421 protein-coding genes, 5 tRNA genes and 2 pseudogenes (1 of these 428 running past the window's edge) are annotated in these 441,078 nt (G+C 70.8%); 202 read left to right on the top strand and 226 right to left on the bottom strand.

The genetic code is table 11. From position 1 onward, the window contains the following. The 4 genes from AB0J55_RS08845 to AB0J55_RS08830 form a co-directional block, all read right to left on the bottom strand. Positions 1-716, bottom strand: a 716-nt coding sequence (locus AB0J55_RS08845; protein WP_364244837.1) for a histidine kinase, incomplete at its 3' end; no start/stop codon positions are given. Between the two features lie 101 nt (positions 717-817). Beyond that, positions 818-1,678 carry a DNA-formamidopyrimidine glycosylase family protein gene (locus tag AB0J55_RS08840; RefSeq protein ID WP_364244834.1) on the bottom strand — a complete coding sequence of 287 codons (861 nt, stop codon included), beginning with the start codon at positions 1,676-1,678 and terminating at the stop codon, positions 818-820. Between the two features lie 12 nt (positions 1,679-1,690). After that, on the bottom strand, positions 1,691-2,131 hold the full coding sequence (locus AB0J55_RS08835; protein ID WP_003076880.1) for a hypothetical protein: 441 nt from the start codon (positions 2,129-2,131) through the stop codon (positions 1,691-1,693). Between the two features lie 103 nt (positions 2,132-2,234). Further along, positions 2,235-3,851, bottom strand: coding sequence for a sigma-70 family RNA polymerase sigma factor (locus AB0J55_RS08830; protein WP_364244832.1), 1,617 nt, complete (start codon positions 3,849-3,851; stop codon positions 2,235-2,237). A gap of 187 nt (positions 3,852-4,038) precedes the next feature. Between AB0J55_RS08830 and AB0J55_RS08825 the strand changes: the two genes are divergently transcribed. Beyond that, positions 4,039-4,111 (top strand) — tRNA-Gly (locus AB0J55_RS08825). 87 nt (positions 4,112-4,198) lie between these two features. On the opposite strand, the gene AB0J55_RS08820 is transcribed toward AB0J55_RS08825, so the two are convergent. Together AB0J55_RS08820 and AB0J55_RS08815 are read right to left on the bottom strand one after the other, a co-directional pair. Next, entirely contained in the window at positions 4,199-4,600 is a 402-nt protein-coding gene (locus AB0J55_RS08820; RefSeq protein ID WP_364244830.1) for an immunity 7 family protein, read from the bottom strand. Positions 4,601-4,657: 57 nt separating this feature from the next. Continuing rightward, a complete protein-coding gene (locus tag AB0J55_RS08815; protein ID WP_364244828.1) occupies positions 4,658-5,236 on the bottom strand; it encodes a DUF2716 domain-containing protein in 579 nt (192 codons plus the stop codon). Between the two features lie 133 nt (positions 5,237-5,369). On the opposite strand from AB0J55_RS08815, the gene AB0J55_RS08810 reads away from it, so the two are divergent. Then, complete coding sequence (locus tag AB0J55_RS08810) at positions 5,370-6,053, top strand: alpha/beta hydrolase (protein ID WP_364244825.1); 684 nt, start codon at positions 5,370-5,372, stop codon at positions 6,051-6,053. Here the strand turns inward: AB0J55_RS08810 and AB0J55_RS08805 are convergent. Then, positions 6,031-6,636 (bottom strand): hypothetical protein, encoded by a 606-nt coding sequence (locus AB0J55_RS08805; protein ID WP_364245973.1) that lies wholly within the window; start codon positions 6,634-6,636, stop codon positions 6,031-6,033. The genes AB0J55_RS08810 and AB0J55_RS08805 overlap by 23 nt on opposite strands. Before the next feature lie 243 nt (positions 6,637-6,879). Here AB0J55_RS08805 and AB0J55_RS08800 point away from each other — a divergent pair, with 243 nt between their 5' ends. Then, positions 6,880-8,031, top strand: coding sequence for a hypothetical protein (locus AB0J55_RS08800; RefSeq protein ID WP_364244822.1), 1,152 nt, complete (start codon positions 6,880-6,882; stop codon positions 8,029-8,031). Here the strand turns inward: AB0J55_RS08800 and AB0J55_RS08795 are convergent, their stop codons facing one another. Together AB0J55_RS08795 and AB0J55_RS08790 are read right to left on the bottom strand one after the other, a co-directional pair. After that, positions 8,032-11,211 (bottom strand): glycosyltransferase, encoded by a 3,180-nt coding sequence (locus AB0J55_RS08795; RefSeq protein ID WP_364244819.1) that lies wholly within the window; start codon positions 11,209-11,211, stop codon positions 8,032-8,034. Between the two features lie 10 nt (positions 11,212-11,221). Continuing rightward, positions 11,222-12,619: a class I SAM-dependent methyltransferase gene (locus AB0J55_RS08790; protein WP_364244816.1), complete on the bottom strand. Its 1,398-nt coding sequence runs from the start codon at positions 12,617-12,619 to the stop codon at positions 11,222-11,224. Positions 12,620-12,684: 65 nt separating this feature from the next. Between AB0J55_RS08790 and AB0J55_RS08785 the strand changes: the two genes are divergently transcribed. Both AB0J55_RS08785 and AB0J55_RS08780 read left to right on the top strand, forming a co-directional pair. Further along, positions 12,685-14,001, top strand: a complete 1,317-nt coding sequence (locus AB0J55_RS08785) for a hypothetical protein (RefSeq protein WP_364244814.1) — start codon at positions 12,685-12,687, stop codon at positions 13,999-14,001. 143 nt (positions 14,002-14,144) lie between these two features. Beyond that, entirely contained in the window at positions 14,145-15,380 is a 1,236-nt protein-coding gene (locus tag AB0J55_RS08780; RefSeq protein WP_364244811.1) for a DUF1707 domain-containing protein, read from the top strand. 163 nt (positions 15,381-15,543) lie between these two features. On the opposite strand, the gene AB0J55_RS08775 is transcribed toward AB0J55_RS08780, so the two are convergent. The 3 genes from AB0J55_RS08775 to AB0J55_RS08765 form a co-directional block, all read right to left on the bottom strand. Then, complete coding sequence (locus tag AB0J55_RS08775) at positions 15,544-16,212, bottom strand: response regulator transcription factor (protein ID WP_364244808.1); 669 nt, start codon at positions 16,210-16,212, stop codon at positions 15,544-15,546. Beyond that, a complete protein-coding gene (locus AB0J55_RS08770) occupies positions 16,209-17,315 on the bottom strand; it encodes a sensor histidine kinase (protein WP_364244805.1) in 1,107 nt (368 codons plus the stop codon). Before AB0J55_RS08770 ends, AB0J55_RS08775 begins: the two co-directional genes overlap by 4 nt. A gap of 67 nt (positions 17,316-17,382) precedes the next feature. Then, entirely contained in the window at positions 17,383-18,216 is an 834-nt protein-coding gene (locus tag AB0J55_RS08765; RefSeq protein WP_364244802.1) for a helix-turn-helix transcriptional regulator, read from the bottom strand. A 102-nt stretch (positions 18,217-18,318) separates the two neighbouring features. Between AB0J55_RS08765 and AB0J55_RS08760 the strand changes: the two genes are divergently transcribed. From AB0J55_RS08760 to AB0J55_RS08745, 4 genes are read left to right on the top strand one after another with little or no spacing between them, the layout of a single operon-like run. Continuing rightward, positions 18,319-19,743, top strand: a complete 1,425-nt coding sequence (locus tag AB0J55_RS08760; protein ID WP_364244799.1) for an MFS transporter — start codon at positions 18,319-18,321, stop codon at positions 19,741-19,743. Positions 19,744-19,795: 52 nt separating this feature from the next. Then, a complete protein-coding gene (locus AB0J55_RS08755) occupies positions 19,796-20,320 on the top strand; it encodes a sigma-70 family RNA polymerase sigma factor (protein ID WP_072475243.1) in 525 nt (174 codons plus the stop codon). Further along, entirely contained in the window at positions 20,313-21,197 is an 885-nt protein-coding gene (locus tag AB0J55_RS08750; protein ID WP_364244796.1) for a VOC family protein, read from the top strand. Before AB0J55_RS08755 ends, AB0J55_RS08750 begins: the two co-directional genes overlap by 8 nt. Positions 21,198-21,242: 45 nt before the next feature. Then, on the top strand, positions 21,243-21,620 hold the full coding sequence (locus AB0J55_RS08745) for a hypothetical protein (RefSeq protein WP_364244793.1): 378 nt from the start codon (positions 21,243-21,245) through the stop codon (positions 21,618-21,620). Between the two features lie 59 nt (positions 21,621-21,679). On the opposite strand, the gene AB0J55_RS08740 is transcribed toward AB0J55_RS08745, so the two are convergent. Genes AB0J55_RS08740 through AB0J55_RS08730 form a run of 3 tightly spaced genes read right to left on the bottom strand, consistent with a single transcriptional unit; the run spans position 21,680 to position 25,224 of the window. After that, positions 21,680-23,446, bottom strand: a complete 1,767-nt coding sequence (locus AB0J55_RS08740) for a gamma-glutamyltransferase (RefSeq protein ID WP_364244790.1) — start codon at positions 23,444-23,446, stop codon at positions 21,680-21,682. Between the two features lie 27 nt (positions 23,447-23,473). Further along, a complete protein-coding gene (locus AB0J55_RS08735; RefSeq protein WP_364244788.1) occupies positions 23,474-23,890 on the bottom strand; it encodes a VOC family protein in 417 nt (138 codons plus the stop codon). Between the two features lie 29 nt (positions 23,891-23,919). Continuing rightward, entirely contained in the window at positions 23,920-25,224 is a 1,305-nt protein-coding gene (locus AB0J55_RS08730; RefSeq protein WP_364244786.1) for a UDP-glucose/GDP-mannose dehydrogenase family protein, read from the bottom strand. A 144-nt stretch (positions 25,225-25,368) separates the two neighbouring features. Here AB0J55_RS08730 and AB0J55_RS08725 point away from each other — a divergent pair, with 144 nt between their 5' ends. Next, complete coding sequence (locus AB0J55_RS08725) at positions 25,369-26,127, top strand: SDR family NAD(P)-dependent oxidoreductase (protein ID WP_364244783.1); 759 nt, start codon at positions 25,369-25,371, stop codon at positions 26,125-26,127. Positions 26,128-26,171: 44 nt separating this feature from the next. Here AB0J55_RS08725 and AB0J55_RS08720 read toward each other — a convergent pair whose 3' ends face one another. The 3 genes from AB0J55_RS08720 to AB0J55_RS08710 form a co-directional block, all read right to left on the bottom strand. Then, positions 26,172-26,819, bottom strand: coding sequence for a class I SAM-dependent methyltransferase (locus AB0J55_RS08720; RefSeq protein WP_364244780.1), 648 nt, complete (start codon positions 26,817-26,819; stop codon positions 26,172-26,174). 132 nt (positions 26,820-26,951) lie between these two features. Further along, a complete protein-coding gene (locus AB0J55_RS08715; protein ID WP_364244777.1) occupies positions 26,952-27,581 on the bottom strand; it encodes a PadR family transcriptional regulator in 630 nt (209 codons plus the stop codon). A gap of 83 nt (positions 27,582-27,664) precedes the next feature. Further along, entirely contained in the window at positions 27,665-29,305 is a 1,641-nt protein-coding gene (locus AB0J55_RS08710; protein ID WP_364244774.1) for a TM0106 family RecB-like putative nuclease, read from the bottom strand. 90 nt (positions 29,306-29,395) lie between these two features. Here AB0J55_RS08710 and AB0J55_RS08705 point away from each other — a divergent pair, with 90 nt between their 5' ends. Beyond that, positions 29,396-29,857, top strand: coding sequence for a DUF6474 family protein (locus tag AB0J55_RS08705; RefSeq protein ID WP_364244771.1), 462 nt, complete (start codon positions 29,396-29,398; stop codon positions 29,855-29,857). 408 nt (positions 29,858-30,265) lie between these two features. On the opposite strand, the gene AB0J55_RS08700 is transcribed toward AB0J55_RS08705, so the two are convergent. Genes AB0J55_RS08700 through AB0J55_RS08685 form a run of 4 tightly spaced genes read right to left on the bottom strand, consistent with a single transcriptional unit; the run spans position 30,266 to position 33,807 of the window. Beyond that, entirely contained in the window at positions 30,266-31,225 is a 960-nt protein-coding gene (locus AB0J55_RS08700; protein ID WP_364244768.1) for a glycine betaine ABC transporter substrate-binding protein, read from the bottom strand. Next, positions 31,222-32,004, bottom strand: coding sequence for an ABC transporter permease (locus AB0J55_RS08695; protein WP_364244765.1), 783 nt, complete (start codon positions 32,002-32,004; stop codon positions 31,222-31,224). Before AB0J55_RS08695 ends, AB0J55_RS08700 begins: the two co-directional genes overlap by 4 nt. Continuing rightward, complete coding sequence (locus AB0J55_RS08690; protein ID WP_364244762.1) at positions 32,001-33,167, bottom strand: ABC transporter ATP-binding protein; 1,167 nt, start codon at positions 33,165-33,167, stop codon at positions 32,001-32,003. Before AB0J55_RS08690 ends, AB0J55_RS08695 begins: the two co-directional genes overlap by 4 nt. Next, the gene (locus tag AB0J55_RS08685; RefSeq protein ID WP_364244760.1) at positions 33,160-33,807 is read right to left on the bottom strand and encodes an ABC transporter permease; all 648 of its coding nucleotides are present in this window, start codon (positions 33,805-33,807) and stop codon (positions 33,160-33,162) included. Before AB0J55_RS08685 ends, AB0J55_RS08690 begins: the two co-directional genes overlap by 8 nt. A gap of 293 nt (positions 33,808-34,100) precedes the next feature. Here AB0J55_RS08685 and AB0J55_RS08680 point away from each other — a divergent pair, with 293 nt between their 5' ends. The 4 genes from AB0J55_RS08680 to AB0J55_RS08665 all read left to right on the top strand — a co-directional run bounded on the left by AB0J55_RS08680 (position 34,101) and on the right by AB0J55_RS08665 (position 37,062). Then, complete coding sequence (locus AB0J55_RS08680; RefSeq protein WP_364245971.1) at positions 34,101-34,595, top strand: hypothetical protein; 495 nt, start codon at positions 34,101-34,103, stop codon at positions 34,593-34,595. A 131-nt stretch (positions 34,596-34,726) separates the two neighbouring features. After that, positions 34,727-35,485 (top strand): YcnI family protein, encoded by a 759-nt coding sequence (locus AB0J55_RS08675; protein ID WP_364244757.1) that lies wholly within the window; start codon positions 34,727-34,729, stop codon positions 35,483-35,485. Further along, entirely contained in the window at positions 35,486-36,034 is a 549-nt protein-coding gene (locus AB0J55_RS08670; protein WP_364244754.1) for a copper resistance CopC family protein, read from the top strand. Further along, positions 36,034-37,062, top strand: coding sequence for a CopD family protein (locus AB0J55_RS08665; protein WP_364244751.1), 1,029 nt, complete (start codon positions 36,034-36,036; stop codon positions 37,060-37,062). Before AB0J55_RS08670 ends, AB0J55_RS08665 begins: the two co-directional genes overlap by 1 nt. Positions 37,063-37,269: 207 nt before the next feature. Here the strand turns inward: AB0J55_RS08665 and AB0J55_RS08660 are convergent, their stop codons facing one another. After that, positions 37,270-38,157, bottom strand: a complete 888-nt coding sequence (locus AB0J55_RS08660) for an aminoglycoside phosphotransferase family protein (protein ID WP_364245968.1) — start codon at positions 38,155-38,157, stop codon at positions 37,270-37,272. A gap of 22 nt (positions 38,158-38,179) precedes the next feature. After that, the gene (locus tag AB0J55_RS08655) at positions 38,180-39,565 is read right to left on the bottom strand and encodes a helix-turn-helix transcriptional regulator (RefSeq protein WP_364244749.1); all 1,386 of its coding nucleotides are present in this window, start codon (positions 39,563-39,565) and stop codon (positions 38,180-38,182) included. A gap of 318 nt (positions 39,566-39,883) precedes the next feature. Here AB0J55_RS08655 and AB0J55_RS08650 point away from each other — a divergent pair, with 318 nt between their 5' ends. Further along, positions 39,884-40,228: a hypothetical protein gene (locus AB0J55_RS08650; RefSeq protein WP_003069007.1), complete on the top strand. Its 345-nt coding sequence runs from the start codon at positions 39,884-39,886 to the stop codon at positions 40,226-40,228. A gap of 12 nt (positions 40,229-40,240) precedes the next feature. Further along, entirely contained in the window at positions 40,241-40,657 is a 417-nt protein-coding gene (locus AB0J55_RS08645; protein WP_364244746.1) for a hypothetical protein, read from the top strand. Positions 40,658-40,979: 322 nt separating this feature from the next. On the opposite strand, the gene AB0J55_RS08640 is transcribed toward AB0J55_RS08645, so the two are convergent. After that, positions 40,980-42,239 (bottom strand): MFS transporter, encoded by a 1,260-nt coding sequence (locus tag AB0J55_RS08640; protein WP_364244743.1) that lies wholly within the window; start codon positions 42,237-42,239, stop codon positions 40,980-40,982. A 25-nt stretch (positions 42,240-42,264) separates the two neighbouring features. Further along, on the bottom strand, positions 42,265-43,581 hold the full coding sequence (locus AB0J55_RS08635) for a GH1 family beta-glucosidase (protein WP_364244740.1): 1,317 nt from the start codon (positions 43,579-43,581) through the stop codon (positions 42,265-42,267). Positions 43,582-43,711: 130 nt separating this feature from the next. Here AB0J55_RS08635 and AB0J55_RS08630 point away from each other — a divergent pair, with 130 nt between their 5' ends. Beyond that, positions 43,712-44,359, top strand: a complete 648-nt coding sequence (locus tag AB0J55_RS08630) for a TetR family transcriptional regulator (protein WP_364244737.1) — start codon at positions 43,712-43,714, stop codon at positions 44,357-44,359. Positions 44,360-44,408: 49 nt separating this feature from the next. Here AB0J55_RS08630 and AB0J55_RS08625 read toward each other — a convergent pair whose 3' ends face one another. After that, positions 44,409-45,593, bottom strand: coding sequence for an amino acid deaminase/aldolase (locus AB0J55_RS08625; protein WP_364244734.1), 1,185 nt, complete (start codon positions 45,591-45,593; stop codon positions 44,409-44,411). An 84-nt stretch (positions 45,594-45,677) separates the two neighbouring features. Between AB0J55_RS08625 and AB0J55_RS08620 the strand changes: the two genes are divergently transcribed. After that, complete coding sequence (locus AB0J55_RS08620; protein ID WP_364244731.1) at positions 45,678-46,973, top strand: D-arabinono-1,4-lactone oxidase; 1,296 nt, start codon at positions 45,678-45,680, stop codon at positions 46,971-46,973. Here the strand turns inward: AB0J55_RS08620 and AB0J55_RS08615 are convergent. The 3 genes from AB0J55_RS08615 to AB0J55_RS08605 are packed head-to-tail and all read right to left on the bottom strand — an operon-like array spanning position 46,970 to position 49,228. Beyond that, on the bottom strand, positions 46,970-47,920 hold the full coding sequence (locus AB0J55_RS08615) for a ribose-phosphate pyrophosphokinase (protein WP_364244728.1): 951 nt from the start codon (positions 47,918-47,920) through the stop codon (positions 46,970-46,972). The two genes, AB0J55_RS08620 and AB0J55_RS08615, sit on opposite strands and share 4 nt — an antisense overlap. Continuing rightward, on the bottom strand, positions 47,917-48,567 hold the full coding sequence (locus AB0J55_RS08610; protein ID WP_364244725.1) for an SDR family oxidoreductase: 651 nt from the start codon (positions 48,565-48,567) through the stop codon (positions 47,917-47,919). Before AB0J55_RS08610 ends, AB0J55_RS08615 begins: the two co-directional genes overlap by 4 nt. A 10-nt stretch (positions 48,568-48,577) precedes the next feature. After that, entirely contained in the window at positions 48,578-49,228 is a 651-nt protein-coding gene (locus AB0J55_RS08605) for a hypothetical protein (protein WP_364244722.1), read from the bottom strand. Between the two features lie 434 nt (positions 49,229-49,662). Here AB0J55_RS08605 and AB0J55_RS08600 point away from each other — a divergent pair, with 434 nt between their 5' ends. Together AB0J55_RS08600 and AB0J55_RS08595 are read left to right on the top strand one after the other, a co-directional pair. Beyond that, positions 49,663-50,733 (top strand): CoA ester lyase, encoded by a 1,071-nt coding sequence (locus tag AB0J55_RS08600; protein WP_364244720.1) that lies wholly within the window; start codon positions 49,663-49,665, stop codon positions 50,731-50,733. After that, positions 50,730-51,587: a CoA ester lyase gene (locus AB0J55_RS08595; RefSeq protein WP_364244717.1), complete on the top strand. Its 858-nt coding sequence runs from the start codon at positions 50,730-50,732 to the stop codon at positions 51,585-51,587. Before AB0J55_RS08600 ends, AB0J55_RS08595 begins: the two co-directional genes overlap by 4 nt. A gap of 15 nt (positions 51,588-51,602) precedes the next feature. Here the strand turns inward: AB0J55_RS08595 and AB0J55_RS08590 are convergent, their stop codons facing one another. The 10 genes from AB0J55_RS08590 to AB0J55_RS08545 form a co-directional block, all read right to left on the bottom strand. Next, positions 51,603-52,442 (bottom strand): CU044_5270 family protein, encoded by an 840-nt coding sequence (locus AB0J55_RS08590; protein WP_364244714.1) that lies wholly within the window; start codon positions 52,440-52,442, stop codon positions 51,603-51,605. Then, complete coding sequence (locus AB0J55_RS08585; protein WP_364244711.1) at positions 52,435-52,959, bottom strand: sigma-70 family RNA polymerase sigma factor; 525 nt, start codon at positions 52,957-52,959, stop codon at positions 52,435-52,437. Before AB0J55_RS08585 ends, AB0J55_RS08590 begins: the two co-directional genes overlap by 8 nt. Before the next feature lie 62 nt (positions 52,960-53,021). Then, the gene (locus tag AB0J55_RS08580) at positions 53,022-54,407 is read right to left on the bottom strand and encodes an amidase (RefSeq protein WP_364244708.1); all 1,386 of its coding nucleotides are present in this window, start codon (positions 54,405-54,407) and stop codon (positions 53,022-53,024) included. A 10-nt stretch (positions 54,408-54,417) separates the two neighbouring features. Next, positions 54,418-55,173, bottom strand: a complete 756-nt coding sequence (locus tag AB0J55_RS08575; protein WP_364244705.1) for an SDR family NAD(P)-dependent oxidoreductase — start codon at positions 55,171-55,173, stop codon at positions 54,418-54,420. Continuing rightward, positions 55,170-56,582 (bottom strand): aldehyde dehydrogenase family protein, encoded by a 1,413-nt coding sequence (locus tag AB0J55_RS08570; protein ID WP_364244702.1) that lies wholly within the window; start codon positions 56,580-56,582, stop codon positions 55,170-55,172. The genes AB0J55_RS08575 and AB0J55_RS08570 overlap by 4 nt, the downstream gene beginning before the upstream one ends. Continuing rightward, positions 56,575-57,345, bottom strand: coding sequence for an ATP-binding cassette domain-containing protein (locus AB0J55_RS08565; RefSeq protein ID WP_364244699.1), 771 nt, complete (start codon positions 57,343-57,345; stop codon positions 56,575-56,577). The genes AB0J55_RS08570 and AB0J55_RS08565 overlap by 8 nt, the downstream gene beginning before the upstream one ends. Continuing rightward, positions 57,342-58,073: an ABC transporter ATP-binding protein gene (locus AB0J55_RS08560; RefSeq protein ID WP_364244696.1), complete on the bottom strand. Its 732-nt coding sequence runs from the start codon at positions 58,071-58,073 to the stop codon at positions 57,342-57,344. The genes AB0J55_RS08565 and AB0J55_RS08560 overlap by 4 nt, the downstream gene beginning before the upstream one ends. Then, complete coding sequence (locus AB0J55_RS08555) at positions 58,070-58,876, bottom strand: ABC transporter permease (protein WP_364244694.1); 807 nt, start codon at positions 58,874-58,876, stop codon at positions 58,070-58,072. The genes AB0J55_RS08560 and AB0J55_RS08555 overlap by 4 nt, the downstream gene beginning before the upstream one ends. Beyond that, positions 58,876-59,820 (bottom strand): ABC transporter permease, encoded by a 945-nt coding sequence (locus tag AB0J55_RS08550; protein WP_364244691.1) that lies wholly within the window; start codon positions 59,818-59,820, stop codon positions 58,876-58,878. Before AB0J55_RS08550 ends, AB0J55_RS08555 begins: the two co-directional genes overlap by 1 nt. Further along, complete coding sequence (locus tag AB0J55_RS08545; RefSeq protein ID WP_364244689.1) at positions 59,817-61,307, bottom strand: ABC transporter substrate-binding protein; 1,491 nt, start codon at positions 61,305-61,307, stop codon at positions 59,817-59,819. The genes AB0J55_RS08550 and AB0J55_RS08545 overlap by 4 nt, the downstream gene beginning before the upstream one ends. A gap of 66 nt (positions 61,308-61,373) precedes the next feature. Here AB0J55_RS08545 and AB0J55_RS08540 point away from each other — a divergent pair, with 66 nt between their 5' ends. Together AB0J55_RS08540 and AB0J55_RS08535 are read left to right on the top strand one after the other, a co-directional pair. Then, positions 61,374-62,120, top strand: a complete 747-nt coding sequence (locus AB0J55_RS08540; protein WP_364244686.1) for a FadR/GntR family transcriptional regulator — start codon at positions 61,374-61,376, stop codon at positions 62,118-62,120. Between the two features lie 10 nt (positions 62,121-62,130). After that, positions 62,131-63,171 (top strand): patatin-like phospholipase family protein, encoded by a 1,041-nt coding sequence (locus AB0J55_RS08535; protein WP_364244683.1) that lies wholly within the window; start codon positions 62,131-62,133, stop codon positions 63,169-63,171. Here the strand turns inward: AB0J55_RS08535 and AB0J55_RS08530 are convergent. The 4 genes from AB0J55_RS08530 to AB0J55_RS08515 form a co-directional block, all read right to left on the bottom strand. Continuing rightward, a complete protein-coding gene (locus AB0J55_RS08530; protein ID WP_364244680.1) occupies positions 63,157-63,729 on the bottom strand; it encodes a class F sortase in 573 nt (190 codons plus the stop codon). The two genes, AB0J55_RS08535 and AB0J55_RS08530, sit on opposite strands and share 15 nt — an antisense overlap. Continuing rightward, positions 63,726-64,451, bottom strand: coding sequence for a hypothetical protein (locus tag AB0J55_RS08525; RefSeq protein WP_364244677.1), 726 nt, complete (start codon positions 64,449-64,451; stop codon positions 63,726-63,728). Before AB0J55_RS08525 ends, AB0J55_RS08530 begins: the two co-directional genes overlap by 4 nt. A 60-nt stretch (positions 64,452-64,511) precedes the next feature. After that, a complete protein-coding gene (locus tag AB0J55_RS08520) occupies positions 64,512-65,552 on the bottom strand; it encodes a PLP-dependent transferase (RefSeq protein ID WP_364244674.1) in 1,041 nt (346 codons plus the stop codon). Between the two features lie 75 nt (positions 65,553-65,627). Then, the gene (locus AB0J55_RS08515) at positions 65,628-68,846 is read right to left on the bottom strand and encodes a penicillin acylase family protein (RefSeq protein WP_364244671.1); all 3,219 of its coding nucleotides are present in this window, start codon (positions 68,844-68,846) and stop codon (positions 65,628-65,630) included. A 141-nt stretch (positions 68,847-68,987) separates the two neighbouring features. Here AB0J55_RS08515 and AB0J55_RS08510 point away from each other — a divergent pair, with 141 nt between their 5' ends. Together AB0J55_RS08510 and AB0J55_RS08505 are read left to right on the top strand one after the other, a co-directional pair. Beyond that, the gene (locus AB0J55_RS08510) at positions 68,988-69,362 is read left to right on the top strand and encodes an FKBP-type peptidyl-prolyl cis-trans isomerase (protein ID WP_364244669.1); all 375 of its coding nucleotides are present in this window, start codon (positions 68,988-68,990) and stop codon (positions 69,360-69,362) included. A gap of 117 nt (positions 69,363-69,479) precedes the next feature. Continuing rightward, positions 69,480-70,211 carry a trypsin-like serine protease gene (locus AB0J55_RS08505; RefSeq protein ID WP_364244666.1) on the top strand — a complete coding sequence of 244 codons (732 nt, stop codon included), beginning with the start codon at positions 69,480-69,482 and terminating at the stop codon, positions 70,209-70,211. 94 nt (positions 70,212-70,305) lie between these two features. Here the strand turns inward: AB0J55_RS08505 and AB0J55_RS08500 are convergent. Then, positions 70,306-70,388 (bottom strand) — tRNA-Leu (locus AB0J55_RS08500). Positions 70,389-70,518: 130 nt separating this feature from the next. Between AB0J55_RS08500 and AB0J55_RS08495 the strand changes: the two genes are divergently transcribed. From AB0J55_RS08495 to pknB, 7 genes are all read left to right on the top strand, one after another. Then, on the top strand, positions 70,519-71,769 hold the full coding sequence (locus AB0J55_RS08495; RefSeq protein ID WP_364244664.1) for a DUF3662 and FHA domain-containing protein: 1,251 nt from the start codon (positions 70,519-70,521) through the stop codon (positions 71,767-71,769). Between the two features lie 100 nt (positions 71,770-71,869). Then, entirely contained in the window at positions 71,870-72,331 is a 462-nt protein-coding gene (locus tag AB0J55_RS08490; RefSeq protein ID WP_003079002.1) for an FHA domain-containing protein, read from the top strand. Next, complete coding sequence (locus AB0J55_RS08485; protein WP_364244661.1) at positions 72,328-73,725, top strand: PP2C family serine/threonine-protein phosphatase; 1,398 nt, start codon at positions 72,328-72,330, stop codon at positions 73,723-73,725. The genes AB0J55_RS08490 and AB0J55_RS08485 overlap by 4 nt, the downstream gene beginning before the upstream one ends. Further along, complete coding sequence (locus AB0J55_RS08480; protein ID WP_364244658.1) at positions 73,725-75,212, top strand: FtsW/RodA/SpoVE family cell cycle protein; 1,488 nt, start codon at positions 73,725-73,727, stop codon at positions 75,210-75,212. Before AB0J55_RS08485 ends, AB0J55_RS08480 begins: the two co-directional genes overlap by 1 nt. Next, positions 75,209-76,678: a penicillin-binding transpeptidase domain-containing protein gene (locus AB0J55_RS08475; protein WP_364244657.1), complete on the top strand. Its 1,470-nt coding sequence runs from the start codon at positions 75,209-75,211 to the stop codon at positions 76,676-76,678. The genes AB0J55_RS08480 and AB0J55_RS08475 overlap by 4 nt, the downstream gene beginning before the upstream one ends. 3 nt (positions 76,679-76,681) lie before the next feature. Continuing rightward, positions 76,682-78,025: a serine/threonine-protein kinase gene (locus AB0J55_RS08470; RefSeq protein WP_364244654.1), complete on the top strand. Its 1,344-nt coding sequence runs from the start codon at positions 76,682-76,684 to the stop codon at positions 78,023-78,025. Next, positions 78,022-79,989: a Stk1 family PASTA domain-containing Ser/Thr kinase gene (gene pknB / locus AB0J55_RS08465; RefSeq protein ID WP_364244651.1), complete on the top strand. Its 1,968-nt coding sequence runs from the start codon at positions 78,022-78,024 to the stop codon at positions 79,987-79,989. The genes AB0J55_RS08470 and pknB overlap by 4 nt, the downstream gene beginning before the upstream one ends. Before the next feature lie 47 nt (positions 79,990-80,036). Here the strand turns inward: pknB and AB0J55_RS08460 are convergent, their stop codons facing one another. Then, complete coding sequence (locus AB0J55_RS08460) at positions 80,037-80,300, bottom strand: hypothetical protein (protein WP_364244649.1); 264 nt, start codon at positions 80,298-80,300, stop codon at positions 80,037-80,039. A 52-nt stretch (positions 80,301-80,352) separates the two neighbouring features. Here AB0J55_RS08460 and AB0J55_RS08455 point away from each other — a divergent pair, with 52 nt between their 5' ends. Together AB0J55_RS08455 and AB0J55_RS08450 are read left to right on the top strand one after the other, a co-directional pair. After that, complete coding sequence (locus AB0J55_RS08455) at positions 80,353-81,219, top strand: helix-turn-helix transcriptional regulator (protein WP_364244646.1); 867 nt, start codon at positions 80,353-80,355, stop codon at positions 81,217-81,219. Between the two features lie 23 nt (positions 81,220-81,242). Beyond that, entirely contained in the window at positions 81,243-81,455 is a 213-nt protein-coding gene (locus tag AB0J55_RS08450) for a DUF397 domain-containing protein (protein WP_364244644.1), read from the top strand. Here the strand turns inward: AB0J55_RS08450 and AB0J55_RS08445 are convergent. The 4 genes from AB0J55_RS08445 to AB0J55_RS08430 form a co-directional block, all read right to left on the bottom strand. Then, on the bottom strand, positions 81,413-81,727 hold the full coding sequence (locus tag AB0J55_RS08445) for a hypothetical protein (protein ID WP_364244641.1): 315 nt from the start codon (positions 81,725-81,727) through the stop codon (positions 81,413-81,415). The genes AB0J55_RS08450 and AB0J55_RS08445 overlap by 43 nt on opposite strands. A 100-nt stretch (positions 81,728-81,827) precedes the next feature. Continuing rightward, a complete protein-coding gene (locus tag AB0J55_RS08440; protein WP_364244639.1) occupies positions 81,828-82,469 on the bottom strand; it encodes a hypothetical protein in 642 nt (213 codons plus the stop codon). Continuing rightward, the gene (locus tag AB0J55_RS08435) at positions 82,457-83,248 is read right to left on the bottom strand and encodes an ABC transporter ATP-binding protein (RefSeq protein WP_364244636.1); all 792 of its coding nucleotides are present in this window, start codon (positions 83,246-83,248) and stop codon (positions 82,457-82,459) included. Before AB0J55_RS08435 ends, AB0J55_RS08440 begins: the two co-directional genes overlap by 13 nt. After that, positions 83,245-83,889, bottom strand: a complete 645-nt coding sequence (locus AB0J55_RS08430) for an aminodeoxychorismate/anthranilate synthase component II (protein WP_364244633.1) — start codon at positions 83,887-83,889, stop codon at positions 83,245-83,247. Before AB0J55_RS08430 ends, AB0J55_RS08435 begins: the two co-directional genes overlap by 4 nt. A gap of 112 nt (positions 83,890-84,001) precedes the next feature. On the opposite strand from AB0J55_RS08430, the gene AB0J55_RS08425 reads away from it, so the two are divergent. Then, positions 84,002-85,321, top strand: coding sequence for an FAD-dependent oxidoreductase (locus tag AB0J55_RS08425; RefSeq protein WP_364245966.1), 1,320 nt, complete (start codon positions 84,002-84,004; stop codon positions 85,319-85,321). A 60-nt stretch (positions 85,322-85,381) separates the two neighbouring features. On the opposite strand, the gene AB0J55_RS08420 is transcribed toward AB0J55_RS08425, so the two are convergent. Next, entirely contained in the window at positions 85,382-85,786 is a 405-nt protein-coding gene (locus AB0J55_RS08420) for a helix-turn-helix domain-containing protein (RefSeq protein ID WP_364244631.1), read from the bottom strand. Positions 85,787-85,898: 112 nt separating this feature from the next. Here AB0J55_RS08420 and AB0J55_RS08415 point away from each other — a divergent pair, with 112 nt between their 5' ends. Beyond that, positions 85,899-86,762, top strand: a complete 864-nt coding sequence (locus AB0J55_RS08415) for an SDR family oxidoreductase (protein ID WP_364244628.1) — start codon at positions 85,899-85,901, stop codon at positions 86,760-86,762. Between the two features lie 74 nt (positions 86,763-86,836). On the opposite strand, the gene AB0J55_RS08410 is transcribed toward AB0J55_RS08415, so the two are convergent. Continuing rightward, positions 86,837-87,493 (bottom strand): response regulator transcription factor, encoded by a 657-nt coding sequence (locus AB0J55_RS08410; protein ID WP_364244626.1) that lies wholly within the window; start codon positions 87,491-87,493, stop codon positions 86,837-86,839. Further along, positions 87,433-89,256 carry a histidine kinase gene (locus tag AB0J55_RS08405; RefSeq protein WP_364244623.1) on the bottom strand — a complete coding sequence of 608 codons (1,824 nt, stop codon included), beginning with the start codon at positions 89,254-89,256 and terminating at the stop codon, positions 87,433-87,435. Before AB0J55_RS08405 ends, AB0J55_RS08410 begins: the two co-directional genes overlap by 61 nt. 169 nt (positions 89,257-89,425) lie before the next feature. On the opposite strand from AB0J55_RS08405, the gene AB0J55_RS08400 reads away from it, so the two are divergent. The 3 genes from AB0J55_RS08400 (at position 89,426) to AB0J55_RS08390 (ending at position 91,354) form a co-directional block, all read left to right on the top strand. Beyond that, entirely contained in the window at positions 89,426-90,139 is a 714-nt protein-coding gene (locus AB0J55_RS08400) for an ABC transporter ATP-binding protein (protein ID WP_364244620.1), read from the top strand. After that, the gene (locus AB0J55_RS08395; RefSeq protein ID WP_364244617.1) at positions 90,136-90,870 is read left to right on the top strand and encodes an ABC transporter permease; all 735 of its coding nucleotides are present in this window, start codon (positions 90,136-90,138) and stop codon (positions 90,868-90,870) included. The genes AB0J55_RS08400 and AB0J55_RS08395 overlap by 4 nt, the downstream gene beginning before the upstream one ends. A gap of 97 nt (positions 90,871-90,967) precedes the next feature. After that, entirely contained in the window at positions 90,968-91,354 is a 387-nt protein-coding gene (locus tag AB0J55_RS08390) for an SCO5389 family protein (protein ID WP_364244614.1), read from the top strand. On the opposite strand, the gene AB0J55_RS08385 is transcribed toward AB0J55_RS08390, so the two are convergent. Genes AB0J55_RS08385 through AB0J55_RS08370 form a run of 4 tightly spaced genes read right to left on the bottom strand, consistent with a single transcriptional unit; the run spans position 91,323 to position 94,007 of the window. Next, positions 91,323-92,312: an LLM class flavin-dependent oxidoreductase gene (locus AB0J55_RS08385; RefSeq protein ID WP_364244612.1), complete on the bottom strand. Its 990-nt coding sequence runs from the start codon at positions 92,310-92,312 to the stop codon at positions 91,323-91,325. The genes AB0J55_RS08390 and AB0J55_RS08385 overlap by 32 nt on opposite strands. After that, entirely contained in the window at positions 92,309-92,812 is a 504-nt protein-coding gene (locus AB0J55_RS08380) for a protein phosphatase (RefSeq protein ID WP_364244609.1), read from the bottom strand. Before AB0J55_RS08380 ends, AB0J55_RS08385 begins: the two co-directional genes overlap by 4 nt. Before the next feature lie 56 nt (positions 92,813-92,868). Continuing rightward, positions 92,869-93,024 carry a hypothetical protein gene (locus AB0J55_RS08375; RefSeq protein WP_003079060.1) on the bottom strand — a complete coding sequence of 52 codons (156 nt, stop codon included), beginning with the start codon at positions 93,022-93,024 and terminating at the stop codon, positions 92,869-92,871. Further along, positions 93,024-94,007: a class E sortase gene (locus AB0J55_RS08370; protein ID WP_364245964.1), complete on the bottom strand. Its 984-nt coding sequence runs from the start codon at positions 94,005-94,007 to the stop codon at positions 93,024-93,026. Before AB0J55_RS08370 ends, AB0J55_RS08375 begins: the two co-directional genes overlap by 1 nt. A gap of 273 nt (positions 94,008-94,280) precedes the next feature. Between AB0J55_RS08370 and crgA the strand changes: the two genes are divergently transcribed. Beyond that, positions 94,281-94,547 carry a cell division protein CrgA gene (gene crgA / locus AB0J55_RS08365; protein WP_013221990.1) on the top strand — a complete coding sequence of 89 codons (267 nt, stop codon included), beginning with the start codon at positions 94,281-94,283 and terminating at the stop codon, positions 94,545-94,547. A 112-nt stretch (positions 94,548-94,659) separates the two neighbouring features. Then, a complete protein-coding gene (locus AB0J55_RS08360) occupies positions 94,660-95,037 on the top strand; it encodes a PH domain-containing protein (RefSeq protein WP_364244606.1) in 378 nt (125 codons plus the stop codon). Here AB0J55_RS08360 and AB0J55_RS08355 read toward each other — a convergent pair. Then, positions 95,034-95,987: a rhomboid family intramembrane serine protease gene (locus tag AB0J55_RS08355; RefSeq protein ID WP_364244603.1), complete on the bottom strand. Its 954-nt coding sequence runs from the start codon at positions 95,985-95,987 to the stop codon at positions 95,034-95,036. The genes AB0J55_RS08360 and AB0J55_RS08355 overlap by 4 nt on opposite strands. A gap of 130 nt (positions 95,988-96,117) precedes the next feature. Then, positions 96,118-96,636 carry a peptidylprolyl isomerase gene (locus AB0J55_RS08350; protein WP_364244600.1) on the bottom strand — a complete coding sequence of 173 codons (519 nt, stop codon included), beginning with the start codon at positions 96,634-96,636 and terminating at the stop codon, positions 96,118-96,120. Between the two features lie 90 nt (positions 96,637-96,726). On the opposite strand from AB0J55_RS08350, the gene AB0J55_RS08345 reads away from it, so the two are divergent. Then, on the top strand, positions 96,727-97,266 hold the full coding sequence (locus AB0J55_RS08345) for a hypothetical protein (RefSeq protein WP_364244597.1): 540 nt from the start codon (positions 96,727-96,729) through the stop codon (positions 97,264-97,266). A 154-nt stretch (positions 97,267-97,420) separates the two neighbouring features. Here AB0J55_RS08345 and AB0J55_RS08340 read toward each other — a convergent pair whose 3' ends face one another. Beyond that, the gene (locus AB0J55_RS08340; protein WP_176173818.1) at positions 97,421-97,873 is read right to left on the bottom strand and encodes a hypothetical protein; all 453 of its coding nucleotides are present in this window, start codon (positions 97,871-97,873) and stop codon (positions 97,421-97,423) included. A 146-nt stretch (positions 97,874-98,019) separates the two neighbouring features. After that, complete coding sequence (locus AB0J55_RS08335; RefSeq protein WP_364244594.1) at positions 98,020-98,550, bottom strand: DUF2020 domain-containing protein; 531 nt, start codon at positions 98,548-98,550, stop codon at positions 98,020-98,022. A gap of 69 nt (positions 98,551-98,619) precedes the next feature. Here AB0J55_RS08335 and AB0J55_RS08330 point away from each other — a divergent pair, with 69 nt between their 5' ends. Genes AB0J55_RS08330 through AB0J55_RS08320 form a run of 3 tightly spaced genes read left to right on the top strand, consistent with a single transcriptional unit; the run spans position 98,620 to position 101,324 of the window. After that, on the top strand, positions 98,620-99,246 hold the full coding sequence (locus tag AB0J55_RS08330; RefSeq protein WP_364244592.1) for a hypothetical protein: 627 nt from the start codon (positions 98,620-98,622) through the stop codon (positions 99,244-99,246). A gap of 1 nt (position 99,247) precedes the next feature. Beyond that, the gene (locus AB0J55_RS08325) at positions 99,248-99,886 is read left to right on the top strand and encodes a pyridoxal 5'-phosphate synthase (protein WP_364244589.1); all 639 of its coding nucleotides are present in this window, start codon (positions 99,248-99,250) and stop codon (positions 99,884-99,886) included. A gap of 52 nt (positions 99,887-99,938) precedes the next feature. After that, the gene (locus AB0J55_RS08320) at positions 99,939-101,324 is read left to right on the top strand and encodes an alpha/beta fold hydrolase (RefSeq protein ID WP_364244586.1); all 1,386 of its coding nucleotides are present in this window, start codon (positions 99,939-99,941) and stop codon (positions 101,322-101,324) included. Here the strand turns inward: AB0J55_RS08320 and lipB are convergent. Next, positions 101,308-101,943: a lipoyl(octanoyl) transferase LipB gene (gene lipB / locus AB0J55_RS08315; RefSeq protein WP_364244583.1), complete on the bottom strand. Its 636-nt coding sequence runs from the start codon at positions 101,941-101,943 to the stop codon at positions 101,308-101,310. The genes AB0J55_RS08320 and lipB overlap by 17 nt on opposite strands. A 4-nt stretch (positions 101,944-101,947) precedes the next feature. Then, a complete protein-coding gene (locus AB0J55_RS08310) occupies positions 101,948-103,171 on the bottom strand; it encodes a cytochrome P450 (protein WP_364244581.1) in 1,224 nt (407 codons plus the stop codon). Positions 103,172-103,272: 101 nt separating this feature from the next. Between AB0J55_RS08310 and AB0J55_RS08305 the strand changes: the two genes are divergently transcribed. Beyond that, entirely contained in the window at positions 103,273-106,359 is a 3,087-nt protein-coding gene (locus tag AB0J55_RS08305; RefSeq protein WP_364244579.1) for a BTAD domain-containing putative transcriptional regulator, read from the top strand. Here the strand turns inward: AB0J55_RS08305 and AB0J55_RS08300 are convergent. From AB0J55_RS08300 to AB0J55_RS08280, 5 genes are all read right to left on the bottom strand, one after another. Next, complete coding sequence (locus tag AB0J55_RS08300; protein WP_364244576.1) at positions 106,343-107,080, bottom strand: ABC transporter permease; 738 nt, start codon at positions 107,078-107,080, stop codon at positions 106,343-106,345. The two genes, AB0J55_RS08305 and AB0J55_RS08300, sit on opposite strands and share 17 nt — an antisense overlap. Then, the gene (locus AB0J55_RS08295) at positions 107,077-108,003 is read right to left on the bottom strand and encodes an ATP-binding cassette domain-containing protein (RefSeq protein WP_364244573.1); all 927 of its coding nucleotides are present in this window, start codon (positions 108,001-108,003) and stop codon (positions 107,077-107,079) included. The genes AB0J55_RS08300 and AB0J55_RS08295 overlap by 4 nt, the downstream gene beginning before the upstream one ends. Before the next feature lie 57 nt (positions 108,004-108,060). Beyond that, a tRNA-Ala gene (locus AB0J55_RS08290) sits at positions 108,061-108,133 on the bottom strand. 32 nt (positions 108,134-108,165) lie between these two features. After that, positions 108,166-108,333 carry a DLW-39 family protein gene (locus AB0J55_RS08285; protein WP_003100602.1) on the bottom strand — a complete coding sequence of 56 codons (168 nt, stop codon included), beginning with the start codon at positions 108,331-108,333 and terminating at the stop codon, positions 108,166-108,168. Between the two features lie 277 nt (positions 108,334-108,610). Next, complete coding sequence (locus tag AB0J55_RS08280; protein WP_364244571.1) at positions 108,611-109,465, bottom strand: hypothetical protein; 855 nt, start codon at positions 109,463-109,465, stop codon at positions 108,611-108,613. A gap of 250 nt (positions 109,466-109,715) precedes the next feature. Between AB0J55_RS08280 and AB0J55_RS08275 the strand changes: the two genes are divergently transcribed. Beyond that, complete coding sequence (locus AB0J55_RS08275) at positions 109,716-110,519, top strand: SDR family oxidoreductase (protein ID WP_364244569.1); 804 nt, start codon at positions 109,716-109,718, stop codon at positions 110,517-110,519. A gap of 19 nt (positions 110,520-110,538) precedes the next feature. After that, positions 110,539-111,411, top strand: a complete 873-nt coding sequence (locus AB0J55_RS08270) for a helix-turn-helix domain-containing protein (RefSeq protein ID WP_364244566.1) — start codon at positions 110,539-110,541, stop codon at positions 111,409-111,411. A 58-nt stretch (positions 111,412-111,469) separates the two neighbouring features. Here the strand turns inward: AB0J55_RS08270 and AB0J55_RS08265 are convergent. From AB0J55_RS08265 to dnaA, 9 genes are all read right to left on the bottom strand, one after another. Then, positions 111,470-111,543, bottom strand: a tRNA-Ile gene (locus AB0J55_RS08265). A gap of 49 nt (positions 111,544-111,592) precedes the next feature. Next, on the bottom strand, positions 111,593-112,222 hold the full coding sequence (locus tag AB0J55_RS08260) for a DUF3566 domain-containing protein (RefSeq protein ID WP_364244563.1): 630 nt from the start codon (positions 112,220-112,222) through the stop codon (positions 111,593-111,595). A 49-nt stretch (positions 112,223-112,271) separates the two neighbouring features. Continuing rightward, the gene (gyrA, locus tag AB0J55_RS08255) at positions 112,272-114,818 is read right to left on the bottom strand and encodes a DNA gyrase subunit A (protein ID WP_364244560.1); all 2,547 of its coding nucleotides are present in this window, start codon (positions 114,816-114,818) and stop codon (positions 112,272-112,274) included. A 50-nt stretch (positions 114,819-114,868) separates the two neighbouring features. Continuing rightward, positions 114,869-116,836, bottom strand: coding sequence for a DNA topoisomerase (ATP-hydrolyzing) subunit B (gene gyrB, locus AB0J55_RS08250; protein WP_364244557.1), 1,968 nt, complete (start codon positions 116,834-116,836; stop codon positions 114,869-114,871). A gap of 197 nt (positions 116,837-117,033) precedes the next feature. Next, complete coding sequence (locus tag AB0J55_RS08245) at positions 117,034-117,537, bottom strand: DciA family protein (protein WP_364245962.1); 504 nt, start codon at positions 117,535-117,537, stop codon at positions 117,034-117,036. A gap of 208 nt (positions 117,538-117,745) precedes the next feature. Beyond that, positions 117,746-118,900, bottom strand: coding sequence for a DNA replication/repair protein RecF (gene recF / locus AB0J55_RS08240; RefSeq protein WP_364244554.1), 1,155 nt, complete (start codon positions 118,898-118,900; stop codon positions 117,746-117,748). Between the two features lie 10 nt (positions 118,901-118,910). Continuing rightward, complete coding sequence (gnd, locus tag AB0J55_RS08235) at positions 118,911-119,801, bottom strand: phosphogluconate dehydrogenase (NAD(+)-dependent, decarboxylating) (protein ID WP_364244551.1); 891 nt, start codon at positions 119,799-119,801, stop codon at positions 118,911-118,913. A 31-nt stretch (positions 119,802-119,832) separates the two neighbouring features. Next, positions 119,833-120,966, bottom strand: coding sequence for a DNA polymerase III subunit beta (gene dnaN, locus AB0J55_RS08230; protein ID WP_364244548.1), 1,134 nt, complete (start codon positions 120,964-120,966; stop codon positions 119,833-119,835). A gap of 846 nt (positions 120,967-121,812) precedes the next feature. Further along, positions 121,813-123,432 carry a chromosomal replication initiator protein DnaA gene (gene dnaA, locus AB0J55_RS08225; RefSeq protein ID WP_364244545.1) on the bottom strand — a complete coding sequence of 540 codons (1,620 nt, stop codon included), beginning with the start codon at positions 123,430-123,432 and terminating at the stop codon, positions 121,813-121,815. Positions 123,433-124,002: 570 nt separating this feature from the next. On the opposite strand from dnaA, the gene rpmH reads away from it, so the two are divergent. The 9 genes from rpmH to AB0J55_RS08180 all read left to right on the top strand — a co-directional run bounded on the left by rpmH (position 124,003) and on the right by AB0J55_RS08180 (position 130,081). Continuing rightward, positions 124,003-124,146 carry a 50S ribosomal protein L34 gene (gene rpmH / locus AB0J55_RS08220; RefSeq protein WP_003082934.1) on the top strand — a complete coding sequence of 48 codons (144 nt, stop codon included), beginning with the start codon at positions 124,003-124,005 and terminating at the stop codon, positions 124,144-124,146. A 21-nt stretch (positions 124,147-124,167) separates the two neighbouring features. Then, positions 124,168-124,620, top strand: a complete 453-nt coding sequence (gene rnpA, locus AB0J55_RS08215; RefSeq protein WP_364244543.1) for a ribonuclease P protein component — start codon at positions 124,168-124,170, stop codon at positions 124,618-124,620. A gap of 5 nt (positions 124,621-124,625) precedes the next feature. Then, positions 124,626-124,949: a membrane protein insertion efficiency factor YidD gene (yidD, locus tag AB0J55_RS08210; RefSeq protein ID WP_364245960.1), complete on the top strand. Its 324-nt coding sequence runs from the start codon at positions 124,626-124,628 to the stop codon at positions 124,947-124,949. 5 nt (positions 124,950-124,954) lie between these two features. After that, the gene (yidC, locus tag AB0J55_RS08205) at positions 124,955-126,079 is read left to right on the top strand and encodes a membrane protein insertase YidC (RefSeq protein ID WP_364244541.1); all 1,125 of its coding nucleotides are present in this window, start codon (positions 124,955-124,957) and stop codon (positions 126,077-126,079) included. Between the two features lie 30 nt (positions 126,080-126,109). Continuing rightward, positions 126,110-126,673 carry a R3H domain-containing nucleic acid-binding protein gene (locus AB0J55_RS08200; protein ID WP_364244538.1) on the top strand — a complete coding sequence of 188 codons (564 nt, stop codon included), beginning with the start codon at positions 126,110-126,112 and terminating at the stop codon, positions 126,671-126,673. 64 nt (positions 126,674-126,737) lie between these two features. After that, the gene (locus AB0J55_RS08195; protein ID WP_364244536.1) at positions 126,738-127,274 is read left to right on the top strand and encodes a DUF6886 family protein; all 537 of its coding nucleotides are present in this window, start codon (positions 126,738-126,740) and stop codon (positions 127,272-127,274) included. Positions 127,275-127,419: 145 nt separating this feature from the next. Beyond that, positions 127,420-128,082 (top strand): 16S rRNA (guanine(527)-N(7))-methyltransferase RsmG, encoded by a 663-nt coding sequence (gene rsmG / locus AB0J55_RS08190; protein ID WP_364244533.1) that lies wholly within the window; start codon positions 127,420-127,422, stop codon positions 128,080-128,082. Positions 128,083-128,138: 56 nt separating this feature from the next. Next, positions 128,139-129,086: a ParA family protein gene (locus tag AB0J55_RS08185; RefSeq protein WP_364244530.1), complete on the top strand. Its 948-nt coding sequence runs from the start codon at positions 128,139-128,141 to the stop codon at positions 129,084-129,086. Next, positions 129,083-130,081 (top strand): ParB/RepB/Spo0J family partition protein, encoded by a 999-nt coding sequence (locus tag AB0J55_RS08180; protein ID WP_364244527.1) that lies wholly within the window; start codon positions 129,083-129,085, stop codon positions 130,079-130,081. Before AB0J55_RS08185 ends, AB0J55_RS08180 begins: the two co-directional genes overlap by 4 nt. Before the next feature lie 124 nt (positions 130,082-130,205). Here AB0J55_RS08180 and AB0J55_RS08175 read toward each other — a convergent pair whose 3' ends face one another. After that, the gene (locus AB0J55_RS08175; RefSeq protein ID WP_364244525.1) at positions 130,206-131,150 is read right to left on the bottom strand and encodes a D-alanine--D-alanine ligase; all 945 of its coding nucleotides are present in this window, start codon (positions 131,148-131,150) and stop codon (positions 130,206-130,208) included. A gap of 24 nt (positions 131,151-131,174) precedes the next feature. Then, entirely contained in the window at positions 131,175-132,494 is a 1,320-nt protein-coding gene (locus AB0J55_RS08170; RefSeq protein WP_364244522.1) for a PLP-dependent aminotransferase family protein, read from the bottom strand. Positions 132,495-132,706: 212 nt separating this feature from the next. On the opposite strand from AB0J55_RS08170, the gene AB0J55_RS08165 reads away from it, so the two are divergent. After that, positions 132,707-133,351, top strand: coding sequence for a GNAT family N-acetyltransferase (locus AB0J55_RS08165; protein ID WP_081655853.1), 645 nt, complete (start codon positions 132,707-132,709; stop codon positions 133,349-133,351). Positions 133,352-133,561: 210 nt separating this feature from the next. On the opposite strand, the gene AB0J55_RS08160 is transcribed toward AB0J55_RS08165, so the two are convergent. The 7 genes from AB0J55_RS08160 to murJ form a co-directional block, all read right to left on the bottom strand. Next, a complete protein-coding gene (locus AB0J55_RS08160; protein WP_364244518.1) occupies positions 133,562-134,713 on the bottom strand; it encodes an N-acetylmuramoyl-L-alanine amidase in 1,152 nt (383 codons plus the stop codon). A 281-nt stretch (positions 134,714-134,994) separates the two neighbouring features. Beyond that, the gene (trxA, locus tag AB0J55_RS08155) at positions 134,995-135,318 is read right to left on the bottom strand and encodes a thioredoxin (RefSeq protein WP_072475336.1); all 324 of its coding nucleotides are present in this window, start codon (positions 135,316-135,318) and stop codon (positions 134,995-134,997) included. A gap of 35 nt (positions 135,319-135,353) precedes the next feature. Continuing rightward, entirely contained in the window at positions 135,354-136,346 is a 993-nt protein-coding gene (gene trxB / locus AB0J55_RS08150) for a thioredoxin-disulfide reductase (protein ID WP_364244515.1), read from the bottom strand. A 79-nt stretch (positions 136,347-136,425) separates the two neighbouring features. Further along, entirely contained in the window at positions 136,426-137,226 is an 801-nt protein-coding gene (locus tag AB0J55_RS08145) for a hypothetical protein (protein ID WP_364244512.1), read from the bottom strand. Continuing rightward, the gene (gene sigM, locus AB0J55_RS08140) at positions 137,223-137,846 is read right to left on the bottom strand and encodes an RNA polymerase sigma factor SigM (protein ID WP_364244509.1); all 624 of its coding nucleotides are present in this window, start codon (positions 137,844-137,846) and stop codon (positions 137,223-137,225) included. Before sigM ends, AB0J55_RS08145 begins: the two co-directional genes overlap by 4 nt. Positions 137,847-137,877: 31 nt before the next feature. Next, positions 137,878-139,428 (bottom strand): protein kinase family protein, encoded by a 1,551-nt coding sequence (locus AB0J55_RS08135; RefSeq protein ID WP_364244506.1) that lies wholly within the window; start codon positions 139,426-139,428, stop codon positions 137,878-137,880. 124 nt (positions 139,429-139,552) lie between these two features. Then, complete coding sequence (gene murJ / locus AB0J55_RS08130; RefSeq protein WP_364245957.1) at positions 139,553-141,277, bottom strand: murein biosynthesis integral membrane protein MurJ; 1,725 nt, start codon at positions 141,275-141,277, stop codon at positions 139,553-139,555. Positions 141,278-141,808: 531 nt separating this feature from the next. Between murJ and AB0J55_RS08125 the strand changes: the two genes are divergently transcribed. Then, positions 141,809-142,651 carry a hypothetical protein gene (locus AB0J55_RS08125; RefSeq protein ID WP_364244503.1) on the top strand — a complete coding sequence of 281 codons (843 nt, stop codon included), beginning with the start codon at positions 141,809-141,811 and terminating at the stop codon, positions 142,649-142,651. 124 nt (positions 142,652-142,775) lie between these two features. Here AB0J55_RS08125 and AB0J55_RS08120 read toward each other — a convergent pair whose 3' ends face one another. Both AB0J55_RS08120 and AB0J55_RS08115 read right to left on the bottom strand, forming a co-directional pair. Beyond that, the gene (locus tag AB0J55_RS08120) at positions 142,776-144,926 is read right to left on the bottom strand and encodes a DUF6049 family protein (protein WP_364244500.1); all 2,151 of its coding nucleotides are present in this window, start codon (positions 144,924-144,926) and stop codon (positions 142,776-142,778) included. Continuing rightward, the gene (locus tag AB0J55_RS08115) at positions 144,923-145,477 is read right to left on the bottom strand and encodes an NUDIX hydrolase (RefSeq protein ID WP_364244497.1); all 555 of its coding nucleotides are present in this window, start codon (positions 145,475-145,477) and stop codon (positions 144,923-144,925) included. The genes AB0J55_RS08120 and AB0J55_RS08115 overlap by 4 nt, the downstream gene beginning before the upstream one ends. Before the next feature lie 101 nt (positions 145,478-145,578). Here AB0J55_RS08115 and AB0J55_RS08110 point away from each other — a divergent pair, with 101 nt between their 5' ends. Genes AB0J55_RS08110 through AB0J55_RS08100 form a run of 3 tightly spaced genes read left to right on the top strand, consistent with a single transcriptional unit; the run spans position 145,579 to position 149,190 of the window. Next, a complete protein-coding gene (locus AB0J55_RS08110) occupies positions 145,579-147,015 on the top strand; it encodes a CCA tRNA nucleotidyltransferase (RefSeq protein WP_364244495.1) in 1,437 nt (478 codons plus the stop codon). A 3-nt stretch (positions 147,016-147,018) separates the two neighbouring features. After that, positions 147,019-148,326, top strand: a complete 1,308-nt coding sequence (locus AB0J55_RS08105; protein ID WP_364244493.1) for an ATP-binding protein — start codon at positions 147,019-147,021, stop codon at positions 148,324-148,326. Between the two features lie 12 nt (positions 148,327-148,338). Continuing rightward, positions 148,339-149,190 (top strand): class I SAM-dependent methyltransferase, encoded by an 852-nt coding sequence (locus tag AB0J55_RS08100; protein WP_364244490.1) that lies wholly within the window; start codon positions 148,339-148,341, stop codon positions 149,188-149,190. On the opposite strand, the gene AB0J55_RS08095 is transcribed toward AB0J55_RS08100, so the two are convergent. From AB0J55_RS08095 to AB0J55_RS08070, 6 genes are read right to left on the bottom strand one after another with little or no spacing between them, the layout of a single operon-like run. After that, complete coding sequence (locus AB0J55_RS08095; protein ID WP_364244487.1) at positions 149,177-151,084, bottom strand: TNT domain-containing protein; 1,908 nt, start codon at positions 151,082-151,084, stop codon at positions 149,177-149,179. The genes AB0J55_RS08100 and AB0J55_RS08095 overlap by 14 nt on opposite strands. Before the next feature lie 33 nt (positions 151,085-151,117). Beyond that, on the bottom strand, positions 151,118-153,955 hold the full coding sequence (locus AB0J55_RS08090; protein ID WP_364244484.1) for an ADP-ribosylglycohydrolase family protein: 2,838 nt from the start codon (positions 153,953-153,955) through the stop codon (positions 151,118-151,120). Positions 153,956-153,971: 16 nt separating this feature from the next. Continuing rightward, positions 153,972-156,215 (bottom strand): ADP-ribosylglycohydrolase family protein, encoded by a 2,244-nt coding sequence (locus tag AB0J55_RS08085; protein WP_364244481.1) that lies wholly within the window; start codon positions 156,213-156,215, stop codon positions 153,972-153,974. Beyond that, positions 156,216-157,631 (bottom strand): TNT domain-containing protein, encoded by a 1,416-nt coding sequence (locus AB0J55_RS08080; RefSeq protein WP_364244478.1) that lies wholly within the window; start codon positions 157,629-157,631, stop codon positions 156,216-156,218. After that, a complete protein-coding gene (locus tag AB0J55_RS08075; protein WP_364244475.1) occupies positions 157,628-158,062 on the bottom strand; it encodes a hypothetical protein in 435 nt (144 codons plus the stop codon). The genes AB0J55_RS08080 and AB0J55_RS08075 overlap by 4 nt, the downstream gene beginning before the upstream one ends. Then, on the bottom strand, positions 158,063-162,061 hold the full coding sequence (locus AB0J55_RS08070; RefSeq protein ID WP_364244472.1) for a toxin glutamine deamidase domain-containing protein: 3,999 nt from the start codon (positions 162,059-162,061) through the stop codon (positions 158,063-158,065). Between AB0J55_RS08070 and AB0J55_RS08065 the strand changes: the two genes are divergently transcribed. Continuing rightward, positions 161,981-163,585, top strand: coding sequence for a hypothetical protein (locus AB0J55_RS08065; RefSeq protein ID WP_364244470.1), 1,605 nt, complete (start codon positions 161,981-161,983; stop codon positions 163,583-163,585). The two genes, AB0J55_RS08070 and AB0J55_RS08065, sit on opposite strands and share 81 nt — an antisense overlap. Positions 163,586-165,311: 1,726 nt before the next feature. Then, a complete protein-coding gene (locus tag AB0J55_RS08060; RefSeq protein ID WP_364244467.1) occupies positions 165,312-165,488 on the top strand; it encodes a hypothetical protein in 177 nt (58 codons plus the stop codon). A gap of 275 nt (positions 165,489-165,763) precedes the next feature. Here the strand turns inward: AB0J55_RS08060 and AB0J55_RS08055 are convergent, their stop codons facing one another. The 3 genes from AB0J55_RS08055 to AB0J55_RS08045 all read right to left on the bottom strand — a co-directional run bounded on the left by AB0J55_RS08055 (position 165,764) and on the right by AB0J55_RS08045 (position 168,058). Then, a complete protein-coding gene (locus AB0J55_RS08055; RefSeq protein WP_364244464.1) occupies positions 165,764-166,087 on the bottom strand; it encodes a WXG100 family type VII secretion target in 324 nt (107 codons plus the stop codon). Continuing rightward, positions 166,087-166,629, bottom strand: coding sequence for a YbaB/EbfC family nucleoid-associated protein (locus tag AB0J55_RS08050; RefSeq protein WP_364244461.1), 543 nt, complete (start codon positions 166,627-166,629; stop codon positions 166,087-166,089). Before AB0J55_RS08050 ends, AB0J55_RS08055 begins: the two co-directional genes overlap by 1 nt. A gap of 142 nt (positions 166,630-166,771) precedes the next feature. Then, positions 166,772-168,058 (bottom strand): MFS transporter, encoded by a 1,287-nt coding sequence (locus AB0J55_RS08045; protein ID WP_364245954.1) that lies wholly within the window; start codon positions 168,056-168,058, stop codon positions 166,772-166,774. Between the two features lie 309 nt (positions 168,059-168,367). Here AB0J55_RS08045 and AB0J55_RS08040 point away from each other — a divergent pair, with 309 nt between their 5' ends. Beyond that, positions 168,368-168,940 (top strand): YqgE/AlgH family protein, encoded by a 573-nt coding sequence (locus tag AB0J55_RS08040; RefSeq protein ID WP_364244458.1) that lies wholly within the window; start codon positions 168,368-168,370, stop codon positions 168,938-168,940. On the opposite strand, the gene AB0J55_RS08035 is transcribed toward AB0J55_RS08040, so the two are convergent. Next, positions 168,937-169,356 (bottom strand): SdpI family protein, encoded by a 420-nt coding sequence (locus tag AB0J55_RS08035; RefSeq protein WP_364244455.1) that lies wholly within the window; start codon positions 169,354-169,356, stop codon positions 168,937-168,939. The two genes, AB0J55_RS08040 and AB0J55_RS08035, sit on opposite strands and share 4 nt — an antisense overlap. A gap of 65 nt (positions 169,357-169,421) precedes the next feature. Here AB0J55_RS08035 and AB0J55_RS08030 point away from each other — a divergent pair, with 65 nt between their 5' ends. The 3 genes from AB0J55_RS08030 to AB0J55_RS08020 all read left to right on the top strand — a co-directional run bounded on the left by AB0J55_RS08030 (position 169,422) and on the right by AB0J55_RS08020 (position 174,408). Further along, complete coding sequence (locus AB0J55_RS08030; protein ID WP_364244452.1) at positions 169,422-170,582, top strand: esterase-like activity of phytase family protein; 1,161 nt, start codon at positions 169,422-169,424, stop codon at positions 170,580-170,582. A 157-nt stretch (positions 170,583-170,739) separates the two neighbouring features. Further along, positions 170,740-173,580 (top strand): leucine--tRNA ligase, encoded by a 2,841-nt coding sequence (gene leuS / locus AB0J55_RS08025; protein WP_364244450.1) that lies wholly within the window; start codon positions 170,740-170,742, stop codon positions 173,578-173,580. Positions 173,581-173,670: 90 nt separating this feature from the next. Further along, on the top strand, positions 173,671-174,408 hold the full coding sequence (locus tag AB0J55_RS08020) for an SDR family oxidoreductase (protein WP_364244448.1): 738 nt from the start codon (positions 173,671-173,673) through the stop codon (positions 174,406-174,408). Here the strand turns inward: AB0J55_RS08020 and AB0J55_RS08015 are convergent. From AB0J55_RS08015 to AB0J55_RS07995, 5 genes are all read right to left on the bottom strand, one after another. Next, complete coding sequence (locus AB0J55_RS08015) at positions 174,405-175,142, bottom strand: TetR/AcrR family transcriptional regulator (protein ID WP_003087390.1); 738 nt, start codon at positions 175,140-175,142, stop codon at positions 174,405-174,407. The genes AB0J55_RS08020 and AB0J55_RS08015 overlap by 4 nt on opposite strands. Before the next feature lie 72 nt (positions 175,143-175,214). Continuing rightward, on the bottom strand, positions 175,215-175,835 hold the full coding sequence (locus AB0J55_RS08010; protein ID WP_364244445.1) for a DUF3558 domain-containing protein: 621 nt from the start codon (positions 175,833-175,835) through the stop codon (positions 175,215-175,217). After that, positions 175,832-176,224, bottom strand: coding sequence for a hypothetical protein (locus AB0J55_RS08005; RefSeq protein WP_364244442.1), 393 nt, complete (start codon positions 176,222-176,224; stop codon positions 175,832-175,834). Before AB0J55_RS08005 ends, AB0J55_RS08010 begins: the two co-directional genes overlap by 4 nt. After that, positions 176,221-176,964 (bottom strand): ESX secretion-associated protein EspG, encoded by a 744-nt coding sequence (locus AB0J55_RS08000; RefSeq protein WP_364244439.1) that lies wholly within the window; start codon positions 176,962-176,964, stop codon positions 176,221-176,223. The genes AB0J55_RS08005 and AB0J55_RS08000 overlap by 4 nt, the downstream gene beginning before the upstream one ends. After that, on the bottom strand, positions 176,961-178,334 hold the full coding sequence (locus AB0J55_RS07995) for a hypothetical protein (RefSeq protein ID WP_364244436.1): 1,374 nt from the start codon (positions 178,332-178,334) through the stop codon (positions 176,961-176,963). Before AB0J55_RS07995 ends, AB0J55_RS08000 begins: the two co-directional genes overlap by 4 nt. A gap of 167 nt (positions 178,335-178,501) precedes the next feature. Here AB0J55_RS07995 and AB0J55_RS07990 point away from each other — a divergent pair, with 167 nt between their 5' ends. The 8 genes from AB0J55_RS07990 (at position 178,502) to AB0J55_RS07955 (ending at position 187,303) form a co-directional block, all read left to right on the top strand. Beyond that, complete coding sequence (locus AB0J55_RS07990; RefSeq protein ID WP_364244434.1) at positions 178,502-179,011, top strand: YbaB/EbfC family nucleoid-associated protein; 510 nt, start codon at positions 178,502-178,504, stop codon at positions 179,009-179,011. Positions 179,012-179,028: 17 nt separating this feature from the next. Beyond that, positions 179,029-179,352 carry a hypothetical protein gene (locus AB0J55_RS07985; protein WP_354811200.1) on the top strand — a complete coding sequence of 108 codons (324 nt, stop codon included), beginning with the start codon at positions 179,029-179,031 and terminating at the stop codon, positions 179,350-179,352. Further along, complete coding sequence (locus AB0J55_RS07980) at positions 179,345-180,319, top strand: hypothetical protein (RefSeq protein ID WP_364244431.1); 975 nt, start codon at positions 179,345-179,347, stop codon at positions 180,317-180,319. The genes AB0J55_RS07985 and AB0J55_RS07980 overlap by 8 nt, the downstream gene beginning before the upstream one ends. 2 nt (positions 180,320-180,321) lie before the next feature. Then, positions 180,322-181,419 carry a hypothetical protein gene (locus AB0J55_RS07975; protein WP_364244428.1) on the top strand — a complete coding sequence of 366 codons (1,098 nt, stop codon included), beginning with the start codon at positions 180,322-180,324 and terminating at the stop codon, positions 181,417-181,419. 260 nt (positions 181,420-181,679) lie between these two features. Continuing rightward, positions 181,680-182,549 carry a ribokinase gene (locus AB0J55_RS07970; RefSeq protein ID WP_364244425.1) on the top strand — a complete coding sequence of 290 codons (870 nt, stop codon included), beginning with the start codon at positions 181,680-181,682 and terminating at the stop codon, positions 182,547-182,549. Positions 182,550-182,577: 28 nt separating this feature from the next. Beyond that, positions 182,578-183,318 carry a hypothetical protein gene (locus AB0J55_RS07965; protein WP_364244423.1) on the top strand — a complete coding sequence of 247 codons (741 nt, stop codon included), beginning with the start codon at positions 182,578-182,580 and terminating at the stop codon, positions 183,316-183,318. After that, positions 183,308-184,939, top strand: a complete 1,632-nt coding sequence (ptsP, locus tag AB0J55_RS07960; protein WP_364244420.1) for a phosphoenolpyruvate--protein phosphotransferase — start codon at positions 183,308-183,310, stop codon at positions 184,937-184,939. Before AB0J55_RS07965 ends, ptsP begins: the two co-directional genes overlap by 11 nt. Positions 184,940-185,896: 957 nt before the next feature. Beyond that, positions 185,897-187,303 (top strand): MFS transporter, encoded by a 1,407-nt coding sequence (locus tag AB0J55_RS07955; RefSeq protein ID WP_364244418.1) that lies wholly within the window; start codon positions 185,897-185,899, stop codon positions 187,301-187,303. 72 nt (positions 187,304-187,375) lie between these two features. Here the strand turns inward: AB0J55_RS07955 and AB0J55_RS07950 are convergent, their stop codons facing one another. Beyond that, positions 187,376-188,038, bottom strand: a complete 663-nt coding sequence (locus tag AB0J55_RS07950; RefSeq protein WP_364244415.1) for a DUF1707 domain-containing protein — start codon at positions 188,036-188,038, stop codon at positions 187,376-187,378. A 21-nt stretch (positions 188,039-188,059) separates the two neighbouring features. Here AB0J55_RS07950 and AB0J55_RS07945 point away from each other — a divergent pair, with 21 nt between their 5' ends. Continuing rightward, positions 188,060-189,136 (top strand): hypothetical protein, encoded by a 1,077-nt coding sequence (locus tag AB0J55_RS07945; RefSeq protein ID WP_364244412.1) that lies wholly within the window; start codon positions 188,060-188,062, stop codon positions 189,134-189,136. Here the strand turns inward: AB0J55_RS07945 and AB0J55_RS07940 are convergent, their stop codons facing one another. From AB0J55_RS07940 to AB0J55_RS07930, 3 genes are read right to left on the bottom strand one after another with little or no spacing between them, the layout of a single operon-like run. Beyond that, entirely contained in the window at positions 189,137-189,796 is a 660-nt protein-coding gene (locus tag AB0J55_RS07940) for a response regulator transcription factor (protein ID WP_364244410.1), read from the bottom strand. It lies immediately after the preceding gene. After that, the gene (locus AB0J55_RS07935; protein ID WP_364244407.1) at positions 189,793-190,893 is read right to left on the bottom strand and encodes a DUF5931 domain-containing protein; all 1,101 of its coding nucleotides are present in this window, start codon (positions 190,891-190,893) and stop codon (positions 189,793-189,795) included. The genes AB0J55_RS07940 and AB0J55_RS07935 overlap by 4 nt, the downstream gene beginning before the upstream one ends. A 32-nt stretch (positions 190,894-190,925) precedes the next feature. Then, on the bottom strand, positions 190,926-192,167 hold the full coding sequence (locus tag AB0J55_RS07930) for an AI-2E family transporter (protein ID WP_364244404.1): 1,242 nt from the start codon (positions 192,165-192,167) through the stop codon (positions 190,926-190,928). Between the two features lie 231 nt (positions 192,168-192,398). Here AB0J55_RS07930 and AB0J55_RS07925 point away from each other — a divergent pair, with 231 nt between their 5' ends. Together AB0J55_RS07925 and AB0J55_RS07920 are read left to right on the top strand one after the other, a co-directional pair. Next, positions 192,399-193,367, top strand: coding sequence for a hypothetical protein (locus AB0J55_RS07925; RefSeq protein WP_364244402.1), 969 nt, complete (start codon positions 192,399-192,401; stop codon positions 193,365-193,367). A gap of 206 nt (positions 193,368-193,573) precedes the next feature. After that, positions 193,574-197,065 (top strand): PE-PGRS family protein, encoded by a 3,492-nt coding sequence (locus tag AB0J55_RS07920; protein ID WP_364244399.1) that lies wholly within the window; start codon positions 193,574-193,576, stop codon positions 197,063-197,065. A 225-nt stretch (positions 197,066-197,290) separates the two neighbouring features. On the opposite strand, the gene AB0J55_RS07915 is transcribed toward AB0J55_RS07920, so the two are convergent. Together AB0J55_RS07915 and AB0J55_RS07910 are read right to left on the bottom strand one after the other, a co-directional pair. Continuing rightward, positions 197,291-198,061, bottom strand: a complete 771-nt coding sequence (locus tag AB0J55_RS07915; RefSeq protein ID WP_364244396.1) for a class III extradiol ring-cleavage dioxygenase — start codon at positions 198,059-198,061, stop codon at positions 197,291-197,293. Between the two features lie 67 nt (positions 198,062-198,128). Further along, a complete protein-coding gene (locus AB0J55_RS07910) occupies positions 198,129-198,521 on the bottom strand; it encodes a MarR family transcriptional regulator (protein WP_364244393.1) in 393 nt (130 codons plus the stop codon). A gap of 66 nt (positions 198,522-198,587) precedes the next feature. On the opposite strand from AB0J55_RS07910, the gene AB0J55_RS07905 reads away from it, so the two are divergent. Next, positions 198,588-199,040, top strand: coding sequence for a MarR family winged helix-turn-helix transcriptional regulator (locus AB0J55_RS07905; protein ID WP_364244390.1), 453 nt, complete (start codon positions 198,588-198,590; stop codon positions 199,038-199,040). Here the strand turns inward: AB0J55_RS07905 and dnaB are convergent. From dnaB to AB0J55_RS07845, 12 genes are all read right to left on the bottom strand, one after another. Further along, positions 199,037-200,449, bottom strand: coding sequence for a replicative DNA helicase (gene dnaB / locus AB0J55_RS07900; RefSeq protein WP_364245951.1), 1,413 nt, complete (start codon positions 200,447-200,449; stop codon positions 199,037-199,039). The genes AB0J55_RS07905 and dnaB overlap by 4 nt on opposite strands. A gap of 502 nt (positions 200,450-200,951) precedes the next feature. Beyond that, positions 200,952-201,740, bottom strand: coding sequence for an ESX secretion-associated protein EspG (locus tag AB0J55_RS07895; RefSeq protein WP_364244387.1), 789 nt, complete (start codon positions 201,738-201,740; stop codon positions 200,952-200,954). An 85-nt stretch (positions 201,741-201,825) separates the two neighbouring features. After that, the gene (locus AB0J55_RS07890; protein WP_364244384.1) at positions 201,826-203,187 is read right to left on the bottom strand and encodes a hypothetical protein; all 1,362 of its coding nucleotides are present in this window, start codon (positions 203,185-203,187) and stop codon (positions 201,826-201,828) included. Position 203,188: 1 nt separating this feature from the next. Further along, on the bottom strand, positions 203,189-203,791 hold the full coding sequence (locus AB0J55_RS07885; protein ID WP_364244382.1) for a DUF3558 domain-containing protein: 603 nt from the start codon (positions 203,789-203,791) through the stop codon (positions 203,189-203,191). Further along, on the bottom strand, positions 203,788-204,141 hold the full coding sequence (locus AB0J55_RS07880) for a hypothetical protein (RefSeq protein WP_364244380.1): 354 nt from the start codon (positions 204,139-204,141) through the stop codon (positions 203,788-203,790). Before AB0J55_RS07880 ends, AB0J55_RS07885 begins: the two co-directional genes overlap by 4 nt. Positions 204,142-204,270: 129 nt before the next feature. Further along, positions 204,271-204,732: a 50S ribosomal protein L9 gene (rplI, locus tag AB0J55_RS07875; RefSeq protein ID WP_086838958.1), complete on the bottom strand. Its 462-nt coding sequence runs from the start codon at positions 204,730-204,732 to the stop codon at positions 204,271-204,273. Positions 204,733-204,747: 15 nt separating this feature from the next. After that, a complete protein-coding gene (rpsR, locus tag AB0J55_RS07870) occupies positions 204,748-204,996 on the bottom strand; it encodes a 30S ribosomal protein S18 (protein ID WP_003098744.1) in 249 nt (82 codons plus the stop codon). Positions 204,997-205,039: 43 nt separating this feature from the next. Then, positions 205,040-205,549: a single-stranded DNA-binding protein gene (locus AB0J55_RS07865; RefSeq protein WP_176173897.1), complete on the bottom strand. Its 510-nt coding sequence runs from the start codon at positions 205,547-205,549 to the stop codon at positions 205,040-205,042. Between the two features lie 17 nt (positions 205,550-205,566). After that, on the bottom strand, positions 205,567-205,893 hold the full coding sequence (rpsF, locus tag AB0J55_RS07860) for a 30S ribosomal protein S6 (protein WP_200876551.1): 327 nt from the start codon (positions 205,891-205,893) through the stop codon (positions 205,567-205,569). A gap of 105 nt (positions 205,894-205,998) precedes the next feature. Continuing rightward, positions 205,999-206,871 (bottom strand): hypothetical protein, encoded by an 873-nt coding sequence (locus AB0J55_RS07855; protein ID WP_364244376.1) that lies wholly within the window; start codon positions 206,869-206,871, stop codon positions 205,999-206,001. 80 nt (positions 206,872-206,951) lie between these two features. Then, positions 206,952-207,857, bottom strand: coding sequence for a hypothetical protein (locus AB0J55_RS07850; RefSeq protein ID WP_364244373.1), 906 nt, complete (start codon positions 207,855-207,857; stop codon positions 206,952-206,954). A 117-nt stretch (positions 207,858-207,974) separates the two neighbouring features. Next, positions 207,975-208,802: a hypothetical protein gene (locus AB0J55_RS07845; RefSeq protein WP_364244370.1), complete on the bottom strand. Its 828-nt coding sequence runs from the start codon at positions 208,800-208,802 to the stop codon at positions 207,975-207,977. Positions 208,803-208,917: 115 nt separating this feature from the next. On the opposite strand from AB0J55_RS07845, the gene AB0J55_RS07840 reads away from it, so the two are divergent. Beyond that, positions 208,918-209,691, top strand: coding sequence for a deoxyribonuclease IV (locus AB0J55_RS07840; RefSeq protein ID WP_364244368.1), 774 nt, complete (start codon positions 208,918-208,920; stop codon positions 209,689-209,691). A 10-nt stretch (positions 209,692-209,701) separates the two neighbouring features. Here AB0J55_RS07840 and AB0J55_RS07835 read toward each other — a convergent pair whose 3' ends face one another. Continuing rightward, on the bottom strand, positions 209,702-211,252 hold the full coding sequence (locus AB0J55_RS07835; RefSeq protein ID WP_364244365.1) for a glycosyltransferase 87 family protein: 1,551 nt from the start codon (positions 211,250-211,252) through the stop codon (positions 209,702-209,704). Between the two features lie 48 nt (positions 211,253-211,300). Then, the gene (locus tag AB0J55_RS07830; protein ID WP_364245949.1) at positions 211,301-212,359 is read right to left on the bottom strand and encodes an ROK family transcriptional regulator; all 1,059 of its coding nucleotides are present in this window, start codon (positions 212,357-212,359) and stop codon (positions 211,301-211,303) included. 56 nt (positions 212,360-212,415) lie between these two features. On the opposite strand from AB0J55_RS07830, the gene AB0J55_RS07825 reads away from it, so the two are divergent. Continuing rightward, the gene (locus tag AB0J55_RS07825; protein WP_364244362.1) at positions 212,416-213,462 is read left to right on the top strand and encodes a Gfo/Idh/MocA family oxidoreductase; all 1,047 of its coding nucleotides are present in this window, start codon (positions 212,416-212,418) and stop codon (positions 213,460-213,462) included. Positions 213,463-213,504: 42 nt separating this feature from the next. Here AB0J55_RS07825 and AB0J55_RS07820 read toward each other — a convergent pair whose 3' ends face one another. From AB0J55_RS07820 to AB0J55_RS07805, 4 genes are all read right to left on the bottom strand, one after another. Beyond that, complete coding sequence (locus tag AB0J55_RS07820) at positions 213,505-214,476, bottom strand: S8 family serine peptidase (protein WP_364244359.1); 972 nt, start codon at positions 214,474-214,476, stop codon at positions 213,505-213,507. A gap of 54 nt (positions 214,477-214,530) precedes the next feature. After that, complete coding sequence (locus AB0J55_RS07815; RefSeq protein ID WP_364244356.1) at positions 214,531-216,858, bottom strand: transglycosylase domain-containing protein; 2,328 nt, start codon at positions 216,856-216,858, stop codon at positions 214,531-214,533. Positions 216,859-216,991: 133 nt separating this feature from the next. Beyond that, complete coding sequence (locus AB0J55_RS07810; protein ID WP_364244353.1) at positions 216,992-220,357, bottom strand: RICIN domain-containing protein; 3,366 nt, start codon at positions 220,355-220,357, stop codon at positions 216,992-216,994. A 261-nt stretch (positions 220,358-220,618) separates the two neighbouring features. Next, entirely contained in the window at positions 220,619-220,780 is a 162-nt protein-coding gene (locus AB0J55_RS07805; protein ID WP_364244351.1) for a hypothetical protein, read from the bottom strand. A 71-nt stretch (positions 220,781-220,851) separates the two neighbouring features. Between AB0J55_RS07805 and AB0J55_RS07800 the strand changes: the two genes are divergently transcribed. Beyond that, positions 220,852-221,430 (top strand): hypothetical protein, encoded by a 579-nt coding sequence (locus AB0J55_RS07800; protein WP_364244349.1) that lies wholly within the window; start codon positions 220,852-220,854, stop codon positions 221,428-221,430. Between the two features lie 60 nt (positions 221,431-221,490). On the opposite strand, the gene AB0J55_RS07795 is transcribed toward AB0J55_RS07800, so the two are convergent. Further along, positions 221,491-224,826: an RICIN domain-containing protein gene (locus tag AB0J55_RS07795; RefSeq protein WP_364244346.1), complete on the bottom strand. Its 3,336-nt coding sequence runs from the start codon at positions 224,824-224,826 to the stop codon at positions 221,491-221,493. 542 nt (positions 224,827-225,368) lie between these two features. Here AB0J55_RS07795 and AB0J55_RS07790 point away from each other — a divergent pair. Continuing rightward, positions 225,369-225,821 (top strand): hypothetical protein, encoded by a 453-nt coding sequence (locus AB0J55_RS07790; RefSeq protein WP_364244343.1) that lies wholly within the window; start codon positions 225,369-225,371, stop codon positions 225,819-225,821. Positions 225,822-225,874: 53 nt separating this feature from the next. Here AB0J55_RS07790 and AB0J55_RS07785 read toward each other — a convergent pair whose 3' ends face one another. Next, on the bottom strand, positions 225,875-228,550 hold the full coding sequence (locus tag AB0J55_RS07785; RefSeq protein WP_364244340.1) for a transglycosylase domain-containing protein: 2,676 nt from the start codon (positions 228,548-228,550) through the stop codon (positions 225,875-225,877). A 67-nt stretch (positions 228,551-228,617) separates the two neighbouring features. After that, on the bottom strand, positions 228,618-229,013 hold the full coding sequence (locus AB0J55_RS07780) for a DUF5318 domain-containing protein (RefSeq protein ID WP_354811274.1): 396 nt from the start codon (positions 229,011-229,013) through the stop codon (positions 228,618-228,620). Between the two features lie 245 nt (positions 229,014-229,258). Here AB0J55_RS07780 and AB0J55_RS07775 point away from each other — a divergent pair, with 245 nt between their 5' ends. Further along, positions 229,259-229,861, top strand: coding sequence for a PadR family transcriptional regulator (locus AB0J55_RS07775; protein ID WP_364244338.1), 603 nt, complete (start codon positions 229,259-229,261; stop codon positions 229,859-229,861). Between the two features lie 13 nt (positions 229,862-229,874). Then, on the top strand, positions 229,875-230,963 hold the full coding sequence (locus AB0J55_RS07770) for an inositol-3-phosphate synthase (RefSeq protein WP_364244335.1): 1,089 nt from the start codon (positions 229,875-229,877) through the stop codon (positions 230,961-230,963). A 54-nt stretch (positions 230,964-231,017) separates the two neighbouring features. Here AB0J55_RS07770 and AB0J55_RS07765 read toward each other — a convergent pair whose 3' ends face one another. Next, entirely contained in the window at positions 231,018-231,656 is a 639-nt protein-coding gene (locus tag AB0J55_RS07765; RefSeq protein WP_364244332.1) for an HAD family phosphatase, read from the bottom strand. Positions 231,657-231,722: 66 nt separating this feature from the next. Here AB0J55_RS07765 and AB0J55_RS07760 point away from each other — a divergent pair, with 66 nt between their 5' ends. The 5 genes from AB0J55_RS07760 (at position 231,723) to AB0J55_RS07740 (ending at position 238,033) form a co-directional block, all read left to right on the top strand. Continuing rightward, positions 231,723-232,181, top strand: coding sequence for a MarR family transcriptional regulator (locus tag AB0J55_RS07760; protein WP_364244329.1), 459 nt, complete (start codon positions 231,723-231,725; stop codon positions 232,179-232,181). Beyond that, a complete protein-coding gene (locus tag AB0J55_RS07755) occupies positions 232,171-233,388 on the top strand; it encodes an MFS transporter (protein WP_364244326.1) in 1,218 nt (405 codons plus the stop codon). Before AB0J55_RS07760 ends, AB0J55_RS07755 begins: the two co-directional genes overlap by 11 nt. Before the next feature lie 100 nt (positions 233,389-233,488). Further along, on the top strand, positions 233,489-235,555 hold the full coding sequence (locus AB0J55_RS07750) for a PhoX family phosphatase (protein WP_364244323.1): 2,067 nt from the start codon (positions 233,489-233,491) through the stop codon (positions 235,553-235,555). Positions 235,556-235,733: 178 nt separating this feature from the next. After that, a complete protein-coding gene (locus AB0J55_RS07745) occupies positions 235,734-237,359 on the top strand; it encodes an SdrD B-like domain-containing protein (protein WP_364244320.1) in 1,626 nt (541 codons plus the stop codon). After that, a complete protein-coding gene (locus AB0J55_RS07740) occupies positions 237,356-238,033 on the top strand; it encodes an SDR family oxidoreductase (RefSeq protein ID WP_364244317.1) in 678 nt (225 codons plus the stop codon). Before AB0J55_RS07745 ends, AB0J55_RS07740 begins: the two co-directional genes overlap by 4 nt. On the opposite strand, the gene AB0J55_RS07735 is transcribed toward AB0J55_RS07740, so the two are convergent. The 3 genes from AB0J55_RS07735 to AB0J55_RS07725 are packed head-to-tail and all read right to left on the bottom strand — an operon-like array spanning position 238,030 to position 241,810. After that, positions 238,030-239,337 (bottom strand): amidohydrolase, encoded by a 1,308-nt coding sequence (locus tag AB0J55_RS07735; protein ID WP_364244314.1) that lies wholly within the window; start codon positions 239,335-239,337, stop codon positions 238,030-238,032. The two genes, AB0J55_RS07740 and AB0J55_RS07735, sit on opposite strands and share 4 nt — an antisense overlap. Before the next feature lie 23 nt (positions 239,338-239,360). Beyond that, positions 239,361-240,014 carry a response regulator transcription factor gene (locus AB0J55_RS07730; RefSeq protein ID WP_364244311.1) on the bottom strand — a complete coding sequence of 218 codons (654 nt, stop codon included), beginning with the start codon at positions 240,012-240,014 and terminating at the stop codon, positions 239,361-239,363. After that, the gene (locus tag AB0J55_RS07725; protein WP_364244308.1) at positions 240,011-241,810 is read right to left on the bottom strand and encodes a histidine kinase; all 1,800 of its coding nucleotides are present in this window, start codon (positions 241,808-241,810) and stop codon (positions 240,011-240,013) included. Before AB0J55_RS07725 ends, AB0J55_RS07730 begins: the two co-directional genes overlap by 4 nt. Before the next feature lie 173 nt (positions 241,811-241,983). Here AB0J55_RS07725 and AB0J55_RS07720 point away from each other — a divergent pair, with 173 nt between their 5' ends. Together AB0J55_RS07720 and AB0J55_RS07715 are read left to right on the top strand one after the other, a co-directional pair. Next, entirely contained in the window at positions 241,984-242,685 is a 702-nt protein-coding gene (locus AB0J55_RS07720) for an ABC transporter ATP-binding protein (protein ID WP_364244305.1), read from the top strand. Next, positions 242,682-244,931: an ABC transporter permease gene (locus tag AB0J55_RS07715; RefSeq protein ID WP_364244302.1), complete on the top strand. Its 2,250-nt coding sequence runs from the start codon at positions 242,682-242,684 to the stop codon at positions 244,929-244,931. Before AB0J55_RS07720 ends, AB0J55_RS07715 begins: the two co-directional genes overlap by 4 nt. Before the next feature lie 91 nt (positions 244,932-245,022). On the opposite strand, the gene trmB is transcribed toward AB0J55_RS07715, so the two are convergent. The 6 genes from trmB to AB0J55_RS07685 all read right to left on the bottom strand — a co-directional run bounded on the left by trmB (position 245,023) and on the right by AB0J55_RS07685 (position 249,976). Continuing rightward, the gene (gene trmB, locus AB0J55_RS07710; protein ID WP_325154924.1) at positions 245,023-245,655 is read right to left on the bottom strand and encodes a tRNA (guanosine(46)-N7)-methyltransferase TrmB; all 633 of its coding nucleotides are present in this window, start codon (positions 245,653-245,655) and stop codon (positions 245,023-245,025) included. Between the two features lie 125 nt (positions 245,656-245,780). Beyond that, positions 245,781-246,332: a hypothetical protein gene (locus AB0J55_RS07705; protein ID WP_364245946.1), complete on the bottom strand. Its 552-nt coding sequence runs from the start codon at positions 246,330-246,332 to the stop codon at positions 245,781-245,783. A gap of 166 nt (positions 246,333-246,498) precedes the next feature. Beyond that, positions 246,499-247,260 (bottom strand): hypothetical protein, encoded by a 762-nt coding sequence (locus AB0J55_RS07700; RefSeq protein ID WP_364244299.1) that lies wholly within the window; start codon positions 247,258-247,260, stop codon positions 246,499-246,501. After that, on the bottom strand, positions 247,257-248,165 hold the full coding sequence (locus AB0J55_RS07695) for an ATP-binding cassette domain-containing protein (protein WP_364244296.1): 909 nt from the start codon (positions 248,163-248,165) through the stop codon (positions 247,257-247,259). The genes AB0J55_RS07700 and AB0J55_RS07695 overlap by 4 nt, the downstream gene beginning before the upstream one ends. 105 nt (positions 248,166-248,270) lie before the next feature. Next, entirely contained in the window at positions 248,271-249,020 is a 750-nt protein-coding gene (locus tag AB0J55_RS07690) for an ABC transporter permease (RefSeq protein ID WP_364244294.1), read from the bottom strand. A gap of 17 nt (positions 249,021-249,037) precedes the next feature. Beyond that, positions 249,038-249,976 carry an ABC transporter ATP-binding protein gene (locus tag AB0J55_RS07685; RefSeq protein WP_364244291.1) on the bottom strand — a complete coding sequence of 313 codons (939 nt, stop codon included), beginning with the start codon at positions 249,974-249,976 and terminating at the stop codon, positions 249,038-249,040. Between the two features lie 197 nt (positions 249,977-250,173). Between AB0J55_RS07685 and AB0J55_RS07680 the strand changes: the two genes are divergently transcribed. Both AB0J55_RS07680 and AB0J55_RS07675 read left to right on the top strand, forming a co-directional pair. After that, a complete protein-coding gene (locus AB0J55_RS07680) occupies positions 250,174-250,761 on the top strand; it encodes a TetR/AcrR family transcriptional regulator (protein WP_364244288.1) in 588 nt (195 codons plus the stop codon). Then, positions 250,758-251,702: an SDR family NAD(P)-dependent oxidoreductase gene (locus AB0J55_RS07675; RefSeq protein WP_364244285.1), complete on the top strand. Its 945-nt coding sequence runs from the start codon at positions 250,758-250,760 to the stop codon at positions 251,700-251,702. The genes AB0J55_RS07680 and AB0J55_RS07675 overlap by 4 nt, the downstream gene beginning before the upstream one ends. Positions 251,703-251,705: 3 nt before the next feature. On the opposite strand, the gene AB0J55_RS07670 is transcribed toward AB0J55_RS07675, so the two are convergent. Further along, positions 251,706-252,431 (bottom strand): SDR family oxidoreductase, encoded by a 726-nt coding sequence (locus tag AB0J55_RS07670; RefSeq protein ID WP_364244283.1) that lies wholly within the window; start codon positions 252,429-252,431, stop codon positions 251,706-251,708. A 95-nt stretch (positions 252,432-252,526) separates the two neighbouring features. On the opposite strand from AB0J55_RS07670, the gene AB0J55_RS07665 reads away from it, so the two are divergent. Continuing rightward, complete coding sequence (locus AB0J55_RS07665) at positions 252,527-253,363, top strand: LysR family transcriptional regulator (protein ID WP_364244281.1); 837 nt, start codon at positions 252,527-252,529, stop codon at positions 253,361-253,363. A 4-nt stretch (positions 253,364-253,367) separates the two neighbouring features. Here AB0J55_RS07665 and AB0J55_RS07660 read toward each other — a convergent pair whose 3' ends face one another. Beyond that, a complete protein-coding gene (locus tag AB0J55_RS07660; RefSeq protein WP_364244279.1) occupies positions 253,368-254,024 on the bottom strand; it encodes a response regulator transcription factor in 657 nt (218 codons plus the stop codon). After that, complete coding sequence (locus AB0J55_RS07655) at positions 254,021-255,175, bottom strand: sensor histidine kinase (protein ID WP_364245944.1); 1,155 nt, start codon at positions 255,173-255,175, stop codon at positions 254,021-254,023. Before AB0J55_RS07655 ends, AB0J55_RS07660 begins: the two co-directional genes overlap by 4 nt. A gap of 115 nt (positions 255,176-255,290) precedes the next feature. Here AB0J55_RS07655 and AB0J55_RS07650 point away from each other — a divergent pair, with 115 nt between their 5' ends. The 11 genes from AB0J55_RS07650 to AB0J55_RS07600 all read left to right on the top strand — a co-directional run bounded on the left by AB0J55_RS07650 (position 255,291) and on the right by AB0J55_RS07600 (position 266,409). Further along, on the top strand, positions 255,291-256,904 hold the full coding sequence (locus AB0J55_RS07650; RefSeq protein ID WP_364244276.1) for a dynamin family protein: 1,614 nt from the start codon (positions 255,291-255,293) through the stop codon (positions 256,902-256,904). Between the two features lie 59 nt (positions 256,905-256,963). Then, positions 256,964-257,611, top strand: coding sequence for a hypothetical protein (locus AB0J55_RS07645; protein ID WP_364244273.1), 648 nt, complete (start codon positions 256,964-256,966; stop codon positions 257,609-257,611). A gap of 41 nt (positions 257,612-257,652) precedes the next feature. After that, the gene (locus AB0J55_RS07640) at positions 257,653-258,129 is read left to right on the top strand and encodes a hypothetical protein (protein WP_364244270.1); all 477 of its coding nucleotides are present in this window, start codon (positions 257,653-257,655) and stop codon (positions 258,127-258,129) included. Next, positions 258,126-258,740, top strand: coding sequence for a TetR/AcrR family transcriptional regulator (locus AB0J55_RS07635; protein ID WP_364244268.1), 615 nt, complete (start codon positions 258,126-258,128; stop codon positions 258,738-258,740). Before AB0J55_RS07640 ends, AB0J55_RS07635 begins: the two co-directional genes overlap by 4 nt. Positions 258,741-258,758: 18 nt before the next feature. Then, positions 258,759-259,145: a nucleotide exchange factor GrpE gene (gene grpE / locus AB0J55_RS07630; RefSeq protein WP_364244265.1), complete on the top strand. Its 387-nt coding sequence runs from the start codon at positions 258,759-258,761 to the stop codon at positions 259,143-259,145. Further along, positions 259,142-260,980 carry a dynamin family protein gene (locus AB0J55_RS07625; RefSeq protein WP_364244262.1) on the top strand — a complete coding sequence of 613 codons (1,839 nt, stop codon included), beginning with the start codon at positions 259,142-259,144 and terminating at the stop codon, positions 260,978-260,980. Before grpE (AB0J55_RS07630) ends, AB0J55_RS07625 begins: the two co-directional genes overlap by 4 nt. Positions 260,981-261,080: 100 nt before the next feature. Further along, complete coding sequence (locus AB0J55_RS07620) at positions 261,081-261,782, top strand: hypothetical protein (protein ID WP_364244259.1); 702 nt, start codon at positions 261,081-261,083, stop codon at positions 261,780-261,782. Positions 261,783-262,131: 349 nt separating this feature from the next. Then, positions 262,132-263,955, top strand: a complete 1,824-nt coding sequence (locus AB0J55_RS07615; protein WP_364244257.1) for a phosphoenolpyruvate carboxykinase (GTP) — start codon at positions 262,132-262,134, stop codon at positions 263,953-263,955. A gap of 79 nt (positions 263,956-264,034) precedes the next feature. Then, complete coding sequence (locus AB0J55_RS07610; RefSeq protein WP_364244254.1) at positions 264,035-264,877, top strand: TIGR03621 family F420-dependent LLM class oxidoreductase; 843 nt, start codon at positions 264,035-264,037, stop codon at positions 264,875-264,877. A gap of 14 nt (positions 264,878-264,891) precedes the next feature. Beyond that, positions 264,892-265,734, top strand: a complete 843-nt coding sequence (locus AB0J55_RS07605) for an LLM class F420-dependent oxidoreductase (RefSeq protein ID WP_364244251.1) — start codon at positions 264,892-264,894, stop codon at positions 265,732-265,734. Positions 265,735-265,830: 96 nt separating this feature from the next. After that, positions 265,831-266,409: an EndoU domain-containing protein gene (locus AB0J55_RS07600; RefSeq protein ID WP_364244248.1), complete on the top strand. Its 579-nt coding sequence runs from the start codon at positions 265,831-265,833 to the stop codon at positions 266,407-266,409. On the opposite strand, the gene AB0J55_RS07595 is transcribed toward AB0J55_RS07600, so the two are convergent. The 3 genes from AB0J55_RS07595 to AB0J55_RS07585 all read right to left on the bottom strand — a co-directional run bounded on the left by AB0J55_RS07595 (position 266,406) and on the right by AB0J55_RS07585 (position 269,237). Continuing rightward, entirely contained in the window at positions 266,406-267,221 is an 816-nt protein-coding gene (locus tag AB0J55_RS07595) for a GNAT family N-acetyltransferase (protein ID WP_364244246.1), read from the bottom strand. The two genes, AB0J55_RS07600 and AB0J55_RS07595, sit on opposite strands and share 4 nt — an antisense overlap. A 9-nt stretch (positions 267,222-267,230) precedes the next feature. Then, positions 267,231-267,503: a helix-turn-helix transcriptional regulator gene (locus AB0J55_RS07590; RefSeq protein WP_033261071.1), complete on the bottom strand. Its 273-nt coding sequence runs from the start codon at positions 267,501-267,503 to the stop codon at positions 267,231-267,233. Positions 267,504-267,617: 114 nt separating this feature from the next. Beyond that, positions 267,618-269,237, bottom strand: a complete 1,620-nt coding sequence (locus tag AB0J55_RS07585; RefSeq protein WP_364244244.1) for an alpha/beta hydrolase — start codon at positions 269,235-269,237, stop codon at positions 267,618-267,620. 187 nt (positions 269,238-269,424) lie between these two features. Here AB0J55_RS07585 and AB0J55_RS07580 point away from each other — a divergent pair, with 187 nt between their 5' ends. Continuing rightward, positions 269,425-269,703 (top strand): DUF3311 domain-containing protein, encoded by a 279-nt coding sequence (locus AB0J55_RS07580; protein ID WP_364244241.1) that lies wholly within the window; start codon positions 269,425-269,427, stop codon positions 269,701-269,703. Beyond that, the gene (gene mctP, locus AB0J55_RS07575; protein WP_364244239.1) at positions 269,700-271,355 is read left to right on the top strand and encodes a monocarboxylate uptake permease MctP; all 1,656 of its coding nucleotides are present in this window, start codon (positions 269,700-269,702) and stop codon (positions 271,353-271,355) included. Before AB0J55_RS07580 ends, mctP begins: the two co-directional genes overlap by 4 nt. On the opposite strand, the gene AB0J55_RS07570 is transcribed toward mctP, so the two are convergent. Continuing rightward, positions 271,352-271,945 carry a hypothetical protein gene (locus AB0J55_RS07570; protein ID WP_364244236.1) on the bottom strand — a complete coding sequence of 198 codons (594 nt, stop codon included), beginning with the start codon at positions 271,943-271,945 and terminating at the stop codon, positions 271,352-271,354. The two genes, mctP and AB0J55_RS07570, sit on opposite strands and share 4 nt — an antisense overlap. Before the next feature lie 32 nt (positions 271,946-271,977). On the opposite strand from AB0J55_RS07570, the gene AB0J55_RS07565 reads away from it, so the two are divergent. Then, positions 271,978-272,553: a peroxidase-related enzyme gene (locus tag AB0J55_RS07565; RefSeq protein ID WP_364244234.1), complete on the top strand. Its 576-nt coding sequence runs from the start codon at positions 271,978-271,980 to the stop codon at positions 272,551-272,553. Here AB0J55_RS07565 and AB0J55_RS07560 read toward each other — a convergent pair. The 4 genes from AB0J55_RS07560 to AB0J55_RS07545 form a co-directional block, all read right to left on the bottom strand. After that, on the bottom strand, positions 272,550-273,479 hold the full coding sequence (locus AB0J55_RS07560; RefSeq protein WP_364244232.1) for a helix-turn-helix domain-containing GNAT family N-acetyltransferase: 930 nt from the start codon (positions 273,477-273,479) through the stop codon (positions 272,550-272,552). The genes AB0J55_RS07565 and AB0J55_RS07560 overlap by 4 nt on opposite strands. A gap of 216 nt (positions 273,480-273,695) precedes the next feature. After that, a complete protein-coding gene (locus tag AB0J55_RS07555) occupies positions 273,696-273,857 on the bottom strand; it encodes a hypothetical protein (protein WP_364246035.1) in 162 nt (53 codons plus the stop codon). Between the two features lie 248 nt (positions 273,858-274,105). Beyond that, positions 274,106-275,296: an ATP-binding protein gene (locus AB0J55_RS07550; RefSeq protein WP_003058004.1), complete on the bottom strand. Its 1,191-nt coding sequence runs from the start codon at positions 275,294-275,296 to the stop codon at positions 274,106-274,108. A 152-nt stretch (positions 275,297-275,448) separates the two neighbouring features. Next, positions 275,449-276,186 (bottom strand): MerR family transcriptional regulator, encoded by a 738-nt coding sequence (locus tag AB0J55_RS07545; RefSeq protein WP_364244230.1) that lies wholly within the window; start codon positions 276,184-276,186, stop codon positions 275,449-275,451. A 178-nt stretch (positions 276,187-276,364) separates the two neighbouring features. On the opposite strand from AB0J55_RS07545, the gene AB0J55_RS07540 reads away from it, so the two are divergent. Beyond that, entirely contained in the window at positions 276,365-276,904 is a 540-nt protein-coding gene (locus AB0J55_RS07540; RefSeq protein WP_364244227.1) for a DoxX family membrane protein, read from the top strand. A 54-nt stretch (positions 276,905-276,958) separates the two neighbouring features. Here AB0J55_RS07540 and AB0J55_RS07535 read toward each other — a convergent pair whose 3' ends face one another. After that, complete coding sequence (locus AB0J55_RS07535) at positions 276,959-278,248, bottom strand: acetyl-CoA C-acetyltransferase (RefSeq protein ID WP_364244224.1); 1,290 nt, start codon at positions 278,246-278,248, stop codon at positions 276,959-276,961. A gap of 93 nt (positions 278,249-278,341) precedes the next feature. Here AB0J55_RS07535 and AB0J55_RS07530 point away from each other — a divergent pair, with 93 nt between their 5' ends. Together AB0J55_RS07530 and AB0J55_RS07525 are read left to right on the top strand one after the other, a co-directional pair. Then, positions 278,342-279,676, top strand: coding sequence for a 3-oxoacyl-ACP reductase (locus AB0J55_RS07530; protein ID WP_364244222.1), 1,335 nt, complete (start codon positions 278,342-278,344; stop codon positions 279,674-279,676). Position 279,677: 1 nt separating this feature from the next. After that, the gene (locus AB0J55_RS07525) at positions 279,678-280,517 is read left to right on the top strand and encodes a MaoC/PaaZ C-terminal domain-containing protein (protein ID WP_364244219.1); all 840 of its coding nucleotides are present in this window, start codon (positions 279,678-279,680) and stop codon (positions 280,515-280,517) included. On the opposite strand, the gene AB0J55_RS07520 is transcribed toward AB0J55_RS07525, so the two are convergent. Then, positions 280,509-281,165 carry a TetR/AcrR family transcriptional regulator gene (locus tag AB0J55_RS07520; RefSeq protein WP_086843734.1) on the bottom strand — a complete coding sequence of 219 codons (657 nt, stop codon included), beginning with the start codon at positions 281,163-281,165 and terminating at the stop codon, positions 280,509-280,511. The two genes, AB0J55_RS07525 and AB0J55_RS07520, sit on opposite strands and share 9 nt — an antisense overlap. A gap of 127 nt (positions 281,166-281,292) precedes the next feature. Here AB0J55_RS07520 and AB0J55_RS07515 point away from each other — a divergent pair, with 127 nt between their 5' ends. Genes AB0J55_RS07515 through AB0J55_RS07505 form a run of 3 tightly spaced genes read left to right on the top strand, consistent with a single transcriptional unit; the run spans position 281,293 to position 283,811 of the window. Continuing rightward, the gene (locus AB0J55_RS07515; RefSeq protein ID WP_364244216.1) at positions 281,293-281,949 is read left to right on the top strand and encodes an SCP2 sterol-binding domain-containing protein; all 657 of its coding nucleotides are present in this window, start codon (positions 281,293-281,295) and stop codon (positions 281,947-281,949) included. 57 nt (positions 281,950-282,006) lie between these two features. After that, entirely contained in the window at positions 282,007-282,558 is a 552-nt protein-coding gene (locus AB0J55_RS07510; RefSeq protein WP_364245941.1) for an SCP2 sterol-binding domain-containing protein, read from the top strand. Positions 282,559-282,611: 53 nt separating this feature from the next. Further along, complete coding sequence (locus AB0J55_RS07505; protein WP_364244214.1) at positions 282,612-283,811, top strand: YDG/SRA domain-containing protein; 1,200 nt, start codon at positions 282,612-282,614, stop codon at positions 283,809-283,811. Here the strand turns inward: AB0J55_RS07505 and AB0J55_RS07500 are convergent. Next, on the bottom strand, positions 283,798-284,262 hold the full coding sequence (locus tag AB0J55_RS07500) for an FxsA family protein (RefSeq protein ID WP_364244211.1): 465 nt from the start codon (positions 284,260-284,262) through the stop codon (positions 283,798-283,800). The two genes, AB0J55_RS07505 and AB0J55_RS07500, sit on opposite strands and share 14 nt — an antisense overlap. Positions 284,263-284,299: 37 nt before the next feature. Next, positions 284,300-284,851: a helix-turn-helix domain-containing protein gene (locus tag AB0J55_RS07495; RefSeq protein WP_364244208.1), complete on the bottom strand. Its 552-nt coding sequence runs from the start codon at positions 284,849-284,851 to the stop codon at positions 284,300-284,302. A gap of 80 nt (positions 284,852-284,931) precedes the next feature. On the opposite strand from AB0J55_RS07495, the gene AB0J55_RS07490 reads away from it, so the two are divergent. Next, positions 284,932-285,828 carry a zinc-binding dehydrogenase gene (locus tag AB0J55_RS07490; protein WP_364244205.1) on the top strand — a complete coding sequence of 299 codons (897 nt, stop codon included), beginning with the start codon at positions 284,932-284,934 and terminating at the stop codon, positions 285,826-285,828. Here the strand turns inward: AB0J55_RS07490 and AB0J55_RS07485 are convergent. Next, positions 285,825-287,771: an ABC transporter ATP-binding protein gene (locus tag AB0J55_RS07485; protein ID WP_364244203.1), complete on the bottom strand. Its 1,947-nt coding sequence runs from the start codon at positions 287,769-287,771 to the stop codon at positions 285,825-285,827. The two genes, AB0J55_RS07490 and AB0J55_RS07485, sit on opposite strands and share 4 nt — an antisense overlap. Before the next feature lie 20 nt (positions 287,772-287,791). After that, positions 287,792-288,376: a helix-turn-helix domain-containing protein gene (locus AB0J55_RS07480; protein ID WP_364245938.1), complete on the bottom strand. Its 585-nt coding sequence runs from the start codon at positions 288,374-288,376 to the stop codon at positions 287,792-287,794. Positions 288,377-288,471: 95 nt separating this feature from the next. On the opposite strand from AB0J55_RS07480, the gene AB0J55_RS07475 reads away from it, so the two are divergent. After that, positions 288,472-288,762: a DUF6191 domain-containing protein gene (locus tag AB0J55_RS07475; protein WP_364244200.1), complete on the top strand. Its 291-nt coding sequence runs from the start codon at positions 288,472-288,474 to the stop codon at positions 288,760-288,762. A 34-nt stretch (positions 288,763-288,796) separates the two neighbouring features. On the opposite strand, the gene AB0J55_RS07470 is transcribed toward AB0J55_RS07475, so the two are convergent. The 3 genes from AB0J55_RS07470 to pdhA are packed head-to-tail and all read right to left on the bottom strand — an operon-like array spanning position 288,797 to position 292,369. After that, entirely contained in the window at positions 288,797-290,155 is a 1,359-nt protein-coding gene (locus tag AB0J55_RS07470; RefSeq protein WP_364244197.1) for a dihydrolipoamide acetyltransferase family protein, read from the bottom strand. A gap of 16 nt (positions 290,156-290,171) precedes the next feature. Continuing rightward, positions 290,172-291,164, bottom strand: coding sequence for an alpha-ketoacid dehydrogenase subunit beta (locus AB0J55_RS07465; protein ID WP_364244194.1), 993 nt, complete (start codon positions 291,162-291,164; stop codon positions 290,172-290,174). Then, entirely contained in the window at positions 291,164-292,369 is a 1,206-nt protein-coding gene (gene pdhA, locus AB0J55_RS07460) for a pyruvate dehydrogenase (acetyl-transferring) E1 component subunit alpha (protein WP_364244191.1), read from the bottom strand. The genes AB0J55_RS07465 and pdhA overlap by 1 nt, the downstream gene beginning before the upstream one ends. Positions 292,370-292,739: 370 nt before the next feature. Between pdhA and AB0J55_RS07455 the strand changes: the two genes are divergently transcribed. Continuing rightward, entirely contained in the window at positions 292,740-294,158 is a 1,419-nt protein-coding gene (locus AB0J55_RS07455; RefSeq protein ID WP_364244189.1) for a M20/M25/M40 family metallo-hydrolase, read from the top strand. On the opposite strand, the gene AB0J55_RS07450 is transcribed toward AB0J55_RS07455, so the two are convergent. Next, positions 294,155-294,715, bottom strand: a complete 561-nt coding sequence (locus tag AB0J55_RS07450; protein WP_364244187.1) for a TetR family transcriptional regulator — start codon at positions 294,713-294,715, stop codon at positions 294,155-294,157. The two genes, AB0J55_RS07455 and AB0J55_RS07450, sit on opposite strands and share 4 nt — an antisense overlap. Positions 294,716-294,799: 84 nt before the next feature. On the opposite strand from AB0J55_RS07450, the gene AB0J55_RS07445 reads away from it, so the two are divergent. Continuing rightward, on the top strand, positions 294,800-295,804 hold the full coding sequence (locus AB0J55_RS07445) for a hypothetical protein (RefSeq protein WP_364244185.1): 1,005 nt from the start codon (positions 294,800-294,802) through the stop codon (positions 295,802-295,804). Here the strand turns inward: AB0J55_RS07445 and AB0J55_RS07440 are convergent. From AB0J55_RS07440 to AB0J55_RS07430, 3 genes are read right to left on the bottom strand one after another with little or no spacing between them, the layout of a single operon-like run. Continuing rightward, positions 295,801-296,643: a transglutaminase family protein gene (locus tag AB0J55_RS07440; protein ID WP_364244183.1), complete on the bottom strand. Its 843-nt coding sequence runs from the start codon at positions 296,641-296,643 to the stop codon at positions 295,801-295,803. The two genes, AB0J55_RS07445 and AB0J55_RS07440, sit on opposite strands and share 4 nt — an antisense overlap. Then, positions 296,640-297,587: an alpha-E domain-containing protein gene (locus AB0J55_RS07435; protein ID WP_364244180.1), complete on the bottom strand. Its 948-nt coding sequence runs from the start codon at positions 297,585-297,587 to the stop codon at positions 296,640-296,642. The genes AB0J55_RS07440 and AB0J55_RS07435 overlap by 4 nt, the downstream gene beginning before the upstream one ends. Positions 297,588-297,597: 10 nt before the next feature. Next, the gene (locus AB0J55_RS07430) at positions 297,598-299,253 is read right to left on the bottom strand and encodes a circularly permuted type 2 ATP-grasp protein (protein ID WP_364244177.1); all 1,656 of its coding nucleotides are present in this window, start codon (positions 299,251-299,253) and stop codon (positions 297,598-297,600) included. Between the two features lie 138 nt (positions 299,254-299,391). On the opposite strand from AB0J55_RS07430, the gene AB0J55_RS07425 reads away from it, so the two are divergent. Genes AB0J55_RS07425 through AB0J55_RS07410 form a run of 4 tightly spaced genes read left to right on the top strand, consistent with a single transcriptional unit; the run spans position 299,392 to position 304,417 of the window. Further along, positions 299,392-300,330 (top strand): ABC transporter substrate-binding protein, encoded by a 939-nt coding sequence (locus AB0J55_RS07425; RefSeq protein WP_364244174.1) that lies wholly within the window; start codon positions 299,392-299,394, stop codon positions 300,328-300,330. 25 nt (positions 300,331-300,355) lie between these two features. Next, the gene (locus tag AB0J55_RS07420; protein WP_364244172.1) at positions 300,356-301,288 is read left to right on the top strand and encodes an amino acid ABC transporter permease; all 933 of its coding nucleotides are present in this window, start codon (positions 300,356-300,358) and stop codon (positions 301,286-301,288) included. Beyond that, the gene (locus tag AB0J55_RS07415) at positions 301,285-302,058 is read left to right on the top strand and encodes an amino acid ABC transporter ATP-binding protein (RefSeq protein ID WP_364244169.1); all 774 of its coding nucleotides are present in this window, start codon (positions 301,285-301,287) and stop codon (positions 302,056-302,058) included. The genes AB0J55_RS07420 and AB0J55_RS07415 overlap by 4 nt, the downstream gene beginning before the upstream one ends. 55 nt (positions 302,059-302,113) lie before the next feature. Beyond that, positions 302,114-304,417: an oxidoreductase gene (locus tag AB0J55_RS07410; protein ID WP_364244166.1), complete on the top strand. Its 2,304-nt coding sequence runs from the start codon at positions 302,114-302,116 to the stop codon at positions 304,415-304,417. 589 nt (positions 304,418-305,006) lie between these two features. Here the strand turns inward: AB0J55_RS07410 and AB0J55_RS07405 are convergent. Continuing rightward, positions 305,007-305,582 (bottom strand): hypothetical protein, encoded by a 576-nt coding sequence (locus AB0J55_RS07405; protein ID WP_364244163.1) that lies wholly within the window; start codon positions 305,580-305,582, stop codon positions 305,007-305,009. A gap of 153 nt (positions 305,583-305,735) precedes the next feature. Here AB0J55_RS07405 and AB0J55_RS07400 point away from each other — a divergent pair, with 153 nt between their 5' ends. The 3 genes from AB0J55_RS07400 to AB0J55_RS07390 are packed head-to-tail and all read left to right on the top strand — an operon-like array spanning position 305,736 to position 310,098. Beyond that, the gene (locus AB0J55_RS07400) at positions 305,736-307,541 is read left to right on the top strand and encodes an NHL domain-containing thioredoxin family protein (RefSeq protein WP_364245936.1); all 1,806 of its coding nucleotides are present in this window, start codon (positions 305,736-305,738) and stop codon (positions 307,539-307,541) included. A gap of 1 nt (position 307,542) precedes the next feature. Then, positions 307,543-307,875 carry a co-chaperone GroES gene (locus AB0J55_RS07395; protein WP_013230909.1) on the top strand — a complete coding sequence of 111 codons (333 nt, stop codon included), beginning with the start codon at positions 307,543-307,545 and terminating at the stop codon, positions 307,873-307,875. 24 nt (positions 307,876-307,899) lie between these two features. Next, complete coding sequence (locus AB0J55_RS07390) at positions 307,900-310,098, top strand: VanW family protein (protein ID WP_364244160.1); 2,199 nt, start codon at positions 307,900-307,902, stop codon at positions 310,096-310,098. A 4-nt stretch (positions 310,099-310,102) separates the two neighbouring features. On the opposite strand, the gene AB0J55_RS07385 is transcribed toward AB0J55_RS07390, so the two are convergent. Both AB0J55_RS07385 and AB0J55_RS07380 read right to left on the bottom strand, forming a co-directional pair. Then, entirely contained in the window at positions 310,103-310,810 is a 708-nt protein-coding gene (locus AB0J55_RS07385) for a leucine-rich repeat domain-containing protein (RefSeq protein ID WP_364244158.1), read from the bottom strand. Then, positions 310,807-311,646, bottom strand: a complete 840-nt coding sequence (locus AB0J55_RS07380) for a helix-turn-helix transcriptional regulator (protein ID WP_364244155.1) — start codon at positions 311,644-311,646, stop codon at positions 310,807-310,809. Before AB0J55_RS07380 ends, AB0J55_RS07385 begins: the two co-directional genes overlap by 4 nt. A 110-nt stretch (positions 311,647-311,756) precedes the next feature. On the opposite strand from AB0J55_RS07380, the gene AB0J55_RS07375 reads away from it, so the two are divergent. Then, a complete protein-coding gene (locus AB0J55_RS07375) occupies positions 311,757-313,169 on the top strand; it encodes an MFS transporter (RefSeq protein WP_364244152.1) in 1,413 nt (470 codons plus the stop codon). 61 nt (positions 313,170-313,230) lie between these two features. On the opposite strand, the gene AB0J55_RS07370 is transcribed toward AB0J55_RS07375, so the two are convergent. The 4 genes from AB0J55_RS07370 to mug all read right to left on the bottom strand — a co-directional run bounded on the left by AB0J55_RS07370 (position 313,231) and on the right by mug (position 317,209). Next, positions 313,231-313,506 carry a GlsB/YeaQ/YmgE family stress response membrane protein gene (locus AB0J55_RS07370; RefSeq protein ID WP_364244149.1) on the bottom strand — a complete coding sequence of 92 codons (276 nt, stop codon included), beginning with the start codon at positions 313,504-313,506 and terminating at the stop codon, positions 313,231-313,233. A 139-nt stretch (positions 313,507-313,645) separates the two neighbouring features. Beyond that, positions 313,646-315,481, bottom strand: a complete 1,836-nt coding sequence (locus AB0J55_RS07365; RefSeq protein ID WP_364244146.1) for an acyl-CoA dehydrogenase — start codon at positions 315,479-315,481, stop codon at positions 313,646-313,648. A 128-nt stretch (positions 315,482-315,609) separates the two neighbouring features. Then, entirely contained in the window at positions 315,610-316,386 is a 777-nt protein-coding gene (locus AB0J55_RS07360) for a response regulator transcription factor (RefSeq protein WP_364244144.1), read from the bottom strand. Between the two features lie 259 nt (positions 316,387-316,645). Further along, the gene (gene mug, locus AB0J55_RS07355) at positions 316,646-317,209 is read right to left on the bottom strand and encodes a G/U mismatch-specific DNA glycosylase (protein ID WP_364244142.1); all 564 of its coding nucleotides are present in this window, start codon (positions 317,207-317,209) and stop codon (positions 316,646-316,648) included. A gap of 27 nt (positions 317,210-317,236) precedes the next feature. On the opposite strand from mug, the gene AB0J55_RS07350 reads away from it, so the two are divergent. Both AB0J55_RS07350 and AB0J55_RS07345 read left to right on the top strand, forming a co-directional pair. Continuing rightward, entirely contained in the window at positions 317,237-317,881 is a 645-nt protein-coding gene (locus tag AB0J55_RS07350) for a class I SAM-dependent methyltransferase (protein ID WP_364244140.1), read from the top strand. Positions 317,882-317,947: 66 nt separating this feature from the next. Beyond that, positions 317,948-318,124, top strand: coding sequence for a hypothetical protein (locus tag AB0J55_RS07345; protein WP_003058066.1), 177 nt, complete (start codon positions 317,948-317,950; stop codon positions 318,122-318,124). On the opposite strand, the gene AB0J55_RS07340 is transcribed toward AB0J55_RS07345, so the two are convergent. Then, a complete protein-coding gene (locus tag AB0J55_RS07340) occupies positions 318,065-318,694 on the bottom strand; it encodes a VanZ family protein (protein WP_364244138.1) in 630 nt (209 codons plus the stop codon). The two genes, AB0J55_RS07345 and AB0J55_RS07340, sit on opposite strands and share 60 nt — an antisense overlap. 371 nt (positions 318,695-319,065) lie before the next feature. On the opposite strand from AB0J55_RS07340, the gene AB0J55_RS07335 reads away from it, so the two are divergent. The 4 genes from AB0J55_RS07335 (at position 319,066) to AB0J55_RS07320 (ending at position 323,137) form a co-directional block, all read left to right on the top strand. Then, entirely contained in the window at positions 319,066-320,145 is a 1,080-nt protein-coding gene (locus AB0J55_RS07335) for a Gfo/Idh/MocA family oxidoreductase (protein ID WP_364244136.1), read from the top strand. A gap of 39 nt (positions 320,146-320,184) precedes the next feature. Beyond that, positions 320,185-320,964 carry an alpha/beta fold hydrolase gene (locus AB0J55_RS07330; protein ID WP_364244134.1) on the top strand — a complete coding sequence of 260 codons (780 nt, stop codon included), beginning with the start codon at positions 320,185-320,187 and terminating at the stop codon, positions 320,962-320,964. 116 nt (positions 320,965-321,080) lie between these two features. Continuing rightward, positions 321,081-322,772, top strand: a complete 1,692-nt coding sequence (locus AB0J55_RS07325) for a bifunctional metallophosphatase/5'-nucleotidase (RefSeq protein ID WP_364244132.1) — start codon at positions 321,081-321,083, stop codon at positions 322,770-322,772. A gap of 38 nt (positions 322,773-322,810) precedes the next feature. Then, entirely contained in the window at positions 322,811-323,137 is a 327-nt protein-coding gene (locus tag AB0J55_RS07320; protein ID WP_364244129.1) for an MmcQ/YjbR family DNA-binding protein, read from the top strand. Here AB0J55_RS07320 and AB0J55_RS07315 read toward each other — a convergent pair. Together AB0J55_RS07315 and AB0J55_RS07310 are read right to left on the bottom strand one after the other, a co-directional pair. Continuing rightward, the gene (locus tag AB0J55_RS07315; protein ID WP_364244126.1) at positions 323,127-323,663 is read right to left on the bottom strand and encodes a GNAT family protein; all 537 of its coding nucleotides are present in this window, start codon (positions 323,661-323,663) and stop codon (positions 323,127-323,129) included. The genes AB0J55_RS07320 and AB0J55_RS07315 overlap by 11 nt on opposite strands. Positions 323,664-323,671: 8 nt before the next feature. After that, positions 323,672-324,049: a nitroreductase family deazaflavin-dependent oxidoreductase gene (locus AB0J55_RS07310; protein WP_364244124.1), complete on the bottom strand. Its 378-nt coding sequence runs from the start codon at positions 324,047-324,049 to the stop codon at positions 323,672-323,674. Between the two features lie 106 nt (positions 324,050-324,155). Here AB0J55_RS07310 and AB0J55_RS07305 point away from each other — a divergent pair, with 106 nt between their 5' ends. The 3 genes from AB0J55_RS07305 (at position 324,156) to AB0J55_RS07295 (ending at position 326,441) form a co-directional block, all read left to right on the top strand. Continuing rightward, positions 324,156-324,806, top strand: coding sequence for a hypothetical protein (locus tag AB0J55_RS07305; RefSeq protein ID WP_364244122.1), 651 nt, complete (start codon positions 324,156-324,158; stop codon positions 324,804-324,806). Positions 324,807-324,903: 97 nt separating this feature from the next. Beyond that, positions 324,904-325,254, top strand: a complete 351-nt coding sequence (locus tag AB0J55_RS07300) for a YciI family protein (RefSeq protein WP_364244120.1) — start codon at positions 324,904-324,906, stop codon at positions 325,252-325,254. Continuing rightward, positions 325,251-326,441: a DUF6596 domain-containing protein gene (locus tag AB0J55_RS07295; protein ID WP_364244117.1), complete on the top strand. Its 1,191-nt coding sequence runs from the start codon at positions 325,251-325,253 to the stop codon at positions 326,439-326,441. The genes AB0J55_RS07300 and AB0J55_RS07295 overlap by 4 nt, the downstream gene beginning before the upstream one ends. Positions 326,442-326,526: 85 nt before the next feature. Here AB0J55_RS07295 and AB0J55_RS07290 read toward each other — a convergent pair. Then, positions 326,527-326,597: transfer RNA gene (locus AB0J55_RS07290), tRNA-Gly, on the bottom strand. Positions 326,598-326,707: 110 nt separating this feature from the next. Between AB0J55_RS07290 and AB0J55_RS07285 the strand changes: the two genes are divergently transcribed. Continuing rightward, positions 326,708-327,901: an oxygenase MpaB family protein gene (locus AB0J55_RS07285; protein ID WP_364244114.1), complete on the top strand. Its 1,194-nt coding sequence runs from the start codon at positions 326,708-326,710 to the stop codon at positions 327,899-327,901. 23 nt (positions 327,902-327,924) lie between these two features. Continuing rightward, positions 327,925-328,506, top strand: a complete 582-nt coding sequence (gene dcd, locus AB0J55_RS07280) for a dCTP deaminase (protein WP_003058109.1) — start codon at positions 327,925-327,927, stop codon at positions 328,504-328,506. Here dcd and AB0J55_RS07275 read toward each other — a convergent pair. After that, positions 328,503-329,693: an FAD-dependent monooxygenase gene (locus AB0J55_RS07275; RefSeq protein ID WP_364244111.1), complete on the bottom strand. Its 1,191-nt coding sequence runs from the start codon at positions 329,691-329,693 to the stop codon at positions 328,503-328,505. The two genes, dcd and AB0J55_RS07275, sit on opposite strands and share 4 nt — an antisense overlap. A gap of 73 nt (positions 329,694-329,766) precedes the next feature. Between AB0J55_RS07275 and AB0J55_RS07270 the strand changes: the two genes are divergently transcribed. Beyond that, entirely contained in the window at positions 329,767-330,237 is a 471-nt protein-coding gene (locus tag AB0J55_RS07270) for a MarR family transcriptional regulator (RefSeq protein WP_364244108.1), read from the top strand. A 425-nt stretch (positions 330,238-330,662) separates the two neighbouring features. Then, positions 330,663-331,364: a CAP domain-containing protein gene (locus AB0J55_RS07265; RefSeq protein ID WP_364244105.1), complete on the top strand. Its 702-nt coding sequence runs from the start codon at positions 330,663-330,665 to the stop codon at positions 331,362-331,364. Here the strand turns inward: AB0J55_RS07265 and AB0J55_RS07260 are convergent. The 3 genes from AB0J55_RS07260 to AB0J55_RS07250 all read right to left on the bottom strand — a co-directional run bounded on the left by AB0J55_RS07260 (position 331,358) and on the right by AB0J55_RS07250 (position 335,382). Beyond that, a complete protein-coding gene (locus tag AB0J55_RS07260; RefSeq protein ID WP_364244103.1) occupies positions 331,358-332,389 on the bottom strand; it encodes a cation diffusion facilitator family transporter in 1,032 nt (343 codons plus the stop codon). The two genes, AB0J55_RS07265 and AB0J55_RS07260, sit on opposite strands and share 7 nt — an antisense overlap. Before the next feature lie 17 nt (positions 332,390-332,406). After that, positions 332,407-332,850 (bottom strand): DUF742 domain-containing protein, encoded by a 444-nt coding sequence (locus tag AB0J55_RS07255; protein ID WP_364244101.1) that lies wholly within the window; start codon positions 332,848-332,850, stop codon positions 332,407-332,409. A gap of 318 nt (positions 332,851-333,168) precedes the next feature. Beyond that, positions 333,169-335,382: a (Fe-S)-binding protein gene (locus AB0J55_RS07250; RefSeq protein ID WP_364244098.1), complete on the bottom strand. Its 2,214-nt coding sequence runs from the start codon at positions 335,380-335,382 to the stop codon at positions 333,169-333,171. Positions 335,383-335,538: 156 nt separating this feature from the next. On the opposite strand from AB0J55_RS07250, the gene AB0J55_RS07245 reads away from it, so the two are divergent. Next, entirely contained in the window at positions 335,539-336,099 is a 561-nt protein-coding gene (locus tag AB0J55_RS07245) for a TetR family transcriptional regulator (RefSeq protein WP_364245934.1), read from the top strand. 21 nt (positions 336,100-336,120) lie between these two features. Beyond that, positions 336,121-336,558, top strand: a complete 438-nt coding sequence (locus AB0J55_RS07240; protein ID WP_364244096.1) for a GNAT family N-acetyltransferase — start codon at positions 336,121-336,123, stop codon at positions 336,556-336,558. Here AB0J55_RS07240 and AB0J55_RS07235 read toward each other — a convergent pair. From AB0J55_RS07235 to AB0J55_RS07225, 3 genes are all read right to left on the bottom strand, one after another. Beyond that, positions 336,555-336,716, bottom strand: a complete 162-nt coding sequence (locus AB0J55_RS07235; protein WP_364244094.1) for a DUF397 domain-containing protein — start codon at positions 336,714-336,716, stop codon at positions 336,555-336,557. The genes AB0J55_RS07240 and AB0J55_RS07235 overlap by 4 nt on opposite strands. A gap of 1 nt (position 336,717) precedes the next feature. Next, positions 336,718-337,557, bottom strand: coding sequence for a helix-turn-helix transcriptional regulator (locus AB0J55_RS07230; protein ID WP_364244091.1), 840 nt, complete (start codon positions 337,555-337,557; stop codon positions 336,718-336,720). 80 nt (positions 337,558-337,637) lie between these two features. Continuing rightward, positions 337,638-338,171, bottom strand: coding sequence for a YbhB/YbcL family Raf kinase inhibitor-like protein (locus tag AB0J55_RS07225; RefSeq protein WP_364244089.1), 534 nt, complete (start codon positions 338,169-338,171; stop codon positions 337,638-337,640). Positions 338,172-338,359: 188 nt separating this feature from the next. Between AB0J55_RS07225 and AB0J55_RS07220 the strand changes: the two genes are divergently transcribed. The 7 genes from AB0J55_RS07220 (at position 338,360) to AB0J55_RS07190 (ending at position 345,318) form a co-directional block, all read left to right on the top strand. Further along, positions 338,360-339,130, top strand: a complete 771-nt coding sequence (locus AB0J55_RS07220) for a DUF4097 family beta strand repeat-containing protein (RefSeq protein WP_364244086.1) — start codon at positions 338,360-338,362, stop codon at positions 339,128-339,130. Between the two features lie 28 nt (positions 339,131-339,158). Continuing rightward, a complete protein-coding gene (locus tag AB0J55_RS07215) occupies positions 339,159-339,392 on the top strand; it encodes a hypothetical protein (RefSeq protein WP_364244084.1) in 234 nt (77 codons plus the stop codon). A 67-nt stretch (positions 339,393-339,459) separates the two neighbouring features. Further along, positions 339,460-340,902 carry an alpha/beta hydrolase gene (locus AB0J55_RS07210; RefSeq protein WP_364244081.1) on the top strand — a complete coding sequence of 481 codons (1,443 nt, stop codon included), beginning with the start codon at positions 339,460-339,462 and terminating at the stop codon, positions 340,900-340,902. Between the two features lie 206 nt (positions 340,903-341,108). Next, on the top strand, positions 341,109-342,983 hold the full coding sequence (dnaK, locus tag AB0J55_RS07205) for a molecular chaperone DnaK (protein WP_364244078.1): 1,875 nt from the start codon (positions 341,109-341,111) through the stop codon (positions 342,981-342,983). Next, a complete protein-coding gene (grpE, locus tag AB0J55_RS07200; RefSeq protein ID WP_364244075.1) occupies positions 342,980-343,687 on the top strand; it encodes a nucleotide exchange factor GrpE in 708 nt (235 codons plus the stop codon). Before dnaK ends, grpE (AB0J55_RS07200) begins: the two co-directional genes overlap by 4 nt. 30 nt (positions 343,688-343,717) lie before the next feature. Then, positions 343,718-344,887 (top strand): molecular chaperone DnaJ, encoded by a 1,170-nt coding sequence (gene dnaJ, locus AB0J55_RS07195; protein WP_364244072.1) that lies wholly within the window; start codon positions 343,718-343,720, stop codon positions 344,885-344,887. A 5-nt stretch (positions 344,888-344,892) separates the two neighbouring features. After that, positions 344,893-345,318 carry a helix-turn-helix transcriptional regulator gene (locus AB0J55_RS07190; protein WP_364245931.1) on the top strand — a complete coding sequence of 142 codons (426 nt, stop codon included), beginning with the start codon at positions 344,893-344,895 and terminating at the stop codon, positions 345,316-345,318. Between the two features lie 179 nt (positions 345,319-345,497). On the opposite strand, the gene AB0J55_RS07185 is transcribed toward AB0J55_RS07190, so the two are convergent. The 5 genes from AB0J55_RS07185 to AB0J55_RS07165 form a co-directional block, all read right to left on the bottom strand. Next, positions 345,498-346,022 carry a DUF305 domain-containing protein gene (locus AB0J55_RS07185; protein WP_364244070.1) on the bottom strand — a complete coding sequence of 175 codons (525 nt, stop codon included), beginning with the start codon at positions 346,020-346,022 and terminating at the stop codon, positions 345,498-345,500. Further along, positions 346,019-346,774 carry a lytic polysaccharide monooxygenase gene (locus AB0J55_RS07180; RefSeq protein WP_364244068.1) on the bottom strand — a complete coding sequence of 252 codons (756 nt, stop codon included), beginning with the start codon at positions 346,772-346,774 and terminating at the stop codon, positions 346,019-346,021. The genes AB0J55_RS07185 and AB0J55_RS07180 overlap by 4 nt, the downstream gene beginning before the upstream one ends. Positions 346,775-346,921: 147 nt before the next feature. Further along, positions 346,922-347,638, bottom strand: coding sequence for a dienelactone hydrolase family protein (locus AB0J55_RS07175; protein ID WP_364244065.1), 717 nt, complete (start codon positions 347,636-347,638; stop codon positions 346,922-346,924). 74 nt (positions 347,639-347,712) lie between these two features. Further along, the gene (locus tag AB0J55_RS07170; protein WP_364244062.1) at positions 347,713-348,858 is read right to left on the bottom strand and encodes a globin domain-containing protein; all 1,146 of its coding nucleotides are present in this window, start codon (positions 348,856-348,858) and stop codon (positions 347,713-347,715) included. A gap of 309 nt (positions 348,859-349,167) precedes the next feature. Next, entirely contained in the window at positions 349,168-350,343 is a 1,176-nt protein-coding gene (locus AB0J55_RS07165; RefSeq protein ID WP_364244059.1) for a globin domain-containing protein, read from the bottom strand. Between the two features lie 254 nt (positions 350,344-350,597). Here AB0J55_RS07165 and AB0J55_RS07160 point away from each other — a divergent pair, with 254 nt between their 5' ends. From AB0J55_RS07160 to AB0J55_RS07145, 4 genes are all read left to right on the top strand, one after another. Beyond that, positions 350,598-351,083 (top strand): MarR family winged helix-turn-helix transcriptional regulator, encoded by a 486-nt coding sequence (locus AB0J55_RS07160; RefSeq protein WP_364244056.1) that lies wholly within the window; start codon positions 350,598-350,600, stop codon positions 351,081-351,083. A 99-nt stretch (positions 351,084-351,182) separates the two neighbouring features. Continuing rightward, complete coding sequence (locus tag AB0J55_RS07155; RefSeq protein ID WP_364244053.1) at positions 351,183-352,370, top strand: MFS transporter; 1,188 nt, start codon at positions 351,183-351,185, stop codon at positions 352,368-352,370. 96 nt (positions 352,371-352,466) lie between these two features. Next, positions 352,467-355,064: an ATP-dependent chaperone ClpB gene (gene clpB, locus AB0J55_RS07150; RefSeq protein ID WP_364244050.1), complete on the top strand. Its 2,598-nt coding sequence runs from the start codon at positions 352,467-352,469 to the stop codon at positions 355,062-355,064. Between the two features lie 165 nt (positions 355,065-355,229). Then, positions 355,230-356,000 carry a hypothetical protein gene (locus AB0J55_RS07145; protein ID WP_364244047.1) on the top strand — a complete coding sequence of 257 codons (771 nt, stop codon included), beginning with the start codon at positions 355,230-355,232 and terminating at the stop codon, positions 355,998-356,000. Here the strand turns inward: AB0J55_RS07145 and AB0J55_RS07140 are convergent. After that, on the bottom strand, positions 355,997-356,938 hold the full coding sequence (locus AB0J55_RS07140; RefSeq protein WP_364244044.1) for a hypothetical protein: 942 nt from the start codon (positions 356,936-356,938) through the stop codon (positions 355,997-355,999). The two genes, AB0J55_RS07145 and AB0J55_RS07140, sit on opposite strands and share 4 nt — an antisense overlap. A gap of 69 nt (positions 356,939-357,007) precedes the next feature. Here AB0J55_RS07140 and AB0J55_RS07135 point away from each other — a divergent pair, with 69 nt between their 5' ends. The 11 genes from AB0J55_RS07135 to AB0J55_RS07085 all read left to right on the top strand — a co-directional run bounded on the left by AB0J55_RS07135 (position 357,008) and on the right by AB0J55_RS07085 (position 365,307). Next, on the top strand, positions 357,008-357,775 hold the full coding sequence (locus tag AB0J55_RS07135) for an SDR family oxidoreductase (RefSeq protein WP_364244041.1): 768 nt from the start codon (positions 357,008-357,010) through the stop codon (positions 357,773-357,775). A 75-nt stretch (positions 357,776-357,850) separates the two neighbouring features. Next, entirely contained in the window at positions 357,851-358,603 is a 753-nt protein-coding gene (locus tag AB0J55_RS07130) for an ABC transporter ATP-binding protein (RefSeq protein ID WP_364244039.1), read from the top strand. Further along, positions 358,603-361,050 (top strand): ABC transporter permease, encoded by a 2,448-nt coding sequence (locus AB0J55_RS07125; RefSeq protein WP_364244036.1) that lies wholly within the window; start codon positions 358,603-358,605, stop codon positions 361,048-361,050. Before AB0J55_RS07130 ends, AB0J55_RS07125 begins: the two co-directional genes overlap by 1 nt. 27 nt (positions 361,051-361,077) lie before the next feature. Continuing rightward, positions 361,078-361,641 (top strand): orotate phosphoribosyltransferase, encoded by a 564-nt coding sequence (pyrE, locus tag AB0J55_RS07120; protein WP_206784423.1) that lies wholly within the window; start codon positions 361,078-361,080, stop codon positions 361,639-361,641. Between the two features lie 104 nt (positions 361,642-361,745). After that, positions 361,746-362,297 carry a sigma-70 family RNA polymerase sigma factor gene (locus tag AB0J55_RS07115; protein WP_364244033.1) on the top strand — a complete coding sequence of 184 codons (552 nt, stop codon included), beginning with the start codon at positions 361,746-361,748 and terminating at the stop codon, positions 362,295-362,297. After that, positions 362,294-362,830 carry an Asp23/Gls24 family envelope stress response protein gene (locus AB0J55_RS07110; RefSeq protein WP_364244030.1) on the top strand — a complete coding sequence of 179 codons (537 nt, stop codon included), beginning with the start codon at positions 362,294-362,296 and terminating at the stop codon, positions 362,828-362,830. The genes AB0J55_RS07115 and AB0J55_RS07110 overlap by 4 nt, the downstream gene beginning before the upstream one ends. Next, the gene (locus AB0J55_RS07105; RefSeq protein WP_364244027.1) at positions 362,827-363,189 is read left to right on the top strand and encodes an Asp23/Gls24 family envelope stress response protein; all 363 of its coding nucleotides are present in this window, start codon (positions 362,827-362,829) and stop codon (positions 363,187-363,189) included. The genes AB0J55_RS07110 and AB0J55_RS07105 overlap by 4 nt, the downstream gene beginning before the upstream one ends. Continuing rightward, complete coding sequence (locus AB0J55_RS07100; RefSeq protein WP_364244025.1) at positions 363,186-363,470, top strand: hypothetical protein; 285 nt, start codon at positions 363,186-363,188, stop codon at positions 363,468-363,470. The genes AB0J55_RS07105 and AB0J55_RS07100 overlap by 4 nt, the downstream gene beginning before the upstream one ends. A gap of 66 nt (positions 363,471-363,536) precedes the next feature. Then, positions 363,537-363,941, top strand: coding sequence for an Asp23/Gls24 family envelope stress response protein (locus tag AB0J55_RS07095; RefSeq protein ID WP_364244022.1), 405 nt, complete (start codon positions 363,537-363,539; stop codon positions 363,939-363,941). A 311-nt stretch (positions 363,942-364,252) separates the two neighbouring features. Continuing rightward, a complete protein-coding gene (locus AB0J55_RS07090) occupies positions 364,253-364,642 on the top strand; it encodes a DUF2784 domain-containing protein (protein ID WP_364244019.1) in 390 nt (129 codons plus the stop codon). A 14-nt stretch (positions 364,643-364,656) separates the two neighbouring features. Beyond that, positions 364,657-365,307, top strand: a complete 651-nt coding sequence (locus AB0J55_RS07085) for an RNA methyltransferase (protein ID WP_364244017.1) — start codon at positions 364,657-364,659, stop codon at positions 365,305-365,307. 3 nt (positions 365,308-365,310) lie between these two features. Here the strand turns inward: AB0J55_RS07085 and AB0J55_RS07080 are convergent, their stop codons facing one another. Beyond that, on the bottom strand, positions 365,311-366,279 hold the full coding sequence (locus AB0J55_RS07080; protein WP_364244014.1) for a cellulase family glycosylhydrolase: 969 nt from the start codon (positions 366,277-366,279) through the stop codon (positions 365,311-365,313). Positions 366,280-366,409: 130 nt separating this feature from the next. Then, positions 366,410-368,545, bottom strand: a complete 2,136-nt coding sequence (locus tag AB0J55_RS07075) for a molybdopterin-dependent oxidoreductase (RefSeq protein WP_364244011.1) — start codon at positions 368,543-368,545, stop codon at positions 366,410-366,412. A 51-nt stretch (positions 368,546-368,596) separates the two neighbouring features. On the opposite strand from AB0J55_RS07075, the gene AB0J55_RS07070 reads away from it, so the two are divergent. Continuing rightward, entirely contained in the window at positions 368,597-369,586 is a 990-nt protein-coding gene (locus AB0J55_RS07070; protein ID WP_364244008.1) for a glycoside hydrolase family 76 protein, read from the top strand. Between the two features lie 53 nt (positions 369,587-369,639). Here the strand turns inward: AB0J55_RS07070 and AB0J55_RS07065 are convergent, their stop codons facing one another. After that, on the bottom strand, positions 369,640-370,506 hold the full coding sequence (locus AB0J55_RS07065; RefSeq protein ID WP_364244006.1) for a substrate-binding domain-containing protein: 867 nt from the start codon (positions 370,504-370,506) through the stop codon (positions 369,640-369,642). Between the two features lie 69 nt (positions 370,507-370,575). Continuing rightward, on the bottom strand, positions 370,576-371,613 hold the full coding sequence (locus tag AB0J55_RS07060; protein WP_364244003.1) for a LacI family DNA-binding transcriptional regulator: 1,038 nt from the start codon (positions 371,611-371,613) through the stop codon (positions 370,576-370,578). Between the two features lie 106 nt (positions 371,614-371,719). Here AB0J55_RS07060 and AB0J55_RS07055 point away from each other — a divergent pair, with 106 nt between their 5' ends. The 8 genes from AB0J55_RS07055 to AB0J55_RS07020 all read left to right on the top strand — a co-directional run bounded on the left by AB0J55_RS07055 (position 371,720) and on the right by AB0J55_RS07020 (position 378,388). Further along, positions 371,720-372,736 carry a substrate-binding domain-containing protein gene (locus AB0J55_RS07055; RefSeq protein ID WP_364244001.1) on the top strand — a complete coding sequence of 339 codons (1,017 nt, stop codon included), beginning with the start codon at positions 371,720-371,722 and terminating at the stop codon, positions 372,734-372,736. Beyond that, a complete protein-coding gene (locus AB0J55_RS07050) occupies positions 372,733-373,725 on the top strand; it encodes an ABC transporter permease (RefSeq protein WP_364243998.1) in 993 nt (330 codons plus the stop codon). Before AB0J55_RS07055 ends, AB0J55_RS07050 begins: the two co-directional genes overlap by 4 nt. After that, complete coding sequence (locus tag AB0J55_RS07045) at positions 373,722-374,531, top strand: ATP-binding cassette domain-containing protein (RefSeq protein WP_364243995.1); 810 nt, start codon at positions 373,722-373,724, stop codon at positions 374,529-374,531. The genes AB0J55_RS07050 and AB0J55_RS07045 overlap by 4 nt, the downstream gene beginning before the upstream one ends. Then, on the top strand, positions 374,528-375,361 hold the full coding sequence (locus AB0J55_RS07040; RefSeq protein ID WP_364243992.1) for a PfkB family carbohydrate kinase: 834 nt from the start codon (positions 374,528-374,530) through the stop codon (positions 375,359-375,361). The genes AB0J55_RS07045 and AB0J55_RS07040 overlap by 4 nt, the downstream gene beginning before the upstream one ends. Beyond that, positions 375,358-375,993 carry a nucleoside/nucleotide kinase family protein gene (locus tag AB0J55_RS07035; protein ID WP_043787338.1) on the top strand — a complete coding sequence of 212 codons (636 nt, stop codon included), beginning with the start codon at positions 375,358-375,360 and terminating at the stop codon, positions 375,991-375,993. The genes AB0J55_RS07040 and AB0J55_RS07035 overlap by 4 nt, the downstream gene beginning before the upstream one ends. After that, entirely contained in the window at positions 375,990-376,730 is a 741-nt protein-coding gene (locus AB0J55_RS07030; protein ID WP_364243989.1) for an SDR family oxidoreductase, read from the top strand. The genes AB0J55_RS07035 and AB0J55_RS07030 overlap by 4 nt, the downstream gene beginning before the upstream one ends. A 72-nt stretch (positions 376,731-376,802) precedes the next feature. Then, on the top strand, positions 376,803-377,819 hold the full coding sequence (locus AB0J55_RS07025) for a 2-oxoglutarate and iron-dependent oxygenase domain-containing protein (protein WP_364243987.1): 1,017 nt from the start codon (positions 376,803-376,805) through the stop codon (positions 377,817-377,819). 155 nt (positions 377,820-377,974) lie between these two features. After that, the gene (locus AB0J55_RS07020; protein WP_364243984.1) at positions 377,975-378,388 is read left to right on the top strand and encodes a VOC family protein; all 414 of its coding nucleotides are present in this window, start codon (positions 377,975-377,977) and stop codon (positions 378,386-378,388) included. Between the two features lie 4 nt (positions 378,389-378,392). Here AB0J55_RS07020 and AB0J55_RS07015 read toward each other — a convergent pair whose 3' ends face one another. The 4 genes from AB0J55_RS07015 to AB0J55_RS07000 form a co-directional block, all read right to left on the bottom strand. Next, positions 378,393-379,067 (bottom strand): DedA family protein, encoded by a 675-nt coding sequence (locus AB0J55_RS07015; RefSeq protein WP_364243981.1) that lies wholly within the window; start codon positions 379,065-379,067, stop codon positions 378,393-378,395. 131 nt (positions 379,068-379,198) lie between these two features. Next, on the bottom strand, positions 379,199-380,020 hold the full coding sequence (locus AB0J55_RS07010) for a YceI family protein (protein WP_364243978.1): 822 nt from the start codon (positions 380,018-380,020) through the stop codon (positions 379,199-379,201). Beyond that, entirely contained in the window at positions 380,017-382,593 is a 2,577-nt protein-coding gene (locus AB0J55_RS07005; protein WP_364243976.1) for an MFS transporter, read from the bottom strand. The genes AB0J55_RS07010 and AB0J55_RS07005 overlap by 4 nt, the downstream gene beginning before the upstream one ends. After that, positions 382,590-383,120, bottom strand: a complete 531-nt coding sequence (locus AB0J55_RS07000) for a MarR family transcriptional regulator (protein WP_364243973.1) — start codon at positions 383,118-383,120, stop codon at positions 382,590-382,592. The genes AB0J55_RS07005 and AB0J55_RS07000 overlap by 4 nt, the downstream gene beginning before the upstream one ends. A gap of 186 nt (positions 383,121-383,306) precedes the next feature. Here AB0J55_RS07000 and AB0J55_RS06995 point away from each other — a divergent pair, with 186 nt between their 5' ends. The 4 genes from AB0J55_RS06995 (at position 383,307) to AB0J55_RS06980 (ending at position 385,906) form a co-directional block, all read left to right on the top strand. After that, positions 383,307-383,732, top strand: a complete 426-nt coding sequence (locus tag AB0J55_RS06995; RefSeq protein ID WP_364243971.1) for a PPOX class F420-dependent oxidoreductase — start codon at positions 383,307-383,309, stop codon at positions 383,730-383,732. Between the two features lie 73 nt (positions 383,733-383,805). Further along, a complete protein-coding gene (locus AB0J55_RS06990) occupies positions 383,806-385,197 on the top strand; it encodes an FAD-linked oxidase C-terminal domain-containing protein (RefSeq protein ID WP_364243969.1) in 1,392 nt (463 codons plus the stop codon). Between the two features lie 32 nt (positions 385,198-385,229). After that, complete coding sequence (locus tag AB0J55_RS06985) at positions 385,230-385,502, top strand: type II toxin-antitoxin system prevent-host-death family antitoxin (protein ID WP_364243967.1); 273 nt, start codon at positions 385,230-385,232, stop codon at positions 385,500-385,502. Then, a complete protein-coding gene (locus AB0J55_RS06980) occupies positions 385,502-385,906 on the top strand; it encodes a type II toxin-antitoxin system VapC family toxin (protein ID WP_364243964.1) in 405 nt (134 codons plus the stop codon). Before AB0J55_RS06985 ends, AB0J55_RS06980 begins: the two co-directional genes overlap by 1 nt. Here the strand turns inward: AB0J55_RS06980 and AB0J55_RS06975 are convergent. The 4 genes from AB0J55_RS06975 to AB0J55_RS06960 all read right to left on the bottom strand — a co-directional run bounded on the left by AB0J55_RS06975 (position 385,903) and on the right by AB0J55_RS06960 (position 388,839). Then, positions 385,903-386,604: a VTT domain-containing protein gene (locus AB0J55_RS06975; protein WP_364243962.1), complete on the bottom strand. Its 702-nt coding sequence runs from the start codon at positions 386,602-386,604 to the stop codon at positions 385,903-385,905. The two genes, AB0J55_RS06980 and AB0J55_RS06975, sit on opposite strands and share 4 nt — an antisense overlap. A 46-nt stretch (positions 386,605-386,650) precedes the next feature. Continuing rightward, positions 386,651-386,998, bottom strand: coding sequence for a hypothetical protein (locus AB0J55_RS06970; protein ID WP_364243960.1), 348 nt, complete (start codon positions 386,996-386,998; stop codon positions 386,651-386,653). 25 nt (positions 386,999-387,023) lie between these two features. After that, positions 387,024-388,175 carry an N-acetylglucosamine-6-phosphate deacetylase gene (gene nagA / locus AB0J55_RS06965; RefSeq protein WP_364245928.1) on the bottom strand — a complete coding sequence of 384 codons (1,152 nt, stop codon included), beginning with the start codon at positions 388,173-388,175 and terminating at the stop codon, positions 387,024-387,026. A 91-nt stretch (positions 388,176-388,266) separates the two neighbouring features. Further along, on the bottom strand, positions 388,267-388,839 hold the full coding sequence (locus tag AB0J55_RS06960) for a SigE family RNA polymerase sigma factor (protein ID WP_033262965.1): 573 nt from the start codon (positions 388,837-388,839) through the stop codon (positions 388,267-388,269). A gap of 200 nt (positions 388,840-389,039) precedes the next feature. Between AB0J55_RS06960 and AB0J55_RS06955 the strand changes: the two genes are divergently transcribed. Continuing rightward, positions 389,040-389,318, top strand: coding sequence for a YciI family protein (locus AB0J55_RS06955; RefSeq protein WP_364243957.1), 279 nt, complete (start codon positions 389,040-389,042; stop codon positions 389,316-389,318). 49 nt (positions 389,319-389,367) lie between these two features. On the opposite strand, the gene AB0J55_RS06950 is transcribed toward AB0J55_RS06955, so the two are convergent. The 4 genes from AB0J55_RS06950 to AB0J55_RS06935 all read right to left on the bottom strand — a co-directional run bounded on the left by AB0J55_RS06950 (position 389,368) and on the right by AB0J55_RS06935 (position 393,292). Beyond that, positions 389,368-390,837, bottom strand: coding sequence for an NAD(P)/FAD-dependent oxidoreductase (locus tag AB0J55_RS06950; RefSeq protein ID WP_364243954.1), 1,470 nt, complete (start codon positions 390,835-390,837; stop codon positions 389,368-389,370). 81 nt (positions 390,838-390,918) lie between these two features. Next, complete coding sequence (locus AB0J55_RS06945) at positions 390,919-391,392, bottom strand: pyridoxamine 5'-phosphate oxidase family protein (RefSeq protein WP_364243951.1); 474 nt, start codon at positions 391,390-391,392, stop codon at positions 390,919-390,921. A gap of 2 nt (positions 391,393-391,394) precedes the next feature. Beyond that, a complete protein-coding gene (locus AB0J55_RS06940; RefSeq protein WP_364243948.1) occupies positions 391,395-392,306 on the bottom strand; it encodes an SDR family oxidoreductase in 912 nt (303 codons plus the stop codon). A 71-nt stretch (positions 392,307-392,377) separates the two neighbouring features. Further along, positions 392,378-393,292 carry an aldo/keto reductase gene (locus AB0J55_RS06935; protein ID WP_364243945.1) on the bottom strand — a complete coding sequence of 305 codons (915 nt, stop codon included), beginning with the start codon at positions 393,290-393,292 and terminating at the stop codon, positions 392,378-392,380. A gap of 72 nt (positions 393,293-393,364) precedes the next feature. On the opposite strand from AB0J55_RS06935, the gene AB0J55_RS06930 reads away from it, so the two are divergent. Continuing rightward, positions 393,365-394,189 carry an LLM class F420-dependent oxidoreductase gene (locus AB0J55_RS06930; protein WP_364243942.1) on the top strand — a complete coding sequence of 275 codons (825 nt, stop codon included), beginning with the start codon at positions 393,365-393,367 and terminating at the stop codon, positions 394,187-394,189. A 153-nt stretch (positions 394,190-394,342) separates the two neighbouring features. Beyond that, the gene (gene fbaA / locus AB0J55_RS06925; protein ID WP_364243939.1) at positions 394,343-395,374 is read left to right on the top strand and encodes a class II fructose-bisphosphate aldolase; all 1,032 of its coding nucleotides are present in this window, start codon (positions 394,343-394,345) and stop codon (positions 395,372-395,374) included. Positions 395,375-395,428: 54 nt separating this feature from the next. Here the strand turns inward: fbaA and AB0J55_RS06920 are convergent, their stop codons facing one another. Further along, positions 395,429-396,610, bottom strand: a complete 1,182-nt coding sequence (locus AB0J55_RS06920; RefSeq protein ID WP_364243937.1) for a hypothetical protein — start codon at positions 396,608-396,610, stop codon at positions 395,429-395,431. Between the two features lie 231 nt (positions 396,611-396,841). Between AB0J55_RS06920 and AB0J55_RS06915 the strand changes: the two genes are divergently transcribed. Beyond that, entirely contained in the window at positions 396,842-397,252 is a 411-nt protein-coding gene (locus AB0J55_RS06915) for a DUF3151 domain-containing protein (protein WP_364243934.1), read from the top strand. A 68-nt stretch (positions 397,253-397,320) separates the two neighbouring features. Here the strand turns inward: AB0J55_RS06915 and AB0J55_RS06910 are convergent, their stop codons facing one another. Continuing rightward, on the bottom strand, positions 397,321-398,544 hold the full coding sequence (locus AB0J55_RS06910) for a lipase family protein (protein WP_364243931.1): 1,224 nt from the start codon (positions 398,542-398,544) through the stop codon (positions 397,321-397,323). A gap of 89 nt (positions 398,545-398,633) precedes the next feature. Here AB0J55_RS06910 and AB0J55_RS06905 point away from each other — a divergent pair, with 89 nt between their 5' ends. Further along, complete coding sequence (locus AB0J55_RS06905; protein ID WP_364243928.1) at positions 398,634-399,278, top strand: TetR/AcrR family transcriptional regulator; 645 nt, start codon at positions 398,634-398,636, stop codon at positions 399,276-399,278. Between the two features lie 4 nt (positions 399,279-399,282). Here AB0J55_RS06905 and AB0J55_RS06900 read toward each other — a convergent pair whose 3' ends face one another. From AB0J55_RS06900 to AB0J55_RS06890, 3 genes are all read right to left on the bottom strand, one after another. Beyond that, complete coding sequence (locus AB0J55_RS06900) at positions 399,283-400,446, bottom strand: GGDEF domain-containing protein (protein ID WP_364245925.1); 1,164 nt, start codon at positions 400,444-400,446, stop codon at positions 399,283-399,285. A gap of 322 nt (positions 400,447-400,768) precedes the next feature. Continuing rightward, complete coding sequence (locus AB0J55_RS06895; protein WP_364243925.1) at positions 400,769-402,031, bottom strand: MFS transporter; 1,263 nt, start codon at positions 402,029-402,031, stop codon at positions 400,769-400,771. A gap of 315 nt (positions 402,032-402,346) precedes the next feature. Further along, positions 402,347-402,658 (bottom strand): hypothetical protein, encoded by a 312-nt coding sequence (locus AB0J55_RS06890; RefSeq protein WP_364243922.1) that lies wholly within the window; start codon positions 402,656-402,658, stop codon positions 402,347-402,349. 156 nt (positions 402,659-402,814) lie between these two features. Here AB0J55_RS06890 and AB0J55_RS06885 point away from each other — a divergent pair, with 156 nt between their 5' ends. Continuing rightward, positions 402,815-404,695, top strand: coding sequence for an FAD/NAD(P)-binding protein (locus tag AB0J55_RS06885; protein WP_364243920.1), 1,881 nt, complete (start codon positions 402,815-402,817; stop codon positions 404,693-404,695). Here AB0J55_RS06885 and AB0J55_RS06880 read toward each other — a convergent pair. Beyond that, the gene (locus AB0J55_RS06880; protein ID WP_364243918.1) at positions 404,679-405,779 is read right to left on the bottom strand and encodes a glycosyltransferase; all 1,101 of its coding nucleotides are present in this window, start codon (positions 405,777-405,779) and stop codon (positions 404,679-404,681) included. The genes AB0J55_RS06885 and AB0J55_RS06880 overlap by 17 nt on opposite strands. Before the next feature lie 221 nt (positions 405,780-406,000). Here AB0J55_RS06880 and AB0J55_RS06875 point away from each other — a divergent pair, with 221 nt between their 5' ends. Continuing rightward, positions 406,001-406,651: a hypothetical protein gene (locus AB0J55_RS06875; RefSeq protein WP_364243916.1), complete on the top strand. Its 651-nt coding sequence runs from the start codon at positions 406,001-406,003 to the stop codon at positions 406,649-406,651. Between the two features lie 4 nt (positions 406,652-406,655). Here the strand turns inward: AB0J55_RS06875 and AB0J55_RS06870 are convergent, their stop codons facing one another. The 6 genes from AB0J55_RS06870 to AB0J55_RS06845 form a co-directional block, all read right to left on the bottom strand. Further along, positions 406,656-408,203: an ABC transporter ATP-binding protein gene (locus AB0J55_RS06870; protein WP_364243913.1), complete on the bottom strand. Its 1,548-nt coding sequence runs from the start codon at positions 408,201-408,203 to the stop codon at positions 406,656-406,658. Continuing rightward, a complete protein-coding gene (locus AB0J55_RS06865) occupies positions 408,200-409,024 on the bottom strand; it encodes an ABC transporter permease (RefSeq protein ID WP_364243911.1) in 825 nt (274 codons plus the stop codon). Before AB0J55_RS06865 ends, AB0J55_RS06870 begins: the two co-directional genes overlap by 4 nt. After that, a complete protein-coding gene (locus AB0J55_RS06860) occupies positions 409,017-409,970 on the bottom strand; it encodes an ABC transporter permease (protein ID WP_364245922.1) in 954 nt (317 codons plus the stop codon). Before AB0J55_RS06860 ends, AB0J55_RS06865 begins: the two co-directional genes overlap by 8 nt. After that, complete coding sequence (locus AB0J55_RS06855; protein ID WP_364243909.1) at positions 409,967-411,574, bottom strand: ABC transporter substrate-binding protein; 1,608 nt, start codon at positions 411,572-411,574, stop codon at positions 409,967-409,969. The genes AB0J55_RS06860 and AB0J55_RS06855 overlap by 4 nt, the downstream gene beginning before the upstream one ends. A gap of 126 nt (positions 411,575-411,700) precedes the next feature. Further along, on the bottom strand, positions 411,701-412,339 hold the full coding sequence (locus tag AB0J55_RS06850; protein WP_364243907.1) for an HNH endonuclease family protein: 639 nt from the start codon (positions 412,337-412,339) through the stop codon (positions 411,701-411,703). 90 nt (positions 412,340-412,429) lie between these two features. Further along, a complete protein-coding gene (locus AB0J55_RS06845; protein ID WP_364245919.1) occupies positions 412,430-413,074 on the bottom strand; it encodes a hypothetical protein in 645 nt (214 codons plus the stop codon). A 111-nt stretch (positions 413,075-413,185) separates the two neighbouring features. On the opposite strand from AB0J55_RS06845, the gene AB0J55_RS06840 reads away from it, so the two are divergent. Next, a complete protein-coding gene (locus AB0J55_RS06840; protein WP_364243904.1) occupies positions 413,186-414,472 on the top strand; it encodes an adenylosuccinate synthase in 1,287 nt (428 codons plus the stop codon). Here AB0J55_RS06840 and AB0J55_RS06835 read toward each other — a convergent pair. Both AB0J55_RS06835 and AB0J55_RS06830 read right to left on the bottom strand, forming a co-directional pair. Beyond that, positions 414,469-414,966, bottom strand: a complete 498-nt coding sequence (locus tag AB0J55_RS06835; RefSeq protein ID WP_364243901.1) for an OsmC family protein — start codon at positions 414,964-414,966, stop codon at positions 414,469-414,471. The genes AB0J55_RS06840 and AB0J55_RS06835 overlap by 4 nt on opposite strands. A gap of 888 nt (positions 414,967-415,854) precedes the next feature. Continuing rightward, positions 415,855-417,489, bottom strand: coding sequence for a Na+/H+ antiporter (locus tag AB0J55_RS06830; RefSeq protein ID WP_364243898.1), 1,635 nt, complete (start codon positions 417,487-417,489; stop codon positions 415,855-415,857). A gap of 149 nt (positions 417,490-417,638) precedes the next feature. Between AB0J55_RS06830 and AB0J55_RS06825 the strand changes: the two genes are divergently transcribed. Then, positions 417,639-418,877, top strand: a complete 1,239-nt coding sequence (locus tag AB0J55_RS06825; RefSeq protein WP_364243896.1) for an aromatic acid/H+ symport family MFS transporter — start codon at positions 417,639-417,641, stop codon at positions 418,875-418,877. A 48-nt stretch (positions 418,878-418,925) separates the two neighbouring features. Here AB0J55_RS06825 and ribA read toward each other — a convergent pair whose 3' ends face one another. After that, complete coding sequence (gene ribA / locus AB0J55_RS06820) at positions 418,926-419,666, bottom strand: GTP cyclohydrolase II RibA (RefSeq protein ID WP_364243894.1); 741 nt, start codon at positions 419,664-419,666, stop codon at positions 418,926-418,928. Beyond that, on the bottom strand, positions 419,636-421,108 hold the full coding sequence (locus AB0J55_RS06815) for a PfkB family carbohydrate kinase (protein ID WP_364243892.1): 1,473 nt from the start codon (positions 421,106-421,108) through the stop codon (positions 419,636-419,638). Before AB0J55_RS06815 ends, ribA begins: the two co-directional genes overlap by 31 nt. 472 nt (positions 421,109-421,580) lie before the next feature. Here AB0J55_RS06815 and AB0J55_RS06810 point away from each other — a divergent pair, with 472 nt between their 5' ends. Beyond that, complete coding sequence (locus AB0J55_RS06810; protein WP_364243889.1) at positions 421,581-422,684, top strand: hypothetical protein; 1,104 nt, start codon at positions 421,581-421,583, stop codon at positions 422,682-422,684. A gap of 19 nt (positions 422,685-422,703) precedes the next feature. Further along, positions 422,704-423,576 (top strand): hypothetical protein, encoded by an 873-nt coding sequence (locus tag AB0J55_RS06805; RefSeq protein WP_364243887.1) that lies wholly within the window; start codon positions 422,704-422,706, stop codon positions 423,574-423,576. Positions 423,577-423,629: 53 nt separating this feature from the next. On the opposite strand, the gene AB0J55_RS06800 is transcribed toward AB0J55_RS06805, so the two are convergent. The 3 genes from AB0J55_RS06800 to AB0J55_RS06790 all read right to left on the bottom strand — a co-directional run bounded on the left by AB0J55_RS06800 (position 423,630) and on the right by AB0J55_RS06790 (position 427,333). Further along, positions 423,630-425,171 (bottom strand): amino acid permease, encoded by a 1,542-nt coding sequence (locus AB0J55_RS06800; RefSeq protein WP_364243884.1) that lies wholly within the window; start codon positions 425,169-425,171, stop codon positions 423,630-423,632. A gap of 70 nt (positions 425,172-425,241) precedes the next feature. Next, a complete protein-coding gene (locus AB0J55_RS06795) occupies positions 425,242-426,156 on the bottom strand; it encodes a serine hydrolase domain-containing protein (RefSeq protein WP_364243882.1) in 915 nt (304 codons plus the stop codon). Positions 426,157-426,196: 40 nt separating this feature from the next. After that, positions 426,197-427,333, bottom strand: a complete 1,137-nt coding sequence (locus AB0J55_RS06790; protein ID WP_364243879.1) for a glycerophosphodiester phosphodiesterase — start codon at positions 427,331-427,333, stop codon at positions 426,197-426,199. Between the two features lie 435 nt (positions 427,334-427,768). Between AB0J55_RS06790 and purD the strand changes: the two genes are divergently transcribed. The 10 genes and pseudogenes from purD (at position 427,769) to AB0J55_RS06740 (ending at position 436,679) form a co-directional block, all read left to right on the top strand. Beyond that, on the top strand, positions 427,769-429,043 hold the full coding sequence (gene purD, locus AB0J55_RS06785; protein WP_364243877.1) for a phosphoribosylamine--glycine ligase: 1,275 nt from the start codon (positions 427,769-427,771) through the stop codon (positions 429,041-429,043). Positions 429,044-429,167: 124 nt separating this feature from the next. After that, positions 429,168-429,548, top strand: coding sequence for a hypothetical protein (locus AB0J55_RS06780; RefSeq protein ID WP_364243875.1), 381 nt, complete (start codon positions 429,168-429,170; stop codon positions 429,546-429,548). Next, positions 429,538-430,140 (top strand): DUF3558 domain-containing protein, encoded by a 603-nt coding sequence (locus AB0J55_RS06775; RefSeq protein WP_364243872.1) that lies wholly within the window; start codon positions 429,538-429,540, stop codon positions 430,138-430,140. Before AB0J55_RS06780 ends, AB0J55_RS06775 begins: the two co-directional genes overlap by 11 nt. Positions 430,141-430,149: 9 nt before the next feature. Beyond that, on the top strand, positions 430,150-431,739 hold the full coding sequence (locus AB0J55_RS06770) for a hypothetical protein (RefSeq protein ID WP_364243870.1): 1,590 nt from the start codon (positions 430,150-430,152) through the stop codon (positions 431,737-431,739). Between the two features lie 2 nt (positions 431,740-431,741). Further along, a complete protein-coding gene (locus AB0J55_RS06765) occupies positions 431,742-432,500 on the top strand; it encodes an ESX secretion-associated protein EspG (RefSeq protein ID WP_364243867.1) in 759 nt (252 codons plus the stop codon). Between the two features lie 133 nt (positions 432,501-432,633). Next, complete coding sequence (locus AB0J55_RS06760; protein WP_364243864.1) at positions 432,634-432,945, top strand: hypothetical protein; 312 nt, start codon at positions 432,634-432,636, stop codon at positions 432,943-432,945. 66 nt (positions 432,946-433,011) lie between these two features. Continuing rightward, positions 433,012-433,269: pseudogene (locus AB0J55_RS06755) on the top strand (WXG100 family type VII secretion target); the annotation flags it as partial. A gap of 1,713 nt (positions 433,270-434,982) precedes the next feature. Then, a pseudogene (locus tag AB0J55_RS06750) lies at positions 434,983-435,198 on the top strand (transglycosylase SLT domain-containing protein); the annotation flags it as partial. Positions 435,199-435,207: 9 nt separating this feature from the next. Then, a complete protein-coding gene (locus AB0J55_RS06745) occupies positions 435,208-436,386 on the top strand; it encodes a pyridoxal phosphate-dependent aminotransferase (RefSeq protein ID WP_364243862.1) in 1,179 nt (392 codons plus the stop codon). Between the two features lie 101 nt (positions 436,387-436,487). Beyond that, positions 436,488-436,679 (top strand): hypothetical protein, encoded by a 192-nt coding sequence (locus AB0J55_RS06740; protein WP_003096028.1) that lies wholly within the window; start codon positions 436,488-436,490, stop codon positions 436,677-436,679. A 7-nt stretch (positions 436,680-436,686) separates the two neighbouring features. Here AB0J55_RS06740 and AB0J55_RS06735 read toward each other — a convergent pair whose 3' ends face one another. The 3 genes from AB0J55_RS06735 to AB0J55_RS06725 form a co-directional block, all read right to left on the bottom strand. Next, positions 436,687-437,502: an SAM-dependent methyltransferase gene (locus AB0J55_RS06735; protein ID WP_364243860.1), complete on the bottom strand. Its 816-nt coding sequence runs from the start codon at positions 437,500-437,502 to the stop codon at positions 436,687-436,689. 87 nt (positions 437,503-437,589) lie between these two features. Further along, positions 437,590-438,168: an HAD family phosphatase gene (locus tag AB0J55_RS06730; protein WP_364243858.1), complete on the bottom strand. Its 579-nt coding sequence runs from the start codon at positions 438,166-438,168 to the stop codon at positions 437,590-437,592. 17 nt (positions 438,169-438,185) lie between these two features. Then, positions 438,186-439,208: a GntG family PLP-dependent aldolase gene (locus AB0J55_RS06725; protein WP_364243856.1), complete on the bottom strand. Its 1,023-nt coding sequence runs from the start codon at positions 439,206-439,208 to the stop codon at positions 438,186-438,188. Positions 439,209-439,344: 136 nt separating this feature from the next. On the opposite strand from AB0J55_RS06725, the gene AB0J55_RS06720 reads away from it, so the two are divergent. The 3 genes in view from AB0J55_RS06720 to AB0J55_RS06710 are tightly spaced (at most 34 nt apart) and all read left to right on the top strand, a layout consistent with a single transcriptional unit that may run on beyond the window. Next, positions 439,345-439,854, top strand: coding sequence for a SigE family RNA polymerase sigma factor (locus tag AB0J55_RS06720; protein ID WP_364243853.1), 510 nt, complete (start codon positions 439,345-439,347; stop codon positions 439,852-439,854). Next, a complete protein-coding gene (locus tag AB0J55_RS06715) occupies positions 439,847-440,557 on the top strand; it encodes a hypothetical protein (RefSeq protein ID WP_364243850.1) in 711 nt (236 codons plus the stop codon). Before AB0J55_RS06720 ends, AB0J55_RS06715 begins: the two co-directional genes overlap by 8 nt. A 34-nt stretch (positions 440,558-440,591) precedes the next feature. Further along, on the top strand, positions 440,592-441,078 hold the 5' portion of the coding sequence (locus AB0J55_RS06710) for a TetR family transcriptional regulator (protein ID WP_364243848.1). It continues 128 nt past the right edge of the window; only the first 487 of its 615 coding nucleotides appear in the window; it begins with the start codon at positions 440,592-440,594; the stop codon falls past the right edge of the window.

Below are 441,078 nucleotides of genomic sequence, written 5' to 3'. Positions count from 1 at the left end.
CAGCGCGTGAAGTCGGCGAAGTCCTGAAGCAGCTCTCGCGCCTCTTCGGGATCCGTGCGGATCAGCGCGGAGATCGTGTTGAGCGCGTTGTAGACGAAGTGCGGCGAGATCTGCGCGCGCAGCGCCTTGATCTCGGCCTGCTGGAGCTGGTGCTTCGACTCGTCGAGCCGGGCCAGCTCGAACTGGGTGCAGACGAACTGGGCGACGGCGTCGGCCATCTGCACCAGCCGGCCGCGGGTCCGGCCGACGACGATCAGCGCCGCCTCCGTCTCGCCCTCCACCAGCAGCGGCACGATGACCGCGGTCTTCATCCGGCAGGTGCCGCGGTGGTTGCACGGCATCCGGTCGTGCGCCACGACCTCACGGCGGTGCTTGCGGATGGCCGCCCCGATCGCCTCGACGAGGTCGACGTAGTGCTCGTTCGCCTCGCCGTCCCACGACAGCAGTGTGCCCTCGCTGTCGGTGATGCCGACGGCGACGCAGTCCAGCATCTGCAGCAGCTGCGTGGTGATCTTGTCGGCGGCGTCCTCGTCCAGGCCGGACCGCAGGTTCGGCGCCGCCTTCGACATCCGGTGGACCGCCTGCAGCATCGCGTCCTCGACCACGCTGGCCGGCCGGCGCTGTTTCACGAGCAGCACGACCACCACGACGGCGAGCAGCACCGCGACAGCCCACGGGACGATCTGCGCAAGCGGGAACCCGGACACGGCGTCCATGCTCTGCGCTCGACCAACCGGGTGCAAGGCCTGAATCCCACTTTCTGTCCAACTGTGACGACTGAGGGTGGGCACGACCCTACCCAGCGTCTGTCCGGCGCCTATTTCAGCAGGCGCGACATCCGCCGGTCGGCGAGCGGCTTGCCGCCGGTTTGGCAGGTCGGGCAGTACTGGAACGATTTGTCGGCGAAGGAAATTTCGCGGATCGTGTCGCCGCAGACCGGGCACGGCAGCCCGGTCCGCGCGTGGACCCGCAGGCCCGACCGCTTCTCCCCCTTCAGCCGGGCCGCCTTCTGCCCCACCGAGCGCTCGACGGCGTCGGTTTCGACCTCCTGGATCGCCTCGGCGAGGGTCTCCAAGGCGCCTTCGTCGAGCTTGCCGACGGTGGCGTACGGCGAGAGCTTCGCGCGGTGCATGATCTCGTCGGAGTAGCCGTTGCCGATCCCGGCGATCAGCGACTGGTCGGTGAGCGCCCACTTCAGCCGGGTGGTCTTCCCGGCGAACAGCTCGCGCAGCCGGGCGGCGTCGAGCGACAGCGCGTCCGGCCCCAGCCGGGCCACGCTCGCGATCTCCTGCGGGTCCCGGACGATCCACACCGCCAGGCCCTTCTTCGTGCCCGCCTCGGTGAGGTCGAACCCGGGCCCGGTGGCCGACTCGAGGTGCACGCGCAGCGAGATCGGGCCCTTCCCCGGCTTCAGCGGCGCCGCGGCCAGGCCGTCGGACCAGCGCAGCCAGCCCGCGCGGGCGAGGTGGATGACCAGGTGCAGGTCACCGGCCACGACGTCGAGGTGCTTGCCGTGCCGGGTCGCGCCGGTGATCTCACGCCCGTGCAGCTCGGTCCACGGCGGGGTCGCCGTCTTGAGCACGCTCAGCGATGCGACATCGATGCGGAAGATCGTCTGCCCCACGGCGTTTTCGCGCAGGTAGTGGGCCAGTGCTTCGATCTCGGGTAGCTCGGGCATGGCATCGGTGTCCTACTCGACCGGGTGAAGCGGCCCGTCGAAGTCCGGCAGCGAGTGCCGCTGGATGGTCTTCGAGATCTTCTTGACCTCGCCCTGCACGGTGAACATGCCGCGGATGGTGCCGACCCAGCGCTCGGACGGCCGGTCGCCGGTCACGTCACCCTCGGTCTCGGCGACCACCGTCCACGGACGGCGCAGGATCCACCGCAGCGGGAAGAACAGCACCACGAGCAGCAGCGCGAGCAGCACCCACGCCGGGACGTTCACCTGGTCGGGGGTCCACACGACGAGGATCACGGCCAGCAGCGCGGTCACCACGATCATCGCGATGCCGGGGCCGTAACTGCCCGCGACGTCGTGCTCGAAGTCGTCGGCCGTCGCCGGTGCGCGCCATTCCATCTGGGCACGGACCACCCAGTCGCGGCCGTCTTCGCCGCGTACCAGCCGGTTCATTCAGTTGCCTCCCGGGGCGCCCGCAGGGTGAGCGACACAACGGTACCGCGCCCGGCCGCACCCGCGCGAGGGCGGAACCGGACATCCCGCCCGGTGGAAGGGGTCACCGGCGATCGGACTCCGGCGAAGCCGGCGGCGCCGGATCCGTCGGTGCCGACGCAGCCGGCGGCACGGAATCCGTCGGTGCCGACGCAGCCGGCGGCGCCGGATCCGTCGGCTCGCCCGACCCGGTGGCGTCGGCGGCCGCACTGCCCGGGCACGGCTTCCCCGAGGTCGGCGTCACCGTCGACGTCGGGTCCGCGACCGGCGTCTCGTCGTCCTTCGGCGCCGGCTTCTCGGCGAGCGTCGGCTCGCCGGGACGGCTGGTCGGCGACAGCTCCGGCACCTCGGCGTCCTTCGGCGACGTCGCGTCGGTGGACTCGGTCGTCATCGTCAGGTCGGGTTTCGACGTGTCCAGCCGCGGCGACGTCGCCGGGTGGTCGGACGCGCTGAACGTCGACGACGTCAGGTCTTCACGCGGGATCGGCTGCCCGGCGGGCCCGGCCACGTCCCCGACCGGGACGTCCCCGGCGACCGCCAGGTCCGGCACCTCGTCCGCGGCCACGTGCCGCTCACCACCGCGCGCGCGGGCCGGCACGGCGACCCCGGTGCCGCGGCCGTTGAGCACGCCGATCCCGATCCGCTGCTCCGGCTGCCCCTGCGGCGGCGGCTCCTGGTGCGTCTCCGACGGCGGCACCACGACGAGTTCGGGCGCGCCGCCGGTCAGCCCGACGTCCTGCACCGGCCCCGACCCGAACAGCACGGGCCCGGCCGCGACGCCGACGGCACCCACAGCGGCGGTCGACGCCAGCGCGAGCCCGATCTTTACCTTGGAGCCGACCAGCACGCCCTTGATCGTCGCGCCGAGGCCGGCCAGCACCCCGCTGCCGCCCGCCGACGCGGCGGCCGGCACCAGCAGCACCAGCACCCCGGCGTGAGCCCGCAGCGACGAGCAGACGTCACGCAGCTCGTCCTGGGTGGCGCGGCACGACGGGCAGCCGTGCAGGTGCGCCTTGATCCGCTCGGCTTCGGCGCCGGTGACGCTGCCCGCGGTGAACCCGCCGAGCTTTTCCACGACCGCGCGGCACGAATCCGGGCCGCGGTTCACCGAAAGGTGTGCCTGCAGGTACGCCGCCCGCAGACCCTGCCGCGCCCGGCGGGCCAGCGCGGCCGTCGCGTTCGCGCTCAGCCCGAAGTGCGGCGCGACCATCGCCGGCTGCTCGCCCTCGACCTCGGTCTGCCACAACACCGTCCGCCACCGCTCCGGCAGGCTGGTGAACGCGGTCGTGATCAGCGTGTGCTCGGCCGTCCGGGCGTGCGTGTCGGCACCCGCCCCGGCGCGGAAAGTCAGTTCGTCGTCCGAAACCGGGACGTCCCGGCGCGCGCCGTGCCACTCCCACGACACCCGGCGGGCCACGGTCAGCAGGTAGGCGCGGACGTAGTCACGGGGACCGGCACCCCGCCGGAGCGCCTGCAACACGCGGAAGAACGTCTCCGCGGTGATGTCCTCGGCCTCCGACCGGTCGGCGGCCAGGCTCTGCGCCAGCCGGCGGACCGCGGCGGCGTGCAGCTCGAACAGCTCCCCGAACGCGGCGTCCTCACCGTCGCGAAGCCGTTGCAGCAGTGCCTGTTCGTCGGATTCCGAGGCCGCTGGTGGCGGCACCGTGCCCAGCTCGGTCATCCGGCCCGGCACCTCCTCCCCGAAGGTCTCCCCATTCGGTCGAATGGAGACACCATACGGAGGGAAACAGCCGTCGTCACCCCTTGTACGCCAGCTGTGACACCGAAGCACCGGTCAGAGGACAGGGGACCCCGGTGACGGAGGCCGGACGCGGAGGGTATAGAGTTCCTCCCATCAGCAAGACAACGCGGATGTAGCGCAGCTGGTAGCGCATCACCTTGCCAAGGTGAGGGTCGCGGGTTCGAATCCCGTCATCCGCTCGCGTGCAAAGGGCTGTATCGGCGGGAAACGTCGATACAGCCCTTTTTCTGTTTCACCCGGGAGGCTGAGCCCCGGACCCTGCGGCGTCAGAGCTCGTAGGTGTCCAGGACCGTCGGGGCCACCGGGGTCAGGTGGGGGTCTTCGCGTTCGGTCACCTGGCCTCGGGCCATCCGGTGGACGCGGAAGTTGTTGTCGTTCTCCGTGTCCTGGTCGTCCCACGTGTACAAGAGGCCGTAGGAGCCGGGGGCCAATTCACCTACGCGGGTGAAGAGGTTGAGGATTTCGGTGGTCAGGTGGCCGCCGTGCTTGTCGAAGCCGCCGAAGTGGAGCATGGGCATGCCCGCGCTCCAGCGGAGGTCGACCAGGTCGAAGTCGCCCGCGTCGCGGATCGCGCGGTGGACGCGGTCGACCAGGCGCTCCAGGAGCGCCGCGTCGTCGTCGCCGCTCGCGGTCGCCTGGATGGTCACCCAGCCGTGATATTCGAACACCCGCAGAACGGTAGCAAGAGATCAACGGGCCGCTTAGCGGGCTAGCTCTGATGGCTTTCAGGGGGTCCGGGTGGCGAAGCCCCCGGCCCGGGGCGAAGCCCCGGATGTCTCCGATGGCTTCCCGTCGCGGCGCAGCACGTTCGACAGCACCCCTTCGCCCAGGCGCTCGAACGCCGGCACCAGCTTCTCGCCGAACACGCACAGCGTCCGCTCCCACGGGTGCCCGAGCGTGCCGAAGGAGAAGTCCGCCGCCAGGAACAGGTGGTAGTCCGCGCGCGGGAACACCGGCACCGGCCAGCGGGCGCTCCCCGACATCAGGTGCGGGCGGACGCGGTAGGACTGGTGCTGCCAGTGCAGCGCCCACATCCAGTCGTCCGGGCCGCACACCTCGCGGAACGCGGCCAGCGCGATCGTCGCGACCTGGTGCTCCTCGACCGCGTACGGGCCGAGCCGGAACTCGGCGGAGGACCGGTCCAGGTTCCCGGGCGACAGGTCCCACGTCCGCGACGGCACCGGCTCCCGGAAACCCGGCCAGGCGTGGGCGTAGGTGCTCGGCCAGAACGCCAGCTTGTCGTACACCCAGTACCAGGCGGGCTCGTCGACGACGCGGGAGACGGCTTCCCAGGCAGCGTTCACGGTTACGCCCTCAACTTGGCCAGGCACGAAAGAACACGCGAAAGCTTCGTGTTCGCCCTCCGGTTTGTCCAGTCCCCGTCCGCCCGCCGCGAACTGTGTCACTCGTCCGAGTGGGTTCTGCCAAGTTGTCACCATGCGGGTTCTCTTCGTCCACGGCGCCTTCGTCCGCGACGGCGCCTGGTGGTGGCAGCCGACCGCCGATGTACTGGGGACGCACGGTTTGCGCAGCTCAGCAGCAGTGTTGCCGAGCTGCGAGAGCGAGCCGCGCGGTGATCTGCACGCCGACGCCGAGGCCGTCCGCGCGCTGCTCGACGCTTCCGACGAACCCGCCCTGCTCGTCGGTCACTCGTACGGCGGCATGGTGATCACCACACTCGGTGAACACCCGGCAGTACACCGATTGGTCTACGTGACGTCGTTCCTGCCGGACGTCGGCGAGGCGCTCGCGGACTTCGGCATCGGCGAGCCGCCGCCGTGGCACCTCAGCCACGGCGACGGCACCGCCGGTGTCCGCGAGGAGTTCGTGCGTCCCCTCTTCGCCCAGGACTTCGACGACCACACCTACGCCGGGGCCGCCGCCCGGCTCACCGCCCAGAACGAGGCGGTGTTCGGCCAGCCGGCAACCCGGGCGGCCTGGCGAACCGTCCCGTCGACCTACGTCGTCTGCGGCGAAGACCGCGCCACACTGCCCGGGACCCAGCGGGCCCAGGCGGCGCGCGCCACCGACGTCGTCGAACTGCCGGTGGCCCACCACCCCTTCGTCACCCAGCCGGACCTGATGGCCGGCGTGCTGCTCAGGCTGCGTCCCACAGGGTGAGGAACGCCGACGCCTCGCTGCGGGCCCAGGGCCGCAGCCGTTCGCGGTCGCGGGCGGACAGCTGGTACTCCTTGGCGCGGCGGACGTCGATCACCAGCGCCTCGCCGCCGGGCAGGATGTCGGGCATCGCCTGCTCCAGCACCCACAGCGCGAGCTGCGCCGAATCCCTCGCCAGCGGCTCCTCCTTGAAGTAGAGCCAGGTCGCGTACCGGCGGCCGTCGCTCTTGCGCAGCCCCATCTGCGGGCTGACGCCGATCTCGAGCTCGCCGATCCGGCACCGGCCGCGGCCGACGTCGACCAGCTTCGGCGACTTCCGGCCGAGGTACCGCAGCCAGCCCTCGGCGATCGCCGCGTAGTGCGGTTTCGTCCGTTCGTCGGCGGCGTTGACGAGCGCGCGCAGCGCCACCTCGTCCTGGTTCGCCGCCCGCCCGGACCGCACCGCGTTGGCCGCCCGCCGGTAGTAGTTGAACGCCGCCCGCGCCGGATCTTCGTACTGACGGCGCTGCCGCCGGACGAACGACGACCGCGACGGCCCGGAACTCGCGCTGTAGCCCACGAACGTGGACAGGGTGATGTAGGCCATGGCCCTGCCTTCCTCCATCACGCCACCCGCGCTCGCGGGCGGCATCTCCCCTGGACAACGCCAATTTTAGAACATATGTACGACAGTTTCCGGAGCCTGACGGGTGACCCTGGCGGGTGAGCGTCCGGGTCTCCCGCAAACGCCGGACTTGCGCTACGTTGCCGATCAACCTCAAACCGCAACCTTGCAGGTCGGGCTTGCGTGCCAGACTGATGCCCCGAACGGTGGATGGGGGTCCAGAGGATGAGCTGGCAGGAAGAGCTTCGCCGTCTCGACGCGGAGCTTGCCGAAGGTCGTATCGCGCCGGCTGACCACCGCAAACAGCGGGACGAGCTGCTCGCGCAGGCCTCCGGTTCGACGGTGCCGTCACCGGTGCCTTCGCCGTTGCGCCGTCCGGGTGAGAACTGGCGGAGCGCGAACCCGGCGAACCACCCGGCACCCGCCCAGCCCGTCCACCCCGTGCTGCCGCCGCAGCGCATCGAATCCCCGAGGCCGCCGGTCCCCCCGCCGCCGTGGCAGCGGACCGGGCTGCCGAAGACGCTCTCGACCAGCCAGGTGCCGGCCATCCCCGACCACATGACGACCGCGCCGAGCCCGGCCGACATCACGCCGACCCGCTACCTGCGCGTCGACGGCCCGGCGGAGCACGGTCCGGGCAGCCGGTTCCCGCCGATCACGCCGCCGGGCGGGGAATCGCGCCCGGCGCAGCCGCTCCCCGAGCCCGACGAGCCGTCCGGCAAGCACCGGTGGGCCACCGACGGCGAGTCGTCCGGACGCTCGCGGCGGCCCTGGCCGTTCATCGCGCTCGGCGTGCTGGTGGTGCTGGGCATGATCATCGGCGCGACGGTCTGGCTCGGCGGCGGCGACGAAAAGCCCAACGCGCTCTCCACGTTCACCCCCGTCGTGACGCAGCCCCCGGCGGCCGCGGCCCAGCCGCAGCTGGAGGACCAGGTGCCGCCGCTGCCCGGGGTCTCGCACCCCGAGAGCGCCGCGATGTCGCTGGCCCGCGGGCTGGACCTGGGGCTGTACCCCAAGGAGGCCGCGCAGGTCTTCTCGCAGCACGGCGTCACGCAGTTCGTGTACCGGGCCTCCTCGGCCGGGGACACCGGGTTCCTCGGCTACGCGATCCCCGCCGAGAACGAGGAAGGCGCGAAGGCGATCGTCGACTACCTGCGCGAGGCGGCCGCCGCCGGCGGGTTCGTCCCGATCCCGGCCGACCAGTCCACGGTCACCGGCCGCAACGGCGACCAGCGGATGGACGGCACCTGGTACACCTCGGGCAAGGTCGCCATCGTGCTGTGGGCGTCCCAGCCCTTCGCCAAGGACAAGAACGAGCTGAAGACCAGCCTCGACAACGCCGTCGCGGTGTTCAAGAAAGCGCTGCCGCCGAGCTGATCACCCGCGCCGGTCGAGCACCCCGGCCAGCGTGGTCCGGGCGACGTCGGCGCCGAAGAGGCGGTCCACCACGGTCTTGCCCTCTTCGGACAGCCGCTGCCACAGCTTGTCGTCCTCGAGCACGGTGACGATCTCGTCGGCGAGCTCCTGCGCCGAGCCGCCGACGAGCACGTCCCGCCCGTGGGTCAGGTGCATGCCTTCGGCGGCCAGCGGCGTGGCCACGACCGGGACGCCGTAGCCGAGGCTCTCGCCGAGCTTTCCCTTCACCCCGGCCCCGAAGCGCAGCGGCGCGACGACGACCCGGGCTTCGCGGTAAGCGCTGTCGAGGTTCGGCACCCAGCCGCGGACGACGACGCCGTCGCGTTCGAGGTCGAACATCTCCTGCGGCGGGTTGCTGCCGACGATCTGCGCGACCGCGTCCGGGCGGCGGCGGCGCACCAGCGGCATGATCTCCTCCGCCAGCCAGCGGGCCGCGTCCCGGTTGGGCAGGTGGTCGAAGCTGCCGACGAACAGCACCCCGGACCGTCCTTCCGGGACCGCCACCGAGCCGTCGGCGTAGTGCACATTGGACAGCACCTCGACCCGCGCCGACGGCACGAGCTCCGACAGCAGCGCACGCTCCACATCGGACACGACGAAGGTGACGTCGGTGGCTCGGGTCAGGCCCAGTTCGGACTCCCGCAGCACCTCGGCGCGGCGTCGCAGGGTCAGTTCCTCGCGCGTGTTGCCGAGCTGCGCGGCCAGGTCGGCCTGGCGGTTGAGCCGGACGAAATGCAGGTCGACCGTGTCGTAGGCGATGACGCAGTCGGGCGCGTGCTCGCGGACCTGCTCCAGCAGCTGCCAGGCGACGTGCGGCCGCGACAGCACGGCCAGGCTCAGGTCGGCGCCGGCGTCGCGCAGGAACTCCAGCTGTTCGCCGAGCCCGGTCACCACCGTGACGCCCGCCCGGTACAGCGCGTCCGCGTACGGCTCCGGCAGCGCGTTGTTGAGCGGCATGAACACGACCCGCCGGCCGAGGCCGACGAGCAGTTCGAGGATGCGGAACATCCGCACCGAGCCGGAGTCCTTGTCCGGCATCGGCACCTGGTGGTCGGCGACGAGCACGGTCCCCCCGCGGTGACCGTCCTTCGTGCGCTGCCGTCCGGCCCACACCGCGCGCGGGCTCGCCTCGGGGAAGTGGTCGCGCAGCTGGACGCTCCACTTGTCGACGAAGACACTCCGGTTGAGTTCCTGGTGGCGCTTCACACCGGAGGAGACGTCCGTGCCGTTGGTGATGCCTTCGTGGTGCACGACGACCGACGCGGGCTGCACCATCGTCCGGTACCCGGCCGCCCGCACGGCGAACGCCAGGTCGGTGTCTTCGTAGTACGCGGGCGCGAAGCGCTTGTCGAAGCCGCCGATGCGCTCGAACAGCTCGCGCCGGACGAGCAGGGCCGCGCCCGAGCAGTAGTCGACGTCCCGCAGGGCCTGGTACCAGGGGGCGTCCGGGTTCTGCAGCCTGCCGTAGTTCCAGCCGGTGCCGTCGGCCCAGATGATGCCGCCGCACTCCTGCAGGCGGCCGTCCGGGTAGACCAGCTTCGAGCCGACGAGCCCGACGTCGGGCCGCGTCTCGACGACCGCGACGAGCTCGTCCAGCCAGCCGGGCCGGACTTCGGTGTCGTTGTTGAGGAAGAAGATGAAGTCGCCACGCGCGTGCTCGGCACCGAGGTTGCAGGCGCCGACGAACCCGAGGTTCTGCGGCGCGCGGACCAGCCGGACCCCGGCGCAGCCGGCGACGCGGTCGGCGGAGTCGTCCGGCGACTTGTCGTCGACGACGATCACCTCGAACGGCGTCGAAGGCAGGTGCCGCTGGATCGAGTCGAGGCAGCCGCGGGTGAACCGCCAGTTGCCGTAGACCGGGATGACGACGCTGACGATCGGCTGGTCGCTGGTGGTCACCGCGACCGGGCCGGGCACCGCGACCGGCGCGCCGGGCAGCACACCCGCGGGCCGGCCGAGCGCCGTCTCGTAGAAGTCGCGGCGGCGGGTGCCGCGCGGGGCGTACCGCTCGATCGCGCCGCGGTACTTCCCGATCGCCCGCTGGACGAGCGCGGACGTCTCGGCCCGCAGCTTCTCGTTCTCGGCGGCGAGCCGCCCGATGGTCTCGCTGAGGCTGGTGTTGTTGCCGGCCAGCCAGTCCAGCCGTTCGCGGTCGTAGCCCGCCTTGCGCTGCAGCCGGCTCAGCTCGTCGGCCGCGCGCTGCCGGTCTTCGCGGGCACGCTCGGCCTGCCGCAGTGCCTCGTCGCGCTCGGTCGCGGCGCGCTGCTCGGCCGCGGTGACCTGGGCGAGTTCGGCGGTGAGCCGGGTGACGGACGCCGTCGCCCGGTCGCGCTCGGCTTCCGCGCGGCCCAGCCCGTCGCGCAGGCGGCCCGCCTCGGCGGCGGCGCGGGCGACCAGCGTCAGCTTGGGGTCGATCATGGCCGACGTCGAGGGCACGTCGACCGGCTCGGCCGAGGCGACCGAGACGAAGTACGTGTGCGGCGCCCCGGCTTCGACGACCCAGCCGTCGGCGTCGTCGGCCTGCACGGTGAGGACCTCGGCGCCGGTGCCGGCGCCGTTGTCGTGGATCAGCGAGCCGACGGCGACGTTCTGCCGCAGCACCACGACGTGCGGGAAGCTCGCGGACAGCAGCGACCGGAACGCGGACTCGGTCAGCTCGTGCACGTGGTACGGGTTCTCGTTGCCGTGGTCGTGCGTGTAGACCTCGATGTCCGGGGTGCTGCAGAGGAAGACCCCGCCCGGCGCGAGCCGGTTGCGGACCAGCTCCATCAGCCGGTCCTGCTCGTCGACGTGCTCGATGGCTTCGAAGCAGGTGATGACGTCGAAGACCTCGCCGTCGAGGGCCTGCGGGTCGGTGATCGAGCCGACCTCGAACCGGACGCCCGGGTAGCGGTTGCGGGCGTGCTCGACGGTCGTCGGGTCGATCTCGAGCCCGACGACGGTGGCAGCCGACCGCGCGAGCAGGGAAGATCCGTAGCCCTCACCCGCGGCCAGGTCGAGAACGCGCTTGCCGTCGGCGAAGCGGGCCGCGAACGCGTAGCGGTGGTAGTGCTCGTAGATCACCTGGAGGTCGTCGGTCCACGGCACGCACCGCTCGCCGGTCCACTCGATCAGGCGCTCACCGCTCGTCCCCTTGCCCATGGCGGGCAGATTAGCGGAGGCCCAGTCCGACCAGGACGTACGCCAGTGTCCGGCGGTCGCCGCCCAGCCCGGCGGTGACCGACCAGTCCGCGTCGAACGAAAGCCGGACCTGCCGGTGCGCGTCGAGCCGGACCGGCAGCACCAGTTCGGTGAGGCCGGGCCCGACGTCGGCCTTCGCGACCGGGACGCCGTCGACCGACACCGTGACGCTGCCGTACTCGGTGGCGTCGTCCGGCAGGTAGGTCTTCAGTTCGAACACCTCGACCGGCGCGGTGGTCAGCACGGGGAACTCGACCGAAGGGGCCGCCCAGTCGTCGTGGGCGATGCCGTTCATCCGGCCGGTCACGATCCCCGCGCCGCCCACCAGCCGTTCGCCGCTGGTCCCGCCGGGCCGGAACGAGACGCGGCCCGCCGGGTCGACGACCCGGGTGTCCCGCACCGACCGCTCCGGCGTCCGGTTGCCGTACACGCGCAACGGCTGCGGCGTGGGGTGGAAGAGCGCGGTCAGGTGCGTGCCGGTGACGAGCCCGAGGTCGAGCAGGCTGTCGTCGAGCACGCCGATTTCGTCGATCAGGGCGACGTGCGCGGGGTCGGCCATGTCGAAGTTGTGGCCGTAGATGCGGTCGACGAACGGGTCGATCACGTTGCCGTAGGGCAGGAACAGGCTCGGGTGGAGGAAATCCAGGAGCACCGGCAGGACGTCCTGCGCGCGGATGCCCTCGAAGCCGTCCGCGGCGCAGTCGACGTCCACGAACTGCTCGTCGATCTCCCCGGTCAAAGCGTTGCGGCGCAGCTCGGGCGGCAGCGTCGCCCAGATCCGGTCGACGACCTCGTGCGCCTCGGGCCACCGGCGGTGGCCGTTGCGGCCGATCATGTCGTGCACCACCAGGACGCCGTCCGCGTTGAGACTGTCCTTGATCTGGCCGTAAAGGTGTTCCAGGTCGAGGACGTGGTGCAGCGCCTGGAACCCGACGACGACATCGTGCCCCGCGTCGGCGCGCCAGGTGTTGAAGTCGGCGGTGATCAGCTCGACGCGGTCGGCCACACCCTGCTCGCGCGCCGACGCCTCGGCACGCGCCTGCATCTCGGGGTTCAGCTCCAGCAGCCGCAGCCGGACGTTGTCCAGTCCTTCGGCGGCCAAGCCGCGCAGCCAGCCCAGCTCCTGATCGCCGTTGCCGCTGCCCAGCGACAGCACGACGGCGTCTCGCGAGAGGTTCCGCGCGCGTTCGGCGATCTGGCCGACGATCAGCTCGTCGAAGCCCGGGACGCCGAGCCCTTCGAGCTTCGGGAGCACGTGCCGGTTCGACCACCGGTGCGCCGACGGCGGCAGGTTGCCGTGGATCTCCTCCTGGCCGGCGAAGGTCTCGCGTTCCCTGGCCAGCCGCTGGTCGTAACCCGGCCCTCGCATCGCCCGTCCCCTCGCGTTCACCCGTTCGAGGCCGCTCGGCACCGGCCCGGCGCTAGGATACGGCTGTGTCGTTCCGTCCTCCGCCGCAGTTGCCTGCCGATGCGGGTCTGCCGAGGACGCCGGAGTCGTTCCTCCCCAAGGAGCACAACCTCTACCGGCCGCGGCACAGCAAGCGCCAGCGCACGGCCCTGGCCTGCGCCGCCTTCTTCTTCGTGACGCCGCTGTTCCTGTCGGCGGTCGGCGTGCACCCCGCCGCCTTCGAAAACCGGCCGCTGCGCGAGTTCCCGAGCCTGTCCGACGGCTGGGGTTTCTTCACCGGCCTGTCCGGCTGGGCCACCGACCACCTGCCGCTGCGGCAGGCCGGGGTCCAGGCCGCCGACGCCGTCAGCACCGGCGTGTTCGGCGACCCGCCCGGCTCCGGGCAGGGCACGAACCACAACGGCGGCACGGTCGGCGTCGACCAGGGGAAGCCGGACAACGGCGACGTCCCGGGATACGTCTACCCCACCGTGCTGCCGGGCAAGGACAACTGGCTGTACCTCGGCGAGGACGTCAACGCCCGCTGCCGCCCGGTGATGGACACCGACCACGTCGTCGGCGCGCTGCGGAAGCTGCGGGCCGCCGTCGAGAAGTCGGGGCGCAAGTTCGAGCTGGTCATCGCGCCGGACAAGTACAGCGAAGAGCCGGCGCACCTGCCCGACACCTACGTCGGCAAGCCGTGCGCGCAGGCGCGGACCGCCGAGTTCTGGAACCGCGTGCCGCGCGAGACCGGCGCGATCGACCTGCGGCCGGCGCTCGCCGACGCCGAAAAGCGCGTCGGGCACCCGCTGTACGACCGCAACGACACGCACTGGTCGTTCGACGGTGGCCTGGTCATGACGTACGCGCTGGGTGCGGCGATCGCGCCCGGCAGCACCGCCGGCTGGCAGGCCGCGCCGAACGGCGTCCGGCCGTGGCCGGCGGACCTGGCCCGGGTGCTGGGCCGCAACGAGCAGCGGCAGCTGACGACGTACAGCCTCTCCACCGACGGCGGCGCCGACCGCACGCGGTACATCGCCAGCGACTTCAAGAGCCCGCTGCGGCTGACCCAGCCGGACGGCGCCACACCCACCGGTTCGATCGCCCGGAACATGGCGGTCGTGGCCGACTCGTTCACCCAGTTCGCCAGCCCGTTCCTGGCCGCGACCTGCCAGGACGTCACGATCGTGCACGCCGAGACGGTGGCGCAGAGCACCGCGCAGGAGCTGACCAGCCTGTTCGCTGACCGCGACATCGTCACCTTCGAGCTGGTGGAACGCAGCGTGATCGGCGGATCGTCGGCGCTGCTGCGCGACCAGACCATCGACCTGCTCGGCCAGGTGCTGGCCGCGCACCCCCGCTGACCCGCGGCGAGTGTCTGCCACGCCGAGGTAACGACGGGGTGGTGGGCGACGAACAGGTGAGCGCACCCGTGCACAATGACTCCGTGCGGCCACGCTCCGCGTGAGCAGCACCCACAAAGCGACATACCCAAGGGGGTACCGGGGTGACCTGGCAGGAAGAGCTGCGCAGGCTTGACGAGGAGCTCGCGGCGGGAAACCTGACGGCCGACGAGTACCGGGCGCGTCGTGATCGGGTGCTGTCCATGGCCGTCTCGACCGGCGACCCGAACCAGGCCCAGGCCGCGCAGCCGCAGGTGCCGAGCACCGCCGCCGACACGCAGATCATCGCCCCGGTGTCCCCGCCGGGGCAGCCGGCCCAGCAGGAGAACGCGGCCGAGGCGACGCAGGTCGTGTCCGCGGCCGACGCCGGCGGCGGCGAGCGAACCCAGGTCGTCCCGCAGTGGCAGCAACAGCAGCACCCGAACTCGCCGTCGGGCGGGTTCCCGCAGCCGATGATGCAGCAGCCGCCGCCCCCGTACGCCCAGCACTCCCCCGCCGGCGGGTTCGCCCAGCCGATGCCGCAGCAGAACCCGTGGGGTGCGCCGCAGCAGGACGCCAGCCCGCCGTGGGGTGGCTCGGAGTTCCCGCCGCTGGCGCCGCCGTCGAACAACGCGGACTGGATCAGCCAGGGCCCGGAGAGCTTCCAGACGCAGCCGTCGTCGGGCAAGGGCAAGAAGATCGCCTTCGCCATCGTCGCGGTGCTCGTCGTGGCCGGCCTCGGCTTCGGCGTCTGGGCGCTGTTCATCAAGGACGGCGGCAGCCCGACCCCGCCGGTGGCGCAGCAGAGCTCCGGCCCGCAGCCGCCGCCCCCGCCGACCGTCAAGCCGCTCCCGGAGCCGCCCGCGGCGAAGCCGGAGCCGGGCGACAACTCGTCGGCGCTGGTCACCCCGGCCGGCACCACCCGCGCCGGCGGCGGCGAGTTCGACATGGACAAGCTGCAGTCGGCCAAGTACCTGCCGACCACGGTCATCGAGAAGCTCAAGCAGAGCGGCATGACCGAGGGCCTGCTCAAGACGACCAAGGACGGCGACGTCACGCTGGGCCTGTTCGCGCTGGAGCTGCCGAACGCGCAGGCCGCCGCCGCGGTGGCCGCCGAGTACGGCAACGCCGAGCAGGAGGGCGGCCTGACCGTCAACCGCAACCTGTCCCTCCACGGAGTGCAGGTGTTCTCGGCAGCGGACAGCAGCCAGCAGGTGTACCGCGCGGTTTACGTGCTGTACAGCCGGGTCATCATCATCGACTCGTTCGGCCCGTCGAAGGACGCGACGCTCAGTTCGTTCAAGACGCTGCTGACCGCCCAGGTGCAGAAGGCTCCGCCGACGGAACGCACGAACAACTGACCCTTATGGGTGACGTTTGCGCGTGTCACTGAACGTCGTCCCTCTCCCGGACGCCCTATGAGCAGAGCATCGGCCGGGAGAGGAGTCGCCGTGATCTGGATCGGCCTGGTCGGTGTCCTCGCCGTGGTGTTCCTGGTGCGCGCGGTCCGCGTGGTGCGCCGGGTCAGGCGGGGCGACGCGGTGTGACGAGCCCGGACTCGTAGGCCAGCACCACCAGCTGGGCGCGGTCGCGGGCGCCGATCTTCGTCATGATGCGGCTGACGTGCGTGCGGGCCGTCGCCGTGGAAATCACCAGGTGGGCGGCGATTTCGTCGTTGGAAAGCCCACCCGCCACCAGGCCCAGCACCTCGCGCTCGCGGTCGGTGATCTCGCGGATGGCGCTCGTGTCGATGCGCCGGTGCTCCGGGCGCCCGACGAACTCCTGGATCAGCCGGCGGGTGACCGTCGGCGCGAGCAGCGCTTCCCCGCTCGCGACGACCCGCAGCGCCCGCAGCAGCTCGACCGGCTCGGTGTCCTTCAGCAGGAACCCGCTGGCACCTGCGCGCAGGGCTTCGTAGACGTACTCGTCGACGTCGAACGTGGTCAGGACCAGCACCTTCGTCCCGGCGAGGTCCGGGTGGGCGGTGATCCGGCGGGTCGCTTCGAGGCCGTCGACCCCGGGCATCCGGACGTCCATCACGACGATGTCGGGTTTGTGCGCGACCGCGCCGGCCACCGCCTGCTCGCCGTCGCCGGCTTCGCCGACGACCTCGAAGCCGTCCTCGGTCTCCAGCAGCACGCGGAACCCGGCGCGGACCAGGACCTGGTCGTCGGCCAGCAGGACGCGGATCATGCTTCCCCCTCGATCGGTAGCTCGACGCGGACTTCGAAGCCGCCGTCGACCGGCCCGGCGGTGCACCGGCCGCCCAGCGCCGCGGCGCGTTCGCCCATGCCGCGCAGGCCGTGTCCCGGTGTCGGCTGCGCGGTGCCGCGGCCGTCGTCGCGGACCATCATCGTGAGACCCCCGGTCCGCCGTTCGAACCGGACGTCGACCGTCTTGGCCTGGTCGGCGTGCCGGACGACGTTGGTCAGCGACTCCTGCAGGATCCGGTAGGCGGCGGCGTCGACCGGGGCCGGGAGGTCGCCGGGGTCGCCGTGGACGTCGACCGCGAGCCCGGCGTCGCGGGCGTGGTCCAGCAGCTCGCCGGCCTGGGCGAGGCTCGGCGCCGGCGCCTTGTCCTGCCCGGAACGCAGGACGGCCAGGGTCGCACGCAGGTCGTTGAGCGCGGACGCGCTGGCCGCCTTGATGTTGAGCAGCGCTTCCTTCGCCTGTTCGGGCCGCCGGTCGGCGACGTGCGCGGCCACCCCGGCCTGGACGTTGATCATCGCGAGGCTGTGCGCGACGACGTCGTGGACCTCGCGGGCGATGCGGAGGCGTTCCTGCTCGGCGAGCCGGTGCCGGTGCTCGTCGGCTTGGGCACGGCGGGCCGCGAGCGCGTCCAGCTGGTACCGGACGGCGGTGCCGACGCCGATCACCGCGACCAGCCAGACGAGCAGGACCCCGGCGCCGAACGGCAGCCCGAACGTCCCCGACGTCACGACGTGGGCCAGGTAGAGGACGGCGAGCGCGGCGGTCCCGGTGATCCCGGCGGTGCGCGGCCCGCGCTGCCGGGTGAGCAGGAACAGCGCGATCGTCGGGACGAGGATGATCGGGCCGCCGGGCAGTCCGGAGGCGTAGTAGCCGAACGCGGACGCCGTCGTGAGCAGGAAGATCGTGAGCGGGAAGCGGTGGACGGCCAGCAGCGTCAGCCCGGTGGCGACCAGCCACGCGGCACCGAGCGGCGTCATCGGGGCGGCCCCGGGCTGCCAGCGCGACGCACCACTGGTCGCCCCGAGCACGAACCCGGTGACGACGACGGTGCGCACCACGCGCCCCACCCACGGCGGCCATCCCATGCCGCGAAAACTACCGGTCGCCCGGCCGCGGCGCGTCCGTCTCCAAGCGGCCTGCCGGCGTACGTCGTCAGTCGAACATGAGCGGCAGCTTGGCCGCGGTTTCCTCGTCGGCCGGGGTGTAGGTCGACATGGTGATCTCGGACCGGCGGCCGTAGTAGAGGTAGGTGAAGTTGAACTGCAGCAGCCCGACGTCCGGGTGCAGGTACCGCTTGGTGCGGATCGGCTCCGAGTTGACGTCGTGGTGCGGCCACAGCTCGGCGAACAGCGGCGACTCCGCCTTGAGGCGCTTGACCAGCTGCTTCCACGCCGGCTCGGCGACGTGATCGGCCATCGCCGCGCGGAAGGACGCGATGACCCGCGGGATGTTCGTCTCCCAGTCGAGCATCCGCTTGCGCCACTCGGGGTTGAGCAGGCACTGGACCAGGGTGTTCCGGTCCTCGAACGGGATCGCGCCGACGTCGCCCATCAGCCAGGTGTAGCCGCGGTTGTAGCCGAGCAGGTCGCAGCGGGCGTTGCGGATGGCGACCGGGTACGGCTCCAGCTTCTTCAGCATGAGCTCCATCGCCGGCGTGATGACCTGGCAGTCCTTCTCGCGTTCCGGCTCGGGCGCGCCGGCCAGGCGGAAGAGGTGGACGTGCTCGTGCGGGTCGAGCCGCAGGGTGCGGGCGATGGCCTGCAGCACCTGCTCGGACGCGTTGATGTCGCGGCCCTGCTCGAGCCAGGTGTACCAGGTGACCCCGACCCCGGCGAGCTGCGCGACCTCTTCGCGGCGCAGCCCCGGCGTCCGGCGGCGGCCGGCGATCGGCAGGCCGACCTGCTCGGGCGTGATCCGCTCGCGACGGCTGCGCAGGAACCTGGCCAGCTCCTGGCGGCGCAGGTCGGATTCGACAGCGGTGGTCATGGTGCCAGGATGGCACGCTTCGGAAACTGGTACCAGGTAGTGATCGGTACCCGGATAAACAACAACTGGTACCAGGTTCGAAGCGGGTCGATCGTAGTACTCATGACCACGACCTCTCTTGCGCCGAGCACCACCGGCGCCCAAGTCCGGCCGGGACTGACCCCCGCCGGCCTGGTCACGGTGCTGCTGGGGGCGGCACTGCCGATCATCGACTTCTTCATCGTCAACGTCGCACTCCCGACGATCGACGCCGATCTCCACGCGTCGACCGCCACCCTGGAACTGGTGGTGGCGGCGTACGGCATCGCGTACGCGGTCCTGCTGGTGGTCGGCGGCCGCCTCGGCGACTCGTTCGGCAGGCGGCGGCTGTTCTTCGCGGGCCTCTGGCTGTTCACGCTGACGTCCCTGGCCTGCGGAATCGCCCCGACGGCCGGCACGCTGGTGGTGGCCCGCGCCGCGCAGGGGGCGGCGTCGGCCCTGCTGCTGCCGCAGGTGCTGTCGATCATCCAGGCGACGACGTCGGGCGAAAAGCGGTCCCGCGCGCTGGGCCTGTTCGGCGCGACGGGCGGCATTTCGACGGTGGTCGGCCAGCTGCTCGGCGGCGGCCTGGTGGCGGCGGACCTGTGGGGCACGAGCTGGCGGCCGATCTTCCTGGTGAACGTCCCGATCGGCCTGGTGGTGCTGGTCATGGCCCGCCGCCTGCCGGAGAGCCGCGCGCACAACCCCCTGGGCGTCGACCGCCTGGGTACTGCTCTGCTGGCGGTGACGCTGCTGTCGTTGCTGGTCCCGCTGATGGAGGGCCGGGCGCTGGGCTGGCCGCTGTGGACGATTGCCTTGCTGATCGTGTCCCCGTTTGCCGCGGCCGCCTTCGTGCACGTCGAACGCCGGTTGGAGCGGCAGGGCGGAACGCCGTTGCTGCCGCCGTCGGTGATGCGGCTGCCGAGCGTGCGGCGCGGGCTGCTGGTGGGCGTCCCGTTCTTCGCGGCGTTCGGGTCGTTCATGTTCGTGTTCGCGATGACGCTGCAGGAGGGGCTGCACTTCGGCCCGCTGGGCGCGGGCGGCGCGCTGACGCCGCTGGCGGTCGCGTACTTCACGGTGTCGATGCTGAGCAGCCGGCTGGTGGCGCGCTACGGCCAGAAGGTCGTCCCGGTGGGTGGCGCGATCACGGCGGTCGGGATGGTGGCACTGCTGTGCACGACGCTGTCGACGTGGCCGCACGTGACGATCCTCGACCTGGCGCCGTCGATGGTGGCGATCGGCGTGGGGAACGCGCTGGCGATGACGACGTTGTTCCGGATCGTGCTGTCCCACGTGCCGACGGACCTGGCCGGGGTCGGGTCGGGGGTGATGACGACGAACCAGCAGACGTCGCTGGCGCTGGGCGTGGCGACTCTGGGGAGTTTGTACGCGGCGTTGTCGGGTTCGGTGGGGAGCCGGGAGGCGTTCGCGCTGGTGATCGGCGCGGTGGCGGTGCTGGCGGCGATCGTCGCGATCACCGGACGGCGGTTGCCGGACCCGCGAGTGTAGAAATCCCGGATTCACCCGTCGGAAAAGCCGGGCTCCGGACGACTATGAGGGTGTGACGGAACCTCGGGTACGACCGGACCCGGCCTTCGCGCTGCTCGGGCTGTACGAGACGGCCCTGCCGGAGGTCTACGGGTACCTGCTGTCCCGGTGCGGTGACCGCACGCTCGCCGAGGAGCTGACGTCCGAGACGTTCCTCGGGGCGGTTGCCGCCTGTCGCAAGGAGTACGCACCTCCAGTGAGCACCGGGTGGCTGATCGGCGTCGCCCGGCACAAGCTCGCCGACCACTGGCGGCGCAAAGAGCGTGAGGAACGCGGCCTGCGGCTCGTGCACGACAGCGAGCCGGACGTCGAGGACCCGTGGGACGAGCAGCTCGACGCCCTGCGGGCGAGACAGGTGCTCGAATCGCTCGGGCCGCACCACCGGGCGGCGCTGACCCTGCGGTACGTCGACGGTCTCGGCGTTCCCGAGGTCGCCGGCCACCTGGGGCGCAGCGTGCACGCCACGGAGGCGTTGCTCGTCCGGGCCCGCGCCGCGTTCCGGCGCGCTTACGAGGAGAAGGAGGGTCGCGATGCCTGAGCCTTTCGACGCGCTTCGCCGTCCCTCCGAGCGGGTCGCCCCCGACCCGGACTTCGCCGCCGAACTGCGCGACGACCTGCGTCGCCTGATCTTGAACGGAGCCGATATGACGACCACCTCCGAGGCGCCGGTCGCCGCCTCATTGCGTTCGCTGACGCCCTACCTCGCGGTTTCCGACGCCCGCGCGGCCCTCGACTTCTACGTCGAGGTGTTCGGCGCGGTCCGCCGCGGCGACCCGATCCTGATGGACGACGGCCGCGTCGGCCACGCCGAGCTGGCCATCGGCGACGCGGTGCTGATGCTCGCGGAGGAGTACCCCGAGATCGGGCACGTGGCCCCGCGCGAAGGCGGCGCGTCGGTGCGGGTGGAGGTCCCGGACGTGGACGTGTCGGTGGCCCGCGCGCTGGAGCTGGGGGCGACGCTGATCCGCGCAGTGAGCGACTCGCCGTACGGCCGCGGGGGCTCGTTCCGCGACCCGTTCGGCCAGCGCTGGCTGGTCTCGCAGGCAGCTTCCCCGGCGGCGGGCCCCCGCCCGGCCCGCCACGGCGAGGCGATGTACTTCACGTTCCAGGTCCCGGAAGCTTCGCCGGCAAAGGCTTTCTACGGCGCGGTCCTGGGCTGGCAGTTCACGCCGGGCTCGACGGCGGACTCGTGGGGGTTCTCGGGACCGGGACTCGAAGGCGGGCTGTGGGCCGGGGACCGGCAGGTGGGCTGGAAGCTGATGTACGCGGTCGACGATCTGGAGTCGGCGTTGGGGCGCGTGCGGGAACAGGGCGGTCAGGCGGGGGAAGTCGAGAACCACCCGTACGGGAACACCGCCGACTGCACCGACAACCAGGGCATCGAGTTCTGGCTGTGGGAGAAGCCCGCGAAGTGAGGAATCCCATCCGCCGGGCCGTGCGTTCGGGCGCACACTCGAAGCATGGCCGGGCAATGGGTGCCGCGTGACCAGGACGAGCTGACCGCCGGGTGGCGGTTGTGGCTGGAGCTCGGGTCTTCCGTGTGGCCCCGGCCGGACTGGGACGGCACGCCGGACGAAGCCGTGCGCGGGCTCCGCGACCTGGTGCTGGCGTGCGATGAAATCGCTTCCGCGGCCCCGGCCACCGAAGTGGCCGCGCTCGTGCGGTCGATGCACCTCGCCGCGAGCTGGGTCTGCGAACTGTGGTCCGGCGACACCACACCGCTCGACGACGAGCGGATGGCGTTGCTGCACGGCGATCTCGCCGGCTTCGCCGACCACGCCACCGGGGTGCGAACGCTCCTCGCCGAGGGCGGCGGCTGGGCTTCGCTGCCGCTCTGACGCCGCAAGGGTCGTGAGTGAGAAACCGGGTTAGAACACTGTTTCTCACTCACGACCGCCTACCTGCCCGCCGCGTAGCCCTGCATGCCTCGGGCGTTGGCTGCCGCTCGGAGCAGGCCGTTCGAGCGGGAAACCGCCGAGAGGCGGCCGAGGGCCCATTCGCCGGCGTCGATCACCGCGTGGCCGCGGTTGCGGAGGGCGTCCAAAGTGGACGCTCCCAGCCGCGACTCCACCACCAGCTCGCGCGGGTTCCACGAACGCGGATAGAACGAGCTCGGGAACGCCGTCGTGTGCCAGGCCGGGCTGTCGATCGACTCCTGGAGGTTCAGGCCGCCGTACACGTGGGCCAGCCAGAAGCACAGCTGCCACTGGTCCTGCTGGTCGCCGCCCGGGGTGCCGAACGCCAGCGTCGGGACGCCGTCGCGCAGGGCCAGCGAGGGGGACAGGGTGATCCGCGGGCGTTTGCGCGGGGCCAGGGAATTCGGCAGGCCCTGCTCGAGCCAGAACATCTGGCCGCGGGAATCCAGGCAGAAGCCCAGCGACGGGATCGTGGGGCTCGACTGCAGCCAGCCACCCGACGGCGTCAGGGACACCAGGTTGCCCGCCGCGTCGACGACGTCCAGGTGCACCGTGTCGCCGCGGGTCTGGCCCTGCGGGCCGACCGTCGGCTCGCCTGTCGCGCCGCCTTGGACTTCCATCCCCTGCAGGGAGTCCAGAATCGCCGGGAGCCGGGCCGGGCCGCGGGCGTCGCCCGGGCGGAGCTCGGCCGAAGCTGACTCACCGATCAGCGCGCGGCGGGCGTCGGTGTACGACGGCGAAAGCAGCACGTCCAGGGGTACGTCGGTGTCGCCGTACCAGGCCTCGCGGTCCGCGAACGCGAGCTTCGCCGCTTCGGTCGCCAAGTGCACCGTGCGCTCCGACGGGACGCCGTCCACATAGGACAGCTCGTCGCGGAAGCCGTGCAGCAGGAGCGCTTGCTGCAGCAGCGCCGGTCCCTGGGTCCAGCCGCCCATCTTCACCAGGCGCCAGTCGCCGACGTCCACGAACGCCGGGTCCTCGTACGTCGCCGACCACGACGCCAGGTCTTCGCCGGTCAGCAGGCCCGCGTGGTCGCGGCCGGAGTCGTCACGGAACGCAGTACGGCTGAACGACTCGATCTCTTCCGCGACGAAACCCTGTGACCAGGCACGACGTCCCGCGTCGAGCTGCGCCTCCCGGCCCGGGACGGACTCCGCCTCCCGCAGCAGACGCTCCCACGTGTCGGCCAGCGCCGGGTTCCGGTGCAGGCCGGACGCGGGCTTGCCGTCCGGCATCCAGAGCGCCGCCGAGGTCGGCCAGTGCTCGGTGAACAAGCGGGACACCGCGCTGATCGTGTCGCCGACCCGCGACACCAGCGGGACGCCGTTGCGCGCGTAGCCGATCGCGTACGACAGCACCTCGCGAAGGGACTTCGTGCCGTAGTCGCGGAGCAGCAGGAGCCAGGCGTCCCAGGCGCCCGGGACGGTCGCCGGGAGCAGGCCGCTGCCGGGGATCAGGTCCAGGCCCAGTGAGGCGAAATGGGCGGCGGTGGCCCCCGCGGGCGACGGGCCTTGGCCGGCCAGCGCCCGCGGGGTCGGGTCGTCCGCCGTCACGAAGAGGCCGGGTACCTGGCCGGCCGGGCCGCACAGGTGCGGCTCGGCGACCTGCAGGACGAAGCCGGCCGCGACCGCCGCGTCGAACGCGTTGCCGCCGTCTTCCAGCACCGCCATGCCGGTGGCCGAAGCCAGCCAGTGCGTGGATGCCACCATCCCGAAGGTGCCGGTCAGCTCCGGCCTCGTCGTGAACATACCCCGATAGTACGCAACGCTAACGAATTACCAAGCCGCCGGACGACGCCGATCCGGCTCGTACGGCTGCGTGATGATTTCCATCCCGTTGCCGCCGGGATCGAGGAAATAGACGCCACGGCCGCCGTGGTTGTGGTTGATTTCGCCGACCTGCTTCATCTGCGGATCGGCGAAAAAGGTCACGCCCGATTCGACCAGCCGCGCGAAGACGGCGTCGAAGTCGTCTTCCGGGACCAGGAAGCAGTAGTGCTGCAGGCGGAGGTCCGCTTCGGGGACGCTCGCGAAGTCCAGCCGGACGCCGTTGCGCGTCTCGACCGGGATGAACGGACCCCACTCTTCACCGACCTCGAGGCCGAGCAGGGTCGCCAGGAATTCGGCGGATTCCCGGTTGTTCCGGGACGGAATGATCAGATGGTTGAGTTCGACGGATGCGGATACTGGCACGATTCCGCATCGTAGCCAGCGCTACCCGGTCAGGACACCTTGATTTTCGCCGCCGCCCGCGGCCGTCCGACGCCCTGCCAGGACAGCCCGGCGTCCACGATCACCCGCGGGTCGAGCAGGTTGCGCGTGTCGACGACGTCGATGCCGTCCATCAGCTCGGCCATCGCGGACCAGTCGAGGTGCTTGAACTCGGCCCACTCGGTCAGCACGACGACGACGTCCGCGTCCTTGGCGACCTGGTAGGCGTCGTCGACGACGGTCATCCCGGCGATCTCGCCGTCGACGGCCGGGTCGTAGGCGGTCAGCTCCGCACCCAGGGCACCCAGCACCGAGGACACGGCGAGCGCGGGCGAGTCGCGCAGGTCGTTCGTGCCGGCCTTGAACGCCAGGCCGAGCACGCCGATCCGGGCGCCGGCCAGGGTTCCGCCGACCGCGCCGGCGATCTTCGCGACGATCCGGTCGCGCTGGGCGATGTTCTCGTCGATGGCCGCGGTCAGCATGGTGAAGTCGTAGTTCACCGACTCGGCCACCTTGACCAGCGCGCTGGTGTCCTTCGGCAGGCAGGAGCCGCCCCAGCCGGGGCCGGGCTTGAGGAACGTCCGCCCGATGCGCCGGTCGTAGCCCATGCCCTCGGTGACGAGGTCGATGTCCGCACCGAGCCGTTCGCACAGCTCGGCGATCGAGTTGACGTAGGACAGCTTCAGCGCGAGGTAACAGTTCGCGGCGTACTTGACCAGTTCGGCGCTGGCGGCGTCGGCGACGACGACCGGCGCGTCGAGCTCGGCGTACAGCTCGCCGACCCAGCGCGCGGCGGCGAGGTCGTCCGAGCCGACGACGATCCGGTCCGGGCCCAGGAAGTCCGCGACCGCGGTGCCTTCGCGGAGGAACTCGGGGTTCGACACCACCGGCACGTCGGTCCGGCCGACCATCTCCCGGATCCGCTTCGACGTGCCGACCGGCACGGTCGACTTGGTGACCAGCGCGCAGCCGGCGGGCAGGACGTCGCCGATCTCGGCCGTCACCGCCTCGACCGCCCGCAGGTCCGCGGAGCCGCCGGCCCCCATCGGCGTCGGCACGCAGAGGAACACCGCCTGCGCGTCGCGGACCGCGTCCCGCGCGCCGACGACGAACCGGAGGCGGCCGGCCGCGAGCCCGCGGTTGACCAGGTCGCCGAGCCCGGGTTCGAGGATGTCGACGCGGCCCGCGGCCAGCCGCGAGACCTTCGCGCGGTCGACGTCCACGCAGGTGACGAAATGCCCGAGACCGGCCAGGCAGGCCCCCGTGGTCAAGCCGACGTATCCGGTTCCTACCACCACGATGCGAGCTGGCGTCATGGTGCTGAAGGTGACAGCCGGACGTGACCACCGCGCTAACGGAAACAGTCGGGCCCGAAAGCGGTGAGCGAAGACACGAACCGCGCCGATGCGAACGAGCGTTAACCTGTCTCCGCGAACGTGAAGACGAAGGGAACCGCAACGATGCAGATCACCGACACCGCGGCGCTCGTCACCGGGGGCGCGTCCGGCCTCGGCGGCGCGACGGCGAAGGCCCTCGCGGCCAAGGGCGCGCGCGTGTTCGCGCTGGACCTGGCCTCGTCCATCGAGAAGGCCGAGCAGGTCGACGGGATCACCTACGTCGAGGCCGACGTCACCGACGTCGAGCAGGTCGAGGCGGCCGTCGCGACCGCGGCCGGCTCCGGCGTGCCGCTGCGGACCGTGGTGAACTGCGCCGGCATCGGGCCGTCCGCGCGGATCCTGTCCAAGAAGGGCCGCCACGACCTCGCGCTGTACGCGAAGGTCATCCAGATCAACCTCGTCGGCACGTTCAACGTGCTGACCATCGCCGCCGAGGCGATCGCGAAGACCGAGCCCCTCGAAGACGACGCTCGCGGCGTCATCATCAACACCGCCTCGATCGCCGCGTTCGACGGCCAGATCGGGCAGGTCGCCTACTCGTCGTCCAAGGGCGGCGTCGTCGGCATGACGCTGCCCGCGGCCCGCGACCTGGCCTCGCACGGCATCCGCGTGCTGACCATCGCGCCGGGCATCGTCGACACGCCGATGCTCGCCACGGTCAGCGACGAGTTCCGCGCGTCGCTCGCGGCCGGCGTCCCGTTCCCGAAGCGGCTCGCGCGGCCGGACGAGTACGCGCAGCTCGCGCTGTCGCTCATCGACCACGACTACCTGAACGGCGAGGTCGTCCGGATGGACGGCTCGCTCCGGATGGCCCCGCGCTGACCCCGGAGGGCGGCACTTTCCCGGGAAAGTGCCGCCCTCGCCGCTCAGCGGGTGAGGCGGACTTCCAGGCCGACGCCGTCGGTGGTGACCGAGCAGCCGCCGAACGCGCTCTCCGCGGCCAGCGTCTCGAACTGCTCACGTGTGAACGCGCGGCGCCTCAGCCAGCCCAGCGTCTGCCGGACGGTGAACCCGGCGACCACGCCGACGTGCATGCCGGCCACCTCGCGGTCGATGTCCGCGCCGGTGGCCTCGTGGTTCAGGTCGTGGATCACCGCGTACCCGCCCGGGCGCAGCACGCGGTGCATCTCGTTCAGCGCCGTCACCGGCTGCCGGAAGTTCTTGAACGCGGCCTGGCAGACCAGGAAGTCGAACGACTCGTCCGCGAACGGCGCGTGCGTGATGTCGCCCTGGCGGAAGTCGATGTCCGGGCCGTTTTCCCGGGCGATCTCGACCATGGTGTGGCTGATGTCGAGCCCGGTGACGCGGAAGCCGCGCTTCGCCAGCTCGACGGCGAAGAAGCCGGGCCCGGGCGCCACCTCCAGGACTTCGGCGCCTTCGGGCCAGCCCGCCGTGACTTCGGCCGCCTGCCGCCGGTACTGCGCGAGCTGGGCCTCGGTGCCGCGGTTCTTGGCGTACCAGCGGGCCTGGAAACCTTCCATTTCGGGCACTTTGTGCTTGCGGGTCGTCTCCATGGATCTCTCCTCTTCGGGTGAACCGAACCGGAGAGCCACCCGGTTATCCTTGCGGTGCCACCTCGTGGCCGGGCGTGCTCGGTTCGGGGTCGAGGACCCCGGGCGGTGTGCCAGCACCTCCCGGGGTCCGTGCTATTTCTCCACGAACTCCCCGAAGTCGTCGGGGAGCTCGCCGGTCTCGTACCAGCGCCGCCAGGCCGTCATGCCCGGCATGGCACCGCTGGTCAGTTCGTCGAGGAAGCCACGCACCCAGCGCGCCTCCGCCTCCGTCATCGCGATGTCGTACTCGACCTCGATCAGGAACATCCGCGGCATCAGCGGCCGCAGCTGGTCCAGGGCGGCCCGCTGCTTCCCGGCCCGCTCGTCGAGCTGCTCCAGCCGCTCCCGCAGCCGGCTGATCGCCTGGTCCGGCCCCAGGACGCCGATCATCGACAGCCCGGACCGGAACCGCGGCGGCTCCGGGTCGACCGTGCCGACGAGCTCGCGGACCCAGTCCTCGAACTCCACGCGGCCGGCCGGGGTGATCCGGTAGACGGTCCGCTCGGGCCGCCCGCCGTCCTTGACGCTCTCGACGGCCTCGACGAAGCCGTGTTTCTCCAGGTTGGCGACGACGGTGTAGAGCGAACCCCACTTGATCGGCAGGTCCGCGTCCTTGCCGCGTTCCTTGAGCACGGCCGCCATTTCGTACGGGTGCATGGGGCGTTCCACCACGACGGACAGCACGGCCAGGCCGAGCAGGTTGCCGACCTTCCGCCGCTTCATCTCGACTCCTCGTCTACGAGTACTCGCAGACGAGTATTACGCAGAACGCATCGCTGGGCAAGTGTCTTAGTCGACAAAGCAACTCAGAGATCGAACATGTACGGCACTTCGGCCTGCGCCCGGGCGTCGATCCACTCGCGCAGCGCCCGCGTCGCGAGGACGTCGTCCTCGTTGTAGCGCAGGAGCCGCTCGCGCTGGTCGTCGTCCGGCTTCTCGCCGTCCATGCCCACGGCGTCGCGGTACCAGCGCATCGACGCCTCGCCACCGGCCTCCGGGTCGCGCCAGGAGAACCCCGCCACCGGCGCGATCACCTTCAGGCCCTTGCCGTGGGAGCACAGGAACTGGTCGGTGACGCTGCGGAAGAGGTCCACCCACTGCTCGGAGTCCACAAAGGACTGGATGTCCCGCTTGGCGGGCACGCCGGGGTGGTCGCCGAAGCGCTCGACCGAGCCGAAGAGCCAGCGGTTCTCGGCGAGCGCGTTGTAGCAGTAGGCGCGGAAGGTGAGACCGGCCGCTTCGGTGCGGTCGCGGACGTCGGTGAGCCAGGCCCAGAACTCGGCAAAGGAGCGGGCCTCGTCATCGGTGGGCAGCGGGTCCCACGTCGCGAAGGCGCGGTAGCCCTGCGGGACGCCGATGTCAGCGCCGCTGAGCAGGCAGCCCCAGAGGTACGCGCCGGCGTCGCCGAAGCTCTCCATGTCGACGTCGACCTCGACGTCGGCGCGCGGCACCTCGACCCGGTCGACGCGGCGCACCAGCGTCAGGTCGGCCAGCCAGGCGCGGGCGAGCACGACGGCGTCCGGGAAGGTGACGCCGGTCCAGTTCACCGCCGGCGGTTCGCCCGCCGGGTCGAGCGCGGCCAGCTTGTCCACAGTGGACACACCGGCGCGGCGCAGCTCGACGGCGTCCTCGCCGCGGACGACGAGGCTGACGTCCCGGGTTTCGGTGAGCACGACCTCGCACGTCGGCCACCACGGGCAGCGGCGGCACTCCAGCACGCGCGACGGCTCGGCGAGGGGCTCCTCGCCGTTGGCGGCCGCGGTGGCGATGGCCAGCCGGTCGGCGAAGCGGGCCTGGTACTCGGTGAGCGCGTTGCGGCCGCCGGGCCAGGTGGCGGCGGTGAGGTCGTGCCAGACGACGACGTCCGCGTCGAGGCCGATCACACCGCCGAGGGCGTGGCTTTCGTCGGCCTGCCCGAGCGTCTGCAGCATGCGGCGGATGTGCACGAGCCGGAGCTGGTCCCGCGGCTGCGACCGGACCTTGCGGCCCTCGTCGGCTTTCCGGTGTCCCGGATCGAGGTCGGTCATTTCGGTGACGATGGCGCCGGCACCGCGGTCGGTGATGCGGTGCCGCACGACGAGCACCGGAACGTACCCGCGGCCGCTGCGGACGAGCAGATCGATCCCGCCCCGCCGGTGCCCGGCCGCGTCGACCGGCAGCAGCGCACCCCAGATGTAGCGGGCTCCGGCGGCGAAGGCCTCCAGCGTCTGTTCGACGCGCTCGGCGGCCGGCAGGTCGCGGCCGATCTTCACCCAGTGGTCGTCGTTGGCGGCCATCAGCCGGGCCACGATGTCCTCGCGGTGGGCGGTGGCGTCGGCGATCCGCTGCTGCGCGGTCGGGTCGGGCGGGGAAAGCGGTACCTCGCGCATGGCGGGGTCGTGTTCGAGGTGCACGCGACGACGGCAGCGGCTGACCGCGCCCGCGTCGAGTACCACCTCGGTGTTCATGGAGATCACTCTAGATTCCCACCGCCGAGCCGACATGCCCGCCACCCAGGCGACCAGTAAGTTCGACCTCGACACGTCGCAGGAGGTGCCATGGCGCGCAAGGCCAAGGTCGAGGGTGAAGCCAGGTTCACCCCTAAGAGGGCGAAGAACGCGGTCGCGGTGGCGAAGGTGCTCGGCCCGGCGGTGATCCCGGTGGTGGCGCCACTGGCGGTACGCGCGGCGGGCGCAGCGCGCGAGGCGTACGACCGCTACCAGGCCCGCAAGCTGGGGGTCTCGGTCGACAAGCTGGGCTTGTACACCGGCCGGGGCGCGGCGCTGCACGCCCGGATCGCGGGGGTGGCCGAAGGCTGCCAGGACCTGCAGAAGTCGGAGAAGGCTTCGGACGCGGACCGGGAGTTCGCGAAGGGCGCGCTGGGGACGCTGGAGCAGCTGTCGGCTTCGGTGCGCGCGGCGGAGCGGATGCCGGCGGCGCGGCGGAAGTCGGTGCACCGGGCGGTGGCCGGGGAGCTGGAACGGCTGGAGGGCCAGCTGCTGCACCGGCTGGGGATCTGACGCCCCCGGCCCCGTGCTTTTGCGGCGGGGCCGCTCCGGTAGACGAGGCAAAACTGTCGGTGCCAGCCGGTAGAGTCGAGAACGGGGGGGCGCCCCGGCGGGCTACTGCATCGCCGCGCATGCCGATCAGGGTGACCGGCACCTCAAAGCACGGCCTCGCCACGCGTGCCTGACCAGCGCGACCGGTACCCCGAAGCACGACATCGCCCGCGCGTGCCTGGCCAGAACGACCGCCGCGACCGGCGGCCTGAAGCGCAACCGGCACCCCACCCAGACCTCCCCGCCCACCCCGATACGAAGCCGAAAACGCGGACGGTGGTGTCGTGTCAAGGCACGCTTTCCCGCCTTGACACGACACCACCGTCCGTCGTCACAATCGGGCTTCGGGGTGGGAGGGTGCCGCCCGCCCTACTGGATGAAGCCCTTCTTGACCATCCAGTCGTGGGCCACCTTGCCCGCGTCCTGGCCGTCGACGTCGACCTGCTTGCACAGCTCGACCATCTGCTCGTTGTCGATCGCCGCGCTCACCTTCTCCAACGGTCCGCGGACCTCCGGGTGCTGGTTGAGCCACTCCGTGCGCAACGTCGCCACCGCGTTGTACTGGGGAAACGCCTTCTTGTCGTCCTCCAGCACCCGCAGGTTCAACCCCGAGATCCGGCCGTCGGTGGTGAACACCTCGCCCACCGGGCAGGTTCCGCTCGCCACCGCCGAATAGATCGTCCCGATGCCGAAGTTCTTCACCGTCGGGTTCTGGAAGCCGTACGCCTTCACGGCCGCCGGGAAGCCGTCCTGGCGGCTGGTGAACTCCGTCTCCAGGCAGAACACCGCCTGGTCCGGCTTCTGCTTGATGAACGCCGCCAAGTCCGACGTCGTCTTCAGGTTGTTCTGCGCGCCGTACGCCTCAGTCACCGCGAACGCGTACTGGTCGTTCAACGGCGAATAGTTCAGCCAGGTGACGCCGAACTTCTCCTCGTCCGCCTTGGCCGTCGCCTCGTACTGGGCCTTCTCGCCGCCCGGGACCGGGAGCTCGTTGCCCTGGTAGTTGATCCAGCCCGTGCCCGTGTACTCCCACGTCACGTCCGTCTGCCCCGACAGCAGCGCCTGCCGCGACGAGTTCGACCCCTTGATGTCCGAGAGGTCCACGACGTCCGCGCCCGCCGCGGTCAGGGCCATTTCGGCCATGTACGCCAGGATGATGTTCTCGGTGAAGTCCTTCGACCCCACCGTCACCTTCACCCCCTGCAGCGCCGGGATCGGCTGGATCGAGCCGGGTTTGATGTCGTACGGCACCGCCTGGTTGACCGTCAGCCCGCAGGACGACAGCGTCACCCCCAGCAGCGCCACGACGGCCAGTCGCCGGAGTTTCATCGCAGCCCCTTCGGTCCGAAGTACTGTTCGGCGACCGCGCCCAGCCAGTCCACCAGCAGCGCCAGCGCGACCGCCAGCACCGAGCCGGTCACCAGCACCGGCGTCAGGTTCAGCTTGTAGCCGGTGTCGATGAGCAGCCCGAAGCCGCCCGCGTTGACGAACATGCCGAACGTCGCCGTGCCGACCGCCAGCACCAGGGACGTGCGCAGGCCGGCCAGGATCAGCGGGACGGCCAGCGGGAGCTCGACGCGCCAGAGCACCGCGCCCGCCGACATCCCGATGCCGCGGCCCGCGTCGATCAGGGCCGGGTCGACCTGCTGGATGCCGACCATCGTGTTCCGCAGCACCGGCAGCAGCGAGTAGAACGCCAGCGGCAGCGCCGCCACCCAGATCCCGCCGGTCGCTCCGGTGATGATGAACCACAGCACCAGCACGCCCAGCGCGGGCGCGGCCTGGCCGATGTTCGCGATGGCCAGGAAGACCGGCGCCAGGAAGCGCGCCCACGGCCGGGTCACCAGGATCCCCAGCGGCACCGCCACCAGCACGACGATCGCGGTCACCACGAGTGTCATCAGCACGTGGTCCCCCAACGCCGTGAGCAGCGAAGACGCGTTGAGCGTCTCCTTCTCCGTCGCGTTCAGCCCGCTGGAAAACACCGACACCAGCGTCACCGCGACGATCACCAGCACCGCGACCGGCTGGGCGAACAGCCGGACGCGTTCCGCGCGTTTCGAGCCGGACTCGGTGCTGAAGCCGGTGTCGACGGCGGCCGTCGTCATGCGGACACCTCTTCACCGTTGGTGTGCTCGTCGCGCAGCTGCTGGATGGTCGCGATCACGGTGTCCAGCTGGATGGTGCCCGCGTACTCGCCGCGCGCGCCGGTGACGGGCACCGACCCGCCCTCGGCGAGCATCGCCTCGAGCGCGTCCTGCAGCGTCGACTGCAGGCTGACGACGTCCCGAAGCGGCTTGCCCAGGTTGGCCAGCGAAGACGCCGACGTGAGCTCCCGGGCGTGCACCCACCGCGTCGGACGGCGGCGCGCGTCCAGCACGAGCGCGAAATGCCGATGCGACTTGTCGAGCTTCTCGCGCACCGAAGCGGGCGACTCTTCGACGGTCACGGTCAGCGCGTCCTGCTGGAGTTCGACGTCCCGGACGCGCAGCAGCGTCAGCTGCTTCAGCGACGCGCCCGCGCCCACGAAGCCCGCGACCGTGTCGTCCGCCGGGTTCGCCAGGATCGCCTCCGGCGTGTCGTACTGCAGGATCGTCGACTGGTTGCCGAGCACCGCGATCTTGTCGCCCAGCTTCACGGCCTCGTCGAAGTCGTGCGTGACGAACACGATCGTCTTCTTCAGCTCGCCCTGCAGGCGCAGCAGCTCGTCCTGGAGGTTGCCGCGGGTGATCGGGTCGACCGCGCCGAACGGCTCGTCCATCAGCAGCACCGGCGGGTCGGCGGCGAGCGCCCGGGCCACGCCGACGCGCTGCTGCTGCCCGCCCGAGAGCTGGCGGGGGAAGCGGTCGCGGAAGTCGGCCGGGTCGAGCCCGACCAGGTCCATCATCTCCTCGACCCGGTCGTTGACCTTCTTCTTGTCCCAGCCGAGCAGGCCCGGCACCACCGCGATGTTCTGCGCGACGGTGAAGTGCGGGAACAGCCCGGCCTGCTGGATCGCGTAGCCGATCCGGCGGCGCAGGGTGTCGACCTCGAGCTTGAGCGCGTCCTCGCCGCCGATGGTGATCTTGCCGGACGTCGGCTGGACCAGGCGGTTGATCATCCGCATGGTCGTGGTCTTGCCGCAGCCGGACGGGCCGACGAAGACCACGATCTTGCCCGCGGGCACGACCATCGAGAAGTCGTTCACGGCGGCTTCGCGGGTGCCGGGGTACCGCTTGGTCACGTGCTCCAGCTCGATTTCGACGCCGGAGACTTCCTCGTTCTCAGCCACGGACACCCCTCGAGACGGTGAAGCGCTTGATCAGGACGTAGACGCCGTCGAGGAGCAGGGCGAGGATGACCACCCCGACCGTGCCGGTGACGGCTTGGTTCAGGGAGTTCGTGCTCCCCGCGTTCGTGAGCCCGGAGAAGACCTCGGCGCCGAAGCCGGGCCCCTTCGCGTAGGCGGCGATCACCGCGATGCCCATCAGCATCTGGGTCGCGACCCGCATGCCGGTGAGGATCGCCGGCCAGGCCAGCCGCAGCTCGACCCGGGTGAGCACGCCGAAGCGGCTCATCCCGATGCCGCGGGCGGCGTCGACGACGGCCGGGTCGACGCCGTCGAGCCCGACGATGGTGTTCCGGACGATCGGCAGCAGGCCGTAGAGCACCAGCGCGATCACGGCGGTCGTCGGACCGAGCCCCGAGAGGGGGATCAGCAGGCCCAGGAGGGCGAACGACGGGACCGTCAGGATCGTGCTCGCCAGCGCCGTGGCCACCGCCGAACCGATCGGGCTGCGGTACACCGCGACCCCGATCAGCACGCCGAGGACCGCGGCGAGGATGGTGCACTGCACGACCATGCTGGTGTGCAGGTAGGCCTCCAGCCACAGCTTGCTCGCCCGGTCGGAGATGTAGTCGAAGAGGTTCATCCGTGTCGCTCTCCCGCCCTTCGCGCCGGCCCTTCACCCGAATGGGCTAGTTCCTGGCCGACGGCTCAGTACCCACGGTCCAGCCGGCCCAAACCCCGGCCTTTCGGCCCACCGTGGCCCAGCTCGCCGGGTTCGGCAACAAATCACCTGAACCACGCCGTGCCGGGGAACGTGAACTCCTTGTGTGCTCACTTCACGGGATCACACGCTCACGCCGGAACCGGTCCCTTAGGCTGCTCGGCATGAGCGTTCCGGCACGGCGACCCGCCGTGCTGGGTGTTACCCGCGGAGTGTTGCTCGCCGTGAGCGCCGCCGCGCTGTCCGTGACCGCACACCGGCTGGCCGACGGCGGCCTGCCGGACCCGGCGATGACCCTGCTGCTCACCGGCCTCTTCGGCTGGACGGCGGCCGCGCTCGCCCGCAAGGCCCGCGGCCCGGTCGCCACGATCACCCTGCTGGGCATCGCCCAGCTGGTGATGCACCTGCTGCTGACCACGCTCGCCGGCCACCACGACATGTACGCGATGCCCGGCCGCACCGGGCTCGGCATGATCGGCGCGCACGCCGTCGCCACGCTGGTGACCGCGCTCCTGCTCGCCCGCGCGGACACGATGCTGCTCACCGTGCTGGCCGTGCTGCGCGCGTTCCTGCCGCGGTTGCTGACTCCGCTGCCGGTGCCGTCGGCGCCGCCCCCTCTCGTCCCGGCCCGGCCGGCCGGTCCGGACCACCTCGTCGGCGTCGACCTGCGCCGGATCCGCGGGCGGCGCGGCCCACCCGTCCACTCCTGAACCCCAGCTCACCCCCGAAACAGCGGAACTGCAATCTCCGGGGCCGAACCCCGGACCCCGCCAGGGGCAGGCCCCCTGGACCCCCAAAAGCAGTCGAGCTGCCCTTTCTTGAGTTCATCAGGAGTGAACCCATGTCCCAGCACGTCTTCAAGCGCGCCGGTTTCCTGGCCGCCACCGTCGGTGTCGCCGGCCTCATCGGCGCGGGCATCGCGTCCGCGCACGTCACCGCGAACGTCTACGGCTCGCAGCCGACGAAGGGCGGCTACGCGGCGATCGTGTTCCGCGTGCCGAGCGAGGAGAAGGACCCGATCACCACCACGAAGGTCGCCGTCGACTTCAAGGCGGACTACGGCATCGGCTCGGTGCGGACCAAGCCGGTGCCCGGCTGGACCGCCCAGGTGACGAAGTCCAAGCTGCCCGCCCCGATCACCAAGGACAACGGCACGCAGATCACCGAAGCCGTCACGTCGGTGACCTGGACCGCCCAGCCCGGCAGCGAGCTCAAGGCCACCGACTACCAGGAGTTCTCGGTCAGCTTCGGCCCCCTGCCGACCAACGTGGACCAGGTCGAATTCCCGGCCCACCAGACCTACAGTGACGGCAAGGTCGTCGACTGGAACCAGCCGACGCCGGCGAACGGCGAGGAGCCGGAGCACCCGACCCCGGCCGTGAAGCTGGCCGCGAAGTCCGAGGGCGACGAGCACGGGATGGCGGCGAACACCGCGTCAACCACCGGTGAGCACACCGAGGCCGCCGCGTCGGCGTCGGACAACACGGCCCGCTGGCTCGGCGGGGCCGGCCTGCTCGTCGGCGCCATCGGCCTCGGCGTCGGGGCCGGTGCCACCATCCGGGCCCGCAAGGCCACGGCGAAGCCGGGAGGCAACAGCTAAATGCGGAAGGCGCTCGTCGCGCTGGCGTTGACCGCGGTGGCCGTGCTCGGCACGGCCACCCCGGCGCTGGCCCACAACGTGCTGATCTCTTCGGACCCGGCGAACGGCTCGTCCGTCGCGGCCGGCCCGGCCAAGATCAGCCTGACGTTCGACCAGTACGTGCAGGGGGCGGACGTCAACCAGATCGCGGTGACCGGGCCCGGCGGCGGCCAGTGGGCCGAGGGCCCGATCAGCGTGGTGAACAACGTCATCAGCGCGCCGCTGCGGCCGCTCGGGCCGGCCGGGAAGTACACCGTCGGCTTCCGGGTGCTGTCCGCGGACGGCCACCCGGTGACCGGTGAGCTCACCTTCACCCTGACGACCGCCGGCACCGGCACGCCGGCGACCGTCGACGCGGCGCGGTCGCCGGGCGGCTCCGCCCAGGCGTCGACCACGTCGTCGTCGGGTGGTGTCCCGATCTGGGTCTGGATCGCCGGTGCCGTCGTGCTGCTCGCGATCGGCCTGACCGTGGCCCTGCGGTCGGGCGGCAAAGTCGAAGAGAAGAACTGATGACCCAGGCCGAGACCACCGCGAAACCCCGCTATTCGACGCTGCTCTGCGTCGTGACGGCGGGCCTGCTCGGCGCCCTCATCGGCGTCGCGCTCATGTCCACCGCCCCGGTACCCGGCGTGGTGGAGCCCAGCGCGGTGGTCTCGGCCGGCATCCCGGTCGTGCGGGTCCTGCTCGACCTCGCCGCGGTCACGACCATCGGGCTGGCCCTGCTGTCCGTGCTCGTCGGCTACGACCGGCCGAAGCTCACCGAGCCGGTCATGCGGCTGGCCCGCCCGGCCGGCGTCGCCGCCGCGCTCGTCTGGGCCACGGCCGCCGTCGTCGCGCTGGTCCTGCAGACCGCGGAGTACAAGCCGGGCTCGGCGAACCTCTCGCCGTCGGACATCGGCCAGTACATCGCCGCCGTCGGCGCCGGGAAGGCGCTCGTCATCGTCGCCGCGCTCGCGCTCGTCCACGCCGGGCTCGGCGCGCTGGCGCTGCGCTTCGGCGAGAAGGTGCCCGCCGAGGTCCGGGTCGGGCTCGGCCTGTTCGCGCTGCTGCCGCTGCCGGTCACCGGCCACGCGTCGAACTGGAACTACCACGACTACACGATGATCTCGATGGAGCTGCACGTCATGAGCGCCGTCGCCTGGACCGGCGGCCTCGGCGCGATGACGGTGCTGCTGGTGGCGAACCGGACGCTGCTGGCGCACGCGCTGCCCCGGTTCTCGAAGCTGGCGACGCTCTGCCTGGTCCTCTCGGTGGCGACCGGGCTGTTCAACGGCCTGGCCGAGATCTCGCTCAACCCGACCATCGGCTTCTGGACGGCGATCTTCACGACGCCGTACGGGCAGCTGCTCATCCTGAAGACCGTGTGCACCGGCGTCATCGCGCTGCTCGGCGCGCACGTCCGCTGGCGGCTGATGCCGCGGATCATCCGGCACGACCGCACGGCGCTCGCCGCCTGGGCGACGCTGGAGCTGACCGTGATGGGGCTGGCGTTCGGGTTCGCCGTCGTGCTGACGCGGGCGCCGGTCGTCGCATCCTGATCGTCGCCGCAGGTAGGACCGGTATTAGGTCACCGCGAGTAGCTGCAAGTTGCGCATTGGACTGACCGGTAATCCATTGGGGGTGACCGGTCCGGCTGAACTTTCTACCCAGAGCGGACTGCGTTTCTGATGCGACGAACGGTCATTTGCAGTCGGCGAATGCACGTGCAGCTTGTGGTGTCGATCACACCAAGTGACAGATGACGGTCAGCGGTAACGCGTCCACCGCGTGTCGGTCCGCGCGTTGCGGAAGTCGTCCAGCCGCCGGTACAGCTCCGGTCGCACCTGCGGCCGGCTGCGCAGGATCGGCAGCACGCTCGTCGTGAGCTTCAGCTCGCGGATCCCGCGGAGCACGGCGAACCCGGGCCACGACGTCACGTCGAAGCCGTACGCCGCGGCGAACGTCCGGTAGCGCACCGGCGGGTCACCGAACCGCTCGCGGCCGACCGCGAGCGGCGTCAGGTCCCACTCCGGCGGGCCGACGCACGACGAATCGAAGTCGCAGAGCACCGGCCCCGCCGGGCCCGGGATGACGTTGCCGGGGTACGCGTCGCCGTGGACCAGGCCCCTGGGCAGCGGGAACTCCAGCTCGGCCAGCTCCGCTTCGAGCTCGGCGCAGCGGTCGAGCAGGAACTCCCGGTCGGCGTCGCTGATCTCCTCGGCGTCGGACACCCGGGCCCGCACCGCGGCGAACGGCGCCCACTCGGCGAGCCCCTCCGGCGGCGGCAGCGCGTGCACCTGGCGCAGCAGCCGGGCCAGGTCGGTGGACGTCGCCGGGCGGCCGATGCTCGGCACCCGGTGCCACACGGTCACCAGGTGCCCGCCGACCGACAAGGGCTGCTCGACGTCGCCCAGCAGCCGGATCGCGGGGACGCCGTGGCGTTCGAAGTGCCGGGCCACGCGCACGACCGTGCCGACGCGGTGCCGCAGCTGCGTCGAGCCGACGATCCGGATCACGAACGGGGCCGTGACCAGCGCGTACACCGCGTTGTTGGTGAACCGCAGCAACCGCGCGCCCGCCGGGTCGAAACCCAGCAGCGCGCAGGTCTCGGCCAGCACGCCACGCAGCTTCCCCGAGGTGAACCGGCCGTCCAAAACCGCGCCGGTGCCTTCGGGGTCAGGCGGCGTAGAAAGCGTGGAGGCGGTCGGCGAGGTCACGGGCGTCGGCGTTGTTGCGGCGGCGCTCGGCCTCTTCCTGCAGAGGCCGCATCCGGTCCTTGACCCGCTCGGACTTGATGCCCTCGGCGCAGTCGATGGCCTTGCCGCCGACCTTGGCGCCGTGGTCGAGGTCGCCGTCCAGCAGGTGGTTGGTGGCCAGTGCGCTCAGCATGAACGTCTTGGAACGGGCCATTTCGTCGTCGTAGGACTCGACGGCCCTGGTCAGCGCGGGGATCGCGTACTTCGTGTGCTCGGCGTTCTTCTGCGCGAGGACGGTGTGGACGGTGCCGACCATGGCGTAGACGTCGGTCTCGGTGAAGAACTTCACCCACGACTCGGCCTCGGCCAGGTTGGCGCGCTCGAACTCGTCCTTGCTCCGGCCGAGCAGCTTCACCGCCTGCTCTTCGTTGCCCATCATCGCGTACGCCCACGCTTCGTTCGCGCAGAGCACGGACACGGCCAGCTCGGAACCGCTTTCCTGGGCGGCGATCTGGCCCAGCTGGAACAGCTTCAGCGCGTCGTTCGGGGCGTCCTGGTGCAGGTAGACGCGGCCCATGCGGTAGAGGACGTTGGCCACCAAGGGGTGGTTCTCGCCCTGCTTGGCCAGGTCCAGCGCGTTCGCGAAGTGGCCGCGGGCGGAGTCCATCAGGCCGGTGTCGAAGGACGTCCAGCCGGCTAGCGAGTGGAGGTCGGCGAGCGCCACGTACAGGCGGTTCTTGACGATCTCGGTGCCGTGCGCCTCGAGCATCTGCTGCCCCCAGGACAGCTGCGCCACCACGGCGTCGCGGCAGAACCCGCCGCCGTACTGGTAGTCCAGCGCCCGGAGCGCCCGCGTCGCGGCTTCCACCTGGCGCACGTCGGTCATGCCGATGCGCCCGGGCGCCGGCGTCCTGGCCGGTCCGGCCGACCAGGTGCCCGACTCGGGGCCGAACACCGCGGCACCCATCGTGACCTGGGCAGCGTGCGCGAGGAACCTCCGTCGCTTCACGGACTCGTCCTCCTCAGCCTGCTGGCCGTCGGCGGAGCCGACGACCCGGATCGCCGTGGCCTCGTCGTAGGCGAGGCCCATGTACCCACGGGGGACGCCCAGGCCGTCGGCGATCCTCGTGAGCACGTCGTAGGCCATGACCTGGCGACCCTTGAGGATCTCCGACACCTCGGACTGGGACTGGCCGGTCATCGCGGCGATCTGGCGCTGCGAGACACCGTGCTTGCGCAGGAGCCGGTACACGGCGCTGATCTCGCGCGACGCGAGAGCCGTTCTCATCTCCGGCTGCTCCCACGCGTCAGCGGGAACTGCGTGGCTCTGCCGGGCTTCGGCACTGCCACCGTTACTGGCGTCCATCGCGCCCCCTCCACTGTCCGGTCGGGCGTCTGTGAAACAGCGTAGGCAAACCTGCGGAACCGTGTGAACAGCCGAACTGGTGCCCTGATCGGTCGGGGCGAAGTCCGTTGACCGCTTACCGTGGAACCGAGCCCAGTCACCGCTATGACGCCGATTCCACCTTCTATCGCACCCGGTTTCACCTCACTGTAGTTGTCAGATCTCCGTCACCGCCCGGACACCGGCAGCGATCACGGAGAGCTACGAAAACCGCAGCGTTGTGACAAAGCGATGTTGCAGAAGGCATCTTCGAAGACTGACGACAGAGCGGAGAAGGGCGTGGAGTTCGTGGACTCGTTCGCAGGGGGACATGCCGGCACGGCCACCCGCGCCGTGCGGCCGGCGGTCGCGACGGTCTCTCCCGTCTCCGCCGTCCGCCCCGTCACCCCCGCCGCCGCGGTGGACCCCCGCACCGCGAGCGTCCGCCACTACGAAGGCGGGCAGCTCGTCTGGCGCGTGCAGTGCGGCGACCTGATCAGCCGGGAACGGGCGGTCACGGTGTTCGTCGAAGACAACCAGGTGGTACTGGTCTCGCCTCCCGGTGAGACCGCGCGGCTGACGTCCGGCCAGCTCGGACAGCTGCGCGCCGCGCTCAACGAAGCCGCCAAGATGGCGGAAAGGTAACGGTGAGCTGACATGGATCAGGTACTCGGGCAGGTCCTCCGCAACGCGGTCTGGGAGCGCCTCGACATGCTGACCGACCTGGCGAACCGCGCCGACGCCCAGTCGCTCGTCTCGGTCGCGCGCTCCGAACTGCCCCGCCTGACGGAGGCGTGGCGCGCGATGCTGAAGATGCACGAGCCCGACGAGCGCGGCGACTGCCCGACCTGCTCGACCCGGTGGCACCGCTGCAAGGCGCCGTGCTCGGTCTGGCAGGTCGCGCACGAACACCTCGTGGCCGGCGGGCTGGCCCCGCAGCAGCAGGCCCCGGCGGACCGCAGGCTGCAGGGCCGCCGCAAGAGCCCGGTTCCGGTGCACCCGGCGCCTCCCACCGCGGCGGAGACCACCGGTCGCCACGCGTTGGTGAACCCGCGCCGAGCGGTCACGGCCTGACCCAGACCGGCGAGCGCGGGGAGACCGATCGCCCCATCGGACCCGCACCTGCACTCGCCCCGGCCGAGGACTGTTTCGCCCGCACCCCCGAGCAGCGCGAACCAGTCCTCGGCCATCATCCCGGTCCCCACCGCGATTAATCGAAAAAATTCCACGTTAGCCCTAGCCCAGGCAGTAATCGCAGGCTAGATTGATCATCGAAGACGGCGTTGGATCACTGTCTGGTCCCGCTGTCACCCCGCCCCAGAGCGGCCCTCGAATTCCGCGGGCCGGTGCCGTTGCACTCCCCTCCCCCGACCGGCACCGGCCCGCGGTTCCACATCTAGCGGACCGCCTTCACGCGCAGCACGAGCACCGCGGCCAGGAGCGTCGCGATCGCCGAAGCCGCGAACAGCCCGGGATAGCCGCCAACGTGGGCCAGCAGCAGCGGCGTCAGCAGCGGAGCCACCACCTGCGGCAGCGAGTTCGCGATGTTGATGATCCCGAAGTCCTTGGCGCGGTTCTGCGCCGCGGGCAGCACCTGCGTCAGCATCGCCAGCGCGACCGCCATGTACGCGCCGAAACCGACCCCGAGCAGCGGGGAGGCGGCGAGTGCGACCGGCCAGCTCTGCCACAGGACCAGCAGCAAAGCGGCAAGGGCCATCACCCCGGACGCCGCCAGGACGTACGGCTTGCGCCGTCCGGACCGGTCGGAGAAGTGCCCCGCGAGCGCGGCGCCGGCGACGAGCGCGACGCCGTACAGGCCCATCATGACCAGCAGGCCGTTTTCCGGGTCCGGGTAGTGGACCGCGTCCTGGAGGAAGAACAGCAGGTAGAGCGTCCCGAACGCGTTGCCGAGGTTGATCATGAAGTGGCAGCTCCACGCCCACGCGAAGTCGGGGTGCTTGCGGGGCGAAACCCAGAAGTCGCGGACGACCTGGCGCGCTGCCCACGGCGGGCGGAACTCCAGCGGCAGCCGCGCGTCCGGCGTCCAGAGGACGAAGAACACAGCCCCGATCACCACGATCCCGGCGCAGACCGAGTAGGCCAGCGGCAGCCCCGCGATACCGAGCACGAGGACGACCACGACCGCGCCCAGGACCGTGCCGAGCATCTGCGCGATGCCGACGAGCCCGCCGACCACGGCCAGCTGCTTGACCGGCACCCGGTCGGGCAGGGCGGCCATGAGTGCGGCGAGCATGCCGTTGAGTCCGCCCTGCACCAGGCACCAGCCGGCGATCATCACGGCGACCGTCGGCGCGAACGCCAGCACCACCAGGCCGACGGCGGCGACGAGCGCGCCGCCGACGGTCCACGGGTGCCGACGGCCGAACCGGGAGCAGGTCCGGTCCGACAGCAGCCCGATCGCGGGGTTGGCGACGAGCGCGACCGCGGCGCCGAAGCCCATCACCAGCCCGAGGACGGTTTCCTTGTTCAGCTGGTCCAGCAGCTCGGCCTGCTTCGGCAGCAGCACCTGGATCGGCGCGTAGACCCCCAGCCAGAGCGCGATGTTCGCGAAGAACAGCAGGCTCATCCAGCCGGGCCGCACCCGCGCGGTGGGCTCGGCGAGGGCCTCCGGCAGGGTCTGGGTCGTTTCACTCATGCGCCGACCTGATTCGTTCGCAAGCTCACTCATGCCGCACCAGCTTCCGGTACCAGTGGAACGAGTCCTTCGGCGTCCGCCGCAGGCTCTCGTAGTCGACGTGCACCAGGCCGAAGCGCGGCGCGTAGCCCTTGGACCATTCGAAATTGTCCATCAGGGACCAGCAGAAGTAGCCACGGACGTCGACCCCGGCGTCCATCGCCTCCCGCAGGGCGACCAGGTGGCTGTGCAGGAAGTCGATGCGCTCGGGATCGTGCACCCCGCCGTCCTCGGCGACTTCGTCGGCGAAGCTGCAGCCGTTCTCGGTGATCTGGATCGGCGGCAGTTTGTCCTGGTAGCGGTGGTGGAAGTCCAGCAGCAGCTCGCGCAGGGCGTGCGGGACGATCGGCGAGGCGTTGGTCGTCATCGGGTAGCCCTCGATGTCGCGCAGCTCGAAGGGCAGCGGGTTGCCCGGGCCGGGCTTCGCCACTCCTTGCGGCTCGTAGTAGTTGACGCCGTAGAAGTCGAGCGGCTGCGCGATGGTGGGCAGGTCGTCGGCGAACCCGGCGGGGAGGTGTTCGTGGAGCTGTTCGGGGTAGCTGCCGAGCAGCATGGGGTCGGCGTAGAGCCGGTTGAGCAGGGCGTCGAGGTAGTCCGCCGCGTCGTGGGCGTCGTCGTCCGCGGGCCAGATGGGCGAGTGGTTGTTGGCGGTGCCGATGTTCGTCGCGCCGGCCGCGCGGAGGGCCTGGACGGCGAGGCCGTGCGCGAGGTTCTGGTGGTGCGCGGTGGGGATGGCGTCGAGCAGCAGGACCTTGCCGGGCGCGTACTCGCCGATGCCGTAGCCGAAGATGGACATGACCATGGGCTCGTTGAGCGGAATCCACAGTTTCACCCGATCGGCGAAGCGCTCTCCGATGATCCGGGCGTACTCCGCGAAGCGCTCAGCGGTCGCCCTGGAGAGCCAGCCGCCCTCGTCTTCGACGGTTTGCGGGGTGTCCCAGTGGTAGAGCGTGACGGCGGGAGCGATGCCGGCTTCGCAAACGGCGTCGATGAGCTTGTCGTAGAAGCCGAGCCCTTCGGGGTTGGGCGCGCCCTTGCCGTCGGGCTGGATGCGGGGCCAGGCGATGGACATCCGGTAGGCGCCGACGCCGAGTTCGGCCATCAGCGCGATGTCTTCGGGGTAGCGGTGGTAGTGGTCGGCGGCTACGTTGGCTTGTTCACCGCGGGCGATCTTGCCCTCGGTCGCGGTGAACGTGTCCCAGATGGACGGTCCGCGCCCACCTTCGCTGGTGGCGCCTTCGATCTGGAACGCAGATGTCGAGACACCCCAGAGGAAGTCGGGCGGGAAGATCGGGTTCTGCACCGGCTGCTGACCCCTTCGTCAGGCCACCCGTACGGGTGAACATGAAAAGTTCTCATATACTAGGTCTTCACTCGTCCGTGGGGAAGCCCGTCGGCACGATAAAGTCGCAGATCAGACGAGGAGGAGCGCCGTGTCCGACATCCAGGCCGCGAAGGTGCCGGCAGAAGCCACCCCCTTACGCCGTCAGCCGGTTCAGCAGCGAAGCGCGAAGAGGGTCGAGCAGATGCTCGACGCGAGCGCGGCGTTGATCGACGAGCTCGGCTACGACGCGCTGACGACGACGTTGATCGCCAAGCGGGCCGGGGTCGCCGTGGGTTCGCTGTACCAGTTCTTCCCGGACAAGCGAGCGGTGGTGCAAGCGCTTACGGCCCGCAATCTGGAGCGCTTCGTGGGCGCGGTGAACGAGCGCCTGAAGCAGCTGGGGCCGGAGCACTGGTGGGACGTCGTGGACTCGATCCTCGACATCTACCTGGAGATGCACCGGACGGTGCCCGGCTTTTCGAAGGTCCACTTCGGCGACATCATCGACCGGCAGCTGCTCGACGAGACCCGCGACAACAACGCGGTGATCGTGGATTCGCTGACGGATCTGGTGTCGACGCAGGTGGATCGGCCGGTGGAGGACCTGCGGTTCGCGATCGGGATCGCGAACGAGGTGGCGGACGCGTTGCTGAAGCTGGCTTTCCGGAAGGAGCCGAGCGGGGACGAGAAGATCGTCGCCGAGGCGAAGTATGTGGTGAAGGGGTATTTGGCGGCTCGGTTCGGGGAACAGTCCTAGCTGTCCACAGGAGTTGTCCACAGGTATGCAAAGCTGTGGACAACTGGGATCAGCCGAAGTTCTGCTGCTCGCCCCGGTAGGTCGGAACCGTGCGCTCGACCTGGTCGCCGTTGATCAGGTGGTAGTGCGTGAACCGCTCCGCCAGCTCGCCCGCCTTGGCGTGCCGCAGCCACACCCGGTCGCCCAGGTTCAAGTTCCGAGCCGCGCGGCCCGTCACCGGGGTCTGGACCTCGCCCGCTCCCTCGAAACCCAGGAACTTCAAGCCCGCCGGCAGGTACGGCTGTGGCTGACGCGATGGCCCCGTCGGGCCCGAGGCGATGTAGCCGCCCGAGAAGAGGGTGGCGATTTTGCGGGTAGGGCGGCGGACCACCGGGAGCGCGAACAACGCCGCCGGGCGGGGCTTGAAGCGCGTGTAGCCGTCGAAGAGCGTGGGGCCGATCAGCCCCGAGCCCGCCGCTATCTCGGTCACCACTTCGTCCGCGCCCGTCGACTCCAGGCTGCCCGTTCCGCCTCCGTTGACGAACTCCAGGTCCGTCACCGCGCGGACCGCGCGGACCACTTCGCCGCGGCGGCGGGCCAGCTCGGCCGCCGACCTGCGTTGCATCCAGCCGACCACCGCCCGGTTCAGGCGGCGGCCCGCCGCGTCGCCGAGGCCCGCAATCTGGCCTTCGTACGCCATCACGCCCACCAGGCGGAAGCCCGGGCGGGCCACGATCTGGCGGGCGAACGCCGACGCCTGGCTCGGGGTGAACACCGGTGACCGCCGCGTGCCGACGTGCACCCCCGGCAGCGGGCGCCAGGACGCGTCCAGCTCCAGGCACACCCGGATCTCCGGGTGGCCGTGGCCGAGGGCCGCGTCGACCAGATCCAGGTGCGCGACCGAGTCCACCATGATCGCGATCGACGCGCGGGCGCGCTCGGAAGCAGCCAGGCGGCGGAGGGCTTCGTGGTCGGCCGTCGGGTAGGCGACGACGATGTCATCGGTCGTGCCCTGCTCCACGTGCCAGACCGCTTCCGCCAGCGAGTAGCACATCAGGCCCTCGAAGCCCGGCATCGCCAGCGCTCGCTCCAGCAGCGCGCGGCAGCGCACCGACTTGCTCACGACGCGGATCGGCTTGCCCGCCGCGCGGCGGCGGAGGTCGTCGGCGTTCGCGTCGAAGGCAGCCAGATCGACCACCGCCAAGGGCGGGTCGAGGTCCTTGGTCGCCAAGTCGTACACCGTCGCACTGGTCACGAGGTCTAAAGTACGACACGAAGGCTTGAAACGCGAATACTATTCACTTACTGTTTCGGGCACTCGACGATGAAGGGTGCGCGCATGACCCGGTGGACCAACTGGGCGGGCACGGCGTCCGCCTCGCCGCAACACGTTCACCAGCCGCGCAACGCGGCTGAGATCGCGGCGGCCGTCGAGGGCGTCGCCAAGGCCGGCCGGACCGTACGCCCCTGGGGCAGCGGGCACTCCTTCACCGCGATCGCCGTCGCCGACTCCGATGCTCTCGACCTGCGGAACTGGACCGGCGTCGAGCGGGTGGACCTCGGAACCCGGCACGTCACCGTCCGCTCCGGCACGACGATCAGGCAGCTCAACGCCGAACTCGACGCGCTCGGGCTGGCCATGGCGAACCTCGGTGACATCGACGCGCAGACCATCGCCGGTGCGATTTCCACCGGGACCCACGGCACCGGCGCGAAGCTCGGCGGCCTCGCCACGCAGATCGCCGCGCTCGAGCTCGTGCTCGCCGACGGCTCGGTCGTCACCTGCTCGGCCGACGAGAAACCCGACCTCTTCGCCGCTGCCCGCGTCGGCCTTGGCGCGCTCGGGGTGATCACCACGGTGACGCTCAAGTGCGAGCCGTCGTTCTTCCTCCGCGCGCAGGAACGGCCCGAGCCGCTGGAGCAGGTCCTCGAGGGCTTCCACGACTTCGCCGACGAAAACGACCACTTCGAGTTCTACTGGTTCCCCTACGGCAAGAACGCCCTGGTCAAGCGGAACAACCGATGCGAGACCGCGCAGCCGCTGAGCAAGGTCCGGGAGTTCGTCGACTACCGGATCATGGAAAACGTCGCTTTCGGCGGCCTCTGCCGGACCGGGCGGCTGATGCCGAAGCTGGTGCCGTCGCTCGGCAGCTTCGCCTCGAACGTCCTCTCCGCCCGCGAGTACAGCGACGTCTCCCACCGCGTCTTCGTCACCGCGCGGAACGTCCGGTTCACCGAAACGGAATACGCTGTTCCACGTGAATCAGTGCTCGACGTGCTCGCCGAACTACGGGCCGTGGTGCCGACGCTGAAGGACCCGGTGATGTTCCCGGTCGAGGTGCGGGTCGCCGCGGCCGACGACATCTGGCTGTCGACCGCGCAGGGCCGCGACTCCGCCTACATCGCCATCCACCAGTTCGTCGGCATGCCGTACCGCGAGTACTTCAGCGCGTTCGAGAAGATCGCCGGCGCGGTCGGCGGCCGCCCGCACTGGGGCAAGATGCACGACCTCGACGCCGGCGTCCTCCGCTCGCGCTATCCGCACTTCGACGACTTCCTGCGCGTGCGCAAGGAAACCGACCCGAACGGCGTGTTCACGAACACCTATCTGGACCGCGTGCTCGGCCCGGCTTAGAACAACGCCGACACCGATTCGCCATTGTGGATCCGGCGGATCGCCTCGGCCATCGCCGGTGCGATCGACAGGATCTTCAGCTTCTCGGTGCGCTCCTCCTCGGGCACCGGGACCGTGTTGGTGCAGACGATCTCCAGTACCTCCGGCCGGCTGCCGATGCGTTCGATGGCCTTCGCCGCGAACAGCCCGTGCGTGCAGGCGACCCGGATCGACCGCGGCTCCAGCTCGGCCAGCTTGTCGAGCAGCTCCAGCACCGTGCTGCCCTTGGCGATCTCGTCGTCGAGCACGATCACGTCCCGGCCGGTGATCTCGCCGATCACCGACGTGATCTGGACGCGGTCGTCCGGGAAGCGTTCCTTCGCGCCGGCCGCGACCTGGACGCCGAGGAGCCGCGCGAAGTGCGACGCCTCCTTCGCGTTGCCCAGGTCGGGTGAAACGACGGTCGCGCGCGAGAGGTCGTACTGGCGGAAGTGCTTGGCCAGCTCCTGCAGTGCGTGCAGGTGGTCGACCGGGACGCTGAAGAAGCCGTGGACCTGCGGCGAGTGCAGGGTCATCGCCAGCACGCGGCTCGCGCCGGCCGTCACCAGCAGGTCGGCGACCAGCCGGCCGCCGATCGAGATGCGCGGTGCGTCCTTCTTGTCCGAGCGCGCGTACGAGTAGTGCGGGATCACGGCGGTGATGCGGGACGCCGACGCGCCGCGCGCCGCGTCGAGCATCAGCAGCAGCTCGACGAGGTGCTCCTGCACCGGCTTCACCAGCGGCTGGATGATGAACACGTCCCGCTCGCGGCAGTTGGACTGGAGCTGCACCTCGAGGCAGTCGTTGGCGAACCGCTGGATCTCGACCGGCCGCAGCGGCACGCCGAGGTGCTGGCAGATCTCTTCGGCCAGCTCGGGGTGGGCGCTGCCGCTGAAAACGGCGATTTCTCTCGATGCCTGGGTGATCACAGTGCTGCGATCGCCTCGCCGATGGCGTCCTCACCCGAGATCAGGGTGAGGGTGCGGCGCGCCGAAGCGGGCGTGTCGAGCAGGCCGACGAGCACCGCGGCGACGTCGTCGCGCGGGATCGGGCCGCGGCCGGTCGTCTCGGCCAGGAGGACCAGGCCGGTGCCGGGGTCGTCGGTCAGCTGTCCGGGCCGGAGGATCGTCCAGTCGAGGTCGCGCGCCTTGAGGTCGTCCTCCGCCGCGCGCTTGGCGCGCAGGTAGTGCCGGAATTCCTCGGTGACGTCGGGGTTCTCCGGGTTGTCGGCGCCGATCGAGCCGACCTGGACGTGCCGCCGGACGCCGGCGCGCTCGGCCGCTTCGGCGAACAGCGCCGCGGCGCCGCGGTCCACAGTGTCCTTGCGGGCGGTGCCGCTGCCCGGCCCGGCGCCCGCGGAGAACACCGCGGCGTCGGCGCCCTTCAGCACCTCGGCGACGGCGTCCACATCGGAGTTCTCGAGGTCGAGCACGACGGCCTGGGCGCCGACGGCTTCGAGGTCCGCCACGTGGGCGGGGTTCCGGATGATGCCGACCGCTTCGTCACCGCGCGCGGCGAGCAGCCGCTCGAGCCGCAACGCGATCTGACCGTGTCCACCAGCAATGACGACTCGCATGGAGCCGACCTTAGTGCGAAGCGGGCGCCTCTGCGGTGCGGAGCAGGTGGTCGTAGACCAGCTCGTTGACCAGGCGGGAGACCGGGTCCTCGGCCAGCACGACGCGCTCGGTGCGGCCCTCGAGGTCGAGGTCGACGACCGCGTTCGGGTCGGCGGTCACGACGGCGAGGCCGTACGCGCGGGCGCGCGGCAGGCAGTTGCCGACGTAGTCCTCGGTGAGCACCGCCGGGGAGGGGAGGACCATCGCGGCCTCGCCGTAGCGGGCGAACGGAACCGCGGAGGCCATCGCGGTGCGCCAGTGGCGCGCGACGGCCAGGACGCCGACGATCTCGGCGGCCGGGGCGGGGGCGGTTCCGGCCAGCTCCGGCCAGGTCCAGGTGTCGACGGTGGCGCGGTCGGCCACCGGGCCGGCACCCATCGCGATGCGTTCGGCGTGCACGTCGGTGCGAAGCTTGGCGACCACGCAGACCTTGCGGCCCAGGATGGTGATCTCGGGGAGGACGACGCCGTTCCAGCCCAGCTGGGCGGCCGCGGTGCGGGCGAGCTCGTCGACGCTCGCGGGGAGCTCGATCGGCGGCACCACGCGGCTCGGCATCGACCGGCTGCGCTGCGCGCCACCGGCGACCGTCGAGCGCTCGGTGTTCTGAGGTGTAGCCGCCACGAGTCCGCCTCCTTCTAACCTGCACCGCTTCGTGACCGGGGGAAACCGGCACCTCACTTGTCTAACAGCGCGGCGGCACGGCGTCGCCGGGTAGCGCGAGTGGCTGCGATCGGCGGCGCCCAGCGGTCGATGACCGGTCGGTAGGCGGTCATCGGACTTCGGTCGAACGGTGCGGCCAACCGAGTGAGAGCGAGGTGAGTGGCATTACCGTCCGACGGCAATCGACTACCCCGAGCAGAAGGCGCCAAACGAGGATCACCCGGCCGGGGACTAGCCCGTTCGGCGCAAACCGCGGGTCATCCACTGTGGACGCAGGCCGCTGAGCTGCGGATGTCCGCCGTCACCCGGCCGGCGGTGAGCTACGCCGCAGCGGTCACGCGCGCTCGGGGACTAAAGTTACCCACCAGTTACTTAGCCGCCGCCTTGGAGGACCGATGCGCTCCCCGAAGGACTTCTTCGCCCCGCTCGCCCTGGGCGCGCCCGCCCCCGTGCGGGAAATCCCGGTGACGCCGTCCCGGATGATCCACTTCTTCGACCCGGGCAACGAGAAGATGGCGGCCAAGGTGCCGGACATCGCGAAGAAGGTCGACGTCCTGCTCGGCAACCTCGAGGACGCCGTCCGCGCCGACCGCAAGGAGGCCGCGCGCGCCGGGCTGGTCGCGATCGCCAAGGCGAACGACTTCGGGAAGACGCAGCTGTGGACGCGCGTCAACAGCCTGGATTCGCCGTGGGTGCTGGACGACCTGGTCACGCTGGTCACCGAGATCGGCGACAAGCTCGACGTGATCATGGTGCCGAAGGTCGAGGGCGCGCAGGACATCCACTACGTCGACCGGCTGCTGGCCCAGCTCGAAGCGCGCGCCGGCCTGACGAAGCCGTTGCTGGTGCACGCGATCCTCGAGACGGCGAGCGGCGTGGCCAATGTGGAGGAGATCGCCGGCGCCAGCCCCCGCATGCAGGGCATCTCGCTCGGCCCGGCCGACCTGGCCGCGAGCCGCCGGATGAAGACGACCCGCGTCGGCGGCGGGCACCCGGGCTACCTGGTGCGCACCGACCCGACGGGGGACGACCTGAACGCGGGCCGGACCACCTACCAGCAGGACCTCTGGCACTACACGGTCGCGCGGATGGTCGACGCGTGCGCGATGCACGGGATCCTGCCGTACTACGGGCCGTTCGGGGACATCCGCGACGTCGTGGCCTGTGAGGACCAGTTCCGCAACGCGTTCCTGCTCGGCTGCGTCGGCGCGTGGAGCCTGCACCCGGTGCAGATCGACATCGCGAAGAAGGTGTTCTCGCCGTCGCCGTCCGATGTGGCCTGGGCGCGCCGGGTGATCGCCGAGATGGGTGACGGCACGGGCGCGGTGATGATCGACGGGAAGATGCAGGACGACGCGTCGGTGAAGCAGTGCCGCGTGGTCGCCGAACTGGCCGACGCCCTCGCGGCGGACGACCCCGAACTCGCCGCGGCCTACGACGCGGCCACCAAGGAGGCCCTCGGATGACCGAGCTGAAGCCGAGGCGGTCCGTCCTCTACATGCCCGGTGCGAACGAGCGCGCGCTGGAGAAGGCCAAGACGATCCCGGCGGACGCGCTGATCCTCGACCTCGAGGACGCCGTCGCGCCGGACGCGAAGGAAGCGGCGCGGGAACGCGTGTGCGCGGCCGTCGGGAACTACGGCGAGCGCGAGGTGACGATCCGGGTGAACGGCCTGGACACCGAGTGGCACGACGCCGACCTGCGCGCGGCCGCGTCGGCGGGCCCGGCCGCGGTGGTCGTGCCGAAGGTGAACTCGGCGTCCGAAGTGCACAACATCGAGCGCGCGCTGGAGCTCGGCGGCGCACCGGACCACACGAAGATCTGGGCGATGGTCGAGACGCCGGTCGCGATGCTGCACGCGGAGGAGATCGCGGCGGCGTCGGAGCGGCTGACCGTGCTGGTGATGGGCACGAACGACCTGGCCAAGGAGCTGCACGCGGAGTTCGTCCCGGGCCGCGGGCCGTTGCTGGGCGGGCTGTCGCTGTGCCTGCTGGCCGCGCGCGCGACCGGCAAGGTGATCCTCGACGGCGTCTACAACGACGTGAAGGACCTCGAAGGCTTCGAGGCCGAGTGCGAGCAGGGGCGGCAGTACGGCTTCGACGGCAAGACGCTGATCCACCCGGCGCAGGTGGAGCCGTGCAACCGGATCTTCGCGCCGTCCGAAGAGGAGATCGAGCGGTCGCGGCGGATCATCGACGCCTTCGAGGAGGCCAAGGCGTCCGGCAGGGGCGTGGTCACTGTGGACGGCCGGATGATCGAGAACCTGCACGTCGACAACGCGCGGCGGGTGCTGGCGCTGGCCGAGGCCGTCAAGGGCTGACGGCCTCGGCGACGCTCACTTCGGCAGGTCGTCCGTCCACTCGGCACTGACCGCGTACGGGTGGCCCTTCGTGTCCGTGGCCGGTTTGCCGTCCGGGCCCAGGAACACCGAGGAGCCGTCGACCTGGCCGGTCGCCGGGTCGACGACGAGGCGGCCGCCGCCCGGGAGCTGGACGCCCTTGCCGTCGGGGGTGGCGTGCACGGCCGGGTCGGCGGCGATCGCGCGGAACGCCGCCGCGCGGACCGCCGGGGGTGACGGCACCACGGAGACCAGGTCGATCAGCGACTGGAGCACGAACGTGTCCCGCTGGTTCGCGGGCACCCCGTGCCGCTTCAGCCCTTCGTTGAGCCAGTTCCGCAGGGCCGCCGGGTCCGCGGGCAGCGCCAGGATCCCGCTGATCGTGACGTCGTCGTCGCCGTTCAGCCGGATGGGGCGGGGGCGCGGCTGGGGCACGGCTTTGCCGTGGGTCTTCGCGTCGCGGTACCACTCGTGCCCGTCGGCGGTGGTCCAGTACTCCCAGGTCTCCTTGCCCACCTTCGTCGTCGAGTGCCAGTACTTGCCGGTGCCGGCCGGGGTGCGCTCGGCGACCGTGGCCGCCGCCAGCAGGATCTGGCGGCCGGGGTCGACCGGGGCCACCGCCTGGGACGGGGGCGTGGGGGTGCCCGGCAGGGTCGCCACGACCACCGCGGCGGCGGCCGCAGCGGCCACGAGGCCGATGCCGATCGCGAGCGGGCGGACCCGGCGGCGGGGAGCCGCGAGCATCCGGTTCTGCAGCCGGTGCCGGCTCCGGTCGACGACGTCCTGGGCGGGGTCGGCCGGTGTCAGCGCGGCCCGCAGGGTCTGCAGGTCATTCATCGGAAGCCTCCTGGGAAAGGACGAGGGTGAGCTTTTTGCGGGCGCGGTTCAGCCGGGAACCGACCGTGCCCGGGGAGATGCCGAGGGCTTCGGCGACTTCCGCGTAGCCGAGGTCGCCGAGCGCGACGAGCAGCAGGACATCGCGTTCGCCGGCGGACAGGCGGCCCAGCGCCTGCCCCACCCGGGCAGCCGCGACCGAATCGACGACCCGGTTTTCGTGTCCTTCGGCGGCCTCACGCGGGTCTAGCCGCGCGAGGGCGCGGTAGTGCCGGGCCTCCTTGCGGCGGTGCCGGGAGACCAGGTTGGTCGCGATGCCGAACAGCCAGGCACGCAGGTCACCGCGGGCGGGGTCGAACTTCCCGCGGCGGTCGAACGCCACCAGGAACGTCTCGGCGGCGACGTCCTCCGCGGCCTGCGCGCCGAGCCGGCCGGCGACGTAGCGGTAGATCTCGGCGAAGTGGCGATCGTGCACCTCGGTGAACTGGTCGACGCCAGTCACCGGGGCTGCCTCTGTCATGGAGTTCCTTCCCTTCGGCGGCAGGTTCACCACTACTTCGCCGCCGGGACGGAACTTCTTCCCTACCCGATCGGCCAGGGGCGCTGCGGCGGGCGGAGCCGCTCGTACGCCGCCGCGGCGCGCAACACGCCGAGGTCGTCGAAGCGGGGGCCGGCGATCTGGAGGCCGATCGGGCGGCCGTCGTCTGTGTAGCCGCAGTTCAGCGACACCGCCGGCTGGCCGGACATGTTGTACGGCACCGTGAACGCGATGTGCTCGAACGGCCGGGCCGGGTCGTTCGTCGGGGACGCCCACTCCGCCGGCGGTGCCGCCACCGGGCACGCCGGGGACAGCACGACGTCGAACGCCGAAGTCGCGTTCAGGGCCGCCACGCTCATCGCGTCGATCTGGGCGAAACCGCGGTAGACCGCCACGCCGGACGCGTTCGCGCCGCCGGCCGCCCAGTCGGCGATGTACGGCAGGACCTTCGCGCGGCGGTCCGGCGGCAGGGCCGCCAGGTCCGACCAGGCCCGCGTCCGCCAGAACACGTCCAGGCCGTCGAGCATCTCGCGGGTCAGGAACGGCTCGACCGGCTCGACGACCGCGCCCGCGGCTTCGAACGCGCGGGCCGCCGCGGTGACGGCGTCGCGGATCACCGGGTCCACCGGGAGGCCGGGCCCGGACTCCAGCTGCAGGCCGACGCGCAGACCCGGCAGCGAGCGGTCCAGGGACGACCAGTCGAGGTCGGCGGGCGGCAGGCACAGGTGGTCACGCGCGTCCGGGCGCGAAAGCACGCTCATCAGCAACGCCGTGTCCGCGACCGTGCGGGTCATCGGGCCCGCGACGCGGCCGAGGAACGGCGGGTGCACCGGCACCCGGCCGAAGCTCGGCTTCAGCCCGACCAGGCCGCACCAGCCCGCCGGCAGCCGGATCGAGCCGCCGATGTCCGTGCCGACGTGCAGCGGGCCGTACCCCGCGGCGGCCGCGGCCCCGGCCCCCGCGCTCGAGCCGCCGGGCGTGGCCGAGAGCTGCCACGGGTTGCGGGCCGTGGGGTGGAAGCTCGAGAGCCCGGACGTCAGCATCCCGTAGTCCGGCATGGTCGTCTTGGCCAGCAGGACGCCGCCGGACTCGCGGACCCGGGCGGCCGCCGGGGCGTCGTCCGGGGCCGGGGTGAGCGCCGTGGCCGCCGTGCCCAGCGGGACCGGCGTGCCGCGGGTGGCGATGTTCTCCTTCAGCGTGAGCGGGACGCCGTCGATCGCGCCCAGCGGTTCGTCCGACGCCCAACGCGCTTCGGACGCCTTCGCGGCATCGAGAGCGCTTGAAGGGTCGTACGCATACAACGCGTGCAGCTCCGGCTCTCGCGCCTCGATGCGCGCGATGACGGCTTCGGTCACCTCGACCGGCGAGAGCGTCTTCGCGCGGTACTGCGCCACGAGCTCGACGGCGGTCAGGTCGGGCAGCTCGGTCATGAGCGCTCCTTCACGAGGCGGGCGGGTCGAAGCGGCCGTCGACGGCGGTCCAGCCGCCGTCCACCGCGAGCACTGAGCCGGTCACGAACGACGAAGCGTCCGAAGCGAGGTACACGACCGCGCCGGCGAGTTCGTCCGGACGCGCCCAACGTCCCAACGCGCCCTTCGCCGCGTACGCGTCGTACCACTCCGGGTTCGCCTTGATCTGCGCGGTCAGCGGGGTCTCGACGACGCCGGGTGCGATCGCGTTGACCCGCACGCCGGACGGCCCGAACTCCGCCGCGGCCGTCCGGAACAGCTGGACGAGCCCGGCCTTCGTCGCCGCGTACGGGCCCTGTCCCGGCTCGACGGTGGTGCCGCGGATCGACGAGAAGCCGATGATGCTGCCCCGGCCGCGCGCGACCATGCCGGCGCCGAAGACGCGGACGACCTCGAACGTCACGCCGAGGTTCAGCGCGATGACCCGGTCGAACTCCTCGCGTGTGTAGTCCAGCAAACGTTTGCGGACGTTGGTGGCGGCCGTCAGCACGACGACGTCGACGTCGCCCAGCTCGGCTGCGGCGCGGTCGAGCGCACCCGGTTCGAGGAGGTCGATCGCGTACGCCTCGCCGACACCGGCTTCTCGCGCGGCTTCGAGGTCGCGGTCGGCGCACACCACGTCAGCGCCGTGGGCCGCGAGGGCCCGCGCGGCTTCGCGGCCGATGCCGCCCGCGCCGAGCACGACGGCCCGGCGACCGTCCAGGCGGAACAACGTCGAGTAGTTCACGGGCGCAGCACCGCCATCCTGGTCACGGTCAGCTCTTCGACGGCGAACCGCGGCCCTTCGCGGCCGATGCCGGAGTCCTTCACGCCGCCGTAGGGCATGGTGTCCGACCGGAAGCCGGGCACCTCGTTGATCACGACGCCGCCCACTTCCAGCTCGTCGAGGGCGCGGAACGCGGTGTTCAGCGACCGGCTGTAGACGCTGGCGTGGAGCCCGTAGCGGGACGCGTTCACCGCCGCGAAGGCTTCGTCCACATCGGACACCGTCCGGACGCAGACGACCGGGCCGAAGATCTCTTCGTCCCAGGCTTCGACGCCGTCCGGCACGTCGAGGAGGACGGTCGGGCGCAACACCGTGCCCTCGACTCCCCCGCCGACCTGGCGCGCGCCGGACTTCGAGATCCACGCGGCGACGCGCTCGGTGGAGGCGGGGTCGATCAGCGCGGACACTCGCGTCTTCTCGTCGCGCGGATCGCCGACGACGACCTCGTCGAGCCGCGCCAGCAGCCGTTCGGTGAAGTCCGAAGCCACCGACTCGACGACCAGCACCCGCTGCACCGAGATGCACGCCTGACCGGACGCGTAGAACCCGCCGCGCAGCACGGCGTCCACCGCGGCGTCCAGGTCCGCGTCGGGTGCGACGACCAGCGCCGCGTTCGAGCCCAGTTCCAACAGCGTCTTCGTCGGGGCCGCGTCGCGGGCGATCCGGTGCCCGACCGCGGCCGAGCCGGTGAACGAGACCGCGCCGATCCGGCGGTCGGTCGTCAGGGCCGCGCCCACCGACGCGTCCCCGGTGACCAGCTGGACCATCGCGGGCACCGGAGCGGCCGAGCGCACGAGGTGGACCAGCCACAGCGTGGCCAGCGGGGTCTGCGGCGCCGGTTTGACGATCACCGGGCAGCCCGCAGCGATCGCGGGGGCGATCTTGTGCGACGCGAGCAGCAGCGGGTAGTTGAAGCCGGCTATACCGACGACGACGCCGATCGGCTTGCGCTTCCAGAACCCGACCAGGCCGTCACCGGCGGGCAGCAGGTCGAGCGGCACGGTCTCGCCGTGCAGCCGCGACACCTCTTCGGCGGCGGCTTCCCAGGTGACGATCGTGCGCGCGACCTCGACACGGCAATCGACCAGCGGCTTCCCGGTTTCCAGCACCAGCAGGTCTTCGAACTCGGCACGACGTGCACGCAGCGCGGCGGCAACGTCGTTCAGCAACGCACGGCGAGTCCGCGAAGGCAGCGAAGCCACTTCGCGCGCGACAGCGACAGCTTCGTCGACAGCGCGGGTAGCCAGCTCAGGAGTACCGACCGGCGCGTGGCCGATGACGCTCCCGTCGTATGGGAAAACGATTTCTTCGGTATCCGCGGTGGACACCCAGCCGTCGCCGACCGGCAGGCCGTCCGGGTACTCAGCCATCGTCACCTCCACGCAACCGGGCGAGTTCCGCGCGCAGGTCCGGCGCGGCTTGCAACAGTTCCCGCGTGTATTCGTGCTGCGGCTCGTCGTAGACCTGCGCCACGTCGCCGAGCTCGACGATCTCGCCGCGGCGCATCACCGCGACCCGGTCGCAGACATGCCGGACGACGCCGAGGTCGTGCGACACGAAGATCAGCGTCAGCGCGAACTGGTCCACCAAAGACGCCAGCAGGTCGAGGATCTGGCCGCGCACGGAGACGTCGAGGGCGCTGACCGGTTCGTCGGCGATCAGCACGCTCGGCTTCGGGGCCAGCGCGCGGGCGATGGAGATCCGCTGCCGCTGGCCGCCGGAGAACTGGTGCGGGTACCGCCCCGCCGCATCCGCGGGCAGGCCGACGGCGGTGAGCAGTTCGGCGACGCGATCGGGCTCGCGGTGGCCGAGCGGCTCGGAAACGATGTCCCGGACGCGCATCCGCGGGTCGAGCGAGCCCATCGGGTCCTGGAACACGATCTGCAGTTCGGACCGGAGGAAGCCGAGGCGACGCTCGGGCAGGTTGTCGATGCGCCGACCTTGGAACGAGACTGTGCCCGCGGTCGGCTTGTCGAGCGCGGCCAGCAGCCGGACCAGCGTCGACTTGCCCGAACCGGACTCCCCGACGATGCCGAACCGCTGCCCGGCCTCGACGTCGAAACTGACCCCGCGCAATGCGTGCACGTTCCGCCGGGCGTACCGGCGTTCGAGGTCGCGGACTTCGAGCATCATCGCCGGGCCTCCAGGTCCGAGGCGGCCAGCAGCTTCCGGGTGTACTCGTGCTTCGGCTGCGTCAGCACTTCGCGCGTCGAGCCCGCTTCGACGATCTCGCCGTCCAGCATCACCAGCACGCGCTCGCACACCGAAGCGACGACGGCGAGGTCGTGCGTGATGAACAGCAAGGCGCTGTCGGCGGGCAACGACGTCTTGATGAGCGAAAGGATCTGGGCCTGGACGGTGACGTCGAGCGCGGTCGTCGGCTCGTCGCAGATCAGCAGGGAAGGCTCGTTGGCCAACGCCATCGCCAGCACGACCCGTTGCCGTTGGCCGCCGGACAGCTGGTGCGGGTAGGCGCGAGCCGTCCCCGGGAGGCCGACGGCCGTGAGCAGGTCCTCGGCGCGGTGACGGCGGCCGTGGATCCGCCCCGGCTCGGTGACCTGGCGGCCGATGCGCATGGCCGGGTTCAACGCCGTCATCGGCTCCTGGAACACCATGGCCAGCTCGTCGCCACGCAGCCGCGAAAGGTCCTCTTCGGACATTTCCAGCAGCTCACGGCCGCCCAGGGAAACCGAGCCGGACGCGCGCAGCTCCTCGGGCAGCAGGCCCATGATCGCCAGCGCCGTCAGCGACTTCCCGGATCCGGACTCGCCGATCAGGCCGACGCGCTCCCCCGCGCCGATCTCGAAGGAAACGTCCCGGACCAGCGAGGAAACGCTGAGGCCGCGCACCGAAAGCGTCATACGCGGGCCGCCAATCGGGGGTCCAGGCGGTCGCGCAGGCCGTCGCCGAGGAGGTTGAAGCCGAGGACGGCGACGGCGATCGCGATCCCGGGCACCAGCGCCAGCCGCGGCTGCACGGTCAGGAGTTCCTGGGACTCCTGCAGCATCCGGCCCCACGACGGCGTCGGCGGCCGCGTGCCGAAGCCGAGGAACGACAGCGCCGCTTCGGCGAGCACGGCGATCGCGAACGACACCGACGCCTGCACGATCAGCAGGCCGGAGATGTTCGGCAGCACGTGCCGCAGCGCGATGTTCACCTTCGACCGGCCGCCGGCGCGGGCGGCGAGCACGAACTCGGTGCTCATCACCTGCAGCGTCCCGGACCGGGCGATCCGCGCGAACGACGGGATGGTGGCGATGCCGATCGCGACCATCGCGGTCAGCGTGTCCGCGCCGAACACGGCACCGAACATGATCGCCAGCAGCAGGGCGGGGAACGCGAGCACGAGGTCGTTGACCCGCATGACGAACTCGCCGAGCCACCGCGGCGACATGCCGGCCAGGATCCCGAGCGGCGTCCCGATCACCGCGGCGATGCCGACGGCGACGACTCCGACGTACAGCGTCGTGCGCGCGCCGACCATGAGCTGGCTGAGCAGGTCGCGGCCGAACTTGTCGGTGCCGAACCAGTGTGACGCGCCGAAGCCGAGCAGCCGGTGGGTCGCGTCGACCTTCACCGGGTCGAACGGCGTCCACAGGAACGACAGCAGCGCGGCCAGCACGACCAAGCCGACGAGAATCCCGCCCAGGACCAGATTGCGCATCACGAACCCCGCAATCTCGGGTCGAGCACGGTGTAGAGGACGTCGACGACGAAGTTGACCAGCAGCACGCCGACCACCAGGACCAGCACGATCCCCTGCACGGTCAGCAGGTCACGCGCGGAGACCGCGTCCAGCAGCATCGAACCCAGTCCCGGCAGCACGAACACGCGCTCGACGACGACCGCGCCGATCAGCAGGGTCGCCAACTGCAGGCCCAGCACCGTCACCACCGGCACCGACGCATTGCGCAAGCCGTGACGCACCAGCGCCTGGCCTGGTCGCAGCCCCTTGGACCGCGCGGTGCGCAGGTAGTCCTGGCCGAGCGTGTCGAGCACCGCCGACCGGACATAGCGCGTCAGAACCGCGCCCTGCACCAGGCCGAGCGACAACGCCGGGAGGATCAGGCCGCGGAAGAACTCGCCGAAGTCCTGGTCCGGCGGGGTCCACCCGCCCGAGGGCAGCCAGCGCAGCCGGACGGCGAAGATCTGCACCAGGATGATCCCGGCGAGGAACGCGGGGATGGCGACGCCGATCTGCGACAGCCCGGAAACGCCGGCGCCCGACGCTTTCCGGTGCTTCACCGCGGCGAACGTCCCGGCCGGCACGGCGATCACCAGCGCCACCAGCATGCCCGCGCCGACCAGCCACAGCGTCACGCCGAGGCGGTCGAGCAGCTGGGGCCCGATCGCGTCCCGCGTGACGTACGAACGCCCGAAGTCGCCGTGCAGCACGCCGCCGATCCAGTCGGAGTACTGCGTGACCAGCGGGCGGTCGATGCCGAACTCCGCGCGGGTCTTGGCGAGCAGCTCCGGCGTCGCGTTGACGCCGAGCGCTACCTGCGCCGGGTCGCCCGGCAGCACGGCCATGAACAGGAACACCACGATCGACGCGACCAGCACGCTGACCACGAAGATCGCCACCCGGCGCAGCACCTTGGCCGTCATCGCGGCGCCAGCCCGGTGAGGTCGAACGACTCGCTGACCTGGTTCGCCGCGAACCCGCCGACCTTCGCCTTCGCGACGATCACGTTGGGGAACAGGAACAGCCAGTCCGCGGCGGCGTCGGTGTTCAGCTGCCGCGCCACCTGCTTCATGTCCGCGACCTGCTGCTCCGGCGTCCCGCTGTCGGCCTCGGCGAGCAGCTGCTGGACCCGCTTGCTGTCGTACCCCCAGTAGTACTTCGGCTTGCCGAACGTCGTGATGTCCCTGGCCTCGACGTGCTGGATGATCGACAGGTCGTAGTCGTGGTCGGTGAACACCTGCTTCAGCCACACCGCCGGGAAGTCGAGCGGCTCGATCGTGGTCCGCACCCCGACGTCGGCGAGCTGCGACTGGACGACCTGGGCGGCCGACACCGCGTACGGCAGGTTCGGGATCCGCAGCCGCAGGTTCAGGTTCGTCGCGCCGGCCTCGGACAGCAGCGCCTTCGCCTTCGCAGGGGCGAAGGGATAGACGTTCGCCAGGTCCTCGTACCAGGGGTCGGTCGGCGGGACCATGCTGCCGATCAGCGTCCCGCGGCCGGCCCACGCCGTGTCCAGCAACGCCTTCCGGTCGATCGCGTACGTCAGGGCCTGGCGCACGCGGACGTCGTTCAGCGGCGCCCGCGCGTTGTTCATGGCCAGGGTGACTTCGCTGTTCGACGTGCCTTGGACGACCTGGAACCGGTCGTCCGCCTGGAACTGCGGGATCGAGTCGGGTGCGGTGATCGCGGAGATGACGTCGATGCCGTTGCTGAACAACGCGTTGTTCAGCGCTGTCGGGTCCTTGATGTACTTGAGCACCACCGTCGAGTACGCCGGTTTCCGGCCCCAGTACGCGGGATTCTCCTTCAGCACCACGGAGTCCCCGCGCTTGCGCGCCGCCACGGCGTACGGCCCGGTGCCGATCGGTTTGTTCGCCAGGTCGGCGACGCCGGTCGGGCTGAACATCGCGCCGAGCCGGCTGGTGAGGCTGAACAGCCAGCCGTTGGACGGCTTCGACAGCACCACCCGCGCGTGGTCCGGCGCGACGACGTCGACGTGGTCGACGACGTCCATGGTGGACTTGATCGAGATCGTCCAAGCGGTCTTCACGCGCATGAGCGAGAACTTGACGTCCTCGGCGGTGAAGGGTGCGCCGTTGCTGAACTTCACGCCCGGCTGCAGCTGGAAGTCGTAGGTGCGCCGGTCCGGGCTGATCGTCCACGACTTCGCGAGCAGCGGCACCACCCGGCCCTGCGCGTCGAGCTTCACGAGCCCTTCGTAGACGTTGTAGAGCAGGGCCTGCGGGATGGCGGCGCCGTCGGTGCGGGTGAAGTCGAAGTTCGCCGGTTCGGCCGTGAAGCCGACGGAAAGCGTGCCCGGGCCGGCGGAAACGCTCGCCGACGAGCCGGCCGAGCAGCCGGTCACCGCGAGCAGCAGCGCCGCTGCCACCACGGGAATCCGGGCTTTCATTCGGCCTCCAGGTTAGTACACTGGTCTGACCAGTAGCCTGCACCGAGCGGACGGCGAGGTCAAGGGATGCGGTTCGAACCGGTGGCTCCGGTCCGCGCGTACGAGCGGGTCGTCGAGCAGATCGAGCAGGCCGTGGTGAGCGGCGCGCTCAAGCCGGGCGAACGCCTGCCGAGCGAGCGCGAGCTGATGACGCAGTTCGGCGTAGGCCGCTCGACGATCCGCGAAGCCCTGCGTGTCCTGCAGGCGGCCGAGATGATCCGCTCGCGGCCCGGGGACCCGCGCGGCCCGGAGGTGCTGGCCGCCTCCCCCGCCGCGTTGCACCGCTCGATGCACCGGCTCGCGCGTGCCGAGCACGTCGGGCTCGCGGAACTCCTGCAGTTCCGGATGATCCTCGACGGCTCGGCGCACCTGCTCGCCGCCGAGCTGCGCACCGAAGACGACTTGACCGGCCTCGACGCGGCTTTGGAGTCGATGCGCGAAGGCGTCTCACGCGGGTACGCCGAGTTCAGCCGCGCCGACGTCGCGTTCCACGAGGTGATCGCGCGCATCTCCCGGAACCCGCTGCTGGTGGTCAGCGAAGAAGTGGTGCGCGGGGTCGTGCTGGAACTGATCGAGGACAAGCTCGAGCACGCCAGCAACCGGACGTCGCTGATGCGCGCGTGGCTCGCCCACCACGCCGAGGTGCTCGACGCGATCCGCGCATCCGACGGCGGCGGCGCGGCGCACCTGGCGAAACAGGCGTTGTACGACAACTACGCCGAATACGTCCCGGCCGGCCAACGGCCCCTGCTCGAACCGTTGCTGCGGTCCTAGACTCGGCCCGGTGGACTCGGCGAAACGGGACGGCGTCGGCCTCGCGCTCTCGGGCGGCGGCTACCGCGCAATGCTCTTCCACGCGGGCGCGCTCTGGCGGCTGAACGAGCTGGGCTGGCTGCCGAAGCTGACCACCGTCTCCAGCGTCTCCGGCGGTTCGATCGCCGCGGGCGTGCTGGCGCACGCGTGGCGCAAGCTGTGGTTCGGCGAAGACGGCGTCGCGGAGAACTTCGGCAAGGAGGTCGTGCAGCCGCTCCGGAAGCTCGCCCGCACCACCCTCGACATCCCGGTGACGCTGAAGGCGATGTGCATCCCGTGGCGCAGCGCGGGCGAGGAGCTGGCGCTGCGCTACGCGAAGCACCTCTTCGGCGACTGCTGCCTCGCCGACCTCGACCCGGCCGGGCCCCGGTTCGTGTTCACCGCAACCAACCTGCAGGACGGCACGCTGTGGTGGTTCTCCCGCGAGGGCGGCCCGAACGGGCGGATCGAGCTGGCGACCGCGGTCGCCGCGTCCTCGGCCTTCCCGCCGATGCTGTCCCCGGTCGTGATCCCGGACCCGCTCGGGCGCGGGCGCAAGGTCGTGCTCAGCGACGCGGGCGTGTACGACAACCTCGGCCTCGACCCCATCGAGAACCAGCACGCGATCGTGCTGGTCAGCGACGCGGGCAAGAAGATGAAGACCGAGCAGAACCCGCACCGCAGCTGGCCGCTGCAGCTGCTGCGGGTGCTGACCGTGATGGACAACCAGGTCCGCAGCCTGCGCACCGGCTCGCTGCTGAAGGCGTTCAAGGACAAGCAGTTCGCCGGGACGTACTGGGCGACCTACAGCGACATCGAGAACTTCCAGCTGCCGGACGCCCTGCCGGCGCCGGTCGAGCGCACCCGCGCGCTGGCCGAGACGAAGACGCGGCTGACGAAGACGCCCGAGAAGGTGCAGGAACAGCTGATCAACTGGGGTTACGCCGTCTGCGACGCCGGCATGCGCCGCTGGGTGTGCCCGGGGACGGCGTTGAAACCGGAGTTCCCGTATCCCGGCTCAGGCGTCGGCTAGGTTCGCGTAGACGACGATGTTGTCCTGGTAGCTGTGTTCCGCGTGGTCGAACGCGCCACCGCAGGTGATCAGCCGCAGCTCCGGCTTGTCGCTGTTGCCGTAGACGGCGTCGCGCGGGAACGTGTCCTTCGGGACCTGCGTGACGCGGTCGACGACGAACTTCAGCTTCTTCCCGTCGCTGCGGTCGATGTCGACCTCGTCGCCGGGCGCGAGGTCCTTCAGCTTGTAGAAGATGCCGGGCTTCTTGTCGCCGTCGACGTGGCCGAGCACGATGGCCGGGCCGACGTCGCCGGGCACCGGCGAGAGCTTGTACCAGGCCGCCTGCATCGGCGTGTGCACCGACGGGACGGAGATCGTGCCGTCGGTCTTGACCGCCACCGCGAGCAGGCTGGACTCCGCGCCGATCTTCGGGATCTTCACCGAGGTCGGCCGCAGGCCCTTGAACGGCACGGTCACCGGCACGGAGGACGGCGGCGCTGCCTTGGGCTGCTCCGGCGTGCTGCAGGCGGCCAGCGTCAGGACGAGGGCGAGCGCGGCACCCGCCCGGCGGACGCTCACCAGGCTGTGCCGCCGAAGCCCGTCTCGACCCCGCCCTTGGGCGCGACCTTGACCTGGGCCTTCGGGGCGGCGTTGCCGGCCGGGGCCGTGCTGGAGGTCGCCGTGGTGATCGGCGCGGTGCTCGACGGGACCGCGCTGCTGGTGGTCGTGGTCGTGACCGGCGGCCGCTCCTGCTCGAAGTCGACGATGCCGTTGCCTTCGACGCCGTCGCAGGTCCAGCTGAACTTGGCGGTGGTGGTGCCGGCCGGGGCGTCGACGACGCGCACGGAGTAGTTCCACAGGCGGCCGTCGGCCTCGTCCTGGTCCGGGCCGCCGGTGACGCTCAGGTACTGGGTCGCGACGGCGCCGGGCCGGCCGGCCGCGCAGGCGATGACCAGGACACCTTCGCCGCCGAGGCCGACGAAGCCGTGGCCGGTGTTGTCCTGGTAGTCGTCCTTCGGCGGTGCGGTGGTCTCCGAAGACGAAGGGGCGGTCCGGGTGGTCGTGGTGACCTCGGAGGTCGATGGCGCGGTCGTCGTCGGGGTCGTGACCGGCGTCGTGCTCTCCGAGGTCGTGGTGGTCGGCGCGGTCGTGGTCGCGGACTCCGACGTGGTCGTCGTGGTCGTGGTCGTCACGGGGGCGGTGGTGTCCGTCTCCTGGGCCAGCGCGGCCGGCGCGGCGGCGAAGGTGATCAGCGCACCCGCGGACACGATCCCCGCGACCCGGCTCAGCGTTCTGCCCACGATGACTCCCAACGGCGGTTGACGGCGATGCCGCGACTATCGACGATTCACCCGTCCGCGTTACTCCGGGAGGGCGAACGCGAGGTCCCGCCACAGGTCATCGGGGTCCTCCAACCCGACGCTGAACCGGATCAGCCCGGGCGGGACGCGCTCCTCGCCCGCCAGCCACGCCCGCCGCTCGACCAGGCTTTCGACGCCGCCGAGGCTGGTCGCCGACCGGATCAGCCGGACCGAGGCGCAGAAGCGGTCCGCGGTCTCGGCGTCGGCCAGGTCGAAGGCGACCATCATCCCGAAGCCCGGGTAGCGCACGCGCCGCACCGCGGGGTGCTCGCCGAGCCGCGCCGCCAGCAGCGCGGCGGTGCGGGACTGCTCCGCGAGCCGGACCGGCATGGTCCGCAGGCCCCGGAGGGCGAGCCAGGCTTCGAGGGCACCCGGCGTCGACCCGACCCGCGTCCGCGCGCCGCGCAGCTCGGCCGCGACGGCCGGGTCCTTGGCCACGGTGATGCCGAGCAGCAGGTCGCTGTGCCCGCCGATGGCCTTGGTCGCGCTGTGCACGACGACGTCGGCGCCGAGTTCGAGCGGCCGCTGCTGCAACGGCGTCGCGAAGGTGTTGTCGACGACGACCCGGCCGCGCGCGGCGGCCGCGATGGTCTCGATGTCCATCACGTCGAGGGTCGGGTTGGTCGGCGACTCCAGCCAGACCAGGTCGGACGTCGCCGCCTCGGCCACCCAGGCGGCGGTGTCGGTCGGCTCGAGCTCGGTGACGGCGAGCTTGCCGAGCTTCTGCGCGTGGGCGAGCACCCCGCGCGTCACGGCGTAGCTGAACGTCGGCACGACGACCCGCGACCCGACCGGCAGCAGGTCCAGGACGGCGGACAGGGTGGCCACGCCGGACGCGAACGCGGTCGCCTCGCCCCCTTCGAGCGCCCCGACGGCCTCCTCGAGGGCGTGCCAGGTCGGCGTCCCGTCGCCCCGCGCGTACACGAAATCGCCACCGGCCTGGTAGGTGCTGGTGGCGACGAGCGGGGTGTTCAGCGGCTCACCGGGTCCGTGCGGCCGGCCGGCCGCGATGGCCTTGGTGCGGGGCGTCCAGTCGTCCATGCGCCTCACGATAAGGGGAGGCCGGGGCACTCACGCGTCCGCGAGCGCCCCGGCCAGGCCTTTACATGTGCACTGTCAGTGGGCGTACACCTCGAACTCGTACAGCGAGTAGCCGTACTTCGTGCCGCGCTGGACGCCCTGCATCTTGACGAACCGGGCCGGGGTGGCGGCGAAGGCGACGTTGTCCTGGCCGCCGTCGCCGTCGGTCACCACCGCCGCGTCCGTCCAGTTCACCGCGTCCGGGGAGAGCTGGATCCGGTAGCTCTTCCCGTACGCCGATTCCCAGCTGAGCAGCACCCGCGAGACCTGCTGGACCGAACCGAGGTCGACGGTGATCGCCTGGTCGTCGCTCCAGTCGCTGGCCCAGCGGGTCGACGCGTTGCCGTCGATCGCGTTCGACGCCGGCGAGTTGTAGAAGCCGGTTTCGGCGCTCGTGGCGCTGACCGTCTTCGTCGCCGCCAGGTTCGCGATGTTGTCGCCGCGGTGGGCGGCGTACTCCACCACCTGCTGGAACGTCGGGCGGTTCTGCCAGCTGATCTTGTCCTGCGTGATGCCGCCGAGCGGGTTGTGGACGATCGAGTCGGCGCACCACTGGTCGCCGGCCGAGCAGTTCGCGTCACCGGGGTAGACGGTGTTCGCGGACTGGCCGGCGGCCGTGGTCAGCGAGTCCACCAGCGCCTGGCGGCACGCGGTGACGTCGCCGCCGCCGCAGAACGTCTGCGCGAGCGGGCCCGCCACCGGCTGGCCGAGCACCTGCCGGATGTCCTTGCTGACGTAACCCCACCAGCCGTACTGGAACGACGAGCCCTTGTGGGGCTGGCCGGTGTGCTGGCCGTTGCCGTTCTGCCAGCCGGACGGGCTTTCGTTGATGCCGAGCACGCCGGTCATGGCGTTGTAGGCGTTGTCGCCGAGGGACGGCTTGAACTCGGCCTGGACCAGCAGCGGCCACCAGGCGTCGAAGATGCGGATCGCGTCCGCGTCGGCGTAGGTCTTGCTGCCCGCCGACGTCTCGGTGCGCAGCTGGCCGTGGGAGAGCCACGTCTTGAGCTTCGCCTCGGCGTCCGCGGCCGCGCCGGTGGTCGGTGTCTTGTCGAGCACCTGCAGCAGCAGCGGCAGCACACGCTCGGCCCGGAGGTCGGCCAAAGCCGCGTCCGCCATCGCCTGGGTCAGGTTGACCCGGGTGACCTTGGTGCCGCTGCTGATCAGCTTCTTCACCCGCGAGTCGAGCAGGTCGACGCGGTGCACGGCGGACTTGTCCGCGCCCGCGGCCGCGTAGCCGTTGGCCTGCGCGTTGTTCCAGCTGACGTAGTAGTCCTGGTTGACCGACTGCGGGTGCTGCGACGCCGGCGTGTAGGTCGCGAGGTTGCCGGCCGGGTTCCAGCCCTGCCAGTCGTGGCCCTGGTCGCCCCAGACCGGCATGTTCGGGTCCACATCGGACTGCCGCGCCGGGTTGGCGCCGGAGTTGAAGTACGCGATGTCCCGCGAGTCGGCGTAGAACCAGTTGAACGTGAAGTTGATGTCGGCCGCGGCCTTCTGGAAGTCCGCCGCGGACTTGACGAAGGTCGGGTCGTTCAGCTCCTGGAACCCGATGAGCGAGTCGACCTCGTGGAAGTAGGACGACCGCAGCGCCGCGTACGCCACCGGCTTGCCGCCGACGGTCGCCCGGCTCTGCACCGGCCCGTACTTGGTCCGGTAGCTGCGCAGGGTGTACGAACCCGCCGCGGTCCCGTCGGCCACCGTCGGCTTCCAGGAGTTCTTGACCTCGACGGTCTCCATCGGGACGCACTTGCCCTGGTAGGTGTAGTAGTTCGAGTCCTTCGTCGGCGTGCCGCCGTTCGGGTCGCACAGCTGCAGCGCGTAGGTGTCGATGATGTCCTGCGCCGACGTCGTCGCGCTCCAGGAGTAGTCCTGGCCACGGCCCAGCAGCGTGTACATGCTCAGCCCGGCGAAGGCCGCGCCGCGCGAGCTGATGCCCGGGCCCTGCAGTTCCTGCAACAGCAGCAGCTGCGGGGCGAAGTAGCCGGTCTGCGGGCCGAACACGGCGACCGGGTGGCCGCTGGCGGTCTTGGCGCCGGAGACGAGCAGGGCGTTGGACATGCCGTGCTTCTCGCTCAGCATGTTCGCCGGCAGCACGCCGTTGTCGAACATCCCGCGGGCCGGCTCCAGCTCGGCGGGCGCGGCGACGTCCACTGTGGACGGCGTCGCGGTGGCGGCCGAGCCGGTCTGGTCGAACACCAGCGGCTGCGGCGTCACCGAGTTCTTGTCCGGCATGGCCCGGCCGACGGCGTTGGCCGGGGTCTTGCCGTACGGGAAGGTCTGGCCGTCGTGCAGCGTCTTGACCGCCTCGGGGTCGTCCTCCGAGCGCAGGCTCTGCCACACCTTCTCGCCCTGCACGACGCCGTACTTCTCCTGCATCGCGAGCTTCGCGATGGCGTTCTGGACCTCGCCGCCGCCGCCCGCGCCGAACTCGGCGCCGATCAGCGAAGCCAGCGCAACCAGGTCGGTCAGCTTGAACGGGTCGATCGACCCGGCGTTGGTGATCGAGTCGACGTGCCCGGTCAGCACGTACTCGCCGGGGAAGTACCGGCCGCTGTAGGAGTCGCTGATGTACTTGTTGATGCCGTCGACGTAGGCCTGCGCGTCGGCGAGGCCCTGCGCGCCACGCGGGCCGCTGGCCGCGGTCCGGTCGATCTGCTGCTGCAGCTCGGCTTCGGTGTACGGCGCGTTCGCGAAGAACTGCTGCTCGAGCTCGCGGTTGGCCTCGGCGCCACCGGCGAACGAGGTGACCTGGCCGCGGGCGGCGTGCCGCAGCACGTCCATCAGCCACAGCCGGTCCTGCGCGGCCGCGTACCCGGCGCCGAACTCGGTGCCGGCGCGGGTGGTGCCGGTGATGTGCGGGACGCCGAGCGACTTGTCCCGCACGATCGTGACGTCGGACCGCGGTTTCGTCGTGCTCGCCACCTGGTCGGCCGGGACACCGAAGGAGGAGTCGTTGAAGTACTGGCTGATCGCGCCGGTGGTCAGCGTCTTGTAGCCGCCGGCCAGCGAGGCGTACTTCCCGAGCTGGTCGGCGGCGTGCGCCGGGCGGGTGCCGAGCAGCTTGTGGGCGAGGATGTCCGCGAGGGTGGCGTTGCCGTTCTCGCCGGGCGGGAGGATGTCGTTGCACTGCCCGCCGCAGTAGTCGTCGGGTGACAGGGCCGCCTCCGCGGCCGGCGCGGAAACGGCGACCTGGGTGAGCCCGGCCACGAGGGCCCCCAGTGCCGTAACGGTCAGGGCGCGGATGCGTCGTCGCATGCCGGGCTCCCCTCAGTCCAGAAGAGTGACGAAGCGCACGCTACCGAGCAGTAGCAGAAGTGTGAAGACTTTTCGCGTTTCTCCCCTCTTTGGGCGTAGTCCGATCGGCGCAGCCGGTGGCGGATAGGTACGGTGAGGCCCATGACCTTGGAAAAGCCCCTCATCGACCGCCCGGACGGACCTGCGCCGGCCGACCTGGAAATCACCGACATCACGGTCGGTGACGGCGCGGAGGCCACGACGGGCAAGACCGTCACCGTCCACTACGTCGGCGTCTCGCACTCGACCGGCGAGCAGTTCGACGCGTCCTGGGACCGTGGCGAGCCGCTGCGGTTCGGCCTCGGGGTCGGCCAGGTCATCCCGGGCTGGGACCAGGGTGTCGCCGGGATGAAGATCGGCGGCCGCCGCAAGCTGGTCATCCCGCCGCACCTGGCCTACGGCGAGCGCGGTGTGCCCGGCGCGATCAAGCCGTCCGAAACGCTCGTCTTCGTCGTCGACCTGGTCGGCGTGAACTGATCCCGCGGGCCCGGCGTCACCCGATGGACCACCGGGTGACGCCCGGCCAGGGAATTCCCCGCCCGCGGCGGCGGCCCTAACGTCGAGCGTCGACCACCGACTCGACGAAGGGGAAGAATGCGCCTGCGCGCCCTGCTCGCCGCTGCCGTTTTGACCATCTCCACCGCGCCCGCCGCCTGGGCCGTCGCCCACGGGGCCGACGTCCCACCGGGGCAGTACGGGTTCGTCGCGAAGCTCGCGATGACGAAGATCCCGCGCCCGGACGGCTCGACGTACAGCAGTTACTGCACGGGCGCGCTGATCGCGCCCGCCTGGGTCCTCACGACCGGCCACTGCTTCCACGACGCCCACCGCGACCGCGTCTCGGGCAGGGTCCCGTACCCGACGACGGTGACGCTGGGCCTGACCGACGAGGAAACGGAGTCGGGCATCGCCCGCCGGGCGACCGAGGTCCTCCAGGCCAAGGAAAACGACGTGGCGCTGGTCCGCCTGGACTCCCCGGTGACCGCGGTGACGCCGCTGGCGGTGAACCACGCGGCCCCGAAGGTCGGCCAGCAGCTGACGCTGGCGGGCTGGGGCAGCCTGACCGGCAAGGACCCCAAACCCGCGACCCGCATGCAGGAGGGGACGGTGGCGGTCGCGAAGGTGGACCCGACCACGCTCGGCGTCCGCGGCGCATCCCCGGAGATCACGACGAGCGCGTGCACCTACGACTCGGGAGCCCCGTACTTTTCCGGCACCGAACTGGTCGCCCTGGAGGCGACGGGACCGGGCTGCCCCCACGCGGGCATCGAGACGACGAGCCGCGCCGACGTGATAGCGGACTGGATCTCCACCCACACGGCCTAACTTCGCCCAGGGCGAACAGAGCGCCGTGACGAACCACACGGCCAGGTCCAGACCAAGAAAAAGGGCCCCGGCAACCAGCCGGGGCCCTTTTCGGTGGGCGAGGAGGGAGTTGAACCCTCACGTCCTTTCGGACACACGGACCTGAACCGTGCGCGTCTGCCATTCCGCCACTCGCCCGAGTGCTTCTCTCAAGCAGCGAGGAGAAGACTAGCAGGTCGTTTGAACGGCTTTCACCGGGGGCCGTGTAGAGGCTGGCTCACCCGGATAGGATCGGTGCGGAAGCACACGTGTGAGGAGGTTTTCCCCGGTGGGCCGCGCCGAACGATTCGACAGGCGACTCGAGAACCTGGTGGGGAACACTTTCGCGCGCATGTTCGGTGGCAACGTCGTCACGCAGGAAGTGGCGATCGCCCTGGAGCGGGAGAGTGAGGAGAACGTTCGTGAGCTGGCAGGCGGTCGGCAGCTCGCCCCGAATCACTACATCGTGTCCTTGGGGACGGCTGACCACGAGCGCATGGCCGGTGACGAGCAACGCGTCACCCAGGTGCTGGCGAAGGCGGTTGCGGAACACCTCGCCGCCGCGGGCCTGGACACCTATGGTGACGTCGTCGTATCACTCGAGCGCAACGAGGCGCTGCATACTGGACAGTTCAAGACCCGTTCGTCCGTCGATCCCGACGCCCGCCCCTCAGGCGCCGGTTCACCGCGGTCGGCACGACCCAGCAACGCAGGAGACCCAGCAATGAGCCAGCCCCCCGGCTACGGCCAATACGACCAGGGTGACCCGTACGGCCAGCAGGGCCAGTACGGCTACGGACAGCAGGGTGGCCAGCAGCCCGGGTACGACCAGGGTTACGGCCAGCAGGGTGGATACGACCAGTACGGCCAGCCGCAGCAGGGTGGTGGCTACGACCAGTACGGGCAGCAGCACCAGGGCGGGTACGACCAGGCCGGCTACGCCCAGCCCCAGCAGGGCGGCTACGACCAGGGCGGCTACGGCCAGCCCCAGGGCGGCGGCTACGACCAGGGCGGCTACGGGCAACCGCAGGGCGGCGGCTACGACCAGGGCGGCTACGGGCAGCCCCAGGGCGGCGGCTACGACCAGGGCGGGTACGGCCAGCCGCAGGGCGGCGGGTACGACCAGTACGGCCAGCCGCAGCAGGGTGGTGGCTACGACCAGTACGGCCAGCAGGGCGCGTACGGCCAGCCGGCCGGTGACCCGTACGGCCAGCAGCAGGGTGGCTACGGCCAGCCCGCGCCGGGCCGCCAGCTCGCGGCGAGCCTGCAACTGGACGACGGCTCGAACCGCACGTACTCGCTGAAGCAGGGCGGGAACGTCGTGGGCCGCGGCCAGGACGCCGACTTCCGCCTGCCGGACACCGGTGTCTCGCGCCGTCACCTGGAGATCACCTGGGACGGCCAGAGCGCGACGCTCGCGGACATCGGCTCGACCAACGGCACGACCGTGAACGGCACCCCGGTCCAGACCTGGCAGCTCGCCGACGGCGACGTCATCCGGGTGGGTCATTCGTCCCTGGTGTTCCGTACACAGGGCTGACTCGGGACCCGGAATACTGTTCCCGCAGAATTGACGTGCGGGGGGACCGCGGCGTACCCGCGTCGCGGCTGCACGGACGAGTCGGGAGCGGACACACCAAGTGCCAGAGCTGGTCGTACAACTCACCAGGGTGGGCTTCCTCGTGCTGCTCTGGCTCTTCGTGTTCGCCGCGCTCCGAGTCGTGCGCTCGGACCTCTACGCGGCGTCGGGCATGCGCGTGCAGGTGCCGACCTTCGGGCGCAAGAAGGAGAAGAAGCCGCGCAACAGCAAGTCCCCGCAGCAGCTGCTCGTCACGCACGGCGCGCTGGCGGGGACGCGCATCGCGCTGGACGGCCGGCCGATCCTGATCGGCCGCGCCGACGACTCGACGTTGGTGCTGGACGACGACTACGCGTCGACCCGGCACGCGCGGATCGCCCAGCGCGGCGAGGACTGGTACGTGGAAGATCTGGGCTCGACGAACGGGACGTACCTGGACCGGGCTAAGGTCACTGCACCCCTCCGGGTCCCGCTCGGAGTCCCCATCCGGATCGGCAAGACGGTGATCGAGCTTCGCCCATGACTCTCGTCCTCCGCTACGCAGCCCGCAGCGACCGGGGCCTGGTGCGTTCGAGCAACCAGGACTCCGTGTACGCCGGCCCTCGCCTGCTCGCGCTCGCCGACGGTATGGGTGGCCACGCGGCGGGTGAAGTGGCCAGCAAGGTCGTCATCGCGTCCCTCGCCCCGCTCGACGACGACGAGCCGGGCGACGACCTGCTCGCCCAGCTGCGGGAGGCGGTGGCGAACGGCAACGCCGCGATCGCCGAGCTCGTCTCGCAGGACCCGGACCTGGACGGCATGGGCACGACGCTCACCGCCGTCCTGTTCGCCGGCACGCGGCTGGGGCTGGTGCACGTCGGCGACTCGCGCGCGTACCTGCTGCGCGGCGGCCAGTTCGCGCAGATCACGCGCGACGACAGCTTCGTCAACGAACTTCTCGAACAGGGCCGGATCACGCCCGAGGAAGCCGCGGTGCACCCGCAGCGGTCGCTGCTGCTGAAGGCGCTGACCGGCCACGAGGTCGAGCCGAGCCTCACCGTGCGCGAAGCGCGTCCCGGTGACCGGTACCTGATCTGCTCGGACGGCCTGTCCGGCATGGTCTCCGACGAGACGCTGGCCGAGGCCGTGCAGATCCCGGACCCGCAGCAGTGCGCGGACCGGATGATCGAGCTGGCGCTCAAGGGCGGCGGCACCGACAACGTCACGGTGATCATCGCCGACGTGGTCGACGTCGACTTCGGCGAGGACGCGCCCATCGTGGGCGGCGCCGCCGGGGACGGCAGCGACGAACGGCACCAGGGCGACTCGCCCGCGGCGCGGGCCAGGGCGCTGACCCAGCCGCCGCCGCAGCCGCGCGCGGAGCTGCCGCAGCCCCAGGAAGACCCGAAGGCCCGGCGCCGGAAGCGGTTCCGCTGGCTGGCCGGGGCGCTGGTGGTTCTCGTGGTGCTCGCCGCGGCGGCCATCGCGACCCGCTACTTCGTGCTGAGTCAGTACTATGTCGGCGAGGGAGCGGACGGGGAGGTCGTGATCTACCGCGGCGTCCCCGGCAGCATTCTCGGGATCGACCTGCACGCCTACGAGCAGGGGTCCTGCCCGCCCACCCAGGTGTGCACGGACAAGCTGCGCGTCAACCAGCTCCAGGAGGACGCGCGGCTGGCGGTGCAGAACGGCGTCAAGAAGGACAGCCTCGATGACGCCCGCAGGTACATCGATGACTTCCTGCAGCTGCGCAAGCGCCTGAACAACTGCGCGCCGGCGGGCGGCCAGCCGTCCCCGACGCCGACCCCTCCGGTCACGCCGACGACGACTCCGTCGGCTCCGGCCGGCTCGACTGCCCCGTCGTCGGCGAACCAGCCAGCGGGGAGGGACTGCTCGACGCCGAGTTCGACGGCACCGACGACGGGAGGCGGTAACTGATGGGCCAGCCCGTCGCGCGTTCCGCCGAACCGCTCGCCGCGCAGTTCCAGACGAACCCGCCGCGCGAGGTCCCCACGCGCCGCAACACCGAGCTGGCGCTGCTGGGCTTCGCGTCGTTCATCGTCACCATCGCGCTGGTGCTGGTGGAAGCGAACCAGGAGCAGGAGCTGACCTGGTCGATCATCTGGCTCGGGCTCGCCTACCTCGCGATCTTCGGCGCGGCGCACCTGGCCGTCCGCAAGTGGGCGCCGTACGCCGACCCGGTGCTGCTCCCCTGCGTCGCGCTGCTGAACGGCATCGGGCTGGTGATGATCCACCGGATCGACCTGGCCCTGGCCGAGCGCGCCACGCAGCAGGGCAAGGACTACACGCCCGCGGTCACCGCGCAGGTGCTGTTCACGGTGATCTCGCTCGTGTTCTTCGTCGTGGTACTCATCGTGGTGAACGACCATCGCACGCTGACCCGCTACGGCTATACCGCCGGTCTGGTCGGCATCGTCGCGCTGGCGCTGCCCGCGCTGCTGCCGTCGAGCCTGTCCGAGGTCAACGGCGCCAAGGTGTGGCTGAAGCTGCCGTTCTTCTCGATCCAGCCGGGCGAGTTCGCGAAGATCCTGCTGATGATCTTCTTCGCTTCGTTCCTGGTGTCGAAGCGGGACCTGTTCATGGTGGCGGGCAAGAAGCTCGTCGGGGTCGAGCTGCCGCGCGCCCGCGACCTCGGCCCGATCCTGATCGCCGCGTTCGTCTGCATCGGCATCCTGGTGTTCGAGAAGGACCTCGGCACGTCGCTGCTGTTCTTCAGCGTCATCCTGGTGATGCTGTACGTCGCGACCGAGCGGGTCATCTGGGTCGTCCTGGGCCTCAGCTTCTTCGCCGTGGGCTGCATCATCGCCTACAACCTCTTCAAGCACGTCCAGCAGCGCGTCGCGAACTGGCTGGACCCGCTGGCCACCTACGACCAGGCGGGCGGCGGCTACCAGCTGGCGCAGGGCCTGTTCGGGCTCGGCACCGGCGGCGTCGGCGGCACCGGGCTCGGCGCCGGCCGGCCGGACATGGTGCCGGAGGCCAACACCGACTTCATCACCGCGTCCATCGGCGAAGAGCTCGGGTTCATCGGGCTGGCCGCGGTGCTGATGCTGTACCTGATGGTCGCCATGCGCGGCATGCGGAGCGCGCTCGCCGTGCGCGACACGTTCGGCAAGCTGCTCGGCGGCGGCCTCGCGTTCACCATGGTCATGCAGATCTTCGTCGTCGTCGGCGGGGTCACGAAACTCATCCCGGAGACCGGTATCACCGCCCCGTTCCTGTCCAAGGGTGGTTCGTCGCTGCTCGCGAACTACATCCTCGTCGCGCTGCTGCTCCGCATCTCCGACGCGGCCCGCAAGCCCGCCGCCCGCCCGAAGCCGCAGCAGCAGCCGCAGGCGCCGATCGCGGAGGCGCACACCGTGCTCGTGCAGCGCCCGCCGGCGGACGGGGGCGCCCAGGCATGAACACCCCGCTCCGCAAGGTCGGCATGGCGATGCTCGTGATGGTCGTGCTGCTGCTGGCCAACGCCACCTACATCCAGGTGGTGAAGGCCGACGACTACCGCACCGACTCCCGCAACGCGCGCGTGCTCTACGACGAGTTCGCCCGCCAGCGCGGCAAGATCGTGTCGCAGGCCAACGGCGAGGTGCTGGCCGGCATCAACCCGTCGAACGACAAGTACAAGTACATCCGCACCTACGCCGACGGCCCGATGTACGCGCCGGTCACCGGCTACTACTCGATCAACTACGGCGCCGGCGGCCTGGAGCGCGCCGAGGACGACGTCCTCAACGGCTCCGACCCGCGGCTGTTCGTGCGGCGGCTGTCGGACATGGTCACCGGCCGCGACCCCAGCGGCGGCAACGTCCGGCTGACCATCGACCCGGCCGTGCAGAAGGCCGCGTACGACCTGATGACGCAGAAGGGCTACACCGGCGCCGTCGTCGCGATGGAGCCGAGCACCGGCCGGATCCTGGCGATGGTCTCCACGCCGTCGTACGACCCGAACGCGCTCGCCCAGCACACGTCGAAGGCGCAGACCGACGCCTGGAACGCGAACAACCAGGACCCGAAGAAGCCCATGCTGAACCGGGCGATCTCGGAGACCTACCCGCCGGGGTCGACGTTCAAGCTGGTCACCGCGGCGGCCGCGCTCGAGGACGGCAAGGGCCCGGACACCCAGGTCAGCACGGCGCCGAACACGAAGCTGCCGAACACCAGCGTCACGCTCGAGAACTACGCGGGCCAGGCGTGCCCCGGCAACACCTTCAAGGACGCGCTCGCGCACTCGTGCAACGTGCCGTTCGCGGAGTTCGCCGGCCAGCTCGGCGCGGACAAGATGAAGAAAACGGCGGCGAACTTCGGCATCGGGCAGACCGACCTGACCGTGCCGATGAAGGTCGCCCCGTCGACGGTCGGCCCGCTCGACTCCCAGGGCGCGCTCTACCAGAGCGGCATCGGCCAGCGCGACGTCCGGATCACGCCGCTGCAGGACTGCCTGCTCGCGGCCACCGTGGCCAACGGCGGGATCGCGATGAAGCCGCAGCTGGTGCAGTCGGTGCTGGCGCCGGACCTGTCGACCATCGAGGACTACAGCCCGACCGAACTCACTGGCACCCCCGCGCTGTCGGCGTCGAACGCGGCGATTCTCAAGGACATGATGATCGCTTCCGAGGGTTTCACCGCGGGCGGTGGCAAGCGCGCGGACATCCAGATCGCGTCGAAGACCGGCACCGCGGAGCACGGCACGGACTCCAAGAACACCGCCCCGCACGCGTGGTACACCGCCTTCGCTCCGGCGAACGACCCGAAGATCGCGGTCGCCGTGATCGTCGAGAACGGCGGCGACCGCGGGCTGGCCGCGACGGGCGGCAAGGTCGCCTCGGAAATCGGCCGCGCGGCGATCAACGCGAAGCTCGGGGGTGGATAGCGCATGCTGTCCTCCGGTCAGCTGCTGGCCGATCGCTACAAGCTGACGAGCCGGATCGCCGTCGGCGGGATGGGCGAGGTCTGGCAGGCCAGTGACACCCGGCTGGACCGGACTGTCGCCGTCAAGATCCTCAAGACCGAGCTCTCCGGCGACGCCGAGTTCCTCCACCGCTTCCGCACGGAAGCGCGGATGACGGCGTCCCTGAACCACCCCGGCATCGCCGCGGTGCACGACTACGGCGAAACCATCCTCGACGGCGACCTGTCGATCGCGTACCTGGTGATGGAACTGGTCGACGGCGACCCGCTGGCCGGGTTGCTGGCCAAGCACGGGCGGCTGTCGGCGGAGTTCACGCTCGACATGCTGGAGCAGGCGGGCAACGCGCTGCAGGCCGCGCACTCCCACGGCCTGGTCCACCGCGACGTCAAGCCGGGCAACATCCTCGTGACGTCGGCCGGTCAGGTGAAGATCACCGACTTCGGTGTCGCGAAGGCGGCCGATGCGGCCCCGGTCACCCGGTCCGGCATGGTCATGGGCACCGCGCACTACATCGCGCCGGAGCAGGCGCTCGGGCAGCCCGCGGAGCCGGCGTCCGACGTCTACTCGCTGGCGGTGTGCGGTTACGAGTGCCTGGCCGGGCACCGGCCGTTCCTGTCCGAGAACGCCGTGACGGTCGCGATGATGCACATCCGCGACATCCCGCCGCCGCTGCCGCCGGACGTGCCGCCCGCGGCGCGCGCGGTGATCGAGGCGACCCTGGTCAAGGACCCGCGGCAGCGCTACAACAACGGCGGCGAGTTCGCCTCCGCCGTGGCCGCGGTCCGCGCCGGGCTGCCGCTGCCGACGCCGTCCGGGCTGGTCAACGCCACCTACACGACGGGCCAGCAGCCGGTGGTGCCGCAGCAGGTACCGCAACAGCCGCCGCCCCCGTCGATGCCGGTCCCGATCCCGCAGCAGCTTCCGCCGCAGCAGCAGATGCCGGGCGGCCCGCCGTCGCCGGCGATGAACCCGATGGTCGCGATCGGCCCGCCGTCCCGGCCCGCCCCGCGGCAGGTGATGCTGCCGGCCGCCCGGAAGAAGACGCAGTGGGGCTGGTGGGCGCTTCTCGCGGCGATCCTGCTCGTTGTCCTGGTGGTCGGCATCGTGCTGGTGGCGAAGATGCTGGGCGGCGGCAGCGGCTCGCCGCCGCACAACGGCCAGACGCAGAGCCAGGTGGTCCCGGGCAGACAGGTGCCCGCGGAGCAGTCCTCGAGTGTCTACCCCGCGAACACTCCCGGCACGACCGACGATGGCCGGCAAGGCATCATGACCACACCTTGGACGGAATGGAACGGCACCCAGAGATGAGCACACCCAGACTGCTCTCCAACCGGTACGAGCTGGGCGAGACGCTCGGCTACGGAGGCATGTCCGAGGTCCATCACGGCCACGACGTGCGTCTCGGCCGGGAAGTCGCGATCAAGATCCTCCGTGCCGACCTCGCCAGGGACCCGCAGTTCCAGGAGCGCTTCCGCCGTGAAGCGCAGAACGCCGCCGCCCTGAACCACCCGGCGATCGTCGCGGTCTACGACACCGGCGAGGCGAACACCGACTTCGGGCCGCTGCCGTACATCGTCATGGAGTACGTCGAAGGCCGGACGCTGCGCGACATCGTCAAGACCGAGGGCCCGATGTCGCAGAAGCGGGCGATGGAGGTCATGGCCGACGTCTGCGCGGCGCTGGACTTCTCGCACCGACACGGCATCGTGCACCGCGACGTCAAGCCGGCCAACGTGATGATCACGAAGAACGGCGCGGTCAAGGTGATGGACTTCGGCATCGCGCGCGCGATGCACGACGGCCAGTCCGCCATGACCCAGACGGCCGCGGTGATCGGCACCGCGCAGTACCTCTCGCCGGAGCAGGCCCGCGGCGAGTCGGTCGACGCGCGTTCGGACGTCTACGCCGCCGGCTGCGTGCTGTACGAGCTGATCACCGGCGAGCCGCCGTTCACCGGCGATTCCCCGGTCGCGGTGGCCTACCAGCACGTCCGGGAGGACCCGAACCCGCCGTCGTCGGTGAACCCGGCGGTGGCGCCGGAGCTGGACGCGGTGGTGCTGAAGGCGCTGGCCAAGGGCCCGGCGAACCGCTACCAGTCGGCGGCGGAGATGCGCTCGGACCTGGTGCGCACCCTGTCGGGCCAGCGCCCGGCGGCGCCGATGGTGATGTCGGAAGACGAGCGCACGCAGGTGATGAACGCCGACCGCCGTCAGCCGCAGCGCTACGAGGAGTACCCCGAGCCGGACGACGAGGACCCGCGGGCCAAGCGGCGCCGCCGCACGGTCCTGGCCGCGGTCGCGGCGGTGTTCGTACTGGGCGCGGTGCTGCTGATCATGTGGCTGGCGGGCTCGTTCAAGGGCAACGACACGACACTGGTGGCGGTCCCGGACGTGCTGCACCAGTCCGTCCCCCAGGCCCGCGAAACGCTGAACAGCAAGGGCTTCAACGGCACGATCGAGCAGAAGCAGGTGACCTGCGGGGTCCAGCCGACCGACGGCAGCCCGCAGTGCGGCGACGGCGACGTCAACCGCGTCATCAAGATCGACCCGTCGGTCGGGACGCAGGTCGCGACCAGCCAGAAGATCACCCTGTACGTCGGGGTCGCACCGGGCAAGGCCAGCGTGCCGGACCTCAAGGGCAAGACGCGCGACGAGGCCGAGCAGGCGCTCAAGGACGCGAAGCTGACGCTCGACCCGTCCGTCGGCGAGGTCGAGGTCGACGACCCGAACCAGGCCGGCCGGGTGCAGAACCAGACGCCGGCCGCGTCGAGCGAGGTCGACCAGGGCACCAGCGTGAAGATCCAGATCGGCAAGTCGAAGCAGCTCAAGACGGTCACCGACTTCACCGGCAAGCCGTACTCGCAGGCCAAGTCGGCGCTGGAAGGCCAGGGCTGGCGGACCAGGCGGGTCGACCAGTCCTCGGAAACGGTCCCGAAGGACTCGGTCATCACCCAGAACCCGAACGGTGGCCAGCTGGCGGTCGGCGAGGTCATCACGCTGACCGTGTCGACGGGCCCGGACCAGACCCAGCCGACGCAGATCCAGATGCCGACCCTGCTCGGGATGACGTTCGACGACGCTCAGGCCAAGCTGCAGAGCATGGGCTGGACCGGGCAGCTGAACCAGCGGGCGGACCGGACGAGCTCGCAGCCGGAAGGCACGATCACCGGCCAGAGCCCCAAGGCGGGCACCATGATCGACAAGAACCAGACGGTCAACGTCACCATCTCGGAGCCGTTGTTCCCGACGTCGCCGACGAAGACCTCCAATTGATCGAGGTCCGGTGAAGAAGGCCCGCACGGTTCGCCGTGCGGGCCTTTTCAGTGGTCGAGCCAGCGCAGTTCGACGTCCCCGAGCCGGCGCTGGACGCGCAGCAGCCGTTCCGCGGTATCGGACGAGTGAATCGAGCGCTGCCCGCTGTACCGGAAGAGGGCGCCCCCGCCGTCCTGCAGCTCGATGCCCCAGCCGATCAGGGGTGCGCCGTCGAGGTGGTTCGCCGTCCCGAAGACCGTGAACAACCTGGGCTTTCCGGCGAGGGCCAGCTCCTCGATGACGCGCTGGTACGGTGTGCGGTCAGTACTCATGAAAAGACCTTACCGAGAAACTTTCTCCTTAAGCAACTGGTAGTGTCTCCGCATGCACATCCCGTCGGATCCCGAGCTGCTGAAGACGCAGCTGGGCATCGAGCTGCGCCGGCTGCGTGAAGAGGCCGGGTTCACCGCACTGGAGGCGTGCGCGGCGATCAACGCGCACACGCCGAAGCTCTCGAAGCTGGAGAACGGCAACCAGACTGCGGATCCGGAGGACATCCGGAAGCTGGCCGAGTTCTATCGAGCGACGCCCGAGCAGCGGGATTACCTGGTGGCGTTGGCCGAGGCGCAGCCGAAACGGCGGCGGAGGCGGAAAGCCGCCGAGCGTGACGCGGTGCCGGACTGGTTCCGCCGGTTCCTGGCGCTGGAGTGGGACGCGACCGAGATCCGCACCTACCAGGTCGAGAGCGTGCACGGTCTGCTCCAGACCGAGGCTTACGCGAGGTCGAACATCTTGGCCTGGGAACCCGAAGCCGACCCACGGCTGATCGACAAGCAGGTGGAAACCCGACTTGGTCGCCAGACGGTACTGAAACGCAACGGCCGACCATCTCTCCGGTTCGACATGCTCCTCAACGAAGCAGTTCTTCGGCGCGTTCAGGGCAGCAAGGGCATCATGCGCGAGCAGTTGCAGCACCTGGTCACCGCCTCGAATCGGCCGAACATCACGATTCGCGTGCTGCCGTTCTCAGTGCCCGACCGGATCACGATGCCGTCGGCGTTCTCGCTGTTCCGCCTGCAGGAGCAGAACTTCTCGACGGTCTACCTGGAGGATCTTTTCGGCGCGACCTACCTCAAGGAGCCGGAGGAGTTCACCCAGTACAGCGTCGTTTACGGGCGCCTGCGGGATGCCGCACTGGACCCGGAAGCGTCCCGCAAGTTGCTCGCTAAGGTGGCAGAGTCCTACAAGTAGAGCGCCACCTGAAGGGGTGTGTGATGACTGCCCCCGAGTCCCCTAACTGGTTCAAGAGCAGCTACAGCAGCAGCAACGGTGGCGAGTGCGTCGAGGTCGCGTTCGCCGGTCCGGCTGTCGGTATTCGTGACACGAAAGCCCGCGCGGCCGGCCATCTGACCGTCTCCGGTCCGGCGTGGGATGCCTTGCTGGGTCACGCCTTGTCGAGGAATCCCCGCACCGCACCGAGCACCTGATCGGCGTCGCTCGCGGCACCGCAGTCGAGCTCCAGCTCCTCGGCGGCGCCCGAGCGCTTCACCTTCAGGGAAACGCTGCCCGCCCCGCGCGTCAGCCACGCGCACAGCGAGCGGCAGAACACCCCGGCGGACTTGCTCGACACCCCGACCACGACGGCGTCGAAGACCTGGACCCGGCCGCGGAGCTCGTCTTCGCCGCGCAACCAGGCGGCGAGCTCCGGAAGCTCGCGGTCGGAGTTTGGCACGGTGATCGCGACGATCCCAGCCGTCACCCGGTCTCCCTTCACCCAGAACCGGAGAGGACACGAACCTTAGTCGCGTTCGTGTCCTCCCCGAAAGCCCGGGGAGGAAACTGAATTCTGCAATTTGCAGTCAGGACCGCCGGCGCACCAGCGCCGACACCGCGAAGAAGCTGACGGCCAGCATCGCCACCGACGTGACCAGGGCCAGCACCAGCGGACCGGCGACCGGTTCGTCGTCTGTCAGGGCGTGCAGCAGGGGGTGGACCAGCGGAATCTTGGCCAGCAGCACGACGACGAGGGTGATCACCGCCGCCAGGACCGTCCAGCCGACGCGCTGCACCAGCAGCCGTGAGCACGGCAGCGCGATCGCGATCCCCAGCAGCGCGCACGCGAGGTGCGCGAGCAACCCGATCCCCAGCGCCGACGGCTGCACCTTGACCGACTTGATCGCCGACCACACCTCGGTGATCGCCGTGAGGACCAGCGAGCAGGCCAGCACGGTCAGCACCGCGCCGGTGATCATCCGGCGCCACTGCCGCGCGTGGCTCAGCGTCACCAGGCGCTGCACCGGGTCTTCGATGTCGAGCAGCGCGATCGTCAGCCAGCAGGCCACGACCAGCAGCCCGCCCGCGCTCACCCCGAACAACGGCAGCGGCGGCGAATGCGGGTCGGCGTAGAGGATCACGCACAACGCGAGGTACGCCAGCAGGGCCGGCAGGTACCGCTGGGAATGCCCGAGCAGCGCCAGGTAGTACCGCGTCAGGGCGAGCACGGCGCCACCTCCCGCACCGACCAGCCGTCCTTCAACGCGCGCAGCAGCACCGCGTCCACCGCGGCGATCTCGACCGTCAGCACCACCTGCGTGCCTTCCACCACCGCGTGCCGCACGCCGGGCTCGCCCGCCCAGCCGCTTTCGCCGCCGCGCAGCACGATCCGCGTGGTCGGCTCGGCGCTCTCGGCCGTCAGCCGGCCTTCGTTCATGAGGTGGACGACGTCGGCGTGGTCGTGCACCACCTGCGGCCGGTGATCGGTGAACACGACGCTCGCGCCGCGCGCCCGGGTCTCGGCGACGAGCTCGCCGAGGATCGCGTGCGTGCCGACATCCAAACCGGACCACGGCTCGTCGAGGATCAGCAGGTCGGGCCGGACCATCACCGCCTGGGCGAGCCCGACCTTCTGCGCGTTGCCCTTGGACAGGGTGCGCAGCGGGGCCGTCGGGCCGCCGACGAGGGCGAGCCGCTCCAGCAGCGGGTCGATCACCGAAAAGTCCGCGAGACCGTGGATGCGGGCCATGTGCCGCAGGTAGGCCCGCGCGCCCATGCGCTGGCCGGCCGGGAAGCGGTCCGGCAGGTAGCCGATCCGCGGGTTGCCGGTGAGGGTGCCGGTGGTCGCGTGGGAGACGCCGGCCATGATCCGCAGCAGCGTCGACTTGCCGGAGCCGTTGCTGCCGAGGATGCCGACGACGTGCCCGGGCTCGACGGTCAGGTCGACGTCGCGGAGGACGAAGTCACCGCGCCCGTACCGCTTGCCGACCCCCGCGAGCCGGATCACGCAACAGCGGCCTTCTGGAGCGCCTTGGTCGCCCGCTCGAGCTCGTCGACCCGCGCCGGATCGACCGGGTGGCCGGCCGCGGCCAGCCAGTTCGCCAGCATCCGGTGGCCGCCCTCGGTGAGCACCGACTCCGGGTGGAACTGGACGCCTTCCAGCGGCAGCTCGCGGTGACGCATGCCCATCACGATGCCGGACTCGGTGCGGCCGGTGATCTCGAAGACAGCGTCGTCGATGGTGTCGGGGACCACGGTCAGGGAGTGGTACCGGGTGGCCGTGAACACCTCGGGCAGGTCCTCGAGGATGCCGGCTCCGTCGTGGCGGACCTGGCTCGTCTTGCCGTGGAGCAGCTCGGGCGCGCGGTCGACGGTCGCGCCGTAGACCACGCCGAGCGCCTGGTGGCCGAGGCAGACACCGAGCATCGGGGTGCGCGTCTCGGCGCACTTGCGGATGACGTCCATGCTCTGACCAGCGCGTTCCGGCGTCCCCGGGCCGGGCGAAACGAGCACGGCGTCGAACTCGGGCACGCGGTCGAGGTCCACGACGTCGTTGCGCCAGACCGTGCAGTCGGCGCCGAGCTGGGCCAGGTACTGGACCAGGTTGTAGACGAAGCTGTCGTAGTTGTCGACGACGAGAACGCGCATGGCGCCGAGCTTACCGGCTCCCACCTGGTGGACCGTACGCCAAATCACATTTTAGGTTAGGTGATCCTAACTTACCGTGGGTCGGGTGAGCCGTTCTCTTCGTGTAGCCGTGGTGGGTGCCGGTCCCGCCGGGATCTACGCCGCCGACATCCTGGACAAGTCCGACGCCGACGTCTCCATCGACCTGTTCGAGCGGATGCCCGCGCCCTTCGGGCTGATCCGGTATGGCGTCGCGCCCGACCACCCGCGCATCAAGGGGATCGTGACGGCGCTGGAGAAGGTGCTCTCGAAGCCGAACGTCCGGCTGCTGGGCAACATCGACTACGGCACCGACATCAAGCTCGACGAGCTGCGCGAGTTCTACGACGCGGTGATCTTCTCGACCGGCGCGTCCGCCGACCGCGCGCTGGACATCCCGGGCATCGACCTCGACGGCAGCTACGGCGCCGCCGACTTCGTCTCCTGGTACGACGGCCACCCGGACGTCCCGCGCACCTGGCCGCTGACCGCGTCTTCGGTCGCCGTCCTCGGCGTCGGGAACGTCGCCCTGGACGTGGCGCGGATCCTGGCGAAGACGGCCGACGAGCTGCTGACCACGGACATCCCGGACAACGTCTACCAGGGCCTGCGCCAGAGCCCGGTGACGGACGTGCACGTGTTCGGCCGCCGCGGGCCGGCGCAGGCGAAGTTCACCCCGCTGGAGCTGCGGGAGCTGGACCACTCGCCGAACGTCGAGGTCATCGTGTACCCCGAGGACATCGAGTTCGACGAAGGCAGCATCGCCGCGCTGCGGGCGTCGAAGCAGATCGACATGGTGGTGAAGACGCTGCAGGAGTGGGCGATCCGCGAGCCGGGCACCCGGCCGCGGCGGCTGCACCTGCACTTCTTCCACTCGCCGGTCTCGGTGCTGGGTTCGGACGGGCGCGTGACGGGCCTGCGCACCGAACGCACCGAGCTGACCGGCGACGGTTCCGTCCGCGGCACGGGCGAGTTCCACGACTGGGACGTCCAGGCGGTGTACCGCGCGGTCGGCTACCTGTCTTCGCACCTGCCGGAGCTGCCGTTCGACCACGTGGCCGGCGTGGTCCCGAACCAGGCGGGCCGCGTGCTGGACCTGGACGAGAACCAGCTGCCGGGCGTGTACGTGACGGGCTGGATCAAGCGCGGCCCGATCGGGCTCATCGGCCACACGAAGGGCGACGCAGCGGAGACGATCGCGAGCCTGCTGGCGGACGCGGACACGCTGACGCCGCCGAAGTACACGTCCCCGGACGCGATCCTCGACTTCCTGGGCGCCCGCGGCATCCCGTTCACGACCTGGGACGGCTGGGGCCGCCTGGACGCCCACGAGAAGGCACTCGGTTCGGCGGCGGGCCGCGAGCGGATCAAGGTGGTCGAGCGCGAGGAGATGACCCGCGTTTCGCGCGGCTAGGGTTCTCGTGAGTGTTAAGGCGAGTTAGAACTCGCCTTAACACTCACGAGCGGCCGCCGGTTACCTGGTGCGCTCGGTGCGGTCGTCGTACTGCTCGCGGGCGGTGATGACTTCTTCGATGTGCAGCACGGACCACTCCGTGAGCGCCTTCAGCGGTTCCCGCAGCGTCTGGCCGAGCGCGGTCAGCTCGTACTCCACGTGCGGCGGCACCTCCGGGTAGACGGTCCGGCTGACCAGCCCGTCGCGTTCGAGGGTGCGCAGCGTCTGGGTGAGCATCTTCTCGCTCACGCCGGCCAGCGCCTGCCGGAGCCGGCTGAACCGGGAGGCCCCGTTCCGGCCGAGTTCGCCCAGCACGAGGACCGCCCACTTGCTGCCGATCTGATCGAGCAGGTCCCGCGACGGGCAGCCGCGCTCATACGGATCGAATGACGGGATGAGCCCGGTCACGTTCTCGGCAGCAGCCATCCGGCTCACCTCAATACTTTCGGTCCGGTAAGTACCCTACCAAGAAGTGGCTACTCCCCAGCAGAGAGTGTCCAGGTCATTCTGGGTTCCGCGGAAGAAAGGAATGACCATCATGTCGATCGTCGTCACCGGAGCCACCGGCCAGCTGGGCAGGCTCACCGTCGAGGCACTGCTACGGCGCGGGATCCCGGCCGCGGACATCATCGCGACCGGCCGGGACATCGCCAGGATCAAGGACCTGGCCGACCGGGGCGTCACAGTGCGCCGCGCCGACTTCGCGGACACCGACAGCCTGGCCGAGGCATTCGCGGGGGCGGACAGGCTGCTGCTGATCTCGGCCTCGGTCCCCGTGCGCGAGCGGTTCGCCAACCACCGCCGCGTGATCGACGCAGCAGCGTCCGCAGGCGTGTCGCTGGTGGCGTACACGAGCACGACGCACGCGGACACGGCCACCACCGTCATCGGCGCCACGCACGGCGAGACCGAGGCGTACCTGCGGGGCCGCGGAATCCCCAGCGTGCTCCTGCGCAACGGCTGGTACCTGGAGAACTACACCAGCCAACTGCTCCACATCCTGCAGAACGGCGCCGTCGCCGGCGCCGCAGGCGAGGGGCGGATCAGCGCCGCATCCCGCGCCGACTACGCCGAGGCCGCAGCGGTCGTCCTCACCACCGAAGGCCACACCGGCGCCGTGTACGAGCTCGGCGGCGACGAATCCTTCACCCTGACCGAGCTCGCCGCCGCGATCTCCGCTGCGGCCGGAAAGCAGGTTACCTACGCTGACCTCCCGGTGGCCGACCTCACCCAGGTACTGGCCGCCGCGGGCCTGCCCGCCGAGCTGGCGGAAGTCCTCGCCGACGCTGACCGCGGCATGAACCGCGGCGAGATGTACACCGACTCCGGCGACTTGCGCCGCCTGATCGGCCGCCCACCCGTGCCCCTGGCCGAGGCACTGGCGGTCGCCCTGCATCCCTGAGGTCGAACTCGTGACGTGGCCGTCTACGGCTAAAGGTCGTGAGTGGTAAGGCGAGTTCTAACTCGCCTTACCACTCACGAGCGGCCGAGGTAGGCGAGGACGGCCATCACCCGGCGGTTCGTGTCGTCCGAGGCCGTGATGTCGAGCTTGGCGAAGATGTTCGCGGTGTGCTTGCCGACAGCGCCCTCGCTGAAGTGCAGCTTCGCGGCGATCGCGGCGTTCGAGCAGCCCTCCGCCATCAGCGAAAGGACTTCGCGCTCCCTCGTCGTCAGGGCGGCGAGGGGGTCGGAGGCGTTGCCCGCCACCAGTTTCGCGATCACCTCGGGGTCCATCACCGTGCCGCCGGCGGCGACCCGGCGGACCGCGTCGATGAACTGCTCGGCGTTGAACACGCGGTCCTTGAGCAGGTAGCCGATCGCGCCCGTGCCGTCGGCGAGCAGCTCGCGCGCGTACAGCTGCTCGACGTGCTGCGACAGCACGAGGATCGGCAGCCCGGGGACGTCCCGGCGGGCGGCCAGCGCGGCCTGCAGGCCCTTGTCGGTGTTCGTCGGCGGCATCCGGACGTCCACAATGGACACGTCGGGGCGGTGCTCGCGCAACGCCGCCACGAGTTCCGGGCCGCTGCCGACCGCCGCGACGACGTCGAAGCCGTGGGCGGTCAGCAGGTGCGTCAGGCCGTCTCGGAGGAGGTACTGGTCTTCGGCGACGAGGGTTCTTGGTCGAGCTGACACGGGATCTCCAGTAGCGCCTTCGTCGGGCCGCCGATCGGGCTGGTCAGCGTCAACCTACCGTCGAAGCCGCCGAGCCGGCGCTCGATTCCCCGCAGTCCCGAACCCCGGGCCGGGTTCGCGCCGCCCGGACCTTCGTCGACCACGACCACCGTCAGGAGGTCGTGGGCGAAAGCCACGTCGATCGACACCCGTTTCGCGCCGTGCTTCGCCGCGTTGCCGAGCAGTTCCGACACCGCGAAGTACACGCACGCCTCCACCGGCTCCTCGACGCGTCCCGGCAGCGAGCCCGTGACCTCGGACTTCAGCGGGCTGTCCATGGCCAGCGCGCGCACCGCGTCCAGCAGCCCGCGTTCGGACAGCACCGGCGGGTGGATGCCGCGGATCAGCACCCGCAGCTCGGTGAGCGCTTCCGACGACGCCGCCCGCAACTCCGCCGCGAGCCGTTTCGCCGCCGCCGGATCGGTGTCCACCAGCGCCTCGACCGCGCCCAGCTTCATCCCCATCGCGACCAGCCGCGACTGGATGCCGTCGTGCAGGTCCCGCTCGATCCGGCGCAGCTCCGCCGCCTGCGTGACGGTGACGTCGGAGCGGGTCTGCTTCAGCCGTTCCACGCGCTGGGCCAGCCGCGTCGACTCGGTCGGGCCGAACCACACGCGGGCGAAGCGGGCCTGCTGGCGGGCGAGCCACGGCGCCGCGGCCAAGCCGGTGAAGGCCATCACCAGCATGACCGGGGTCTGGGCGAGCGCACCCAGGTGCGTCGACACCACGGGGAACGGGGGCCAGTCGATGCGCGGCGACACGAACGGGCGCCAGATCCACAGCGCCCCGAGGCCGACGAGGCCGCGGCCGACCAACACGACCGTCGGCAGGAGCATGACGAACGAAACCAGCGGGACGAGCAGGCTGCCGGCGAGGTCGCGCCAGGTGGCGCGGTCGCGGTAGATCCACCGCGTGCGGGCGTGCTGGACCGGCCAGAACGGCTCCTCGTACAACTGCCGCCCGACCTGGTAGAGCCCGTCGGCGCGCGGCACCGGCAGCCCGGGCGGCGGCAGGTACGGCCGCAGGATCTGCACCCCGGTCCAGTTCCCGGCCTCGCGCCGCAGCGTGTCGGTGATCGTCCGGTTCCACAGCACGACCGGGGCGGCCAGCGGCACGAAGAGAACCATGACGCCCAGCTGGAAGACCGAGAACACCAGCTGCACCACCGAAACCGCGAACAGCCCGGCCTGGTGCCCGAGCGCTTCGAGGTGCCGGTGCAGCCAGTTCTTGCGCGCCGGGTCGACGGGCGGCCGCGGCCCGAGCATCCAGCGCGTCCACCGGCCGTAGCCGCGCAGCACCACCGGGCCGCCGAGCAGGACGGCGACCGGCAGCAGCAGCGTGAGCAGCGGGTTCACCAGCTGCCAGGTGAATTCCCGGCCGGCCGCCGGGTCTTCCAGCGCCCAGGTCAGGCGGTGCTGCCAGCGGATCCAGAACGCCCGCTTGTAGAGCTGGTTGCCGTCGCGGTACCAGCCGTCGCGCTCGCGCACCGGCTCCGGCGGTTCGGGCTGGTACGGCACGGCGACCTCGACCCCGCACCAGCGCCCGGCCAGCGTCCGGGCGACCGCCGAGCGGCCACGGGTCCATTCGACCGCGGGGCCGAGGAAGAACACGATCCCGACGCACAGCAGCGCGAACGCGACCAGCTCGACCAGCACGTCGACCCAGCTGAGCAACGAGAACGCGGCCAGCGCCAGCGCCCGGCCGAGCGCACGCAGGTACGTCATGCGGCACCTCCTTCCCCCGGGATCTTCGTCTCCCCACGCCGGTGCACGCACTGCCCCGAGCCCCACGAAGGGGGTGGGCCCAGCCCCACCCCGGCTTCAGCAAAACGCTACCTGAGCTGGGGTTTCAGCGTCATTACGGACGCGCCCGCCGGTTCGTAGCTTGGTTGCCATGCCACTCATCGAAGTCACCGACCTCCGCAAGCAGTACGGCAACCGGGTCGCGGTCGACGGCGTTTCGTTCACCGTCGAGCGCGGCGAAATCTTCGGCATCCTCGGCACGAACGGCGCCGGGAAGACGACCACCGTCGAATGCCTCCAGGGCCTGCGCCACGCCGACGGCGGCACGATCTCCGTCCTCGGCCTCGACCCGGCGGCCGACCACACCGAGCTGACCCGCCGCGTCGGCGTCCAGCTGCAGGAAAGCCAGCTGCCCGCGAAGCTGCGGGTGCGCGAAGCTCTGGAGCTGTTTGCGTCCTTCTACCCGCAGTCCGCCGACATCGACGTCCTGCTCGACCAGCTCGACCTGCGCGACCACGCCCGCAGCTACTTCGGGAAGCTTTCCGGCGGCCAGAAACAGCGCGTGTCGATCGCGCTGGCGCTGGTGGGGCAGCCGGAGCTGGCGATCCTCGACGAACTGACCACCGGCCTCGACCCGCACGCCCGCCGCGAAACGTGGCAGCTCGTCGAAGGCGTCCGTGCCGCCGGCGTGACGGTCCTGCTGGTCACCCACTTCATGGACGAGGCCGAACGCCTCTGCGACCGCGTCGCGATCTTCGACGCCGGCCGCGTGGTCGCCACCGGCACCCCGGCCGAACTCCGCGAATCCGCCAATGCATCCACTTTGGACGACGCGTTCGTCTCGCTGACCAGGAGCGTCCGATGAGCACCTTCACCAAGATCACCGCGACCGAGGCGAAGATCTTCCTCCGGTCGCCGTTCATGGCCGTCGCCGGCGTCCTGCTGCCGTCGATCCTGCTGCTGGCGATCGGCGCGATCCCGGGCATGACCAAGCCGAGCGACGCGGCGGGCGGCTACCGGTTCATCGACGCCTGGGTGCCGTCGCTGGTGGTGATCAGCCTGGCGATGCTCGCCCTGCAGTCGATCCCGGCCGCCGTCGCGGCCTACCGCGAGCAGGGCGTGCTGCGCCGGCTGGCCACGACCCCGGTGCACCCGGCGAACCTGCTGGTGGCGCAGCTGGTGATCCACGTGGTGGTGGCCCTGGCGGGGATCGCGTTGCTGCTCGGCCTGGCCAACACGGTCTACGACGTCCCGCTGCCGAAGCACCCGTTGATGTTCGCGGTGACGCTGCTGCTGGGCGTGGTCTCGACGTTTTCGCTGGGCTTGATCACGGCGTCGATCGCGGGCACGGCGAAGAGCGCGAACGGCCTGGCGATGCTCACGTTCGTCCCGATCATGTTCTTCGGCGGCGTGTACCTGCCGCGGCCGCTGCTGCCGTCGGTGCTGCAGCGCATCGGCGACTACGTCCCGCCGGGCTCGCAGCCCCTGCAGGACACGTGGGTCGGCACGGGCGTGCAGCCGCTGCAGCTGGCGGCGCTGGCCGCGTTCGCGGTGCTCGGGACGGCCCTGGCGGCCCGGTTGTTCCGCTGGGAGTGAGCCCTTCCGCCAAAGTGGTGATGATCATCGTTTTCTCTTGTGAAGGGGCCACCCGGCCGGTAGCCAGGAGGGTGGCCCTGCTCAAACTGGAGGTTCGATGTCCCTGGACGTGTCACCCGCGCTGCTGGAGAAGGCCGAGCGCGGCGAGGTCACCGACGCCGAGTTCGTCACCTGCGTCAAGGAATCCCTGCCCTACGCCTGGGAAGTCATCACCGGAGTCATCGCCGACGCGGAGGTGGACGGCTTCGCCGACAACGAGACACCCCCGCCGAGCGAGGCGGCCCGCGGTCAGCTCCTGCGGGCCCTGGCCTCGGACGCGATCCGCGGCGGCCTCGAGCGGCACTTCGGCGTCAAGCTGGCGTTCCAGAACTGCCACCGGGTGGCGGTGTTCCGGGGGTCCGAAGTGGACAGTGAGCGCCACCGGGCGTTCGTGTCCCCGCGGGGCCAGCTGCTCAACCAGAGCCCGGAACTGCGCGACTGCTAGCTCGCAGCGCGGGCAGCACTTCGGCGCCGATCCGCGCGATGTTCTCGAACGTGCCCTCCGGCGTTCCCGACGCTTCCACGAGCATCAGCACGTGGGAGACGCCGGTGCGCCGGAGGCTCTTTTCCAGCGTCCGCACGCAGTGGGCGGCCTCGCCGACCGGGTGGATCGCGCAGAGCCGCTCGGTGTAGGCCCGCGGATCCCGGCTGGGTCCGGGTCGCCCGTCCACGGTGACGTGCGCACCGAGCCCGTCCTCCAGCCACCCGGGCAGCGCCTTGCGCACCAGGTCGGCGTCACCCACTTGGCAGAGGACGGTGGAAATGTGGTCCGCGGGCTTCCCGTAGGCCGTGACAGTTCGGGCTTTCTCCTCGTCGTCGGCGTGCAGGCCGAGGAGCAACGGCAGATTCCGTTCGGCGGCCTGCCGCACCGCTGCGGACTTCGGCCCGCTGCAGGCGACGACCACGTCCGGCCGCCGTTCCGGGGTGGGCACCACCGGCACCTCGCGGAAGGCGAAGTGCCGGCCCCGGCCTTCGACGCGACCGGTGGCGGCGCGCAGGAAGACGTCGAGGGTCTCCTCGAATCCGGTCTCGTACCGCTCCAGCCCGGTCCCGAACACCTCGAGGTCCTGCCACGGACCACCGCGGCCGACGCCGAGCCGGAGCCGCCCTCGGGAAACGGCGTCGAGCATCGCCCACTGTTCGGCCAGCGCGACGGGGTGCGTGGTCGGCAGGACACTGACCGCGGTCCCGACCCCGATCCGCGACGTCCGGCCGAGCACGTGCGCGGCGAGGGTGATGGCCGAGGGGCAGACGCCGTACGGCACGAAGTGGTGCTCGGCGAACCAGACGTCGTCGAAACCCGCCTCTTCCGCCAGTTCGGCGGCCCGGACCGACCGGCGGAGGACAGCACCGTCGGCCTGGCCGGGGAAGCGGCCGCTGACCAGGAAGGCGCCGAACCTCAAGAACCGAGCCCGGTCAGCAGGCGGGCCGTCGGCAGGCCGCTCTCCAGGTACTGCACGAACAGCTGGTTGCTCAGCGCTCCCGGCCCGCGCCGCTGCCGGATGAGGACGATCGCCGCCGGCAGGTCCATCCCGAGCTCGACCAGGGCCTGGGCGACCACCAGGCCGGACCGGTTCTGCCCGGCGTGGCAGCGGACCAGCGTCCGCCGGCCCGCGCGGACCGCCTCGGCCGCGAGGCCGGCGAAGCGTTCGGCCTCGCCGATCTGGGCCTCGGTCAGCGGGCCGTCCGGCATCTCGGCGAAGTGGTGCTCGACGCCGGGTGCCGGGCCGTGGCCGTCTCGCCGGTACAGGCTCAGCACGAGGTCGAACTCGCGCCCGACCACGACCGGTTCCTCACCGTCGGAGCCGACCCGCACGTGGCCGCCCATCCACAGCCCCGGCCGGATCTCGTTCCACGGGTCCTCCGGCGGCGGGTTGTGCCGGTCCTTCTGGCGTGTCCTCACGACGCTCCCCCCTCTCCCGAGAGGGGAAACGGACCGCGGCCCCGGCCGGTTCCGGGTCAGTTGACCGCGACCTCGTTGAACCACAGCCGCGGCTCCAGCCACGGGAACACCACGAACATCAACAGCGCCACCACGCCGAGCGCCAGCACGACCGCGATCGTCAGCTTGGCCGCGAACGGGCCCGGCAGCTTCCGCCAGATCCAGGCGTACATCAGGCTTCCCCGATCTTCGACAGCAGGTCGCCGTAGTCCTTGACCTGGTTCTTCGGCACCTGCTGGGTCAGCACCGACGTGATGATGAGCCGCTCGCGGGCGGAGAACTGGGGGTGGCAGGTGGTGAGCGTGAGCAGGGCGGCCTGCTGGGCCTTCGGCAGCACGTCCGCGCCCTTGTACGGGACCGGGTTCACCGCGGTGCCCTGGCTGGGCAGCACGACCTTGCGGCCGAACGTCTCGCTGTACGCGCCGCCGTCCTCGGCGTTCGGGTCGCGCAGGGTCGAGACGCCCTTGCACTTCGGGTCGGCGCCCTTGGCCCCGGCCCAGTCCTTCATCTCGTCGTCGTAGGGCAGGACCTTGTAGATGTAGAAGTCCGTGGAGGTTTCGATCACGATCTGGTCACAGGAGGAGAGGTTGTCCAGGTCGTTGAACGGGGCACCCTTGCCGACGCGGTGACCGGCCACGGCGAAGTTGCCGGGCTCGCCGGGCAGCGCCGTGCCCTTGTAGTGGCCGGGGCCGACCTCGAGGGCCGCGTCGTCCGTGCCCTCCTGGATCGTGAAGTTGTAGTCCACGCCGAAGCTGGGAATGTGGATGCGGGCGAACGCCTTGCCGTCGACCAGCTCGGGGTGCAGCGTGCGGTCGTGCGCCCATTCGCCGTCGAGCTGGTCGCTCGCCTCGGACTGCTTGCCCGCCGAGAACAGGTCGGTCACGTACAGCTCGTAGACCATGAACAGCAGCACGACCAGGCCGAGCGTGATGAGGATTTCGCCGGCGGTCCGGATGGCGACGCCGCCCTTGCCCAGCGGGGCCGGGGCGGGCTTCTCCTTCGTCGCCGTGCCGCCCTTCCCGACCGGGGCGAAGATGACGGTCTCCTCGTTCGCGCCGGGCGGCGGGGGCGGGCTGGCGTAGCGGCGGGGCGCCGGACCTGGCGGGCGCCGCGGTGGCTGACCCTGGAAGCCCCGCGGGGGCTGGCGAGGCGGCAGCTGACCGCGCGGGGGCGTGGCGGGGCGACGTGGGGGCTGTCCGGGGTATCTGCGCCGGTCGTCGTCCGGTCCTTCGCGCGTAGCCACGCAAGCTCCTCTCAAGCCGCGTCGAACCCTGGGTGACGCCGTTGTCACGGTCCGGGAAATCCGACCACTCCTGGCCGCTGCTTTCCTGCGGTCGTTTACGTTAACGTGTGCACGTGGCGCTGGTTGCGCACCCTCAGCGGGACATCGCCACCAGACGAGCCCGAAGAGCACCGCGAGGAACACACGATGCCCAAGTCCAAGGTCCGCAAGAAGACGGCGTACACCCCGCCCGCCGACCGGCGCACGCCGGTGAAGGTGCGGGCCGCCGGCCCCACCGGCCTCGCCTGGAAGATCCCCATGTTCGGGCTGATGCTGATCGGCCTGGTGTGGCTGCTGGTCAACTACATCGCCGGGGACAAGATCTCCTGGATGGCCGACCTGGGCAACTGGAACTTCGCCGGTGGGTTCGCGCTGATGATCGCGGGTCTGCTGATGACCATGCGCTGGCGGTGAGGATTACCCCGAACGGCCGCTTGACGCCTAATTACAGCGGTGTGACTCATCCCCAGTGTGGATAACCCCTGTGGATAACTACCCCACCTCTTGGGCGCCCCGGCAGGCCGTTGTGGTATCGGCCTGGGCGGTCACCGCGTTGCTGCTGGCCGGCGTGGTGGCCGACGCGCTGACCGGCGACCGCGGCGGGCTGGTGCTGTTCGCCCTCGCCGCGGTGGCCGTCGGCGCGTTCGCCGTCCACGCCACCGTCGTCCGGCCGCGCTTGGCCGCCGGCCCGGACGGCCTGGCCGCCCGGACGCTGGGCGGCACGCACCGGCTGCCGTGGGCCCAGACGCGCACCCGGCTGCGCACCACCCGCCGGCTGGGCCGCGACGGCGTCACGCTCGAGATCGAGCACGAGGACGAGCTGTACGTCTTCGGGTGGCTGGACCTCGGCGAGGACCCGCGGGACGTCCTGGACGTCCTCAGCACGCTGCGAGCGCGCAGCTAGGCGCAGAAGTAGGTCGGGACGCCGCGGTAGGGGACGAAGCCGCAGGTCGCCGTGCCGAACCGGCTCGTCTCGTACGCCAGCAGGCCGGCGAGCGCGAGCACGATGATCGCCAGGCCGACGGTCTGCCAGCGCACCTGGTTGACCTGCGGGGCGTAGAGCAGCGCGAGGGTGACCAGGGCGCCGGTCACCAGGCCGCCGACGTGCGCCCAGATCGAGATGCCGGAGATGCCGAACGTGATGAACGCGTTCAGGGCGAGGGTGATGATCAGCCCGGTCGGGTTCAGCCGCAGCTTCAGCACGATCACCGCGTAGGCGCCCATCAGGCCGAACAGCGCCCCGGACGCCCCGACCGTCGGCGGCCCGTCCTGGTCGAAGATCAGCACGGCGGTCGACGCGCCGAGCATCGAGACGAAGTAGAGCGCGAGGTAGCGGCCACGGCCGCAGACCTGCTCCAGTGCCCGGCCCATCATCCACAGCGAGAACATGTTGACCGCGATGTGGATCGGCCCGTAGTGCAGGAAACCGCTGGTCAGCACCCGCCACCACTCGCCGTGGCCCAGGGTCGCGGTGACGTAGAGACTGCCGCGCTGGAAGGCGTTCGAGGTGTCGTTGTCGTTGAGGCTCTGGGCCTGGAAGACGGTGAAGAGGTAGACCAGGACGTTCACCGCGAGGATGACCTGGGTTACGAGCACCGACTGCGAGAGGCGCGCGCCGAAGACCGTCCGCTGGCCGAAACCGGCTTCCTGGTACCCGCGGTGCTGACGGCGTTCCTGCTGGCCGCCGGCGTGGACGCAGTCGGTGCACTGGAAGCCGACGGGGGCTTCGCGGAGACAATCCGGGCACGCCGGACGCCCGCACCGGGAACAGCTCAGACCGGTCGGGCGGTTCGGGTGCCACCAGCACCCGGGCAGCGCGGCTTGCTCGGCGGCGGGGTTCGGCGGTTGGTTCACGATGACACCAACCTACCGAAACCGCCGTCAGCAGGCCGTCAGTGAGGCTTATTCAGCCGTCGGCCGCCACATGACGTCGCTCTGACCTGCGGTTCGCGCGCGGGGCGTGGCGGCCTAACCAGAATAAGCCTCAGTGCTCGATGGTGATCTTCTCGATCACGACGTCGGCCAGCGGACGGTCCGCCGGGCCGGTCGAGGTGCGCGCGATCGTGTCGACGACGTTGCGCGACTCCTGGTCGGCCACCTCGCCGAAGATCGTGTGCCGGAAGTTCAGGTGGGTCGTCGGCGCGACGGTGATGAAGAACTGCGAGCCGTTCGTGCCCGGCCCGGCGTTCGCCATGGCCAGCAGGTACGGCTTGCTGAACTGCAGCTCCGGGTGGAACTCGTCGCCGAACTTGTAGCCGGGACCGCCGCGGCCGGTGCCGGTCGGGTCGCCGCCCTGGATCATGAAGCCGTCGATGACCCGGTGGAAGACCGAACCGTCGTAGAAGGGGCCGGAGTTCGTGCCCGCCGCGTTCGGCTGGGTGTACTCCTTGGTGCCTTCCGCGAGCCCGACGAAGTTCGCGACCGTCTTCGGCGCGTGGTCGGGGAGCAGGTTCAGGTGGATGTCACCCTGGTTGGTGTGCAGCGTAGCTTTCACGGAAGCCATCGTGCCATCTGCGGGCGGGCGGCGCGGAAAAGGGGCACGATAGGTTACGGGTAACAGTGCAGTGTCAAAACGAATGATGAGGTGAAGCCCATGTCCCGGGCGACAGCCCAGGCCGTCGAGACCGCCGACAAACTCGTCACCGAGGGTGTCAAGCAGGGGCGGCGCGCGCAGAAGAAGCTCGCGAAGAAGACGGAACTGACCCGCAAGGAGCTCAAGAAGAGCTCGAAGGCCGCTCGCCAGGAGGCGGTCGCGCGCCTGTCCGAGCTGCGCAAGCCGGGTCGCAAGGCGAAGAAGGCCGCCATCAAGGCCGCGAAGGCGGCCGGCGAGTCGAAGCGCCGCGGCAAGAAGGACTTCAAGGCGGCGAAGAAGGACTTCTACGCCGCGCTGTCCGAGGCCAAGTCGGCCGCCAAGGGCACCCGCAGCCGCCGCAAGTGGCCGTGGCTGCTGGGCCTGGTCGTGGTCGGCGCCGGCGCCGCCTACGCCCTCCGCTCGAAGCAGGAGCCGCCGGTCGCGCCCGCGCCGCCGAAGGCCACCCCGCCCGCGCCGAAGCCCGCCGAAGCGGCGAAGCCGACTCCGCAGGCGAACGGCAAGGCTCCGTCTCCGGCGCCCGCCGCCGACAAGAAGAACTGAACAAGTGAGACTTGTTCTGGTTAGTCCGGCGCAACGGACCGCCGGCGGCGCACCCTCAGCTACCTGGCGCCGGACGACGGCTGAATAAGTCTCACACGCGAAGAGGCCCCCGGGGGTGCAGCCGGGGGCCTCTTCAGTCGTGCTCGAAAACCGATCAGACGGCAGCGGCGTGCTTGTCGATCAGCTGGCCGAGACGCGGCAGCGCCTCCTCGACGTTCTTCTTGCCGTTCGGGCGCAGCTTCGAGTAGACCTTCTTGATGCTGTCGCGGCTGCTCTTCTCCGCGCGCGAGTCGGTGACGCTCAGCAGCGCGTCGGAAGCCTCGTCCGAGCGGCTGGACAGGTAGGCACCGAAGTCGTTGCCGCCCTTGGCGCGGTAGTCGCCGTAGAACGGCTCGAGCGCGGACGCGAAGTCCGGCAGCAGGGTGTCGACGGCCGAGGGGATGATGCCCGGCTTGATCTTCTTGACCGCGGCGAAGCCGGTCTTGACGACGGCACCCGAAACGCCGCCCTTGTCCGAGACCTCGGCGTCCACGAGGGTCTCGAAGTCGGAAACGACAGCCGGGCGACGGCTGGAGTCGAGCAGGATTTCCTTGAGGGTGTCAGCCACGAATCTTGTCCTTTGTCCTTGCAGAGTTGGTGCCCCGCCCCGGGGTGGGGGTCCCCGGTGGCTGCGGTGCGCGAGTCCACGAAGCCTGCGCGTGACGCACAGGGTAATACAAGATCAACATCACTCACCCGTGTGGAGGTCGCTACCTAGAGCTTCAGGGCGGAGATAGTCTTCTTGACCACTGTGCGTGCCTTCACGCTCTGCTTCTGGTTGGTGGAGGCGATGACCGCCGCACCGCCCTTCGAGACCGCGTAGACGGCCCCGTCGTCGGTCGACAAATAGCCCCCCTTCCAGCCGGAGGGGTCGCTCGCGGGGTTCGACGAGTCGACCGGCGCCGCCTTGTTGACCAGCGCCGTCGCCGTCTTGGCGTCCCCGACGTAGACACGGACGGTGAGCTGGACCTTCCCGTCCGGGCGATAGAAGAAACACGCTGGGTGCGGCTGGTCGGCGGACACGCGCACCTTCGACACGTGCTGGCCGTTCGACTCGGCCACGAATTCGCTCCCGAGGTACGGGCAGTCCTCGGTCGCGCCGGGCTGGGGGTCCGGGGGCAGGCTGCCGGTGCCCGCCGCGGTGGACGCCGACGGCGGGCTGGGGGCCGCGGTGCCGGTCACGACGGTGGGGCTGCAGGCGGCCAGCAGGGCCACGGCGGGCGCGAGAAGTACGAGTCGTCGCATAGCGCGGACAGTCAACCACGAAGCATGTGTGGAAACCGCTGGCTGACGTCGGCGTGAGACGATGGCCGCGTGCTCACCCCGGAGCAGTACCTCGGCGCGATGGCCGAGCGCATCCAGCGGGCCGGCGGCCGGCTGCACACCGTGCCGATCGGCCCGGCCACGGCCGTCGCCGGGCTGTTCATCGAGTCGGTGCTGATGACGAAGATGAACTACTGCGTCATCGCCGCCGCCGTTCCCGAGGTCTCGGCCGCGGCGCTGTACGACTTCACCGGCCGCGCCACGCAGCACGCCCGCGCGAACCTGGTCGGCACCATGGGCTGGACGGCGACTTCGGTGGTCATCGCCGGGCTGGTCGGCGGCCGCGTGTACCCGGACGCGGCGCAGGCGGCGTCGGCGAAGTCGGGCAACCAGTTCGGCGGCGAGACGCGGATGGTCGCGGTCGACCTTTCGGCCGGGCAGCTGCACGCGTTCGTCGGCGGCAAGTTCTGGGGCGCCGCGATGCACGGGTCGATCAACGCCAAGCTGACGTACTGCTTCCCGCAGCCCGCCGAGGTCTACCAGCAGGTGCAGTGGCAGCAGGCGCAGCAGCAGCCCCAGCACCCGATGCCGCCGCCGGCGCCGCAGGTGCCGCCCCCGCCGGTCGTCGGCCCGCCACCACCGGGACACCAGCCGCAGCCGGGCCCGTACGGTTACTGACATGGTGCAGTTGCGCGGCTGGCCGTCGTTCCCCGAAGAACTTCCCGTGTTCACGCCGGAAACGGCCCCGCCGGACCCGCAGGCGCTGTTCGTCGAGTGGCTGACCGAGGCGGGCGAGCACGTGCTGGCCCCGCACGCCGTCACACTGTCCACAGTGGACGCGGATGGCGCGCCCGACGCGCGCGTGGTGATCCTCAAGGACGTCGGGCCGGCCGGCTGGGCGGTCGCGACCAGCTCGGAGAGCCCGAAGGGCCTGCAGCTGCGGAAAGACCCGCGCGCGGCGCTGACGTTCTTCTGGCCCGGCCGCGGCCGCCAGGTCCGGTTGCGCGGGCCGGTCTCCCCGGCCGCACCCGAGGTCTCCGCGGCGGACTTCCTCGCCCGGCCGCCGGCGTCCCGCGTCGAGGCGTTCATCGGGCACCAGTCCCAGGTGCTGCACGACCCGGCCGACCTGACCGCGGCGGCCGCGGAGGCGGAACGCTGGGTCGAAGAGAACCCGGACGTGGCCCCGGAAACCTGGACGCGGTACCTCGTCGACCCGGACGAGGTCGAGTTCTGGCAGGCGAGCCACGACCGGCGGCACGTCCGCCTGCGGTACCGGAAGTCGGGCGAGGGCTGGGTCCGCGAGCGCCTCTGGCCGTGACGAGCCGTTCGGGGGTATGCGCTCCCGGCCCGGGTGTGCGCATGATGCAGGCATGCGTTCGAAAATCCTGACCGCCGGGCTGGTCCTGGCGCTGACCGCTGCCCTCGGCGGGGTGGCCGACGCAGCTCCCGGGGGACGGCCGAAGCTGGCGGACCCGCACCCGTGCCCGGGCCAGCCGGGCTTCACGTGCTCGATCCTGACCGTCCCGCTCGACCACACCGGCCGCGTGCCGGGCACGATCGGCCTCCCGGTGGCGACGGCGGACAACGTGTCCGCGCCCAAGGGCGTGCTGCTGTTCCTCACCGGCGGCCCGGGCCAGGGCGGCGTCGGCACGATCACGCGCATCGCGAAGCAGCGGCTGCCGGAGGTCGCGAAGGACTACCGGATCGTCATGCTCGACCAGCGCGGTACCGGGCCGTCGGGGGCGCTGCAGTGCCCGGGCCTGCAGGCGCAGATGGGCAGTTCGGACATCGCCACGCCGTCACCCGACGCGGTCCGGGAGTGCGCGGCCATCCTCGGCCGGACGGCACCGCTGTATTCGACCGACCAGACCGTCGCCGACTTCGACCGGCTGCGGCAGGCTTTGGGCGTCCCGAAGCTGGTGGTCGACGGCGTCTCGTACGGCTCCTTCACGGCGGCGCGCTACGCGATCGCGCATCCGGACCACGTCAGCAAGGTGATCCTCGATTCGGTGCTGCCGCACCACGCGACGGCGTCGGCTTCGCTGTACCTGACCGGCTTGACGGCGGAGGCTCGCGTCCTGCGCGCGGCCTGCGCGGTGGCCCCGGCCTGCGGCTACGACCCGGCCGAGGACCTGGCGTGGGTGGTCCGCCACCGCAGCACGGCGGACGGCGTCCGGATCTTCGACACGGTGGTGTCGTACGAATTCCTGGACCCGACGTACCGCAACCCGGAAGCAGGCGACATCATCGGCGCCCTCCACGAAGCCCGCGGCGGCGCCCCAGCCCGCCTGAACGCCCTGCTGGAGGCCTACAAATCGGGCGGCGACGACCCGGCATCGTTCAGCGCCGGCCTCCACGCGGCGACACTGTGCGCCGACCAGCGCTTCCCGTGGGGCTCCGCGGCAACGCCGGCGGTACTCCGGCAGCCGTTGCTGTCGCTGACGGCCCACACGCTGCCGGCGTCGGCGACTTGGCCGTACACGACAGGAGTGGCGACGCAGCAGGGGTTCATCCAGAGCTGCCTGCCGTGGCCGGCGGAACGCCCGGGCTCGAACCCCGCCGGCCCGCTCCCGGACGTCCCGGTGCTGCTGCTCAACGGCGACCGCGACCTGTCGACGCCGATGGAGTGGGCGCGGGAGGAGGCGGCCCGGGCCCCGCGCGGCTCTCTGGTGATCGTGCCGGGCGAATCGCACTCGATCCAGAACCGGGAACGCGGCCACGCGGGCCGGGACGCGGTGCTCAGCTTCCTGCGGTGAGAGCGGCGAAGACCGCGTCCCGCACCTCGGCATCGGAGGGTGTCTCCCGCCGTTGTTCGACGGCGAGCTCGGCGAGGGACACCATGGTGACGTCGGCGAGCCCGCAGGCGGTGAAGCGGTGGAAGGCCGCCATGTCCGGGTCGACGTTGAGCGCGAAGCCGTGGCTGGTGACGCCCCGGCGGATCCGCATGCCGATCGAAGCGACTTTCCGGTGGTCCGGCGTCCAGACACCGGCGAGGCTGGAGGCCCCCTTCGGCGTGTCACGCCGGGTAGCCGGAAACCCGAGGCCCGCGAGGGCGTTCACCAGGCCGTTTTCCAGCCACCGCACGATGTCGACGGGACCGCGCGCCTTGACGTCGACGACGAGGTAGCCGACGAGCTGCCCGGGCCCGTGGTAGGTGGCGAACCCACCCCGGTCGACCTGCACGGCGGGCAGGTCGACCGGGAGGTCTGCGGGCTTGGTGCGCGGCCCGTAGGTGACGATCGGCGGGTGGCTCAGCAGGAACAGGCGGTCCTCGGCCAGGCCCTGCTGACGCTCCGCCACCCAGCTGTTCATGTCGGCGAGAGCTTGGTGGTATCCGACCTCACCGAGGTCGACCCGCTTCATCGGCCATGCCACGGTTTCAAGCTACGCCTGGCGTCCAGGTGACCGGCAGCTCGTGGACCCCGTAGATGTTCATGTCCGTCCGCAGCTTCACCTCCCCGGCCGGCACCGCGAGCGCCAGGTCCGGGAACCGGCGCAGCAGGCCGCCGAAGCCGGCGCGCATCTCGATGCGGGCCAGTTGCTGGCCCAGGCACTGGTGGACGCCGTGGCCGAACGAGAGCAGGCCGCGGGCGTTGCGGTGGATGTCGAGCGTGTCCGGGTTCTCGAAGCGCCGCGGGTCGTGGTTGGCGGCCAGCAGCGACACGACGACCGTCGAGCCCTTGGTGATGGTTTCCCCGCCGAGCTCGAGGTCCTCGGTCGCGTAGCGGAAGAAGATGTCGGCCACCGACAGGTAGCGCAGCAGCTCCTCCACCGCGCCGGGCAGCAGTTCCGCGTCCGCGCGCAGCTCGGCGGCCTGCTCCGGGTGCTCCAGCAGCGCGAACGTGCCCAGGGACAGCATGTTCGCCGTCGTCTCGTGGCCCGCGAGCAGCAGCAGGAACGCGGCGCCGGTGAGCTCCTCGATCGTCAGGTCGTCGTGGCGGGCCAGGTCGGAGAGGATGTCCTCGCCCGGCTCCGCGCGCTTGTTCGTGACCAGCTCGGTGAGGTAGGTGTTCAGCGCGATGTACGCGCCCATCTTCTCCTCGAGCGTCTGCTCGCGGACCATGAACTGCGCCGAGTCGGCCTGGAACGTGCCGCGGTCGGCGTAGGGCACCCCGAGCAGTTCGCAGATCACCAGCGACGGCACCGGGAGCGCGAACTCCTTGACCAGGTCGACCGGCGGAGCCAGCCGCGCCAGGTGGTCCAGCTGCCGCTCGACGACTTCGGCGATGTGCTCCTCCAGCTGCTTCATCCGCTTGACCGTGAAGGCGCCGGTGAGCTTGCGGCGCAGCCGGCTGTGGTCCGGCGGGTCCATCGCGATGAACATGCCCGGGATCTGCGGCGACGGCTCGGTCGCGGCCGGCATGCCGGTCTCGTACGGCACGTGGATGACGTCGAGGTCCAGGCGCGAGCTGAACCGCGTGTCCGCCATCATCTGCCGGACCTCTTCGTAGCCGGTGACGAGCCAGCCCTCGTGGCCGTCGGGGAACACCAGCGGGCTGACCGGACGAGCGTCGCGCAGCCGGGTGAGCGCGCTCGGCGGGTCGAAGGGGCCCGCGTCGCGGTCCATGGGGAGTCCGTGCGGGACGTCGACCGTCTGGCTCATCGGATTTCCTTTCGTGGTGGCTGTGCCGATGACGATCGCCGGGCGGGCTGACACGGGCCTGACACGCGTCGGACACCACCGTCCGTGGCAAGATCGGCCGGGTGCAGATCGGGATCCTGGGGCCCTTCGAAGTGCGCACGGACGATGGCGCCCTCGCCGAGGTGCCGGGCGCCCGCCTGCGGGGACTGCTGGTCGCCCTCGCGCTCGAACCGGGCCAGGTGGTCCCGAAGGGGACGCTCGTCGACTGGATCTGGGGCGAGCACCCGCCCGCCGAAGCGCCGAACGCCTTGCAGCGCCTGGTTTCCCGGCTGAGGAAGGCGCTGCCGGAGGGGGCGGTCGACAGCCGGCCGACCGGCTACCGGCTGGTGGTGGCTCCGGACGACGTCGACGCCGTGCGGTTCGAACGGCTCGTCGGCCAGGCCCGCACGGACGGCGATCCGCGGCGGCTGCGCGAGGCCCTCGCCCTCTGGCGCGGGCCGGCCTTGCAGGACGTCGAACTGCCGGAAAGCGCGGCCTTCGGCGCCGCCGTCACCCGGCTCGAAGGGTTGCGGCTCGCCGCACTGGAAGACCGGTTCGACGGCGAGGCCGGCGCGGAGCTCGTCCCCGAGCTGACCGACCTGGTGGCCGCGAACCCGATGCGGGAACGGCTCGTCGCCGCGTTGATGCGGGCCCTCGTCGCGAGCGGCCGCGACACCGAGGCGCTGCTCGTCTACGAGCGCACGCGGGAAACCCTGGCCGACTCCCTCGGCGTCGACCCGTCACCGGAACTGGCCGAAGTGCACGTCGCGCTGCTGCGCGGCGAGCTCGGCCGGCGCGAGGAGACCCGGAAGACCAACCTGCGCGAGGAGCTCACCAGCTACGTCGGCAAGGACGACGACCTCGCCGCGGTCCGCGAGCTCGTCGCCGGGCACCGGCTCACCACCCTGATCGGGCCGGGCGGCTCGGGGAAGACCCGGCAGGCCACGGAAACCGCGCGCACGCTGCTCGGCGACTTCCCGGACGGCGCGTGGCTGGTCGAACTCGCGGCGATCGGCACCGACGACGACGTCGCCCAGGCGACGCTCGGCGCGCTCAAGCTACGTGACTCGCTCGTCGGCGAAGCACCGGACGCCGAGCCGACGGACCGGGTCGTCGCCGCGCTGCGCGAGCGTTCGATGCTGCTGGTCCTGGACAACTGCGAGCACGTCATCGAGGCCGCGGCCGCGTTCGCGCACCGCGTGCTCGGGGAGTGCCGCGGGCTGCGGATCCTCGCGACGAGCCGGGAACCGCTCGGCATCACCGGCGAGGCGCTGTGGCAGGTCGCGCCGCTGGTCCTGCCCGCGGAAGACGCCGACCCCGCCGAAATCGAGGCCGCGCCCGCCGTCCGGCTGCTGCGGGACCGGGCCGGCGCGGTGCGCAAGGACCTCACGGCGGACGCCCGCACGCTGGCCCGCGTCTGCCGCGCGCTGGACGGGATGCCGCTGGCCATCGAACTCGCCGCGGCCCGCCTGCGCACGATGTCGCTCGACCAGCTCGCCCACCGGCTCGACGACCGGTTCCGCCTGCTCACCGGCGGCAGCCGCACCGCGCTCCCCCGCCACCGGACGTTGCGCGCGGTGATCGACTGGAGCTGGGAGCTGCTGTCCGACGCCGAACGCGTCGTGCTGCGCCGGCTTTCGGTGTTCTCCGGCGGCGCGAGCCTGGAAGCGGCCGAGCGGGTCTGCGGCGGCGGCGACGTGCTCGACCTGCTGACCTCGTTGACCGAGAAGTCGCTGGTCGTCATCGTCGGCGAGCGCTACCGGATGCTCGGCACGATCAAGGAGTACGCGCGGCAGCGGCTCGCGGAGGCGGGCGAGGCGGACCTCGCCCGCCGCGCGCACCTCGAGTTCTTCACCGAGCTCGCCGAAACCGCGGAGCCGCACCTGCGCCGTGCGGCGCAGCTGAGCTGGCTCGCGACGCTCGAAGCCGAGCACGAGAACATCACCGCGGCGATGCGCGGCGCACTCGCGGCAGGCGAGGCCGAGGCGTCGATGCGGCTCGCCGCGGCCGCCGGCTGGTACTGGTGGCTCGGCGGGCACCGCACCGAAGGCAACGAGCTGGTCCTGGCGGCCACCGCCGTCCCCGGCGAGGTCCCGGACGAGATCCGCGGCGTCGTCTACGCGTTCGTCGTCCAGTTCGTGGCGTCCGGCCAGCAGAGCGACGAGTTCCGCGCCGAGGAGTGGATCCGCAAGGCGCACGACATCGCCCGCCGGGTCGAAAAGCCACAGCTGGCGTTGCGGTTCGCCGAACCGCTGGAACGGCTGCTGCACGGACCGGAGGCGGCCCTGTCGGCGTTCGAACCGCTGCTCGCCGACGAAGACCCGTGGGTGCGCGCGGTGGCCCGGCTGCAGCTGGGCAAGATGCGCATCCAGCTCGGCCACGGCGGCCAGGAGGCGGACGCGCTCCTCGAAACGGCGGTCGCCGAGTTCCGCGCGCTCGGCGAGCGGTGGGGCATTTCCTTCGCGCTGACCGAGCTGGCGGACCGCATCGCCGCGCGTGGCGAGTTCGACGGCGCGTGCGAGTACTACGAGCAGGCGATCGAGGTGGTGACCGAGGTCGGCGCCATCGAGGACGTCGTGCGCATGCGATCCCGGCAGGCGCAGCTGTACTGGCTGATGGGCGACGAGGAGGCCAGCGCGGCGGCGTTGGCCGAAGCGCAGCAGCGCGCCGAACGCGTCGCCTGGCCGGACGCCCAGGCCGAGCTGGCGCTGGCCAAGGCGGAACTCGCGCGCTGGCGCGGCGACGCGGCGCAGGCACGTCACCAGCTCGCCGTCGCCACGGAGATGCTGGGCGAGGACGCGCAGCGGGCGACCATCCGGGCGGTGGCCGAGGACCTGCTCGGCTACCTGGCCGAGGACCTCGGCGAAGCCCGCGCCCACCGCGCGGCGGCGCTGGCCGCGGCGGCCGAAACGGGACACCCGCTCACGATCGCGCGCGGCCTGGTCGGGCTGGCGGACTGGGCGTCACGCACGGACCAGGACGCCCAGGCCGCCCGGCTGCTCGGGGCGAGCGCGGGCGTCCGAGGCCTGGCGGACCGTTCGCAACCGGACGTGACCCGGATCGAAGAGACCACCCGACGTCGCCTCGGCGACACGAAGTTCACCGAGGCGACGCGGGAGGGGGCGGCGGCGAGCTGGCGCGAGCTGGCCGACGTCACGCTCGCTTCTTGAAGGTCGACGAGGCCCACAGGTAGCCGACGACGGCGATCCCGGCGCACCAGCCGAGCGCGGCGAGCAGCGTGCCGGTGGCCGGCGACCCGTTGAGCAGGCCGCGCAGGGTCTCGATGATCGGCGTGAACGGCTGGTACTCGGCGAACTGCTTGAGGCCGGGGCCCATCTTGTCGGCAGGCACGATCGCGCTGCTGAAGAACGGCAGCATGACCAGCGGCACCGACGCCAGCCCCGCGGTTTCCGGGGTCTTCGCGGCCAGGCCCAGCGCGATCGTCAGCCAGCCGGTCGCGAACCCGAGGAGGACGACGAGGCCGGCCGCGCCGAGCCAGTCGAGGAAGCCGGCCGACGGGCTGAACCCCAGCAGGAAGGCGACGCCGAGCAGGGCCGCGATGGCGACCAGGTTGGTCAGCACGCTGGCGACGACGTGCCCGGTCAGCACGGCGCCGCGGGAGACGTCCATGACCTTGAAGCGGTTGATGATGCCCTTGGTCATGTCGGAGTTGACGGCGGTGGCGGTGGCACCGAGCCCGTAGCAGACGGCCAGCAGCATGAGCCCCGGCGTCGCGTAGTCGACGTAGTCCACGCCGACGCTGAACGCGTCACCGAACATGTAGACGAACATCAGCATGACGACGATCGGCATCAGGACGGCGTTGAAGACGGAGACCGGATTCCGGGCGATGTGCTTGAAGTTGCGGCGCAGCATCACGATTGAGTTCATTTCGCGGAAACCTCCGTGGCGTGGCCCGTCAGGGCGAGGAAGACGTCGTCGAGATCGGGGGTGTGGACGGAGAACTCGCCGGCGCTGAGCGCGTACTCGTCGAGTCTGTCCAAAAGGGAGCGGAGGGATTTCGTGCCACCATCGCTGGGAACGCGGAGGAAATCATCCTCCTTTGTGGACCCGGGCAGGATCCGCGCGGCGGCGTCGAGCTCGCCGTCGGTGGCGAACCGGAGCCGGACGTGGGTGCCGGGAATCCGGCGCTTGAGTTCAGCGGCGGTGCCCTCGGCCACGAGCCGCCCCTGGTCGAGCACGGCGATGCGGTCGGCGAGCTGGTCGGCTTCCTCGAGGTACTGGGTGGTGAGGAAGATGGTGACCCCGTCGGCGACGAGGTCGCGGATGATCGTCCACATGGTCCGCCGGCTACGCGGGTCGAGTCCGGTCGTCGGCTCGTCGAGGAAGATGATCCGCGGGTTGCCGACGAGCGTCATGGCGAGGTCGAGCTTCCGGCGCATGCCCCCGGAGTAGGTGGAGGCGGGCTTCTTGGCGGCCTCGGTGAGTTCGAAGCGTTCCAGCAGGTCGCCCACGGATTTTTTGTTGGCTTGCTTGCTGAGGTCAACCATGAGCTGCAGGTTTTCCTGCCCGGTGAGCAGCTCGTCAACGGCGGCGAACTGCCCGGTGACCCCGATGGCGGCCCGCACGGCCTTGGCCTGGGTGGTCAGGTCGTGCCCGGCCACGCGGACGCTGCCGGCGTCGGCCTTGATCAGCGTGCTGAGGATGTTGACGGTGGTGGTCTTGCCGGCGCCGTTGGGGCCGAGCAGGGAGAAGATGGTGCCCGCTTCGACCTCGAGGCCCACCCCGTCGAGGACGGTTTTGTCTTGGTAGGCCTTCCGCAGTCCGGAGGCCTTGATCGCCAGGTCTGTCATGGGAAGGACCTTCGAGGGAAGGCCTGACACCGACCTGACACGGGTCTGACTTCGGTGTGGAGCTGAGGGGAATCGAACCCCTGACCCCCGCCTTGCAAAGGCGGTGCTCTACCAATTGAGCTACAGCCCCGGACGCGGGCGGCGCACCGCCCGCGCAGGAGATCAGTTGTGGGAAGCGCCCGCCGGCTTGGCGGGGGTGGTGCCGTTGGTCGAAGGAACCGGAGCGGTCGCCTCACGCCAGAGGTCGGCTTCGGCCTTGGCCGCCTTGTTGCGCTTGACGACGAACAGGACGCCGCCCGCGATGACCGCGAGTGCCAGCAGCTTCTTCACCGAAGCCCCCTTCTCAGCTTGCTTCCCTTACCCCGCGATGTTACTGCACCGGGGTGGAGCTGGTGGCAGGCAGTCGTGGTTCCACGTGGAACCACTGGTAACGCACGTCACACGGGCCGGGAAATACCGGGTCGAGTGGTCTCGTTGTACTGACTGGTCGGTGTGCCCACCGTGTCCCCCGGGCCTCACCCCATCGCCTTCGCGGAGTTCCGTCAGGCTGGAGCCGCGATGAGCCACTCGCCGAGAGGCGACCGTGCGGCGCGCCGACCGTACCTGCTCAGCCCTGCCGGCCTTTCTCTTCCCGGCAGGGCTGACCTGTATCCGGGGCCCGTGCCTTCAACAAATCGCGAATGCCCACGACGACCTTCCGGCCCCAGAGGATCGAAGCCAGGATCACCCCGGCTATCCCACCGCCGACCAGCGAGATCGCGGGCCAGTTCTGCTTCCACCACGTTCCCAGCTGCTGCGGTACCGAGCCGCTCACGCTGACCTTGGTGATGAACGTGCTCGTCTCCCGCGACTTGTCCCCGATGGCGATCACCTCACCGCTGTCCTCGGCGATGACAGCCGGCTGCAGCGCCAAGACGAGATCGTGATCACCGGTCTCGTCGGCGGTGACACGCCACGACCAGTTCAGGACGCCCACCGGGTTGAATTGTCTTGCGGTCCAATCATCGGGATCCACGGTCAGCGTTCCGTCGCCGGACAGGCGGGCATTCAAGACGCAACGGACCGCGATCCGGGTTCCGACCGCAGAAGGCGCAGGAATGACCTCCGTAGGGGGAGCCGGCTGGTCACGCACGTCGACAGCGGCGACATAAACACCGGAAGTACCGACTTTCAGCTCCAGCGTCTTGGGGTAGTCGACCTGTCCGGTCCGCCACGCCGAAGCGTCGCCCGGCGCCCCACCGGGCTTGTGGATGCATTCCTTTACGAAAGTCGCCAGCGCGGGATCCGCAGGCGGCGGCGACTGGGGTACCCCTGGGTCGGGACTCCGCGGGGGAGTTATCGGATCTCGGGTATCCAGCGACGCGGTGGGCTCTTCGGACGTGGGACGAGGGGATCCCACCGTCGGCGGCGCCCCCTCGTAGCCGCGCGGCGACGACCAAAAAATCGTGATCAAGAACAGCAAGGCAGAACCGATAACCACAAGACAACCGATCCGGCGCGTTCGTGTCCTGTGCGCTGGGGGGCTCGGCCGTTCGCCAAGAGGATCCATCGTCTCCCACCCGCCTCGACTTTGGCCCTACTGACGTCCAGCAGGGCAGTCCTGTTACAGGTACGGCGAGCAGAGGGACAAATACGACCGGCAAGGGTGGCCCTCGCAGTACCTGGATCGCCAGGATCTCCCGGACGTCCAGCACGCCTGTCAGCCTGTTCGAATGACGGAAAAACAATTCACTGCTCACGCAGATCTTTTCGATCTGAGCGGGAAATCCGCACTCGTCACGGGCGGCACCAAAGGCATCGGCATGATGATCGCGCGCGGCCTTCTGCAGGCGGGCGCCCGGGTCGTCATCAGCTCACGCAAGGCAGACACATGCGCCGAGGCGCAGCAGCTGCTGTCCGAATTCGGCGACGTCGACGCAATCCCCGCCGACCTGTCCCGGCACGACGAGTGCCGGCGCCTCGCCGATCTCGTCATGGCCGGCTCGGAACGCCTGGACATCCTCGTCAACAACGCAGGCGCGATGTGGCGCGAGCCGCTGGAGACGTTCCCGGACGAGGCGTGGGACGAAGTGATCGACCTCAACCTCAAGTCGCCGTTCTGGCTGGTGCAAGCCCTGCTGCCCGCCCTTCGCCGGGCGGGGACCGCCGATGATCCCGCGCGGATCATCAACATCGGCAGCATCGCCGCCATCCACGTCGCCGAGTCGCCCAACTACTCCTACGCCGGCAGCAAAGCGGGACTCCACCAGCTCACCCGGGTGCTGGCCAGGGAACTGGGCCCCCAGCACATCACGGTGAACGCGGTGGCCCCAGGACCGTTCCCGTCGCACATGATGGCGGCCACGCTCGAGGCCGTCGGTGACACGATCGCGGCGAAGGCTCCGCTGCGCCGGCTCGGCCGTGACGACGACATGGCCGGGGTCGCCGTGTTCCTCGCCGGCCGGGGCGGGTCCTACCTCACGGGCGCCATCATCCCGGTCGACGGGGGCATCGCCACGACGGCGACAGGTACCTAGCAGGAACTACGGTGACGAGGTGACCACAATCGATCTGCGCACCGAAATCAAGGAATTCCTGAGCTCACGTCGTGCGCGGATCACGCCCGAGCAGGCCGGACTGCCCGCCTACGGTGGCAATCGCCGAGTCAAGGGGCTGCGTCGCGAAGAGGTGGCTCTCCTGGCCGGCGTATCGGTCGACTACTACGTGCGGATGGAGCGCGGCAGCCTCGCCGGCACCTCCGACGGGGTGCTCGACGCGTTGGCCGCCGCCTTGCAGCTCGACGAGGCCGAGCGCGATCACCTGTTCCACCTCGCGCGGCAGTCCGGAGTTCCACGCCGGCGGCGACCCGCCGCGGCCGTGCGTCCGGCGCTCCAGCAGGTGCTCGACGCCATCACCGATGCGCCGGCGTGGATTTGCAACGGTCGTTACGACGTCCTGGCCACGAACCACCTTGCCCGCGCGCTCTATTCACCGGTGCTGGCCGACACACGACGGCCGGCGAACACCGCGCGGTTCGTGTACCTGGATCCTGAAGCGGCAGAAACGTTCTTCGTCGACTACGACCGGATCGCCGCCGACGTGGCCGCGAAGCTCCGCATGGAAGCCGGCCGCAATCCGCACGACGAGGCGCTGATCGCCCTGGTCGGTGAGTTGTCGACCCGCAGTGAACTTTTCCGCCAGCGGTGGGCCTCCCACGACGTCCGGCTCCACCGGTCCGGACGCAAGCGCCTGCACCACCCGGTGGTGGGCCGACTCGACCTGGACGTCGAGTCGATGGAGCTGCCCGCCGAACCCGGCCTGCTCCTCAACGTCTACACCGCACCCACCGGCACGGCGGCGGCGGACGGCCTGGCGCTGTTGGCGTCGTGGGCGGCCGGCCAGGAGAAGGCTCAGCCGAGACCGTCCTGAACCGGGTAGATCGCGCAAAAGCCCGGTTCGCACATCGCGAACCGGGCTTTTGTTCGAGTGGGCCTACCAGGACTTGAACCTGGGACCTCTTCGTTATCAGCGAAGCGCTCTAACCGCCTGAGCTATAGGCCCTTGAACGAGGAGAACTTTACAGGACCCCCGAAGGGGCCCTGCAACCGGGTCACTCCCGTTCCGACAGGGTGACCTCCAGGCCTCCCGCGAGGTCCGCCGACACGTTGTAGATGAACGCGCTCACCGTCGCCAGGGCCGACACCAGGACGATGTTGATCGCTCCCAGGATCGCCGCGATGCCGAACACGCGGCCCGCGCTGATCAGCGGCTCCGAGGACGCGTTCGCGCCTTCGCCGCCGACCAGGGACGAGTACGTTCCGTTCAGCTTGTCCCACACGCCCATGCCGTCGAGCACCGTGTACAGGACGCCGACCGCCACCAGCCAGACGAAGAACATCGCCACGCCCAGTACCAGGGACAGCTTCAGCACCGACCACGGGTCGAACCGCTTCACCTGCAGGGACGCGCGGCGCGGGCCGCGGCCCGGGCGGCGCAGCGCGCTCGGGCGGGCTCGCTGCGTCGATGCCGGGGGGACGTCGCCGGCCGGGGGTGGGTTGTCCGAGGCTCCGAACAGGCGGGGGGCGGCGCTGCCCGTCACCACCGCGGGGGCGGGCTGCACCTCCTCCGTGGCCAGCTTGACCGTCGCTTCGGCGTCGCCTTCCTTGTCTACCCGCTGCCAGGGCGGGCTCGCCGGCGTTCCGTTCGAACCCGCTGCCTCGGGATTCTCGGATGGTGTCACGAAGAGTCAGTCCTTACCCGTGCCGTGGGGGCGCTGTCCGTAGCCGAACTTACTGCGCCGTTGTCTCTTCACCCGTTTCAGGTGCTTCCGGAGCCGGAGCGTCCTCGGGCGCTTCACCATTGGCGACGTCCGAGGGCTCGTCCGCGTTGCGTGCGACCGCGAGAAGAGTGGTGCCTTCGCCGAGATTCATCAGCCTGACCCCCTTCGTCTGCCGCCCGGCCTTGCGGACGTCGCCCGCCGGCGTGCGGATCACGCCGCCGCTCGAGGTGATCGCGTACAGCTCGTCCTCGGCGTCGACGATGAGCGCACCCACCAGCCTGCCACGTTTGCGGTCGTGCTGAATGGTGAGCACGCCCTTGCCGCCGCGGCCCTGGACCGGGTAGTCCTCGATCGCCGTGCGCTTGGCGTACCCGCCGTCGGTCGCGACCAGCAGGAACTTGCCCTCCTTGACCACGCTGATGCCGAGCAGCTCGTCGCCGTCGTTGAAGCGCATGCCCATCACGCCGGACGTCGGGCGGCCCATCGGGCGCAGGGCCTCGTCCGTCGCGTGGAAGCGGATCGACTGGCCCTCCGCCGACACCAGCAGCAGGTCGTCCTCGGCCGCCGCCAGCACCGCGCCGACCAGCTCGTCGCCCTCGCGCAGGTTGATCGCGATCAGGCCGCCCGAGCGGTTGGAGTCGAAGTCCGTGAGCTTGGTCTTCTTCACCAGGCCGCGCTTGGTGGCGAGCACCAGGTACGGCGCGACCTCGTAGTTCTTGATCTCGATGACCTGGGCGATCTGCTCGTCCGGCTGGAACGCCATCAGGTTCGCCACGTGCTGGCCGCGCGCGTTGCGGTTGGCCTCCGGCAGCTCGTACGCCTTCGTCCGGTACACCCGGCCCTTGTTCGTGAAGAACAGGATCCAGTCGTGCGTCGAGCAGACGAAGAAGTGCTGGACGATGTCGTCCTGCTTCAGCGTCGCGCCCTGCACGCCCTTGCCGCCGCGCTTCTGGGACCGGTACAGATCCGTTTTCGTCCGCTTGGCGTACCCCGTGCGGGTGATCGTGACGACGACGTCCTCGACCGCGATCAGCTCTTCGTCGGTGACGTCGCCGCCGAAGCCGACGATCTGGGTGCGCCGGTCGTCGCCGTACTTCTCGACGATCGCCATCAGCTCGTCGCGGATCAGCGCGCGCTGCCGCTCCGGCTTGTCGAGGATGTCCTTCAGGTCGGCGATCTCGAGCTCGATCTCGGCCAGCTGGTCGATGATCCGCTGGCGCTCCAGGGCGGCCAGGCGGCGCAGCTGCATGTCGAGGATCGCGGTGGCCTGGATCTCGTCGACGTCCAGCAGCTCCATCAGGGCCGGCCGGGCTTCGTCCGCCGAGGGCGACCGCCGGATGAGGGCGATGACCTCGTCGAGCATGTCCAGCGCCTTGACGTACCCGCGCAGGATGTGGGCCCGCTCTTCGGCCTTCTTCAGGCGGAACTTCGTCCGCCGGACGATGACGTCGACCTGGTGCTTCACGTAGTGGCGGATGATCTGGTCGAGCCGCAGCGTGCGCGGCACGCCGTCGACCAGGGCCAGCATGTTGACGCCGAAGTTCTGCTGCAGCTGGGTGTGCTTGAACAGGTTGTTCAGCACGACCTTCGCGACCGCGTCCCGCTTGATCGTGATCACGATCCGCATGCCGGAGCGGCTGTTGGACTCGTCGGCGATGTCGGCGATGCCGGTGAGCTTGCCGTCGCGGACCAGGTTCGCGATGTTCTCGACCAGGTTGTCCGGGTTGACCTGGTACGGCAGCTCGGACACGACCAGGATCGTGCGGCCCTTCGCGTCCTCTTCGACCTCGACGACCGCGCGCATCCGGACCGAGCCGCGGCCGGTGCGGTAGGCGTCCTCGATGCCGGACGTGCCGAGGATCATCGCCTTCGTCGGGAAGTCCGGGCCCTTGATCCGGACCAGCAGGGCGGCCAGCAGCTCGTCGTCGGTCGCCTCGGGGTTCTCCAGCGCCCAGACGACGCCCTCGGAGACCTCGCGCAGGTTGTGCGGCGGGATGTTCGTCGCCATCCCGACCGCGATCCCGGAACCGCCGTTGACCAGCAGGTTCGGGAACCGCGACGGCAGGACGTCGGGCTCCTGCGTCCGGCCGTCGTAGTTGTCCGAGAAGTCGACGGTGTCTTCTTCGATGTCGGCCAGCATCTGCATGGCCAGCGGCGCGAGCCGGGACTCGGTGTACCGCATGGCGGCCGCGGGGTCGTTGCCCGGCGAGCCGAAGTTGCCCTGGCCGTCGATCAGCGGGTACCGCATCGACCACGGCTGGGCGAGCCGCACCAGGGCGTCGTAGATCGCCGAGTCACCGTGCGGGTGGTAGTTGCCCATGACGTCGCCGACGACGCGCGAGCACTTGTTGTACCCGCGGTCCGGCCGGAACCCGGAGTCGAACATCGAGTACAGGACCCGCCGGTGCACCGGCTTGAGCCCGTCCCGGACGTCCGGCAGCGCGCGCGACACGATGACGCTCATCGCGTAGTCGATGTAGGAGCGCTGCATCTCCTGCTGGATGTCGACCGGTTCGATCCGGTCGTGGTCCGGAGCCGGCGGCAGAGTTTCCGTCATGGAGTCCTTCTCGGGTGCGGAGGCCTAAGGGGGCGAAGAGCGAGGGACGCCTACACGTCCAGGAAGCGCACGTCCTTGGCGTTGCGCGTGATGAACGAGCGGCGGGCCTCGACGTCCTCGCCCATCAGGACCGAGAACAGCTCGTCGGCCTGGGCGGCGTCGTCGAGGGTGACCTGGCCCAGCAGCCGGTTGGCCGGGTCCATCGTGGTCTCCCACAGCTCCTCGGCGTTCATCTCGCCGAGACCCTTGTAGCGCTGGATCGCGTCGTCCTTCGGGAGCCGCTTGCCGGCCTCGACGCCCGCCTGGATGACGGCGTCGCGCTCGCGGTCGGAGTAGGCGTACTCCGGCTCGGCCCGCGGCCACTTGATCTTGTACAGCGGCGGCCGCGAGAGGAAGACGTGGCCGTGCTCGATCAGCGGCGTCATGAACCGGAACAGCAGGGTGAGCAGCAGCGTGGTGATGTGCTGGCCGTCGACGTCGGCGTCCGCCATCAGCACGATCTTGTGGTAGCGCAGCTTCGCGATGTCGAACTCGTCGTGGATGCCGGTGCCGAGCGCGGTGATCAGCGACTGGACCTCGGTGTTCTTGAGGACGCGGTCGATGCGGGCCTTCTCGACGTTGATGATCTTGCCGCGGATCGGCAGGATCGCCTGGTACATCGAGTCCCGGCCCTCCTTGGCCGAGCCGCCGGCCGAGTCACCCTCGACGATGTAGAGCTCGCACTCCGCCGGGTTGGTCGACCGGCAGTCCTTCAGCTTGCCGGGCAGGCCGCCGATCTCCAGCGCACCCTTGCGGCGGACCAGGTCACGCGCCTTGCGCGCGGCCATCCGGGCCTGCGCCGAGGAGATCGACTTGTTGATGATCGTCTTCGCCTCGGTCGGGTTGCGCTCGAACCAGTCGGCCAGCCACTCGTTCGACGTCTGCTGCACGAACGTCTTGGCCTCGCTGTTGCCCAGCTTGGTCTTGGTCTGGCCCTCGAACTGGGGCTCCGCCAGCTTGATCGAGACGATCGCGGCGAGGCCCTCGCGCACGTCGTCGCCGGTCAGGTTGGCGTCCTTCTCCTTGAGCAGCTTCTTGTCGCGCGCGTAGGAGTTGACGACGCGGGTCAGCGCGGCGCGGAAGCCCTCTTCGTGGGTGCCGCCCTCGTGCGTGTTGATCGTGTTGGCGAACGTGTACACCGACGGCGTGAACCCGGTGTTCCACTGCATCGCGACCTCGACCTCGAGGCCGGTGCCCTTGGCGTCGAAGGAGATGACGCTGGGGTGGATCGGGTCCTTGCTGCCGTTGATGTGCTTGACGAAGTCCTCGAGCCCGCCCGGGTAGCAGTAGGTCTTCTCCTTGACCCGCGCGACCTTGCCCTCGGCGTCCGCTTCGGCCTCTTCGTCGGCGACGCGCTCGTCGCGCAGGGACAGCGTCAGCCCCTTGTTCAGGAACGCCATCTCCTGAAGCCGGCGCGAGATGGTCTCGAAGTTGTACGTCGTGGTCTCGAAGATGTCGCCGTCGGCCCAGAACGTGATCGTGGTGCCGGTCTCGCTCGCCGGGCCGAGGTCCTCGAGCGGGCCGGGGACCTGGTCGGTGTACTCCTGGCGCCAGCTGCGGCCGCCGTACTTGACCTCGGCGAGCAGCTTCTTCGAGAGCGCGTTCACCACCGAGACGCCGACGCCGTGCAGGCCGCCGGACACCGCGTAGGAGTCGCTGTCGAACTTGCCGCCCGCGTGCAGCACGGTGAGCACGACCTCGAGGGTCGGCTTCTGCTCCTTGGGGTGCATGTCGACCGGGATGCCGCGGCCGTCGTCGACGACGCGCACCCCGCCGTCGGCGAGGAGGGTAACCTCGACCTTGGTGGCGTACCCCGCCATCGCCTCGTCGACGGAGTTGTCGACGACCTCCTGGACGAGGTGGTGCAGCCCGCGTTCACCGGTGGAACCGATGTACATGCCGGGGCGCTTGCGGACCGCTTCGAGGCCTTCGAGCACCGTGATCGACGACGCGTTGTACTCGCTCTTGTTCTCGGTCACCGGCGTTGTTTCTCCTCGTCTCGCCCGAGCGGACGCTCGCTCTCCTCCAGTGTACTTGGCCGCGTCCGCTGACATGCGGCAAGGACACCCCTGAACGCGTCACAGACGGACGAAATCGGTTCGAGCCGAGTCTTGACGTATCTCGGGAGGTCTGGATGCGTTCTCGGCCCACTCAACGGAGCATCGCGCAACCCGGGTCAGCCGTACGTGTCACGGGGGCCGCGCCCCGGCACGTGCCGGGGCCCTTTCCGCCAGCTCGGGGCGGTCGGGCCCTGGATCCGCATCCGCTTGACGACGCCGTTGCCGACCCCCGCCGCGATCTTGGCCAGCAGCTTTCCCTGCAGCAACCGGAGCTGGGTGGCCCACGCCGTCGAGCTGGCGCGGACGGTCAGCTCGCCGTCCTTGAGCGCGACCGGCTGCGCGTGCTCGGCGACGTCTTCGCCGACCAGCCGCGCCCACTGGGCGAAGACGCGGGCGCTCGTGACGCTCTCGTTCCAGCCGCGGTCGCTGACCAGCCGGGACACGAGCCGGCCGAGTGGCTGCGGGTCGCGCGGGTCCGCGCCCGGCCCCGACCAGCGGCGACGCCGGGGGTTCTGCCCGCCGCCGATCGCGGGGCGGCGCCGCCCGGGCGAGGTACCCCGCTCCTTGGCCTTCGCCTTCGCGGCCTCGAGGGCGGCGTGCGCGAGATCGCGGCCGGTCAGCGGAGCCTCGTTCGGCCCAGCGTCGCCGTCACGTTCCGTACCGGCCGGCGATTCAGGCCGGTCGGCCGGCGTTTTCTGCCACCCATCCGGCCGCAGGGTCACGGGCAGCGATAACTCATTCACCGTGTTATCCACACTGTCCACAGGTTTGTCCCCAGATCGGGTGCGGTTTGTGGCGCCCGTCACCCGCCGTGCCCGGTTGCTCTGCTCAGCCACGCGTGATCTCACCGTCCGCCACCACGAACCGGTGCCCGGCCAGCTCCCCGGGCACGTCTTCGTCGACCGCGGCGGTCACCAGCACCTGTTCGGCGCTCGCGGCCACCTCGGCCAGCCGGGCCCGGCGCTTGCGGTCCAGCTCGGCGAACACGTCGTCGAGCAGCAGCACCGGCTCGCCCGCCTCCTCGCGCAGCAGCTCGTAGCTGCCGAGCCGCAGCGCCAGCGCGAACGACCACGACTCGCCGTGGCTCGCGTAGCCCTTGGCCGGCGCTTGGCCCAGGATCAGCTCCAGCTCGTCCCGGTGCGGGCCGACCAGGCTGATCCCGCGCTCGAGTTCGGCCTTCCTGGCCTCACCCAGCGCCTTGAGTAAGACGTCCTTGAGAACCGCCGGTTGCGCCCGTTCGCCATCCGGTACGCCGTACGTCTCGGGCAGCGCCGCACCCAGCGACGACCGGTAGGCGATCTTCGCCGGACGCGAGTCGGGCGCGACCCCCATGTACGCCGAAGCCGCGTACGGCGCCAGGTCCGCGACGAGGTTCAGGCGCGCGGCCAGCAGCTCCGCGCCCGCCACCGACAGGTGGTCGTCCCAGACCTCGAGCGTCGACAGCGCGTACGGGTCTTCACGTCCCGTACGCCGTTTCCCCGCCGTCTTGAGCAGGGCGTTCCGCTGCTTCAGCACCTTCTCGTAGTCCGCCCGGACCCCGGCGTACCGCGGAGCGCGCAGCACCAGCAGCTCGTCGAGGAACCGTCTTCGCTCGCCCGGGTCGCCCCGGACGAGCGCGAGGTCCTCCGGGGAGAACAGCACCGTGCGCAGGATCCCGAGCACGTCACGCGGCCGGCCGACCGCGCCGCGGTTGACCCGGGCGCGGTTCGCCCGCCCCGCGGTGATCTCCAGCTCGACCGTCAGCTCGCGGTCGTCGTTGACCACCGCGACGCGCACCAGCGCACGCTCGCAGCCGTGCCGGATCAGCGGCGCGTCCGTCGCGACGCGGTGGGAACCCAGCGTCGCGACGTAGCCGATCGCCTCCAGCAGGTTGGTCTTGCCGCGGCCGTTCTGGCCGACCAGCACGGTCGGCCCCGGTTCGAGGGCGAGATCGGCCTGCGGCCAGGAGCGGAAGTCGGTGACCTGCAGGTGTCGCAGATACACCAGCTGCTCCTTATCCGCCGACCTTCTTCACGGCGTGCCCGCCGAACTGGTTGCGCAGCGCGGCGACCGCGCGCATCGCGGCCGAGTGCTCCTGCCGCGAAGCGAACCGCGCGAACAGCGCGGCCGAGATGACCGGCGCCGGCACCGCGTTGTTGATCGCCTCTTCGAGCGTCCACCGGCCTTCGCCGGAGTCCTCGACGTAACCCTCGAGGTCGTCGAGCTCCGGGTCCTCGTCGAGCGCGCGCACGAGCAGGTCGAGCAGCCAGGACCGGACGACCGTGCCGCGCTGCCAGCCCTTGATCACCGCGGGCACGTCCTTGACGACCTTCGCGGCCTCGAGCAGCTCGAAGCCTTCGGCGAAGGCCTGCATCATGCCGTACTCGATGCCGTTGTGGATCATCTTCGCGTAGTGCCCGGCGCCGACGTCGCCCGCGTGCGAGAAGCCTTCCTCGCGCGGGCCTTCCGGCCGCAGCGCGTCGAAGATCGGCATCGCCTTCTCGACGTCGGCGGCCGCGCCGCCGACCATCAGGCCGTAACCGTTCTCCTTGCCCCACACGCCACCGGACACGCCGCAGTCGACGTAGCCGATGTTCTTCGCCGCCAGCAGCTCGGCGTTCAGCTTGTCGTCGGTGTACTTCGAGTTGCCGCCGTCGATCACCATGTCGCCGCCGGCGAGCAGGTTGCTCAGCTCGGTGACCGTCTGCCGGGTCGGCTCGCCGGCCGGGACCATGATCCAGACGATCCGCGGGCCGTCCAGTTTGGACACCAGGTCTTCGAGCGACGTCGTGTCGCTGACGTCCGGGTTGCGGTCGTAGCCGACCACCTCGTGACCGGCCGCGCGCAGCCGCTCACGCATGTTGAAGCCCATCTTGCCCAGGCCGATCAGACCGAGCTGAACCATCGAGATCCCCTTACGTACTAACGAAAGCCGGTCAGCCCGGCAGGCGGACCGGCATCAGGAGGTAGAGGTAACCGGGGACGACGTTGCCCTCGGCGTCGGCGGGCTTGATGAGCGCGGGACGGTTCGGCGTGGTGAACGTGAGCTCCGCCCGGTCGCTGTGGAGGGCGCCCAGGCCGTCGACGAGGTAACCCGGGTTGAACGCGATGGTCACCGGCTCACCTTCGTACTCGACCTGCAGCTCCTCTTCGGCGCTGCCTTCGTCGTCGCCGCCCGCGGACAACCGCAGCGTGTTGTCCCCGAACTCCAGTCGTACCTGAGTCCCCCGCTCGGCCACCAGCGAAACGCGCTTGATGGACTCGGTGAGCGCGGAGACTTCGATCACCGCGCGCGAGGTGTGCGACGCCGGGAGCAGCTGCCGGTACGGCGGGAACTCCGCGTCGAGCAGGCGGGTCGTCGTGTAGCGCCCGGAACCGGACAGGCCGAGCAGGCCCTCCCCGCTGGCGAGGGCGAGGCGGATGGTGGCACCGGACGCGCCGAGCGTCTTGGCCGCTTCGGCGAGGGTGCGCGCCGGGACGAGCACCGCGGCGTCGGCCAGGCCCTCGGCCGGCTGCCAGGTGAACTCGCGCATGGCGAGCCGGAACCGGTCCGTCGCGACCAGGGTCAGCGAGCTGCCGGAGATCTCCAGCCGCATGCCGGTGAGCATCGGGAGCGTGTCGTCCTTGCCCGCGGCGACGACGACCTGGGTGACGGCCTGGCCGAACGCGTCGCCGGCGAGCTCGCCCGCGAAGGCGGGCTGGGACGGCAGCTGCGGGTAGTCCTCGACCGGCATGGTCGGCAGGGAGAACCGCGCGCTGCCGCACGTGATGGTGGCGCGGGCGCCGTCGACGGAGATCTCGACCGGCTGCGCGGGCAGCGCCTTGGTGATGTCGGCCAGGAGCCGCCCGGAGACGAGGAGTCGGCCGCCGTCGGCGATCGTCGCCGGGACCCCCACCGTGGCGGAGACCTCGTAGTCGAAGCCGGAGACCGTCAGCGCGTCGGTGTCGCCGTCCGAGCCGGCGTCGAGGAGGACACCGCCCAGCACCGGCACGGGCGGCCGGGAGGGGAGGCTTCTGGCCACCCACGCGACGGCGTCGGCGAGCCCGTCACGCTCGACGCGGATCTTCATGCGCGCATCCTTTCGACGGTCGAGCCCACTGCGGGCTCGGGCCAGGCCTCGTTCTCCAAGACGGGGACCGGCGGCCCCCTCCGGCCGGGTCCGCCCTCCGCGTGAGCGGCCGGAGCGCGGACCGGGTGCAGGCGTCCACGTTAGGCCGTCACGGGCGCCGCCGTCACCTCGGCCTCCCCTTGACTTTGTCGACATGACGACTCGTTCTCGCGGCTGTCCCCAACTTCGTCCGCCGCCTGTTTTTATCTTTTTCTCTCTAGGAAGAGATCTAAAGGCAGTAGCAGTAGTAAGCGGTGTGGATTGTGTGGATCGAGCTCGTTCGCGCAGGTCGGACGGCTTGCGGGCGTGTGGGTAACCGTGGTGGCGGACCTGTGGGTAGATCGGGCGGTCCGTGGATGGTTTCGGGCGACCCCGGATTCGTCCACAGCTGTCCCCAGTTGTCCCCACAGTTGTCCCCAAGTGTGGGGCGATTTGTACCCAGGGTCTGGGGGTGCCGAACGGGGTCCGAACCCCTCTTCCGAGTGATCGGGCCCTCCTGTGCACAGCATGTGGGCAACCTGTGGAATCAGCGTGGACAAGGGTGTGGATGCGCTGTGGATCGCCTGTGGGCGGGATGTGGACGATCTCGGCGTCGTCGCTGGTGGGAGATCCGTTGGCACTGTGGGCAATCCGCCCACACCATGGGGAAACTTCCTTGTGTACAAACAATTTTCGCGAGTTTGGCGAAGCACGCGTACGCGCCTTCGCTGCTTCGCAGGCGTACGCGTGCTTCAGAGACTCCAAAGACGACTAAGGGGCGTCCACATTGAGCGGACGCCCCGAAGTCGTTGCGGGATAAGGGATGTGCTACTGGCGGGCGCGCTGCTTGATGCGCGACGTCAGCTCCTGCACCTGGTCGTAGATACGCCGGCGCTCGGCCATCTCCTTGCGGATCTTCTTGTCCGCGTGCATGACGGTCGTGTGGTCGCGGCCGCCGAACGTCTGCCCGATCTTCGGCAGCGACATGTCGGTCAGCTCGCGGCAGAGGTACATCGCGATCTGGCGGGCCGTGGCGAGCGCCTTCGTCTTGCCCGGGCCGCACAGGTCGTCGAGCGTCACGTCGAAGAACTCCGCCGTGACACCCATGATGGTCGGCGCGGTGATCTCCGGTGCGTGCGAATCCGGGATCAGGTCCCGCAGCACGATTTCGGCGAGGCCGACGTCGACCGGCTGCTGGTTCAGCGAAGCGAACGCCGTGACGCGGATGAGCGCGCCTTCGAGCTCCCGGATGTTCGCCTCGACGCGCGAGGCGATGAACTCCAGGACTTCACCCGGCACCGCCAGCCTGTCCTGAGCCGCCTTCTTGCGGAGGATCGCGATGCGCGTCTCGAGTTCGGGCGGCTGGATGTCGGTGATCAGGCCCCACTCGAACCGCGTCCGCAGCCGGTCCTCCAGCGTTTCGAGGCGCTTCGGCGGGCGGTCGGAGCTGACGACGATCTGCTTGTTCGCGTTGTGGAGGGTGTTGAAGGTGTGGAAGAACTCTTCCTGCGTCCCTTCCTTGCCCTCCAGGAACTGGATGTCGTCGACGAGCAGGATGTCGATGTCGCGGTAGCGGCGTTGGAAGGCGACCTTGCGGTCGTCGCGCAGCGAGTTGATGAAGTCGTTCGTGAACTCTTCGGTCGAGACGTACCGGACGCGCATGCCCGGGAAGAGCCGTTGCGCGTAGTGGCCGACCGCGTGCAGCAGGTGCGTCTTGCCGAGCCCGGACTCGCCCCAGATGAAGAGCGGGTTGTACGCGCGGGCCGGCGCTTCGGCGACGGCGACCGCGGCCGCGTGCGCGAAGCGGTTGGACGCGCCGATGACGAACGTGTCGAAGGTGTACTTCTCGTTCAGCTTCGTCTTCGACGTCTGCGGCTGCGCCGGCGCGGTGTACGGCTGGCCGGCGATCGGCTGGCCCGAGAACGTCGGCCAGATCTCGTGGACGGCGGCGAGCGCCTCGCCCTCTTCGTCGACTTCCTCGTCGGTGTCGCCGTCGTCGTCCGGCTTCGGCGCGACGGACTGGTGCGGCGGCAGCGGAGGCATCGGCGGCGCGGGTTCGGGCCGCGGGGGCGGCATCATCGGCGCGCCGTTGCCCGGCAGCGGCGGGACGGCGTCGTGGCTCGCGCCGTTTTCCACCCGGCCGGGTGACGGCACGTAGCGGGGCGCGGGAGCCGGGACGACCGCCTCGGCGGTGTCGACCTTCACCGCGAGCGAGATGGCCCGGCCGAGCCGCCGGGAGAGCGCGTCGGTGATGGCGCCGCGCAGGCCGCGTTCGATCGCTTCCTTCGCGAAGTCGCTGGGCGCCGCGAGCAGCGCCGTGCCGTCGAGCAGGCCGATCGGACGGGTCACGCGCATCCAGGCGCGCTGCTGGGGGGACAGGGTCCCGTCGGACAGTTCGCGTACCACCTGTTCCCAGATGACACCCAGATTGTGCTGGTGTTCCGACACCTGTCTGGCTCCCCTCCCCTCGTCGGCGTGGACGGCCGAACACCCCGCGACCTGCGTGCAGTCGGCACAGCGGATATCCACATAGTTGTCCACAGCTGTGCACTAATGTACGGCGACCTGCGACGCCGCCACCTGCGGGCTCGTCGTACGCCGGTGGGCACCCCACCACCCGGAGAACTGTGCACCGCGACCGGTGACCCGGAAGAGGCACGCTAACAAGCCCCGCCCGCTGCCACAAGGCATCCTCGGCGGCCAGCATTTCACGGTGCACGGGACGTGGCCATTCGGTGTCCCGGCGTCGATCGCCGCGGCCGCGCGGGCCGGTCGCGTACCGTGGCCGAGGGGGTGCTTACCGGCCGCCCGACGGGGGTGCGTACCCTCGTAAGGTCTCCCGTATGCGACGGGTGCGTTTCGCGTGCCCACGTTGTCGTCGCTCGTCGTGACGAGGCCACACGTTGGTAGGAGACACCAGAGACTGCCGTGCGCCCGCACGACACGCCAGGTGGGAGAAGGAATTCTTCCCGCAGGGCGGGTTCGGGGCAGACGACACAGTGAGACACAGGAGAAGCAGTGAGCAAGGGTAAGCGCACCTTCCAGCCGAACAACCGCCGCCGCGCCAAGACGCACGGCTTCCGCCTGCGCATGCGGACGCGTGCCGGCCGGGCCATCCTGGCTGGCCGTCGTCGCAAGGGCCGCGCCGCGCTGTCCGCCTGATCCGGCACGTCGGGGCGCGCCGTGCTGCCGGCTGCCGCACGTCTGCGGCGGAGTGAGGACTTCCGCGTGGTTCTCCGTCGCGGGTCCCGGGCCGGCAGGCGCCGCCTCGTCGTCCACGCGCTGACCACGGACCCGTCCGCGGCCGCCGACGCTGTGCAGTCCGAAACTGCGCCGTCGGCGGCCAGGGCGGGTTTTGTGGTGAGCAAGGCCGTCGGCAATTCGGTGGTCCGCCACCGCGTCAGCCGGCGGTTGCGCCACCTCGTTTCGGCCCGGCTCGGAACACTGCCCGCCGGCACGTCGTTGGTCGTACGGGCATTGCCGCCGTCGTCGACCGCGTCCAGCGCCGAGCTCGGGTCCGATCTCGACGCCGCGTTGCGTCGGCTGGGGCTTCTGTCGTCGCGCCGTCCGGCCGGGGATGTCCCCCGCCCGACGCGTCCCGCGGACGCGGCCCCCGACCACGGATCAGCGGTGTGACCGGCATGCGAGCCACCCCCGAACACGAGCACGACCACGACCTGGACCCCGAGCCGCCCCGGCCCGGTCCCGTCGCCTGGGTCCTGCTGCTCCCCATCAAGCTCTACCGCAAGGCGATCTCGCCCTTCCTCCCGCCGGCTTGCCGGTTCTACCCGAGCTGCAGCGCGTACGCAGTCGAAGCCCTCACCCGGCACGGTGCCGGGCGCGGCTCCTACCTCGCGCTGCGCCGGCTGCTGCGCTGCGGCCCCTGGACGCCTCCCGGCCGCGACCCCGTGCCCGAGACGTTCTCGTGGCGCCACCGACGACCTGAAACACCGATCGAGGAGTAGCAGCAGTGCTCGATTTCATCTACTACCCCGTGTCCTTCATCCTCTGGTGTTGGCACAAGGTCTTCGGTTTCGTCTTCGGGGAAGCCGCGGCGATCTCCTGGATCCTCGGCATCATCTTCCTGACGTTCACCGTCCGCGGCATCATGTTCAAGCCGTTCGTGAACCAGGTCCGGTCGATGAAGAAGATGCAGGACTTCGCGCCGGAGATGAAGAAGATCCAGAAGAAGTACGCGAACGACCGGCAGCGCCAGGCCGCGGAGATGCAGAAGCTCCAGCGTGAGCACGGCGTCAACCCGCTGGGCAGCTGCCTGCCGATGCTGCTTCAGATCCCGGTGTTCATCGGCCTGAACCACGTCCTCCGCGCGTTCACGATGCCGCCGCCCGGTGGCGGCCCGAAGACCGAGAACTACTTCTTCACCCAGCACGACGTCGAGTCCTACGTCAACGCGAAGCTGTTCGGCGTCAACCTCGGCGAGGCCGTCTACAACGGTGTCGGCGTCGTCAGCGGCGGGGCCACCAACGTCGGCTTCCACTGGAGCGTGCTCCCGGTCGCGCTGCCCCTGATGATCGTCGCGTCCATCGCCACGCACCTCACCGCGCGGCACTCGGTGGCCCGGCAGAACGCCGCGTCGGCCACCCCGCAGACCGCGATCATGAACAAGCTGACGATGTACATCTTCCCGCTCGGGGTGCTCGTCTTCGGTGCCCTGTTCCCGCTCGGCCTCCTCTTCTACTGGCTGGCGAACAACGGCTGGACGCTGATGCAGCAGCGGCTCGTCTACACGAAGATCGACAAGGAAGAGGCGGCCCGCAAGGCGGAGGCCGCGGAGAAGCGCGCGTCGCTCGGCCCGAAGCCGGGGCAGAAGCCGACCGCGCCGAAGGTCGGTCAGAAGCCGGTCCAGCAGAAGAAGAACCAGACCGCCCAGGGCGGCGCGCAGAAGAAGGTCACGAAGGCGGGCTCGGCCCACGGCTTCGCACAGACCTCGCCGGCGGAGGCGGCCGCCAAGGCGGACGGCGCGACCGCGGCGGCCCCGGCCGACAACGGCCAGAACGGCTCGAAGGACAACGGCACCGGCGTGCCGGGCCTTCTCAAAGACTCGACCAGGAAGTCGGGCCGGAAGCGCCGCTGAGGCGCGACCGGTTCGGAGAGGAGACGAATGATGTCGGAGACGATCGACACGATCGACGCCGATAAGGACGACGTGACCCCGGAGCCGGCCGCTGCCGCGGACGCGGCGGGCGAGGAGAAGGCGGGCGGTGACGACATCCTCGTTCAGGAGGGTGACATCGCCGGCGACTACCTCGAGCGCCTGCTGGACCTGCTCGACTACGACGGTGACATCGACCTGGACGTGGAAGCCGGCCGCGCGATCGTCAGCATCGACGGTGGCGAGGACCTCGAGAAGCTCGTCGGCCCGCGCGGCACGGTGCTCGAGGCCCTGCAGGAGCTGACCCGCCTGGCGGTCCAGCAGGAGACGGGCTCCCGCAGCCGCCTGATGCTGGACATCGCGGGCTGGCGCGCGGACCGCCGCGAGGAGCTGAAGGAGCTCGGCCGCTCGACGGCCGAGTCGGTCCTCAAGAGCGGCGAGCGGGTGCGGCTGCAGCCGATGAGCCCGTTCGAGCGCAAGGTGGTCCACGACGCGGTGGCGACGGTCTCGGGCGTCACGAGCGAGAGCGAGGGCGAGGACCCGAAGCGCCGCGTGGTGATCTTCCCGGAGTCCTGAGCTTCGGTTCGCCTGGAGAGCGGCCCCACTTGACTCGGTCAGGTGGGGCCGCTTTCTTGTGGGCATGCGCCCGGCAGCCGGTGAGGCCGTCCACTTCTCGGAAGACCCCACGATCGCCCGCTTCGACCCGCACGTGGCGGCGACGGCTCGGCAGCCGGAGGCTTACGTATGGGCGGTCGACGCGGCCCGCGCGCCGGACTACTGGTTCCCGCGGCAGTGCCCGCGCGCGCTGGCGTGGGTGCTGCCGTCTACAACGGACGCGGACCGCGCGTGGCTCGGCGCCGATCGCGTCCACGCGATCGAGTACGGGTGGCTCGAGGCGATGCGGACGGTCCGGCTGTACGCGTACCGCTTCCCGGCAGTGTCGTTCCGGTCGTTCGGTGAGCACGCCCACGCGGTCGTGGCGACCGTGCCGGTCGAGCCGCTCGGTCCGCCGGAGCGCGTCGGTGACCTGTTCGCGCTCCACGAGGAGGCGGGCATCGAGTTGCGGGTGATGCGGAACCTGTGGGCGTTCGTCGACACGGCCGCGGCGGGCACGCTCGGCTTCAGCGGCATCCGGTTGGGCAACGCGGCGCCTCGGCCGAGCGAATTACACCAGTGATGTTTCACGTGGAACGGTCCACAACGGCCGCCGGCTGAGTGGAGTTGTCCACATCTTCGGACTGTCGGCTCGTCTTCTCCGGTTCATCGGGGACAATCGAACGAGCGCGGTTTCACGTGAAACCGGCGGACGAGGAGTAGGCGGAGTGAGCTTGGAGCAGGCGGCGGAGCGAGTGTTCGGAGAGCACGTCGACCAAGCGGCCGGGTACGTCGAACTCCTGGAGCGTCACGGCGTCGAGCGGGGGCTGATCGGTCCCCGGGAAGTCGAGCGGCTGTGGGAACGGCACGTGCTCAACTCGGCGGTGATCGGCGAGCAGATGCCCGAGGGGGCCCGCGTCGTCGATGTCGGGTCGGGCGCGGGGCTTCCGGGTGTACCGCTGGCGATCGCGCGACCGGACCTCGATATCGTCTTGCTCGAACCGATGGCCCGCCGGGTGGACTGGCTGGCCGAGGTGGCCGAGAAGCTGGAACTCCCGATCACCATCGTCCGTGGACGCGCGGAGGAGCGGCCTGTGCGTGAGCAGCTGAGTGGCGCCGACATCGTCACCGCTCGCGCGGTCGCCCCGCTCGCTCGTCTCGCGGACTGGTGCCTGCCGCTCGTCCGTCCCGATGGCTTCCTGGTTGCCCTCAAGGGCGCCAGCGCGGCGGAGGAGATCGAGCGGGACGGTGCTGCCATCCGCAAGGCCGGCGGGGCCGATCCCCTCATCGTCGAGTGTGGTGCGGCGGTCCTCGAGGTCCCCAGCACGGTAGTGAAGATCCGTCGCCTGCCGACGGCCGTCAAGCCGAAGGCGCGGAGCAGGAAGCGTTAACGGGCCGCGATGTTCCACGTGAAACGACGCGACTCGACCACCGACCAGACGTCTAGATGGAGGAGGTGTCGAGACCGGTGAATCCCCCGCCGTCCGACTCCACGGAGACCAGCCACGACGTGGGCTGGACGCCGATCGCCGAAGAAGCCGCCCGCGCCGCGCGTCTGCTGCACCCGGAAGAGGGGATGCTCCCCCGCCCCGGCCGCCGTCGCGTGCTGACCGTGGCCAACCAGAAGGGCGGCGTCGGCAAGACCACCAGCACGGTCAACCTAGCCGCCGCGCTCGCGCTCCACGGGCTCAAGACACTCGTCGTCGACCTCGACCCGCAGGGCAACGCGAGCACCGCGCTCGACGTCGACCACCGGTCCGGGACGCCCTCCATCTACGAGGTGCTCATCGGCGAGGTGACGCTCGCCGAAGCGGCGCAGCCGACCGAGCAGTCCCCCAACCTCTTCTGCGTCCCCGCGACGATCGACCTCGCCGGTGCCGAGATCGAGCTCGTCTCGATGGCGTCCCGCGAGTCCCGGCTCAAGGAGGCCATCTCCTCGGAGATCCTCGACGAGATCGGCGTCGACTACGTCCTCATCGACTGCCCGCCGTCGCTCGGCCTGCTGACGGTCAACGCGATGGTCGCCGCGCAGGAGGTGCTCATCCCGATCCAGTGCGAGTACTACGCGCTCGAAGGTCTGGGGCAGCTGCTGAGCAACATCGAGCTCGTGCAGCAGCACCTCAACCGCGAACTCCGCGTCTCGACGATCCTCCTCACCATGTACGACGGCCGCACCAAGCTGGCCGACCAGGTGACGAACGAGGTGCGGAACCACTTCGGCGACACCGTCCTCAAGACGGTCATCCCCCGCAGCGTGAAGGTGTCCGAGGCGCCCGGGTACGGCCAGACCGTGCTCGCCTACGACCCCGGTTCGCGCGGGGCGATGAGCTACGTCGACGCGGCCAAGGAGATCGCCGAGCGCGGCGCACAGATGGAGAAGGGTAGTTCGACATGACCGAGCGTCGAGGAGGGCTGGGGCGCGGCCTCGCCGCCCTGATCCCGACCGGACCCACCGGCGGCGGTCCCCTGCCCGCGCCCAGCGACGCGGCGACGGACAAGAAGTCGGCCGAGGACAAGGGTTGGTTCGCGGCGAACGGCCAGGCGAAGCAGCACAGCGGCGAGGTCGCCGGCGCGGTCTACCGCGAGATCCCCATCGGCTCGATCAAGCCGAACCCGAAGCAGCCGCGCCAGGTCTTCGACGAAGAAGCGCTCGCCGAACTCGAGCATTCGATCCGCGCGTTCGGGCTCATGCAGCCCATCGTCGTGCGCGAGCTCGGCAACGACGAGTACGAGCTCGTCATGGGCGAGCGGCGGCTGCGCGCGTCGCAGCAGGCGGAGCTCGAGGCGATCCCGGCGATCGTCCGGCAGACCGCTGACGAGTCGATGCTGCGCGACGCGCTCCTGGAGAACATCCACCGCGTCCAGCTGAACCCGCTCGAAGAGGCGGCGGCGTACCAGCAGCTGCTCGACGAGTTCGCGGTGACGCACGAGGAGCTGGCGAGCCGGATCGGCCGCAGCCGTCCGGTCATCACCAACACGATCCGGCTCCTCAAGCTCCCCCTGCCGGTGCAGCGCCGGGTGGCCGCGGGCGTCCTGTCCGCCGGCCACGCCCGCGCGCTGCTGTCGCTGGAGGACGCCGAGAGCCAGGAAGAGCTCGCCGCGCGGATCGTCGCGGAGGGCATGTCGGTCCGGGCGACCGAGGAAGCCGTCACGCTCAAGAAGAGCGAGAAACCGGCGAAGCCGAAGCCCGCGCCGCGCAAGCCGATCCAGGCGCCGGGTCTGCAGGAACTCGCGAACCGGCTTTCGGACCGCTTCGACACGCGGGTGAAGGTCGACCTCGGCCGGCGCAAGGGGCGGATCACGCTCGAATTCGGGTCGGTGGACGACCTCGAGCGGATCGTCGCGATCATCGATGCGAACGGGACGAATCAGACACCGAAAACCGATTAGGGATCACCCCAGGGTGTTTCGTCACGGTGATGATTGCTCTTTGGAGTAGTGACAGGCACAAGGAGTGATCACACGAAAAAGGCCGCCACGGGAGTTCCGAGGCGGCCTTTCGCGTGGGTGAGAGTCAGCGAGAGATGGCTCGCGCGATCAGTTCGGCGAACACCGCGCCGAGCGACTTGCCCGCCGCGTCGATGGCCATCGGGACGGTCGACGTCTCTGTGAGGCCCGGCGACGGGTTCACTTCGAGGAAGTGGACCGCGCCGTCCGGGGCGACGATCGCGTCGGTCCGCGAGATGTCCCGCAAGCCGAGGACGCGGTGCGCGGCGACTGCGAGTTCGGCCACCGCTTTCGCCGCAGCGTCGTCGAGCCGGGCCGGGGTGAAGAAGTCCGTCAGGCCGGCGGTGTAGCGGGCCGTGTAGTCGTACACGCCGCTCTCCGGGACGATCTCGACCGCGGGAAGGGCCTCGGGGCCGTCCTCGCCCTCGATGACCGTCACGGCCACCTCGACGCCGTCGATGAACCGCTCAGCGAGGACGGTGTCCCCGTAGGCGAAGCAGCCGACCATCGCCGCCGGCAGTTCCGCCGCCTCGCGCACCACCTGCGTGCCGAGCGCCGAGCCACCCTGGTCCGGCTTGAGGATCAGCGGCAGGCCGAGGCGCTCCACCATCGCGTCGAGCACCGCCTGGGCGCCGAGTTCGCGGAACGTGCTGTGCGGCAGCACCACCCACCCCGGCGTCACGAACCCGGCGTTCTGCAGCAGAGCCTTCGCCGTCGGCTTGTCCCACGCGCGGCGGCAGCCCTGCGAGCCGGTGCCGACGAACGGCACGCCCAGCATCTCCAGCACCGTCTGCACCGAGCCGTTCTCGCCCTCGCCGCCGTGCAGCGCGACGACCACGGCGTCCGGGCGCTGCGTGCGCAGCCGCTCCAACAGACCCGCGTCGGTGTCCCACTCCTCGATGCCGAGGCCCTCGGACTTGAGCGCCGCGGAGAGCCGTCGCCCGGACCTCAGCGAGACGTCGCGTTCGTGCGAAAGCCCGCCGGCGAGCACGGCAACGGTACGGTCGACCACCGTAGGAACTCCTTAGAAGAAGATTTAGACCGTGTCCGGGGACGGGTTCTGCGGTCCCTGGATCTGGCGCGCGCTCACGTTACCGAAGGTGCGGGCCAGGTCCATTTCGGACTCGAGCACCGCCGCCAGCCGCCGCACGCCCTCCCGGATGCGTTCCGGGGTCGGGTAGCAGTAGGACAACCGCATCTGGCGGCTGCCGAACCCGTCGGCGTAGAAGCCGGTGCCGGACGCGTACGCCACCCGCGCGGTCACCGCGCGCGGCAGCATCGCCTTCGTGTCGACGCCTTCCGGCACCGTCACCCAGACGTAGAACCCGCCGTCCGGCTTGGTCCACGAGCAGCCCGGCGGCAGGTACTGGTCGAGCGCGGACAGGATCGCGTCCCGCCGCTCGCGGTAGTTCTCGCGGAACTTCTTGATCTGGCCCTTCCAGTCGTGCGTGGCCAGGTAGCGCGACACGATCATCTGGTTGAACGTCGGCGGGCACAGCGTCGCCGACTCCGCGGCCAACACGAGCTTCTCGCGCACGGCGTGCGGTGCCAGCACCCAGCCGACGCGCAGGCCCGAGGCGAACGTCTTGGAGAACGACCCGAGGTACACGACGTTCTCGGGGTCGGCCGAGCGCAGCGCCGGGTACGTCTGACCGTCGAAGCCGAGCAACCCGTACGGGTTGTCCTCGACGACCAGGACACCGTGCTCGCGGCAGATCTCGAGGATCTCCGCGCGGCGCTCGACGGCCAGCGTGACGCCGGCGGGGTTGTGGAAGTTCGGGATCGTGTACAGGAACTTGACCCGGCGGCCGGCCTTCTTCGCCTGATCGAGTGCTTCCCGCAGCAACGAAGGCACCAGACCCTGGTCGTCCATCGCCACGTGCACCACCTGCGCCTGGTACGCGGCGAACGACCCCAGCGCGCCGACGTACGAAGGGCCTTCGGCGATGACGACGTCACCCGGGTCGCAGAACAGCCGCGTGACCATGTCCAGGCCCATCTGGGAGCCGACGGTCACCACGACGTCGTCCGGGTGCGCCTTGATGCCCTCCAGGGCCATGATCTCGCAGATCTGCTCGCGCAGCACCGGGACGCCGTGCGCCGAGCCGTACTGCAGTGCCACCAAGCCGTCTTCGGCGATGATCTCGGCCACCTGCGCCGACAGCGTGTCGAGCGGCAGCGCCGCCAGGTTCGGCATGCCGCCGGCCAGCGAAACCACCTCGGGCCGGCTGGCCACCGCGAACAGGGCCCGGATCTCGGAGGCGGTCATGCCCGCGGTGCGGGCGGCGTACCGCTCCAGGTGCGGGTCGAGGTTCTGGCGGCCGCTGGGGCGCTGACTGGGGCGGTTCTCGGTCATCGACGTTCACCCGGGGCTAGGCGGACACGGTCACTCCCGCGGGAGCTGGTAGATCCCATCGAGTGTAACCGGGCACCCATCAGGACCCCCTGGCCTTCCGGTGCTTGTCACATCGGCCTATCCTCGACCGTGGCCCTCGTGTTCGTGCCGTGGATCTCGCGCGGCTTGACGAGCGGGCGGCCGGTCGGGAGCGCAGGTCAGGGAGGTCACGGGTGTCGCGTCGCGTCGTGGGCGTCACACTGGACAACCTGGAGCACCTGCCGAAGAGCTGCCGCCGGTGCGTGTACTGGGAGCTGGCCCCCCACCTGAAGCACCAGGCCGAGGAGTTCGGCGCGACCGAGGTCGAGAAGGAAGCCTGGGTCTCGAGCGTGCTGCTCGAGTGGGGGTCCTGCGGCCGCATCGTCTACAGCGACACGCTGCCGGTCGGGTTCGTGCTGTACGCCCCGCCGAACGCGGTCCCGCGCGCGCTGGCCTTCCCGACGTCCCCGCCGAGCGCGGACGCGGTCCTCCTGACGTCGTTCCAGGTCCTCCCCGAGTTCCGCGGTGGCGGGCTCGGCCGGATGCTGGTCCAGGCGGTCGCCAAGGACCTGACGAAACGCGGGGTCCGCGCGATCGAGGCGTTCGGCGACGCCCGTCCCGACGAAGCCGACCCGGACGGCGGCCACAGCTGCGTGCTGCCGGCGGCCTTCCTGCAGAGCGTCGGCTTCAAGACGGTCCGCCCGCACCAGAAGTGGCCCCGCCTGCGTCTCGAGCTGCGGTCGGCGATCACCTGGAAGGAAGACGTCGAGGCGGCGCTGGAGCGGCTGCTCGGCCAGGTGACCATCACGACCGCCGAGCCGAGCCTCGGCCGCGCCTGAATCCTCGCCCGCAAACGTTTGCGCCTGGGCTTTGGCGTGCCCGGAACAGGGTGTGCACAGCTGTGGAAGAAGTGCCGAGTTATCCACAGAGCCCTGCTAGGAGCGGTGGAAAAGCTGTGGAGAACTGCCCCGGAACCTGGGGACGCGCGCCTGGCGTCCCCAGGGGTGGTGGGGCAGGTGAAGGAGAGCCGCTAGGGGTTGTGGTCGGCCCTATTCGGCCTTCGCGAGCTCGTGCGCGAGGACGTCGGCGAACGTGAACGTTCCCGTCGGCTGGTCGCCCTCGCCGAGCAGGTACAGGCGCTTGACGGCGATCAGGATGCCCTCCGCGACGATGTCGCGGAACGCCGGGTCGCCGAGCTTGCGGGCGTCGTCCGGGTTCGTCAGGTAGCCGATCTCGACGCGGACCGCCGGGCAGCGGGTGCGCGTGAAGATCTCCCACGTCTTGTAGTGCGTGCGGCAGTCCAGCATGCCGGTGCGGGCCGCGACCTCGCGCTGGATGAAACCGGCCAGCAGCTCGCCGACGGTGGACGTGGTGCCGTTGCCGGTGCCGAAGTGGAAGCTCGCGACCCCCTGCGCGCGGGGCGAGGGGTTCTTGTCGCTGTGCAGCGAGAGGAACAGGTCGGCGCCCGCGTCGTTGGCGAACTTGGCGCGCTCCAGCTCCGTGGGGCTGTGGTTCGGGCCGCGGGAGATCAGCGCCTCCATGCCGGTGGCCTTCATCCGGCCTTCCAGGCGGCGCGCGAGGTCCCACGCGATGTCGGCCTCGCGCAGCCCGCCGGCGACCACGCCGAGGTCGTCGCCGCCGTGGCCGGGGTCGATCACGATCCGCTTGCCGCGCAGCCGCGGGCCCGCCTGGCGCACCTGCTCCTGCTCGCGCAGGAAGACCGGGCGGCCGCCGCGGGCGCGCGGCGAGGACAGGCGGTGCAGCTCGCGGATGGTCGCCGGGCCGCACATGCCGTCCGGCGTCAGGCGCATGTCGCGCTGGAACGTCTTGAGCGCGCGCTCGGTCGCCGGACCGAAGTAGCCGTCGGGGCGGCCGGCGTCGAAGCCCAGCTCGGTGAGGCGCTCCTGCAGCGTGAAGACGTCGTCGCCGTGGACCGGGGACGCGATCATGTACGACAGCGGGCGGCTGCCCAGGTGGTAGCTGGCGCCCTTGAGCGCCTGGAACGTCGCCGGACCCACGACGCCGTCGGTCATCAGCCCACGACGCTGCTGGAAGGTACGGACGGCGTGCTCGACGGCGACGTCGAACGTGCCGTACTCCTCGTCGGTCCCGGTGACCGGCGGGAGCAGGTCCATCCCGGCCAGAATGGACCTGATCTCGGCGACGTCCGGACCGGCGTCACCGCGGCGGAGTACCCGCATGCACTCCTCGCTCTTCCTCAGGCACCGATTTCGGGGGACTCGGTGCGTGGCAGGACTTCGGAAAACCATCGCTGGGACTTGCCCAGGTCCTCTATTGTGCCTTGCCAACTCTTAGTGACAGCGCAGGCCCGGTAGGTACGTCAAGAACCCGTTAGTGGAGTACCCCGCGTGCTGGCGATCACGCACGATTCACCCAGACCGGTCAGATTCCCCCGAACGGCGACGAACCCGGGGCCACGGAGGGATTCCCGCAGGCCCCGGGTTCGCCGGAGTGGTTCGATTCAGAGGACGTCGGCGAGGTCCGACAGCAGCGCGGCCTTCGGCTTGGCGCCCACGATCTGCTTCACCGGCTTGCCGCCCTGGAACAGGATCAGCGTCGGGATGGACATCACCTGGTAGTCACGCGGCGTGTTCGGGTTCTCGTCGATGTCGATCTTGGCGATCGTCAGCTTGTCGCCCTTCTCCGCCGCGATCTCCTCGAGCACCGGGGCGACCATCTTGCACGGGCCGCACCAGGTGGCCCAGAAGTCGACGAGGACCGGCTTCTCGCTGGTCAGGACCTCGTCGACGAACGTCGCGTCGGTCACCTTGACGGTGTTGGCCATGGTTTCTCCTTACAGGGTGGTTGGAAGCCGGAAAGTCAGTTGGTGCCCGCGCCGTAGCCGCCGCCGACGAGCTCGGCCGCCTCGTGCGCGTCCGACTCGCCGTGCTCCGCGAGCCATCGTTCCGCGTCGATCGCGGCGCTGCACCCGGAACCGGCGGCGGTGATCGCCTGCCGGTAGGTGCGGTCCACCAGGTCACCGGCCGCGAAGACGCCGTCCAGGTTCGTGAAGGAAGTACGCCCCTGGGTGAGCACGTAGCCGTCCTCGTCCAGGTCGACCTGCCCCTGCACCAGCTGGCTGCGCGGGTCGTGCCCGATCGCGACGAAGAAGCCCGACACGTCGAGCGTCGACTCCGAGCCGTCCTTGGTGTCCTTCAGCTGCAGGGCTTCGACCTTGCCGTCGCCCAGCACCCCGGTGATCTGCGAGTTCAGCTTCCACTTGATCTTCTCGTTCGCGCGGGCGCGCTCGAGCATGATCTTGGACGCACGGAACTCGTCGCGCCGGTGGACGATCGTGACGGACTTCGCGAACTTCGTCAGGAAGGTCGCCTCCTCCATCGCCGAGTCGCCACCGCCGGCGACCACGATGTCGTGGTCCCGGAAGAAGAAGCCGTCACAGGTCGCACAGGCCGACACACCGCGGCCGAGCAGCTCCTGCTCGCCCGGCACGTTCAGGTACCGCGCCGCGGCCCCCATGGCGAGGATGACCGCGCGGGCGGCGTAGCGCTTGCCGTTCGCGACGACGTACTTGACGTCCCCGGTCAGCTCCAGCGACTCGACGTCCTCCGCGCGCAGCTCGGCGCCGAAGCGCTCGGCCTGCTTGCGCATCTCCTCCATCAGGTCCGGACCCATGATGCCGTCGCGGAACCCGGGGAAGTTCTCGACCTCGGTCGTCGTCATCAGCGCGCCGCCGAACTGCGTGCCCTCGAACACCAGCGGTTCAAGCTGGGCCCGCGCCGCGTAAACGGCAGCGGTGTATCCGGCAGGACCCGACCCGACGATGATCAGGTTCCTGATTTCCTCGGCAGCCACCCGTGACCTCCGCTCGTAGTGACCCGTGTACCAGGCTCAACACGATCGTAGGTGGCCATGTTCCCACCGGTGACAGGCGCTACTTCTCCCCGACGACCTTGTCGAACAACACCGCCGGATTGCCTGGTCCGCAGTCCGCGCCGAAGGCCACCAGTCGGAACTGGGCCAGCTTGCCGGTGGTCAGGATGATCATCACCCCGGCCTTGCCACCGACGTTCACCGGGCGGATGCCCTCGGGCCGCACCTTCGGGTCCAGCCCGGCGGCCGCGATGCACGCGTCGAGCCGGTCTTCGGTCTGCAGCGGGCCGAAGTCGCGGACGCCGACCGCCTTGCCGATCAGGGCCTGCGCGCCGGAGCCGTCGTTGCCGACCGAAGGGCCGGTCGGGGCGGCGACGTTAGGGGTGCCGGTCTGCTGCGAAGTGTTCGGGATCGCGACGGTCACGGCGACGACCGCCGCCGCGGCCGCGGTCAGGACGCCGGCGGCCCAGCCGAGCCGCTTGTTCCGCTTCCGCCGGGCCGCCGCGAGGTCCACCACCGGGGCGGCCTGCGGTGCACTCGGCTGCGTTCGCTCCGGCTGGGCCGGATCACGCTGTGCTCTCTCAGGAAAGTGGGCGGCTGCTTCGGCGGCCAGCGCCGCGTCCAGCCGGGCGGCGAACTCCGCGGGCATCCGCGGGGCCGGTGCGTGGGCGAGCGAGGCGAGGTCGGCCTGCGTGGCGTCGAGGGCGGCCAGGATTTCGCGGGCCTCCGGGTCGGCGTCGACCAGCGGCCACAGCTCGGCTGCGCGCGCTTCGTCCAGGACGCCGGCGTGGAGGTCGGCGAGCACGTCGACAGACCAGGGCGGACCGACGGTCCCCCCGATCCCCCGGCTTTCGTCCGTCATCGTCCCTCCCCGCTACCCGGCTGACGCCCGGCCCGTTTGCTTTCGTGAGTTGGGACGTTCGCAATCGCATCGGGGTTCCGCAGGTGCCCGAGAACCTTCGCGAGTTTTCCCCGGCCCCGCGCGCACCGGCTCTTCACCGTGCCTTCGGCGATGCCGAGCATCTTGGCCGTCTCGGCCACGGAGTATCCCTCGACGTCGACCAACACGATCGGGGCACGCTGCTCTTCGGGCAGCTGGTCGAGCGCCTCCCGCACCAGCAGGCTGGTCTCGCGCTCGGCCATCGAGTCGCGCGGGGTGGCCGGCTCGTTGAAGCCGGTCTCCGGCAGCGGCACGGTCGGGCGCGCCTGGCGGCGGCGGATCCGGTCGAGGCAGGCGTTCACCACGATCCGGTGCAGCCACGTCGTGACCTGCGACTCCGCCCGGAACCGGTCGGCGGCCCGGAACGCCGAGATGAACGCGTCCTGCAGCGCGTCGGCGGCCTCCTCCGGGTCGCGGAGCGTGCGCAGGGCGACCGCCCACATCCGGTCGCGGTGGCGCTGGACGAGTTCGCTGAACGCATGGGGGTCCCCCGCGGCGTGAGCCGCTATCAGATCCGCATCCGTGGGAGCTGCAGCTGTCACCCGGCAGAGCCTACTGACCCGGCCGGATGCGTCACCCCGCAGGCAGGAAGGACAGGTCGCCGATTTCGGTCTGGTACTGGCCGTCCACCTGCGCCAGCTGGGTGATCCAGACGACGAAGTACTCGCCCTGGGCCGGCTGGGCCAGCGCGATCGTCGTCTCGCCGTCCTGCAGGTCGCCGTTGCCGACCACCTTCGTGTCGGCCAGGTCCGGGTTCTTTTCGGTGGCCGACCGGATCTCGACCTTGGTGCCCGGGGTGCCGCCGGTGACCTTCACCTGGCTGAGGTTGATCGGGTCCTTGAAGGTGACGACCAGCCCGACGCCCGGCTTGATGGCCGGGAACTGCTGCTTGTACTTCTCGGTCCGCCATTCGGTTTCGGGCTTGCCGTCGATCGCGTACCTGGCTCGCCCGGTGTTGTCGCCCGAGCCTTCGGGGTTGTAGACGGCCACGGCCTGCGGTGCCACCGGCGCGCCCACGGTGGGCGACGGCGGCGGGGCCGGTGCGGACGAGGACGCGGGCGGTGCCGCGGCCGACTGGCTCGACGCCGGCGGCGCGGCGACGTTGATCGACGGCCCGCTCGCCTTCGAGTCGCCCTGGAAGACGTTGATCAGCATCAGGCCGCCCCAGGCGAGGATGACGACCGTCGCGACCACCAGCACGGTGACGCCGAGGGCGAGCTTGCGCCGCCGGGCGACGTCCTTGACCGGCTTCTTCGTGGTCCAGATCGTGCCGTCGGCCTCGGCCGGGTCCCCGCCGACGGCCTTGATCAGCTGGGTGCGCTCCTCGGCCTCGGCCACCTGGTCGAGCACGCGGAGGATGGCCGCGCTGGTGCGGATGCCGCCGTTGCCGCCGTCCTCGATCGTGCGGACGGCCAGCGACGACAGGTCGGCCGGGACCGTCGGCACCAGCTGGCGCGGCGGGACGATCCGGTTCTGCGGCGTCATCGGCGCCGCCGGGATCGCGGGCGGGCCGCCGGGCAGCGCCCAGCGGCCGGTCAGCAGCAGGTACAGGACCGCGCCGAGCGCCTTGACGTCGTCGCGCAGCGTCGCCTCCGGCAGCGGGCCGGGGAACGCGAGCTTGAGCGCGCCGTTCGGCGTCAGCCGCAGCCGCTGGGGGTGGTCGAGGCCGAGGACGAGCCCGTTCTGGTGCGCCTGCTCGACGGCTTCCGCGAGCGCCTGCACCATCCGCGCGGCCGCGGCGGGCGCCACCGGCCGCTGCGCGACGAGGTCGACCAGGTCGCTGCCCTTGGTCCATTCCGCGACGACGACGCCGAGCAGCCCTTCGCTCGACGTGATGCCGCTGCCGAGGGCGAGCACGTCCAGCACGCGGGCGACGCCGCCGTGGCCGAACTTGGACGCGTGCGTGGCGCGTTCGAGGGTCCGCCGGGCCAGCCGGGCGGCTTCCGGGTCCGCCGGGTCGCCGACCAGCAGGGTCAGCGCCACGTCCCGCTTCAGCTGCCCGTCCCGGGCGCGCCAGAGGTGCGCGTCGCCCCGCTCGTCCACGCCGAACTGCGCGAGGAGGCGGTAGCGGCCGTCGCCGACCACACGCCCGGGGGCCAGCGATCCGACCTGGGCCTTGCCCACGTGGTTCGCACCCCCCGCCTGTTCGCTCCGCCTCGTGTCCACCCTCACTCGCTCCCGCTCGATCCCCGTCGTCGAGGGTACCCAGAATACGACGCGGGAGTCGTCGCCATCCGTACCGGAATCGTTACCCGCGCTTGATCAACCGGGTGAACCTCGAAGTGGCCGGCTTCAGCTCTTCGACCTTCAGCGCCATCAGCACGCCGAACGAGACGACGATGCCCACGATGCTCTGCAGGAACAGCTTCACCCAGGCACCGAAAGTGGGCCCGAACGAGTCCGGAACGAGCTTGCCCGCGACCCACGCGGCGGCGACACCCAGGACACTCGCGACGACCGTGAAGAGAATCACGCCGATCACCCGCTTGCTGCGCAAGTTGCCCAGCGTCACCCACAGCCAAACCTGGCCGAGGATCGCGCCGACCACGAACGTGAGCGCGTTGACCATCATCACGCCGAGCACGACGTTGTCCGGCGACAGCAGCACCGGGCACAGGTACAGCAGCGGCACCTTGACCAGCGTCATCACGATCATGATCAGCGTCGGCGTGCGCGCGTCCTTCATCGCGTAGAACACGCGCATCTGCAGCATCACCAGCGCGTACGGCAGCAGCGCGAAGGCCGAGATCGCGAGCGCGTCGCCGAGCCGCTCGGCCGTTTCGACGGTGCCCTTGCCGAAGGTGAACAGCGCGATGCCGATCGAGCCGCCGACCACGGTCATCACCGCGGAGATCGGCACGAGCATCACCGTCGAGATCCGGGACGCGTACGACAGGTCGCCGATCAGTTTCTTGTGGTCGCCGTCGGCGGCCGCGCGGCTCATCCGCGGCATGATCGCCGTCAGCAGCGAGACGCCGATGACGCCGTACGGCAGCTGGAAGAGCAGCCAGGCGTTGCTGTAGGCCGTCACACCACCGGGTGAACCGCTGGTCAGCACGCGCGTGTTGATCGTGTACCCGACCTGGCTGACGGCGACGTAGCCGAGGATCCACAGCGCGAGGCCGCCGAACTCCTTCATCTGCTTGTCGATGCCCCAGCGCCACTTGAACCGGAACCCGGACCGCAGCAGCGGCGGGACCAGCAGCAGGGCCTGGGCGACGATGCCGCCGGTGACGCCGATGCCGAGCGTCAGCACCTTCGGGTCGGTGATCGACACGTTCGCGGTGTCGATGTCGCCCGGCATGATCCACACGACCAGGATCGTGAAGATGACGACCAGGTTGTTGATCACCGGTGCCCACGCCGTCGGGCCGAAGACCTGCTTGGCGTTGAGCACGGCCGAGAGCAGCGCGAAGACGCCGTAGAAGAAGATTTCGGGCAGCAGCAGGTAGGCGAACGCCGTGGTGAGGTCCGCGCTCGCCTTGCCGGACGAGTCGACGTAGAGACTCGTGAACGCCGGGGCCGCGATCACCGCGACCACCGTGCCGACCAGCAGCAGCGAGAACGCCACCGTGATGAGCCGCTGGGTGTAGGCCGTGCCGCCGTCGGGGTCGTCCTGCGACCGGACCAGCAGCGGCACCACCACGCTGGCGAGCACGCCACCCATCAGCAGCTCGAAGATGATGTTCGGCATCGTGTTGGCGACGTTGAACGAGTCGTTCGCGATGCCCTGGCCGATCGCGCCGACCAGCAGCAGCTTCCAGAGGAAGCCGGTGATCCGGCTGATCAGCGACGCGATGGCCATCCGCCCGGACGCCTTCGCCAGCGACGGCGCCTTGGCCGGCGCCTCGACCGCTTCCCCGTCCGGCCGGGGCTTGACCAGCGGCCCCTTGAGCGCCGGCATGACCTGCGTCGCCAGCGCGTCGTACGGCCGCATGACGTCGGGGTCGGCGACCGGCCAGCGCGAGTTCATCGGGACGCCGGCGGTGCGCGGGATGAACCGCGTCGCCTCCGGGTCGGGTGGACGCTGGACCTGGGTGGCCTCCTCCTGCCACGGCCGCACCGGCGCCGGACGCCGGGAGCCGCGGCCGCGCGGCGGCACCGGCGTGCCCGGCGGCGGGGTGCCCAGCGCGGGATTGCCGGGCGGCGGGGTCAGCGGCGGGCCGGGCTGCGGGAGCCGTCCCTGGTGCGGGCCGCTTTGCTGCGGCGGCGCGGCCGGCTGGGCGCTGCCCGGCGAGAGGACCGGCTGGGCGCCGCTCAGCGGTTGGCCCGGCGGGGGCACGGCGGGCTGCGGGTTGCCCGGCTGAGCGCCGCTCAGCGGCTGGCCCGGCGGCGCGACCGGCTGCGGGTTGCCCTGCGAGAGGACCGGCTGGGCGCCGCTCAGTGGCTGGCCGGGCGGGGGTACAGCGGGCTGCGGGTTGCCCGCCTGGGCGCCGCTCAGCGGTTGGCCCGGCGGGGGTACGGCGGGCTGCGGGTTGCCCGGCTGCGCCCCGCCGTGGGGCGGATGGCCCGTGGGCACGGCCGGCTGGGCTCCACTCGGCGGCACAGGCTGAACCCGCGTCGGCGCCGGACCGGCGTTGCGCGGCGGCCGGCCACCCTGCGGCGGCGGGACCCGGCGCGGCGGCTGGTCCTCGCGGAGGGCGCGGTCGTCGTGGCCGCGTTCGTCCCGGGGCCAGTCGTCGCGCGGCCGTTCGCCGCGGGGGCTGCCCTCGCGGGCCGGGAACTCCTCGCCGGTCGAGCGGGGGCCGCGCTGGTCACGGACCGGGCGGTCGCCGGGGGCGGGCCGGTCACCGCGAGGGGCGCGCTGGTCTCGGGGCGGGTGCTCGTCCCGGCCCGGGCGGCCGCGCTCGCCCCGGACCGGGCGGTCGTCGCCGGGAGGGGCGTCGCCGCGGAGTGCGCGTTCGCCCCGGGCCGGGCGGTCGTCGCCCGGCGGCACGTCGCCGCGGGGTGCGCGGCCGTCGCGCGGGGCGCGCTCGCCCCGGGCTGGGCGGTCGTCTCCGGGCGGGGCGTCGCTGCGTGGGGCGCGTTCGCCCCGGGCCGGGCGGTCGTCGCCCGGTGGGACATCGCCGCGGGGTGCGCGGGCGTCGCGAGGGGGCTGGCCGTCGCGGCGGCGGGCGTCGCGGGGTGGGGCGTCCTCGCGGGCCGGGCGCTGGTCGCGGACCGTTGCGTCGTCCGGGGCCGGCATCTGGCGGGTCTGGCCGTTGCGGGGTGGCTGGCGGCGGCCGCGCTCCGGGGGTGGAGGCGGCGGCTGGCGGCGGACCGGCTGCGCCGCGCGCGGGGGCCCGTCCCCTCGTTGCGGGGGCGGGGGGCCTTCGCGCCGAGGACGACCCGCACGCTCGGGTGGTAAGCCCGGCTCTCTCTCCAACGCGTGCCCAATCCTCGGTGCTCGTCTCCGGTGCCGCGGCCGCCTGCCGCGCACGTGCGGACCAAGGGTAATCGTGAACGGCCCGGAACACTCAAAGGCCGAGCGATCAGTCCACGACGTCGCGGCCCGCGCGGGCGTCCTTGACCCGGCGGTAGATGCGCCGGGAAGCGAGCAGAAGCAGGGCCACACCTGCGGCGACGGTCGCGATGATGGTGATCGCGCCGTACTCGGTGGACGTCAGCTCGAACCGCGCGGATGACCCGAGCGGGGTACCGGTGGGCGTGCTCAACGACACATCGACGCTGAACCGGCCGGCCCGCAGCGCCTCCACCGGGAGGAAGTAGTTCTTGCCGCCGCTGGCCGGGAAGTACCAGTCCTTCGCGTCCTCCGGGCGCAGGCCGGTGTTGTTGTTCAGGGTGAACCGGGCGTTGATGCCGACCGGCAGGTCGTTGCTCACGTACACCGGCAGCGGCGAGTTCCCGGACGCCAGCGCGATGGTCTGCTTCGGCTGCGAGACGGTCACCCGCCCGCTGATCGCCGCCAGCTCGGCCTGGGCGTTCGTGGTCGCCGCGTCCGCGGGCAGGCCCCGCCAGGCCGTCGACGCGCCGCGCAGCTCGGCCAGCCGGACCGGCTCGACGACGTCGTCCGGTTTCACCCGTTTGGTCGGGTCGACCTGCATCGCGGACGCCAGCCCGGTGGCCTGGACGTCGAGGGTCGACAACGTCGACACGACACCCGCGTCGATGCCGGCCGGGTCCTGGCCGCCGTCGCCGACCACGCCGGAGGCGGCCGGGTCGGCCGCGAGGAGCGCCGAGAGCCCGGTCGCGGTGACCAGGCCCGCGTCCAGGAAGGCCCCGACCTGCCGCAGGTAGGTGGTGAACTCCTCGGCCGGGGCGTCCCACCGCCGCGGCGGCGCGACCAGCAGGTGGTCCGGCCGCTGTTGCCCGGCCGGCTGGCCCAGCCCGGCGCGGAAGGCGAGCGCGCCGAGCCCGTTCTGGCTCGCGATCGCCCGCTCGGTCGTGGCCGGCACGGTGACCGAGTCCGGCACGGACGGCACCCCGGTCATCGCGGCGGAGACCAGCGAGTCGGTCGGCTGGACGCGGACGGTGCTGCCCTGCACGGTGACCCCGCCGCCGGCCGCCGCCGGGGCGAGCTTGCCCGCGTCGGCGAGCACGGTCCGCACGCCGGCGTCGGTGAGCGCGGGGAGCACCGACGCGCTCGGCGTGCCGTCCGGCCACAGCACCCCGCTCTGCGGGGTGACGCCGGTCAGCTGCTGGATGGTCGCGGCGCCGGTGGCCGCGCGGGTGACCAGGCTCGGGTCGCCGGGACGGATGCGGGTCAGCGCGTCGAGGTCGGCGTCGGCGAACGGCAGCGCGACCACGCACCGGCCGCCGACCAGCGAACGGACATCGGACAGCCACGCCTTCGCGGCGTCGGTGCCCTTGCCGTCGACGTTCCCCGACTCGGTGTGGACGAGGTAGCCGCGGCTCATCGCGTCGACGGTGGCGAGCAGGTCCGGGTCGAGCGCGAAGCACATCGACTTCGCCAGGTCCGAGTTGCTCCGCACGGCCGACGCGGCCGCGCTGACCAGTGCGTTCAGCCGGCCGTCCCCGCTGATCTCACCGGCCATCCGGTCGTCGGCCAGCACCAGCGGGCTGCCGTACGGCGACGCGTAGACGTGCGGGACGTTGCCGGTCAGCGGCCACAGCAGGGTCATGCTCGGCGCCCCGGACCGGCCGGTGGCCTGCTTGCCCGGCGCGGTCAGCACCGGCATCAGCATGCTGACCGCGCCGAGCCGCGCGGGGCCGCCGAACTCCGGTGTGCCGTTGACGTTGACCAGCAGCGGGTAGACGCCCGGGCGGCCGAACCGCTCCGCCCGCGTCCCGGTCAGCGGGACGGTGATGTTCAGCGGGGCGCTCTGCCCGGGCTCCAGCACCTCGGCGACCGAGGTGAAGTCGGTCAGCGGGGTGTCCTTGATGACCGCGCCGGACAGCACGTCGCCGACACCGCGTTCGCTCGTCGCCCGGTCGCCGACCTGCAGCCGCACCTGCGGCCGGGTCACCTTCCGGTCCCCGGTGTTGGTCACCGTGCCGGTGATGGTCAGCGTCGTCGACGACGTCGTGATCACGCGCGGGCTGAGCCCGGCCAGGTCCACGCGCAGGCGGGCACCTTCCTCCGCCTGGGCCACCGAGGCTCCGGCGAAGGCGGGGACGGCCAGGAAGAGGACGGAAAGGAAGGCTGCGGCGAACCGCTTCACTCGGGGGCTCCCTCAGGGGCGTGCTCGTCTCGTCCGTGGACGTCCGGGCGCGCGAAAAGTTCCTTGAACATCTGGCCGGCCTTCCGGACGAGCTTGCGCTCGTCGGAGTAGGCGAGTTTGGCTTCCAGCTCGGCCAGCGGGACCCAGGCCACCTCGGTGACCTCGACGTCTTCGTCGGACAGCTCGCCGCCGAGCGCTTCGAGCAGGAAGTGGTGCACGGTCTTGTGGATGCGCCGCTTCTCGGCCACGAACCAGTAGTCGATGGTGCCCAGTGGCTGCAGGACGCGCGCGGAGATGCCGGTTTCCTCCTTCACCTCGCGCACGGCTGTCTGTTCCACCGTCTCACCGTCCTCGATGTGGCCCTTGGGCAGCGACCACAGCAGTCTGCCGTGCCGGTCGAGCCGGCCGATCAGCACCGCCTGTTCGCGGTCGGTGTCCACCACGAGGCCACCGGCCGACGTCTCGTCGACCGTGGTCAGGCGCCTGCCGCGTTGACGCCTCCGCCGCCTGCGCGGCTTCGGGGCGCCGGGGCGGCCGGCTGATCCAGACATGCTGCGATGCTAGAGCAACCGGTTGCCCCGGTAGGCTGGCTCTCCGTGTCCGTGTCCGGCGGTGCCTGCAGCTATCGCACCTGGAACGTAGTGGGATTTTCGTGAACGACGTGGTCGAGAAGCAGGTGGTGGAGCTGATGCGGGTCTCCCCACTGGCGGAGGAGCTGGCGGAACGGTTCGCCAGTGCGGGGCACCGCCTGTACCTCGTGGGCGGCAGCGTGCGCGACGCACTGCTCGGCCGGGAGTCCGGTGACCTCGACTTCACCACCGACGCCCGGCCGGACCGGGTGCTGAAGATCGTCAGCGGCTGGGGCGACGCGGTCTGGGACGTCGGGATCGCCTTCGGCACGGTCGGCGTGACGAAGAAGGGCATGCAGCTCGAGATCACGACGTTCCGCGCGGACAGCTACGACCGCGTCGGCCGCAACCCCGAGGTCACCTTCGGCGACAGCATCGAGGGCGACCTGCTGCGCCGCGACTTCACGGTCAACGCGATGGCCGTCGAGCTGGCGTCCAAGACGTTCATCGATCCGCACGACGGGCTGACCGCGCTGCGGGAGCGGGTCCTCGACACCCCGGCGACGCCGCAGGAGTCCTTCGCCGACGACCCGCTGCGGATGCTGCGCGCCGCCCGCTTCGCCGCCCAGCTCGACTTCACCGCCGCCCCGCGGGTGGTCGACGCGATGACGTCGATGGCGGAGGAGATCGACCGGATCACCGCCGAGCGGGTGCAGGCCGAGCTGTCGAAGCTGCTGCTGGCGGCCGACCCGCGGCCGGGCCTGGAGCTGCTGGTCGACACCGGGCTGGCCGACCGGGTGCTGCCCGAGGTGCCCGGGATGCGGCTGGCGATCGACGAGCACCACCAGCACAAGGACGTCTACCAGCACTCCCTCACCGTGCTGGCCCAGGCGATCGACCTGGAGAAGACGCACGAGCCGACGTCCGGGCCGGACCTGGTCCTCCGCCTGGCGGCGCTGCTGCACGACGTCGGCAAGCCGGCGACCCGGGAGTTCCAGCCGGGCGGCGGGGTGAGCTTCCACCACCACGAGGTGGTCGGGGCGCGGATGGCCCGCAAACGTTTGCGGGCGCTGAAGTTCTCCAAGGAGATCATCGACGACGTCTCCCAGCTCGTGTTCCTCCACCTGCGGTTCCACGGCTACGGCAAGGGCGAGTGGACGGACTCGGCGGTCCGCCGGTACGTCACGGACGCCGGGCCCCTGCTGGCCCGGCTGCACAAGCTGGTCCGCGCCGACTGCACCACCCGCAACCGCCGCAAGGCGGCCGCGCTGCAGGCGACCTACGACGACCTCGAGGCCCGGATCGCCGCGCTCAAGGCCAAGGAGGACCTCGACCGCGTGCGGCCGGACCTCAACGGCGAGCAGATCATGGAGCTGCTCGGCCTCAAGCCGGGGCCGGACGTCGGGAAGGCGTGGAAGTTCCTCAAGGAGCTGCGCCTGGACCGCGGGCCGCTGGAGCACGACGAAGCGGTCGCCGAGCTGAAGAAGTGGGCCGCGGAAAACGGCGTCGGGGACGTGTGAGCCGTGGCGGGCGGGGGCAGCTTCCTGGTGGCGCTGCTGAGGCGCGGTGCCCCCGCGATCGCGACCGCCACGAGTGAGCTGCCCGACGAGATCGCCGACCCGGCGCCGATGCACGCGCTGCGGCGCATCTCGCGGATGTCCGGCCCGATCGACCCCACCGAACGCGACGGCCTGCTGCTGCGCGCGACCCGGTACGTCGTGCTCATCCCGCTGGCGTACCGGCTGCTTGCGGTGCCGGGCCAGTTCGGCGTCTACGTCCTCCAGCACGGCGCGACCGGGTTGCTGCCGGTCGCGGTGTTCACGCTGCTGTCGGTCGCGCTGAACGTCATCGGCCTCCGCTGGATGTTCCGGTCGGCGCCGTTCCGCGGCCGCGACGCCGGGAAGCTGCTGGCCGTCGACCTGGCCTTCACCGTGCTTTCGCCGCTGCTCATCGCGCTGACCGTGCCGACGACGGCGTACTTCGACGCGCTCGCGGTCACCAGCGTCCACCTCTACGGCGAGGCGGGGCTGTTGACGCTCGCCCTTGGCCTCCCGAGCGGCGTGGTGTTCGGGCTGCTCGGCTTTCCGCTCCGGATGCTGGCGAACTGGCTGAACACCGGCGGGTTCCTGCTCGGGGCCGCCTTCTCGACGTACTCGATCCTGCTCGCGGAGCTGTTCCTGGCCACCGCCGCGCTGGTGCTGACCGGCCTCGGCACCCGCCTGGCGCTGGCCTACGGCACCCGCAACGGACGGCTGGCCGAGCGCGCCCAGCAGCACCGGAGGCTGCACGACACCGTGCTGCAGACGCTGGAAGCGATGGCGCTCTCGAGCCCCGGTGACCCCGAAGAACGGCTGGTGGAGATCCAGCGGCTGGCGCGGGCGCAGGCGATGGAGATCCGGCACACGATCGAGTCGGCCGCGTCCGAGCGGGCCGAGGCGGGCGCCCGGCCGCTGGGCGAGAAGCTCGCCGCGCTGGCCGCCGAGATGGCCCGCGACGGCCTGCGCGCCCAGCTCGTGGTGGCCGAACTGGACGACGACACGCTGTCGGAGGTGCGCCAGATCGCCATCCGCGACGCCGTCCGCGAGGCGATGCGGAACACGATGAAGCACTCGGGGACCGACCGGGTCGTGGTCCGCGTCGAGGAGCGCGACGGCGGGATCGCGGTGATCACCCGCGACCACGGGAGCGGCTTCAGCGCGGCCGACCACCCGGCCGGGTTCGGCATCAGCGAGTCGATCACCGCCCGGCTGGCCGAGGTCGGCGGGACGTCGCTGGTCGAATCGGGACTCGCCGGGGGCGGCACGCGGGTGACGTTGTGGGTCCCGTTCTGATATCCCCTGACCATGACCTCGATCGAGCTGCTCGCCGACGCTCTCGCCGCCTACCGCTCCGGTGACCGCGACCAGGCTGCCGAACTCGCCGCCCAGGCCGGGCGCGCCGGCTCCACGCTGGCCGACGAACTGCGGGACTACCTGGCCGGCGACGGCTCGGCGCCGGTGTACGACCAGCCGAGCGCGTTCACGGCGTTCATCCGCGGCGGCGGCAACGTCGAGCTGTACCGGGCGCTGAGCGCCGAGCTGGCCGCCCGCTACGACGCCGCCAAGCCGGAGTCGCTGCTCGACCTGGGTTGCGGTGACGGCCTCGCCGTCGTGCCCGCGCTGGAGCAGGCGTCGCACCTGCCGCCGCGGATCGACCTGGTCGAACCGTCGGCCGCGCTGCTCGAAGGCGTCCACGAGCGGGTGCCGTCGGCCCAGTGCTGGCAGTCGACCGCCCAGGACTTCCTGGCCCGCGACGACCTGGGCTGGGACTTCGTCCAGTCGACCTTCGCGCTGCAGTCCATCGAGCCGGAGCAGCGGGCCGAGGTGCTGCGGACGCTGCAGCCGCGCACCGGGACACTGGTGCTCGCCGAGTTCGACGTCCCCGAGTACGACGAAGGCTCGCCCGAGCACCTGCGCTCGCTGGTCGAGCGCTACGAGCGGGGCGTGGCCGAATACGGCGAAGACGCCACGCTGGTCGCGCAGGGCTTCCTGCTGCCGGTGCTGCTCGGGATCGTCTCCGGGCAGCAGCGGACGAACTGGGAGCACCCGGCCGCGGTGTGGGCCGAGCAGCTGAAGACGGCGGGCTTCACCGAGGTCGGCGTCGAACCGCTCGCCGACTACTGGTGGTCGCCCGCCGTCCTGATCACTGCCTGCTGAGCGAGCCCGTCTCGAGGTGCTGGGCGAGCGGCCTCGGCAGCAGGTAGGCGACCGCGCCGCCCGGCAGCCCGCCCCACGGCACCGTCACGCCGGTCAGCACCCGGACCGCGCGCTGCACCCGGTAGAGCCGCTTCTCGCGTTCGCGGTCGAACGCCAGCGCCGTCTCGACGAACCGCGAGCCCTCGGCGTGCACCAGGTTGCCGGTCTCGTTGCCGAACCGGACGACCGTCGTGCCGGGAGCGAGGGTGATCAGCCGCTTGCTGCGGTAGAAGTTCAACGGCGGTTCGCCGCGCAGCGGCAGGATCGGCCAGTCGGCGGGCTGGTCGGACTCCTCCGCCGGCCGCGGCGGCTGCATCAGCAGCACGCCGAGCAGGAACCGGGCCGCGTCGCCGAGCGAGCCGAACGCCACCGGCTCGTCGGACGGCGGCCGGGAGACCTCCCAGCCGTTCTCGGCCCGGCGCAGCGTCCAGACCCCCTCGGACGGCATCTCGTTCGCGCCGATCCGGTAGGCCGCCGCGGGCACGCCGTGCTCGGCGAGCCGCTGCTGGAGCAGCTCCAGCGTCTCCGCGCCACGCAGGTTCCGCACCTGCTCGCCGCGGGCGACGCGGGTGAGTGTGCGCTCGTCCGGCAGGTCGGCGGTCGTCTGCGGCGGCCGCGGCTGCCCGAGGACCTCCGCCTCCGCCGTCGCCCGCACGAGCTCGCCGACGAACGGCGGCCGGAACCCGGCCGCCCGGATGTGCTCGACCAGCTCCGGCTCCGGCGGCACCCCGTACTTGCGCAGGTAGTGCGGCACGGCGGCGGGCCAGATCCAGGTGCCGTCGGTGTGGAACGCGTTCGGCACGTCCGGCTTCGCGCCCGGCCCGCCGAAGATGTCCGGCAGCGGCGCCGGCCGGTGCAGCGCCACCGGCGCCCGGAACAGGTAGTCGAGCAGCCCGCGGACCTGGTCCGGCGGCACCGGCGGCCGGTTGACCACCGGCCGCTCGCCCTCGGCGTGCGAGTCGGCGATCCGCGCGTGCCGGAACACGACGTCCAGCGGCAGCCCCGCCTTCGCCGTCAGCCACGCCGGCATGTGCTTCGACGTCCGCGGGAAGTTCGCCAGCTCCAGCTCGTAGGCGGCGGTCGACGGACGGCCGCCGTCGTTGGGCGGCACCCGCCAGTCCGGCTCGCGGTCGGCGTCGAAGTCGAAGTCGAACTGCGACTCGGCGTCGAGGGTGAACGTGCCCTGGAACCACGTGCCGGCCTCGGGCTGGAACATCGCGGCCCGCAGCCGCGCGAACAGCCCGCCGAGCCGGGGCACCGCCGGCAGCGAGACCGACACCGGGCCGTCCTCGTCGCCGACCGCGCGGACCTCGATCTCGGCGTAGTCCCCGACCTGCCGGAACTGCGCGCCGACCCGCGTCCAGCCGCCGGGCACGGTGTGCAGCAGCGTCCGGCCGATGGCGCGCAGCAGCGCGTTCTGGTCGCCGGTCCCCGGCTGCGGCCGCGCCTCCGGCGCTTCCGTGAAGTCCAACCGCGTCTGCCACAACGCCGTGACCTGCTTGGCCGGCACGGTGACCGAGAAGCCGGTCAGGCCGAGCTGCGCCGCGCGGACGGCGTCGTCGCGGACCCAGCGCAGGGTCAGCTCGGGCCGCGCGTCCGGCGCGACCTCGAACACCTCGCCGTCGTACTCGGCGAAGGTCCGCAGCGTGAACGTCGACGGCACCTCGCTCGCCGGGACGACCTTCGCCGGACGGCCCTCGAACTCCTTGTCGAAGCCCTCCGGTGCTTCTTCCTCCGGCAGCACCGACAGCAGCACGGTGCCGTCCGTGGTCGACCGTTGCGCGCGGTAGGTCCCCTCGCCCCATGTCGCGTACAGGCCGTCCGGGCGTTCGGCCACTTCTACCCGGTAGCGCACGTTTCGTCCTCCCCGTCCCCAGTAACCCAAAACCTAGTCGACCGGGTACCGAGCGAACCACCGGTCGTCGGCCGGCGCATCCGGGCCGAACTCGGTGAGCGCGTCGTCCGCGAGGCCGACGATGACGTCGCGGAGTTCCAGCTGGTCCAGCCAGCTTTTCCGCAGGGCTTCTTCGCCGTACATCGCGCCGACGAGGTTGCCGCAGACCGAGCCGGTCGAGTCGCTGTCGCCGCTGTGGTTGACCGCCGCGAGCAACGCCGAATCCGGGTCCGTGGTGGTCAGGGCGACGTACACCGACATCGACAGCGCCGTCTCGCCGACGTTGCCCTGGCCCAGCTGCTCGAGCTTTTCCGGCGTCGGCGGCCCCTCCAGTGCCAAGGCCGCGTCGAGCGCCGCGCTCTGTTCTTCGTGCCCCGGGTGCTTCACAAGCTCGGCGCGCGCGGTCGCGACCGCGTCGAGCAGCGGCTTCCCGTGCAGCAGCTCGTGGACGATCACCGCGAAGCAGCCCGACGACAGGTACCCGCTCGGGTGGCCGTGGGTCAGCGCCGCGCTCTCGGCCCCGAGCCGGAACACCTCGGCGAGGTCGTCCGACCACAGCGCGATCGGGGCTGCGCGCATCACGCCGCCGCAGCCCTTCGAGTTGTTCACCGGCCGCTCGATGGTGCCGCGGACGCCCGAGCGGCCGTACGCCTCCAGCTCGCCGAAGCAGGTCAGGCCGGGAGCACGCCTGCTGAACAGCTCCTGGTGCGTGATCAGCCAGCCGTCCGGCTCCTCGACGGCTGACTGCGGCCCGCGCGCCCGGTCCCACGTGACGCCCTGGGTGTGCAGCCAACGCTGGTAGGCCAGCTGCAGCGAGTGCACGACGTCGGCCGAGCCGGTCCGCCGCTGCTGGGCGTGCGCCCGGATCAGCCCTTCGAGCGTGAAGAGCGTCATCTGCGTGTCGTCGGTGATCCGGCCGACGCCGCCGTACGCGGGGATGAAGTCGGTGATGCCGGCCGGGCCGGCGATTTCGCGGATCCGGTCGATCGAGTCGAACTCGGTCTTCGCGCCCAGCGCGTCGCCGATCGCCCCGGCCAGCAGGCTGCCCCGCAGTCGCGATCGCAAGTCCGGTCCCTTCGGTTTCGGGGTGAACCGGCCGCTCGGGTACCGGCGTTCCCAGCGGGCGTGTTCCGCGGTCTCCGTCTGGAGGCCGTTGCGGTTGAAGTACCAGAAGACGTCGCTGGCGACGTCGTCGAGCAGGCCCAAGTCGGGCAGCGCGGTCACCCACGCGGCGGGCAGGCCCGGCACGCCGAGCCGCGCGCCCACCATGGCCCCGGCCAGGGCCCCGGTGACCGGGCCGGACCGGGCGGCGAGCCGGATCGCCGCCTCCGGGTCGTACCCGCGCTTGGCGGCGGCGAACAGCGCGCGGCCGAGCACCGACCGCACGCTCCGGCCGTCGCCGATGCTCTCCAGCTGCGTGACGTCGTCGGCGTCCCGGTCCTCGCGCAGCGCCAGCGTGGACGCCGCCAGGTCGCCGCCCACCTCCCGCAGGCGGACGTGCACCGGCAAAGCGAACGTGTCGCGGGTGAGCAGGGCCTGGAACAGCGAGACCAGCAGCTCGACGCCTTCGGTGACCTCGGCGCCGGCCGCGCTGCCGGTCAGTTCGCGGGCGACGTCCTTCGCGTACTGCTCGCCGTCGACGTCGGCCAGGGCGACCGCGCCGGCGGGGGTCGCGGCCAACGCCGTGGCCAGCAGCGCGGAGAACTCGGCGGGCGCCGGGCCCGCGTGCCGGGTCGCGACGGCGAGCCAGCCGACCGGGTCCGGTTCGGGCAGGGTCGCCGGGACCTCGCCGGTCGGCACCGGCGGCAGGCCGCGCAGCAGAGTGTCGGTGTGGAACAGCAGGTGCCGCGTCAGGCCGCCCATCGGCAGCGGGCCGGTGGCGCCGCCGCCCAGCGCGTCACCGATCGCGAAGCCGACGTACGCGCCGACGATCCGGTGCCACGCGAAGCGCCCGGCGAGCGTCCCGAAGGCGGAGAACTTCCCGAACGTCCACGGCACCGGACGCGGGCGCGCGTCCTCGTCCACGTGCGCGATCAGGCCGTTCGCGGCCGGGTCGGCGGGCCATTCCGGGTCCTGGCCGGCCCGGCGCCGGACGCCGTTGCGGTACTGCCAGGCGAACCCGCGCAGGTACCGGACGCACTCGGCGGGCGTCAGCTCGAAGTGGTGGTCGCGGGCGTGGTCCACGGCGTACCGCAGGTGCCGTTCCAGCAGGTCGGGCGGCTCAACGCCGAACTCCGCGACCAGCCCGGGCAGCGCCTCGGCGACCTCGGGCCCGGCTTCCGGGGCGAGTTCCTCGACGCGGGGCCGGAGCTCGGGCGCACCGCCGCGGGCCTCGGTCAGCTCGGCCGCGGTCAGGCTGCGGACCTGCCCGGTGCCGGGGTCGAGGGTCAGCCCGGACGACGGCAGCTCCCGGACCGTCACCCGCCACCGGCGCGGGTAGCGCCCGGGCACCTTCGCCGACGAGCTGTAGGCGATGACCTCCCGCCCGCCGGTGCCCGGCACCGGCCGCACCAATGGCTCGCCGTCGAGCAGGGGTACGAACACTTCGCAGTCGAGCAGGGCGCGCGTGAAGTCGGCGCGGCTGATCCAGTTCACGCTCAGATAGTTCAGCAGCTTTTCGGCGTCGGTCGTGGGCACCGGGAACCCGCGCCACACCGGGCCGGGCGTGTACTGCTCGTTGCCCCGGCGCGGCCCGGTCGGCTCCCCGAACAGCGTGTACTGCGTCCAGCCGCGGATGGCGCGCACCGGGATGCCGAGATCGGGAAACGCCTTCTCGTCGAACTCCGGGTCGACGTCGGGACGCCACTCGACGAAACCGCCGTCTTCTGCCATTTTCCCCATCCTCGGGCTAATGCCTCGGGTAGCGCTCGATCCACTGGTCGCCGAGGGCGCTCAGCGCCGAATGCCGGTCGAAGTGCCAGTAGGCGTCCGAAGCGACGTTCTCGACCAGGTACCGCAGCTCCAGCTGGTCGACCCACTTCTGCGGCAGCCCGGGGATCCCGGTCCGTGCGCCGAGCAGGGCACCGGCGATCGCGCCGGTCAGCGCGCTGCGGCCGGAGTGGTTGACCGCGCGGAGCAGCGCCTGCTCCGGGTAGTTCTCGAAACCGGACAACGCGGCGAAGGCGCGTCCGAGCACCGACAGCGTCGTCTTGCCGTCGCCGATCAGCTCGGGCATCCGCAGGTCGGGCAGCCCGTGCTCGCCGAAGAACGGCACCGACTCGGCGACCATCTCCGCGATCGCCGTCCACTCCGGGCCCTGCTGGAACTGGTTGTCCGGGTTGAGCACCTCGCGGCTGGTGTTCCAGATCGGGAAGCTGAACGGGTCTTTGGTCAGCGCGTGCTCGAACAGCCAGGTCAGGTAGGTCGCCGCGGCCAGGTCGGGCTCGGTCGGGTGGGTGACGCCGGCCAGCTCGCGCACCGCCTGCCGGGCGCCGCCGCTGAATCCGCTGCCGGGCCCGGCCATGGTGAGCGCGGCGGGCAGCGCCGGGATGAGGGCGGCCGGGCCGATCATCGGCTGCGCACCGGCGGTTCCGGTCACGAGCTGGTGGTAGGCGTTGAGCTCGGCGTCGTCGGCGTCCCGCCGGGCGTGCAGGTCCGGGACCTGCACGAGCCAGCCGTCCACGGCGTCCATCGGCGCGCCCTGGGTGCGCAGCCAGCGCTGCAGCGCCCCGCGGACGACGTCCGGGAAGAGCTGCTCGGCCTCGCGGGACTCCGGCTGCTCGCGGTGCGGGCTGCGGATCGCGGCCTCGGTGTAGAACAGCAGCCGCTGGGTCAGCGAGCCGATCCGGCCGGGCTGGTCGAACGCCGGGACCAGGTCGGTGACGCCCTCGATGCCATACTTCGCGTGGATGTCGTGCAGCATCATCCGGTCGACGGCCGCGCCGAGAGCCTCCCCGAGCGCGAAGCCGACGTACGCGCCCGTGACGCGCTGCCAGCCGTAGCGGAAGCCGTCGACGTCCCGCTCGAAGTACTTGCCGAACGTGTCGAGCCGCGGCACCGGGCGGCCGGCGTTGTCGTACGCCGGGGCAAGGCCGTTCGCGCGCAGGTCGTTGGGTTTGCTGCGCGGCGGCTCCGGCATGGCGAGCCGCTTCAGCCAGGACTCGCCGAGCACGGTCTTCGCGCACTCCTCGGCCGTCAGCTCGAAGCCGCGGCGGCGGGCCTTCTCGGCTGCCTTGAGCGGCGGTTTCACCGGATCCGGCAGCCCCATCCGGGACGCCGTTTCGGTGGCGACCCGGATCAGGTCCTCCTCCGCCTCCGGGCAGCGTCCGTGCACGTCGATGCGGGGTTCGTGCCGCGGGAACCGCTTGACGATCTCGGCGAGCTCGCCGCTGGAGACGTCCTCGATGGTCGTCGGGCCGCCGTTGATCACCAGGTTCGGCGGGTGCTCGAACTCGGCGAGCGTCGCGACGTCGACCTTCCACCAGCCGTGCTCGCGCGAGGGCAGGTGCCGGGTCGAGCTGAACACCTTCAGCTCGTTGCGCTCCTCGGCGAAGTAGAACCGGTCGGTCTTGCCGGTCTCCAGGTCGAGCGGGACGTACACCTCGCACCGGATCAGGCCGATGAGCAGCAGCTCCCGGGTCAGCCAGCCGACGCTGCCGAACGACAGCAGCGTCTCCAGGGTGTTGTCCGGCTTGGGGTAGCCGCGGCGGATCGGCCCGGCCTTGTACTCCGGGTTCTCCCGCTCCTCGCCGGTCTGGTTGCCCTCGGCGTCGACCTTCACCCAGCCCGCGACGGCCTGCAGCGGCACGCCCAGCTCGCCGAGCCCGGCCTTCACGTACTCGGGGTCGACGACCTCGCGCCAGTTCTCCTGGCCGGGGAACGCCACCGGCACCGACAGGCCGCCGGGGTGCGGGTGGGCCTGCCGCAGCTCGCCGTCCGGTTCGCGGACGACGACCGACGGCGGCGGGAAGATCTCCTTCTCCGGCCGGCCCTCGTCGAGGAACGCGATGGTGTTGTAGGGCACCGACCAGCCCTCGGGGATGCGCAGCACCTTCTCGGTGTCCACCCGCAAACCCGCGGGACCGGAGACGTCCGGGCCGTGCACCGCGCGCAGCCACTGGCCGACCTTGGCAATCGCTTCCGCCGCTTCCACCTACTCGATCCTCTCCAGGCTTCCGTCGGACTCGTGCTCGGCGATCGTCTTCGGCAGCACGAAGGCCACCGCACCACCCGGCAGGTTCGCCCACGGAACCGTGATGCCGGTGATCACGTGCAGCGGGCGTCTCAGCCGGTAGCTCCGCCGCACCCGCTCCCGTTCGAGCGGCAGCGACGTCGTGGCGAACCGTACCTCGCCGTGGTGAACGAGATTGCCGGGTTCCTCGCCGAAGCGCAGGACGACCGTACCCGCCACCAGCCTGGTGATGCGCTTGTTGCGGAGCAGGGTGAGGGGAGGCTCACCCGGAGCCGGGTGCACCGGCCAGTCGTCCAGTTCCTTGGCCGTTTCCAGCGGCGTTTCGTGCCCGGCGGTCATCCGCGCGGGGTGCAGCAGCAGCGCGCCGAGCAGCTGCTGGGCGGCGTCCTCGAGGCGGCCGAAGTACCGCGGCTCGCGGGGCTTGCCGCCGGCGTACGCGGCGACCTCCCAGCCCTCGGGGGTGTAGTTGAGGCACCACGCGCCGTCCGCCCGCTCGCCGACCCGGTACGCCTCGGGCCAGACGCCGTGCTCGCCGAGCCGCTGGACCAGCACGATCAGCAGTTCTTCGTCGGCGAGCTTCGGGTCCGGCGTGGTCTCCAGCTCGGCCGCGACGTCCCCGCTGGTCTTCTTCACGTCGGCGCGGCCCGGCTTCGGCCGCGGCTTGCCCAGCAGGTCCGCCTCCGCGGTCCGGCGGACCAGCGGCTCGACGTACGGCGGCTGGAAGTGGTGCCGCCGGATGTGCGCGACCAGGTCCGGCTCCGGCGGCACGCCGTGCTTCGCGAGCAGGAGCGGGACGGCTTCGGACCAGATCCACGTGCCGTCGGTGTGGAACCGCTCGTCGCCGTCTTCGTGGACGACGGCTTCCCGCTCGAGGTACTGCAGCACGAGCGGTACCTCGGTGTCGGTGAGCGGTGGCCGCTCGACGTCCGGGCCGCCGACGTCGGCGTGCCGGAACACCACGCCCAGCGGCAGCTGCGCGCGCAGCCGCCACCAGTCCGGGATGTGCTCGTCGGCCCGCGGGAACGCGGCGAGCTCCGCCGGGTAGGCGGCCGGCTCCGGGGCGTCCGTCCACAGCGGATCGTCGTCGAGCGCGAAGTCGAAGTCGAAGGCGCCGTCGGGGGTGAGCGTGAACCGCGCCTGCAGCCAGGTACCGCGGCCCTCGGTGTACATGCCGGCGCGGAGTTCGGTGAAGAGCTCGATGAGTTCGTCGGGCGTCGCCGTGTTGTGGCCGACGGCTTCGGTGTGCGCGCCGACCTGCCGGAAGTCGACGACGGCGGGCTTGGCGGCGTCCGTGCGGTGCTCGCGGACGAGCTTTCCCAGGCGTACCAGGAGGGTCCGCTGCGCTTCGGGCGAAAGTCGATGTTCCACGTGAATCATTGCGGGATCACCGAGGTGAAGGTGAAGGTCGGGGCTTCGCCGGCGGCGCGGCGGGCGAACTCGTCCTCCCACATCTTGAAGGTGCGCCGGTAGATCGAGTCGATCAGCGCGCGCTCTTCCTTGGTGATCTTGCGGTGCTCCTCTTCGGTCGCGGCCCAGATCGCGTCGATGGTCTGGTAGAGCGCGAAGATCGGCCCGTCCCCGCGGAGGTAGCGCTGCCGCTGTTCCTCGGTCCGGTGGACGAACCGCTCGTGATCGAGGCTTCGGATGTCCGGGCTGTGGTCGAACAGCACATCCATGACGTGTTCCGGGTTTTCCTCGAACGCTCCGGTCTTCCAGTTCAGGATGCGACCGGTCAGCCCGCCATCGGGCGTGCTCTCCACCACGTAGCTGTGGGCGAAGTACTCGAAGTAGGACGGCGTCTGGACCATCTAAAGACTCCCCTGCAGCGCGTCCCAGAACAGTTCCCGTTCGCGCTTGATCAGCCCGTCGATCAGGGCTTTTTCTTCGTCGGTGTAGCCGCGGCCCTCGGCCTTCGCGAGGGCTTTGAAGTCGCGGCGGACCTCGTACAGCGAATGCTCGTACGCCGAAACGTCGTCCAAGGACTTCAGGTGGAGACGCAGTTCGGCGACGTGCCCGTCGATGCGCACGCTCATCTGCAGGTCGCGGTATCCCGCCGGAGCGGGGTTGGCGAACCGGTCGTCGAAATCGACGATCTCCAGGTCGGGATGCTCCGCGATGCGCGCCAACGCCGCGTAGGCGTCCTGCACCCGTTCGAACTGGATCATCGCGCCCGCGAGGTCGACCAGCAAGGAAGCGTCACCGTTGTAGTTGGTGTTGATCTTGTCCATCGCGCGGCCTTCGGACTTCGGTCCGGGCCGGAACCCGGCGTGGCCGCCGGTCTCCTCGGCGAGCGGCGGCAGGATTTCCTTCAGCTTCAGATCGGCCCGGGCCGCTTCCCGGTAGCGCTCGGCCAGGTACTCCCGCGTGTAAGCCTCGTCCCCGAGCTTGCTCGGGTCGAACGGTGCCTGTGCGCGGTGCGCGTCCGGGTGGTCTCTCGCCTGGTCGATCACCTCCCGCGACACCTCGGCCTGCTCCGGGGTGAGCGGCGTCGGCTCCGCCTGCGGGCCCACCGGTTCGGCGTCCGGGTCCGGGTGGTGGACCTCGTGCACGGCGTCGGCGAGGATCGGGATGGCCTCGTCGTGCACCAGCAGGCTGGCGATCGTCTCCGGCTTGCGCAGCAGCGACCGGGTCAGGAACTCGTTGGCCGGGTCGTGGAGCAGGTCGACCAGCTCGGGGTGCTCCGCCAGCCGCGTCCGGACGAACTCGCCGACCGGCCCGAGGTTCTGCGGGTTGCCCTCGTGGTCCTTGACGACCAGGTCGGCGGTGGCGCCGGCGAGCGCTTCGGCGACCCGCGGCTGGGCGAGCAGCTCGTCGAGCCGGGACTGCGGGGCGTGGCCGTAGCCGCCGTGCGTCTCGCCCGCGGTGTGCTCGGGCTGGACGTGCACCTCGTCCGGCGTGCCGACGTGCATCAGCTTGATGCCCTTCGGCGGCTGCGGCAGGTGCATGAGGTCGCCGGACTGCGGGTCGATGAACGCGACACCGTCACGGGTGTGCACGACCATCGCGACGTGCCCGTACACGACGCCGTTCGGGCCCTCGTACTTCACCGCGACCACGGCGTGGTGGTCGAGCGGCTTGTCCCGCATCTCGCGGATGACGTCGTCGTAGCTGCCGCGCTCGGAGAACGTCTCGCCGAACCGGCCTTCGAGGTGCTCGAGCGTGCCGCGCGTGCCCATCTCGTGGAACAGGATCGGCTCGGCGGTCATGTCGCCACCGCGAAGCCGGTCCAGGTACGCCTCGGGCCCGCGGGTGCAGTTGGACATGTACCCGTTCTCCAGCGCGCCCGGCTGGTGGAAGCCCGGGTTGACCTCGCGCAGGTGCGGGTGCCGGTCCTGGACGTAGGCCGCGCGCTCGCTCGGCGTCGTGCCGTCGGCGTGGATGGCCGGTTCGGACGGCGGGTTCGTCGACCGCGCCAGCCGGGAGTAGTCCGGTCCCGGCTCGGGGACGGGCAGGGGCTCGGCGGGGCTGTCGGCGGCGTCGTGGACCGTGGGGTGCTCCGGCGGCGGTGCCACGTGCTCGGGCTCGCCGAAGCCGCCGAGGCGTTCCATCAGCGCGGCCTGCCGCCGCCGTTCGAACTCGGCCGCGTTGTGCTCGTTCTCGGCCCGCCGCTCGGCCATCTTCTGCTGCGCGGCCTCGGGCTCGAGGTAGCGCGGGTGGCCTGGGCCGATCTCCTCGGCTTCGATCACCCACTTGCGGCGGCCCTCGGGCGTGATCTCCAGCCGCCGCTCGTGCACCAGCAGCTGCGTGCCGGGCGGCGAGAGCGACTCGCGCTCGGACGGGTTCTCGGCGAGCTTCGAGATGTCGCGGAGGTTGTCGGACCGGACGTGCAGCTCGACGTCGTCGCCGAACTTGCTGGTGGAGAACTCGTCGGTCTTGATCGACGCGCTGGAGAACGCGGGCTCGACGACCACCGCGCCCGGCTCGTACGGCCCGGCGACGAGCTCGGCCAGCCGCGGATCGCCGCCGACGTCGAAGGCACGGATGCTCTCGCCGGACGTGCGCGGAACCTGGTTGAGCCCGTCGACGATGGCGCGCGCGTTGGCCTGCGCGAGGTCGAAGCCGGGGTGGCCGGGGCCGCGGCGCAGGGCCTCGTTGACGTCGTAGGCGTACTCGCCGCGGGTGTAGCCGTGCACCGCGACGGCGGCTTCGTCGGTGAGAGGCAGTCCGGCGGCGTCCCGGCGGGCCAGCGCGCGGTCGTGGATCTGCTGGTAGATGTCCTCGTTGCCGACCGCGTGGCGGATGCTTTCGTGGTCGGCCGGGGTGCCGCGGTGGTCGCCGTCGAAGAGGTAGCCCTCGTCGTGCGGCAGCCGTTCGGGCGTGGGACTCAGCCGGTCGGCGATCGTTTCGTGCGGGCCGAGCGGCAGCTCCCGGATCCCGGCGGCGTCGGGCGGCAGCTCGGCCAGCCGCCCGCTGACGGGATCGGCGAACAGGACCCCGTGCTCGGTGTGCACGGCGGCGACCAGCCGTTCGGTGCCGCCGTGTTCGAAGGCGACGGCGGACCGCGCACCGACGGGCCGCTCGCCGAGGTCGCGGGCGACGTCGTCGAAACTGCCCCGGCTGCTCCACGGCCCGTCGAGGCGTTCACCCCGGGCCGGGCCGGCCACGACGTCTTCGCCGTTCATCCGACGCTCGAAGGCGGCCATCGATTCGGCGGCGTTGGTCCGGAACCCGTTTTCGAGGGCGTTCGGCGCGTAGTGGTTGCGGGTGTTGACCGCACCGAGCTCGGGAACGGCGTCCCGGACGAGGCGGGCGTGCTGCTGCGGCGTCTCGACGGACCCGGCGTGCAGCACGGGCGTCCCACCCGGCCGGAGCGGCTCGGCGAGCTGCGCCCAGCCACCATCGGGAGCGGTCGTGGCCGGCGGCCGCCGCACAGGTGGGGGCGGCGCACTGGGGTCGTCGAAGGCGGTGAGCTTGGACATGTCCCCGCTCGGCCGCAGGTGCGGGTGCTCGGCGTAGAACTGTTCGAGCTCGGCGTCGGCTTCCCGCTGGAAGCGTTCTTCGTCGGCGCGCTCGTCGGCCCGCCGCTGTTCGATCGCCTGCCGCGCCTCGGTCTCGCCGAGGTGCCGCGGATGCCCGGGACCGACCTCCTCGGCGTGCACGATCCAGTGCGGCTCACCGGGCCGCCGGTTCGGGTTGTCGGGGTGCCCAGGGCCCTTCTCGAGGCCGGTGATCTCGAACTGCGTCCCGGCTTTGAAGAGGACTTCGCGTTCGTGCCCGATGCTGGCCATGGCTTCGACGTCACGGCCGGTCTGGGACTGGATCCGCATCTCGACCTCGCCGGGGAAGGAACTGCGCGGGTGTTCCGCGTCGACCTTCGACGAGCTGAGGAAGGACGGTTCGGTGATGTGCGCGCCTTCGTGGAACCGGCCGAGGAAGGCCTGCAGCCGCGAGGGATCCCCTTGGAAGTCGATCCGCCGCGAGACGGTCCCGACGTGCGGCGGAAGCTCGTTGAGCCCGGAGACGAGCGCCCCGGCCTGCGGCGCGAGGTCGACGAGCTCGGGGCCACCCATCCGCAGCGCCCGGTTGAGCGGTCCGACCATTTCGTACCGCGTGTAGGCGTGCACGGCGAGCGCCCCGGCATCGGAGACACCGGGGTGGAACTCGTCCCGCTTGGCGAGGGCTTCCCGGCGGACCTGTTCGTGCCGCCACTCGCCGGACTCGGGGCTGTGCCGCCCGGAGTCCATGAAGGTGTCCTCGATCCGCCGGATCCCGGCGGGATCCTCGGTGTGGAACCGCTCGTCGGTGAGGTAGGGCTCGTCGCCGGCGGGTTCGTGCGCCGGCGCGGGCGGCTGTTCATCGACGGGCACCGGCTGCTCACCGGGTTGTTCGTGCGTCGACGCGTGTTCGGCGGCGGGCGGCTGTTCCTGGGCGGGAGTGTGGTCGCCTGGTTGCTCGACCTGCGGCTGTTCATGCGCGGGCGCCGACTGCTCGGCAGGCCGTTCACCGCCGGGCGCGTGTTCCCCGGCGGGTCCGGCCTGCTCCCGCACCGGTTCGGCTGCTGGCGCGTGCTGGGCCACCGGCTCGTGCACGGCCGGGCGTTCCGGCGCGTGTTCCCCGGCAGGTCCGGCCTGCTCATGCACCACCGGTTCGGCTGCCGGCGCGTGTGGGGCCGCGGGCTCGTGCGTGGCCGGGCGTTCCGGTGCGGGCGTGTGTTCTTCGGCGGATCCGGCCTGCTCATGCACCACCGGTTCGGCTGCCGGCGCGTGCTGGGCCACGGGCTCGTGCGTGGCTGGGCGTTCCGGTGCGGATGCGGCTGGTTCGGCTGCCGGTGCCTGCTCGTGCGCAGCCGGACGGTCCTGCCCCGGCCGCTCGAACGCCCGCGGCTGCTCCTGAGGCAGCCGCGAATCCCCCACCCGCGGCGGCTCGAACGGCCCCCGGGCCAGCCGCTCCTGCGGCGGCCCGAACCGCGGCGGCGGAACAGCCGGCGGCCCCAGGCGCGGATCATGCGGCGGAACAGCCGGCCGCCCACCGGGCGCAGGCGGCATCGGCGGTCGCCCACCGGGACCCGGCGAACCCGGGTACCCACCAGGACGCTGCCCGCCGCCCGAAGGTGCCATCCGCCGCGGATCATGCGGATGCCCCCCACCCTGAGGTGGCTGACCAGGAGCCTGCGACCCCCGCGGAGAAGCCTGCCAACCCGGCGGCTGCCCGTGCTGCTGTCCACCAGGCTGAGCAGCGAACGACCCACCCGGCGGCTGTCCACCCGCGTGCGGCTGGCCCCCCCGGAACGGCTGCGTGCCGGGGTGAGCCGTCGGCTGCCCACCCGGGAGCGGCTGGGTGCCCGGGTGAACCGGCGGCTGTTGCCCCGGATGGGCCTGGCCTGGCTGCCCGCCTGGGAGTGGCTGGGTGCCCGGGTGAACCGGCGGCTGTTGGCCTGGATGGGACTGACCTGGCTGGCCGCCCGGGAACGGTTGCGTGCCGGGGCCGACTGGCGGCTGTCCGGCCGGGTGGGGCTGTCCGCCCAGCTGATTCGGCGGCTGGCCGCCCTGGAAGGGCTGAGCGCCGGGGTGGGCCTGCGGCTGGCCGCCAGGGTGCCCACCCTGGAACGGCTGGGGGCCAGGGGTGGTCGACGACAGTCCGTTTTGGTGCGGTTGCCCGCCCTGAAAGGGCTGGGCGCCCGGGTTGGTCGGCGGCTGGCCGCCCTGGAACGGTTGCCCGCTCGGGTGAACTGGCGGCTGCCCGCCGTGCTGGGATTGACCGCCCTGGAACTGCTGTCCGCTCGGGTGCGGTTGGCCGCCCGGCAGCGGCTGACCGCCCTGGTGAGGTTGCCGGCCCGGGTGAACGCCCTGGTGCGACTGGCCGCCATGTTGAGCTGGCGCGGGCCCACCTGAGGGCGGCCGAAGCGGCTGCCCGCTCTGCCACGCCCGGCGGGGATCCGGCGGCGAGACCCGTCGCGGCTCCGGTGGCACCTGCCCACCCCGCGGCGGCATCGCTCCACCCGGCTGCGGGCCACCGGCACGTCCCGGACCACCGCCGGTCGGCATTCCGCCCGGCGGCGGCGCGAACCCACCACCCGGCGGGGGCGACACCTGCTGCGGCGACGGCCCGTTCGGCACCCCACCCGCATCCGCCGCGAACGGCTGGCTCGCGCCGCCCGTGAACCCGGCCGCGCCGACGTTGTCCTGAGGGCGTCCGCCGCTCTGCCGTCCCGGCTCCGGGCCGGAACCCGGCGGCGGGGCCATGCCGTAGCCGCCCTGCGACGGTCCCCCCGACGAACTCGCCGCCTGCTGCGACGACTCCGCCCCCCGGGCTCCCTCCGGCTGCTGGACATGGTCGCCATTCGACCGCGGCGCCTCCGACGCGGCCCACCCTGCGGCCGGAGACGCCCCCTCGCTGCGCGGCTCCGCCACAGGTCCCCGCGACTCAGCCTGGGGTCGTGGTTCTTCGCCTCGCGACTGGGGTTCGGGAGTGGGCTCGGCCTGCGGACGCGGCTCCTCTCGCGACTGGACCCCGGAAGCCGCCTCACCCCGGGGCTCGGCCCGCGGTTGGGGTTCGGGGGTTGCCTCATGCCGAGGCTCAGCCTGCGGACGCGACTGGGCCTCGGAAGCCGCCTCGCTCCGGGGTTCGGCTCGCGGTTGGGGTTCGGGAGTTGCCTCGTGCCGAGTCTCAGCTTGCGGTCGTAGTTCTTCGGCTCGCGGTTGGGCCTCGGAAGCCCCCTCGCCCCGGGACTCGGCCTGCGGACGCGGCTCTTCACCTCGCGACTGAGGCTCGGGAGCTGCTTCACGGCGGCTTTCAGCCTGCGGGCGTGGCTCTTCACCTCGGGACTGGGGCTCAGAAGCCGCCTCGCCCTGGGACTCGGCCTGCGGTCGTGGTTCGTCGGCCCGCGACTGAGACTCGGGAGTTCCTTCGCCGCGGCTTTCAGCCTGCGAGCGTGGCTCTTCACCTCGCGACTCGACCTCGGAAGCTACCTGGCGAGACTCTTCCGACCGCCGTCCAGCCTCTTCACCCCGCGACTCGGAAGAACCCTCCCCCCGCGGCTCCTCCGACCCAGCCGACTCCCCGGAAGGCTCGGAAGCCTCCCCGGCATCCCGCGGGATATTCGCCTCATGAACCGAGTGGAGCTGCTCCTTCGCGCCCCCGACAGCCCCTCCGACGGCCCCGCTCGAAGCCCCCATCAGCAGCTGCTCCGGCGTCAGCGACCCCAGATCCCCGGTAACCGCCGCCTGGCCGACCGTCTGCGCGACCCCTTCGACCGCCCCCCGCGCCCCCGCCCGCAAAGCCGCGTCCGCGACCTGACCCCCCGCGCTGTGCGAAAGCCCCTCGGTCGCTCCCCGCCCGATGGACCCCGAAGCCGCCCCCACGACTCCGCCGACCGCGCCCGAGATCGCCGCGTCCGACGTCTTCGACCAGTCCCAGTCCTTGCGGTCGCCCTTGGCCATCTGGAGGCCCTGGATGCCCGCGTCCATGCCCAGGTTGATGGCCTCGTTCTTCAGGACCTCCATGCCGATCTTCTTGAGGCCCTGCTTGAGCAGCTTCTCCAGCAGCTCCTTCGCGACCTGCTTGAACCCCTGCTGCGCCAGCTTCTCGAGCAGCTGCCGGAACAGCATCTGCACGGTCATGCGGGTCGCGATCTGGGCCGGCGCGATCCCCGCCGTCGAGCCGCCGAACGTCACCGCGGCCGCCGCGATCATCGCCGCTATCTGGGCCGCCAGGATGATCAGGGAAATGATGATCATGTACTTCGTGTACTCGACGTCCAACGCCGTCTGGTCACACGAATCGCCCAGGGCCTGAGCCGCGTCGGCCAGCTGTTTGAAGTACGCCTCGTCGCCCTCGACGAACTTCTTCCACTGCTCCGCGAACGCGTCCGCGCCGTCGCCCGTCCAGTTGTCGCGGATGCCGGACGCCGCCTGGTTGCCCGTCTCGGACACCGGCCCGATCGCCGCCGACGCTGTGTGCCACGCGTCCCGCAGGGCGCGCAGCTTGGTCTCGTCGCCCTCGGGCCAGCTCTCGCCGACGACGATCGGCAGCAGCCACTTGACCGCGTCGGGCATCTCCATCCCCACGCGTCAATGCCCCTTGCTCAGCTGGGACGTCACGTCTTCGTCGGCGCCCGAAAGGGCCTTCATCGACTTGGCGACGTTCTGCTGCATCCCCCGCAGCCCCTGCACGAGGTTCGTGAACCCCTCGACGGCGCCCTGCGCGCCCGGCACGTAGTCCTTGGCGAACTCCTTGCCGGAGTCGTCGCCACCCCAGCACTCACCCTGCGCGGCAAGGGCCGCCGAAAGCGCCTTCGCCGCGTTGTCCAGCGCGTCGGCCGCCGTCACCAGGCCGTTCGACGCGCGCAGCACCGCGTCCGGCTCCGCCGTGAAGCCGGAACCCCCGTCCGGCATCAGTCGCCCCTCGTCATCCAGGACGACGGCGGCTCCTCGTCCTCGTCACGCGGCGGGCGGATGCGCTTGGGTGCGGGCTTGGGCGCGGGGACCGGCGGCGCCTGCTCGTTGCGCAGGATCGAACCGCCGTCCTCGAACGACTCGGGCCGCGGTGCCGGGGCATCCTCCACGAACTCGTCGAACGAAGGGATCGGTGGCACCAGCCCGGCCAGCGACGGCGCGCCCTCGACCAGGTCGGCGAGGTCCGGCAAGCCTTCGGTGATCGGCGCCATCAGGTCCGCGATCTTCTGCTTGACCTGCAGCGATCCCTGACGCACCAGCGTCTGGACGGTGTTCGCGAGCTGCGCGGGCGTCGTGCGTTCGAACGTGGTGGGCGCGAATTCGAGCTTCGCGAGGCTGCCGCCGGCGTCGATAGTGGCGCGGACCAGGCCGTCGGGGGAACTCACCTGGGCCGTCGTCTCGGCCGCCGCGGCCTGGGCGTCACGCAGCTGCGCCGTCTGCCGCTCGAAGTTCTCCAGGAGGGTGTCCATCTGGTCCTTCATCGCGGCATTCCGTGCTTCGAGCCGTGCACGGTCGTCGCCCGCGGTGGTCACAGGTGCCCCCGGTGTCCCTCGAACCTACTAATGACTTGCCGTCACCCTAATGCCAATGGAGCAGTCATCGTGACTGGTTCGGGTGTTTGCGTCAGCGAATCGCACGTCGGCGGGCCAGCAGGTACCCGGCTCCGCCGACCAGGTAGCAGACCGTCGCGGCGATGAGCAGACCCGGCGAACGGCCGTCGTCCGGGACGACGAGCGCGCCCAGCGAAACCGCCGCCACCTGCGTGATGTTGAACAGCGTGTCGTACAGCGCGAACACCCGGCCGCGGGCTTCGTCGGCGACGTCGAGCTGGATCGACGAATCGACGCAGAGCTTCAGCACCTGCCCGGCCCCGGCGATCACGAACGACGCGAGCAGCGCCAGCGGCAGCAGCATCGGCAGGCCCAGCGCGGACTGCGCGATCGCGGCGAGCAGCAGGGAGCCGAGCACCGCGCGCAGCCGCCCGAGCCGGCGGATGATCCGCGCGGTCAGCAGCCCGGCCAGCAGCAGCCCAGCCCCGGCGAGCGCGGCCATCTGCCCCAGCCCGGGCAGGCCGGCGCGGAAGAGGCCGTGGTCGGTGAAGTAGTTGCGCATCAACAGCACCGTGACCAGCAGCGACACCCCGAAGGACGCCCGGTGCGCGAACAGCGCGACGAAGCCGGCCGTGACGCTCGGCGCGCGCCAGGCGTGGCGAGCCCCGTCGGCCAGCCCGCGCGCGACGGCCAGCACCGGGTTCGGCGGCTCGTCCACCACCGACGGCCCGAGCACGCCACGGGCGAAACCGCGCGCGAGGAACGCCGCGACGAGAGTGCCGAGGACGGCGAACGCCGTGGTCTCCGCCGATCCGACGTCGTTGCTGCCGAACAGCGCGCGCAGGCCGATCGCGCAACCACCGCCGAGGACGGCGACCACCGAGCCGAGCGTCGTGGCGAAGGCGTTCGCCGTCACTACGCTCTCTTCCTCCACGACGTGCGGCAGCGACGCCGAAAGCCCGGAGCCGATGAAGCGGGTGATCCCTTCCGCGGCCAGGGCCAGCGAAAACAGGCCGATCCCGCCGAACCCGAAGCCGACGGCGGCCGCCGCGCAGACGATCGCCAGCCCGCGCAGGAGGTTCGCGAAGATCAGCACGCGACGGCGGTCCCAGCGGTCCAGCAACGCCCCGGCGAACGGCCCGACAACCGAATACGGCAGCAGGAGAGCAGCGAACCCGCCCGCGATGGCCAGCGGGTCGGCGGCGCGTTCGGGGTTGAACAGGACGGCTCCGGCCAGGCCGGCGCGGAAGACGCCGTCGCCCCAGCTGGCGGCGAAGCGCGTGAAGAGAAGGCGACGGAAGTCGGGGTCTTTGAGCAGCTCCCGAGGGCCTCTGCGCGCGGTCGTCGACTGGGAGCTGATCACGGAGGTCAGGGTAATGGGTGGCCGACGCACTCTGGGGGTTCCAGGGGGCTTGCCCCCTGGTCGAACACCCTCAGTGCGAGTGCGCGAAGGTGGCGAAGCCACCGAGTATGGGTGGCCGACGCACTGAGGTCGCCTCTCGGCGGCTATGCGCAGTGTGGCTCCAGCCGGACGGTATTCCACAAAGGCGGTTCTTCAGTGAGCCCGGGGGACACGGAGTGCGCCGACCACATGTTTCCAACGGGGCTGCTGGGGCGATTGTTCCCGAGCCGAAGTAATTGGCCGGGCCAGAGGTGAGATCATGGGTCTGTGCCAGCGGACGCCGAGGTTGAGCCGGGAACGCTCCTGGTCGCCGCCCCCACCATGGTCGACCCCAACTTCCGCCGGACCGTGGTGTTCGTCATCGATCACCGCGAGGAGGGCACGCTCGGCGTGGTCCTGAACCGGCCGAGCGACGTCGCCGTGCACGACGTGCTGCCCAACTGGGGCGGACACGTCGCCGAGCCGCAGGCGGTGTTCGTCGGCGGCCCGGTCGAGAAGAAGACAGCGTTGTGCCTGGCCGCGCTGCGCACCGGCGAGACGGCGGCGAGCGTGCCGGGCGTGATCGCCGTCCGCGGACCGGTCGCGCTGGTCGACCTGGACACCGATCCGGAGGCGCTGGTGCCGCGGGTCCGCGGCGTGCGCGTGTTCGCCGGCTACGCGGGCTGGGACGCGGGTCAGCTGGCCGGCGAGATCGAGCGCGAAGACTGGGTCATCGTGCCGGCGCTGCCGAGCGACATCCTGGCCTCGCCGGACGGCGACCTGTGGAGCCAGGTGCTACGCCGCCAGGGCATCCCGCTGGCCCTGCTGGCCACCCATCCGGGCGACCTCCAGCGGAATTAGGCCTCTTCCTTCTTGAAGACGCCGCAGCCGCCGGCGCCGCACGCGCAGCCGCTGCAGCCGGCCGGCGCCGCCGGAGCCGGGGCGGGCACGGTCAGCGCGGCGCGGTTGCCGAGCACGCCGCCGCCCATGACCAGCAGCACCATGGCGAGCACACCCGCGAGCGCGGCCGAGACGAGACCGCCGGTCGTCGGCATGGCCAGCCCGGCCAGCCCGGTGAGCACGGCGATCGCGCCCCCGGCCATGGTCGGCAGCGCCGCGACGCGGTTGGCCAGCTTGAAAGCTTCTTCGCTGCGCAACGCCGCTTCCGTGCGCACCCCGGTGCCGCCCTCGCGCGTCAAGCGCTCGCGGAACCCGAGGAAGCCACCAAAACCGACGAGCAGACCCAGCACGACCGGAACCAGCGCGATAGCGAACACGGGTCAAGGATAAGCGTGACGTCCCGGCAACCTGCCGGATACCCTGATCGACTGTGCTACAGGCCATGTCACCGCGTGTACTGCCCACCGTCCTGACCGCTGCCCTGATCGGGGGAATCCTCGCCGCAACCCCGGCGAGCGCCACCGAGAGTCACCAGCGGCCGATCCGGCTGCTCGGCGAGAAGATCGTCCCCAACGCCCTGCCGTTCCAGGGCACGACGGTCGGCGGCCTGTCCAGCATCGACTACGACCCCCGGACCGGCGGCTACGCGCTGATCTGCGACGACCGCTCGGCGATCAACCCCGCCCGGTTCTACACGGCGACTTTCCCGGTCACCGCCCACGGCGTCGGCGACGTCACCTTCACCGGCACGAAGCCGTTCCTGCGCCCCGACGGCACGACGTACCCGCCGCTCGCGCAGAACGACCCGTCGAAGCCGCAGAACGAGCAGACGATCGACCCCGAAGAGCTGCGCGTCGACCCGTGGACCGGCGACTACTACTGGTCGCAGGAGGGCGAGCGGACGGCGACGACGTTGATCGACCCGTCGATCCGCGAGGCGCGCCGCGACGGCGAATACGTCCGCGACCTGCCGATTCCGGCCAACGAGAAGATGACGCCGACGGCCGGCCCGCGGCAGAACCTCGTCCTCGAAGGGCTCACGTTCACGGGGTTCGGCTCGCTGATCGCCAGTGACGTCGAAGGCCCGCTGCTGCAGGACGGCCCGGAGTCGACCCGCACGACCGGCGGCGTCTCGCGGATCACGCTGCAGGGCCGCTACGGCCCGGTGCTGGCCCAGTACGCCTACCCGCAGGAGCCGATTTTCGCGTCACCGGTGCCCGCCGGCGCGTTCGCCACCACCGGCGTCTCCTCGATCCTGGCCGTCGACCAGGCCGACCCCACGAAGTTCCTGATGATGGAGCGCTCGTTCGTCACCGGCGTCGGGAACAAGGTGCGCGTCTACGAGATCGACACGAGCGGCGCGACGAACGTCCTGAACGTCAAGTCCCTGGCCGACGCGAAGCACGTCAAGCCGGTGAAGAAGCGGTTCCTCTTCGACGCGGCCGACCTCGGCCTGTCCACTGTGGACAACCTGGAGGGCATGACCTGGGGCCCGAAGCTGCCGAACGGCGAGCGCAGCTTGATCTTGGTCAGCGACAACAACTTCTCGCCGACGCAGGTCACGCAGTTCGTCGCACTGGCGGTCCCCTCCGAACGGCTTTGACCAGCAAGTTACGATGTGCACATGAACACGGCTCGGCTGCTCCTTAGCCTGCCGCGCTGACCGGGCCCGGCCCGGCCGGCGCGGCGACCCCTCATGCCCTGGTGGCTGAGGGGTCGAGTTGTTTCTGGAGTAGCTCGAAACGCGAAGGATGACGGCGATGACCGAGACAACAGGGACCGACGTCCCGGCGCACCGCTACACGGCCGCGCTGGCGGGTCAGATCGAGCAGCGCTGGCAGGACCACTGGGCCGACCAGGGCACCTTCCACGCGCCCAACCCCGTCGGGCCGCTCGCCGTCGAGGGGCAGCCGGTGCCCAGCGACAAGCTGTTCGTCCAGGACATGTTCCCGTACCCGTCGGGCTCCGGCCTGCACGTCGGGCACCCGCTGGGCTTCATCAGCACCGACGTCTTCGCCCGGTACCACCGGATGATCGGGCGCAACGTGCTGCACACGATGGGCTTCGACGCGTTCGGCCTGCCGGCCGAGCAGTACGCCGTCCAGACCGGGCAGCACCCGCGCAAGACGACCGAGGAGAACATCCGGACCTACCTGCGCCAGATCCGGCGCCTGGGCCTGGGCCACGACGAGCGCCGTCGCATCTCCACGATCGACCCGGAGTACTACCGCTGGACGCAGTGGATCTTCCTGCAGATCTTCAACAGCTGGTACGACACCGAGGCGGGCAAGGCCCGCCCGATCGCCGAGCTGGAGGCCGCGTTCGCCGACGGCTCCCGGCCGACGCCGGACGGCCGTGACTGGGCGGCGCTGAGCGCGTCCGAGCGGAAGAAGGTGATCGACGACCACCGGCTGGTGTACATCTCCGAAGCGCCGGTCAACTGGTGCCCGGGCCTGGGCACGGTCCTGTCGAACGAAGAGGTCACCGCCGACGGCCGCAGCGAGCGCGGCAACTTCCCGGTCTTCCGCCGCAACCTGCGCCAGTGGATGATGCGGATCACCGCGTACGCCGATCGCCTGGTCGACGACCTGGACCTGCTGGACTGGCCGGAGAAGGTCAAGTCCATGCAGCGGAACTGGATCGGCCGCTCGCACGGCGCCCGCGTCACCTTCTCCTCCGGTGACGAGGGCATCGAGGTCTTCACGACCCGCCCGGACACCCTGTTCGGCGCCACTTACATGGTGCTGGCGCCGGAGCACCCGCTGGTCGACAAGCTGACCGCGGCCTCGTGGCCTGAAGACGTCGACTCCCGCTGGACCGGTGGCGCGGCGACGCCCGCCGACGCCATCAAGGAGTACCGCGTCGCCGCGTCGCGGAAGTCCGAGCTGGACCGGCAGGAGAACAAGGAGAAGACCGGCGTCTTCACCGGCGCGTACGCGACGAACCCGGTCAACGACAAGCAGATCCCGATCTTCGTCGCCGACTACGTGCTGATGGGCTACGGCACCGGCGCGATCATGGCCGTCCCCGGCCAGGACGTCCGCGACTGGGAGTTCGCCGAGAAGTTCGGCCTGGAGATCATCCGGACCGTACAGCCGTCCGAGGGCTTCGACGGCAAGGCGTTCACCGGTGACGGGCCGGCGATCAACTCGGGCTTCCTGGACGGCATGGACGTCGCCGAGGCCAAGAAGACGATCATCGACTGGCTGTCGGAAAAGGGCGCCGGCACCGGGACCGTGCAGTACAAGCTGCGCGACTGGCTGTTCTCGCGCCAGCGCTACTGGGGCGAGCCGTTCCCGGTGGTCTACGACGAGAACGGCGAAGTGCACGCCGTTCCGGAGTCGATGCTGCCGATCGAGCTGCCCGAGGTCGCCGACTACTCGCCGGTGACGTTCGACCCGGAGGACCGCGACTCGATGCCGTCGTCGCCGCTGGCCCGCGCGACCGACTGGGTCGAGGTCGAGCTGGACCTGGGCGACGGCGTCAAGAAGTACCGCCGCGACATCAACACGATGCCGAACTGGGCGGGTTCGTGCTGGTACCAGCTGCGCTACCTGGACCCGACGAACAGCGAGACGTTCTGCGCGCCCGAGAACGAGCAGTACTGGATGGGCCCGCGGCCGGGCGAGCACGGCGCGGACGACACCGGCGGCGTCGACCTGTACGTCGGCGGCGTCGAGCACGCGGTGCTGCACCTGCTGTACTCGCGGTTCTGGCACAAGGTGCTGTTCGACCTGGGCCACGTGACGTCCAAGGAGCCGTACCGGAAGCTGTTCAACCAGGGCTACATCGAGGCGTACGCGTACACGGACTCGCGCGGCGTCTACGTCCCGGCCGAGCAGGTCGAGGAGCGCGACGGGAAGTACTTCTTCGAAGGCGAAGAGGTCACCCAGGAGTACGGCAAGATGGGCAAGAGCCTGAAGAACGTCGTCACGCCGGACGAGATGGCCGAGAACTACGGCGCCGACACGTTCCGGTTCTACGAGATGGCGATGGGCCCGCTGGCCATGTCGCGCCCGTGGGCGACGAAGGACGTCGTGGGTGCGCACCGGTTCCTGCAGCGGCTGTGGCGCCTGGTCGTCGACGAGGAGACCGGCGAGCTGCGGGTGTCCGCCGACGAGGCCACGGACGCCGACCGGAAGGTGCTGCACCGCACGGTCGCCGGCGTCCGCGAGGACTACGCCGAGATGCGGTTCAACACGGCCGGCGCGAAGCTGATCGAGCTGAACAACCACGTCACCAAGGTGTACGGCGCGACCGCGTCGACGCCGCGTGAGCTGGCCGAGCCGCTGGTGCTGATGCTGGCGCCGCTGGCCCCGCACCTGGCCGAGGAGCTGTGGCACCGGCTGGGGCACGTGGACTCGCTGGTGCAGGGGCCGTTCCCGGTGGTGGACGAGAAGTACCTGGTGGAGGACTCGGTCGAGTACCCGATCCAGGTCAACGGCAAGGTCCGGTCCCGGGTGACGGTCCCGGCTTCGGCGTCTTCCGACGAGGTCCAGGCGGCGGCGCTGGCGGACGAGAAGGTGGCGGCGCTGGTCGGCGACGGCTTGCCGCGCAAGGTGATTGTGGTGCCGGGGCGGCTGGTCAACATCGTCCTGTAGCGCGCTGTCGGAAAGCCGCCGGTGCTTTTCCCCGGTTCTCGATTTGATTGAGCAGTCAACGAAAACGGCTCGATCAAAGGAGAACCGGGGATGACCCTCGACGGCAAGGTGGCGCTGGTGACGGGCGGCAGCCGGGGCATCGGCGCGGCCACGGCCCTGCGGCTCGCCGAGGACGGCGCGGACGTCGCGCTGACGTACGTGAGCAACGCCGCGCTGGCGGCCGAGGTGGTCGACAAGATCAAGAAACTCGGCCGTCGCGCGCTGGCGATCCAGGCGGACTCGGCGGACGCTGCCGCGGTTTCGTCCGCCGTTTCGGCCGCGGTGGCGGAGTTCGGCCGGCTCGACGTCCTGGTCAACAACGCGGGCGTCGGCTTCGTGGGCGCCTTCACCGAGACGGCGCTTGAGGACGTCGACCGCGTGCTGGCGGTGAACGTCCGCGGCGTGTTCGCGGCGACCCAGGCGGCGGCCGGCGTCCTGAGCGACGGCGGCCGCGTGATCACGATCGGCAGCTGCGTCACGGACCGCGTGCCCGGCCCGGGCATGGCGCTGTACGCGACCAGCAAGGCGGCGATGGTCGGCCTGACCAAGGCGCTGGCGCGCGAGCTGGGCGCGCGCGGCATCACGGTCAACCTGGTCCACCCGGGCCCGACGGACACGGACATGAACCCGGCCGACGGCCCGTACGCGGCGGACCAGGCGGCGATGACGGCGGCGGGCCGCTACGGGAAGCCGGCCGAGGTGGCCGCTGCGGTGTCCTACCTGGCTTCACCCGGCGCCGAGTACGTGACGGCGGCGGTGTTGTCGGTGGACGGCGGCCACGCGGCCTAACCGGAGTAGAGCCCGATCTCCCGGGCGAGGTCGATGAGCATGGACTCGAACAGCACGTCCGGCTTCGACATCGGGATCGGGTAGTTGCCGAAGACCTCGAGCGTGACGTGCCCGTAGAGCCGGGCCCAGAACTGGATCATCAGGTACGTCACGCCGAGGTCGATCTTTTCGACGGGCACCCCCTGATCGGACTCGGCGAGCACGGCGACCAGCGACTCCTGGAAGGTCTGCAGGTCATCCCGCAGCTCGTCCGGCACGCCACTGGCGGAAGGCAGCACGATGTCGTGCCGCGCGAGCACCCGCCCAGCAGCGGCGAGGAAGATCCGCCCGAACGGCTCGTCGACCCTGCTCAGCGCACTCCCGGCCGTCGAACCCACGCCGCCGGTCGGCGACGCGAAGACGAGCGTGAATTCTTTCGTGTGGGTGAGCGCCCACCGCCGGAAGCCCTTGCAGATGGCGAACAGCTGCAGCACACCGTCGTCGGGCAGCTCGGCAATCTCCTCGGCGAGCTCGTCCGCCAGATCGGCGCAGACATCCAGCCGCAGGTTCTCGACGAGGTCGTCCCGCGACTCGTAGTACCGGTACAGCGCGGGCGCGGTGATCCCCAGCTCCCGCGCGATGGCCCGCAGCGTAACCGCCTCCGGCCCCTGCTCGACGAGCAGTTTCCGGGCGGTCCGCCGGATGTCCTGTTCGGTAGCCGCACGCGCGCGACCCCTCCGCGTGGGGTGGCTCATCCGAACAGTCTAGGTGTTTAGTACGACAAATCTTGCATTAACGCGATCTCCGCCGTAACGAAAAGGTGCAGCTCAGGCCCGCGCCTTGAGATTCGTCAGCACGGTGTCGGCGACGCCGCGTCCGAGCTGGCAGGCGTCCTTGCCTGCTTGGACGGCCGAGTCGCCGATGCTCAGCGAGACGGAATACGCCAGCTCGTCAGCGATACCTACGACGATCACACACGTCCGGTTGTCGGTCGACCCGACGTCCACGTAGCCGACCGCGGGGTAACCCTGGACCGGCTCGAGGTCGCCGACCCAGCGTTTGGCCTTGGGCTTCTCGTTCTTGAAGGCGAGGCTGATGCCTTCGTTGTTCTTGGTCTCGTAGATGACCAGGATGCCGGCACTGCTGCCGGAGGTACTGCCCCAGTCGCACATCGGGCCCAGCTCCGAGTCCTTCGGTTTCGGCGACCCCGGTTGTCCGAGATAGCCGGTCAGCTGCTCCGCGGTGAAGGCCGAATCGCAGGGACTGCCGTCCAGCACCTTGGCGGGCAGGGGGTTCGTCACCTTGGGTGCACCACTGTTCGGCAGTTCCGCGCTGCCGGTCGGTGCGGCCGATGCGGTGCCGGATGTGCGACGTTCGCCGGTGCACGAGGTCAGCAATGCAGCGCCGACGACCACTGCGGTGGCGCCGAGGAGAACTCGTCGAATCATTCGAGCGACCCCTTGATCGTTTTCGTCGAATCCGCGGCTTGCTGGTCAGCCGCCTCGGTGATCCCGAGAGCTTGCCTCAATCGCCGGATCAGTTCCTGGTAATAGCCGAGCTGGTACTGCAGGTGGCCCTGGTAGTAGCGTCCGGCCTCGTTGACCCCGTTCGGACCGAGCACCGCCTGCCGGCTGACCGGCTCGTCCGCCGGTGGTTTCGCTTGGCTCAAGCCCTCGGCGGCGCGCATTTGCTCGACAATGGTGTCCTTTTGGGCCTCAGCCTTCTTGAGCATCGCCCGCATCTCCGCCGAGCTCATCGCGAACCCCTGCCCAGCAGGCTGCGAACCTCCGCTCGGCAGGTCCGTCGCCCAGAAGCCGATCCCGCTGAAGATCGTCATCGTCCTCCCCCCAACCCGTTCAGGGTCGCGTACAGCACATCCGTCAGTGCACCCCGGGTCCCCGGCTGGAAGCTGACCATCCGCTCCCGCCCCGGAACCACGTACGTCAGCACCCGCCCGGTCCCGGCCACATCCACCGCGGTGACCGGCGCACTGCGAGCACCCCGCTTGAGCGCGTAGCACTGGTGCAGCCCCGTCCGCCGGGCCGCCATCAGCCGGCGCGCCCAGAGCAACGGGTCCCGTCCCCGGTCGGCGGTCGGGTCCTCGAGGTCGTACGACTCCTCCACCGCCCGCCCCGAGAAGCGCGCCTCGGGAATCAGCACCGCCGAAATGCGCGCCGGTGGCACCGGGGGCAGCACATCCACCAGCGACTCCGCGATCCGCGACGGTTCCACGACGTCGATCCGGACGTCGTCGTCCTTCCGGATCAGCCGGAGCGCGTCCGGGCCCGCAGCGGAGACGAGGACCGCGCCCGATTCGTCCGCTTCGATGTCGCCCAGCCACGCCGTGAACTGGTGGACGCCTCTCGCGAGGACACGCAGGATGTCGCGGAATTCCCGCGTCAACGTGCCGCCCGCGGCGAGGCGCAGCGATGTCAGGACGTCGAGGACCTTCTCTTCGAGCCGCTTGCGGGTCTCGTCGCCGAGCCAGAGGTTGTCGGCGCCGAGGACCGCGGGTGGTGGGCCGTGCCCTTCCCACTCCCACGCGGTGAGCAAAGCGGCCTTGGGCAGGAAGATCACAGCCCGATCACCGGGGGCACGGTCCGCTCGTCGGACCCGCCGAAGATGCTCTCCGGATCCGCCTCCACCAGGTACGACGCGCGCTGGTGCTCCGCGTCCTCCTCGCCCTTGCCGCCCTTCGCGCCGGGGCCCATGCCGCCCATCCCCGGTGATCCCGGCTTGCCCGCCGCGCCGCCGCGGACCCCGCCGACCGTGCCGGGACGGCCTTCGCCTGGGACGCCGGCGCCGGTCGCCGCGCCCGGGCCGCGGGCACCCGCGCCGCCGCTCGCGCCGGATGACGAACCCGGCCCGAAGCCGCCCCCGCCGGGACCGAAGCCAGGGCCGAAGCCGGGACCGAACCCGCCTCCGGAGCCCGGGCCGAAGCCCTCTGGTCCCGTAGCCGGTGGCTGGTAGCCCGGCGGGAACTGCGCCGACAGCGGCACGTAACCCTGCGCGCGAACGCTGTCGTCCACACCCGGCGCGTGCGATCCCGGCGGCGTGACGTACCCCGGCGGCGTGACGTTCCCCGGCGGCGTCACCTGACCCGGCGGCACGACCGGCGGGTGAACCGCCGGCGGCGGCTGGACCTGCGCGCCGATCGGCCGGTCGTCGTCACCACCACCGGTCCGAGTCCGCGTCCGCTTCCCGGCCGGCGGCTCGACCGGGTCCTGCACGGTGAAGTCGCCGCCGGTGTACTCGCGGAGCTGGCCGTAGTCGGTCGTCCGGGCCGCGGTGTTCGAGCTGGACTGCTGCGAGTACGCGGTGTACCGCTCGACGTTCTCCTGGGCCTTGCGGTTGTACTGGTTGATCCGGTCTTCGGTGTCGGTGTCCCACGGCGTCACGACGTCCCAGGCGCTGCGGGTCGGCGGCTGGTCGGTGACGTCCGGGTGCAGCGAGTTCTTCAGCTGGTGGAACTGGTCGATCTGCGCCTGGGCCAGCGTCGAGTTCCGGTCCAGCGTCGTGGACGCCGAGGTCGCCGACGCCGTCAGCGGCCGGAGCCGCTCCCGGGCCGCGTCCGACGCGCCGCCGGTCCACGCGGACTCGAGGCCGGAGGTCAGTTCGCGCGTGCCCTGCTCGAGCCGGCGCTGGTAGTCCGACTGGTCGACACCCGCCTGGTGCACCTTCTGCAGCGACTCGGTGCCGGGCCCGCTCAGCACCGCCTGGACGAGCTGACCGGGTGACAATCCCGCGGCCTGCGGGTTCACCGCCCCGGTGCCGGTCTGCGAGCCGACGTACGCCCCCGCGACCGCGCCGAGCGGGCCACCCGCGAGCAGGCCCACACCCGCGCCGCTCAGCACGTTGCCGAGCCCCTCGCCACCCGACTGGACGGCGTGCGCGATCTCCGACCCGACGTGCTTGGCAGCGTCGAGCATGTCGCCGAACAACCCCACCGAACCGCGCTCCCCTCGCGTTCGACTGCGTCACGGACAATACCCCACCGGTTACCCCCTGTGTGAGGAACCGAACCGACCTGGTCAGGCGACCCGTCCGAAACTGTCCGACCGGTGTGCCACACTCGGTCGCCGTACGGCTACTGACGTGAACAGGGGAGGTTCGCGTGTCGAACCCTGAGCAACTGCTGGCGAGCTTCGACGCCAAGATCGCCGAGGCCAAGGAGCGGGGCGACCGCATGCAGGCCGAGATGGCGGCGGTCACCGTGGCCGAACGCAGCTCCGACGGCCAGATCGCGGTCAAGGTCAACCACCTCGGCAACCTCGTCGGCCTGGAGATCGGGCACGCGGTGCGCGAGAAGGCGAACCTCGCCGACGAAATCCTGCGGACCGTCCAGCGCGCGCAGAGCAAGCTGGCGGGTGCCGTGCAGGCCGGCCTGCCGTCGATCGCGGGCACCGAAACTATGAACGAGCTGGTCGAGCAGCTGCACCGCGAATTCCCCGAGCCGGAGCCGCAGGGCTTCGTCGAGGGCGGCCACGCGGCGCCTGCGGACGACGGGGCGCGCTTCATCGCCGAGGAAGAGCCGCCGTCGCGGCCGAAGCCGGCGCCGCCGCGGCCCGCGCCCGAGCCCGGCACCGACGACGACTACTTCAGCGACGGCGACTACCTGCGCTGACCGAGGGGGGGAAGACCGTGAACAACCCGCAGCCGGACATCCGGATCCAGCCGGAGCAGTTGCTGTCCCACGCGAAGAAGCTCGAACCGTTCGTCGACCGGTTCGCCAAGACGCTGGACGCGGCGGCCCAGGTCGTCGACCCGATGGCGTTCGGCCTGATCGGCCAGGCCTGCGGCCTCGGCGCGCTGTGCGGCGTCGCCCAGACCCTGGGGAGCGACTCGATCGGCCACGCGAAGAACGTGGCGCAGGAGCAGATCGACCGCGTGCGCACCTGGTCCCAGCACGTCGACTGGCGGGAACAGGACGTCAAGGCGAGCTTGGAGGGGATCCACCTTGACTGAGAACGCGCTGGTGACGGCGGCCAAGAAGAAGGTCGACGAAGGGTCATCCGCGCTCGAAGGCGCCGGGATGGCGCAGGACTTCTGGGACGCGGCCACCAAGGCGGCCGACGGCGACTGGACCGAGGGCCTGCTCAACCTCGGCTTCGGCGCCGCCGGCGTGATGGAGTTCCTCCAGGACCCCATCGCGGGGCTGGCCAGCATGGGCCTCGGCTGGCTGATCGAGCACGTCGAGTTCCTGCGCGCCCCGCTCGACTGGGTCACCGGGAACCAGGAACAGCTCGACGTCATGCAGGAGACGTGGAGCGGCATCAGCGACGAGATCGACGCCGTCGCCAAGGACCTCCTGGACACGGTGAAGGCGGACAGCGCGGAGTGGCAGGGGCAAGGCGCCGACGCCTATCGCGCGTTCGCCGCCGAGCTCGGCGACATGTACTCCGGCGTCGCCGGCGGGGCGAAGGCCATCTCCGTCCTGATCGACGTCTGCAAGAGCATCCTGAACGTCGTGCGCAGCGTGCTGCGCGACCTGCTCACCGAATGCATCGGCAAGCTGATCAGCATCCTGATGCGGTACCCGGGCCCCGCCGCGCCCGCCGGTCTGGCGGGCGAGGGCACGGCCGAGATCGTCAAGTGCGGCCATCGCATGTCGGAGTGGCTGCAGAAGCTGGTGCGGGCCTTCCGGAAGGGCATCAGCCAGTTCAACCACCTCAGCGGGCTCTTCCGGACCGTCGGGCAGAAGCTGCTCGCGGCCCTGCAGGACGCGGCTCGCGCGGCGCCGGGCATCTTCAAGGACGGCCTGAAGGAGCTGCCCAAGGCGCTCGGTGAAGAGGCCGGGAAGGAAGCGGGCAAGAAGACCGCGGGTGCCTACGACGAAGCCGACAAGGAGTACCGCGAGAACCACTACAACGAGAAGAAGCCGGAGCCCGTCTTCGGGCAGCAGGGCGGTCAGCGCATCTCCGGGTCGATCTAGCCGTGGTTTCGACGACTCCCGGTGGACCGGAAACGGCCGTGGTGCAGGTCCGGCTGCCGGTCCACGACCCGCCGTCCCGGCTGCGGGCCGCTGCCGGCTGCCTGGCGGTCCTCGGTCTCGTGCCCGCCGTCGCGGCCGGCCTGCTGGTGTGGGCGCGCAGCCAAGACCCGGTCGCCCGCCTGGTCGCGCCGGCGCTCGGCGTGCTCGCGGTGCTGTGCTTCTGCGGCGGTCCGATCCTGCGGCGGTACGTCCGCCGCAACGGCGCACTGGTGACGGCGAAGGTCGAATTCGGTCCGGACGGCTTCCGGCAGCCGCTCGAAGACAAGACGACCCTCGTCCTGCCCTGGAGCGACATCCGCCGGTTCGACTTCCGCGACGGCGAGCCCGGCGACCGGGTCGCGCTCGCCGTCTCGCTGGTGGACGAGGACGCGCTCCGGAACCTGAACCCGGACTGCCGGCACCGCTCGCCGGACGGCTACATCCTGTCGTCGGCGATGGCCAGGGAGGAGGCCGAGAAGGCGTCGGCGGCGATCGAGCGGTACCGCCCCGGCCTGGCGCGTTGGACGTCCAAGAACGTCCGCCGTGGCGGCTTCGGCGTGCCGGACCCGGTGAAGCGGCTGGTCAAACGCTGGAGCGCGGACCAGGCACGCACGCTCGTCCGCGCCGAACAGGCGTCCGCGGGCCGGTTGTTCGTCCTGTGGACGGCTTGGCTGGCGGTCATCGCCGACTTCGCGGCCCCGGCCTTCTACGACATCCCGCCGGGCATCCCGCTGCCGGTCGCGGTGACGATCTGGGTGCTGCTCTACGTCACGCGTTACCGCGGCGAACCGGGCGAATTCGCCGTGACCGCCGACGCGATCACGTGGCGTCCCAAGGACGGCGATCCGGTCCGGGTGCGGCGAGCCGAGCTCGACCGGCTGACGACCGAGCTCGCGGCGAAGAAGGCCACGCGTCGATACGTCTCCGTCCACGCGATCCTCCGTCGTGGGGGGAGCCGGCCGTTGGCGGCGAAGGTCTCCCCCGGCGCGGCCGGGAACGTCCTGCGGCTGGTGCTCGCGAAAGGGGCGCCGCCGACGCCGATCACTCGGGGGGCTACGTGATCGGCGCCGGCGACCCGATGCCCTGCCCGGCTGGTGCCGGTTGGGGCAACGTCATCACGTCAGGCGTGATGACGCACCAGGAGAGCGGGACCGGGCCACGTAGTGACGGCCGGGGGACGGTCATCCCCCGATCGAGTGACGGGCTTCCGCTGCTCGCATGATTGTCGCACTCAGCCCCGGATAAGTTACAAAAACCTTCACTTTCCCTTCCTTGCCCGTGCTGACCTGGAGCGGACCGCTTTCGTGGCACAGTGCGGGGCATGAACTCTGACGTGCTCGTTGTGGGATCCGCCAACGCCGACCTCGTCGTCGCGGTGGACCGGCGGCCGGGTGGCGGGGAGACCGTGCTGGGTGGTGACACCGTGCTCTCGCCGGGCGGCAAGGGGGCCAACACCGCGGTGGCCGCGGGGCGGCTCGGCGCGGACGTCGCGCTGGTCGGCGCCGTCGGCGACGACCCGTACGGCCGGCTGCTGCTCGACTCGCTGCGCGCCGCCGGCGTCGACACCGGCCTCGTGCGGACCAGCGACCGGCCGACCGGCATCGCCTACATCACCGTCACGCCGGACGGCGAGAACTCGATCCTCGTCTCCCCGGGCGCCAATTCCAGCCTGGAGCCCGCCGACGTCGACGCCGTGTTCGACGGGGTCGAGATCATGGTCGTCTCGCTGGAGGTGCCGCTGCCGACCGTCGAGCACGCCGTCGCGCGCGCCGCCGAGGAGGGCGTGAAGGTGCTTCTCAACCTTTCGCCGGCGGCGCAGCTCTCGCCGGAGACGCTGGCCAAGCTCGACGTCCTGCTCGTCAACGAACACGAGGCCGCGTGGCTGACCGAGCCCGGCGCCGACTTCCGGAAGCTGCTCGACCTCGGGCCGCGGGCGGCCGTCGTCACGCTCGGCGCGGCGGGCGCCGTGGTCGTCGAAGCCGGTTCGGTGAGCCGGGTCGAGTCGCCGGCGGTCGAGGCCGTGGACACCACCGGGGCGGGGGACGCCTTCGCGGGAGCGCTCGCCGCGTCGCTCGCCGAAGGCACCGACCTCGTGCCGGCGGCGAAGCGGGCCGTGCGGGTCGCGGCGTTCAGCGTCACGCGGCCCGGCGCGCAGCCGTCCTACCCGACCGCCGCCGACCTCGGGGAATGATCATCCGGCCTGTCGTGTTGCAGCTCACATGGGCGATTCGTTCGGCTCGGCCTGGTGGCGCGGTTACGTCGCCCAGCTGAGGGCGATCGCGGACGCGCGCCGGCCGGATCACCTCGCGCTCATGCCGCTCGACGAGACCCTCAAGGCGCTCGGCAAGCAGACCGAGATCGACGAAGGCGTCTACGAAGTGCCGCTGGACGGCGTCGTCGGAACCGTGGCCCGAGCCGGGGACTTCGACCGCGAGTTCCGGCCGCGAAACCGGGCGCTGCGCGACCGCTGGGAGCACCTGACGCGGACGTCGGCGGACCTCCCGCCGGTGCGGCTGGTCCGGCTCTCCGACATGTTCTTCGTCGAGGACGGCCACCACCGCGTCGCGATCGCCCGCGCCCGCGGCGCCCGGGCGATCCGCGCCCGCGTCCGCTGGATCGGCACGGTCGCCTGCGCGCTGCGCTGCCTGACCCTGGCCGACCTGCCATCGAAGACCGCCGAGCGGATGTTCCTCGAGCGCGTCCCGCTGCCGGACGACGTCCGGCTCGGGCTGTGGCTCGACGATCCGGCCGACTGGTTCCGGCTCGCCGACTCGGCCGAGGCGTGGGGTTTCCGCCGTATGCTGGCCGGACGGCCGGTGCGCAGCCGCGAAGACCTGGCCGACGCCTGGTGGCACGAGGAGGTCCGGCCGGTGCTCGAACAGGTGCGCAAACGCGGTTTGTGCCCGCCACCACGAGATATCCAGGCGTATCTGAGCTATGGTCTAGACCATGTCGTCTGAGCTTCTGTCCGGGGTCGCCGTCAGCCCCGGCCGCGCGAGTGGTCCCGTCGTCCGTGTCGCGGAGCCGCTCGGCGAGCCCGCAGCCACCCCGGCCCCGGCCGACCCGGCCGCCGAAGCCGCCCGGATCGCCCCCGCGGCCGCGACCGTCGCCGGCCGGCTGGAGAAGCAGGCCGAGAGCGCGACCGGCGAAGCGGCGACCATCCTCATCACGACGGCCGCGATGGCCGCCGACCCGGCGCTCGCGTCCCAGGCCGAAACGCTGGTCAAGACGCAGGGGCTGCCCGCGGCGCGAGCCGTCTACCAGGCCGCCGAAGGCTTCGCCGAAGCGCTGGCCGCGGCCGGCGGGTACATGGCGGAGCGCGTCCGCGACGTCCGTGACGTGCGCGACCGGCTGATCGCCGAGCTGCTCGGCATCGCGCCGCCGGGCGTGCCCGAACTGGCGTCGCCGAGCGTCCTGGTTGCGCGTGACCTCGCCCCGGCCGACACGGCGGGCCTCGACCCGGCGAAGGTCCTCGCCCTGGTCACCGAAGAGGGCGGCCCGACGAGCCACACGGCGATCCTGGCGCGCGCGCTCGGCATCCCGGCCGTCGTCGCGGTCCGCGGTCTGCTGAACCTGGACGCGCAAGCGCTTGCGGTCGACGGCGACACGGGCACGGTCGAGGTCGCGGACCCGTCGGCCCCGATCGTCACGGCGACGGTGGCCGAGCTGGCCGAGTGGAACGGCACCGGCGCGACGGCCGACGGCCACCGCGTGAAGGTCTACGGCAACGTGGGTTCCCCGGCCGACGCCCAGGCGGCGGCGGACGCGGGCGCCGAGGGTGTCGGCCTGTTCCGCACCGAGTTCTGCTACCTGGACGCCTCGGACGAGCCGTCGGTGGCCGACCAGCGCGCCGCGTACACGGCGGTGCTGGCCCCGTTCGCGGGCAAGCCGGTGATCGTGCGGACCCTGGACGCGGGCGCCGACAAGCCGCTGGCCTTCCTGTCGCCGGACGCCGAGCCGAACCCGGCGCTGGGTGTCCGCGGGCTGCGCGTGGCGTTCGACCGCCCCGAGGTGCTGGACCGCCAGCTCGAGGCCATCGCGGGCGCGGCGGCGGATTCGGGCGCCGAGGTTTCGGTGATGGCCCCGATGGTCGCAACGGTCGAGGAGGCGGCCTGGTTCGCCTCGCGGGTACGCGCGGCCGGCATCGCCCGAGCGGGCGTGATGATCGAGATCCCGGCGGCGGCGCTGAGCGCCCGCGAGATCCTCGAAGCGGTGGACTTCGTCTCGGTCGGCACGAACGACCTGGCCCAGTACACGTTCGCGGCGGACCGCCAGCTCGGCGCGGTGGCCAAGCTCAACGACCCGTGGCAGCCGGGCCTGCTGCGCCTGCTGAAGCTGATCGGCGACGCGGCCAAGGCCACCGGCAAGCCGGCAGGGGTCTGCGGCGAAGCGGCCGCGGACCCGCGGCTGGCACTGGTCCTGACGGGCTTGGGCCTGACGAGCCTGTCGATGAACGCCCCGGCAATCCGCACGGTGGGAGCCAGCCTGGCAGCGGCGAGCCTCGCGGAGTGCGAAGCCCTGGCAGAGGCGGCCCTGGCAACATCGGACCCAGCGGCCGCCCGCGCGGCGGCCCGCCCCTGACAAGGCGGGTTCGCGGGGTCAGTTCCTCGATGAGGCGGCTTGGCGGGCGCGCTCGGCAAGCCCAGCTCGGCGGGACGCGCCTCGCTGGTGCGGCTTGGTGAAGCCCGGCTCGACGGAGGCGCGGCGCGGTGTGGCCCGGCCCACGTGGAGCTTCGGCGGTAGGCCCGCCTCGATGAGGCTGCTTGGCGGCCCGGCTCGGTGAGCAAGGTTGGTCGGACGCGCCCCGCCGGCGCGGCTTGGTGAGGCCCGGCCCGGTGGGTCAGCTCGCTGGCACGGCTCGCTAGTAACCCAGCTCGGTGGGGCCCAGCTCGCGGGGCACGGCCGGACCCAGCTCGCTGGCGCGGCTTGGTGGACTCGGCCCGGCGGGACGCGGCTAGGCGGCACACGGCTCGGTGGGTCTGGCCCGGCGGGACGCGGCTAGGCGGCACACGGCTCGGTGGGTCTGGCCCGGCGGGACGCGGCTCGGCGGCACACGGCTCGGTCGGCCCGCCCGGCGGGACACGGCTCGGTGGGGCGCGGCTGTGGGTGAGGCGCGGCTCGGTTGGCGCGCACCCCAGGAAGCGCTGCCCGTGGTCGCCCCAGCCCGCGGTGGCCGTCCCCGTGCTGGCCGCCCGTGGTGCCGCAACCCTCCTCAGCCGGCGACCAACCCCAGTCAAGCAGCCACTTCCGCTCGATTCGACCCCCACCGAATCATCCCCACCCGCAGGGGCGCCCCCCCACTTTCAGTCTATCGGTCATCACCGACAGTGCCGGGCTGTGCCAACCTGAACAGGCGCAGTTGTCCACATTGATCGAGGGGTGTGAACAACTCGCCCGAAGTCCGTGAAGGTCATCACCGCAATCCGGAGGTGGCCTTCACGGACTTCCCTCCGGAAAAACTTCCGGCCGGTTGTCGATCCCGCCCTTCTCCGCTCGACGCAGGGGTGAAGCGAACGATCGAGCCGAGAGGACCTCACCATGACCGCCACCACCATCGCCGCCCCGGCTGATGCCGTCCGGGCCGGACGTCGGGAGTGGATCGGGCTGGCCGTGCTGGCGCTGCCCACCCTTCTTGTCTCGCTCGATGTCTTCGTGCTCGTGCTCGCGCTGCCGAAGCTGGCCGTCAGCCTGCACGCCGATGGGACCGAACAACTCTGGATCATGGACACCTACGGCTTCATGGTCGCCGGGTTCATGGTCACCATGGGGACCCTCGGGGACCGGATCGGGCGGCGGAAGCTGCTGCTCATCGGGGCCGCCGCCTTCGGGGTCGCCTCCGTGGCCGCCGCCTTCTCCACCAGTGCCGGCATGCTCATCGCCGCGCGGGCCGGGCTCGGGATCGCCGGGGCCACCCTTGCGCCCTCCACCCTTTCGCTCATCGGGACCCTGTTCCACAACCCGCGGCAGCGGGCCGAAGCCATCGGGATCTGGGCCGGCTGCTTCTCCGTCGGGGCGATCGTCGGGCCGATGGTCGGGGGCTTTCTGCTCGAACACTTCTGGTGGGGCTCGGTCTTCCTGCTCGGCGTGCCCGCCATGGTGCTGCTGCTCGTCGTCGGGCCGAAGCTGCTGCCGGAGTACCGCGACGAGACCGCCGGGCGGCTCGACCTGCCCAGCGTCGCCCTCTCGCTCGCCGCGATCCTGCCCGCCGTCTACGGCGTCAAGGAACTCGCCCGTGACGGCGTCCGGGCCGTTCCCGTGCTCGCCCTGGTGATCGGTGTCGTCGTCGGCTACGTCTTCGTCAAGCGGCAGCGCACGCTCGACGACCCGCTGGTCGACTTCAGCCTGTTCGCCGCGAAGGCGTTCCGGACCACGCTCGGCGGGATGCTGCTGTTCAGCATGCTCGGCGGCACGACCATGCTCTTCGTCGCGCAGTTCTTCCAGCTCGCCCAGCACCTGTCGCCGGTCGGGGCCGCGCTGGGGCTGCTGCCCGGGATGGCCGGCTCGACCGTCAGCTTCCTCGCCGCGCCCGTGCTCGCCCGGCGCGTGCGGCCGGGTGCCCTGATCGCCGGGGGGATCGCCCTCGCCGCGTCCGGGATGGTCGTCCTCGCGCTCGTCGACCCCGCCGCCGGGCCGGTGTGGCCGTCGCTCGGGTTCGCCGTGACGTCGCTGGGGGTGGGGCCGATGGTCGCTCTCGGCACCGACCTCGTCGTCGGCTCCGTTCCGGTGCGCAAGGCCGGCGCCGCCGCTTCGCTGGCCCAGACCGTCAACGAGTTCGGCTACGCCTTCGGCCTCGCGACCGTCGGCACGCTCGGCAACGCCGTCGTCCGCGCCCACGGCCTGCCCGACGGGCTGCACGTCGTCGCCGGGCTCGCCGCCGTCGCCTTCGCCGCCCTGATCTGGTTCGTCGCCCGGCACCTGCGGTCGATCCGGCCGCTCGCCGCCTGAACGGGCGAAGGCCTCCCCACCCGATGCCTGGGTGGGGAGGCCTTCTTGACGCCGGGGGCAGAGGGGCCCCGGCTAGCCGAAGAGCCCGCGCCGCGGGTGGCGGACGACCAGCGAACCGCCGTGGACCCGGCCGCTCAGCACGTACCGGGGGTTGCCCATCCGGCCGTTGCTGCGCGTCTTGTCCTCCATCGAGCCGAACTTGACGTCGCCGATCGAGTTGAGGTCCACCGCCGCGTGCTCCGGGATGATGATCTCGACCGAGCCCCACTTGGCGTCCAGTTCGATGTGCACCACCGGCGACTGCACCTGGGCCTCGGTGAAGTCCAGCTTCGTCGAGCCGTACTTGTTGCGCACGACCAGCTCGGACGGCACCACCCACGGCCCGCCGCGGTGCAGCGACGAATACTTCGCGTTCAGCTCGACGCGCGGCCCGCTCGAGTAGCCGCCGTAACCTGCCGGAGGCGCGTACGCCGGAGCGGCGGCGAGGGCCGCGGCCGGGTGGTAAAGACCCGCGAGGTCGGCCAGCACGGAGTTCAGCTCGCCGCGGGTCCGCGACGCCAGCGCGCGGTCGGTGCGCTCGGTGAACTCGTCGAGGTCGATCATCCCGCGGCCGATCGCCTTCTGCAGCACGCCGACGACGTGCTCGCGCTCGTCGTCCGACACCCGGAGATCGCGCTCGCTCAACGGCTTGGTTTCGGTCACCGGTTCCGCCGCCGCGGTCTCTTCCTCGCCCATGCCCACGATGGTAGAACCGGATTGCACCAGGGAGATCGGGGGAAAACCCTGAACGGACCCGTAGTCCGCGCCGCCGCGGCCGTCGCCGCGCTCCTCCTGCTGTCCGCGTGCACCAACGCCGTCGAACCCCCGCCGCCGCCACCGGGGCCGCTGGCGGAGCTCTCCGGCATCCTGGCGACCGGCGGCATCGGCGTCACCGCGCTGCTGCCGACCGCCGGACCCACCCTGTTCGACGCCGACCGCGGCCCGGCCGCCACCCCGCCCGGCTACCCCGGCGGTGACGTCCGGCTGGACGCCGTGCGGGTCGGGAAGCACGTCGTCCTGACGGTCCGCCCGCCGAACCCCCGGGACACCGAGCCCTCCGAAATCCTCGAGTACACCGGGCCGTCGAGCCCGCCGCGGTCCCTCGGCCGCGCCTGGTCGGCGGGTCCGGACGCCGGCGGCGAAGGCGTGTGGCTGATCCGGCAGGACGCGCCGGACAACTGCCGTCTCGAGCACGTCTCGCTCGCCGGGGGCGAGCCCGCGCCCGGCCAGCCCGCCAGCTGCCGCACCCGGGTGCGGACCGAGACCGCCCACGGGCTGCTGATCACCATCAACGCCGATGCCGCCGAATCGACCGACGCCCTGATCGAACCGGCGACCGGCCGCACGGTCCGGCAGGCGCCGCGCATCCTCGGCGCCGCCGGCGACTGGCTGCTGCTCGACGGCCTGACCGACCTGACCCTGGTCGACCTGCGGGACAACAGCAGCAAGAAGGTGAGCCGGCCCTCGATCGGCGCCGCACCCACCGTGGTGCCCTCGCGCGAAGGAGCCATTTGGGCCGTCGACTTCGCGAACGCCGCCTACCGCGGCACCAACACGCAGACGCGGGACATCTGGCTGCTGCGCCCGAGCGGGCCGACCTGGGACCACGCCCCGGGGATGCCGTTCGTCACCGAGCACCTCTCACGCGGCGGCGGCCTCGACTGGTCGGACGCCGGCGACCTCGTGCTCGCCGACCGCGTCCTGGCCGCCTGGCACCCGGGAGAACCGCAGTGGCGCCTGAGCCAGGCCGCCTTGCCCGGCGGTACCTGGTCCGGCTTCACCGTGCTGCCGTGACTACTCCCCGTCGAGGCCGTGCTCGATCGCGTACCGGGCCAGCTCGACGCGGTTGTGCAGCTGCAGCTTCCGCAGCGTCGACTGCACGTGGTTCTCCACCGTCCGGTGCGACAGCACCAGCCGCTCGGCGATCTGCCGGGCGGTAAGCCCCTTCGCGACCAGCCGCAGGACGTCGGTTTCGCGCTCGGTCAGCCGCGGCGGCTCGGCGCCCTCGGCCGGTGCGTCGGCCATCCGCCGGTACTCGCCGAGCACGAGCCCGGCCAGGCCGGCGGTGAACACCGGGTCGCCGGCGGCGGTGCGGTGGACGGCGTCGACCAGCTCCGCCGCGGACGCCGACTTGACCAGGTAGCCGGACGCGCCGGCCTTCACCGCCTCCAGGACGTCCTTGTGCTCGCCGCTGGCGGACAGCACCAGCACCTTCGTCGACGGCAGGGCCGCGGTGATCTCGCGGGTGGCGTCCACCCCCGAGGTGCTGCCCAGGTTCAGGTCCATCAGGACGACGTCCGGCTGCACGGTACGGGCGATCCGCACGGCCGCGCCGGCGTCCGGCGCGGTCGCCCGCACGTCGAAGCCGTGTTCGGTCAGATCGCGGGCCACCCCGTCGCGCCAGATCGGGTGGTCGTCGACCACCATCACGGAGATCCGCGGCTCGTCGCTCATCTCGCACCCCTCGTGCTCGGCACCCTGACCTCCCACTCCGTGCCCCGGCCGGGCCCGGTGTCCAGGGTCGCGCTCCCGCCAAGGTCGCGGACCCGCCCCCGGATGGATTCCACCACGCCGAGGTGCCCTTCCGCGGCCGCTCGCTCGAGAACGCCGTCCGGTATGCCCGGTCCGTCGTCGCGGATGCTCACCACGACCTCGTCGCCGAGGTCCTCCAGCAGCACCCACGCGTGCGCGCCGGGACCCGCGTGCTTCTCGACGTTCGCCAGTGCTTCGCGGGTCACGGCGACCAGCTCGCCGGTGACGTGCGCCGGCAGCTCGACGTCGTCCGCCGGCGCCGAGACCTGCACCGACGATGTGGCCAGCACCTGCAGCGCGGCGCGCAGGCTCGTCCGGCCGCTGTCGTTCGACGCCACCGGCTCGGTCGTCACCAGCGACCGCAGCGCGATCTCCTGCTCGCCGGCCAGCCGGGCCAGCTCCGCCGCTTCGCCGCCGACCTCGTTGCCGCGCTTGCGGACCCGGGCGAGCACCTGCAGCACGCTGTCGTGGATCGACCGCGCCAGCCGCTCCCGCTCGGCCGTCGCCGCCTCCTTGCGCAGGGCTTGCTCCAGCCGCGCCGCGGACCGGCGGGCCATCGTCGCCGCCATGCCGACCAGCAGGCCGGCCGCGGCGAGCAGGACGCCGTCGCGGGCGACGTCGAGGTCGAACTTCTCCCGCGCCAGCGCGGTCGCCACCCCGACGACCAGCCCGGCGAGCACCCCGCCGGCCGCACCGAAGCGCGCGCCCGCGGCGACCGGGGCCACGGCCGCCCACACCGTCGTGATCAGCGGGACGTTCAGCGCGAACTGCGCGTCGCTGAGCACCCACGGCGAGGTCAGCAGCAGCCCGGTGGTCAGCGCCAGGTCGAAGACGACCAGGGCCGGCGGCCGCGTCCGCTCGCGCAGGTAGAGGAAGCTGCTGACGACCGACCACAGTGCCATCACGCCGAGGATCACCCACGCCAGCCACTCGCGCCGGTACTGGCCGCTCTGCACGATCACCGTGCCGCAGGCGAACGCCCAGGTGAGCACGCGGAACGCCAGCACACCCCGCCACATGGGCGTGACGGGGTCGGGCGTCCGCCGGACGGTCACGGCTTGCCGTCGCGCTTCGGCGGCTCGGCCGGTGACGCGTCGGCTCCCTCCTCGCCGAGCGTCGCGATTTCGGCCTCCGGTCCCCCGGGCTCGGCGTCGTTCGGCTGCGCCGCCTGGTCCTTCAGGACGTTCACCTCGGCCGGGTCGGGATCGGTTTCGTGCAGCAGCGACCGCACCCCCGCGTTCAGCACGGCCAGCAGCGGCACGGCCAGCAGCGCGCCGGCGATCCCGCCCGCGACCAGGCCGGCGGTGATGGCGAGCACGACGGCCAGCGGGTGCAGCTTCACCGCCCGCCCGAGCAGCAGCGGCTGCAGGATGTGGCTCTCCAGCTGCATCACGCCGATCACGATGGCCAGCACGATCACCGCGCCGATGAACCCGTTCGTCACCAGGGCGATCAGCACCGCGACGCCGCCGGTGATGACCGCGCCGATGATCGGGATGAACGCGCCGATGAACACCAGCGTCGCCAGCGGGATCACCAGCGGCACGCCCATGATCCACAGGCCGATGCCGATGCCGACCGCGTCGACGACCGCCACCGCCGCCGTCGCCCGCACGTAGCTGACCAGCGACGCGAACCCGCGGCGCCCGGCGACGTCGACGCGGTTGCGGACCCGCTGCGGCACCGCGCGGACCAGGAACGACCAGATGCCCTCGCCGCCGCTGAGGAAGAAGATCGTGATGAACAGCGTCAGCAGGAAGCCGGTGAGGATCTCGCCGACGGTGCTCGCGGTGGTCAGCGCGGTCGTCGTGATCGACGCCTGGTTGTTCTGGATGAACCCGATCGCCTGGTTGATGAAGTCCTGGATCTGCTCCTGGCGCAGGTGCGGCGGCCCGTTGAGCAGCCAGTTCTTGATCTGGTCGAGGCTCGCGTTCACCTGCTGCTGCAGCTGCGGCAGGCCGGAGGAAAACTGCGTGACCACGAACGTCAGCAGGCCGCCCAGCACGGCGAGCCCGGCGATCAGCACGATCGCCGTCGCCAGCCCCCGCGGGAACCGCACCGCCACCAGCTTCTGCACCGCCGGCGCCAGGAGCGCCGAAACGAGCAGGGCGATGGACAGCGGGATGACGACCACCGACAGGTAGCCGATCACCCACACCACGGCGTACAGGGCGGCGACCACCACGATGAACCGCCACGCCAGCGCCGCGCTGATGCGCAGGCCGCGGGGGATCAGCCCGGTGACGTCCTCGTGCTCCGGCAGGAACGGGTCTTCGCGTCGCGCGTGGCTCACCGGCTCACCGTAGCGGCTGGACCGCCCGATTCGGCCGCTTTCCCGCTGCCGCGTCCGACACGCTCGGCGGCCAGCGATGATCACCGATCGTCAAACCGGGTTACACCGTGTGTCTTTCACACGATGGGGGCATCAAGTCCGGTCGGAGGTGCGCGGCGCGGTGCCGGTTTGGTTAGGTCGGCTCCGCAACGGCATGTGGCCGAGCGATCACCGATCCCAGGAGACCCACCAGTGGCTAACACCGCGACGAACGAGGGGCAGGGCGCCAAGCGCGTCGGCCGGCTCGTGTCGCGTGCGCTGCTGGTGCTCGGGGGCGCAGTGGCCGGCACGGCCGCCGCGTGGCTCGTCTCCGGCGCGGCCGCCTCCGCGGACACCGTCGAGGTCGGCACCGCGTCCGTCACCCCGGCCACCGACGCCACGGCGGGCAGCCTCGGCGACGTGAACCACGGTGCCGCGCACTTCGCGGGCGACGTCGCCGGTGGGGTCGCCGAGACGGCCTGCCACCAGGACGCCACGACGTGGAGCGAGCCGCACCGCCCGTGCAGCCCCACCGACGCCGCCGCGGTCGAGCAGGAAGTCTCCGAGCGCGTCAGCGGCTCGGTGGCGGACCTCGCCGACGACGCGGTGCTGAGCCCGGCGGAGCGCACCCTCGGCGCGTTCGAGCACATCGCCCGCAAGCCGGAGGACACCCGCCAGGTCATCGAGCAGACCATCGCGCCCGAGCCGGCCACCGGCTTCGGCCACCACGTGTGGCAGCTGCTCGACCCGGCCGGCCGCGGCACCCTGGTCCCGCTGCCCGGCGTCTCGGGGAGCGCCTCGGCCGAAGCGCCGATGACCCCGGGAGCGGGCGAGGCGCCCGGCACGCCCGGCGTCGCCACCGTCGAACTCCCCGCCGCGTTGCAGGACGCGATGCCGGCGGGCCTCCAGCACGACGACGTCACCGGTGCCGCGGGCCAGTCCCGCGACGAGCACCGTGACCTGCCGTCGCCGCTGTCCCCGGCGCAGCTTCCGGTCGCGCCGGCCGTCCCCACCGCCCCGGGTGGCACCAGTGCCCCCGGTGGACACCTCGACGGTTTCAACTTCGGCGTCCCGTCCTGGACGACCGAAGCCGTCGACACCGCCGTCGCGGCGATGACCCGCGCCGGCCTGCGCCACTCGCTGCGCACCCCGGGCGAACAGCCCGGCGTCACTCCTGACTGAACACCTCCCTCCACGGGTAGCTGACGCTCCCACGTCCGTCCTTCGCTGACGGCGTCGCGTCCGCCTCGATCCCGTGCACGGCGGTGCGCCTTGGTGCGCCCGCACGAAGTCCTTCCCCCTCCGGGTGCGGCTCGGACCCGTTCCGAATTCGACGAGCGCACCCCCACAAGCCCGCAAGGGAACCCGAAATAAAGGAGAAAAACCCCATGCAGACGTGGGCAAAGCGCGGACTCCAGACCGCACTTGTCACGGGTGGGTTGCTGATGCTGGGTACCGGCATCGCTTCGGCCGACGAGAACGTCAACCCCGACACCCCGGCCTCCCCGCTCGACCTGAACGTCACGGCTCCGATCCAGGAAGCCAACAACGCGGTCGGCACCCCCTTCGGCCAGCTGGACCTGCCCTCCGGGCAGACGGAGCTGAGCACCAAGCCCGTCAGCAAGGCGCTGAACGAGGGCTCGAAGCAGTTCGACTACGCGAGCCCGGTCAACGACACCACCCTGGGCGGCGCGTCCAAGGAAGACGGTGCGGGCGGCTTCACCCCGAGCCACAACAACCTCAAGGGCAACAAGATCAGCGGCGACGTCGTCGTCCCGATCCAGATCGTCGACAACGCGACCGGCGTGGTCGGCGACGCGCACGTCGACGGCACCCACCACCAGCAGACGTGGGGCCACGACCGCGACCTCAAGACGACCGGCCGCGACTCGAGCGTCGCGGGCAACGCCGTGGCCCTCGACTGGGCGATGCCCGTCCAGATCGCCGGGAACGGCGGCGGGCTCGCCGGCGGCACCGGCCGCGTGACCGGTGGGTCGGCCAGCCAGAGCACCACCGAGACCGGCGACGTCTCCACCAACGGCGACGGCTCGTCCCTCTCCGGCAACGTGCTGGCGGGCCACTTCGCCACCCCGGTGCAGGTGACCGGCAACGCCGCTTCCTACCTGCTCGGCAACGGGCAGAGCCACGGCTACTCGGCCGACACCGTCGCGTCCTCCGGCGGCACGCTGCTGAGCTCCGGTGACAACGCCTCCGGCTCGGGCAACGTGGTCGGCGCGCCGATCGCCCTGCCGGTGAAGTTCAACTGCAACGCCGGTGCGGCGTGGGGTGCGCTGGCGAACTCCGACAGCTGCAACACTTCGGCCGACGCCACGGCCGGCAGCACCCGCAAGAGCCGCATGGGCATCCCGACCTACCTCGAGACCAGCGGCAACGACTCGTTCCTCTCCGGCAACGGCGGGGCGGCCGCGCTGTCCCCGATCGCGAACGTCGCCGGTGTCGCGGGCTCGTGGATCGGCAACGCGTCGACGGGCATCCCCGGGCCCAGCACGTCCTCCAGCACGGCCGACTCGGGTGGCTTCGTCAAGACCGCCGGTGACGACTCGAGCGGGTCGGGCAACGTCCTGAACCCGTCGGTCGGGCTGCCGGTCGAAGCCTTCGGCATCGGCGGCACCTACATCGGCCAGGCGAACGCCGCGCACGACAACACGACCGACGCCAACGCCGGCAACGGCAGCTACACCAAGGGCAACGGCGCCTTCCTCGGTGGCAACATCGTCAACACCCAGGCCGCGGGCGCGCCCGAGGTCTTCGGCATCGGCGGCAGCCACATCGGCAACGCGACCGGCAAGGCGACCGAGGACAAGACGGTCACCGCCGGGGCGTACGACGGCACGCAGGGCAGCGACTCGACCGGCTCGGGCAACCTCGTCCAGGTGCCGGCCGGCCTCCCCCTCGAGGTCTTCGGCATCGGCGGCTCGTTCATCGGCCAGGGCTCCGGCGCGGCCGACGAGACCAAGGTCGTCTCCGGCGGCGGCGGTGGCAGCACCGTGGACGACGGCGGCTTCCTGAGCTCCAACCTGGGCACCGTCCCGGCGTCGATCCCGGTGCAGGCCGCCAACATCGGTGGCGCCCTCATCGGCCAGGGCCACGGCAAGGGCTCGACCGACACGACGTCCAACGCGGGCGGCCCGGTCAAGGCCCACGGTCCCGGCGGGGCCGGCGCGGGCAACATCATCGAGGCCCCGGTCGCGCTGCCGCTGCAGGCGATGGGCGTCGGCGGCGCCCTCGGCGGCATCGGCACCGGTGAGAACGACAACATCACCGACGCGACGGCGGGCGGCAACGCCACCACCGACGGCCGCTTCGGTGCGCTGACCGGCAACATCGTGAAGGCCCCGATCGCGGGCGCCGGCTCGGTCTTCGGCGACGGGCTCGCCGGCGGCGCGCTCGGCACCGGCGCAGGCACCAACGACGTCTCGTCGATCGCGGGCGGCAACGCCACCACCAGTGGGGACGGCGGCAGCGGGGCCGGCAACATCGTCGGTGTCGACGCGCTGCCGGTGGCGCAGGTCTTCGGTGACGCCGCCAGCGTGCTGGGCGTCGCCAAGGGCGCCGGCGTCAACATGACCGACGTGACGAACTCGGGCAACGACACCACCTCCGGTGTCGAGGGCGCGATCTCCGGCAACATCCTCGACCTGCCGGTGACCGCGATCGCGCAGCTGTTCGGCGACTCGGCGACCGTGGGCGGTGTCGCGCACGCCGTCGGCGAGAACACGCTGACCACGGAGAACGGGGGCAACTCCGTCACCAAGGGCGACGGTTCCGCGCTGTCGGGCCTGAACTCCTATGACGCGTTCGCGCTGCCGGTGCAGATCTACGGGGTGCCCCTCGAGCTGATCGGGAACGCCACCGCGTACGCCACCAACGCGACGAGCGTCGACGACGAGGCCATGCACGCCATCGCGTTCCCGGAAGAGGGCTCGGAGCTGGCGGCCGACGCGCTGCCGTCGCTGGCCGCGGTCCGCAGCAGCCTCGCCCACCGCGACCTGCCGTCGGTGAAGGGGCTGACCGGCGTCCTGCCGATCACCGAGCTGCTCGGCGGGCTGCCTTCGCTCGACGAACTGACCCACGCGCGGCCGGTCGCCGGGCTGCCGTCGGTGAAGGAGCTGGCCAGCTCGCGGCCGGTGGCCCACAAGGTGCCGGTCGCCGGGGTGTCCGCCAGCGGGCTTCCCCCGGTCACCGTTCCGATGAACCAGCGCGCCGACCTGCCGTCGACGGCCAACGCGCTGGCCGGGGCCACGAAGTCGGTGCAGCTGCCGGCCGTCGGTGTGCCGGCTCTGCCGAAGGCGGGCCTGCCCACCGCGCCCGCCCTGCCCGCCGCGCCCGCCCTGCCGGCCGTGCCTGCCCAGGGCCACACCCAGCGTGTGACCCTTCCGGTGCTGCCCGCCGTCGGTGGGCTGCTGCCGACCCACGGCCTGCCGGCCGTCGGTGGGCTGCTGCCGACCCAGGGCCTGCCGGCGGTCGGTGGGCTGCTGCCGACCCAGGGCCTGCCGACCCAGGGCCTGCCGGCCGTCGGTGGCCTGCTGCCGACCCAGGGCCTGCCCCTCGTGGGCGGGCTCCTGCCGGCGCACACCCAGCGTGCGGCCCTGCCGACGCCGGGCCTGCCGGCCGCCGGCCTCCCGGCGCTGCCCGCGCTGGGCGGCGTCCTGCCGGGCCACACCCAGCGTGCGGACCTGCCCGCCGTCCCGGCGCTGCCGGCCACCTCGGCCCTGCCGGTCGCTCCGGCCGTCCCGACCCAGCTGCCGTCGAACGTCAAGGTGCCGGCGCTGGACAGCACCCCGCAGGTCCCGGCGATGTCGGGCCTGGACTCCACCGGCTTCCTCGCGAAGCTGCTGGGTCTGGTGAAGCGCAAGTAGTGCGGTGACGCCGGCGGGTTCCCCGGAACCCGCCGGCCCACGAACCCCGCGATCACGGCGGCCGGCGCTCCACCGCGCCGCGAGGGCGACCTCGCACGGAGCGCTTCGGCGACGCGACCGCGGATGCGGGTCTCCCGCGAACACCGGATAGCTCTCCTTCCCTGGAGACGACGAGCCCCAGGAGCCGAACCGGCTCCTGGGGCTCGTTCGCGTTCGCGGGAAGGTTCAGGAGAACTGCAGGGAGCGCTTCGCCAGGCCGTGCCAGAAGCCGTCGATCACCGTCCGGCCGGAGCCCTCGTCCGAGGCGGCGCCGAGGGAGACGAACAGCGGCGCGAAGTGTTCGATCCGCGGGTGCGCGAGCGTGGCCGCGGGCGCCTTGTGCCGGAAGTCGAGCAGCGTGTCGACGTCGCCGCTGCCCAGGGCCTCGGCACCCCAGTGGTCGAACTCGGCCGACCACGCCGGCGGTGTCCCGTCGGTGGCGCGGGCCATGCCGCTCAGGTTGTGGGTGAAGAACCCGCTGCCGATGATCAGCACGCCTTCGTCGCGCAGCGGCGCGAGCTTGCGGCCGAGGTCGAACAGCTCCCGCGGGTCGAGCGAGGGCATCGAGACCTGCAGCACCGGGATGTCGGCGTCCGGGTACATCTCGACGAGCGGCACGTAGGCGCCGTGGTCGAGGCCGCGCTCGGGCGCGTCGTGGACCGGCGTCTCGGTCGAGCGAAGCAGCTTGCGGACCTTCGCCGCCAGCTCCGGTGCGCCGGGAGCCGTGTACTTCACCTGGTAGTAGCGCTCGGGGAAGCCCCAGAAGTCGTAGACCAGCGGCACCGTCGTCGTCGCTCCGAGGGTCAGCGGTGCCTCCTCCCAGTGCGCCGACACGACCAGGATCGCGCGGGGCTCCGGGAGGTCCGCGGACCAGCCGGCGAGCTGGCGGGTCCAGGTGGCGTCGTCGGCGAGCGGCGGGGCGCCGTGGCTGAGGTAGAGAACCGGGGTGCGGGTCATCGGTCGCTCCAGTGATTGAAAATTCAACTACTAGTGTACCTGACGCCCGCGGGTGCCGGGATATTCCTCAGGCGGCTTCGAGGTTCGCCGCGCAGCGCTCCAGCGTGCGGATCGTGGTGCGGTAGTCGTCGTCGCTGATGCCCTCGATGCTCTTCGCGCGGAACGCCTTGACGCGGCCTTCGACGCGGGCGTGCGCTTCGCGGCCGTCGGTGGTCAAGGCGCCGTCTTCGGCGACCCAGCCACGGGCACGCAGGTCGGCCAGCTTCGGCGCCATCGAGCCTTCGCCGGCGACGAACGGCGCCATCGCCGCGTCGACCTGCTCCGGCGTGCGGGCGCCGAGGGCGATCGTGTTGAGTACCTGCCAGTGCCGGCGGGTCAGTGATTCCGCCTCGAGTGCGTGGGCCATGGAGGATTCGAGGAGCTCGTGGAGGTGGCGGAGCCACCAGCCGAGGGGTTTCATGAGTACTCCTGGATGTCGATGAACAACTACATGTAAAAGTACATGTAGTTCGGAGGTGGAGCAACCATGACGGACGCGGTGGCCGACGTCGAGCGCGCCATGATCGCGATCCGCCGCAGCCAGCAGCGGCGAGCCCTCAGCCGGATCGCCAAGGCGAGAGGCCGCGGCGCGCCCGACCCGGTGTTCGAGCTGCTCGACGTCGTCGAGGAGCTCACCGAACGCGGCGAGGCCGGCACGGTGACCGCGTTGAGCGCGGCGATGGGCGTCGACCAGCCGCGCGCCAGCCGGCTCGTGGCGCGCGCGGTCGAGCAGGGACTCCTCCGCCGCGAAGCCGACCAGCGCGACGGACGGCGTGCGGTGCTCGTGCCGACCGAAGCCGGCCAGGCGCACCTCGACGAGATGCACGCCTTCCGCCGCGGGGTGTTCGCGGAGGTGATGGCGGACTGGCCGGACGAGGACCGCGAAACGTTCGGCCGGCTCCTCACCGCGTTCGTCCGCGGGTACAGCGCCCTCGGTTAGTCGTGCGAGAGGTCGACGAACCGGCTGTAGTGCAGCTGGTGCGCGACGGTGATCGTCGCCGTCGGCCCGGCGCGGTGCTTCGCGATGATCAGGTCCGCTTCGCCCGCGCGCGGGTCGTCGCGCTCCCAGGCGTCCGGGCGGTTGACCAGGATGACGAGGTCGGCGTCCTGCTCCAGTGAGCCGGACTCACGCAGGTCGGACAGCATCGGGCGCTTGTCCGTGCGTTGTTCCGGACCACGGTTCAGCTGGCTGATCGCGATCACCGGGACCTCGATCTCCTTCGCCAGCAGCTTCATCTGCCGCGAGAACTCCGAGACCTCCTGCTGCCGCGACTCGACGCGCTTGCCGGACGTCATCAGCTGGAGGTAGTCGAGGACGACGAGCTTGAGGTCGTTGCGCTGCTTGAGCCGCCGGGCCTTCGCGCGAATTTCCATCATCGTCATGTTCGGCGAGTCGTCGACGAACAGCGGTGCCTCGGACACCTCGCTCATCCGGCGGGCCAGCCGCGTCCAGTCGTCGTCGGACATCTTGCCGCCGCGCATGTCGGCGAGGCGGATCTTCGCCTCGGCCGAGAGCATGCGCATGACGATCTCGGTCCGGCTCATTTCCAGGGAGAAGATGACGCTGGTCAGGCCGTGCCGGATCGACGCCGACCGGGCGAAGTCCAGGCCCAGGGTCGACTTGCCGACACCGGGCCGGGCCGCGACGATGATCATCTGGCCCGGGTGCAGGCCGTTGGTCAGCTCGTCGAAGTCGGTGAAGCCGGTCGGGATGCCCTGGGACTGGCCGCCGCGGGAGGCGATCGCGTCGATCTCGTCCATCGTCGGCTGCAGCAGCTCTTCCAGCGCGACGTAGTCCTCGCTGGTCCGGCGCTCGGTGACGTCGTAGATCGCGGCCTGCGCGCGGTCGACCACCTCGTCGATGTTCGCGCCGTCGGCCGCGGCCGCGCCGTAGCCGTACTGCACGATCCGGGTACCGGCCTCGACCAGCCGGCGCAGCACCGCCTTCTCCGAGACGATCTCCGCGTAGTAGCCCGCGTTCGCCGCCGTCGGCACCGTCGCGATCAGCGTGTGCAGGTAGGGCGCGCCGCCGACGCGGCCCAGTTCGCCGCGCCGCTCCAGCTCCGCCGACACCGTGATCGGGTCGGCCGGCTCGCCGCGGCCGTAGAGGTCGAGGATGCAGTCGTAGATCGCCTGGTGCGCGGGCCGGTAGAAGTCGTCGGGGCCGAGCGCCTCGATGACGTCGGCGACCGCGTCCTTGGACAGCAGCATGCCGCCGAGCACGGACTGCTCGGCCGCGATGTCCTGCGGCGGCTGGCGGTCGAAGCCCCCACCGCCACCGGGACCGGGGTCGCTCGGACCCGGGTCGTTCTCCGCATACATCGGACTGCGGTCGTCGGTCAGCGCCACCGCCCCGGACACCTCCTCATCTGTCGAACACTCGTTCGAGTATGCCGGATCTTCGCTCTCGAAGCACGTGGCCGGTGCCCGTGCTTTCGTCCCCCGGACCCGCCCCCGATGATCGGCGACAACCTTGTCCGGCCGGCGCAGACACGCGGAGCGCCACCGTGAGTACAGGCCCGACCGGGCACGCTAGATCCCCCGGAAGGCCGATGGCAATTTGGGGTGGGGACCCTTCTGTGGACAACCTGGGGATGAATGGGGGTAACCAGTCACAGGTGCCGCTAGAGCTGTGGACAAGTTGGGGACAAGCGTGATCGGCTTTGGTGAATGCGCAGGTCAGCGGCTGTGGACATGGTGTGGAGAACTCGCGGAAAACTCGTCCGGCGTGTCGCGTGAAGTCCGTTCTTCGGCGTGTCGTGGACCAGGTCGAGCCCATTGACCGGCGCGGCCTGTGGATGGATATCACGGAGAGTGGAGGGCTGACCCGGAGGGCTGAACGACCCGCGCATCAGGCCGCGGTGAGCCGGCCCTGTGCGCTGCGTAACCGTTCGGCGAGAACGCGCTGGTCGGCCGGGGTGAAGGCGATCCGGTTCTCGCCACGTCCCGGAATCTCCTCGGTCAGCCACCGGCCTTCCGAGGTATCGATGTAGTTCACCGGGCGTTCGATCCGGTGCCGCGCCCCGGTGCGGGTGCGGGCCGCGACGTACAGGCTGCCACTCCCCATCCGGCGTAACGCGAGGATCCGGCGGAGCTCGTCGGCTTCCTGCGAACCCTCGGCCGGGCGGTCGTTGCGGAGCACCGCGAACCCGCCTTCGTCACTCCGGGCGGTGCCCTCGATCTGGCTCTTCGGCACCGCGAGCGGTGTCCCGCGGCCGGGCGCCAGCTTGGGGATCTGGCCCAGGAAGTCGTCGAGCAGCTCGTGCGGCTTCGTCGACTCGAGCACGACGACGTCCAGCTCCTCGTGCTTGGCCAGCACGAACGCCTCGCCACCCGCCGAGCCGGCGAACAACCGGTAGCTCACGGGCTTGCCCTGGAAGCCGCCGTCGATCCAGCCGTAGTACTCCAGCTGCGGCCGGGCGATCGCCTCGACCGTCGCGACGAACCCCGGGTGCATGCCGCGCGGGCCGAACAGCCCGGCCTTCGCGAGCTCGGCGTTGGTCCGCTCGTCCTCGGCGCGCTGGGCCTCGTCGCTGTACCAGGCCGGCTTTTCCGACAGCACCGGGTGCGGCTCGCCGCCCCGGCGCCGGATCAGGTTGATCAGGGTGCCGGTCGTGATGGTGACCTGCCTGTCCAGCACCGCGCTTTCCCCCAGTGGATCGTTGGTGAACCCCGCCAGAGCCGGGCGCGCCCATCTTGGCACGCACCCGGCCGTCCCGCGTCCGCTACTCGCCGATGACCGGCGGTGCGGTCAGCTCGTCGGTCCCGAAGATGTCGTTCGGGTCGTCGCCGAGCAGGTACTTCGACGTGCGTTCCTCGTCGCCGCCGCCCTGGCCCTTGGCGCCGCCGGGGTGCATACCGCCCATGCCGCCCATCCCGGAGGCCCCGGCGCGGCCCGCCCCGGCCGTGCCCGCGCCGGCCGCACCACCCGCGCCGGCACCCAGGCCGCCGCGGCCCGCGCCCGCGCCGCCGGGCATGGCCGCGCCGGTCGAGCCGCCGGGCCCGAAGCCCGCGCCGCCCGGGCCGAAGCCCGCCGACGGGTCGCCGATGCCGCCCGACCCGCCGGGCCCGAAACCGCCGCCGGGGATCGAGAAGTCGCCCGCGCCACCCGCGCCACCCGCGCCACCCGAGCCGCTGGGCCCGAAGCCGCCGGCCCCGGGGATCTTCGGCGGGGTAAAGCCCGACGAGTGGGTGCCGTCGGTGAAGTTCGGCGGGGCATAGTTGCCGCCACCCGGGAGCTTCGACGGGTCGAAGTTCCCGCCCGGCACCTTCGAGGGGTCGAAGTTCGGCGGCTTGCCCGGGTCGAACCCCGGCACCTTCGACGGGTCGAAGCCGCCGCCGGGCGTGTTCGGCCCGCCGGGGAAGGACGGCACCCCGCCCGGCCCCGGCATGTTCACGCCGCCGGGGACCGAACCGGTGCCGTTCGGGTTCCCGTTGCCGGTGCTGCCGTCGTCGCCCGGCTTCTTCTTGCCGTTCTTGCCGCCGTCGACGTTGACGTTCTCCTGCTGTCCCTGCAGCGCGGAGTACGTCGGCATCTTCTGGCCGTTGTCGTTGCTCGCCTTGTAGTAGGTGTTGAAGGCGTCGACGTTGGCCTGGCCCTTGGCGTTGTAGTCGCGGATCGCCCGGTCGGTGTCGGTCGTCCACGGCGTGATCGCGTTGAGCAGGTTGTTCTTCGGCGGGTCCTTCGGCACCTGCTGCACCTGCGCGTGCACCGTGGTGAACGCGTTGTGCTGCTCGCCGAGGTACTTGTCGGAATCGGTGAGCTTGGTGCCGGAGTCCTCCATCCACACCCGCAGGGGGTGGGCGCCGGCCTGCTGCGCCGCCTCGGCGCCGCCGCCCGTCCAGGCCGCGTCCATCTCCTTCGCCAGGTCGTCGATGGTGCCGAGACGTTCGGAGTAGGCGCCCTTCAGCCGGCTGGCGGCCGCCTGCCCGTTTTCGATCGAGCCCGGGCCGGGACCGGTGGTGATCTTCTCCCAGATGTCGTAGCAGTCGATCTTGCGGTCGCCCTGCACCGACGTGTGGTCGTCCGAATGCGTGGTGGCCATGTTGTACGCGGCGAAGCCGCCCAGGAGCACCAGTTCCAGCATCTCAGCCTCCCAAGGTGTGGATCATCGCGTCGCCGAACTTCTGCGCCACCGAGCACGGGTCCGACGCGCCGGCGCCGTTGTCGTACTGGACCAGGACGTTCACCGCCAGCTGGTCGGTCACCCCGACGAACAGGCCGCACTTGCCGTTCTTGCGGTCGTCCACCGCCGCGGCGAAGACGGACGGGTAGCCCCCATAGGCCTGGGACTCGCCCCAGTAGGCGTCGTTCGCCTTGGTGTCGTAGACGTCCTGCAGCCCGTTCTTGTTCGCCGTCACCGTCGTGACGTCGATCTGGTTGCCCGGGTCGGCGGACTCCTGGAACGTGCAGCTCGGGCCGTTGCCGGTGGAGCGCGGCCGCCCCTCGCCGAGGCCCAGTGAGGAACGCGCGGATGCGTCGATCGTGGCGCAGGCGTCCGAGGTGATCGACGCGGTGTTCAGCGGCCTCGGCACGTGCGGCGCGGTGTCGGCGGTGGAGCGGCTGGTCTCGCTGCCCGATTCGGCCGTCGACGGTGCCGGGTTGGCCGTGCCCCTGGTCTTGCCGGCGCAGCCGGCGAGGGCGAGCACGGCGAAGGCCAGCGCGGGGACGGCGATCAGTCGTCGGTTCACGTGGCCCGGTTCCCCTTCGCCAGGTCGGCCTGGGTGTCCGACTCCTTGGTGGTGATCTTCTGCTTGGCGGCGGTGAGCGCGTCGATGTAGTTCTTGACGTACTCCTGCATCTTCCGGTTCTGCTCGAGGAACGCCTTGCCGGACGGGTTGGCCAGCTTCTCCCAGTCGCTGCTGGCGAACTCCTTGCCGGGCGCCTTGACGTTCGCCATCAGGTTGGCGTCGTCGTAGTCGCGCTTCAGGTCGGCCTGCAGGTCCTGCCACTTCTTGATGACGCCGTCGATCTTGTCGGCGTCGAAGGTGAACCCGCCGCCCCCACCGGCCGGCGCGGACATGTTGACCTCGTTACCCATCCCGCTCCATCCCCTTCGCATCCGGCGCCCATTCTCCTCCGACGCCGCCGTCGTGTCCGGGGTTCCCCGGAAAGCGTGAAGGCGGGCCACCCACCAGGGGTGACCCGCCTTCTCACGACGTTAACTGTCTTACTGCGCGACAGCCTTGACCTCGAGCCGCACGTCGACCTTGACGTCCGGGTGCAGCCGGGCGCCGACCGAGTGCTTGCCCACGGTCTTGATGTGGTCGCGCAGCTCGATGACGCGCTTGTCGAGCAGCGGGCCACCGGCCGCCTTGATCGCGTCGACGATCTCGCCGGCGGTGATCGAACCGAAGAGCTTCTTCGAGCCCTCGGCCGCCTTGCCGGTGAGCTGGATGGCGCCGAGGCCCTCCAGCGTCGCCTTGATTTCCTTGGCGTGGTCGAGGTCGCGGATGCGACGGCTCTCCTGCGCGCGCTGGATGGTGCGCACGTTCTTCTCCGCGCCCTTGGAGGCCGCGATCGCGTAGCCCCGCGGGAGCAGGTAGTTGCGCGCGTAGCCGTCCTTGACCTCGACGATGTCGCCGGGGCCGCCCAGGTTGGCCACGTCCGTGGTGAGGATGATCTTCGCCATTTTCGGTGCCCTCCCTTAGCGCGCGGTCGAGGTGTAGGGCAGCAGCGCCATCTCGCGGGAGTTCTTGACCGCGATGGCGATGTCACGCTGGTGCTGGCTGCAGTTGCCGGTGACGCGACGGGCACGGATCTTGCCGCGGTCGGAGATGTACTTCCGCAGCAGGTTGGTGTCCTTGTAGTCGATCAGTTCCGGGCGGCCCTTCTTCTCGGCCTTGCAGAACACGCAGACCTTCTTCTTGGGCTTGCGGATGGGTGGCTTGGCCACTGTCTACTCCTGGTAATTCAAATCTTTGTGGATGTGTACGAGATCAGAAGGGGGGCTCGTCCGAGAAGCCGCCGCCACCGCTGCTCGCGGCGGGCGCGGAACCCCACGGGTCGTCGGCCGGCATTCCGCCACCGCCGCCGCGGTTCCCACCGCCGCCACCGCCGCCGCCGAAGTCACCGCCGCCACCGCGGCTGACCTTGTTGACCTTGGCCGTGGCGTAGCGCAGCGAGGGGCCGATCTCGTCGACCTCGAGCTCGACGACGGTCCGCTTCTCGCCTTCCTTGGTCTCGAACGACCGCTGCTTCAGGCGGCCCTGCACGACGACGCGGGCGCCGCGGGTCAGGGACTCGGCGACGTTCTCCGCCGCCTGGCGCCAGATGTTGCAGCGCAGGAACAGCGCCTCGCCGTCCTTCCACTCGCCGGACTGCCGGTCGAGGGTGCGCGGGGTGGACGCGACGGTGAAGTTCGCGACCGCCGCACCGGACGGGGTGAAGCGCAGTTCCGGGTCGGACGTCAGGTTGCCGACCACCGTGATGACGGTGTCTCCAGCCATCGGGGTTCCCCTCGGGCTCAGGCCTTGGCGGCAGCGGGCTTGGCCGCGGCGCGCTTGACCTCGCGGCGCATGACCTTGGTGCGGAGCACGGTCTCCTGCAGCGACAGCTGCCGGTCGAGCTCCTTGACCGCGTCGGCCGAGGAGTTCAGGTCGAGCAGCGCGTAGATGCCCTCGGCGTGCTTCTTGATCTCGTACGAAAGGCGGCGGCGGCCCCAGACGTCGACCTTCTCCACGGAACCGCCCGAAGTGCGGATCACGTTGAGGAAGTTGTCCAGCGTGGGGGCGACCGTGCGCTCGTCGAGCGTGGGGTCCAGGATGACCATTACCTCGTAATGGCGTGACACAACCACTCACCTCCTATGGGCTCGCGGCCACGGACTGTCCGTGGCAGGAGGGTTTGTCCAGGTAAGGCTACCTGGGGGCACCGGCAGGGCCGGACGCCGGGGGGGTCAGGCGGCGCGGCGCAGCACCCAGGTGCGGACCAGCCCGGCGGTGACACCGGCGAGCACGATCACCGCGATGAGCATGGGCAGCTGCACGTCGTTCGACGCGCCGTTCGAGGCCAGCGACTGCGCGTTGCCCGCGTCGCGGATGTCCGCGCCCTGGCCGCTCTGGTCGCCCACGCCCGCCTGCGGGGCGGAGGCGTCACCGGGGAGGGTGCCGTTCGCCGGGTAGCGCACGCCGGGCGCGACGGCCGTGCCGGCGGTCGCCGTCGGGATGCCGCTGTAGTCGCGCATCGGGGCGCTGCCGCCCGTGCCGCCGGCGGTGCCGGGGTTGAGGTTCGAGAGGTTGCCGGACGCGCCACCGGGTGCGGTGCCGGCGCTGCCCTGCGGGGCGCCCGTGTCGCTGCGTCCGGCCGGGGTGCTCGGGGCGACGTAGTTGCTCGCGAGCAGGGTGAGGCCGCAGCCCTTGGCGACCGTGCTCTCGACGCTGTCGAGGGTCTTGTTCCAGTCGAGGCCGAGGCCCCAGGTGCCGGAGTTGGCCAGCGCGGTGCGCACCGCCTTGCCGATCGCGGCGCCGGTCGCCTCCCCGCCCGTGGCGTTCGGCACCTGGCCGACCGGGATCGAGTGGTTCTTGGCGATGGAATCGCCCGCCCAGCTGCCGATCGCCAGGGTGCCGGCGTTGTTCGCGCCGTTCGTGACCAGCGTCTTGACCGAAGCCCCGTCGATCGCCACCTGGTCGCCCATCTGCCCGGTGACCGAGCCGGTGCAGCTGTTGCTGACCAGCGTCGTGGTCGCGGAGGCGGTGCCGGTGGACAGGAACGCACCCCCGGTCACGAAGGCGGCAAGGGCGGCAACGGTCAAAAGCTTCCGCACGAGCACAGTCCTCCGTGGGGTTTCGGGTGTCGTCCTGGACAACAGGATCAACGAGGGGGATACGCGAAAGATACTCGGCAGTCAGATCAATTCGCAGCGGCCATTCGGCGGAGTACCCAGGTGCGGACGAGACCCGCACTGACTCCGGACAGTGCCAGAACCGCGATCAGCAGCGGCAGATTCGACCCGTTCGTGAAACCGTCCGATGCGGACGGTAGCGCTTCGGCCTGGCCCGCCGTCTGGACGCCGGAATTGCCGTCGGCCGTGCCGTCCGGGCCGGTGAGGCCGTACTGCGGCGCGTAACCCGGGATCTGGCTGCCGTACCGGATCGCCGGCGACGGCGTGAAGAGCCCGGCCGTCGCGAACGGGATGCCGCTGTAGTCGCGCATCGGCGCGTAGCCCGTGCCGAGGGTGAAGGGGAAGCCACCGAACACCGGGGTGCTCGAAAAACCGGGCAGCAGCGGGCTGTTCGCGTCCGGGATCGGCGTGGTGCCCGCCGGGGTGCCGCCCTGCTGAGGGGCGCCACCGGTGCCGCCCTGGGCCGGCGGCTGCTGCGGGCTGCCACCCGTGCCGGGCTGCGGCGACGACTGCCTGCTGCCCCCGCTCACCGCGCTCAGGCCCTGCTGGGCGCCGCTCGTCACACCTTGGACGCCCTGGTTGATCGCGCTCGCCGCGGGCGCGCCGACCACCGGTACCGGGGAGACGACGGTGTTCACCACGTTCACCGTGACCTGGCAGAGCGTGCCGAGGATGGCGTTGATCGTGCCGGTCAGCACCTTGGTGCCCTCGGTGACCACGCCGAGGTTCAAGGGGAGGCCGAGCAGCGGTGTGGTGGCCTTGACCGTGTCGCCGGGCTTGGCGCTGATCGTGTCGCCGCACTTGGCCGTGATGGTGTCGGCGGAGGCGGTGCCGGGCAGGCCGAGCACGGCCGAACCCGCGAGGACGACCGCCGCCGCACCGACCGCTGTAGCCCTCCGTGTCCGATCCTGCATGCTCGCCACCCCTGGTCTCGTCGCCTACTTACCAGTACAACGACGCTAAGGCAGCCGGGTGACGCCCGCCGGTTCAGAAATGTCCGGCATTCGGGTGGAAGCGGACGTCACCGTGCGTCAGGCCGGGCTGCGGCGGATCCAGGCCCGGACGAGCGCCGCCGCGACGACCGCCAGCGCCAGCACCGCGAGCAGCATCGGCAGCTTCGCCGGCGGGGTGCCGCCGGGCAGCGCTTCCGCGGTGCCGGACTTCTGCTCGTCGACGGTCGGCGGGACCTGCTGCCCGGGGATGATCTGCGCGATCACCGGGGCCTGCACCAGGCTGCCCGGCAGCAGGGCGGCGTTGGTGAAGATGCCCGAGATCGTGTCACCCGGCAGGCCCGCGTTGCCCGGGGCGGTGACCACCGGGCCGGTGCTGTTGCCGGGCGGGTTCGGCACCGGGCCCGGGCCCGGCGGGTTCGGCACGGGTGGTGCGGGTGGCGTGGGCTGGGGCGGGTTCGGGCCCGGCGGCGCCGGCGGGAGCGGCGGCAGGGGCAGCGGCGGCAGGGGCAGTGGCGGCAGCTCGGCGGCCAAGCCCTGGGTCAGGTTGCCGACGGCGTTGACCGTGCCCTGCGCGGCCGGGCAGACGCCCTTCGCCGCCGCGTCGCCGACCAGCGGCAGCCGGCCGAGGCCGAGCGCCTTCACGGTGTCGCCGAGCGGCAGCGTCAGCAGCGGCGCCGACCCGTTCGTGTTCTGCGAGCTCGAGTCGAGGCCGACAGTGAGCTGGTTCGGGGCGTTCAGCGGGGCGCCCGCGTCGAGCGTCAGCCCGGAAGCACTCCCCTGCTGCAGGGTGGCCTCGCAGCTCCCGCCGAGGGTGGGGTTGGTTGCCGCGGCGGCAGGCGCCGCCAGCGCGGCCGAAGCCGCGAGCGTGAACCCCAGCGCGGTGATCCGGGCGGCGTGCTTCCCCATCGGTGCCCTCCGGCAGTCGGACCAATCTGGATCACGGAACGCGCTCACGGTACTCCACTTGCGTCACCAACCGGGCCCACCGGCCGGAAACGGGCTCCGGAGTAGCGTGCTCGGCATGCTGATTGGCGCCCATGTCCGTGACGACGACCCGTTGACCGCGGTCGCCGAACGCAAAGCCGACGTCGTCCAGTTCTTCCTCTCCGACCCGCAGGGCTGGAAGGCCCCGAAGCCGCACCCGCACGGCGAAGCCATCGCGGCCGACCCGGTCGAGGTGTTCATCCACTCGCCGTACCTGATCAACGTGGCTTCGCTGAACAACCGGATCCGGATCCCGTCGCGGAAGAACGTCACCCAGCACGCGGACGGCGCCGCGGCCATCGGCGCCAAGGGCCTGATCGTGCACGGCGGGCACATCGGCGCGAACGACGACGTCGAGGCCGGCCTGGAGAACTGGCGCAAGCTCTTCGAGCGCGAGCAGGAGAAGGGCGGCTTCAAGGTCCCGATCCTGATCGAGAACACCGCCGGCGGCGAGAACGCGATGACCCGCGACCTCGAGGTGCTCGACCGGCTGTGGGACAAGGTCGGCGAGTTCGGCGCCGGGTTCTGCCTGGACACCTGCCACGCGTTCGCCGCGGGCTGGGACCTCGCCACCGCCGTCGAGAAGGTCCGGGCCATCACCGGCCGGATCGACCTGGTGCACCTGAACAACTCCCGCGACGAGTTCGGCTCGACCCGCGACCGGCACGCGAACGTCATCGAAGGCGAAGGCACCATCGACCCCGAGGTGCTGGTCGCGGTCGCGCGCGAGGCGGGCGCCCCGGTCGTCGTCGAGACGCCGCCCGACGGCCAGGCCGCCGACATCGCCTACCTGCGCGAACAGCTCGGTTGAACGACTGGGTTCAAACGCCTACGGCCTTCCGGCGGCGCCGGGTGGCGTTCGGGATGATCACGTCCCGGGCGCCGTCCAGGACGCCGCCGGCCGGGTCGTCGTCGCCGTCCAGCCGCACCAGGTCGGCCGCCGGGCGCCAGACCTCCCGGACCACCAGCACGCACAGCCCGGCGACGGCGAGGTCGCGGACCACGACGGTGCCGAGGAACCAGCCCTCGGGCAGGCCCTTGTGGTCGATGCCGAGGTAGTAGAACATCCGCGGCACCCAGACGACGGCGTCGATCAGCATCCAGCCGAGCAGCAGCCGCCAGCGCGGGATGGCCAGCACGGCCAGCGGCACCAGCCACAGCGAGTACTGCGGGCTCCACACCTTGTTGGTGAGCAGGAACGCGGCCACCACCAGGAACGCGAGCTGGCCGACGCGCGGCCGTCGCGGCGCGGCGAGGGCGAGGTAGGCGATCCCGGCGCAGCAGGCCAGGAACAGCACGGCCACCGTGATGTTGAGGTACGTCGGCGTCTGGTTCTTCTGCAGCACGCCGTCGAACCCGGCCCAGCCGGTGGTGTACGAGAAGACGTTGTACAGCGAGTCCGGGTCCATCGGCCGCAGCGCGCTCATCCGGAAGAACTCCCACCAGCCGCGGGTGGTGAACAGGATGAACGGCGCGTTCACCGCCAGCCACGTCACGACGGCGGTGATCGCGGTCTTCCAGAACGGCGTCAGCTTGCCTGCGCGCAGGCACAGCACGAACAGCACGCCGAGCAGGAAGAGCGGGTAGAGCTTGGCGGTCGCGCCGAGGCCGAGCAGCAGGCCGGCGAGCACCGGGCGGCGGCGGGCCCAGGCGAGCAGGCCGGTCGCGGTGAACGCGGTCGCGAGCGCGTCGAAGTTGGTGAAGGCGTGCACCAGCACCAGCGGCGAGACCGCCACCAGCACCATGTCCCACGGACGGCGTCTCGTCGTCCGGCCGGTCGCCCACACGGTGACCAGCCACGCGGCCGACAGGAAGAACGCGGTGATGTCGAAGTAGATCGCCACCGGCAGCGCGCCGGGGAGCCAGCCGGCCTCGGCGACGTTCAGCCAGCCCGCCGCGAGCTTCGCGTTCACCCACTGGAAGAGGCCGGTGAGCACCGGGTACTCCATGTACCGCGTGTTGTCCTCGGCGGTCTGCGAGCTTTCCTTCCACGACGTGGCGTACGGGAAGGTGCCCGGCCGGTCGAGCCGCTCGGAGCCGTAGAGCGGGACGATGTCGGAGTAGCACATCGCGACGAACGGGCGGCCCGCGCGCCAGTCGAGCTGGGTGTTCCCGTTGGCGTCCTGGTACTGCTGGATGCAGGAGCCCTTGCCGAACCAGCACAGCATCAGCGCCAGCGTGGCCAGGAGCAGCCCGACGCGCTGGGGTGACCAGAACCAGTGCCTGCCGACCGCCGCGTGTTCACCGAGCGGGCCGCCGAGGGGTCTGGTGACCGCCGCCGCGAGGGGGTCGGTCCAGCTCGGGACGACCCGTTCCGCCCGGGTCAGCGTCACGGGTCCGGGGTCAGCCTCCCGCGTGGTCTCCTCTGGCACGAGCCGGATGGTATCGGTGATCGGGGTGCGCGGCGGGGAAGCCGGTGATCATGCCGGATTCGCGTAGTACGAGGCCAGGACCTCGGCGGCGGCGCCACGGGTGACGATCTCCTCGCCGGAGCCGTCTTCGACGACCTCGATCCGCTGCCAGTGCGGGGCCGGCAGCAGTTCCCCGAGCCGGGCCGCGACGGCGTCGCGGTGGACGCCCGGTTCGTCGCGGACCGCGCGGCCGGCCAGCACGATCTGCTCCAGGTCGAGCACCTGCACGAGGTCGGCCAGCCCGATGCCGAGGAAGCCGGCGGCGGTCCGCGTGTCGGGGGCCTGCTTGGCCATGATCTCGACGCAGCCGCGGCGCCCGCAGGCGCAGCGTGGCCCGTCGTAGGCGATCGTGGTGTGCCCGAACTCACCGGCGTTGGTCCGCGGGCCGCGGTAGAGCCGCCCGTCGATCAGCAGGCCGACGCCGATCCCGGTGCCGGCGAGGATCACCGCGGTCGCCGTCGGCTCGCCGTGCGGCCACAGCCGGGCGAACGCGGCGGCGTTCGTGTTCTTGTCCAGCGTCACCGGCAGCCCGGTGCGCTGCTCCAGCAGGTCGCGCAGCGGGACGTCGTGCCAGCCGGGCATGTTCGTCGCGTCGCGGACCAGGCCGGCGCGGTGGTCCAGCGGGCCGACCGCGCCGACGCCGAGGCCGAGCACGTCGAAACCGTCGGCGAGTTCGAGCGCGGTGGCGCCCACGGCCTCGACGGCCTGCGCGGGCGTGAAGCCGGCCGGGAGCGGGCCGCCCGCCTCCTCCTCGATTTCGCCGAGGAGGTTGGTGCGGACGACGCGGAACTCGTCGCGGTCGAGGCGCGCGCCGAGCGCGTGCTTGGCGCCGGCCCGGATGCGCAGCTGCGTGCGGGGCTTGCCGACGCCGGCGGACGGCTGGCGCTGCTCGTCCAGCAGGCCGGTGTCGAGCAGTTCGGGCACGATCTTGGAGACGGCCTGCTGGGTGAGCCCGGTGCGTTCGGCCAGCTCGACCCGGCTGAGGCCGCCGGCGCGCAGGATGTGCGTGAGCAGCAGGGCGCGGTTGTGCGCGCGCACGTCGCGCAGGTTCACGCCGGTGTCCGCCATGGACAGGATCTTCGCACGTCTGGTCAATTAGGCAACGCTGTTGTTTAATGACGGGCATGGCGGACGATCTGCGGGTGGGCATCCTCGGCTACGGCATCGGGGGACGCGTCTTCCACGCACCCCTGGTGGCGGCGACGCCCGGGCTGACCCCGGCGGTGATCACGACGTCGAGCAGCGCCGCCCAGGCGCGCACCGACCACCCGGGTGCCGAAATCGTGCCGGACGCCGACGCCCTGTTCGAGCGCGCCGGCAACCTCGACCTGGTCGTCGTCAGCACGCCCAACCGCACGCACGTCCCCCTCGCGCTGCGGGCGATCGAAGCCGGCCTGCCGGTGGTCGTCGACAAGCCCTTCGCGCCGACCGCGGCCGAGGCCGAGCAGGTCGTCGCCGCGGCGAAGGCGGCGGGCGTCGGCCTGACGGTCTTCCAGAACCGGCGCCTCGACTCCGACTTCCTCACCGTCCGGAAGGTCCTCGAGTCCGGCCGGCTCGGCGAGGTGTTCCGCTTCGAGTCCCGCTACGACCGCTGGGTGCCGAAGCCCAAGAACAACTGGCGCGAGTTCGGCGACCCGGCCGAGGCCGGCGGCCTGCTCTACGACCTCGGCGCGCACATCGTCGACCAGGCACTGCAGCTGTTCGGCCCGGTCACCCGCGTCTACGCCGAGGCCGACCGCCGCCGGGCCGGCGTCCAGGTCGACGACGACGTCTTCGTCGCGCTGACGCACGCGAACGGCGTCCGGTCGCACCTGTGGTCCTCGGCGCTCGCGGGCATCCAGAACCCGCGGTTCCGGGTCCTCGGCGACCGGGCGACGTTCACGAAGTACGGCCTCGACGTGCAGGAACCGCAGATCAAGGCCGGGCTGCGGCCCGGGGACGCGGGCTGGGGCGAAGAGCCCGCGGCGGACGCCGGCAAGCTCGGCGTCGGCCCGGACGTGGAGACCGTGCCCACCGAAACCGGCCGCTACGAGCAGTTCTACGCCCAGGTCCGCGACGCGCTGCGCGGCGAAGGCGAGTTCCCGGTCGATCCGGAATCGTCGGTCGCGGCCCTGCGCGTCATCGAGGCCGCCCACCGCTCCGGCGTCGAAGGCACCGTGGTCGAACTCTGACCCCCTGACCGGCCGTGACCTCGGTGACCCCCAGCTCCGAGGTCACGGCCTCCTTCTTTTGCGCACCACGAGGAGTACCGCGCCGAGCACGAGCACACCGCCGGCCGCCCATAGCGCAATGACCCACCACGGAGTGCCGCTGTCCGGCTCTGCGGACAAGGCGGCCACCGGGTCGATCAGTCCGTAGCCGTATTCGCTGTCCCGGCCGGGCGGGCCGAGGTCCTTCGCCGTCCGGGCCAGCTGGTCGGTGACCTGCGCCGCGGTCAGGTCCGGGTACCGCGACCGGACCAGCGCGACCACGCCGGACACGATCGCGGCGGCCTGGCTCGTGCCGGACGTCGGCGTCTTCTCGCCGGGACGGGATGTCGAGATGTCGACACCGGGGGCCGCGAAACTCACCTCCGGGCCGGACACGCTGACGTCGTCGCGGAACTTCCCGGCCCGGTCGACCGCCGACACCGCCAGCACGCCCGGGCGGTCCGCGGGGCTGGTCACCTCGCGGTCCTCGCCCGCGTTGCCCGCCGCCGCGACGACGACCACGTCGTGGTCACGCGCGTAGTTCACGGCTTCGTCGTACGCGGTGGTCCGCCCGCCGCTGCCGAGCGACAGGTTGACGACCTTGGCGCCCTGGTCCACGGCCCAGCGGACGGCGGCGACCGCGTCCGCCGGCCCCCCGGTCAGCCGGGCGGGCAGGATCTCCGCCTTCGGGGCGACCCCGCGGGTGCCGGCGGTCCCGCGGCCGGCGATGAGCAGGGCCATGGTCGTCCCGTGCCCGATGGCGTCCCCCGCGGGCGCGCCGAGGTCGGGGAAGTCCGCGCCGGGCCGCACCGCGCCGTCGAGGTCGGGGTCCGCGGCGACACCGGTGTCGATCAGGCCGACCCGCACGCCGGCGCCTTCGGAGAGCGGCCACGCGGCGGGCAGCCCGAGCTCGTCGGCCCAGTACGGCCCGGCGGCGTCCGCGGTCGCCGGCCACGCCAGCAGGACGACGAGGGTGAGAGGAACGAGTTTCCGCATGGCCTTCCCGACGGATGATCGCGGGACGGGCGTCCCGCGATCATCCTGGCAGACTCAGGGGCCGAAATTCGCCTGTCCGGTGTCGTTGCCGTTGCCGCGCCCGGGACCGCGGCCGTCACGCCGGTCGCGTCCGCGGTTCTGCTGCTGCTGTTGCTGCTGGTCCTGGTTGCCGCCGCGGCCGAAGGTGAAGTCCTGCTGTTGTTGCTGCTGCTGGATCTGTTGCTGCTGCTGTTGTTGTTCCTGCTGGAGCTGCAGCTGGAACTGGTCGTCCTGCGGCGAGGTGATCGCCTGCACGCGGTCGAACCGTTCCCCCGGCTTCCCGGCCAGGTAGAGCTGCATGAACCGCTGCCACACCGGGCCGGCCACGAGGGACGGGGTCAGCGGCTGGCCGGTCGGGCCGCGCAGCGCCTTGTCGCCGTCGCCGCCCACCCACACCGCGGCCGAGACCGACGGCGTGTAGCCCACCATCCACGTCTGGGAGTTCGTGTTCGCCGCGGACGCCGGTTCGTCCGCGGCCGGGGTGTGCTGCTGGGTGCCGGTCTTGCCGGCGCACTCGTGCCCGGACGGGCAGGTCAGCCGGGAGAACGGGATCACCGGGGCCAGCGCGGCGGTGACGTTCCCGGCGATCTGCTGGCTCTTGCCGCGGTCGTTGTCCGCGAACGCGTCCGTCGGGCGCACGTCGGCCTCGTAGGCGGTCTCGCCCTGGGCGTTCGTCACCTTCTGCACGAAGTGGCGGCCGCGCTGGACCCCGCCGGAGGCGAAGGTCGCGTACGCCGCGGCCATGTCCGCCGGGGTGACCGCGGTCTGGCCGCCGCCGATGGAGATGTTGTTGTCCCCGGTGAACAGCACACTGCGGCCGCCGTTCTCCTTCGTGCGGATGCCCGCCTCCTGCGCGGCCTCGGCCACGCCCGACGGCTTGGTCACGTTCAGCACCATGTCGTAGAAGACGGTGTTGGTGGACCGCTGCATCGCCTCGGCCACCGTGCACGTCTCGGAGCAGCTGCTGGTGGTCCCGGCGTTGCGCACCGGTTGCGGCACGTCCGGGAAGGACCGCGGCGAGCGGCCGTCGAACACGGCGTTGAGCCCGCGGCCGTCCTTGAGGAACGCGGTGAGATCGAACGGTTTCATCGACGACCCGGGGTTGTGCGCTTCGTCCGCCCAATCGCGCCCGGCCTGGTCCTCGCCGTTGGGGCCCTTCACGATCGGCGCCCCGCCGTAGTAGGCGAGCACGCCGCCGGACCGCGGGTCGACGGCGACCAGCGCGTCGAGGATGCGGTCGTCGGTCTGCCCGGCCATGCCCTGCGCGACGGCCTTTTCGGCGCTGTCCTGGGCTTTCGAGTCGATCGTCGTGAACACCTGGAAGCCGCCCGCGTAGTACTTCTCCTCGGGGATGCCCGCGGCGGCCAGCTCGGCCTTGACCTGCTTCTTGATGAACGGGTTGATCGTGGTCCCCTGCCGCGATTCGACGAGCGGGACCGGCGTCGGGAACTTCGCCGCCTTCCGGTCGGCCGCGGTGAGGTAGCCGTTGCGCTGCATGCGGTCCAGGGCGGTGCTCCACCGGTCGCGGGCCACCGTCGGGTTCTCCGACCGGCCCGGCTGCTGGATCAGCCCGGCGAGCAGCGCGGACTCGGAGAAGTTCAGCTGGGCGGCGTCCTTGCCGAAGTACGCCTGCGCCGCCGCCTGGACGCCGTACGCGCCGCGGCCGAAGTAGATGATGTTGAGGTAGGCGGTGATGATGTCCGCCTTCTCGTAGGTCTGGTTCATCTTGAACGACTTCGCGAGCTCGACCCACTTGCGGGTCAGCGTCGGCGCGTCGTCGCCGGAGGAGACCTTGATGTACTGCTGCGAAATCGTCGAACCGCCACCGGAGCCGCCGGTGACCTGGTTGTAGGCGGCCCGCAGGATGCCGGAGACGTCGAAGCCGGAGTTGGTCTCGAAGGACGCGTCCTCGGTGGCGATCACGGCCTTCTTGACGACGTCCGGGATCTGCGTGGGACTGAGGATCTGCCGGTTCCCGCCGGTGGGGACGTCCTTGCCCATCTCGGTGCCGTCGGCGTAGAGGTAGGTGACCGCCTGGCCCTGCGACTGCGCCACCTTGTCCGGCGAAGGCACGTCGACGGAGAAGTACGTGACGACGAAGGCGATCGCGGGAACCACGAAGAACAGCCCGGCCAGCACGTACACCACCCGGCGGACGGTCTTCCAGCGGCGACGGCGGCGCAGGTCCGGCGGCGGGGCGCCGGTGGCGGGCTCATCCGGTTCGTGAGCTTCCTGGGGTTCGTACAGTTCGCCCGGCAGCGGCGGGAGGGGCCGGCGTGGCTGGTAGCGACCACGCGGAACCGGCCGCCGGCCGGGCCTCGAGCGATTTCGGTCGGTGTACACGGGCCGTCCTCGATGCGCAAGTGGGCTGCGGGCGCAGACCCCTCGCACTGCACACGGACCGCGGGCGGAGGTGGTTCACGGAAAACGGGCCCGGCAGGCGGGTGCCTGCCGGGCCCGGTCGATCAGCGGCCGGTCACGGCGCGGTGGCCATGTACTTGCCCCACCACTGCGTGTCGTCGAGCACGTGGTCCCCGTCGAGGTCGAGCGCCCGCTGGGTCATCGGCGCGCCTTCCGTCTTCGCCGAGTCCTTCGGGCCGACGTAGAGCCCGCTCTTCACGTTGTGCAGCCCCTCGGACGTGAACGATTCGGTGTTCGTCAGGGTGCCGAAGCCCCACTGCTGGGCCGTGTCGTTGACGTCGCAGGCCGCCTCGACGATGGCCGCCCCGCTGGCCGTGCTGCCGCCGGCGACCGTGAGGCACAGGTGACTGCCCCGGTCGACGACCTGCACGATGTGCACCAGGCTGGTGCCGCTGCCCTCGGTGCGCAGCTCGTTGAGGTGCCAGTAGTTCGAGGTGAAGGCGTTGCACGCCCGCTGCTCCACGACCGCGCCGTTGGCCGTGGTGTTGCCCCGCAGCAGCAGGCACATCTGCGAGCCGTCGTTGCGGAAGCCCGGGTTGTAGTCGCCCTGCTCGTCCTGGCCGTACGCCGGTTCGAGCGCGGCCGCGTCCCAGGCGACCTTCTCCGAGCCGTCGCCGGTCCGGTCGATCGTGCCCAGGTGCACCTTCGGCACGCCCTTGAAGGGGAACACCCCGAGGTTCATCCAGCCGTTGCTGCTGGTCGACTGGGCCGCGCGGACCGCGACCGGGCCGTTGGCCGTGTCGATCGTGTAGGTCACCGTGCCGCCGTCGCTCATGTGCGCCGGGATGTGCACCTTGACCCTGGCCAGGCCGTCGATCGCGGTGAACGTCCAGGTGCCGGTGATCTGGGTCTTGCGGCCCTCGGCGTCGTCGGCGCGGGTGTGGCTGAACCAGAAGTGCGAGCCGTAGCCGCCGCCGAGCTGGTGCAGGTCGATCTTCGACGACTCGAAGCCGTTCGCGTCCTTGGCGAACGTGAAGTCGAAGCTGCCGAAGTTCTTGCCGATCCCGTTGCAGTTCGGGTTCTGGATCGGCTTGGTGGCGTCCGGCACGTCGTCGACGGTCAGCGCGTCACCGGACAGCCCGACCGTGTTGCAGGCGGGCGGGTAGCTCGTCCCGTTCGCCGGTTCGGCCGCGAAGTCCGGGTAGTCGTAGCGGATGAACTCGTGCCCGCACTCGTTGTCGCAGTCCGACTTGTAGTTCAGCGCGCTGTGCACCCAGCACTTGAGGTCGTACTGGCCCGCGCTGTTCGTGTGCGCGCACGGACCGGCGGGTTCACCGGCGACCTCCGGCGCGTTCGGCGTGTGCGACGAACCCCAGTCGCACGCGTTGTCCCCGGTGCAGAACAGCTGCGGGGCCGGGACCGCCGCCGCCCGGTAGCCCTCGGTGTTCCACCAGGCCGCGCGGAAGAACGGCACCTCGACACCCGGCGCCTCGAACCCGCTCGGCGGGTAGGTGGCGAAGCCGAGCACCTTCTCCTCGTACGGCCACTGCTGCGGGTGCGCGAAGTCGTGCGGGTCGCTGCCGAACGGGTGGCGGGCCGGGTTGTAGCGCGGGTTGGCCGGGTTGTTCAGCCAGCCGAGCCCGTACGCGCCGTTCGTGCCGGCCTCGCCCGGGTTGTGGTACCCCGAGTTGTACGCCCAGGTCGCGTAGAACCAGTTCTCGATCTTCGCCGGGTCGTTGTTGTTGACCTTCATCCCGACGCTCTGCATCAGGTTCCACTTCGAGACGAGGATCCGCAGGCCGGCGGCGACGTTCGCGGCGTAGTCGGTACCCGCCGCGATCTGCTGGTTCGCCGGCAGCAGCGTCTCACCGGGCTTGGCGTGCCCGGCCAGCCGCATGCCGTCGGTGATCTGCGAGACGCCGTAACCGCAGTCGGCGTCGTCCCAGTGGATGTCCCAGTCGTTGCTCGCGTCGGTGTCGTAGATGTCGAGGCCGTAGTAGTTGCCGATCAGGGCGTTGCCGGTCTCGCCGGGCAGCGCGTACCGGCTGGCCTGCCACAGGTTCGACTCCTGGCCGAGGATGCCGAGCATGATCTGCGCCGGCACCTCGCCGCCGGTCGACAGCGCGACCGGCGGGAACATGCCCTGCGGGGTGTAGGCGCTGAGGCCGTTGCCGTTCCAGTTCGCCGGCCGCGACGCGAAGAGGTGCCCCTTGACCGCCATGTCGGCCGCCCACTCCACCTGCTTCGGCTTGGGCTGGTAGACCTGCACGGCGGTGTTGTTGCGCGGCACCGAACAGGTCCGGGCCGGGTCGGTCGTGTCGCTCCAGCGCGGCTTCGGCGTCGAACCCGGGTTGAAGCTGAAGCCGAGCGCCTTGCCGGTCTTCGTGCTCTGGCTCTGGATGTGCACCTGCTCCGGCACGGCCGGGTCCGCGGTGGTGATCTGCGTCTGCGTGCGGGTGACCGCGGCTTCGCCGAGGGTCGAAACCTCGCTGGTCGCGGGCGTGTCCAGCTTCCGCACCGAGGCGGGCAGCGCGGCGAGCGTGTCCGCCTTGCCGGTGATGAACACCCGGCCGCCCGCACCGCCCGCGACGTCGAGCGCGCCGAACTTGCCGCTGGCCAGCGGCGTGACCCCGGCGCCGGGCGCCACCCGGAAGACGCGGGCCTGGTCCTTGTCGCGGTCCATGAACACGACGCCACCGGCCGAGTCGGCGCGGACGCCGAACGGCACGCCGCCGGTGTCCTTGACCAGCCGCGTCCGGCTGCCGTTGTCGCCGACCTTCAGCAGGCCGAGCCGGTCCGCGACCACGAACCCGCCGGCGACGGGCGTCGCCGACGTGACCTGGCCGGCGAGTTCCGTGCGCGGGCTCAGCTTGCCGGTCGCGGCGTCGGCGACGAGCACCCCCGTCTTGCCCAGGTCCTCGTCGGCTTCCTGGGTCAGCGCGGCGGTTTCCCCGGCGCCGCACCCCGGGTTGTAGTACGCCAGCGACGTGCGCACCGGCAGGTTGGTGACCGCGCCGGTGGTGAGGTCGACGACCGCGGTGAGACCGCCGCGGCCGGTCAGCGCTTCCTTGTTGGTGAACCGGCGCGGCGCGTAGACGACGACGGCGCGCTGGCCGGAGCCGGTCACGCACGCGTTGCCGATCCACTGGTCGACGTCCGCGTTCGGCTTGCCGAGGGTGGCGGCGGTCCGCCAGGTGTAGCCGGTCTTGGCCTCGGCCACGAGGACGTGGAACCCGGAGGCGTCGCTGCTGGTGGTCCAGAGCCGGTCGCCGGAGCGCTGCCAGCCCTGGCCGAGCAGCTCGTCACGCTTCGCGGGGTCGACCGCGGGCGGGTCCGCGGGCGGCGCCGGGGTGTTGTTCGCCTGGACCGCTCCCGGCGGCAGCGTGGGGACCGCGTCGGGGTCGGCCGCGGCGGTCGTCACCGGGGCCAGGGTGAGGAAGGCCAATACCGCCACCGCGGCTTTCGGCCAGCTTCGTCTCATTTCTTCCCTCTCTCGCACGCCGGGCGCGCCGAATTCACCGGTCGCCGGGGAAACCGGCATGCGAAATACTTTGAATACGCGACTGACGAATCAGGGAAAGCGTTATCCGGCGGAGCGGTCGGCGGCTCGACGCGGATCGGCGCACGAGAGTGGCGAAGGCAGGGCAATGAACACGGTTCTCCCCCGGGTACTGCTGTGACGCCGGGGCCTCCCCGTGCTCCGGCGGTTGTGGCCAGGGCAAACGCCCAGCGCACTCGATCATCAAAGCTCTCGGGGTTCAGCTCGCGCCAGCCGCCATTCGGGTGCAATACCGGACAAAACGCCCACGCGGTGTAGCGACTTCACCTGCTTTTTGCGGTCGGCCGGGTACCAGGCCGAACCCTCTGCTCCATTGGCATCAATTCCCTTTTCTTCCTTGATCACACCGGTGCGGGTCGGGCACGCTGCGAAGCGAAGGGGTTTCCCCTGACATTCATTTTTCGAGAGGGGTCACAATGGCTGGAACACGTCTTGCTGCCGTGCTCGCGGCAACGGTGCTGTCCTTGCTCGGCGGCGCGGTCTCGGCGGGGGCGGCGCAGACGCACCCGGACTTCCGCGCGGAGGCCGTGGCGGCGGGGCTGACCGCCGACCAGGCCGCGGCACTGCAGGCGAAGGCGGACAGCTACCTCGCCTCGGTGGGCGGCAAGCAGATCGCACCGAACAAGATCGACCTGGACGGCAACGCCACGATCGCGCTCACCGTGCCGGGTGAGGCGAAGGTGCGGAACCTGAAGACGACGAACACCGCGGCCGACTGGGACCCGTGCTTCTACGGCGAGCAGCACGCCAAGGACGGGTACTTCTGCGCGTACAGCCAGGAGTGGTACATGGGCGACGTGATCGAGGCCTACAACTGCGCCCGCTACTCCCTGCCGAACTGGACCGGCACGGGTTCCTGGATCAACGCCCAGACGCCGGGCACGAAGGCCCGCTTCTACGGCCAGTCCGGCAACCTCCTCTTCACGACGCCGGCCCCCGACAGCTTCGACGAGTCGTACTACTGGGGTCCGGTGTGGAGCATCCGGAACTGCTGACGGTGTAACGGAAAACGGGCCCTCCGCGCACCCTGCGCGGAGGGCCCGTTCCGTTGACCTCTACTGCAACGGAACTTCCTGCGTGTACGCCTTCCAGTACTGCGTCGTGATGTTGCCGCCGTAGTCACAGGTGCTCTGGACCACCGGGCTGGTCCCGTTGGGGTTCGCGTTCCCGAGGGAGAGGCACTTCCCCGTCTTCAGGTTGACCACGAACTGCCGGCGGGTCCCGGTGGCCGGCGTGGGCTGCGGTGGCAACGTCCAGATCTGGTTGTTGTCACCGGCCACGCAGGGTGCCACGACGACCGGTGCGCCGTCGTCCGTGCGCCCGTCGGCCACCTGCAGGCACAGCCCCGCCAGACGGTCCTGGAGGTTGAAGCCCCGCAGCTGGGTCGAGTCGGGCAGGTTGATCACGACCTTGGCGTCGACCTCGTTCCAGTACCCGTAGCCCCACGACTTGCTGCAGGACCGGAACTCGGTCGTCGTCCCCGGCTTGGTCACGTTGCCCTTGAGCTGCAGGCACGCGTAGTTGCCGTCGGGACCGGAGGACTCGTTGACGATCATCGGGGTGTACCCCGGCCCGTCCGGCACCGTGTCGATGGCCATGGCGTCGAACGCGAGCGCGTCGAGGCCGTTGGCCCCGGCCGTGATCGTGTTCAGGTGGACCTTCGGCTGGCCGTAGAACGGGAACGCGCCGAGGGGGACCCATTCGTCGTGGTGGTCGCGCTGGCGCACCGGCACGTTCACCGGGCCGTTGGCCGTGTCGACGACGTACACCGCGTCCGCGTCGGCGAGGTGGGACGGGATGTAGACCATCAGCCTGGCCAGCCCGTCGACCGACGGGAACGTCCAGTTGCCGATCAGTTGCGTCTTGCGCCCCTCATCGGTGTCCGAACGGGTGTGGCCGTACCAGAAGTGCGCACCGTAGCCGCCACCGACCTGGTGCAGGTCGATCTTGGACGACGCGCTCGGGTAGCTGAACGAGAAGTCACTCCCAGCCATGTTCGCGTGGATTCCCCGGCACGGCCGGAACGGCTTGGTCTCGGTGGTGACGTCGTCGATGACGCCGGCCGTCGCGACGATCCCGTTGTGGCTGGGATTGCTGTCGTTGTTGTCGCACCGCGGCGGGTAGCTGGCGCCGTCCGGCGGCTTGCCGACACCCGGGTCGTACCGGACGAACTCGAAGCCGCAGGTGGCACTGCAGTCGGTCTTCCAGGTCGCCGCGGTCTTGACCCAGCACCGCAGGTCGAGCTTGCCGGCCGAGTCCCGGTGCAGGCAGGGCCCGGGCTTCTCACCCGGCACGTCGGGCTGGACCGCGGTGCCCCAGGAGCAGTTGTTGTCCGCGGTGCAGAAGGTCTGCGGTGCGGGCCGCGCGGTCCGGCGGTTGTAGTTCGCCGTCCCGGGCGTGGTGTCCGGGCCGGTCGCGCCGTTCCAGGTCGCTGCCCGGAAGAACGGCTCCGGCTGGTTGGGGCCTTCGTAGCCCGAGGGCGGGCTGGTCGCGAAGCCGAGCACCTTCTCCGGGTACGGCCACCGCTCGGGGTGGGCGAAGTCCGACGGCTTGGTGCCGAAGTTCGCCCGGTCCGCCAGGTAGCGCGGGTTAGCCGGGTTGTTGAGCCAGCCGAGGCCGACGACACCGGCGTCGTCCGGCTTGGTTCCGTCGTGCAGGCCCGAGTTGTACGCCCAGGTCGCGTAGAACCAGTTCTCGATGCGCATCGGGTCGTTGTTGTTCAGGGTCATCCCCCGGATCTGGAGCTGCTGCCACTTGTCCAGCAGGATCTCCAGGCCGGAGTTGACGTTCGCCAGGTACTGGGTGCCGATCTGGCGCTGCTCGCTCGGCAGCCGGGTGACGTCCGGTTCACCCGGCTTCGGGTGCCCGGCGAGCCGCATGCCGTCGGTCGTCTGGGTGACGCCGTAACCGCAGTCGGCCTTGTCCCAGCGGATGTCCCAGTCGTTGCTCGGGTTGTCGTCGTAGATCTCGAGGCCGTAGTAGTTGCCGACCAGCGGGTTGCCGTACTCGCCCGCCCAGATGTTGCGCGCGGCCTGCCACAGGTTCGACTCCTGGCCGAGGATGCCCAGCAGGATCTGCGCGGGCACCTTGTCACCTTGGCTGCGCGCCCCGGTCACCGCGTTGTCCGCGGCCCACTCCACCTCGCGCGGAGTCGGCTGGTAGACCTGCGTGCCCGGGTCGTTGCGCGGCACCGAGCAGACGCGGTCGGCGTCGACGGTGTCGTTCCAGCGCGGCTTGAGCGTTTCGCCGGGGTCGACGCCGAACCCGAACGTCTTGCCCGTGCGCAGGCTGCGGGTGGCGATGTGCACCGGACGCGGCCGGTGCGGGTCGCTCGCGGCCTTCGTGCCCGGCTTCACCGGCGCGAGGACCACGTCGGTGATCGCCGCCTGGCCCAGCGACGAGACCTCGGCGTCCGCCGGCACGTCGAGCTTGGCGACCGCGCCGGGCAGGGCGGCCAGCTTGGCCGGCGCGCCGGTGACGAACACCTTGCCGCCGGTGCCGGAGGCGACGCCGACCGAGCCGTGCGGGCCGCTGGCCAGCGTGGGCGCGTCCTGACGGGCCTGCCGGGACGACGGCGCACGCCGGACCCGGCTGTCGTTGCCCGCGAGGTCCATGAAGACGACGCCGCCCTGGGCGTCGGCGCGGACGTTGAACGGGACGCCGCCGGTGCCGGCGACGAGCCGCTGCTGGGTCCCGTCGGTGCCGACCTTGAGCAGGCCCACGGCGTCGGCGACGACGAACCCGCCGTCGACCGGGGTGGCCGACGTCGTCTGCCCGTCGAGTTCCGTGCGGGCGCTGAGCTTGCCGGTCGTCGTGTCCACCGTGACGACACCGGTCTTCGGGATCCGGTCGCCGCCTTCCTGCGTCAGCGCGGCGGTTTCACCGGTACCGCAACCCGGGTTGTAGTACGAAAGCGTCGTGCGGATCGGCAGCTTCGTCACCGCGCCGGTGACGAGGTCGACGACCGCGGTGAGGCCGCCGCGGGAGGTGAGGTCCTCCTTGTTGGTGAAGGTGCGGGGCGCGTAGACGATCACGGCCCGCTGACCCGACCCGGTGACGCAGCCGTGGCCGATCCACTGGTCGGTCTCGACGCCGGTCACCGTCAGGTCGGCGATCGTGCGCCAGCTGTACCCGGTCTTCGCTTCGGCCGTCAGGACGTGCAGGCCTTCCGCGTCACCGGTGGTGGTCCAGAGCCGGTCGCCGGAGGCCTGCCAGCCCTGGCCGAGCAGCTCGTCGCGTTTCGCGGCCGCGACGACGGGGGGATCGTCGGCGGGAACCGCTTGTCTTTCCTGGGTCGTCTGCTCGGCGGAGGCCGGCGTGGCCGTCACCGCCGGCACCAAGGTGAGGAAGGCCAGCGCGCCGAGCGCAGCCTTCCGCCAGGTGGATCTCATCTCTTCCCTTTCCTGCGCGCAGGAATGGCCGAAAGATTTCGGACACGGGGATTTCCGGCGCGCAAAAACCGTGATTTGCCGAAAGGCAGAAAAATGCGTGCTAGGCCGAATGCACTAGAACGTGCGGAGATGAAGACCAGTGGTCTGCGATAGCGAATGCCGGCAGCCGGAGAACGACGTCATGAGGAAACCTCACAGCCTGGTGGCGCCGATGCCTCCCCTTACTCGGCCACGATCATCAGCGCGAACTCGTGGCAGACAACATCAAACTTCGCGCTACCGGCGGCGCCAAGCCGCCATTCGGGTGGATGTCACCGGTGGCAGGCCCGCTTGGTCGAGGACTTTCCTGTCTGGTTTGCGGCCTTTGTGGCTTTGTTTCGAGCCGTCGGCCGTGGTTTCCGACCGGGCCGGTGTCGATCTTCGACCGTGATGGCCTATTGGTGGAACACGGGTGTTCGTGGTTTGCTGCCGACGGGGAGGGTTCTCGCAGCTCGTGCTGCGCTTACTCCTCATTCACTGGTGCTCAGGAATGGGAGAATGAATTGTCTGCACTGCGAAAGCTGGGTGCGTGCGCGGCCGTCGTCGCGGCCTCCGCGTCGTTGCTGGTCGGCGTGTCCGGGGTGGCTTCGGCGTCGGCGGCCGACTGCGCGCACGGCGCCAACGGGTTCGTCGACATCCCGGACGACCTCGAGGGCACCGTCGTGGCCAACTCGCCGGGGCGCAGCCTCACCGTCGAGGTCGGCATCGTCCAGGGCGTCAAGCGCGGGTGGGCCCGGGCCCACGGCAGCGAAGCCGCGCTCGGCCCGGGCGACTCGGTCTGGATGGACTGGTCGCAGGACGGCGGCCGGACGTGGCTGCAGTGCGGCCCGTTCGGCACGTCGACCTACAAGTGGTCGCTCACCTCGGCCGCCAAGGCGACCAACCCGAGCCCGAGCTGGCGCTTCCGCGGTGGCGCCTACTTCAACGGCGTCCTGACGCTCACGCCGTGGTACTGACGCACCCCCGATGACGGCAACGGCCCCGCACCGGGCGGTGCGGGGCCGTTGCGTCAGCCGGTTTCCGTGCCTGGCGGCCGGGCGAACCCGTCACCGCCGGGCAGCGGCGGGGTGGGCCCACCCGTGCCCGGGAGAGTCGGCCGCGACTTGGTCGGCTTCGACGGCGACGTCTCGGAATCGGTGTTCTCCGTGCTCGGCGCGCTCGGCGTCGAGGTGGGCGTCTCGGTCGGCGTCGGCGTGTCGGCCGGCTTCGTGGGCGTCGTCGTCACCTCGGACGGGTCCTTGCCGATCGGCTGCACCTTGTCGAACTTCTCCGGCGGCTGACCGGCGAGGTACAGCGTCATGAACTCCTGCCAGATCGGCCCGGCCAGCGTCTTACCGCCGATCGGCTTGCCGTTCTTGTCCTTGAGCGCGTAGTCCTTGTCGCCACCGACCCAGGCCGCCGCGGACACCGACGGGGTGTAGCCCACCATCCACGTCTGGGAGTTGTAGTTCCCCATCGCCGCCGGCTCACCCTCGGCCACCGTGTGCTGCTGCGTTCCCGTCTTGCCGGCGCACTCGTGGCCCGGCGGGCACTTGAGGTCCGAGAAGTCGATCACCGGCTTGAGCGACTCGGTGACGTTGCCCGCGATCTGCTGGCTCTTCGCCTGGTCGTCGTCGAACGCCGGCTTGCCCTGGGCGGTGTTGTTCTCGTCGAACTCCACCTCGTCCTGGGCGTTGGTCAGCTTGGCGACGAAGTGCTGGTCGTGCCGGACCCCGCCGGAGGCGAAGGTCGCGTACGCCGCGGCCATGTCTTCGGGCGCGACCTCGGTCCGGCCACCGCCGATCGACTGCGAACCGTCGAGGCCCATCGAGTCGCGGCTGCCGTACTTCTCCGGGATCCCGGCCGAGTACGCCGCCTTGGCCGCGGCCTTCACGCCGGTCACGTTGACGACCATGTCGTAGAACACGGTGTTGATCGAGTGCTCCATCGCCTTCGCGACGGTGCACTCCTTGCCGCAGCTGCTGTCGTTGCCCGCGTTGTTGATCGGCTTGTCGACACCCTTGAACTTGCGGCCGGAGGTGCCGTCGAAGGTGTCGCCCAGCCCCTTGCCCATCTGCAGGTAGGCGACCAGGTCCAGCGGCTTGATCGACGACCCCGGGTTACGCGGGGTCGAGGCCCAGTCGGTGGCCAGCTGGTCCTTGCCGTCCACGTTCACGACCGTCGGCCCGCCGTAGTAGGCGATCACCCCGCCGGTCTTCGGGTCGACGGCGACGAGCGCGTTCTTGATGCGGTCGTCCTTCTGGCCCTTCATCTTCTCCGAGACGGCCTGCTCGGCCGCCTGCTGCGCCTTCGGGTCGATCGTGGTGTAGATCTTGGCGCCGCTCGCGTGCAGCTTGTCCTTGTCGTAGCCCTTCGCCGCCAGCTCCTGCTCGACCTGCTGCTGGACGAAGTAGTTGAGCGTGCCCTGGTTCTCCTGGCGCGACTGGTCCTTCGGGATGGGGGTGGGGAACTGCGCGGCCGCGCGCTCGTCGGCGCGCAGCCACTTGTTGGCCACCATCTGGTCCATCACGTAGTTCCACCGGCGCTGGGCGTACTCCTGGTTCTCCGAGCGGCTCGGCCCCTGGATCAGGCCGGCCAGCAGCGCGGCTTCGGACGCGTTGAGGTCCTTGGCGTCCTTGTTGAAGTAGGCCTTGGCGGCGGCCTGGGCACCGCTCGCCCCGCGTCCGAAGTAGACGATGTTCAGGTACGCGGTGATGATCTCTTCTTTGGACTGCTGGTTGTTCATCTTGAACGACTTCGCCAGCTCGGTCCACTTCCGGCTGAGGCTGGGGGCGTCGTTCTCGGTGGCCTTCTTGATGTACTGCTGGGAGATGGTGGACCCACCGCCCTGGCCGCCGGTGGCCTGGTTGTAGACCGCGCGCAGGATGCCGGTGATGTCGAAGCCGGAGTTGGTCTCGAACGTCGCGTCTTCGGCGGCGTAGGCGGCGTGCTTGAGCACCTCGGGGACCTCGCCGACCTTGATCAGCTGCCGGTCGCCGCCCTTGGGCAGCTCGCGGCCCATCACCGTCTTGCCGTCGGCGTAGTAGTAGGTGATCGGCTGGCTCTGCAGCGCCGCGACGCTCTCCGGCGTCGGCACGTCGACCATGAAGTAGGTGATCACGAACGCGATCGCCGGCACGACGAAGAAGACGCCGACGCACGCGTAGGCGACTCGCCGGATGATCTTCCAGCGGCGCTTCTTCCGCTGCGCCGGGGTGAGGACCTTGCGGCCCTTCTCGTCGAGCTCCTCCTGGGGCTCGACGTCGTCGGCGAACTCGTCGAACCGCCGGTCGTCGTCGTAGGAGTCGTAGGAGTCCTCGGTCCCGTTGTGCGCGTGGTGGGTGATGAGATCCGGCTCACGCTCGGTCTGCGGCTCGGGACGGCGGCCGCCGGGCGGGGGCTGCCGGAAGCCCTGCGGTGGCGAGCCGGGGGCCGCGCCGCCGGGACGGCGGCCGGGCGGGGGCGGCTGACGGCGGCTGCCGCCGGGCGGCGTCTGCGGACGTCGTGCCTGGTCGTTCGGCCACTGCGGGCCACCTTCGTCACCGGCAGGCCAGGCGGGCCCGGACTGCCGTGCGCCACCGCGAGCCGGGTTGCGCCGGGCGGGTTCACCGGGCCACGCCGGTCCCGCGTCTTCGCCCGGCCACTGGGCACGGCGAGGTGCGTCTGGCTCCTGGTTCGGCCAGGAGCGGTTGTGGTCGTCGGTCACGGACGGTCCTCCCGGATCAGTACCCGCAGGGGCACTGACCTGCGCGTTGCGTTGGTCGTACGGTGGCTCACCGGCCTGCGGTCCTTCGCGGGCCCGCCGGTTCCCCTGTGCCCAGGACGTATGACCGGACCAAGTGGTTCCAGTGGCACGCCCGGCACACTTCGACGTCGTACACGGTGAACTCCGCGAACGAGCCGGCCATCCTGGCCAGTTCCTCCGGGGTCCGCGCCGAGCCCGCGACGTGCTTGAGCTCGTCGCCGTAGACCCAGGACACCAGGGTCAGCGGCTCCTGGCGGCAGATCGGGCAGGGTTGGTCACCGGCCCGGCCGTGGAACTTCGCCGCCCGCAGCAGGTACGGGCTCGCGTCGCAGGCTTCGAAGCTGCCGACGCGCCCGGAGCGGACTTCGGCCAGCAGCGCACGGCGCTGCAGCGCGTAGTCCACGACCTGCCGCTGGTTAATCACGAGGACAGAGTACGGGCTCTTGCCGAGACGTCCACGCCCCCTAGCGGCCGCAGGCCCCGGACCGGCGCGGACACGCCGGACGTTCGATAACTCTCCGGTGAATTTCGCCCCTGACGGGTAGTGGGTCGGGGTTAGCTTCGCCACTTCGATGTATCGGCGCGATATAGTGGCTGAGTAGGTTTGATCGAGGCGCTCGTTCGGAGCAACGCGGGTGGTCTCGGTTTGTTCCCGGAAGGGGGTGCGGTGTGCTGGAGTTCGCGATCCTGGGTCTTCTGCACGAAGCGCCCATGCACGGGTACGTGCTGCGCAAGCGGCTGCACGAGACGCTCGGCACGTTCCGGACGTTCTCGTACGGCTCGCTGTACCCGACCCTGCGGAAGCTGCTGCGGGCCGGGTACCTGGTCGAGGAGCTGGACGAGGCCGACGACCGGGCGTGGTCGCGGCGCGGACGGCGGGTCTACAAGCTCACCGCGGAGGGCAAGGAGCGCTTCGGTGAGCTGCTCGGCGACGCCGGGCCGCAGACCTGGGACGACGAAGGTTTCGGCGTCCACCTGGCCTTCTTCTCGCGGACGCCGGCGGACGTGCGGCTGCGGATCCTCGAGGGCCGCCGCCGTCGCGTGGAAGAGCGCCGCGAAGGCATGCGGGCGGCGCTGGCCAGGGCCGAGGAGAAGATCGATCGCTACACCCGCGAGCTGCACCGGCTGGGGCTGGAGACCAGCGAGCGGGAGGTGCGCTGGCTCAACGAGCTGATCGCGCACGAACAAGCCGAACGGCAGGGTCCGCCGGACCCGGGCCGGCCGGACGGGCCGCAGCGTCGCGGCACCAGACCTACTGAACAGACGGATTGAAGGAGAAACCCCCATGGGCGAGAACCGCCGCGTACGGGTGGCCATCGTGGGCGTCGGCAACTGTGCGGCGTCGCTGGTCCAGGGTGTCCAGTACTACCGCGACGCGGACCCGGCCACCCGCGTCCCCGGTCTGATGCACGTCGACTTCGGCGGCTACCACGTCCGCGACATCGAGTTCGTCGCCGCGTTCGACGTGGACGCCAAGAAGGTCAGCCGCGACCTGTCCGAGGCGATCTTCGCCTCGGAGAACAACACGATCAAGATCGCCGACGTGCCACCGCTGGGTGTCACGGTCCAGCGCGGCCACACCCACGACGGGCTCGGCCGCTTCTACCGCGAGACGATCGAGGAGTCCGACGAGACCCCGGTCGACGTCGTCGCCGCGCTGCGCGAGGCACAGGCCGACGTGCTCGTGTCGTACCTGCCGGTGGGCTCCGAGGTGGCGGACAAGTTCTACGCCCAGGCCGCGATCGACGCCGGCGTGGCGTTCGTCAACGCGCTCCCGGTGTTCATCGCCTCCGACCCCGAGTGGGCTGCGAAGTTCACGGAGGCCGGCGTGCCGATCGTCGGTGACGACATCAAGTCGCAGGTGGGCGCGACCATCACGCACCGCGTGCTGGCGAAGCTGTTCGAGGACCGCGGCGTCCAGCTCGACCGGACGATGCAGCTCAACGTGGGCGGGAACATGGACTTCCTGAACATGAAGGAGCTCGAGCGGCTCGAGTCGAAGAAGATCTCGAAGACCCAGTCGGTGACGTCGCAGGTCGACCGCGACCTGGGCAAGGGCAACGTCCACATCGGACCGTCGGACTACGTGCAGTGGCTCGACGACCGCAAGTGGGCGTACGTCCGCCTCGAGGGCCGCGCGTTCGGCGACGTCCCGCTGAACCTGGAGTACAAGCTCGAGGTCTGGGACTCCCCGAACTCGGCGGGCATCATCATCGACGCGGTCCGCGCGGCGAAGATCGCGAAGGACCGCGGCATCGGCGGCCCGATCCTGTCGGCGTCGTCCTACTTCATGAAGTCGCCGCCGGAGCAGTACGACGACGCGACCGCGCGCGACGCGGTGGAGAAGTTCATCCGCGGCGAGGTCGAGCGGTAAAGGCTTGGCTTCTCGGAGGAGGCCGTCACCAGCTGGTGGCGGCCTCTTTTCGTGTCAGCCGAGGCCCAGGGCGCCCGGCAGGTCGGCGATCTTCTCCACCACCGCCGTCGCCTGCTTCAGCACCTCCGGATCCGGCGGGAAGTGTGGGTTCGGCACCGCATACACCGCCATCCCCGCCGCCAGCGCCGACCGCAGCCCGTTCGTCGTGTCCTCGACGGCCGCGCAGCGATCAGGTGCCACGCCCAGCAGCTCGGCCGCCCGCAGGTACACGTCCGGCGCCGGTTTCCCCGCCCCGACCTGCTCCGACGACACCGCCGCCCCCACCGGGAGCCCCGTCACGTCCAGGAAGCCCTTGATCAGGATCACCGGCGACGAGCTGGCGATCGCGACCGGCCACCGCGCCGACACCTGCCGCACGACCTCCACCGCGCCCGGGATCAACGGCGGCTCCGCCGCGTACCGGGCCGCCATGCGCTTGACCACCAGTGTCGCGGCTTCCGGTGGCGAGAGCTTCGCTCCCAGCTCCTCCACCAGGTAGCGGGCCCATTCCGGGGTGCTCATTCCCTGCAGTGCCCGCGTGGCCTCCTCGCGCCACGTGCCGCCGTGCTCGGCGACGACCGCGCGCCGCACTTCGTCCCAGATCCGCTCGGAGTCCACCAGCACGCCGTCGAGGTCGAAGATCACCGCTTCCATGCGTCGAGCCTAGCCTGTGAGGGGAGTTACTTAGCTACCCTTACTAATTTTTGTTAGCCTAGCTAAGTGACTTCCGCGATCACCGACCTCGCCCACCGGCTGCGGCCGCTGGTCTTCCGGCTGTACCACCAGGTGCGCCGGCAGACGCCGCAGCTGTCGCTGACCCTCACGCAGGGTTCGGTGCTGAGCGAGCTGGTCAACGGCGGGCCGCGGCGGATGAGCGCGCTGGCCGAGTTCGAGCAGGTCAAGCTGCCGTCGATGACCGACGTCGTCGGCCGGCTCGAACGGCTCGGCCTCGCCACCCGCCGCCCGGATCCCGCCGATGGCCGTGCGGTGCTCGTCGACGTCACTGACGAAGGCCGTCGCTTCTACGCCGAGACAGTGGCCGCCCGGGAGGAGTTCCTCCGCGAGCGGCTCATCGCCATGGACGACACCGACCGCGCCGCGATCGAAGCCGCCCTCCCGGCCCTCGCCAAGCTTTTGATCGATACCCAAAAGGAGGAACTGATCAGCGATGAGCGCTGAACACCACTCGAGCCTGCTGGACGCCGTCAAGGGCCAGCCCAAGCAGGTGTGGATCACCGCGTTCGCCGCGGTCATCGCCTTCATGGGGATCGGGCTGGTCGACCCGATCCTGCTGTCCATCGCCAAGGGCCTGGACGCGACGCCGTCCCAGGTCACCCTGCTCTTCTCGTCCTACCTCGGCGTCCAGGTGATCGCCATGCTGGTCACCGGCGCGGCGAGCGCCCGCTTCGGCGCCAAGCGGACCGTCCTGGTCGGGCTGACGCTGATCGTCGCCGCGACCGCGCTGTGTTCGGCCGCCGGGTCGATCGAGCAGCTCGTCGGGCTGCGCGCGGTCTGGGGCCTCGGCAACGCCTTCTTCATCGCGACGGCGCTGTCGGTGATCGTCGGCGCCGCGACCGGTGGCCAGTCCGGCGCGATCCTGCTCTACGAGGCCGCCCTCGGCGTCGGCCTGTCGGTCGGTCCGCTGCTGGGTGCGCTGCTCGGCAGCATCTCGTGGCGCGGCCCGTTCCTCGGCACCGCGATCCTGATGGCCGGCGCGCTCGTGCTGTGCGCGGTGTTCCTCAAGAGCGACAAGGACGAGCAGCGGGCGCCGGTCAAGCTGCTCGACCCGCTGCGCGCGCTCAAGCACACCGGGCTGCTGCGCACCTCCGTCGCCTCGGCGCTGTACACCGCCGCGTTCTTCGCGGTGCTCGCCTGGTCGCCGTTCGTCCTCGGCTGGAGTGCCATCGCTGTCGGGCTCGTGTTCTGCGGCTGGGGCCTGTGCGTCGCCGTCGCCGGGGTCGCCCTCGCGCCGCGGCTCGCCGCCAAGCTGGGTGAGCGGCACGCCGCCGCGGCCGCCGTCTTCGGGTACGCCGTGCTGATGCTGGTGCTGGCGGTGCCGAGCAAGCCGGTGCTGGTCGCCGGGATCGTCGTCTCCGGGCTGGTCTCCGGCCTGCTGAACACGTTGTTCACCGGCACTGCGATGTCGATCAGCGACGCGCCGCGCCCGGTCGCCAGCGCGGGCTACAACTTCTGCCGCTGGCTCGGTGGTGCGGTCGCCGCGACGCTCGTCGGGCACGTCGCCGAGTGGTTCGGGTCGCCGCAGGCGCCGTTCATCGCCTCGGCCGTGCTGTGCGTCGTCGCGGGTGCGCTGCTCTCGCTGCGGGAGAAGAAGGCGGACCCGCACACCGTCCCGCAGGAAGCGGTGCTCGTCGGCGAAGAGTTCTGAGCCACGCCCAGTACACCCGGTGTTCACCTGAATGTCTGGAAAGGCTGGTTTTGGGAGCTTACGGTCGGGTCGTTCCCGAACTCCCCACCATGGAGGCCTCGTGCCCGACCGTCTGCTCCCGCTTTTCCCCGCCCACCCGGGCGGTCGCTCCCCGGTGACCTGCGAGTACCGCTGCGGCAACGCGTGCGCCCACCCCGAAGCCAACGAATCCGGCAACGCGTACTTCGGCGACGTCGTCAAGGACATCTCCCGCCGCCGGGTCTTCAAGGCCGGAGCCGTGATGGCCGCCGCCGCGGGCGGGTTCGCCGCGCTCTCCAGCGGTACCGCGGCAGCGTCGCCGCTGCAGAAGCCGCGGCCGGCGCGGCCGGTGCCCGGCACCGACTTCGACCCGGTCCCGCCGAACAAGCTCGACGCGGTCAGCATCCCGGACGGTTACGCCCAGCGGGTCGTCGTCCGGTGGGGCGACCCGGTCGTCCCGGGGGCGCCGAAGTTCGACTTCACCAAGCAGACCGCGGCCGCGCAGGCGAAGCAGTTCGGCTACAACAACGACTTCGTCGGCCTGATCCCGCAGGACCCGCTGGGGCTGACGAACCTGCTCGTGGTCAACCACGAGTACACGACCGAGGTCCACATGTTCCCGGCCGACCAGTACGACCCGGCGAACCCGACCGAGGAGCAGGTCAAGATCGCCTGGGCGGCGCACGGCCTGTCGGTGCTGCTGACCCGCCGCGACCCGGTCCACGGCGGCCTCGAGGTGGTCCCGAGCCGGTACGGCCGCCGGATCACCCTCGACACGGTCTTCGAGGTCCGCGGTCCGGCCGCCGGGTCCAAGTTCCTCAGGACGTCGGCCGACCCCTCCGGGCGCAAGGTCCGCGGCACGCAGAACAACTGCTCCGGCGGCGTGACGCCGTGGGGCACGGTGCTCTCCGGCGAGGAGAACTTCGACCAGTACTTCGCCAACGCCGACAAGGTCACCGACCCGGTCACGGCGGCGCGGCTCAAGCGCTACACCGTCGGCACCGGCGCGAGCACCCGCAAGTGGGAGCGGTTCGACAAGCGCTGGGACGTCTCGCAGGAGCCGAACGAGCCGAACCGGTTCGGCTGGGTCGTCGAAATCGACCCCAACGACCCGGACTCGACGCCGGTCAAGCACACCGCCCTCGGCCGCTTCAAGCACGAAGCCGCGAACATCAAGATCACCGCCGACGGCCACGTCGCCGTCTACTCCGGTGACGACAGCCGGTTCGAGTACATCTACAAGTTCGTGTCGAAGGGCAAGTACAAGCCCGGCCACAGCGCGCACGCGCGGCGGCACAACTCGGCCCTGCTCGACGAGGGCACGCTGTACGTCGCCCGGTTCACCGGCGACAGCCCGGCGCCGGAGATCGACGGCACCGGCAAGCTCCCGGCCGACGGCCAGTTCGACGGCACCGGCGAGTGGATCCCGCTGGTCAGCGGGGACAAGTCGTTCGTGGACGGGTTCACCGCCGAAGAGGTCTACGTCTTCACCCGCCAGGCCGCGGACAAGGTGGCCGCCACGAAGATGGACCGGCCGGAGGACATCGAGCCGAACCCGGTCAACGGCCGGATCTACGCGGCGCTGACCAACAACAGCGACCGCGGTGCGGCGGGCAAGGCCGGCGTCGACGAGGTCAACCCGCGCAACGGCAACAAGAACGGCCACATCCTGGAGTGGGAGGAGGACTGCGGCGACGCGGCGTCGACCCGGTTCTCCTGGCGGCTGCTGCTGGTCTGCGGTGACCCCAAAGCCGCGGACACCTACTTCGGCGGCTTCCCGAAGGACCAGGTCAGCCCGATTTCCTGCCCGGACAACGTCGCGTTCGACCGGCACGGCAACCTCTGGGTCGCCACCGACGGCAACGCGCTCGGCGCGAACGACGGCCTGTTCTCGGTGCCGGTCACCGGCCCGGAGCGCGGCCACGTCAAGCAGTTCCTGTCGGTGCCGGTGGGCGCCGAGACGTGCGGCCCGGTCGTGACCGACGACCTGGTGCTCGTCGCGGTCCAGCACCCGGGCGAGAACGCGGCGAGCTCGGCGAACCCGACGTCGCACTGGCCGGACGGTGGCACCGCGCAGCCGCGGCCGGCCATCGTTTCGGTGTGGAAGACGGGCCGCTTCGGCCACCCCGGCCGCATCGGCGAACGCTGAGGTAAGCGGCCCGCCCGGCCGAGGTTCACTGAACCTTGTTCAGCCGTCGGCCGGCGCGAGGGTCGCCTCGGGCCGGCCGGTTGCGGCCCGTAGCACCGGCCTGGCCAGAACAAGGTTCACTCTTAAGTGGACGGTTGTCGGCCGGTGCGGGCCGGTGCCACGCGCCATAGTCGGAGGCATGGTCCGTTCGGCGCGTGTGGTGGCAGTGGCGGTGGTGGTGCTCGGTGCGGCGGTCGTGCCCGCGTCCGCCGACGAGCCGCCGCCGTCGTGCGGCGGGGTGGCGGGCAACCCGAGCGTCGAGGAGACCGCGCGGAACGGCGCGCCCGACGGGTACGTCTTCACCCCGGCCGCGCCGGTGCCGCCCGGGACCCCGGCGGCGAAGGTGCCGAGGCTGCACACCGAGGAGGAGTACGCCGTCGACGGGCGGCGGGCGGCGGTCATCCAGACCCCGGACGGCAAGACGAGCACCGCCTACCAGACCGAGCGGTTCGTCCCCGGCGGCGTCTACACGCTCAGCGTCTGGACCGCTTCGAACGCGCCGAACTACGACCCGGGCACCGGCCTGCGGTTCTTCGACGCGTCCGGCACGCAGGTGCAGGAGACCAAGCTGGTCGCCGACCACTACGCCCGCCAAGGGGACCTGGCCCGGCAGGACTTCCCGGCCGCGACGGCGCCGGCGAAGGCGGCCGCGGTGAAGTTCTTCGCCACGACGACCCTCGACCGGCTGCACTGGGACTGCGTCGACCTCCAGCTCGCGGCGTACTCGGTGAAGAAGGAAGTGCAGAACCCGGCGACGGGCGCGTGGGGCTCGTTCGCGACGATCACGGCGGGCGAGACCGCGCACTACCGCGTCACGGTGACGAACGAGGGCACGCAGGACCTCACCGGGATCACCGTGACCGACCCGTGGTGCGCCGGAACCTTCGAGCCGTTCGCGCTGGCCGCGGGCGCGAACCGGCAGCTGACCTGCGACCACCCGGACCTCACGGTGGCCGACGACAAGCACGTGAACACGGCGAAGGTCACCGGCGTGCATTACCCGGGCGGCACGCTCGGGGACAAGACGGCGTCGGCGACGATCACCGTCCTGCCGCCGCCGTCGATCGCGAAGATCGGCGACTTCGCCTGGGCGGACCACAACCGCGACGGCATCCAGGACCCGGACGAGCCCGGCGTCGCGGGCGTCAAGGTGACGCTGAAGGACGGCGCGGGCGGCACGGTCGGCACCACGACGACGGACGACAAGGGCCACTACGGCTTCGAGAAGCTGAAGGACGGCACCTACCAGGTCTGCTTCGCCGTGCCGGACGGCTTCGCCGTGACCCGCCAGGACGTCGGCACCGAAGACCGCGATTCGGACGCGGACGCCGGCGGCTGCACCGCGCCCCGCACGGTCGGCGGCCCGTCCCACCAGGACTTCGCGGCGGACATCGGGCTGGTCACGCCGACGAACCGGATCGGCGACCTCGCCTGGGCCGACACGAACGGCAACGGCCTGCAGGACGCGGGCGAGCCCGGCCTGGCCGGCGTCAAGGCGGTGCTGAAGGACAAGGCGGGCAAGGAGCTGGCGAGCGTGGTCACCGGGCCGGACGGCACGTACGGCTTCGACGGCCTGGAGGACGGCACGTACCAGGTGTGCTTCACCGCCGACGGCCACCACCCGGCGGCCAGGGACGCCGGCGACGACGCCAGTGACTCCGACGCGGACCCGGCGTCCGGCTGCGCGGACCCGCGGACCCTCGGCCCGGGCCACCGCGAGGACCGCACGGTGGACGCCGGGTTCGCCGCTACGGTGGGGGCATGACGGATCTTCCCCTCGCCCTGGTGACCGGCGCGTCCCGCGGCATCGGCGCGGCGGTCGCCCACCAGCTGGCCCCGACCCACCGTCTCCTGCTCGGCGGCCGCGACGCCGACGCGCTGGCGGCGCTGGCGAAGGAGCTCCCGGGCGCGCAGCCGTGGCCGGTGGAGCTGACGGACCCGGCGTCCCTGGCCGCGGCGGTGGCGGACATCCCGTCCCTGGACGTCCTGGTCCACTCGGCGGGCGTCGCGCGCCTGGGCCGCATCGAGGACGCCCCGGCGTCTGCGTGGCGCGAGAACTTCGAGGTCAACACCCTGGCGGTGGTCGAGCTGACCCGCCTGTTGCTGCCGGCCCTGCGCACGGCGGGCGGCCACGTGGTGGTGATCAACTCGGGCGCGGGCCGCACCGCCCGCCCCGGCTGGTCCCCGTACGCGGCGAGCAAGTTCGCCGTCCGCGCGTTCGCCGACGCCCTGCGCGAAGAGGAGCCGCGGATCCGCGTGACGTCGGTCTACCCGGGCCGCACGGACACGGAGATGCAGCAGGAGATCTTCGCGGGCGAGGGCCGCGAGTACGACACAACGCACCTGCTGAAGCCGGACTCGGTGGCGACCGCGGTGGTGACGGCGGTGTCAGCCACCCCGGACAGCCACCAGACGGAGATCATCCTCCGCCCGCGTTAGGCCCGCAGCCGGGCCGCGGTCTCCGCCACGCCGGCCTGCACCTTCGCCCGGTCCACCTTCACCGACTCCCCGTCGGCCACGACCTGCTCGCCCGCGACCCACACGTCCCGCACCCGCCGCGACCCCGCCGCCCACACCAGGTTCGACAGCAGCTGCACGTCCGGCACGTCGATGCCGCACGCGAACGCCGGGTCGTCCAGGTCGACGTGCACGAGATCCGCCCAGCGCCCGGCCTCCAGAGAACCGATATCCGACCGGCCCAAAGCCGCAGCCCCGCCCCGGGTCGCCAGCAGGAAGACGTCCGCCGCCGTCAGGACCGTCGAGTCACCCGTGGCCAGGCGGGCGAACATCGCCGCCAGCTGGAGTTCCTCCCACAGGTCGATGTCGTCGTTGGACGCCGGGCCGTCGGTACCCAGACCGACGGAAACTCCGGCGGCACGCAGGTCCGCGATCCGCGCGATGCCCGAAGCCAGCTTGGCGTTCGAGCCCGGGCAGTGCGCCATGCCGACGCCGTAAGAGGCGAACAGCGCGATGTCGTCGTCCGACAGGTGGATCGAATGCGCCGCCAGCACCCGGCCGTCCAGCATGCCCAGCTCGCGAAGCAGCGCCGGCACCGAACCGTGCGCCTCGCGAACGGCGGTGTCCTCGAGCGCCGCCTCCGCGACGTGGATCTGCACCAGCGCGCCCCGCGAAGCAGCCGACTCCGCCGTCGCGCGCAGGCCCTCCTCCGACAGCATGTACGCCGAGTGCGGGCCGTAGCCCAGCTCGATGCGGTCGCCGTGGCCGAAGCGGAGGCCGTCCGTGTCGATCCAGCGCTCGATCGCCGTCAGCTGGGCTTTCCAGTCCAGGCCCGGCAGCTCCATCACCGGCGGCGCGACCAGCACGCGGCCGCCCGTCGTGAGGACGGCGTCGACCAGCTGCTCGCCTTCGAAGTACATCTCCGCGCTGGTCGTGACGCCGTGGCGGAGCATCTCGACCGAGCCGAGCAGCATGCCGGTGCGGACGTCCTCCGGGCGCAGCTTCGCCTCGGCCGGCCAGATGATCTCGTTGAGCCACGGCAGCAGCGGCAGGTCGCCGCCCATGCCGCGCAGCAGCGTCATCGGGCTGTGCGCGTGCGTGTTGACCAGGCCGGGGAGCAGGATGCCGGTCAGGGTGGTGACCGGTGCGGCGGACTCGGGGGCGGTGGCCGCCGGTCCGCAGTACGAAATGCGCCCATCGGCGTCGACGTCGACGACCGCGTCACGGAGAAGCGAACAGGACGGGTCGGCGGGGAGAACGACAGGGGCGTGGAAACGGCGTTGCATCTCTGGATACTACGCACCGGGAATTACGAAACGACTCCGCTCCGCCACGCCCACGCCGCGGTCTCCACCCGGTTCCGCGCGCCGATCTTGCCCTGCACCGACGCCAGGTGCGTCTTCACCGTCGACAGCGACAGGAACAGCTCCGCGCCGATCTCGGTGTTGGTCAGCCCCCGCGCCACGGCCTTGACCACGTCGAGCTCCCGCGCGGTCAACGGCTCGGACGGCGGCGGGACCTGCGGCTTCGCGGCGCCGGACCCGTTGAAGTGCTTGAGCAGCCGGACGGTGATCTGCGGCGACACCAGCGCGTCGCCGCGGTCGGCCGCGCGGACCGCCTCGATCAGCAGGGCCGGTCCCGCGTCCTTGAGCAGGAAGCCGGACGCGCCGTTGCGCAACGCCGTGTGCACGTACTCGTCGAGGTCGAACGTCGTGACCACGACCACCTTCAGCGGGTCGGTCACGTCCGGCCCGGCCAGCTGCCGGGTCACCTCGAGGCCGTCGAGGCCGGGCATGCGGATGTCGAGCAGGCAGACGTCCGGGCGCAGCTCGCGGGCCTTGGCGACCGCCGAGACGCCGTCCGCGACGTCGGCGACGACCTCGATGTCGTCCTGGGCGTCCAGGATCATGCGGAAGCCCATCCGCACCATCTCCTGGTCGTCGGCGATCAGTACCCGGATCACTCGTCCCCTTCCGTGTCTTCCCCGGCCGCCAGCGGCAGCCAGGCTTCGACGCGCCAGCCGCCGTCCGGGCCCCGCCCGGCCGACAGCCGGCCCTTCAGCAGCGCGACGCGTTCGCGCATGCCGACCAGACCGTAGCCGCCCGATCCGCCGGCCGGCCGGTGTGCCGTCTCGCGCCCGTTGTCCGTCACCCGCAGGTGCAGCTGATCCCCCTGCACCTCGGCGACGACGAACGCTTCGGTCGCGCCCGCGGCGTGCTTGCCGACGTTCGTCAGCGACTCCTGCACCAGCCGCAGCGCCGAGCGGCCGACCTCGTGCGGCAGGTCCGGCGGCACGTCCAGGTGCATCGACGTCGGCACGCCGTGGTTGGCGCTGTCGACCAGTTTCCGCAGGTCGGCGCCCAGATCGGTGGTGGCCTGCTCGCTGAATTCGCTGGACCCGGCCGGCGCGTCGCCACGCATCGAGCGGACCAGCCGCCGCATCGCCGCGAGGGCCTCGACGCCGGCGTTCTCGATCCGGCCCATCGCCTCCACCGCGATCTGCGGGTTCTTCTCGGCCATCAGCCGCGCGGCCTGCGCCTGCACGACGATCCCGGTGACGTGGTGGGCGACGACGTCGTGGAGCTCGCGCGCCAGTGCCATCCGCTCGGCGGTCTGCGCGTCGGACACCGCGGACTGCACGGCCTGGGTGCGTTCGGAGTCCCGCGACCGCAGCATCAGGCCGACGGCGATCGAGATGCCCAGCATCAGCGTCGCGGCGAAGGCCAGCACCGACAGCGTCTGCGGATCGGTCTGCAGGCCCCGCCGCGCGTCCGAGTTGAGGATCGCCCCGAGCGCGACGACGGCCGAGAGCACCGCGACCCGGGACCAGGACTGGCTCAGCCCGCGCGCCCGGGTCAGGTTCACCACCACGCCCATGCCGGCGACGATCTGCGTGGCCGGGATGCCGCCGGGCACCGGGTAGTCGTAGGAACGCAGGTCCAGGAACGGCATGACGACGGCGGACAGCAGCATGATCCCGGCGAGGCCGAGGAGCGCGTCGGCGGGCCGCCGCGGGGACAGCACCGCGATCACGGCCGCGACGATCGAGCAGAACAGGACCGGGAAGCCGCGGGCGGTGTTCGAGTACGTGTAGCCGAACTCGAAGAGCAGCGCGAAGGCGAGCAGCCCCATCAGCGGCCACTGCCCCATCGCCAGCTTGTTGATCCGCAGGAGCAGCCGGGTCCGCGGCTCGGCGTGCGGGCTGCGGTCGCGCGCCGCGATGGCGGGCACCAGCGGGGCGACGAGCAGGAGCAGGCCGAACAGCAGCGCCTGGGTGCCCGTGCCGCCGTCGATGTCGGCGACGCTCCCGTACCGGCCGAAGACCGCGACGAGGCCCGCGAAGACCAGGAAGCCGACCACGCAGAACGCCACGCCGCCCCGCGCCCGGCGGGCCACGAAGTAGACCATCAGGACCCCGGCCACGACCTCGGTGATGGTCACCTTCGGCAGCACGCTGGAGTACGGCGGGATGCGGGACGCGTGGATGAAGAGGGTGGAGATGATCAGCACCCCGCCGCCGGCCACCCCGGCGACCGCGGCCCGCTTCTGGGCCCAGAGCCCGCAGGCGGCCATCGCGAAGATGCCGGGGAGCAGCCCGAAGTCGACGAAGCGCGGACCGGCGTCGTCGAGCGCCGCCTGCGTCGTGTAGACGACGTCGAACAGCAGCGCGGCGACCAGGACGGCGGAGGGCACGCCGATGCGCCGCACCAGGGCGGCGGCGCGGGTGGAGAGCGTTTTCGGCAGGGGCGCGGCGGGCACAACGTGACGTTACGTGATTCCCCGTCGCCCGCACCTTGGCCGAGTGGCCCGCGCTCCCTCGGCCGATCGGCCGATGCGGGCCGGTGCGTGACTGGCCGTCTGCCCGAAGCCGGCACCCCCCGGTCTCCGCGAGGCTCATCGGCACCAAGATCCGAACCGACAGGGAGAACCACGTGGACCCGAACACTCCACACGCGACGAACGGCCCGGTGCTTTCCGGCCGCGGGCTGGTGAAGCGCTACGGCACCCAGTACGCCCTGGCCGGCATCGACATCGACATCCAGCCGCGGGACGCCGTCGCCATCGTCGGGCCGTCGGGCTCGGGCAAGACGTCGCTGCTGCACGTGCTGGCCGGCATCCTGAAGGCCGACGACGGGCAGATCTTCCTGGCCGGGCAGCGGATCGACCACCTCGGCGAGAAGAAGCGCAGCGAGCTGCGCCGCACCGAGTTCGGGTTCGTCTTCCAGTCGGGGATGCTGGTGGCCGAGCTGTCGGCCGAAGAGAACGTCGCGCTGCCGTCCCTGCTGGCCGGGCTCGGCCGCAAGGAGGCCATCGACGCCGGCCGCCAGTGGCTCTCGCGCCTCGGCCTGGCCGGTAAGGAGAAGCGCCGCCCCGGCGAGCTGTCCGGCGGCGAGGCCCAGCGCGTCGCGATCGCGCGGGCGCTGACCCACCGGCCGAAGGTGATCTTCGCCGACGAGCCGACCGGCGCGCTCGACACGCGCACCGGCCGTGAAACGATGGACGCCCTCCTCGGCGCCGCCCACGAAACGGGGGCCGCGGTGATCGTGGTGACGCACGACCGCGAGCTGGCCGAGTCGATGCCGAAGACCGTCGCCATCCGCGACGGCCTGATCGCGACGAGGCTGGCGGCGTGAACTCGCTGCAGATCGCCCTGCGGGTGCTGAAGGTCGACCGGCGGACCCGGACGTCGGCGATCCTCACCGCGATCGGGGTGGCCGTCGCGACCGGGCTGGTGCTGCTGCTGGCGACGCTGCCGTTCGCCACGCAGAACCGCGAGCAGCGTGCCCTCTGGCAGGGCGAGAACTTCTACAGCCACGGCTCCGACGGCCCGGTGAACCTGCTCTTCACCGCGTCGAAGGACTACTTCGACGGCAAGCAGATCGTCCGGGTGGACGTCGCGCTGGCTCCCGGCGTGACGCCCGGGTCGATCCAGTTGCCGCCGGGCGTGCCGCAGTTGCCCGGCCCCGGCGAGACCGTCGTGTCGCCCGCACTGGGCCGGCTCCTGCAATCCAACCCGGCCGCGCAGCTCGGCGACCGGTTCGGCAAGCCCGTCGGCGCGCTCGGCGAGGACGGCCTCCGGTTCCCGGAGCAGCTCGTCGCCTTGACCGGGCACACACCGGACGCGATGCCGCAGCGCGCCGACAAGGTGGCGGGCTTCCCGAGCGGGAAGGCGAGCGCGGATGCCCTGCTCACCCTGCTGTCCTGGGTCGGGATCATCGTGCTGCTGGTGCCGAGCCTGGTGCTGGTCGCGTCGTCGGCGCGGCTGACCGCGGCCCGGCGGGAGCGGCGGCTGGCCGCGATCCGGCTGGCCGGGGCGACGCCGGGGCAGGTCACGAACATGGTGGCCGCCGAGACGACGTTGTCGGCCGGTATCGGTGCGCTGCTCGGCCTGCTGATCAGCCCGGCGCTGCACGGCCTCGCGTCCTTCGTGCCGTGGGCCGGGGGCACCTGGCTGGCGTCCGACTTCGCGCTCCCGACCGGCCTGACGGTCTTCATCGTGGTGGCCATCCCGGTGCTCGTGGTGCTGGCCGGCGTCCTCGGCCTGCGCCGGGTGCTGCGTAACCCGCTGTTCGCGACCGGCGGCCACACGAAGAAGCCGCTGCACTGGTGGCGGCTGCTGGCGCTGCCCGCGGCCGGGGCGTTCTTCCTCATCGCGGTGACCACGGCGAAGGACTACGGCGGCATCGGCCTGGTCATGGCGGGGCTGTTCTTCCTGGTCGGCTCGGCCGCGATCGTCGGGCCGTGGGTGACGTCGGCGGTCGGCGGCACGTTCGTCCGGATCTGGCGGCGCCCGTCCGCGCTGCTCGCCGGCCGCCGCCTGCGTGACGACCCGAAGGGCGCCTACCGCTCCTCCGCCGGGATCGTGCTCGCGGTGTTCGCCGGGTCGATGGCCCTGACGCTGCTGCCGACGTTCGAATCGATGGCCGGCGGCGGGCGGTCGTTCGCCGACTCGGTGCTCTACGTCGACTCCGACAACGAGCACGCGGGCCGGATCGTCGACCAGGCCAACAGTTCGCTGCAGAAGTACGGCCAGTCCGAGAAGGCGGTCGCGGTCGGCGAGGTCTACCTGGTGAAGGGTCAGGCGCCCAACCGCTACGGTCACCGCGCGCTGGTGATGACCTGCGCCGACGCCGTCAAGCTGACCCGCTACGGGCTCACGCCCGAGAACTGCGCCGGTGGCCCGGCCGTCTTCGGCGACTCGGAGGTCGACCTGGCGCAGTACAAGTTCGCCCCCGCGTGGGACGGGCCGGCGGTGGCCGCGAAGTCCGGCACCCGGGTGGCCGCCGTGCACCCCCGTGACGCGGACCTGTCGGACACGCTGATCGTCGATCCGGCCGCGCTGCCGGAGGGCTTCACGCCGAAGGACTACACCGTGGTCGCGCCGACCACCGACGCGAACCGCGAGATCGTCCGGACGGCGCTGGCCGGCCCGGCCGCCGGTGCGGAGATCGGCAGCCGCGACCAGTACCTGTTCAACCAGCAGACCGAGCTCGGCGACCTGCGCCGGGTCACGGTGATCGGGCTGCTCGCGGCCGGGATCCTGGCCGGCTGCAGTGCCGCGGTCGCGACCGCGGGCTCGGTGATGGACCGCCGCCGCACGTTCGGCGCGCTGATGGCCGCGGGCACGCCGGTCCGGGTGCTGGCGAGGGCGTTGCGGATGGAGGCCGCGCTGCCGGCGCTGGTCGCCACGATCGGCGCGGGAATCGTCGGGGTACTGGTCGGCGTTGGGTTGTTCAGCATGGTCGACGCGCGGGGCATCGTGCTCAGCCCGTGGCTGCTGGCGCCGGTCGTGCTCGGGGTCGGGGTGGCCCTGCTCGGCGCGTCGGTCTGCACGCCCGCGTTGAAGCGGGTCCAAGCCGAGCCGCTGGCCGACGAATAGGCGTCCGCCGCTGCAGTCGGGGCAGCGGCGGACACCGGGGGTAGTGAGCTGAAGGGGACTTTCTCCGTAGGGGATCCGGAGAGAGTCCCCTTCAGCGCTTCTCGAAGATCAGGTCGTGCGAGACGCGGCCTTCGACGTCGGCGCGCTGCTCGAACTTGGTCACCGGCCGCCACTCCGGCCGCGGCGCCCAGCCGTCGTACCGGTTTTTCAACGCGGGTTCCGCGGAGCAGACCTCGAGCATCTGCTCGGCGTAGTTCTCCCAGTCGGTCGCCATGTGGAAGGTGCCGCCGGGCGCGAGCCGCGACGCGACGAGCGCGGCGAACGACGGCGACACGATCCGCCGCTTGTGGTGCTTCTTCTTCGGCCACGGGTCCGGGAAGAACAGCCGCACGCCGTGCAGCGTCCCCGGCTCGACGTGCTCGGTCAGCAGCACGACGGCGTCGCCGTGCAGCAGCCGCAGGTTTTCGACGCCGAGCTTTTCGGCGCGCAGCATCAGCTGGCCCAGGCCCGGGTCGTAGACCTCGGCGGCGACGTAGTTCAGCTCGGGCGCCGCGGCGGCCAGCTGCGACGTCGTCTCGCCCATGCCGGAGCCGATCTCCAGCATCACCGGCGCCTCGCGGCCGAACCACGCGGTGAAGTCGAGCGGCCCCGGGGGCAGCTCGCTCACCGTGCGGCCCAGCCGCGGCCAGTGGTCGTCCCACGCCCGCTGCTGCCCGACGGTCATCCGGCCACCGCGCTTGACGTAACTGACCACGCTGCGCAGCCGACGTCCGTCCTCTTTTTCCACGGACAGAATGTAGCCGGGCGCGCAGCGCCTCCGTTGAGGGTGGTGGCGGGGGCATGGATGGATCAACGAACGGCTTCGAACACCCCGAGACGAGACCGCAGCCCGGCCAGCCCGGCCACCGGGATCGGGTCCGGCGTCGGACCGGTGTGCGCGGGCAGGACGTCGATCCAGCCCTCGTGCCGGTCGGTGTTCATCACCGTCGTGGGAATCGCGTGCCCCGATTTGCCGCGTTCGGACGGCATGAACTCCCAGTAGCCGGATTCGCCGTCCGCGGCCCACGGGACGAATTCCCACCCTGGCCGCCGGCCGAGCAGTTGCGCGATCCGGTCCTCGACGCGGAAACCCTGTTCCCGGGAATCGAGCTTGCCGTCCGCGACCGCGCGCAGCCACCACGGCGCGGGGATCGGCCCCGACATCCCGGCCGAAGCGCGGAACAGGGCCAGGACGCTGTCTTCGGGCGCGCGGTGCACCCACGCGCGGCGGAGTTCGGCCGGCGTCGCCGCCGTCATGGCGGCCTGCGGGAGTTCGATCGCCCGCGACCATTCGAGGTCCAGCATGGGTTCGAGCCGGGGAGCGTCGTCTTCGACGCGGGCTCGGGGAATCGTGCCGCCCAATTCTTGCCCGGTGTCCACCGTCAAGATTCACCTCCAGGGGAGCTCAGACGGTTCCGGTGCTCACTTCGAATATTGCCTGGTCATAGCAGTATGTCCGGCGGCTGTGAGGGAAGCCACAACCATTTCATCTCGTCTTAACACGGATTCTTGCGGTATGAGACCGCGGTCACGCGTCGCGGCGGCTCGTGACGAGCACCCCGGCCGCCAGCAGCGCCACGCTGATCGCCGCGAAGTACCCGAGGTAGCCCCACGGGCCGAGCGCGGGTGCGGGCAGCTGCAGCGCACCGCCGGTGAACCCGCCCGCGCCGACGAACTGGTCGGCCGCGTGGAACGGCATCCACTGGTAGACGTGCTTGCCGAAGCCCGGGATGAAGAGGACGACGCCCTCCAGGACCTGCGTCCACACCAGGACGATGGTCAACGCGAAGGCGACGCTGCGCAGCAGGAGGGCGACGCCGACGCCGGCCACCGCGGTGAACAGGAAGACCAGGCTCTGGCCGAGCACCGAGCGCCAGTCCGCGCCCGTGTGCAGCGCGAGGTCGGCGTCCGGCTGCACGAGCGACGCCAGCGCCCACGAGCCGAAGCCGACGACCAGCCCGAGCACGGCACCGACCGCGCCGACGACCACGGTCTTGGCCAGCAGCGCCGGCACCCGGCTCGGCACGGCCTGGAACGTCAGCCGCATGGTGCCCCAGTTGAACTCCGACGCGGTCGCGAGCACGGCGAGGACCAGCAGCACGGTGCGGCCGTTGCCGCTCGCGAGCTGGGTGTTGCCGACCGTCGGCGGGATTTCCGGGCCGGCGAGGGCGAAGAACAACGCGGTGAAGCCCAGCGGCGCGACGAGCGCGATGGCCAGGCACCACCACGGCGCGCGCGTGCTGAAGAGCTTGATGCGCTCGGCGCGCAGGAGGTTCGTCGACGCGGTCACTGGACGGCCTCCGGGGTGGCGAACTCGACGGCCTCGTGCGTGAGGTCGAGGTAGGCCTGCTCGAGCGAACCGGTGATCGGGCTCAGCTCGTGCAGGGTGGCGCCGGCGTCGAAGGCGAGCTGCCCGATCCGGTCACTGTCCATTCCGGATACGACGAACGCGCCGCCGGATTCGGTGAACTCGGCCTGCCCGGTGAGCGCCGCCCGCAGCCGGTCGGCGTGCGGGGTGCGGACGCGCACGCCGTGTTCACTCGTCTGTGCGATGAACTCTTCCATGGTGCCCTGGTAGATCAGCCGGCCGCGGCCGATCACCACGAGGTCCTGCGCGGTCTGCGCCATCTCGGGCAGCAGGTGGCTGGAGACGAACACCGTCCGGCCCTCGGCGGCCAGCGCGTGCAGCAGCTGCCGGATCCAGGCCATGCCCTCGGGGTCGAGGCCGTTGACCGGCTCGTCGAACAGCAGCACGCGCGGGTCGCCGAGCATCGCGGCGGCGATCCCGAGCCGCTGCTGCATGCCGAGCGAGTACTGCAGGACGCGCGTCTTGCCGACGCTCGTCAGCCCGACCAGGGCCAGCACCTCGTCGACGCGCTTGTCCGGGATGCCGTTGGTCGCGGCCAGCCAGCGCAGGTGGTCGCGCCCGTTGCGGCCCGGGTGGCGCCAGGTGGCGTCGAGCATCGCGCCGACTGTCCTGAGTGGATCATCCAGCTCGCGGTACGGGACGCCGTCGACGAGCACGGCGCCCGCGTCCGGGCGGTCGAGGCCGAGGATCAGCCGCATCGTCGTGGACTTGCCGGCCCCGTTCGGGCCGAGGAAACCGGTGACGCGCCCGGACCGCGCGGTGAAGGTCAGTTCGTTGACCGCCGTGGTGGCGCCGTACCGCTTGGTGAGTGCGCTGGCTTCGATCATGGGGCTCCCCGTCCGTCGAGGGGAAGCCTACTGCGAAACGGGAATCCGGGTCGCCCCCCGACAGCGCGACCCGGATTCCCGTTTTCCCCTATCCCCTTGTTCCCCCTATGCGTCCCGCTTCTTCGCGACCCCGAGCGCGACGAGCAGGAACACGATCGCGATGCCGGCGAAGTACGCCAGCGCCCAGCCGGGGCTCAGCGGCGAGTCCGACGGCGACGGGCCGTCGACGACCGCCGAGCCGCGCAGGAACTTGTTCGCCACGTTGAACGGCAGCCACTCGTGGATGTGGTGCCCGACCTTCGGGATCAGCTGCACCAGCTCCTCGACGGCCAAGTAGTAGATGAGCAGCAGGGCGATGGCGCCGGCGCTGTGCCGGATCAGGATGCCCAGCGCGACCGCGAGCACCGCGCTGATCGCGAACACCGGGCCGAGCCCGGCGACGTTCATCCAGTCCTGCGCGGAGTGCAGGCCCAGGTGGTCGTTCGGCCGCATGAGCATGGCGAGGCCCAGCGCGCCGAACGCGCCGATCTCACCGATCACCAGGGCCGCCAGCGCGACGACGACGGCCTTGGCGACCAGCGCCGGCGAGCGGTGCGGCACCGCCTGGAACGTCGTGCGGATCGTGTTGAAGCGGTATTCGGTGGTCACCGCGAGCGCGGCGAGCACCATGACGACGGCGATGCCGAACTGGGAGCCGCCGAACTGGGTGGCCGACAGGGCGATGGGTTCGTCGGACGGCGTCGCGCCGGCCAGGATGGCCGCGAAGCCGACGGACAGGGCGACGGTGATGAGCGCGCACCACCACGGCGAGCGGGTGCTGAACAGTTTGATGCGTTCGACCGCGAGCAGGTTCATGATCTTGGTTTCCCCGGTTACTTGGCGGACTCGAGCACGTGCTGCGCCTCGGCGTCGAGGCCGGTGTGGTACTCGACGGAGTCGCCGGTGATCTGCATGAAGGCCTGCTCCAGCGAGCCGGTCTGCGGGCTCAGCTCGTGCAGCACGATCCGGTTGGCGGCGGCGATTTCGCCGATCTTGTCGCTGTCCATCCCCGACACCACGAGGGCGTTCGCTTCTTCGACGACGCCGGCGCTGGCGCGCTGCAGGGCGTCGCGGAGCTCGGCCAGCTGCGGCGAGCGGACCTTGACGGTGTTCTCCGCCGCGCGGGAGACGAAGTCCTCGGTGGAGGACTGCGAGATCAGCTGACCCCGCCCGATCACCACGAGGTTGCTGGCGGTCAGGGCCATCTCCGAAAGCAGGTGGCTCGACACGAAAACGGTGCGGCCTTCCTCGGCCAGCCGGTGCATGAACTTCCGGATCCACAGGATGCCCTCGGGGTCCAGCCCGTTCACCGGCTCGTCGAACAGCAGCACCTCGGGGTCACCGAGCAGGGCGGCGGCGATGCCGAGCCGCTGCGACATGCCGAGCGAGAAGCCACCGGCGCGCTTGCCGGCGACGCTGGTCAGGCCGACGATCTCGAGCACCTCGTCGACGCGGGAAGCCGGGATGCGGTTGGACTTCGCCATCCAGAGCAGGTGGGCGCGCGCCGAGCGGTTCGGGTGCACCCACTTCGCGTCGAGCAGCGCGCCGACGGTGCGCAGCGGCTCCTTGAGGTCGTGGTACTTCTTGCCCCCGATGGTGACCTGGCCGCCCGTCGGGTTGTCCAGGCCCAGGATCATCCGCATGGTGGTGGACTTGCCCGCCCCGTTCGGGCCGAGGAAGCCGGTGACCTGACCCGCGGCCACGGAGAACGACAGGTTGTTCACCGCCAGTGTCTTTCCGTACCGTTTGGTGAGGCCGGTTGCCTCGATCATGACTGCTCCTCTTCCGCCCCTCGCTTACGACGCGTTCATCGTCGCGGGTCGGGGATGGTTCGCGCGTCACCCTGGAGGCCGAACCGCTCCCCCTACCTGAGTAGTACCTTGCTGGCTCTTCGGCCGATGCGCGATCCGTGATGACCCTGAGTCGACCCTGATTCGACACTATTATTGAACTGTGGTTCAATAATGCCGTGGCCAGGCCGAGGAGCATCACCGACGAGCGGCTGCTGGGTGCGGCGGAGACGGTGATCGGCCGCTGTGGCCCCGGTTTCACGCTCGCGCAGGTGGCCGCGGAGGCGGGTGTCTCGGTCGGCACGGTCGCGCAGCGGTTCGGGTCGAAGAGCGGCCTGCTGCAGGCGATGAGCCGGCGGGCCACGCGGCGGGCGGTCGAGCAGATGCGGGAAAGTGCGGACCGGGCGGACGACCCGGTCGACGGCCTGCGGGCCGCGGCGGTGTCGGTCTACGCGGTGCTCGGCGACGCCGAGGAGGCGGCGAACCACCTGGGCCAGCTCGGCGTGGACATCGGCGACCCGGTGCTGCGGTCGCTGCTGGGCGAGCACTTCACGGCGGTGGAAGAAGAACTGCGGCGGCTGGTGCGGGCGGCGGCGCACGCGCTGCCGCACGCGCCGAGCGTGCCGCGGGCGGCCCGGGCGGTGCTCGGAATCATCAACGGGGTGTCGATCGACTGGTCGATCCGGCCGCACGGGCGGCTGGCCGACCGGCTGGCGGAGGACGTCGACGCGGTGCTGTCCGCGTGGCGGGGACGGGAGGACGCATGAGTGAGCCGGCGAACGAATTGAATCCGGCACCGAGTTTGCAGGGCAAGGTCGCGGTGGTCACCGGGGCGACGCGCGGGTGTGGCCGGGCGATCGCGGTGGAGCTGGGCCGCGCGGGCGCGACGGTGTACGTCACCGGCCGCACGACCCGCGAAACGGTGTCGCCGATGAAACGCCCGGAGACCATCGAGGAAACCGGCGAACTGGTGGAGGCGGCGGGCGGCCGCGCGGTGGTCGTCCGCTGCGACTTCACCTCGGTGTCCGATGTGGACGCACTGAAGGCCCGCATCGAGTCCGAAGTGGACGGAATCGACATCCTGGTCGACGACGTCTGGGGCGGCGACATGTACTTCCACTTCGACGCGCCGTTCTGGGAGACGCCGCTGGAGGACGCGCTGAGCCTGACGCACAACGCGCTGGACACGCACCTCATCGCGCTGCACAGGCTGTTGCCGCTGGTGGTCGCCCGCCGCGGCCTGGTCCTGGAGGTGACCGACGGCGACAACGACGACTACGTCGGCGCCGGCCTCCCGTACTACCTGGCCAAGTGCGGCATCCGCGCACTCGGCCGGGCCCTCGGCGTGGAGCTGAAGAAGAACGACTGCGTCGGCCTCGCGGTGACCCCGGGCTTCCTGCGTTCGGAGTCGATGCTCGACCACTTCGAGGTCACCGAGGACAACTGGCGCGACGCGGTCGGCAAGCTGGCCCCGGTCGACTTCAAGATCTCCGAGACGCCGTACCTGCTGGCCCGCGGCGTCGCGGCCCTCGCCAAAGACCCGGAAGTCTCCCGCTTCGCGGGCCGGACGCTGGCGTCGTGGACGCTGATGAAGGAGTACGGCTACACGGACATCGACGGCGACCGCCCGGACTTCGGCCGCTGGCTCACCGAAGTCCGCAACGCGGGCAAGGACCCGGCGACCACCCCGGCGGACGGCTACCGCTGACCGTCACCACGGCACCGGCCCGGCGTCGTCGAAGAGCCCGCCGGTCGGGCCGTCGCCGGGCAGGGTGGCGAGCCGGACGGCGATCCGGGCGCCGTCCTCGGGCGTGCTGGTGCCGTGGAAGCCGTTGAGGTCGGTCGCGACGTAGCCGGGGCAGGCACCGTTGATCTTGATCGGTGTGCCGGCCAGCTCCTTGGCGTACTGGATGGTGATCGCGTTGAGGAACGTCTTCGACGGCGAATACGCCCCGCTGACCCCGCCGAGGTCGACGTCCGGGGTGGTCTGCAACGTCAAGGACGCGACGTGGCTGGACTGGTTGACGATCCGCGGGTGCCCGGAGCGGCGCAGCAGGGGCAGCATCGCGTTGGTGACCCGGACGACGCCGATGACGTTGGTCTCCACCACCGCCCGCAGGCTCGCCGGCGTGACGGCCGACGGCTCGTCCGGCCACGCTCCCGCGATGCCGGCGTTGTTGACCAGCACGTCGAGCCGTCCGGCGCGCTCCTCGATCAAGGCGGCGGCCGCAGCGACGCTGGCGTCGTCGGTGACGTCGAGGGGTACGCCGAACGCGTCGGCGCCGGCCGCGCGCAGCTTCGCCACGGCGTCCTCCCGGCGCTGCTCGTCGCGCGCCCCGATGCCGACGCTCCAGCCCAGCGCGCCGAGCCCGGCCGCGATTTCGAAGCCGATTCCCTTGTTCGCGCCGGTGACCAGCGCGATCGTCTGTTCGCTCATGCCCCGATCATGGGCGGGATCCGGCGAGGCACCAACACCCGCTGGGACGAGGGACGATACCCCGGTGGTATCGGTCACGCGGGTAGCCTGGGTGGGTGGAATCGAGGGAGCTGCGCTACTTCGTCGCGGTCGCCGAGGAGCTGCACTTCGGCCGGGCCGCCGAACGCCTCGGCATCGCCCAGCCGCCGCTCTCGCGGACGATCGCCCAGCTCGAGCGGCGGCTCGGGGTCACGCTGCTCGAACGCACCAGCCGCAAGGTCACGCTCACCGGCGCCGGCGCCGTGCTGCTGACCGAAGGCCGCGCGATCCTCGGCGCGCTGGCCGCGGTGGAGCGGCGCACCCGGGACGCCGCGGCGAGCCGGCCCGCGCTCGTCCTGTCCGCCAAGGCCGGTGCCTCCGGTGAGCTGCTGGCGAAACTGCTCGACGCGTACGCCGCCGAGCCGGACGCCGTCCCCGTCGACCTGCTGCTCTGCGAATCCCAGCCACAGCTGCCGCTGCACGACGGCCGGGCCGACGTCGCCCTGCTGCACCAGCCCTTCGACTCGACGGCCGAACTCGACACCGAGGTCCTGCGCACCGAGGGGCAGGTCGCCATCCTGCCCGCCGCGCACCCGCTGGCCGGCCGGTCCCACGTCCGGCTGGCGGAGGTCAGCGAACTGCCGGACCTCCCGATGGCCCGCTGGCCCGGCCCCGGCGGCACCTACCCCGAAGGCCCCGGCGCGGAGGTCCGCAACCAGACCCAGCTCTTCCAGCTGATCGCGCTCGGCCGCACCACGGTCGTCATGCCCGAATCCAGCCGAGCCGACCTGCGCGAGGGGCTGGTCGCCGTACCGGTCCCGGACGCGCCGAGCGTGACGACGGTGATCGCGTGGCCGCCGCACAGCCGCTCCTTGGCGCTCGCCGCCTTGGTCCGCGTGGCCACCCGGCTCTGACGGCTCAGCCGAGGCCGGGGCGGGCGAGGCCGGTCTCGTAGGCCAGCACCACCGCCTGCACCCGGTCCCGCAGGTCCAGCTTCGCCAGGATCCGCCCGACGTGCGTCTTCACCGTCGCCTCCGACAGGAACAGGGCCTCGGCGATCTCCAGGTTCGACATGCCCTTGGCGATCAGCACGAGCACCTCGCGCTCGCGGTCGGTCAGCACGTCCAGCTCGGCGGTGTCCCGCATCGGCGAGCCGCCGGTGCCGACGAAGCGGTCCAGCAGCCGGCGGGTCACCGACGGCGACACCACCGCGTCGCCCGAAGCGACCGCGCGCAGCGCCGACACCAGGTGGTCGGGCTGGGTGTCCTTGAGCAGGAACCCGCTCGCGCCGCCCTGCAGCGCCGCGTAGACGTACTCGTCGAGGTCGAACGTCGTCATCACCAGCACGCGCGCGGTGCCGGCCGCGACGATCCGCTTCGTCGCCTCGACGCCGTCGAGCACCGGCATCCGGACGTCCATCAGGACGACGTCGGGCCGCAGTTGCGAAGCCAGCTCGATCGCCTGTGCCCCGTCGCCCGCCTCGCCGACGACGTCGATGTCGGCCTGGGCGCCCAGCACCATCCGGAACCCGACGCGCATCAGTTCCTGGTCGTCGACGACCACCACCCGGATCACTTGTCCAACCTAACCGGCAGGGCCGCGCGGACCTGCCATCCACCGCCCGGAGCCGGGCCCACGTCCAATGTTCCGCCGTACACGTGCGCTCGCTCGCGCATGCCGATCAAGCCGTTGCCGCCCGGCAACCGGGGGTCGCGACGGCCGGCCGGGACCAGCTGCGCGGCGCCGGCGCCGTCGTCGGACACCAGCACCTCCACCAGGTCGCCGGTGCGCTGGACCCGCACCGAAGCGGTCGCGCCGCGCCCGGCGTGCTTGAGCGTGTTCGTCAGGGACTCCTGCACGATCCGGTAGATGCCCAGCGAGACGCCGGCCGGCAGGTCGCCGAGCTCGCCGAGCTCCAGCTCCACCGGCACGCCGGCGGTGCGCATCCGGTCGGCCAGCTCGGCGAGGGCGTGCGCGTCCGGCTGCGGCACCCGTGGCTCGCCGTCCGCGTCGTCGCTGCGGAGCACGTCCAGCAGGCGGCGCAGCTCGCCGAGCGCGCCGCGGCCGGTCTCGGAAATCGTTTGCAGGGCCCGCTGAGCGAGCTCGGGGTTGCTCTGGATCGCGTACGACGCGCCGTCGGCCTGCACGACCATGACGCTCACCGCGTGGGCGACGACGTCGTGCAGCTCGCGCGCGATCCGCCCGCGCTCCTCGGCCACCGCGATCCGGGTGGCCTGGTCCCGTTCGGTTTCGAGCAGGTGCAACCGGGCCTCCACTTCCACGTCGTAGGCGCGCCGGGCCCCGACGAACTCGCCGAGGGTCCAGCACAGGGCGATCCCGAACGCCAGGAACAACGCCGAGATCAGGAGCTCGTCCGCCGGGCCGAGGGCCAGCTGCAGGGCCGACCCGGCGACGACGGCACCGACGTACACCAGCCCCTGCCGCCGCCCCGCGTAGACGACGACCGAGTAGATGCTCATCGCCAGCGCGGCGACGCTGGAGATGCCGAGCTGGAGCGTCCCGTGCACGACGCCGATCACCAGCACGACGTACGCCGACCACAGCGGCGACTTCCGCCGGAACACCAGCGGCGCCACCATGGCGATGTTCACCGGCACAGCGATGTACCACGGCGGCATTTCGGCGATCTCGTCGAAGCCGTCGGCGGCGAACAGCAGCATGTCGAACAGGCCGAGCAGGACGGCGAGCACCGTGTCGCCCGCCATGGGGTGGGCACGCATCCAGAGGCTCAGCCGTCGCACCACACAACCCTAGGTCGCGCCGCGGAGACTGCGCGTCGGCCGGCGGTACCACCTTCGGTGCGACCTGGGGATGAGGCCCATGGCACGATTCACGGGGTTGTCCGTACGACGGGGAGGGCTGGGGGCCGTGACGTCACCGGAGCAGGGCCGGCTCGCGGGCCCGCTGTCGATGTCGGTGGCCAACCTGTGTCACCGCCTCCAGTCGCAGGTCTCCGCGCGCACCGCCGCCGGGTTCGCCGAGGTGCTGCGCCGGCTCGGCGCGCCCCTGCAGGTGGCCGTGGCCGGCCGGATCAAGTCGGGCAAGTCCACGCTGGTCAACGCCCTGATCGGCCGCCGGGTCGCGCCGACCGACATCGGCGAGTGCACCCGGCTGGTGACCCGGTTCCAGTACGGCACGGTCGACCGGGTCGAGATCGTCTTCACCGACGGCCGCAAACAGGTGCTCCCGTTCGCCGCCGACGGCATGATCCCGGCCGAGCTGGGCGTCGACATCGAAAAGGTGTCGCACATCGAGGCGTACCTGACCAACGCCGTCCTGCAGGGCATGACGGTGATCGACACCCCGGGCCTCGGCTCGCTCGACGCCGCTTCGGTGTCCCGCACCGAGCAGCTGCTGGGCGCGGCGAAACACCGCAAGGAGGAGGACGACGAAGAGGGCTCGGACGAGCTCGACGACACCTCGCGCAACGCCGTCGCCGGCGCGGAAGCCGTGCTGTACGTCGTCACCCAGGGCGTCCGCGCCGACGACCAGCAGGCCCTCGCCGCCTTCACCGCGGCCACCGCGAGCCGCGAGGCGGGCCCGGTCAACGCGATCGCCGTGCTCAACAAGGCCGACACCATCGCGCCCGAGTCGGTCGAAGGCGCCGGCGGCGACGTCTGGAAGGCCGCGACGCTGCTCGCCGAGAAGCAGGCGTCGACGTTGAAGCCGCGGGTCGCGGACGTGCTGCCGGTGATCGGCCTGATCGCCGAGTCCGCCGAGTCCGGTGGCTTCACCTCCGCCGACGCCGAGGCGCTGCGGCAGCTCGCCGGCCTCGACGACGACGTCCTGCAGACCATGCTGCTCTCGGCCGACATCTTCACCAGCTGGGAGTGCGACGTCCCGGCGGGCACCCGGCTGCGGCTGCTGGAGAAGCTCGACCTGTTCGGCATCTCGCACGCCGTCGAGGCCATCCGCAAGGAACCCGAGATCACGGCGGGCGCGCTGCGGCGGTCGCTGCTCGACGCGTCCGGTCTCGAAGCGGTCCGGCAGCGGCTGTCGATCGTGTTCGCCGCCCGCGCCGACGGCATCAAGGCGGCCGCGGCGCTGGCGTCGGTGACCGCGCTCGCGCACGCCTCCGGCGACCCCGGTGAACGCCAGCGCGTCCACGACGCCATCGAGGTGCTGCTCGCCAAGCCCGAGGCCCACCAGCTGCGGCTGCTCGAAGCGCTGACGCTGGTCGCGTCCGGCGCGGTCGACATGCCGGAGGACCTCTCCGAGGAGGTGCTGCGGGTGGGCAGCAACGCCGACATCGGCGCCCAGCTGGGCAAGCCCGGCGCCCCGCGGCCGGAGCTGGCCGCGCACGCCCTCGAACGCGCGGGCTGGTGGCGCTCCTTCGCGTCCTTCGGCGCGACGCCGGCGCAGAGCCGTGTCGCGCACGTCGTGCACCGGGCGTACTTCTTGATCTGGCAACAGGTCCGCGAGCCGCAGGGCTGAGTTTGTCTCTGCTTGCCGACTTCTCCTGAACACGGCGTTTCCCCGCGTACTGTGAAAACGTGCGCCTAGAAAACACGACATCCTGGCGAGCGGGCTGGAGCAGCGAGTCCGAAGTCGACGTCGCGCTGTACATCCGTGATGCCCTGGCCCTGTCCGTTTCCGAAGGACAGGTGCTGCCGCCGGTGGAGCCGCAGGTCCCGGTGCACGTCCCGCCGGGGGTCGACCGCGCGGCCGTCCAGGCGCAGTGGGCCGACTGGTGGGTCGACCTGCTGGCCTTCCTGCGCCACCGCGAGGACCCGGACCCGCGCAGCCCCCGCCTGCGCTACGGCCGGCCGGCGCTCGCCCCGGGTTCGGCGATGCGCCAGGCGGTCGACTTCTTCGCCCCGGCCGCGGCCCGCCACTTCGCGAACGCGCGCGGCCCGGCCCTGCGCGGCGCGGGCGAGCCGGCGGGCGGCACCCCGTGGGCGCCCGGCTTCTACCGCCGCCAGATCGTGGCCGGCGAGCGGCTCGGCCAGCTGGTGCGCGAGGCCGAGGTCCGGCACGGCCGCCGCGCGTATCCGTTCCGCCTGAACGTCATCGAGATCTCGGTCGCCGGCGCCATCTGGCTGCGCACGGCCGAAGACCAGCTGCTGGTCTCCTCCCGCCTGGCCGAGGACGGCCCGGGCCTGGAGGCGGTCCTCCGCTCGGTGATCGACGACCTGGTCTGACCCCTTTCATAAACCGAGCAGTCGGTCGGATAATGGGCGGCATGGAGACGACCGTCGACGAGCCGCCGTGGCTGCGCACCGGGTCCTGGGTCGGCTGCCCGCTCATCGGCGGCGCGCTCGGCGTGGGTGTCTGGGCCATCGCCGCCTGGGTCAGCGACCTGCCCGCCTTCCCGTTCCAGGGCCTGTTCAAGGTGCTCACGAAGCTCCCGCAGCCGTGGGCGACGCTGGCCGCGGCCGCCGGCGGGCTCGTGCTCGGCCTGGTGTTCGCCGCGATCTGGGCCCACGAACGGCTCGTCGTCACGGTGTCGCCGACCCGGGTCACGCTGGTCCGCGGCGACCGGACCCGGCGCATCGAGGCCGACCTCGAAGCCGTCTACCTGGACGGCAAGGAACTCGTCCTGCGCACCACCGACGGCCGGGAGATCGCCCGCGAGAAGACCGACCTCACCGGCCGCGAGCTGGCGCCCGCCTTCGCCGAGCACGGCTACCCCTGGCAGGACGAGCCGGTCGAGCGATGAGGACCGTCGACCCGGCCAAGCACGCGGCCAAGCGCCGCGCGATCGTCGACGCAGCCGCCGGCTGCTTCGCCGAGAAGGGCTTCGAGCGGACGACGACGGCCGACATCTGCCGCGCCGCGGGCATCAGCTCCGGCAGCCTCTTCCACTACTTCCCCAGCAAACGCGCGGTGTTCACGGCGATCTTCACCGACGACGCCGCCGAGACGGCCGAGCGGCTCGAAGCCGCGGCGAAGACCGACGAGCCCCTGGCGGCGCTGCTCGACGTCGTCACCGAGCTGGCCGGCCAGGTCGCGCACCCCGCGGTCGTCCGGCTCGTGCTGGAAGCTGCCGCCCAGGCCGCCCGCGACGACGACTTCGCCGCGTTGATCCAGCGCAACGACGCGGCTCTGCGGGACGGCTTGGCCGTGCTGGTCACCCGCGCCGTCGTCGCCGGGCTGATCGACCCCGGCATCGCCCCGCGCGCGGCCGCCGGCTGGGTCGCCGGGCTGATCGACGCGATGATTTCGCGGGCCGGCCTCGACCCGGACCTCGATCTGGCTGCGGAACAGGCGATCCTCCGGACGATCCTGATCCGGTTCCTTCGCCCGGTTTCGCCCACGGAGGGCGGCTGAGTCGGCCAGACTGGACGCATGGCGTGGTTTCGCAAGGAGGGAACCGAACGCGGCCCGGCCGCGTCGGACACCGATGTGCACCCCTTGCAGCAGGTAAGCGATCTCGAGCGCGCTCTCGCCGATCGCCAGGCGCTGATCCGGATGTGCCTCTACGCGCTGGACCGCGCCCGCAGCGGCGGCGTCGTCGAACGCCTGGAGGAGGGGCTCGCCGCGATCGGCGTCCAGGCCCTGCGGCCCGACGGCGAGCGGTTCGACCCGGCCCGCCACGAAGCCGGCGGCGCCGTCCCCACCGAGGACCCGGCGCTCGACGGCATCGTCGCGGAAACCGAGGTCACCGGTTTCGCCGACCACGACCGCCTGCTGCGCGCCCCGGTCGTCACCGTCTACGCGAAGAAGAACCCGTGAGCGCACCGACCGCGCCGAGCCTGCCCGCGCAGGTCGCCGCCGCCCGGGACCAGCTGCTGACCGTCGTCCGCGACGCCGACCCGGCCGCCGCCAAGTGGGTCGAGGACATCCGGAAGTCCCGGCCGAAGAAGCCGGCCGTCGTGGTCGTCGGCGAGACCAACCGCGGAAAGAGTTCGCTGGTCAACGCGCTGCTCGCGCGGCCGGGACTGTCCCCTGTGGACGCCGACGTGGCCACCGCGACCTACCTGGTGTTCGACCACGCGGACACCTGGGGCGCGCAGGCCTGCTACCCCGGCCAGCTCGCGCCGGTGCCGATCGACCTCGGCCAGCTGATCCACTGGGTGTCCGCCGCGCACGAGCTGCCACCCGGCCAGATCCCGCCGCGGTACGTCGAGGTCACCGGGCCGGTGCCGCTGCTGGAGCGCCTTTCGCTGGTCGACACCCCCGGTGTCGGCGGCCTGGACTCGCTGCACGGCGAGCTCGCCAAGGAGGCCGCCGCGGGCGCCACCGCGCTGCTGTTCGTCGTCGACGCCTCGGCGCCGTTCACCTCGACCGAGCTGCAGTTCCTCCGAGACGTCGGCGAGCGCGTCGAGACCGTGGTGTTCGCGCTGACCAAGGTGGACATGTTCCGCGGCTGGCGCGAGGTCATGGAGGCCGACAAGCAGCTGCTGCGCGAGCACGCGCCCCGGTTCGCCGACGCCGTGTTCCACCCCGTGTCGGCGCGGATGTTCGAGACCGCGGCGAAGGCGCCCAACGAGCAGATGGCCGCGATGCTGCGGGAGAAGTCCGGCGTCGCGGCGATCCAGATGGCGTTGCAGGAGCTGCTCGTCGGCCGCTCGGCGATGCTCGGCGAGGCCAACACGCTGCGCGCGCTGTCCAGTGCGCTGGGCGAGCTCAAGGCGAAGCTGCAGGCCGAGAGCCGGGCGCTGTCCGCCGGCGAGGCCGAGGCCGAAGTGCTGCGCGAACGCCGTGACCAGCTGCAGGCCGAACGCCGGAGCTCGACCCGCGGCTGGCAGCTGAAGCTGCGCGGCGAGGTGCAGCGCACCCGCGTCGAGGTCGGGCACGAGAGCAGCCGGCAGATGCGGGACGCCCAGACCCACTTCCGCCAGCTCATCGACGCGGCCAAGCGCGACGAGCTGGCCGCGTTGCCGCAGCAGGTCGACATCGCGCTGCAGACGACGTCGCAGCGGATCTCGATGCTGCTCTCGCAGCGGCTGAACCAGGTCACCAACGTCTCGCTGTCGGAGCTGTTCTCCCCCGAAGAGCTCGACGTCATCCGCGCGCAGTTCGCCCGGGCCGGCGGCCCGCCGGTGGTGCTGCGCCCGCCGGACAAGAAGCCGCCGACGGCCGAGGACAAACTGCTCGTCTTCATGGGCATCTCCGGCGGGGTCGGGGCCGGCAAGGTGGCCGCGCTGCCGCTGGCCGGCGTTGCGATCCTCAACCCGGTGGTGCTGCCCGCGACGATCATCATCGGCCTCGGCGCGGGCTGGTGGATGGCCCGGACGCGCAAGCACGCGGCCGACAAGCAGCACATGAAGCAGTGGCTGGTCGAGGCCATCGCGGACGCCCGCTCGACGCTCGACCAGCTCGTCGCCGAGCAGCTGATCGAGGCCGAGCAGCAGCTGTCGATGGCGCTGGACGAAGCACTCGGCCGGCGGATCGACGCGATCGAGGCCGAGCTCAAGGAAGTCGACAAGACGATCAAGATGGGCGCGCAGGAGCGGGCCAAGAAGATCGCGATCGTGTCGAAGCGGCTCAAGGAGGTCAGCGACGGCCGCGAGCGCGCCGAAGCCTTCCTGACGCGCATCCGGGCACTGCGGGACAAAACCGCCTGAGCACCGTCCGGTTGTGAAGCGGAACCGAACGGGCCTACGGTGAGTCATACCCTCAGACAGCAGGTCGGAGCGTGTTACCCGGTTCGAAGGGGGAAGTCCCATGTGGGTCGACGAGAGTGGCGGCAGCGACACCGACGCGAGCAGCCCGGACGCGATGACCGTCCACGTCGACGGCCAGGAGTACCAGGCCGAGGTCAACTACGACGTGAACGAAGACGGGGTGAACGACACCGCGATCATCGAGCACGACGACGGCTCCGCCCAGGCCTTCATCGACACGAACCACGACGGCGAGGCCGACCACTACGCCGTGCTGGACGAGAACGGGAAGGTCGTCGACCAGGCCGTCTACGACGAGGCCAGCGGCCAGTGGGTCGAGGACGGCTCCGGCGGCCACGACCACTCCGACACCGGCGGCCGCGACGACAGCGCCGGCGGCCACATCCACGCGGACATGCCGGACGGCGAGGTGGACGCGGGCGTCGCGACCATCGACACCGACCACGACGGGCACAACGACACCGCCATCGTCGAGACGAAGAGCGGCGGCACGATCGCCTTCACCGACAAGGACGGCGACGGCGAAGCGGACATCGCGGTGCAGACCGAGGCCGACGGCACCACCACGACGTTCGAGCACTCCGGACACGGCCAGTGGACCGAGGTCTCCAGTGGACTGATGAACTCCGGGACGGAATCCGACCCGGCCGCGGACGCCGCCTGGGGCGAGGCCGGCACGCAGACGCTGGAGGGCGTCGCGCGCATCGACTCCGGCACCGGGCAGTGGATTTCGCCGAACTGAAAGTGACCCAGGTCATAGTTTGAAAGCCCGAGGCTGCGGCCTCGGGCTTTCTTCATGTCTTCAATGAAAACAAGCAGGTCACGGCTGTGTCGCAAGCCACCGGAAGATTTTCAGCGAATGCACCGATCAAGTGACATCTGAATCGATTCCCTTATCGTTCTTGTGAGAGAACCTACACGTCAGCTCTCGGTTACTCGCCGGTCATGCGGCTACTCTCAAGGAATCCCAAATCGCGCACACCGGTTCGCCAGCCGGTGCGCGAAGCCATTCGGTCGCCGGCAATGACGCCCGCACCGGGACAACGTCGTTCCGGTGCGGGCGCATTTGTCGTCGGAAGTCAGGAGTAGAGATGACCGCAGTCGCCATCCCCGGACTGGACACCGCGCCGACGACGCACACTGGCGTGCTGTCCTTCGTCCGGGAGGTCGCCGAACTGACCACCCCGGACCGGGTGGTGTGGGTCGACGGGTCCGACGAAGAAGCCGCCCGGATCAACCAGGAGCTGGTCGAGGCCGGCACGTTCGTGCAGCTCAAGTCGAAGCCGAACTCCTTCTGGGCCACTTCCGACCCGAACGACGTGGCCCGCGTGGAAGACCGGACCTTCATCTGTTCGGAGCGTCCCGAGGACGCCGGTCCGACCAACAACTGGATGGACCCGGCCGAGATGAAGGCCACCATGACCGAGCTGTTCCGGGGCTCGATGCGCGGCCGCACGATGTACGTCATCCCGTTCTGCATGGGCCCGCTCGGCGACGAGAATCCCAAGCTGGGTATCGAAATCACGGATTTCGCCTACGTCGTCGCCTCGATGCGCGTGATGACCCGCGCCGGCAAGGCCGCACTCGAGAAGTTCGTCGGGCCCGACGGATCCGAGCGTGAATTCGTGCCCGCGCTGCACTCGGTGGGCCACCCGCTCGAACCGGGCGAGAAGGACGTTTCCTGGCCCTGCAACGAAACGAAGTACATTTCGCACTTCCCGGAGGAGCGCGCGATCTGGAGCTACGGCTCGGGGTACGGCGGCAACTCCCTGCTGGGCAAGAAGTGCTACTCGCTGCGCATCGCGTCGGTGATGGCGCGCGACGAGGGCTGGCTCGCCGAGCACATGCTGATCCTCAAGCTGATCTCGCCCGAGGACAAGGTCCACTACGTCGCGGCCGCGTTCCCGAGCGCCTGCGGCAAGACCAACCTCGCCATGCTGCAGCCGACCATCCCGGGCTGGCGCGCCGAGACGCTGGGCGACGACATCGCCTGGATGCGCTTCGGCGAGGACGGCCGCCTGTACGCGGTCAACCCCGAGTTCGGCTTCTTCGGCGTCGCGCCGGGCACCGACTGGCACACCAACCCGAACGCCATGCGCACGATCGAGAAGGGCAACACGGTCTTCACCAACGTCGCCCTGACCGACGACGGCGACATCTGGTGGGAGGGCATGGAGAACAAGCCCGAGCACGCCACCTCGTGGAAGCACCAGGACTGGACGCCGGACTCGGACGAGAAGGCCGCGCACCCGAACTCGCGTTACTGCACGCCGATGTCGCAGTGCCCGATCCTCGCGCCGGAGTGGGACGACCCGAAGGGCGTGCCGATCTCGGCGATCCTGTTCGGCGGCCGCCGCAAGACGACGGTCCCGCTGGTGAACGAGGCCCGCGACTGGCAGCACGGCGTGTTCATGGGCGCCACGATGTCGTCGGAGACGACCGCCGCGGCGGCCGGCGCGGTCGGCAACGTGCGCCGCGACCCGATGGCGATGCTGCCGTTCCTCGGCTACCACGCCGGTGACTACTTCAAGCACTGGCTGACCCTGGGCAAGAACGCCGACGCGAACAAGCTGCCGAAGATCTTCTACGTCAACTGGTTCCGCCGCGGCGACGACGGCCGCTTCCTGTGGCCGGGCTTCGGCGAGAACTCGCGGATCCTGAAGTGGGTCATCGAGCGCGTCGAAGGCCGCGGCAACGCGGTCGAGACGCCGATCGGCTTCGTGCCGCGGGCCGAGGACCTCGACACCGAGGGCCTGACCGAGCCGCTCGAGGACATCCAGGCCGCCCTGGACGTCAAGCCCGAGGAGTGGCGCGAGGAGCTGCCGCTGATCGAGGAGTGGTTCGAGCAGATCGGCGACAAGGTCCCGACGTCGCTGCGTGACGAGCTCGACGCGCTGGCCCAGCGCCTCAAGTAGGCACCCCGAGCAGAAGGGGACGCTTCCCGGCCGCATCCGGGAGGCGTCCCCTTCTTCCGTTCTGGGTACTTTCGCGATCATGAGACCGTTTCGTTTCGGAGTGGCGTTGTACGTGCCCGGTTCCCGGGCCGAGTGGATGGCGAAATGCCGCCGGGCCGAGGACCTCGGCTACGACGTCGTCGGCGTGGTCGACCACCTCGGCCGGGTTGCGCCGATACCCGCGTTGCTCCTTGCCGCCGAAGCCACCGAGCGGATCCGGCTGAACACCTACGTCCTCAACGCGAGCTTCCACAACCCGGTGCTCCTGGCCAGAGACCTCGCCGCGCTCGACGAGTTCACCGGCGGCCGGGTGGAGATCGGGATCGGCGCCGGGTACGTCCGCGAGGAGTTCGAAGCCGCCGGAATCGACTGGGGCACGCCCGGGCGCCGGTTCGGCCGGCTCGTCGACGTCGTCGCCGAAATCGAGCGCGCGTTCACCGACCGCCCGCGGCCGCCGCTGCTGCTCGGCGGCCGCGGCGACCGGATGCTGACCTTCGCCGCCGCGCACGCCGACACCATCGCCCTCACCGGGACCGCGCCGGGGGCGGCCGAAGGACGGCTGGCCCTGGCCGACTCCGGCGCGCTGGCCGAGCGCGCCGACTTCGTGAAGCGGGTGCTCGACGGCCGGGACGCCGAGCTGAACCTGATGGTCCACTTCGTCCGGATCACCGAAGACCGGCAGGCGGCCCTGGAGGAAGCCCACCAGCTCGTGCCGCACCTCGACGTCGAGGAGCTCGGCCTGCTGGCCACGGTCCTCGTGGGCTCCGCGGACGGCGTGGCCGAGCAGCTGCGCCGGACCCGGGAAGCCTTGGGCGCCAGCTATTTCACGGTGCTCGAAGACGATCTCGACCGGCTGGCGCCGGTGATCGAGCGGCTGCGCTGAGTACCTTGGCCGACATGACTGGGGAATTCCGTTTCGGTGTCAACATGGTCGTGCCCGGCAGCCGCGCCGCCTGGGTCGAGAAGTGCCACAAGGCCGAGGACCTCGGGTACGACGTCATCTCCGCGGCCGACCACCTCGGCATGGCCCCGCCGTTCCCGGCGCTGGTGCTCGCCGGCGAGGCCACCTCGCGCGTCAAGCTGGGCACCTACGTGCTGAACTGCGCGTTCTACAACCCGATGCTGCTGGCCCGGGAGGTCACCGGCGCCGACCAGTTCACCGACGGCCGCCTGGAGCTGGGCCTGGGCGCCGGGTACGTCCAAGCGGAGTTCGAGGCCGCCGGGCTGCCGTTCCCGTCCGCGGGCGAGCGCGTCGACCACCTCGAGCGGACGATCACCGAGCTCAAGCGGCGCTACGCCGATCCGGACCACCAGCCGGCACCGGTGCGGAAGTCCGGGCCGCCGCTGCTGATCGGCGGCCGCGGCGACCGCGTGCTCGGCCTCGCCGTCGAGCACGCCGACATCATCGGCTTCACCGGCGGGGTCAGCGCGGAGCAGGTCGACGAGCGCGTCGCGTTCGTCCGCGCGAAGCTCGGCGACCGCGAGGCGGAGTTCAACCTGATCGGCCAGTTCGTCACCATCACCGACGACCGCGCGGCGGGGCTGGCCGCCCTGGCCGAGCGCCTGCAGGGCCGGCTGACGGTCGAGCAGCTCAGCGAGCTGCCGACGGCCTTCGTCGGCACTCCGGCGCAGATCGCCGACCAGATCCGCGGCCACCGCGAGCGCTACGGCTTCACCTACTTCACCATGCTCGAGATGCACCTGGAGGAGTTCGCGCCGGTCCTCGAGCACCTCCGCTGATCCGGCGCCGCGCTCACCCTCGCGGGTGGGCCGTCGCCGCCACCAAGCTGCTCGCCGCCGTTTGACCTACTCTCGGTGCGACGAAGGGAGCAGCCAGTGGGCGGCGGACACGCACCGGGCGTCGGGCGGCGGGCGACCAGCGAGTTCCCGGCCGGCTGGAGCGACGAGCAGATCATCTCGGTGGTCAAGGACGTCGCCAACGACCCCAGCGAGCCCCGCCGCCGGCAGCGCAACGGCCGCTGGCGGTGTGCCGGCGAGCGGTTCAACGTGCACCTGATCGTGCTGGTCGAGGACAACGGGCACGTGCACACCGCCTACCCGGTGGCCGGGCCCGGCGTGGTCCGCAACCCCGACACCGCCCGCGACCCGGCGAACCCGACGGTCGCCGACCTCAAGGGCAACCGCATCAGCTTCTTCGCCGACAGCGTCCTGACCAACCTCGCCAACCGGCTCTCGCCGGAGGACTACACGCACTACCGCACGCTGCTGTGGTCCGGCGAGTGGGAGGAGCTGGCCGACGTGCTGGCCGCGCACGCCGTCAAGCTCGGCTTCGGCTTCTCGGCCGACGAGTTCTCCGACTTCGAGAAGCTGCTCAACAGCTACGACCTGCCGGTGCCGGGCTGCGCGTTCCTCAACGACCGCGAGCACATCCTCAAGCAGCTGCGCCCGATCTAGCGGAAGTCGTACCCGAGGAAAGTGGCGATCGGGACGTAGCCGATGCGCCGGTACAGGGCGTTGCTGGTGACGTTGGCGGGGTCGGTGTAGAGGACGACGTCCGTCGCGCCCGCCGCCAGTGCGGCCTGGCTGACGGCGACCGTCACCGCGCCCGCGTAACCCCGGCCGCGCGAGCAGGCCGGGGTGTAGACGGGGTCGACCCGGACCATGCCCGCCAGCACCGGGGTCGAGCCCGCCATGGCGACGGGTGCGTCGGTCTCCCAGAACGTGAACTGCTTGCCGGCGAAGTTCGAGGCGGCCCAAGCCCGCTCGTCGGGGAAGGGTGCCTGCCCGACCGCGGTGGCGAACTCGCTGCACCAGCGAACGATCTCCGCACGGTCCCGCGCGGCCACGGCGCGGCCTTCGGGCGTCGGCTCCGGCGGGGTGAGCGTGCCGAGCCGGTGGAGCCGGACGCGCACGCCGGGCACCGGCACCACGTCGGCGCGCCGCTGCCATGCTTCGGCGAACGCGGTGGCGGAGCCGTCCTGGGCGGTCACCCCGCTCAGCACCCGACCGGTCAGCTCCGCGGCGAGGGCGTCGGCCTCCTCGGGGGCGACCGGGGTCAGGATCAGGCGTTGCGACAGGCGGAGGTAGCAGATCGCGCGGACCTCGCCGTCCCGCTCCAGCCGGCCGAAGAGGGTGCCCTTCTCCTCGTGTGTCCGCAGCTTCTCGAGCCCGGTCAGCTGCGAGGTGTGCAGCGCGGGTCGCGAGCGCAGGAAGTCCCCGGCGCAGGTCAGGAAGCCATCGATGTCCTCGGTGAGGTGCCAGCGCATGGGCAGGGGTCAGCTCGCCTGCGAAAGCGGCGGCGACGCGGCGGGCGTGACGGCCGCACGCAGTTCCTCCAGCGGCAGGCCGACGGCGTCGGCGATGGCTGCGACCGTGAAGAACGCCGGCGTCGGGATGCGGCCGGTCTCGATCTTCCGGAGCGTCTCGACCGAGATCCCGGCTTCGGCGGCGACGTCGACCATGCTCCGGCCGGCCCGCGCCGCCCGCAGCGCCAGGCCGAGGCGTTCGCCTCGCTCGCGCTCTTCATCCGTCAGCGGTACCCGCACCATGAGTGGGATTCTAATACCAGTAGTTGTCCACTGCCTGTGGATAACTCTGTGCACAGGTGTGGAAAAGCCCCGCCGATCCGAAAATCGGCGGGGCTTCCACAACACCTGGTGGTGTCAGGCGCCCGCGGGCACCGGAAGTGGCATGCCGGGCAGGCTCTGGTCGTTCGGCACGACGCCGTCGACCAGGTAGGCCTCCACGACCTTGTCCACACCCGCGTTGCCGCCGGCGTAGATGCCGTGGTCACCCTCGCCGGTGATCGTCAGCATCCGCGAACCCGCGAACGCCTTGTGCGCGCGCCGCGCGCCCTCGATCGGCGTCGCCGGGTCGTGCTCCGACTCGACGATCAGCACCGGCGGGACACCCTTGCCGTCCAGGACGGGCAGCGGGGACGGCGGCTTCTTCCAGAACAGGCACGGCTGGATGAACCAGCCCGCGCCGAGCAGGGGCAGCTGCTGGTCGATCAGCTTCTGCGACTGCTTGATGGCGCTCTGGGGCGAGCCGGTCCACGGACCCTCGTTGCACGGGATCGTCCAGAACGACGCGTCGTAGGCGTCACCGTCGGTCGGGACCATCAGCGGCTGCGCACCGGAGGTCTCGGTGCTCTTGTCGGCGGCCTTGACCTTCTGCGCGGCCGACGACTTGGCCTGCGCCGACGCGGTGCCCTGGGTCAGCGTGCGGACGCTGACCAGGTAGTCGGCCAGGCCGGGGAAGGACCGCTTCGAGTAGATGTTCGACGCGATGAACGAGTCCAGGCCGTTGGCCGAGACGGTCGAGCCGTCGGGCAGGGTGACCGCGCCCTGGGTCAGGGCGTAGCGGACCTGCTCGTAGGTCTGGCGGGCCGCCTCGCCGGTGGTGCCGAAGTGGTAGAGCTTGTCGTACTTCGCCACCCAGGGGAGGAAGTCCTGCCGGAAGCGGCGCTCGAAGCCGAGCGGCTGCCAGTCGAACGACTTCTGCCAGGTCGTGGTGAACTCCGTCGAGGAGTCGAGGACGAACCGGCCGGTGCGCGTCGGGTAGGCCTGCGCGTAGTGCGCGCCCATCCAGGTGCCGGCCGAGTAGCCGACCCAGTTGATCTTGTCACGGCCGAGCAGCACGCGCAGCAGGTCGATGTCCTTGACCGTCTGGTCGGTGTTGATCAGCGGCCCCAGCTCGCCGGACTTCTGCTGGCAGGACAGCGCCGCGTACTTCGTCGCCTGGAGGATCAGGTTCAGGTTGTCGCGGCTGCGGTCACGCGGGTCGAGGTCCGAGCCGGTGCCGATGGCGCCACCGCAGGTGATGTTCGTGCTCTTGCCGGTGCCGCGCGGGTCGAACCCGACGATCTCCTGGTGCTCGCGCAGCTTCGGCTGGTTGCGCAGGCGAGCCGGGAAGTTGCGCCCGGGCGCCCCCGGGCCGCCCGGGTTGGTGACGACGCTGGCCGTCGCGTCCTTGGTCGCCTTGAGCCGGCTGACGGCGATGGTCAGGTCGATCTGGGCGCCGGCCTGGTACCAGTTGCGCGGCGTCTTGTACGTCGCGCACTCCATGTCCTCGGCGCCCGCGGGCGGGGCCGTCGGCAGCTCGGAAGGGACGGCGCACTTGTGCCAGTCCAGCTTCTGGTTCGCGTACTGCGGCGGGATGTTCGTGGAGTTCAGCGGCTGCTTACCGGCCGCGACCTCCTGCCCTGCGAAGGCAGGGGTGAACCCGGCCAGCAGGGTGCCGGCGATGGCCGGGATCACCACCGCGTAGCGGAGTCGTGTCATACGGTTGCCCCTTTTGGGTATTCGCGTGTGGAGTCGGGCTATTGATATCGGGCCCGTCACGGCGGGGCAAGCGACGTTGGTCGGCATCGGCGGCCGGGGCGATCAAATCGATATCGGACAGACGTGACTCCCTGTCACCCAGGTTCTAAGGTCAGGCGGTCGGTTACGAGGGTGTTAGGTGAGGTCGATGTCGACGGTGAAACACGACGGAAAGGTGCGCGGGTTTCAGTTCAGCCCGTGGAACCTGCTCCTGATCGTCCCGCTGCTGGTCCTGGTCACGCCCCTGTTCAACGTGGACGGTCCGCGGCTGTTCGGGATGCCGTTCTTCTACTGGTTCCAGTTCCTCATGGTGGGCGTCGGGGTGCTGTCCACCTGGATCGTCTACCTGATGACGCGGGACAAGCCGACGGCTGACGCACCGGACAAGCTGAGCGTCGAGGACCTGGACGAGGGGGACGCTCGATGAGCAACCTGCAGTGGCCCGAGCTGATCATCTTCACGATCCTGTTCGCGCTGGTCACCGTCCTCGGTTTCATGGCGTCGCGCTGGCAGCGCGGCAGCACGCTGGACCACCTGGACGAATGGGGTCTCGGCGGCCGCAAGTTCGGCTCGTGGATCACGTGGTTCCTGCTCGGCGGTGACCTCTACACGGCGTACACGTTCGTCGCGGTGCCCGCGCTGGTGTTCAGCGCCGGCGCGCTCGGCCTGTACGCGCTGCCGTACACGATCGTCGTCTACCCGATCGTCCTCCTCCCGGCGCTGCGGATGTGGTCGGTTTCGCGGGTCCGCGGCTACGTGACCCCGGCCGACTTCGTGCGCGGCCGCTTCGGCTCGCCGATCCTCGCGCTGCTGGTGGCGATCACCGGCATCGTCGCGACCATGCCGTACATCGCGCTGCAGCTGGTCGGCCTCGAAGCCGTGCTGCGGACGATGGGCATCAACGGCTCCGGCATCGTCGGGCACCTGCCGCTGCTGGTCGCCTTCGTCATCCTGGCCTTCTACACCTATCAGTCCGGCCTGCGGGCGCCCGCGCTGATCGCGTTCGTCAAGGACATCCTGATCTACATCGTGATCCTGGTGGCGATCATCTACCTGCCCTCGAAGCTGGGCGGCTGGTCACATATCTTCGACGCGGCGGCGAAGAAGCTCGGCACGCCGAACCCGGCCACCGGCAAGCCGTCCGGGTCGATCCTGCTCACGGCCAACAACCAGCTCCAGTACGCGACGCTGGCGCTGGGCTCGGCCCTCGCCCTGTTCCTGTACCCGCACTCGCTGACCAGCGTGCTCGCCTCGCGCGGCCGCAACGTCATCAAGCGGAACATGGTCGCGCTGCCGGCGTACTCGCTGGTCCTGGGCCTGCTGGCGCTGCTCGGGTACGTCGCGATCACGGCGGGCGTCAAGCCGCTGACGAACGCGGCGACCGGCAAGGCGGACGGCAACACGATCGTCCCGGTGCTGTTCGACAACCAGTTCTCGTCCTGGTTCGCCGGCATCGCGTTCGCCGCGATCGGCATCGGCGCCCTGGTGCCGGCGGCGATCATGTCGATCGCGGCGGCCAACCTGTGGACGCGCAACATCTACAAGGAGTACATCCGCAAGAACGCGACACCGGCCGAGGAAGCGAAGCAGGCGAAGCTCGCTTCGCTGGTCGTGAAGCTGGGCGCGGTGGCTGTGATCATCCTGATCGACCCGCAGTTCTCGATCGACCTCCAGCTCATCGGCGGCGTGCTGATCCTGCAGACGCTGCCGGCGGTCGCGCTGGCGCTGTACACGCGCTGGTTCCACCGCTGGGGCCTGATCGCGGGCTGGGTCGTCGGCATCGGCTGGGGCCTGATCATGCTGTACGGCATCCCCAACCCGGCCAACGGCAAGCAGCACTTCGGCGGCTCGGCGCTGGCCCTGGGCAACATGTCGATCTTCGGCTGGCACCCGTTCTCGGGCTCCCTGGTCCAGATCTACGTCGGTTTCGTGGCCCTGATCGCCAACCTGGTGGTGGCGGCGATCGTCACGGTGATCGCCCGGCAGATGAAGGTGTTCAACGGCACCGACGACACCAACGCCGAGGACTACCACGCGGACGAGAACGACAAGGACCTGCGCCCGATCGGCGTCCACTAAGGACGGACGGCCGCCCGGGAAACGAGGTAGAGCACCAGCCCGTTGAGCAGGTGCCAGAGGAAGTGCGTGCCGACCGGGACGTAGTCGCATACGTCCCGGTCGAGCGTGCGCAAGCTCAGCGAGAGCGCGAAGACGGCGCCTGCCACGGCGAAGTGCGTCCACGAGGCGTCGCGGCGGAAGGCCAGCAGGGCGGCGAACGCGAACAGCCCGATCACGGCGGACAGGTAGAGCCCACCGCCCAGCAACGCCGTGACGAGGGTGAGCGCGAGGAACGCGGGCGGCCCGAGCCACCACAGCCGCCACCCGAAGAACACCCGCGGGAACAACCCGGCGTACACCAGCACGAAGACGAGGATCGCCACCGAGTCCGCGACGGCGGCCCACCGCGTCGCGAGCAGGTGGAACGCCGTGCTGGCCACGAAAACGAGCCCGATCAGCCCGGCGAGCAGCCGCCCGGCGCGGTCCCCGGCCGCGAGCCGCCACACCAGCACGGCGGCGACCAGGAACGCGAGGTTGCTGAGACTGTTGAGCGGTTCACCCCAGAGCCCGGGTGCGACGCGTTCGCAGTACCCGTCGACGTAGTCCGTCACGCGACCAGCCAACCACGACTAGCGTGCGGGGTATGAGCGACGCGGTGAGCCGGTTCCCGGTGACGGAACTCGAAGACCTGCCCGACGACCTGCGCGAGCGCGTCGGCGTGATCGCCGAGAAGTCGGGCTTCACGCCGAACATCTTCCGCGCCCTCGGCCACCGCCCCGCCGAGCTGCGGGCGTTCCTCGACTACCACGACGCCCTGATGGAACGTTCCGAAGGACTCACCAAGGCCGAGCGCGAGCTGGTCGTCGTCGCCACCTCCGGCGCCAACCACTGCACCTACTGCGTCGTCGCGCACGGCGCCATCCTGCGCATCCGCGCCAAGGACCCGGAGCTGGCCGACCGCGTGTCGAGCAACCCGTGGCAGGTGGAGCTGGACGAGCGCGGCCGCGCCATCGTCGACCTCGCGCTCGCCCTGGCCCAGGATTCGGCCCTGTTCGGCGAAGGCGACCTCGAAGCCGCGCGCAACGCCGGCCTCACCGACGACGAGATCTGGGACGTCGGCGCGATCACGGCGTTGTTCGCGATGTCGAACCGCCTCGCCCACCTCACGGCGCTGCGGCCCAACCCGGAGTTCTTCCTGCTCGGCCGGCTCCCCCGCTAGAACTCCAGGCGCCAGGTCTCGTCGGTCAGCTTCGGCCCCCAGTCGTCGAAGTCCGCCTCGGCGACCAGCTCGAACCCGGCCGCGCGGTAGATCGACCGTGCGGCGTCGAGGATGGACACCGTCGACAGCTCCATCGCGCGGTAGCCGTGGGCCCTGGCGAACTCCACGCACTCGGCCACCAGCCGTTTGCCGACGCCGTGGCCGCGTGCCGACGGCTCGAGCAGCAGCAACCGGAGCTTCGCGGTGTCCGCGTCCGGCCCGCGGCCGCAGCCGATGCTGCCCACGCGCTCGCCGTCGAGCTCGGCGATCCAGAACGCCTGCCGCGGGTTGTCGCTGTGGTCGAGGAAGTCCGCGGCGAGCCGGGCGACGAGCGCCTCGAAGCGGGCGCCGAAGCCGTACTCCCGGGCGTAGAGCGCGCCGTGGCGTTCCACCACCCAGCCGAGGTCGCCCGGTCGTGGCGGCCGGAGGACGAGCGCGGGGTCGCGGCGGCGGTCGCCGACCAGGTCGCCGATCGTGCGCATCGCCGTCAGCAGGCGCTGCTGGTCCTCGTCGGCGAAGCGGCGCAGCAGCCCGCCGATCTGGTCGGCCGAACGGCGGTTCAGCACCGCGAAGGCGTCCCGGCCCGCGGTGGTCGGCCGCACGAGCTGGCGGCGCGCGTCCTCCTCGGACCGTTCGCGCACGATGAGCCCGCGGGACTCGAGGCGGGCGAGGAGCCTGCTCGCGTAGCCGGCGTCGAGTTCGAGGCGTTTCCGCAGTTCAGTGACCGGCAGCGGGTCCTCGTGGGCGAGCTCGAACAGCACGCGGGCTTCCGGCAGCGAGTATTCGGCGTCCGCCGGTCCTTCGTCGAGCACGCCGATGACGCCGGTGTAGAGCCGGTTGAAGGCACGGACCGCGGCGACCCGGTCGGCGAGCTGAGCGTCATTCATTGACCACCTCAACAAGTTCGTTGACGAAGTCAAAGATTACCCGACAGGGCGACCGCCAGAAGTGCGGAAATGGGAAACCCCGCGATGCTGCCAGGTCGGGGGTCCGCCAGCATCACGGGGTCGTACTGGGTATCGACGCCCCTCCGGGCGGCGTTACACCACGAGCACGATGTGGCCTAGGTCACTCGAATGGGCGACCGCCACGGGGTGAAGAGATCAGCGCATGTAGCCCGAGCGAGCCTGCGAGATCGCGATGAGTTCCTGACGGACCGTCGCGGTGGCGGCGGTGTCGATCGCCCGGTTCAGCGCCCGGCGAGTGCGAGCCTCGGCGCGACGGGCACGGAGCTTGGCGGCGATGTTGTTCATCGGTTTCTGCATCCCCTTCGAGGGTCTTGGTGGCTTGTAGGTCTAGTATGCGCCTTTTTTCACAAGGACGCCAATGAATATCCGGTGATGTGGCGCACTCGCCGATGAATCATCGGCAAACTTGGGTAGCAGCCGGAGAGATTCAGGGTGGCGGCGGTCACGGCTAAGCAACCGGCTACCAGTATCTAGCTCTCTCTAGTTCTAAGACTAGAAAGACTTAGTTACGCTCATAGACCGCGAGACAGCCGGAAAAGCCCAGGTCAGTCGCGTCCGAGCAGGTAGTGGCCGAAGTGCGGCACGGTGAAGGCGATCTGCCCCCGCTCGGCGGAGTACACGAGGCCCTTCTTCATCAGGCTGTCGCGTGCCGGCGACAGCGACGACGGCTTCCGCCCGAGGAACACGGCGACGTCGGCGGTGCCGGCCGGCTCGTCGCGGCCCTGGGTCAGCGAAGCCATCGCCTGCAGGTACTCGCGCTCGGCGGGTGTCGCGCGCTCGTAGCGCGAGCCGAAGAACCCGACGGCCAGCTCCGACTCGGCTTCGGGCGCCGCGACCTGGACGTCCTTGACCGTGATCGGGTCGGACGGCGCCGCGTCCCAGGCCGCCTTGCCGTAGGCCTGGATGAAGTAGGGATAGCCGCCGGACGCGTCGAAGAGCGCGTCCAGGGCCTCCGGCTCGATGCCGGCGTCCTCACGCTCGATCGGCGCCATCACGGCGAAGTCGGCGTCCTCGCGGCTCAGCCGGTCGATGCGCGCGTACCGGAACAGCCGCTCGGAGTAGGACTTCGACGCCGAGAGCACCGCGGGCACGTGCGGCAGCCCGGCCCCGACGACCACCAGCGGCGCACCGGACTGGGAGAGCTCGTGGCAGGCCGCGCACAACGCCGAGACGTCGTCGGGCTGTAGGTCTTGGATCTCGTCGATGAGCAGCGCGACACCGGTGCCGACGTCCGCGGCCAGCTCGGCGACGTCGGTGAACAGCTCGACGAGGTCGATCTCGATGTCCCCGGAGTCGGCCCGCCCCTGCGCGGCGGGCACGTCGATGCCCGGCTGCCACCGGTCCCGCAGCTTCGCGTCGGGCTTGTTGGCCCGCAGCGCGAACGCCTTCAGCACGCCGAGCACCTCTTCGACCCGGTCCGGCGCCCGGTGCCGCACGGCGAGGTCCCGGATGGCCCGGTGCAGCGCGGCCGACAGCGGCCGCCGCAGCTCGGCGTCCGGCCGCGCCTCGATCTTCCCCGCCCCCCACTTGTGCCGCACGGCCATCGCCCGCAGCTCCCCGAGGAGCACGGTCTTCCCGACCCCGCGGAGGCCGGTGAGGACGAGACTGCGTTCGGGTCTCCCCCGCGCCACCCGCTCCAGCACCACTTCGAAGGCCTTGAGCTCACGCTCACGCCCGGCCAGCTCGGGCGGCCGTTGGCCGGCGCCCGGCGCGAAGGGGTTGCGGATGGGGTCCACTCTGCCAAGCTATCGGCGTTTCTAGGGTGAACCCGATATTCCGCCATAGACAGCTAGCGCGTGTCGCCCGGGTTCGACCGGATGGCCGTACATAGAGACGAACAGGTCTGCAGCCCTGCTCGTCCCTACCCCCAGTGCGCTCTTACGACGCGTCACTGGTCGGTCAGGTTCCGTTCCGCGTAGATCTTCATCGCGTCCCGGACGAACTCGGCCGTCGCCCCTTCGACCCCGTACCGCGGGTCGTCCACGTACAACTGCCCGAGCCCCGCGAAGTACCCCGCGGACACCGACGAGACCGCCGGCCGCAGCCATTCGTGCAGCCGCCGCGTGATCGCCTGGACCTCGCCCGCGTCCGGGGCGAGCCCGGAAGCGCAGGCCGCGCCGAACGCCGCCGCGATGTCGCGCTGCTCCTGCTGGTGCGCCTGCTTCTCCTCGGCGGTCAGCGAGCTCCACCACTGGTCACCGCGCTGGTACGCGTCCGCGCCCCAGCGCTGGGTGACCTCCTTCTCGTACTTCGTGTGGTCGAAGCCGTCGAAGACTTCTTCTGCCATCAGTCGTTCACCTCCCTTCAGTTTCCGGAGGGTCGTGCGGACCGACTCGATCTGCCGTCCGATCCGCCGCTGCTCCTGTTCGAGCAGCTCCAGGTGGGTTTCGAGGGCCGCGGCGCTGTCGCGCTGCCCGTCGAGCACCTCGGCGATCGCCGGCAGCCCGAGCCCGAGCTCGCGCAGCAGCAGGATCCGCTGCAGCCGGACGAGCGCCTGCTCGTCGTAGTAGCGGTAGCCGTTGCCGCCGATCCGGCTGGGCTCGAGCAGGCCGACCGCGCCGTAGTGGCGCAGCGTCCGGCTCGTGGTCCCCGCCGAGCGGGCGATGTCCTGGATCGACCACTCCATGCCGACGACGATAGAAGTTGACGCTGCGTCAAGGTCAACCGCTAAAGCTTTCTAAGTATCTCTAGCTTCAGAGCTATAAAGAGCCAGAAAGCCCGATGAGGATTCGAGCCCGGGCCGAGCGGGCACCCACGGAGTAAGTTCGACCAGGCAGCGGCCCGTACGAGGAAGGCAAACGACCGTGATACTCCGTCGAGTGGCACGTCCCCTGCTCGCCACGATCTTCGTGACGGGCGGAATCAATGCGCTGAGGCACGCCGAAGGGCACGCGAAGGCGGCGGAACCGTTCCTCAACAGCGCGTTGGAGAAGGTCGGCGACAAGGTCCCGGCGCAGATTCCGCGCGATCCGGTGACGCTCGTCCGCATCGACGCCGCCGTGAAGGTCGGTGCCGGCCTCGCCCTCGCGTCCGGCAAGGCGCCGCGGCTCGCGGCCGGGCTCCTGCTCGGCAGCCTGATCCCGACGACGCTCGCCACGCACAGCTTCTGGGCCATCAAGGACCCGGCCGAGAAGCAGCAGCAGCAGATCCAGTTCTTCAAGAACGCGAGCCTGGCCGGCGGCCTGCTGCTCGCGGTCGCCGACACGCACGGGAAGCCGTCGGCGGCCTGGCGCGCGAAGCACGCCGCGAAGGACGTCGGCGCCGCGGCCGGGAAGCTGAGCCGCAAGGGGCAGAAGCGCGCCAACAAGCTCGCCAAGCGGGCCCAGAAGGCGCTCCCCAACTAGAGTGCGGCAAAAAGGGCCGCCCCGCGTGCGAGGGGCGGCCCTTTTCCGTGCGCGTTACTTCTCCAGGATCGCGGTGACGCCCTGGCCGCCGGCCGCGCAGATCGAGATCAGGCCGCGGCCGGACCCCTTCTCGTGCAGCAGCTTCGCCAGCGTCGCGACGATCCGGCCGCCGGTCGCGGCGAACGGGTGCCCGGCCGCCAGCGACGAGCCGTTGACGTTCAGCTTCGCCCGGTCGATCGCGCCGAGCGGCGCGTCCAGGTCCAGCTTCTCCTTGGCGAACGCCGGGTCCTCCCACGCCTTGAGCGTGGCCAGCACCTGCGACGCGAACGCCTCGTGGATCTCGTAGAAGTCGAAGTCCTGCAGCGAGAGCCCGGCCCGCGCGAGCATCCGCGGCACGGCGTACGCGGGCGCCATCAGCAGGCCCTCTTCGCCGTGGACGTAGTCGACGGCCGCGGTCTGCGAGAACGTCAGGTACGCCTGCACCGGCAGCTTGTGCGCCTTCGCCCACTCGTCGGTGGCGAGCAGGACCGTCGACGCGCCGTCGGTCAACGGCGTCGAGTTGCCCGCCGTCATCGTGCCGCCGGGGCCGCCGAAGGCCGGCTTGAGCTTGGCGAGCTTCTCCGCGGTCGAGTCCGGGCGCAGGTTCTGGTCGCGCGCGAGCTTGAGGAACGGCGTCACGAGGTCGTCGAAGAACCCGCGGTCGTAGGCGGCGGCGAGCTTCTGGTGGCTGCTCGCCGCCAGCTCGTCCTGCGCCTCGCGGGTGATCTCCCAGATCTTCGCGGTCAGCGCCGCGTGTTCGCCCATCGACAGGCCGGTGCGCGGCTCCTCGTTGCGCGGGATGGCCGGGACGATGTGGCCCGGCCGGATCTTCGCGACGAGCTTGAGCCGGTCGCCGAGCGTCTTGGCCGCGTTGAGCTGGATGAGGATCTGGCGGAGGTCCTCGTTGACGGCCAGCGGCGCGTCGCTCGTGGTGTCGACGCCGCCGGCGATGGCCGAGTCGATCTGGCCGAGCGCGATCTTGTTGGCGACGTTGACGATCGCCTGCAGCCCGGTGCCGCACGCCATCTGGACGTCCGACGCCGGTGTGGCGGGCGAGAGCCTGCTGCCGAGCACGCTCTCGCGGGCCAGGTTGAAGTCCTTCGAGTGCTTGAGCACGGCACCGGCGGCGACCTCGCCGATCACCTCGTCCTGCAGCGAGAACCGGCTGACCAGGCCGTCGAGGGCGGCGGTGAACATGTCCTGGTTCGACGCCTTCGCGTACGGGCCGTTCGACCGCGCGAAGGGGATCCGGTTGCCCCCGATGATGGCGACCTTGCGCACAGCTGCTGTCTTCTTCGGCGGCATGAACTTCACCTCTCTGGTCGGCTCCTGCACACTGTAACCTACTCAGGAGTAGGTTAGACTGCGGCGTGACGCAGACGGCACGGGAGGCAACCGATGGCTGACAGGTACCAGCAGTTCACGAAGACCCCGCTGGGGAAGTTCGTGGTGCCGAAGCTCGGCCTGCCGAATCCCGCGACGCTGCGCCGGTACCGGCCCGGGCAGCCCGCCCTCGAGGGTCCCGCACTCCTCGGTGCCGCGCCCGGCGGACGGCTGGAGAAGACCCTGCGCGACCAGATGGCCGACGCCGGCATCGACGTCATCACCACGGCCGCCGACCGGCACGCGGCGCTGGTCTTCGACGCCACCGGCATCACCGACCCCGCGCGCCTGCGCGAGGTCTACGACTTCTTCCACCCGGTGATCCGCAGCGTCGGCCCGTCCGGCCGGGTCGTCGTGCTCGGCACCCCGCCCGAGCAGGTCGAGGGCCGCGAGCGGATCGCCCAGCGCGCGCTCGAGGGCTTCATCCGTTCGGTGGGCAAGGAGCTGAAGCGCGGCGCGACCGCCCAGCTCGTGTACGTCGCCGACGGCGCCGAAGAGGCGACGGAGTCGACCCTGCGCTTCCTGCTCTCGGCGAAGTCGGCGTTCGTCGACGCGCAGGTGATCCGGATCGGCACCGAGGGCAAGACCGCGTCCGCGCCCGCGAGCTGGGAGAAGCCCCTGGCCGGCAAGGTCGCGCTGGTCACCGGCGCGTCCCGCGGCATCGGCGCGGCGATCGCCGAGGTGCTGGCCCGCGACGGCGCGCACGTCGTCGCGCTCGACATCCCAGCCCAGGGCGGCGACCTGTCGAAGGTCGCCAACAAGGTCGGCGGGTCGTCGCTGCAGCTCGACATCACTTCGCCGAGCGCGCCCGCGAAGCTCGCGGAGTACCTGAAGGAGCGGCACGGCGGCGTCGACATCGTTGTGCACAACGCCGGGATTACCCGCGACAAGACGCTGGGGAACATGAGCGAGAGCGCCTGGGACTCGGTGATCGCCGTGAACCTGGCCTCGCAGCTCGCGGTGAACGACAAGCTGCTCGCCGACCGCGTGCTGAACGAGAACGGCCGCATCATCGGCGTCTCGTCGATCGCGGGCATCGCCGGCAACGTCGGCCAGACGAACTACGCGACGTCGAAGGCGGGCGTGATCGGCATGGTGAACGTCGGCGCGCCGCAGCTCGCGGCGTACGGCGGCACGATCAACGCCGTCGCGCCCGGGTTCATCGAGACCAAGATGACGGCCGCGGTCCCGCTGTTCATCCGCGAAGCCGGGCGGCGGCTGTCCAGCCTCGGCCAGGGCGGCCTGCCGGTCGACGTCGCCGAGACGATCGCCTGGTACGCGAACCCGGCGTCCGCCGCGGTGAACGGCAACGTGGTCCGCGTCTGCGGCCAGGCCCTGCTGGGGGCGTGACGTGGCGATCCGCGAACTCGACAGCACGCCGAGCCTGGCCACGCTGTACCCGAAGGCGCTGCTCGGCGGCGTGCTGCGCAAGCCGTCCGGTGATTCGCTGCCCGACACGGAGCTGGTGCGCACCGGCATCGTCGTCGACCCGGCGCACCTCGCCGCGTACAACACGGTGTGCGGTTTCCGGCTGAGCGACGAACTGCCGGCGACGTACCCGCACATGCTGGCGTTCCCGCTGCAGATGGCGCTGATGACCGAGCCGGGGTTCCCGTTCCCGCTGCTCGGCATGGTGCACGTGGCGAACCGGATCACTCAGCACCGCGCGCTGCGGGTGGGCGAGCCGCTGACCGTGCGGGTGCGGGCGGAGAACCTGCGTCCGCACGAGAAGGGGCGTCAGTTCGACGTCGTCAGCGAAGCCTGGGCCGGTGAGCACCTCGTCTGGTCTGACGTCAGCACGTACCTGCGTCGCGGCTCCGGCTCGGGTTCCTCTCGCCGGGACCAGCTGGCCCCGCCGACGCCGGACGCGATCTGGCGCGTCCCGGGCGACATCGGGCGGCGCTACGCGGAGGTCTCGGGCGACCGCAACCCGATCCACCTGCACCCTCTGACAGCCCGCCTGTTCGGCTTCCCGCGCGCGATCGCCCACGGCATGTGGACGAAGGCCCACGCGCTGGCGGCGTTCGAGGGACGGCTGCCGGAGGCGTTCACGGTGGACGTCCGCTTCAAGCAGCCGGTGCTGCTGCCGGCCAAGGCCGCGTTCACGTCCTGGCCGGTGGACGACGGCTGGGCCTTCGAGCTGTGGAGTGGGTCGAAGCCGAACCTGGAGGGGACGATCAGCTCACTCTGACGGCTTCCAGACCGCGCCCTCGATGAGGTCGTTGAAGCCGAGCCAGACGAGGTTCATCATCCAGGAGGCGAGGACGCCGTCGGAGATGTCGGGGTGGTCGAGGGCCCAGTCGGCCAGCGACTCGGCCCCGCCGACCAGCGACGCGGCCAGCCCTTCGCCGGAGAACTCGGCCTGCTCCCCGACGCCCTTGCGGGTGCCGGCCGAGACGACGAGCGCGGCGACGAGCTGGATCGCCCGCGCCCGCATGTCGGTGATCTCCGCGGCGAAGGCCCCGCCCACGGTGAGGGCCTGGCGGTGCAGGACCGTCCACGACTCGCGGTACTCGGCGACGAAGCGGTAGAAGGACCGCAGGCCGTGCCAGAGCTGCATGTCCGGCGGCAGGTCGGGCTGCACGCCGGCCTGGATGGCCTCGAGCAGGCGGGTCGCCTCGCGGCGGATGCACGCGCCGAAGAGGTCCTCCTTCGAGCCGAGGTAGGTGTAGATCATCGGCTTCGAAACCCCGGCGACGTCGGAGATCTCGTCCATCGACGCGGCGTGGTAGCCGTGCCGCGAGAAGACCTGGACGGCCGCGTCCAGGATCTGCCGCTCGCGCACGGCACGCGGCAGCCGCCTGGCCCGTTCGGGCGGACGCTGATCTTCCTCTGACACGCTGGACCTCCTCGTTGCTGCCCGGAGACGGTACCGGGCGTTGCCACGCGTGGGTGATTTCGGCACGCTTGCCCGCGTACCTACTGGCGGGTAGCCTTACGCGTGAGTAACCGGGAGAGGGGTGACCATGGCCGACCACACGGAGATGACCAGCGCCGATCGGATCACGGAGCTCCGCGGGGCAGCGCTGCTCGACGCCCTGGAGCGCCTCGACCCGCTGAGCCCCGAGGCCCACGCCCTCAACGTCAACGAGCTCGCCCTAGACCCCGCCGACCTCCGCAAGGACGACTTCCGCCGTCTCCTGAACGCGCTCCTCAGGCTGGCCACCCACGCACCGGCGTTCGACCTGAGCAAGGTCGAGCCGGCCCGGTTCGCGTCCCTGGTGGCCTCGGCGTCGCGCGCGCAGCTCGAGAGTGTCGTCGCGGACCGGGCCTTGCGGGAGCGCCTCCTGGACGAGATCTTCGCCCGCATGGGCGCCCACATCCGCCCCGACCGAGCACGTGATTTGCAGGCAGTGGTCCACTGGCGCCTGTCCGGAGGAACCGGAGAAGGCGGCTTCGACCGCTACGAGACGGCAATCGCGCACGGAAGGTGCACGGTGAGCCGCGAGATGCGCTCCCCGGCGCGAGTCACCATCACCATCGCCCCGGCCGACTTCTTCAGGTTGATCACCCACCAGGCCACCCCGGCGGTGTTGTTCGTCACGGGAAGAATCAAGGTAAAAGGCGACCTGGCCTTCGCGGCGGGGTTGATCGGATTCTTCGACCTCCCACATCCCGTATAGTCCACCCCCGTGCCCCGGAAACCGAAATGGCGCCGCCCCCTTCGCGGCGGCCACGCGGTGAACGCGTTCGCGGAGAAGCTGGTCATCGGCAACCTGACGCCAGACCAGTTCATCCAGGTCCTGGAAACATTGCACATGCTGGGATCGGCGGGAGCGGGCATCGAGCTGAGCTCGTTGTCAACGGACGTCCTGGTGGACGTGGTCCGCCGCGCCTCCCGTGATCAGCTGAAGGCGATCGCTTCTCATCCGGAGCTGCGATCGGTGTTTTTGGACGAGATATTCCGCCGGATGTCGGAACATTTTTCGCCGCCTCGGGCACGTCATGTGGATTTCGTGGTTTCCTGGCGCTTTTCGGAGGGTTCGGGAGAGGACGGCTACGACCGTTTCCAGACGGTGATCGAGGACGGGGTGTGCGTTTCTTCAGCGGACCTGTCCCGGACGCCGGACACAACGATAACGCTGTCGGTGGACGACTTCATCCGCATGGCAACGGGCAACGCGGCGGCGGCAGCGATGTTCGTGACGGGAAGGGTGAAGGTGAAGGGCGAGTACGCCCCGGCGGTCAGGTTCTCAAGCTACTTCGACATCCCCAAGCCGACCGTGGACTAGCTGTCACACGTCGGGGACAGCAAACTGTCGGTGTCCACCTTTAGTGTGGATCCATGAGCCTGACCGACGTCCAGCAGGAGCATGTCCTCAAAGCCATCGAGGAGTTCGACAACCTCGGTCGCGATACCTTCATGGACAGGTATGGGTCCACTGAGGCGTCCCGGTATGTCGTCGTGTATCGAGGCAAGGAGTACGACCTAGACGCGTTGGCTCGCTCGGCTCACGGATCCGCGCTGGGAACTCCACCTCGCTCGTCAGGCCTCACGGACCCGAGTGGCACGGTTGCCGCCCATTTGGCGAAGCTCGGCTTCTACCCTCGCGATGTTCGAGGCAATTCGACGAACAATGCACACGTCTACGGCGAGGTTGCGGGGTGTCCGGAAGGCACCACCTTCGCGAGTCGAGCCGAGGTGGCCGCAAGTGGTGTGCACCGCGCTCTGCAGGCTGGCATCGTCGGAACTGGTGCGCGGGGTGCAGAGTCGATCGTGTCTTCCGGTGGCTATGTGGACGACGACGATCGCGGGGACGAACTCATCTACACCGGTCATGGAGGGCGGAACGACAGCGGCCGGCAGGTCGCCGACCAAACGTTCACCAGCCCTGGCAACGCCGCCCTTTTGACGAGCCGGGAGACCGGTGCCCTAGTTCGAGTTGTGCGTGGCGCGGACCCCAAGTCGCCACACGCTCCGAACCAGGGTTACCGCTACGAAGGGCTCTACCGAGTTCAAGAGGAGGCCTTGGTGCCAGGGCAAGGCGGCCACCTCGTGTGCCGGTTCCAAATGGTCAAGGTCGCTAGCCCTATTGATGTGATCTTCCCCGCCGGCGACTACTTGTTGCCGTCGGAGCCCAGTCATACCGCGGGCAATGCTCAACCTGGGCGTAAGGCCGTCACCACGCAACGCATCGTCCGGACGACGAAGATCGCCGAAGACGTGAAGAAGCTCTACGACCACAGGTGTCAATTGTGCGACACCCGGTTGTCCCTCGGGGATGGCCGGGGATATTCAGAGGGGGCGCACATCAAGGCGCTCGGCGGCTTGCACCGTGGTCCCGACCTCACGTCCAACGTGCTCTGCCTTTGCCCCAACTGCCACGTGCAGTTCGACCGCGGCGCGGTGGTGATCGCGCCTGATCGCACGGTGCTGCGAGAGGGTGCCCCAGTTGGCCGGCTGCGAGAGCTGCCAGGCCATGGAATCGATGACGAGTTCCTGACCTACCACCGGGATCTCCATTCCCGGCTCAGCCTTCGATGACCTTGCCCTCGATGACCGTCGGGTGTTCACGGCGCGGCTCTTCGCTGACGACCTCGCTGTCCACCACCATCACCGGCCCCCGTCGGCGGTTGGCGAACTGCACCGCTCGCTTCTCCATCCGCCGCAACCACCACCGGCGAGCCACCGCGCGCGAAGGCGGCAGCATCAGCAGCAACCCCAGCACGTCGCTGACGAACCCCGGCACCAGGATCAGCACCCCGCCCAGTCCGACCAGCATCCCGTCGGTCAGTTCCTTCTCCGCCGGCCGTCCGGATCGGGCCGCGGCCAGGAACGCCCGCATTGCCTTGCCGCCCTCGCGGCGGGCCAGCCAGGATCCCAGGAACGCCCCCGCCAGCAGGAGGCCCAGCGTGCCGAGCACGCCGACGGCCGAGCCCACCGCCCAGATCGCGGCGATCTCGGCGATGACGTAAAGCAGGAACGCGACAGCCATACCCGTACAACGAACAGCCTGTCCGATTTGCTCCCGATCAGCGCAGCAACGTCGACACCAGCGACCGCAGGGCCGCCGCCAGGCGCTCGGTCTCGCCGGTCTTCAAGGACCGCAGCATCAGGTCGCTGTGCAACGACCCCAGCAGCAAGTGCGCCGTCAGGTCCGCGTCCAGTGCAGGGGACGCCGAGGCGATCAACCCCGACACGTGCGCGTGCCACGCCAGGTAGACCGGGCTGTTCAGCCGGTCCGTTGCCGCCTGCTCGAACGCCGCCATCACCTTGACGTTCCGGGTGGCCAGCTCCACCACCGCGTCGAAAAACGCCGCCAAACGCGAAGCCGGGGGTGCGCCCGGGCCCAACGGAGGGGGGCCCGTCGAAATCGCCGTGGACAACGACTCGACCCGCGACTCCACCAGCGCGCGCATCAAGCCCTCGCGGTTGCCGAAGCGGTGGAACACCGTCCCCTTGCCGACTCCCGCCGCTGCTGCGACGCGGTCCATCGACACCTCGGCGAGGTCGTGTGACGCCAGCAACTCCTCCGTCGCGCGCAGGATCGCGCGGCGGTTGCGGGCCGCGTCGGCGCGTTCCATGCGTACTCCTCGACAACTTGACCGTCGGTCCATATAGTAGGCCGCCGTAAGTTGACCGATGGTCCAGTTAAGGGGATGCGATGCGCGCAGTGGTGCAGTACGGCACGGGCGGCCCGGAAGTGCTCAAGGTCGAGGAGCGACCTGAGCCGCAGCGGAACGCCGGCGAGGTCCTCATCCGGACCGAGGCGATCGCAGTTCCGTTCTACGAGACTCAGCTGCGGTCCGGGCTGATCCCGGCCGGGCCGCCGGCGATCTTCGGGCACGAGGCCGCCGGGGTCGTCGTCGAAGCCGACGATGCGAGCCTGCGTGGCCGAAGGGTCGTCACCATGTCCTACACCGGTGGCGCGTACGCCGAGGTCGTCGCCGCGAGCCAGTACACGCTCGTGCCCGATGACCTCACGCCCGAGGTGGCCGTGGCCGCTGCCGTTTCGGCCGCGGTGGCGCTTGGCCTGATGACCGCCGCGAAGGTCGTCGAAAACGAAACCGTGCTGGTCGAAGCCGCGTCCGGGGCCATCGGCAGCTATCTGGTCCGGCTGGCCGAGCGAGCAGGCGCCCGAGTCGTCACCACCGCCGGGAAAGGCCGGGCCGACATCGACCACCGCGACCCGGACTGGCGGCAGAACGTGCCGGACGGCATCGACGTCGTCTTCGAGTCCATCGGCGGCCCGCGCGCGGCCGAACTCACCGCGAAGCTCGCGCCGCACGGCCGGATCCTCGCCTACGGCATGCTCAGCGGCGAATTCCCGGTCTTCCCCGTCGCCGGGCTCATCGCGCGCGGCCTCACGCTGATCGGCTTCGGCGGCCCGGACGCCTATGGCAAGCGGGTCGCGGCCGGCCGCGCCGAAGCACTCGGCCTCGTCGCGGACGGCACGCTGACCCCCGTCATCGACCGGACCTACCCCCTCGCCGACGTCGCCGCCGCACACGCGCGCGTCGAGAGCCGCGAAGGGACCGGAAAGGTCGTGCTCGTTCCCTAGCTCGGCACCTCGTCCAGGTACGCCTGCGCCTGCAGCGTGAACAACTCCGCGTACCCCGCCTTCGCCGCCATCAGCTCCTCGTGCGTCCCGTACTCCGCCACCTTCCCGTGGTCCAGCAACAAGATCCGCTCCGCCTGACGCACCGTCGAGAACCGGTGCGAGATGTACAGCGTCGTCCGGCCCTCGGACAACGTCCGCAACCGTGAAAACAGGTCGTGCTCGGCCTGGGCGTCCAGCGCCGACGTCGGCTCGTCGAGGATCAACAACGGCGCCTCGCGCTGGAACGCCCGTGCCAAAGCGATCTTCTGCCACTCGCCGCCGGACAATGAGACGCCCTGGTCGAACCACCTCCCCAGTGGGCTGTCGTAGCCGGACGGCAGCCGCTCGATGCGCTCGTCGGCGCCCGCCCGGCGGGCCGAATCCTCGATGTGCGGCCGGTCTTCCAGCCGCGAGAGGTCGCCAAGGCCGATGTTCTCCGCCGCCGTGCCCTGGTACGTCACGTAGTCCTGGAACATCGCGCTGATCCGCGTGCGCAGCTCGTCCGGGTCGTACTCGCGGATGTCGACGCCGTCCAGCAGGATGCGGCCGTCCGTCGGGTCGTACAGCCGGCAGAGGAGCTTGAACAGCGTCGACTTGCCCGCGCCGTTGCGGCCCACCACCGCCACCGTCTCGCCCGGGCGGATCTCGAAGCTGACGTCCTCCAGCGCCGGCTCTTCCGAACCCGGGTAGGCGAACGTCACCGAGTCGAACTCGATGTGACCCTCCACAGTGGACGGCATCGGGCGGGGTGCCGCCGGTGCGGTGATCTCCGGTTTCGTGTCCAGGAAGCGGTACAGCGTGTCCAGGTACAGATTGTTCTCGTACATCCCCGAAAACGCCGTGAACAGGCCGGACACCGACGTCTGCACGGACGTCGCCGCGGCCGTGTACAACGCCAGGTCACCCAGGGTCAGCCGCCCGCCGACCGCCTCCAGGGCGATGTACAGCGCGATCGCCGAACCCGCGAACGTGCTCAACAGCCCCCAGGCCGTCGAGCTGACGTTGCGGTTGATCGTCAGCTTCCGCTGCCGCTCGTAGGACACCAGGCCGAGCCGGCGGAACCGGTCGACGAAGTACGGGCCGAGCCCGAACAGCTTCGTCTCCTTGGCGTAGGTGTCCGTCGTGACCAGCGACGACAGGTAGTCCATCCGCCGCTTGATCGGCGACATCAGGAACGTCAGCCAGAACGCGCGCGAGCCGTACTTGGACTGCGAGATGAACGCCGGGATCGGCGCCACCAGCGCGACCAGCGCCAGCAGCGGGCTGATCGAGACGAGCAGCGCGATCATGCTGCCGAACGTGATCAGCGTCCGCACCAGCCCCAGCGCGGAGTTCATCATCGACAGCGGCCGCGTCGGCGCCTCCTGCGCGGCCTGGCGCAGCATGTCGTAGGACGCCGACCCCTCGAAGTACGCCAGGTGCAGTTCACTCGCGTGCGCCATCACCTGGTGGCGGATGGTCAACGTCATCCGCTCCTGCAGCAGTGACTGCGCGATCGACGTCACCGCGCTGCTGATCGCGGTCGCCGCGAGCACCCCGAACTGGAACAGCGCGACGTTGACGATGTCGCCCGTGGTGCCCTTGCCCTGGATCGCCGCGACGACGGCGTCGAGCAGCAGCTTCGCGATGTACGCGGTCACGGTCGGCAGCAGCCCCGACAGCAGCGTGATCAGCGCCAAGAGGATCGTCAGGACCGGGCTCGCCTGCCACGTCAGCTTCGCGACCTTCGGCAGGCCGCGGACCGTGCCGGCGACGGACGTCTTCGCGCGCGACAGCCGGGAGCGCAGGTCCTTCGGCTGGTCCTCCTGCTTCGGTTCCGGAATGTCGACGGGCCCGGTGAGGCCGCTCTCCGGCACTGTCGTCGCGTGCCGCCGTCGGCCGCGCCGGGCCAGCATGAACTCCATGCCGCCCCCACCGCCCGGGATCACTGGGCCTCCACGGCGCCGTGCAGGAAGACGTCGACCACCTGGCGCGTGGTGGGGGCGTCGTCGATCGGCGCCATCCGGCGGCCGCCGAACAGCAGCGTCAGGAACAGCGCGGCCAGCTGTTCGGCGGTCAGCCGCAGCCGTTTCCGGTCGGGTTCGAACAGTTCGGTGATCGCGCCGCGCATGGCGGTCATCGACTCGCTGCGGCCGCCCTTCATCGTGCGATTCTTCAGGCGCTGCTCGGGGTCGCGCTGCTTGTGCCTGCCGGACGCGTGCAGGGCGCCCATCAGCGCGCCCATCCGCTCGAAGTGCGCGCCGAGCGCTTCGGCGGCCTCGACGAGCCGGTCGGCAAGGGGCTGCTCGATGGGGATCTCGGCGATCGCGTCGAGGACGTGGTCGGGGCGCAGCACCTCGGCGGTGCAGGCGTCGAACAGCTCGTCCTTGTCCTTGAACGCGCGGAAGATGGTGCCCTCGCCGATACCGGCGGCGCGGGCGATCTGGCTGGTCGTGACGTTGGCGCCGTGCTCCATCAGGAGCGGCAGCACCGCGTGCACGATCATGGCGCGCCGGTCTTCGACGCTCATGCCCGGCGCTCTTCGCCGGGTTTCGGGTGCTGGTGTCATGGCATCCAGTGTGCGGAGTGAGTGCTCACTCCGTCAAGCGGGTATAAGTTGGCTCCATGGGTGTGCTCTGGGCGATGGCGTTCCCGATCCTGGTGGTGCTGCTGTTCCTGCTGGCCGTGTTCGAGGTCTGGGGCCGGCGGTTCCTGCCGTGGCACCGCCGCGGTGACGGCCAGCGGGTGGCGAGCGTCGCGGCGACCGAAGAGGTGGAAGCGATCCTCGGCGGCACGAAGCAGCATGAACTCGAGCAGCGCCAGGTCCAGCTGATGCTGGTCGACGACGAGGCGGACGGCGCCCCGCCGCGCACCCACGTCGACCTCGACGCCGGGAAGATCGTCTTCCGGAAGTGAGGGCCGCCCGGAGGCGGCCCTCACCTGCGAGAACTCAGTACGTCATGGCCATCGCCGGGTCGGCCAGCAGGGCGCCGACGTCGGCGAGGAACTCCGAACCCTGCTGGCCGTCGACCACGCGGTGGTCGAAGCTCAGCGACAGCTGGAGCACCTTCCGGACCTTGATCTCGCCGTCGACCACCCACGGCTGGTCCTTGATCGCGCCGAGGCACAGGATCGCGGACTCGCCCGGGTTGATGATCGGCGTTCCGGTGTCGACGCCGAACACGCCCACGTTCGTGATCGTGATCGTGCCGTTCGCCATGTCCGCCGGAGACGTCTTGCCCTCGCGGGCCGTGTCGGTCAACGCCGTCAGCGCCTGGGCCAGTTCCTTCAGCGACATCGAGTCGGCGTCGCGGACCTTCGGCACGATCAGGCCGCGCGGGGTGGCCGCGGCGATCCCGAGGTGGACGTAGTCCTTGTAGACGATCTCCTGCGCCGCTTCGTCCCAGACCGCGTTGACGTCCGGCGTCCGCTTCGCCGCCAGGCACACGGCCTTGGCCGCGAACGTCAGCGGCGTGACCTTGACCCCGGCGAACTCCCGCGACTTCTTGAGCTTCTCGCGGAACTCCATCATCGGCGTGACGTCGATGGTCAGGAACTCCGTGACGTGCGGAGCGGTGTACGCGCTCTGCACCATCGCGGCCGCGGTCATCTTCCGGACGCCCTTGATCGGGACGCGCCGCTCGCGGGACCCGCTGTCCACGGCGGGAGCCGCGGGGGCGGCGACCGGGGTTCCGTTGGCCGCGCGCTCGACGTCTTCGCGGGTGATCACGCCACCGGACGCGCTCCCGGCCAGCGAGTGCAGGTCGACGCCGAGGTCCTTGGCGAGCTTCCGCACCGGCGGCTTCGCCAACGGGACGTACCCGCCGCGAGGAGCAGCCGGGGCAGGAGCAACCGGGGCCGGTGCCACCGGGGCAGGCGCCGGAGGGGCGGCGACAGCAGCAGCCGGAGCGGGAGCGGCCGGAGCCGCACCCTTGCGGGCGCGCCGCTGCGTGACCACCGCCTTGGAGCCGTACCCGACCAGCGGCTTCATCTCCTCCTCCGCCTCGGCGGGAGCAGGCGCAGCAGCCGAAACGGCAGGAACGGCAGGAGCGGAAGCACCACCCGGGTCGACGTCGATGGTGAGAATCGGCGTACCGACCTCCACCGTCTGGCCCGGCTCGACGTGCAGCTCCGTGACGACCCCGGCCCACGGGATCGGCAGCTCGACGGCGGCCTTCGCGGTCTCGATCTCGACCACGATCTGGTTCACCGTCACGGTGTCGCCCGGCTTGACGTGCCAGGACAGGATGTCGGCTTCGGTCAGCCCCTCCGCCGTGTCGGCCAGGGGAAACTGTTTGTACGTGGGCATTGCGCGGAAATCCCCCTTACCAGGCGAGCGAGCGGTCGACGGCGTGCAGCACCCGGTCCAGGTCGGGGAGGTAGTGCTCCTCGAGCTTGGCCGGCGGGTACGGCGTGTCGAACCCGGTCACCCGGAGGACCGGCGCTTCCAGCGAGTAGAAGCACTCCTGCTGGACGCGCGCGGCGATCTCCGAGGTCAGCGACGACTCGGACGGCGCCTCCGACAGCGCGATCAGCCGTCCGGTCTTGCGCACCGACTCGAACACCGGGCCGAGGTCCAGCGGCGAGAGCGTGCGCAGGTCGATGACCTCGAGGGACTTGCCTTCGTCCTCGGCCGCGGCGGCCGCGTCGAGGGCCACCTTCACCGACGGGCCGTACGCGACGACCGTCGCCGTGGTGCCTTCGCGGACGACCTGCGACGAGAAGCACGGAACCGGCGTGCCGGCCACGTCGATCTCCGCGCGCAGCGCACCCGAGTGGTACAGCCGCTTCGGCTCGAAGAACAGCACCGGGTCGTCCGACTTGATCGCCTCTTGGATGCCCCAGTAGGCGTCGACGGCGTTCGAAATCGACACGACCTTGAGGCCCGGGATGTGCGCGAACAGCGACTCCGGCGACTCCGAGTGGTGCTCGACCGCGCCGATCCCGCCGCCGAACGGCACCCGGATCACCACCGGCATCTTGATCTTGCCCTGCGTCCGGTAGTGCAGCTTCGCCAGCTGGGAGGAGATCTGGTCGAAGCCGGGGAAGATGAAGCCCTCGAACTGGATCTCGCACACCGGCCGGAAGCCGCGCACGGCCAGGCCGACCGCGGTGCCGATGATGCCGGACTCCGCCAGCGGCGTGTCCAGCACGCGCTGCTCGCCGAAGTCCTTCTGCAGGCCGTCGGTGATGCGGAAGACGCCGCCGAGCTTGCCGACGTCCTCGCCCATGATCAGGACCTTGGGGTCCGCTTCCATCGCGCGGCGCAGGCCGAGGTTGAGGGCCTTGCCGATGGTGAGTTTCTGGAGGTCGGTCATCAGTGCTCACCCGCCGAGACGAAGCCGTCGAGGTAGGACAGGAACTCCGCGCGCTGCGCCTCCAGCACCGGGTTGCCCTCGGCGTAGACGTTGCTGAAGATCCGCTCCGGCGGTGGCTCCGGCATGTTGAACGTGTACTCGCGCAGGTCGGCGGCGAAGGCGTCCGCCTCGGCCTGGACGCTGTCGAAGAACGCCTGGTCGGCGCCGCCGCCGCGGGCCAGGAACGCCCGGACGCGCTCGATCGGGTCCTTGAGCTTCCACTCCTCCAGCTCGTCGGAGAGCCGGTAGCGGGTGGGGTCGTCGGTCGTCGTGTGCGCGTCCATCCGGTAGGTGAACGCCTCGATCAGGACCGGGCCGTTGCCGTGGCGGCACTCGTCGAGCGCCCAGCGCGACACCGCCAGGCAGGCCAGGACGTCGTTGCCGTCGACGCGGATGCCGGGGAAGCCGTAGCCGCGGGCGCGCTGGTACAGCGGCAGGCGCGACTGGCGCTCGGTCGGCTCGGAGATCGCCCACTGGTTGTTCTGGCAGAAGAACACCAGCGGCGCGTCGTAGACGGCGGCCCAGACGAAGCCTTCGTGGACGTCGCCCTGCGAGGTCGCGCCGTCGCCGAAGTAGCAGATCGTGGCTTCGCCGTCGTCGTCGCCGACCTTGCCCTCGAACTTCTGGCCCATCGCGTAGCCGGCCGCGTTGAGCACCTGGTTGCCGATCACGATCGTGTAAGGGTGGAAGCCGGTGGCCCGGTAGTCCCAGCCGCTGTGGTCGGTGCACCGGAAGATGCCCAGCAGGTCCTTCATGTCGACGCCGCGCGTGTACGCGACGCCGTGCTCGCGGTAGCTCGGAAACGCCATGTCGTTCGCCTTGAGGGCGCGGCCGGAGCCGATCTGCGCGGCCTCCTGGCCGAGCAGCGGGACCCAGATGCCCAGCTGGCCCTGGCGCTGCATGGCGTTGGCTTCGCGGTCGGCCCGCCGGACCAGCACCATGTCGCGGTACAGGCCGCGGAGTGCTTCGGCGTCGATGTCGTCGACGTACTTGTCGAACTGGGGCGACGGAACCCGTTCGCCTTCGGGGGTGAGCAGCTGAGTCAGCTCAGCGCCACCTTCGCTCGTCGCTCGCAACCCGGCGATCACCTGCTCCGGCGATGGCTGGGCCGCTACCGCGGCCGGCCCGTCGCCGGGTTCCGGGTGCGTCCACTGTTCGGACGGCATGCGCAGTACTCCTCGGTGTCGGTGCCTCTGGCGGCCGCTTGTGGCGACCACAGCGACTGCACCGGCGGGGACCAGCGCGTCGGGTCCGAAGCGCTCAGTCACCGTCGGCGTTGACGGTTCACGCGGACATCCTGGCACGAAGGTCGGCGTTCTGGTGAGGCACGGATGCTGATTTGTTGCTGAGAAAGGGGCCCTGAACAGGGGAAACGTTAGGAAGCCCGAGCATCGGAACTACGAGAGTTGGGGATCAGCTCCGGCGCTCACCAGGCTTACCCGGGTGGGTGACCCGCCGTGCACCTGCGTGATCTTCCGGCGGGGGGCCGACGTTGTGATGTGCAGCACTGTCGGACGTGCGTGGCACGATGGCCGGGTGGAGCAGAAATCCGTGCGTGAATCCGTAGTGGCGTCGTGGACCGGCGACGTCATCCCGAGCCTGTCCGGGCTGGTGGCGATCCCCGCCCTGTCCCCGGCCTTCGACGCCGACTGGGCGAAGAGCGGGCACCTGGCCGCCGCCGTCGAGCACGTCCGCGAGTGGATCGCCGGGCGTGACCTGCCCGGCGCCACCCTCGAGGTCGTGCAGCTCGAAGACCGGACCCCGCTGTTGCTCGTCGACGTCCCGGCGACCCCGGGCGCGGCGGACAAGGGCACCGTCCTGATGTACGGCCACCTCGACAAGCAGCCCCCGGTGGGCGGCTGGTCCGAGGGCCTCGACCCGTGGACCCCGGTGATCCGCGACGGCCGGCTGTACGGCCGCGGGTCCGTCGACGACGGCTACTCCGGCTACGCGGCGACGACGGCGATCGAAGCCGTGCACGCGGCCGGCGGCGAGCACGCCCGGATCGTGCTGCTGCTGGAGACCGGCGAGGAGTCCGGCAGCCCCGACCTGCCCGCCTACGTCGAGCACCTGGCCGACCGCATCGGCGAGGTGTCCCTGGTCATCTGCCTCGACGCCGGCGGCAGCGACTACGAGCGGTTGTGGCTGGTCACGAGCCTGCGCGGGATGCTGCACCTCGACGTCACCGTGCAGCTGCTGGGCGCGGCGCAGCACTCCGGCATCGCGTCCGGCGTCGTCGCGAGCTCGTTCCGGATCCTGCGGCACCTGATCGAGCGCCTCGAGGACAGCGCGACCGGCGAGCTGCTCCTGGACGAGCTCAAGGTCGACGTCCCGGCGAACCGGCTGTCGGAGCTGAAGGCCGTCTCGCAGGACTTCCCGGAGGCGCTGTCGAAGGCGTTCCCGCTGGTCGAAGGCGGGCGCGTGATCACGGAAGACGCGCTGGAGCTGATGCTCAACAACGCGTGGCGCCCGACGCTGTCGGTGATCGGCGCGGACGGCTTCCCGAAGCCCGCCGACGCCGGCAACGTCCTGCGCGAGAGCACGACGTTGACGCTGAGCTTCCGCCTCCCGCCGACGGCTGACGCCGAGAAGGCGCTCGAAGCCGTGAAGCGCGCCCTGACCACCGACGTCCCGTACGGCGCGAAGGTGACCCTCGGCTCGCCGCAGGCGGAGAACGGCTGGAACGCGCCGACCGAGTCGCCGTGGCTGACGACGGCCCTGCGCACGGTCAGCGACGAGGTGTTCGGCCGCCCGCACCGCGCGACCGGCATGGGCGGCTCGATCCCGTTCATGGGCCTGCTCTCGCGGAAGTACCCGGAGGCGCAGTTCCTGGTCACCGGCGCGTGCGGGGCCGACTCGAACATCCACGTGCCCGACGAGTGGCTGCACCTGGACTACGCGCAGCAGGTCACCGAGGCCGTCGCGCACATCCTGGACGCGCACGCCCGCGGTTAGCGGCAGGCTTCGCGCACGGTCGCGGCGGCCGTCTCCAGGCACGCCGGGAAGTCCTGCTTCCCGGCCGCGTCGATCCACCGGTCGAACGCGGTGCCGAAGACGATCGTCGCGACCTGCGCGGCCGCTTTCGCCAGGTCGGGATCGGTTCCCCGCTGTTCGAGCCCGGACCGGATCGCCGTCGTGATCGCGGCCGTCTTGCTGCGCTCGCGTTCGCGCAGCTCGGGCGAGGCGGCGATGATCGCGCGGCGCTCGGGCGACGGGTCGACGACCTGCGTGATCCGCGTACCCACGTCCGCCAGCGCGGCGAGCGTGGTGCGAAGCGGTGACTCGCCTTCTTCGGCGGCGAGTACGGCTTCGGCGACCGCGGGCGGCAGTTGTTCCGCGCCCGCGAAGAGGACTTCGCGCTTGTCGGGGAAGTAGCGGAAGTACGTGCGGCGCGTGATCCCGGCCCGTTCGGCGATCTGCGTGATCGTCACGGCGTCGTAGCCGTGCTCGGCGTACAGCTCCAGCGCGGCTTTCCGCAGCCGGTCCGCGGTTCCGGGATCCCATCTGGCCACGGCCTCACCCTAGCTGATGTCTCAGTGTGTCATCACGTGCTAGCCTCGGTGATGACACACTGAGACATCAGCTAGGGAGTCGTCATGGAGATCTGGGTGCTCGGCGCCTTGGGCCGCACCGGCCTGGCCATCACCGCCGAACTCGAGCGCCGGGGCATCCGGGCCGTGCTGGTCGGCCGCCACCGGGAACGCCTGGCCGCGACCGGCTCGAAGTTCGTCGTCGCCGACGGCGTCGAGGCCATGGCCGCCGAGATCCGCCGGCAGCGGCCCGCGGTCGTCATCAACACGATCGGCGAGTACGCCGCCACGGCCGCGACGATCGCGCGCGCGTGCCTGCCCGGCGGGCACTACGTGGACATGGCGGCGGACCTGATCTCGGTCCGGCGGCTGCTCGACCTGCACGAGGAGGCCCTGGCCGGCGGCAGCACCTTCGTGACCGGCGCCGGGTTCGGCGTCCTGGCCACGGAGGCCGTCGTCGCGAAGCTGTGCGAGGGGCGGGACACGCCGAGCCGCGTGCAGGTCGACGCGCTGGCGTCGGTCGCCGTCGAAGAAGGGACCGTCGGGGTCGCGCTGGCCGCCAGCATCGTCGACGCGCTGACCGCGGTCTCGGCCAGAGGCGCGAAGCCGCGCACCATCGTCCTGCCGGACGGCGAGACGGCGACGGTGGCGGGCATCGCCTCGGGCGAGCTGGTCGCCGCCCAGCGCGCGAGCGGCGCGCCGGACGTCACGGTCTTCTCCGGGCTGGCGCCGGCCGCTCCGGTGGTCCGGGCCCTGCTCCCGCTGCTCGGGCGGCTGGTGTCGATCCCGGTCGTGCGCCGGTTCGCCGTCCGGCGGCTCGCCGCGGTCCGCACGAAGGCGGCGCCCCGCCCCCGCACGCACACCTGGGGGCACGCCGTGGTGACCTGGCCCGGCGGCACGACCCGCGAAGGCTGGCTGCGCGCGGGCGAGGGCATGGACTTCACCGCGGCGGTCGTGGCCGAGGTCGCGGCCCGCCTGGCCCGCGGTGAGGGCAAACCCGGCGCGCACACGCCGGCGTCGGCCCTCGGCGCGGACGTGGCCGAAGCGGCGGGCGGGACCTTCCTGCTCTAGGCGAGCCGGGTCAGGTGCACCGAGACGTCCAAAGTGGACTGTCCGCCGCCGGTGAAGATGCCCTTCAACGGCGCCACGTCCGCGTAGTCCCGGCCCATCGCCACCCACACGTGCCGCGGCCCGACCGGGATCGCGTTCGTCGGGTCGTACGCCCACCACCCGCCGGTCCAGACGTCGACCCAGGCGTGCGACTCCCCTTCGACCACCTCGCCGAGCTTCGCGTCCGGCTTGGTGTGGAGGTACCCCGACACGTACCGGGCCGGGACGCCGATCGCGCGCAGCATCACCAGCGTCACGTGCGCGAAGTCCTGGCACACACCTTCACGCGCCTGCCAGGCGTCCGTCGCCGTCGAGTGGACGCCGGTCGTGCCCGGCTGGTACTTCAGCTGCTTGTTCACCCACTCGCACACGGCCAGGACCGCGTCCGCCGGGTCCAGGCCGGTGCGGAGGGCACGGGCCTCGCGCGCCAGCGTCGTGTCGTGCGGGGTGTAGTCGGTCGGGGTCAGGTACTCCGTGCGGTGGTCGATCACCGTCTCGGACCGCAGGTCCTTCCACGACGCCGTGCGGATCGGCTCGGCCTCGTCGGCCGTCTCGACCACCGACGTCGCCAGCACCGTGAACTCGGTGTGCGGGGCGTGGAGGTCGAACGACGTCACGACCGTGCCCCAGTAGTCCGTGTACCGGTAGGCGCGGGTGGCCGGGGTCGTCTCGATGCGGGTCGCGACCGTCGTCTGGCGGCGGTCCGAGCGCGGGGTCAGCCGGGCCTCGTTGTACGACTGCGTCGCCGGTGTCGCGTACCGGTAGCCCGTCCGGTGCGCGACCCGCAGCTGCCACGTCACAGGGAAACCTCCGCGCCGCTCCACGCCACCCACGGCGACGTGCTGAAGTACTGCATCGAGACCGCTTCCCCGATCTCCTTGATCGACGTCTGCAGCGCGCCGAGCCGCCGGGGCAGGTCGGTGAGCAGCTCCGACGGGCGGAGGAACTCGAGCTCGCTGCGGGCCCGGCCGAGTTCGCGCAGGGCTTCGGACTTCTCGTTGCTGCGCGACCCGCTGCCCGGGTCGAGCCGCTGCAGGCACTCCTCGGCCTGCCGCAGCGCGTGGAACACCGAACGCGGGAACAGCGTGTCGCGCAACAGGAACTGCACGACACGGCCGGCGTCCAGGGCACCCCGGTACGTCCGCAGGTAGGTGTCCTGCGCGCCGGCCGAGCGCAGCACCGTGATCCAGCCCGGCGAAGACGCGCGGTCCGCGACCCGGGACAACAGCAGCCGCACGACCATGTCGGCGCGTTCGATCGACCGGCCGAGCACCATGAACAGCCAGCCGTCGTCCCGCGACATCGTCGAGTCGGCCAGCCCCGCGAACATCGCCGCGCGCTCCTCCACGAACGACAGGAACGCGTGCGGGCCGGCGCGGCGGGCGTAGCGCTGCCGGTCGGGCACCGCGTTCCACGTCGCGTTCAGGCATTCCCACAGCTCGGTCGGGACGACTTCGCGGGCGCCGCGCGTGTTTTCGCGCGCCGAGTTGATCGAGCCGACGATCGACGCCGGGTTGTCCTTCCCGTACGCCACCAGCTCGGTCAGCTTCCACACGTCGAGGTCCTCCGCGCCGGCCGGGTCGATGCCGAGGACGGCCAGCAGCTGCCGGCTCGCGTGGTCCGGGTCGACGGTGGCGTCCTCCAGCAGCTGGTGGACCGAGACGTTGAGGATGCGGGAGGTGTCGTCGGCGCGTTCGACGTACCGGCCGATCCAGTACAGCGACTCCGCGTTGCGGGCCAGCATCGGAACCTCCCTAGCTCTGCTGTTGCTGCTGTTGCTGGGACGAGGTCAGCTCGGGTCCCTGCTCGGCGACCAGGCCGTCCACAGTGGACATCGCGCCGAGGGCCGGGGACTCCAGCTCGCGCTCGGCCGTCGACGCCCGGGACGCCAGCACCCACGTGTCCTTCGAGCCGCCGCCCTGCGAGGAGTTGACGACCAGGCTGCCCTCCGGCAGCGCCACCCGGGTCAGCCCGCCGGGCAGCACGAAGATGTCCTTGCCGTCGTTGACGGCGAACGGCCGCAGGTCGACGTGCCGCGGCGCGAGCCGGTCGTCCACCTTGGCCGGGACGGTCGAGAGCTGGACCACCGGCTGCGCGATCCAGCCGCGCCGGTTCGCGCGCACCTTCCGCCGCAGCGTCGCCAGCTCCGCCGGGGTCGCCTCCGGCCCGAACACGATCCCGTAGCCGCCCGAGCCCTCGACCGGCTTCACGACCAGCTCGTCGAGGTGGGCCATGACGTGGTCGAACTCGTCCGGCAGCCAGCAGCGGAAGGTGTCCACATTGGGCAGCAGCGGCTTTTCGTTCAGGTAGTACTTCACCATCTCCGGCACGTAGGTGTAGACGAGCTTGTCGTCGCCGACACCGTTGCCGACGGCGTTCGCGACGACGACGTTGCCCGCCCGGGCCGCGTTCAGCACGCCGGCCACGCCGAGCACGGAGTCCGGCCGGTAGTGCACCGGGTCGAGGAACTCGTCGTCGATCCGCCGGTAGATGACGTCGACCTGGCGTTCGCCCTCGGTGGTCCGCAGGTAGACCACGTTGTCGCGGCAGAACATGTCCCGGCCCTCGACCAGCTCGACGCCCATCAGCCGGGCCAGCAGCGAGTGTTCGAAGTACGCCGAGTTGTAGACACCGGGGGTGAGCACGACGACGGTCGGGTCGGCGACGTTCGCCGCGGCCGCCGCGCGCAACGCCCGGAGCAGGTGCGACGCGTAGTCGCCGACCGGTCGCACCCGGTGCTGGGCGAACAGGTCCGGGAAGACCCGGGCCATCGTCCGCCGGTTCTCCATCACGTACGACACCCCGGACGGGTTGCGCAGGTTGTCCTCCAGCACGCGGAACGTGCCCTCTTCGTCACGCACGAGGTCCACACCGGACACGTGAAGGCGCACGCCGTTCGGCGGGTTGATGCCGAACGCCTCCCGCTGGAAGTGCTCGCACGAGGTGATCAGCCGGCGCGGCAGCACGCCGTCGCGCAGGATCTGCCGGTCGCCGTAGACGTCGGCGAGGAACGCTTCCAGGGCGCGGACGCGCTGGGCGACACCGCGCTCGAGCTTCGCCCACTCGGCGGCCTGGATCACCCGCGGCACCAGGTCCAGCGGGAACGGCCGTTCCTGTCCGGACAGCGAGAACGTGATGCCCTGGTCGACCATCGCGCGGTCCAGCGCGAGCGCCCGCGAGTTCAGGTCGTGCGCGTCGAGCGCCGCGATCGACTCGTACAGCGCGCGGTACGGGCCGCGGACCGTCCCGTCGGCGGCGAACATTTCGTCGTAGGCGCCCGCGTGCGGCCGGTCCGGGGCCAGGTACCCGTCGAACCGGGCCCCCGGACGGGTGATCCGGCTGGTCGCCGTCTTCCTCGCGCGTCGACCGGAGGGGGGCAGCCGCGGCGGGGTGGCGTTCATGAACGACATCCTTGCTCACCGTGCGCTTCGGAAGCGACACTCGCGCGCTCCTCTAAACATCGCTGTAACTTCACGGTGCTGTGCTTTGGTATGGATGAGTGGCAATATGCGTGCTCTCAGAACCTGAGAACTACGAGGAGTGACGACGTGGCCCGAGGAACCCAGCTCAAGGCGATCGCCCTGCTGCCTGCGTTCGCCCTGGTCGGCTTGACCGTGGCGTGCGGCGCGGGAGGGAGCGGCGCGGGCAACGTCGGCTCCAGCACCTCCGCCGCCGCGCCGGGCGCCGGATCGGGTGACGTGGGTGCGGTCGCCAAGGACGACGCGCTGGCCGCGATGGTGCCCGCCGACGTGAAGGCCGACGGCAAGATCGTGGTCGGCCAGGACCAGAGCTACCCGCCGAACGAGTTCGTCGACGGCGGCAAGCCGGCCGGCTTCGACGTCGACCTCGGCACCGCCATCGGCCAGGTGCTCGGCGTCCAGATGGACTTCCAGAACGCCGCCTTCGACGGCATCATCCCCGGCATCGGCGCCAAGAAGTACGAGCTGGCGATGTCGTCGTTCAGCATCAACGCCGAGCGGCTGCAGTCGGTCGACATGATCTCCTACTACAGCGCGGGCACCTCGCTGGCCGTGCTGAAGGGCAACCCCGACGGCCTCAAGGTCGACGACCTGTGCGGCAAGAAGGTCGCCGTCCAGAAGGGCACCACCCAGGTCGAGGACCTCGACAAGAAGAACGCCGCCTGCACCGGTGCGGGCAAGCCCGCCATCGACGTCACGCAGCTGCAGGCCCAGACCGACGTCAACCTGGCCCTCACCGCCAAGCGCGTGCAGGGCGAGCTGGCCGACTCCCCGGTCATCGACTACGCGGTGAAGCAGACCAACGGCCAGCTCGAGTCGGTCGGCACGCCGTACGACACGGCGCCGTACGGCATCGTGCTGCCGAAGAACAGCGGCGACTTCGGCAAGGCCGTCCAGGGCGCGATCCAGAAGCTGATCGACAGCGGCGCGTACAAGAAGATCCTGGACAAGTGGGGTCTGAACGCCGCGGGCGCGGTCACCAAGTCGGAGATCAACCCGGCCTCCTGAGGCGTTTCAGTTAGGACTGGTTTCCGTGAGTTCCTCCGAAGCGCCTCCAGCCGAGGCGCCGGCCGAAGCCGAGCCCATCCAGGCCGTCCCGGTGCGCCACTACGGGCGCTGGGTGGCCGGGGTGGTCATCCTCTTCCTCGCGTTCATCGTGGCCCGCAGCGTGATCACGAACGACGCACTGCAGTGGCCGGTCGTCGGGGACTACCTCTTCGACGACCGGGTGCTGCGCGGCCTGCAGAACACCCTGATCCTGACCGTGATCGCGATGCTGATCGGGATCGTCGGCGGGATCCTGCTGGCCGTGATGCGGCTGTCGCCCAACCCGCTGACCTCCGGGGCGGCGGGCATCTACATCTGGCTGTTCCGCGGCACGCCACTGATCACGCAGCTGGTGATCTGGAACTTCCTGGCGCTGGCCTACCCGCGCCTCGGCCTGGGCATCCCGTTCGGGCCGGAGTTCGTCAGCTGGGACACCAACCAGCTGATCACGCAGTTCACCGCGTCGCTGCTCGGCCTCGGCCTCAACGAAGCCGCGTACATGGCGGAGATCGTGCGCGGTGGCATCCAGTCGGTCGACTCGGGCCAGCTGGAAGCGGCGAGCGCGCTCGGCATGAGCCGGACGAAGACCCTGCGGCGGATCATCCTGCCGCAGGCGATGCGGGTGATCATCCCGCCGACCGGCAACGAGACGATCTCGATGCTGAAGACGACGTCGCTGGTCGTGGCCATCGGCTACTTCGAGCTGATGGTCGCGGTGCAGACCATCTACTCGCAGAACTACAAGACGGTCCCGCTGCTCATCGTGGCGGCCGCCTGGTACCTGTTCATGACGTCGGTGCTGACGCTGGTCCAGATCCAGATCGAGAAGCGCTTCGCGCGGGGCACTTCGCGTGACGTGGTCCAGCGGCAGGGCTGGGCGTCGCGGATGTTCAGCCGGGGTGGAGGGAACGTCACATGACCCCCGTGGTGTCCGCGCAGCGGATCTACAAGAGCTTCGGCAGCGTCCACGTCCTCAAGGGCATCAACCTCGAGGTGCAGGAGCGGGAGGTGCTCTGCCTGATCGGGCCGTCCGGCTCGGGCAAGTCGACGCTGCTGCGCTGCATCAACCACCTCGAGAAGATCGACGCCGGCCGGCTGTACGTCGACGGCGTGCTGGTCGGCTACAAGCAGCGTGGCGACAAGCTGCACGAGCTGCGCGAGAAGGAGGTGGCGTTCCAGCGCAAGGACATCGGCATGGTGTTCCAGCGCTTCAACCTCTTCCCGCACATGACGGCGATCGAGAACGTCATGGAGGCGCCGATCCAGGTCCGGCGCGAGCCGAAGGCGCAGGTCCGGCAGCGGGCGCACGAGCTGCTGGAGCGCGTCGGCCTCGCCGACAAGGCGAAGAACTACCCGGCGCAGCTGTCCGGTGGGCAGCAGCAGCGGGTCGCGATCGCCCGGGCGCTGGCGATGGAGCCGAAGCTGATGCTGTTCGACGAGCCGACGTCCGCGCTGGACCCGGAGCTCGTCGGCGACGTCCTCGGCGTGATGAAGCAGCTCGCCAAGGACGGCATGACCATGGTCGTCGTCACGCACGAGATGCAGTTCGCGCGCGAGGTGGCGGACAAGGTGCTCTTCATGGACGGCGGCGTCGTCGTCGAAGAAGGGCCGCCGGAACGGGTGATCGGGAGCCCGCGCGAGGAGCGGACCAAGTCGTTCCTGGCCCGGGTGCTCAACCCGAACGCCTGACGGAACCCGTCGCGGTTCGCTATTTTGAAAGCGGGTGAGGGAGGGGGGCGGCGTTTTGACGACCGAAAGCGTGCTGCCCCCTCTCGACCCGTTCGCGGGCATCCCCGATCGCCGCTACGAAGTCAGGGCCGCCGACCTGCTGAAACCCGGTAACGCGGGCCTGATGCGCTGGCGGCGGCAGGCCACCAACGCCCCGATCGTCTACGTCGAAGACGCCTACATCACCGGGACGCTGGACCTGCGGGCCGCGGACCTGAAGTACCTGTTCCGGTTCGAGCGGTGCCGGTTCGAGCAGCCGCCGGACGTGCGCGAGGCGAACCTGCTGGGCCTGGTGTTCCGCAAGTGCTGGCTGCCGGGGCTCAAGGCCCGCAACATGCGCAGCCGCAACGACGTCCGGCTGATCCGCAGCGTCGTGCAGGTCGACGGCGACGTCCGCGAAATCGAGGAGACGACCGTCCAGCGCGGCGACGACCGCGAACGCGGCATGCCGAACGCCGCGGTCAACCTGACCGACGCGGTGATCGAGGGGTCGATGGTGCTGACCCGCACCGTGATCTCGCACCCGCACGGCAAGGCCATCCAGGCCGACCGGCTGGTGCTGACCGGCGCGTTGCTGGCCTACCGGATGGTCGCGAACGGCGAAGTCCGCCTCCCCGGCCTCCGGACCGGCGGTAACGTCAACTTCTCGGGAGCCACGCTGAACAACCCCGACGGCTTCGCGCTCAACGGCAACGGCCTGCACATCGGCGGCAGCCTGCTGTGCGAGGTCGACAACTACGGGCCGGCCAGCCAGCGCAAACGGTTCTCCGCGACCGGGATCATGTACCTGCCGAGCGCGACCGTGGACAGCGACATCTCGCTGCGCGAGGCCAAGCTGACGGTGTCCCAGCACGGGCCGATCGCCGTCGACGCGTGGAAGTCGAACGACCCGTACCTGGACCCGCGGCCGGCGCTGGTCGCGGACCGGATGCGCGTCGACGGGAACGTCGAGCTGTCCGACGGCCTGCAGGCGCTGGGCACGCTGCGCATGGTCAACGCCCGCATCGGCGGCTCGCTGCGGCTGGCCGGCGCCGAAATCCGCGTCGAACGCGGCAAGACGGTGCCGTACTACGACCGCGCGCTGCACCTGGACGGCTCCGAGATCGGCGGCGACATCGAGGCGACGAGCCTGCGCGTGCCGGCGGGCCAGCTGCGCCTGGCCGACGTCACGGTCGGCGGCAACTTCCTGGCCTGGAACTCGATGTTCCGCCACCCCGGCCGGGACGTGTTCTCCGCCCGCCGGTCGAAGATCGCGGGCAACTTCCAGCTCACGGACGCCACGATCCACGGCACGCTGCGCCTGCAGGGCGTGGACGTCGGCGGCAGCATCAACCTGGCGGGCACCCGCCTGACGGACCCAGGCCGCCGCGCGACCAGCAGTTATTCCCTCGACGTCCGGACCGGCCGGGTCGGCCGCGACCTGACCCTGCGCGACAACAACGGCCGCCCGTTCGTGGCCGAAGGCGGCGTCAACCTGGACGGCGCCCAGGTCGCCCGCCGGGTGGACCTGCGCGGATCCCAGCTGGGATCCCTGCCCCCGTTCAACGTGGCCCTCGACGCGGGCGACGTCGCCTCGGACGAGTTCATCCTGACGCCGAGCTCGGCGCCGGCCGGCCGCGTGGTGCTGCGCCGCGCGCACTGCGGCACGTTGAGCGACAACGACCAGTTCTGGGAGGCGTCGGAGGGCATCGAGCTGGAGGACTTCCGCTACGACGCGTTGAAGAAGGGCATCCCCCTCGACGACGACAAGGCACTGGACGAGCGGATCGAGATGCTGCGCAAGGCCATGCGCGGCTACCGCCCGGGCCCGTACGACCAGCTGGCCCACATGCTGCGCGCGGCGGGAAACGAAGAACACGCGTCGACGGTGGCGTTGCGCAAGCAGCAGTTCAGGTACGAGGCCCTGGCCCGCGGCTTCAAGTTCTTCGGCCCGGGGGTGCGGCTGTGGAGCTGGCTCCAGCGCTCGATGGTGGGCTACGGCTACCGCCCGGTCCGGGCCCTCGGCTGGCTGCTGACGCTGCTGGTGCTGGGCAGCCTGTGGTTCGGCCTGGGCACGGACGACTGCGTCCACGACAAGTCGGGCCGGGTCGTGGCGAACGGCGAGCGCTGCGTGGTCAACCAGCAGGACACGGGCCTGCAGTGGAACCCGGTGATCTACACGGCGGATTTGCTGGTCCCGATCGTCGACTTCGGCAACAAGTCGAGGTGGTACATGCACGGCGCGGACAACTGGGTGGCGGCGGGCTTCACGGCCTCAGGCTGGATCCTGGCGACGACGGTAGCGGCCGGCGTGAGCCGGATGCTGCGTAGGGAGAACTGAGCAGCCCCCGTTTTCCACGCTAGCGGAGGGGACCGACGGAATCGGTGCCGCCGAGGGCGGTTGTCCACAGGGAATTCGGAACCGGCGGCGAGTAGGACGTCAGCTACCGGCGGCCGGCAGCGGAAGGTGAGTACGACGTCACCAGACCTCCCCCGCCCTCATCCTCAGCGTCCCTTCAGCCGGTGGGCGGGTTTGTCAAGGCACGCTTTCCCGCCTTGACAAACCCGACCGGCGGCTGAAACTCCTACCGGAGGGGCGGGGGAGGTCGGACCCGCTGCCCAGCCGCGGCAGAGCAAAGCCGCGGTAGATCTTTCTGCCGCGGCTTTAAAGAATGTCCTCGCCGGACGGGCAGGCTCCGGGATGACCCCTCGTCCCGCTGTCCCCTCGGCTTTGTGAGGTGGGCCGCTGGGTGGTCATCCCGTCGCCTGATTGAGGCCTATCACTTTGAGCCGGGCCCGCAATGTTGCGCTGTTCTCTCGCGTTGCGCTGTGTGTTGCGGGCCCGGCTCAAAGTGATTTGACGGCCTCAGGCGACGGGATGACCACCCAGCTCCTCTATTGGGTCAAGACGGCCGCCCGGGCCGCCGAGGCTAGTCGATGAAGCGGGACCAGAACGGGATATAACGCGGGCCGTCCGGTGGGGCCGTGCTGATTCCGCCCGTTGCGAACTCGCGGTGCAGGTAGTCACGCAGGTCGCTGCCGTACACGATGATGTCCGTCTGGTACACCGACAGCACCGGGTAGCCGACCGTGTCCGGCAGGCCCGGCAGGTACCGGTGCCCGCACACCGGCACCAGTTGCGGGACGTCGGCCAGGCGGCGGCGGGCCTCGCGGACCGCGTCCTCGGGGCCGACCGGGCGGGTGCCCCAGTCCGGGAGCCAGAAGCCGTTGTGTTCGACGTCGTACAGTACGCCGTCGACCGGCCATGCCAAACGTTTGCGCAGCTGCTCCGGGTTGCCGCAGCGCCAGTCGGGCCAGCGGTCGCCGATCGGGACGCCGGCGGACAGGAACGTGCGGTGGTCCGCGGCGAAGCGGAAGCCGAACCGGCGCTCGACGTCGTCGAGCTCGGTTTCGCTCAGCCCGGGACGCACGGGTTCCCGGAGGTTCTCCTGCAGGTGCCGCGCCTCCTCCGGGGTGAGGGCGCCGGCCGGTTGGACGGGGGTCATGAGCCGAGCCTAAGCGGCGGTTCACCGGCACGCCCGTCCTTTTTCGGCCACCCACAAGGGGTGAGTTTGTTCTCTCATCGGGCGGACCGCGGAACAGAGCGTGAACGCGTGTAGTTCACTCATGCCGTGACTTCCCCACGACCGCAGAGCCGCGTGCGCGCCCCCGAGCTGCGCGGCGACGTCTGGCTGAACACCGGCGGCCGCCCGCTCACCCTCGCCGAGCTGCGCGGCCGCGTCGTGCTGCTGGACTTCTGGACCAGCGGCTGCATCAACTGCCTCCACGTGCTCGACGAGCTGCGGCCGCTGGAGGCCGAGTTCGCGGACGTGCTGGTCACGATCGGTGTCCACTCGCCGAAGTTCCTGCACGAGGGCGAGCGCGCGTCGATCGAAGCCGCGGTCCGCCGCTACGACGTGCACCACCCGGTCGTCAACGACCCGGAGATGGAGCTGTGGTCGCAGTACGCGGTCCGCGCGTGGCCGACGCTGGTGGTCGTCGACCCCGAGGGGTACGTCGTGCACGTCGCCGCCGGCGAAGGGCACGAAGAGGCGCTTCGCCGCGTCATCGCCGACCTGGTGACGAAGCACGAAGCCAAGGGGACGCTGCGCCGCGGCGGCAGCCCGTACGTGCCGGTCGAGGAGCAGGCCGCCGAGCTGCGGTTCCCGAGCAAGGCCGTCGCCACGGCCGAGGGGCGCGTGCTGGTCGCCGACACGGGGCACCACGCGATCGTCGAGTTCGCTTCGGACGGCGAGACCGTCATCCGCCGCTTCGGCAGCGGGGAGCGCGGCGGCCAGGACGGCCCGTTCGACATCGCGACCTTCGCCGAGCCGTCGGGCATCGCGCTGCTGCCGTACGACGTCGCCGAGCGCGTCGGCTACCACGCCGTGGTCGCCGACACGGCCGGGCACCGGCTGCGCGGCCTGGACCTGATCACCGGCGAGGTGACGACGGTCGCCGGCACCGGCGCGCAGTGGCGCAGCGGGCCGGATTCCGGCAAGGGCGTCGATCTCACGAGCCCGTGGGACGTCGCCTGGTGGGGCCCGGCCGGCGGGGTCGTCGTCGCCATGGCGGGCAACCACACGCTCAGCATCTTCGACCCGGTCAGCGGCACGATCCGCCGCTTCGCCGGGACGACCGTCGAAGGCCTCCGCGACGGCGATGTCAGCGAAGCCTTTTTCGCGCAGACGTCCGGTTTGGCCGTGGACGGCGACAAGCTGTGGCTCGTCGACGCCGAGACGTCGGCGCTGCGCTGGATCGAGCCCGACGGCGAGTCGTTCACCGTCCAGACGGCGATCGGCGTCGACCTCTTTTCGTTCGGCCACACCGACGGCCCCGCCGACAAGGCGCTGCTGCAGCACCCGCTGGGCCTGGCCGTGCTGCCCGGCGACAAGATCGCGATCGCGGACACCTACAACGGCGCGGTCCGCCGGTTCGACGTCTTCACCCGCGAGGTGAGCACGATCGCCACCGGGCTCGCCGAGCCGCAGGGGTTGCTGTTGCACGACGGCGAGCTGCTGGTCGTCGAGTCGGCGGCCAACCGGATCGGCCCGCTGCCGTCCGCCGAGCCGACGGTCGTGGCCGGCGACGCGCACGCCGTGCGCCGCCCGCCGACGGTGCTGGCCCCGGGCGAAATCGAGTTTTCGGTGGTGTTCACGGCCCCACCCGGCGAGAAGCTGGACGACCGCTTCGGCCCGTCGACGCGGCTGGAGATCAGCGCGTCCCCGCCGTCCCTGCTGGTCGACGGCGGGGGCACGGGCACGGACCTGAGCCGCAAGATCCGCCTCGCCGCGGGCGAAGGCGTGCTGCAGGTGGTCGCCCAGGCGGCGAGCTGCGATGACGGCGGCGAGCACCCGGCGTGCCGCATCACCCGGCAGGACTGGGGCGTGCCGGTGCGGCTGGAAAGCGGCGGAGCCCGCGAGTTGAGTCTGGTCATGGCCGGTGCGCCGCGGACTGCCGAGTAACATGCAGGCCGTGTCTGACGGGCCGAAACTCGAAATCCAGATGCTGCACGATCGCGTGCTCGTGCGGCTGTCGCCGGAAGAGGGGGAGCGCCGCAGCAGCGGCGGCATCGTGATCCCCGCAACGGCTCAGGTCGCGCGCCGGCTGGCCTGGGGTGATGTACTGGGCGTGGGCAACAGTGTGCGGAACGTCAAGACTGGCGACCGCGTGCTGTTCAACCCGGAGGACCAGCTCGAGGTCGAGATCCAGGGCGAAGGGCACCTGGTGATGCGCGAACGCGACATCCACGCGGTGGCGACCGAGCGGACCGAGCACGGGACGGGGCTCTACCTGTAGGTCGGTCCCGCGGAAGGCAGGGGCGTGGCAGACGAAGAGGCGACCGAGAGCGCGGCAGTCGAGGTACCGGCCGCCGAGGTGTGGCCCGACGCCGAGCAGGAGCTGCCGGCGCCCGCCGCCGAACCCGAGCCGGAGCGGGCGATCGAGCAGGGCAGCACGGAGACATCCGAGCAGCCGGCCCCGCCCGAGCCGCCTGCGGCGGTCGGCTCCGCTGCGGCGCCTGCGCTGGCTGAGGGACCTGCGGCGGCGGGTTCGGTTGGGGCGCCTGCGCTGGTCGAGCCGCCTGTGGTGCCCGGGGGGCCGAGCAGCGATTCGGTGCCGGATTGGGCCGCGCCGGCCGAGGCGTCTGCCGAGGCAACCGCTGCTGCCGGGTTGCCGCCGGTCTGGCCTGCTGCGGAACCCGATGTCCCCGCCAAACCTGCCGCCGCCACCACTGATCTCTTTTCCGATGATCTGCTCGGCGAGCTTCTCGAAACCCCCACCCCTCCCCCGGCTCCCGACACTCCCGCTCGGAAGCTGCGCAAGGGCGTGGCGCGGACCATGATGGCCATCGGGCTTGCGCTCGGCCTGTTCGTCATCCTCTACGCCATCGACCTCGCCGTCAGCGCCGGGGATGTTCCACGCGGGGTGACCGTCGCCGGGATCGATGTCGGGGGGCTCTCCCATGCCGAGGCCGAAGCCAAGCTGCGGAGGGAGCTCGAGCCGCGGCTGATCCGGCCCGTTGTCGTGCACGGCGGGGATGTGCAGGCCGCGCTGGTGCCCTCGCAGTCCGGGCTCGGGCTCGACTGGCCGAACACCCTCGGGCTCGCCGGGCACCAGCCGCTCAGCCCGATCACGCGGATCATGTCCTTCTTCACCAGCCGCGAGGTCGGGGTCGCCACGCGCACCGATCCGAACCGGATCAGCGATGCCCTGCGTGAGCTCGCCGAGGGCAAGCTGAACCACCTCGCCACCGAAGGCTCGGTCGGGTTCACGCCGATCGACGGCAGCGACGGCGGTGTCACGCCCTACCCGGTCCTGCCGCGGCAGGGCCAGCAGCTCACCGATCTCGCCGGGGCCGTGCACACCGTCACCGACCACTGGCTCGACCCCGGCGGGGTCAAGCTCGCCATGGCGATCACGCCCGTGCGGGCGACCGCAGCCGGCGTGCAGGCCGCCTACCAGCAGATCGTCGTGCCCGCCGTCGCGAAGCCGGTCGTCGTGCACGGCCAGGGCAAGGACGTTCCGCTGAAGCCGGCCGTCATCGCGTCGGCGTTCCAGTTCGCGCCCGTCGAAGGCGGGGCCCTCGAGGTCCGGATCGACCAAGGCAAGCTGCAGGGCGCCCTGAAGGACGACCTCGCGAGCACCGAGACCGACGGCAAGGACGCGCAGATCGTCTTCAGCGGTGACCAGCCCGCCGTCGAGCCCTCCGAGGACGCCCGCAAGATCGACTGGGAGAAGACCTTCCTCCCCCTGATCGACGTCCTCAAGAAGACGGACCAGCGCGATCTCCCGGTCGTCTACCGCGCGTCGGCACCCAGCGTGACCACCGACGCCGCCAGCGCGCTCGGCATCAAGGAGGTCATCGGCGAGTTCACCACCGGTGGCCTGGCCGGCCCGGCCGCGACGAACAACCAGACGCTCGCCGCCCGCGTCTCCGGCACCATCGTCAAGCCCGGCGAGACCTTCAGCCTCGGGGGCCGCTCCGGCCCGCGCACTGCGGACGCCGGTTACGTGCCCGCGCCGGTCGACGAGGACGGCACCGGACCCGACGTCGTCGGTGGTGGCGTCTCGCAGCTGGCGTCCACTTTGTACAACGCCGCCTACCTCGCCGGGCTCGCCGACGCCGGTCACCTGAACCACGACCACTACCTCGACCGCTACCCCGCCGGCCGCGACGCCAAGGCCGTCAACGCCGACGGCAGCCCCGTCGAGCTCAAGCTGACCAACGACGCGGCGACCGGCATCGCCATCCAGGCCACGGTGTCCGGCGACGCGGTGACCGTCCGGATCTGGGGCACCCGGCACTTCCGCGTCGAGGGCCAGACCGGCGAGCAGACCCCCGGCGACCCGCCCCCGATCCAGTTCGGCTCCGGTGGGAGCGGCCCGTGCCGGCCGTCGATCGGCTCGTCCGGGTTCAGCGTCACCGACACGCGCGTGCTCTACGACGTCGCGAGCGGCACCGAGGTCAGGCGGACGTCGCACACGGCGACCTACGGTCCGCGTCCGACCGTTCTGTGTTGAGTTGTCAGCGAAGGACCATGCAACCAGCCTCCTCGAAGTCGCGCAGCCACGCCGGCTCGCGGAACTGCTTGTTCCACCGGAGATCCAGCTTGTCCAGTTTGGACAGCTGGGCCAACGACGCCGGCAACGTCGTCAACGCGTTCTCCCGCAGATCCAGCTGACGCAGCTCACCCAGCGCCCCGATCGACGACGGCAGCGACGTCAGCCGGTTGCCGCGCAGGTGCAGCTCCCGCAACGCACTCAGCGAGCCGATCGACTCCGGCAGCGCGGTCAGCTCGTTGCGGTAGAGCCGGAGTTCGCGCAGCGCCGCGAACCCCGAGAGGTCCGCGGGAAGCGCCGTCAGCCGGTTGTCCGTGCACCCCAGGTACCGCAGCTTCCCCAGCCGGCACCAGGCATCCGGGAACTTCGTCAGCCGGTTGTCGCTGACGTACAGGTACTCGGTGAGGCCGGCCAGCTCGCCCAGCTCGTCCGGCAGCGCGTCGAACCGGTTGTGCGCCAGGTCGAGCGTGTGCAGCGACGTCAGCGCCGAAATCCCCGGCGGCAGCGAAGAAATCCGGTTCGCTGCGAGGTTCAGCACCTCCAACGACGTCAGCGACCACAGCGACCCGGGCACCTCCGAGATCGAGTTCTTGTACAGGTCGAGCCGGGTGACGTCGGGCGGTACCGAAGGCACCGACGTCAGCCCCTGATCGCTCAGGTCCAGTACCGTCATGACGACCGCCGGGTCCTGGGCAGCAACGCCCACGTCGCCGCGTTGTCCGGAGTGGACACCTGGATCCGCAGACCCGGTGCCTCCGACACGGCCAGCTCGGTCAGCCGGAAGTGCATCCGGCCGGCCCGCGGGTGCTCGAACTCCCGCAGCCTCGCCCGCGGCTCCGCCACCTCGTGCCGCGCCCACAGCCCGGCGAACTCGGGGCTCAGCGCGGACAGCCGCCGGATGTCCTCCTCCCACGACGGGTCACCGACGTGGTTGCCGTACTCGGCCCGCATCCGCGCAACCATGTGCGGCACTTCCTCGTCGTAGTTCAGCAGGAACCGCCGCGCGTTCGGCTCGGTCACGCAGCACCACAGCAGGTTCTTGTGCAGGCACGGCAGGCTGTGCCACTCCCAGAACAGGTCCTCCTGCGCCGCGTTCGACGCCAGGACGTCGAACCGGCCGTTGACCACGGTGGCCGGCAGCGGGTCGAGCGCGCGCAGCACTTCGCCCACCGCGTCCGGCACCTCCTCGACCGACGACGGCAGCCGCGACGGCGTCAGCTCCGCCAGCCGGTAGAGGTGCTCGCGCTCGGGGTGGTCCATTCGCAGCGTGCGCGCCACGGCGTCGAGCACCTGCGCGCTCGCGTTGATCGGCCGCCCCTGCTCCAGCCACGTGTACCAGGTGACGCCGACGCCGGCGAGCAGCGCGACCTCCTCCCGCCGCAACCCGCTGGTGCGGCGGCGCACGCCGGGCGGCAGCCCGACCTCGGCCGGGCCGATCCGTGCCCGGCACGCCTTGAGGAACTGGCCGAGTTCCTCCCGGCGGCTGGTGTGGACCTGCGTTGACGTCATGGGGACATGGTGCCCGAGAGGTACGACAATTTTCGGCGAACCAGGTGTTCCAGGTACCAGCATCAGCAGGCTCTCTCCGGCCAAGACCGAAGAACCTCAAGGTCGGACGCATGACACTGACCACCGATGCCGCGGCCATTCCGGACCGGGCTGCCCGGCCGGACAGGCGGCCGTGGTTCATGCTGGCCGTCCTCCTGCTCGGCCAGTTCATGGCGCTGCTCGACGTCACCGTCGTGAACGTCGCCATGACCGACATCCGCACCGACCTGCAGGCGTCCGGCGCCGCGCTGCAGCTCGTCGTGTCCGGCTACACCGTGGGTTACGCGATGCTCCTGATCACCGGCGCCCGGCTCGGCGAGCTGTTCGGACGGCGGCGGCTGTTCGTCACCGGCGTCGTCGCCTTCACCGTCTGCTCGCTGCTGTGCGGCTTCGCGCCGGATCCGGCGACGCTGATCGTCGCGCGGATCGCCCAGGGCGCCGGCGCCGCGCTGATGATGCCGCAGGTCATCAGCGTCATCCAGGCGCACTTCACCGGCCCCGCGCGGGCCAGGGCGCTCAGCGCGTACACCGCGGTCATCTCGGTCGCGTTCGTGGCCGGTCAGGTCCTCGGCGGGGTGCTCGTCGGCGCGGACCTGTTCGGGGCGGGCTGGCGGCCGATCTTCCTGGTGAACGTGCCGATCGGCGTGCTCGTGGCCGTGCTCGCCCTCCGGCTGGTCCCGGGCGGTGCGGCCAAGGCGGGCCGGCGGCTCGACCTCGCCGGTCTCGCGATCGCCGTGCCCGCGGTGGTGCTCGTCGTGCTGCCGCTGGTCCTCGGGCACGAAACCGGCTGGCCCACATGGACGTTCGGCTCGCTCGCGGCGGGCGTACTGCTGGCCGTGCTGTTCGTGGTCGTGGAACGCCGGGTGCGCGACCCCCTGGTCAACCTGGGCGTCCTCAAGGTCCGCGGGGTCGCGCCGGGACTGGCCGCCCTGGCCACCGGCATGGCGTCCTACGGCGGGTTCCTCTTCTGCGTGGCCTTGCACCTGCAGGCGGGTCTCGGGGAGACGGCGCTGGCCGCCGGCCTCACCATGGCGCCCGGCGGCGTGGTCTTCGGCATCTGCGGCTTCTTCTGGCACAAGCTGCCGGAACGCATCCACGCGGCGCTGGTACCACTCGGTTACGTCGGGTCGGCGGTCGCGTACGGGCTGCTGGGGCTGAGCCTGCAGGACGGCGGCAAGGGCGGCGCGCTGTTCTTCGCCGCGCTCGTGCTGTTCGGCCTGTCCATGGGCCTGGCGTTCGGATCGCTGATGGCGCACGCCCTCACGCACGTCCCGCTCGCGAGCGCGGCGGACGCCAGCGGCCTGCTCACGACGACGTTGCAGCTCGGCCAGGTCGTCGGGGTCGCGGTGTTCGGGAGCCTGTTCCTGACGCTCACCGGCGGGTCGTCCGCGCACGCCATCACCACGACGATGACGTGGGCGGCGGTGTTGCTGCTGGCGGGTAGCGGGTTCGCCGTCGCCCTCGCGCGGGCGTCGAGGCGGTAGGCACGGAAAAGCCCGGCCGGTTCACCCGAAGGTGGACCGGCCGGGCCGAGGTTCCTGGGTGTTACCGGGTTACACCACGACGGCCGTACGCGCCGGCGGCGATGCTGACACCGATCGCGGCCAGGACGACCTGGGTGAGGATCTCCAGCCAGTCGATGCCGTTGGTGTCCGCGTAGCCCAGGCCCCGCGCGATGGCGGTGCCGATGAAGGCGGCGATGATACCGATCACGATGGTCAGCCAGACCGGGATGTTCTGCTTGCCGGGAGCGACCAGCCGGCCCAGAACACCGATGATCAGCCCGACGACGATGGCGCTGATGATGCCGGCGACAGTCATCACTTTCTCCTCTCGGTGATCGCGGGTCCGGCCACTCGGTCCCGCGAACTCTCGCAGACGGAATTCCCCGGCGGTATGACGTCGAAACGCCGAAGGGCCCCTTCCGGGTCGGAAGGGGCCCTTCGGCGGAATGCGTTGATCAGAACGCGGCTTCGTCGATCTCCATGAGCTCGTTGTCGGCGGCCTCCACGATGGCGCGGCGGGCGGTCAGCTCCGGCAGCACCTGCTTCGCGAAGAACGACGCCACGGCGATCTTGCCCTCGTAGAACGGGGTGTCCTTGGCGGACGCGCCCGCGTCGAGCTTGCCGATCGCGACCTCGGCGTGCTTGAGCAGCTGCCAGCCGATCAGCAGGTCGCCGACCGACATCAGCAGGCGGACCGTGTGCTGGCCGACCTTGTTGATGCTCTGCGGGTCCTCCTGGGACGCGGTCAGGTAGCCGATCAGCGAGCCGAGCATGCCCTGGGTGTCCTCGAGGGCCTGCTTGAGCAGCGCGCGCTCGTTCTTGAGCCGGCCGTTGCCCGCCTCGGACTCGATGAACTTGGTGATCTCGCCGGCGACGAAGGCCAGCGACTGGCCCTTGTCACGGACGATCTTCCGGAAGAAGAAGTCCAGCGACTGGATCGCCGTGGTGCCCTCGTACAGCGAGTCGATCTTGGCGTCGCGGATGTACTGCTCGATCGGGTAGTCCTGCAGGAAGCCGGACCCGCCCAGCGTCTGCAGCGACTGCACGAGCTGCTCGGTGGCGCGCTCGGAGCCGACGCCCTTGACGATCGGCAGCAGCAGGTCGTTGACGCCGTGCGCGAGCTTCTGGTCGCCCTCGCCGGTCCACAGCTGGTCCTGGAAGGACGCGGTGTAGAGGTACACCGCGCGCAGGCCCTCGGCGTACGCCTTCTGCAGCATCAGCGAGCGGCGGACGTCCGGGTGGTGGGTGATGGTGACGCGCGGCGCGGTCTTGTTCAGCATGTTCGGCAGGTCGGCGCCCTGGACGCGCTCCTTGGCGTACTCGAGCGCGTTGAGGTAACCCGTCGACAGCGTCGCGATGGCCTTCGTGCCGACCATCATCCGGGCGTACTCGATGACCTGGAACATCTGCGCGATGCCGTCGTGGACCTCGCCGAGCAGCCAGCCCTTGGCCGGGGTGCCGTGCTGGCCGAAGGTCAGCTCGCACGTCGTCGAGGCCTTGATGCCCATCTTGTGCTCGACGTTCGTGACGAAGGCGCCGTTGCGCTCGCCCAGCTCACCGGTCTTGGAGTCGAAGTGGAACTTCGGGACGAGGAACAGCGACAGGCCCTTGGTGCCCGGCTTGGTCTCGATGCCGGGGCCCTCGGGGCGGGCGAGCACCAGGTGCATGATGTTTTCGCTCATGTCGTGCTCGGCCGAGGTGATGAACCGCTTCACGCCGTCGATGTGCCAGGAGCCGTCCTCCTGCTTGGTGGCCTTGGTGCGGCCCGCGCCGACGTCGGAGCCGGCGTCCGGCTCGGTCAGCACCATGGTGGCGCCCCACTGCCGGTCGATCATGATCTGGGCCCAGTGCTTCTGCTCTTCGGTGCCGTTCTTGTTCACGATCATGGCGAAGTTCGGGCCCGCCATGTACATGAACAGCGGGGCGTTCGCGCCGAGGATCAGCTCGGACGCCGCCCACTGCACGGTCGGGGGCAGCCCGAAGCCGCCGAGGTCGTTGGTCAGGCCGAGGCGCCACCACTCGCCGTCGAGGAGCTGCTTGTAGCTCTTCTTGAACGACTCGGGGATCTTGACGCTGAAGGTCTTCGGGTCGTACACGGGCGGGTTGCGGTCGGCGTCGGCGAAGGACTCGGCGAGCGGGCCGGTCGCGAGCTTGTTCAGCTCGGACAGCACCCCGCGCGCGGTCTCTTCGTCGGATTCGGCGAGCACACCCTTGCCCAGGCGGTCCTGCACGCCGAGTACCTCGAAGAGGTTGAACTCCAGGTCTCGGACGTTGCTCTTGTAGTGGCCCATGTCGTCACTCCAATGTGTTCGGCTCCCCGGCCGGGCACATGTTCGCCTTACTCGCCGGTAACTTCAGGATATTACCTGTGGGTAACCAGGGCAAGCAGATCCGCACTTCCGGGTAGGCGAAATTGGGGTCAGCGCTGGTTCGGAAGGGCGGTTGTGTCGGCAGTCACCGGGACGTGGCCGTCCTCCGCCCGGGCGACGAGGATCCCGCTGCGGAAGGCGATCGTCACCGCGTGTGTCCGGTCCCGGGCGGAAAGCTTGCGCAGGATGCTCTTCACGTGCGTCCGGACCGTCTCGACGGACAGGAAGAGCAGCTTCGCGATCGCCGAGTTTTCGAGTCCTTCGGCGACCAGCTGGAGCACCTGGTACTCGCGCCGGGACAGGGGCATCCCGCCGCGGGGCGACGGCGGGCTGTCGTCGCTTTTCGGGACCGTCGTGCGCTTCGGCCGGGCCGTCAGTGCGGCCAGCGCCGGATCGATGTAACGGCGATCGGTGTGGGCCCGCCGGATCGCTTCGGCCAGCCGCCGTGAATCGATCGACCGCGGCACGATCGCGTGCGCGCCCGCGGCGATCGCGGCCGCGAGGTACTGCTGCGTGCGGTTGGCGTCACGGATCAGCGTGACCAGGATCAGCGCCGGGTCACCCGCGTTGAGCAGCTTGGTCAGGTGGCAGTTCGGGTCGAGCGCCGAGTCGAGCACGACGACGTCCGGCTTGACCTGCTCGCACAGCTGCAGCGCGGCGTGGTGGCTGGCGGCCTGGCCCGCCCAGTGCAGCCCCTGGCTGCGGTGGACGAGCGCGGCGAGGCCGTCGCGGAAGATCGGGACCGGATCGACGACCGCCACGCCGAGACTGCGCCCGCCGGGTCCGGCCGGCCCGCTGGGCCTGCGGCTGGGCTCGATGCCGTGCATCGTGGGCCTCCGTCTCTGCGCCGTCGCCTTCGGGTCGCCTCGCCGGCGCCGTCCGATCCCCCTGCTGGACCGGCCAAGGTGACTCCTCCTGCTAGGTACGAGTCGCGATTGCGCAGCTCATGACGCCAAATCCCCCTCATGGCCCAACCTGCAGGTCACAGCAAACTGTGGGTAGAAGTCGATCTTGTCGAGCTGGCTTGGCCGGACGGGAAGGAACCTGATGGGGCAGTTGGCGCTACTGAGGGTGGCCCGCAGCCGTTCAACGATTTCGACAGTCATCGGATGCGGCCCGCAACCGCCCGAACTCGGCCGCCAGCCCGGCCGGCGTCCAGTGCGCGTTCAGCCCGCTCGGGTTCGGCAGCACCCACACGCGGGTGTCACCGATCCGGTGGTGGTCCTGCGGGCCGACGTGGGCTTTCGGGAAGCCGAACGCGGTCCGGTAGGCGGTGATCCCGACGACGGCCAGCCAGCGCGGGCGGTACTCGAGGACCTTCGCGACCAGCAGTTTCCCGCCTTCGCGCAGTTCGTCGCCGGACAGTTCGTCGGCGCGGGCCGTGGTCCGGGCCACGACGTTCGTGATGCCCAGGTGGAGGTCGAGGAGTTCGTGTTGTTCGCTGGGTTTGTACAAGCGTGGGGTGAAGCCGCCGTTGTGGAGCGCGGGCCAGAAGCGGTTGCCGGGGCGGGCGAAGTGCTGGCCGAGGGCGCCGGAGTAGAGGCCGGGGTTGATGCCGCAGAACAGGACGTCGAGGTCGGGCGCGATGACGTCCCGGATGGTCGTGTTGTGCGCTGCGGCCAGCTGGTCCTTGGTGGGTCGGGTGCTCACCGGTCCAGTTTCCGGCACGCTCGGGGGATGGAGGTCACCACGGACGGTTCCCCCGTCGAGGTCTACCTGCTCCTGCCGCCGAACGGTGAGGCGGAGATCGTGCACGCCGCCGTCCCGCCGGACGCCTCGGTCCTCGAACTCGGCAGCGGCGCCGGCCGCGTCACGCACCCGCTTGCCGAGCTGGGCCACGAGCTCGTCGCCGTGGACGACTCGCCCGCCATGCTCGCGCACGTCCGCTCCCCGGCAGTCTGCGTGCGAATCGGGGATCTGGACCTCGGGCGGACATTCGACGCGGTCCTTCTCGGCAGCCATCTGATCAACACCGAGCAAGACGCGGACCGGCAGGCGATGCTCGCCGCCGCGCGGCGCCACCTCAGCCCGGACGGGCAGCTGATCGTCGAGTGGCATCCGCCCGAGTGGTTCGACACGGCCGCGTCCGGCCAGGGCCGCCTGCTCGGGGAGGTGACGATCGAGCTCGCCGACGTGGTCCGCGACGGCGATCTGCTCTCGGCGACGGTCCGCTATTCGGCGCGCGGACGAGCGTGGCACCAGGAGTTCACCTGCCGCCGCTTGGCCCTCGACCACGTCCTGACCTCGGCCGATTTCGTCTTCGACCGCTGGCTCACTCCCGACCACATGTGGTTCGCCGCCCGCGCCCGTCGCAAGGGGTAGCGGATTCACCACGAACCTGCGTACCCTGTGTGATCTCCCGCACAGCGCCGTACCGAGGAGGATTTCGTGCAGCTTCCGATCGTCCTCGGGCTGGTTGCGCTGGTCCTCGCCGTCGCCGCGCTCGTTGTCGTGCTCGAAGACCGGCGGGCCGCCAAACGAGCCGCCTTGCAGCGGAAAGCCCGGCTAGCGCGTCTGGGCGAAGTCGACCCGCTCGCGCCGGGCCGGCTGCACGTGGACCGGTGAACGCAGGAACGTCAGCAGCAGCGCGCCGAACACCCAGCCCACGCCGGCGCCTGCCGTGTTGTTCATGAGGTCGTCGACGTCGAAGATGCGGTAGACGTACGGTGCTGTGCCGAAGTTGGCCGTGACCTGCGTGAGTTCGATGCACAGCGACGCCGTGAAGCCGATCAGGGCCGTGCCGATCAGGCCGCGGCGCCAGAGGATCCGCGCGAACACCCCCAGCGGGACGAACAGCAGCACGTTCAGGCACGCCTGCTGGAACGCCTGCGTCGTGAACCAGTCCCCGCCGCCGTGCTTGAGCAGCTCCGTGTGGATGTCGGCGATCCACTGGAACGGGTGCAGCTGCACCGTCTGCGCCAGCCGGCGGGTGCCCGGGCCCGGCAGCGGCAGGAGGACGACCGCGAGGGTCATGCAGCCGTAGAGCAGCACCGCCGCGGTGGCGGCGAGGCCGCGCAGGCGCAGGCCGCCGTGGCGGGCGAGCTGGGTGATCAGCTGCGGCACGAGCACCACGACCCACAGCGCGAGGAACCCGATGAAGCCGTACTGCAGGGCCGTGACCTGTGCGTTCGTCATGCCACCGACGGTATGGATCTTGCCGCCGGTGCCGCTTCGGTCGATGAGCCGCGCCGCCCGGTCACCATCGGCCACTTGGCCGACCCGCCGCCGGGCCGATCGGTCAGTCGTCGTCGCGCTCTTCGCCGCGTTCGGAATGCCAGGCGCTGAGCACCGTGCCCCCGATGAGCAGCACCACGACGACCAGCACGATCAGAACGACCTCGATGCCCATCTTTCCCCCACATGTCGGAACGTCCGCCACATCGGCACCGCCCGGCCGGGTGTTACCGAAGTCATGCCGGCGTAACCGGATGCTGCTTGCGCCGACCGGGGAATGACCACGACGCTCGGCACGTCGAACTCTTGTGCAGGCAACGAAAGGAACGCTCATGGCACCGGTCCGGGTCGGCATCGTCGGGCTCAGCGCGAACGGCGGCTGGGCCGCGACCGCGCACGTGCCCGCGCTGGCCGCGGTCGACGGCTACGAACTCCGGGCGCTCAGCGGCAGCAACGCCGAGTCCGCGCGGGTGGCCGGCGAGAAGTACGGCGTCCCCCTGACCTTCGGCGATGCCGGGGAGCTGGCCCGGCACCCGGAGGTCGACCTCGTGGTCGTCGCCGTGAAGGTGCCCGAGCACCGGGCGCTCATCGAGCCCGCGCTGGCCGCGGGCAAGCAGGTGCTGAGCGAGTGGCCGCTGGGCGTGAGCCTGGCCGAAACCGAGGCGCTGGCCGAAGCCGCTCGCGGGAAGACGACGGCGGTCGGCCTGCAGGGACGCTCGGCGCCGGCGTTGCGCTACCTGCGTGACCTCATCAAGGACGGCTACGTCGGCCGCGTCCTCTCGACGTCGCTGATCGCTTCCGGCGCCAACTGGGGGCCGAGCGTGCGGGCCGGCCGGGACTACCAGCTGCACCCCGAAGGCGGGGCGACGATGCTGACCATCCCCTTCGCGCACACCGTCGACGCGCTCGCCATGGTCCTCGGCGGCTTCACCACGCTCTCGGCGACGATGGCGACCGTCCGGCCGCGGGTGCGCGACGAGGTCACCGGCGAGTCGGTCGCGATGACCGCGCCGGACCAGATCGCCGTCACCGGCGTGCTGACCGGCGGCGCGGTCGCGTCGCTGCACGTGCGCGGCGGGACGTCGCCCGCGACGGACTTCCACTGGGAGATCAACGGCACCGAGGGCACGCTGGTCGTCGAGGCCGCGGACCCGCTGTTCTGGATCGCGAAGCTGACCTTGCGCGGCAGCCGGACCGGCACGCTCGAAAAGCTGACTGTTCCCGCCCGGTACGAACTGCCGCAGCTGGCCGGACGCAGCGCCGAACCGTCGTACAACGTGGCGCACGCCTACGCGCGGCACCTCAAGGGCGACCTCCCCGATTTCGCGCACGCCCTGCGCGTGCACCGCGTGCTGGACGCCGTCCAGCGGTCGGCCGACAGCGGGCGCCGGGTCGAGCCGGACGCAGAGTAACTGTTACCGCCGGTCGTAGGTTTCCGCTACCCTCGGGTCATGGACGACGTGGTCTACGACCGTGCGGGGCGCGGCGAGCCGCTGGTGCTGATCCACGGCATCGGTCACCGCCGTCAGGCGTGGGCGCCGGTGTTTCCGCTGCTCACGCCGCATCGCGACGTCATCGCCGTCGACTTGCCCGGCTTCGGGGAGTCGCCCGAGCCGTCCGGCGGGTACGGCATCGAGCCCGCGCTGGTGATGTTCAAGGAACTCTTCACCGACCTCGGGCTCGACCGGCCGCACGTCGCCGGCAACTCGCTCGGCGGCCTGCTGTCGCTGGCGCTCGGAGAGGCCGGGCTGGTCCGCAGCGTCACGGCGTTGTCGCCGGCCGGGCTGTGGAACCGGCGCCAGAAGGTGTACGCCATCGCGACGCTCAAGGCCCACCGTGCCCTTGCCCAGCGCACGCCGCCGCACGTCGTGCGCCGGATCGCCGCGACCGCGGCCGGGCGGCGCGCGCTGACCGGGATGATCGTCGGGCGGCCCGAGCGGCAGACGCCCGAATCCGTCGTCGAGGACGCCCACGCGCTCGCCACCGCGCCCGGCTTCGAACCCACCGCCGCCCAGTCCCGCGGGGACTTCCGCTTCACCGGCCCGGTCACCGGCGTCCCGGTGACGATCGCCTGGGCCGAGCGCGACCGGATCCTCGCCCGGCCGCGCGTCGCCGACCTGCGGAAAGTCGCGCCGCACGGGGTGTTCCGGTTGCTGCCCGGCTGCGGGCACGTGCCGATGAACGACGACCCGGAGCTCGTGGCGCGCGTGCTGCTCGACGGAAGCCGTTAGGTGACATTCGCTTTACGGCCGTCTTTTGACCCTGGTAGGTGACCGGCTCACCAGGCAGAATCCTCCGCCGTGCGCCCGTTCGGGGACCCTGGGCGCGAATCGGAGGAAGAACACTCATGAGGCTTTCTACCCGGCTCGCGGTGTTCGCCGCGGCCGCGCTGGCTACGACGGCGGTGACCACCGCACCCGCGTCCGCGGGCCAGCGCCCGGACCCCACGACCGACGTCCGGATCATCGGGTTCAACGACCTGCACGGCAACCTGGAGCCGCCGTCCGGTTCCAGCGGGCGCGTGGTGCAGTCGGACGGGACCACTGTGGACGCCGGCGGGGCCGCTTACCTGGCCACGCACGTGAAGCAGCTGCGGGCGCAGGTGCGCAACTCGTTCGTCGTGTCCGCCGGGGACAACATCGGCGCGTCGCCGCTGACCTCGGCGCTGTTCCACGACGAGCCGACCATCGACTTCCTGAACATGCTCGGCGTCAACGCGTCCGTCGTCGGCAACCACGAGTTCGACGAGGGCTACAAGGAACTGCAGCGCATGCAGTTCGGCGGCTGCCACCCGACGGACGGCTGCCAGTTCCAGCCGACGTTCGACGGTGCGAAGTTCCCGTTCCTCGGGTCCAATGTGTACTTCACCAACGGCCTGCCCGCGCTGTTGCCGTTCACCGTCAAGTTCGAAGGCGGTGTGCCGGTCGGCGTCATCGGCGCCACGCTGAAGGACCTGCCCTCCGTCGTCACGCCGGAGGCCATCAAGGGCCTGAAGTTCGGTGACGAGGTCGAGGCGATCAACCGGACCGCGAACCTGCTCGACTACTTCGGCGTCAAGGCCCAGGTCGTGCTCATGCACCAGGGCGACGGCACCGAGGTCGAGGGCCCGAACGACTGCAAGCTGCGCCCGGGCCCGGCCGCCGCGATCGCGGCCGCGGTGACGCCGAAGGTCGACGCCTTCTTCACCGGGCACAGCCACCAGCAGTACAACTGCGTGATCAACGACCCGGCGGGCCAACCGCGGCCGGTCATCCAGGGCTCGTCGTTCGGCCGGCTGCTGTCGGTGGTGGACCTGAAGATCAGCCTGAAGACCCGCGACGTCGTGCGGTCGCAGACCAAGGCGTTCAACGAGATCGTCACCCGCACGGTCACGCCGGACCCGGCCGTGGCCGCGCTGGTCGCCGACGCCAAGACCAAGTCCGCGCCGATCGCGAACCGGCAGGTCGGCACCATCACCGCCGACCTGCCGGCGGCGGGCAACGCGGCCGGTGAGTCGCCGCTCGGCGACGTCATCGCCGACGCGCAGCTCGCGGGCACGCAGTCGAACAACGCGGTCGTCGCGATCACCAACCCGGGCGGCATCCGCGCCGACCTGACGTACAAGTCGTCGCCGAGTGGCGAGGGCGACGGCGTGGTGACCTACGGCGAGGCGTTCACGGTCCAGCCGTTCTCGAACATCATGCAGACGATCACGCTGACCGGCGCGAACCTGAAGAACGTGCTGGAACAGCAGTGGACCGCGGCCGGCACCAAGATTCTGCAGATCTCGAGTTCGCTGCACTACTCGTACTCGGCGAGCGCGCCGATCGGCTCGCGCGTCTCGAACCTCACGATCAACGGCACGCCGGTCGACCCGGCGGCGACGTTCCGCGTGTCGGTGAACAACTTCCTCGCCGCCGGCGGGGACGGCTTCACCGAGTTCACCAAGGGCACGAACCTGTCGGGCGGCCCGGTGGACCTCGACGCGCTGATCGCCTACCTGGGTGCGCACCCGAACCTGGCGCCGCCCGCGGCGGACCGGATCACCCGCCTGCCGTAGTTCCCGTTTTTCCAAGCCGCCGGGTCGACAATGGACCCATGACGACCTGGGAAGACGTCGTGCACCTCGCCTCCGGGCTGCCGGAGGTCGAGGTGTCGACGTGGTATCGGACGCCCGCGCTGAAGGTGGCGGGCAAGGGTTTCGCGCGGCTGCGCACCGAGGCCGAAGGCGGCCTGGTGGTGCTGTGCGGGCACGACGAGAAGGCCGCGTTGCTGGGTTCCGGCGACGCGGCCTTCTTCACGACCCCGCACTACGACGGGTACGGCTCGATCATCGTGGATCTCAAGCGCGTGGACGTCGATCAGCTGCGTGAGCTGCTCGAAGAGGCGTGGCGGCTGAAGGCGCCGAAGCGGCTCACCACTTGAGCTCGCCCTTGAGCATGCTCATCAGGATCATGTCGTGCCGCTGCCCGTCGAGGCCGACGAACGCCTCGCGGTGCCGGCCCTCCTCGACGAACCCGATCTTGCGGTAGACGTGCCGGGCGACCTCGTTCTCGGCGACGACCCACAGCGTGACCTGGTGCAGCCGCATGTTGTTGAAGCCGTACCGGCACATCAGGCGCAGCGCCTCGGTGCCGTAGCCGCCGCCGGCGCGGTACTCGGCGTCGCCGATGTAGACGTCGAGGTACGCCTCGCCGATTTCGGGCTCGGCGTCGCGCAGGTCGATGACGCCGATGAGCTTGCGCTCGGCTTTCGCTTCGATGCCGAGGACGACCTTCTCGTAGGTGTTGACCGCGCGGTCTTCGCAGCGCTTGCGCACCTGGGCGAGGGAAAGCGGGTGGTCGTTCTCCATCCAGCGGCCGACCTCCGGGTCGGTCACGAACGCGTGAATCCGCTCGGCGTCCTCCGGTTCGAGCGCGCGCAGCCGGACGAGTTCCCCCTCGAGCAGCATTTCTCCCCCTAATCCCGCTTCAGCAGCAGGAAGTCGTTGACGTCCAGCAGGCCGAGGATCTGCCGGATCGGCACCGGCATGGCCTTCCGCGACTCATCATGCACGAGCTCGGCGCCGTGGGTGGAAAGGTTTTCCCGCCGGGTGACGAGGGTGCAGCCGCCGGCGGCGAGCACGTTCTTCACCCAGTCCGCGCCGGGGCCGTAGGTCAGGGCGACGACGAAGCCGTCCTTCGTGCGGAAGACGTTGACCGGCGTGCGGAACTCGCGCCCGGACTTCCGTCCCTTGTGGACGACCATGGCGAAGCCGGGCGCCCAGCCGGCGACGTGCTTGAGAACCTGGTTGGTCGCGACGCGGTTGAAGCGGGCGACTCGCTTCGAGAGCACCATGCCCCCATGATGATCCTGCGGGGCGCAGATATCAACATTTGATGAATTAACCGATCGGGTGACCCCGGCTCCCGGTGGGCGGCGCCGCGATGGTGGGATATGGCGCATGTCGACCGAATGGCCGCTGCGCCAGGACCCGGAAGGGCCGGTCATCATCGCGCTGGCCCTGGTGAACGACCCCGACGCGCTGGGTTTCGTCGTGCTGGACGACGAGGACGACTGGTTCATCAGCGACGGCACCGAGCTGTCCGACGACGTGCTGGTCAACCGCGAGAGCTTCGGCAAGATGTCGCTGCGCGAAGCCTTCGAGCTGCTGCCACAGCTGGGCGCGCTGGCGGACCTCCCGACGGGCATGGCCGCCGACTGGGACCCGGAGCGCCGCACGTGGCTGCTCTCGTCGGTGACCGGCTCCGACGACGAGGACGAGGACGTCCGCCTGCTCGCCCAGCGCCGGGCGAACTGGGCGTACGAAGGCTCGCCGGACGACGAGGCCCAGATCAGCACCGGCCTGACCGAGATCCCGACCGGGCCGCAGCAGCCGGTGCGCGCGGTCCGTCAGGTCGTGCGCGAGCAGGACGGCACCTGGCTGTTCGTCGGGTTCGAGGTCCCGGAGGCGGAGGACTTCGAGGTCGAGGGCCTGGAGCTGGAGCACGTGGCGAACCTGTACCCGGACGTGCGGACGGTGCTGAAGGCTGCACCGGGCCAGGTGTACGACCGCGAGACACCGGAGTCGGACTGGGAGCTCGTCGAGGGCTGAGAAAAATCCGGCGCGGTTGTCCCGGCGCGGCTCCGCCCGTTCGTCCTTACAGTGAGAACCGGCGATCGGCGCCGGTCAGGACCTGTGAGGAGCAGCCATGCCCCAGTACGCCGCGTTGATCTACGCCTCCGACGTCGACCCGACCCGGCCCGAAGCCGCCGGCATGCTGAAGGACTACGACGAGTTCGGCGCCGGCGCGGCCGCGGTCATCCGCGGTGGCGCGGCGCTGTACCCGACCGCGACCGCGACGACCGTCCGCGTCACCGGCGGCAAGGGCGGCGACATCGTCACCAGCGACGGCCCGTACGCGGAGACGAAGGAAGCCCTCACCGGCTTCTACCTGCTGGAATGCGCGGATCTCGACGAAGCCGTCAAGGTCGCGGCGCAGATCCCGGGCGCCTGGGACGGCGCCATCGAGGTCCGGCCGGTCGTCGACTTCGGCCGGTGAGCGGCACCGGGGACGCGGTCGCGCGGCTGGTCCGAAACGAGGGCACCCGGGTACTGGCCACGCTGGTCCGCGTCACCGGAAGTGTCGACCTGGCCGAGGATGCGGTGCAGGACGCCGTCGTGCGCGCGCTCGAGACGTGGCCGCGCGACGGCGTCCCCGAAAACCCGCGTGGCTGGCTGCTGGTCGCGGCCCGCCGCCGCGCGGTGGACGTGGTCCGGCGTGAAGCGAAGCGGCTCGGGAAGGAGGCGGACGCGATGCCGGCCGTCGACCCGTTCCCGGACCCGGTCTCGGTCCGCGACGACCTGCTGCGCCTGGTGTTCACGTGCTGCCACCCGGCGTTGTCGCTGGACGCGCAGGTGGCGCTGGCGCTCCGGACGTTGGGCGGGTTGTCGACCGCGGAGGTCGCACGCGCCTTGCTGGTCCCCGAAGCGACGATGGCGAAGCGGCTGACGCGGGCGAAGCAGAAGATCGCTCAGGCGCGGATCCCGTACCGGGTGCCTTCGGCGGAGGAACTGCCCGCGCGTCTCGCGGGGGTGGCGTCGACGGTGTACCTGATCTTCAACGAGGGCTACACGGGCCGCGCCACGCTCGCCGACGGGGGCGTCCGCCTGGCCCGGTTGCTGGTGTCCCTGATGCCGGACGAGCCGACGGCCCTGGGTCTGCTGGCGTTGGTGTTGCTGCAGGACGCCCGCCGCGCGGCCCGGTTCCTCCCGGACGGCTCGCCGGCGTTGCTCTCGGTGCAGGACCGTTCGTCGTGGGACGCGTCGCTGGTCAAGGAGGGCGTGGAGCTGGTGGGCCGCGGCCTGCGCCGGACCCCGGCGGTCCCGAACGCGTACGTGGTCCAGGCGGCGATCGCGGCCTGCCACGACCTGGCGCCGACGTACGCGGAGACGCAGTGGGACGCGGTGATTTCCTGGTACGACGTGCTGCTGACGGTCCAGGACACCCCGGTGGTGAGGCTGAACCGCGCGGCGGCGGTGGCCGAACGCGACGGCCCGGCCGCGGCTTTGGCGCTGGTGGACGCGTTGCCGGGGTTGGCCGAGTACCCGTGGTGGCACGCGTCGCGGGCGGAGTTGTTGCACCGCTTGGGTTCCGCGTCGGCTGCGGAGGCGTTGGCGCGTGCGGAGGAGACCGGCTTGCCCGCCGCCCATGTGGCGCATCTGCGGCGTCGGCTGGAATCACGGTGACTGTCATCGGTGGTTTCACGGTGAAAACCGCGGAACTGACGAAAAGCAAAAAGCCTCGGACTTCACGCCCGAGGCCTTTTGTGAGAGCGGATGACGGGAATCGAACCCGCGTATTCAGCTTGGGAAGCTGATGTTCTACCATTGAACTACATCCGCAGTGCGTCGTCAGCATACACGGCACCGTGATCCCCTTGTCCAGGACCCTCCTCCTTGACTCGCGCGCGTCAAGTGACAACACTTGTTGTCGACTGGTGGAGGTGCGCGCCATGGACGAGCCCGAGCTGTTCCGGCAAGGCGGGTTCCGGCTGGCCCAGCGGCTGTTCATCGAAGGTGACATCCGCGGTGACGAGCGGCAGGTCGCGCGGCTGCGCGAGTTCGCGCAGGTGCAGGACAAGCTCGCGGACGACGTCGTCGCCTGGATGGCGCAGCAGCCCAAAGGCGAGGGGCGTGCCCTCTTCGAAGCGGCGCTCAAGAGCCGCGCTGAAGCGGCCGGGCCGTTGAAGGACTTCTTCGACCAAGTCGACGCCAAGCCCTACTGGGTCGATGACGAGCGGCTCGAGCGCGGCGCGAAAGCCATCACGCGGGCCGGGCTGCTGGGGCTCTTTCCGCTCGGTGACATGTCGCTGATGGGGGGCTACCTCGCATCGCGGGCGACGAAAGCGCTGGTCGGGACCGGTGAAATCGAGCACAAGGCCACGCGGCGGCTCGTCGAGACCGCTGCCTGGTGGATCGACGTCACCACGCCCGGTGCCCTCAAGCACGGGGGGAAGGGGTACGCCGCCGCGTTGCGGATCCGGGTCGTGCACGCCCATGTGCGGGCCGCCATGAACCGGCGGGAGGACTGGGACTACGCCGCCTGGGATCGGCCCGTCAACCAGGTGCAGACCGCCGGGACGCTGCTGCTCTTCTCGCTCGTCTACGTCTTCGGCACGCAGTTGCTCGGCCTCCGCTACTCCGCCCGGGAACGCGGCGACATCCTGCACCTCTGGCGGTACATCGGCTGGCTCATGGGCGTCGACGACGAGCTGCTGCCCACCTCCGAAGAGGACGCCTGGCGACTGCTGTGGCTGCTCGCCGCCACCGAGTTCATCCCCGACGACGACTCGAAACGGCTCGCCAAGGCGCTGATCGAGGCCAACGCCGCCGTCGGCGAAGGGCGTGGGGCCGTCGGGAAGGTGCTTTCGCACGTCTCCGTCGCCGTGCACTCGTCGATCAGCCGGCTCGTGCTCGGGAAGGCCAACGCCGACTTCCTCGGGCTGCCGAACGATCCCGTCGCGCAGGCCGCGATCGTCGCCGTCGCCGGGGTCAACTTCGCCGCCGAGACCGTTCGGCGGTTCATTCCCGGGGCCACCGCGCTGCAGGAACGGATCGGGCAGGCCGGGCGGCGCGGGTACGTGAAGCGGCTCGAGAAGCTCTTCGCGCCTGACACGACCTACGCGCAGCACATGCGGGCCGCCTGAACCCACCGGATAGGCTTCGGGCCGTGCTGCTCAGTGACCGTGACCTCCGCAAAGAGCTCGACGCCGGCCGGCTCGGCATCGACCCCTTCGATGCCGGCATGGTCCAGCCGTCCAGCATCGACGTCCGGCTCGACCGGTTCTTCCGCGTCTTCGACAACAGCAAGTACACCCACATCGACCCGCAGTTGCAGCAGGACGAGCTGACCTCACTGGTCGAGAAGGAGGGCGACGAGCCCTTCGTGCTGCACCCGGGCGAGTTCGTGCTCGGGTCGACCTTCGAGCTCGTCACCCTCGCCGACGACCTCGCCGGCCGGCTCGAAGGCAAGTCGTCGCTGGGACGCCTCGGGCTGCTCACGCACTCGACCGCCGGGTTCATCGACCCCGGCTTCTCCGGGCACATCACCCTGGAGCTGTCGAACGTCGCGAACCTGCCGATCACGCTCTGGCCCGGCATGAAGATCGGCCAGCTCTGCATCTTCCGGCTCTCCAGCTCGGCCGAGCACCCGTACGGTTCCAGCGAAGCCGGGTCCCGCTACCAGGGGCAGCGCGGCCCGACCCCGAGCCGGGCGTACAAGAACTTCCACCGCGTCGACACCTGGCGCTAAGCCGCGACCTTTTCATCCCAGTCGATGCGGTGGTTCCACATGAAGGCGTTCGGGTCCTCCTCGAACGGCTTCGCGAACGCCCGCTTGATGAAGAAGTCGCGCACGACGCGCCCGACCGGGCCGATCACCTTCTGGTCGCCGTTGCGCTTGCCGGCCGCCACCACTGCTTCGACCCGCCCGCGCCGCAAGCTCTCGTACGTGGTCAGCGCGCGCTCGACGTCGGGCACGTCCCGGAGGCATTTGCCCAGCGTGACGGCGTCTTCGATGGCCATCGAGGCGCCCTGGCCCGCCGCCGGTGACGTCGCGTGCGCCGCGTCGCCGATGATCACCATGCGGCCGCGGTGCCAGACCGGGACTGTCGGGAAGTCGTACGTCGGCCAGGCCGGGTAGATCTCCCGGGTCGCGCGGATGATCCGGGTGGCCGGCGTGCGGTCGCGGGCCACCAGGTGCAGCAGCTCGGCGCGCAGCTTCTCCCCGGCGAGCGTGGCCAGTTCGGCCGCGGTCGGCTCGGTCTTGCGGGCCGGGTTCGCGAACCACCAGACGCGGCCGTCCGTGCTGACGACGTGGCAGAAGAACACGCGCTTGCCGAACACCATGTTCAGCACGCCCGGCTCGTCCGGCAGGTCCAGCCCTTCGGCGAACCCACCGGTGTTGAGCAGTGGGACGTACCGCGGTGACGGCGCGTCCGGGTCGATGATCGTGCGGACGCGGGAGCGGAGGCCGTCGGCGCCGATCAGGAGGTCGCCCGCCGCGTGCGAGCCGTCGGCGAAGTCCGCTCTGACGTGCGTTTCCGTCTGGTTCGCGTCGATCAAGCGCTTGCCGTACTCGATGCGGATGCCTCGCCGCACGGCTTCGTCGCGCAACGCGACGTAGAGGTCGGAACGCAGAACGGTCCGGCTCACCGTGCCGTTCGCCAGGGCGCCGCCGGAGAGTTCGGCCAGCCGGGTGCCGTTGCCGAGACCGATCGACATCCGCGGCGAGTCGAAGCCCACGCTGCGGACCACGTCCTTGAGTCCCAGCGGGGCCAAAGCCTCCAGGCCGTTGACCGCCAGCGTGAGGAACGCGCCGACGCCCTCGGAGTCGCGGTCGTAAGCCTCGTACACCGCCGGCTCGTGCCCGGCTTCGTGCAGGGCGATGGCCGTGATCGTGCCCGCGACGCCGCCCCCGATGATCAGTGCCCGTGTCATGTCGTTCGTCCCCTCGAATCTCTTAGAAAGTAATTCGTTTTATCGAACTAAAGGGTGGGCTAGGCTGGTCGCCGTGTCAAGCGAGCGCGCGAAACTCGTCGAAGAAGTCCTGCTCAGGTCGCGGGAGCTGTCGACGGAGACGGTCATGTTCCACACCGCGATCGCCGAGACCCGCGGACTGTCGGCGGTGGAGACGAAGGTCCTGGACTACCTCGCGCGCTTCGGCTCGCAGACGCCGAAGGACCTGGCGCGGCTCTCCGGCCTCGCACCCGCGTCGGTGACGGCGATGATCGACCGGCTGGAGCGCAAGGGCATCGTCAACCGCGAGCGCCACCCCGACGACCGGCGCAAGATCCTCATCGCGCTCGACCTGCAGTCGATCGCGAAGGGTGTGCACCTGTGGGACCACCTCGTCCAGGGCATGCACGAGCTCTGCGACCGCTACACCGACGACGAACTCCGGACGATCATCGGCTTCGTCCAGGCCGCCACCACCCTCACCCACGAGTCGACGGCGAAGCTGACCGGCGCCACGAAAGAGTGAGTATGAAGGCGTGAAACCGGGTCTGGTGCCACGCTCCCGTGCGAAGTCCGGGAAGGCGACACGGTCACCTTTTCGATTCTGGTCAAGAACACCGGCGACGTGCCGCTCACCGGCCTCGAGGTCGCGGACGACCACACGCCGTCCTGCGCGCGCACCGCGCCAGAACTGGCCGTGGACGCGGAAATCTCGTACAAGTGCACAACGGTCGCGGGCAAAGTTGGCTTCACGGGTAAAGCAACCGCCTCCGGCCAGGATCCGACCCGTCGTCCGAATACGCTGAATGGAGTAACGCGCAAGCGTCCGATTGCCGCGAATTCGGGACCTGTCACCGACGGGAAATGTGACCAGGGCGTTCGTAGGGTTCTCGGCGTAATCGTCCCGTGATACGTTCCTGCGCCGTGTCCCCCATTGGTGAACGTGCTCACGTGGTGATGGTGTCACTCAGTGTGCTGCTCGGCGTTTTTTCCGCCGCGGCCGGCACCTGGATGGCCACCGCGGAAGGAAACACCGCCGAGCTCGGCGCCGCGGCCCTGGTGCTGCCCAACGCCCCCGCCGGAGCCGGCAGCGGCAGCGGCACCGACCTCGCCGGCGGCCAGGTCCAGACCACCACCCCCGGTCAGCCTGCCGCGCCCTCGTCCTCGGCTCCCGCCCCGACGACGTCCTCCGCGGCACCCACGCCGACCGAGACGTCCGCGGCCCCGCCGGCCACGACGTCCGAGGCTCCGCCGCCGAGCACCAAGGCGGCCGCCCGCGTCGCGCCCTCGACCACCGCCCAGGTCCTCGCGCTGGTCAACGACGAGCGCGCGAAGGCAGGCTGCGATCCGCTGACCGAGGAATCGCACCTCACGGAGGCGGCGCAGGACTACAGCGACCAGATGTCGGCCGGGAACTTCTTCTCCCACACCAGCCCCGACGGCACCACGTTCGACCAGCGCATCAAGCAGGCCGGCTACTCCAAGCCCGGCGCGGAGAACATCGCCAAGGGGCAGACGTCGGCCGCGCAGGTGATGGATGCCTGGATGAACTCCGAGGGCCACCGCGCGAACATCCTCAACTGCTCGCTCAAGAAGCTCGGCGTCGGCGTCACGACCAAGGGCTGGTACTGGGTGCAGGACTTCGGCTACTGAGGTCGTTGAGGCGCCGGAAAGTTGCTCCACCGCTCGGCGACGTCGCCGTACCGCGCCAGCACCGTCGCCCGCAGTTCCGGATCCGACCGCGGCACCGGCTCGATGAACACCTCGGTGACGTCGTGGAACCGTTCCGTCAGCTCGGACGCGAGCCGCACGCACGCGCGTTCCAGGTCGGCGGCGCCGAGCGAGTCGTCGAAGTCCACGCGGGTGCAGACGAGGACCTGGTCGGTGCCCATCAGCATGGTCTGCAGGTCCACGACGGCTTCGATCTCCGGCGCGCCGGAGAGGTGGTCGCGGATCTCCCGGACCAGCCGCGGGTGGGCCTGCCGGCCGACGAGCAGGCCGCGGTTGGTCCGGCCGAGCAGGTAGGCGACGCACGCGAGCAGCAGGCCGATGGCGATCGACGCGATGCCGTCCCAGACCTCCGAGCCGGTGAGCTGGTGCAGCCCGATGCCGGCGAACGCCAGGAGCAGGCCGATCAGCGCGGCGGAGTCCTCGAACAGGACGGTCTTCGGCGTGGGGTCGTCGATCAGCCGCAGGTACGTCCCCAGCGACTGGTTCTCGGCCTTCGATTCGCGGACGACCTGGCGCACGGCCTGCACCCACGACGTGCCTTCGAGCAGGAACGCCACGGCGAGGACGATGTAGCTGAGCAGCGACGTGCTCTGCGCCTGGCCGTGCCCGAAGAGCGTCGAGATGCCTTCGTACAGCGCGAACATCGCGCCCGAGGCGAAGATCGAGACGGCGGCGAGCAGCGACCAGAAGTAGCGCTCCTTGCCGTAGCCGAAGGGGTGCACGCGGTCGGCCGGGCGTGCCGAGCGTTTCAAGGCCGTCAGCAGCAGGACCTCGGTGATCGTGTCGGCCACCGAGTGCGCGGCTTCCGACAGCATCGCGCCCGAGCCGGTGATGATGCCCGCGATCAGCTTCATCACGGCGATCGCCAGGTTCACCCCGCCGGCGAGCAGGACGGTCAGAGTGCTTTCGCCACCGGAGTCACCGGGGCTCGCGGATTCCTCGCTCACTCCTGTGAGCGTAATGCTCAGAGGCGCCGCAGGCCGTGCAGAACGCGTTCCATGAGCGCCACCGCGGGACGGCCGTCGGAGCTCGTGCGGCTGTCGTGGATGGTGACCAGGCCCTGCTCGGCCATGTCGTCCAGCAGCACGCGGACGACGCCGAGCGGCACGCTCAGGTTGGCCGCGACTTCGGCGACCGAGCGCGGCTGGTGGCAGAGCGTGCGCACCGAGCGGAACTCGCCGGTCAGCCGGGCGCCGTTCCAGTGCGCGCCGGCGCGGGTCGAGACCATCGCTTCGATCGCGAGGTGCCGCCGGGACTGCGTCCGGCCGCGCGTCAGGACATACGGGCGCACGAGCGTCCGCTGAGCGGGTACGGGGTCCTGGCCGACGGGGGCCGGGAACCGGTCCTCCACCTCGGGTGCGGTGCGGAGAGCGTGCCGTCCGGTGGTCGTCCGCCGGTCCTCGCGCATCCGTGCCGCCCCCTGATTCCGTGATCGTCAATGGTGCCCTCGCTGGCAACGGCGGCGGCGAGGAAAGGCCAGGATACGCCGCTTGTCCAGGGTTCAGGCCGTCGTTTGTCCTTCACTCGATGGGCCATTTCAGTGATTATCATGAACATTTTTCAAGAAAACGATTACCACGGCGAAGTCCCAGCTAGCGGGCCTGCGGGACTGGACAAAGTTGTGACAACGGGTAGTGGAATGGCTACTGGAAACCCGATCTTCCGGCCACGGAAAACGGCCCCGATCAGGACGTCCTGATCGGGGCCGCGGTGCGAAAGTTTCGCGTCACTCCTCCGCGAGCGACGGCGCGCCGAGCGCAATCGGCTTCGGTTCCGGCTTGCGCTTGACCGACTCCAGCAGCATCTGCGCGACGTCGACGATCTCGACCTTCTCGCTCGCGCTGCCGTCGGCCTGGCGGGCCGTGAGGCCGTCGTTCAGCATCACCTTGCAGAACGGGCAGCCGGTGGCGATCTTCGACGGCGCGGTGCCGAGCGCCTCGTCGACGCGCTCGACGTTGATCCGCTTGCCGATCTTCTCTTCCATCCACATCCGCGCGCCGCCGGCGCCGCAGCACATCGACTTGTCGCCGTGCCGCGGCATCTCACGCAGCTGGGCGCCCGTCGCGCCGACCAGCTCGCGCGGTGCCTCGTACACCTTGTTGTGGCGGCCGAGGTAGCACGGGTCGTGGTAGGTGACGTCCTCGGCGACCGGCGCCACCGGCACCAGCTGCTTCTCGCGGACCAGGCGGTTCAGCAGCTGCGTGTGGTGCACGACGTCGAACTGGCCGCCCAGCTCCGGGTACTCGTTGGCGAGGGTGTTGAAGCAGTGCGCACAGGTCACGACGACCTTGCGCGCCTTGCGCTCGCGGCCCTCGAACACCGAGTTCAGGATCTCGACGTTCTGCTGCGCCAGCATCTGGAACAGGAACTCGTTGCCCGCGCGGCGGGCCGGGTCACCGGTGCAGGACTCCTCCGAGCCGAGCACGGTGTACTTGACGCCCGCCATGTGCAGCAGCTCCGCGACCGCGCGGGTCGTCTTCTTCGCGCGGTCCTCGAACGCGCCGGCGCAGCCGACCCAGAACAGGTACTCGGCGTCGCCGAGGTCGCCGTCGAACACCGGCACCTCGAAGTCGAGGTCCTCGGTCCAGGCCAGCCGGTCCTTGGCGTTCTGGCCCCACGGGTTGCCCTTGTTCTCCAGGTTCTTGAACATGCCGTTCAGTTCGCTGGGGAACGCCGACTCGATCATCACCTGGTAGCGGCGCATGTCGACGATGTGGTCGACGTGCTCGATGTCGACCGGGCACTGCTCGACGCAGGCGCCGCAGCTGGTGCAGGACCACAGGACGTCGGGGTCGATGACGCCGCCGTCGTCGCCGACCAGTGCCTTCTGGGACTCGGCGATGGCCAGGACGTCGATCCCGGCGTACATGTTGTCGCCGGACAGGCCGATCTCGTCGCCGGCCATGTCCCGCTTGCCGCCGGCCATCAGGTACGGCGCCTTCGCGTAGGCGTGGTCACGCAGCTGCGTGATGACCAGCTTCGGCGACAGCGGCTTGCCGGTGTTCCACGCGGGGCACTGCTCCTGGCAGCGGCCGCACTCGGTGCACGTCGAGAAGTCCAGCCAGCCCTTCCAGCTGAAGTCCTCGATCTTGCCGACGCCGAAGGTGTCCTCGTCCGGGTCGGCTTCCTCGAGGTCGAGGACCTTGCCGCCGCTCATCATCGGCTTGAGCGCGCCGAGCGCGACGCCGCCGTCGTCCTCGCGCTTGAAGTAGATGTTGAAGAACGCGCTGAAGCGGTGCCAGGCGATGCCCATGGTCATCGTGCGGGCGACGACGATCAGCCAGACGGTGGCGCTCATCAGCTTGACGAACGCGAAGATCGTCACCAGGTTCGGGCTGGCCGGCAGCAGCTGGCCGATCGGGTTCGAGACGAAGGACGCCCACAGCGGCCCTTCGTGCGTGTTCAGCGCGGACTTCGCGGCCCGGACGCCGATGATGCCGATGCCCTCGATCAGGACGACGGCTTCGATGAAGTACGCCCACTTGAAGTTGGAGCCGGCGAAGCGCGACTGGCGGTCGGCGCGGCGCGGGTGGTTGCGCTGGCGGATCGCCATCAGCACCAGGATGCCGACGATCGTGCCGAGCCCGAGCAGCTCCATGAGCAGCTGGAACGGCGGGAAGTCGTCGAGGATCGGCCAGCCCCAGGTCGGGACGAAGACCTCGCCGTAGGCCTCGAACAGGGCGAGCGAGCCGAGCAGGAAGCCCCACATGACGAGCCAGTGGGCCGGGCCGACGCTGCGCTTGCGGTTCATCCGCGTGTGCGCGGCGAACTCCTTGATCAGCGTCTTCATGCGCGGCCAGAACGGCCCGTTGCGCGTCGAGTCGGGCTGTCCGAGGCGGATCACCCGCACGAAACGGGCGATCGTCGCGGCGAACATGCCCCAGGCGACGAGGCCGAGCACGACGGAGATCCCGCCGAGCGTCAGTTGGAGAGCGCCCATCGTTCGGGTGCCTTTCGTCCGGATGATTCGTGGTGGTGACCGGCAGACTAATGCTTCCTACCGATGAGTAACCTGTTGAGGGACCGTAAGTCCCACCGATGTGGTGTACGTCGCTCTTTGTTTCGGGACGATCGTTCCGGTAGTTTTCACCCGATGGTGAAGCTGCAGACGGACGGCCGCAAAGCCCGTGGCGAGAAGCGGCGCGCCGAACTCATCGCGGCCACGCTGCGGATCATCGAGCGTGACGGCGTCGCGGGCGTCACCCACCGGACGGTCGCGGCCGAGGCCGGGGTACCCACGACCTCGACCACTTACCACTTCTCGTCGCTGGACGACCTGCTGGTCGCGACGCTCATCTCCTGCGCCCGCGACATGGCGACCGAGGTCTACTGGATGATCGACCGGGCCCGGTCACGCGGCTCGCGTGGCGCCGAGGAGGTCGCCGGCCTGCTCGCCGAGGCGCTCGGGCCGCGGCGCGGGCGCACGATGGCGGAGTACGAGCTGTACCTGCTGGCCGCGCGCAAGCCCGAGCTCCGCCCGGCCGCGCGGCGCTGGCTGGACGTCCTGACGTCGATGGTCCGCCACGACGACGAGGTGGCGTTCCGGGTCTTCCTCGCGGGTATCGACGGGCTGCTCATCCAGGGCCTGATCGACGACGAACCGCCGTCGGCGGAGGAGCTGCGGCCGGTGGTGGACTACCTGCTGAAACCGCGTTGACGGCCCGGTTAGCTTCGGATCATGCGGACCTTTGGCGACTACGAACTCGACGACGACCGCGCGCGGGTGGACCTCGACGTGGTGTGGAAGTTCCTCTCCACCGAGGCCTACTGGGGTCGCTGGCGCACGCGTGAGCAGGTCGAAGCCGCGATCGCCGGCTCGTGGCGGGTGGTCGGCGCCTACCGCGGCGGCGAACAGGTCGGGTTCGCGCGCGCCTTCTCCGACGGCGTCTCCTCGGCCTACCTCGCCGACGTCTTCGTCGTCGACTCCGCCCGCGGGACCGGCCTCGGCAAGGAGATCGTGCGGGAGATGATCGACAACGGGCCCGGCGCCCGGTTTCGCTGGATGCTCCACACCGCCGACGCGCACGGGCTGTACCGGCAGTTCGGCTTCGAGGAGCACACCAAGGGTCACTACCTGGAGCGCGAAGGGCCCAACGCGGGGAACTTCGTCCGCTAACGCGTGAGGTCGACGAGGAGCGCATCCCACGATCGGGTGGATGTTTCGAGGGTGCCGCCCGGGCGGTCCTTCGTGTCGCGGATCCGCACCACCTGGGCGAGCGACACCTCCACGCACTCGGCCTCTTGCCCGCTGTAGGTCGACTTCCGCCAGGTCACGTCAGGCCTCCAGATCGGCGATCACCCCCTCGATGAACGTGCGCGATGCGTCCACGTCCAGTGCGAGGGAGTTCATGGTCTTCGCGGCGGACTTGTAGTCCGTCACCTGCTCCTCATCGTAGATGTAGGCGCTGCCGCGATGCTGGTCCAAGAAGACGATGGCAGGCAGGTCCGAGTACTCGAAGACACTGAAGGAACCGTTGAGCCCAGGGTGGAAACCGCCGCCGGACGGGACCACCCGCACCGCCAGCCGCCGCGGGAGATCGACGAGGTGGTGGAGCTGCTCGGCCAACGTCTCCGGCCCGCCGATCTGCTGCCTGAGCGCGGCTTCGCCGAGCAGGATCGAGCAATCCGGCGCGCGGTGCTCACGCAGGGCCGCCTGCCGGATCGTGCGCACCCGCAGGCGCTGCTCGACCAGCTCCGCGGGAGAACCGCCGTAGGACAGGATCGCCCGCGCGTAGTCGGGCGTCTGCAGCAGGCCGTGCACCAGCATCGGCTGCCAGCTGAAGATCGCGGCCGCCGTGCGCTCGTACTCGGCCAGCGTCGTCAGGATGGCCGGCGCGTCCGGCATCTCCTTCTCGGCCCAGTTCGGCTCGCGGGCCGTGCGGACCAGCTCGAACAGCCGGTCACGTTCCGCGGTGGGCACCCGGAGCTGACCGAGCAGGACCGCGACGTCCTCGATCCGGGGCACCCGCAGGCCGAGCTCCCAATTGGACAGCTCGGCCGCGTGCACGCCCGTCGCGCGGGCCAGCTCGCGCAGCCCGTACCCGCGCGCCTTCCGCGCTTTCCGCAGTCCGAACCCCAGCGCTCTCGACCGGGGTGTCGCTATCGGTGGTGGCATGACCGCAGTGTGTCAGCGGGGTCCGACAAAAACGGGCCCGGCTCCGTTGCCGATCGGCAACAGCGCCGGGCCCGGGAAACTCAGCCCTTGTTCTCGTACACCGGCGTGAGCACCGCGCGGGCCAGGGTGTGCCCGAACATGTTGAAGCCGAGGAACGCCGGCGTCGCGTCCTCCGGCACGTCCAGCTTGTCCAGGTCGAGCGCGTGCACCGCGAAGTAGTAGCGGTGCGGGCCGTGCCCGGGCGGGGGCGCCGCGCCGAGGAACTGCTTGACCCCGCCGTCGCCCTTCAGCGTCACCGCGCCTTCGGGGAGGCCGGAGCCGTCACCCGCGCCGGACGCCAGCTCCGTCACCGAAGCCGGGATGTTGAACACCGCCCAGTGCCAGAACCCGCTGCCGGTCGGGGCGTCCGGGTCGTAACAGGTGACGGCGAAGCTCTTCGTCTCCGCCGGGAAGCCTTCCCACGCCAGGTGCGGGGAACGGTCTTCGCCGCCGGCGCCGAAGATGCCGGACAAATGGGGCGTGGCCAGGGTTTCGCCGTCGGCGACATCGTTGCTGCGCAGGGTGAACGACGGCACGTCGGGCAGGGATTCGTACGGGCCGGGTGCTTGCGGCATGGATCCTCCTGATCACGGAACTGGAGACTTGCGCCAGGCTAGGCCCCGGGCCCCTCCCGCGCGTCTCAGGGAGGGATCTCAGGGTCTTTCGGGGGGTTACCCCCATGTACGGCCCGTTCACCCCGCCCTAACGTTTCTCACGCGAAGGGAACGACGCAGAGGAAACAACACTGAGGGGACCAACGACCATGGCGCGCCCGCTTCTGGCTCTGGGAGGCATCGTCCTGATCGGCGTCGGCCTGGCGACCGCGTTCGGGTGGGGCTGGGGTTCGGACTTCGAAAACACCGACACCGTTTCGCAGACCATCCGCAGCGTGAAGCTGGAGGCCGACTCGGGGTCGGTGAAGATCCGCGCCGGCTCGGGGGCGGCGACGGTGCGCCAGGAGGTCGGCTACCACTGGCGGGGCAAGCCGGAGGGGCCCTTCTACCGCGTCGAAGGCGACCAGCTGGTGCTCGGCTCGTGCGGCACGAACTGCACGGTCGACTTCGAGGTCGTCGTGCCCGCGGGGGTGCCGGTGACGGGGACCGTCGACTCGGGCGGGCTGGACGTCGCCGGAATGTCCAGTGTGGACGTCAGCGTCGATTCGGGGCACGCGAAGGTCGAGGACGTGGCCGGGGCGGTGAAGCTGCGGATGGACAGCGGTTCGATCGACCTCGCCGACGTCGGCCCGGTCCAGCTGCAGAGCGAGTCCGGCAGCATCACCGGCAGCGGGGTGCACGGCCCGGTCGACGTGACGTCTTCCAGCGGCAGTGTCGAATTCACGCTGGTGCAGGCGAACGACGTGAAGGTGCACGCCGAGAGCGGCGGCATCGACCTGACGGTGCCGGGCGGGCCGTACCGCGTCGAGGGCGGCAGCGACAGCGGGCACCGCGACATCGGCGTGCGCAACGACGGGACCGCGCAGCACGTACTGGACCTGACGACCGAAAGCGGCAGCGTCACGGTCCGCGCGGCCTGACCTTTCTCTTACTACGGGGGCTTTTCCGATGGGCAGGATCGAACGGCGCGTGCTGGTGGCCGCGCTGCTGGGGGCGATCGCGACGTTCGGCGTCGTGGGCTTCACGCGCGGGGAGGCCGCGGAGACGCCGGCGCAGGGGGTGCCGGTCTCCGCGGATTCCCACTATCGAGTGACTTCCTGGACGGGTGAGCCGACGGAAGTCGTTGTGCAGCAAGGAAATGCCGATTTCTCCCTCACCTCCCGGACCGGCCGCCGCTCCTGATTTGTCGGTGGTCGCTGTTAGGAAGGAAGCACGCCGAAGGCCGGCGTGCAGGGGGAGGAAACAGCTCATGGACATGCGCCGGGTTGCCGCGGTCGTCTTCGCGGTCGTGGTCATGGCGGCGGTGCCGGCCGTCGCCTCCGCCTCGGTTCTGGTGTGGCACCCGTGTGCCACGCAGCAGGAGCCCACGGCGGAGTGCGCGACGGTCGCCGTGCCGATCGACCGGGCGCGGCCGGAACTGGGGTCGGCGCAGCTCGCGCTGGCGCGGCTGCCCGCGCTCGATGCGGCTCATCGGATCGGCTCGCTGCTGGTGAACCCGGGCGGGCCGGGCGGGTCCGGCGTCGGATTCGTGCAGTTCGGCGGGCTGGCCTCGCCGGAACTGGGTGCGCTGCGGCAGCGCTTCGACGTCGTCGGATTCGACCCGCGCGGCGACTGGTTCAGCACGCCACGCATCACCTGCGACGCGAAGACGCTGTACGACCCGGCGCTGGACCGGTTCCCGTCGACGCGGGCGGGGTTCGAGGCGCTGGTCGCGCACAACCGGAAGGCGGGCGCGGACTGCCTGGCCCGCACCGGGCCGCTGCTGGCGAACGCGGACACGCAGAGCGCGGCCGAGGACATCGAGACGATCCGGGCCGCGCTCGGCGAGCCTCGTGTTTCGTGGCTGGGCCTCTCCTACGGCACCGAGCTGGGCGCGGTCTTCGCGTCGAAGCACCCGGACCGGGTGCGGGCGATGGTGCTCGACGGTGCGATCGACCACGCGCGGCCGATGAACCAGGCGATCCTCGAGGAGGCCGCGGCCACCGAAGACGCGCTGGTCCGGTTCGCGGGCTGGTGCCGTGGCTCGGCGGAGTGCGCCCTGCACGGCCAGGACGTCCTCCGCTTCTATGACGACGTGGTGGCCCGGGCGGCCCGTGGCTCGATCTGGTCGAGCGACCTGGGCCGTCCCGCGACGGCCGACGAGGTCGCGGCGGGCGTGTACGGCCACCTCTACCTCCGGGACGACTGGCCGGAGCTGGGCAAGCACCTGGCCGCGGCCGGCGGCGAGTTCCCGGACGCCCGGGGGCTGACCGAGCGGAACCAGTTCACGTCCGAGATCTACGCGGCCTACCGGGGGATCGGCTGTCACGACTTCCCGTCGCCGTTCACCGGGCCGGGTGACATGGGCTTCCTGGCGGGACTGGTTCGCCGGGTGGCGCCGCACAGCTGGCGGTACTCGGAGTACTGGGACTTCGCCGGCGGCTGCACGGGCTGGCCGGTGCCGGCGAAGAACCCGCCTCAGCGGCACCCGGTGCACGGCGCCCCGCCGATCCTGGTGGTCGGGGGCGCCCACGACCCGGCGACGCCGTTGGCCTGGGCCCGTGGGCTGGCGGCGGCCATCGACGGTGCGGCGCTGCTGACCCGCACGGATGACGGCCATACGGGGCTGTTCAACTCCGCCTGCGCCCGGGCGGCCGAGGTGGCGTACCTGGTGAACCGGGTCGTCCCTGGCCACGGGGCGATCTGCCGGTGATGGGCGTCACATCGCACTGGGCCACCTGACCCGGGAACAAGAAGGCCCACCCCCTCGTTAGGCTGGGTACAGAGGTTGAGCGCAGTCGACTCAAGTCCGGCTTGACGAGGCGCGCGAAGGCCGGATAAAACTTGCCAGGGGCTCGCTCAAGGCGAGAACGAACCTGCAGGTCACGAACATAGCAGCCGTACACAGGAGGAAGCACCATGGCGCGAGCGGTCGGCATCGACCTCGGCACGACCAACTCGGTCGTCGCCGTCCTTGAGGGCGGCGAGCCGACGGTCATCGCCAACTCGGAAGGCTCCCGGACCACCCCGTCGATCGTCGCCTTCGCCAAGAACGGCGAAGTGCTGACCGGTCAGCCGGCGAAGAACCAGGCCGTCACGAACGTCGACCGGACGATCCGGTCCGTGAAGCGGCACATCGGCACCGACTGGAAGACCGAGATCGACGGGAAGAACTACACCTCCCAGGAAATCAGCGCTCGCGTGCTGATGAAGCTGAAGCGCGACGCCGAGGCGTACCTGGGCGAGACGATCACCGACGCCGTCATCACCGTCCCGGCGTACTTCGAGGACGCCCAGCGGCAGGCCACCAAGGAAGCCGGGCAGATCGCCGGCCTGAACGTGCTCCGCATCGTCAACGAGCCGACCGCCGCCGCGCTGGCGTACGGCCTGGACAAGGGCGAAAAGGAGCAGACCATCCTGGTCTTCGACCTCGGTGGTGGCACCTTCGACGTCTCGCTGCTGGAGATCGGCGAGGGCGTCGTCGAGGTCCGCGCCACCTCCGGTGACAACCACCTCGGTGGTGACGACTGGGACGAGCGCATCGTCAAGTGGCTGGTCGACAAGTTCAAGGCCACGAACGGCATCGACCTGACCAAGGACAAGATGGCGCTGCAGCGCATCCGCGAGGCGGCGGAGAAGGCGAAGATCGAGCTGTCCAGCTCGAACTCGGCCAGCATCAACCTGCCGTACATCACCGTGGACGCGGACAAGAACCCGCTGTTCCTCGACGAGACCCTCTCGCGCGCCGAGTTCCAGAAGATCACCTCGGACCTGCTCGACCGCACCAAGGCGCCGTTCAACAACGTCATCCGGGACGCGGGCATCTCCGTCGGCGACATCGACCACGTCGTGCTCGTGGGTGGTTCCACCCGCATGCCGGCCGTCGCCGAACTGGTCAAGGAGCTGACCGGCGGCCGCGAGCCGAACAAGGGCGTGAACCCGGACGAGGTCGTCGCGGTCGGCGCGGCGCTGCAGGCCGGTGTGCTGAAGGGCGAGGTCAAGGACGTCCTGCTGCTGGACGTGACCCCGCTGTCGCTCGGCATCGAGACCAAGGGTGGCGTGTTCACCAAGCTCATCGAGCGCAACACCACGATCCCGACCAAGCGCTCGGAGATCTTCTCCACCGCGGACGACAACCAGCCGTCGGTGCAGATCCAGGTGTTCCAGGGTGAGCGCGAGATCGCCGCGCACAACAAGAAGCTCGGCATGTTCGAGCTGACCGGTCTCCCGCCGGCCCCGCGTGGCGTGCCGCAGATCGAGGTCACCTTCGACATCGACGCCAACGGCATCGTGCACGTGACCGCGAAGGACCTGGGCACGAACAAGGAACAGTCGATGACGATCACCGGTGGCTCCGCGCTGCCGAAGGACGACATCGAGCGCATGGTCAAGGACGCCGAGGCCCACGCCGAGGAAGACAAGAAGCGCCGCGAGGAAGCGGAAACCCGCAACCAGGCGGAGACGCTGGTCTACCAGACCGAGAAGTTCGTCAAGGACAACGACGACAAGCTGCCCGAGGACCTCAAGGGCAAGGTCAAGTCCGCGATCGACGAGGCCAACGAGTCGCTGAAGGGCACGGACTCGACCAAGATCCGCGAGGCGATCGAGAAGCTGAACGCCGCTTCGCAGGAGCTGGGCACCGCCCTGTACGCCAACGCGAACGCCGACGCCGCGGCCGGTGCCGCGGGCGGTGCGGGTGCGGGTGCGGCCGGGGACGCCGGTGCGGCCGGCGGCCAGGCCAAGGCCGATGACGTGGTGGACGCCGAGATCGTCGAAGAGGACCCGAAGAAGTGACCCACAGCTACGACGAATCCGAGAACCAGGGCCGAGGCCCCGAGGAGCCGGTGGTCGTGCGGGACCGTCGCCGGGTGGACCCCCAGACCGGGCAGGTCCGCCCGCCCGGTCCGGCCCACGCCGCGCCGGAGCCCGACGAGGCGCCCGTGGAGCACGCGGGCCCCTCGCTGGGTGAATCCATTGTGGACGATGCGGTGACGGTCGTCTCCGATGTGGAGAAGGAGCTGGCCGAGCGCACCGCCGACCTCCAGCGCCTGCAGGCGGAGTACGCCAACTACCGCAAGCGGGTGGAACGCGACCGCGAGGCGGTCGTGATCGGCGCGAAGGCGACCGTGGTGAACGACCTGCTGCCGCTGCTCGACGACCTCGAGCGGGCCGAGCAGCACGGGGACCTCACCGGCGCGTTCAAGGCCGTCGGCGACAAGCTGATCAGCGGTCTGCAGCGCGCGGGCCTCGAGTCGTTCGGTGCCGAGGGCGAGCCCTTCGACCCGAGCGTGCACGAGGCCGTACAGCACAACACCTCGCCGGACGTGGCGGGCCCGACGGTCACCGTGGTCATGCGCCGCGGGTACCGCTTCGGGGACCGCGTACTGCGGGCGGCGCTGGTCGGCGTGACCGACCACGAGCCCGGCGCGGCCCCGCGGGACCCGTCCGTCGGTGGCGAGCTGCCACTCGGCGGCGGAGTCGATGAGCAGCAGCAGTAAGAGAAACCCAGTGGAAGGAGGAGACGCCCGATGAGTGCACGGGAATGGATCGGTAAGGACTTCTACCGTGAACTGGGCGTCTCCTCCGACGCCACCGCGGACGAAATCAAGAAGGCCTACCGGAAGCTGGCCAAGGAGAACCACCCGGACGCGAACGCCGGCAACGCGCAGGCGGAGCAGAAGTTCAAGGCGGTCTCCGAGGCCTACGGCGTGCTCTCCGACGCGAGCAAGCGCAAGGAGTACGACGAGGCGCGGCGCCTGTTCGGCGGTGCGGGCGGGTTCAACTTCCCCGGTGGCGGCGGCACCGGCAGCTTCGACATGGGCGACATCTTCGGCCAGGCCGGCGCCGGTCAGCAGGGCGGTTTCGGCGGGCTCGGCGACATCCTCGGCGGGCTGTTCGGCCGCGGCCGGACATCGGCGGGCGCGACGGCGAACCGGCCGCAGCGCGGGGCCGACGTCGAGACGGACGTCCGGATCGACTTCACCGAGGCGGTCAAGGGCGCGACCCTGCCGTTGCGGCTGTCGAGCCCGGCGACCTGTGCCACGTGCAGCGGCAACGGCGCCCGGCCGGGGACGTCGCCGCGGACGTGCCCGACGTGTTCCGGTTCGGGGCTGGTCAGCCGCAGCCAGGGCGCGTTCGCGTTCTCGGAGCCGTGCCGCGACTGCCGCGGCCGCGGCACGATCATCGACGACCCGTGCCCCGAGTGCGGCGGCGAAGGCATCAGCACGCGGACCCGCACACTGACCGTCCGGATCCCGCCGGGCGTCGACGACGACCAGCGCATCCGGCTGGCCGGCCAGGGTGAGCCGGGCCGGGGCGGGGCGCAGGCGGGCGACCTGTACGTCCGGGTGCACGTGGCGCCGCACGCGCTGTTCGGGCGCAAGGGGCTCGACCTGACGATCACCGTGCCGGTGGACTTCACGGAGCTGACGCTCGGCACCACGATCACGGTGCCGACGCTGGAAGGCAAGGTCTCGCTCAAGGTGCCGCCGGGCACGGCGAGCGGACGGGTGCTGCGCGTGCGCGGCAAGGGCATCGCCAAGCGCGACGGTTCGCAGGGTGACCTGCTCGTCACCCTCCAGGCGGCGATCCCCGCCAAACTGGACGACAAGGCGCGCGAGGCACTGCAGGCGTACGCCGAGGCGATGGCCGGGCACGACCCCCGGCCCGAGATCACCGAGCTGCTGCAAGGTAGGTGAGTGTGGTGTTCGGCGGGATTCCCCAGGACGGGGACGAGGAGACCCCGGTGTTCGTCATCTCGGTGGCAGCCCAGCTCGCCGGGATGCACGCGCAGACGTTGCGCACGTACGATCGGCAGGGCCTGGTGTCACCGGGCCGCACCCCCGGCGGCGGCCGGCGCTACTCGATGCGGGACATCGCGCTGCTGCGCGAGGTCCAGCGTCTGTCGCAGGAGGACGGCGTCAACCTGGCGGGCATCAAGCGCATCATCGAGCTGGAGAACCAGGTCGACGCGCTCCGCGCCCGGATCACCGAGCTGACCGAGGAACTGGCCGCGGCGTACGTGGCCGCGGAGCAGGCGACGGCGGCGGCACACGCGTCCTACCGCCGGGACCTGGTGCCGCTCAACCAGCAGACGGCGCTGGTGGTCTGGCGGCCCAAGCGCCGCTGACGACCCGAGCGCCGCTGACGATTCAAGCGAAGAGGGCCTCCCCGGGCGACCGGGGAGGCCCTTTCGCGCGGATGGGGGTGGACAGCTTCCGGCTCATGGCTCTCCGGGACCGGAAACTGTCGGTGCTCGCCGGTAGCGTGGAAACGGGGGCCTGCTCAGACAGGATCGCGGCCGCGGGATCACGTCTTCACGTTGAGCAGCTGCTTGACCTCGGCCGTCCGCGACTCGATCACCCGCCGCGCCAAGTCCCGGGCCTGGGCGTTGACCCCGCCGCCGGTCCCGTTCTCCGTCTGGGCCAGCTCGACCGCTCCCTGCTGCTGTCCCGTGAGGACGTCCAGGAACCGGCGGGTGAACTCGCTGTCCGGCGCCGACCGCAGCGCTCCCACCAGGTCCGGCGACGTCATCTTCATGCCGCCGTGACCCGCGTGGGCCTCCGGGGCCACCGTCTCCGGCTGCTTCCACTCGGCCAGCCACCGCCGCATGTCCGCGACCTCGGTCTGCTGCGTCACCTCGATCGCCTTCGCCAGCTCCTTCACCGCCGCCGGGACCGGGCGAGCCGAAGCCAGCTTCACGATCTCGATCCCCTGTTCGTTCTGGGGAATCAGCATCTGCAGGAACATCACGTCGGCCGCGTTGTACGAAGGGGCGGCCGTCGTCGCGCAACCGGTCAGCAGCAGCGCGACGACGGCCAGGACCACTCTCACAGGCGCTGCCAAAGCGCCGGCGTGTTCGGCGGCTCCCAGCCCGCGATCGCCGTGTGCGGCTGGAGGCAGCGGTAGCTCACGCCGTTGTACGTCACGACGTCGCCCGCCTTGTACGCCGTGCCCGCGGACCACGTTCCGCTGGACGGCGGGGTGGTCGTGGTGGGCGGCGGGGTCGTCGTGGTCGGGGGCGGGGTCGTGGTGGTGGTCGGCGGCGGGGTGGTCGGGCCGCCGCCACCGACCTGCAGGTCGATGCAGCTGTAGAACGCGTTGGCCGTGTCCGCGATGTTCCAGATGGCCAGCACCTTGATCCGGCCCGAGTAGCCGGCCAGGTTCACCGTGTGCGACAGCGTCGACGGCGGCTGCTGGTTGTTGCCGTTGAACACCGCGACGCGGGTGTTGCCCACGTAGTACTCGTAGTTCGACGTCGAGTGCCGGGCGGTGAAGACCCAGTTGAACGTCACCGTCGTGCCCACCGACTTCGCCGGCCACGGCTTCGACTCGTCGGTCAGCTCGGCGAACTGGGACAGCCCGCCGTTGCAGCTGCGCAGCCCCTTCGGGCCTTCGACGCTCTGCGGTTCGTAGACGATCTGTCCGCAGTTGGGGACCTTCCCGGCCGCGCAGTTGGCCTGCCGGCTGGGCGGGTCGGACACGTAACCGTGGGCGCTCGCCGAAGCGGCGGGGAGGACGACGACCAGCACCGGTGCGAGCAGGGCACCGGACGCGGCCGCGAAGAGCTTGCGTTTCCAGGTCATTTTCGGCTCCTCGAAGGGGAACAGCGCCGTTCCGCCAGGAAGGACGAACGAGCACATCCGGGGAAGATGTGGTCTAGACCATAAGTCGATTCGGGCACAACGGTCAACGAACTACCGCCGTTCGGCGAATTCGCTGCTCCGCCCGGCTCAGTGCGAAGGTGGGGACGGCTGCTGCAGGTGTTCGCCGAAGAACGACGTCACCCGGCGCCACGCGTCTTCGGCCGATTCGTGGTGGTAGGTGAACCCGACCACCTTGAGCAGCAGGTTCACCGGCGCCGCGGTGTCGATCTTGTTGGCGAAGCCGTGGCTCGCGTCCGGGTACTCCTTGACGTCGTGCGGGATGCCACGCTCGGTGAGCGCCGTCTCGAGCTTCGCCGCGGCGCCCCGCAGGCCGAAGTCCTTCTTGCCGAAGCTGGCGACGATCGGGCAGGCGTCGTCCAGCACCGACAGGTTCTTCGGCAGCTGCCCGTAGTACGGCGCCGACGCCTCGAAGCCGCGCGAAGCCGCGACGAGCGCGAAGCCGCCGCCCATGCAGAAGCCCGCAATGCCGACCCGGCCCGAGCAGTCCGCCCGATCGGCGAGCAGCGAACGGGCCGCCTCGATGTCGTCGAAGGAACGACCGGAACGAGCGAACATGTCCGAGAACACCCGCCGCACGCAGCGGCGCATCCCCCCGCGCGAATAGAGGTCGGGGCTGAGCGCGAGATATCCCTCGCGGGCGAAGCGGTCGGTGATGTTCTTCGTGTCCTGGCTCAGCCCGAACGCGTCGTGGATCAGCACCACGCCCGGGTGTGGTCCCGCGCCGGCGGGTTCCGCCAGGTAGCCGCCGATCGTGCCGTCCGAAACCGGAATAGTCATCTCCATATCGGCGAAGATAGCGAGAATTCGCGGGTCCGGCGCGGGACGCTGAGAGTCTCTCAGCGCATTTCGGGCACGACTCAGTCCAGGGTGAACGGGTCGTACGATATTCGTTCCAGGTCGATCCCCTTGGCCAGCAGCTTCGCGACGGTCGCCTGGATCATCGGCGGCGAACCGGAAACGAGGATGTCGTGGTTCCGCCACGAATCGCGCTGGGTCACGGCGTGGGCGAGCGTGCCGCGGTCGCCGCCGGCCAGCGCCCCTTCCTCGGTGACCGGGGTGACCGTCAGCCACTTCGACGTCGCCGCCAGCCGGCGGAGCTCGTCCAGCGCGTACAGGTCCTCCGGCCGCTTGCCGCCGAAGAACAGGTGCACCGGCGGGTTCCGCTTCCAGCGCGAAAGGTCGTCGAGGATCGCCAGCAGCGGCGTGATGCCGGTGCCGCCGCCGATCATGAGCAGCCGCCGTTTCGTCGAGGTCGGGCGCACGTTCAGCACGCCCATCGACGGCCCGAGGCGCCAGACGTCCCCCGGTCTGGTGTGGTTGACGATGCTGCCGCTGACCCAGCCGCCGGGCACCGCGCGCACGTGGAAGGTGAGCTCGCCGTCGCCGCGGGGGGCGTTCGCCGGCGAGAGGTACCGCCAGAACCGCGGCCGCTGCGGCACTTCCACGCTGACGTAGCCGCCCGCGCGGTACGGCAGCAGGCCCTCGGTGCGCACCTTCACCAGCGCGACGTCGCGGGAGAGCTTCCGGTGCTCCAGCACGGTCGCCGCCCACGCGGCCGGCCCGGTCTCCGCCTGGGCGGCCTCGCGCATGGTCTTGGCGATGAGCCCGTAGGCCGTCGTCCACGCCGACTCGACCTCGGGCGTCCACTTCTCCTTGAGAAATCGTTTCAACGCGGCGATCAGCGCGACCCCCACAGCGTCGTAGTGGCGCGAGACGACGGCGAACTTCCGGTGGTCGCGGCCCAGCTGCCCGAGGAAGGTGACCAGCTCGTCGGGCCGGTCGACCATCTGCACCACGTACACGAGCGCGCGCAGCAACCGGCTCCGCTGGGTCGTCATGGTGACCGGGAACAGATCCCGGCAATCGGGCGCGACCACGAACAACGCGCCGTAGAAGTACTGCGCCAGTTCGTCGGCTTTCGGTTCGATCTCCGCAAAGCTTTCACGAATCAACCGGGCCAGTTCACGGCCTTCCACGGCCGAAACGGGCAGCGGTTCGGGCATTGCGGAGACCTTCACGGATTCAGCACTCATCGGGAACGGTAATCTCCAGTCCTGCAAAGGCTTTGCATGCCGTGCACGCGGCGTCGCTGTGCGGTGCCGCCCCCGAGGGTTCCCGACTGTAGGCGAATTCCCGTGCAGATGCGCGTGATTACGCGCGTTCCCGCTCGAACGGAGCAATTCGGCCACGCGGGGTCAACCCCGTCTGGCATAGCGTAAAAATGATCACGTGCGCCGGATAAATCCGTTACCCGTTACTGATTCTCGAAGCGTAACGAAATTGCTCACCGGAACGACCCGGCCGGGCCGGGGTTAGTCGATCGTGAACGGGTCGTACTGGATCTGGTCCAGCGCGCTGCCCGCGACCAGCATCCGCGACACCGTCGCGCGGATCATCGCCGGCGAGCCGGACACGAGGATGTCGTGCCCGGGCCAGGCGCCGTACCGCGTGACGGCTTCGGCGAGCGTGCCCTGCTCGAACCCGGGGACGTCGCCGCCGCGCTCCACCACCGGGGTCACGTTCAGCCACGGGTTCGTGGCCGCGAGCGCGCGCAGTTCCTCGAGGTCGTAGAGGTCCTCACGCGCCGGCCCGCCGTAGAACAGGTGCGTCTTCGGGTTCTCGCCCCACAGCGCGAGGTGGTCGAGGATCGCCCGCAGCGGCGCGATCCCGGTCCCGCCGGCGACCATCAGCACGCCCCGCGACGACTCGCGGTCGACCGTCATCCGGCCCAGCGGCGGGCCGAGCCGCCAGACGTCCCCGGGCTGCGTGTGGCTGACGATGGCCCGGGACACCCAGCCGCCGTCGATGGCGCGGACGTGGAACTCGATGCCGCCGTCCTCGCGCGGCGCGTTCGCCGGCGAGAGGTACCGCCACAGCCGCGGCCGCTGCGGCACTTCGACGCTCACGTACTGGCCCGGGTGGTACGGGACCGGCTGGTCGGGCACCAGCCGCACCAGGGCGAGGTCCCAGGTCAGCCGCCGGTGCTCGACCACGGTGGCCGACCACGACGGCGGGTTCGTGTCGGACGCGGCGGCGTCCTGCATGGCCCGCGCGGCGATGGTGAACGCCTCGGCCCAGGCCCGTTCCACCTCGGGCGTCCACTCCCGGCCGAGGTGGTTCTTCAGCGACGCCAGCAGCGCCGTGCCGACGGCTTCGTAGTGCCGCGGGACCACGCCGAACTTGCGGTGGTCGCGGCCCAGCTGGCGCAGGAACGGCGCGAGGTCGTCGGGCCGGTCGACCATCTGCACGATGTGCACCAGCGCGCGGACCAGCCTGCCGCGCTGGATCTCCATGTTGATCGGGAAGAAGTCGCGCGTGGTCGGGGCGAGGGTGAACAGCATCCCGTAGAAGAACTGCGAGATGTCGGCGATGTACGGCTCCGACTTGGCCCAGCTGTCCCGGATGAGCCGGACCATCGCCGTGACGGCCGCGGGGGCCTCGCGCGGGGCCGAAGACCGGGGGAACGGGCTGACGGAATCGGCTGTCATGGGAGGTTGTTCACGGGTCGGGGACCGCCTCCTGGGTCCTTCGCCACTGCTGCCACCTCGTCACTCCATGTCACCGGAATGCGCCGCGCGCACCGCCCGTCCGCAGGGTAGCGGCCGGGCGGCCTTTTGCCCGCATTGTTGCTCCGACCGGGTGTACCAGCCCCGGCCGGGCGTGGGCGACCTCACCGGAGAGATGGTTGTCCCGAGCAAGCGTCCGGCAATAAACTTGTATGGCACAACTAAGGGAGGTTCCGATGGGCTTCGACGACACCGACGACGACGTCCGGGTCGAGCTCATGCGCGAGCTGAAGACCGCTTCCCAGCTCCAGCACGCCTGGATCATGCAGGCCTGGCAGAGCGAGCCCGGGCTGCACCCGGCGGCCGCGATGCTGCTGTCCGACCTGGCGAAGAACGGCGAGGCCCGGCCCTCCGAGCTGGCGAAACGCCGGTTCGTCGACCTCTCGGTCGTGAGCAGGCAGATCACCCAGCTCTCCGCCGCCGGGCTGGTCGACCGCCGTCCCGCGCCCGAGGACGGCCGCGCGTCGCTGGTGAGCGTGTCCGAGAAGGGCCGGGCCGAGCTCGCCCGCTGGCGCGTCAACTACCTGGAGTTCATGGAGAAGGCGCTCGGCGGCTGGGACGACGAGCGCGTCACCGACCTCACCGCCCGGCTCGCGGAGATGAACGCCGATCTCCGGCGCGCGCTCGGCAGCGCCGCCTGCCTGGCTGACACGAACAAGTGACAAGGGCAGGAAGACGCACACTCGAAGTGGCTTTTTCCTCCCCTGAAACTGTCCGTTCGGTCCTGACTTAGGACCATTGCCCAGGGTTAACGTCGGCAGGTGACGCGTGACCGGGTCGCACTGCTGTGCGCGCTGGGGATCGACAACTTCGGCTCGGGTCTGTTCCTCCCGTTGGCGCTGGTCTACGTGACGCAGGTGGTCGGGGTGCCGCTGGCGGTGGCCGGCACCGCCGTCACCCTCGGTGCCGTCGGAGGGCTCGTCGTCCCGCCGCTCGCCGGACGGCTCGTGGACCGCGTCGGGCCCCGCGCCGTGGTGGTCGGCGCCCAGCTGCTGCAGGCCGCGGGCGCGGGGGCGTACCTGCTCGCCGACGGCCCGGGCCCGGTGATGGCGGCCGCCGTCCTGCTGTCCGCCGGGCAGCAGCTGTTCTACAGCTCCCTGTTCGTGCTCATCGCCGACGTCGCGGGCGACGTCCCGAAGGATCGGCCGTTCGCCGTGGTGGGGATGGTGCGGGCCGGCTGTTTCGGCCTCGGCGGTCTGGCGGCGGGCCTGCTGCTGACCTGGCTCGGGGACGCCGGCTACCGCATCGCGCTCGCCGTGGACGCGCTGACGTTCTTCGCGGCCGCGTTGATCCTCGTGTTCTTCGTCCGGCTCGCGCGGCCGCGCCGGCAGGAGCGCGAACGCTCGGCCCGGGTGCTGCGCGACCGGCCGTACCTCGCGTTGATCCTGTTCAGCGGGCTGTTCGGGCTGTCGCTGGACTTCTTCCTGATCGGCACGCCGGTGTTCGTGCTCGACCGGCTGCACGGCCCGGCCTGGTTGCCGGGCGCGATCCTCGCCCTGCTCACCGTGGTGACCAGCGTCGGCGGCACGTTCGCGCTGAAGCTCACTGCCGGGCTGACGCGGATCGCGGCGATGCGGGCCGGTTCGGCGCTGTTCTCCGTGTGGTGCGTGGTCAGCCTGGGCGTGCTGCTGGTGCCCGACGGCTGGCAGGTGCCCTACCTGCTGGGGTCGACGCTGGTGTTCGCGGCCGGCGACCTGGTCTTCGGGCCCCGGTCGGGGGCGCTCGCCGAAGCCGCGGCACCACCGGTGGCCCGCGGACGTTATCTCGCTGCGTACCAGTACGCGTTCACCGTGGCGCAGGTGCTGGCACCCGCGGTCGTTTCGTTGTTTTCGGTCGCCGACTGGTTACCCTGGGTGCTGGTCGGGGCGTGCGCGGGCCTGGCCGTGGCCGGGCTCGGCATGCTTGGCTCGCGCTTGCCGGCGAGCGCCGTCGCCCCCGGACGAAGTTGAGCGGAACAGACTCAAGTTTTCCTGCGTTAGAGATAGTGTCAGGTCACGGTCAGGCCTGTCACCAGGACTTTTGAAGTACCGAGCATGAGGTGAGGGATGGACGCTTTCAACCCGACCACGAAGACCCAGCAGGCGATCTCGTCCGCGGCGCAGGCGGCCACCATGGCCGGCAACCCGCACGTGTCGGCCGCCCATCTGCTGGGCGCCCTGCTGGCGCAGGGTGAGGGGCTGACCGCACCGCTGCTGACCGCGGTCGGGGCCGACCCGGAGGTGGTGCACAAGGAGCTCGAGCCGCTCATCGCGGCGCTGCCGTCGGCGACCGGGGCGACCGTGTCGAGCCCGCAGTTCGACACCCCCGCCGTGAAGTCGCTGACGCGCGCCCAGAAGCTGGCCACCGAGCTGGGCGACGAGTACGTCTCGACCGAGCACCTGCTCGTCGGGCTCGCGACCGAGGGCGGCCAGGTCGCCGACCTGCTCAAGCGCCACGGCGCGACCCCGGACGCGCTGCAGGAGGCGTTCGCCAAGGTCCGCGGCTCGGCCCGGATCACCAGCGCGGACCCCGAGAGCACGTTCAAGGCGCTCGAGAAGTACGGCGTCGACCTCACCGAGTGCGCCCGCGCCGGCGAGCTCGACCCGGTCATCGGCCGCGACACCGAGATCCGCCGCGTCGTGCAGGTGCTGTCGCGGCGCACGAAGAACAACCCGGTCCTGATCGGCGAGCCGGGCGTCGGCAAGACGGCCATCGTCGAAGGGCTGGCCCAGCGCATCGTCGCCGGGGACGTGCCCGAGTCGCTGCGCGGCAAGCGCGTCGTCGCCCTCGACCTCGGGTCGATGGTGGCCGGCGCGAAGTACCGCGGCGAGTTCGAGGAGCGGCTGAAGGCCGTGCTCAAGGAGATCACCGACTCCGCGGGCGAGGTCATCACCTTCATCGACGAGCTGCACACGATCGTCGGCGCCGGCGCGACCGGCGAGGGCGGCGCGATGGACGCGGGCAACATGATCAAGCCGATGCTCGCCCGCGGTGAGCTGCGGATGGTCGGCGCGACCACGCTCGACGAGTACCGCCAGCACATCGAGAAGGACGCCGCCCTGGAGCGGCGCTTCCAGCAGGTGCTGGTCGGCGAGCCGTCGCCGGAGGACACGATCGCGATCCTGCGCGGCCTGAAGGAGCGCTACGAGGTGCACCACGGTGTCCGGATCACGGACGCCGCCCTGGTCGCCGCCGCGACCCTGTCCGACCGCTACATCACCGCGCGCTTCCTGCCGGACAAGGCCATCGACCTGGTCGACGAGGCCGCGTCCAAGCTGCGCATGGAGATCGACTCGCGGCCGGTGGAGATCGACGAGGTCGAGCGGGCCGTGCGCCGCATGGAGATCGAGGAGATGGCGCTGTCGAAGGAGGAGGACTCCGCCTCCAAGGAGCGCCTCGCCGCCCTGCGCGCCGAACTGGCCGAGAAGCGCGAGACGCTGACGGCGCTGACCGCGCGCTGGCAGAACGAGAAGGGCTCCATCGAGCGCGTCCGCGAGCTCAAGGAGCAGCTCGAGCAGCTGCGCGGCGAGTCCGAGCGCGCCGAGCGCGACGGCGACCTCGGCAAGGCCGCCGAGCTGCGCTACGGCCGGATCCCGGCGCTGGAGAAGGAGTTCGAAGCGGCCACCGCGGCGAGCGAGGCCAGCCAGCAGAACGTCATGCTCAAGGAGGAGGTCGGCGCGGACGACGTCGCGGACGTGGTCAGCGCGTGGACCGGCATCCCGGCGGGCCGGCTGCTGGAGGGTGAGACCGGCAAGCTGCTCCGGATGGAGGACGAGCTCGGCCGGCGCGTCATCGGGCAGGCCGAGGCCGTGCAGGTCGTCTCGGACGCGGTGCGCCGTGCCCGGGCCGGCGTCGCCGACCCCGACCGGCCGACCGGTTCGTTCCTGTTCCTCGGCCCCACCGGCGTCGGCAAGACCGAGCTGGCCAAGGCGCTGGCCGAGTTCCTGTTCGACGACGAGCGCGCGATGCAGCGCATCGACATGAGCGAGTACGCCGAGAAGCACTCGGTGGCCCGCCTGGTCGGGGCCCCGCCCGGGTACGTCGGCTACGACCAGGGCGGCCAGCTGACCGAGGCCGTCCGGCGCCGCCCGTACTCGGTGGTGCTGCTCGACGAGGTCGAGAAGGCCCACCCGGACGTCTTCGACGTGCTCCTGCAGGTCCTCGACGACGGGCGGCTGACCGACGGCCAGGGCCGGACGGTGGACTTCCGCAACACCATCCTGATCCTGACCTCGAACCTCGGCTCGCAGGCCATCGCCGACCCGGGGCTCGACGAGCGCCAGCGGCGGGACGCGGTCCTGGACGTGGTGCAGCGGCAGTTCAAGCCGGAGTTCCTCAACCGGCTCGACGACATCGTCGTGTTCCACTCGCTCGGCACCGAGCAGCTGACGTCCATTGTGGACATCCAGGTCGCCCGGCTCGCCAAGCGGCTGGCCCAGCGGCGGCTGCACCTGGACGTCACCGACGGCGCCCGCGAGTGGCTCGCCCTCAACGGCTTCGACCCGATCTACGGCGCCCGCCCGCTGCGGCGGCTGGTCCAGTCGGCGATCGGCGACAAGCTGGCGAAGGAACTGCTGTCGGGCGAGATCCGGGACGGCGACACCGTGCGCGTCGACAGCCCGGAGCTCGAAGCCGGTGACTCGCTGACCGTCACCCGCGTCTGACCCCTCGTGAGTGGTAAGGCGAGTTCCAACTCGCCTTACCACTCACGAGACCGTCCACAGTGGCGATTTGTCGACCCGGCCGGTGCGGAAAATGCTCCGAATGGGCCCGGCGACACGGGGACCGGCGATCATCCCTCCGGCGTAACAGGCGATACCCTGGCCGTCGTGGGTATTCCGGCGTGGATCTGGTTCGTCATCGCGGCCGTCGCCCTGGTGGCGGGGCTGGGGCTGCTCGCGGCCGACCGGGCGAAGGAGGGCTCGCGCAACCGCGAGCGGATGCGCTGGGCACAGTTGCGCGGCTGGCAGTTCGTCGAGGAGGACGAGCGGCTGCCGCAGCAGTGGTCGAACGGCGCCATCGGCTACTTCGGCGCGGACGCCGCCGTCAATGTCGTCGCGGGTTCGACCTTCACCTCCGACGGCCGCCGCCCGGTGTTCATCTTCGACATCGAGACCGAGGGGCAGATCCCCGCGGTCGTCGTCGCGGTGCGCTGCAACAAGAAGCACCGGATCCCGATCGAGATGTGGCTGTCCAGCGTCCCGTTCCAGCGCGCGGACATGCCCGAGATGCTCGGCCCGATCGGCGCGCGCTACGCCTTCGCGGACGACGCCGACGGCGCCCGCGTCGTGATCACCCAGGAGCTCGTCGACGCCGCGGACCAGCTCGGTGGCGACGTCGGCGTGGCCTGGCTGGAGAACGAGTGGGTGCTCGCCAGCGTCGTCCCGACCGCCGGGCCGTCGCGGCTGGAGCGCCTGCTGCGCGACCTGGGCGAAATCGCGGACATCGTCGACCCGTTCGACGAGGACTACGACGCCGGCCGCCACCAGGCGAGCGCCCCGGTCCCGTCCGAGGCCACCGCGCCCGCCGCGCCGGGCACCCCGGCAGCCGGGACGCCGGTGCCGCAGCCGCCCGCGGACCCGCCGAAGAGCGAAAGCTAGAAGCCGAGCGCCGGCTGGTCGAGCACGCCGATCGACGCCGACCGGCCGAGCGTGCCGCGGACCGACGTCGTGCCGCCTTCGGCGTGGACCACGTGGTCGATGCCGAGGTCGCCGCGGATCGAGCCCGCCGGGCCGGCCGGGCCGAAGGACTGGCTCGTCTTCACCAGGCCCCAGGCCGGGCCCAGCTGCCCACCTGCTTCGTGGGTTTGGTCCACGTCCAGCACGCCGGTGATCTGCCCGGTCGCGTGCTGCTCGGACGTCATCCCGACCGCGCCGAGGCGGCCGAGGTCGGCGGCCTGGCCGGACGACCGGCGGGCCGACAGCGCTCCTTGGAGGTCACCGGCGAAGGTGCCGTGCATGCCGGTGTCGAGCTGTTCGGCGTTCTGGCTCAGCACGTCGACGCCGTCGGCCAGCCAGACGCCGTGGGCCGCGCCCTCGCCGAGGCCGATCCGGCGCGCGGCGGAGCCGCCGAGGGGCGAGAGCGACAGATCCCGCGCCTCGGCTTGGCCGAGCCGCTGGTTGTTGCCGGTGCCCGCGCGGACCTGGCCGAGCCGCAGGGTGTGCCGTCCGGTGCGGGTGAGGGCCTCGTACTCCTGCGACGGCGCCGACGTCTCCGTCTGCTGCTCCTCGCGGGTGGCGGTCGTGGACTCCGTGAGGTCGTTGGCGACCACTGCGCCGGCGATCTCCTTCGCGAGGAAGTCGTGGCGGGTGGTGGTCACGGTCTCGCGCGTCACCGACGAACCGTCGTCGCCGGTGGCCGAGACGTCCCGTTCGAACGTGTTGTCGCCGCGGTGGTCGAGCGGCAGGGTCAGCTCGGCCGCGGTGGGGGCCGGGATCGCCAGCGCCGTCGCGGGAGCCGCGAAGAGCAGCGCGACGGGTGCCGCGCCGGCGGCGACCTTGGGCAGGTAGCCGCTCTTGCGCCTGGTGTGCTTACCCATGCGGCGGACCATACTTCCCGGCCCGATCGAACGCACGTCCGCCCGTGACCAGCGAGTATGTTCACCCACATGACCACCACCGCTCTCATAACCGGGGCCACGGCGGGCATCGGCGCGCAGTTCGCGCGCACGCTCGCCGCCGAAAAGTACGACCTCGTGCTCGTCGCCCGTGACGTCGAGCGGCTGGAGTCCTACGCCGCTGAACTGCGCGAACGCCACGGCGTCGCGGTCGAGGTGCTCCCCGCCGATCTGTCCGAAGCGGACGGACGGGCGGCGGTCGAGGAGCGGCTCGCGGCGGCCCCGGTCGACCTCCTGGTGAACAACGCCGGGTTCGGGCTGAACGGCGACTTCTGGACCATCCCGCCGGACGCGCTGCAGCGCCAGCTCGACGTCAACGTCACGGCCGTCCTGCGGCTCACCCGGGCCGTGCTGCCGGGCATGATCGAGCGCGGTCACGGCGAAATCATCCAGGTCAGCAGCGTGGCGGGGTTCTTCAGCGGCCGCGGCTCGACGTACACGGCGAGCAAGAACTGGGTCACTTCCTTCACCGAAGGCATCGCCGCTTCGCTGCCGAAGGGCGTCCGGATGATGGCGCTCTGTCCCGGTTTCACGGCGACCGAGTTCCACGAGCGGGCCGGCATCGGCAAACCCGGCCCGAAAATCGCCTGGCTGGGTGTCGAACAGGTGGTCGGCGAGGCCCTCGCGGACCTGCGCCGCGGCAAGGTGATCTCCGTGCCGAGCCTGCAGTACAAGGCCGTCGTCGCGATCGGCGGCCTGTTGCCACGCGCGGTGCTGCGCCGGATCAGCGGCGGTTTCGGCGGCAAGGGCCGCACCTGAGTAGGGCTGTCCCCACCACGAAGACGCACGCGCGCACCAGGGTGGTCCGGGGGCTCGCTCAATAGCGTTTTCCCCATGACAACTGGGTGGCACGAGGCAGGCGACGCGGTCCGGCTGGACGCCGTGCGCAAGGAGTACGGCGGCGTGGTCGCGCTGGACGGCGTTTCGATCGCGTTCCCGCGCGGCGGCTTCACCGCGGTGATGGGCCCGTCCGGGTCGGGCAAGAGCACGTTCCTGCACTGCGCGGCCGGCCTCGACCGCCCGACGTCCGGCCGGGTCGTGCTCGACGGCCAGGACCTCGACGGCAAGAACGAGACCTACCTGACGAAGCTGCGGCGCGACCGCGTCGGCTTCGTCTTCCAGTCGTTCAACCTGCTCCCGGCGCTGACGGTCGAGCAGAACGTGGTGCTGCCGCTGCAGCTGGCCGGCAAGCGCGCGGACAAGCGGCTGGTGGAACGGATCCTGGCGCACGTCGGGCTCGACGGGCGCCGCAAGCACCTGCCCGGCCAGCTTTCCGGCGGCCAGCAGCAGCGTGTCGCCATCGCCCGCGCCCTGGTCACCGACCCCGCCGTGCTGTTCGCCGACGAGCCGACCGGTGCCCTCGACACCCGCACCGCCGCCGAGGTGCTCGGCCTGTTGCGCGACTCCGTCCGCTCGTCCGGGCAGACGGTGATCATGGTGACGCACGACCCGGTCGCCGCGTCCTACGCCGACGAGGTCGTGTTCCTGGCCGACGGCCGGATCGCCGGGCGGCTGGCCCGGCCGACCGCCGAGGCCGTCGCCGAGCGGATGACGCACCTCGGGGCCTGGGGCCGGGTGGCGGCCTGATGTTCAAGCTCGCACTGCGGACCCTCCGCCTGCGCAAGGGCGGCTTCCTGGCGACGTTCGTCGCCGTGTTCTTCGGCGCGCTGGTCATCTCGGCGTGCGGTGGCCTGATGGAGACCGGGATCCGGTCGGAGACGCCGGTGCAGCGGCTGGCCGCGGCGCCGATCGTGGTCGGCGGGCAGCAGACGTTCGAGCAGCCGCGGGAAGATCCGGCGACCCTCGAACCCGAGGACAAGCACAAGACCGAGACCGCGACCCTGCCCGAGCGCGTCCGGCTCGACGCGGCGCTGGCCGGCCGGCTGCGCGCGGTTCCGGGTGTCACGAACGTGGTCGGCGAGGTCACCTTCCCGGCGCAGATCGGCGCGTCCAGGGTGCTCGGGCACGCCTGGGACTCCGCCGTGCTGACGCCGTACACGCTGAAGGGCGAGGCGCCGAAGCCGGGCGAAGTCGTCGTCGACGCGGGGCTCGGTCTCGCTGCCGGGGACACCCTGCCGGTCGCCGCGCACGGCACGGTCGGCCGGTACCGGATCTCCGGGATCGCCGAAGCGCCGCAGGCCATGCGGGACTCCGCGCTGTTCTTCGCGCCGTCGGACGCCGAGAAGCTGTCCGGGCACCCGGGCCGCTTCGACGCCATCGGCGTCTTCGGCGGTGACGTCGCCGCGGTGTCGGCGGCGGTCGGGGACGCCGGCGTCGTGACGACCGGCGTCGATCGCGGTGCCCTGGAGTTCCCCGAGACGGGCAAGAGTGCCGAGAACCTGATCGTGCTGTCCGCGGTGTCGGGCGGGCTGTCGGCGCTGGTCATGGTGTTCGTCGTGGCGGGCACGCTCACGCTGTCGACGCAGCAGCGCCAGCGCGAACTCGCGCTGCTGCGCGCGGTCGGCACCACCCCGCGCCAGCTGCGGCGGATGGTGCTCGGCGAGGCGTTCGTCGTCGGGCTGCTCGCCGTCGCCGTCGCGGTGGCGCTCGGCCCGGTGCTCGGGAACTGGCTGTTCGGGCAGCTCACGGACCACCAGGTCGTGCCCGACGTGCTGCGGTTCGAGCAGGGCTGGGTCCCGGCGACGGTCGCCGCGGGCGCGTCGCTGCTGGCCGTCGTCGCCGCGTCCTTCGTGGCGGGGCGGCGCGCTTCCCGGGTCCGCCCGACCGAGGCGCTCGCCGAAGCCGCCGTCGAACGCCGCTGGCTGACGCCGATCCGGCTGATCACCGCGATCCTGTGCTTCGGCGGCGGAACGGCGCTCGCGATCGTGACGGTCGCCGTGATGACCGGCCCGGTCGCGGCCAGCACGGCCGGCCCGGCGGTGATGTTGTGGGCGTTCGGCCTGGCGGCGATCAGTCCCGGGGTCACGAAGCTGGTGGCGACGCTGCTGCGCTGGCCGGTGCACGCGCTGACCGGCGTCAACGGCCGGGTCGCGCTGCGCAACACCCGCGTCGGCGCGGTGCGGGCGGCCGGCGCGGTCACCCCGATCATGCTCGCCGTCGGCATCGCGACCGCCAACATCTACCTGCAGACCACCCAGGAAGCGGCCTCGAACCAGGCCTTCACCGAGGACCTGCGCGCGGACGCGGTCGTCGGCGCGCCGGGCGGGCTGGACCCCGCGGTCCTGGGCCGGGTGCGCGCGGTGCCGGGCGTCGCCGGCGCGTCGGAGTACGTGACGAGCACGGTGTTCGTCGAGAAACCGTTCGACTCCGGCCAGAACGACGACGGCCGGCCCGCGCTGGGGATCAGCGAGCTGACCGGGAACGCGGTCGAGGTGCCGTCGACGCTCGGTCACCACGTCGGCGACACGCTGTCGCTGAAGCTCGGCGACGGCACGCCGGTGGACGTGCGGGTGACCGCCGTCGTGCACCAGCGCCCGGGGTTCGAACGGCTCGTGCTGCCCGCCGCGCTGCTGGCCCCGCACACGACGCTCGGGCTGGCGCCGCAGCTGCTGGTCCAGGCCGCTCCCGGGGTCGACGCGGCGACCCTGACCGCCCGCCTGCGCGAGGCGACCGCCGGGCTGCCGGTGTTCGTCGGTGACCGGGAGACGCTCATCGCGGCGCACGCGAAGGGCAACGAGATCGGCGCTTGGGTCAACTACCTGCTCGTCGGGATGATCCTCGCCTACACGGTCATCTCCGTGGTGAACACGCTGGTGATGGCCACCGCGCGGCGGCGCCGCGAGTTCGGGATGCAGCGGCTGAGCGGCTTCACCCGCGGCCAGGTGCTGCGGATGGCGGGTGTTGAAGGCGGCCTGATCGCGACCATCGCGGTGCTGCTCGGCACGCTCGTCGCGGCCGGGGCGATCGTGCCCTTCTGCCTGGTGGTGACCGGGTCGCTGCTGCCGTCCGGCCCGGTGTCGATCTACCTGGTGGTGCTCGCGATCGCCGTGGTGCTTTCGCTGGTGGCGATCCTGGTCCCGGCCTGGGCGGCGACGCGCGGGCGTGCGGTCGACGCCACATCCGCCGGTGAGTGAACCCGGCCGTGTGTAAGACTCTCGGCCGTGGCGAACCCCGGGTTGGATCAAGCGGCGAAACTCGAACTGGCCAGGCTGGTCACCGATCTTTCCGTAGTGCACGGAAAAGTGACCCTGGCGTCCGGCAAGGAAGCCGACTACTACATCGACCTCCGGCGGGCGACGCTGCACCACGCGGCCGCGCCGCTGATCGGCAAGCTCCTGCGCCAGCTGACGGCGGACTGGGACTACGTGGCGGCCGGCGGCCTGACGCTGGGTGCCGACCCGGTGGCACTGGCGATGCTGCACTCGGCGGCCACCGACGGGGTCGTGCTGGACGCGTTCGTGGTCCGCAAGGCGGTCAAGGAACACGGCATGCAGCGGCGCATCGAGGGCATGGAGGTCCGCGGCCAGCGCGTGCTGGCCGTGGAGGACACGTCGACCACGGGCGGCAGCGTCCTGACGGCGGTGGAAGCCCTGCGCGAGGCGGGCGCGAACGTCGTCGGCGTCGTGACGGTCGTCGACCGCGACACCGGCGCGCGCGAGGCGATCGAGAAGGAAGGCCTGGAGTACCGGTACATCCTCGGCAAGGACGACCTCGGCCTGGACTGACCACCACCGGGGCGGATCCGCGGATTCGCCCCGGTGACCACCGTCACCGACAATCACCGCGTGACGTTTTCCGCCCGCCGGTGTCCTCCCCGTGAGGAGGTGCCGTGACGACGACTACGCCGCTCGACGACGTGACCCTCGTCGGCCGCGCGCGGGACGGCGATGTCCGGGCGTACGAGCAGCTCGTGCTGCGCTACCAGGGCCCGATGTTCCGCCTCGCCGTCAAGATGCTCGCCCACCGCGGCGACGCCGAAGACGTCGTGCAGGAGGTGTTCCTCACCGCCTGGCGCAAGCTCGGCCAGCTCAGCGAGGACGCCGCCTTCGTCGGCTGGCTCTACCGGGCCACCACGAACCGCTGCCTCAACGCGATCCGCGCGCGCAAGCCCCGGGCCGACGTCGACCTCGACACCGCCGAGTCGCCGCGGGCCGACCTCCAGCCGGAGCGAGCCGTGCAGGTCAGCAGCCAGCTCGCGGCGTTGAACTCGGCGCTGGAGAAGCTGACTCCGGAGCAACGAGCGTGCTGGCTGCTGCGCGAGGTGCACGGCCGGTCCTACGACGAGATCGGCGAAATCGTCGGCGTGCCCGCGACCGCGGTCCGCGGCCGGATCGCGCGCGCCCGGGCCCAGCTGGCGGAGGTGATGAAGCCGTGGCGATGACGGACTACGAACTGCCCTGCGAACGTGACGTCGACCAGGTGTGGGCGCGGCTGGACGCGGTGGCCGACGAGCACGAGCTGACCTGCCCGCACTGCCGCGCCGCGCGCGAGAGCCTGCTGGCGCTGCGCGAGGCCACAGCCGAGCTGGCGGCCGAGGAGGACGTGCCGTCGCCGGACCTGTTCGGGCGGATCATGTCGGCGGTGCGGGCCGAGGCCCGGCGCGGTTCGATGGTGCCCCTGCCGACCCCGGAACCCGGGTTCGTCGAGGTCAGCGAGCAGGCGGTGGCCGCGGTGCTGCGGTACGCGGCCGACACGGTCGACGGCGTCCGGGCGCGGCGCTGCCGGGTGCGGCCCGTCCCCGGCGGGGTCGAGGTCACCCTCACCCTCGCGGTGAGCCTGCGGCACGCCGCCGGTGGCGTGGCGCTGGCGAAGGTGCGGGAGCGGGTGACCGCCGCGGCCGCGGCCCGGGTGGGCCTGACGCTGGCGAAGCTCGACCTGCTTGTCGACGATGTCTACGGGGAGCCACGGGAATGACCGCCGACTACGTCATCGCCGACCCGGTGATCGCCAGCGTGGCGGCGCGGGCGGCGATCACCACACCGGGGGTGGTGCGCCTCGAACCGGGCCTGCGCGGCCTGGTGACGTCGTGGACGCGCGCGGCCCGGCAGCGCTGGAAGGGCCTCGACCCGGCACCGGCGGACGGCGTCCGGGTCCGCACCACCGACGGCCGGGTGACGATCCGGATCGACCTGGTCACCGCGGCGGCCGACCAGGCGGCGGCGGTCGGCCGGGCGGTCCAGCGCGCGGTGACGCGGTTCGTGGCCGAGCAGACCGGCCTGGTCGTCGCCGAGGTGTCGGTGTCCATCATGGACATCGAGCCGGAGGCCCGGTGACGCCGGCCGAAGCCGTCGAGAAGATCGTCGGCGCGCTCGAAGCGGTGGACGGCGTCCGCCCGGCGGTGCCGGTGGCCTGGGACGGTCCCGCGGTCGACCTGGGGCCGGACGTGGTCCGGATCCGCCTGATCGCGACCCGGCTGCCGATCCCGCCGCTGCTGGACCGGGCGGCCGGAGCCGTGCGCCGGGTGCTGGCGGGCACGGCGTGGGCGGACGTGCGGCTGCGCCTGGAGGTCACCGACCTCGACGGGGCGGCGTTCGCGAGACCCACGTCACAGTGACGACCTCCCGTCCTGGCGGTCCTTGGTGACGAAACCGTTGGGGCGCCGGACATCCAGGGAGGAATCATGACCGAGACCGCACTCGTCACCAAGCAGGGCACGACGACCATCGCCGACACCGTGGTCCAGAAGATCGCCGGGCTCGCCGCGCGCGAGGTCCCCGGCGTGCACGACCTCGGCGGCGGCGCGGCGCGGGCGCTGAGCGCGATCCGCGACCGCATCCCGGGCGCGTCGGCCAGCGCCGGCCAGGGCGTGTCGGTCGAGGTCGGCGAGAAGCAGGCCGCGGTCGACCTGCAGGTGCTCGTCGAGTACGGCGTCGGCATCGCGGACCTCGCGCGAGCGGTGCGCGGCAACGTGATCACGGCGATCGAGCGGATGACCGGGCTGCAGGTGGTCGAGGTGAACATCAACGTCACCGACGTCCACCTCCCGGAAGACGGCGAGCCCGCAGTCAGCGATCGCGTTGAGTGAAATCCGGCTGCCGGGCGGGTCACCCCGGCGTACCGTCGGGGCATGGAGGAGCCGCCGGAACCGCAGCGCCCAGCCGACCCGAACCGGAAGAAACCGGACGGTGCACCGGATCAGTACCCGCACGAGGAACCGACGCAGTACCCCGCCAAGCGGCCACCGGAATTTCCACCGGGTGTAACCCCTCCGTCACCGCCCAGGTGACGGGGTTGCTCCGCTGGGTTAAAAATCACCCGCCGGGGCACTCTTGAGGGCGGCCGGATCCGCGCGGCGGAGTAAAGTCGCTGGTAGGGGGATCGGTGGAGGGGGGTGCGATGGCGAAGTTCCTGGCCGACGTGACCGTCGTGGTGCACATCCTGGCCCTGCTGCTCATCGGGCTGGGGGGCTTCGTCGCCTGGCGCTGGCCGAAGCTCATCTTCGTCCACCTGTTCGCCGCGGCCTGGGGCGTGCTGGTGAACGTGACGCCGGTGCCGTGCCCGCTGACCGCGCTGGAGAACTACTTCCGCCACCAGGAGGGCCTCGGCGACCTGCCCGGCGGCTTCAACGCCTACTACCTGTACGGCACGGTGTTCCCGCAGTCGTGGCTGCCGGCGATCGGCATCATCGCGATCGTGGTGGTCGCCTACTCCTACGTTGGCGTGTACCACCGGTGGCGCCACCGCCACGACGAGGAAACCCACGTGCGCCCGGTCCACCTGGGCTAGGCGACAATCGGCGGGTGAGCACAACACCCGGACCCACCGAGTGGGTGAGCCGCGAAGAGGTCGGGGTCGGCCCGTGGCCGGGTGCGTGGCCGTCGGACGAGCGGTACGACCCCGAGCTGCTGCGGGACGGCGACCGCCGCAACGTCGTCGACGCCTACCGCTACTGGCGCCGCGAAGCCATTGTGTCCGATGTGGACAGCCGACGGCACCCGTTCCACGTCGCGATCGAGAACTTCCAGCACGACCACAACATCGGCACCGTGGTCCGGACGGCCAACGCGTTCGCCGCGGCCGAAGTGCACATCGTCGGCCGGCGGCGCTGGAACCGGCGCGGCGCCATGGTGACCGACCGCTACCAGCACCTGCGTCACCACGACGACGTCGACGGCCTGATCGCCTTCGCGGCCGAGCACGGCCTCGCCGTCGTCGCGGTGGACAACACGCCCGGGTCGCAGCCGGTCGAGACGGCCGAGATCCCGCGTGAGTGCGTCCTGCTCTTCGGGCAGGAAGGGCCGGGGCTTTCCGGCGAAGCGCAGGAAGCCGCGTCGCTGGTGGTGTCGATCGCGCAGTTCGGCACGACCCGCTCGATCAACGCCGGCGTCGCGGCCGGGATCGTCATGCACGCCTGGATCCGGCAGCACGCCGACCTCGGCCGCGCCTGGTGACGCCTACAGGCCCCAGCCCCAGCGCAGCTGGACCACACCGGTCGCGTTGTTCGTCTCCAGGCCGCTGCCGCTCTGGCGGGTGATCGAGTACGTGTCGCCCGAACGCAGGCCGGGCCAGTAGACGACGCCCATCTGCCGGGACCGCGCCAGGTCCGTCGTGGCGGCGAAGTACGCGGTGAAGTTGTTGCCGTCCTGGTGCCCGGCGGAGTAGTCCAGGCCGGTCGTCATCGGGGCGCCGGCCTCGTCGATGATCGTGCGGGAAGAGTACGACCCGAGCCGGTTGCTGAGGTTCGCCGTCCACGCCGAGCGGGTCGTGTCCGAGGCCCAGAAGCCGTAGAAGTGCAGCGACAGCAGCGTGCCGTTCAACGCGCTCGCCGCGCCGACGCCGGTCACGTTGTCGTTGTAGCCGGTGCCGCTGATCAGCACCCGCCCCCGCGGGATGTTCGAGTGCCGGGACAGCCAGGTCGAGCACAGGGAAACCCAGGCGTTCAGGCTGTAGCCGAACGGCTCGTTCATCGGTTCGAAGTAGACGTTGCCGTTGCCGCCGTAGTCGCCGGTCACCTTGTCCCACATGGTGTTCCACGCGGTGACGTCGTCGACGAAGCCGTCCTTGTTCGCTTCCCAGTAGCCGAAGATGACCTTCATGCCGTGGGACAGGGCCGAGTCGGCGGCGCCCTTGTACCGCCCCCACCAGTCCGAATTGACGCTCTGCGGGTTGATCGGCAGCCGCACGGTGTTCGCGCCGAGCTTCTGCTGGAAGCCGCTGATGATCCCGTCCGCCTTGCTGCGGACGCTGTCGTAGCTGTCCCCGGCGGTGAGACCGGTCGGGATCACCCACCCGTCGACGTAGTTGTCGCGGGCGTCCGCCCAGTTGACGCCGCGGAAGCCGTTGGTGGCGGCGGACGCGCTCTGCGGGACCTGGACCAGGGAAACGAGCAACAGGACGAGCAGCAAGGGACGAAGGCGGGCCATGCGAACTCCGATGTTCACGTAAACATGCCGGTCGCAGAATCCTTGACGGCTCGCCGCGGTGTCAAGTGTTCCTTCGGCGGCCCCGGGTGGCGAAGCCCCCGGCTCGGGGCGGAGCCCGGACAACACAGCGTCAGGCGGGGGCGATCTCGACGGGAATGCCGTTCAACACCGACGTTCCGGACGGAACGTCCAGCAGCGTCTCGTCGGCGACCAGGTTCGAGTTGACGCCCGGGTTCGCGTTCGCCACCCGGGTCCGCGAGCCGGCGACGTCGTGGCCCCAGCCGTGCGGGATGCTCACCACGCCCGGGCGCACCTCGTCGGTGATCTCGACCGGGATTTCGAGCTTGCCCGCGCGGGAAGTCACCGACGCGAGGGCGCCGTCGGTGAGGCCCAGCCGGGCAGCGTCTTCGGGGTGCACCTGGGCCGTGCACCGGTTGCCGCCGCGGACCAGCGGCGCCAGGTTGTGCATCCACGAGTTGTTCGAGCTCAGGTGTCGTCGCCCGATCAGCACGAGCCCGTCGTCCGCGGCCTTCGCGAGTTCTTCCCGCAACCGCGGGACGTCGGCGACGATCGCCTCGGGTGCCAGTTCGATCCGGCCGGACGCGGTGCACAGCACCTCGGGGATCCGCGGCTGCAGCGGCCCGAAGTCCATCCCGTGCGGCGCGGCTTCGAGGTCGGCGAGCGTGACGTCGTAGGGGCCGGCCCGCAGCATCAGGTCGACCAGGCGCGCGGGCCCGGTCCGGTCCTGGGTGACCTCCAGCCCGGCGCGGCGGGCGACGTCGGCGGCGACGAATTCGTCGAGCGCCGCGACGTCGGCTTCCGGGCCCTGACCGGCGACGATGCCGGTCAGCCGCAGCATGGTCTCCCACTCCTGCGGCAGTTTCGACGGCAGCGTCGCGGGGGTCCAGTTGGCGACGTTGCGGATCGACAGCTGGTAGAAGGCCAGGTCGAAGTGCGGGCGCTCGAGCGGGGACGGGCCGGGCAGGATGACGTCGGCGTGGCGGGACGTCTCGTTGAGGTAGACGTCGACCGAGATCATGAAGTCGAGCGTGCCGAGCGCCGCGGCCAGCCGCCCGGCGTTCGGCGTGCTCAGGCAGGGGTTGCCGCTGACCGTGATCAGCGCGCGGACCTGGCCCTCGCCCGGGGTTTCGATCTCGTCGGCGAGCGTCGCGACCGGCAGTTCGCCGACGACCTCGGGGAGGCCGCGCACACGGCTGCGCCAGCGCCCGACGGCGAACGGCCGCCGGTTCCCGGTCGGCTGGCACGCGGCCAGCGGGAACATCGCGCCGCCCGGGGAGTCGAGGTGGCCGGTGAGCACGTTGAGGACGTCGACCAGCCAGCTCGCGATGGTGCCGAACGCCTGGGTCGTGGTGCCGATCCGGCCGTAGACGACGGCGTTGTCCGAGGTCAGCTCCCGCGCCATCCGGCGGATCTCGTCGGCGTCGATCCCGGTGCGCGGGGCGACGGCCTCCGGCGTGAACGGCTGGGCCAGCGCGCGGACGTCGTCGAGGCCGTTGAGGTGTGCGGCCAGGCGCCCGGGTGCGACGAGGTTTTCCGCGAACAGGACGTTGACCAGCGCGAACAGCAGCAGCGCGTCGGTGCCGGGGCGGATGGCGTGGTGCTCGTCGGCGAACTGGGCGGTGCGCGTGCGGCGGGGGTCGACGACGACGATCTTGCCGCCGCGCTCGCGGATCCCGCGCAGCCGGCCGCGGATGTCCGGCGCGGTCATCAGGCTGCCGTTGGAGACGAGCGGGTTGGCGCCGAGGATCAGCAGGTGCCGCGTCCGGTCGAGGTCGGGCACCGGGATGGCCAGCGGGTCGCCGAACATCGTGCCGGCGGAGTAGTGCTTCGGCAGCTGGTCGACCGAGGTCGCGCTGTAGAAGTTCTTGGTGCCCAAGGCTTTGTAGAGCACGCGGCCGTAGAGCGTCAGCGCGATGTTGTGCACGCCGGGGTTGCCCGCGTAGACGGCGACGGCGTCCCGGCCGTGCTGTTCGATGATCGGCGGGAGGCGGCGGGCGATCTCGTCGTACGCCTCCTGCCAGCTGACCTCGACGAACTCGCCGTCGCGCTTGAGCAGCGGGGCAGTCAGCCGGTCGGGGTCGTGGTGCAGCGCGCCGAGCGACGCGCCCTTGGGGCAGATGTAGCCCCGCGAAAAGACGTCCTGCTCGTCCCCTTGGACGCGTGTGACCTGCTGGTTCGCGTCGAGCGTCACTTCGAGACCGCAGGTGGCTTCGCACAGCGGGCAGGTGACGTGGGCCGTCGTCATGACCACCGAACATACCGAGCGGTATGTGGATGGGCAAGGCACGATTGCGTCATGGACGTCTCGGCCGCGGAACGCGCGGTGACTTCGCGGCACCTGCGCCGGGTGTGGGGCCTGCCCGGCACGGTCCTCGGCCGCAGCCGCTGGCCGGCGGCGCTGGATCAGCGGCTGCACTGGCACTGGAACTACTGGTGGCAGGCCCACCTGCTGGACACCCTGGTCGACGCGCAGTTGCGTTCTCCTTCGGCTGCGCGCTTGGCGTTGATCCGCTCGTTCGTGCGTTCGGTGCGGCTGCGCAACTTCGGTCGGTGGACGAATGACTACTACGACGACATCGCGTGGCTCGGCCTTGCGCTGCAACGGGTTTCCTCACTGGGCATCGACGTCGGCCCGGCACTGGCGGCGATCGACGCGCAGCTCCTTTCGGGCTGGACGGCGGCAGCGGGCGGCGGAATCTGGTGGCGCCGCGGCGACGACTTCAAGAACGCCCCGGCCAACGGCCCGGCGGCGATCTTCCACGCCCGATCGGGGAATCTGTCCCGCGCCCGGGAGATGACTTCGTGGCTGACGTCCACTTTGGTCGATCCGGTGTCCGGTCTGGTCTGGGACGGGATCCGGGCGGATACCGGTGAGCTGGTGAAGCATATTTACACCTACTGCCAAGGGGTTTACCTCGGTGCCTGCCTGGAGCTGTCCTTAGTGGACGAAGCGGCCCGGACCGTGCGGGCGGTGGCGGAGCACCTCGCCCCGGAGGGTGTCATCCGTGGCCAGGGCGGCGGCGACGGCGGCCTGTTCGCGGCGATCCTGGCCCGCTACCTGGCTCTGGCGGCTCGTTCGCTGCCGGGCCCGGAAGCCGCAACGGCCCGGTCGCTGGTCCTGACGTCGGCGGAGGCGTGCTGGTCAGGTGCGGCGCCCGGCCTGGTGTTCAGCGCGTACTGGGACCGCCCGGCCCCGTGGCCCCTCCCGGAGGACGCGCCCGAGCGGGACATGTCGGTCCAGGTGGGCGCCTGGATGCTCCTGGAGGCCGCGGCGACGCTGTCGTGAGTGAGAAACAGCGTTAGAACACTGTTTCCCACTCACGGGGGCCGCGGCAGGGCTCAGCAGCCGCAGGAAGCGCCGTGCAGGAATTTCGGGGTCAGCCACACCGACTCCGGTGGCCGGTCCGGGTCCGCCATGCGGGACATCAGCAGCTGGACCGCCCGCCGCCCCAGGTCCGCTGCCGGCTGGACCAGGGTGGTCACCGCCGGGCTCACGCGCTGCGCCCAGTCCATGTCGCCGTAGCCGACCACCGCCAGCTCCGAGCCGATGCGGATGCCCCGGCGGTGGGCCTCGTACTGGACGCCCACCAGCATCGACTCGTCCGCCACCACCAGTGCCGTCGGGGACGGCCAGCCGTCCAGGAGCTTGGCCGTGGCGCGGGTGGCGCCGCCCGGGTTCGAAAACCCGCACTCCACCAGCTCGCGGTTGAACCGCAGCCCCGCCTGCTCCAGGCCCAGCCGGTAGCCGCGGATGCGCTCGCGGCTGATCTCCAGGTTCTCGTCGCCCGAAATCAGCCCGATCTTCCGATGGCGGCGTGAAGTCAGGTGCCGGACCAGCGACGCCACCGCGTGCACGTTCTCCGTGCCCACCTGGTCGACGTCGTTGCGGGCGGCCACCCGGTCGGCCAGCACCGTCGGCACGCCCATCCGGACCAGGCCGTTGACCACCGCTTCGTCGCCGGCCGAGGGGACCAGCAGCACGCCGTCCACCAGGTCCGCGCGCAGCTCGCGCACCACCGCGGCCTCTTCGCTCGCGGTGTCGCCGGTGTCGGCCAGGACGACGTCGCACCCCGCCTGCGCCGCGGCCGCCCTGATCGCGCGCAGCAGCTCGCCCGAGTACGGGTTCGCGGAAACACCCATCGCGACGCCGATCCGGTAGGTGACCGGGGGGTCCCACAACCGGAGCTCCGGCGAAAGTGCGGTCATAAGCCCTCGCAGACGCTCAGCGGAAACGTATCCGCTGAACGGCCGCGCCGGAGTGTCAGGAACCCAGATTCACTGAAGTGAGTGAACCGGGGGACAGCCGCACGACTCCCGGTGACGCAGGGTGGGGGCCAGCCGGACCGTCTCGGCCTTGCGCGCCGGGTCGTTGATCCGGGCCAGCAGCAGCCGCACCGCCTGCCGGCCGATCTCCTCGATCGGCTGCGCCATCGTCGTCAGCGGCGGGTCGACCAAGTCCGCCCACTCGACGTCGTCGTAGACCACCACCGGCAGGTCGCGGCCGATCCGCAGCCCGCGCCGGCGAGCTTCGTGCAGCACCCCGACCATCATGCTGTCGTTCCCGACCACCAGCGCCGTCGGCGGCTCGGGCAGCGCCAGCAGTGTGCTCAACGCCAGCGCGCCGCCCTCGCGCGAGGAGTTCCCGCAGGCCACGAGGTCGGACGACCACGTGAGCCCGGACCGGCCGAGCCCCAGCCGGTAGCCCAGCACGCGCTCCTCGCTCGTCGACAGCCCGGGCACGCCGCTGATCATCCCGATCCGCCGGTGCCCGAGTGTCGCCAGGTGCGCGGTCAGCGCCGACGTCGCCTGGATGTTCTCCGAGCCGACCTGGTCGACGTCGGTGCGGGTGGACAGCCGGTCGATCAGCACCGTCGGCACGTCGAGGGACACCAGCTCGCCGATCACCGGGCCGTCGCCGGGGGCCGGGGTGATGAGCAGGCCGTCGACGCGACGGGAGCGCAGCGCCCGCACGGTGTCACGCTCCGTGTCCGCCGCGTCGTGGGTGTCGGCCAGCAGGACGGTGTAGCCGTGCGCCGACGCCTCCCGCTCGATCGCCTGCATCAGCGTCGCGAAGTACGGGTTGGCCACCAGCGAGATCGCCATCCCGATCGACCGCGTACCGCCCGTGACCAGCGAACGCGCGATCGCGTCGCCGGTGTAGCCGGTCGTCTCGATCGCCCGCAGCACCGCCGCCTTGGTGTCCTCGGCGACCGCGCGCGTCCCGTTCACCACGTGCGAGACGGTCGTGATCGAGACGCCCGCGAGCTCGGCGATGTCCCGCTGGGTCGGCCGCGATGACTTCGACTGGGCCATACCGATCCTTTCCGGCAAGCGTTTGCGCAAACGCTTGCGCGCACCGAGCAGTCTGTCTACCTTCCCGACCATCGGCAAGCCCCGACAGAACAAAGGCTGGGAATCCATGAGACAGCGAAGTCTCACCGCGCTCACGCTCGCCGCCGTCCTCGCCGCGACGACCGGGTGCACGGTGGAGCGCCACTGGGGTGGCAACACCAACACGGGCGGAAGCGGCAAGGCGAAGGTCGGCCTGGTCACCAAGACCGACACCAACCCCTACTTCGTGGAACTCCGCAACGCCGCGAGAGCGGCCGCGCAGGCCAACGGCGCCGACTTCAGCGCGCTCGCCGGCCAGTTCGACGGCGACAACGACGGCCAGGTCCGCGCGATCGAGAACCTCCGCCAGCAGGGCGCGAACACGATCCTGATCACGCCCAGCTCGTCCACCGGCGTGCTCAAGGCGATCAAGGACGCCCGCGACGCCGGGGTCCTGGTCATCGCCCTCGACACCGCCACCGAACCGGCCGACGCCGTCGACGCCACCTTCGCCACCGACAACTTCGCGGCCGGCGAGCAGCAGGGCGCCTACGTCAAGGCCGCGCTGGCCGGCACCCCGCCCAAGCTGCTGATGGTCGACGGCACGGCGGGCAGCACGGTCGACACCCAGCGCCACGGCGGCTTCCTCAAGGGCATCGGGCTGACCGACGGCTCGCCGGAGATCAAGGGCCACACCGCGGCCAACGGCGACCAGAGCCTGGCCCAGCAGGGCATGGAGAACCTGCTGCAGCGCAGCACCGACATCAACGCCGTCTACTCGATGAACGAGCCGATGGGCCGCGGCGCGTACGCGGCGCTCAAGGCCCGCGGGCTCACGAACCAGATCGTCATGGGTTCGATCGACGGCGGCTGCGAAGGCGTCCAGAACGTCAAGGACGGCCAGTTCGCCGCCACCGTCATGCAGTTCCCGAAGAAGATGGCCGAGCAGGGCGTGCTCGCCGCCGTCGAGTACGCGAAGACCGGCAAGAAGCCGTCCGGTTTCGTGAACACCGGGTCCGCCGTGATCACCGACAAGCCCCTGCCCGGCATCGAGAGCCACGACTCGGCCTGGGGCCTGCAGAACTGCTGGGGAGGAGCGAAATGACAACGGCCACAGTGTCCACAAGGGAACGCGAGTCGCTCGGGGACTTCCTGCTCCGCGCCCCCGCAGTCGGCCCGGCGCTCGCCCTGGTCGTCGCGATCGTGGTGTTCTCGCTGGCCACGGACACGTTCTTCGACCTCGACAACCTGTCCACCGTGGTCCAGCAGTCGCTGGTCGTCGGAACGCTTGCGCTGGGACAGACCCTCGTCATCCTCATCGCGGGCATCGACCTGTCCAACGCGGCCTCGATGGTCGTCGCGACGCTGATCATGGCGAAGCTCGCGGCGGCCGGGACCAACGGCTTCGTCGCCCTGCTCGCCGGGGTCGTGCTGACGATCCTCGTCGGCATCTTCATCGGCGGGCTGGCCACGCGGATCAAGCTGCCGGCGTTCATCATCACGCTCGGCACGTTCACCATGCTGACCGCGGTGTCGAAGCTGATCGCCGGCGGCCAGGCCGTGCCGGTGACCGACGGGGTGCTCCAGTGGCTCGGCACCAAGCGCTACCTCTTCGGCGGCATCCCGATCACCTACGGCATGACGCTGGCGCTGCTGATGTACCTCGGCGTCTGGTACGCGCTGACGAAAACGGCGTGGGGCAAGCACGTCTACGCGGTCGGCAACGCGCCGGAGTCCGCGCGGCTGTCCGGCATCAAGGTCAACCGCACGGTGCTCTCGGTGTACATCGTGGCCGGCCTGACCTTCGGCATCGCGGCCTGGCAGGCGCTCGGCCGGACGCCGAACGCCGACCCGAACCAGTTCCAGCTCGGCAACCTCGACTCGATCACCGCCGTCGTCCTCGGCGGGACGAGCCTCTTCGGCGGCCGCGGCTCGGTGCTCGGGACGCTGATGGGTGCGCTGGTCGTGGCGGTGCTGCGGTCGGGGCTGACGCAGATGAACGTCGACGGCAACTACCAGGACCTCGCCACCGGCGCCCTGCTCATCGCCGCCGTCGTGGTGGACCGGATCGCGAGGAGGCAGCAGCAGTCATGACCGAACCGATCCTGCAAGCCCGTGGACTGGTGAAGCGCTACGGCCGGGTGACCGCCATCGACGGCGCCGACTTCGACCTGCTGCCCGGCGAGGTGCTCGCCGTGGTCGGGGACAACGGCGCCGGGAAGTCGTCGCTCATCAAAACCCTGTCCGGGGCGGTGATCCCGGACGAGGGGGAGATCAAAGTGGACGGGAGGACCGTCCACTTCAAGTCCCCTTTGGACGCTCGCCACTACGGCATCGAGACGGTGTACCAGGACCTCGCCGTCGCGCCCGCGCTCGACATCGCGTCGAACATGTTCCTGGGCCGGGAAAAGCGCCTCAAGGGCCCGTTCGGGCTGTTCCGCAAGCTCGACACCGCGACCATGCGGGCCGAGGCGCAGCGGATCCTCGACGAGCTGGGCATCAACATCAAGTCGATCAGCCAGCCGGTCGAGACGCTCTCCGGCGGTCAGCGCCAGGGTGTCGCGGTGGCCCGCGCGGCCGCGTTCGGCACCAAGGCCGTGATCATGGACGAGCCCACCGCCGCGTTGGGTGTCGCCGAGTCCGGCAAGGTGCTCGACCTGATCGGCCGGATCCGCGACCGCGGCCTGCCGGTGGTGCTGATCAGCCACAACATGCCGCACGTGTTCGACATCGCCGACCGCATCCACGTGCACCGCCTCGGCAGGCGCGTCGCGGTCGTCTCGCCGAAGACGCACTCGATGAACCAGGTCGTCGGCCTGCTCACCGGGGCCCTGCGGCTCAACGAGAACGGCGAAGTGGAAGAAGCGGCGGCTGCGACGCACGTGGCCGGCTTGAAGTGAGAGTGCTGCTGGCGGGACTGTGCACCGTGGACCTGGTCCAGCGGGTCGAGGAGCTGCCGGCGCCGGGCGAGAAGGTGCAGTCGCTGCAGGTGGACGTCGCCGCGGGCGGCCCCGCGACGAACGCCGCGGTGACGGCGGCCGCGCTCGGCGCCGAGGCGACCCTGCTGACCGTCCTCGGCGCACACCCGCTGGCCGCGCTCGCCCGCGCCGACCTCGAAGCCCACGGCGTCCGGGTCGTCGACCTGGACCCCGGGCGGGCCGGACCGCCGGCGGTCAGCGCGGCCGCCGTCCGCGATCGGGACGGCGAGCGGACGGTCGTCTCCCGCAACGCGGCCGGCTCCGAAGCCACTTGGGACGGCACGGTCGACGCGGACGTGGTGCTCGTCGACGGCCACCACCCCGGCCTCGCGCTGTCGGTCGCCCGCGCGGCCGGGGACGTCCCGGTCGTGCTCGACGCCGGGAGCTGGAAGCCCGTGCTCGACGAGCTGCTGCCCCTGGTCGACGTGGCCGCGTGCTCCGCGCACTTCAGCGCGCCGGAACCCGGCCTCCACCAGCGGGGCGTCCCGACCGTGATCACCACCGCGGGGCCCGGTCCGGTGCGCTGGTCCACTGCGGACGGCGGCTCGGGTGAGGTGCCTGTGCCCGCCGTGGAAGCGCGGGACACACTAGGTGCGGGCGACGTCTGGCACGGCGCGCTCGCCGTGGCCGTGGTGCGCGAACCGACGGTGACGGACCGGATCCGCTTCGCCAACGAGGTGGCCGCCGAACGGGTGCGGCATGTGGGACCGCGGTCGTGGACGACCGCGATCGCAGGAAGGAACAGGACATGACGGCGTTCGACGACCTGCTGGCCCGGGCCGAGGGCCTGACCGTGCGCGGGCAGCGCAACGTGCTCGGCATCGTGGGCGCGCCCGCGTCGGGCAAGACCACGCTGGCCTGGGCGCTGGCCAACGCGCTCGGCTCCCGCGCGGCCGTGGTCGGCATGGACGGCTTCCACCTGGCGCAGGTCGAGCTGCGCCGGCTGGGCCGCACCGAGCGCAAGGGCGCCCCGGACACCTTCGACGCCGCGGGCTACTACCACCTGATCCGCCGCCTCGCCGAAGGCCGCGAAACGGTGTACGCGCCGGAGTTCCGCCGCGAGATCGAGGAGCCGATCGCCGGGGCCGTCGCCGTGCCGCCGGAGGTCCAGCTCGTGATCACCGAGGGCAACTACCTGCTGCTGCCGGACGACCCGTGGAGCGCGATCCGGCCGTTGCTCACCGAGGCCTGGTTCCTCGCCCCGGACGAGCCCGAACGGATCGAGCGGCTCGTGTCGCGCCACCGCCGCTACGGCCGTTCGCTGGTCGAGGCCCGGCAGCGGGCCCTCGGTTCGGACCAGCGCAACGCCGACCTCATCTCGCAGACGCGCGACCGCGCCGACCTGGTGCTGGAGAACCTGCCGCTGGCGAACTTCGCGATTTGACCCTCGTCGTCACCGGCGGCAGCCGCGGGATCGGTGCGGCGATCTGCACGCTGGCCGCCGCCCGCGGCTACGACGTCGTCGTCAACTACTCGGGCGATCCCGAACCCGCCGAAGCCGTCGCCGAAGAGGTGCGTGCGCAGGGCCGTCGAGCCCTGGCGTTTCGCGCGGACGTCTCCGACGAGGACGACGTCCGCGCGCTGTTCGACGCGGCCGCCGAGCTGGGCCCGGTCACCGCGCTGGTCAACAACGCGGCCATCGTCGGCAACACCCCGGGCCGGCTGGCGGACTACGAGGTCGACGTCGTCCGGCGCACCCTCGACGTCAACGTCACCGGGGTGTTCCTCTGCTGCCGCGAGGCGGTCCGCCGGATGTCCACGCGCCACGGCGGCGACGGCGGCGCGATCGTGAACATCTCGTCGACGGCCGCGCGCACCGGCTCGGCCGGGGAGTGGGTGCACTACGCCGCGTCGAAGGCCGCGGTCGACACGCTGACCTTCGGGCTCGCGCAGGAGGTCGCCGGCGACGGGATCCGCGTGAACTCCGTCCGGCCCGGCATGATCCACACCGGACTGCACGCCGCCGCGGGTTTGCCGGACCGGATGGCGAAGTACGCGCCGCAGATTCCGCTGGGCCGCGCCGGGCAGCCGGCGGAAATCGCCGAAGCCGTGTTGTTCCTGCTCTCGAAGGCGTCGTCGTTCACCACGGGGGCGGTGCTGGAGGTCGGCGGCGGCCGCTGATCCTTGTGAACCGGCATTTCCCGGCTTTCGTGTGGGGTGCGTTCCCACTACCGCGCGAAAGGTGGACACATCATGCGTACGTTCGAGCTGCCCGATTCGGTGGGCGGGCGGACCGTCGACCGGATCCTGGGCCGCCAGCTGGTCCGCACCTGGGAGACCGACGGGATCTTCCAGGTCGCGGCCACCGGCGAGCAGGACCGCATCACCCGGGAAGCGCTCGCCGAAAGCCGCCGGTTCTTCGCCCGGTCGCTGCCGGAAAAGGCGAAGTTCGTCAGCGACCTGACCTACAGCGGATACATCGCTTCGGGGGAAGAGGTGACCGCGGGCGAAGCCGACTTCTCCGAGATCTTCACCGTCTGCCCGGACATCCCGGCCGACGACCCCCGCGTCACCGGCGGCTGGCCGTGCCACGGGCCGGTGCCGTGGCCGGACGAGGGCTACCGGTCGGCGATGACCGCCCACCTCCGCGAGGTGGGGAGCATCGGCGAGCGGCTGCTGCAGCTCGTGGCGCTCGGGCTGGGCGTGGAAATCGACCGGCTGACCCGGCTCACCCGCCAGGGCTGGCACCACATGCGCGTGCTGCGGTTCCCCGCCCGGTCCGCGACCACCGAACGCGGGATCGGCGCGCACACCGACTACGGACTGCTCGTGATCGCCGCGCAGGACGACGTCGGCGGGCTCTTCATCCGGCCGCCGGTGCCCGGGGAGCACCGCAACCGCAACTGGCTGCCGTCGGAGAGCACGGCCGGGATGTACCAGGACGACGAGCCGTGGCACTTCGTCGAGCCCGAGCCGGCGGTGTTCACCGTCTTTCCCGGTGACATCCTGCAGTTCCTCACCGGCGGGCGCCTCCTGTCGACGCCGCACAAGGTCCGCCTCGCCGCCCGGGAGCGGTACACGCTGGCGTACTTCCACGAGCCGTCCTTCGGCACCACCGTCCGGCCACTGGCGGGCGGGGAGGAGGTCATCCACTACGGGACGCACTTCACGAACATGTTCACGCGCTGTTACCCGGACCGGGTGACGACCCGGCGGATCGAGCGCGAGGGACGGCTGGCCGTGCTGGATCGTATTCGTGACCCCGCGTGAGAGATCAGTTGCACTGAGTGGGTTTCGTCCGTCTGGTGAGACGGCCGGAGACGGCGAGATCACGATCGGACGGGGAACTTGGTCACTCGCGTTTTGCGCGTCGAACGCTGTGCAACTCTGGGAAGCCGCCACGCGAAAGGACGGCTTCGGAAGCCATGGCCAAACTCATGTCCGTGCACCACCTCGCGCTCACCGTGACCGACGTGGACCGCAGCGTGCCGTGGTACGTGCGTGTCCTCGACCTCGAGGAGGTCACCCGGCGCGAAGAGCCGGACACGGGACTGCGCAAGGTCGTGCTGCGCTCGGCCGGTGACGAGTTCTCCGTGGTCCTGGTACAGCACGCGGACACCGGCCGGCGCGGGTTCGACGAGCGCCGGACCGGTCTGGACCACGTCGCCTTCCGGGTGCATTCGGCCGCCGAGCTGGCCGAATGGGAATGCCGGCTCCAGGAGTTCGGCGTCTCCTACCTCCCGGCCGCGCCGTCACGCACGTTCGAGGGGTCGCGGGTGATCGTGTTCCGCGACCCCGACGGCATCCAGCTCGAAATCTGGACCGACCCGCAGCTCTGAGGGCTCAGGCGCGGGCGTTGCTGTCGTCCCGCTCGTCCACCGGGCGCCGCATCTCCTGGCGGTAGCGCAGCACGCCGTACCCCGTGCCGAACACGAAGAACGCGATGCTGATCCACAGCGCGGCCGTCTTCAGCCACGGCAGTGCGTCCAGCAGGCCGGCGCCGTAGTAGCCGAGCAGCACCAGTGTCGGCACCCAGAGCAGGCCGCCGAGCGCGGTCGCCGCCAGGAACCGGCGCGGGTCCATCCGGGCGGCGCCGGCGATCAGCGGGGCCAGGGTGCGGATCCACGGGATCCACCGGGCCGCCACGATCGCGAAGAAGCCCTTGCGGTCCAGGAACCGTTGCGCGCGCTCGAGGTTGTGCCGGTTCAGCACCTTGCCGTCGCGCCGCGCGATGAGCTTCGTCCCGCTGCCGCGGCCGATGTAGTACCCGATCTGGTTGCCGAGGACGGCGACGATCAGCGCGGCTCCCGACAGGAACCACGCGTTGGCGTCCGAACCGTGCTGGGCCAGCACCACGCCCGCGCCGAACAGGAGCGAGTCACCGGGCAGGAACAGCCCGATGATCAGCGCGCACTCGACCAGCACGAAGCTCAGCACGATCACCCAGACGAGCAGCGGTCCGGCGGTGTCCAGCCAGCTCACGCCGACGCCCGCGGCCTCGGTGCTCACGACGTTCACCCCGCGAGCCTACGTGGCCCGGGTGAACGGCCCGCGGCGAACGGTCAAATCGAGCCCTCCGGAAGTTTCAGCTTTCACGAACGGTGAAGGCCCCCTCACCCAGTGGTGAGAGGGCCTTCCCCGCAGCCGGCTCAGAACTGCGGCAGCGTCTCGCCCTGCACCGCTTCGATGTCCAGCTCCACCTTCACGGTCGTGCCGACCACCGCGACACCGGCCCGGGCCAGCGCGCTGTAGTTGATCGCGAAGTCGTTCCGGTGCAGCGTCGTCTCGGCGTGGAACGCGGTGCGCACGCCGCCCCACGGGTCCGGGCCCCAGCCGCCGTAGGTCAGCTCGAGCTCGACCTCGCGGCGCTCGCCGTGCAGCGTCAGCTCGCCCAGCAGCGTCCACGAGTCCACACCGCGCTGGCGCAGGCCGGTGCTGGTGAACGTGATCACCGGGTGCACGTCGACGTCGAGGAAGTCCGGCGAGCGCAGGTGGTCGTCGCGCATCTTGATGCCGGTTTCGATGCTCGCCGCCTTGATCTCGGCGTGCACCGACGACCGCTCGGCCGGGCGGCCGATCTCGATCCGGCCCGAGACGTCCGGGAACCGCGCCTTGATGCTCGCGATGCCCAGGTGCCGGGCGGTCGCGACCACCGACGAGTGGATCGGGTCGATCACCCACGGCCCGGCGGGCGGCAGCTCGATCGCCTCGGCGACCGGGGCCAGCACGACGTCGCCGAGCGAGCCGCTGCCGTCCGAGGCGACCTGGACCGTCCGGGCGACCGGGGTGTACCCGGCCGCCGTGACGACGGCGGTGTAGACGCCCGGCGCGAGGGCGTCGGTGACGACCTCGCCGCGGACGTCGGCCGCCTGCCGGGCGACCTGCCGCCCGGCCGGGTCGGTGACGGTGAGCACCGCGTGCTCCACCACCCAGCCCTCGGCCGTGCGCAGCGTCGCGCGCAGGCCGGTCATGACCGGTCGACCAGCTCGTCGAGGGCCTGGTCGTAGCTCAGCCGGACGTCGTGGTCCGCTTCGCCGCCGGTCAGCTCCACCTGGCTGGTCGCCGGCGGGTAGCCGCTCGCGACCACGGTGTACGCGCCCGCGGGCAGGTCGCTGACCACGTACCGGCCTTCGCCGTCGGTTCGCGCGACCGCGGCCACGTTGCCTTCGGCGTCGAGCACGGTGATCCGCGCGTCCGGCACGATCCGGTCGCCTTCGGTCCGCGCGGTGCCGGACAGCTGCACCGAGCTGGCGAGCTCGACGTCGTGGCGCAGCACGCCGCTGTCGGGCACGGTGAGCGTCAGTGCGACGGGCCGGTAGCCCGCGCCGCTGGCGACCAGGGTGTAGGCCCCGGCGCCGACCCCGACGAAGGCGTAGGTGCCGTCGGTGGTCGTGATGAACGCGCCGTTCACCTCGCCGCGGCCGTCGGTCAGCGTCACCGTCACGTTCGGCAGTGGCTGGCCGGTGGCGGCCGCCCGCACGGTGCCGGTCAGCTCGCCGGACCCGGTGAGCGTGACGTCGACCGTGGCCGGCCCGTTGCTGAGCACGACGCTGGAGGCCTGCGGCTGGTGGCCGTGCGCGGACACGATGAGCACGTACGCGCCCGGGCCCTGGCTGGGCACCGAGTAGCTGCCGTCGGCGGCCCCGGTGGCCCGCGCGACCTGGCGGCCACGCTGGTCGATCAGGGTCAGCGCCGCACCCGCGACGTGGCTGCCGTCCTGCCGCCGGATGTGGCCGGTCACCGGCAGGCCACCCGCGCCGACGGGCGTGTCGAGCTCGGACTCGGCCACGGAGTTCGTGATCGGCAGCGCGCCCGACACGGCCTGGTAGTCGCCGTGCCCGTTGGTGCTCAGCGCGTGCCGCCCGCCGCCGACCAGGGCCGGTTCGCGGTCGGCCGGGCGCACCGGCTCGACGATCTCGGTCGGCTCGTCGGCGTGGTCGTCCGCCTCGAGCAGCGCTTCGCCGCCTTCCATGGCCGCCGCGGCCGGGGCCGCGTTGGTCAGCGGGATCTCCTTCATGAACAGCAGCACCACGGTCGCCAGCAGGGCCACGCCGCCCGCGATGTAGAACACCGTGGTGATCGACTCGGTGAAGCCGATCAGCACCGGGGTCCGGATCGCCTCGGGCAGGTTCCAGATGCCGCTGGTGTTCTCCGACAGGTTGCCGATGCCCGCGCCGGCCCCGGCGGGCAGCTGCCCGCCGAACGCCTTCGTGATGTTGGGCAGCAGGGTGTTGAACAGGACCGTCAGGAAGATCGCGACACCGGCGGTACCACCGATCTGGCGGAAGAACGTCGCCGACGCGGTCGAGACGCCCATGTCGCTGCGCGGGCCGGCGTTCTGCACCGCGATGATCAGCGTCTGCATGCACTGGCCGAGGCCGAGGCCGATGATGGCCGCCGCGACCAGCGGGTGCCACAGCGCCGAGTCGTACTTGACCTGGGCGAAGAAGAAAGCACCGGCGGCGATCATGACGGTGCCGACGATCGGGAACACCTTGTAGCGCCCGGTCTTCCCGGTGATCCGGCCGGAGACGATCGAGCTGAGCATGATGCCCGCCATCAGCGGCAGCATCAGCAGGCCGGACTCGGTCGGCGTGTAGTTCTGCACGACCTGCATGAACTGCGGGATCATCGTGATCGCGCCGAACATCGCGACACCGACGATGACACCGCCGATGATGGCCACGGTGAACGTCGAGTTCTTGAACAGCCGCAGCGGGATCAGCGCGGCGTCCTTCATCAGCCGCTCGACCACGATGAACGCGATGACGCCGACGCCGCCGATGACGTAGCAGAGGATGGCCTTCTGGTCGCCCCAGCCCCACTTCTGGCCCTGCTCGGCGACGATCAGGAACGGCACGACCGCGACGATCATCGTCAGCGCGCCCCACCAGTCGATCTTGTGCTCGTGCCGCTCGTGCGGCACGTTCAGCACCCTGGCCACGACGAACAGCGCGATGACGCCGATCGGGACGTTGATCAGGAAGACCCAGCGCCAGCCGTGCAGGCCGGCCAGGGTGTCGATGCCGGCGAAGAAGCCGCCCAGCACCGGGCCGAGCACGGTCGACAGGCCGAACACGGCCAGGATGTAGCCCTGGTACTTGGCCCGCTCACGCGGCGGCACGATGTCGCCGAGGATGGTCATGGCCAGCGACATCAGACCGCCGGCGCCGAGGCCCTGCACCGCGCGGAACGCGGCGAGCTGGTACATCGACGTCGCGAACGTCGAAGCGAGCGAGCCGGCGACGAAGATGCCGATCGCGGCCAGGTAGAACGGCTTGCGGCCGTAGATGTCGGACAGCTTGCCGTAGATCGGCGTGACGATCGTCGAGGTGATCAGGTACGCCGTGGTCGCCCACGCCTGCAGGTCGAAGCCGTGCAGGTCGTTGGCGATCTTGACGATCGACGTGCCGACGATCGTCTGGTCGAGCGCGGCGAGGAACATGCCGCACATCAGGCCGCTCAGGATCGTGACGATCTGGCGGTGGCTCAGCCGGGGTGGTTGCCCCGCCTCGGCGGGTGCCGTTTCGGTGGTGGTGCTCATGCGTTGGCCCCCTTGGCCGGTGCACCGGCGGACGCGTGCGCGTCGGCCAGCTGTGGAGAGTGGTTCTCGATACCTGTGTTGAGCCGGGCGAAGAGCCGGTTCAGGGTCTGGATTTCCCCGTCGGTCCAGTCCCCGAGCACTTCGGCCAGCCACTGGTTGCGCTGCTTGCGGTTCTCTTCGAACACCCGCATGCCCTCGGTCGTCGGCGCGAGCAGGCAGGCCCGGCCGTCTTCCGGGTCGGCCTGCCGCTCGACCAGGCCGTGCTGGACGAGCGAGCTCGACTGCCTGCTGATCGTCGAGATCTCCGAGTGGAGCGACTCGGCGAGCCGGCTGGTGCGCTGCGGGCCCTCGTGGATGAGGGTGAAGAGGATTGCGTACGCCGCCCGTTCGATGCCGTCCGGACCCTGCTTGGCGACCTGCGACTTCGCCTTGTTGATCAGCCGGACGAGGCGGACGAGCTCGTGCCCGAGCTGGTCGGCCAGGTCCAGTTCGGCCGTCGGCCGGATGGCGGAGCTGTTCGGTGCCATGGTGATCCTTCACGGCGTTGGTTGGTGGCTGCAACTAGTTGCCTCAGGCAAGGATGTGCCTTTGACAGCTGTTCTGCAAGCGGAGTACCTCGTGATGTGGCACAACACACTTTAGTTGCCGTATGCAAGCAGATTTCGCCGGCCTCCTCCCCGGAACAAAGCCGGCGGGTGCCGGTTGGAAGGGGTATGACCGACGACACAGCATTCAAGGATTTCCTCGCGGCCCGCCGGCACGGCGTCCTGGCCACGATCCGCCGCGACGGCCGGCCGCAGCTGTCCACCATCACCCACCTGTACGACCCGGAGGCGAACACGATCACCGCGTCGATCACCGAGACCCGGGCGAAGGCGAAGAACATGCGCCGCGACCCGCGGGTGACCTACCACGTGGGCAGCGAGGACGGCTGGAGCTACGTCGTCGCCGAAGGGCGGGCTTCACTCACCGCGCCGGCGGCCGCGACCGACGACGAGACGGTCGAAGCCCTCGTCGACTACTACCGGCGGGCAGCTGGCGAGCACCCGGACTGGGCTGAGTACCGCTCGGCGATGGTCGCCGACCAGCGGGTGGTGCTGACCATCCACATCGAGAAGCTGCTGGGTCTGGTCCGCTGACGCGCTGCTCCGTTCCGGCCGGATTCGAAACAAAATTTCCGCACTGCGGACTGTCCGGGCTTACGATGAGGCCATGAGCGACGAAGCTTTGGTCACCCGGCTCCGCGACCTGCTCGGCAAGAGCGCCGTGCTCACCGACACCGACGTCACCGCTTCCTACGCCCGCGACATGATGCCGCTGGCGCCGTCGGGCACGCCGCTCGCCGTGGTCCTGCCCGCGAACACCGAGCAGGTGCAGGCGGTGGTGAAGGCGTGCGCCGAGGCGAAGGTGCCGATCGTGCCGCGCGGGGCGGGCAGCGGCCTGTCCGGCGCGGCCAACGCGATCGACGGCTGCGTCACGCTGTCGCTGACCAAGCTGAACGAGATCGTCGAGATCGACCCGGGCAACCGGCTGGCGGTCGTCCAGCCGGGCGTGGTCAACCTGGACTTCCGCACCGCGGTGGAGAAGCACGGGCTGTTCTACCCACCGGACCCGTCGAGCTACGACTGGTGCACGATCGGCGGCAACCTGTCGACCAACGCCGGCGGCCTCTGCTGCGTGAAGTACGGCGTGACGACGGATTCGGTGCTCGGCCTCGAGGTCGTCCTGGCCGACGGATCGTTGCTGAAGACGGGCCGCCGCACGGTCAAGGGTGTCGCGGGCTACGACCTGGCGCGGTTGTTCGTGGGCAGCGAGGGCACGCTCGGGGTGATCACGCAGGCCACGGTCCAGCTCAAGCCGCTGCCGCAGGCCCCGGCGACGCTGGTGGCGGGCTTCTCGACGACCGAAGCCGCGGGCGAGGCGGTCGCGCGGGTGGTCCGGGAAGGCCTGGTGCCGTCCCTGCTGGAGATCATGGACGCGTCCTCGATCAAGGCGGCCGAGGCGTACCTGAAGACGGACCTCGGCGCGGGGTCGGACTGCCAGGCCCTGCTGCTGGGCCAGTCGGACGCGGGCGGCGAGGTGGCCCGGCGCGAGCTGGCGGCCCTGGAGCAGATCTGCGTGGACTGCGGCGCGGACCTGGCGTACACGACGGAGGACCTGGAGGAGGGGCGGATGCTCCTGCAGGCCCGCCGGGTGGTCCTGACGGCGCTGGAGACGTACGGGCTGTGGCTCACCGACGACGTGTGCGTGCCGCGGACGCGCATCGCGGAGCTGATCCGGGGGTGCGAGAAGATCAGCGCCGAGGTGGGCCTGCGAATCGCGGTGGTGGGCCACGCCGGCGACGGCAACATGCACCCGACGATCGTCTACCAGCCGGACGACCCGGACGAGTTCGCCCGGGCCCAGCGGGCGTTCGACGAGATCCTCGAGGTGGGCCTGTCGCTGGGCGGGACGGTGACCGGGGAGCACGGGGTCGGGAAGATCAAGCGCGAGTGGCTGGCGCGGGAGATCGGGCCGGTGGGGCTGCGGGTGCACCGGGAGATCAAGCGGGCGCTGGACCCGGAGAACCTGTTCAACCCTGGTTCGATGTTCTCGATGACCTAGTTGGTACTACGCTCTTGTACTACACTGGGTGCGTGAACCAAGTGGCTGTGCGCGAGCTGAACCAGGACACCGCCGGCGTGCTGGCCAGGGTGAAGGCCGGCGAAGACGTCGAAATCACCGAACGCGGCACGGTGATCGCCCGGATCGTCCCCGCGCAGCCGAGCCCGGTCTCGGCTTTGATCGCTTCGGGAAAGCTGCACCCGGCCTCGGTGAACGGGCCGATGCCGCGCCCGCACGGACCCGTCCGGAGCGACCTCGAAGCCGGGGAACTGGTTCGCGAGCTTCGGGACGACGAACGGTACTGATGATCTACCTGGACACGGCCGCCCTGGTGAAGCTGATCCGGCACGAGGCCGAGAGCACGGCGCTGGTCGACTGGCTGGACGAACGGCAGGGCACCATGCTCGTCACCTCGACGCTGGCCGAAGTCGAGGTGCCGCGGGCTCTCCTGCGTAGCGACCCCGTCTTGGTGACCGACGTCCCGGCGGTGCTGGCACGGGTGGCCAAGTACGAGATCGACGACGTGGTCCGCCGGACCGCCGCTGCGTACCCGTCGCCGGATCTCCGCTCGCTCGACGCCATCCACCTCGCCACCGCGCACGCTGTGTTCGGCAGGCAGCTCACATCGTTCGTCACCTACGACAAACGTCTGCTGGCCGCGGCCGAGGCGATCGGGCTGCCGACCGACAGCCCGGGTGTGAACGCTTAGTCCTTGATGCGCGGAATCCGCTGCGTGACCTCGGGATCGGCCTCGGCGAGCGCCTTCTTCTCCCGCCGCGACTTCAGGTACTCCAGCCCGATCGGCACCACCGACACCAGCACGATCAGCACGAAGATCGCGTCGACGTTGTCCTTGATGAACGAGATGTTGCCCAGCAGCGAGCCGAGGATCGTGATGCCCGCGGCCCACAGGATGCCGCCGATCACCGTGTACGTGAAGTAGCGCTTCGGGTCCATGCGGCCGATGCCCGCGATCCACGTGATGAACGTCCGGACGAACGGGACGAACCGGGCCAGCACCACCGCCTTCGGGCCGTGCTTCTCCAGGAACTCGTGGGTCTTGTCGACGTACTCGCGCTTGAAGAACTTCGAGTCCGGGCGGTTGAACAGCTTCGGCCCCGCGAAGTACCCGATGTAGTAGCCGACCACGTTGCCGAGCAGGGCCGCGATCGTCACCAGCACGCAGACCAGCCACAACGGCGCCTTGAGGGTGCCGTTCGCGATGAACAGGCCCGCTGTGAACAGCAGGGAGTCGCCGGGGAGCACCGGGAAGATGCTGCTCTCGATGAAGATGATCAGGCACAGCACCGCGATGACCGGCGTCGTCAGGCCGCTCAGCAGGTGCTGCGGGTCCAGCCATGACGGCAGCAGCGACATCGTGTTGACCGTGCTCTGGGCGAGAATCACCTCGAAAACGGTACAGGGTCACCCTGAGTCGTGACTGAGACCCGCCTCAGACCAGCGTCAGCAGGCCCACCACGGACCCCGCCGCCAGGCCCAGCAGGACCGCCAGCATCAGGATCCAGTACGCGGGCAGCTGTGCGGACTGGCGCGGAGGCGGCGGCGAGTACGCCGTGGGCGCCTCCGAAGCCGCGTCCAGGGCCGCTCGCTCGCGCTCCAGTGAGTCCGCGCTCGCGCCCGAGAGCAGCCCGTACGCCGACGGGAGCTCGTTGATCGCGCTGGTCGGGACCGCGTCGGTGGCCGGCTCCGCCGTGGGCGGTGGTGATGCCTGCGGGGCGAAGACGGCTTGCGCGCGAAGGGCGTCCGCCAGCAGCTGCTCGGGGTCCTTCGGCTCGCTCATCTCCGCCCGTCCGCTCGCAGGAAACCTATGTGCTCAAGGTAGCCGTTCCCACCTCGGCGACCCATTCTCCCCGGCGCAGCACCTTCGCCGGCCGCAGGTCCTGGTCGAGGACCACGACGTCGGCCTGGTAGCCGGAGCACAGCATCCCGGTGCGGTCGGCGATGCCGAGCAGCTCCGCGGGCCGCTGGGACGTCGCGTGCACCGCGTCGAGGATGCCGAGTTTCGCACCCCCGACCAGATTGCGGAAGGCGGTGTCCATCGTCAGGGTGCTGCCGGCCAGGGAGCCGTTGTCGGCGAGGGTGGCGACGCCGTCGTGGACGTCGACCTCGAGACGGCCCAGCGTGTAGCGGCCGTCCGCCGCGTCGGTGGCCGACATCGCGTCCGTGATCAGGACCGTGCGGTTGCGGCCCGCGTGCTTCGCCGCCAGCCGCACCACCGTCGGGTGCAGGTGGACCAGGTCGCAGATGAGCTCGATGGTGATGCGCTCGTCGTCCAGGAGCGCGCCGATCGGGCCGGGCTCGCGGTGGTGCAGCGGCCGCATGCCGTTGAACAGGTGGGTGGCCACCGTCGCGCCCGCGTCGATCGCCGGCAGCAGCTGCTCCTCGACGCCGTCGGTGTGCCCGATGGCGGCGATGACGCCGGACTCGGCCAGCTGGCGGACCGCCTTCACGCCGCCGTGCAGCTCGGGCGCGATGGTGACCATCCGGATCGCGCCCTGGCCCGCGCGCAGCAGCTTCTCGACCGTGCCGGTGTCCGGTTCGAGCAGGGTTTCCGGGTCGTGCGCGCCGCAGCGGGCCTTCGAGATGAACGGCCCCTCCAGGTGGATGCCCGCGACCTCGCCGTCCTGGACGAGCTCACGCAGCGCGGCGACCTGCTCACGCAGGATGTCCACCGGGTCGGACACCAGGCTGGCGAGCATGGTGGTGGTGCCGTGACGGCGGTGCGCTCGCACCGCCGTCAGGAGCTCCTCGGGATCGAGGGAGGTGAACGAAGCACCTCCCCCGCCGTGGCAGTGGGTGTCGATGAACCCGGGCACCACCAGTGCCCCGCCGACGTCGACGTGTTCGCCCGACGGCGGGGTCCCGGAACCCACGCCGGCGATCCGCCCGTCGGAGACGGCCACCCAGCCGTCGTCGAGTAAACGGTCCGGGGTTGCGACCCGGCCGCCCATGATCACGAAATCTCCGGCGCCTCTCACGCCCCCCAGCATATATTGGTCTGGACCAAGCATGGTGATACGACTCAGTGATCGGAATGGTCCACCCGGGTCACTGTGGGGTCTGCATGGCCTTCTGGAGTGCCTCGAGCGCCCGGCTGGCGGTCGATTTGACGGTACCCTTCGAAATGCCTGCGGCCTCAGAGATTTCGGCCTCGCTCAGCCCGCCGTAGTACCGCAGCACCAGCACTTCGCGCTGGCGGGGCGGCAGCTTGGACAGCGCGCTGACCACCGCCTGGTGCTCGCTGGAGAGCATCGCGAGGCTCTCCGCGGAGCGCGCGTTGACGGCGTGCGGCGGCACGTACTCCCGGGCGGTCTTGCGGCGGCGCAGCACGCTGCGTGACCCGTTGACCACCGCGGTGCGCAGGTAGCCGACCGCGGCCGCGGCGTCCCGGAGCCTGCCCCAGTTGCGGTGCAGGCCGGTGAAGGCCTCCTGGACCACGTCTTCCGCCGTCGCGGGCTCGTCGACCAGCAGAATCGCCAGCCGGACCAGCCGCATGCGGTGCTGGCGGTAGAGGTCTTCGAGGGTCAGTGGCGCGGCGGTCTGCGCCGGGGCCGGACCGTCCATGACCCGCAGGTGGCCGAGGGTCGCCTCGACGCTGCGTTCCGCATTGCCCTCGAGCATGAACCCCTGCCTGTTCTCGACCCCGGCTTGCACGGTGTGCCGCGTCAGCAGGTTCACGGTATTCACAGCGCTCACACAGGTACTGACGCGTGCCCAGCCTATCGGGTTCAGATGCCGGTGCCACAGATCGCCCGCTGGTACAGAACTGTGACGCGGGTAGCGTCGGGTCCGTCCCGCCCGCGCCGACCCCGGAGATCCACATGGCCTGGTTCCTCGTCGAAATCACCTACGTCCAGGAGAAGATGCCGGACGTCCGGCCGCGCCACCGCGAGTTCCTGTCGAAACTGGCCGGGGAGGGCCGTGTCGCGGTCGCCGGCCCGCTCGGCGACGGTACCGGCGGCGTCACGCTGTACCAGGCCGACGACGAAGCGCACCTCAAGGAGACGATCGACCAGGACCCGTACTTCCTGGAAGGGGTCATCGCGCAGCGCAGCGTCCGCGAGTTCAAGCCGGTGATCGGCGCCTGGCTGCCGTCCTAGGCTTCGCGCCCGACGTTTCGCCGGGCGGCGAAACGTCGGGCTCCCCGGGTCAGGAGCGGCCGGACAGTTCGTAGTCGGCCGGGTCGACCTTGCGGGTCTCCAGCCAGTAGCGCCAGGTGAAGCCCGGCCAGATCGTCCGGTTCACGCCCTGGGCGTCGAGGTACCAGCTCTTGCAGCCGCCCTGCGTCCAGACGCCCTTGACCAGCTTGTCCTGGATCTCGCGCTGGAACTCGTCCTGCACGCCCGGCCGGACGTCCAACGCCGCCGCACCGCGCGAATCGGCGAGCTTGATGGCGTCCACCACGTACCGCGACTGCGATTCGATCATGAACACCACCGAGTTGTGGCCGAGGGCGGTGTTCGGGCCGAGCAGGAAGAACAGGTTCGGATAGCCGGACACGGTGATGCCCTTGTGCGTCCGCATGCCCTCGGTCGCCCACTCCTTGGCGAGGTTGCGGCCGTCGACGCCGGTGATGTCGAGGTACTCCAGCGCGTCGGTCACCTTGAAACCGGTGCCGTAGACGATCGCGTCGACCTCGTGCTCGACCCCGGCCCCGTCGACGATCGAGTTCGCCTTGACCTCGCGGATCCCGTCGGTGACGACGTCGACGTTCGGCCGGTTCAGCGCCGGGTAGTAGTCGTTGGAGATCAGGACGCGCTTGCAGCCCATCGTGTAGTCCGGCGTGACCTTCTTGCGCAGCGCGCGGTCCTGGATGCCCTTCGCGATGTTCCGCTTCGCGATCAGCTCGCCGGCCTTCATGATCGCCGGATGGCCGTTGAAGCCGATGGCCCGCGCTTCGAGCAGCCAATACAGCGCGTTGCGGTACAGGCGCTGGGTGCCCGGGACTCGCTTGAACAGCGTCTGCGCCCACGACGGCATCGCGTGGTCGGGCTTCGGCATGATCCACGGCGGGGTCCGCTGGAACAGCGTCAGCTCGGCGACGTCGGGGGCGATCTTCGGGACGAACTGGACGGCGCTGGCGCCGGTCCCGACCACCGCGACCTTCTTGCCGCGCAGGTCGTAGTCGTGGTTCCAGCGCGCCGAGTGCCAGGTCGGGCCCTGGAAGTTCGCGATCCCGGGCAGCTCGGGGATCTGCGGGATGTGCAGGCCGCCGACGCCGGAGACGAGGAACTGCGCGACGAACTCGCGGCCGTCCTTCGTCGTCGCCGTCCAGCGGCGCTCGCGCTCGTCCCAGTGGGCGCCGGTCAGCTCGACGCCGAAGCGGATCTTCTCGCGCAGCCGGTACTTGTCCGCGACACCTTTGAGGTAGCCGAAGATCTCCGGCTGCGGCGAGAACGACCGCGACCAGCCCGGGTTCTGCTCGTACGAGAACGAGTACATGTGCGACTGCACGTCGCACGCGCACCCGGGGTAGGAGTTGTCGCGCCAGGTGCCGCCCACCTCGGTGGCCTTCTCCAGGATCACGTAGTCCCGGATGCCGGCCTTTTCGAGCTGGATCGCCTGGCCGAGCCCGGAGAACCCGGTGCCCACGATCACGACCTTGAACCGCTCGGTCATCTGTCGGCCTCCGCTGCGTCGAGTTGGCTGCCGAGATGACGTTACCTCAGGTAACAGTTACTTGGAAGTACTGGCTACTGATCAGTACGTCCCGCCGAGCTTGCCGTGGTCCCAGCTGACGACCTTGGTCGGGCGGAACACCAGCCCGACGCGTTTCGCGGCCTGACCTGCGATGAAGGCATGGAGTTCGGCGGGTGCCGGGTCGCCCGGCTTGGCGCCGGAGTAGCGCTGCATGAGCGCCGTGCCCATCCGAGTGACCTCGTCGACGTCCTCGACGAGCTCGACGTCGGCCTCGAACGAGACGCCGCGGAGCTTCTCGTAGCTGTCGCCGTCCTCGACCAGCACGGTCGCCTCCGGCAGACGCCGGAAGTTCTTCGCCTTCTGCGACGTGCCGTACGTCCAGGTCGCGACGCCGGCTTCGTGCGGGAAGTACCAGAGCGGCGCCAGGTGCGGGCGGCCGTTCGGGCCGATGCTGGCGACGTTGATGACCTTCTGCTCCGCGAGGTACGCGCGGACCTCGTCCTCGGTCATCCTGATCTGGTCGCGACGGGACATCTTCACCCCTTGGTGGCGGCCCGGCCGCCGTGGCCGGTGACCGCCGACTCGAACGCGCCGCGCGCCTCGATGTCGGCCAGCGCGGCCTTGTCCGCCGACGGTACCCGGCTGCGGGAGCCGATCTCGATCACCGGCGGCAGGAACGCGCGGAACAGCTTGAGTGCGCCGACCCAGCGCGGCACGTGGATGGTCCGGGCGCGCTTGAGGATGCCCGCTTCGAGGTCGTCCAGGGCCACGTCCAGCGGGTAGGTCTTGCCGATCAGGCCGGGCATCGACGCGCGGAGCTTGCCGAACACCGGGTGCGCGTCGGCACTCTCGACCAGGTCGGTGCGGATCCACGTCGGGTGCGCGACGCCGACCTTGACGCCCAGGTGGGCGACCTCGGCGCGGAGGCTGTTGGAGAAGGCTTCGACGCCGGCCTTCGCGGCGGCGTAGTTGGCCATGCCCGGCGCGTGCGTGATCGCGGCGAGGCTGGAGATGGCGAGCAGGTAGCCCTTGCGCTCGATGACGTGCGGGAGCGTGACGCGGAACGTCCGCCAGACGCCGAGCAGGTCGACCTCGATCACCTTCTCGAACGCGGCCCGGTCGACCGAGCGGACGAAGCCCGCGGTCGCGATGCCGGCGTTGGCGATGACGATGTCGATCCCGCCGAAGTGCTCGACGACGCCCCTCGTCGCGGTTTCGAGGGCGTCCCAGCTGGTGACGTCGGCTTCCCAGGCGCGGGCGTTCGGGCCGATCCGGTCGGCGACCTTCTGCTGCTCCTCGGCTTCGAGGCCGACGAGGGCGACCTTGGCGCCGCGCGCGGCCAGCCGCTCGGCCAGCCCGGCGCCGATGCCGCGGGCCGCGCCGGTGATCAGCACGACCTTGCCGTCGACCTTCTTGGTGCCGCTCAGCAGCGAAAACGGGTTGGCCACGGTGCCCTCCTAGACGTCACTTGAGGGCACCGTACCTCAACTTACCGGCAGTAAGCTACCCATGAGTATGTTCAGCTGGCGGCGTCGCTCAATGCGGTGATTTCGGCTTCCGTCAGCTCGAGCGCCACGGAAGCGGTCAGGTCGGCGAGCTGCTCTGGTGTCCGGGCGCTGGCGATGGGCGCGGCGACCGTCGGCTGCTGCCGGAGCCACGCGAGCGACACCGAGGCGACCGAAACGCCGTGCGCGGCCGCTACTTCGTCCAGTGCGGCGAGCACGCGCTCGCCACCGGCGTCCAAATAGGACGCTGCGCGGGCGGCCCGCGGGCTGTCGCCGGTTTCGTCCTTCGTGCGGTACTTGCCGGTGAGGAATCCCTTGGCCAGGGCGAAGTACGGCAGCGTGGCCAGGCCTTCCCGCTCGACGACCGGGGCCAGGTCGCGCTCGTAGTCCCGCTCGACGAGGTTGTAGTGCGGCTGCAGCGCGGCGTACCGCGCGAACCCGTTTTGGTCCGAAATGGACAGTGCTTCGGCGAGCCGCTCGGCGGTGTAGTTGGACGCGCCGAGGTAACGGACCTTGCCCGCGCGGACCAGCGCGTCGAACGCGCCCAGCGTCTCTTCGAGCGGCGTTTCCCGGTCGTCGATGTGGGCGTAGTAGAGGTCGATGTGGTCGATCTGCAGCCGTCGCAGCGAGTCTTCGGCCGCGGCCTGGATGTTCTTCGCCGACAGGCCCGGCCGCTCCGGCCAGCCGCCGACCTTGGTCGCCACGACGAAGTCGTCACGCCGTCCGCGCGCGGCCAGCCAGCGGCCGAAGATCTCCTCGGAGCGGCCGCCGCCGCCGTAGAGGTCGGCGGTGTCCACGAAGTTGCCGCCGGCCGCGGCGTAGGCGTCGAGCACGGCGTGGGACTGCGGCTCGTCGGCCGTCCAGCCGAAGACGTTGCCGCCCAGGTTGAGGCCGTAGACGTCGAGGTCGGTGTTGCCCAGCTTGGTCATGCTCCCGACGTTAGTCTTCCCGGGTCCTGGGAACCGGGAGGAAAACCGGTACTTCGTGCGTTGGGGTGTTCTATGGCAATCGAACTCGGCAAGCTCGGGATCTGGCGGTACCACGCGAACGTCGACGCGAAGTTCGCGACAGAGGCGGAGAAGCTCGGCTACGGCGCGATCTGGCTGGGCGGCTCGCCCGGCGTCGGCGACCTCGCGTCCGTGGACGACCTGCTGGCGGCGACGGACTCGCTGGTCATCGCCACCGGCATCGTGAACATCTGGCAGGACGAACCGGCGTCCATCGCGAAGGTGTACGAGCGGATCGCGGGCAAGTACCCGGACCGCTTCCTGCTGGGCATCGGCGCGGGGCACCGCGAGGCGACGAAGGAGTACAAGAAGCCGTACGCGGCGCTGGTCGACTACCTGGACGGCCTGGACGCGGCGGGTGTCCCGGTCTCCGGCCGGGCGTTGGCGGCGCTGGGTCCGAAGGTCGTGGCGTTGTCGGGCGAGCGGACGGCCGGCGCGCACCCGTACCTGACGACGCCGGAGCACACCCGCTCGACGCGCGAAATCCTCGGTGAAGGGCCGCTGCTGGCGCCGGAGCACAAGGTCGTCCTGTCGACCGACGCCGACGAGGCCCGGGCGATCGGCCGCAACACCGTCAAGTACTACCTCGGGCTGTCGAACTACGTCGCCAACCTGCGGAAACTCGGCTTCACGGACGAGGACCTCGCCGGCGAGGGCAGCGACCGCCTGGTCGACGCGCTGGCCCTGCACGGCGACGCGGCGACGATCGCCCCGGGCCTGGCGGCCCACCTCGACGCGGGGGCGGACCAGGTCGTGGTCCAGGTCCTGAACGAGGACCCGTGGCCGGCCTACCGCGCGCTGGCCTCCGAGCTGCTGTGATCCGCGTCCGGCCGCCGGGGCGCCCGGCGGCCGGACGCGCTCCTTCTGAACCGATTCCACGTGCGGAAAAGTTTCTGCCCGGGGACCGGTGTGCGGCGGCGGTACACCTCGTACGATGCGGTCGGGACCACCCTGTGCCAAGGAGGAGTAACGATGCCCATCGCCACCCCCGAGGTCTACGCGGAGATGCTCGACCGGGCCAAGGCGAACGAGTTCGCCTACCCGGCCATCAACGTGACCTCGTCCGAGACCGTGAACGCCGCCATCCGCGGCTTCGCCGAGGCGGAGAGCGACGGCATCATCCAGTTCTCCACCGGCGGCGCGGAGTTCGCCTCCGGCCAGAAGGTCAAGGACATGGTGACCGGCGCGACCGCGCTGGCGGAGTTCGCCCAGGTCGTGGCGGCCAAGTACGGCGTGAACGTCGCGCTGCACACCGACCACTGCCCGAAGGACAAGCTGGACGGCTTCGTCCGCCCGCTGATCGAGATCTCGGCCGAGCGCGTGAAGAACGGCCAGAACCCGCTGTTCCAGTCCCACATGTGGGACGGCTCGGCGATCGACCTCGACGAGAACCTGGAGATCGCCCAGGAGCTGCTGGCCAAGACGGCGGCGGCGAAGATCATCCTCGAGGTCGAGATCGGCGTCGTCGGCGGCGAGGAAGACGGCGTCGAGGCGGAGATCAACGAGAAGCTGTACACGGCCGAAGGTGACTTCCTGAAGACGATCGACGCGCTGGGCGCGGGCGAACGCGGCCGTTACCTGCTGGCGGCGACGTTCGGGAACGTCCACGGCGTGTACAAGCCGGGCAACGTGAAGCTCCGCCCGGACGTCCTCAAGGGCGGCCAGGAGGCGGCGGCGAAGAAGCTCGGCCTGGAGGCGGGTTCGAAGCCGTTCGAGCTGGTCTTCCACGGCGGCTCGGGTTCGCTGCCGGAGGAGATCCGCGAGGCGGTGTCGTACGGCGTGGTGAAGATGAACGTCGACACGGACACGCAGTACGCGTTCACGCGGCCGATCGTGGACCACTTCTTCAAGAACTACGACGGCGTCCTGAAGATCGACGGCGAGGTCGGCAACAAGAAGGTCTACGACCCGCGCTCGTACCTGAAGGCGGCCGAGGCCGGCATGGCGGCTCGCGTGGTCGAGGCCTGCCAGGCGCTGGGCTCGGCGGGCACGAAGCTCAAGTAGTCACGAACGAAGGGGCGGCACTTCCAGCGCGGAAGTGCCGCCCCTGCGTCGTGTTCAGACCGTTTCGGGCACCGCTCGTCGCTCGGACCAGCGTCGTGAAGCCGGGCCCGCTGCCGCCCACAGGGCGAACACCCCGGCCAGCACCACGGCCGCCGTCCAGTACGCCGCCGGTGGGGCCGACTCCGTGTGGGCGTCGCCGAGTACCCACGGGCGGAACTGCGACTGCAGCCAGAACGCGCCGTACCCGAACGCCGTCACCAGCAACGCCCCCGCGCCGGCCTGGAGCACACCGGCGCTCATCGCGAACGCCAGGTCCACCGCCAGGCCCACGAACAGCAGGTAGAACGGCACCGTCGACACCGGGAACCCCAGTCCGAGCAGCAGCGGCCACATCACCGACCGGTAGGCCACGTACGCCAGCGCCACCGAAGAAGCCGCCCAGCGGAAGCCCAGCGTGCGGCGGGCCAGGGCCAGGATCAGGGCCATCACCCCGATGCCCCACAGCGGGTACACCCACTCCGGGATCGGCATCGTGAAGTGCAGCACCGCCGTCCGGTCGACCGGGTGGCCGATCTGGTTGGCCGCGAAGTCCAGCAGGGACTTCTCCGCCTCCGGCTCGCCGCGCTCCCACGCGCGCAGGCCCAGGATGCCGTACTCCTGCTGGCCGTTCGGGAAGAACGTGTTCTCCAGGAAGAACGCCCACAGCCCCAGCAGCACGCCGGTTCGGAAGCGGCCCGGCGGGGACAGCCGCAGCCAGCCCAGCAGCACGCCCGCCTGCATGATGCCCGTGCCCAGGTACAGCATCATGTGGGACGGGCTCCACGCGGTCAGGTCGAGGCCGTTGACGCGGTGGTTGATCACGTCCAGCGGCGCGGCCACCAGGAACGTCAGGAGCCCGATCTGCATCAGCCGGAGCGAGCGCTTGTCGCAGCCCAGGCCCGTGTAGCTGTGGATCGCCACCAGCACCACGATGATCACCGTGCCGACGGTGTTGATCAGGTGCGGGGGCGCCAGGTCGTCGCGCAGCCAGCGGAAGTGCCACGACATGTCCCACGACGAGCCCAGCAGCTTGAACGCGAACGCGACCAGCCACATCCCGTAGCAGAAGCGGAGCACCCAGTCCGGGGTCGGCTGCCCGGGGGCGCCGCGGTGCCAGTGCCGCGTGAAGAACAGCCGCGTCTTGCCGACGGGGCTGCGCGGGATCACGTCCACCGGGACGTCGACTGCCTTGGCCATGCCGGACATCATGGCCGGTCATGGTCACGAGTGGGCCAAGACCGTGGCAAAGGACGCGAAAATCCGGGTTCACCCCTACGGGTGGGCGACTTGCATCCGGCGCGCCCGGGTTGGCATGGTGTCGCGCCATGATGCCGAAACGAGTTGTCGCGGGCGTGCTGGTCGCCGCCCTGCTGCTGGCCGGGGCCGGGGTGCTGGGGACCCTTCTCCTCTAGAGGCAGAATGGGCGGCATGACGCACAACCTGCTCGGCCCCGAGCCGACGCTGCTGCCCGAGCACACCGCCGCCCAGGCCGCGCTCGACGCCGGGACCGACCCGGCCACCGTCGCCGCCGAACACCCGGACTACAGCGAGGCGTGGGCCGCGCTGGCCGAGAAGGCCCTGGACGCGGGCGAGACCGTCGCCGCGTACGCCTACGCCCGGACCGGCTACCACCGGGGCCTCGACCAGCTGCGCCGCGCCGGCTGGAAGGGCTTCGGCCCGGTGCCCTGGTCGCACCGCCCCAACCAGGGCTTCCTCCGCGCCCTCGCCGTCCTGGGCAAGGCCGCCGGCAAGATCGGCGAGACCGAGGAGTACGACCGCTGCCGGACCTTCCTCGCCGACTCCGACCCCGCCGCCGCGGAAGCCACCGGCCTGAAGTGACCCACCGGTCGTGAGTGGGAAACAGGGTTAGAACCCTGTTTCCCACTCACGACCGGCTGCGGGAGGGGTCAGAACCAGCCGCAGTTGACCGGCGCGGGGAGGCCGGCGAAACGGCCCTCCAGCCACGCGAACGCCTCCGGGTACGCCCGGACCGCGCCGAGCACGTGCGTCGGCACCAGCGACGTGCTGAACTGCACCTTCACGCCCTTGCCGCACCACGTCCGGCCCAGGTCGCGGTCCTGCGCGTAGGGCACGATGTCGTCGAGTGCGCTGTGGACGATCAGCACCGGCGCCGACGGCTTCAGGGAGCCGATCTTCTGCTCGCCCACCCGCGACTTGTACGGCTCTTCGCCGAGGTACGCGGTCAGCGAGCGGCCGTCGTTGGTCAGCGACGCCGACTGCGTGAACGCGTGCGCGGCGATCGCCTCCACCGTGCACTCGGTCCGGACCTGCTCGAACAGCTGCTTGCCGCGCGCGTTGAGCAGCGCCGGGATGTTCAGCTCCGGGTACGCGTAGTTCAAGCTCACCAGCGCGAACCCGAGGAAGCCGACCGCGTAGTGCCCGTCGAGGTTCTTGGCGACCTCGGCGAGGTCCGCCGGCACCGCGCCGGCGTACGCGCCCTTCAGCTTCAGCTCGGGCGCGTAGCCCGGTTGCAGTTCCGCCGCCGCGGCCGACGCGCCGCCGCCCTGCGAGTAGCCCGCGATCGCGACCGGGCCGTCGTCCGGCAAGCCCGCTTCCGGCAGCCGCTGCGCCGCGCGGATCGCGTCGAGCACCGCGTGTCCCTGCGAAGCGCGGTTGACGTAGGTGTGGTCCCCGGGCGTGCCGAGCCCTTCGTAGTCGGTGACGACGACGCCGTAGCCGCGCGTCAGCAACCCGGCGATGAACGGGCCTTCGTACTCGAAGCCGGCAGCAAGCGCTTTCGACGGTGCGCAGTCGTCGCCCTCGCCCTGCGTGCCGACCGCGTACGAGACGATCGGACGCGGGCCGGAGCCGTGCCAGGCCGCGTGCGGGGTCAGCACCGTGCCGGTGACGGCGATCGGCGTGTCGTGGGTGTCGCGGCTGAGGTACATGATCCGCTGCACGTCCGCGTCGGCCTTGATCAGCTGGATCGGGTCGATGTAGAACGTCGACGCCTCGTGCCGGATGACGTCGCCGTTGCGGCCGGCGGGGAGGGGGGACGGGGGATCGTAGAAGGACGCGGCCGAGGCGCCGGGCGGGCCGAGCGTCGCCAGGGCCAGAACGGAAACCGTGGCGACGGCCGCGGACAGGGCGCGGCGGGGGAAGATACGCATGCTTGCTCCTCGTTGAGCAGGTCGAGTGCGCGGGGGAACACCTTTTTAGACAGAGGTGTCGGAAAAAGAATCACGTGAGGTGGACCACCATGTCAAGCCCGGCTCCGCGCGGGCGGCCGCGCAAGCTCCCGGCTTCCGAGCAGCGCGCCCGCGTGCTGCGGGCGACGGCGAGGGTCGTCGCGCAGCACGGGATGCAGGGCGCGACGATCGAGCAGATCGCCCGCGAAGCCGGCGTCTCGCGCCAGGCCGTCTACGAGCAGTTCGGCGACCGCGCGACGCTGTTCGCCGAGGTCGTGGCGGTCACCGAGGAAAGCGCGTTCACCGCCATCGCGGGGCCTTCGGTGGCCGACACCCAGCCCGGTCTGCGGGCCTGGGCGCGGGCCAACTACGCCAACATGGTCACCTTCGTCGCCGACCACCCCGAGGGCTACGGGGTACTCCGGGCGGCCGAGCGCGCCGGCGACCCCGCTCTCACCCGGTTGAGGGAGAGGCTCGCCGTCGTCTACGCCGAGGCGAGCCGCAAGCGATGGGCGGCGCACGGCATCGACTCCGGCCGCGCCGACCGCGCGCTCGTCACCCTCTTCTTCGCGATGACCGAATCACTGGTCCAGGCCACCTGGGACGGCGAGCCGCCGGACCAGGACGCCCTGATCGACCTGCTCACCGAATTCACCGTCGGCGGCGTCGCCCGCCTCCAGACCAAGGCGAGCGACGTCATCGAGCGGTTGCGGTAGCGCGCTAAGCCGCGGCCAAGGCCGCCGCGGCGGACCCCACCACCCTGTTCCGCCCGCCGTGTTTGGCCGCATACACGGCCGCGTCGGCGGACGCCATCACTTCCTCGATCGACGACCCGTCCAGCGGGTAGGCGGCGACGCCGATGGACGCCGTCTGCCGTTCGATGTCGACGGCGGCGCCCTCGTTGGTCGTGGTGCTGATGATCAGCTCGCTGACCCGTTGCCGGATCCGCTCCGCCGTCACGATGGCGTCCTCTTTGGACGTCGACGGCAGCAGCGCGACGAACTCCTCGCCGCCGAACCGGCCGACCAGGTCGTGCGCCCTGGTCTCCTGTTTGACCACGGCGGCGACCGCCTTGAGCACGTCGTCCCCCGCGAGGTGCCCGTAGGTGTCGTTGATCCGCTTGAAGTGGTCGAGGTCGATCATCATGGCGCCGAAGCTGCCGTTCTCGCGCGCGGCGCGCGAGATCTCGCGCTGGGCGCCGTCCTGCCAGGTGGTGGCGTTGAGCAGCTGCGTCTTCTGGTCGGTGGTGGCCAGCTCCTCCAGCCGCTTGATCAGCACGGACCGCTGCAGCACGTACAGCGGCAGGATGACCAGCACCGACAGCAGCGGCTCGTGGCCGAGCACCATCACCAGCAGGCCGCCGACGCACAGCGTGGACAGCTCGAGGAGGTTGTCGTCCATGCCGCCCAGGCAGCTTTCGACCGTCGCCTCGTCCGGGTTGGCGAGGTAGAGGCCGAGTCCGGTGAGGGCCGCGTTGACCACGAAGTACACCAGCACCGCGATCGAGACGGTGACGACGCTGAGCTCGGGCGAGTACAGCGTGACCAGGCCGGCCGAGCACGCCGACAGCGTCGCGCTGGTGGCGTTCGCGGCGACCCGGTGCGGCTGGCCCGGGCGGGTGCCCGACCAGCTGCGCAGCGCCAGGCCGACGTACAGCGTCACCCCGAGCAAGGTGACCAGCTGCGTCGGCAGGAGCAGCGCGGCGGGCAGCAGCCACACCGACGTCATGTTCATGTGCGGGCCGTCGCTCAGGATCCGGCGCTGGCGCTCGATCCGGCGGCTGACCTCGGTTTGGGCCAGTGCGAGGGCCCCCAGCAGGCCCAGGATGCCCAGGTGCTTCAACGTGACCGGGGTGGTGACCGTGGCGACGGCCGTCCAGCCCACCAGTACTGCGATCGCCGCGAGCGTGACGGCGATCCAGCGGGGCGGCCGCCGCCACAGCGCCCAGCCCGCAACACCAGAAATCACGCCTTGTCCAGACCGTTCCCCCAATGTGACCATTTTTCCCCCAAACCCTTGCGCTCGGTGGTGGTGATGAACCACTCACGCACAGTTTCAGCCCGTTTGCCGTCTGTCCACAAGGGCCTTAGGTGTGTACATTTTCCGGGACGCCGGATCGAAGGGTGGCCAGCGATGCGTTCCAGAGATCAGTGAGCCGGAGCCGCGCCGCAAGGTCGCGATGACGAAGCCAGCGTGTCGAGCGTGTTCAGGCGTGTTCGGCGCGCTGGGTCTCATAGTCGTGCCCGCTTCCGCCTGCCCTTGAAACCCGCGCTCGCCGCCACGCCAGAGCGAGCGGCGCCGTAAGTATCAATCCGGCAACGCCGAAGATGCCGACAGTCGTTTGCGCCCCGAAGTAGTCCGTCAGCACCCCGCCGATGAGCGGGCTCAGGCCGAGCATCGTCGTCAGCCCGGTGTTGGACAGTCCCATCGTCTGCGCGCGGTTCTCGTCCGGAACCGCCAGCGTCAGCGACGCCGTCGCCTGCAGCAGCGCGACCGCGCCGAACGCCCCGGACAGGACGAACAGGACGATCGAGACCCACGGGCCGGGCTGGGCGAAGCCGACCAGCATGGGCACCCCGCACGCCGCCGACAGCGGGGCGATCAGCTTCGGCCGGGCGTCGGCCGGCACCCACCGCGTGAAGATGAACGTGCCGATCACGCTGCCCACCGGGTCGGCCGCGAGCAGCAGCCCGACGAGCTCGGGGCCGCCGCCGGCCGAGGCCACGTACGGCGCGGCGATCCCCTCGTAGACCGGCAGCAGGCCCATCAGCCAGGTGAACAGCACCAGCGTCCGCAGCGCGGGGCTGGCGAACGCCACCCGGCCACCGGCCCCGATCGTGGCGAAGAACGACTTCCGGGTCTCCGCGTTCGCGGCGGCCGGGCGGGGGCGCACGCCGAACCGGACGAAGGCCGCGGACAGCAGGAACGTGACGGCGTCGAGCACCAGTGCCACGTGCGGGTCGAGGGCCAGCAGCAGCGCGCCGCCGCCGGCGAACCCGAGCAGCTGCGCCGTCTGGACCGTCATGGTCCGCACGCCCATCCCGACGACGAACCGGTCGCCCTCCAGGACCTGCGGCAGCAGCGCGAGCTGGGCGGCCTTGAACGGCGGGTTCAGCAGGGAGACGCCGCCGACGAGCACGCAGACCACCCAGAACGGCAGCTCGGGCACGGCGACCAGCAGGATCAGCCCGGCGCGCACCAGGTCGACGGCGACCATCACGGTCCGCCGCGAGAACCGGTCGGCGAGACCGGTCAGGAAGATGCCGCCGATCAGCGACGGGGCGAAGGTCAGCGCGTAGGTGAGACCCGTCAGCGTGGCGGAACCGGTGGTGGTGAACACCAGGATCGACAACGCGACTCTCGCCAGCTGGTCACCGGCGATCGACAACAGTTCCGCGAACCAGAGCGCCCGGAACTCGGCGATCCCGAACACCTCGCGGAACGTGACCCGGTCCGGCGGTGCTGCCATGCGTTTCTCCGACTCCGTGTGCAGACCGTGCCCCGCCTCGGACCAGTCGTCGATTTGACCGGCTGGTCACCAGGCCGTCACGGTACGTGAGTTCCCCCAGCCAGTGTCCCGTGACAGTTGGTAAATCTCTAGGTTCTTTCGCTGGTATCCAAGGTGTCACGGAGCTTTCCCGAACGGGTCAGACGATAGCCCGCAGTGTCTGACCGGTCGCCCAGGAGTCACCGGTGGATCATTCCGTACCAGTTGGTCGGTCGCCAGAGGCAAAAGTAGCCACCTCGCGTTCGCGAGGTGGCCACCGGGGAGAAACGGACACGCTCAGCCCGCCCGGCGCGCGCGTTCGATGACCTCGATCGACGCGCGGACCTGCTCGAAGCTCGGCGGCACGGCCCGGTTGAAGACGACGGTCAGGGACCGCCGCGGGATGACCACGAACTCGACGTCGACCCCGGCCGCCTCCGCGGCGGCCTCGACGACGTCCCGCCAGTGCTCGGGGTCGATCCCGTCCGGGTCGGCCCATTCGTGGGCGAAGATCGCCCAGTTCCCCTCCAGGAGGGTGCCGACCACGTCCTGCGCGGTGTGGACGCGGTGCGGCGAACCGATCTCATCGGCCAAGTATTCGCAGGTCACGGCAGGTAGCTGAGGCCCGGGCGCCTCGGTGGACGAAGGTCAAGTTCGCTCCTTTCGCCGGTGTACCCCAGGACTTCGGAGCCGCGGGCGGGGCGGATGGGTTCCGTCCTGTGGGAAGGGCTTCCGGCGCCGGAAGCCCGGCGTAGCTTCGGGTTCGTGGCCGATCTCCCGCCGTTCACCCTGGCTGTCGTGGGCGCCGGACCCCGCGGGGTCGGCGTCCTCGAACGGCTCGGCGCGAACGCCGGGGAACTGCTCGGCGGCCGCCGGCTCGAGGTGCACCTGATCGACCCGTTCCCGCCCGGCCCCGGCCGGGTGTGGCGCTACGACCAGTCACCGCTGCTGCGGATGAACTCGATGCCCGAGGACGTCACGATGTTCACCGACGACTCGGTGACGATGGCGGGCCCGGTGCGGCCGGGACCGTCGCTGCTGGAGTGGGCGCGGAAGGTGCGTGACGGCGGGCTCGAGGCCGAAGTGCCCGCCGACGTCGTCGCCGAGCTGACCGCGCTCGACCCCTTCGACTTCCCCACCCGGCGCCTGCAGAGCGCCTACCTGACCTGGGTGTACCGGCACGTCGTGGCGGACCTGCCCGGCGGCGTCGACGTCGTCGAGCACGCGGCCCGGGCGACCGGGGTGGCCGGGAACACCGTCAGCCTGTCCGACGGCTCGGCGATCGCCGCGGACGCCGTCGTGTTCACCGTCGGGCACCTCGACGCCGAACCCGACGAGCGGGAGCGCGAGCTGGTCTCGTTCGCCGCGCGGCACGGGCTCGCCTACTACCCGGCCGGCTACACCGCCGACGTCGACTACTCCGCCATCGCCCCGGGCGAGACCGTGCTCGTGCGGGGCTTCGGGCTCGCGTTCGTCGACCTGATGCTGCTGCTGACCGAGGGCCGCGGCGGCCGGTTCGAGGAGCGGCCCTGCGGCGGCCTCCGCTACCACCCGAGCGGCGCCGAGCCGGTGCTGCACGTCGGCTCCCGGCGTGGGGTGCCCTACCACGCGAAGATCGGCTACCGGCTGCGCGGGAAACCGTTGCGGCTGCTCAGGTTCTTCGACGCCTACGCGATCGACGAGCTGGCCGGCGCCGCCCTCGACTTCCGCCGGGACGTCTGGCCGCTGATGGCGAAGGAACTGGCCTGGGGCTACTACAGCGAGCTGTTCACCGGGCACCCCGAGCGGGTGCGGCTGGACTTCGCGGTGTTCGCCGACGCCTTCGCCGACCTGGCCTGGGATTCGCCGGCCATGCGCGAGCTCGTCGAGCGCGCGGTGCCCGCCGAGGCCGACCGGCTCGACCTCGACCGGCTGGACCGGCCGCTGCACGGCCGCGAGTTCGGTACGGCGGAGGAGTTCGGCAAGGAACTGCGGGAGTACGTCGAAGCCGACCTGGCGCGCCGGGCGGACCAGGAGTTCAGCGCCGACCTGGGTGCGTTCATGGCCCTGCTGTCGGTGTACGCGCAGTTGCCGACGCTGGTCCGGAAAGGACGGTTGGACGCCGCCTCCCAGGTGTCCGATATGGACGGTTGGTTCCACGGGTTCTTCTCGTACTACGCCAGCGGACCGCCCCCGCGCCGCTTGGAGGAACTCCTGGCGCTGCACGAGGCGGGGCTGGTTTCCTTCGTGGGCGCGGAAATGCGGGTCACGGCGGAGAACGGCGTGTTCGTGGCTGCTTCGGCGAGCCACCCGGAGACGGTGCGGGCCCGCACGCTCGTCGAAGCGCGGCTGCCGGGCCCGAGCGTGACCCGCGCGGCCGACAGCCTCCTCCGGCAGCTGCGCGACACGGGCGAACTGGCCGAGGAGACCGTGGGAGACCCGGTGACGGGCGCGTTGCTGCCGTCGGGACGGATCCACACGCGCGTGTCGGACTCCCGCCTGCTCGACGCGACGGGCCGCGCCCACCCGCACCGGTTCGCGGTGGGCCCGCACACGAGCGCCCGCTCGGCGGCGGCGTTCACCCGGCCGCGGACGAACGCCCTGTCCTTCCGCCAGAACGACGCCGTGGCGCGGGAAATCCTGACGCTGGTCAACCCGCCCAGCTGACGACGTCGGCCAGGACCTGTTCGGGCGAGGGCATTCCGGCGATTTCCCGTGCGACACCCTGAGCGATTTCCCGCGGCTTCGGGTCGGTCAGGAGGGTGTGGGCTGCGGTCTTGATCGCGTCGATCCGGACCGCGTCGCCGGCCAGCGCCTTCGCGGCGCCGAGCGCGCTGAGGGTCTCGGCGTTGGCGAACTGGTCGGCGCCCTGCGGCAGGATCAGCTGCGGCAACCCGGCCGCGAGGGCGGCGAGGGTCGTGCCCGTGCCACCGTGGTGCACCACCAGACCGGCGTGCTTCAGTACCTCGGCCTGCGGCACGAACCCCGCGACCCGGACGCGGTCCGGGACGGGGTCCAACGCCGCGGGATCACCCGGACCGAGCGCCACCAGCACGTCGAACTCCGCCAGGGCGCGGATCGCGCCGCGCAGCACCTGCGTGGCGCCGTAGACGACGGTGCCGAGCGTCAGGTAGACGAAGCCGTCGTCCGGAAGGGGCGGCAGCGGGACGTCGGGGTCGTGCGGCGTCGGGCGCATCCGGAAGATCTCGGGGACGCCGGCGGTACCGGGATCGCGGACGCTGTCGGGCCAGACGTCGACGCAGGCATCGCCCAGCAGCGCATCGGCAGGCAGCTCGCCCCACAGCGGCCGCAGCCGGTCGGCGGCCACGGCCAGCACGTCCGGCGGCATCGACCGCCCGATCACGACCGAGACGGCGGGGAGCCCCGCCCGCCGCGCCGCGATCCCGGCGCCGACGTCGCTCATCTCGTAGATGACGAGGTCGGGCCGAAGCTCCGGGAGCAGCGGCGTCAGGTCGTCGAGCAGGGACTGCGGCAGGAGCTCGCCGAACATCGTGATGCCGACGTCGAGGAAGCCGGCGTCCTCGCCGTGCCGCCGCTTGGCCTCGGTTTCGGCCTCACCGATCCCGATCCCGGCGCGGTGGGCTTCGAACCCGAGGTCCCGAACCTTGGGGACAAAGGCGTCGCCGGTACCGAAGACGACTTCGTGCCCGGCGGCTTTCGCGGCGTCGGCCAGCGGCAGCAGCGGGAAGAGGTGGCCGTACGCCGGGCGGCACGTGAAGAGGATCCGCACTCACCCGAGCGTACTGGTCAGCCCGGCCGAGCGGAGCGATTTGCTGCACGACGGAGCGTTTGTCGACTTGGAGCCGAAACTAGCGCCGTGGGGCACGTTCCAACAACTGTTCCGCGCTCCTGACCAGGCCTAACGGGAAAACAGGGGTTCTGTACGCAGTCTGTGCTAGTGTTGTAATCGGGTTACTATCGCTCCCTCGTTCATCTCAGATGGGAGCAAAATTGCCCGGTTCGCGTGCCAGAAGCTTCCGCTTCGGCGACAAAGTGTGGGTGCGGATGTCAGGCCACGATATCTGGAGTCCGGGGCGCGTCGTAAGGGTTGAGCAACTCGATTCACGTCCGGCGTACCGTTACGCAGAAGTCAAGGTCGCGACCAGCTTGCGAGCGCGCATCGGTTTTATCGAAGGCCTCCGCCTGATTCCCGCGGGAACACCCATCTATCACCAAGCCGCGGCTGATGGGCTCAGTCTTGTCAGAGGTGACTCGCGATGGGATCCGTTCGGCGTGAAGCCGTTCATGACGCCGGCCGAATTCCGGGTGATGGGCGGGGTCGCCCGATGTCCGATGACATCGATACCGGGGGCCGCGCAAGTCGGGGCGTACCAGTCGGCGACTTCATATGACCCGGGCGATCCGGTGTGGGCCTGGGAAGACGGATGGCGCAAGGCTGAAGTCATGGAAGCCAAGCCATCCTGGGTGACGGTCAGCTACCTTGAGGGATTCCGGCGGGACAACGGCTGGTCGACCAAGAGCTACCGTCCTTTCGAGGTTTGGCCGGTGATCTGCGACTACCCCGAACCGGTCCGGAAAATCACCATCGGACAGGAATGGCTGCGGAAACCGGAGCCCCGGCACACACCGAGGTTCCGGTAGACCATCAGCCGACCTTCTGCGCCGAACGTCCGGGAATCGCCGCGAGCAGTTCCTTCGTGTACTCCGATTCCGGTTCCGCCAGCACCCGTCCCGCCGGTCCCAGCTCCACCAGGACGCCGTCCCGCAGGACGCCCACCTGGTCCGCGAGCTGCCGCACCACCGCCAGGTCGTGCGAGATGAACAGGTACGACAACCCCAGCGATGACTGCAGCTCCGCCAGCAGCCGCAAGATCTGGGCCTGCACCGACACGTCCAGCGCCGACACCGGTTCGTCGCACACCACCAGGTCCGGCTGCAGCGCCAGCGCGCGGGCGATCGCCACCCGCTGGCGCTGGCCGCCCGACAGCTCCGCCGGCTTGCGGCGGGCCACCGACGCCGGCAGGGCCACCTGGTCGAGCAGCGAGGGGACCCGCGTGCGCGGCAGGCCGAACGCCCGCAGCGGCTCCGCGACGACGTCCTCGATCGAGAACTTCGGGTTCAGCGACGCGTACGGGTTCTGGTAGACGATCTGCATCCGCCGTCGCAGGCGGCGCAGTTCCGCACCGGCGAGGGAAGTGATGTCCTGGCCGTCGAACACCACCGAGCCCGCCGACGGCGTCTCCAGGCGCAGCACCATCCGGGCCGTCGTCGACTTGCCCGAACCGGACTCGCCGACCAGCGCGAGGGTCTGGCCGCGCGGGATGTCGAACGAAACGCCGTCCACCGCGCGGATTCCGTCGAACGTCTTCGCCAGGTCGCGCACCGACACCAGGGGCTCGGCGGCCGGCGCGGGAGGACGCGAAGCGCTCGTCATGCTCGGTGCCGCCGCCAGCAGCTGCCGCGTGTACGGGTGTGCCGGCGCGCTGACGACCGACGAACCCTCTTCGACCACCGAGCCCCCGGAGAGCACCACGATCCGCGACGCCCGGTCGGCGGCGACGCCGAGGTCGTGCGTGATCAGCAGGATCGCCGTCCCAGCCTCGGCCGCCAGCGAGGTCAGGTGGTCGAGGATCCGCCGCTGCACAGTGACGTCCAGCGCCGACGTCGGCTCGTCCGCGATGATCAGCTTGGGCCGCCCCGCCAGTGCGGCCGCGATCAGCACGCGCTGCCGCAGCCCGCCCGACAGCTGGTGCGGGTACTGCCGCGCGCGCCGCGCCGGCGCCGGCACACCGGCCCGTTCCAGCAGCTCGATCGCCTGCACCGAAGCCGACCGCCGGTCCGCGAGGCCGTGGATCTTCAGCACCTCGGCGACCTGGTCGCCGATCCGGTGCACCGGGTTGAGCGACACCGCCGGGTCCTGCGGCACCAGCGCGATCTCGCGCCCGCGCACCCGGCGCCACTGCCGGTCCGACAGCGAAAGCAGGTCCCGGCCGTCGAAGGTGATCGCACCGCCGTCGACCCGGCCGCCGCGCGGCAGCAGGCCGATCGCCGCGTGCGCGGTGGTCGACTTGCCCGAGCCCGATTCGCCGACGACCGCGACCACTTCACCGGCGCCGACGTCGAGGCTGACGTCGCGGACGGCCGGGACTCCTCCGTACGACACGGCCAGTTCCGAGATCCGCAGCAGGGTCATCGGTCTCCTCCGTCCAGCGCGCGGGACAGCCGGTTCGCGGACAGCACCACCGCGGCGACCGTCAGCCCCGGGAACGTCGTCATCCACCAGGCGGTGGCCAGGAAGCTGCGCCCGCCGGCGACGAGCGCACCCCACTCCGGTGTCGGCGGCGTCGCGCCGAAGCCGAGGAAGCTCAGCGCCGACACCTCGAGCACCGCCGTGCCGAGCGTGAGCGTCGCCAAGGCGAGCACCGGGCCCGCCGCGTTGGGGAGGACGTGCCGCAGCAGCACGCCCGACCAGCGCACTCCGGACGCCCGCGCCGCTTCGACGAACACGCCGCTGCGCACGCGAAGCACCTCCGCACGCATGACCCGCGCGAAGGACGCCAGGTTCGCGATGCCGACGGCGATCGCGACGTTCGTCGTGCCGAAGCCCAGCGCCGTGACCAGCGCCAGCGAGAGCAGGATCGGCGGGATGGCCAGGAAGACGTCGACGACCCGCATGATCGCGGTGTCCGCCCAGCCGCCGCGGAACCCGGCGAGCAGGCCGAGCGCGGAACCGGCCACCAGGGCCACGAGCACGGCGATGGCGGTCGCCCGCAGGGAGAGCGAGGCACCGTGGATCACCCGCGCGTAGACGTCCCGGCCGGTCTCGTCGGTGCCGAACAGGTGCGGCAGCGACGGGCCTTGCAGCCGCTCCTTGGGCACGCCGGTGATCGGGTCGTACCCGGTCAGCAACGCCGGCACGAACGCCGCCAGCAGCACGAACGCCAGCACGGCGACGGCCACCACCACGCCGGGTGCCACCTTCACCCGGCGCTTCGGAAGAGCCAGGTCAACCACGGGCCACCTCCGGGGTGCGGGCGATGCGGGGGTCGAGCACCGGGTACAGCAGGTCGACGACCAGGTTGAGCACCACGAACACCAGCGCGGCCAGCACGATCACCGCCTGCACGACCGGGACGTCCTGCGCGGTGACGGCGGCCGCGGTGATCCGGCCGACGCCGTCGCGCGAGAACACCGTCTCGGTGATCACCGACCCCGCGACCAGGTTGCCCGCCACCACCCCGGCGACGGTCAGCGTCGGCACGGCCGCGTTGCGCAGCAGGTGTCCGAAGTGGACGCGCCAGCGGCTCGCGCCCTTGGCCGCGGCGATCTCCGCGTACGGCTGCTCCTGCTGGGTGGCCAGGCTCTTCGCCAGCACCTGGCCGATGATCGCGCCGGCCGGCAGGGCGAGGGTGATGGCCGGCAGGATCAGCGCCGCGAACCCCTGTGTGCCCAGGGCGGGCAGTAGCCGCAGCCGGAACGAGAAGAACTGGATCAGCAGCAGCCCGACCCAGAACGGCGGCAGCGAGATCGCCAGGGACGGCAGCGACAGCAGCGCCTGCCGCAGCCAGCGGAACCGCGTGAACGTGCCGAGGAACGCCGAACCGCCGCCGAAGAGCACGGCGAACACCAGCGCCAGCCCGGTCACCGCGAGGGTCGGCGGCAGCGCCGTGACGACCATGTGCGTCGCGTCGTCGCCGGTGGCGACGCTGCGCCCGAAGTCGCCGTGCAGGGCCGAGAGCAAGCGTTTCAGGTACTGGACGGGCAACGGCGAGTCGAGACCGTATTCCGCGCGAGCGGCGGCGAGCTGCTCGGGCGTCGCCGACGAACCCGCCTCACCACTGGCGAGCTTCGCCGAAACGGCGTCACCCGGCAGCAGGTAGAGGATCAGGAACGACAGCGTGAACGCCGCCCACAGCACGAACACCGCCTGCCCGACGCGGCGGAGCAGGTAGCGCCTCACGACAGCCACGCGTCGAACAGCTGCAGCCGTGACGACGCCTCGAAGTCGACGGCGTGCGCCTTCGAACTCAGCGCGACGACCTGGGTCAGCTCGAACACCGGGATCGCGTAGGCGTGCTCGATGATCAGCTTCTGCGCCTCGTCGGCCGACGGCTTGCGCTTCGCGATGTCCACAGTGGACGACTGGGCGTCGAGTGCGACGTCGAGGGGGTTGCCAGGGGCGAGCTTGCTGCGGTTGCCGGCCTTGGTGGAGAACTGGCCGCGCAGGATGTCCGGGTCGGCCCGGGTGACGTTGTACCAGAGGAAGTCGTAGTTGCCGGACAGCTGGATCTGCGTGGTCTCGGCGGTGGTGTGCTGCTCGATCTTCAGGTCGAAGCCGATCTTGCGCAGCTGCTGCTGGACCAGCTCCAGCACGCTGCGGTTCTGGTTGAACACCGGCGAGAACACCACAGCCGCGCTCAGCCGCTGTCCGTTCTTCGTGCGGATCCCGTCGGCGCCGGGCACCCAGCCGTCGCCGTCCAGGAGTGCGGCCGCGGCCTTCGGGTCGTACGCCAGCTGCTGCGAGAGGTCGCCGGCCAGCGGTGTCGCCGAGCCGAGGATGCTCGTGGCCGCCTTGTAGTTCGGCGTCAGCACGGTGTTCACGACCTCGGTGCGGTCGACGCCCTTGAGCACGGCCTGGCGCACCTTCTCGTCGGTGAGCACGCCGCGGGTGGTGTTCGCGTGCAGGTTGAACACGACACCGGGGTTGGGGCGAACGTTCTCGCTGAACCCGTTGCCGGCGAACTGCGGCTCGTCGACCGGCTGGATGTCGGTGGCCGCGTCGAGCTGGCCGGAGGCGAGGCTGCCGGTGCGGACGCCGGGCTCGGGCACGATCTTGTAGTCGATCTTGTCGAGGTAGGCCTCGCCCTGGTGCTTGAACAGCGACGAGCCCCAGGCGTAGTCCTTGCGCTTGGCCAGGACGATCTCCTGGTTCTGCTTCAGGTTTTCGAAGACGAACGGCCCGGAGCCGATCAGGCCGTCGCCCTGGCAGCGCTGTTCCGGCGTCTTCCGGAACGCCGCCGGGGCCAGGACGCCGAGCGACACCGTCGAGCTGGCCTGCAGGAACTGCGCGCTGGGCGAGGAGAACTCGAGGCGCACGGTCTGCGGGTCGACGACGGTCGAGGCCTGGTACGCGGCCAGGTAGCCGAAACCGAGCTGAGCCTTCGTACCGAGGGCCTTGATGCCGTCGAAGCTGGTCTTCACGGCGGCGGCGTCGACCGGGGTGCCGTCGGAGAAGGTCGCGCCGGGGCGCAGGTGAAAAGTGAACGCCGTGGAATCGGCGTTGCTCTCCCACTTCTCGGCCAGCCACGGCTTGATCTCGCCGGTCGTCTTGTCCTGGTCGGTCAGCGAGTCGACGAGCTGGCGGGCGACGTTGATGGCCGCGTTCGTGGCGACCTGCTGCGGGTCGAGGCAGTCGGGCGCGGACGAGATGCCCAGGCGCAGCGTGCCGCCGGGCCGGGGCGGCCCGGAAGCGGCCTGTTCGGTGCCCGCGGCGGCGCACGCGGTCAGCAGGACGGGCAGGGCGAGCAGGGCCACGGCGTTGCGGGCGCGGGAAAGCAGGGACACCGGACGGCCTCCAGCGGGAGTGGTTGCGTCTTCAACCGCCGACGCTAACCACGCGCTGAAGGCCGTCTCACCAGGCGAACCGCGGTCCCATTCCCTGGCACCGCAAGGATTTCCCCTTGACAGCGCTCAGCAGCGGCCGAGCATGTCCGTCAACGCCGTCTTCTCCGCGGAGTTGACCGTCAGCTTGAACTTGTACTTCACCGCGACCCACATCTTCGCGTAGGTGCACCAGTAGCCGACGAGCGGCGGCTTCCAGGCGTCCGGCGACTTGTCGCCCTTCTCCTGGTTCACGTTGTCCGTCACGGCGATCAGCTGCGGGTCGGTGAGGTCGTTCGCGAACGCCTGGCGCTGCGCGGTCGTCCACGACGACGCGCCGGTGCGCCACGCGTCGGCCAGCGGCACGACGTGGTCGATGTCCACATCGGACGCCGCCGTCCAGGTCGCGCCGTCGTAGGGGCTGACCCACTTGCCGGAGGTCGCGGCGCAGCTGGAGTCGGTCACCACGTTCGTGCCGTCGCGCTTCAGCACCACTTCGCGGGTGTTGCAGCTGTTGCCCTGGTCGATCCAGTGCGGGAACTTGTCGCGGCTGTAGCCGGTCAGCGAGCCGTCGGCCTTGACGGTGAGGGCCGCGAGCTCGGACTTCGCGGTGGTCGCCGACGGGATGCCCGGCGGGGTCGCGTCTGCGACGCCGGCCAGGGTTCCGGACAACACCGCGGTGACGGCGAGAACGGTGAACGAATGACGAACAGCGCGCCTGGTTGGCATTTTGCTGCCTCCGGGTCAGAAGTGGGGACAGCTAACCCTGAGGCACGCGAATGGCGCGTACAACACGTATAGGTGACATGTTGCTGTCCGTCAAACGGCGCCTCGCACCAGCCGGAGGTCCTCGGTGTGCCGGTACCAGGTCCACTTGTTCACGGCGCGGTCGTAGACGACGTCGTCGCGCACCGGCCGGGTCGGGATGCAGCCGATCTGGAACGCCCGCGAGTACAGCGTCGACGGCCGCTTGAAGAACGTCCCCTTCACGACGCGCACGGCCATCCCGGGCCCGCCCGGGTCCGGCGTCACCTCGATCGACGCGGCCGGCCCGCGCAGCGCGACCTGCTCGTCGGCGTAGGCCACCCCGCGGACCATCCGCAGCTGCCCGCGCCCGACGAGCACGCCGCCGACGTCGTCGCGGATCAGCGGCACCGGGTCGACCTCGCCGCGCAACGCCAGGGCGAGCGCCCGCAGCGGCGTCTTCGGCAGGCCCCAGAGCGCGCCGACGACCGAATCCGGCGACGACGGCACGAACCCGACCGACACGCCGGAGACGGCGTCCTTCCGCAGCAGCCGCACCACCACGGCGGCGAGGTCCGCGTCCGTGCCCGAGACGACCAGGTGATCGTGTTCGCCCAGCAAGGGGTCGATTTCCGCCTTGCCGGGGCGGCTCGGCACGCGGATCGACTCGACGTCGTCGACCTCCTCGAAGCCGGCTGCCTCGTCGCCACAGGCCACCACTATTCCGCGCACCCGCGGGTCCTCCGTTACAGTCATGCACCGGCATTTAGCAGCGCCACCGGTGTCCGTCCGGGACACTTAACCTCAGTCGTCGAACACCTGGAGTGTCACATGCCGGCCATCGTGCTCATCGGTGCCCAATGGGGAGACGAAGGCAAGGGCAAGGCCACCGACCTGATGGGTGACCGCGTCCAGTGGGTCGTCCGCTACCAGGGTGGCAACAACGCCGGTCACACGGTCGTCCTGCCGAACGGCGAGAACTTCGCCCTGCACCTCATCCCGTCCGGCATCCTGACCCCGGGCGTGACCAACGTCATCGGCAACGGTGTGGTGGTGGACCCGGGCGTACTGCTGGAAGAGCTGTCCGGCCTCGAAGCGCGGGACGTCGACACGTCCAAGCTGCTGATCTCGGCCGACGCGCACCTGATCATGCCGTACCACGTGGCCATCGACAAAGTCACCGAGCGCTACCTCGGCAGCCGCAAGATCGGCACCACCGGCCGCGGCATCGGGCCGTGCTACCAGGACAAGATCGCCCGCGTCGGCGTCCGCGTGCAGGACCTGCTGGACGAGAAGATCTTCCGCCAGAAGGTCGAAGCCGCGCTGGAGTTCAAGAACCAGGTGCTGGTGAAGGTCTACAACCGCAAGGCCCTCGACGCCGACCAGGTCGCCGACGAGGTGCTGGCCGCGGGCGAGAAGTTCGCGCACCGCATCGCCGACACGCGCCTGCAGCTGAACCAGGCCTTGGAGCGCGGCGAAACCGTGCTGCTGGAGGGCTCACAGGGCACGCTGCTGGACGTCGACCACGGCACGTACCCGTTCGTGACGTCGTCGAACCCGACGTCCGGCGGCGCGAGCGCCGGCTCGGGCATCGGCCCGGGCCGCATCACGACGGTGCTCGGCATCCTCAAGGCGTACACCACCCGCGTCGGCTCCGGCCCGTTCCCGACCGAGCTGCACGACGAGTCGGGCGAGTACCTGCGCAAGCAGGGCGGCGAGTTCGGCGTCACGACCGGCCGCTCGCGCCGCACGGGCTGGTTCGACGCGGTGATCGCGCGGTACGCGGTGCGCGTCAACGGCATCACCGACTACTTCCTCACGAAGCTGGACGTGTTGTCCGGCTTGGAGAAGGTTCCGGTGTGCGTCGGCTACGAAGTCGACGGATTCCGCACGCAGGACATGCCGATGACGCAGACCGACGTGCACCACGCGATCCCGATCTACGAAGAGCACCCGGGCTGGTTCGAGGACATCTCGGGCTGCCGCACGTTCGAGGAGCTCCCGGCGAACGCGCGGGCGTACGTCGAGCGCCTGGAAGAGCTTTCCGGCGCCCGGATTTCCGCGATCGGCGTCGGCCCGGGCCGCGACCAGACGATCGTGCGGCACCAGTTCGTCTAAGTCAGCTTGGTGCTGACGGGCGTTTCGTTGCGGAACAGGTCGAGCACCGGGCAGTGCTCGTCGACCTCGCGCTTGAGGTCTTCGTAGCGCTCCCGGCTCGCGGGCCCTTCGAGTTCGACCGACACCCGCACGTCCCCGAAACCGGGGCGGGTGTTGAAGGAGAAGCCGAAGAAGCCGTGCAGGTCGAGGTCGCCGTCGACGGTGACCTTGATCGAGTCGATCGGGATCCCGCGCTTCGCCGCCCAGAACTGGTAGGTGATGACCTGGCACGACCCGAGCGCGGCGAGCGCGTACTCGACGGGGTTGGCGGCCTGGTCGGTCCCGCCGAGCGCGGCGGGCTCGTCGACGGTGAAGGCGTGATCCCGCACGTTGACCTCGACTTCGGTCTTGGTGCCGGGCTTGAGAACGTGGCCGACGCTGAAGGAGACGGCGGCGTTGTGCGGATCCGCGTCGACGGCCTTGCGGGTGCCTTCGATGACTTCGGTCAGCGACATGGGCTCTCCTGAGTGATCGGTTTCGCCACAGAGTGGGCGAATCCCGCGCCCCTCGCTCGGGTTCTCAAGTCCTGGGAAGCCGGAAACCGGTGGCGTGGCTCGCTAGCTTGGGTGCATGACCATCGGAGTCACGCTTCCCCCGGGCGACACGGACTCGGCGCCCACCCTCGTCGACGACCTGTTCGGGGCAGGCGAGGCAGGCCGCCGACTCCCGAACGCGCCCCGCCCTTCCCTGGGGGGCCGGTCCCGCTTCCAGCGTATCGGTGCCTGGGGCGCGAAAGGGCGGTCCGCCGAAATCTGTGGACAACGCCGGCGCATGTGGATAACTCGGCCGGATTCGCCGCGAATTGCCGATACCGTCGGTGCGTGCCGGTAGACTGGAGCCGGGCACGCCCCCCAGGGAAGGGCGGGGAGCTCGGCTCCGCGCGCCGGGCGCAGTTGCCGTCGCGATCCGGCACCTGCGGAGCACCTCACCGTCCTCAAGCAGGTCTTCGCAGGGAAAGCCGTCGACTTCGACGGCGAGACCGTCCGGGCGCACCCGCCGGGTCCGTCCACTGTGGCCAGCGGCGGGGACGTCCCGGTCATCGTCGCCGCGATGGGGCCGCAGGCCTGTGCGTCACCGGTGAGCTCGCCGACGGTACGCTGCCGTTCCTCGCCGGGCCGAGAGCGCTTTCCGAAGAGATCGTCCCGGCCTTGCCCGCGGGCAAGCGGATCATCGCCGCCCTGCCGGCGATCGTCACCGACGATCCCGACACCATCCGCGCGCTGGCCGTCGAGCAGATGGCCAGCTACGGCCAGATCCCCTCCTACCGGCCGACCTCGCCATCATCGGCGACGAGAAGACCGTCCTCCGGTCGAGCGAAGAACGGCTCCGGACCTGGGAGGTCGTCAGCTCATTCGGTTCGTGAGGGTCGCGGTCACCGACATCTCCTCCAGGTCCAGCTCCCGCAGCACCTTCCGCAGCACCTCGTCGTCGAGCCGGCCCGCGCGGTTCTCCTCGATCATCGCCTTCCGCTGGGTGATCAGCAGCTCGCGCCGGGCCTTCGCGAACTGCGCCTGCGGACTGCCGGAATGCTCCTCGCCGGACAACGTGATCGCCGCCTTGGCGAACCGGTAGCGCATGTCGATCAGCCGCTGGAGCCGCTCCTTGAGCCGGTCGACCTTCTCCTGCGGCAGGTCCAGCGAAGCCAGCCGCTCGCGGCTGAGCTCACGCAGCCGGTCCTGCGCCGCCTTCTTCGCGACTTCCCGAGCCGCGAGTTCCTCGGCTTCGTCCCGCGACGCCTCCTCCGGGTCCTCCACCTTCAGCGCCCGGATCAGCGGCGGCAGCGTCAGTCCCTGGATCAGCACCGTGCCGATGGCCACGGTGAACGCGAACAGCTGGATCTCCTCGCGGGCCGGGGCGTCCGCCGGGACGCCGGCCGCGGCGGCGAGCGTGACGACCCCGCGCATGCCGGTCCACGACACCACCGCCAGCGTCCGCCACGACGGCGCCGAGCGGTCGCGGCCGAACAGCCGGACCGTCTGCGGCAGATACGCCGAGACGAACACCGCCGGGATGCGCACCAGCATCGTCACCGCGAGCACCGCCACCGCGACCAGGGCGAGCGTCCCGTTGTCGCGGGCCGCGTGCTGCGCTCCTTCCAGGACGAACGGCAGCTGCAGGCCCATCATCGCGAACACCAGCGCCTCCAGCAGGACGTCGATCGACGCCCACACGGATCTGTCCTGCATGCGCGTCGCCGGGGACGCGTACAGCGCGCGGTGGCCCAGCAGCAGCCCGGCCGCGACGACGGCGAGCACGCCGGACCCGCTGAAGTCGTCGCTGAAGGGGTGCAGGTGCTCGGCGGTGACGTACGCGGCGAACGGCACGATGATCCCGAACGCCGACTCCATCAGCGGGTCGTCGAGCTGCCGCCGGATCAGCACCACCAGCGCGCCGATCGCCAGGCCGACGCCGATGCCCAGCACGGTCGCGACCCCGAACACCGCGAACCCGTGCCCGGCCGAACCCGCGGTGCCCGCGACGGCGGCGAGCGCGACCTTGTAGAGCGTCAGCGCGGCGGCGTCGTTGACCAGGCTTTCGCCGGTCAGCACGGTCATCACCCGCCGGGGCAGGCCGAGCTTGCGGCCGATCGCGACCGCGGTCACCGCGTCCGGCGGCGCCACGACCGCGCCGAGGACCAGCGCGGACGCGAACGGCACGTCCGGCAGCAGCAGGTGCACGACCAAAGCGACGACCACGGCGGTCACCGCGACCAGCACCACGCCGAGCGCGACGATCGGCCGGAGCGCGCGTTTGAAGTGCGCCAGCGAGCTTTCCAGCGACGTCGAGTACAGCAGCGGCGGCAGGACCACGGTGAGCACCAGCTCGGGTTCCAGCTCGAACCGCGGCACCCCGGGGATCAGCGCGACGCCGAGCGCGACGACCACCACCAGCAGCGGGGCGGACAGGTTGCAGCGCCGGGCGAGCGCGGTCAGCGCGAGCGAGCCCGCGAGCACGCCCATCAGCGTCAGGATTTCCACCCGCCGGATCTTTCCGCAGGTCGCGCGGGGCCGCCGGACTTCCGCCCAGTGGAACCGCGCTGGATTCTGTCGGACCCCCTGTGCATACTTGTGCGCAATCCGCACACGTGTGCGGAAGACGTGCACCGACGCACATCCGGAGGTACCCGATGTCCCCTGGCCCCCGCTCCTGGGTCGTGCCGCTGGCCTGGACCGCCGTTCTGCTGGACGGGTTCGACCTGGTCGTGCTCGGCACCGTCCTGCCCGTCCTGCTCCGCGGCCACGTCTGGGGCCTGACCCCCGGCACGGCGGCGGTGGTGTCGACCGTCGGGCTCGCCGGAATGATGCTGGGCGGGCTGGCGATCGGCACGGTCACCGACGTCATCGGCCGCCGGAAGTCGCTGATCATCTCGGTGGCGCTGTTCTCGGTGTGCACGCTGTTGTGCGCGTTCGCGCCCTCGACGTTCGTCTTCGGACTGCTGCGGTTCGTCGCCGGGCTGGGCCTCGGCGGCTGCCTGCCGACGGCGATCACGCTGGTCACGGAGTACGCGCGCCACGGCAGGGCCGGCAGCGCGACGACCACGGTGATGACCGGCTACCACGTCGGGGCGGTGCTGACGGCGCTGCTGGGCATCGTGCTGATCACCCCGCTCGGCTGGCGCGCGATGTTCGTCGCCGGCGCGCTGCCCGCCGTGGTGCTGATCCCGCTGATGCTGAAGTACCTGCCGGAGTCCGAGACGTTCCAGCGGGTCCGCGAGACCGAGCGCTCGGCCGGGCACGCGGTCGCCGGCCTGTTCCGGGGCGGCCTGCTGCGCGCGACGATCGCGTTCTGGGTGACGTCGTTCATGGGCCTGCTGCTGGTCTACGGCCTGAACACCTGGCTGCCGGAGATCATGCGCCAGGCCGGCTACCCGCTGGGCGCGGCGCTGAGCCTGCTGCTGACGCTGAACGTCGGCGGCATCATCGGCCTGCTCGTCGCGGGCCGGGTCGCCGACCGCGTCGGCATCCGCCCCTCGGCGATCGTCTGGTTCTGCGCGGGCGCGCTGTTCCTGGCGCTGCTGAGCGTGAAGCTGCCGGCGGTCGGGCTGTACGCGGCGGTGTTCCTGACCGGCTGTTTCGTGTTCAGCGCCCAGGTGCTGGTGTACGCGTACATCGGCCGCATCTACCCGGACGCGATCCGCGCCACGGGCCTCGGCTGGTCGGCGGGCATCGGCCGGATAGGAGCAATCTCAGGCCCGGTCCTCGGCGGCGCCCTCCTGACGGCGGGCATCGCGTACCCGTGGGGCTTCTACGCGTTCGCAGGCGTGGGCGCGCTGGGTGCGGCGGCGGTGACGGTGGTCCGCCCGGGCCACCGCAGCGCGGCACCGGATCCCGCCCCGGCGACGAAATCCCGGCGGGCGGCCACCTGAACGGGCTGGATGTCCCGGGCAGCCGCGTCGGGCTGCCCGGAACGGCGGTCAGGCGGCCTGCTCCTGGCGCTCCCGGGTGCCGTCCGGCTGAGCCGGACCGGCAGCCGCTTTGCGCAGCGCGGCCCGGCGACGGCTGAACCAGCGTGACCCGGCGAACCGGATGACCCGCCACCGCAGCCGGGCGGCGACGGACAGCATGTGTTCCTGGTTGTCACGTTTGGCGACCAGGTAGTCGAGGGTGTGGTCGCCCGGCTTCGGAATCACCAGCGACCGGTGCCGCACCTTGATCTCGCCGATGTCGAGGCCGGCCAGCTTCCCGGGATTGTTGGTCAACAGCGTGACTTCCTTGAGCTTCAGCTGTTTCAGCAACGCCACGGCGTCCTCGTACGAGCGGCTGTCGGCTTTGCAGTTCATCGCCGCGTACGCGGCGAACGTGTCGATGCCGGTGTCCTGGCAGAGCTGGTATCCCCGCGCTTTCGTCAGGAGACCGGCGCCACGGCCTTCCTGGTCCAGGTAGATGAGGACCCCGTCGTTCCGCTTGATCTCCTCGAGCGACTTCTCGAGTTGGTAAAGGCAGTCGCAGTTGGTGGATCCGAATATCTCGCCGTAGAGGCACCGGGACTGGATCCGCACGAGACACCCGTCCTGCGGATTGCCGAACACCGCCGCGCACGCCGGATTGGGCTGCTCGGTATCGCTGAGGACGACGACCCGGAAATCGCCGTCCACATCCTGCAATGTGTGCTCTACGACCTCGGTCATGAGCTCTCCACGTCGGATTTCCTCCACAGCCGGTCGACGTCCTCGGTGCCGGGCATGGAGTCGGTGATCTCCTCGAGCGTCAGGTTGACGGTCATGGCCCGGATCGCCCATTCGAGGGCGTCCCAGGTCAGGTCTCCGCCGTCCTTGAGGAGCTGGAAAGTCAGAGCCGCGGAAAACGCCTCGCGTGCCCCGGGTGTGTCTTCGAGTGGAACGTTCGGGCCCTCGATGTCCCTGGACAGGGTCCGGGACCGGATCTTGGCGCCGAAGTTCTCCACCACGCAGACCGTCTCCACGCCTAGGGTGAGCAGTTCCTCAGCCAGCGCGTCGACCGTGTCGGGGCGGTCCGGGTAGGACAGCAGCCCGCGCAGTTCGCCTTCACGGCCGACGAGGTAATCGACGCCGTGAAGATGCCGGTAAAGCTGTTGCGGTGTTTCCATGGGTGGCGAAGCCTGCAACAGGACCAGCGGTTTCGGCGATTGCCGGGCGGCTGTGTCGAGCGCCCACTGCACCGTTTCCACCGGTGGTTCCAAGGTGACCATTACCGCATCGGCGTCGGCGATTGCTCGTTTCGTGCGCGGTTGCTCGAATTCCGTTGTGGACAGCGAGACCTTACCCTTGTTCATCCAGCCCAGGTAACGGGTCTCGCCCGTTTGTGTCACGAGCATCAGGGCTCGCGGATTCGCCTCTCCCGGCGTGGTGCGGATCAGCTCGGTCGAGAGGCCTTCTTGCTGCATGTAGCGCTTGAGCTCCCGGGCGGCCTCGTCGCCCCCGATGGCGGCGAAGAGCCGCGCGCGGAGGCCGAACCGCCGCGCGGCGACCGCCAGGTTGAGTCCCTTGCCCCCGGGGTGTTCCTCGAACGAAGTCGCCTGCACCGCGGCCCCGATGCCAGGCAGCTCGTCGGAGACCACGACCACGTCCGTCACCGCACCGCCGACGACGACGATCGAGTTGCTGGGCTCGCGGGAATCGGCGGCCGGCTCCAGCAGCGAGGCTTCCGGGTTGTGCACGCAGCGCTCCGCAAGCTGGACGAGGGCGCGCGCTTCGACCGAGCCGCGCAAGGTGCGCACGGTGGGGGCCGGGGGAATCTCGCTCACGTCGAGCAGGCGGTGGTACGCCTCCCAGTGCTGGGCGAGTGCGTTGCGTCGCTTGCCGAGATCATCGGCGTACAGCCCGCGCAGCTTCGGCCGGTCGGAGAGCAGTTCCTCGAGCAGGCGGAGGGCGAGCACGGCGTCGGCGATCAGCCGGTCGGTCGGCTCGAGGTCGGCGGCGACCCGGGTGACGACGTCGACGATGGCCTGGTCGGTGGACACGGCGTGCTCACGCGCGTACCGGCGCACGACGGGCAGGTCGGCGAGCAGCCCGACGTCGACCTCCGTCGCACTGAGCCGCTCGACCTTGAGGCCGCTGCGGGTGCGCAGCTTGAGGAAGACGTTTCGGACGCCCTCGACGGCGGCGTCGGGCTTCGCCATCAGGCCAGCCTACCCTTCCCCTGCCATTTGACACCCCGAACATGACACTTGTTGGACAAATACCAGATGAGGCCATGGCAGATGCACGGGTGCGCGTCACGCTTGGTTCACCTGCCGCAGCGAGGGTACCTCCTCCACTAGGCCGATCAGGTAACGACTCCCCGGCCTCGACCGGTGCTCGACTGCGGAGCGAAGAGACGTCGAGGTTGCGGCCGGAAAAACGCCTAGAGCCTCTATCGTCACGGCAATTGACATTGTTACTCGGCAAATGTCACCCTGAGGTTGCCTCATCGGCCCCAGGGAGGTCGCCATGAAGCCCTGCACCTTCGGTTCAGGCCACGAAACCAGCTCCACTCATCTTCCGTCAGCGCTGCGGATTCCGCAGGCAACAGCCCTGCTCGACACGGGAACCCGCCGTCTCCCGGCATTTGCCGCCCTCGGCTTGCTCGCCCTGTCAGTTGCCGGGTGCGCGGTGTCCCCGAAGGCGGTCAACCCGGCCGGTGGCGACCGGGTGGTCCTTGTCGCCAGCGCCGGCGCAAACGAGCCTCGCCCGGTCCTCACAGAAGCGGCGCGCAAGATCCTCCTCGACGCCGCAAACAGCGGAAACGCCTCGCCGCAGGGCTCCGGCAACAGCAGCGTCGCGCTCGTCTCGGCCGCCGACGGGGCCGATTCGCGCGAGATCGTCCTCACGCCGAGGCGAGCCGACGGTTCGCTGGAGCACGGACTGCAACGACCGTCGCTCATCGAGCGCAACGTCCAGGCCGTCGCCGACGCGGTCGCCGCCACGGTCGCCGCGCGGCCGGGGCTGGATCTGCTCGGCGGCATCGACGCCGCCGTCCGCGGGGTCGCGCCCGGGCGGCTGGTCGTGGTGAGCAGCGGGCTGAGCACCGCCGGGGCCTTCGATCTCCGGCAGGTCGGCTGGGACGCCCAGCCGGCGACGGTCGCGGACCAGCTCGCCGCCAAGAACGCGTTGCCGCACCTGGAGAACTGGCACGTGCTGTTCACCGGGATCGGCAGCGTCGCCGGCGCCCAGCCACCCCTGCCCGGGCCCGCCCACGACAAGCTCCTGCAGTACTGGCAGGCGATCTGCGCGCGGGCGAAGGCCGCCGGCTGCGACTTCGACGACAAGCGTGTCGCCGCCCAGCCGCCCCTCGCCACGGTCGCCACGCCGGTCGTGCCCGTGCCCGGGGTGACGTCGGTGGCCGGGCCCGCGGGGCGGATCAGCACCACCGTCTCCGACAGCGCGCTGGGGTTCACCGGCGACTCGGCGGTGCTGTCCCCGGGCGCCCTGGAGCTGCTGCGTGCTCTGGCCGGAAGCATCACCGCGGCGGGCCGGTCCGATGCGGTGATCGTCCGGGGCTACGCCGCCGATCCGCCCGGGTCGACCGTGGCCGGCCGCCAGGCCCTCGCCGACCTGCGGGCCCGGGTCGTGTCCGACGCGCTCCGCGAGGCCGGGGTGCGCCAGCCGGTCGACGCGGCCGGCGTCGGCACCCAACCCGGCCGGACGGCGATGGCCGGCGGCCGGTTCGACGAAACCGCGGCTGCCGCGATGCGGCGGGTGGAGATCACTTACTAGCAGACGAGGAGGTACCGCCATGACCAGCAGCGACGAGATGCGCAACCTGCCGCTCCCGCAGCCGCGGCGCCCGCGGGAGCGGGAGCACCCCGGGGGCACCGCGATCACCCAGGCGGACCGGCTGCTCGCCCGGATCCGGGAGCTGCGTTACCTGTCCGACCGGGTGCTGGACGACCACGTCGTCGGCCCGCACGGGCAGAACCTGACGGTCGCCGAAGCCCACGCCAGGGCCGGTCTCCTCGACGGCCTGATCGAGCTGGAACAGGTGCGCGGCAGCCTGCGTCACCGCCGCGTCAACCGGCTCACCCGGGTGCTGACCCTGCTCACCGTCACCGTGGTCGACCTGCCGATCATGGTGTGGCTGGCCAGTTCGGTGTTCAACGTCGACTGGACGGCCCCGCTCGGCCTGCCGCTGCTCATCAGCGTGGTGATCTCGGTGCTGGCCACCGTCGGCGCCGCGACCGCCCTGCACCACCTGGGGCACAACCAGCGTCAGCACAAGAACCACCGCCGGCAGCTGGAGTGGCGCAAGCTGTCCACCGGCGCCAAGCTGAGCCTGCTCACCGTCGGGCTGCTGGTGGGCCTGATGGGCGTGGTGATGTTCGTCCGGGTCTCCACCGAGGGGCTGCTGTCCGGGATGAACGGCCTCGCCGTGCTGATGGCGGTGCTCGTCGCGCTCGTCATGGTCGTGTCGGCGACGCTGGTGTTCTGGACGGCGTTCCGCGACGGCTCCCTGGAGCAGGACGACCTGCGCCACTACAGCGAGTGCGTCCGGCCGCACCTGGCCGCCAAGCGCGAGTACGAGGACCAGGCCTACGAACTCGGCTGCCAGTACGACCTCCTGCGCCGCCACGCCGAACGGGAGGACACCATCGGTGCGCCCGCCGAGTGAACGCGGTCGTGAGTGGTAAGGCGCGTTGGAACGCGCCTTACCCCTCACGACACTCAGCCGAGTTCCTTCAGTTCCTGTTCCACCGCCGCCAGTTCCGCCGCGGAACCCTGGACCTTCGGTCCCTTGAACCACTTCCGGGCCGACACCACCCACCAGAGCGCCGCGCCACCGAGCACCACCAGGAACGCGATCGGCGTGTAGTTGAAGGAATCCACGTTCACCGGCGAGACCTGCGGCAGCATGAAGAGCACGAAGATCAGCGCGACCCACACCGTCGCGACGATGCCGATCGGCTTGCCCCAGCGGCCGAGCGTCCACGGTCCCGCCTCGAACGAGTCGCCGCGGCGGACCCGCAGGAACACCGGGATCACGTACGCCACGTACAACCCCACCACGGCGATCGACGTCACCGCCGCGTAGGCCGTCGCGCTCCACAGGTACGGCAGGGCCAGGATCAGCGCGCCGCCCGCGGCGAGCCACACGGCGTTGGTCGGCGTCTGCGTGCGCTTGTTGATCTTGTGCCAGAAGCCCGAACCCGGGATGGCGCCGTCGCGGGCGAACGCGTAGATCATCCGCGAGTTCGCCGTCACCGACGCCATGCCGCAGAACAGCTGGGCGCCGATGCAGATCAGCAGCAGGAACTTGCCGGTGACCGCGCCGGTCGCGTCGATGAAGATCTGCGCGGGCGGGACCCCGGTGGCCGAACCGACCGCGCCGTCGTAGTCCTGGATCGCGAACGTCAGGCCGATCAGCAGGATCCAGCCGGCGACGAGCGAGACGACGATCGACATGACGATGCCGCGCGGGCCGGCCGTCGCCGCGCTCTTCGTCTCCTCGGTCATGTGTGCCGAAGCGTCGTAACCGGTCAGCGTGTACTGGGCCACCAGGAGACCCAGCGCGAAGACGTAGAACGTCGAACCCCAGCCTGTCTGGTTGACGAAGCTGCCGAAGACGAACGACGCGTCCTGGTGCTTGGCCGGCACGAAGAGCAGCACGCCGACGATCACCAGCACGCCGATGAGGTGCCACCACACGCTGACGTTGTTGAGGATGGCCACGATCCGGACGCCGAAGGTGTTCAGCAGGCCGTGCACCACGAGGATGATCGCGAGCAGCAGGATCGTGTGCCCCGGCGTCGCCTCGAAGCCGAACTGCAGGTCGAGGAACGCGTTGAGGAACAGCGCCGCGCCGAAGTCGATGCCCGCGGTGACCGCGATCTGCCCGATGAGGTTGAACCAGCCGGTGAACCACGACCACGCGGGGCCGTTCTTCGGCGCCAGCTTCGCGGCCCAGTAGTACAGCCCGCCGGCGGTCGGGTAGCTGGAGCAGACCTCGGCCATGCCGAGCCCGACCAGGATCACGAACAGCCCGACCAGCGGCCAGCCCCAGATCATCGCGGCCGGGCCGCCGGTCTTCATGCCGAAGCCGTAGAGCGTCAGGCAGCCGGAGAGGATCGAGATGATCGTGAAGGAGACGGCGAAGTTGGAGAACGCCGACATCGTGCGTTTCAGTTCCTGCGCGTACCCCAGCTGGTGCAGGCGGGCGCTGTCGTCGTCGGCGTGGTCGGGGGTGGTCTGCTGGTCGGAAACATCCATCGGGCACCTCTTGAAAGGTATGCGGCCAGACCATTGAATTCGCCGAAGGTAGCCCCGGTCCCGGAGGGTGTCAAGCCTTCGTCAAGAACTCGTCCAGCTGCCGCAGCCGGGGCCCGCCACCTCGGTGGTCGTTCGAGATCAGGGTCGCGGTGAGCCCGGACGCCGGCTCGTGCGTGCTCCGGAACGCGACGCCGTGGTCGCCGCCCTCCAGCCGGACCACGCCGGGCCGCGGCAGCCAGAAGCCGAGGCCGTAGCGGTCGCCGTGCTGCAGCTTCTCGACCCAGGCGTCCGGCACGATCCGGCCCTCGAACAGGGCGTGCCAGAACTTCCGGAAGTCCGGTGCGGTGCTGTAGATCCCGCCGTCGCCGTGGCCGACGACCGGGAGGCTGAACACGTTGGTGCGGCCGTCTTCGAGGTAGCCGGTGGCCGTCCGGGCGGGCAGCGCGTCCGCGCGGAGGAACGCCGTGTCGGTCATCCCGGCCGGCTCGGTGACGCGCGCCCGCACGAGGTCGGCGAAAGGTATGCCCGCGATCCGTTCGGCGATCAGGGCGAGGACGACGAACGCGCTGTTGTTGTAGTGGAACCGTTCGCCGGGCGGGAACCGCTGCGGGAAACCGTCGAGCGCGGCCAGGTAGTCGGCCGACGTGACGAGCCACGGCGGGAGCTCCGGCGGGTTGTCGTCGTCGCAGTAGTCCCCGATGCCGGACGTGTGCGTCAGCAGGTGCTCGACGGTGACGCGGTCGTCGATCAGCGGCAGGTCTTCGCCGAGGACGTCCCGCGCTCTCGTCGACAGCCCGAGGCGGCCCTCGGCGAGGAGCCCGATGACGACCAGCGCGGTGAATCCCTTGGTACCGCTGGCGATCGCGAACCGCGTGTCGATCGTGTTCTCGACGCCGTGGGCGATGTGCGCGTACCCGGACGCCTCGGCGACCAGCGTCTCGTCACCGCGGCTGACCAGCACGACACCGGAAAAGGGCGCTTCCATGGACTCAGGGTCCACGGAAGCGCCCTTCGCGGGGAAGTGATTAACGGCCCAGGAAGGCGTGCAGCGCTTCGAGGGCGGTGTCCGGCTGGTCGGCGAAGAAGCCGTCGACGCCGGCCTTCAAGAACGCCGCCTCCTCGGTGAAGACGTCACCGTAGGCGTCCGGCTCGGCCGACGAGCGCAGGTTCGCGGGCAGGAACGGGTTCTCGTTCCGGAACGTGTACGGCTGCACCTTCAGGCCGGCCTTGTGGGCGTCGGCGACGAGCGCGGTCGGCGTGCCCAGGTTGTCGTTCTTGTCCCGCGGGATGATCTGCGCCTTGTCCGGCCCGAGGTACTTCGCGTACTTCGCGACTTCGCGCAGCCCCTGCGGCGTGACGAGGTCCGCGTACGTCCGCTTGTCGCCGTTCGCGACGAAGTCCGCCGGGGCGCCGGTGGCCGAGGTCAGCTGCAGCAGCGGCGTCCGGAGCTGCTTGTGCAGCGCGATCAGGTTCGACACCTCGAAGGACTGGATGATCGCGGGCGCGTCCGGCCGGTCGAGGCCGTTGCGCTTCAGGATCGACACCAGCTTCGGCTCGGTCGGGTTGCCGATGGACTGGAAGAACGTCGAATGCTTGACCTCGGGGTAGGTGCCCAGGGTGCGGTGCAGCTCGCGGCCGAGGCGCCTGGTCAGGTCGAGGACTTCCTGGTAGGAGGCGATCTGGTAGCGGCCGTTGTACAGCGTGTTGTGCGGCCGGTTCTGCGGGATCCGCTCGACCGCGCGCAGCGTCTTCAGCTCGGCGAGGGTGAAGTCCTGGGTGAACCACCCGGTGGTGGTGACCCCGTCGAGCACGACGGTCTTCTTCCGGTTCGCGAACTCCGGGTGCTTGGCGACGTCGGTGGTGCCGCCGATCTCGGGTTCGTGCCGGGCGACGAGCTGCCCGTCCTTGGTGGGCACGAGGTCGACGTCGACCCAGTCGGCACCCATCCGGTAGGCGAGCTCGTAGGAGGCGAGGGTGTGCTCCGGCCGGTACCCGGGCGCGCCGCGGTGTCCGATGATCACGGGGTCATCGTGGCCCCGCCCGTGCGCGGCCGCATCGCCGGACCCGCTCTCGGCAGCGGACGCCGACCCGACGGCGAAGCCGGTGACGCTCAGCAACGCCAACCCGGCGAGTGTCAGTACGCCGACACGTTTGCGCTTCATCTGGTGACCTCTTTTCACACAGGGTGTGCCCTGGATGTACTCGCGCCACCCTTGATGTCGCAAGCGTCGGAAGTGCGTACCTGGGCGGTCGACGCGGTAAACGGCGCGTGGACTCCTGTTCGGGTGGGTGTCGTGCCGGGCACGTGAGGGCATGGCTCGCCTGGGTGGGATGTGGGGGCGGCGGGTCGGGGAAGGGCCTGGTCGGCCAAGCCGGTGGCGGGCAGCGGTCGCCGCCGATCAGCCGAAACCGACCCCAGCGACGGCCCGCCCTCCCTGGGGGCTGCCCCCGCTTCCAGCCTATCGGCAGAGACCGACAAAACGGCCGGATCACCGAGCCGCACACCGACGTTGTCCACATCCGCGAACACCTGTGGACAGGCGCCCCCGAGGACGGTGCGATGTCCCCCGCAAACCAAGCCGGATACGCTGTGCGGCGTGCGCGTACTGGTAATCGGCTCCGGCGCCCGTGAGCACGCCCTCGTCCTCGCGGCCTCCGGTGATCCCGCCGTCACCGCTCTGGCCTGCGCTCCCGGTAATGCCGGGACCGCCGCCGTCGCCGAGCAGCTCGGTGTCGATGCCGCCGATCCCGAGGCCGTTGCCGGGCTCGCCAAGAGCTGGCAGGCCGACCTCGTCGTCGTCGGGCCGGAGGTGCCGCTCGTCGCCGGGGTGGCCGATGCTGTCCGGAAGGCCGGGATCGCCTGCTTCGGCCCGTCCGCCGCGGCCGCCCGCATCGAAGGTTCGAAAGCCTTCGCGAAGGACGTCATGGCCGCCGCGAACGTGCCGACCGCTCGCTGCGAGGTCGTCGACAACCCCGCCCGGCTCGATGCCGCGCTCGCCCGCTTCGGGCCCACCTGGGTCGTCAAGGACGACGGGCTCGCCGCCGGCAAGGGTGTCGTCGTCACCACCGACTACGACGTCGCGCGCAAGCACGCCATCATGCTGCTCGACGGCGGGCACCCCGTGCTTCTGGAGTCCTATTTGGACGGTCCGGAGGCCTCCCTCTTCTGCTTCGTCGACGGCAACACCGTCGTCCCGCTGCTGCCTGCGCAGGACTTCAAGCGCGTCGGCGACGACGACGCGGGCCCGAACACCGGCGGCATGGGTGCGTACGCGCCGTTGCCGTGGGCGCCCGAAAACCTGGTCGACGACCTGGTCGAACGGGTCGTCCAGCCGGTCGCCGACGAGCTGGTGAACCGCGGTGCGCCGTTCTCCGGCCTGCTCTACGCCGGCCTCGCGCTGACCTCCGACGGCCCCCAGGTCATCGAGTTCAACTGCCGCTTCGGCGACCCCGAAACGCAGGTCGTGCTGGCCCTGCTGCGCACCCCGATCGCCGGCCTCCTGCACGCCACCGCCACCGGCAAGCTCGCCGAACACCCGCCGCTGGAGTGGTCCGGCGGGGCCGCGGTCACCGTCGTGATCGCCGCCGACGGCTACCCCGGCAAGCCGCGCACCGGTGACGTCATCACCGGCGCCGAGCTCGAAGGCGTCCTGCACGCCGGCACCCGCCGCCGCGACGACGGCGCCGTCGTCTCCTCCGGTGGCCGCGTGCTTTCGGTCGTCGGCACCGGCAAGACGCTGAAGTCCGCGCGCAAGCACGCGTACGAAACCGTCGAGAGGGTCCACCTCGCCGGCTCGCACCACCGCACCGACATCGCCCTGAAGGCGGCGAACGGCGAGGTCGGCGCCCCGGCGGCGAAGCAGCGCGCCTGATTTCAACGGATCGGGGGAACCGGCCGGGCCTGCTCTTCGTCCAAACTCAGGCTGCCGCCACACGCGGATTGGTAGCCTCGACGGGAACCGGCCGGTCACTGTCCGTATGACGTCAGGGGAGCGCATGTCAGGACCCTCGTACGACCTCACCTCGGCCGTCCCAGTGGCGCCGGCGGCCGCAGACGTCCTGGTCCACCCGGACAAGCTCCTCGACGTCGCCCGGATCGTCGAAGAGCAGGCCAACGCCCTCGAGGACCAGCTGGTCACCCGGCTGGACCAGCTGCGGATCGACGCGCCGTCGGCGGACGTGATCAGCACCCAATCAATCGAGGCGTGGAACTCCCTCATCGCCGACGGCGACCGCTCCTACGCCGGCCAGGTCCGTGAGTACGTCGCAGGCCTCAAGCGCCTGGTCTCGCAGCTGCGCGACGCCGCGAAGGACTACAAGGTCAGCGACGAGGAGAAGGCGGCGGTGTTCGGTGACCGCGGCAGGCATGGTGCGTAACCACGCACGGCGGATCACCGGGGGCGTGCTCGCGACAGCGGCGCTCGCCGGCTGCTCCGCGGGCACCGACGGCACCCCGTACCCGGTCGAGACGGCCGCCACCGCGGCGTCGCAGAGCGCGAAGGCCGCCCAGCTGCCCCAGCGCCCGGCCGACCTCCCGGTGCAGGGCGTCGACCTGTGCGGGCTGTTCCCGCAGGTCGAGCTGGACGCACTGAAGATCAGCAGCGTGCCCCGGCCGGCCGACGGCGCCGACGGGCCGGTCTGCGTGTTCGACGCCGACAAGGCGGAACCGTTCCACGGCTACGAAGCCGGGCTGGTCGCCGCGGACCTCGACCAGTGGATCACCGGGGCCCGGCGCAAGAACAGCCTGACCACCGCACCGAAGGCGGTCGGCGGCTACCCGGCGCTGACGAGCTACCGCGCGGCCACCGACCCGGCCGACTGCACCACCCTCGTCGGCGTCGCGAAGGGCAAGACGCTGACCATCCGGGCGTTCCCCATCACCCGCGGCGGGTTCACCCAGCCGCAGCTGTGCGAGATGTCGGCGCACGCCGCCGACGTGGCGCTGCAGACCCTGAAAGCACGCAACTAGGGAGGGCGCGTGGAATTCTCCGAGCTCGCGGCCGGGATCCAGAACCACCGGTTCGACGGCTGGACCAACACCGCGATCGCCACGCAGATCACGCGGATGGTCAACGGCGACGGCACCGGCAGCATCGGCACCGCCGTCGACGCGCTGAAGGCCGTCGCGACCGCGCTCGCCCACACCGACCAGACGCTGCGCGCGCAGCTGCTGAAGCTCGGCGTCGAATGGCAGAGCCAGGCCGGCGGCGCGGCCAGCCAGGTGCTCACCGAGCAGGCCGGGTTCTCCCAGGACGCCACCACGAAGGTCGCGCACGCCGCGGAAATGGTGTTCGAGCAGGGCGAGGCGTTCAACCGGACCAAGTACAAGCTGCCGGACGCCGAGACGGTCCGGAAGGGCGCGGGCGGCTTCACCCTCACCGACGGCGTGCTGCTGAGCCTGATCGGCTTCGAAACCGACCACGCCCGGCAGGTCGAGGCCGCGAACGACGCCAAGGCTCAGGCGCAGCAGGCGTTGAACGAATACGCGCAGCAGAGCGGCACGAACCTGCTGTCGACGCAGTCGCTGTCCGACCCGGAGTCGCTGAAGCTGGCCGTCCCGGGGGTCACGCCCGGGGTGCTCGACGTCGCCGGCGCTGCGGTCCAGGTGACGCCGGACGGCGGCGTGAAGCCGGCTTCCGACAAGGTCCGTTCGGTGCACGTCGACCCGCCGGTGGTGCAGCCGGTGTCCCACACCGTGCACGCCGACCCGCCGACCCCGGCCTACGGCGTCGCGGCGCAGCAACAGCCGTCCCGGCCGGTGCAGCAGCCGCGGCAGACCGGCTCGGCGGGCGCCGCGCCCGTCCAGCACACGACGCCGAGCTCGTCGACGACGCCGGCGGGCGTGAAGCCGCCGACGGCGTCACCCGGCCCCGGCTGGGTCCAGGCCCCGGGCCGTGGCCCGTCCGGCGACTCCTCCGGCCGCTTCACCCCGGGTCCGCAGACCGCGGGCCAGGGCGAAGGCTTCATCCCGCCGGGCGCACCCGGCGCGGTGCCGCCCGGTTCCCTGCCGCCGGGATCGGCCCCGGCGACGGCGCCGATCAAGTCCCTCGGCGGTGGCGGGGGCACGTCCGGCGGCTCGACCGGTATCGACAGCTCGGCCGGCCGCGGCCCGGACGGGTTGCTGGCGAAGGGCCGCACGGTCGGCGCGATGCCGCAGGCCCCGCTCCCGCCCGGCCAGTACACCGGCGAACGCACTTTCACGCCCAAGCCCGGCGCGACGCCGGGAGAGCTGGGCGCGGGCGCGGCGGCGATCGGCGCGGGCGCGGCCGGCGGCGCCCTGAGCGGCGACAAGGAGCGGCAGCGCCGGGAGAAGACCGGGCCGAAGGGCCCGGTGCGGCCGTTGCCGGTCGGCGAGCTGCCCGAGGAGGAGGCCGTCGCGCTGCGGAAGTCCGAGCAGATCAGCCCGAAGCAGCAGCCCGGCGAGGCGAAGTTCCTGTCGGAGGCGGCACCGCAGGAGGACGACGCCGAGCACGTCCGCCGCTACGGCGTCGACGACCAGGACCTGTTCGCCGACCAGCGGATGGTTTCGCCCGACGTGCTCGGTGACCACGGCGGGGATGTGCGCTGACCGTGTCGCTCGTGCTGTCGGCCCTCGAGTTCGACGTGCTCTGGGAGTCCTTCGAACTGCCCCGGCGGCACGTCGCGCTCGACGTGCCGAGCGCCGGGACCACCCGCACCGAACGGCGTGAGCTGGTCGAGTCGGCGTGGGCGTCGCTGAGCGAGCGGCGCCTGGCCCGCAACGGGCGGGCGTCCGGCGAACTGGCCGACATGCTGCACCTGCTGGCGCGCCCCGGGTACGGGATCGACGTGTGGGTGTGGGCGGAACGCGAGATCCGCGGCCGCGCGGTCAGCCTGCGCGGCCAGGCGGTGCTGGCGGTGGTGGACAGCGGCGAGGTCTGGCTGATCCCGGCCACCGAGGACGGCCTGCCGGAGGCGGCGGTCTCGGTGGCGGGCGACCTCGGCCCGGGCATCGGCCAGACGGTCAGCCTCCCGTACGACGTCGTGAAGTCCGCGGACGCGGCGGCGAAAGGCGACGCGAAGGCGCTGGTCACGGCGTTGGAGGACCGCGGCGTGCCGTTGTTCCAGGCCCAGGAGCTCTCGGGCATGCTGCTGGGCCAGGAGGCCCGCGGCCAGTTCGGCGCGGAACGCACGTCCCGCGACGGCGTGGTCCACCGGGCGGGCCGGGTGGTGGCGTTCTTCGACACGGACGCCGGCCGTTATCTGTTCCAGGTGGGCCGCGACCGCGACGCCCGCGAGTGGGCGACGGTGACGCCGGCGGACAACGCCCTGCTGGCCACCCGGATCCGCGAACTGATGGCGGAAGCCTGAACCCGCCGGGTGGAAGTTGGCGGTGATCCGTACCCGCGTCCGGCGGTGAAGTCATAGAGTGAGCGCGGGAACCGTCCTGGTCATGCCGACGTCTGATCGGGCGGAGACGATTTTCCGAAGGGGATGACGAACCGTGCCTGTCTACGACCCGGACTCGATGGCCATCGCGGCCGGCCAGGTGGAGAAGCTGAAGGACGAGTTCGAAAAGTCCAAGCAGAAGGTCACCGGCCTGGACCACGAGAAGGAAAGCCCCTTCGGCGGGATGGACGAGACGGGCGACGCGCACGGCGCGGTCGGCAAGTTCAAGGACGGCGTGCACAGCCAGTTCGACGCCGCCGGCAAGCACATGGAGGCGCTGGGGTACGCCATGCGCAAGGCCGCCGGCCTGATCGCCGAAACCGACCAGGTCGGGGCGAGCGATCTGAAACTGCACGTCGACAAGTAAGCAGGGGGCACGAGAGTGGGTTTGAACCCGGGCGGCGCCGGAACGCCGGACAATTGGGACGCCTTCATGAAGAAGGTCGACCAGGTCGAAAAGGTCGACCTGGAAAAAATCTCGGCGGCAGCGACGCAGTTCCGTGAGGCGGGCAAGAACGCGGGCGACCACAATGCGTCCCTGAAGAATTCGACCGACGCGCTCAACGGCAGCGTGTGGGCGGGCCCGGCGGCCGACCAGTTCTTCCAGTACGTCCGCCAGGTCCGCGACGCCGGCACCAAGGTGCAGACCCACCTCGAGGACGTCGCCAAGGACCTCGACGACCTGCAGTCGAGCCTGGCGCAGATCAAGAAGACGGTCCAGGACAAGCAACTGGCCGCGGAGAAGGCGGTCAACGAGCGCAACGCCAAGGCCGAAACGGACATCAACAACGCGCTGGCCGCGGCGAAGAAGGCGCACGACGAAGGCAAGCCGGGGCCCAGCCCCAGCGCCGACGAGATCCTCGCCACCGCGAAGACGGACATCCACAACATCACTGCCGGCTACGACGGCGACGTGACCGGCCTGCAGACCCAGGCCGACACGGCGATCAAGGCGTCGCAGAAGCTGATGTCCCAGCAGATCGAGGGCGGTTACGACCAGGTCCCGCTGCCGAGCAGCTCCGCGGCACCGCCCCAGAGCACGGGCGGCATCCACAGCAACGGCTCGTCCCACCACGGCGGTGGCGGCGGCGGGGGTGGTGGCGGCGGAGGTGGCGGTGGCGGCGGCCTCGGGCCCAGCGGTGGCCCGCCTTCCTCACCGCCGCCGGGGAACGTCCAGCAGTGGATCCAGGAAGCGATGAAGGCGCTGCAGGCGGCCGGGATTCCGGTGACGGATGCCGATATCCCGAAGATCTGGGCCATCATCCAGCACGAATCCGGCGGGAATCCCAACGCGATCAACAACTGGGACTGCGTGCCGTTGGACACGCAGATCGTGACCCGTCGCGGCCTGCTGAAGCACGACGCGGTCGAGGTCGGCGACGAGACCATCGGCTTCAATCCGGCCACCGGGCAGAGCGAGTGGACGCGGATCACCCGGGTCGTTCACCACGAAGACGCCGAGCTGGTCCGGATGTTCAACTCGCGGTGGCAGGCCACCACGACGCCGAACCACCGCTGGCTCAACCTCCCTCGGGTCAACGTCGGGCGCACAGACCTGCCCACGGTCTGTCCGGAGTGTGGCTGGGAGCCGCGTGCGGCGCAGCAGCCGGAGAACGGCGTCGCGGTGCACCGGCGGAAGAAGCACGGCTTCGTTTCGCCGAAGCAGGAAAACCGCTACGCGACCGAGGCCGGCTTCGTCACCACCGAGGACGTCCGGTCGCGCGATCGAATCCTTCTGTCAGCTCCGGCCCCGACCGAATCGTCGTTGGACATCAGCGTCTCCGAAGCGGCCATCCTCGGGTGGATCGCCGGCGACGGTCACATCGAATCCCGCAGGCACCGCCCCACCATGTCGATCGCGCAGTCAAAGCCCGAAATGGTGGCGAAGCTCCGCAAACTCCTCGACGGCGTGCCGCACGCGGTCTACGTCGACGACCGCGGCGGGTGCGGGCTCCGGCATCAGTTCCGGCTGGACCACGACTACGCCCAGGATCTCCTGGCGCGCGCCGGGCATCCCCGGTCCGACGCGGTCACTCAGGTCCTGGCGATGTCCGGCGAGCAGCGCGAGGCGTGGCTCGAAGCGATCACCGACGCCGAGGGCACTCGGTACGTGCGACCGGGCTATTCGCAGCCGCAGGTCGTCATCTACCAGGCGCCGGGTGCCGTCCTCGACGCGATCGCACTGGCCGGTTACCTGTCCGGAGCCCGGCCCCGGGTGCTCCCCGTCGCGCGGAAGAACCAGCCGGAGAGCTGGAAGCCGGAATTCTCCGTGCACTTGAACAACCCGGTCATCACCGGGGCCTTCCTGAAGAAGGAGGCCGCCGGGCGGGGTGACGTCTGGTGCGTGACCACGGAGCTGGGCACGTGGACGGCTCAGGAGGGTGACCACATCTTCCTGACCGGCAATTCGAACGCCGCTGCCGGGCACCCGTCCAAGGGGCTCATGCAGTGCATCGACTCCACGTTCAACGCCCACAAGCTCCCCGGGCACGACAACATCTACAACCCGGTCGACAACATCATCGCCGGCGTCAGGTACTCCTTCGACCGGTACGGGAGCCTCGACAACGTGCCCGGCATCAAGGCCATGGCCCACGGTGGTGCCTACCGCGGCTACTAGCCTGGCCGCATGGTCGACCTCGGAGCCTTCGCGGGGCCCGCGCTGCGGGCCGGTGTGCCGCCCTTCCACGTCATGGACGTCCTCTCCGCGGCCGGGGCCCGGCAGCGCAGTCACGGCGATCTCGTGTCGCTGGCCGCCGGGCAGCCGTCCGCGGCCGCGCCGAAGCCCGTGCTGGCGGCCGCGCAGCAGGCCCTGCAGGACAGCACCCTCGGCTACACCGAACAGCTCGGCCTCCCCGAGCTGCGCGAGGCCGTCGCCGGGCACTACCGGCGGCGGTACGACGTCGACGTCCAGGCGCACGACGTCGTCCTGACCACCGGTTCCTCGGGTGGCTTCCTGCTCGCCTTCCTCAGCGCCTTCGACCCCGGCGCCAAGGTCGCCATGGCGCGGCCCGGCTACCCCGCCTACCGCAACCTGCTCTCCGTCCTCGGCTGCGAGGTCGTCGAGTTCGCCACCACCGCCGAGACGAACTTCCAGCCGACGACGGAACTACTCGACGAGCTCGGCCCGATCGACGGCCTCATCGTGGCCAGCCCCAGCAACCCCACCGGGACCGTGCTGCCGCCCGGGGAGCTCGCCGCCATCACCGGCTGGTGCGCCTCGCACGGCGTGCAGCTGATCAGCGACGAGATCTACCACGGCATCTCCTACGGCGCCGAGCTCGACTGCGCCTGGCAGTACGGCCGGGAGCCGATCGTGCTCGGCAGCTTCTCGAAGTACTTCGCGATGACCGGGTGGCGGCTCGGCTGGATGCTCGCCCCGCAACGCCTCCACCGCGCCATCGACGTCCTGACCGGCAACTTCACCATCTGCCCGCCCGCCGTTTCGCAGTACGCGGCCCTCGCCGCCTTCACGCCCGAGGCGTACGCGGAAGCCGACGCGCACGTCGAGCGGTACCGCGAGAACCGCGATCGCCTCTTCGCCGGCCTGCAGCGCATCGGCCTCGACAAGCTCGCGCCCGCCGACGGCGCCTTCTACGCGTACGCCGACGTCAGCGCGTACACGCACGACAGCCTGAGCTGGTGCCAGCGGCTGCTCGCCGACACCGGGCTCGCCATCACCCCCGGCGTCGACTTCGACCCGGTGGACGGCGGCAAGTTCGTCCGGTTCTCCTTCGCCGGCAGCGCCGAGGACATCGACGAAGGCGTCCGCCGCCTCGGCGCCTGGCTCGGCCAGGGGGAACCCTGATTTAACCCCGAACGTTGGCGCTACGAGGGGAGTTTCCCGGCGCCGGGTGGCAGGGTGGAGTCATCGGGCCGGTGGGGCCACGGGGAAGAGTCGGAGGAGCCATGTTCTGGAAGATCGTCGGCGGCCTGATCGTCGCCTGGGTGGCGTTCATGGTGCTGGGCGCCGTGATCGGCTTCGTGTTCAAGGCCGTCCTGTGGATCGCCATCATCGGCGGCATCGCCTTCCTGGGCGCCGCCGGCTACAAGGCGATCACCGGTGGCAAGAAGGACCCGCGGCGCATCAACCGCTACTGAGCCACGGCTAGGGGATCCGCGCCACGCCGGCCAGCGCCGTCCAGTTGACCGGCGTCAGCGGCGTCAGGCGCGGGCCGTCCGGCCACCACTGGTGTGGCGCGGTCAGCCCGGGTTCGAGCAGGCCGAGGCCGTCGAAGAACGACGCGATCTCGGCACGGGGGCGGTAGAGCGTGTCGAGGCCGGTGCGGCCGAACCGGTCCTGCAGGGACGCCGCGACGGCCGCCGCCTCGGAGCCGTCGCCGGGGTTGTGCCGGTGCAGCAGGAGCAGGTACGAACCCGGTGCCAGGGCGCCGACGTAGGACTTGACCACCTGCTGCGCCTGCTGGAGGTCGGCGATGTGGTCGACGACCCCGCACAGGACGAGCCCGGCGGGCCGGTCGAAGTCGATGAACCGGGTGACCCCGGCGAGGGTTTCGCCGGGGTTCAGCGGGTCGGTGCCGCAGATGTGCGTGAAGTCGTTGTCGACGAGCAGGGCCCGGCCGTGCGCTTCCACGACCGGGTCGTCGCCGACGTAGACGACGTGGGCTTCCGGGTTGTACTTCTGCGCCACCTGGTGGGTGTTCTCGGCCGTCGGGAAGCCGGAGCCGAGGTCGAGGAACTGGTCGACGGCCAGCCGTTCGGTCAGGTAGCGGACGGCGCGGACCAGCCACTGCCGCTCCTCCCGCGCCATCGCCGGGGCTTGCGGGGCGATGGCGAGGATCTGCCGCAGCACCGCGCGGTCGGCCTCGTAGTGGTCCTGCCCGCCCAGCAGCGCGTCGGAGACGCGGGCGATGCTCGGCCGCTCGAAGTCGACGCGCGCCGACGGTCGTTCGCTCTCCGCCATGGGCACCTTTACCGGGGGGAAGTCGGGGACGTCCAGCCTAGGTCATCGGGATCACGGCGGGTAGGCGGCCGTGCGGTGCGCGTGAAATCAGTCCAGCCAGGCCCGGGCGGCGTCGGCGCCGTTCCAGACGTGGGCACGGAGCCCGACCGCCCGCGCTCCCTCCACATTGGACTCGCGGTCGTCGAAGAACAGGCAGTCGGCCGGTTCGGCGCCGAGTTCGTCGAGCAGCAGGCGGAAGATCTTCGCGTCCGGCTTGACGCACCGGACGTCACCCGAGAACAGCGTCACGCGGAAGTGCCGCGCCCAGTCCTGCGCGCGGACCCACTCGCCGAACGCGATCGGCGCGTTCGACAGCAGCGCGAGGTTCGCACCGGCCTCGGCGAGCCCTTCGAGCAGCGCCAGCGAGGACGGTTCCAGGTGACCCCAGCCCTCGACGTCGATGCGGGTCAGCTCGGCCGACAACGCGTCGTCGACGGGTACGCCCACCGCGTCGCCGATGGCCTGCCAGTACTCCAGCGGCGTGCTGCCGGCGTCGTACGGGATCCGGTACTCCCAGTACGCCTTCAGGAACTCCGGCAGTGGCGCCCGCATCGCCGCGGCCAGGTCCGGCAGCGCCGGGCTCGGCTTGCTGAGCACGTCGCCGTAGTCGAACACGATCCAGTTCACGAGGTCCCCCGCGGTTTTCAGGCGCCGGTCTTGATGCGGCGCAGGGCTTCTTCGACGTCGGTCGCGCTGAGGTCCCGGTGGGTGACGAACCGGACCTTGCCCGCCATCGGCACCGCGCGGACGCCGAGCGACTCGAGCCAGGCCAGCGCGGTCGGGATGTCGGGCACCTCGGCGAGCACGATGTTCGTTTCCGGGTCGTTCGTCGGCCAGCCGTGCTCGCGCAGGCCTTCGGCGAGCCGCCGGGCGTTCTCGTGCGACTCGGCCAGCTCCGGGATGCGGTCCAGCGCGATCAGGCAGGCCGCGGCCAGCACGCCGCCCTGCCGGACGCCGCCGCCGAGCATCTGCCGCATCCGGCGGGCGCGTTCGACGAAGGTCCTGCTCCCCGCGACGACCGAGCCGACCGGCGCGCCGAGGCCCTTGCTGAAGCAGGCCGACACGGTGTCGACGCCGACGGTCAGCGCGGCGGGCGGCACTTCGAGCGCGACCGCGGCCTGCCACAGCCGGGCGCCGTCGAGGTGCACGGTCAGGCCCGCTTCCTTGGCGACGGACAGCAGCTGGGCGTGCTCGTCCGGCGGGGTCACCGCCCCGCCGGCCGCGTTGTGGGTGTTCTCGAGGCAGAGCAGAGATGTCCGTAATGTGAAGTACGGCCCGGGTTGTCCGATCGCGGCCGCGAGGGCGTCGGGCGAAGGGCGGCCCGGGCCGCCGTCGTGCTCGAGGATGTCCGGCATGCCGCCGGCCAGCCACGCCGCCGAGCCCAGCTCGTTGGCCAGCACGTGCGCGCCCCGGGTGGCCAGGAACCGGTCGCCGCGCTGCAGGTGCAGGCTGAGCGCGATCAGGTTGGCCATCGTCCCGCTCGGCGTCCACAGCGCGGCCGGCATGCCCAGCACGTGCGCCGCCCGTTCCTCCAGGGCCGCGACCGTCGGATCGTGTTCGAGGACGTTGTCGCCGACCTCGGCGGAGGCCATCGCCGCCCGCATCGTTTCGTCCGGCCGGGTGACGGTGTCGGAGCGGAAGTCCAGTACGGGCGGGCTGAAGGTCACGTTGCGATCACATCACACCCACGTCGCGGGGATCAATCAGCCCTTGAGTGGTCGAACCCACGCCGGGCGTGCAACCGTGGACGCCCCTGATTCCGTCCTCCCGGGCGGACGACCACAGAGCGGAGCACGACTGCGCGTGGACCAGCGCGACGAGCAGGAGTTCGCGGAGTACTTCGCCGCCAGGCGGGACGCCGTGCGCCGGACCGCGTACATGCTCTGCGGTGACTGGCACCGGGCGGACGACCTCGCGCAGACGGCGTTCGTGGCACTGCACCGGAGGTGGACGAAGATCAGGGATCGCGCGGCGACCGACGCCTACGTGCGCAAGACGCTCGTCCGGGCGTCGATCGACGAATCGCGGCGGCCGTGGCGGCGCGAGTGGCAGACCGAAACGCTGCCGGAGCCCGCCGACGACACGCCTGGCCTCGACGACCTCGTCGCGACCAGGGAGGACCTGCTCGCGGCGTTGAAGGAAGTGCCGCCCAAGCAGCGGGCGGTGCTGGTCATGCGGTTCTTCGAAGGACTCGACGTGACCGGCGCGGCGCAGGCGCTGGGCTGCAGCGAAGGCAACGTGAAGAGCCAGACCGCCCGCGGGCTGGCGAACCTGAGGCAGGTCCTCGAACGGGAGGTGGAGACCAATGGATGAGCAGGAGCTGCGCTCGTTGTTCTCCGCCGCGCCGCCGGACGCGCCGCCGCCGGCGTTCACCCGCGACGACGTCGTCCGCGAATCCCGGCGGCAGACCGTGCGCCGCCGGAACCGGCTCACCGCCGGGCTGGGCGCCGTCGTGCTGGTCGTCGCCGGGTTCGGGGTCTACGGCGTGGTGTCCGGGGGTACCCCGGGCCTGTTGACCGCGGCCAAGGACAACGCCACCCAATCGGACGCCGGTCCCGTGCAACCGGGAGAGAGCCCGATGCGTCCTGAAGTCGGTGGGGGGTCACCGAACTTCTCGTCCCAGGTACCCCAGCAGGGGGGTCCCGGGGAGGGGAAGACCGGCCAGCTGGCCGAAGGCGCCTCCGGGTGCGAACAGGTGGACGGGGAGCTCGCCACTGCCCTCGCTGGCGAGCTCCCCGGCCATTTCGACACCACCCGGGCGGTCCCGGGCGGCGCCTGTTCGACGGTGTCGCGGTCCGCCGGGTTCCCGGTTCCGGGCGGCGAAGTCGCCGCGGCGGTGTACCCGAAGGGCATCCCGGAGGTCTTCAAGTCCCAGCCCGCCGGCACGGTCACGGCCCGCGTGGCCACCGCGTCCGGTGGCGTGCTGGTGCTGGTCAGCGTGCCTTCCGCGGGCGCAGCGGCGCCGTACGCGGGGCAGGTGGAGACGTTCGCGCACCGTCTCGCGCCCCAGTTCTGAGCCCGGGTCCGCCCGGTTGGCAGAATGACCGGCCATGACCGCTGCGACCACCCCCAAGGGGGAGCGACGGCGCGCCGCGCTCGTCGAGGCCGCCGCGAAACTGCTCGTCGAGGGCGGGTTCGACGCCGTGCGGCACCGGGCGGTCGCCGAGCGGGCGGGCCTGCCCCTGGCGTCGACGACGTACTACTTCGACTCGCTGGAAGACCTGGTCACGGCGGCCGTCGAACACCACGCGAACGCCGAGCTGGCCACCGGCCGCGCCCGGCTGGAGGAGCTCGCGACCCGCAACCGGGGCGTGCAGGCGACCGTCGACCTGGTGCTGGAGATGCTGCTGGGCCCGGAGAGCGGTGACCCGGCGGCCGACGCCGAAGCGGTCCTCCTGCGGTACGAACGGCTGGTCGCGACCGGCCGCCGCCCGTACCTGCGGCCGCTGATGCGGACGCTGTCGGCCCAGCTCAACGAGCTGCTGACGGAGATCTTCGCCCGCTCGGGCACTCCGGTTTCCGAGACCGAGCTGGAAC

Source organism: Amycolatopsis sp. NPDC049688, assembly GCF_040674975.1.
GTDB lineage: Bacteria > Actinomycetota > Actinomycetes > Mycobacteriales > Pseudonocardiaceae > Amycolatopsis.
The sequence above is the reverse complement of the archived record's forward strand: the minus strand, read 5'-3'. Positions and strand labels throughout refer to the sequence as shown.

Excerpts from the sequence above, each read along its gene's own strand:
- AB0J55_RS08840 (WP_364244834.1), bottom strand. The coding sequence starts at position 1,678 with ATGCCCGAGCTACCCGAGATCGAAGCACTGGCCCACTACCTGCGCGAA.
- AB0J55_RS08835 (WP_003076880.1), bottom strand. The coding sequence starts at position 2,131 with ATGAACCGGCTGGTACGCGGCGAAGACGGCCGCGACTGGGTGGTCCGT.
- AB0J55_RS08830 (WP_364244832.1), bottom strand. The coding sequence starts at position 3,851 with ATGACCGAGCTGGGCACGGTGCCGCCACCAGCGGCCTCGGAATCCGAC.
- AB0J55_RS08810 (WP_364244825.1), top strand. The coding sequence starts at position 5,370 with ATGCGGGTTCTCTTCGTCCACGGCGCCTTCGTCCGCGACGGCGCCTGG.
- AB0J55_RS08805 (WP_364245973.1), bottom strand. The coding sequence starts at position 6,636 with ATGGCCTACATCACCCTGTCCACGTTCGTGGGCTACAGCGCGAGTTCC.
- AB0J55_RS08800 (WP_364244822.1), top strand. The coding sequence starts at position 6,880 with ATGAGCTGGCAGGAAGAGCTTCGCCGTCTCGACGCGGAGCTTGCCGAA.
- AB0J55_RS08795 (WP_364244819.1), bottom strand. The coding sequence starts at position 11,211 with ATGGGCAAGGGGACGAGCGGTGAGCGCCTGATCGAGTGGACCGGCGAG.
- AB0J55_RS08790 (WP_364244816.1), bottom strand. The coding sequence starts at position 12,619 with ATGCGAGGGCCGGGTTACGACCAGCGGCTGGCCAGGGAACGCGAGACC.
- AB0J55_RS08775 (WP_364244808.1), bottom strand. The coding sequence starts at position 16,212 with ATGATCCGCGTCCTGCTGGCCGACGACCAGGTCCTGGTCCGCGCCGGG.
- AB0J55_RS08770 (WP_364244805.1), bottom strand. The coding sequence starts at position 17,315 with ATGGGATGGCCGCCGTGGGTGGGGCGCGTGGTGCGCACCGTCGTCGTC.
- AB0J55_RS08765 (WP_364244802.1), bottom strand. The coding sequence starts at position 18,216 with ATGACCACCGCTGTCGAATCCGACCTGCGCCGCCAGGAGCTGGCCAGG.
- AB0J55_RS08760 (WP_364244799.1), top strand. The coding sequence starts at position 18,319 with ATGACCACGACCTCTCTTGCGCCGAGCACCACCGGCGCCCAAGTCCGG.
- AB0J55_RS08750 (WP_364244796.1), top strand. The coding sequence starts at position 20,313 with ATGCCTGAGCCTTTCGACGCGCTTCGCCGTCCCTCCGAGCGGGTCGCC.
- AB0J55_RS08745 (WP_364244793.1), top strand. The coding sequence starts at position 21,243 with ATGGCCGGGCAATGGGTGCCGCGTGACCAGGACGAGCTGACCGCCGGG.
- AB0J55_RS08740 (WP_364244790.1), bottom strand. The coding sequence starts at position 23,446 with ATGTTCACGACGAGGCCGGAGCTGACCGGCACCTTCGGGATGGTGGCA.
- AB0J55_RS08730 (WP_364244786.1), bottom strand. The coding sequence starts at position 25,224 with ATGACGCCAGCTCGCATCGTGGTGGTAGGAACCGGATACGTCGGCTTG.
- AB0J55_RS08725 (WP_364244783.1), top strand. The coding sequence starts at position 25,369 with ATGCAGATCACCGACACCGCGGCGCTCGTCACCGGGGGCGCGTCCGGC.
- AB0J55_RS08720 (WP_364244780.1), bottom strand. The coding sequence starts at position 26,819 with ATGGAGACGACCCGCAAGCACAAAGTGCCCGAAATGGAAGGTTTCCAG.
- AB0J55_RS08715 (WP_364244777.1), bottom strand. The coding sequence starts at position 27,581 with ATGAAGCGGCGGAAGGTCGGCAACCTGCTCGGCCTGGCCGTGCTGTCC.
- AB0J55_RS08710 (WP_364244774.1), bottom strand. The coding sequence starts at position 29,305 with ATGAACACCGAGGTGGTACTCGACGCGGGCGCGGTCAGCCGCTGCCGT.
- AB0J55_RS08705 (WP_364244771.1), top strand. The coding sequence starts at position 29,396 with ATGGCGCGCAAGGCCAAGGTCGAGGGTGAAGCCAGGTTCACCCCTAAG.
- AB0J55_RS08700 (WP_364244768.1), bottom strand. The coding sequence starts at position 31,225 with ATGAAACTCCGGCGACTGGCCGTCGTGGCGCTGCTGGGGGTGACGCTG.
- AB0J55_RS08695 (WP_364244765.1), bottom strand. The coding sequence starts at position 32,004 with ATGACGACGGCCGCCGTCGACACCGGCTTCAGCACCGAGTCCGGCTCG.
- AB0J55_RS08685 (WP_364244760.1), bottom strand. The coding sequence starts at position 33,807 with ATGAACCTCTTCGACTACATCTCCGACCGGGCGAGCAAGCTGTGGCTG.
- AB0J55_RS08675 (WP_364244757.1), top strand. The coding sequence starts at position 34,727 with ATGTCCCAGCACGTCTTCAAGCGCGCCGGTTTCCTGGCCGCCACCGTC.
- AB0J55_RS08670 (WP_364244754.1), top strand. The coding sequence starts at position 35,486 with ATGCGGAAGGCGCTCGTCGCGCTGGCGTTGACCGCGGTGGCCGTGCTC.
- AB0J55_RS08665 (WP_364244751.1), top strand. The coding sequence starts at position 36,034 with ATGACCCAGGCCGAGACCACCGCGAAACCCCGCTATTCGACGCTGCTC.
- AB0J55_RS08655 (WP_364244749.1), bottom strand. The coding sequence starts at position 39,565 with ATGGACGCCAGTAACGGTGGCAGTGCCGAAGCCCGGCAGAGCCACGCA.
- AB0J55_RS08645 (WP_364244746.1), top strand. The coding sequence starts at position 40,241 with ATGGATCAGGTACTCGGGCAGGTCCTCCGCAACGCGGTCTGGGAGCGC.
- AB0J55_RS08640 (WP_364244743.1), bottom strand. The coding sequence starts at position 42,239 with ATGAGTGAAACGACCCAGACCCTGCCGGAGGCCCTCGCCGAGCCCACC.
- AB0J55_RS08620 (WP_364244731.1), top strand. The coding sequence starts at position 45,678 with ATGACCCGGTGGACCAACTGGGCGGGCACGGCGTCCGCCTCGCCGCAA.
- AB0J55_RS08610 (WP_364244725.1), bottom strand. The coding sequence starts at position 48,567 with ATGCGAGTCGTCATTGCTGGTGGACACGGTCAGATCGCGTTGCGGCTC.
- AB0J55_RS08600 (WP_364244720.1), top strand. The coding sequence starts at position 49,663 with ATGCGCTCCCCGAAGGACTTCTTCGCCCCGCTCGCCCTGGGCGCGCCC.
- AB0J55_RS08595 (WP_364244717.1), top strand. The coding sequence starts at position 50,730 with ATGACCGAGCTGAAGCCGAGGCGGTCCGTCCTCTACATGCCCGGTGCG.
- AB0J55_RS08590 (WP_364244714.1), bottom strand. The coding sequence starts at position 52,442 with ATGAATGACCTGCAGACCCTGCGGGCCGCGCTGACACCGGCCGACCCC.
- AB0J55_RS08585 (WP_364244711.1), bottom strand. The coding sequence starts at position 52,959 with ATGACAGAGGCAGCCCCGGTGACTGGCGTCGACCAGTTCACCGAGGTG.
- AB0J55_RS08580 (WP_364244708.1), bottom strand. The coding sequence starts at position 54,407 with ATGACCGAGCTGCCCGACCTGACCGCCGTCGAGCTCGTGGCGCAGTAC.
- AB0J55_RS08570 (WP_364244702.1), bottom strand. The coding sequence starts at position 56,582 with ATGGCTGAGTACCCGGACGGCCTGCCGGTCGGCGACGGCTGGGTGTCC.
- AB0J55_RS08565 (WP_364244699.1), bottom strand. The coding sequence starts at position 57,345 with ATGATGCTCGAAGTCCGCGACCTCGAACGCCGGTACGCCCGGCGGAAC.
- AB0J55_RS08560 (WP_364244696.1), bottom strand. The coding sequence starts at position 58,073 with ATGACGCTTTCGGTGCGCGGCCTCAGCGTTTCCTCGCTGGTCCGGGAC.
- AB0J55_RS08555 (WP_364244694.1), bottom strand. The coding sequence starts at position 58,876 with ATGCGCAATCTGGTCCTGGGCGGGATTCTCGTCGGCTTGGTCGTGCTG.
- AB0J55_RS08550 (WP_364244691.1), bottom strand. The coding sequence starts at position 59,820 with ATGACGGCCAAGGTGCTGCGCCGGGTGGCGATCTTCGTGGTCAGCGTG.
- AB0J55_RS08545 (WP_364244689.1), bottom strand. The coding sequence starts at position 61,307 with ATGAAAGCCCGGATTCCCGTGGTGGCAGCGGCGCTGCTGCTCGCGGTG.
- AB0J55_RS08540 (WP_364244686.1), top strand. The coding sequence starts at position 61,374 with ATGCGGTTCGAACCGGTGGCTCCGGTCCGCGCGTACGAGCGGGTCGTC.
- AB0J55_RS08520 (WP_364244674.1), bottom strand. The coding sequence starts at position 65,552 with ATGGACGACTGGACGCCCCGCACCAAGGCCATCGCGGCCGGCCGGCCG.
- AB0J55_RS08515 (WP_364244671.1), bottom strand. The coding sequence starts at position 68,846 with ATGCGACGACGCATCCGCGCCCTGACCGTTACGGCACTGGGGGCCCTC.
- AB0J55_RS08510 (WP_364244669.1), top strand. The coding sequence starts at position 68,988 with ATGACCTTGGAAAAGCCCCTCATCGACCGCCCGGACGGACCTGCGCCG.
- AB0J55_RS08505 (WP_364244666.1), top strand. The coding sequence starts at position 69,480 with ATGCGCCTGCGCGCCCTGCTCGCCGCTGCCGTTTTGACCATCTCCACC.
- AB0J55_RS08485 (WP_364244661.1), top strand. The coding sequence starts at position 72,328 with ATGACTCTCGTCCTCCGCTACGCAGCCCGCAGCGACCGGGGCCTGGTG.
- AB0J55_RS08480 (WP_364244658.1), top strand. The coding sequence starts at position 73,725 with ATGGGCCAGCCCGTCGCGCGTTCCGCCGAACCGCTCGCCGCGCAGTTC.
- AB0J55_RS08475 (WP_364244657.1), top strand. The coding sequence starts at position 75,209 with ATGAACACCCCGCTCCGCAAGGTCGGCATGGCGATGCTCGTGATGGTC.
- AB0J55_RS08470 (WP_364244654.1), top strand. The coding sequence starts at position 76,682 with ATGCTGTCCTCCGGTCAGCTGCTGGCCGATCGCTACAAGCTGACGAGC.
- pknB (WP_364244651.1), top strand. The coding sequence starts at position 78,022 with ATGAGCACACCCAGACTGCTCTCCAACCGGTACGAGCTGGGCGAGACG.
- AB0J55_RS08460 (WP_364244649.1), bottom strand. The coding sequence starts at position 80,300 with ATGAGTACTGACCGCACACCGTACCAGCGCGTCATCGAGGAGCTGGCC.
- AB0J55_RS08455 (WP_364244646.1), top strand. The coding sequence starts at position 80,353 with ATGCACATCCCGTCGGATCCCGAGCTGCTGAAGACGCAGCTGGGCATC.
- AB0J55_RS08450 (WP_364244644.1), top strand. The coding sequence starts at position 81,243 with ATGACTGCCCCCGAGTCCCCTAACTGGTTCAAGAGCAGCTACAGCAGC.
- AB0J55_RS08430 (WP_364244633.1), bottom strand. The coding sequence starts at position 83,889 with ATGCGCGTTCTCGTCGTCGACAACTACGACAGCTTCGTCTACAACCTG.
- AB0J55_RS08420 (WP_364244631.1), bottom strand. The coding sequence starts at position 85,786 with ATGGCTGCTGCCGAGAACGTGACCGGGCTCATCCCGTCATTCGATCCG.
- AB0J55_RS08415 (WP_364244628.1), top strand. The coding sequence starts at position 85,899 with ATGTCGATCGTCGTCACCGGAGCCACCGGCCAGCTGGGCAGGCTCACC.
- AB0J55_RS08405 (WP_364244623.1), bottom strand. The coding sequence starts at position 89,256 with ATGACGTACCTGCGTGCGCTCGGCCGGGCGCTGGCGCTGGCCGCGTTC.
- AB0J55_RS08400 (WP_364244620.1), top strand. The coding sequence starts at position 89,426 with ATGCCACTCATCGAAGTCACCGACCTCCGCAAGCAGTACGGCAACCGG.
- AB0J55_RS08395 (WP_364244617.1), top strand. The coding sequence starts at position 90,136 with ATGAGCACCTTCACCAAGATCACCGCGACCGAGGCGAAGATCTTCCTC.
- AB0J55_RS08390 (WP_364244614.1), top strand. The coding sequence starts at position 90,968 with ATGTCCCTGGACGTGTCACCCGCGCTGCTGGAGAAGGCCGAGCGCGGC.
- AB0J55_RS08375 (WP_003079060.1), bottom strand. The coding sequence starts at position 93,024 with ATGTACGCCTGGATCTGGCGGAAGCTGCCGGGCCCGTTCGCGGCCAAG.
- crgA (WP_013221990.1), top strand. The coding sequence starts at position 94,281 with ATGCCCAAGTCCAAGGTCCGCAAGAAGACGGCGTACACCCCGCCCGCC.
- AB0J55_RS08350 (WP_364244600.1), bottom strand. The coding sequence starts at position 96,636 with ATGGCTTCCGTGAAAGCTACGCTGCACACCAACCAGGGTGACATCCAC.
- AB0J55_RS08345 (WP_364244597.1), top strand. The coding sequence starts at position 96,727 with ATGTCCCGGGCGACAGCCCAGGCCGTCGAGACCGCCGACAAACTCGTC.
- AB0J55_RS08335 (WP_364244594.1), bottom strand. The coding sequence starts at position 98,550 with ATGCGACGACTCGTACTTCTCGCGCCCGCCGTGGCCCTGCTGGCCGCC.
- AB0J55_RS08325 (WP_364244589.1), top strand. The coding sequence starts at position 99,248 with ATGGTGCAGTTGCGCGGCTGGCCGTCGTTCCCCGAAGAACTTCCCGTG.
- AB0J55_RS08320 (WP_364244586.1), top strand. The coding sequence starts at position 99,939 with ATGCGTTCGAAAATCCTGACCGCCGGGCTGGTCCTGGCGCTGACCGCT.
- AB0J55_RS08310 (WP_364244581.1), bottom strand. The coding sequence starts at position 103,171 with ATGAGCCAGACGGTCGACGTCCCGCACGGACTCCCCATGGACCGCGAC.
- AB0J55_RS08300 (WP_364244576.1), bottom strand. The coding sequence starts at position 107,080 with ATGAACTCAATCGTGATGCTGCGCCGCAACTTCAAGCACATCGCCCGG.
- AB0J55_RS08295 (WP_364244573.1), bottom strand. The coding sequence starts at position 108,003 with ATGACAGACCTGGCGATCAAGGCCTCCGGACTGCGGAAGGCCTACCAA.
- AB0J55_RS08275 (WP_364244569.1), top strand. The coding sequence starts at position 109,716 with ATGACGGAAAAACAATTCACTGCTCACGCAGATCTTTTCGATCTGAGC.
- gyrA (WP_364244560.1), bottom strand. The coding sequence starts at position 114,818 with ATGACGGAAACTCTGCCGCCGGCTCCGGACCACGACCGGATCGAACCG.
- gnd (WP_364244551.1), bottom strand. The coding sequence starts at position 119,801 with ATGGTTCAGCTCGGTCTGATCGGCCTGGGCAAGATGGGCTTCAACATG.
- dnaN (WP_364244548.1), bottom strand. The coding sequence starts at position 120,966 with ATGAAGATCCGCGTCGAGCGTGACGGGCTCGCCGACGCCGTCGCGTGG.
- yidD (WP_364245960.1), top strand. The coding sequence starts at position 124,626 with ATGCGAGCCACCCCCGAACACGAGCACGACCACGACCTGGACCCCGAG.
- AB0J55_RS08200 (WP_364244538.1), top strand. The coding sequence starts at position 126,110 with ATGTCGGAGACGATCGACACGATCGACGCCGATAAGGACGACGTGACC.
- AB0J55_RS08195 (WP_364244536.1), top strand. The coding sequence starts at position 126,738 with ATGCGCCCGGCAGCCGGTGAGGCCGTCCACTTCTCGGAAGACCCCACG.
- AB0J55_RS08185 (WP_364244530.1), top strand. The coding sequence starts at position 128,139 with ATGGAGGAGGTGTCGAGACCGGTGAATCCCCCGCCGTCCGACTCCACG.
- AB0J55_RS08180 (WP_364244527.1), top strand. The coding sequence starts at position 129,083 with ATGACCGAGCGTCGAGGAGGGCTGGGGCGCGGCCTCGCCGCCCTGATC.
- AB0J55_RS08170 (WP_364244522.1), bottom strand. The coding sequence starts at position 132,494 with ATGACCGAGAACCGCCCCAGTCAGCGCCCCAGCGGCCGCCAGAACCTC.
- AB0J55_RS08160 (WP_364244518.1), bottom strand. The coding sequence starts at position 134,713 with ATGCGGGTACTCCGCCGCGGTGACGCCGGTCCGGACGTCGCCGAGATC.
- trxA (WP_072475336.1), bottom strand. The coding sequence starts at position 135,318 with ATGGCCAACACCGTCAAGGTGACCGACGCGACGTTCGTCGACGAGGTC.
- AB0J55_RS08145 (WP_364244512.1), bottom strand. The coding sequence starts at position 137,226 with ATGACGGACGAAAGCCGGGGGATCGGGGGGACCGTCGGTCCGCCCTGG.
- murJ (WP_364245957.1), bottom strand. The coding sequence starts at position 141,277 with ATGAACTCGCGCTGGCCGGTCGCCGACCCCGACGTCATGCGGCCGTAC.
- AB0J55_RS08125 (WP_364244503.1), top strand. The coding sequence starts at position 141,809 with ATGGCCCGTGGGCACGGCCGGCTGGGCTCCACTCGGCGGCACAGGCTG.
- AB0J55_RS08115 (WP_364244497.1), bottom strand. The coding sequence starts at position 145,477 with ATGTCTGGATCAGCCGGCCGCCCCGGCGCCCCGAAGCCGCGCAGGCGG.
- AB0J55_RS08100 (WP_364244490.1), top strand. The coding sequence starts at position 148,339 with ATGACCTCGATCGAGCTGCTCGCCGACGCTCTCGCCGCCTACCGCTCC.
- AB0J55_RS08090 (WP_364244484.1), bottom strand. The coding sequence starts at position 153,955 with ATGGCAGAAGACGGCGGTTTCGTCGAGTGGCGTCCCGACGTCGACCCG.
- AB0J55_RS08080 (WP_364244478.1), bottom strand. The coding sequence starts at position 157,631 with ATGATTCACGTGGAACATCGACTTTCGCCCGAAGCGCAGCGGACCCTC.
- AB0J55_RS08075 (WP_364244475.1), bottom strand. The coding sequence starts at position 158,062 with ATGGTCCAGACGCCGTCCTACTTCGAGTACTTCGCCCACAGCTACGTG.
- AB0J55_RS08060 (WP_364244467.1), top strand. The coding sequence starts at position 165,312 with ATGCGGGTCGCGATCTGGGCCGGCGCGATCCCCGCCGTCGAGCCGCCG.
- AB0J55_RS08055 (WP_364244464.1), bottom strand. The coding sequence starts at position 166,087 with ATGCCGGACGGGGGTTCCGGCTTCACGGCGGAGCCGGACGCGGTGCTG.
- AB0J55_RS08050 (WP_364244461.1), bottom strand. The coding sequence starts at position 166,629 with ATGAAGGACCAGATGGACACCCTCCTGGAGAACTTCGAGCGGCAGACG.
- AB0J55_RS08030 (WP_364244452.1), top strand. The coding sequence starts at position 169,422 with ATGTCACCGCGTGTACTGCCCACCGTCCTGACCGCTGCCCTGATCGGG.
- leuS (WP_364244450.1), top strand. The coding sequence starts at position 170,740 with ATGACCGAGACAACAGGGACCGACGTCCCGGCGCACCGCTACACGGCC.
- AB0J55_RS08020 (WP_364244448.1), top strand. The coding sequence starts at position 173,671 with ATGACCCTCGACGGCAAGGTGGCGCTGGTGACGGGCGGCAGCCGGGGC.
- AB0J55_RS08015 (WP_003087390.1), bottom strand. The coding sequence starts at position 175,142 with ATGAGCCACCCCACGCGGAGGGGTCGCGCGCGTGCGGCTACCGAACAG.
- AB0J55_RS08010 (WP_364244445.1), bottom strand. The coding sequence starts at position 175,835 with ATGATTCGACGAGTTCTCCTCGGCGCCACCGCAGTGGTCGTCGGCGCT.
- AB0J55_RS08005 (WP_364244442.1), bottom strand. The coding sequence starts at position 176,224 with ATGACGATCTTCAGCGGGATCGGCTTCTGGGCGACGGACCTGCCGAGC.
- AB0J55_RS07970 (WP_364244425.1), top strand. The coding sequence starts at position 181,680 with ATGAACTCTGACGTGCTCGTTGTGGGATCCGCCAACGCCGACCTCGTC.
- AB0J55_RS07965 (WP_364244423.1), top strand. The coding sequence starts at position 182,578 with ATGGGCGATTCGTTCGGCTCGGCCTGGTGGCGCGGTTACGTCGCCCAG.
- ptsP (WP_364244420.1), top strand. The coding sequence starts at position 183,308 with ATGTCGTCTGAGCTTCTGTCCGGGGTCGCCGTCAGCCCCGGCCGCGCG.
- AB0J55_RS07955 (WP_364244418.1), top strand. The coding sequence starts at position 185,897 with ATGACCGCCACCACCATCGCCGCCCCGGCTGATGCCGTCCGGGCCGGA.
- AB0J55_RS07950 (WP_364244415.1), bottom strand. The coding sequence starts at position 188,038 with ATGGGCGAGGAAGAGACCGCGGCGGCGGAACCGGTGACCGAAACCAAG.
- AB0J55_RS07940 (WP_364244410.1), bottom strand. The coding sequence starts at position 189,796 with ATGAGCGACGAGCCGCGGATCTCCGTGATGGTGGTCGACGACCACCCG.
- AB0J55_RS07935 (WP_364244407.1), bottom strand. The coding sequence starts at position 190,893 with ATGTGGCGGGGTGTGCTGGCGTTCCGCGTGCTCACCTGGGCGTTCGCC.
- AB0J55_RS07920 (WP_364244399.1), top strand. The coding sequence starts at position 193,574 with ATGCAGACGTGGGCAAAGCGCGGACTCCAGACCGCACTTGTCACGGGT.
- AB0J55_RS07915 (WP_364244396.1), bottom strand. The coding sequence starts at position 198,061 with ATGACCCGCACCCCGGTTCTCTACCTCAGCCACGGCGCCCCGCCGCTC.
- AB0J55_RS07910 (WP_364244393.1), bottom strand. The coding sequence starts at position 198,521 with ATGAAACCCCTCGGCTGGTGGCTCCGCCACCTCCACGAGCTCCTCGAA.
- AB0J55_RS07905 (WP_364244390.1), top strand. The coding sequence starts at position 198,588 with ATGACGGACGCGGTGGCCGACGTCGAGCGCGCCATGATCGCGATCCGC.
- AB0J55_RS07890 (WP_364244384.1), bottom strand. The coding sequence starts at position 203,187 with ATGCTGGAACTGGTGCTCCTGGGCGGCTTCGCCGCGTACAACATGGCC.
- AB0J55_RS07880 (WP_364244380.1), bottom strand. The coding sequence starts at position 204,141 with ATGGGTAACGAGGTCAACATGTCCGCGCCGGCCGGTGGGGGCGGCGGG.
- rplI (WP_086838958.1), bottom strand. The coding sequence starts at position 204,732 with ATGGCGAAGATCATCCTCACCACGGACGTGGCCAACCTGGGCGGCCCC.
- AB0J55_RS07865 (WP_176173897.1), bottom strand. The coding sequence starts at position 205,549 with ATGGCTGGAGACACCGTCATCACGGTGGTCGGCAACCTGACGTCCGAC.
- AB0J55_RS07850 (WP_364244373.1), bottom strand. The coding sequence starts at position 207,857 with ATGCAGGATCGGACACGGAGGGCTACAGCGGTCGGTGCGGCGGCGGTC.
- AB0J55_RS07845 (WP_364244370.1), bottom strand. The coding sequence starts at position 208,802 with ATGGGGAAGCACGCCGCCCGGATCACCGCGCTGGGGTTCACGCTCGCG.
- AB0J55_RS07840 (WP_364244368.1), top strand. The coding sequence starts at position 208,918 with ATGCTGATTGGCGCCCATGTCCGTGACGACGACCCGTTGACCGCGGTC.
- AB0J55_RS07830 (WP_364245949.1), bottom strand. The coding sequence starts at position 212,359 with ATGGCGGACACCGGCGTGAACCTGCGCGACGTGCGCGCGCACAACCGC.
- AB0J55_RS07825 (WP_364244362.1), top strand. The coding sequence starts at position 212,416 with ATGGCGGACGATCTGCGGGTGGGCATCCTCGGCTACGGCATCGGGGGA.
- AB0J55_RS07820 (WP_364244359.1), bottom strand. The coding sequence starts at position 214,476 with ATGCGGAAACTCGTTCCTCTCACCCTCGTCGTCCTGCTGGCGTGGCCG.
- AB0J55_RS07810 (WP_364244353.1), bottom strand. The coding sequence starts at position 220,357 with ATGAGACGAAGCTGGCCGAAAGCCGCGGTGGCGGTATTGGCCTTCCTC.
- AB0J55_RS07800 (WP_364244349.1), top strand. The coding sequence starts at position 220,852 with ATGGCTGGAACACGTCTTGCTGCCGTGCTCGCGGCAACGGTGCTGTCC.
- AB0J55_RS07795 (WP_364244346.1), bottom strand. The coding sequence starts at position 224,826 with ATGAGATCCACCTGGCGGAAGGCTGCGCTCGGCGCGCTGGCCTTCCTC.
- AB0J55_RS07770 (WP_364244335.1), top strand. The coding sequence starts at position 229,875 with ATGGGCGAGAACCGCCGCGTACGGGTGGCCATCGTGGGCGTCGGCAAC.
- AB0J55_RS07765 (WP_364244332.1), bottom strand. The coding sequence starts at position 231,656 with ATGGAAGCGGTGATCTTCGACCTCGACGGCGTGCTGGTGGACTCCGAG.
- AB0J55_RS07755 (WP_364244326.1), top strand. The coding sequence starts at position 232,171 with ATGAGCGCTGAACACCACTCGAGCCTGCTGGACGCCGTCAAGGGCCAG.
- AB0J55_RS07745 (WP_364244320.1), top strand. The coding sequence starts at position 235,734 with ATGGTCCGTTCGGCGCGTGTGGTGGCAGTGGCGGTGGTGGTGCTCGGT.
- AB0J55_RS07740 (WP_364244317.1), top strand. The coding sequence starts at position 237,356 with ATGACGGATCTTCCCCTCGCCCTGGTGACCGGCGCGTCCCGCGGCATC.
- AB0J55_RS07735 (WP_364244314.1), bottom strand. The coding sequence starts at position 239,337 with ATGCAACGCCGTTTCCACGCCCCTGTCGTTCTCCCCGCCGACCCGTCC.
- trmB (WP_325154924.1), bottom strand. The coding sequence starts at position 245,655 with ATGACCGTCGGGCAGCAGCGGGCGTGGGACGACCACTGGCCGCGGCTG.
- AB0J55_RS07695 (WP_364244296.1), bottom strand. The coding sequence starts at position 248,165 with ATGATCGAAGCCAGCGCACTCACCAAGCGGTACGGCGCCACCACGGCG.
- AB0J55_RS07690 (WP_364244294.1), bottom strand. The coding sequence starts at position 249,020 with ATGAACCTGCTCGCGGTCGAACGCATCAAACTGTTCAGCACCCGCTCG.
- AB0J55_RS07685 (WP_364244291.1), bottom strand. The coding sequence starts at position 249,976 with ATGATCGAGGCAACCGGCCTCACCAAACGGTACGGAAAGACACTGGCG.
- AB0J55_RS07675 (WP_364244285.1), top strand. The coding sequence starts at position 250,758 with ATGAGTGAGCCGGCGAACGAATTGAATCCGGCACCGAGTTTGCAGGGC.
- AB0J55_RS07670 (WP_364244283.1), bottom strand. The coding sequence starts at position 252,431 with ATGAGCGAACAGACGATCGCGCTGGTCACCGGCGCGAACAAGGGAATC.
- AB0J55_RS07655 (WP_364245944.1), bottom strand. The coding sequence starts at position 255,175 with ATGGCGGGCGACACGGTGCTCGCCGTCCTGCTCGGCCTGTTCGACATG.
- AB0J55_RS07650 (WP_364244276.1), top strand. The coding sequence starts at position 255,291 with ATGGCACGATTCACGGGGTTGTCCGTACGACGGGGAGGGCTGGGGGCC.
- AB0J55_RS07640 (WP_364244270.1), top strand. The coding sequence starts at position 257,653 with ATGGAGACGACCGTCGACGAGCCGCCGTGGCTGCGCACCGGGTCCTGG.
- AB0J55_RS07635 (WP_364244268.1), top strand. The coding sequence starts at position 258,126 with ATGAGGACCGTCGACCCGGCCAAGCACGCGGCCAAGCGCCGCGCGATC.
- grpE (WP_364244265.1), top strand. The coding sequence starts at position 258,759 with ATGGCGTGGTTTCGCAAGGAGGGAACCGAACGCGGCCCGGCCGCGTCG.
- AB0J55_RS07620 (WP_364244259.1), top strand. The coding sequence starts at position 261,081 with ATGTGGGTCGACGAGAGTGGCGGCAGCGACACCGACGCGAGCAGCCCG.
- AB0J55_RS07615 (WP_364244257.1), top strand. The coding sequence starts at position 262,132 with ATGACCGCAGTCGCCATCCCCGGACTGGACACCGCGCCGACGACGCAC.
- AB0J55_RS07610 (WP_364244254.1), top strand. The coding sequence starts at position 264,035 with ATGAGACCGTTTCGTTTCGGAGTGGCGTTGTACGTGCCCGGTTCCCGG.
- AB0J55_RS07605 (WP_364244251.1), top strand. The coding sequence starts at position 264,892 with ATGACTGGGGAATTCCGTTTCGGTGTCAACATGGTCGTGCCCGGCAGC.
- AB0J55_RS07595 (WP_364244246.1), bottom strand. The coding sequence starts at position 267,221 with ATGCGCTGGCACCTCACCGAGGACATCGATGGCTTCCTGACCTGCGCC.
- AB0J55_RS07590 (WP_033261071.1), bottom strand. The coding sequence starts at position 267,503 with ATGGTGCGGGTACCGCTGACGGATGAAGAGCGCGAGCGAGGCGAACGC.
- AB0J55_RS07585 (WP_364244244.1), bottom strand. The coding sequence starts at position 269,237 with ATGACACGACTCCGCTACGCGGTGGTGATCCCGGCCATCGCCGGCACC.
- AB0J55_RS07580 (WP_364244241.1), top strand. The coding sequence starts at position 269,425 with ATGTCGACGGTGAAACACGACGGAAAGGTGCGCGGGTTTCAGTTCAGC.
- mctP (WP_364244239.1), top strand. The coding sequence starts at position 269,700 with ATGAGCAACCTGCAGTGGCCCGAGCTGATCATCTTCACGATCCTGTTC.
- AB0J55_RS07565 (WP_364244234.1), top strand. The coding sequence starts at position 271,978 with ATGAGCGACGCGGTGAGCCGGTTCCCGGTGACGGAACTCGAAGACCTG.
- AB0J55_RS07560 (WP_364244232.1), bottom strand. The coding sequence starts at position 273,479 with ATGAATGACGCTCAGCTCGCCGACCGGGTCGCCGCGGTCCGTGCCTTC.
- AB0J55_RS07555 (WP_364246035.1), bottom strand. The coding sequence starts at position 273,857 with ATGCAGAAACCGATGAACAACATCGCCGCCAAGCTCCGTGCCCGTCGC.
- AB0J55_RS07545 (WP_364244230.1), bottom strand. The coding sequence starts at position 276,186 with ATGGAGTGGTCGATCCAGGACATCGCCCGCTCGGCGGGGACCACGAGC.
- AB0J55_RS07535 (WP_364244224.1), bottom strand. The coding sequence starts at position 278,248 with ATGCCGCCGAAGAAGACAGCAGCTGTGCGCAAGGTCGCCATCATCGGG.
- AB0J55_RS07530 (WP_364244222.1), top strand. The coding sequence starts at position 278,342 with ATGGCTGACAGGTACCAGCAGTTCACGAAGACCCCGCTGGGGAAGTTC.
- AB0J55_RS07515 (WP_364244216.1), top strand. The coding sequence starts at position 281,293 with ATGGCCGACCACACGGAGATGACCAGCGCCGATCGGATCACGGAGCTC.
- AB0J55_RS07505 (WP_364244214.1), top strand. The coding sequence starts at position 282,612 with ATGAGCCTGACCGACGTCCAGCAGGAGCATGTCCTCAAAGCCATCGAG.
- AB0J55_RS07500 (WP_364244211.1), bottom strand. The coding sequence starts at position 284,262 with ATGGCTGTCGCGTTCCTGCTTTACGTCATCGCCGAGATCGCCGCGATC.
- AB0J55_RS07495 (WP_364244208.1), bottom strand. The coding sequence starts at position 284,851 with ATGGAACGCGCCGACGCGGCCCGCAACCGCCGCGCGATCCTGCGCGCG.
- AB0J55_RS07490 (WP_364244205.1), top strand. The coding sequence starts at position 284,932 with ATGCGCGCAGTGGTGCAGTACGGCACGGGCGGCCCGGAAGTGCTCAAG.
- AB0J55_RS07485 (WP_364244203.1), bottom strand. The coding sequence starts at position 287,771 with ATGGAGTTCATGCTGGCCCGGCGCGGCCGACGGCGGCACGCGACGACA.
- AB0J55_RS07480 (WP_364245938.1), bottom strand. The coding sequence starts at position 288,376 with ATGAGCGTCGAAGACCGGCGCGCCATGATCGTGCACGCGGTGCTGCCG.
- AB0J55_RS07475 (WP_364244200.1), top strand. The coding sequence starts at position 288,472 with ATGGGTGTGCTCTGGGCGATGGCGTTCCCGATCCTGGTGGTGCTGCTG.
- AB0J55_RS07470 (WP_364244197.1), bottom strand. The coding sequence starts at position 290,155 with ATGCCCACGTACAAACAGTTTCCCCTGGCCGACACGGCGGAGGGGCTG.
- AB0J55_RS07465 (WP_364244194.1), bottom strand. The coding sequence starts at position 291,164 with ATGACCGACCTCCAGAAACTCACCATCGGCAAGGCCCTCAACCTCGGC.
- pdhA (WP_364244191.1), bottom strand. The coding sequence starts at position 292,369 with ATGCCGTCCGAACAGTGGACGCACCCGGAACCCGGCGACGGGCCGGCC.
- AB0J55_RS07445 (WP_364244185.1), top strand. The coding sequence starts at position 294,800 with ATGGAGATCTGGGTGCTCGGCGCCTTGGGCCGCACCGGCCTGGCCATC.
- AB0J55_RS07435 (WP_364244180.1), bottom strand. The coding sequence starts at position 297,587 with ATGCTGGCCCGCAACGCGGAGTCGCTGTACTGGATCGGCCGGTACGTC.
- AB0J55_RS07430 (WP_364244177.1), bottom strand. The coding sequence starts at position 299,253 with ATGTCGTTCATGAACGCCACCCCGCCGCGGCTGCCCCCCTCCGGTCGA.
- AB0J55_RS07415 (WP_364244169.1), top strand. The coding sequence starts at position 301,285 with ATGACCCCCGTGGTGTCCGCGCAGCGGATCTACAAGAGCTTCGGCAGC.
- AB0J55_RS07405 (WP_364244163.1), bottom strand. The coding sequence starts at position 305,582 with ATGACCCCCGTCCAACCGGCCGGCGCCCTCACCCCGGAGGAGGCGCGG.
- AB0J55_RS07395 (WP_013230909.1), top strand. The coding sequence starts at position 307,543 with ATGCAGGCCGTGTCTGACGGGCCGAAACTCGAAATCCAGATGCTGCAC.
- AB0J55_RS07385 (WP_364244158.1), bottom strand. The coding sequence starts at position 310,810 with ATGACGGTACTGGACCTGAGCGATCAGGGGCTGACGTCGGTGCCTTCG.
- AB0J55_RS07380 (WP_364244155.1), bottom strand. The coding sequence starts at position 311,646 with ATGACGTCAACGCAGGTCCACACCAGCCGCCGGGAGGAACTCGGCCAG.
- AB0J55_RS07375 (WP_364244152.1), top strand. The coding sequence starts at position 311,757 with ATGACACTGACCACCGATGCCGCGGCCATTCCGGACCGGGCTGCCCGG.
- AB0J55_RS07370 (WP_364244149.1), bottom strand. The coding sequence starts at position 313,506 with ATGACTGTCGCCGGCATCATCAGCGCCATCGTCGTCGGGCTGATCATC.
- AB0J55_RS07365 (WP_364244146.1), bottom strand. The coding sequence starts at position 315,481 with ATGGGCCACTACAAGAGCAACGTCCGAGACCTGGAGTTCAACCTCTTC.
- AB0J55_RS07360 (WP_364244144.1), bottom strand. The coding sequence starts at position 316,386 with ATGCACGGCATCGAGCCCAGCCGCAGGCCCAGCGGGCCGGCCGGACCC.
- AB0J55_RS07350 (WP_364244140.1), top strand. The coding sequence starts at position 317,237 with ATGGAGGTCACCACGGACGGTTCCCCCGTCGAGGTCTACCTGCTCCTG.
- AB0J55_RS07340 (WP_364244138.1), bottom strand. The coding sequence starts at position 318,694 with ATGACGAACGCACAGGTCACGGCCCTGCAGTACGGCTTCATCGGGTTC.
- AB0J55_RS07335 (WP_364244136.1), top strand. The coding sequence starts at position 319,066 with ATGGCACCGGTCCGGGTCGGCATCGTCGGGCTCAGCGCGAACGGCGGC.
- AB0J55_RS07330 (WP_364244134.1), top strand. The coding sequence starts at position 320,185 with ATGGACGACGTGGTCTACGACCGTGCGGGGCGCGGCGAGCCGCTGGTG.
- AB0J55_RS07325 (WP_364244132.1), top strand. The coding sequence starts at position 321,081 with ATGAGGCTTTCTACCCGGCTCGCGGTGTTCGCCGCGGCCGCGCTGGCT.
- AB0J55_RS07320 (WP_364244129.1), top strand. The coding sequence starts at position 322,811 with ATGACGACCTGGGAAGACGTCGTGCACCTCGCCTCCGGGCTGCCGGAG.
- AB0J55_RS07315 (WP_364244126.1), bottom strand. The coding sequence starts at position 323,663 with ATGCTGCTCGAGGGGGAACTCGTCCGGCTGCGCGCGCTCGAACCGGAG.
- AB0J55_RS07310 (WP_364244124.1), bottom strand. The coding sequence starts at position 324,049 with ATGGTGCTCTCGAAGCGAGTCGCCCGCTTCAACCGCGTCGCGACCAAC.
- AB0J55_RS07305 (WP_364244122.1), top strand. The coding sequence starts at position 324,156 with ATGTCGACCGAATGGCCGCTGCGCCAGGACCCGGAAGGGCCGGTCATC.
- AB0J55_RS07300 (WP_364244120.1), top strand. The coding sequence starts at position 324,904 with ATGCCCCAGTACGCCGCGTTGATCTACGCCTCCGACGTCGACCCGACC.
- AB0J55_RS07285 (WP_364244114.1), top strand. The coding sequence starts at position 326,708 with ATGGACGAGCCCGAGCTGTTCCGGCAAGGCGGGTTCCGGCTGGCCCAG.
- AB0J55_RS07275 (WP_364244111.1), bottom strand. The coding sequence starts at position 329,693 with ATGACACGGGCACTGATCATCGGGGGCGGCGTCGCGGGCACGATCACG.
- AB0J55_RS07255 (WP_364244101.1), bottom strand. The coding sequence starts at position 332,850 with ATGCGCGAGGACCGGCGGACGACCACCGGACGGCACGCTCTCCGCACC.
- AB0J55_RS07250 (WP_364244098.1), bottom strand. The coding sequence starts at position 335,382 with ATGGGCGCTCTCCAACTGACGCTCGGCGGGATCTCCGTCGTGCTCGGC.
- AB0J55_RS07240 (WP_364244096.1), top strand. The coding sequence starts at position 336,121 with ATGCGGACCTTTGGCGACTACGAACTCGACGACGACCGCGCGCGGGTG.
- AB0J55_RS07230 (WP_364244091.1), bottom strand. The coding sequence starts at position 337,557 with ATGCCACCACCGATAGCGACACCCCGGTCGAGAGCGCTGGGGTTCGGA.
- AB0J55_RS07225 (WP_364244089.1), bottom strand. The coding sequence starts at position 338,171 with ATGCCGCAAGCACCCGGCCCGTACGAATCCCTGCCCGACGTGCCGTCG.
- AB0J55_RS07220 (WP_364244086.1), top strand. The coding sequence starts at position 338,360 with ATGGCGCGCCCGCTTCTGGCTCTGGGAGGCATCGTCCTGATCGGCGTC.
- AB0J55_RS07215 (WP_364244084.1), top strand. The coding sequence starts at position 339,159 with ATGGGCAGGATCGAACGGCGCGTGCTGGTGGCCGCGCTGCTGGGGGCG.
- AB0J55_RS07210 (WP_364244081.1), top strand. The coding sequence starts at position 339,460 with ATGGACATGCGCCGGGTTGCCGCGGTCGTCTTCGCGGTCGTGGTCATG.
- dnaK (WP_364244078.1), top strand. The coding sequence starts at position 341,109 with ATGGCGCGAGCGGTCGGCATCGACCTCGGCACGACCAACTCGGTCGTC.
- dnaJ (WP_364244072.1), top strand. The coding sequence starts at position 343,718 with ATGAGTGCACGGGAATGGATCGGTAAGGACTTCTACCGTGAACTGGGC.
- AB0J55_RS07180 (WP_364244068.1), bottom strand. The coding sequence starts at position 346,774 with ATGACCTGGAAACGCAAGCTCTTCGCGGCCGCGTCCGGTGCCCTGCTC.
- AB0J55_RS07175 (WP_364244065.1), bottom strand. The coding sequence starts at position 347,638 with ATGGAGATGACTATTCCGGTTTCGGACGGCACGATCGGCGGCTACCTG.
- AB0J55_RS07170 (WP_364244062.1), bottom strand. The coding sequence starts at position 348,858 with ATGCCCGAACCGCTGCCCGTTTCGGCCGTGGAAGGCCGTGAACTGGCC.
- AB0J55_RS07165 (WP_364244059.1), bottom strand. The coding sequence starts at position 350,343 with ATGACAGCCGATTCCGTCAGCCCGTTCCCCCGGTCTTCGGCCCCGCGC.
- AB0J55_RS07160 (WP_364244056.1), top strand. The coding sequence starts at position 350,598 with ATGGGCTTCGACGACACCGACGACGACGTCCGGGTCGAGCTCATGCGC.
- clpB (WP_364244050.1), top strand. The coding sequence starts at position 352,467 with ATGGACGCTTTCAACCCGACCACGAAGACCCAGCAGGCGATCTCGTCC.
- AB0J55_RS07140 (WP_364244044.1), bottom strand. The coding sequence starts at position 356,938 with ATGGGTAAGCACACCAGGCGCAAGAGCGGCTACCTGCCCAAGGTCGCC.
- AB0J55_RS07135 (WP_364244041.1), top strand. The coding sequence starts at position 357,008 with ATGACCACCACCGCTCTCATAACCGGGGCCACGGCGGGCATCGGCGCG.
- AB0J55_RS07130 (WP_364244039.1), top strand. The coding sequence starts at position 357,851 with ATGACAACTGGGTGGCACGAGGCAGGCGACGCGGTCCGGCTGGACGCC.
- AB0J55_RS07125 (WP_364244036.1), top strand. The coding sequence starts at position 358,603 with ATGTTCAAGCTCGCACTGCGGACCCTCCGCCTGCGCAAGGGCGGCTTC.
- AB0J55_RS07110 (WP_364244030.1), top strand. The coding sequence starts at position 362,294 with ATGACGGACTACGAACTGCCCTGCGAACGTGACGTCGACCAGGTGTGG.
- AB0J55_RS07105 (WP_364244027.1), top strand. The coding sequence starts at position 362,827 with ATGACCGCCGACTACGTCATCGCCGACCCGGTGATCGCCAGCGTGGCG.
- AB0J55_RS07095 (WP_364244022.1), top strand. The coding sequence starts at position 363,537 with ATGACCGAGACCGCACTCGTCACCAAGCAGGGCACGACGACCATCGCC.
- AB0J55_RS07090 (WP_364244019.1), top strand. The coding sequence starts at position 364,253 with ATGGCGAAGTTCCTGGCCGACGTGACCGTCGTGGTGCACATCCTGGCC.
- AB0J55_RS07080 (WP_364244014.1), bottom strand. The coding sequence starts at position 366,279 with ATGGCCCGCCTTCGTCCCTTGCTGCTCGTCCTGTTGCTCGTTTCCCTG.
- AB0J55_RS07075 (WP_364244011.1), bottom strand. The coding sequence starts at position 368,545 with ATGACGACGGCCCACGTCACCTGCCCGCTGTGCGAAGCCACCTGCGGT.
- AB0J55_RS07070 (WP_364244008.1), top strand. The coding sequence starts at position 368,597 with ATGGACGTCTCGGCCGCGGAACGCGCGGTGACTTCGCGGCACCTGCGC.
- AB0J55_RS07065 (WP_364244006.1), bottom strand. The coding sequence starts at position 370,506 with ATGACCGCACTTTCGCCGGAGCTCCGGTTGTGGGACCCCCCGGTCACC.
- AB0J55_RS07060 (WP_364244003.1), bottom strand. The coding sequence starts at position 371,613 with ATGGCCCAGTCGAAGTCATCGCGGCCGACCCAGCGGGACATCGCCGAG.
- AB0J55_RS07055 (WP_364244001.1), top strand. The coding sequence starts at position 371,720 with ATGAGACAGCGAAGTCTCACCGCGCTCACGCTCGCCGCCGTCCTCGCC.
- AB0J55_RS07050 (WP_364243998.1), top strand. The coding sequence starts at position 372,733 with ATGACAACGGCCACAGTGTCCACAAGGGAACGCGAGTCGCTCGGGGAC.
- AB0J55_RS07045 (WP_364243995.1), top strand. The coding sequence starts at position 373,722 with ATGACCGAACCGATCCTGCAAGCCCGTGGACTGGTGAAGCGCTACGGC.
- AB0J55_RS07035 (WP_043787338.1), top strand. The coding sequence starts at position 375,358 with ATGACGGCGTTCGACGACCTGCTGGCCCGGGCCGAGGGCCTGACCGTG.
- AB0J55_RS07025 (WP_364243987.1), top strand. The coding sequence starts at position 376,803 with ATGCGTACGTTCGAGCTGCCCGATTCGGTGGGCGGGCGGACCGTCGAC.
- AB0J55_RS07020 (WP_364243984.1), top strand. The coding sequence starts at position 377,975 with ATGGCCAAACTCATGTCCGTGCACCACCTCGCGCTCACCGTGACCGAC.
- AB0J55_RS07010 (WP_364243978.1), bottom strand. The coding sequence starts at position 380,020 with ATGACCGGCCTGCGCGCGACGCTGCGCACGGCCGAGGGCTGGGTGGTG.
- AB0J55_RS07005 (WP_364243976.1), bottom strand. The coding sequence starts at position 382,593 with ATGAGCACCACCACCGAAACGGCACCCGCCGAGGCGGGGCAACCACCC.
- AB0J55_RS07000 (WP_364243973.1), bottom strand. The coding sequence starts at position 383,120 with ATGGCACCGAACAGCTCCGCCATCCGGCCGACGGCCGAACTGGACCTG.
- AB0J55_RS06995 (WP_364243971.1), top strand. The coding sequence starts at position 383,307 with ATGACCGACGACACAGCATTCAAGGATTTCCTCGCGGCCCGCCGGCAC.
- AB0J55_RS06990 (WP_364243969.1), top strand. The coding sequence starts at position 383,806 with ATGAGCGACGAAGCTTTGGTCACCCGGCTCCGCGACCTGCTCGGCAAG.
- AB0J55_RS06980 (WP_364243964.1), top strand. The coding sequence starts at position 385,502 with ATGATCTACCTGGACACGGCCGCCCTGGTGAAGCTGATCCGGCACGAG.
- AB0J55_RS06970 (WP_364243960.1), bottom strand. The coding sequence starts at position 386,998 with ATGAGCGAGCCGAAGGACCCCGAGCAGCTGCTGGCGGACGCCCTTCGC.
- AB0J55_RS06960 (WP_033262965.1), bottom strand. The coding sequence starts at position 388,839 with ATGCTCGAGGGCAATGCGGAACGCAGCGTCGAGGCGACCCTCGGCCAC.
- AB0J55_RS06955 (WP_364243957.1), top strand. The coding sequence starts at position 389,040 with ATGGCCTGGTTCCTCGTCGAAATCACCTACGTCCAGGAGAAGATGCCG.
- AB0J55_RS06950 (WP_364243954.1), bottom strand. The coding sequence starts at position 390,837 with ATGACCGAGCGGTTCAAGGTCGTGATCGTGGGCACCGGGTTCTCCGGG.
- AB0J55_RS06945 (WP_364243951.1), bottom strand. The coding sequence starts at position 391,392 with ATGTCCCGTCGCGACCAGATCAGGATGACCGAGGACGAGGTCCGCGCG.
- AB0J55_RS06935 (WP_364243945.1), bottom strand. The coding sequence starts at position 393,292 with ATGACCAAGCTGGGCAACACCGACCTCGACGTCTACGGCCTCAACCTG.
- AB0J55_RS06930 (WP_364243942.1), top strand. The coding sequence starts at position 393,365 with ATGGCAATCGAACTCGGCAAGCTCGGGATCTGGCGGTACCACGCGAAC.
- fbaA (WP_364243939.1), top strand. The coding sequence starts at position 394,343 with ATGCCCATCGCCACCCCCGAGGTCTACGCGGAGATGCTCGACCGGGCC.
- AB0J55_RS06920 (WP_364243937.1), bottom strand. The coding sequence starts at position 396,610 with ATGGCCAAGGCAGTCGACGTCCCGGTGGACGTGATCCCGCGCAGCCCC.
- AB0J55_RS06915 (WP_364243934.1), top strand. The coding sequence starts at position 396,842 with ATGACGCACAACCTGCTCGGCCCCGAGCCGACGCTGCTGCCCGAGCAC.
- AB0J55_RS06910 (WP_364243931.1), bottom strand. The coding sequence starts at position 398,544 with ATGCGTATCTTCCCCCGCCGCGCCCTGTCCGCGGCCGTCGCCACGGTT.
- AB0J55_RS06905 (WP_364243928.1), top strand. The coding sequence starts at position 398,634 with ATGTCAAGCCCGGCTCCGCGCGGGCGGCCGCGCAAGCTCCCGGCTTCC.
- AB0J55_RS06895 (WP_364243925.1), bottom strand. The coding sequence starts at position 402,031 with ATGGCAGCACCGCCGGACCGGGTCACGTTCCGCGAGGTGTTCGGGATC.
- AB0J55_RS06870 (WP_364243913.1), bottom strand. The coding sequence starts at position 408,203 with ATGACCCTGCTGCGGATCTCGGAACTGGCCGTGTCGTACGGAGGAGTC.
- AB0J55_RS06850 (WP_364243907.1), bottom strand. The coding sequence starts at position 412,339 with ATGCCAACCAGGCGCGCTGTTCGTCATTCGTTCACCGTTCTCGCCGTC.
- AB0J55_RS06840 (WP_364243904.1), top strand. The coding sequence starts at position 413,186 with ATGCCGGCCATCGTGCTCATCGGTGCCCAATGGGGAGACGAAGGCAAG.
- AB0J55_RS06835 (WP_364243901.1), bottom strand. The coding sequence starts at position 414,966 with ATGTCGCTGACCGAAGTCATCGAAGGCACCCGCAAGGCCGTCGACGCG.
- AB0J55_RS06825 (WP_364243896.1), top strand. The coding sequence starts at position 417,639 with ATGTCCCCTGGCCCCCGCTCCTGGGTCGTGCCGCTGGCCTGGACCGCC.
- AB0J55_RS06815 (WP_364243892.1), bottom strand. The coding sequence starts at position 421,108 with ATGGCGAAGCCCGACGCCGCCGTCGAGGGCGTCCGAAACGTCTTCCTC.
- AB0J55_RS06805 (WP_364243887.1), top strand. The coding sequence starts at position 422,704 with ATGACCAGCAGCGACGAGATGCGCAACCTGCCGCTCCCGCAGCCGCGG.
- AB0J55_RS06800 (WP_364243884.1), bottom strand. The coding sequence starts at position 425,171 with ATGGATGTTTCCGACCAGCAGACCACCCCCGACCACGCCGACGACGAC.
- AB0J55_RS06795 (WP_364243882.1), bottom strand. The coding sequence starts at position 426,156 with ATGGAAGCGCCCTTTTCCGGTGTCGTGCTGGTCAGCCGCGGTGACGAG.
- AB0J55_RS06790 (WP_364243879.1), bottom strand. The coding sequence starts at position 427,333 with ATGAAGCGCAAACGTGTCGGCGTACTGACACTCGCCGGGTTGGCGTTG.
- AB0J55_RS06780 (WP_364243875.1), top strand. The coding sequence starts at position 429,168 with ATGTCAGGACCCTCGTACGACCTCACCTCGGCCGTCCCAGTGGCGCCG.
- AB0J55_RS06775 (WP_364243872.1), top strand. The coding sequence starts at position 429,538 with ATGGTGCGTAACCACGCACGGCGGATCACCGGGGGCGTGCTCGCGACA.
- AB0J55_RS06745 (WP_364243862.1), top strand. The coding sequence starts at position 435,208 with ATGGTCGACCTCGGAGCCTTCGCGGGGCCCGCGCTGCGGGCCGGTGTG.
- AB0J55_RS06740 (WP_003096028.1), top strand. The coding sequence starts at position 436,488 with ATGTTCTGGAAGATCGTCGGCGGCCTGATCGTCGCCTGGGTGGCGTTC.
- AB0J55_RS06735 (WP_364243860.1), bottom strand. The coding sequence starts at position 437,502 with ATGGCGGAGAGCGAACGACCGTCGGCGCGCGTCGACTTCGAGCGGCCG.
- AB0J55_RS06715 (WP_364243850.1), top strand. The coding sequence starts at position 439,847 with ATGGATGAGCAGGAGCTGCGCTCGTTGTTCTCCGCCGCGCCGCCGGAC.